Origin of the sequence: Thermococcus sp. 21S7, from assembly GCF_012027615.1 — an archaeon.
Taxonomy (GTDB): domain Archaea; phylum Methanobacteriota_B; class Thermococci; order Thermococcales; family Thermococcaceae; genus Thermococcus.
Map to the genome: position 1 here is coordinate 1 of NZ_SNUT01000001.1, position 451,343 is coordinate 451,343.

Consider the following 451,343-nt stretch of genomic DNA (forward strand, 5'->3'; position numbering starts at 1 on the left):
CCAGTTACTGGTGGGGGGGTCCTGCTTAAAAAGGTTGGGTCAAGAGGGAAAAAGAAAAACTCACCCGCCCTTCCCGTAAATCTCGTTCAGGGCCTTCAAAAACTCGCTGGCAGTTACCACGTCTCTGACGTCGATGTGCTCGTTCTTGGTGTGCGATATGTCGAGGTTGCCCGGCCCGAAGACTATCGTCCTCGTTCCGTTGTACATGAAGTTTATCGCATCGGTCCAGCTCCTCATTCCGCCGAACTCGTCTATGTCCGTGACTTCCATGGCCTTCTTCGCCAGCTGGACGATTTCCTCATCCGGCTCAAGCTCGTAGCCGTCCCATATCTCGGTGTACTCGTACTTCAGCGTGTACTCGTCGAATATGGGGTCGAGCAGGTCGAGTATGTCCTCGACTTCCTGGTCGGGCAGGAGCCTCGCCTCAAGCCGGCCGCGGCAGAGGGCGGGGATGAGGTACACAGGGTTCTCGCAGACGAGCTCCTGGATGCCGATGTGGGGGTCGAAGTACTTGCCTTTGGCCTTGAAGGGTTCGAGCTTCTTCATCTCCTCAAGCATCTTATATGTCTCCTCTATGGCGTTGATGCCGCTCTCGGGGCAGGCACCGTGGGCTTCTTTGCCATCAACCTCGAAGTAGGCCTCGATGTTGCCGGCGTGGGCAACGTGGACTTCCAAGTCAGTCGGCTCCAGAACGACGGCCATCTTTGGTTTATACCGCTCCATGAAAAGGGCGCTTCCTCTCCCCCCATGTTCCTCGTCGCTGACGAAGACGATGCCGACGTTGAGGTCCTTTCCTTCCCTGCGGAGGTTCTCAAGCATGAGAAGGATTGCCGCTGCGCCACCCTTGATGTCGCTCGCACCGGTTCCGTAGACGATGTTGCCCCTCACGAAGGGCTCCGCGCGAATCGGTATCGTGTCGATGTGAACCTCGTAGAAGAGCTCCGCATCAGGGTTAACGACCAGGTCTATTATCTGTCCGTCGCTCTCGATGTGGACGTCGTAGTTCAGCTTGTGGAGGAACTCCATGATGTGGAGCATTATCCTGTCTTCCTCTCCTGAGGGGGAGGGTATCTTCAAAAGCTGAAGGAGTATCTCCTTCGCGCGCTCGGTTTTCATTTGGGTCACCTAATGGATGTTGGGGCGGGAGTTTATAAGTGCTCCCAAAGCATGACAACGCTCCGGGGATAAAATCTTTTAATTCTAAAATCATAACTTTTACGAGTTGAGATGGCTAAGTGTAAATTTAGACTTGAAGGTACAGACTGGGAGTGTCCACTGGATGCCATTCCGGGCGAGGACTACTGCTACTGGCACCTTCCAAAAGATGGGAAGGAGCCCACGAGAGAGCAGTTGGAGGAACTAAAAGTTAACGGGATTTTTGGGGTTTATTTAAAGGAGGCAAACCTGCGAGTGGCAAATCTCCAGGAGACAAACCTATGGAATGGGAATCTCAGGGGGATATGCCTAGAAGGTGCTGATCTCAAGAATGCAGACTTGTACAAGGCAGACCTCCACAGTGCGAACCTGCTGGGGGCAGATCTCCAGAATGCGTACCTGCTGGAGGTGGATCTCCGTAATGCAAACCTTTCTATGGCAAATCTTCAAAATACAAATCTTATGGGGGCACATATACAAAATGCAAATCTTTCCGTGGCAAATCTCCACAACACAGACTTGTATGGGGCGGACATCCAAAGAACGAATCTATTCGGAGTCATGCTCACTTCCCAAACTTCCCTCCAATATGCAGACTTAAGATACGCAAACCTCTACCTCTCCTACGTTGACAGGACTCTGACCTTGAGAGACGCAGAAATATTTGACGAAAAATATCGAAAGGAGATAAACGAACTCGTTGCCGATTTTTCAAAGAAAAGGTCTGTGATTGATTTCGAAGAACTTCAACAGGTTAATAAAGAACTTGCGCTCGACGCCTTCGACATCGGGGGTTGCTACGTACTCACGGGAATTCGGGTTATACCTTTTGATTCCAAGAAAGGCTTTCTGCTGAGTGAAAACAAAGATGATAAAATCCTGAAAATCGAAGGGAAACTAAGGAAGGTTTTCCAGGAAAAAGGAGATAAAATCCTCTATCTACCGGACAAAGAAACACTAAAAGACCTTTACGACGCCTCATACGAGGTCTACAACAAGCTCTACTACTTTTACATCCAGGCGGGCAAGCTTGAAGAGGCTCTAGAAATGCACTACCGGAGGAACGAAGTCCGGAGAAAGAAACGGCTCCTTGCAGGAGTTGGGAACAAAATACGGGCAGTTCTCTACGACTGGATCCTCATGAAGACCCTCACGGGCTACGGCGTTAAGGTTGAGAGACCCCTGATAGCGTCCTTAGCCACCATCGGGATTTTTACCCTGCTCTTCAAGCTCACGAACGGCATAGTGAAGGTGGTCGATGGAAAACCCATCAAACCGGGCTGGTTTGACTACCTCTACCACAGCGTGATAACCTTCACAAGCCTCGGCTACTCCAACATCCAGCCGAACCTGAACGGTCATCTGCCTCAGCTTCTGGTATCTGTGGAATCCTTCCTCGGCATTCTCATGATGTCTCTCTTCCTATACACAGTCACGTTTAGAATATCCAGGTAAATTCAGTGGAATTTCAACCTCGACCCCGTTTGACTTTTGTTCATTTGGCTAGAGCTGTTGCCCAAGTTGAGTGCAAGTGGAAAAAGAAACCAGCCAATATCTTATAAACCTCCCCCGCGTAAGTCGATAGGGCGATGAAGAGTTTAACCCCTCCCGACGGGTTATCCCGTATGAGGAGGCGGTCCCCCCTTGAGCCCCTTGGAGGTGAAAGCGTGAGGATAAGCTCCATCGAGGAGTTCCCAAGGGAGCTGGTGCCAGTTGAGATTCCTCCCCACACAACGATGCTGAGGGGCATAGGCTGGGACTCGAACGTCTACCTCGTGAGGGACGGGGGAGATGCCCTCGTAGTGGACACCGGCACCGGCGTTAACTGGCACGTCTACGCCGAGATCTGGGAGAGGGAAGGCCTCCTCAAGGGCGTTGAGAGGGTCACGATATTCAACACCCACGAGCACTTCGACCACGTGGGCGGGAACATGGCCCTGGCGGACTGGCTGAGGAGAAAAGGATTGACCGTCCTTTTCGCCGCCCACGAAACCACGGCGAAAACACTGGAGAATGGAGACGACTACGTGATTCTGGCCTATTCTTACGGGAGGAGGTTCGAACCGCAGAGGGTTGATCTCCACCTGGGGGAGGGCGATGCGCTCAAAGTCGGCTCGCTGGAGCTTGAGCTGATCCACACTCCCGGCCACACGGCTGGAAGTTCGTGTCTCTACCTGGACGATGGAGAGACGAGAATAATGTTTACGGGGGATACGGTCTTCAACGGCACGGTTGGCAGGACGGATTTGCCGACCGGAGACGGATGGAAGCTCCAGGAAAGCCTTGAAAGGCTCAGGGATTACGACGTTGACTTCGGCCTTCCTGGACACGGCTGGGTCATAAAGGAGTGGAGAGAAAACATCGACGAAATCCTGGGGTGGCTCTGATGCGGAAGGGTTCCGTGAAGGAGGTCCTGGCGAAGCTCAAGTACGACCCCAGGGAGGACGAGGAGGATTACTACGTCATCATAGAGCACCGCGGTGCCTACGGCGATGTCAAGAAAATCCCCGTTGGGATGATAGATCTTGGTCACGGCTACTTCTTCGTCGGGGACGCCCAGATACCGTACCACCGCATTCTGAAGGTCGTCAGAAAAGATGGGAAGGTAATATGGGAGACCAGAAAGCTCTGATCAGGAGACCTCCCTGAGCTCCGAGGTGAGGAGCGCCCACTCACGGGAGCTGAACGCGTCTTTAACTGCCGTGGCCAGGATGTAGCCGTCGTAGAGAAGCGCGCAGTCCTTGAGGTAAAGCACGACGTCCATCATGCTCTTGAAGCCGAGTTCAAGGGCGAAGTAGCTGAGGTTCTGAAGGAAAACCGCACCCTTTCCGCCGCTTTCAGATGTCTTGCCCAGAAATCTGCAGAACTTTCTCTTAAGCAGTGGAATCTCGTCGGGATGTATTGAACCATCGACCTCGGTTCTGGTTATCCACACCACGCTGATCTTGGCGCCCTCCAGCATTTCGAGGAATTTCTCGGGCTTTTCCCGTATGGCCACGGACAGCTCGACGCCGCTCTCCAGGAGGTCTATGAAAAAATACTTTGCCTTCAGCTCATCGGTGAAGATGTATCCTCCAGGTTCGAGCTTTTCGGGGGTTATCTCCTTCTCCTTAAGGGCGATAATGAGCTCGTACATTTTCCTGAGTGAATTGTAGTGATCCTCCTCCATCGCGGCCAGGTTGAGCGCGAACGCCCTCGTGTCTTCATCCTTGGCAACCCTTGCCAGGAGTTCGTAGGTTTTCTTGGCGAACAGCTCGCTTTCCATACAGTATTCAAGGGCAGAGACGTAGTCGTCGACGCTCTCAAACTCGGGGTAGAAGGGGGCCACCTCCACGGGAGGAGCCTCAACCTTCATCGGTTCCTCGCCGGGGTACATCTTCTTGAAGAGTCCGTACAGCCAGTCGTGGTGTCCCTTGCTTTCCTCGCTCATCTTGATAAACAGCGCCTTGATGCTGGCCCTCTTGGCCTTCTCAGCAAGTTTGGCGTAGTACTTCGCCTCCTCTTCCTCGTTAAAGATGGCGTAGCTCAAAAGTTCCTTCGGAGGCTTATCCTTAAGCGCCTCCACTATCTCGTCCATACCGACGGTGGAATCCTCCTCGTTTTCCATGGCACTTTGCCCTCCGGTGAGTAACCACTAAACAACGGAAAAGCTTTTCTATTCATCTAGGAATCGAGAAACATGCTCGATGCCCACGCCCATTTCGAGTTTTACAAAAAGGACACACATCGCATAGTAGAAGAGTGTAGGGGAGAGCTGAGGGCCGTCGTGGACTCTATAACAGAGTACAGAAAAGCCCACGTCTGGAAGAGCTGGGAGATGCTGAAGCCGTACTTTGGCTTCATTTTCCCCACCCTCGGATACCACCCGAACGAAGCGAGGCGGGGCAACTGGGAGAAGGTGAAACGGGTCGAGGAGTTCATCCTGGCACACAGGGACGAGATAGTGGCGGTGGGGGAAATAGGGCTCGACTACCACTACGCGGAAAACGAGGCTCAACGGGAGAACCAGAGGGCGATATTCAAACACTTCCTTGAGCTGGCCCTCGAACTGGGGCTTCCCGTGGTGATACACGCCCGCGAGGCCGAAAGGGAGGCCTTTGAGATGGTTCAGCGCGCGGGCGTTAGGGCGTACTTCCACTCCTTTGCGGGGAGCGTCGAGCTGGCCAGGGAGATAGCAGAAAACGGGCACCCCATAGGGATAAACACGGGGATAGTTTTCATCCCGGAGGTAATGGCGGCCGCGGAAGCGATTGAAGTCGAAAACATGCTGGTGGAAACGGACGCGCCCTACATGAGCCCTGTGAAGGGACAGAGGAACACTCCACGCAACGTCCGCGTTGCCATCGATGAGGTGGCAAAGCTTAAGGGCTTGGAGTTCGAGGAAGTCGAGAGGGCAACCGAGGGGAACGCCGTGAGGTTCTTTGGTCTGAAGCTTTAGGGGGTGTTGACGTGGACGTTCCCGAGATAGTGGAATTGAAGGAGCTGTGCAGGAGGCTCGGCGAAACGGACCTCGTTAATAGGATAGACTCATTCGTGGCACTCAACGAGGGGCTTGAGAGCAAGAAGGGGAAGGAGTTCATAGATGTCTCCATCCTCGGCTTCGCGGAGGGCGTTCTCGTTAGCCTAGCGAGGAGATATCCAAACGACGAAAGGGTGAGAAGCCTCCTTGAAAATGTCAGCAGAAAAAGGGCGGAGCTGGACGCCACATTTAGAAAACCGAAGCCACCGATTTTTGAAGGAACGTAACTGGGTCAAAATACACATTACTGGCCAGTACTGGGGAGAAAACGCCTATTGTAGCTTTTTTAACATTTTAGGGATTTACCAAAAGCTTATTATACTTTGAAAGCGTAGTTAGAGGCATGATACCGTAATGTAAGGAGAGCCTCGACTGCGGGCTCAAATATCCCCTATTTTAAATAACTTAATCACCCCGTCGCAGCCCCGGCTCTTCTTATTTGGAGGTGCAGGAGATGAAAAAGGGTACCCTCTTCCTAATCTACCTTTTAATTAGCTCTTACTTAAACGTGGGTTTCGTCGGCGTTTCTCATGTTGTCCAGGCTCAAGGGACGTACGTTTTTCAGGACGACTTCAACGATAACAGCCTCGATACGAGTAAATGGACGGAAGATGTTGTGGGGAGCGGAAACAGCTACACGGAGACAAACGGGGAGGCCCAGTTTGTCACCTTTGGACATCAGGGATTCGAAAACGGCCACGCATTTTTGCGGAGCTCGGTTTTTTCTGTGAGCAACTGGAGCAGCGTCACGTTTTCCGGGAGCTGGAAGTTCACCGATCCGGGAACGGCCGAGATGTGGTTCAGAATCTACGATGCCGACTCCGGAAAATATATCGGCGTGCGCTACATCAGCTGGCCGTCCGATAAGGTAACCTACGATAGGCCGGAAGGATCGATAACCGAGTACAGAACCATTCCCAGAGAGTACGTGGCCTTCAGGGTGGTTCTCTATAAAGACCGCTTTGAGTACTGGGAAGGAGGAAACCTGGTAAAAACCATACCAACGGCAGGGATGGGGAACACCACGAGCTTCCAGCTCGTCATAGGCGGCTGGGACTACTCGTCCCGTTACTCCCATATGTACTTTGACAACATAACCGCAGAATACGAGAGCGCGGCCCCACCAGGGGAGGGCATTGAAGTAACCATCATCTCGCCGGAGGAAAAGGTATACGACACCGCAACGATAGACCTGAACGTTACGGCCAACAAGCCGGTTGACGAGTGGCGATACTCCCTCAACGGCGGGAAGAACGTCACATTCGAGCCGAACACCACGATAACCGCCCAAAACGGAGAGAACCTCCTCGCGGTGTACGCCCTCGCCGGCGACGAGACAGGGATGGCCCGGGTGAACTTCTATGTGAACGCGAGTGAGAAAGACAAGACGCCGCCCGGGACCGTTAAAAACCTGGCCCACGAAGTTGGCTCGAACTACATCCACTGGACCTGGGACAACCCGGAGGACGAGGACTTCGAAACGGCGCTGATTTACGTGGACGGAAAATTCGAGGACGAGACGGACGAGGGCGAGTGGTGGCTCGACGAGCTTTCGCCAGGCGAAACTCACACGATTGGAATCCTCACGAGGGATTACTCAGGGAACGTTAACACCACGTGGGTAAACGACACCGCAACGACGCTCACCCCCGCCGAAACGGTTTACGTAAACGAGAGCGGCTGGTGGTATGAGGACGGAAAACTCAACCCCAGTGAGACGCCGCTCCAGGACGGAATAGAGAACGCGGTCGAAGGTGGAACCGTCGTAGTCCTCGCGGGAACGTATCCTGAGAGCGCGGAGATAGACAAACCCCTCACCGTGGAAACGAGCGAGAACGCCCGCGTCAGCGGCGACGGCTCCGAGTGGGCGAACGGAAGGAAGCCCATCTTCTACGTGGACTCCGACAACGTTACGCTGAGGGGATTCGTCATAGCCTCGTCGGTCTCGAACATCGGGGTCTTGGTGGACGGCGTCGAGAACTGTACCGTTGAAAACAACACGATTACGATAACCGAAACCGAGGATAGCGAGCGCTACGGAATCTATCTCAGCTACGGCGGAAGCAACGTTGTGGGTAACAACGACGTGAGCGTTTCGGGCTTCCAGGGTGTCGGGATTTACGTCTACGAGGAAGAGGGAGAAAGCTACGTCCACAACAACACCGTTGAGGTTATAGGGGACAGCGCCGACGGAATAGAGGTCTTCTACACCTCGGCACGGGTTTACGATAACACCGTCTCGATAGACGGGGTAAGCGAGAACGCTGGTTATGCCCTCTACCTCTACCTCGCGGGGGATTCATTTGTGGACAACAACGAACTGACGACCAACCTCTCCGAGACGAACGCCTGGGCAATAGCCGTCATCGGGGAGTTCAGGGGCTCGCTGAGCGGGAATCTGATAAACGGAATCCAGACCGAGATAGTCTGTCCCGAAAACTGTCTTGTGAGGGGCGTTTCTCCGGGGAACCGGCCGGCACCGCAGGAGGGCTACGGCGACGTTGGGGAGTACCTTGAGATAGACGCGGACAGCTGGCTCCATCTGGGGCTTTATTACGACGATTCGTCTCTTGATGGCCTCGTGGAGGACAGCCTTCAGATATGGCGCTTCAGCGAGGACTGGACGCTCGATGGAACGAGCGGGCACCACTTGGACACGAACAAGAACTTCGTCGAGGCCAACCTGACGCAGTTCAGCGTCTTCGCGCCGCTCGCTCAGGAGGAGAACGACGTCACCCCGCCGGTTCTCACATTCGTTGAGCCAACGCCAAAGGACGGCTCCCTGATCAAGGACTCCAGAGTGGTGATAAACGTCACCTCGAACGAGAACCTTTCCATGGCGACCCTTGAGTTCGACGGGGCAAACCACACGATGCTCGGCTCGGGGAAGAACTGGCACTACCAGATGGACGTTGCGGATGGTGTTCACGCCTTCAAGGTTTACGGCCAAGACCTGGCAGGGAACAACGGAACGAGCGAGAGTAGGGGCTTTGAAGTTGACACGAAGGCCCCGGAGTATTCAAACGTCGGTCAGGATGCGGAAGGCCTCACGCCGGGCGGAGAGGTTCACGTTCACGCCTTCTGGAGCGACCCCCATCTGGGCTCGGCGAGGCTCGGGACAAACGCCACCAACGGCGCGGCCTGGGAGTGGGTAGACGAGACCTTCTTTGAGGGAAGCGAGGGCTGGAGCAACTTCACGATTTCAACGGATGGTCTTGAGCCGGGCCTCTACTGCTGGGAAATAGCCGGCGCGGACCGCCTCGGCCATGAAAACACAACGCCAATGGAGTGCTTTACCGTTTACGCGCCTCCGGAAATAGTCTCGTACTCTCCCGAGAGCCCAGTCGAGAGCCACGTCGGCGATACCGTCGAATTCTCGGTAACCGCTGACCAGACCGTAAACGTCACCTGGTACCTCGACGGGGGCGTCGTGAAGACGGAGGAGAACGTTGAGACCTCCACCTACACGAACTCTGAAATAGGAGAAGGAGAACACAGCGTTAGGGCCGTCGTCGAGAACCCAAACGGCTCGGTGAGTCAGTTCTGGGCGTGGTACGTCTACCCGAGACCGAGCCTCGCCGTGAGCTTCGTGGAGCCGACGCCCGAGAACGGGGCGATGCTCAACGTGAGGAGGGTCATCATCAACGTCAGCTCCTCGCTCGACCTCGACGATGCTGTCCTTGAGTGGAACGGCGTCAACGAGAGCATGAGCGGTTCGGGAAGAAGCTGGTGGGCGCTGAAGGAAAACCTCACGGACGGAACCTACACCTTCCGCGTTTACGGCTCGGCCGACGGGGTTAGCAACGCCACGGAAGAAAGAACGGTGGAGATAGACGCAACGGCCCCAGAGTTCATCGAGTACGGCCAGAATAGGGGCGCGGTGACCGCTGGCGGCGATGTTGAGGTCTTCGCGAGGTGGGGCGATGCCCACCTTGACGGGGCAGTTTTGGCCACGAACGCGACCTTCGTGGACGGGGCTTTCGTATGGAGCGAGGTGCCGCTCCAAATCGCCGAGGGCTGGAGCAACGGGACGATAAGCACCGACGAAAACTTCGCCGGAAGGGTTTTCTGCTGGTACATCAGGGCGAACGACACCTTCGGGAACGAGAACGAGACGCCGGAGCTATGCTTCAGGGTCATCGAGCCGCTGAGGATAGTTTCATTCTCGCCCGAGGCTGAGGAAATCACCCTCAGGGAAAACGAAACGACGGCATTTTCCATAGCGCTCAACCAGGTGGCAAACGTCACGTGGGCCGTCAACGGGACGATCGTTCTGGAGGAAGAGGGGAACGGCTCGACCTACACAAACTCCAGCCTCGTCATCGGCCTCTGGAACGTCAGCGTGAGGGCCAAGAACGGGAACGGCGTTGCGGAGCACTGGTGGCTGATGCGCGTGAGTCCGTCTGAAAACAAGCCCCCCGAAATCCGGTTCATTCCCCCGACACCGGAGAACGGCTCCCTCGTAGGTTCGTGTACCATGACCATCGCGGTGAACGCGAGCGAAGAGCTGGACAAAGCGGTTCTTGAGTTCGACGGAACCAACTTCACGATGGAGGGCTCGGGCAGCGTCTGGAGCCTCACCGGCAAACTCTGCTCCTCCGACGGAAAGCACTTCTTCAGGGTTTACGGAACCGACCTCGGGAACAGCACCGGGGTGAGCGAGACCAGAGCCGTCGAGGTGGACTCAGCGCCGCCGGTCATCCGGTGGGTTCACGCCAACAACATGACCCGCTCCGAGATAGGAATCTTCACCGCGGAGAGGCTCTCCAACGCGTCCTTTGAGATAAACGTTACCGACAAGCACCCGATGAGCTATCAGGTCTACCTCAACCCCGAGCCCGGCCATCTGGAGCTTCTGGCACGGAGAGGACGCTACAGAAGCGGCGTTCCGTTTGGGTTCCCAGTCAGAACCGACGATGTGAGAGCCGACGTTTACCGCGTGGTCGTCTACGATGCCGCCCTCAACCATGCGGAGGTTATACTCCTTGTCCGCGTCGTGGACACGAGGGCACCGGGCCCGGTTGAGAACCTTGACGTCAGCACGAACAGCTCTGGGTTCACTGCCACCTGGAGGAACCCAAGTAACGACGACTTCGAGAGGGTCGAGCTGTACCTGGATCCCAAGGAGAAGGAGAACAAAAAGGGGGAGAGGGTAATCGACTGGAACTCCTCCCGCGTCGCCAACCTGAGCGGTGAACCCGGCCAGGAAATGAGGTTCTCGATGAACCTTGAACATGGGAGACACATCCTGTACGCGAGAACCTTCGACAGGTACGGAAACGGCGGAACTCCGGTGGAGGTTAGATTCACGGTACCCCTGCCCACGTTCGTGCTCTACTATGTCGAACCAACGCCGGGGAACGGAACGGTCCTTCCGGGCGAAGTCCAAGAGGTTACCGTGGCGGTGGCTTCGAGCGTCCAGCTGAAGGACTGTACCCTAAGCCTGAACGGAAAGAACGTCCCCATGAACGTTACCGGAACCATCTGTCGGACGAGGCTCAACATCATTCCCGGCGCCAAATACAACTTCTCGGTTTCTGCGGTGGACGTTTACTGGCGCAGAAGGGAAACGGCGGTCAGAACGTTCTCGGTGGAGAGGATGTGTTTTGTTGAGGGCGACAGGCTCAAACTGAACCCGCCGGACGAGGCGGACTCCCTCCGCTTCCAGGTAAACTTCACGTTCGTAACTAACAGCCTCGCAAAGACATACACCTACCGCGCCTCGGTCATGGGAGTGAGCGTCGAGAATGCCTTTGAGCCCGACATCGAGGTCGTGGACTTTAAGGATGTTAAGAACGACATCGAAGGACCATTCGGAGAGAGGGTAAAAAGGTTCTACGTTGTCAAGGGCCATTTCGTCGCGGACCTCTGGGAAATCCAAGACGCGGTTCTGAAGGGAGTGGAAGAAGGAAAGCCGGTGAGTCTGGAGATAACGGCCGTGGATGACTGCGGAAAACAGATTAAAGCGACGGGAGAGCTAACTGTCTGCAAAAATTCGGAGAAACCCGACCTCGTACTAAACATGGAAGACTTCTATTACCGGGACGAGGACGTCATGATGTCAGCCGAAGTGGCCAACGGAGTTCAAATTAGAGAATTCCACTACTCCATCAACGGCGGTTCATGGGTGGAGTTCAACGGAACCGCAAACCTGACGGGCCTGCTGAGGCCGGGTGAGAACTTCGTATCGGTCAGGGCGGCAAGTGAATGCGGACTGCGGACGGGAAAGACCGTAAAAGTCTTCCTTGGACCTCCAAGCGAGGGGGACTGGATTGTAAACGACAGCGAGGAGTGCCTCGGGCACGAGTTCAGCGTCAACGGAGGGCTTGTCATACAGGAAACCGGGAACCTGACACTGCGGGGCTGCAAAGTCCACCTCAACGGCGGCGTTCAGCTGGACGGTGCGCTGGGAGTCCTCGACGGCTCGCTGATAGGGAACGCGAGTGAGTTCTCCGGGGAGTTCGGAAAGATGGACGTGAGGGACTCGACCGTCGAGAACATTGGTGGGGGCACATTCGCCGAGGGAACCGCGGTCGTCAGAAACTCCGTACTTTCCGGCGAGTTCACCTTCGACTTCACGGAGCTTGACGTTGATTCCAGCAGTATCGACGGAGGCATTAAGGTGTTCGGAACCGTTGGTATCACCAACACCACGGTGACGGGCGGGAGCGGAATCACCCTCGCCGGATTTAACGAGGGCACCATCGAGAACGTCACGGTTCGGGACTGCGCCTACGGAATCCACCTCATAAACGACAACGGAAAGGACATGACCTTCAGGAACATCCTCGTTGAGAACCCGCGCGAGGCGGGGCTTTTCATGGAGCTCTCCCCAGGTTACTGGTTTAGAGAGGGGGTTTTCACAAACCTGACTGTGATCGGGGGAGAGGTGATAATAAACGGCGGGAGCGCGACCTTCGACCGCTCAAGGATAGAGCCGGGAGACGGCTACGCCGTGCTGGCGGATGCCGCCGGAAGGAGACTGACGTTTAAGAACTCCAGCGTGGGTGGAAAGGGAATCCTAGCCAGAAAGCTCGCGATCCTCTCGCTCCAGGACAGCAACCTAACGGGGGACATCACGGGAGAGGTTGGATGGATTAAGGTTCAGGTGAGTCATGGGGCAAGGGCGTCCCTCAGAGAGGGCGCGGCAGAGAATATACACGGCAGTGTCTGGGGTGTCCTGTCCGTTGTTGACTACAAGCTCAATGGTGGAGATGCGACGGTGTTCGGGGGCGGAACGCTCCGGGTGGAGGATGAAGACGGAATCCCCGCAACAGACCCCTCGGACGGGGACGCAAGCGTTCTGAGGAACATGAGGATCGATGAGATGTCCGTGGAGAAGGAGGCCCACATCGTCGTCCTCAACGCGAGGCTTGAGAACACAACCATCGTAGCGGATTCCAAGTGGTTCCTGATACGCGGGAGCGTGGTCAACGGCAGGCTCAGCCTCAACACGGGCGACGAATCCCTGAGCGGGGGCCTTACTGAAACGCCGGCATTCGGCTCGACGACGGACTGGTACTACACCACCGAACCGCTTCCCGAAAACTGGTACTACTCCCAGGACACGACTGGCATGACCGAAAGCGATGCCCCGTTCGTTGCCTACTCCTCGACGGTACCCAGCGGGTGGGGCTGGGGAACGATCCTCGGAGAGTTTGCCACCCTCTATCTTAAGAAAACCTTCACCGTGGAGGAGCTTCCAACTGAGGCGGTTCTCATCTACTCCGCCGTAGGGACGGTGGAAATATACGTGAACGGGCGGAAGGTCGTCGATGATCAGAGGGTCGGCGGGATGTCGTTCAGTGGAATGAGGCTCCACGGGGTGCCGCACTCCAAGAGCGCTGACGTTGCCCCGTACCTCGTGCCAGGCAGGAACCTGATAACGGTTTGCGTAGAGCTTCCATCAACCTACCCCTACCAGTATCTCGGGGCCTTCAGGGCTTCCCTAACCCTAAAAAGCGGCCTCTCGGCGATAACCGACAGCGTTTTGAATGGAGAGGTCAGCGGGTACGGCACGAGGGCACTCCTCGCCAGGGACGAGGTTCACGCCAGGCTGAGCTTCGGCTACGTCTCATGGGTCACCATATCTGACTCAAGGGTTCACGGCACGGTGGATGGGGTTGGTAGGATCAGACTCCTCAACAGCGAGCTGATAGGCAACGGAAGCGGAACGGGGCTTAAGATGACCGACTACGGGGTAATATCGGTCGAAAACTCCAGGATACACGGCTTCGGGTACGGGATAATGGGAGCGAGTAAGGTAAACGTGACGGAAAGTGAAATCTACGACAACGACGTCGGAATCCGTCTGCGGAGCGCGAAGATTCTCGTCAAGGACTCGTACGTCAGGGACAACGGCGTTGGCATAGAGGTCTGCAACATCACAGGCAGGATAGAGAACAACGTGATTTACGGAAACGGCGTCGGGATAGCAGTGAACGCCGGCGAGAACATCTACATGAGGGTCAACAGGCTCTCCATGACTCACGATACTGTGGTTGGGAACTCGCTTGGAATTCGCTTCGATGGAAACTACAGCTCCGGCTACGTGAGCGTCACCGAGAGTCTGATACAGAACAACGACCTCGGCCTGCTCCTCAACTCTACGCTGACGCCGGAGGTGCGCTTGGACTCGCTGGTGAACTACAGGGACGTGCTGATAGAGAGTCGCTTCTCCCCGACACTCCGGGACATAGACTGGGGAGGGACGGAACCGGTAATGGTGCTCAGCTATCCCGAGGGGTTCATGTACACGTACGACGGTGAAGTCAGGGATGACTACGACATCCTCGCAAGGAACTGGAAGCCGGTAATCCTCCTCAACTCCACGGAAATCGGGGAGGACTGGGGCTCCAGCCTGCTCTCGGCATCACTGAGGGTGTACCCCCTCGAAAACGGCTCAGTCAAGGGCGTTGTGACCCTCGCAGGGAGGGCCGTATCGAGGGACGGCCTCTCGAAGGTCGTCTATTCTCTGGAGCGGAAAGGACGGGTGGAGACCCTCACGGAGGTGAACGTCGGCTCTGAAACCTACGACAACTACGTGCTCCTCGACACACAGGGGATGAACCTGACAGGCCAGGGGGTGCTGAGGTTTACGGCGGTCGATTCCACAGGCAAAACCCTCACTGGCGCCGTGAGCGTGTACTTCGCCAACGCGGAGATCGTGATAGAGAACGTGAGCGTCGATAACGCCACCAACATCTACAGCCTCTACCAGGTTAGCTACGAGTCCAGTGATACGAGTTCCTGGGACACGAGCCTAAACAGGGGCAGATACGCCAACGTCACCGTCGTGCTGAGGAACACCGGGCTGATAAACGGAAGTGCGAGGGTTGTGCTCGACCTGCCGGAGTACGTCGAGAGACACACTGGAAGGATCGAGGGCCTCGCCTACCTGCCGCCCAACGGCTCGCTGGCCCTGGAGTTCCCGGTGCCGATAGTGGAGTACGACATGGGGACCCTGACGTGGGACGTTCTGCCCGATGAACTCCCGGACGTGGGTAGATTCACGGCGTGGGTCAGGCTCTACGACGCGGACAACGTGCTGAGGGAAGAGATACCGGTTAAGGTGGGCTTCACCCTCGGGCCGGTTTTCGAAATAACCTACTACACCATGTACCCGTACTCCAGGGCGTACTGCGAGAGCTACCCGAACTTCTGCCACAACAGCCCGCCCTACGACGGGGACGGCGACGATACGGTTGAGGCAGCAGAGAGTCACCACTTCGACCTGGGCTATGAGAACGTCGGGGACGAAGACGCAAACGTAACCAAGATAATGTTCAAAGAAAACATTCCCGAGAGGGATAAGGGAACAAAGGCCCTCAAGAGCCACAGTACGGAGATATACCCAGACCCGCTATACCTCACCCACCGCCGTTCTTATCCCCTCTGTACCGCCCTAATTGATGTCAGCCAAGGCTCCTTCAACCTGCTCGGAAGCGCCCCGGTTGGGGTTGGGAAGATGGGAATGGACCTCTTCATAGGATGGTGGCTGGATCTGCCGCCCGAGGTGATACCACCAGTCAACTTCACCGGACAGTACCTCACCAACGCCTGGTTCTTCTACACCGGCGAGGATGGGAGGAGCTACTACACCCCAAGCCTGAACTACAAAAAACAGCCTGTGAAAGCTCTGAACAAGACGTTCGTGCCCCAGACGGTGAAAATGAATCCAATAGACCTCAACGTGATGGCAGTCAAGGATGGAAGGACCTATGTCACCATGCACAACACCAACGGGAACGTGTACTACGACTACTTCGTCCAGGGCTCCTACGGGCCCGGCGAGGGCTTCCGGTGGTACCACTTCATGCCGCCGGACTTCACCATGAAGGCGATAGCGGATAACAGCCTCCAGCCCAGCAAGACGATACCCCACTACAGAATCATGGTCGGTTTCAGGCCCTCGATGACGGGGAACCTGCTCAAGTGGTTCGCGTCCACGCTGAACGCCGTTCTCGGAGTGCTCGGCATTGACGTTCCGGCGGAGACCCTCACGCTCGCCCTCGCGCACACACTGATCAAGGTGGTGAACCTGGCCGAGACCATAGACTTCCAGACGGATTCCGAGAGCTTCGAGTCGATAAACGCCAGCGCCCGCAGGAGCGAGGTAGACGCTGCCCTTATAGCCAGCAACGAGACGGTGATAGCGCCGGTGGGCATAGACACCTTCGCCAGGCTGGAGGAGAACTACGGCATGGACAGGGAGTACTACGTCAACCTGGAGAACCTGGACGAACTGCCCGTGTCACAGCAGGCTCAGGTGGCCGGGAAGTTCGCAAAGGCGATAGCGCTGGACGAGGACCTTCAGATACTCCTCCTGGAGACGATAATAGAGGTAAGCGACATGGACCTCTACTACAACCTTGCCAAAATAGCGAAGGGCGTGTACAGCGAAAACCCAGAAGAGATAACCGGCGCCGGCGGAGCAATAGGCATGGCCGCGCTGAAGAAGGCTTTGAAGGAGGCCGCCAAGGAAGCAGTGCTTGAGGAAGTGAAGAAGACGAGCTACTACAAGAGCCTGACCCCGGAGGAGCAGAAAGCATACAAGGACAAGGTCGGCAAGGGCATCGGGGCGGTGATAGCGTACTCCTTTGACATGTCCCAGTTCGTGACCTACGTAGTCCTCGCGCCCATCCCGGGAATCAAAACGATATACGTTCTAGACCCGCCGGGCAACTTCACCGTGCACCCTGAAGAATCCAACGTGACGGTGCTGGGAGGAGGGGCCGTTGGAGTCGGCAGGGGAAGCGTCTCGCTCTCCCTGGGAGATGTGGACGTTTACCGGGCCGCCTACGTCGCCTCGACCGAGAGCCTGCCGATAGGTGCACTCTTCAACGGAACCCTGCTCTGGATGAGGACCAGTGTGGAAGGCAGGAGAAACGGCGAGATGGTCGGGAACGTGACGATAACCATGAGGCCAACTGCCGAGAGTGCAGGCCACCTCCTGGCGGCGTTCCGGGATGATAGCATGGTGGAGACACTCCTCGGGGGCTACTTCGCCGAGAAACCACTCTGGAACGTTTCCATGGACGGGGGCACGGTCATCATCACCGCCTCCGGAATCCTGAACGCCCAGCCGTACGAGGAGGAAACAAGCATCGAGGTCTTCACGAACGCGAACGTAACCCTCGCCAACGTAACCCGCGTCGGCCGCTACGGAAACGTCATCGAGATAATGCCCTCCTTCGTCCCCCTAAACTTAACCGAATTCAACGTAACCGGAAACGCTTCGGTGGGGGTTTCGGAGGACGTCATAACCGTCGTCAGGGGCAGGGTTGGAACCCCGGAAATCGATGCGGCGCCGCTGAAGCTCAATCGGGGAGAGCGGATAACCCTAACCGTCCCCGCGGAATGCGCCGTTGAATGGAGGTTCGACGGAGAAACCGGACGGGGCATCTTCGTCCCAACAGAGGGGGCCGAACCCGGGAACCACACGCTCGAAGTCACCTGCCTCATAGGAAACCTCAGCGCGTCGAGGAACTTCACCGTTGAGATAGCCCGGCCACAGGCGGTCGTGAGAAAGACCTCCGGGGCCCTCGTGGAGGGGTCGGGATTCGTCGTGCTTGAGTTCGGAACCGACCTCCAGATGATTTCCCTCGTCGCTCCGGAGGAGCTGAAGGGTGTCGTGGCGGTGTCGCAGAATCCAGGCGGGATGGTGGATGGCTACCTCGTGTACTCGACCTTCAACGTCACCCATCCCGGGAACTGGAGCGTGGAGAACGTCACCCTGTACTTCAGGGTGCCGAGGAAGTGGTTCGGGGAGAACAACGTCAGCCCCAAGGAACTGGTTCTCCTCCGCCGCGAGGGCGGCTGGGCAGAGTACCGGCCGGTTCTGGAGTACGGGGACGGTGAATACCTCCACTACCACGCCAGTGTCCCAGCCCTCTCGGTCTTCGCCGTTGCGGGGAAGGTCAAGGCGGGAGAGCAGGGGACCGAAGAAACGGAAACGATGTCTGAAAAGCCCCCGGAGACCCAAAGCACAACCCCCTCCGGAGGCGAAAGCGGAAGCAGCGCCGTTTATTACCTTGCCGGCGCCCTGCTGCTTCTGCTGGTGGCTATCTACCTCTACAGAAGGCGCTGAGGCGCCTATTTTTCTTTCTGGTTTTGGGAGTAGAAATCCGGGAAGAGTTCAACCTCCTGGACGTAGCTCCTCCTCAGCTTCAACGCAGTATATGCCCTCTCAAGCTCCCTGCCGAGGTAGAAGGCGTGCCTCGGCGAAATCTCGAAGCGCTCAAGAATTGTGTCGATTATCGCGTTCGGATCGTCACCCACTATCGTGAGAACGGCCTCCGTTCCGCGGTGGGCGTTGACCCATATTTTGCCGTCCTCCACCCAGATTCGGAAGTAGACCGGTTCGAGCTCGACCGGCTTCTCTTCGGCCGCGATTATTTCTTCCGCAGGTTTAAACCGCCAGTCCGCGGCCCTCTTCTCCTTCAGGAGAAGCAGGTCGAAGCCTAAATCCTTCGGGGCCTCGAAGAGGTTCATATCTATTGCTTGCCTCAGCTCCCTGAGGGAGCCCCTCGCTTTCGCGCTCGTCTCGGTTGTTAGGAGAAGGTTTATCGAGAGTTCCTTAGCAATCCCGGCGAGCAGTGCGTTCATCCCGACGCTGTCCGCGTCGTAAAGTTCAACCACGTTGCCGACTCCTGCCAGAAGAACGTCGTCCGGGTTCCTCTCGCGGTAGAGGTGGAAGGCCGTAAGGGAGCGCGCTAAGTGGGGAACCTGCTCCAGAATCAGGTCGGGAATTACCGTTCCGTAGCCCAAATCGAGGGCCCTCTCCCTGAGGTTTTCAAGGAACTCGACCCTCTCCGACGGTCTGACCGGGAAGAAGCCTCTCTTCTGGTTGGTCGGGATTAAAACGACGGGCTTTTCCGTCACGAGCCCCTCAAGGTTGCCCTCATCAACGCTCAGGAAGAGGTCCGCGTAACTCAAAGCTTTCTCAATTTCCTCCGTGTTGAGGGAGTCGAAGCTTATCGGGACGTTGAAGCCTTCCTCCCTAAGCCTCTCGCGGATTTCGGGAATCAGCTCGATGAAATCGAGGTTCGTCTCGCCGGCGACCATGCCGATGTCGATTATATCGGCCCCCTCGCGGAGATAGTAGAGGGCCTTCTCGACGGTCTTTTCAACCCCGAGCCTCGGGGCATCCACCACCTCTCCCAGAATCCTCGCCGGGAAGTCCCTTCCCGCGGGAAGGTTGCCGATGAGGACGTTCCAGGGCTTTTTAAGGGCCTTTTCGATGTAGCGCCGGTTTTTGGTCTTATTCCTGATGTCCTCGACCCGATTTAGTCCGTTGATGGAGAAGAGGTCGTCGGCCGGCCGCTCCTTGCTCAGCTTGAAGCCCTCCTTTATTGCCCTCAAAACGACAGGCAGATCCATCGCATTCCTCGGGCCTTTGAAGGCCGGAATTCCGATTTCATCCTCGATGAGCTGAGCGGAACCCCTAACGAGGCCGGGAATCAAAATCAGGTCGTAGTCCCCACCCTTCACGCCCGCCTTTTTCAGGTAGCGGACTATCATCTCGGGAGTCAGGAAAGCGGCAACGCTGACCGGCGTAACGAAGACGCCGCAGCCTTCGCCGTACTTCTTCACTATGGGTTCAGCGAGTTTCCCTGTGACGAGGAGGATTCTCCCTGGCGGCTTCATGGGTTGGAATTGGCCCCGAAAGTATTTAGGCTTTTGGAAGAAAAGAGAAACGGTGACGGAAGTGATTCACGTCGGAACCTGCGGCTTCTGCGAGAGCCACGCGAGGTACTACCAAGACTTCGACGCGATAGAGGTGCAGCAGACCTTCTACCGGATACTCCAGGAGAAGACGCTCGAACGCTGGCGGAAGGAAGCTCCCGGGGGCTTCACCTTCGCCATCAAGGCCTTTCAGGGCGTGACGCACCCGCCAAACAGCCCGACGTGGCGCAGGAGCAACGTGAAGCCCGGGAAGGAGGTAGGCCTTCTCAGGCCAACGAGCGAGGTGCTCCACTTCTGGCGTTTGACGCTGAGGGAGGCTGAGATTCTGGGAGCCAGGTTCATCCTAATCCAGCTGCCGAAGAGCTTCAGGGAGAGGGAGGAGAGCTTCGCCAACGCCGAGCGCTTCTTTGAGATGGCGGAGCGGGGAGACTTTGAGATAGCGGTCGAGCTGAGGGGCTGGAGCGAGGAAGGGATAAAACGCTTCGTGAGGGAGTTCAAGGTCATAGACGCCACCGACCCCCTCGTGAGAATCCCGCTCCACAGCGGGGAGACGAACTACTACCGCCTGCACGGGCACTACGAGAACGGGCGGATAATCTACAGGCACACCTACAGCGACGAGGAGCTGAAAAAGATAACGGAGAGGGTCCTCGGCTGGAACCGCGGGGAGAGCTTCGTCTTCTTCAACAACTCTGACATGTGCAGGGACGCGAGGAGGCTCAGGGCGATGATGAAAGAGGTGTGAAGCTTCGATAAGGCTTTATACAACCTCATTGAATTCCCTTTAGGTGGGAGCATGGGAGAGATAATGATAAAGGTTCCGGCGGGAGTTGACCTCGAAAGACTGAAAAAACTCCTCGAAGCTGATGCAGAGTTCCTTGCAAAGGCTATGAAAAAGAAGGTTCACCCAGGAATACTCGGAAAGGCGAGCGTTGAAGAACTCGAAGAATACGCCGAGGAGGTCGGCCGGTGATATACATCGACTCAAACGTAATCTACAACTATCTTTTTGAGACACCCCTGACCAAAACTGCTTCTTCAATCTTAGATGAAAACCGCGGGGAACTTGTAACCTCCTTCTCCACCATCGAAGAGAGTGTGTATGTAGTGCTGAGAAAACTGCTCTCGGAAAAAGCCGGAATACGAAATAGATACGACGCAAAAAGATATTTGAAGACTCCAGAAGGCAAAGTTCTTATTGACGAGGCGTTTACTTCCGTTCTGACACTGATTTTCCAGTATGCTGTTGAGTTGATTGAAGACGCCACAAGTCCTGGAATCGTTCAAAGCTATGCGGTCAGGTATGGTTTAATGCCAAGAGACGCCCAGATTGTTGCTACATGCGTCATGAACGGAATAAAAAAGATAGCAACTTTTGATGAGGATTTTGACGACGTTGCGGAAGTCTTCATCATCAGGTAGGCTCAGCCACGGTCCAGCTCATCACGGGTCAGACGAGGGTGTCGTCCCCATCGCCGGTCGGCTCACTCAAACCCCGGCTTCCGGACGTCCAGCACCTCCCGGTTGACCAGCGTGGGCGGAACCTCACCGTTTTTGAAGGCTATCAGGTTCCCGGCCACGAGTTCGGCCATGCCCTCCCTCGCGCCGTGGGTGGCGCTGCCTATGTGAGGTGCCAGAACCACGTTGTCGAGGCTGAAGAGCTCCTCGTGGTAGTACGGCTCCTCCTCGTAGACGTCCAAGCCTGCACCGGCGATCCAGCCTTCCTTGAGTGCCCTGACGAGCGCCTCCGTATCGACGACCTTGCCCCTCGCTATGTTTACGAGTATCGCCGTTTTCTTCATTAGCTTAAGCTCCCGTTCGCCTATCATGCGGTGGGTCTCCTTCGTCAGCGGGACTGCCAGAACCACGAAGTCGCTCTCGCGCAGGAGCTCGTCCAACGGCTTGAACTCGGCGCCAAGCTCTTTCTCGACTTCAGGCTTCCTCGTGCGCGAGTTGTAGAGTATCCTCATCCCGAAGCCCCTTGCGCGCCTCGCTATAGCCTGGCCGATTCTCCCGAAGCCGACCACGCCGATGGTCTTTCCGTAAACGTCGTGGCCCAGCAGCATCCTCGGGTGCCAGGCTATACCGCGCTTTTTCCATTCGCCTGAGCGGATAAACCTGTCCGCCTCTATGAGCCTCCTTGCGGCGGCGAGCAGAAGCGTCCAGGCGAAGTCGGCGGTGGCGTTGGTGAGGACGTCGGGGGTGTTGGTGACGTAGATTCCCCTCCTCGTTGCCTCCTCAACGTCTATGTTGTCGTAACCGACCGCGTAGTTCGCCACTATCCTCAGTCGGGGAGCGCTGTCAAAGACTTCGGCGTCTATCTTCTCGCTCAGCATGGTAACGAGGGCATCGACGTCCCGAACCTTTTCTAGCAGGACTTCCCTCGGAATCTCGTGCTCGTCCTCCCAGACCTCGACCTCAAAGTGCTCCCTCAGCATCTCGATGCCGTTTTCGGGAATCGCACGGGTGATGAAAACCTTCGGCATCACAATCTCACCCCCTGTCCGAGAGTATGCGAGGGATATAAAAACCCTGACGGTGACTCGCAAGCATGCCCCCAAAGGGAGAGATAAAAGCCCTCAGCGGCGACGGTCTCGGCATGCTGAAAGCAGGCGATGGAATCATTCACGTGCCCTTCACCTATCCCGGCGACGTGGTGAGTGTGGGGAGAACCAGGAGACGCTTTGGCAGAAGGATGGCCGCAGACTTTGAGCTCATCGAGCCCTCGCGGCTCAGGGGGAGCGCGAGATGCCTCCATTTCGGCAAATGCGGCGGCTGTCTCTGGCAGGGGTTGAAGTACAAGGAGCAGTTGAGGCTTAAATCCAAACTCTTCGAGCGGATAACCGGGATAAGCGCACCGGTTAAAGGGTCGCCCCAAATCTGGAACTTCAGGAACGTGAGCAACTTCATCGTGACCACCGGGGGAATAGGACTCAAGGAATACGGGAATCCCCTCGGCGTTGTGAACCTTTCCGAGTGCCGCACCTTTTCTAAGAGGACTCCCGAATATCTGCACGCCCTTCGGGCTTTTTTGAGCGAGACTGGCCTTGAGCCATGGGATTTGAAGAGAAAAGCCGGAGAGATTCACTACCTCCAGGTTAGGGAGGGCAAGTTCACGGGAGAGGTCATGGTGAACCTCATAGCCCATACGAAACCATTGGAAGAAGTTGCCGAGGCATTCAGGGACTACTTCTCCTTTGCGGATTCCCTTTACTGGAGCCTCAAGACGGAGGGGAGGGACGACCCGAGGGGAGAGCCCGAGCTTCTCGGTGGAGAACCCTTCATACGCGAGAGGATTGAGGACGTGACTTACCTCATTCACCCCAACAGCTTCTTCCAGACCAACAGCTACGCCCTGGGGCTTCTCCTCAGGGCCGTTGAAGGCTTCACCAATGGTGAGAAAGTCCTCGACCTCTACTCCGGCGTCGGAACCTTCGGCGTCTGGCTGGCGAAGAGGGGCTTTGCCGTTGAAGGGGTCGAGCTGAACCCCTTCGCTGTGGAGGTGGCGAGGAAAAATGTCGAACTAAATGTGGTGAACGCCCGGTTCCGCGTTGGCCGGGCAGAGGAGACGCCAATCGGTGACTACGACACCGCCATAGTCGACCCACCGAGAAAAGGATTGAGGGAAGCGGCCGAGTTACTGGTGAAAAGCGGCGTTGAGAGAGTCGTTTACGTCTCCTGCAATCCAAAGGCGTTCAGATTAGACTACGAGAACCACCTGAAGAAGGCTTACAGGATTGAGGACGCCATTCTAATCGACATGTTCCCGCACACGCCACATGTTGAGGCGGTTGTGGAGCTGAGGCGTAAGATTTAAAAGTCAAATTCTTACGCTTAATAGGGATTCTCATGATACTCGGGAGGAGGTCAAAGTTAAAACGTATCAAGGGCATAACCCATGGAAGCCACATAGACACGATTTATCCAGATCCTCTTTGGGTTGTGAGCTGGCTCATGAGAAAACTGAACGAGGAGAACCCAGAGTACAGAACCGTAAACGCCGAGCTGAAGCGGGGAAGGCTCTTCTCCCGCAACAAAACCGTCGATGTGAGGATATACAACCTTCCCTTTGGTGATGACGTTCTCATGAGAACTGTCGTGATAGAAGATCCAGAGCCCCACCTCATCACGGCGTTTCCAGTGCTGAAGACAGAGACAAGCGTCCAGTTCCAGATAGAGAGAGTCTTCGAGTGGATCAATGGACTGGAAGGCAACGTCGCAGGTGATGTTCTCGGGGAGGTAAAGCCGAGTGTGAGCTTCTTTGCGGTTGATTACGTCGAGAGAAAAGCCGACTATCTACAGCGGGAAACCGCCAAAGTAAAGTTGGCGTTTCTTGCCTACGGAGCTAACGTTGGGCCTCTTGGAGACGACTTTGAGGTCGAGCTGCCCGATGCTGGATCTATGAAGATGAACCTCGAGGAGGCCGAGCTGCTCCTTCCCGCGACCTTTGGTGGCGCATTCATGGACGACTACACGATAACGGGAAAAGTGCTTAGAGTCAGACCAAGCAGGACATTCTACGGCGACGGCTACCTAATCCTGCTGAAGAACCTCCCGCTGGGAGAGATAGACCTCTTCGCTCTCAAGGAACACCTAAAAGGGGAAGTAAAAAAGGGAGAAACGCTCACTGCTATTGGGTGGCTTCAGGGTGGGCTCGTTTAGATTGCCTTCCAGACGTTTGGAAGATAGAGTGTGTTCTCACCCTTCCGCTCCTTTTCCAAGGCCATCACTATCTTCTCTCTGAACGGAATGTCTCCTCTTTCTGTTCTCTTTCCAAAGCCTGGATGGAAAGCAAGTATCCCGGGAACTTCGAATTTTCCCTTTTCTCTTTCCTCGATGACCTTCACAGGAATCTCAACATAGCGCCAGTCTCCAAGGAAGAGCTTCTTCAAAGGAGATTCGAGGCCATGAGGTAGTTTTTCCACGCTTCTTGGGTAGATGAACGGCACGAGCAGAACCGAAGAGTAACCAGCTTTAATCCACTCCGGCTTCAGCTTTCTCTCCAGTACTCTGGCCAAGACGTACTCGTTTTTGTAGTTTAGCGGGTTGAAGTCCCTACCGACTATTCCCAGGAGGATTTGAGCGCCTTCTTTGTATCTCTTATCGGACATCAACTCTAAGAGCCTTTCTCTCTGGTCGCTGAAGTCCTTAAGCGGAAGAACCTCGAAGCCGAACTTCTTAGTAATATGCTCTCCTGCAATCTTGTAAACTCTGTACGGAATAGGCAGGTTCCAGTCCCGTTCGAGGGAAAGCTGAAGGTGAAAGGTCGGCCTGATGATAAAGCCCGCGGCGCTTAGTATGCGCTTGAGCTGAGGATAGTAGTCTCGAAGGAACGTCTCCACTGGCACTTCCCTTTTCTCACCTGTCCTCAGTGGCTGTTCTTTGGCACTGTAAAAGCTCCCGCTCTCGCTGGAGAACATAGGGAGTCTAACATGGAAGGAGCGGTTGGTGAGGATTTTCCTGATGAAATTCCTCACCATGTAGTAGTGCATGGACTCGTCTTCCTCCTTTTCCGCGAGGCCAACAAAAACTATGTGCTTCGGCTTTCCTTTATAGCCCCTAAGGCGCTTTATCACCTGCCTGTAAAGCTCCACGTTGTAGGCATTGTCGATGTACCTGTGGCCCGGATACGGCGGTATGAATACGAGGATCTCGTGATTCTCAAGGTTAGCCCCAAAGGCCAGGCTGGAAGTTCCAACGATATTGCCCTTTAACTTTGATGAATCCCTCTCTATGCCCGAATGGACTTCCTCAGCTTTAAATCCCTGTGAAAGCAGGAACTCCGTTAGGTCATCAACGTAGAGCTTATTGTCGGCGTAGAAAACGACCTTACCCTGTTCAAGGAGCTTCTTGAAATCAACATCCTTTTTGACCATCCTAGAGATTCTCTCTATGAGAGAATGCCAGTCAGGCAGTTTGCCCTCAACGCCAAAGCCAAGGGCATAAAACTTCAACTCAAAGTCAAGGTGAAGGCGGTAATAGGCCGCCGAAATGTTGTTTATATCAAACCTCTCAACAATTGGGTCGCTGGAAGACTCCGAGATGAGAACTTCAAGGGGAGTGTAGAGGGGCCCTTTTGCAGACAGGTGTTTTTTGAAGGCGTCAAGAAATAACCTTGGTTCTGTTATGGAAGCATCGGTGATTATCACCTTCCTCCCGTTGGGATTTCGCGAGTAGAACCTCAAGAAGCCCAGAATACTTTCAACCGCTGGCGAGCCTGAATTGGTGAACTCGTCGAAGACAATGACATCGATGTCTCTGAGGATGAGCTTCCATACGTTGCTCCTGAGCCACTGGAAGGTCGCCGTCGTAGTCAGGATTACGGAATACTCCTTCGATCGGATGTATTCTGTCAACTTTCCCGTCGCGCGCCACTCCCTCCCTTCCGGAGCGTTTAGACCTTCCTGGTAAGTTTCCACTTTTTCGATGCTCCTCTTGCCCTCAGATGTAACGATGATTAGCCGGATTCCGGAGTAGTTCTCCCTGAGCTTAGCTTCGGCTTCGTAGAGTATGTGTTTCCTTGGGGCTATTATAAGCGCTCTTTTTCCAGCCTTGGCGAGCTCGGCAATGTGTTTTAGGAGAACATGGTTCTTGCCAACTCCTTGATCGGATGCATCAATGAGGAGATCGACCTCTTCGATGAGCCTCTCCACGTCAGCCTCGTGGCGTTTCCTCCGCCCTTTAATGTCCGTGTATTTCGGCTCCCCGGTCTTCACGCTTCCGTACTTCCAAGAGGGATAGCACCCAGAGGACCAGAGAGGAATTTCAGCATTGCCGTTGTCAATAACGAGGTAGAACTTCTTCGAGTTTTCGTCCTTCCTTACGTACGCACTCCCATCGGTCAGGTACTTGAGAATGTCACTAGCATGTTCCTTGAATTGCTCCGGAATCATCTTCCTAACGAGGTCTTTTAAGCTATATTTCATTTCGTCAAGCTCTTCTCTGGAGTTGAACCTTAGAATAGAAACTCCGAGCGGGAAAACAACGAGAACATCTATTGGGAACATATTAAAAATTGTCGCGTAGTGGAAGGCCTTGAAGTACTTAGAAAGGGCTTTGTAGAGGGACTTGAAGTTGTCTGGGCTCAGAGAAATTGCTCTAAGGGCCAGTTCCTTAACGTTGTAGTAATCAAAGTTGACGCTCCACACGACGCTTGAGAGGTCTGCACCCAGAAAACCCACCGATACCTTGAAGTCTCCAATGGCGAGGGGCTCAATGCCACTGAAGGCTATGAAGTCCGGATAGAGGTATTTCTCGTAAGAAGTCGGTATTCTGAGCGGAGGCTGCAACAAGAACTCGGGGTATCGTCTTCTGAGGAGCTCTCCTGTTTTTCTTCCAAGTTCAAGCAGGGCAAGGATGTTCATCTTGTCGGTTTTTGTCAAATCCAACTCTTCAACATTGATCTTTCTCGACCTCTTACCGGACTGAAATGTCTTGTAATATTCGAGGAACTCGGCCAGCGGTTCTTTGGAGGAGAGTATTCTATCGTAAAAGTCCACGTATTTCATTGCCAGCTCCCTTGCCTCAACGAGAAGCCCCTCATCCCGGGGTTCCTCCATAAAATCTTCGAGGAAAGCTTCCTCAGGCAGAACATATGCCTTCTCTGCAATGGCTCTATTAACGCCCAGCTCAAAAGCCTCACCGTAGAGGATTGGGATATCTTTTCTACTCACCCTCAACACCTCCGAGGAGAAGGGAAGGACGCATGAGCCGTCTGGAAGTGTCGGGATAAGGGGAATAGAACAGCCGTTTTATCCCCAAAAAACTCGCCATTCCTTTTTCGTCTCCCATGCCAAGAAGGAAGAGCAGCTCTTCGTCTCTTGGCAGTGGCTTCGACGAGAATATCATTACTGGATGCCGGTAAAGCATCGAACGCTCACTTGGCTCTGAATCATTGGATTTCCGTCTCTTTCCCTTCTTTCCAACGGTGAGAAAGACCCTGCAGTTGTGGCCATCGTAGCTTAAAACTGCAACATCCCATTTGTTGCCAAGAACATCCCAGACTCCATCAATACTAAGCATAAGACCATCCCAATCCACGAAAACGCCCCCAACCTGCCCCATTAGGCCAAAGTACTCCGAGTTCGCGAGGTTTTGGATGTGAATAAGGTGTATATCCCCGGACGAGCCAATCCCCCTAAGAAGGTCGTTGAATATCTCGTTTGCGCTGTTCATTTCCCCCCCAGGGTTATCCCTTCTGAAAACGAAGTCCTCAAGGAGGAAGCGAACCCTACCGCCCTTGTCAGGACCGTACTTGGAAGTCCTCAGGAGGCGAAGGTACTTTGCATTCTCTCCTCTGTCGAGAAGTGCACTTGCAGAAACGCTGTGGGCCTTAGCGCTAACCTTCACTTCCCTATCGTTGATTTCCAGGATGTAGCCAGCTGTGGAAGTGTTTCTGAAGGACATAGCGGAATAATATTCCTTGGAACTAGCGAGAGAGCCCATGTTTGGCTTCTTTTCCTTGGAGTCAGTCTTTTTGGACAGCTGATATTTAATCCTTTCAGCGCCGTAGTACCTCACGACTCTTTTACAGAGATTCCTTGAGATACATTTTTTTGAGACATGCTTGAAAACGACTCCTCCGAAGCCAGTGTCAAAGGTGTAGAGGTGAACAGGTTCTAGCCCATGAACATCAATTTTTAGGGCCTCTTCTGTTGGGACTTTTGCATATGGATAATGATCCTTGTTGAAGTTTTGGACGTTCACTTTGGTTCTGGCCCTAGTTCTGTAAATCTTATCAAAGGTTTCAATGCCATCAAGGAGATGGTAGTAATAGTCGTGGAAGACCGTGTTGCGAACGTTTGACCTTGTACCAAGGTAGTTGAGGAAAACTAAATGGCCAGTGAAGTTCTCAAAGCCCTCAACGGTGATCCTTCCCTCGAGAAGGGCGTATATTACGGCGGAGTCGAAGGTTGCCTTGACAACGTTCGGCCAGTCAAGTCCTGTCTTTCTCGTTCGTCCAATCCTATAGCCGGACTTCTGGAGTAGCACTAAAACCTCCCTAGGGAGGTAATAGGAGTTAGCCATCAGAAGAGTCAAAAAGCCCTCAAGACTCTCAGGTGCTTCCACCATCTTTCCTGCGACAGTTACGAGGTATGTCGTTTTTGGAACTCTGTCAATCTTAGTTGGAGTAATCCTCGCCACTTTCTCCAAGCTTCCGCTCGCCTTTTGAATGTAGAGAGGAAGCACTTTAAGGCCAGAGCCAAGCCGTCCCCGGGGGATTATCTCGCCTAGCATCTCATTGACCCTTGAAATTACATCCTGTTGCAAGCTGAACAGCTCATCGAGGTCTTCCAGTGTGAGCCAGCCTATCTCATAGTGCTCAAGGAACTCCCGGACGTTTCTGTCGTCGGCATTCTCAAGAAGAACTCGAAGAACGCTTTTCTCCTTATCCCAGCCCTCACCGTAGAGCGGAACGGAGTAGAATCGCTCGAAGATATCTCCAGCGGGAAACGTGGCCATGTGGGTTCTTCTCAAGATTCCAGGAAAAGAGGGAAAGCCCTTGCCTTCGTAGGTGAACTTATCCAGCCCATCAACGATGTCCAAAAGAAGGTGATACTTTTCCGCGCCTTTTTTCTCCTTTGCTCTTCTTACCTCTCCAGAAAGGGATAGGTGCTCAAAATAGGCATCCCAGAGCCTTGAATAAATTTCATTGTCGAAAGCCTTCGAGAGAACTTCCTCATAATAAGCCATAATCGCATCGCGAGAGTCCACGCTCTTTATGAGAAGCCCTGCAGGAGTTCCTTCCCTTTTGTGGGTCAGCCTTCCCCACGTCACGACGAACTCGACGTAGGGAGGCTCTATGTCAGAGGTCTTGCGAACACCCCTAAATAGGGGCTTAATTTGTAGAGAATATTTGACTCTGTCTCTTCCAGCCAGAATCCCAAGAAGCTTCTCAGCGAGTCTGTACCTTTCGATGAGGAGTTTCTCCCTGTAGTTCTCATCTCTCGTCCCCTTCGTCGGAATTCCGTTTGCGCTAAGAATTTTCCGGAATTTCCACTCATATGTTGGTGCGAAGTAAACACCTGAACTCAAGTATTCCTTAAAAGCGTTCACGAGACTCTCTTCAAAATTGGAACTTTCAGACGTAAACACAACCCTATCCACCAACGGTGAATCACCAACGAACTTAGGCAAATAAAGAATAAAAAGCTTTTGAAGAGAACCTTAAACCGCCTTCCAGAACGGATCCTGCTGAGCCTTCACCTTCGCCGTCATCTTGAGGGCCCTTATATCGGTCTCATCCAGCTCGTTCTTGAGCTGCTTGGCGAGGATTATGACGTCGTTCTTGCTCAGGTCAACGTAGAGCGTCTCCCCCGGGTGGATGTGTCTGCCGACCATCGCACCCTCGATGGCTATCGCCACCGCGTCGCCCTTCTTGGCCTCCTGGACGAAGTCGTTCTTGTTCTTGATGGACTTGATGACGCCGACCTTCTGGCCGTTCTGCTTGATGAGCGCCACTCCAGGTCTTATGCGGCCCTCCACGACTTCGATGCCGACTATGGCCGGATGGCTCCTCCTGAAGACATAGCGCTCGTCCGGGTAGAGCCTTATGACGCCCGGGAAGGTGACCTTGCTGAGCAGCTCACGCTTCTTCTTCTCCTCTTCAGCTTTGACCCACTCCTCGTAGTCCTCGATGAGCTTGTAGATGATGTTGCCGGTGAATATCGGCACCCCCTTGGCCTTGGCGACCTCCGCAGCGTCATCGTTCACCTTGACGTTGAACCCGAGGACGACGCCGTATTTGGGCTCCTCGTCCTTGACGCTCAGAGCCTCCATCACGTCGGTCTTGCTGATGTTTCCAACGTCGGCCTTTCTTATCGGTATGTTCTTTTCCTGGAGTTCCTTGCTTAGTGCTTCGAGGCTTCCGAGGGTGTCGGCCTTGACTATGACGCCCACCTTGCCGGTGCTTATGACGACGCTCTGTATCTGGCCGAGTATCTCCTCCCTGGCCTTCTCGACCTCCTCCTCGGAGCGGGCCGCTATGACCGGCGAACCAGCCAGGGCGTCCTCAAGACCGGGGGCGGCTATCTTTATACCCGCCGCGGCGGCGACCTCGTCAACCTGGTCGAAGCGGAACCTTGGATCGCGTATCTCGTCGAGGGGCTTGGGCTTGAGCAGCGCACGGATTTTCGTCACTATCGCCTTGTCCTTTCCTCCAACCACTATCGTGTCGTCCTTCCTCAGCGTGCCGTCGTAGATTATGACGTCTATGGTGGTTCCGAGGCCGAGCTCTTCGCGCACTTCGAGGATCGTGCCGCGCGCCGGGCCCTCGACCTCGATCTTAAGCTTCTCCTCAAGGTACTTCTGGCTGAGGCCGGCTATGAGGACGAGAAGTTCCGGAACGCCTATTCCGTACCTGGCCGAAATCGGGACTATGGCAAGCTCGCGGGTGAAGTCCTGAACGCGGTCGAAGCGGTTGGCGTTAAAACCAAGCTCGTAGAACTTGCCTATAAGCTCCCAGAGCTTTGTCTCAAGCTCCTGCTGAGCCCTCTGGTCCTGCTTCTTGATGTTAACAAGGAAGGGCTCATCTTCCTCCACCTTCCACCCCTTAATCCTGTCGATCTTGTTGGCAGCAACTATGAACGGCGTCCTGTACCTCCGAAGTATCTCGATGCTCTCTATCGTCTGCGGCTGGAAGCCCTCGTTGATGTCGACTATCAGAACGGCCAGGTCAGCCAAGCTTCCGCCCCTCGCGCGCAGGCTCGTGAATGCCTCGTGGCCGGGTGTGTCGATGAAGAGCAGTCCAGGAAGCTTTATCTCACCCTTCCAGAGTTTGATGAGTGGCCCCGCGAGCCCCCTGACGGTCTCGATGGGAACCTCGGTCGCACCGATGTGCTGGGTTATTCCGCCCGCTTCCTTGCCGGCGACGTTGGTCCGCCTTATCCTGTCGAGGAGCGTCGTGTTGTGGACGAGTATTCCGTTGGCGACGAAGTTGTGGGTCTCGGTGGTTAGGTCGTAGACATAGCCGTCGTAGTCGAACTCCTCTATCTCCTCAACGGGGATGAAAACGAAGTTCTCGGCGAGGTTGCGAACATAGGCGACATCGCTTGAATCGAACTCCCTGTTGCGCCAGACCTCAAGGAGCTCCCTTCCAAGTTCTGTGAGCTTTCCGTCCTTTATCAGGCCGTCCTTTTCGAGGGCTTTGAGGTAGTTGTGGTCCCTGGACTTGCCCTCAAGCACCGCGAGCTTCCTTGCGAGCGTTGGGGAGCCCTTCTCGATTGCATCGAGAATCCTCATCAGGGTCTCGTAGCTCGGCGCCTCGTTGGACTCGTACTTTGAGTAGAACGGAACGAAGGAGTTGAGCTCCGTCCTCGTGAACCCAAAGAGGAGCCTGAGGCGCTTGAGCTCCTCGAATATCGGGTAGGTTTCGCTCTTCTTGCTCCTCACTATCACCCTTTCAAGGCGCTCGGCTTTCTCCTTCACAGTAAACCCGATGAACCGCCTGAACGCCTCAAGGTTCCTCCTGCCTGAAATCACAAGGGTGGTGTATTCCGAACGGTAGAGCTTTGAAACTATGCCGAACCTGAGAAGGACGAGTGAAAGCCCCTCAAGGAACTCCTGTGAGGCGCTCGTCACTTCGATTCTGACGTCCTTGAGGCTTACGTGTCCGTCGGTGTCGAAGTATCCCCTGAGGAACTCTGCAACGTATTCCCTCGGTGCGACGAAGAGAACGTTCGGAACCCTTATGCTCCTCGCCTTCTGCCTCTCTGGATAGTCAAAGAGGGTGCGGATGAGCCTTATCAGGGCGTTCTTTCCCTTCCTGATTTCAATCTCCCACGAGGTTTTTCTCCTCACCCTGACGAGCTCGACACCAAGGGCCTCCACTGCCTTGAGCCTCTCAAACACCTCAACGTCGTTGTTGGCTATCTTCTCCTGGCTCCCATCGCCAAACATAACGCCGGCGAAGTAGAAGAGAGCCTTCCATTCATCGTCCGTTTTCGGGAGCCTGATGTAGTGGACCGGCTTGCCCGAGCGGTGAATTCTCGGTGTGAAAGCTATTCTCTCAACTCTCTCCCAGAGGCCCTCAATGTCTTCAGCGCGGAAAACGTTGGAGCGGACTTTGTACTCCTTTTCTCCTTTGAATCTGTCCCTAATCTCATTGAGGACGTCTTCCTCAAGCTTCACTATAAGTTCTGGAGTCGAGAGCTTGGTTCTCACAAAGCGCTCAAAGACCCCCTTATTCTCGTTGGCGTGAAGGAACCTTGGAACTGCGACGTAGTCACCGGGTCTGAGCTCGTCGGCCCTCTTCCATCCCCTCGTCGTGAGGAAGGGATGCTCTGGAGTAACCGAAACACTGTGCCAGTTCTTCAGTCTGACCCTCACCATCTTGCTCCTGTGCCTGAGGCGCCACACGTGGGTTCCCGTACGGAGGGAAACCCTCGCGTCTCCCCCTGCGGCCGTTATCGGGAGTGAAAGCTCCCTGATTTCCTTTTCATCGTCGTGCTCAACAACCCTCTTTCCCATCCTGAAGAGCTCTTCGAGCGTTATCCTTCCAAGGTCCGGGACGACGACGGTCTCGCTCGGGAGCAGGCACTTGCCGTGGTCAACGTGACCGAGAACCGCTATAATCGGTTGCCTAATCCTCTTGGTCATCCCCATCACCTAAGCCTAACTCCGGGCAGGCCTTTTAAAGGGTTCGGGGCAAGAATTAAAAAGCCCCGTGGTAACCTCCAACGGTGGTGGCATGATAGCGCTCGCACTTGGGGCGATTGTTGGATTCACGATGGCCGCCGCGGCAGGAAGGCTGAAGGGAAGGCTCAATGAGCTGACGATCGCGATACTCGTTCCCCTTCTCACGTACATAGTAGCGGACGGCTTTCACGGCGGCTGGACCGGCAACGTTTTCATCTCCACCCCCCTCGGCGACTTCACGCCGGATGAGATGATAGGCCTCGATACGTTTCTGGCACTCCTCCTCTCGCTTCTCTACGTCCACATCCGGGGGAGGCGGGCGTTGAGCATAGACGAGTTCCCGAGCTTCGCATCCTTTGCAACGGCCATGATTGGGCTCGCCATAGGACTCTCCGCGGGTTCCTGGCACGTCCTCCTGGTTCCGGGCCTCGCGGTTTATGCCCTCCTCGTCTGGCTGTCGCTGAGGAACCCGTTCACATTCCTCAACGCAGTGCCCTGCGGGGGTGAGGCGGCCGGGGTCGCCCGGGAACTGGGCTTTGAGTGCCTAACCGACCGCGAGAGTCTGGGGATCCTCAAGGTTGAGAAACACATCCTCATCGGAGGAAAGGCGATGGAGATGTTTCCGAGATGGAAGGAGGTCGCCGGATGCATCGCCCGTGTCCCCGCTTCGGGCGGGGGCTTCAGGGTTGGCGTGTACCTCCTGTACCTGCTTCCGGTTCCAGTCGGCCTGGTGCTTGGCGAGGGACTGCTGGCGGCCGCGGTTCTGGTATCCCTGGCCTTCGTTATTCACGTTCTCTCAACTGTGCTGATGGTCAGCTCCACCAAAAAGAGGCTCCCTGAGGGATGCAGGGAGGTTACAGAGGAATACCGGCAGTTCTTCAGGAAGAACAAAAAGCGGAGCAGGTTTGATGCCGTGGTGGACTGAGTCCACCCTGAATCATCTCTCAAGGCAGTTCATGCTGTCGAGGTACTCCCTCTTCCCCTTTGCATGGGTGTGGTAGAACCAGTCGGCGGCCTTGCAGTACTCAAAGATCTCCTCAGGCTTGAAGTAAAGGCTTATCTCCCTCTCGGCGCTCTCCGGGCTGTCCGAGGCATGGATTATGTTGTATATCGAGTCTCCGATGTCGAGGCCGTAGTCGCCCCTTATGCTTCCGGGCTCCGCATCCTTCGGGTCTGTGGCGCCGCACATCTTCCTGACGACGCTTATCGCGTAGCGCCCCTCGACGACCATCACGACGCTCGGGGCCTTGGTGATATAGTCGATGAGCGGCTCAAAGAAGGGCTTTCCTCTGTGCTCCTCGTAGTGCTTCTCCGCCAGCTCACGGTCGACCCATATCATCTTCATTCCAACGATTTTAAGTCCCCTCTTTTCAAACCTGGAGATTATTTCGCCCATCAGTCCGCGGACGACTGCGTCGGGCTTGAGTATAACGAGCGTCCTCTCTATCTTCCTCTCGGCCATTGGCAACACCAAAACTGCTTGGATTACTACTTAATAGGTTTTGCGGCCCGCTATTCCCTACGCTTGAAAACGAACTCACAGTAATCCGAGCCCATAGCCTGGCATTTTACCTCCTCCCCCTCCCACTGCTCCCCGGTGAACTCAGACAAGAGCTGGGCAATTTCACCGGCATAGTGGACGTGGAATGGATATGCGTGCCCAGTGCTCCTCGGAAAGAGGTTCTTGCCCCTCATGATCACTATGCCCTCGCCGATTTCGACCAGCTCCAGCCTTCCCCCGCCACTGGACTCCGTCATAGTTGAGGAGGTCTCCAACGCCTCCCTGAGTGAGGTATGATAGTTCCGTATCGCTTTGCCTATTCCAAAGAACTCCTTCTTGCCCCAGAGGTAGAGGAAGCGCTTTCCTTCCTCGGGGCCGAGGTATTCATAGACGAACTCTATCAGCGACGCCTCGCTCTTTTCGTCTATTATTTGGACCCTAGAATTTCCAAGCCATAGATTTCCCTCTTCGTCCAGCCAGAGATCCTTCCTCATCGATTCGAGGGTTTCGTGCCTTCCCCATATGGGCTCAAGTCCCCTCTCGGTTTTAACGTATGGTATCCTCGGAACCGCTATCTTCATCGGCTGGAGGGAGCGGCGCACGGTTATGTACCCCTCCCTCACGTCGAGAACGTAGTCAAAGGGCATCAGGCCGGCGGTCAGGTCACTCCCTTCAAACACATCCTCCGAAAAGGCACCGAATGTCTGGAATCCCCTGCTCTTTATCGAGTTCACAAGTCTAACTATGGCCCTAAGGTACGTCTTGGGATTGGACTGAAGGGTGTAGAGAACGTTGAGGTCGTCTATAACAAGAAAGTCAAAATCGCCACTGACCATAGTATCTCGTATCACGGCGGATGTTATTCCAAGGTCAAGGGGATTGGAGAGCACATTAACGCCCTGAATCCTCTCGACTCCATAGAGGTTAGAAAAGCCATCGAGTATCCTCAGCATTCCGGTTTCTACGAAGGGAGAATAGTCAATGTTGTAGTGAAGGAGTTCCTTCCTCAACACGTCAACGGACTGCCGAAACTCCACCAGCAGAACCCGGTAGCCAGCGTTAAGAACATTGGAAACAAGTTGGTGCATTAGGATAATATTGTCCCTGCAGATTGAGCCAATAAAGGCTACACTTGATCCTTCCTCAATGCCCCCTCCAAACATTTCATCCAGCCGTTCCATTCCCAACGGAATCATGAGATTCCCTCGGGTTACAAGTGTATCGAAGGATTTATAACAATTACGACTATTTCCCCAGACCATTGAAACGGGCTGCCTACGGGGGCAAGCTTTAACCCTTCATATTTCCAGGTACCAAACAAAAACTAATTGGAGCGAAAAGCACCCACAGGACCGACCTCCTCTCCGGCCGGAAGGGCAAGGTTCTTGAAAGGACGCCTTACGGCGCTTTCAAAAGAAAATGTAGCGGCTCAACCATTCAACAAACGATCAAAGGAAACCAGAGTGTGCAGACACCAAAAGGGCACACAAACATTCGGAAGAAAAGAAAGAAATCACTTCTTCCTCTTGGCCCTCTGAAGCCTGGCCTCCTGGAAGGCCTTGGTCCACTTGAGCTTCCTCGGGTTCCTGCCCATGAAGTAGTACTTCTCGCACTTGCTGGAGCAGAAGAACAGGACTCTGCCGTCGTTCCTGACGTACATCTTGCCCGTTCCCGGCTCGAACTCCTTTCCGCAGTAGGAGCAGACGTTCCACCTGGCCATCGCGATTACCTCCTGGTCCTAATCTCCCTAGCCTCACGCTCGGTCTCCCTGAGGATGACTATGTCGCCGACGCGAACCGGGCCCTTGATGTTCCTCCTGATGACCCTGCCCTTGTCGCGGCCTTCCAAAACCCTAACCTTGACCTGAGTAACGCCACCGGTGACGCCGGTTCTGGCAACGATCTCAATAACCTCAGCCGGGTATCCTTCGTCGCTCATTTCTCACACCCCTTAACCTAAAAATCCCTCGCACGGATGAACTTAAACCTTTCCTACGGTGAAGGAAGGAAAAGGAGCTCACTTCATGAGCTCCCTGACCTTCATAGCGATGTCCTCAACGAGCTCGCGGCCCTTGCCGGGCTCGACGATGGCGACGCTGGCAGAGGGAACCTCAATACCAGCGGCGGCACCGAGCTCCTTCTTGCTCGGAACGTAAATGTACGGAATCTCCTTCTCCTCGCACAGCGGCGGGAGGTGGGCAACTATCTCCTCCGGGTCAACGTCCTCAGCGATGACAACGAGCTTGGCCTGGCCTCTCTCAACGGCCTTGGTGGTCTCGTTGGTACCCTTCCTAATCCTTCCGGTGTCGCGAGCGAGCTCGACGGCCTCAAGGGCCTTCTCGGCAAGCTCAGCCGGAACCTCAAACTTGACGTAGCTTGGCTTCGCCATCTTTCATCCCTCCGAAACCTCATCGTTCATCGAGTTTTGCGTGCTCAATTCCGGAGGAGGCTTTAAAAGGATTTCGATAGGAAACGATTTAAGCCCTAAACCGAAACGAATACCATGTCTGAGGCTATGAAGATGTACGAGTTCCTTAAGGCCCTTCCCCCGGAACTCCGGGAAAGGTTTGAGGTAGACCTCATGAAGGCAGAACTGGAGAAGGAGGTAAATCACCTCATTAAGACTTTAAAGCCCGGATTTGGCGGGAAATCCACCTCAAAGGAGCTTGATGAATACGCCGATGAGGTGTATGAGTCTTGATGTATCTGGACACCAACATAATCTACAATTATATCTTTGAAACGGAACTAACAACGTACGCCACCGAGGTCCTTTCCGCTCCGGAGCCAAAAATAATCTCCGACACTGCCATAAGTGAGGCCATTTTCGTGACCCTCAGAAAACTTGCCAAAGACGAGTACGGGATAAACTCAACAAAAAGCCTGAGAGAAGCTTTAAAATCCAACAAGGTCCCTCCGGAGATTCTTTCAAAGGCATACAGCTACGTAAAGGCAACATTGGCATTCCACAACGTTGTGACAATACCGGAAAACGTCAGTTGGGAGGACACCATCATACTCGCCCAAAAGTACCATCTACTGCCGAACGATGCCCGCATCCTCGCAACGCTACTGACCAACGGCGCGGACAAACTGGCAACTCTGGATAAGGATTTTCAGAACGTGTCCGGTGTTGTAGAATTGTGCCCAAAAAGTTTCTGGAAGTAAGGATCAGCAGCGGCCAAGCTCCTCATTCCCCGGGGGGGTCGGAAAGGGAAAAGAAAGGCTCATCACGACCGGGTCTTTCACGATGATTCCCTGCCGTAGCCCCGGTATATCTCAAGGCTCCTCCTCGCCCTCGCGCGGGGGATGCTGTGACCCATGAGGGCGACTATCTTATCGGCCTTTGCCTTTCCGTGGTGGAGCATCTTGGTCTCGGTCTTTATCTTCTCGACCCGGAAGGCGTAGCCGCCGACCTCCAGAACCTCGCCGACGACGAACTCCTCGTTTCTCGGCACCTTCACTTTGAAGGCCTGGGTTACGCCCTTCGGCAGATATATGGATACCTTGATGACCTTCGGATAGGTTAGGCTCTCACCCCAGAGGGTTCTTATCTCGCCTATCTCTGCCTTCTCCACGCGCCTGTCGCCCTCAAGCTCTATGCCAGTTATCCTGACCTCATCGTCTTCGGTCTCGACTATGTCACCCACCCGTATTTCCTCGCCCTCCGGCAGTTCGACGGAGGTTCTGAAACTCCTCTCGTGCTTGCTCACAATGAGCGGAACCTTGATGAGCTTTGGAAGGGTTATCATCCACACGTTGCCGCACTCGTTGCAGCGGAGGGTGAGCTCCCTTCCCCTCTCCTTGATGACCTCAACGTCATCGCTACCACACTCTGGACAGATGAAGTACTCCTCCATGTCTCTCACCAGTGGGAAGAAGAGGGGAGGCGTTTATAAAGATACTCACTCCTTCAGAAAAACCCGGTAGGTTCTCCCTTCCTTGGTGCGGGTTATCAGCCCCTTCTCCTCCATCTCGCGGAGGATTATGCTGACCTTGGCCTTCGAAACACCGAGTTTTTGGGCGAGTTCACTCTGAAGAACCGGACCCTCCCTCAGCAGGGCGAGTATCCTCTCCTCGTCGCTCCTCAGGTGCGTGAGCTCCTCCTCGCGCTTCCTCTCCCGGTAGAGTATGTAGCCGTAAACAGAACCGCCGCCGATGAGGAGACCGGCTAGGAAGATGCCGACGTAAAGCCACGGGGAGGGAGGTTTTGGAACGGTTATCTCGCCGGAGAAGCCAACGATGAAGTAAAATTCGTCCCCTGGCCGGACGTTGCTGCGCTTCCATTCCAGGAGAAGCCGGTCGGTTGAACTCTCGACCCTGTCCGGGGAGGGGATTATCGGCGAGAGTATCGCGTAGCCTCTCGGGACGAGCAGCTGCATGTGGAAGACGCCGACGGGCTGGCTGAATTTGATGTAGTACGTGAACTGCTCGTTTCCACCGTTCTCGCTTATCATGCCCCTCGTCGTGAAAGTTAGCCCTATCCGGGCACTCTGCCCCTCCCTGAGGGTGGGAAAGGTCATGTAAACGGCGTTGGTCCCGCCAAGAACTTCCCTCACGGTTACGTTTATCTTCTCCACCCTATTCCCAAGGTCGAGCACGGCGCTCGCGTTTTCAACTGGATAAGCGGTGTAGATGACGTACTGACTGAGGTTCGTGTACGGCGTCAGGTCTATCTCAACGGTCTCGCGGATGCTGTTCTGGTCTATCACCTCAAAATAGACCCCGTAGGCGTTTATCTCGTAGTCGTACTCCCCCGCACTTACCAGCGGGAGGAAAATGAGGGACAGAATCAGGAATAACCCAATTAGAGCTGGCTTCCTTCCTCGGGGTTTTTGATTTTCAGCAGCGGGCATACTTCCATACACTCCCTGCAGTGGGTGCAGAGCTCACCGTTCACGACGATTTTCTTGCTCCTCTCGTCTATGCTGAGCGCCCCCTCGGGGCACTTGCCGACGCAGACACCGCATCCAACGCACTCGTAGGCCCTCTTGACGAGATAGTATGCCTCCATGGCCTCGCTGAACTCGTCCGTGTAGGCACCGTCCGGTCTAAATGTAATATCGCCCGCCCTTATGTAGTTTTCGCCTTCCTCAACCTCCCCGAGTATTGGAGCGACTTCCCTAATCCTCCTCAGGTTCACAACGGTGTTGAAGCGGGTCACGAAGCCGGTCTCGGTTTCCTCTAGCGTATACCTCACCGGCTCCCAGGAACGCTCCTCCGGAACTTCGACGCCGAGCTCCCTCGCTATCGCCTTCTCTCCTTTACTCAGCTTCTTCCAGCGCCAGAAGCCGTAGGTTATCCACTCGTCGGGCATGTTGAAGCGTTTTTGCCAGCGCTTGAGCTCGTTCTCCCACCTGGCCCACAGCTCGGGCCGCTCCTCCGTCAGGGTGTGAATCTCCGCCAGGGATGCGCTCGGGCAGAGGAAACAGCCTATCCTGTCGAGCCTCTCCTCGTAAAGCGGGTTGTACTTGAGGTTCCTGCTGAAGATGTAGAGCCAGACCTCAAGGGCGCGCCAGTGGAATATTGGCGATGCCCCCCTCTCGTTCGGCACCCAGGGGTTCTTCCAGACCCTCGGCTGTTTAAACCTCTTTATGCTCTCGTACTTCCTCTGGCCGACGAACATGAGAACTCCTTCGGGGTAGTTCTCCTTTATCGCCATCGTTATGGGGCCGAGCTTCGCAACCTTGCAGCACCAGCGGTAGTCGCGGCCCGGCGGGGAGAAGACGTGGAGGGCGCGCCAGAATGCGTCGCCGGCGTCGGCGACGATGAACCTAATGCCCTTCGGCTCGAACTCCTTCCTCAGCTCCTCGACGTATTCGAGGGTTTCCGGGAACTCTATGCCGGTGTTGTTGAAGAAGACGGTGAAGCCCTCGTCGCCGAACTCTTCCAGAGCCAGTCCGAGGACGGCCAGGCTGTCCTTTCCACCCGAGAACGCGACCGCCATCGGAAGGTCCGAGTAGCGGGTGGCGATTTTCCTCATGAAGCGCCTCGCTTCCACCACCTTCCTCTCAAGCTCGATGGAGTTGGCCCTCAGCACGTCCTCCAGTGCTGCCTTCCTTCCCTCGCGGTAGTTGATGGACTTCTGCCGCCTGACCTTGACTCCAGTCCCGCGCTCCCTGCTGGCAAGTCCCTCGTAGTCTTTCTTTGCTATGCCCGTCGCGATGACCTCTCCACGTTCGGAAACAAGGATTACGTCGTCGTTTCTTCTTATGCTCGGCTCGGCCTCGATTATGCCAACCGGCAGGAGGTTGGAGCCGTTGAGGATGGGCTCTATGGCGCCTTCATCGACGATTATCCACTTCTTCAGGGACTTACCGAAGCGCCTCCACAGGGCAATTGCTCCCTCGACCTTCAGGCCGGGCTTCCACTTCAGCCCCAGCGGGTCGAAGCGCATCCAGCCGAAGACGTAGCCGTCGAGGATTATCTCATAGACGTCGTCCTCTCCAGGGGTTTTGTTGAGGAGCACCACTTTTCCTTCGAACAGCTCGCCGGTGTCAACGCCGTAGTGCTCCTTGAACACCGAGCGTATGAACTCGATGTCCTTCTCGAAGGCAAACCTCAAATCGCCCGGGGGAGTGATGTTGAGGCGGAAAACGTCCTCCTTTCCGTGAACAGCACAGCTATCGCCGATAAGCGGAACGTTGCACTTCTCGCACCAGTTTATGTAAGCCTTGCCAAGGAAGACCGGCCTTCCCATTTTCTCTCACCTGAGGCGAGAAGGGAGCGGGGGTTTATAAAGGCGATTGGTCTGAAGTCTTGCGGAATGATGATCGCCAAGTAAGATGGCAGAGGTACATAACCAGCTGGCTGGACATCCGGAACCGATAGAAGTGCCGATACAACAGTGCATGAACAGTTTACACTGTCTTAACTCATCGGCCCGCCATTTCCCAGCAGTTTAAAGAAAAATCAAAGAAATCATATCTTAAGCATTTTATTATACGCCGCCTCTAAAAGCGAGATCAGAGCCCCCTTCACATCTTCACTGGGGGAGTTCACTCCCTCCCTCACCCTGTTTCGGATAATACGCAGGAGTTCCTCAAGTTCTTCTGGAACACTGCCGTTCTTAGATGCAGCTTCCCGTATAGAAGCCAGACTGGAATACGCCATTTTCAGGTTTCCCTCCGTGATGTTTTTCCGGGCCTTTTGGAAGAGTTCAACGAGGTTTACAGCTAGATGCCTGTCCACCTCAGAGGTACTAACGGAGACAACGTTGTTATCCCCAACAGTTATCATTACTGGGGCTGTTGGGTTGGTCACAGTAATACTTGGCCGGGACATAGAAAGTGTCTGGGTAACTTCAGAGACCATCCTCCTAAGGGCATCCTGGATGGGCTTAATTTTGAGCTCCATTTCCAATTCCCCGATGTCTATGTTATGCATTTCAAGATACGTCCTAATATCGATGATGGAATCTAAGTTTTCCTTCAGGTACTTAAGAGAGCCCCTCGGATTGTACTGTGCAGGTATTAAAACCGAGAGCAGGTTTAGAGAGCCATCGACCATTATTGCTTTTGGGGAACTGACTTGGTATTCCCCGAGAAATACCTCTCCCTCAGCATCAACACCCCTGCGCCCTCCGTACAATGCATAGTCCATTATATGAATGTTTTGCCCAAGAAATGCCCCAGAATACCCAAATATGTCAAAGACCTCCACTCCGTCCTTCACTTCTATCGAGCCGCTCACTGAGGCGGCGTATCCGCCGATTTTTGATTGCATTCCAATTGCCACATGACCCTTGGCAATCACATTCCCCAGGATTCTGACCCCCTCTCCGATTTCAACTTCCTTACCAACAACGTTGCCAAAGATTGTGGATTCATCCCCGATTACAATCCTCCCGTTGCTCTGAACATTTCCAACCACCACTACATTTTTGCCTAGGAGTACCCTGTCCCTGCCAAACAGAGAAGAAGTTATTATCCTCTCTTCATTGGTAGCATCTCCCACCTCCACGCTCACGGCAAGAACAAAGTCCAAAATCACCGCAGGCCTCTCAATTCTGATGTTCTCATTTAGCTGTCCCACCTTTGGAAAAATAGCTTCTCTTATAACCCCTCTCAGCAACATTTCAACCACCCAGCATCTTCTTTATTCTTACAGCCTCTTTTTCAGTTAGGAGTCCCATCTCCACAAGCTTGCCCAGATTTTTCAGCCCTTCAGCTATGATCCTGTTGGGGTTATCCTTCTCAGCCTCCCTAAGGATGTCAGGTCTGAGCGATTTTATGAGGCCCTCCAGTGCCGTTTTTATGGAAGGGTGCGGGATCAACAATTCCCCTCTCCGGGATTCGTTGACAACCGCGGCAGGGATGAGTCGTTCTTCACCTCGTTCGGAGACTATAACCCACACAGGGATGTATACCATCGTGGGCCTCTCCACCGAGAATCCTAACCTCAGGGCTCTAGCGGCCATAATAAACTGCCTGTGCCCCTTCCGCAGGGCATCAAGCGCTCCAAGAAGATTAGAGTGTGTCTTTTGGAGTGCCTCAAGGCGGTACTCAATCGGCGCTTTTTGATAATTAGCCTCGGACTCGATAATGGAATCATAAAATGCATCAACGATTTCCAGATGTTCATCTCTGACATGGATAAATCTGTCCAAGTCTTCACGAACCATCCGTATTAATTCTGCGTAGTGCTCCTGAATTTCCCTGATTCTCTTTTCACCCCTAAGCTTCAACTCTTTGAGTTTCATTTCCATTTCCTTCTTGAGTTCTTCTATCTCCATTTCAAGTTCTTCCACCTTCTCGACGGTGACTTCGTGCTCCGCTTTTATTCTCCTACTGCGCTCATAGAGCCTTGTGGCCCTGTTACGCAGCTTATCTGCCTCCTTTCTAGCCTTATTTGCCCGGCTCAAGTAGCTCCTCCTTTCCGAAGCTGTCTCTGCCAATTCAGCGCGGGACTCGTATTCGTAAGCCTCAGATTCATATTGCTCAGCTTGCTCGATTAGGCTTTGAATCTGATCATTAATTGCCGCCAACTCTCTCTGCTGTGTTTTTACCTTATTGTTTAACCTCCTGAGACGTTCCCTCTTTCGCCCTATCCTTTCTTTGTATTTCTCCCTCGTAGCCTCCATGCGCTGTCTAGTTTCTTCTTTGGCGTATCTAACTTCCCGTTTCATATTAATGACATACTCCGAAACTCTACTCCGTATTTTTTCCTCGGCATGGTCTATATGCCTCTGGAAGATCGCTATCAAAGACGTCGTTGGATATTTGGAATGCAGCCTTACATGATACTTATGCTGAACATATGCGTATCCATAATTTTCAAGCTCCTCCTTGGTGGGCTTTGCATAAATGTTAACACCTCCAAAAAGGCTCCTCTTCAGAAGCTTTCGTATCTCTGAAAAATACCTCGTTACTCTATCCAACATCGCCGTCAAACCGTTCACAAACACATTAACTCTAACATTCACATTTTTCTCAATATCCTCAAGAACTTCGAGCTCTATCTCGGCCCGTTCACCAAGTTCTTCCAACCTTTTAACCGTGAAGATGCTCTTCTCAATCTCCTTTTCACTAAAAGCCAGGCTCCGCGTAGGCTGTTTGTCAATAGACGATACCTCAAGAACAGTAGCGAGAACCGGCTCTACCCAATCCCTGTCAAAAGCCACCACATTAAATCCAATTTCAGATTTCGGGGTTAATAAATCCGCAATATTACTAACTTCTTCCCGGAGTGTGATCTCCGCCTTCAAGGAGTCATGAGTAGCCGGGAGTTCTTCGGAGATTTTCAATGAGGTCGTAACATCGGCTTCATAAAACGTCATGTGTTTCACAACAACTCCCGGAACGTTCCGCTCCGAAAAATATGCCGGGACTAGAGCCAGACTCCCGCCGTTGTATGGTACCAAAAGAGTCGGAATATGAACCTTCGACAGGAGTTTTATTGGATGCGGTTTTATCATCAATTGGGCCAGTACTGCGGTTCCTACCCCCAACCCCAACAAGCCCGCACCCAACAGAGGATTGGCCGTCTGCCAGAATGCGACAGCACCCATTCCCGCAATAGATGCCCCGACCAGCGTTACGAGTTTCCTCTTCTTCAAAGACCCCTCAAAGGACATCCTGTACGCTTCAACTGTTAAAAGGGCCTTTTCTTCATCTTCTCCTACCGGCGTATCCCCTATAAGAACACCTGATCTTGGAACTAAATGGTATACTTCCCAGTCCATAGCAGATCCCCCAGCACAAAATCCAAAATCACAAAAACTATGAACCAGATAAATTTTAAATTTTGTCATCAACACAACGAACATATCACTCGACAAAGTTACTTCATCCCCCTAATGTTTGCTTTTCTCACATCTGTCCCGACAGAGGGGCTTCTCAAGGTCCGCCCCGAGAGGTCGGCTCCCTCAATTCTTTCCCCCAACTGCTCGCGGAGGTACAAAAAGCAGGCCATTATTTCTTTGGGAGCGCGATAATGACGAAACTTTTCAACTGCCGAAAGCCATTTATCCCCTAACGCCCCAACGTCCAGAAAATGCAGTGCCTTGCAGGATTTCAGCACCTTCGCCGGACACGGTAAAACCTCATTATGGACGATCCAGCTAAATCAAGCCAAAGATATTTTCAGAGACATGGAGTATTCTCCAAGTTGGAGAAAACTTTAAATAAGATGAATGACTAATTCAAGGCAGTGGTGCATATGGGTTACATAGTCTTCGTCACGTACGATAACGATGCCGAGAGAAAGCGCATAGACTATCTTCTTGACAAATGGTCCTCACGAGCAACTGTAAAAAAGCCCCGAGGGGCGGTGTTCTACATTGAAACCGACGAACCGCAGGAGTTTCTGGAGGAGCTGTTCTCGCGGCTCGAAGGCAACGCCGGAGAAAAGGTTGAAGTGTACAGCGCGAGGAGAGTTGAGAACAGAATCAAAGCAAAGCGGAGGACCCTTGAATACACAATCAGCGAAGAGAGAAAGGTCGTTGAGAGGTTCATCGACTACCTGCTATCCAAAATGAACGCCGGCTATTCCCACTCGGAAAACGAAGCGAAGGTTTACAGCGTGTACACCCGAAAGGGGAGGGCCACCATAAGGGCCACCATCGACGGAGACGGGAGAACGAAGGTTGCCCTGGAGATTGAAGGCTACGGCGATGCCGTTGATTTTCTCGCCGAAAGAATAGACGAGGAGCTTAAGCTCTTCGCGGGTGATTGAGATGGGGATATTTGAGGAAGGACGAACAGACTGTGTTAAAGAGCTTTTGAAGCCCGCCGAACGCGTCTTAAAGGAAGGCCTCGACATCGGTGTGGAAAGCTTTTCCAGAAGGGAAAGACTCTGGCTCCAGATTGAGGAAAACTACGACCGCTACCTCGACGGCGAGTGCGGGGAATTCCTGCGGGACCTTGACATGCACTTCAGGGGCAAGTTCGAGGGGGCCCTGGCAATACTCGCCTGGAGCTTCAGGCAGAACGGTGAGACCTACCTGCCCGCAAGCAGGAGATACAGAGACCGGGAGCTGGAGGCCCTCGAAAGGGTTCTCCGCTACAACGTCTTCGAGATATACTCAAAGGAGGACGTGATGAAGAGGATAATGCACCGGGACAGCAACATGCTCGGTCTTCTCAGGGAGTACTATCACGGCGTGGACAGGTGGATTGACGATGCCCTCAACGACCCCTCGATAAAGCTCCCGCTCAGACAGTTCCTCAAGACAAAGTGGGATTCCTACAGGGGCAAGGTGAACGCGGCCATAGCCGAGGCGACGGTGCGCTTTGACTGGTTCAGGGACTTCCTCACGATGGCGGGGGAGGAGACGCAGGCCGTTGAGAGGACGTACCAGAGGAGACTGGAAGCCAAGGAGAGGGAAATGGACGAGCTGAGGAAACGGATGGAAGAAATGCGCGGTAACTTCGAGAGGGAAAAGGAGGAACTCAGGAGAAGGATTGAGGCCGCAAAGGAAGCCGAGATCGAAAAGCTCATCCGGGAAAAAGAGGAGATGCGGAGACAGTTCGAGGAGGAGAGGCAGAGGCTCATCGACGAGATAAGCAGAATGAAGGACGAAGAGGCAAGGAGAATGCTTGAGGAAGAACTCGACAGGATGCATAGGGAGATGATGGCCGGTATCGAAGCCATGGAGGCCGAGATACGGAGAAAAGAACTCGAACTCAGAGAGAGGGAAATGGAACTCAGAAAGAGGGAGCTTGAACTCAAAGAGAAAGAGGAGGGGGTCTCAAGGAAGATAAAGGAAGTGATGAGCCTCGCGGGTAAGGTTGAAAAGGGCTCACGCTTCGTCAGGCTCGACGAGGCCAGGATGCTTGAGATGAACTTCGTCGGAAGGATGAAGAGCAAGTTCAGGGGTGAGGTGCGGATTCTGGGGAAAACCTTCAGGGTGGAGTCCGTTGAGGAGAAGGCAACCTTCGACAAGGGTCGTTACGCAGGAAAGCTGAGCGAAAGGGACCTCAAGAACGTTCCGGACAACAGACGGGTCGATGTAAAGCTCAGGGAGAAGAAGCTCCTCGGAAAGAAGGAGGAGATAACGGTCAAAGCGCTGTTCTACGGGCGGCCCGAGCGCTACGCCGAGGTTGGCTTCGACACCGATCCGCTTGAGCTGGCCGACATCAACGCGCTCCTGGTTGACGCCCGCGACGAGATCACGAACGGCCGCATCGTTCTCCTCGTCGCCTCCCCAACGGGCTTTGAAAGGAGGATAGCCAGCTACGTCAATTCGAACGACTTCCACAGAAACTTCATATCCGAGAACGTCTCCCTGGTTTTGCTCGACATTGAGAGCGGCGAGCTGATATACAACCCCCACGACGAGTACGCCAAAGCCTTCGAGCCCATGCTCCGTCTTGAGAGGGACGAAGAGCTTCTGGCCAAGGTCAAGAACTTCCTTGAGGAGAGGATAACAACGAGGGGCTACGTGAGGCTTGAGGAGGCACTTGAGCACTTCACGGAGGAGACGGTAAAGCGGGCATTCCACGAACTCTCAAGGGAGAAGGGCTACATAACCAAATTCATCGATGGTGTGGGGTACGTCCTCGTTAAGGAAAGGTTCCTCTGAGGTGAGTGGGGTGGAAATTGATGAGGAACTAATCGAGAGAAGAATCACAGAGATAAAGAGCTCGCTACTGGAGCTCGCTCAGATAATTAAAACGGGGAAAGAAGAGTTCCTATCCAACAGCCTGCTGAGAAATGCTGCTAAATACCTGCTGATAACTGCCATAGAGGGGGCCTTTTCGGTGTGCAACCACATATCGGTCAGAAAGGGCAGGGTGCCAAAGAGCTACGTGGATTGCTTTCTGACACTTGCCGAGCTTGGAGTCGTGGAGAAAGAACTCGCCGAAAGGCTCGCCAAGATGGCCAAGTTCAGAAATATACTCGTCCATCGTTACTGGAGGATAGATGATGAGTTAGTCTTTGAGATAATGAGGGAAGACGCGAAAGATCTTGAGGAGTTCGTAAGAGCGGTGAGGGAATATGTTGAACGTCAACGAAGTCAAAGAGAAACTTAAGAGGGCACTTGAAAAGCACCCGGAGGTAGTCTTTGCCTACCTCCACGGCAGTGTCCTTGAAACAGAGCATCCGAGGGATGTTGATGTCGCTCTTTACGTGGTGGGGGTTGAGGATCCACTCAAATACGAGCTTTCAATAGCGGTCGAGCTCGAAAGATGTCTTGGAAAAGAAACCGACGTCAGAATCCTGAACGATGCTCCCCCTTCATTCAGATATAGAGTAGTCAGCAAGGGAGAGGTAATCCTGAGCAGAGATGAAGAGAAGAGGCTAAGCTTCGTGGAGAGGACCGTCGAGGAATACCTCGACTTTGAACCTCTGGAAAGAACCGCAAGGAGGGAGCTCCTTGCGATGTGAACCTTTCGTTTTTCATCTTTAACTCTCATGGAGGTGCGGATGATGGGAATTAGGGATATGTTTGGAAGGAAGAACACGATTGAAAAGCTCTCGCTCAGAGAGCTCCAGGGGGAGGAGATAAGGCTGAAGAACAGGCTTGAGCGCCTTAAAAGGGACCTAAACAGGATTGAAAAGAAGAAAAAACAGCTCTTCCAGGAGGGAATCGGGGCTGACAAACTCAAGAAGAAGATGCTCGCCCAGGAGATTAAGAGCCTCGACATGGAGCAGAAGCTCAAGCTCAAGGACTTCACAACCGCCCAGCGGCAGTACACCCTCGTCAAGAACCTCATCATCGTCAAGAAGTATGAGAAGGAGCTTAGGAAGGTCGGTCTCTGGCAGAAGCTCAGCAACGTCGAACCGGAGCAGCTTGAGCAGGCGCTCATAAAGATAAACCTCGACGGCAAGGAGTTCGACGAGATGGTGGAGGGACTCAACAGGGTGTTCGAGATGGAGATAGCGGAGTTCGAGGAGAGCGAGGACGAGACCGAGAGGGAACTCATGAAGGCCTGGAGTCAGGTCGAGGCAGGAGAAGCCGACGTCGAGGAGGTGGCCGAGAGGGTCGTCTCGCTCGACAAGGAGCTTGAGGAGGAGGAGCCATGAGCTTTTTGTCCCGGTTTTTTGGCAAGAAGAACCCCCTAGACATCCCCCTGAACAAGCTCAATGAGAGCAGGATAAAGCTGGAGTATCAGATTCAAAAGATTGAAAACGAGATAGTTGGCATCGACAGGGAAATCGCCCTCCTGTTTGAGAGGGCGAAGCACGCGAGGAGCAAGAGCGAGGAACTGACGATAGCGACGAAGATAAAGACGCTAAACCAGCGCAAGAAGAACCTTCAGAAAACCCACGCCCAGCTGAACAAACAGCTTATGCTCATAAGCAACCTCGCGATAATCAAGGAGAACGAGGCCCTTCTGAAGGACACCCCAACCTGGAACCTGCTCAGGAACATGTCCCCGGAGGAGCTTGAAAAGCACCTTGTTGAGATGCAACTCGATGCGCAGAACTTCAACGAGAGCCTGAACAAGATGCTGGGCATGACGGATCAGACCATCGGGGCCGGCGTCGAGTTCGAGGAGGACGAGGAGCTGGCCGAGATAATGAGAACCATCCACGCGGTAAAGGAGGGCGAGCTTGAGCCGGAGCTGGCGGCGGAGAAGGTGACGGGCGAGGAGAAGACAAAGAAGAAGGAAAAGTGGCTGGAGGAGTTTTGATTTTTACGTTTTTGATTAAATCAGAGTCCTTTAATCGAGTCAGTGGGAAGCGGATGGATGGTGAGAAGATATGAAAAAAGATGCCCACAAAGGAGCCCCCCTGATTGCCGCGTTCCTCATAATGATGGTTATTGCACTCCCCGCTCATGTTCTGGCAACGAATTGGACGGTCTATAAAAATAGTCCCAAACACACGGGGGTTGCAAGTGACGCCCTCGAACCGCCATTGGTGCTTCTGTGGAAACTCGCGATGGAGGAAGGAGTCACTCTCGGAGAGGAGGCCGTGATAAAGGCAAACATAATAGTACACCAGATAACGATGGGGAGGTAAAGATGCCAAAGAGAAAACGCAGTCTGGAGGAGGATTTCATCCGCCGCCTTTTCGTTTCCTTTTTCCTGATATACATACTGAAGGATTTGGGCGTTGTCCTTGCCATTTTCATATTCCTGCCTGTGATCATCGGGTGGGTAAAGCGTCTTGAGGCGCAGGCGGCGTCGAGACCGACCGCTCAACCCAGGCCCAGCGTACGGGATGCGCTCAGAAGGGGCCTACTCGTTGAAATTCCCCCGGAACTCCACCCCAACACTGAGAGCAGGATTAGGGTCGGCTTCAGGAACGTCTCCGGGAGGACAATGAGGGTTGAAATAGGTCTTGAGAACCTCGCCAGATACGGCGAAGTATCTCCCTCCAGGATAAGGTTCACCGTTCGGAACGGGGACATTGAGTACGAATCCATCCGCTTCATTCCCAGGAAAAGCGGGAGGATACGAACCGATGTGAAGGTCAAATCGGGGATATTCCTGGTAAGGGTCCCCATTGAGCTCAACGTTAGAGAGCCCCCCGGGGATGGGATTGAGGTTGCGGTCTCAGATGAACCAAAAGACGAAAGGAGGAAGGAGTACTCCATCCCCAATGTTAAGGCCCTCTTTTCCCGCTACAGGGACGTGGAGCCGGTGGGGGAGGGAGGCTTTGCCCGGGTTTACAGGGCACGGAGAATGGACGGAAAAGTCGTTGCCCTCAAAGTGCCGTACCACCTAACCGAACAGGCCGGCAGGGCATTCCTGCGTGAGGTAACAGTGTGGAGCGGGCTGAGGCACAGGAACATCGTTGAACTCTACGACGCCAACATAGTCCCCGTCCCCTACATAGAAATGGAGTACTGTGAGGGCTCGCTGGCAAAGCTGGATAAACCTCTCCACTGGGGAAGGGTGGCTGAGCTCGCCTTTGAAATCTGCGAGGGCCTGAAGTACGCCCATTCCAGGGGGATAATTCACCGCGACTTGAAGCCGAGCAACATCCTTCTGAAGGCGGGGATTCCAAAGATAAGCGACTGGGGATTAAGCAAGGTTGTAACCGAAAGCCGTTCAACTACAACAAGTTTCACACCCCTCTATGCCGCGCCGGAACAGATAAGCCGCTCTAGGTTTGGCCCCACCGATGAAAGAACCGATGTGTGGCAGCTCGGTGTTCTGATGTACGAACTCGTTACGGGGAAGGTTCCCTTCGATGGAGAGGACTTCGTCGAGATTGCGGGGAAAATCACGATGGAAGACCCAGACCCGCCGAGCAGGCTCAATCCCGATGCCAAACCGTTAGACCCAATAATCACCAAATGTCTCGCCAAGAGAAAGGAAGAGCGCTACTGGAGTGTTAAGGAGCTCCAGAAAGACCTAGGAGAACTCCTCGGTGGGAAGTACAGGAGGGAACTCAGAAAAAGCGTTGATCTCTCCCGCTCGACCTACTACGCGGGTCAGCTGCTCCTTCTCCACATGAAGCTCGGTAATACCGGAGAGGCCCTAAAGTACGCCCTCGATCTGAAGAGGTACGCGAGCGGGGAGGCGGGGAAAGGGCTTGAGAAGCTCATCGAGGAGCTTGAGATTAGGTTAAACGAGGGACTGCCCATACCGGGTGAACTCGTGGAAAGGGCCGAGATACTGGTCCACGAGATCGCTCTCGGCCCTGGAAAGACGTAGTCTTAGGAACGTTTTATTTTTTCAAAGTTCAATGGTAACATCAATTTGAACGGGAGTGGAGGTGTCTGAAATGCCCGTCGATCTGTCCGGCCCTCTGATGTCCGCCTTCAGGAAGGCCAAAAGAGAGTTTGAGGATGCCGTGAAGAAAGGAGATAAGGAGACCGCCAAAAAGAAGGCCCTAGAATGCTCAAGAATACTCAAACAGCTGGCCAAGTACGACGAATTTAACCGAGAAAGCTATCTCCAGAAGGCCAAGAAGTGGGAAACAATAGCCAGGGACGTGGAGGCCGGCCGTTACGGGACAAAACGAAAGCACAGACCGATGAAGGAAGGGGGCAAAAGAACAAACGACGAAGGGAGCGATGAGGAAAACGACCAGTTCAAACGCTACGTTGAGAACCTGATAACGAAGTCAAAGGTCAAGTGGAAAGACATCGGCGGTCTCGATGAGGTCAAAATGCTCATGATGGAAACGGTCGTCATCTCCGCCCTGCAGAGACCCGAATCGATCCAGCCCTGGAAGGGAATCCTCCTCTTCGGCCCTCCGGGAACCGGCAAGACACTGCTCGCGAGCGCCGCGGCCGGAAGCCTGAACGCGACCTTCTTCTCGGTCAAGGCCAGCAACGTTCTCAGCAAGTACTTCGGGGAGTCCACGAAGATAATCTCGGCCCTCTACGAGGTGGCCCGGGAGAGGGCGCCGAGTATAGTGTTCATGGACGAGATAGACGCCCTGACCACCAAGCGCTCCGGCGACCAGAGCGAGGCATCGAGGCGGATGCTTGCGACCCTGCTGACGGAGCTGGACGGATTCCAAGACAAGGGGAGCGACGTTCTGGTTCTAACACTGGCGGCGACCAACACGCCCTGGGACCTGGACGAGGCCGTTCTCTCGCGCTTCCCGCGCAGGATTTACGTTCCCCTGCCGGATGAAAAGGCCACGAAGGAGATAATCAGAATCAACACCCGCGGGCTGGACATAAGCAAACTCGACCTCGACGCGATAGCGGAGGAGAGCGTTAGAAGACTTTACTCCGGAAGGGACCTTAAGAACCTCTGTCAGGAGGCTATATGGCACATGATACGCGAGGAGAACAGAAACCTCCACAAACTCGCCGAACTCCCCTTCGAGGAGCTGAGGAAGCGCTCCCTGCGGACGAGACCGCTTGAGATGAGGGACTTTGAGGAGGCGTTTAAGAGGATTAAGTCTCCGCTGACGAGGAGGGATATCGAGCGGTACGAGAAGTGGGCGGAGGAGTTTGGGGGATGAGAATGACGAGAAAGAGTTCAATCCTACTGGTCTATCTCCTTCTCGTGATGCTCTTTGCGAGTCCCTCCTCAGCCAGGAGGGTTTATACAGATACACTTCCAAAAGACGGCTACGCAGACACCATAGAGGTACACGGTGTCCTGAACCCCGAGAGCGCTATCCTCCAGATCGCCAAGGGCGAGTACGACCTGGGAATGTTCGCTTTCAATGCCAACAAATATCTGGGCTTGGGCAATGATGTTCTGGCCAAGCTTAACCTGTACAAGAGGGCCAGCTCGTCCGTCGAGCTGAGCATCAACCCATACAAAGATCCGAATAAGGATGCTCCGATTGTTACCGCCGGTGACAAGGTTTATTTCAACCCGTTCGCCATCAAACAAGTCAGATTCGCACTAAATTATCTCATTAACCGGGAGTACATCGTCCAGAACATCTACCAAGGAAGCGGTGCCGCCGCCCTCAGTGGCATCACTCCGAGCGACCCGGCTGCCAAGTACTTCACTCCGGTTTACGATGCTCTCCACCTTACAGGCTCGGGTAATGAAGAGCTTGCCCTTAAGCTGATAGCTAACGCTATGGATGAGGCCGCCAAGCAGGTTGCCAAGTACGGCCACACTCTGGAAAAAAAGGGTGGAACCTGGTACTTTGACGGTCAGCCGGTTACCATCAAGTTCATCATTCGTATCGAAGACGAGAGGAAGGACATAGGCCTTTACATCTCTGACCTCCTTGAGAAGAAGGTTGGATTCAAGGTTGACAGGATGCTCCTCGATAGGCGGAAGGCGAGCGAGATTGTTTTCGGGAAGCCGATCAGCACCTACGAGTGGAACCTCTACACCGGAGGTTGGATTACCGGAAGCATTAAAAGCAAATATCTGGACTGGCAGATCTACTACTGGTACTCACCGCTTGGCTACTACCCGAACTTCAACGACCCGAGGCACCAGCCCGACGTCACCGTTGAGGACGCCCTCAGATACATTGGGGAGGGAAGTGTTACCGCTGGTCTGCAGAAGCTTGAGACCAAGTACTACACCAGCGAGGAGAGCCTTGGCCCAATACTCAAGTGGACCACCAAGGAGATTGGTTACATCATCCTTAACGGCCAGTACACGGATTCCACGACCGGCAGTACCATAGTTCTCAGCAATGCCGACCAATACTGGGATCTCCAGAAGGTAGGCATCCTTGTTGGAATTATGGATAGTGTTAGGATTTTCCTCGTTGAAACTTGGGAGTTTTATCCGGGTAACAAGGCCAGGGTCAGCAAGATCCTCAGCGACGACAGCATTGGCATCGCCAGCCGGTGGAGCATCATGACCGCCGAGACTCCGGACAAGCACCTTAAAATCGTCCAGAACACACCCACCGGCGCCATGTTTATGAGCGCCTTTAACCCGATTAGCGGCATCACGGATATTAACAGCGCCCTTATCTGGGATCTGATTCATGACCCCGGTGGAACCACCAGTTTCGATGGTGTCTACGTTCCGTACAGGTGCAAGTGGGAGCTTGAGCGCGGTCACTTCACTGTCCCGGACGATGCGGTCATCTACAACCAGACCCAAGGCTGGATTGCTGAGAACGCTGGCAAGGATGCCGCCGTCAAGGTCAAGGTCACCTGTGACTTTGGCCAGTGGCACAACGGCGTTAAAGGCAACATTGACGACCTCAAGTACTACATTGCATTCCTCTACACCTGGGCCTACAAAGACACTCCAAACGATCAGTACTACGATGCCTCCTTAAGTAACTTTGCTACCACTTACAAGACATACTTAGGTTTTCAGTTTACTGACAACGGTTACGTAGTTTACGGCACCTACGTCCCATCTTTTGCCGATGATCTCACCGCCAGCAACTACATCCTCTATCCGCAGCTTCCGTGGGAGCTTTACTGGGCTATGGGTGAGCTCGTGGCCAACGCGAAGCAGTACGGCATCGACAAGACCTACTCCTTCAGCAGCGGCTCCGAAAACGACTACTGGCTAGATCTTCTGAATAAACAGCACGTTGGCGATCTGTCTAAGGTTCTCGACTATGCGGCCACGTATGGAAGGTTCAAAACGAGCTTTCCCGGGCTGCCGCTCAATAGCCTAAAGAACAGAGCCGAGGCAGACCTGTCGTTTATGGATACATACGGGCATCTTGCAATAAGCAACGGGCCATATAGACTAGTCGAGTATTCTCCCGAAAATAGATATCTAAAGCTGGTAAAAGTTACAAAGGAAGAGGAAGCGGATGGTGCAACTTCGGGTGCCGTTACCACGACTACCACAAGCCCACACACCTCCACCGAAACCAAGGCCACCACTACGTCCCCATCTCCATCCACGACCTCTCCCTCCCCCACTCTATCAAACAGCGAGACATCATCTTCCGAAACGACAAAACTCCTGCAGGGGGAATCCCTCCCAGCATCCACGGGACAAACCGGATGGGCAAACCCAACCTATCTGATCGCCGCCCTCGTTGGCCTGATAGCAGTCGGCGGCGTCGCCGCCAAAGCCCGGGGAGGAAAATCCAAACCCTCATCTTCCATGGAAGCAGCCGCAAAGCCAGCGCCGACCCCGGCGAGGAAACCCGAATCCAAACAGTACGCCCCGCCAAAAAACGTCCCCTACTTCCCGCCGGAGCTCCTCGACAAATATGAGCCCCTCGAATTTCTCGGCGAGGGCGGCTTCGCCAAGGTCTTCAAAGTAAGGAGGAAATCCGACGGAAAAATCATAGCCCTCAAAGTCTCCCGCCTCGACGAGAAGGCCAAGAGGTTCTTCCTCAAGGAGGTCAAGGCCTGGCGCCTCCTCGATCATCCGAACATCGTGAAGCTCTACAACGCCTTCGACGAGCCTCTACCTCACCTTGAGATAGAGTTCGTGGACGGAATTCAACTCGACGGAGAGGTAATCAGGGATCTCGGGAAGTATCCGAAACCAACCGGCGAAGAAACCGCATTGGCGCTCGTCAGAGGCATCGCCGAGGGTCTAAAGCACGCCCACTCAAAGCAGGTCTACCACCGCGACCTTAAGCCCCAGAACGTCCTCATAACGGGTGATTTAACGCCCAAGATAACCGACTGGGGGCTGGCCAAGGTCGGCGCGGTTTCCACAACGGCAACGACCACCAAGGGACTAACCCTCCTCTACGCGGCCCCGGAGCAGCTCGACGACGAGACCTACGGCCACACTGACCAGCGGACTGACATCTACCAGCTCGGTCTTATATTCTACGAACTCCTAACGGGCAGGCTTCCCTATCAGGGAACCTCCCCCGCCGTCGTAATGGCCAAGGTCATCAACCCGGCAGTGAAGCCCAAACCGCCGAGCCACTTCAACAAGGCCTTGGCAAAATACGACGGCATCTTTGAGAAGCTTCTCGCTAAGGAGAAAGAGCAGCGCTACCCGAGCGTGGAAGAGTTCCTTAGGGATTTGGAGCTGATGAAGAAGCTCGACGAGGAAAGGAAGACCTTGGAAGAGGAAATCGAGAAGACAAAAACGACTATGAGCCTTACAACGGACAGCAGAGAGCTCAAGAAGCTCATGCGCCAGCTCGTGAAGCAGCTGAGCAGGAACGCCCTCCTTCACGCCCAGTTGAACGACAAAGCTGGCCTGATCAACGCGCTCGAAGACATCAAAGCCTTCTCCAGAGAGCACAGGAATGAGCTTGAGAACGCCATAAGCCAGTTCGAGGTGATGATGCGCGAAAGCGTCCCTATAAGCAAGGCCACCCTGGACGAGCTTAGGGTTCTGCTCCATAAAGTGCAGAGGGAGGTTGAGGAAAGATGAACACGGATGGAGAGATGACCAGCCTTTTTCTTCCATTTGTATCCGGTATAAGCCACGTCGGGGGAAGGTTCAACAACGAGGACAGCTTTTTAATTCTGAGGCTGCCTGACGCGTGCATCTTGGCGGTAGCGGATGGACTGGGCGGGCACAGCGCCGGAGAGGTGGCCTCAAAAATCGCGGTGGATGCCCTGAAGGAAACGTTCTCGGGAGAATACGAGGCAGGAATTCCAGTGTATCTCGTCAGAATACTCCTCAAAAAAGCCTACGAACTTGCCCACTCCAGGATACTGGAAGACGCCGTCGGCGAGAAAGAGGGGATGGGAACCACCCTGGTTACGGCGTTCATTCGGGGAAGAGAAACCGTAATAGCCAATACCGGAGACAGCCGAGCTTACCTGATACGGAACGGCTCGATAGCGGCCAGGACAAAGGACAATTCCCTCGTCCAGGAGCTCGTTGATAAAGGTGAGATAACCCCGGAGGAAGCGAGGAGGCACCCCATGCGGAACATCGTGACGAGGGCCCTCGGGATAAAGTTCGGGGTTGACTTCTACGGGTGGGAGCTTAAGCCGGGGGACGTTCTTCTGCTCAGCAGCGATGGATTACACGACTACGTTGACGAGGAGAGAATAGTCGAGATTGCTTCCTCCGGAAGAACACCTGAGGAAATTGCCAAAAAACTAATCGAGGTGGCCCTGCCCATCACAAGGGATAACGTGACGGTGGTGGTGTTGAAGGGCTAAGCTCTCAAGTCCATCTTTTATACCCGCCAGGTATAATACCTCCGGGTATAAATACAAGATAGAGGTTGATGCCCAATGCCCGAAAACCCCTTATCCCCAAAGACCGTAGTAAGGTGGGTGGTGACATGAAGGGGGCGTTACTGGTTGTGATTGCGCTCGTGCTGTTATCACTCATGCCCATACCTGTAGTTAAGGCCGAAGGGAGCTACTACTGGGTCAAGACTTACGGCGGCTCTGGGACTGATGTAATTAATGATGTTAAACTCCTCGATGATGGGAGCGTCATTGCAGTTGGGTATACCAACAGTTACGGTTATGACGCTGGCGATTATGATGTCTTCGTAATGAAGCTCTCCCCAAATGGGAAAGTTGAGTGGGCCAAAACTTATGGCGGGAGCGGTGATGATAGGGCTTCCGCGGTTGCTATCGCACCGAACGGCGACATCATCGTGACTGGGACTGGTTTGCTGAGGCTGGGCCCGGATGGAGAACTCAAATGGGCAGTGGAGTTGGGATGAGAGGTGGGATTATGGGCAATAAAAGGCTGAAAATTGTAAAAGTATTTTTACTGGCGTTCTTTTTATTCTTTGTAACATTACCAAAAGCTGAATGCAGTGCTGGAAAAATTGCCATAGTCTACGATGTGGGTGGAAGGGGTGATCTGAGCTTCAACGACATGGCCTACCTCGGTGCCTCCAAGGCCGCAAAGGACTTTAACCTCGAACTCGTCGAGCTCCAGAGCAACAGCGAGGACGACTACTACAAGAACCTTGAGACCCTCGCCAAGGCCAAGAAATACAAGCTGATCATTGCGGTCGGCTTCATGATGACCAATGCCGTCAAGGCGGTTGCCCAGAAGTATCCAGACCAGAAGTTTGCCATCATCGACGGCTATGATCCGGACATGCCCAGCAACGTCATGATGATTGTCTTCAAGGAGAACGAGGGCTCAGCGCTGGCCGGTGCTCTCGCGGGCCTTATCGCTGCCAACGACGGCAAGGACAAGGTCGGAATCGTCCTCGGTATGGAGATACCTGTTCTCTACAAGTTCGAGGCCGGCTACCGCTTTGGAATAAAGTGGGCCGAGGAGTACTATAAAAAGAAGACCGGAAAGGACGTTGGCATAGAGGTCCTCTACACCTACACGGGGTCATTCGGCGACCCTGCCAAGGGTAAGCAGGCCGCACAGGCCCAGCTCCAGCAGGGCGCCTGGGTTATCTACCAGGTTGCTGGCGGTACCAGTCTCGGTGTCTTCGAGGCCGTCGGTGACTATCTGAAGGCCAACAACAAGAAGATGGGTCCGCCGTTCGCTATAGGCGTTGACTCCGCCCAGGACTGGATTAAGCCCGGTGTTATAATCGCGAGCACGATGAAGCGCGTTGACGTCGGTGTTTACAAAGCCGTTGAGGCCGCGGTTAAAGGAACATTCAAAGGAGGAATCATAGAACTTGGATTAGCTGATGGCGGTGTTGGATTAAGCACTCCAAATGATGTTTGGCAGATTTTTAACACTCTCCCACCCAATATTAGACAAACAGTACTCGGTGAGCTAGGGTTTGCTGATGAGAATGAACTCTTTAAGAGGTTTGAAGAGACTAGAAAGCAGGTTCCAGACTGGATCTGGGCTGCAGTGGAGGAATTAGAAAATGAGATTAGAAACGGCATTGTACAGGTGCCGTATGTAGTAACTAGAGATGAAATTGAAAAAATTAGAAATGGAGATATTGTAATAGACTCCTCCAAAATTCAGATAAGAGAATACCCTACCAAAAACTGGAAAATTATTGACGTAACGACACAATCTTCCCAAACATTTACCCATACTCTCTCATCGACAACTTCAACTACAACAATTCAGACATCAAGCTCAGCAACCCTAACAGACACCGCATCTACTTATGCACCAACAGCATCGACATCATCGAAAACTGTTTACATTCTTAGTGCGTTCTTGGTTCTTACAGTTATTGGGGGTATTATCGTCAAATCAAAGGGTTCCAAATTAAAAACAGCCCCAGAAGAAAATAAAACTACCTCATCAAACTCCGTTAAACAAGAAATTTCCTCTTCCCTGCTACAACCGACTCCCAGATACGAGGCTCTCGGGAGTTATCTTTCAGGGCTGAACAAAAGCACCGTGACGTTAAAGCTTGAGGAGATAGAGAAAATAATTGGGGGCAAACTCCCTGATTCCACAAGAAAACACAGAGCCTGGTGGGGAAATGATAAAAGCCATTCTCACGCGGTAAAGGGCTGGCTGAAGGCCGGCTGGAAGGTCAAGCGCGTGGATTTTGAGAAGGGAATCGTTGAGTTCGAGAGGTTAATCCCAGAAAAGAAGCCAAAGCCAGCACCAGAGACAAGGGAAGTCAAAAAGCCTGCTTTAAAGACTGAAGAACGGACGATGCCAGAAGTGAAGAAGCCCGCCCTTCCCGAACCCCCTGTTCCGGGCTTTCCATCGGAACTCCTCTCCCGCTACGAGCCCCTCGAATTCCTCGGTGAAGGCGGATTCGCCAGGGTATTCAAAGCCAAACGCAGAAAAGACGGCAAAAGGGTCGCCCTCAAGATACCGAGGATAGACGAGAGAACAAGCAAGACTTTCATCAAGGAGGTCTCCGCATGGCTACACCTCGACCATCCAAACATCGTGAAACTTTACGATGTCGACATTCTTCCAATCCCCTACCTCGAAATGGAGTACGTCGAGGGTGTGGAGGTTGATGGTGAAACCGTTAGAGACCTCGACGGCTATCCAAAGCCCGTCGATGAGGAGACTGCGTTGAAGCTCGTCAGAGGCATTGCCGAGGGACTTAAGCATGCGCACTCAAAGGGCATCTATCACCGGGACTTGAAGCCGCTCAACATCCTCCTTAAGGCGGACTTAACCCCGAAAATCACTGACTGGGGACTGGCGAAGCTCGGAACCATGAGTTCGAGCAGGAGTGTTCTCGGTTACACCCCGCTTTACGCGGCGCCGGAGCACTTAATGCCGAGCAAGTACGGGCACACAGACCAGAGAACGGACATCTGGCAGCTGGGCGTTACCTTCTACGAGTTATTAACTGGGAAACTGCCGTTCGAGGGTTACACTTACGAGGAAGTCTTCGGAAAGATAACCGACGAGAACTATCGCCATAAGCCGCCCTCGGAAATCGACCCCCGGCTGGCAAAGTACGACGGAATCTTCGAGAGGCTCCTGGCAAAGAGGAAGGAGGAGCGCTACGGGAGCGTTGACGAATTTCTCGAAGACCTGGAAAAACTCGATGAGGCCGCAAAAAGGAAGGTGGAACTTGAAAAAGATGTTGAAGAGCTAAAGAAGTCCCTCGCAAGGAGCGTCGAGGCGCTAAAGAGAAGCAGAAGCTCCGAAGAAATCCTGAAGAATCGCAGGCTGGTGGTCGAAACCCTCGGCAAGCTGGCTTTGGCTTACGCCGAACTAAACAGGAAGGCAGAGCTTCTGAACACGCTCAACTACCTGAAATTCTACACTGCGGAAAACTTGGGCGATTTGACGAACGCAATCAACACGGTAGAGATGCTCATTAAGGAGAACCTTCCGGTCGGCCAAGACTTCATCGAGAGGCTGAAGGTTCTCGTGCACAACATTGAGAGGGAAAACTGGAAAGCATAGTGTCCTTCATTCTTTCAACAGAAACCCTTATAAGAACTTACATTTCTTTAAGTTTGATAACTAACCGGAGGCGATAGTAATGCCGTTTGCCGGGATTGCACTAGTTGTACTAGGAGTGTTCCTTTTGATAATGCTCCTGCTGAGCGTGAAGGTTATCCGTCCGTACCAGAAGGGTCTCGTCGAGAGGCTCGGAAAGTTCAACAGAATCCTGGAGCCGGGAATACACTTCATAATACCCTTCATGGAGCGCGTCAAGGTCGTGGACATGCGCGAGCACGTCGTCGATGTGCCGCCGCAGGAGGTCATCTGTAAGGACAACGTCGTCGTCACCGTCGATGCCATCGTTTACTACCAGATACTCGACCCCGTCAAGGTCGTTTACAACGTAAGCAACTTCCTGATGGCCATCATCAAGCTCGCACAGACCAACCTCCGTGCCATCATCGGCGAGATGGAGCTCGACGAGACGCTCTCCGGAAGGGACATAATCAACGCCAAGCTGCGCGAGGAGCTTGACAAGATAACCGACCGCTGGGGTGTCAAGATAACCCGCGTTGAGATACAGCGCATAGACCCGCCGCGGGACATACAGGAGGCAATGGCCAAGCAGATGACGGCAGAGCGTGAGAAGAGGGCCATGATACTCCTCGCGGAGGGTGAGAGGGAGAGCAAGATAAAGAAAGCCGAGGGTGAAAAGCAGGCGGCCATACTCCGGGCCGAGGGTGAGAAGCAGAGGCAGATACTCGTCGCCGAGGGTCAGGCCGAGGCAATACGAAAGGTCCTCGAGGCACTCTCGATGGCCGACGAGAAGTACCTCGCCCTCCAGTACATCGAGAAGCTCCCCGAACTCGGAAGGCAGGGCAACCTGATCGTGCCCTACGACACCGAGTCCCTAATCGGACTGCTGAGGATACTCCAGAAGGTGAAGGACATCCCGATGCCCGAGACGCCGGAACCTTCCGGCGGCGATGGCGGGGAGGAAGTGACCCCCTCCGAGCCTGGTGAAGGCAACTCGGATTTGAACCCGGAAAAGGCTTAAAGACCTTTTCTTAATTTTTGATGGTGGTGGGCATGGAAGCGCTCCCGATTTCCCTTCTTATCCTCGGCCTCCTCGTGATAGCCCTGGACATGATGGTTACCGCGTTCATAACCCCGATCGGAATAGCGATGGTCGTCATGGGGCTCCTGATGGGGTTCGGGGTGAGCTTCACCGAGAGCTTCGTCGCGGCCCTCATAGCGGCGGTAGTCTCGTACATTGTCGTTAGCCGCTACGTAAAAAAGGACGTCCAGGACGCCGGAAAGGGCAAGTACACCTTCGAGCTGAAGGGCAAGCGCGGGAAAGTGGTTGAAATAGGAAAAGACCACTACATCGTCGAGCTTGAGGGGGACAGGTGGATAGCGCTGGCCGAGGGGGACGAGAAGCCCGGAATCGGCGACACCGTTGAGGTCGTCAATGTTGACGGCGTCAAACTCATGGTCAGGAAGGTCTGAACTCCGCCCACAGCTCCTCCATCGTTTTTCCAAGTTTCGTGAACAGGCCGTTTCTGTAAACGACCTCCCCGTTTACCGTGACCAGCTCGACATCACTTCCCCTGGTGGAGTAGACTACGTGCGAGTACGGATTTTCACCCGGCAGGAACTGGGCCTTTCTGGCGTTTATAAGGACCAGATCCGCGAGGTAGCCGGGCTTTATGAGGCCCGCCCTCAGCCCGAGTGCCCTTGCACCCCCGACAGTGGCCCAGCGGAAAACCTCCCTCGCAGAGGCGACGTCGGTTCTTCTCCTCCAGACCTTGTTCAGAACCGCCGCGAAGCGCATCTCCGTGAAGGTGTCCATCAGACCCACCGGATTTGGGGAGTCGTTTCCGAGGGCGATGTTCGTTCCCCTCTCAAAGAGTTCTATTATCGGGGCTATCCTTCCCTCAAGCTTTGCCATGCTCAGGGAGCAATGGACGAGCGTCGCACCGCTTTTCGCGTAGAGGGAAACCTCTGAATCGCTCAGATAGATGCCGTGGACGCCGATAAGGTTGTCCCCAAGTACACCGGCCCTTTCAAGGTATTCGACGGGAGAGAGGCCGTAGCGGCGTTTGACCTCCCGCACCTCCCCCATGCTCTGGGAGAGGTGAACGTGAATCAGGGCGTTCCTACCGCGGGCAAACTCGCCGATTTCCCTCATCAGCTCAAGGGACACCGTGTTGGTGGCGTGGGGCGCGAGGGTTGGGGTCATGAGCCCATCTTTTCCCACCCAGTCCTTAAAGAACCTGAAACCCTCCTCGGGCGCGGCTATGGGGAAGTCAATCGTGTCCATGACGGTCTGGCCGATGAAGGCCCTTATTCCAACTTCCCGGGCGGCCTTTGCTATCTCGTCGGCGAAGAAGTAGTGGTCGTTTATCGTCGTTGAACCGTTGGCCAGCGCTTCAGCCATTCCGAGGAGCGCCCAGCGGCGAACGTCCTCTGGTTTCCACTCCAGCTCCGCGGGCCATATAACGTCGCTGAGCCACCTCTCTATGGGCACGTCCTCACCAAGGCCCCGAAACTTCGACATGGCGACGTGGGTGTGGGCGTTGACCAAGCCAGGTAGGACGATGTAGCCGTCTCCCCCGTAAACTTCATCGACGGCGTATTCACCGATTCTTTCCCGGGGGACGACGTCTCGGATGAACCCGTCTTCCACTACGACCGCGACATTCTTCCTTGGGGATTCGCAGTCAACGGCGGTTCCAATAAGTGCAAACATCACATCACCCTCTTGGACATCTGACGCGCTGATACTTAAACATTTTGACATATCGACATAAAGTTGCCCAAAGGATTTAAATGGGGAGCATTCCGAATATCCCCCATGCCACTACTGATAATCGTCCGGCCCAGAGTTCTCGGGATTGGAACGGTCACTCTGTGGATAAATTGACGCTTTTCTGGTAGCCGTTGCTCCAAATCGCTACCGTTATAAAGTCCCCCTCAAAGCCTCTGGAGGTGGTAACGATGATTGATAAGGTTTACTGCGCTGACGTTCGGCCAGATATGGAAGGTAAGCGCGTTAAACTTGCAGGATGGGTTTATAGGAAGAGAGAAGTCGGAAAAAAGGTGTTTATAGTCCTCCGCGATTCAAGCGGGATAGTTCAGACCATATTCAAGAAGGAGCTGAGCGAGGAAGCCTACGCCGAGGCGAAGAAGGTCGGAATCGAGTCTAGCGTGATAGTCGAGGGCACCGTCAAAGCCGACCCCCGCGCGCCCACAGGGGTCGAGATTCAGGCGGACAGAATCGAGATCGTTCAGAACGTGGACTTCTTCCCGATAACCAAAGACGCGAGCGACGAGTTCCTGCTGGACGTGAGGCACCTCCACCTGCACTCACCCAAGGTCGCCGCGATAATGAAGGTCAAGGCGACGATGATGCAGGCCGCTCGCGAGTGGCTCCTTCAGGACGGCTGGTACGAGGTCTTCCCGCCGATACTCGTCACCGGTGCCGTCGAGGGAGGAGCGACGCTCTTCAAGCTCAAGTACTTCGACAGGACGGCTTACCTCAGCCAGTCGGCCCAGCTCTACCTTGAGGCAGCTATATTTGGCCTCGAAAAGGTCTGGTCGCTCACGCCGAGCTTCAGGGCCGAGAAGAGCAGAACCAGGAGGCACCTCACCGAGTTCTGGCACCTTGAGCTTGAGGGAGCCTGGATGGACCTCTGGGACATCATGAAGGTCGAGGAGGAGCTGGTAAGCTACATGGTTCAGCGCACGCTGGAGCTCAGGAGGAGCGAGATTGAGACCTTCAGGAAGGACTTAACCACCCTCAAGAACGCGGTTCCGCCCTTCCCGAGGGTGAGCTACGACGAGGCGATTGATATACTCCAGAGCAAGGGCGTCGAGATAGAGTGGGGCGAGGACATGGGCGCCGACGAGGAGCGCATCTTGACCCAGGAGTTCGAGGCCCCGTTCTTCGTCCACGGCTATCCCAAGGGCATTAAGGCCTTCTACATGAAGGAGGATCCGGAGGACCCGCGCAAGGTTCTCGCCGCGGACATGCTCGCGCCCGAGGGATACGGTGAGATCATCGGCGGTTCCCAGCGTGAGGACGACTACAACAAGCTCGTGCAGAGAATCCTCGACGAAGGCATGGATCCAAAGGACTACGAGTGGTACCTTGACCTCAGGAAGTACGGCAGCGTTCCGCACAGCGGCTTCGGCCTCGGCCTTGAGAGGCTCGTCGCCTGGGTGCTGAAGCTCGACCACGTCCGCTGGGCAACCCTGTTCCCGAGGACGCCGAGCAGGCTGTATCCGTGAGCCTGCTCCCACCACAACTTTTATAAAACTCCCCCAAGACCATTAGCCCGAGGGCCCGTAGCCTAGCAGGATAGGGCGCCGGCCTTCTAAGCCGGAGGTCGCGGGTTCGAATCCCGCCGGGCCCGCCAGTAACACAAACTTTTGCCCCGCAAAGTTTGATCAAAAGCTGGTGATTCCTTCTGAATGGTCAGATTTTTAGTGGGTTTTTTGGGTTAGTGGTGACTTTATAAGGAGAGATTCATCGCCAAAAAGGCTTTTTTAACGGGTTCAACTTCACCCGCGCTCCTCCGGAGCGCTAAAAAAAGCGGAACCTATCAAGGGTTGCCTTTTTTGGAATGAATCCGGCCAAACTTGCAGATTTCAACTGAAAACCCCTGTTGCCTAGCGAATTCTAAGTAAGGAATCACGAACTTTGATGAAACTTTGCAGGGCAAAGTTTCCTGTACTCTCAAACCCCAGAAGCAGGGCTACGCCCGCGTTGGGAAACTTGCAAAAGAAAAGGCAATTAATCACCCATCCCCGTCCTCAACGTAGGGGGCGGTTATCACCTTCCTTATCTCCCTTGCCTTCTTTTCGCCTATTCCCTCGACTTCCCGGAGCTCCTCCTCAGTGGCGGTGAAAACGCGCTCAACGTTCTCGAAGTGCCGAAGGAGCCTCTTCGCGAGTGTGGACGAGACGTAGGGGAGGCCCTCAACGATGAGCCTCTGCCTCTCGGCGAGGGTTAAGGCCTTCTTCTCGCTCCTGAGGCGAACTTCTTTCTTCCTCTCCTCCTGCTCGCGCTTCGCTAAGAGGTAGATGAACTGGGCCGTCTCCTCGGTTCCGGAGGAGAACAGTATGGGGACCCCCCAATCGAGGGTTACTGCAGCTATGGCGCCCCTGATGGCGTTGGGGTGGACGTTCCTTATACCGTAAAGCTCGCCCTCTATGATTATCACCGGCTTCGGGTAGGCCCTCTTCAGCCTCTCAACCTGGTCGAAGAGTCTGCCGTCGATGATGGAGCCTATGAAGTCGTTGGCGCTCTTCCTCTCTATCCCGACCTCCTCGCTGACCACGTAATCAGCGACGTCGAGGGTTCTGACCTCTATCTCCGCTCCGAGCTCCTTAAGATGCTTTGGAACGCCGCTCCTGAGCTCGCGGTTGTCTACGTAAACAACTATTCCCTTCGGCTTCCTCACGAAGACGGGCCTTATCGGGAGCTTTTCATAGACCTCCTCCTTGGAAGGCCCGGGTTTCTCGGCCTTTTCCACCTTCTTCTCAGCATTTTCAGGCTTTTCCTTCGGCTTCAGAAACTCATCGAGGGAAGCTATTTTTCCCTTCGAGGGCATCTCAACACGCTCCACGGCCCTTTCCCTTATTTTACCCCTCCCCGGGTGGGCTTTCTCAAGTTCCCTGGCGAGCTTCTTTATGGCGTCGAACATGCCCTTTTCCTTCCTCCGGGAGCTCCAGTAGTAGGCTTCATCGCGCGTCCCCTTGGCCATCAGTATAACGACCCTCCCCGGCCTGTGCCTTCCGGTTCTTCCGCGCCTCTGGATGCTCCTTATGGCCGAGGGCACAGGCTCGTAGAAGACGACGAGGTCGACCTCGGGCACGTCGAGGCCTTCTTCACCAACGCTCGTGGCCACCAAAACATTGAACTCACCGCGTGAGAACCTTTCAAGGGTCTCCTTCTGCTCCCTCTGACTCATCCCCCTGTCGTTGCTCCTGCTCGCCTGCCCGATGAACCGCTCCGCCAAAACGCCCATCTCCCTGAGCTCCTCTACTATCTTCCTCCCCGTGTCGCGGTAGTTCGTGAAGACGATGATTTTCGAGTTCGGCTTTTTCTCCAGCTGTTTTTTAACGAGCTCCTTCAGCTTCCCCATCTTCGGGTGGTCGAGGCCAAGCTCCTTCGCCTGAACGAGGAGGTATATCACCTTCCTCATGCGCGGGTCTTCCATGAGCCCCCTGCTGGATTTCGTCCTCCTGTCCTCCCTGAGCTTCTTGAGGTACGCCCTCAGCGCGGTTAGCCCCTGGGTTTCAAGCAGTTCTATCGCGTGCTGCAGCTTTACAGCCTTGGCCTGATACATTCTAAGCCGGCCGAGCTCGTAGTTGCCCCTCGCGACCTCCTGGTTTATCTTTGAACCCGCCTGGAGAACCTCCCTCTTGGAGATCTCCGGCGAGTACGTGCTCACCAGCTTGAACTGGGCGAGGGGCTTGAGGCTCTCCTTGAGCATCTCCCTCAGAAGGGAGCGCACCTCCTTGTAGATGCCGGGGAGCTCAACCCTCACCCACTCGAAGCTCATCCTCTGAACGTAGGGTTTGACGTCAGGCGAGCTCTCGGTTCTTATCTCGATGCGCTCTATCCCGAGGTTCCTGACTATCTCCCGTATCCGCTCCTCGTCGCTTCCGGGGGATGCCGTGAGACCGAGCACGAGAGGATACCTGGCAGTCCTGAGGTACTCCCTGGCTATGAAGACGTAGGAGTAGTTTCCCACCGCCCGGTGAGCCTCGTCAAAAACGAGCAGAACGACGTCCTTCAGAGAGATCCTCCCGGTAAGGATGTCGTTTTCAACGGTCTGGGGCGTTGCGGTTATTACCGTGCTTCTCGCCCACAGCTCGGCCCTCTGTTTGGGGGAGAGTTCACCGGTGAGGACGTTGATCCTCTCCGGGGGAAGGTCGAAAAGCCGCCTGAAGCTCTCGGCGTGCTGGACTGCCAAAGGCTTCGTCGGGGCGAGCATGAGAACCTTGCCGCCGTACTTCGAGAGCCTGTAATCGGCTATGAGCATGGCTATAAGCGTCTTTCCTAACCCCGTTGGCAGAACGACGAGGCAGTTGGTTTCCTTACAGCGGGCGTAGATTACCTCCTGGTAAACGCGGGGCTCGATTAGATCGCGGCGGAGATACATGGTTTAAACTTGGAGGGAGCGAATAAAAGCTTTCCTGACGTCCCGCGCGGATGCGGGCTTTTCGGGCCTAACGATGAGCATCGCCACGAGAAGGCTCACCGGAATGGTCGGTATCAGGAATTCACGACCGAACAGCAGGTAGAGGTTGTTTACCGCGGGGGCAGCTTTAAAGAGCACAAAGACCGCGGGAAAGTACCTAAAACCACCAGAGATACCAGTCAGGGCTGAAGTTACGAGGATTAAGGCCACACCCAGGGCAGTGAATAGGGCAAAGCTTCCGAAGAAGAGAATAGGGTCTGAGAGCCTCTGGGCTATGACGGGATTTGCCTCAGAGAGCCCTCTACTTACGCCAAACCAGGTTGTGAGCATGTCTAGAACCGAAAACGCCACGAAAAATCCCGCGTACACCTTGCCCCTCATTCCCTTCACCACCGTTATCTACTCAGCTCCCTTTAAGTACTTTACTTCGTAGTTAGAACCTACACGTGTACAAACATAGGTACCTACACTATGGACGGACAAAGGATTTAAGCGGTTCATCCCACAAGGCTACCATGCTCCTCACGAGGCACGCCAGGGAGAGGCTCATCAAAAGGCTGGCGAAGAAGAGAAGACTTGAACGCATCTACGCCGAGCTGTGGAACTTCCTCGACCGCTCGCGGAAGATTGAGGTGAACGAGAATGTGGTAATCCTCACGGACGGGAGAAAGAGTCTGGTCTGCGCCAGGCTTGAATGTGAGTTGCTGTCCCTTGAGGAAATCAGGGGGAGGGTTTCCGGGATTTCCGAGGCCTACGACTGCGTCTTCTTCGATGGGAGAAAAGCCCGGCATACCCTCCCCCGGAAATTCGTTGAAGGCATTCCAAACGGGAGGTACCGCTTCTACATGAACCGGGAAAAGAAGAGCCTCTACATAGGAAGCGAGGAACCCTTGCTGGCCATAACGATAAGACCGGCGAAGAGGGAGGAAAGAAATCAGGCCTCACCCGCGGGCACGACGAATATCTCCCCAAAGGGCTCCTCCTGAATGAGGTCAACCTTGCCCATGTTGGAGAGGAACAGGAGGTAGAGGAAGGTTCTGGCGATTATCTTCGGCGTTGGGTCGAAGACCAGGTCCCAGAAGTTTATGGGCTCCCTAGTTTCCCTGTACATGTTCACGACTATCTCGTGGAGCCTGTAGACGTGCTTCTCGATGTCAACGCGGAAGTCATCGACGACGAATACCTCCTCCTCTATCTCGACCTTCTTCCTCTTCCGCGGCTTTCTCTTCTCGGCCTCCTCAAGGGCGTCCATGAGGGCATCCAGGAGGTCGTCGAAGGTGTAGTAGCGCTCGACCCGCCTGAGCGGCGGAGCTAAAGGTTCAACATCGACCCTTATGCGTTCCTCGTTGGGCTCCTCCTCTTCCTCATCGTCGGCGTGGAGTAAGGCCTCGCTCTTCATCCTGACGAGGATTGATGCCGCCAGAATGGCCCTCGCCGAAACGCGGAGGTCGAGCTCCTTCATCTCCCTGAGCCTCTCGATGTACTTCTCGGTCAGGTCAACGATGTCGATGTTCCAGGGGTCAACCTTCCCCATGGTGACGAGCTGGAGGAGAATGTCGACGGGCGTTATCTCCTCCTCACGGCGCGATTCCATCTTTATCACCCGCCCAGGTGACCGAACATCTCCGCGTGCTCGGCCTCGCTTCTCTTCCTCGCCTCTTCAAGTATTTTCATGGCCTTCTCAAGGCTGAGTGCAACGACGCGCGAGACTCCTTTCCTCATGCTGACGCCGATTATCTTGTCCGCGTTGGCCATCATGACGTCCCTCAGAGTTATCACGATGAACTGGCTGTTCTGGGAGGCCTCCTTGATGAGGTCAGCGACACGCTTGACGTTGGCATCGTCCAGGTGGGCGTCGATCTCGTCGAAGAGGTAGAACGGGGCCGGCTTGTAGCGCTGGATGGCGAACACGAATGCCAGGGCCGTTAAAGCCTTCTCGCCGCCGCTCATTGCCTCTATTCTCTTGACGTCCTTTCCTGCCGGTTTGGCCTCTATCTCCAGGCCTCCTGCGAAGGGGTCGTCCGGATTCTCAAGGATGAGCCTTGCACTTCCCCCCGGAGAGAGCTTCGCGAAGAGCTCCGAGAAGTTCTTGGCTATCTCGCTGAGGGTCTGCATGAAGACGTTCCTCTTCTGTCCCTCTATCTCCTCGATGAACTCCTCTATGCTCTCCTTCTCAGCCAGAACCTGCTCGCGCTTGCTCTTCAGCTCAAGGTAGCGACGCTCAACGACCTCGAAGTCCTCTATGGCCTTCATGTTGACTGGCTCAAGGGAGCGTATCTCCTCTTCCATGCTATCTATCTGCTCGCGGAGGGCCTCAAGCTCCAGCGGAACTTCCTTGATGCTCCTGATAAGCTTGGCATCGTGGTGCTTGAGATCGTCCTCCTTCTCCTTCAGCGTGGCCTCGTACTGGGCGAGCTTTATCTTGAGGGTGTTGGCCTCAATGCGAAGCTCCTGGAGCTTGGAGTTGAGCTCGTCCTTCTCAGAGCGGAGGTCTATTATCTCGTTCTTGACCTTCTCGCGCCTCTCGCGGAGCTCCTTGAGCTCGTCCTTGACGCTCTCCTCAGCTTTTCTAAGCTCCTCCAGCTGCTTCTCGAACTCCTTTATCGCGTTCTCGTTCTCGGTGATGTTGGCCTTGAGCGCGTTTATCCGGTTCACGAGCCCCTCTATCTCCTCTTCGAGGTCGGCTTTCCTCGGGAGGAGTTCCTCGTTTATCCTTATCTCAAGGTTCTCAAGCTTGCTCTCGACCTTGCCCAGCTCCTCCCTGAGCTTGCTTATCTCGCCCTCCACTTCCCTGATCCTCTGGTTCAGCTCCCTCGCTTCTGGGTTCTCCAGAGCCTTCTTGAGCTTCTCCCGCTTCTTCTCAAGCCTCTCTATCCTTCCGCGGAGCTTCGCCATGTCGCCCTTTGTCCCGTGAATCCTCTTCTCCAGAACCTCAATGAGCTTCTCGCTCTCTTCGATGCCTTCCTTGAGAGCCTTGTCCTCTGCCAGGAGACGCTCCATCTCCCTCTGGACGACCTGCAGGTCCTTGCTCAGGTCACTCTTCCTCATGCGGAGCTCGAAGAGCTCGTTCTGGAGGCCCTTAACCTCGATCTTGAGCGCGTTAATTGAGGATTCCAAAGATTCTTTCTCGCGTTCGAGCTTCTCGACCCTCTTCCTTATCTCGTCGACGTTTACCCCAAGCTTACCCCTCGGCCTGTAGTGACCGCCGGTTATCGCTCCGCTCCTCTCAAGGAGCTCACCGCCCAGGGTCACCATGCGAACCTTTCCGATTCCTACGGTTCTGGCTTCGTCAATGTCGTTCACGATGAGCGTGTCCCCAAGGGCGTAGGCGACGGCGTTCTTAAAGCGAGGGTCGTACTGGACAACGTCCATCGCGGGGATTCCAAGGGAAGGCCTCTCGCGCATCGAGCGGGGCTTTATCTTGTTGAGCGGGAGGAATGTGAGCCTTCCGAGCTTTTTCTCCTTGAGGATTCGGATGGCCTTCTCGGCGACCTTGTCGTCCTCGACCACAACGTTGTCGTAGTTCCCGCCGAGGGCGACCTCCACGGCCAGAGCGTAGTCACTGTCCGCGACCCTTATCAGCTCACCGAGGGGTCCGTAGAGACCGGGTATGTTCTGGCCCTTGAGGAACTCGACCGCGCGGTTTCCGCGAACCTCCCTCTGAGCCTCGGCCTTGATGAGCTCTTCCCTGGCCTTGGAAAGCTCCCCCTCAATCTTTCTGAGGGCTTTGGTTTTCTCCTCAAGCTCTTTTTCAGACTTTCTGAGCCTCGCCTCGGCCCTGGACATCTTTCCGTCTATCTCGCCGAGTTCGGAGCGCTTGGCCTCAAGGGACTTTTTGGCCTCCTCGATTTTGGACTTGAGTGCAGTTCTCTTGGCACTGTCCTGGGCAATCCTGGCCTTAAGACGCTCTATCTCCTCCTCGAACTTTCTGATATCGCTCTCCTTCATGTAGAGTTCCCTCTTGGCCGCCTCAAGCTCGTCAACGACCTTGTCGAAGTCCTGCTTGGCTATGGCGAAGTCCCTGTCTATCTCGCCGAGCTTGATAACCAGCTCGTTCTTGACGACTTCCTTCTCCTTTATCTCCGCCTTGAGCTTTTCGCGCCTCTTCGTCCAGCGCTGAACGGCGTTCCTGCTCTTCTCTATCTCCCCGGATACCTTTTTCAGCTCCTCCTTGGTCTTGGCAAGCCTGTGCTGGTCCTCCTCTATCTCCTTCTGAGCCATCTCGATGTTCTTCCTTGCCATCTCAATCTTCGACTGAACCTCGCTTATCTTCCGGGTAACCTCAAGGATGCCGTCCTCGCTCTTCTCCTCAAGCTCCCTCTCGATGGCGTTCAGCTCCTTCTCCTTGGTGACTATCTCCCTGGCTATGTCCTTGAGGCGCTCCTCTATGGCAGCTATCTCCGCCTCTATCTCCTTGTCGCGGAGGTTGTTCTCTTCAATCAGGGACTTCAGCTTCCTTATCTCGCCTAGGAGAAGAGTTACTTTGGCTCTTTCAACACGCTCCTTAAGGTCGAGGTAGCGGAGGGCATCGTTGCGCTCCTTTTCGAGCTTGTCGAGCTGGGTTTTGACCTCCCGGATGAGCAGGTCAACGCGCGCCAGATTCTCCTCCGCCTGCTTCAGCTCCTTCAGGGCCTTCTCCTTCTTTGCGTCGTACTCGGCTATTCCGGAGATTTCGTCTATGAGCATCCTCCTCTCGGTCGGGCTCATCTTGATGAACTTGGTGATGTCTCCCTGGAGGACCAGGTTGTAGCCCTCCGGCGAGATCATCGCCGCGCTGAGAACGTCGAGGATGTCGCTCCTGCTGGTTCTCTTGCCGTTGAGCCAGTAGGTGCTCCTGCCGTCGGGATAAACGCGGCGCTTTATCACAACCTCGTCTTCGTCGATTGGGAATCCCCTGTCCTCGTTGTTGAAGTACATCGCCACCTCGGCGTACTTTGCCGGCGCCTCTGTTTTTGTGCCCGCGAATATGAGGTCGCTTATCCTGGTTGCGCGCATGGCTTTGGCCGATAGCCCGCCGAGGACGAAGAGAACGGCGTCACCAATGTTGCTCTTACCAGAACCGTTGGCACCAACGATCGCTGTAAACCCCTTAGAAAGCGGAACGACTACCTTTCGATTACCGTAGGATTTGAAACCCTTCATTTCAATCTTCTCGATGTACGGCATGCCCTACACCTAAACTGGAGAACGATGAGGTTGGTTATATAACTTTACCTGCCCGCTCACCTGTCCGCTCACTCGACTATTCTGCGGAGGACGTTGAGTATCCTGTCATCCAAGCCATCGCTGACCGTGACGTAGAAGTCCGAGTTCTTCATGACGGCCATATCCCGTATCTTGCTGACAAAGCGAAGCGTGGGTTCGACCCCGTTCTCTATCATCAGATACTCGACGGCGTCCAGAACAACATCAGATTTCTCATTCTGGAGCTTGTCCCACACAATCTGTTCGATGATGTGAAGCCGCGATGGATGAACCGCGTTCGGGTGGGAGACTTTGGTGATCCATACTGGGTAAACGTTGGGGGCGCTGACTTCGAATGGGGGCCTTCGGGTTATGAGAATCTTTTCCCTGCCGGGGTTTTTCGCCAGAATGTCATCGAGGCGGCGGTAGTCCATTATTCGCGAGTCCCTCCTGAGGGGTCGCCCCCTAAACATCATAAGTCATCACTTCGTACACATTTACTCGGATACCATGCCCATCATGTTACGGTCACAGTAAGTTTGCTAATCCACTTATAAGCGTTACGGTATGAGACTGAACAGACAAATGTACAGATCATCGAGTTAAAGAGAAAAGAAAACAGTGAACCCAAAGCGGACGAATTCCCCTCAATCACTCTTTCCTCTCGCAGAGTTCGAGAAGCACACCGGTTACCGCCTTCGGATGAACGAAGGCTATCTTGGCACCGCCGGCACCGGTGCGCGGCTTCTCGTCTATGAGTCTGTATCCCTCTTCCTTGAGCTTCTCAAGGTGTCCCTCGATGTCCTCCACGCCGAGGGCGATGTGGTGTATGCCCTCACCGCGCTTGGCGATGAACTTGGCTATCGGCGAGTCCTCGGCCGTGGGCTCTAAAAGCTCGATCCTGCTCTCGCCGACGTGGATTATCGCGGTCCTTACCTTCTGGTCCGGAACCTCCTCGATCTCCTCGACCTTGAGGCCGAGGCCCTCCCAGACCTTGATGGCCTCGTCGAGGTTCCTGACGGCTATACCAACGTGGTCTATCTTCTTTATCATACCTTCACCCCCAGGGCTTTTTCAAGTACCAGATCCGCGGCAGAGTAAGGGTCGATTTCACGCATCACAATCTTCTCTATCAGAACCGCCACCTCCTCCTCATCGAGTCTCTCACTTATCGCCTTGGCTATCCTGCCGGAGACTATGGTCTTGACCTCCTCCTTGGCCCGGAACTTCCTCTTCCGCCTTATCTCACCGCTGCGCTCAAGGAACTCGCCGTGCTCCTTTATGGCCGCCCAGAGTTCCCGGATTCCCCTCATGGTTGTGGCGACGGTTTCAATTATCGGCGGCCTCCAGCCGCGCTTCTCCCAGCGCTCCTTCTCAAGGTCGAGCATGAGGTTGAGCTCGAAGTAAGTGGCATCGGCCCCTTCCTTGTCGGCCTTGTTGATCACGAAGACGTCCGCTATCTCCATGAGGCCGGCCTTTATGGCCTGCACGTCGTCCCCCAGGCCCGGAACCGTGACGAGAACCACGGTATCGGCGGTCTTAACGATGTCAATCTCGATCTGACCGACGCCGACGGTTTCAACGAAGATGACGTCGCAGCCGTAGGCATCGAGAACCTTTATGGCATCGTTCGCGGCCTTGGCGAGCCCGCCCAGGGAGCCGCGCGTCGCCATGCTCCTGATGAAAACCCCCGGATCGGTCGAATGCCTCTGCATCCTTATCCTGTCTCCGAGCAATGCTCCACCCGTGAACGGTGACGTGGGGTCTATGGCTATGACGCCGACGATTTTCCCCTCTTCCCTCGCCACTTTTATGAGCTTGTCGAGAAGCGTTGATTTTCCCGCCCCCGGCGGCCCGGTTATGCCGACGATGTAGGCGTTTCCGGTGTGCGGATAAATCCTTGAGATTATCTCCCTGGCCTTCTCCTCATCGTTCTCAACGAGGGTTATCAGCCTCGCAGTGGCGCGTCTGTCCCCCCGGAGCATGCGTTCTATAAGGTCCTCTATCATCGTCACCACTCGGACAAATTATCCAGGAAGAAATTATAAAGGTTGGGTTACTCCGACCTGAACTTCTTGAGCTTCGGAACGTTCTCGTCTATGAAGCCTATAATGTCGCCTATCGGGCTTCCCGGGCCGAAAACCTTGGCGACACCGGTGCTCTCAAGCTGTTCCGCATCGTCGGGCGGGATTATCCCTCCGGCTATCACGAGAACGTCCTCGTTGGGCTTTATGCCGCGCTCCTCAAGGAGCCTGAGTATCTTGGGAATCAGAACCATATGAGCACCGGAGAGAATGCTTATTCCAAGGACGTCGACGTCCTCCTGGATGACGCTCTCGACTATCTGCTCGGGAGTCTGCCTTATGCCCGTGTAGATGACCTCAAAACCGGCATCGCGCAAGGCCCTCGCAACGACCTTGGCTCCCCTGTCGTGACCGTCAAGTCCCGGCTTTGCAACGAGAACCCTAACCTTGGAGCGCTCGACCATTTTCACCACCGGATGAGTTTTGTTTCAGGCGGTATTTAAAGATTGTCAAAACTCAAGGTTGGGCTTTACTTTGGATATTTTGTCCATAAGGCTTTTTAATCCCCCCACGGAGTTCATAACATGCTCGAATTTCCCCACGACCTGCACACCCATTCAGCCTACTCGGACGGCGTTGGCGGGGTTGGAGACAACGTTGCAACCGCGGAGGTCAGGGGTCTGAGAGTGCTCGGGATAAGCGACCACAGCCACTACCTCACCGGCAGGGCCTTCAACCGCTACATCAGAGAGGTCCGCCGCTGGGGCGAGGAGAGCGGAATAACGGTCCTAGCAGGGGTTGAGGCCAACATAACCCCGGGCGGCGTTGACGTTGCCGCAGGAATGGTGGAAAAGCTCGATTACGTCACAGCCAGCGTCCATCTCTGGATGAACGACCCGGAGGAATACGTTGAGCTCGTGAAGGGAGCCCTCCTCGACGAGAACGTTGACGTAATCGGGCACTTCGGAGCGAGTTTTCCGCACATAGGCTATCCCGACGAGGAGAGCCTGAGAGAACTCATAGGGCTGGCGGAGGCGAACGGAAAGGCCTTCGAGATAAGCTCCCGCTACCGCGTTCCAGACCTCGGCTTCATAAGGGAATGCATAAGGCGCGGCGTAAAGCTGGTCTTCGCTAGCGACGCCCACAGACCGAGGGACGTTGGGAACGTCTCCTGGAGCGAGAGGGTCTTCAAGAAAGCGGGGGGGACGAAGGATGACCTGCTGCTCGGGGAGTTTTTGTAGGTCCAGGGCTTATTGAAACCGATGACTACAAACTCATTCCCAGCCGCGATTACGACTTTTCGATTCTCCTAAAGTCTTATTGGAACTCAAGGAAGGCAGACCCCCAGAGCCCCACAACGAGCCGCTTTCAATTCTCCTAAAGTCTTATTGGAACCCCTGCTGTCGCCAGCAAGAACAGAGCTATCACTACCCTTTCAATTCTCCTAAAGTCTTATTGGAACCCAATTTGGGTAGTGCAAAATATCGAGGTTGTCAAAACTTTCAATTCTCCTAAAGTCTTATTGGAACTAAGATGTACTACAGCGACGAGCTCGAACACAGGACGCTTTCAATTCTCCTAAAGTCTTATTGGAACCTTCTCCAAGGCCAATGGCAGATTTGCCTCCTACATCTTTCAATTCTCCTAAAGTCTTATTGGAACTGGATAGAAGGTGGTGGTGGAACTTTTGGTGGTGCGTCTTTCAATTCTCCTAAAGTCTTATTGGAACGTGCATACCTCGGCAGGCCGGAGCTGAGAGGGAAGACTTTCAATTCTCCTAAAGTCTTATTGGAACGAGACTCCACCTACAATAACCACCCGATTGACTTTTCTTTCAATTCTCCTAAAGTCTTATTGGAACTGAAGATGGCGACCGTGTGGGTAGCGGTAGGATACCTTTCAATTCTCCTAAAGTCTTATTGGAACTACTTGTGGTTGTAGGTTCCTGGGACCCGAACAATCGCTTTCAATTCTCCTAAAGTCTTATTGGAACATTTACTTCCTCGGCGGAAACACTGCGTACAAGTACTTTCAATTCTCTTAAAGTCTTATTGGAACGAACGACGCTCGGGTCGAACTCTACTTCTACCTCGTCTTTCAATTCTCCTAAAGTCTTATTGGAACAAGGAAAATACCCACCTGAAAAGGTGGAGGAGATTAACTTTCAATTCTCCTAAAGTCTTATTGGAACCTTCCATTCACCTTTGCATCACCCCTCCTCTCTCGTCTTTCAATTCTCCTAAAGTCTTATTGGAACACACTTTTGAAGAAGCAAAAGAATATGCAGAAAAGTCTTTCAATTCTCCTAAAGTCTTATTGGAACATTATTTATTTAAAAACGTTTCCCTTCGCGCCCGTCTTTCAATTCTCCTAAAGTCTTATTGGAACTCGAAACGGAATTGGGCTGGAGGGTCTATCCAAACAACTTTCAATTCTCCTAAAGTCTTATTGGAACGTCGGATCGACCTTGTAGACGACGTTTAGCTTCGCGGCTTTCAATTCTCCTAAAGTCTTATTGGAACAGAGAGTAAAAGAGTGGGGCTATTCAAGCCTGCTGACTTTCAATTCTCCTAAAGTCTTATTGGAACACCAATACTCTGTCCCACATCTCCAAGATTTCGTCCAACTTTCAATTCTCCTAAAGTCTTATTGGAACGACCTACAAGAAACAGATAAGGGGCTTCGTCGAGGCCCTTTCAATTCTCCTAAAGTCTTATTGGAACAGCCGTTCTTACTTTGACATCGAAATCCGTTCTTATCTTTCAATTCTCCTAAAGTCTTATTGGAACAGTTCCCAAAGTACAGATAAATCGTAGTGCTCCCGCCTTTCAATTCTCCTAAAGTCTTATTGGAACTCTATCTCCATTATTAAATTCCAGCTCGGAAACATCCTTTCAATTCTCCTAAAGTCTTATTGGAACAGGTGATTTGTGTGGCCAGGCGGAGGAGAACTTCTCTTTCAATTCTCCTAAAGTCTTATTGGAACGTCTCCTTGGTGGGAGCTTCACTAATCAAATCTTCGACTTTCAATTCTCCTAAAGTCTTATTGGAACCGATTTTTCCCGCATTTTTCCCCTATGGGGAAATTTCCTTTCAATTCTCCTAAAGTCTTATTGGAACAGGGCCCCTTTGCCTTCGTTCTCCCGAGTGGAGAGTTCAGAGACCTCCGATATTTAAGGTTTTCTGGAAAGGTTTGTGGACGGATGCTCCAATAATACCTGCCATCTCGGCCCTGCAAGAGCCTCATTCTGTTGGCAACAATCCCATTGAGGATATTTCCAACACATCTCACGATCATCCAAAGACCTTCCGGGGGACGTCCGCACAGTTTCTGACAAAAGCTTTTAGGTCATGCTGCCATATGGTGAGAAAAACGTTTTTGGCAGAGAACAGCCTATCCCGGGAGGGGAGCACTTTGATTAAAGCAGTTCGAAAAAATTTCGTCACAAAATTAGAAAATAACCCGCCACATAGTATCAAAGCCGAAAAGACAAAAAACCAACTTCCAACGCGCAATTGATGCATGTTTAAACAAAAAACCGGGTCGGAGAGCGGAATCGAAAACCGGGCGAGGGAGAGCGTGATAGCCATCATATAACCTCAAATCCGAGCTCCCTCAGCTTCCAGACTATCTCCAGCGGGAAGCCGACGACGTTGTAGTAGTCGCCCCGTATCCATTCGACGAACAGGCCCGCCCTTCCCTGTATGCCGTACGCCCCCGCCTTGTCCATGGGCTCTCCGGTCTCGATGTACGCCTCGATTATGTCATCGTCAAGCTCCCGGAACTTGACCTCAGTGATGACAACCCCCGATATCTCCGTGTCTTTGTGGATTATGCAGTACCCCGTCGTGACCCTGTGTACCTTCCCGCTGAGGAGTCTGAGCATCTCAAAGGCCTCCTTCCTGCTACCGGGCTTTCCCAGAATGCGGCCGTCTACGCTGACAACGGTGTCGGCACCGATGACGGTTCCGCCCACGCGCCCGTGGACTTCCCTGGCCTTTCTCCTGGCAAGCTCCAGGGCGTACTCGGCGGGGTTTTCTAAATCACACTCCTCGCTAGCCCTGCTCGGGATAACCTCAAACTTCCGTATGAATCTGGAGAGTATCTCCCTCCTCCTCGGTGAGGCAGAGGCCAAAACCAGCATGGTCTCCCCTTCGGGAGAGGGTTAAAAAATCTTGCGAGAACTCAACCTGGCGATGAAGATTTCGCCGACTGAAAACCATCGTGCGGCGTGATGAGTGCCCCGCAGCGAGCCATGGCAGGTTTTAATCCCCCTGACCGTTGACGTCGCCTGCTCCATTGCCCCCAGGGACTTTGAGGGACTCCACCTCCTGTTTGAGGGATTCAAGCTTCTCGTTGAACTCCCTCTGCATTTCGCCCATCTTCCAGACGACGAGGCCGAAGGCCATGACGAGGAGACCGAACCCAATGGCGCGCCCCTCGGTTACCAGAATACCCACCAGCCCGAGGGCGCTCAGAACGGCTCCAGCGGCCTCAAGGGTGTCGTAACTCTCCCCCATCTCTCGTGTCCTCCCTTCCGTTCCTGAGTGCCTCTAGCTCCTCCTTAATGGTTCTCACCTCACCGCTGAGCTCCCACATCTTAACGATAAGAACGACAAGCAAAGCCAGTGGCAGGAGTCCAAGGAAGATCAACATCAGACCGGGACCACCGGGAATGAACGGCGTGAATATCAGGAGTATAAAAAAGATCGCCCCAAGGATAGCCAGCACGTCGGCGGCTCCCATTCCTTACCACCATGAAAAAGAAGGTAAAGAACTATAAAAAGTTTTCTCAGGTGGTCGCCCATATCGGTATGCCCGCATCGAGGAGCCTTTTCAGTTCCTTGCCTATCGGCGTGCTCTTGCTGACCTTGACGAGGCCCTTCTTGCTCGGCGTCGCCGTGAAGACGTACTGCTCCCCGCCGTAGAACTTGAGCGGTTTTTTGGCGTAGTCCGGCGAAACCCTCAGGACAATCGTTTTCTTCTTCTCCTCGACCTCGACGGGGAGCTTCTCCCTGGGCCTCTCAGCTTCCCTCTCGGCGAAGCTCTTGACGTCTATGCTTATGCCGATTCTCTTCTCCAGATCAGTTATGCGCTTGCCCTTCTTGCCGATTATCGCGGGAATGTCAAACTCGTCGGCGTAGATAACCGCCTTGTGCGGGCTGACTATCTCAACCTCCGCGTAAACGTCTGGAAGGAACTTCTTTATCTCCTGCTTGAGCCTCTTCTCCGCCAGCCTCAGCGCCGGGGCTTTCTCCTCCTTCTTAACCGGAACGACGCTTATCTCCTCACCGTAGGTGTAGATTTCGTACTCAAGCTCGCCGGTCTCGAAGTCCCTAACCTCGATTACCGGCCTCGCTAGGTCTTCCTCCCGCATGCCGCTCGGAACCTTGACGAGGTATTCGAGCGTCAGAACCTTGGCGACCCTTCCAGCCTTGATGAAGATGACGGTGTCGACTATCTGCGGTATCATTCCGAGTTCCACCCTTCCGATGAAGCGCTGGACCGCATCTATCGGCTTCGTCGCGTGCACAACGCCGACCATTCCAACACCGGCCAGGCGGAGGTCCGAGTAAATCTTAAAGTCGCTCGTCTTCCTCATCTCATCGAATATCGTGTAGTCCGGTCTCACCAGGAGGAGTATGTCGCCGGTCTTCTCCATCCTGCCGCTCAAAGCCGTGTACTGGGTGATTTCCTCCCCAACCTGGAGGTCGCGCGGCTTTTCCATCGTCTTGACAATCCTGCCCATGCTCGCGTACCACTCAGCGAGAGCCTGAGCGAAGGTCGAGTTATGAACCAACACTGGAGTATTGCCAGCAATGAAGTTGTGGTTGGGAACGGTTATGTCATATACTTCAAACTCGCCCTCAATCACCGTGATTTCCTTAACCCTGTCCCAGAATATGTTCTCGTCGAGCATGAGACGCAAGTGGGCGAGATACTCCTCTATGAACTCGGCCTTGGTGTAGTAATCCTCCACTGCCTTTTCGATGAGCTCCTTTAGTGTTGTAACTCTAACCTCTGCTCCTGAAAGGAACAGACTCAGCATCGGCTGAGACATTACACCGTACGTCGAACGCCCTATCCTGTCAAAGAGGCGAGCGAGCAATACCCTGACGTTATCGCTGAGTGATGCCCACATTTTTGCCTCTCGTTTGAGCAGGCCTGTTTCTCTGTGAAACGCGCTCACCAGCTTGGCTATCGTTGAAGGCATTGGCGTTCTTTTGCCCTCCAGCCATAGCTTTGGCCCCTCCTGGTCAATTCCATTCCGCATGTAGAACTCTCTGGATACGCGAGAACTGATGAACTCAACGATTTCCCTCCAGCGGCTCAGCTCGTTCGCATAATCCATGAGGCTCTTGACATCTCTCTCAACTCCAACGTAGTCCCTGTAAATCTGGAGGTATTCCTGATAAATCCTTCCAAGTCTATCTGGGGAATACGAATTCTTGAGTGGGTTCTTGGTGGGTTTCCGAAGGAGTAAGCCGAGTGTTTTCACGGTCTCTCCCGCTGGAATCGTACCCATGTTGAGGTTTGTCTTGGTATCCAAATGCCTTTCAAAGCCACTAATCTTGAATTCAGGCCTGACGAGTTCGTAGAACTTCCTGATGCCCTTCGAGTTTTTAATGAGTACCCTGTAGTAAGCGCGCCCCCTGACTCTCTTCTCGGAAACTATCGAAGGAATTCCAAGGCGCAGGAGGAGGTAATGAATTCCGTGAGCGAAATCCCTGCTTGCAGTGGCTATCTCAAGCTCCTTACCGATGTAGCCGTCCCCCTCAAAAACTCCCCTGAGGAAGGCGGCTATTCTCTTCTCATCTGCTCTGAGAACAAGCTCAGGTACTCTCAGGGTTTTCGCCTTCTCCCTCTCAGGATAGCCGAGAGCCCTCAAGAGCTTCTCTATGGTCTTCGAGTTCCTAACGCGCAACCTCCCGGGCAAGACAAAGTAAAAGTCCTCCTCGCTCACGTTGAACAGGGACTTCATAAGCTTCTTGAAGTGCTCCACAAGCTTTTCATCGAAGTTATTGAACTCAAAGACACTCCCAGAACCTTCTGCCCACATCAGGCCAAGGAACTCGAAGAACTCCTCGTCGAGCTTGATAAATGGAGGGATTTCACGCGAACTCCTGTGGTTTCTTCCCCGGTAAAATACTCCAGCGGTTTCCTCGGGGTTCGCCTCGGCAATGGGAACAGCCCGTCCATCTCTTAGCCTCGCGAAGAAGCTTTCATTTACTAACTCACCAACCCAGAGTTTCTCTGGAAGGTCATGTTTCGTGGCGATTTTTCTTGGAACCGCTATTGGGGAACCCTCACTTAGGTTACCCGCGTCATCCCACACGACGAAGCCGTTCTTTATCGTTAAGACTGGGTGATTTGGACTGAGTGTTATCTCCCTCCCTGTAGAGGTTTTCAGCTTGATTAACCTTGTTTCTTTCCTCCTGTGGACCTTAATGACTTCCTGAACCTCGACCCGATTGTGAGATAGCGTTATGACTCTCGTTCCTGGTTTAAGACTTGAAATTGGAGCAAACGTTCCATCTGCCAACAGAACTGGAGTTTCAGGGGGCAAACACTTTCCCTCGCCAGGGGCACCGGCTATAAGAAGGCCCTGAGCCTTGTCCCTGAGCCTCTCCAAAAGCTTCTCGCTCAGCTCGTAGTCCTCTATGCTCAGCTTCTTGACCGGCCTGACGGCGGTAATCTCAATCCTGTCGGCGAAGGGCGGCTTCGCTATGACGATGCGGTAGTTCCTGAGCTGGACAACCGTTGCTCCGGGCTCGTCGAGCTCGATGAAGCTGTCGGGTTCTCTCTTGGCCCTCTCGACTATGTCGTCCGCTATCTCTTCAAGCTCCTCGTCGCTCAGCGGTTCTTCCCCTATCGGGACAAGTTTCCACTCGCCGGGCTTTCCCTTCTTCGCGAGCGGCCTCACTCCCCCCTTCAGGTGGACGCTCATGGTCGTCTCGTCGAAGAAGTCCTCAAGGCGGTGCCTTACCTCCCTCCTGGCGGTGAGGTAAATAACGTCTATACCCTTTGCCACCGCGATGTCCCTCTGCACCCCGTCGCCCGTTATCAGGGTGGCGCCCAGTTCCCTGGCTATCTCCCTGACCATGTTGTCTATCTCCCCGGATTTGGCTCCTTTTATCTGCCAGAGCTCCGGTCGTTCCCCGTGGAACTCCAGGATAATCCTGCCCTCGTTTGCCATTTCGCGGAGCTTTTTGAGCTCCTCAAGACCGGTGTGGCCTATCGCCTTCCCCTCGTTGGCCTGGTGCTCTATCTCCGCAACGACGGCCTCTGGTACGATGACCTTGACCCTTCCCTCAACGCCCGCGAGGAACTGTGTAAGTCTGCCGTCAACAATCACGCTCGTATCGGCAACAAACATTCTCATCTCTCTCACCTCAGAAGATTCGGAACTCTCCTTCGAGTATGCTACTTTCAATGGGTGCTACAGCTAAAGGTTCATAAAGGTTTAGCCGAAAAGTACATGGGTGGGACAATGGGTAGGCTGATATCCATAGCCTCCGGCAAGGGAGGCACAGGGAAAACTACAGTGACCGCAAACCTGTCGATAGCCCTTGGGAAAATGGGCTACAGTGTCTGTGCCATCGATGCTGATCTCACCATGGCCAACCTGAGCCTCGTCATGGGAATAGACGATGCTTACACGACGATTCATGACGTCCTGGCCGGTAGAGCGACGATAAACGAGTCCATATACGCCACGACCTATGAAAATGTTCACCTCATACCAGCGTCGATAGACTGGGAGCACGTTATACGCGCAGACCCTAGAAAGCTTCCAAACGTCATACGCCCCCTTAAGAATTCCTTCGACTTTGTGATTATAGACTCCCCCGCGGGACTGCAGATGGACGCAATGAACGCCATGCTGAGCGGGGAGGAGGTTCTCCTCGTTACTAATCCGGAAATCTCATGCGTCACGGATACGATGAAAGTTGGTATCGTTCTGAGAAAAGCAGGACTCGTTGTTCTGGGATTCGTTCTCAACCGTTATGGAAGAAGCGAGAACGATATTCCCCCCGATGTAGCGGAAGAGGTTATGGAGATTCCCCTTCTGGCAGTCATTCCCGAAGACCCTTCCGTGAGGGAGGCAACCCTGGAGGGTGTCCCAGTTGTCGAGTACCGTCCAAACTCGGAGGGTGCAAAGTCATTCATGGAACTGGCCGAAAGAATAGCAAGGATATCGGGCTTCAAAGCCAGGGTGATGAGATGATACTGGCCTTTGTGGGTACCGCCGGAAGCGGGAAGACAAGCCTAACGGAGGCGTTTGGGAGGTACCTAACGGAGAACGGCTACGGAGTCTCGTACGTTAACCTGGACACGGGTGTGAAGCGGCTGCCGTACAGGCCGGATCTCGACGTTAGGGCAGAGGTAACCGCCTGGGAGATTATGGAAGAGGGCTACGGTCCAAACGGGGCCATAGTGGAGAGCTACGATAGGCTCCTCCCAAGGGTCTCTGAGTACGTTTCTTCAATCATGGAACTGGATGGGGAGAGCGACTACGTGCTCCTCGACACCCCCGGCCAGATGGAGACCTTCCTCTTCCACGACTTCGGGGTCAGGCTGATGGACGGCCTCCAGGAGCCGCTCGCGGTTTACCTCTTCGGTCCGGAGGTGCTGAGGAAACCGACGGACTTCTGCTTCATCCGGTTCTTTGGCCTCATGATAGAGCTACGCCTCGGGGCTACCACCGTCCCAGCGATGAACAAGGTTGACACCGTGGGGAACATTGAGGAATACCGGAGGTACCTAGACGACGTTGAATACCTCACCGCCAGACTCAGACTGGAGCCGTCCACGCAGGGGCTCCTCGCCCACGGGATGTGCTCGGTCCTCCCCGAGCTGGCCCCTCCAACGAGGGTTCTCTACCTCTCGGCCAGAACGGGAGAGGGGTTCGATGACCTTGAGACCCTGGCCTACGAGCACCGCTGCACCTGCGGCGACCTGACCTAGTTCACCCAAATACGAGGTTTTTGAGAGGACTTTCAGTTGAGGATGCTGGTTGTGAAAACTCTTTCAAGGAATAAGGAAGAAGCCTTTTGGCATTGTACGTTCAAATCCGTACGGTGGGAGCATGTGCCTGATAGCCGGAGGAATAGGTGAGGGTTTAAGGGAGAGGTTCGCGAGGATGATACTCGCCGGAAAGCACAGGGGAGAGAACTCCTTCGGTGTGTGGACCGATACGGGAGTGCTCAAATCGGAGGACTTCTCGCGCGTTGCCGAGATTCCGGACGGGAGGGTTGGCCTCCTTCAGTGCCGGCTGGCGATGACGGGCTCGCCCGGCTACACCCAGCCATTCTACAACGACCTCGTCCTCGTCCACAACGGGGAAATATACAACCACACCCACCTGAGGGGTTACCTGGAGGGAAAGGGCGCCTCCTTCGAGACCGACGTCGACAGCGAGGTAATCCTCAGGCTCATCGAGCATCTGCTCGGGGAAGGGTTGCGCGTGGGGGAAGCCGTGAGAAAAGTCATGCTCATGCTTGAGGGCGATTACGCGGTGGCTTTCAGCGACGGGGAGAGGATATACCTCTTCCGCGACCCGGTTGGGATAAGGCCGCTCTACTACTCGCCGAGGGGTTTCTTCGCATCGGAGAAAAAGGTTCTCTGGGCGATAGGCGAGGAAGCGATTCCCGTGGAGCCCGGGGAACTCGTTGTAATCTCCCGGCAGGGCGTGGAGAGGAAGAGGGTTTTCACGCTCACGGAGCTGAAGGGGACAGCCCTAACGCAGAAGGGGGCAAAGCGCGCACTTTTGAGCGTCCTGGAGCACGCGGTGAGGGTTAGAACCGGGAAAAAAACCGGAGTCCTGTTCTCGGGGGGGCTGGACAGCTCACTCATAGCTCTGCTGGCGTCCCGCCACTCCAATGTCGTTCTGTATGCAGCGGGCGCCGAGGGCAGTCCCGACCTTGAGTGGGCCAGAAGGGCCAGCGAACTCCTTGGACTCCCCCTCAGGGAGTACGTTTTTGACCTGGATGACGTCCGCGAGGCCGTTTCCAGGGTGGTCTTCGCAATAGAGGAGCCGAACGCCATGAACCTGGCAATAGGCATCCCCCTGTACTTCGCCACGAGACTCGCCGGGGAAGAGGGATGCAGGCTCCTCCTGAGCGGACAGGGGGCGGATGAGCTGTTCGGCGGCTACGCGAAGTACCTCAAGAACCCGGCTCTGATGGAGAGTGACCTCCTCGAAATGGGGGAGAAGAACCTGGCCAGGGACGACAAGATAGCCATGCTCAACTCCGTCGAGGGGCGCGTGCCATTCCTCGACCTGGCGGTCGTATCCGTCGCCCTGAGAACACCGGCAGGCGCAAAGATTGAGAACGGAGTCAGAAAAGCTGTTCTCAGGAAGGCGGCCGTCGAGCTCGGCCTGCCAAAGGAGATAGCCGAGCGCGAGAAGAAGGCCGCCCAGTACGGAAGCCACGCTCAAAAGCTCCTCGAAAAGCTGGCGAAGATGGAAAACCTGACCCTGAGCGGGTACGCTCAAAAAGCCTTCAGAGAGGTTTTTAAACGCGAATAAACGTTTCTAAACGTCCGTTAATATTCCGGCCCTCGACGGGGGATTTTCGTCCCCCCATTCTCCTCGGCCCCGAACGGGGGCAAACGATTGCGTGAAAAAGGCTTAAATAAGCTTCTTCCCAATGTAGAAGCAGGTGAAAAGGCGTGATAGGGAAAAAAAGCCTTGTAATCTTCATCAGTCTTATCTTCATCCTGAGCTCCGCTCCCCTCCCGCGCGCGTCCGCGGAGAATGCCCGGCTGATCATCCTGGTCAGCGACAACGAGGCCGACTGGGCGATAGCCGGGAACGTGGCCGACCTCCTAGGGGCACATCTCATAGTCAGCCCCTGGGGCACCTACGACCCTGCGGTGAGCGCCGAGATACTCAGCGTCGAGCCGGAGAAGGTGATAATCGTGGGCGGCCCGGTGGCGATACCCGAGGAGTACACAAAGGATTTTGATGAGTTCGGAATCCCGTACGAGCGCTGGTACGGTGAAACCAGGTACGAGACGAACCTCGTGGTAATCCAGGCGCTCAAGGAGGAGTTCCCGGATGCCTTCGGGGAGATAGGAACCGTCGTCATAGCCAACGGACGCGATGCCCTGGCGATAGACGGCTACCTGGAGGCCATGAAGCTGAGACCCTACGAATTCGAAGGGAAGCCGATTCTCGTACTGACCGACGGGGGCAGGGAAAACGCAACGATAACCGCCCTGGAGCGCTTTACGCACGTATCTGAAGTCAAGTACGCGGCGACTTATTCTGGCCGGGAGGAGCCGATGTTCCCCCTGAATCGGGAAAAGATAGAAGCATGGATGAAGGGTCACTTAGCCTCCTACAACGAGGGCGACCTCGCCCAATCCCCCACGAGGGATGAAGTTTACTCCCTGCTCATCAACGTTCAGAACAAAACAAACCGCGCCGAAAAGCTGCTCGACGGTCTCAGAGTCCCCGATGCCAGAAGAAAGCTTGAGGAAGCGGAGAATGCCCTAAGCATGGCCTGGAACGCGTACAACTCAGGCGATTATTCCAAAGCGTACAGGCTCGCCATGATGGCGAGTTTCAACGCAGACTTCGTGGTATCGCGGGCGTACCGCGAGATGAGAACCGTGTATCAGGGACTGCCAAACATGCAGCTGCAGGCGGAGATTCATCAGTTTGAGGTTATGGCAAGGGTTCTTAAGAAGAAGGGCTACGACGTGGGCGAGCTTGAGTCCCTCATCAGCCAGGCGAAAGAGGCCCTACGGAAGGGCGAATACTCCATCCTCCTGAACGATTTGATTCCACAGATAAGGGATGCGCTGGCCGAACTCACCACCAAGAAACCCTCGCCTGGAACGCCCGGTGGAAGGCACAGAGGCAAACCATAATCCTTTTTAACGCCTCCCCTCCACTTTCTTCGGTTAAAATGCGGATTCTGATGGTAGGGCACTACCCACCCCACGGAGGGGGCGTCGCGAACCACCTGGACAACCTCGTGAGGGAGCTCAGGAAGCGCCACGAGGTCCACGTTCTCACCTACGGGCCGGTTGAGCCGAGACCCTTCGAGGCGGAGTTCGTCCATCAGGTCGCCGTCCCTCCTGTGTACGGAATCAGGGGAACGACCTTTGCCCTGCTGGGGGCAAAGAAAATATCCAGACTCCAGGGGAAATTTGACTTCGATTTGGTTCACGCCCACTTCGTTGGGACAACCAGCTACGCCGCAGTTCTGGCGAAAGGAAGGACAGGACTGCCCCTGGTAGTCACAGCGCACGGCAGTGACCTGGAACACACGGCAAAGCTGACCCTGGGGCGGTTCTACGTCAAGAGAACGCTGGCAGATGCAGATGCAGTCATAGCAGTCAGCCACTGGCTCGCGAAGAAGGCCGCATCCCTTGGTGCTGGAAGGGTCAGGGTCGTGCCCAACGGGGTGAGACCTCTCCAGCCCGCCGATGGAAGGAAGGGGTACATCACGTTCATCGGTGCGCTCAGGGGATACAAAAGCCCTGAGACCTTCGTAGAGCTGGCACGAGCCTTTCCGAACGAAAAATTTCTGGTCGTCGGCGACGGCCCCCTTAGAGGAAAGCTCCAGGAAATGGCGCCCCCGAACGTCGAGTTCACCGGCTACCGTCACGACGTTGGTGCGATACTGTCCAGGAGCAGGCTGCTTGTTCTGCCGTCCAAGAGGGAGGGCTTCGGGCTGGTCGTCCTGGAGGCCAACAGCCTGGGCGTCCCCGCGGTGGGGAGGCGCGTGAGCGCGATTCCGGAGCTTATACGCGAGGGGAAGAACGGTCTCACATTTGAGAGCTTCGATGAGCTTGTCGAGGCCGTGAAGAGACTCCTCGAACCAAGGTTCAACGCCAGGACGGGAATGCTGGGGAGGAAGATAGCCGGCTTGTACACGTGGAGTGCCGTCGCCCGGGAGGTCGAGGGGGTCTATGAAGAAATCGTCGGGTAACGTTTTTAACGGCCTCTTCTCGGTGAATCCTTGGTGGGAGAATGACGGTGGTAATCAACATGCGAGATGGGCTGGACGAGAGGAGGATGGAGATAGCCGCGAGGTTCATACTGGAGGGAAAGCTCGTCGCATTTCCCACCGAGACGGTGTACGGTCTCGGGGCGGATGCGCTCAACGAAAACGCCGTGAGGAGAATCTTTGAGGCGAAGGGACGCCCGGCAGACAATCCGCTCATAGTCCACATCGCAGAATTCAACGACCTGAAAAAGCTCACGAGGGAAGTTCCAAGGGAGGCAAGACTCCTAGCTGAGAAGTTCTGGCCGGGGCCCCTGACGATGGTTCTGCCCAAGGGAGAGGAGGTTCCCTACGTCACCACCGGCGGCCTCGACACCGTCGCGGTGAGGATGCCGGCGCATCCCGTAGCGCTCGCCCTCATAAGGGCCAGCACTCCGATCGCGGCGCCTTCGGCAAACATAAGCGGGAAGCCGAGCCCAACGCTGGCGGAGCACGTAATAGACGACTTCTACGGGAAAATCGAGTGCATAATCGATGGAGGCGAAACAAAGATCGGGGTCGAGTCCACGGTGATAGACCTCAGCTCGGAGAGGCCGACCCTCCTCCGGCCGGGGGGGCTGCCGCTTGAGGAGATAGAGAACGTCATAGGTGAGGTTGAGATACATCCGGCCGTCAGGGGCAAGCTGGTCGACGTCGCCCGTTCGCCGGGCATGAAGTACAAGCACTACTCGCCCAGCGCGCAGGTGATAGTGGTCGAGGGGAAGCGCGAAAACGTGAGGAGAAAGATAGGGGAGCTGGTGAAGGAGTACCGTTCCAGGGGACTGCGAGTTGGTGTCATGGCAACGGAGGAGTACGAGGCGGACGAGTTCTTCCACCTGGGGAAAACCGAGGAGGAGGTTGCTAGAAACCTCTTCAGGGCGCTCAGAGATCTCGACAAGAGAGATGTTGACGTGATAATCGCGGAGGGCATCGAGGAGAGGGGTCTCGGATTCGCGGTTATGAACCGACTGAGGAAGGCAGCGGGGTACAGAATAGTCTGGGCATAGACAATGCTTAAATATCCCGAGCCCTTAAATTTAGCCAGCAGGCCTGACTTGAATCATAACGAGGTGAGAAGTTTGCCGGCAAACATTGGGCTGGAAGGGCCGGAAGAGCTCGAACAGCTCGCCTTCAAAAGGCTCAATGAGGGAAAAATCAAGGACGGGCTCAAATTGGTCCTCCGCGCCGCAAAAGGCTATGAGGGGGAGGGCCGGAAAGAGGACGCCGCAAGGCTGTACCGGTATCTGGGGTACGTCCTTCTAAAAAAGACCAACTCCGTTGAGAAAGCCCGTCCATCCCTTCTGAAGAGTGCTTACCTGTATATCGACCTTATAGAGGAAGAGATTTCCCGTGCCGAGGTTGACCTCAACACTCTTGATGAATACTGCCTGAACGTCCTTGAGATTTTCATGACCCTGGAGGATGAAAAAAACCTGATGAAGTACGCTGGAGAGTTCGCTGCCATTTATGAAGATTTGGGAACCGCATACCAAGACAACGATGATATTTTCGACGCCATCAATGCCTACGAGTCCGCATACTGGTATTACAGGGTTATCGGCAATGAAGAGGCGTACAAACAGCTCGCCGGAATGCTTATCACACTCTACGGACAGCTGGCAGAGGAGTATCTGGGCGACGGAAAGATTGAGGATGCGGCAAATGCATTTTACAACCTCGCCAAGTTCACGTGGGCAATATTCGGCTACGACATTCACTTCATAGAGATGATGGATACTGCCGCCAAAAACTTTGAAAGGGCAAGCAAAATCGCGTACTCGGAGGGAGACTTGGACAGAACCACTACGAATCTGGTCAAGGCTCAGTACGCCTACCTGCTGGCCAAAAACTTCAACAGATCCAAGCTAATCGCAATAAACGCCGCTAGGATGCTCAACCAGCTGGTGAGCCATTACAGGTCAGAGGGCAAAGAGCAGTCTTTGATGAACAAACTGATCGAACTCTCCGAATCCCTCATTGGCATAGGTAAGTTCGAGGAGGCTTTTAACATCTACAAAAACCTGCTTGAGATAAAGAGCTCCGTTGAGTTTAGGGTCAGGGTAAGACTCGCGGTCATCAAGCATTTTGCGGCAACAGAGGGCCACCCAGATATCTTTGCCGGTATAACTGAACTCGAATATCAGATGTACAAGGGGAGATTCCCCAAGGCCCTAGAGTTATCCGAAAGGATAATGCTCCAGGAGGACCAGCTTAGCAAGCTCCTATCCATGATTCACAGGGCAGAAGGACTCTATTAAAATAAAAGTCAAACAGTCATCCTTTCTGCTGTACCTCCACCCTGGGAAGCGGTACATGGTAGGGCAGGCGCATCTCCTTGGCCAGAAGCATGAGTATCGGGGAGACTTCCTTCGTTATGAAGTTGACGACCTCTGCGAACATCAGCGAGTCAACCTTCTTTTCGTCCTCCCAGATGCCCAGTATCTCGTCTATCTTCTCCTTCTGCGGGGGAAGGTACAGCACCGCCCCCTCAACGAATCCCTCCGCAATTTTGGGGTTGTAGCTGATCGTGTACTTGAACAGAACCTCAACCCCGTTCATCTTTCCGGTCGGGGTTCTGAGCTCGCCCAGCCTGACCTCCGTGACCTGAGGTGTCAGCCTGACCTCAATCTGACCCACGGGCACCGCCTGAGCGACCTTCTCCATTCCGATTCTTGTTATGTTGAATCCCATCACAGGCATTTCTCCCACCACCAAGAACTCGGTCGGCACCTATAAAACGCTATCGGTAGGGCTTTAAACTTTCCCCCGAACTCCCTCAGATGCCGAGGGAAAAAGTCGTCAGGGTGTGGGACGAACGGGAAGTAATCTACTCCCCAAAGAGATGGCGCTACCTGCGGGAGAAAAGGGAGAAGGCGCTGAAGATAATGGAGCGCCTGAGCCAGTTTGACCCTCAGCTCTACGGCAGCGTCGCCAGGGGGGACGTCAGGCGGGAGAGCGATATAGACATCTTCATACCCTATCGGGTGCCGAGCTACCTCATCGAGCTGGCCCTTGAGGGACTGGTGAGCAGAAGGAAGATAGTCATGGCAACCCCGTGGCACCTCATAAAGGGCGTCATCGAGATAGACGAAGAAACGACGGTCACATTCCCTTTAATCGACCCTACAGACAGGGAGCTTGAGTTCTACCGGTGGGGAGGGGCGGTTGATCTGTGGGGCGTGGAAAAGAAGGAGCGCGTCCCAGGCGTCAATAAGAAGCTGATACTCATAGTCCCCACCGAGAGGGGGCACATCGAGAGGGAAGTCGTCGGGCGGGAGAGCGAGGTCGCCAGAATCCTCGGAGTCAGTGTGGACATCGTCACCGAGCGCGTCCACGTTCTGACGAGGAGGGACGCGATAGGAAGGACAGGAATCTACATCAACGAGGAAGTTCCCGACTGGATGAGCTTCGAGGAGGCCTTGAAGATAATCACCGACCGCGACCCGAACGTCAGGAGAAAGGTGAGGGAGAGGGGAGGGCTGTTTCATAAGTTGTAACTTTTGTAATTTTTGTGGGTTGTTGTTTTCCGTAATTTTTAAATATTCTTGGGTTTTATTTTGGGGTGGTGTGGCAGTCTCCGGTATGTGGGGTTTTTAAGCCCGAACGGGGACTGCTGAAAAGCCTGAAGATGTGGGGAGTCACCGTTCCCCCCGAAAGCCACCCAATGAAGACGGAAGGGTGGAAGGTTATCCGCTACGATTGGTTCACAAGCTCCAAAAATAGCGGATAACCAGAACGGTTTAGCAACCCTTATATGGTTCGGCGAGAAGATTGATACGGTGAGAACGTGGAGACCGTTAATGTGAGGGTCCCAAAGGAATTCGAGAAAAAGGTTAAGGCCTACCTTCAGGAACTCGAGAAACGAAGGGAGATTCTAAAAAAGACCGCGGGGATACTAAAAACGGAAAAATCGGCCACTGAACTTAAGGTGGAAATCTATGAAGAGCTTTATGGTTGATTCAACGGTTTTCGTTGAGCATTTAAAGGGGAATCCCACTGCCACGGACATCCTTGAAGCCCTTATCGAAGAGAGTGTAGCCGGGTACATAAACGAAACCGTTGCGTCCGAAGTTGTTTTTATATACCTAAAGCTCAAAACCGGCAAAAGTTTCAGAACGCTGAAGAAAAAGCCAGAACTTGTTAGGACAGTTCAAAAAGGGCCAGTTTACGGGCTTCTCTCGCTCTTCAGATTCCTTGAAACAAATGAGTTCGTCTTCTCCCTGTCTAAAAAGCTTATTGAAAAATACGGCCTTCTTCCCAACGATGCCATCATCGGCGCAACGGCCATTTTCTACAACCTTGATGGGATAATAACCCTTGACAAAGACTTTGCCGAAATGGCTCAGAACGAGAACCTTTTGATTGTGTCTTCAAAAGAGGAACTGCTGAACCTCTAATGGACAGCACACAGTACAACCCTTTATAAACCCTTGTACTGTGTACGGTACAAGAACCGGGGAAAAGGTGAGAGACGAAAGGCTCACTCACAACAGCGCTCCTTCATGCTCGCCGGCAGAATCTCCTTGAAACCCGTGTACTTCCAGAGGGCCTTCGGAAGCTTCACGACGCCCTCTTCCGTCTGGTGGTTCTCAAGGATGGCAACGATTGCCCTGGAGGTCGCGATAGCAGTCGAGTTGAGCGTGTGGACGAACTTGGGCTTCTCGTGGGTCTTGTCGCGGTAGCGGATGTTAAGCCTCCTCGCCTGCCACTCGGTGCAGTTGCTCGCGCTTACGACCTCCCTGAACTTGCCCTGGCCCGCCATCCAGGCCTCGATGTCGTACTTCTTGGCGGCGACATAGCCCAGATCGCCGGTGCAGATGTTCACGACCCTGTAGGGAATCTCAAGCTCCCGGAATATTTCCTCCGCGTTGGCTATGAGCTTCTCGTGCCATTCCCAGCTCTCCTCCGGGCGGGAATAGACGAACTGCTCGACCTTGTGGAACTGGTGAACGCGGAAGATTCCCTTCGTGTCTTTTCCTGCAGTTCCAGCCTCCTTGCGGAAGCAGGGGCTTATTCCGACGTAGAGGAGCGGCAAGTCCTTCCCCTCGATTATCTCGTTGGCGTGAAGGCCCGCCAGGGGGTGCTCGGCCGTCGGGATTAGGTACAGGTCTTCACCCTCCACCTTGTAGATGACGTCCTCGAAGTCGCCGAAGCTCGTGACGCCCTCCTCAACAAAGCGACGCACCATGTAGGGCGGTATGACGGGGACGAAGCCCTTCTCTATGAGCCTGTCGAGGGCGAAGCGGAGCAAAGCAAGGTCGAGGATGACCAGCTCGTTCATGAGATAGTAAAAGCGCGCACCGCTGACCTTCGCGGCCCTCTCAAGGTCGGCACCGCGGAGGAGTTCAAGCATATCGACGTGGAGCCTCGGTCTCCAGCTCAGAACCTCGTAGTCCATCTTCCCGAGGCTCTGCTCCTTGAAGCTCTCAAGGAAGCCCTCCCAAACTCTCGCCTTGCCCCAGAACCTTATCGGGACGTTCTCGCTGTCGTCCTTGCCGACGGGAACGCTCTCGTGGGTGATGTTCGGGAGACGCCAGAGGTAGTAGTCTATCTTCTTCCTCAGCTCCTCGACTTCCTTCTCAAGCCCCTCGATCTGCTCCACTATCTCGTTGCTTTTAGCCAGCAGATCGTCTATTGGTTCGCCCGCCTTTTTGCGCTTGCCTATCTGAACGGCAAGCTGGTTGCGCTCCTTCCTGAGCTGGTTTATTCGCTTGAGGTTCTCGCGCCACTTCCTGTCGAGTTCGAGAATTTCGTCTATCCACCCGAGCTTTTCGGTTTCGCCCCTCTTGATGAGGTCCTTTCTGACAATATCGGGATTTTCACGGATGAGCTTTATGTCCAGCATCGCCAACACCTGGGGAAAGAAGGTGAAGGAGTTTAAAAAAGGTTTTGATGGGAGATTTGGCGGGGCGACAACTCAGCCGAAGAACGTAACTTCAACCTCCTCGCCGGCCTCCAGTATCTCAACGTTCTCAGGAACCTCGATGAAACCGTCAGCGTCCACGAAGCTCGTGACCGCTCCGCTCCCCTTGAGTATCGGCACCGCTTTTTCATCCTCTACCTTGACCGGGAGGAACTGCCTCCTGCCCTTGACGGAAAAGACCTTGTGAGCGAGCCTCTTTTTGACCTTCCTAACCTCGCTCTCCCTTCCCAGGAGTTTTCTAAGGAGCGGGGCGACGAGAAGGGTGAAGTTCGTCAGGCAGCTTGTGGGGTAGCCTGGCAGGCCAAAGACGGGCTTTCCATTGATCAGGCCGATTATCGTCGGCTTACCCGGCTGAATCGCTATGCCGTGAATCTTCACCTCCCCGAGCTCCTCGATTATCGAGCTGGTCAGGTCCCTTATTCCCCCACTCGCGCCGCCGCTGAGGATTACCATGTCGCAGCACTCGATTCCCTTTTCGATGAGCGCCTTGAGGCTCTCGCGGTCGTCCCTGGCTATGCCGAGGAAGAGAGCCTCGCCTCCGAGCTCCCTGACCGCGTCCGCTATTGCGCGGCCGTTTATGTCGTATATCTGACCGTATCTCAGCTCCCTCCCGGGGAGAACCACTTCGTTCCCCGTGCTTATCACGGCAACCCTGGGCTTTCTGAATACGGGAACCTCGGCGATTCCAACGGCCGAGAGAAGTGCGGTGTCCTTGAAGGTCAGCCGGGTTCCGCGTTTGAGGAGGGTCTTTCCTTGGGGGATGTCAGCTCCGGCCTTCATGACGCCCAAGCCCGGATAGGCCGGCTTGTAGATGATGACCTCCTCCCCTTCCCTGTCCACGTCCTCAAACTGCACCACCGCATCGGCACCCTCGGGCAGGGGTGCGCCGGTGGAGATGTAAACGCTCTCACCGGGTTTGAGCTCCACCGCTGGCGTGTCCCCAGCGTTTATCTCCCCGACGACCTTCAGTCTAATCGGCTCGCTCTCGCCCGCCATGAACGTGTCTTCAGCCCTTACGGCGTAGCCGTCAACCGTGGCGCGGTCGAAGGGCGGGACGTTTATCGGCGAGGTCACGTCTTCAGCCAAAACCCTGCCCAGTGCTTCGCCCAGGGGAACGCTTTCGATTTCCGGCTCCATCGGGAATGAGTCTATGACATCGAGGGCCTTCTCCAGGGGAACGACCTTCAGGAACGCCATTTTATCACCTGGAGAAAAGAGAACACCGTTCTATAAATGGGTTGCGTAAAAGAAAACGTTTAACTACCACTCATCCTCATCTTCCCAGTCTTCCTCTTCCCACTCCTCTTCCCAGTCCTCATCCTCCCAGTCCTCTTCGAGTTCCCACTCCCTCTCTTCCTCGAAGAGCTCCTCCTCAAACTCCTCGACCTTCTTCTTTTTCTTAGGAGGCTGCATCCGTATCCCCCTTTCTACTTGCCGATAATGGCTTATAAACTTTTTTCCACAGAATCAAAGCCGTTCACGGCCAAAATCTTTGATTAGAACGGTTAGAAAGGTTTTTAATTGTGGAGACGTATCAGAAACCATGAGGGTGGCGATCGTAACAAGCGATGCCAGGGTCTACTACCTGGCAACGAAGGTGCTGAAGGAGTACCGCATACCCTTCCACAGCCTCCGGGTCGGGGATAGGATACCCTTTGATGTTGAGGTCGTCCTGACGGGCGAGGAGGACTACGGAAGGGTTGATTTCCCCGTCAAGGTTGTCGTGAGGGATGAGAACTTCATAGACGAGCTCCTGGCGAAGCTCGAAGGCAGGGAGAGGTTTAAAAGGGTGTACGTAGCCATTGACCCCGGTGAGAGGCCCGGCCTGAGCGTCGTTGCCGATAACCGCGTGCTTGAGGTTCACCACCTGAAGAGCCCGCGCGACGTTGAAATAATCCTCGACCTGCTGGAGAAGTACCCCGGTGCTAAAATCAAAATAGGGCACGGGGCCAAGAGGCAGAGGGTTCTCATGCTGAAAGCCCTCGCAGACCTGCTTGGATACGACTACCCGATCACCGTCGTCAACGAGTCGAGAACGACCCCCAAAGTCGGGGGGATGGATGTCTCCCAGGTTCAGGACATCGTGGCGGCCATAAACATAGGCCTGCGCGAGGGAAGGGAGGTTCCCATCGGAGAGCTTATAGAGGCGAAGGAGCCCACGAAGCGTGAGATTGACGATATAAAAAGACGGAGCCGCGAACTGAGCGGGAACATCACGATATCCTCAAAGCTCGCCCGTGAGGTGGCCCTGGGTAATTTAACGCTTGAGGAGGCCATCGAAAAGCAGAGGAGGCGGTCAAGATGATTTTTGGTAAGGACGAGGAGAGGTACGAGAAGATAAAGCTCCGCGTTGCGGAGGCTTTGAAGAGAGACGTCGGCAGGGGGATAGTCCGCTTTGACAGGAAGTACCAGAAGCAACTCGGAGTTGAGCCCGGCGACATAGTTGAGCTGATTGGGGAAAGAACCACCGCCGCGATAGTGGCCAACCCCCACCCCGACGACCGCGGACTGGACATCGTAAGAATGGACGGCTACATCAGGAGGAACGCCGGGGTGAGCATCGGCGATTACGTCACCGTCGCCAAGGCCGAGGTGCAGGAGGCGAAGAAGGTCGTGCTGGCGCCCGCCCAGAAGGGTGTCTTCATCCAGATACCCGGCGACATGGTCAAGGGAAACCTCCTGGGCAGGCCGGTGCTGAAGGGAGACCTCATCGTCGCGAGCAGCAGGAGCGAGGGCGGCTACTACGGCGGTTCGCCCTTTGACGAGCTTCTGCGCGGTCTCTTCGAGACCATGCCCATCGGCTTTGGAGAACTCAAGTTCGTCGTCGTAAACACGGTTCCAAGGGGAATAGTCCAGATAACCTACAACACAGAGGTTGAGGTTCTACCCCAGGCGGTGGAGATACGCGAGGAGGCCATCCCGGAGGTCACTTATGAGGACATCGGCGGTCTGAGCGATGCTATTCAGAAGATACGCGAGATGGTCGAGCTTCCGCTCAAGCACCCTGAACTCTTTGAGCGCCTTGGAATTGAGCCGCCGAAGGGTGTTCTCCTATACGGCCCGCCGGGAACGGGTAAGACTCTCTTGGCCAAGGCCGTCGCCAACGAGGCGAACGCTCACTTTATAGCCATCAACGGGCCGGAGATAATGAGCAAGTTCTACGGCGAGAGTGAAGAGCGCTTAAGGGAGATATTCAAGGACGCCGAGGAGAACGCACCTAGCATCATATTCATAGACGAAATCGACGCAATAGCCCCCAAGAGGGAAGAAGTCGTCGGGGAGGTTGAAAAAAGGGTTGTCAGCCAGCTGCTCACCCTCATGGACGGCCTGAAGGGCAGGGGCAAGGTCATAGTTATCGCCGCCACCAACAGGCCGGACGCCCTCGACCCGGCTCTCAGGAGGCCGGGAAGGTTCGACAGGGAGATAGAGGTTGGGGTTCCCGATAAGAAGGGCAGGAAGGAGATACTCCAGATACACACCAGGGGAATGCCCCTCGAACCGGACTACGACAAGGCCACCGTCCTCAAGGTTCTCAGGGAGCTCGTGAAGAGGGAAGCCTTTGAGAGGAGGAAGCTGGAGAGGCTCATCGAAAGGGTTGAGGCCGCGAAGAGCGACGATGAAGTGAGGGAAGCCCTGAAGAGCGAGAGCGAGGTATATCCCGAGGTCAGGAGCAGGCTGATAGACAGGATGCTTGAGGAGATAGCCGAAAAGACTCACGGCTTCGTTGGGGCGGACCTCGCGGCACTCGCCAGGGAGGCGGCCATGGTAGTCCTCAGGAGGCTCATCAACGAGGGCAAGATAAGCCCCGAACAGGAGAGGATCCCCCCGGAGGTTCTCCAGGAGCTGCGCGTCAGAAAGGCGGACTTCTACGAGGCCCTCAAGATGGTCGAACCCTCGGCCCTCAGGGAGGTTCTCATCGAGATGCCCAACGTCCGCTGGAACGACGTCGGCGGGCTCGAAGAGGTAAAGCAGGAACTTAAGGAGGCGGTTGAGTGGCCCCTCAAGTACCCGAAGGCCTTCCAGAGGCTTGGCATTGAACCTCCGAGGGGAGTCCTCCTCTACGGCCCGCCCGGAACAGGCAAGACCCTCTTGGCTAAGGCGGTCGCGACGGAGAGCGAGGCGAACTTCATCGGCATCCGCGGGCCGGAGGTGCTGAGCAAGTGGGTCGGCGAGAGCGAGAAGCGCGTGAGGGAGATATTCCGCAAGGCCCGCCAGGCCGCGCCCACGGTCATATTCATAGACGAAATCGACGCGATAGCCCCCGCCAGGGGAAGCGACATGAGCAGGGTCACCGACAGGCTCATCAATCAGCTGTTGACTGAGATGGACGGCATAGAGCGGAACAGCGGTGTCGTGGTTATAGCGGCGACCAACAGGCCGGACATACTCGACCCCGCCCTGCTCAGACCGGGCAGGTTCGACAGGCTCATACTAGTTCCAGCGCCGGACGAGAAGGCCAGACTGGAGATACTCAGGGTCCACACGAAGCGCGTCCCGCTGGCGGGCGATGTGAACCTCCGCGAGCTGGCGAAGAAGACGGAGGGCTACTCCGGAGCGGACATAGAGGCCCTCGTTAGGGAGGCGGCGCTGCTGGCGATGCGCAGGATAATGGCAGAACTCCCGGCGGAGCTGGTCGAGGAGGAGAGCGAGGAGTTCCTTGAGAAACTCAGGGTTTCAAGGAGGGACTTCGAGGAGGCCCTCAAGAAGGTCAAGCCGAGCATAACGCCCTACATGGTCGAGTACTACAGGAACTTCGAGGAGAGCAGGAAGTCAAGGGTCGAGAAGAAGGGAGGACCGGACTACTACACCTTCTGATTCCCTTTTCCTTTGGAAAAAGTTTTATACGTTGGTGCCCAAGAACTTACACGATTAAACCGAGGGGTGGCGAAAATGGTCAAGATAATAGCCTCTAAACTTAGGGACGTGGAGCTGATAACCGACACGGGCATAAGGCTCGGCTGGGTCTACGACCTGAGCTTCGATGAGGAAACCGGCGATATTCTCGTGATAGTTGCCGAGCCCGACGAAGACCTCGATACGAGCGAGTTTGTCACCGATCACGAGGGTCTTCTCCTCATACCGGTGAGCGCGGTTAAGAGCATCGGTGAGGTAATCATAATAGACTCGGGCAAGCTCGCGGTCAAGTCCAAGCTCAGAAGGGTCGGCACGATAAAGAGGAGACTCACGGAGGAGGAGTCGAGAACCCTCGGGGGATGACCCCCTTAATATCCCTCGTAGAGCCTCTCCGCAAGGAACCTCGGAAGCCCCGCTTCCACTATCTTCTCCGCGGCAGAATCGACATCGTACTCCACCCTGCAGAACTCAACGTTGTCCGGGGGTTCTTTTTCGGTATCGATTAAAGCGCAGGCCGCCCTCCAGTCTCCGTCCCTGGGCTGACCGACGCCTCCGGGGTTGATGATTCTCCTGCCCCCCAGCACCTTCAGCATCGGCACGTGGGTGTGACCGACGAGGAGGTCGTCCTGTCTGATATACTCCAGAACCGCCCTGAACTCCCCGTCGGAAAACCAGGGAAAGAGGTACTCGTCCAGGGGCGCCCTCGGGGAGCCGTGGATGAGGAGGTAGCTCCTGCCGGTATCGTCGGTGAAGAGCTGCCTCACGGGGAGTCTTCTGAGAAATTCGAGGTTTTCCACGGTCATAACGCGCTGATGCCACCTGACGGCCTGCCTCGCGTATGGGTTGAAGCCCCACTCGGCGCCGAAGGCTATCGCGTTGTCGTGGTTTCCTCGAACGCAGAGGAAGGTTCGCTTTTCCATCCGCTTCCCTACAAACTCAACGACCTCGTTTGGGGAAGCGCCGTAGCCGACCAGGTCGCCCATGCAGAGAACCGCGTCGGCTTTTCTTACCTCCCGCCAGACGGCCTTTAAAGCTTCAATGTTCGAGTGGATGTCGGAGATGAGGGCGACGAGCATGGAACCACCCGATGAATAGACGGTGAGGAAATAGAAAAAGGTTAGGTCCTCCAGAGAAGGCCGGCAAAAATCATCAGCAGGCCAAGGGAAAGGGAGAGCGGACCTTCGAGACCTACCTGATGAGTGGTCGTGCACTTCTCCGTTTCATTTCCGAAGGGATACCTGCTGTAGAGTCTCATGGAAGTAAACTTGAACCCCTTCTCAATCCGTATCCACGTTGTGTTCCTAGTGGGGAATTCGTAGGAGTAGTTCTTCTCAGTGCCGTTGACCTCCACGCTGCCTTCCAGATGAAGGACAAACGGCCCCTCGCGTGGATAGAGTATTTTGAGGAACTTTGGCACTCCTTCCACCGTTCGGTTAAGAATCGTCAGGTTCACGGAGTCATCGTTGAGAACTATTCCCGTGCTGCCGTTGTCAGGTATCCGGATGACTCCCCGGGGGTTTTCAATCTCCGCATAAAAACCGAGCCAGAAAGGATAGTCCGTGGTGGTGACGTACTTAAAACCTCCGGGAACGGGTTTAAAGCTGGGCGTGTCCAGCACTACGGTGGTATAGGGACTCTGCCAGTAAACCTCGACGGTCGTGTTTCCGAGACCCTCCACGCGGAAAAGTCTCAGGGGCAGGGGCGGCTCGACCGGAACGTAGAGTGCGCCCTCCTTTCTGTAAACCGGGGAGCGTCCGGTTTCTGGATCCAAAACGGTGACGTTCGGGGACTCCAGGGGTGCCCTGAAGGCCAGTATGAACCCTCTTACGATGTTCCCGTTGGTAACGTTGAGAACCTTCACGTCTACGGTCGGAATGACGGGTTCGACGGCACAGCTCACTGCAACGCGGGAGTTGTAATCCCGTATGGTTATGAGACTCCCAATGAGCACAAAGATGACGCCCAGTATTAAGATGGGGCGCTTCACAAGACCCACCGTCACAGAATTGGACAAACTTCCTAAAAACTTTTTGTCGTAAAAGGTCGAACAAAGGAAGAAAGAAAATCACTCCTTCTTCTGCCTGGCCTTCCAGTTGCTCCAGCGGTAGAGTGCCGCGAGAGCCTTTATGGCCCTCTCCGGCTCCGGATAGGCCGGGATTCCCTCCTCGTTGAGCATGTCAATGGCTTCCTTGGCCTCTATGCCGCCGACGATTGCAACGACGAGGGGCTTCTTCCTGCCGCTCTCGTTGTACTCGCGGATGACGATCTTGGCCAGGTCGCGCGGGTCGAGGACTGCCGTCTGGCAGTAGAGCACCGCTATGGCGTGCATGTTCGGGTTGGCGAGTGCGTCGCGAACCGCTCCTTCGTAGCTCTCAGCGCCGGCCATACCCGTGAGGTCAACCGGGTTCTTGTAGGAACCGAAGGGCGGCATGTGGTTGGCGAAGACCTTGAGGTCCTCAAGGTTGTCGTAGAGGTGCAGTCCCTCCTCCTCTGCGGCATCGGTGGCCATAACTCCTATTCCACCGCCGTTGGTGAGGATGACGACGTTCTCCCCAGCGGGCTCCGGAAGGTTGCTCAGCGTTCTCGCCCAGTCGAAGGCCTCGCCTATGGTAAGCGCCCTGAGAACGCCGCTCTGCTTGAAGGCGGCCTCGTATATCTTGTCGGCGCCGGCGAGGGAACCGGTGTGGCTTGCGGCTGCCTTGGCACCGCGCTCGCTCCTCCCGGCTTTGATGATGATAATCGGCTTCTCCTTGCTGACCTCCCTCGCGACGTCCATGAAGCGCCTTCCGTCCTTGATGCCCTCCATGTAGATGAGTATCGCCTTGGTGTTGTCATCGGTCTTGAAGAACTCAAGGAGGTCGGCATCGTCGATGTCGCTCTTGTTTCCGACGCTGACGACGGCCGAGAGGCCGACCTTTTCGAGGATGGTCCAGCCCATGAGGGCTATTCCGAGGGCTCCGCTCTGGCTGATGAGGGCCAGGTTGCCCGGCATGACGTCGGTGGGGCCGAAGGTGGCGTTCATCTTAGCTGGTGTGTAGACGACACCGAAGATGTTCGGGCCGAGGATCCTCATGCCGTACTTGTGGGCGGTCTCGACTATCTGCCTCTCGACCTTCTTGCCCTCCTCGCCGAGCTCGCCGAAGCCGGAGGTTATGATCGGAAGGACCTTAACGCCCTTCTTTCCGCACTCCTCTATAACCCCCGGAACGAACTTGGCCGGAACGACGATAACGGCCATGTCGACCTCGTCCGGAACGTCGAGAATGCTCTTGTAGGACTGGAACTTCCTTCCGTTTATCTCAATCTCAACACCCTTGACGTTAACGGGGTAGATTTTGCCATCGTAGCCGTACTCGACGAGGTTCTTCATAACGGCGTATCCTATCTTGCCCGGTTTCTCAGAAGCGCCTATGACGGCGATGCTCTTTGGTCTGAATAGAGCCTCCAGGTTTCCGTCCATCTCAATCACCTCATCCGAATGAAAGTCACAGTTTCACGTCCGTAAAACGAGTTATAACTTTTCTCTTCTCTTTTTGACGATAAGAAACTCGACGGACGTTAAAAGAACCGAAGGTTGGACACCGTTGATTCAAAACCCACCCGGAACCCCAAAATTCTTATTAATCCCAACGCCCAAACCAAGGATTCAGGTGATAGCGTGAGGGCTTTCGGGAGCAGGGCCGAGCGGAGGGCCCTCCGTCTGCTGAGCGTTCTCTTCGACTTCGTCGTGATAGCCCTGGGCACCCTGACCATGCTCTACGTTGTCAGAATGGTATGGGACCTCACGGTAAGCTCGCTCATCCATTTCGCCCCTGAGCAGGCCCTCCAGGGCATAGTTCTCATCCTGATATTCCTTGAGATTTTCGAGATAATCGTCATGTACATCATCTACCACCACGTTCCAATGAAGAACGTCGTGGAAATCGGCGTGCTGGCGCTCGTGAAGGAACTCCTCATAACGCTCGACCTAACGGAGCTCGGCTGGCAGGTGCTCCTCGGCATGGCGGCACTGATAGCGGCCATGGGCTGGGTGTACACGAGGGAACGGCAGAGGGAGGACAGCTACAACCGGTTCCTCATAGAGCGGGGCATCACGGAGAAGGATGTGGACGACATGACCAAAACCCTTGGAGAGGCCAGGGAATAGGCAAACCCTAAATAGGCCCGCGACGTTCTTTTGCTCAAGGGGTGATGGTATGGGCGTACAGATAGGCGAGCTCGTTCCGAGGAAGGAGATAGAGCTGGAGAACCTCTACGGAAGAAAAGTAGCCATAGACGCGTTCAACGCGATATACCAGTTCCTTTCAACCATAAGGCAGCGCGACGGGACACCGCTCATGGACTCCCGCGGGAGGATAACCTCCCACCTCAGCGGCCTCTTCTACAGGAACATCAACCTTATGGAGGCAGGGATAAAGCCGGCGTACGTTTTCGACGGGAAGCCCCCGGAGTTCAAAAAGAAGGAGATAGAGAAGCGCCGCGAGGCGAGGGAAGAGGCCGAGGAGAAGTGGTACGAGGCTCTGGAGCGCGGCGACCTTGAGGAGGCCAAGAAGTACGCGATGCGTGCAACCAAGGTCAACGAGGGACTGATAAACGACGCCAAGAGGCTCCTTGAGCTGATGGGAATCCCCGTAATTCAGGCGCCGAGCGAGGGGGAAGCTCAAGCAGCCTACATGGCCGCCAGAAAGAAGGTCTACGCTTCCGCCAGCCAGGACTACGACTCGCTCCTCTTTGGAGCCCCCAGACTGGTGAGGAACGTCACGATAACCGGCAGGAGAAAGCTCCCCGGAAAGAACGTCTACGTTGAGGTCAGGCCCGAGCTTATAGTTCTGGAGGAGGTTCTCAAGGAGCTCGGCATAGACAGGGAGAAGCTTATAGAGATGGCCATCCTGGTCGGCACGGACTACAACCCCGGAGGGATAAAGGGCATCGGGCCCAAGAAGGCCCTCACGATAGTCAAGCGCACAAAAGACCCCCTCGCCAAGTACCAGAAGGAGGGAGAGGTTGACCTCTACGCGATAAAGGAGTTCTTCCTGAATCCCCCGGTCACCGACGAATACGAACTCAGGTGGCGTGAACCCGACGAGGAGGGAATCCTCAAGTTCCTCTGCGACGAGCACGACTTCAGCGAGGAGAGGGTGAAGAACGGTCTTGAGAGGCTGAAAAAAGCCGTGAAAGCGGGGAAGCAGGCGACGCTGGAAAGCTGGTTCGGGAAGCGCTGACCTTTTCTTTTCCTCAAACCGGAATCTTCAGGTTGAGCTTGTCCACGAGCTCCTTGTAGCGGTTCCTGACGGTGACCTCGGTGACGCGCGCTACCTCGGCCACCTCGCGCTGGGTTCTCTTCTCGTCCTCCAGCAGGCCGGCGATGTAGAGGGCGGCCGCGACCAGACCGGCGGGGCTTTTCCCGCTCGTCAGGCCCCTATCGTAGGCTTCATCGAGTATGGCCACCGCGCGCCTTCTGACCCTCTCGCTCAGTCCGAGTTCGTCGGCGAACTTGTTGACGTAGTCGGTCGGCTTGACGAAGAGCTTCTTCGGTGTGAGGTTGAGGTTTCTCGCTATGAAGCGGAAGCTCCTTCCTATCTCCTTCTTGTCAACTCGCGATATGTCCGCTATCTCGTCGAGGGTTCTCGGAACCTTGAGGAGCCTGCAGGCGGCGTAGACGCAGGCCGCTATGACGCTCTCAATGGAGCGGCCCCTAATGAGGCCCTTTCTCACCGCTTCGCGGTAGAGCCTTGCCGCCTCTTCCTCGACGTGCCTGGGGAGCTTGAGCTGGCTGGCTATCCTGTCGAGCTCGCTGAGGGCGAAGGCCAGGTTCCTCTCGGCGGCGTCGCTCACGCGGAGGCGGCTCTGCCACTTCCTGAGCCTGTACATCTTCTCACGCATCAAACCGGAAAGGTTCCTATCAATCCCGATATCTGTTGAGAGACCCTTATCGTGTAGGAGGATGCTCTCGGGGGCACCAACTCTCGCCCTCTTCTCCCTCTGGCTCGCGTCAAAGGCGCGCCACTCCGGTCCCATGTCTATGACGTTCTCCTCAATAACGTAACCGCAAACCTTACAGACGACCTCTCCCCTACCCGGGTCGTAGATGAACTCCGTCGAGCCGCAGACCGGGCAGACCCTACGCTTGCTCACTCAAACACCCCCAACCGGCCGGCTATTTTATAAAGCCCTTATAAACCTTCTCCTTTTTTCACAACGTAGCGGAGTAACCAGGCGAGGTCCTCCCGCTTGAAGGTTATCCGCTCCAGAACGCGGACGTCCCAGTCCTCCTCAACTATGTTGGCATAAATCCAGAGGAAGACGGGGTCGTCGTCCGTTCCAACGTGGAGGTTCTTGTAGAGAACGTCAACCGTCCCGTCCTTGTTCTTCTTAACCGAGACGGCCTTCCAGGTTTCGAGACTGACCTCTCCCTTTTCGTCGAGTATTTCGATTATCTCCCTGGCGTTCATGGGAGCACCTTCCGCTACCACTTGATTTTGAAGTCCCGCCTCGTTCTGGCGTCTATCTGTGAGAGTATCTTCTTCAGCTTGGCGTCGTCTATCGGCTCCCTTATCTGTCCTGCCTGATAAAGCTGAACGAGAACCAGCTCAACCTGTCTCGCCAGTTCGGGACGAACCAGCTTTACCCTGCCGAGCCTCTCCCTGGCGTCCTGCGTGAGAATCCTCCTCATTATCGCATCGAGCTGAGCCTCAAGCTCCATCTCCTGCCTCAAAGCCTCCTCCTGAGCCTTCTGCTGCTCAAGGTACCTCTTCTGCAGTTCCATGAGCTTGCGCTTCCTGATCTCCTCTATGTCCTCGGCCATCCTCTCACCCCCACCATAGGGTTGGGGCTCGGGTTAAAAAGGTATTGGGCAAAAGGTTTAAATTCACCTCGGACAACCCGAAAATGTAACGTGAGCAATGCCGACTGGTGATAAAAATGAAGAGCCGTTCGGTGGTGTCCGCACTCACCGCGTTCCTACTGCTCGCTTCGCTTTTCTCACCAGTTAAAGCGTACAGCACGGCCTGGTGTGAGGTCTGCCACCAGCTCCTCGTCGAGAACAACGGCGTTTTTGCCTTCAACGGGAGCAAATTCGTAGATTTGACCCGTCAGATAGAGCCCCCTCCGCTTCCCGACCTGTACTTCCCCGAGTTCGTCTGGAATCTGGGGGTAGCCACGGCGGGGAACGTCACGGTAATATACTCATTATACCACGACTCCCTCGACATGGGGGTATACAACGGAACCTTCCCCGTTTTCCTCATCCCCACCATTTCCTGGTACACGGGGGGTGCTGGGGATTTTCTGTTCTACAACGGGAGCATATTCTTCGTTGCGTCGACCAGCTGCTGCGGGCCGCACTACGCGAGCGATGATGTCTACAGGGTCGGCCCGAGGACCATGGAGAGCTGGGACCTCATCCGGTACGCCCGGAAGATAGTGCCGCAGGAAAAAGAGAGCCTCACCCCCATGGCGGGGATTAAACTGGGGCTTGATGAAAACGGCCGGCTCTGGGCGGGGGTGTACCTGTGGGACTCAAACGTCACGCTCTACTACCTCTACAACGGCACGAACTTCACGCTCGTTAACGCGAGCCCCCGGCTCCACATCCCGAAACCGGAGCCCCCCTTCAGGATCGAGGTCAGAAGGGGGATAACATATTATTTGCACTATCCCCTGCGCCCCTACACCCCAACGAGGTACATCCTCATCAGGAACGGAACATCGAGGGATGTTACCGATGAAGTCAGGAGGCTGGCCTACTCGGTCAGGCCGGTGGAGGTTTTCCACGGCTTCTGGGACGGCGGAAGAAGGGAGTGGGTGGTCTCATTCAGCATGTACGACCTGCCCGTGACGTACGCGGCAAACGGAAGCTGCCGCAGGCCTATTAACGTCGAAGGCCTGCCCCTCGGCGTGTACAACGGTTCCTACGTTCTCCTCGGCAACGGCACGCTGGGCTGGAGGAACCAGACGGTGAGAACGCCCCAGCAGAGCTACCCCTGGTCGAAGTCCATCGTAGATGTCGAGGTGTACGTGAGAGACGGCCGTCCCGTGGTGGCGTTCCCGTGGGAGACTGAGGTAAACGGGACTGCAAGGAAAGGATTCGTCCTGTACGAAGCTACCGAAAATGGCTTTGAGGTTCGCAACGTCACCGGCACGGAAGAACCCGGCAGAGAACTCCTCGTCTACCCGATTAGTGGGGGAGAGGAGTCATGCAGGGCCAACGCTACTGGAACACTGTGCGTGGACACGGAAACGGGAACCGCCTTCATCCGGACCGAGAACGGAACGGTGCCGGTCAACTATTCGGTGGCCTCGCGGACGGAAGTGGTCATCGTCGGCAATGGAACCTTCCTGCTCCTGGGGGAGGGGAGCACCTACATAGTCCCGCCCTACGACAGCCCAATAGACGTTCTCTCCCTGCCGGTTTGCGTGGAGAAGAACACCACCGAGAATCAAGGAGAAACTACAGGGAGCCCTAAAACTGGCCAGAATGCCGTTCTCTACGGAATAGCCGCACTGGGAGCGGTTGTTCTGATAATCCTCCTCAAAAGACGTTAAGAATAGAATGACTGGAGCTCAGTACTTCTTGAGCTCCGGAATCTGTTCCTCAAGCTCCTTTTTGAGCTCGGTGGCGATCTTGTCGAGGAAGCTCTGTCCCTGCGGGGTGACGATCCTGCCCTCACCCGGAACCTTCTGGACAAAGCCGGCGGCCTCAAGCTGCTGGAGGGCCTTCCTTATGATACTCCCCCCCGCCTTGTAGAAGTGCTCCGGGGCGTGGCCGCGGTTCTTCCTGCCGCCGTACCAGGTGCGGAGCCTCTCGATGCCGACAGGACCGTCGACGTAGACCTTCCTGAAGATGCTGGCAACGCGGTAGTACCACCAGTCGTCCTGCTCGGGAATGCGCTCCTTGTGCCTGCTGGTCTTGACGAACGGGGCCCACTCGGGCGGCTTTATGGCCTCAATCTCCTTGAGCTTCTGCGCAACCCTCTCAACGAGCAAATCACCGGGAACGTCATAAACTGTCGCCACTTTCAATCCCTCCCCTTCTTGAATTTCCTCCTGAATTGAGCGATATCGAGCCTGACTTTCTTAACGGGCTTCTCCTCCCGCTTTTCCTTCGAAAGCTCCTTTCTCTGGAGCTTCCTTAAATACTTTTCCCAACCTTCCCTCGGTTTGAACAATATAAACCTTTTGCCGCGAACCTCGATGAGTTCGCTGTCCGTCATCTCCGCTACCTTCTCGGCAAGCTGGCGCCTGTCAAGCTCGGTGCTTATGAGCGCCCCCTTCCTTATCTCAACCTTCAGTATCCCGTCCTTCTCAAGCTGGGTGTTTATCTCCTCTATGACACCATCATCCAGCCCTCTCTTACCTATCCAGGCTCTCGGGGGGATGTCGTAGTATCTCGCCCTTATGGCGCGTCTCACCTTTCCGGGTAAGCGTTTCTCCATCTCTCTCACCTCTTAGCTCTCGCGGTCAAGCACTTTAAAAAGGTTGGCCTTTTAAACCTATTTGCCGAAGCGCTCCATAGCTTCTTCCGGGGTAAAGACCTCGGGGAGCCACTCAAAGTGCTTCTTGTTGTAGGTGATCAGCGGGGCGTTGAGTTTCAGTGCCAGGGCACCTATCATGTAGTCCCTGGCGTTTTTGGAGAAGTTCCAGCGACCGATAGCCGAGTTCACAGCGAGTTCAGCGCATGTTTCATCAAATCCATTAATCTCAATTGCTAAAGAGCCAAAAATCGCCATTAACTTGCTCCTTGCTTCGGGTAAACCCCTACGTCGGGCGTACCTGTAGAGCAGTTCCATATAGACAACGGCGCTCGTAACGGGTTCAAGGCTCGATTCCATCAACCATTCTAAAAAGGCAATGTTATTAAAGGCGTTTGTGTCCAGGACTACCTTCATTCTCCTCCCTCCAGCTCGCGGAGAGAGCGCCCTATGCCCCTCGCAAGCCCCTGTCTGACTTCTTCGATGGTCTCGTCTATGTCCCTCGTTATCTCAGCAAATTCCTTGAGCAAATCAGTCAGCTTCATCAAGACGTACCTGTCACCTTCACGAACGAAAACAACTTCGTCCCCGGCCTTTATTCCCAGTGCCTCCCGTACATCCTTGGGAATCGTCACCTGGTATTTCTTTGTCACAACTGGCATTACCTTCACCGATAGAGTATTACCTCTTCAGACCTAATAACCCTTTTGGGGCGAGATTAATAAGGTGTTCCTGGTACTCAAAGGGGGGACAACCATGAAGGTTCACCATCTCTACTCCGGCGGCAAGGACTCAAGTTTAGCCGCGTGGATTCTAACCAAACTCGGCTACGAGGTGAAGCTGATAACCGTCAGCTTCGGCCTCCTCGACAACTGGAGCTTCGCCAGAGAAACGGCGGAGAGGCTGGGCTTCGAGCACCAGGTCGTCTATCTGCCGGGGGAGACTCTAGAGAAAGCCGCAGATATGGCAATCACAGACGGCCACCCAAACAACGCTATTCAGTTCATCCACGAGAGGGCCCTTGAGGCGGTGGCTTCAATGCCGGAGGTCGAGAGGGTCAGCGACGGAACGAGGAGGGACGACAGGGTTCCCTTCCTCGACCTGCCGAAGGCCCGCTCCCTGGAGGACCGCTTCAACGTCGCCTACATAAGACCCCTACTCGGCCTCGGCTACAAGACGATACGGGAGCTGACGGAGAAGCTCTTCGTCGTTGAAATCCGGGAGAGCGAGGAGCTTCAGAAGGCGGACTACGAGGTTGAGCTGAGGCACCTGCTCCGCGAGAAGGGAATCGACCCGCTCGAAATCTTCCCCAAGAGCCACTATCAGTCGAGGGTTCTCGGCTGGAGGGAGAAAGGGATTTAAATTTTCTTTCCCACTTTCGCAGGGGGGCATCTATGAAAATCCTCACGGTTGTAGGCGGTAGATTTCTCCCAGGCAGGGTCAGAAAACTTGTCGAGGAAATCTCCGGGAGGATCGAGGTTCTGGAGAACGCGCTCCTGTTCCCTGAGAGCGTCAAGGCCGAATACGGAAGGTTCAACGCGGCAAGTTCCGTCCTTATAGGCCCCAGGATAGGAGGGAGGGGTTCCAGGTACTACACATCGGCCTGGCTCTTCGATACATCGAGAAAGTTCGTGCCCGAGAAGAGCGTCCTCTCCAGCGAACTCCCATTAACTCCGGCCGAATACAGGCTTGAGCTCGACGTCCCCGGCTCCGGAAGGATTGAGCTTCCTGGATACAGGCTCAAAAACGGGGTTCTCCTCCTCTACATCACGCCGAGCTACAGGTTTACGTTCCCCAGCGACGTCATGACGGCCGGAAACCTGGAGGACTACGCCCAGGTATCGCTCAAACCCCTGGAAAACGGCTTCGAAGGTGAGGTCAGCCCAAGCCTCCGGAAGGCAGACTACGCCGACCTCTCCCTCGTAGGCAAAATGGTCGAGGACATAGTCTTCTTCGGGGACGAACCCGGGAGATTCACCTACGAGTTCCTGAGCGAGCCGATTCTCGTGGTGTCCCATGAGAAAATCCTTGATCCGCCGAAGCTTCAGAAGGCCATGAACGGCCTCTCAAAGGTGAGCGGACACGGAAAATTTACGCTCAGACTCAGCGTTGGAAAGGCGAGGGAAGAAATGGAGTTCAAAGTTGGGCTTGGAATGGAATAGAAAAGGAAATCAGAGCCCGCTGAGCTTTCTGATGATCGGGTTCTCGGCCTCTTCGGGCTTTATCTCCTCGACGCTCTCGATCCATATCTTGTTCCTCGGAACGCGGTGCTTGCTGCCGACCTCGGAGTAGAGCATCTCGACGACGTCCTCGGCCTTGAGGCCGCGGTATTCCCTGGTGAACCTCTCCCTCTTTCCGTTCCTCTCGAAAACGCCCTTAACGCGGAAGACCTTAACCTCCATAGCTCACACCTCCATCATCAGTCAAGGAAGCCCAAGGCTTCTTCAATCTTCACTATCTCGGGTCCGGTGGTCAGGTGCCCGACGACGACACCGTGAGAGTTCGCCAGCATGCAGGAACCAACGAAGGGAACGCCCATGTTGGCGGTTCCGACATATATGTCAACCTTGAACAGGTCGCGGAGCCACTCAAGCTCCTCATCGGTCGCCTCGGGGTGAACGAGTCCCCCCCTGTTGGTGACCACTCCAACGCTTCCAACCGCGTGGAAGTCGCCAATCATGCCCCTCTCGACCTCGACGCCGAGTACGTCCTCAAGTTTCTTGGCCTCCTCGCGGCTGAACTTTGCACTCACCAGCGCCGCCCTGTCGTTTGCCAGTATGAGGTTGCCAAAGGCAGTGAGGGTGCTCTGGAACGGGACTATCTCGGTGTCAATCCCGTGCTCTCTGAGCTGACCGTTTATCTTCTCCAGCTCGGCGTCCCAGACGTACCAGGGGACGACTATCGCGTTGGAGTTTCCGGCCGCGAATATACCCACTATGCGCGACTTCATTATGCTCGTTTCAATGAGCGGAACCTTGAGAACCTCCATGAGAACCTCTAGCTTCTTCTCGCCGAGGCCCTCCCTGATAAGGGCTAGCCTGTCTGTGGCGGTGCCGTAAACGCCCAGGTATGGAGAGTTCTCAAAATCGAGCCTTTCTATGTGCATCTCGTCACCTCGTTAAATTAAAAGTAATCAGGCGAGGGAGACCTTGGCAATCCTCTTGCCCTCTTCCTCTTCAACAACGACCTTAACGCGGAGCTTGTTGGGCGGCTTCTCCGCTCCGCGCTCCCAGAGCTTCTCGTTGACGTCGGTGCCGATGACGACCTCGTCGGCCTTGGCGTGCCTGGCTATCCACTCGCGGACGAAGCGGGCAGCCCTCGGGGCCCTCTTCCAGCGCGGAACGCGCTTCTTTATCTTCTTGATGGGAACGACGAATATGACTTCCTCTCCGGGCTTGATCATCTAAATCACCTCACTCCTTAAGCTTGGTCCTCCTCCACATCCTTCTCTTCGGGTGGGTCATGACCTTCCTGTTGGTCTTGACGATGACCCAGACCGGAATGCGCCTGTTCTGCTTGGCGGCCTTGGCAAGTCTGAGCTTCTTCGCAAGCGGCTTGTTTCTCGCCATAACTACACCTCCCGGGATTATCATGATGCCTGTTGATGCTTTGGCTATCCTTTTTTAAGCTTTTTCGTGGGGTCTAAGTGCTTCTCGAATCAGCTCGTCAACTCCGTCTTTTCCGCATACGTATCCCAGCTTTCTCATTCTAGAGTAGCCAATAACTGTATCTTTGCCCCTGTAAAATACAACGTCTGCATCAAAAGGATACTTTTTGAAGCCCTGGAGGCCATCTTCGGATATTTCGCCCCTGAAAACGATGCATTTGCCGTCTTTGCACTCAAGAACCTTAACGTCCTCCGGCCAAAGAAGGTTGAGCCTCAATGCGTAATCCAGCACTTCCTCTTGGAGTTCGAGAGTGGAAAGAGTGCCTTTCGACCTGTTGTGGTCGAGTATCATCATCAGAGCCTTCGTGAGGGCCCATAGTGGAGGGTCATTATGCTCGTAGTCTCTCCCCAAGTTAATGTACGGGTTGGCATACAGGAACTCCGGAATCCTGCGCTTCCACATCATGAACTCGGCTATTCTTGTTAGGCGAATTATCCTGTTGGAGATAACCCTGTAGTCCTCGTACCATCTTATATCGTTGCCCCACTTGAGGTTCACACGTTTGAGCTTTCCAAGCCAGATATCCTCGCTGAGCTTTGTCTTGAACAGATTGTTTTCTTTTGCAAATTCGTATGCTTTAAGAAAAATCTCGTAAGCTTCTTTCACCGGCTTAAACTTTCGCATGGCAAAGTTGTAAACAACGGCCTCGCTCAGATTCCAAATGATATCCTGAATGGAGCCTACGGGGTCTTCGGCTTTTCCGTTCTTCACTAACTCCCACTCTCTCTTTGCCTTCTCGTGGAACTTTTCACCCTTCTCCTCGAATTCTTTTAGTGTTTTCTGGTATTCTTCCCAGTAATCAATCTCCTTAGGCTTGGAGAACCTCTCCAAGGCCTTTATGAGCTCCTCCGGAACTTCAAAGTTGTGGGATTCAAGGTATTCTTTAAGTCTGACGAGAACCTGGTAGAAAATATCCTCCCTGGCTTCCATCAATATTAAGTTACAGAGTTCCACTACTTCTTCCTTAGATATCGGGGAATCGTTAGAGATTTTAGAATAGAGGCAACATAATGTCCTTGCAATTTTAAATTTATTGTAGACATCAGGATGATTTTTTAAGATGTCTAAGATGTCCACATTTTGAATTTTTGAGTAATTTAGTATTTCTTCAATATACGAACATGCTTCTCTAAGGAGTATCTTTCTATCCGAGGTTCCCAAGGAGATAACGAGCCCGAGTTCGTTCCTTAGTGTAAGTTCATCGCTCCCGAAAAATCCAATAACTCCCCATGAAAAGTTAAAAAGTAGTTGTGGAAGTCGCTCCTTTAATTGTTTCAGGGCTTCTTCCTGAGATAGTGGTTTCTTTCTGGTTACACTTATTCCACTTTTAACATCATTCCATATGCCCTTGGCAGAGACGTAGTTTAGTACAATTGAGGGGAGATTCACTGCAATTCCCCCTTATGAAGCGCTTCCGTAGATAAATGCCACATAAAGGTTTGACTTATACATCCTGTAAACGGAGACTATTCCTGGCTGACCTTCCAGATTGCGGTAGTATCCATCCCGTATCAATGAGGTAACTCTGAAAACTGTGGTTCCCTTTGCCTCCCATTTAGTTAAGGAGACACCCGGAATCTTAACATGAGGAAAATCGGGACCTTTTTCGTTCGGATTTTTAGGTACGGTTATGCTTTCAGCGCCATAGACTTTCTTCATTGCAAGATATGCCACAGCCTTCCAGTTGCCCCAATAATGAACCTAATCCCTTTTAAAGCCGCCAGCTCCCAGTTACCCTCCTTTAAATTCTTTACAGTAGCGTTAAGAGCAAGTTTGCCTGATGGCACGATGAGAATTATTCCAACCAATTCTCCAACGGTAACTTTAAAATCCTTATCTTTTTTATGGATAAATTCCTTCACGTAAATCCTCTTAGGAAGACCTCCATAAAACTCTCTTTCATAGATGTGGATTGTTTTTTCATCCCTTTTTCTCTCTTCTATGTAGTTGTAAAAGTATTGATAAGCACTGTCGAGCTTTTCACGAATTTCGTCACTGTATTCGTAAATGGCCTCGGCAACTTCGATGGAGAACATTACTACCGCCATTGTAAGGAGTGCATAAAGTGCGGTTAAAACCCATTCACCTACTACAAAAACCGGAATGAACATGACAGCCATAGCCGATGGGACGAACACACTAGTACCCGTGGACATCGCGATCCCCATAGATTTCACCCAAAGCAGTAATGGATGTTCGTTTGACCAAGTTGAATGTGCTAAACCCTGCGTGGATGTGGCAGATTTAACGTTAATAGCAGACCCGCCCATAAACTCCTCAGGAGAAACATGAGTTTCAATGAATGCCTTAACTTCCTCCGGTGTGTTCAAGCTGGAGTTATCGGCTATAACGAGCTTCACTGGGACACCGTAAATCTCAATTTCATAAACCCTCATTCCCGCGGTTGTCTGCTGAATCGCATCCTTGGTGGCGAGTGCGGGCTGTAGAACTAACCCGAATATTAAGATTGAAATAATCAGTCCAATAACTCTTCTCACTTACATCACCAAGAAAGAATCTAATGGTGAAGTTATAAATCTTACTTGATAGAAATTAAAATTCAAACTGACACCTAGAAGAAAGATAGAAAGCTCAGAATATCAGCGGAGCCCTGTACTCGCCCCAGACCTCACGGAGGACGTCGGTGACCTCTCCGAGGGTCGCGAGGTGCCTGTGGGCCTCGATGATGTAGGGCATGAGGTTCTCGTCCTCGGTTTCGGCCGCCTTCCTGAGCCTGTCGAGGGCCTCCTCGACCTTCTTGCTGTCTCTCTCACTCCTGAGCTTCTTGAGCCTCTCGATCTGCTTCTCCCTGATGCTCGGGTCGACCTTGAGTATCTCGACGTCGAGCGGCTCGTCGACGATGAACTCGTTGACGCCGACGATGATGCGCTTCTTCTCCTCGACTTCCCTCTGGTACTTGTAGGCGCTTTCCGCTATCTCCTTCTGGATGTAGCCCCTCTCGATGGCCCTCATCATTCCGCCCATCTTCTGAATCTTCTCGATGTACTTCAAAGCTTCTTCGTAGATGTGGTCCGTGAGCCACTCGATGTAGTACGAACCTCCGAGCGGGTCTATGGTGTCAACGACCCCGCTCTCGTAGGCGATTATCTGCTGGGTTCTGAGGGCAATCCTGACGCTCTTCTCGGTCGGAAGGCTCAGAGCCTCGTCGTAAGAGTTGGTGTGCAGGGACTGAGTTCCTCCGAGAACCGCTGCCAGGGCCTGAATCGCAACCCTGACTATGTTGTTCTCCGGCTGCTGGGCGGTGAGCGTTGAGCCGGCCGTCTGGGTGTGGAAGCGCAGGAGCATCGAGCGCGGGTTCTTGGCGTTGAACCACTCCCTCATTATGTAGGCCCAGAGCCTCCTCGCTGCCCTGAACTTGGCAATCTCCTCCAGGAAGTTGTTGTGGGCGTTGAAGAAGAAGCTCAGCCTTCCGGCGAACTTGTCGACGTCCATGCCCCTGTCTATGACTGCCTTGACGTACTCTATACCGTCGGCGAGGGTGAACGCAACCTCCTGGACGGCGTTGGCTCCGGCCTCGCGGATGTGGTAGCCGCTTATCGAAATCGGGTTCCACTTGGGGACGTGCTCGGCGCAGTACATGATGATGTCGGTCGTAAGGCGCATGCTCGGCTGCGGCGGGAAGATGTAGGTTCCCCTGGCTATGTACTCCTTGAGGATGTCGTTCTGAACGGTTCCCCTGAGCTGGTTTGGCTGGACTCCCTGCTCTTCAGCAACCAGAATGTACATAGCAAGGAGGTTGGCGGCGGTCGAGTTGATGGTCATACTCGTCGAAACCTTGTCGAGCGGGATTCCGTCGAAGAGGACGCGCATGTCCCAGAGGGAGTCGATGGCGACACCGACCTTTCCGACCTCACCCTCGCTCATGGGATGATCAGAGTCGTAGCCTATCTGGGTCGGCAGGTCGAAGGCGACGCTCAGACCGGTCTGGCCCTGCTCCAGGAGGTACTTGTAGCGTCTGTTGGACTCCTCAGCGGTTCCGAAACCGGCGTACTGCCTCATCGTCCAAAAGCGGCCGCGGTACATGGTCGCGTAAACTCCGCGGGTGAACGGGTACTCACCGGGGAAGCCGAGCTTTTCGAGGTAATCCCAGTCCTCTCCGAGGTCGGCGGGGGTGTAAACGCGCTTTATTTCAAAACCGTCGTCGGTCATGAACTTCTCCTTTCTCTCGGGCCTCTTCTCGATGAACTTTTTAACCGTCGTTTCGTCCCAGCGCTTTTCCTCCTCCCTAATCTTCGCGAGCTTCTCCTTATCGAAAGTCATGCCTACCACCTGCCCCTATTTGGGCGCCGGCCTATAAAAAGCTTTTACATAACTAAAGGCTGTGTTTGACATCGGATAAATTATCCATCAGTCGGGAAAGTCGCGATTTATTAGAACCGCCCAGGCAGCGGCCAGGAAGAGGGTCACAACCGCACCAAAAAAGACGGCGGTATGGGAGGGATTCCCGATGAAGGCGCTCAGGTCAACCTTATCGAACCCGGCCTTCAGCAGAACCACAGCCTGATAGCCGAGGGTGTAGCGTTCTGGATTTTTAACGTAGGGAATCTGGGGCAGGAGGAACTGAAGGAGGAACACAACCCCGAAGGTGGCCAGCGAGGCGTAGAGCGGGCGCGTTATGATGACCGAAATCACCATGGCCAGTGCCCCGAGGGCGGCCAGAACGAGGAGCGTCGCCCCCAGTGCAAGGAGAAAGTCGGGCAGGCCCTTCCAGAGACCGTTCGCGCCGGTGCTGTAAACGACCGGGTTGTAAAGCCAGATGACGGTGTAGGGAACCCCGAAGAGAACCGCGAGGGCACCGAGTCCAGCGAGGAACTTGGCTGCGACAACCTCGCTGAGCCTCACCGGCCTTGCAAGCAGCACCCTTATCGTCCCCCTGTCTATCTCGCCCGCGAGGAGGTCGCTCATGAGGATTATCGCGATGAGCTGGCCGATTATGCCGAGCCAGTAGTTGGGGACCAGGTCGAGCATGAGTGCCTGAAACGACTTGAGCATGGCATCAACACCGGTTCCTGAGGCATTCGGGCTGAGGAGGTAGATGAACGCGGGAGAGAACGTGACGAGGAAGAGAACCTTAAGCTTCCTTGAGCGAACTAACCTCCTGAACTCACTCTCAAAGACCACCCAAAGGGCGCTCTGGAAGGGCCTCACGCCTTCATCGCTCATTCCTTCCACCCCACGTTGAAGCGCTTCATCAGGATTCTCTCCAGCGGGCTCGTATGGGACTTGAAGAGCTTGAGGGCGAGTCCCTCCTCGGCCAGAAAGGCGGGCAGCTCAACGAAGACCCGCTCCACGAACCTCTCGTCGAGCTTCACCCTGAGGATTCCCTCTTCCTCCCAGGCTTCCCTTACGTAGACCTTATCCTTCAGAAACTCCAGGAGCTTCCCGTTGTCCGAGACAACAACGTCGTAATCAGTCCCCTCAACGTTCACCAGATCCCTAACGCGCCCCTGCTCGATGAGCTGGCCGTCCTTGATCAGGCCGACGTGGTTGCACATCCTCTCTATCTCGCTGACTATGTGCGAGCTTATGAATATGGTCTTTCCGGCCCTGGCCAGCTCCAGAACCTTGCCGATGAACTCCATTCTCCCGAGGGGGTCGAGGTTGCTCGTGGGCTCGTCAAGGATGAGAAGTTCCGGGTTTCCGAGGAGGGCCATGGCAAAGGTGACCCTCTGCCTCTGGCCGCTTGAGAGCTCCCTTATCCTGTTGAAGGCCAGCTTTCCAACTCCCGTGTAGGCCATCAGCTCCCTCGCCTGCTTTATTGCCTCCCCCTTCGGAAGTCCAAGGAGACGGCCCATGTACGTCAGGAACTCGAAAATCGTCATGTCTTCATACGCGAGGGGCTTTTCGGGCATGTAGCCGACCTTCCGCATTATTTCGACCCTCTCACCCGGCATATCGAGGCCAAAAATCCTTATCTCGCCGTAGGTCGGCTTCAGAGCCCCGATAAGCATCTTTATCGTGGTGGTCTTTCCGGCGCCGTTGGGGCCGAGAAAGCCGTAGACTGCCCCCTTGGGAACCTTGAGGTTGAGATGGTACACAACGTTCATCCTGCCGAAGAACTTGGTGAGCTTCTCAGTCTCGATGATGTAAGTGGACATCTCAACACCCAAAGGAATATCGAAACGAAGCTAAATAAGGGTTTCGGGAGCTTATATTCAAGTAATGATAATAGGTAACGTCGGCCTCGACAGCTCCGCAAAGCTCGCCTTCCAGAGCCACGCCCACACCGACCACTTCGTTAGTGCGGAGGTCATATACGCCACCAGGGCTACCAAATTCCTGAGTCATCTGCGGAAGGGCGGCTTCTACAGGGAAATTGAGTTTGGAAAGGCCTTCTACCTCGGCGATTTCAAGGCGAAGCTCTATCCAGCTGGGCACATGCTCGGATCGGCCGGGATAAAGCTGTGGCTCGAAAACGGGACGCTGTTTTACACCGGCGACACCAAGTGGTTCAAGCTCAGAACGGCCGAGAAGAGCCGCTTCCCAAGGGCGGACTTCCTGGTAATCGAGGCCACCTTCGGCGTTCCGCACTTCACGTTCCCAACGCCGAGGGAGGCCGAGAAGAAGCTAATCGCCTTCGTCGAGGAGGCCCTTGAGAGGGGCAAGAGACCTGTTCTCTACGTCAACCAGATGGGGAAAGCCCAGGAGGTCATGAAGATACTCGATATCCACGGCTACACCGTCAAAGCATCGCGGGAGATGGTCAAGGTGGCGCGCGTTTATTCAAAGTTCGGCATCTCCTTCGGCAACATCGCGGCCGATGGCGAGGTCGTCCTGCGTTCCTACCGCTCGCCCCGTGTTGAGAACTCCCTCTCCCCCTGGGAGCTTACGGTTTCCGGTTTTGGAACCCTCAAACTCAGCAACCACGCCGACTTCTGGGAGCTGATGAGGATCGTGGAGAAGGTAGACCCCGAGAGGGTTTTCACGGTTTACGGCTTCGCTGAAGAGTTTGCAAGGATTCTCAATGGTATTGGATATGAATCAGTGGCTATAGAATCCACCACAACATTGCCAGAACGCTGGGAATTCTTTAACCAAATTCTTTAGTCGTTGTTTAATGTACAACAAAGAACACGAAAGATTAATATATCTCCTGACACACACATTAAAGTGCAAGAGGCGTAGACGACTGGCATTTAAGTTCGGTACGTAGCAACGTTGCGGGCCCTAGTAGGGACGCCCGCTGCCCGGAAGCTTGAGGTTTCCCTCAAAAAACATGAAGGGGGTGATGCCCAAGCTTCCCCCTCCCTCTTTGTACTTCTTCCAACGACATCCATGTAGCGTTGCTGTTTCTCCACATCCCCCGGTATGCCTCCTGACCTTCTTTAATGATCATCTATGAACACAAAACTTTTTAAACTTCACTCTTTTAGTTACTATCGGTAACCAAAAGATTGGGGGGTGGGAGTATGGCCTGGAGGAGGGACCGCTACTGGGATCCCTTCGACCTGATGAGGGAAATCCAGGAGGAGATCGACGCCATCTTCAGGGACGTCTTCCGCGGACCGAGGCTCTGGAGCTACCGCGAGCCGAGCGAGCGCTACGAGTTCGTCAGCGAGACCTGGCGTGAGCCCTTCGTGGACATCTTTGACCGCGGGGACAAGTTCGTCATAACCGTCGAACTGCCGGGAGTGCGCAAGGAGGACATCAGGCTCCGCGTTACCGATGACACCGTCTATCTTGAGGCCCAGGTGAGACGCGAGAAGGAGCTTGAGACGGAGGGGGCAATAAAGATCGAGCGCTACTACAGCGGTTACAGAAGGGTCATCAGGCTGCCGGAGGAGGTCATTCCAGAGAAGACCAAGGCGCGCTACAACAACGGCGTCCTTGAGATAGAGATACCCAAGAAGGCTCCCAAGAAAGAGGAGGGCGAGGGCTTCGAGGTTAAGATAGAGTGACAGGGAAGACAGGGGGGACACCCCCTTATCTTCCTCTACCATCAAACCCCCGATGTGGGGCTTCGCCCCACGACCCCGCTTTAATTTAAAACCGGAGGGGGCTCCGCCCCCTGCAACCCCAGGTAAAATAAAAACATTGAATCTCACGATCATCGGTCATGAAAAGTATGGAGGTGGTAAAAAATGGCCGAAAAGAGAGAGGTCAAGCTCAAGGTTGCCTCTGCCTATCAGCGTGACGTTGGCAGGGGAATAGTTAGGATAGACCGCAAAGCCATGCGCGAGATTGGTGTCCAGAGCGGTGACATCATCGAGGTAATCGGAACCAAGAACACTGCCGCCGTCGTCTGGCCGGCCTATCCAGAGGACGAGGGGCTAGGCATCATCAGAATGGACGGAACCATAAGGAAGAACGCCGGCGTCGGCCTCGGTGACGAGGTTACGGTGAGAAAGGCCGAGGTCAAGGAGGCGAAGAAGGTCATCGTAGCCCCGACCGAGCCGATTCGCTTCGGCCACGACTTCGTTGAGTGGTTCCACAGCAGGCTCGTCGGAAGGCCCGTCGTCAGGGGCGACTACATCAAGGTCGGAATACTCGGCCAGGAGCTGACATTCGTGGTCACCGCGACGACTCCGGCCGGAATAGTCCAGATAACCGAGTTCACCGAGTTCACGGTCAGTGAGAAGCCGGTTAAGGAGGTCAGCAAGACCGCCGCCCTCGGCGTCACCTACGAGGACATAGGCGGCCTCAAGGACGTCATCCAGAAGGTCAGGGAGATGATAGAGCTCCCGCTCAAGCACCCGGAGATATTCGAGAAGCTCGGGATCGAGCCGCCGAAGGGTGTTCTCCTATACGGCCCGCCGGGAACGGGTAAGACTCTCTTGGCCAAGGCCGTCGCCAACGAGGCGAACGCTCACTTCATAGCCATCAACGGGCCGGAGATAATGAGCAAGTACTACGGCGAGAGCGAGGAGAGGCTCAGGGAGGTCTTCAAGGAGGCTGAAGAGAACGCGCCGGCGATAATCTTCATCGACGAGATTGATGCAATAGCTCCAAAGAGGGAGGAGACCCACGGCGAGGTCGAGAAGCGTGTCGTCAGTCAGCTCCTCACCCTGATGGACGGCCTCAAGAGCCGCGGAAAGGTCATAGTCATAGGCGCAACCAACAGGCCGGACGCCATAGACCCGGCCCTCAGGAGGCCGGGAAGGTTCGACCGCGAGCTTGAGGTCGGAGTTCCCGACAAGGCCGGCAGGAAGGAGATACTCCAGATACACACGAGAGGAATGCCCATCGAGCCCGAGTTCAGGAGGGGCAGGGTCATCGAGATACTGGAGGAGCTGGAGAGGAACGACGCCTACCGCGAGAGCGCCGAGAGGGCCCTGATGAAGGTCAGGAACGCGAATGATGAGGAGATTCCGGAGATACTCAGGGGCGTAGACGAGAAGCTCTACGACGAGGTCAAGGCCAGACTCATCGATGCCCTGCTGGAGGAGCTGGCTGAAGTCACCCACGGCTTCGTCGGTGCCGACCTCGCGGCACTCGCCAGGGAGGCGGCGATGGCAGCGCTCAGGAGGCTCATCAAGGAGGGCAAGATAGACTTCGAGGCAGAGCACATACCCAAGGAGGTCCTTGAGGAGCTCAGGGTCACCAGGAAGGACTTCTACGAGGCGCTGAAGATGGTCGAGCCGTCAGCCCTCAGAGAGGTGCTCCTTGAGGTTCCGAACGTCCGGTGGGACGACATCGGCGGCCTTGAGGATGTGAAGGAGGAGCTTCGCGAGGCCGTCGAGTGGCCGCTCAAGTACCCGGAGGCCTTCATGGGACTCGGAATCACCCCGCCAAAGGGCATACTCCTCTACGGCCCGCCCGGAACCGGTAAGACACTGCTCGCTAAGGCCGTGGCAAACGAGAGCGAGGCGAACTTCATCGCCATCAAGGGTCCAGAGGTGCTGAGCAAGTGGGTCGGCGAGAGCGAGAAGAACATCAGGGAGATATTCAGGAAGGCGAGGCAAGCGGCTCCGACGGTGATATTCATCGACGAAATCGACGCCATCGCCCCGCGCAGGGGAACCGACGTCAACCGCGTAACCGACAGGCTCATCAACCAGCTCCTCACCGAGATGGACGGAATCCAGGAGAACAGCGGTGTCGTCGTCATAGCAGCTACCAACAGACCGGACATCATAGACCCGGCCCTGCTCAGGCCAGGAAGGTTCGACAGGCTGATACTAGTTCCAGCGCCGGACGAGAAGGCCAGGCTGGAGATATTCAAGGTGCACACCAGGAACGTGCCGCTCGCGGAGGACGTCAAGCTCGAAGAGCTGGCGAAGAAGACGGAGGGCTACACCGGTGCCGACATCGAGGCGGTGGTCAGGGAGGCGGCGATGCTGGCCATGCGCAGGGGACTGCAGGAGGGCATCATCAGGCCCGGCATGAAGGCCGACGAGATAAGGGGGAAGGTCAAGGTGACGATGAAGGACTTCGAGAAGGCTATGAAGAAGATAGGCCCGAGCGTGAGCGAAGAAACCATGGAGTACTACAGGAAGATTCAGGAGCAGTTCAAGCAGGCACGCGGATGATGTCCGCAGTCCACACGGCAGGGGGTGAGCTCCCCCAACCTTTCAACTTTTGAGGCCAACTCTTCTGCGGTGGTTCCACGAATGTTGGGGGCTTGAGCTTCTTTTCGCGCTCACGCTGATTCTGGTGGTGTACATCCGCCCGCTGGCCGTCGTAGGCCTCTGGCTCATCATGGGAAGCTCATGGAGTACCGAAAGGCCATCAAGAGCCGCTGGTTGTTTTCACCGCATCACTTCTCTCCTAATAGAGCTAAGATAATCCTCGGAATCTCCTGATGGACCAAGACCATTGGAATAACCTCCGTGGAGGCAACCCGGTGGTGAACACCGTCCACGCGACTTTCTGGCTCTGCAGTTCCTGAGCCCCCACATTTTTGAAGTCTCGTCTTTTGGAGCTGTGATCACCCACTACCAAAAAGTTAACCCACAACAACCCCCAAGACACGAAAAAATCAGTCCCCACCCCAAAAGGTCGGCTTTCGAGAAGAATGTAATTTAAAAACAACTAGAAAAAGTAAAGATGAGGATTATTTCATTCTTCCTTTTCAAATTTGTGAGATTTTCTAATAGAATTCTTCTCACACTAACAACAATTTAAATAATCCCCCAAGTAGCCAAATCTGGTGGTTTCCATGGGGACTTCCAAAGGTGGAATAAAGAACGGGGTACACGTGCTGGCTGAAAAATGGAGCAGACTGAGCCTTGTCAAGCGGATACTCCTTGGCCTCGCCATGGGTATAATCCTAGCCATCACAATCCCTGATGCAGCACGACCACTCTCAATTCTCGGGTCTCTGTTTGTTGGAGCTCTGCGAGCGGTAGCGCCGATACTCGTGTTTTTCCTGGTAATGGCTGCAATCTCACAACACAAAGGAGTCCAAAAAACCACAGATGTTATGAAAACAATAATAATCTTGTACCTATTAGGAACTCTAGGAGCGGCATTTGTCGCTGTTGCTGCCAGTTTTATACATCCCGTGACAATAGAGCTTGGACTTGAAACTCCTCCTGAACTTGCCCCTCCTGGGGGCGTTGGTGAAGTTCTCAAGACACTTCTTATGAACCTTGTTGATAATCCCGTAAATGCCCTCGCAACCGCCAATTACATTGGCATCCTCGCCTGGGCAATCCTCCTCGGGATTGCCATCAGGAAGGCTCCCGAACCTGCCAAAGTTGTTATCGGCAGTATGGCAGATGCAGTGTCCCAGGTTGTACGATGGGTGGTGAATTTCGCACCCTTCGGTGTGATGGGTATCGTCATAAACATAATAACAACCCACGGCTTAAAAGCGCTGACAAGCTATGGACAGTTAATTATACTGCTCGTTGGAACCATGCTCTTTGTTGCCCTTGTGATGAATCCCCTTATAGCATTCCTCCTGTTGCACAAAAACCCATACCCTCTAGTGTTCAAGTGTTTGAAGAACAGCGGGATCACTGCTTTCTTTACGCGTAGCTCCGCCGCAAACATTCCTGTGAACCTAGCGTTGTGCGAGGAGCTTGGATTGGATAAGGATGTTTACTCAGTTTCAATTCCCCTGGGGGCGACCATAAACATGGAAGGTGCTGCAATCACGATATCTATACTTGCTCTTGCCACAGCCAATACCCTAGGAGTTAATGTCAGTATGGGCATGGCGCTCCTGTTGAGCTTTGTTGCCGCCATTAGTGCGTGTGGTACTTCGGGCGTTGCGGGAGGTTCACTGCTACTGGTTCCGCTCGCATGCAGTTTGTTTGGTATTCCAAATGATGTGGCAATGCAGGTGGTCGCAATAGGGTTCATAATAGGGGTTGTCCAAGACTCATGCGAAACCGCACTCAACTCTTCAACCGACGTTCTCTGGACTGCGGTGGCAGAGTTTGCATACTGGAAAAAAATGGGCAGAGAACTGCCCTTTTAATCCTATCAAGCGAAAGCTCTCTCCCCCTTCGGGGGAGGAAAGCCCGAAATCCTGAATATCCATTTTTTCCTTTCGGGCATTGTCCTCATGGGATGCCATAAAACAGTCCTCAAAGTGATTTCACGTTCCCCTTAACTTCTGAGTGGTTGACACTATTAAGAACCTCCAAAAACCGAACCGCTCACGGTAGAAGGTTGAACCGCTAAAATCCCAGCAGAGTAAAGAGATGCCATTTATTGCAACGGGAATAGACTTGAGCAGACGAAGGGGACGTTTTGACAGTAGGGGAAGAAAAGGGAGTCATTCAAGCTTTTCAAGTTCGAAGACCCTTGCGTCCTTCCGCTTCATTTCCCTTACCGCCATCCTTCTGGCTTCATCGGCGCTGTCGGCGTGGAAGATTATTGTTTCGCCGTGCTTTTCCCCACCGTGGAGGGTAAGGGCCCATTTCATCGTATCACCGGCAGAGCTTCGTCACATCTCCAAGATTTATAAGTCTAACGGGGGAGTTGTAACCATGAGGCTGATAATCCGACAAGAGGATTTAAAAGAGATCATCAAAATGACAGAAAAGAGCGACGTCGAAATATGCGGATTCCTCTTCGGGAGGCGGGAAGGGAATGACTTCCTAGTCGAAGAAATCCACTTCATTCCCAACAGGCTGAACTCGCCCACCGCCTTCGAGATGGAGCCGCTTGCGATGGTGGAGGCCATAGACAGGGCCGAGGAACGGGGCCTTGAGGTTGTCGGAATCTTCCACTCCCACCTGAAGTGCCCGCCGAGACCGAGCGGCAGGGACTTGAGAGGCATGAGGCTCTGGCCGGTCGTCTGGCTGATAGTCGACGAGAAGGGAAACTACGGGGCTTTTGTGCTGGAAGGGGACAAAATTCGGGAGGTAGGGGTTGAGATCACAGGGGAATAAAACTTTTAATTCTTTAATTCTCTGGGGACAACTTCTTTGAATTGAGATATTTTAAGGTGCTGATGATCTAAAGCCATGTAAATGTTTTAAGCATTGCAACCAATTACTGACTAGGTGGATGGGAGTATGGAAGACCTCACGATAAAAAAACTCATTGGAGAACTCGATGTTAGAACGGTTCGGGAGTTGCTTGAGGCTGAGGAGGTAAGGAGAGAGATAAGAGAGCTCGCCAAGACAGTGAGAAGGGGGATGTTCGGGGAGGGCGGAACAAACGAAGAGTTCAGAATGCTTCGGGCAGAGGTGAATGAGCAGTGATATGCATTGACACGAGTGTCTTCTACCACTACGTTACCAACGGAGAGTTTGCAGACCTCGCGGAGGAAATCCTGACCTCAAAGGAGCCTAAAATAACATCGGATACTGTGGTTGATGAGTTCCTTTTTATTATCATCAAGCGAGAGGTCAAAAGGAACTTTGGCATAAACTCCACCCTCAGCCTTAAAAAGAGGATTACAAAAGATGACGAGCTCCTTGAATTTGTTTACGAAACAGGAAAGCGGGCGCTTGCGGTTCTCGATAGGTTTGACGTCATGGCCGTTCCAGATTCCCGTGACTGGGCAAAGATCTGGTTCTAATGAAGTTCTACAAGCTCCTGCCCCACGACGCGAGAATAATAGCCACAGCACTCGAATATGGGGCAAAGAAGGTTGCAACTTTTGACACAGACTTTAAAGTAGCGGGGGAAATAGTAGAACTCATACCACACTCATTTTGGGAACCTACTCATCTCTAATCACGATCTCTATCCTCCTCCCCCCGCGGTAGCCCTTCATGGCCGAGAGCATGCCCTTGATGGTCTTCTCAACCAGCTCCTGCACCCAGTCCTTCATCGGGAGGACCTGGCCGTCTATTCTAACGGTCACCTTCGGCTTCTGACTGAGAACCACACAGTCCTTGGTCGTCTTCTCGCCCCTCACTATCATCCTCGCCATCTCGGCGCAGCGGAAGCCGCAGAGGCCACAGTCTATGTTGGGGAGCATGAAGGCTCTCTTTTCCACCAAATCGGCGAGCCTCTCGGGTTCCTTCGTCGCGTCAATAACTGGAAGGCCCTCAACATCATCCACGCCGGCTGAAGCTATGACCCCGCTCACCGCTATGGCGAGGCCGTCGTTGAGCTCCCTCACGTCCTCCTCGCTCCTCGCGCATATCACCTTGGGAACGTGCTGAATCGATTTGAAGCCCTCTAGCAGGAGGAAATCGGCGGAAACCATCGAGAACAGCGCGTTGATGTCCTTGGCGTTGAAGAGGAGGGCATCGGTATCGTTCGCCCTGACAAGGACGGCATCGGCGATCTTTGAGAGGCGCCACGTGTCGCTCCCCTCCCTGTCAAAATCGACGTGCATGCTCTTGGCTACCGCAACGCGGTAGCCCCTCTCCTTGAGAACCCTTGCGACTGATTCAACCGTCGTCGTTTTTCCGCTCTTCTTGAAGCCAACGAAGGCAATGCTCCTCATCCCAATCCCTCACAGGAGCATTATCCAGTTGAGGTCGTCTATCTTCACCACGAGGGCCTTGGCCCTGTTCCCGGCTATGTCCACCACGTCCCTCAGGAGTATGACCTCCTCATCGAAGTCATCCAGGATTCCGGTGAAGGAGTGCTCGTTGCTAACAGCCAGGACAATCCTCTTTCCCTTCCAGGCCTCCAGGGTTCTGTCGAGCAGGTACTGCCTCTCGCCCATGCGCTCACCTCCAGAAACCAAAAACCTATAAGGCTTTTAACCGTTTCCGGTTCGGTGATAGAATGAGGTTCGTTACGAAGAGTGAATCCGTAAAGAAATCGTTTTTGGAAGACCTGAGAAGGGAAGGCATCAAGTTCGAGCTTCATGAGAGACTCGGATACGAGGCGTTCGTGGGATACCTGCTTGAGGGGACTCTTGAGGAGATAAGCTCGCAGATAGACGTCATAGATGGGGCCGACAGGGAGGCCCTCAAGGAGGGCTTCGTTTCGTTCAAGGAGAGCCTCAACCACATACTGGAGCACATCAAGGTCGGCGAGAGGTTCGAGACCCTCCTCCAGGAGGGCCCATGGGTGGCTGAACTCCTCGACCAGCTCACGAGAAACGGCGCCATCGATTACAGCGACGGCGTCATCAAGCTGAGGGAGGGCGTTGACGTCACGAAACTCCGCTTCGAGTTTAAGTTCCCCTTCAACCTCGTTCACAGCCCAGAGAGCGCCGAGAGGATAGCCAAGCAGTTCGCCTTCGCAGACCTCACCATGGAGTACGAGTTCGAGATACTGGAGCTGGACATAGCCAAGATAAACACCCTCGGAAAGATAGCGTCGCGCTACTTCCCTGAGGACTACCTTCTGAGGGTCTACTTCGCGCTGATAGGCCGCTCGATTCTCTCGGGGGAGATACTCAAGTCCCTCGGCAACGAGAAGATTCCGGAGGAAGACCTGATCAGAGGATTCGTGAGGGCCTCGCCCATCTCGATACCCACGGAGAAGGGAACCCTCGTCATCAACTACTCCCCAAAGGCCGTCGAGGAGGTCCTCCGCTTCCTCAAGAGGGCCGGCTACGTCGAGATAAAGGCCGGAAAGGTCAAGAAGCTCAAGGATTTGGTCTAATAAACTTCCTCTTTCTATGTTCTATTTTTGAATTCTCGATAATCGCCCACCTGTGGGAACAAACGTTTATAAGTTGGTTTAATATAATGACCAAATTGGTGGTGTTATGGTTCAACCAGATGACCTAATCGTGGAGCACCTAACGAGCACCCCCACTCTGCTCACTCCATACAACAAGCCCCATAAGAGACACCTCTACGACTGGCTGTCCTCAAAGGTTGGGACATACCTGAAGGGTGGAAACCCCGACACAATCCTTCTGCTCGGAATCAGGGGAGTTGGAAAAACTACCATTCTCGCCCAGCTGTACTTTGAAGCCCTGAAAGAGGTCGGCCCCAACGGGGTTCTCTACCTCTCCCTCGACCGGCTGAGGGTCCTCGGCCTAGAGATGCTGGAGGTGGTTGAGGCGTACAAGCGACTGGTAAGGCCTGAGAAGGCGGTGCTTCTCCTCGACGAGGTTCAGTACGAGAAGGATTGGGATTTGAAGATCAAGCTCCTCCACGACGAACGTAGGTTCTTTATAATAGCAACGGGTTCTTCAGCGATAAAGCTCAGGGAAAGCCCGGATCTCGCGAGGAGGGCCCTTCACAGGGAGCTCTTCCCGATGACCTTCCGGGAGTACCACCACCTCAAAACGGGCCGGGAACTGCCGGAACTCATGGGGAGAATCATGAGAGGGGAAGAAATCTCGATGCCCCCTGTGATGGAGGACGTCGAGACCTACGTCAGAGCCGGCGCGATGCCGCTCGCCCTCGAAATGGAAGAATGGGAGGTTTACGAACGATTGACGGCGATGCTCGACCGCGTTGTCTACCGCGACCTGCGGGAGGTTCACGAGTTCGACGCCGAAACGCTCGACCGGGCCTTCGACCTGCTCCATCTTCTCGCGACCCCGAAGGGCGAGCGCTTCAGCTACGAGAGGCTTTCAAAAACCCTCGGGCTGGCCAAGGGGACCGTTATGAAGCTGGTCGATGCCCTGGAGAAGGCCGGCCTCGTGCAGAGGATTCCACCCTGCGGTTCTCCCGCAAAGGCCGTCCGGAAAAGCCCCAAAATCAAGTTCCTCGCGGTTCCGATCAAGTCGGCCCTGCTCTTCAGCTCGGGCTCCAACCTCAACAGAAAGGATGTCTTCGCTTCTCTGCTCGAAGACGTTGTGGCGTTCTACCTGTTCCTCCTCTCAAAATCGGGAAACGGTAGGTTGTGCTACGAGCCCGGCAGGGGCGGAGCGGACTTCGTCCTTGAGCTGAACGGGGAAAGGGCTGTCGTCGAGGTCGGTCTCGGCAAGGTTCGGAAGGACCAGGTAGAGAGGAGCATGGAACGCCTGGGGGCAGAGAGGGGAATCGTGCTGGGTGAGAGATACGAGATAAGCGAGAGGGTGGCGTTTTACCCCTGGAAGGTCTTTGTGGCCGGGTTCTGACCGAGGATTACCCCAGTTCAAGGGGTCAGATAATCGATCCTCGCCTTTCCATTCTTCTCCAGCCATTCCAGCAGTTCCTTCGCGAACTCGAACTTCTTCCTCTTGCTCTCCCATATCGGGGCGTGCTTCCTCAAGCCGGGCTTGCTCCACCTTCCCACGGTCTCGCCGAAGTCGAAGCCGACCAGAACTATCTTCCTCGCGCCCAGCTCCTCGGCCAGAAAAGCGGCCCTGTCGCCGTCGGTAAAGCCGCCGAAGTTGTAGACGATGTCCAGCGGTTCCGTCTGGGTCGTTCCCATGACCCTTGAGAAGAGCGGCACGTAGGCGGTCAGTTTATCCACGTTGTCTCCGTGGGCGTGAACTGCTATGAACGCTCCCCGGTCGTTCGCCAGCTTCAGGTCGGGAATCCTGCCGTCAAGGTCGGAGACGATGATGTCCGGCACCATATCGTGTTCCAGGAGTGCGGAGGTTGCTCCATCGGCCGCTATAAGAGTTCCATCGGAGAAATCAAACTCCCGAAGGGCATTCTCCAGGCCAGGCCCGCAGCCGAAGACGTAGGCCTTTCTCCCGACGACGGCCGCCAGCTCGTCCCGCAGGATGTATTCGTCCCCCTCAAGAAGGAGCGCCCTCAACAGCTCGGCTGCCCTGCGGTCTTCCTCAATCGAGTACCCCATCTCCATAACGATGCGCAGGTAGAGGGGCTTCCAGTCCTCCCAATCCATGGATGGAGGTGGGATGGAAGATATATCAACTTTATCCCGGACTCAAGTCCGAACTTCGTCAGTTCGATTATGGCCACTACGAAAGATTTAAATGCATGGATGCCCGTAAACATTCACTGGTGACATCTTATGCGACGGCAGTACGCAACATTGGCTCTGGTGTTTTTGGTACTTTTTTCGGTAGTGGCCAGCGGCTGTGTAAGCAGCGGCGGTGGCGGCGAAGAAAAGCCAACGACGATAGTGATAGGAGTCACTGACAAGGTAACGGACCTTGACCCGGCAAACGCCTACGACTTCTACACCTGGGAGGTTCTCAACAACGTCATGGAGGGCCTGGTGAAATACAAGCCGGGAACGCTGGAAATCGAGCCGGCTTTAGCCGAGAGCTGGGAGGTCAACGAGGACTCGACCGTTTGGACCTTCCACCTTAGGAAGGACCTTAAATTCGCTGACGGAACACCTCTAACCGCGAAGGACGTCGTCAGGAGCATCGAGAGGGTAATGACCATCCAGGGCGACCCGTCCTGGCTCGTTACTGACTTCGTGGACAAGGTTGAAGCGAAAGACGACTACACGGTTGTCTTCTACCTCAAACAGCCAACCGCATACTTCCTGGCCCTCCTCACGACCCCGCCGTACTTCCCGGTTCACCCGGACTACGCGGCAGACCAGATACAGAGCGACCAGACCGCCGGCGGTGCCGGCCCATATAAGATAACCAAGTGGGTGCGCGATGAGGAGCTCGTTCTTGAGGCCAACCCGAACTACTACGGCGAGAAGCCCAAGACCGAGAAGATAATCATCAAGTTCTACCGCGATGCCTCGACAATGCGCCTCGCCCTCCAGAACGGCGAGATAGACATCGCCTGGAGGACTCTCAGGCCCAGCGACATAGACAGCCTGAAGAAGGACGAGAACTTCAACGTCATAGAGGTTCCGGGTGGATACATCCGCTACATCTGCCTCAACACCAAGAACGACCCGACGAGCAACGTCAAGGTCAGGCAGGCGCTCGCGGCGGCCGTTGACAGGCCGGAGATAGTGAAGAAGGTATTCATGGGGACAATGGAGCCGCTCTACAGCCTGGTTCCGAACGGAATGTGGAGCCACAAGGACGTCTTCGAGACCGCCTACGGCGACGGCAACATAGATAAAGCCAAGGCGCTCCTCAGCGAGGCCGGCTACTCCGAGAGCAACCCGCTGGAGATACAGCTCTGGTACACGCCGACCCACTACGGCGACACCGAGGCCGACCTCGCCCAGATGCTCAAGGAGCAGTGGGAGAAGACCGGAATGATAAAGGTTACCATCAAGAGCGCCGAATGGGGAACCTACACCGACTACGCCAGGAACGGCCAGATGCAGGTCTACCTGCTCGGCTGGTATCCCGACTACCTCGACCCCGATGACTACACCACGCCGTTCCTCAAGAGCGGCGCCAACAAGTGGGCCGGAACCGGCTACTCCAACCCGACGATGGACGACCTCTTGAGCCAGGCCCAGAGGCTCAGCGACCAGAACGAGAGGGCGAAGCTCTACGAGCAGGTCCAGGACATACTCGCCCAGGACGTTCCCTACATACCGCTGATACAGGGCAAGCTCTTCGTGGTGACCCAGAAGAACGTCAAGGGAGTAACCATAGGACCGGACATGATATTCCGCTACTCGACCCTCTACAAGGAGTGATTTCCTTCTTTCACTCCTTTTGTCTCAATTAAGGAAGGGGTGATAACGTGGCCAGGGGACTCGGTCAGTATATAATAATCAGGGCGCTCATGATAATTCCGACGATCCTCATCCTCTACACCCTCGTGTTCTTCTTCCTGAGAATCCTCCCCGGAAACCCGGTTATGGCCGTCGTCGGAACGAAGAACATTCCCCCGGAGCAGCTGGAGCACCTCATGCAGATGGCTGGGCTCGACAAGCCCCTCTACGTCCAGTACTTCGACTACCTCAAGGGCGTCCTCCACGGCGATTTCGGGGTTACGCTGGCGTTCCCGATGGGGAAACCCGTGTGGGACTACATAGCCCAGCGCTTCCCGGCAACGCTTGAGCTCGCCCTCTGGGCCTTCACCGTCAGCGTGCTCCTGGGCCTCCTGACCGGAGTGATAGGGGCCACCAGGAAGGGGACGAAGACCGACAGTGCCATGAGGGTCTACAGCATAATCGCCTACACGCTCTTCATACCCTGGTTCGGCATGATGCTCCAGTACCTCTTCGGAATCCACCTGCACTGGCTGCCCACTTCGGGCAGGCTCGATCCGGGGGTCAACCTCCACACGGTAACTGGCCTCTACGTCCTGGACAGCATCATTACCGGGAACTGGGACGCGCTGGTGAGCTCGGTGAGGCACCTTATCCTGCCGGCGCTCACCCTCGGAATCGTCCTCAGCGGAGCGTACACGAGGCTCGTTAGGAACAACATGGTTGACGTCCTCAGCCAGGACTTCATAAGGGCCTACCACGCGAGGGGCGTCGCCGACAGGAAGGTCATGTGGTACGCGCTGAAGAACGCCTTCATACCGGTCGTTACCCTCATGGGACTCCAGTTCGCCATCCTCCTCGGCGGTGCGGTTCTTACCGAGACGACCTTCAGCTGGCCGGGAATGGGAACGTTCCTCGTGGACAGGATAGACTACCGCGACTACAACGCCATCCAGGGTGCGGTGATATTCTTCGCCTTCTTCGTCGGGGTCATCAGCCTCATAGTGGACATAGTCTACGCGCTGCTCGACCCGAGGGTGAAGTACTGAGGTGGTGGAGATGGAGATAGCAGGAAAACTTACCGAGTTCGTCTTCGGGAAGAAGCCCGGCAGGGGCATGCTCATCTTCGGCATAATCATCGTCCTCATAGTGGTCATAATGGCGGTCTTCGCCCCATGGATAGCCCCCTACGACCCGACTCAGAGCAGCGACGACGTCTTCGCCCCGCCCAGCCCGGACCACCTCATGGGAACCAACAGGCTCGGCCAGGACATGTTCTCAAGGATAGTCTGGGGCTCAAGGGTCGTCCTCTACGTCGTATTCATAGCGACGCTGCTCTCGATGGCGATAGGAATTCCCCTCGGACTGCTCTCCGGCTACCACGGTGGAAAAATCGACAGAACGCTGAGCGTGATAATGGACAGCATCTACGCGTTCCCCGCTTTGATCCTCGCGATGGTCATCGCGGTGGTTCTGGGCCCGAGTCCGATAAACACGGCCATAGCGATAAGCTTCGTCTACGTGCCGACCTACTTCAGGATGGTTCGCGGGCAGACCCTCAGCTTCACCGGCCAGCTCTTCGTTGAGGCGGCCCACGCGATAGGCGCAAGGGACAAGGAGGTCATGTTCAAGTACATCCTGCCCAACCTCGCACCGACCATACTCGTCGTCTTCACCCTCAGCGTCGCAGATGCCATACTGACGGAGGCCGGCCTGAGCTTCCTGGGACTGTCGGTAACGCCGCCGACGCCCGACTGGGGATACGACCTGCGCGTCGGCCAGCCGTTCCTGCTCGACGGCTACTGGTGGCTGGTCTTCTTCCCGGGAATAATGATAATGCTCCTGGCCATGGCCTTCGCGCTGATAGGAGAGGCCCTCAGCGAGAGGCTCTCCCTTGGAACGAGGTGATGTGAATGCTGCTGGAAGTCAAAAACCTTAGCATCTACTACTACACCCTCGCTGGGGTCGTCAAAGGGGCCGAGAACGTGACGTTCAGCATAGGCAGGGGAGAATGGGTCACCTTCGTCGGGGAGAGCGGAAGCGGGAAATCCACGGTCGCGCACGCGATAATGAACATCGTCCCGTCGCCGGGGAAGATAGTCTCTGGCGAAGTCATCTTCGAGGGAAAGGACCTGCTGAAGGTGGGCAAGGAGGAACTGAGGAAGATCCGCGGAAAGGATATCAGCATGATATTCCAGGACCCCATGACCAGCCTCGACCCCCTCAGAAAAGTCGGCGACCAGATGGTCGAGGTCATGACCGTCCACGGTGTCCCGGAGGATGAGGCGAGGGAGAGGGCGAAGGAGCTCCTTGAGAAGGTCAACCTTCCGCCCGACAGGCTCGACTACTACCCCCACCAGCTCAGCGGCGGCCAGAGGCAGAGGATAAGCATAGCGATGGCGATGGCCTTCAACCCGAAGCTCCTCATCGCGGACGAGCCGACGACCGCTCTGGACGTTATCGTGCAGGACTCCATAATGGACCTCATAGACGCCCTCAAGGCTGAGGGAACGAGCATCTACTTCGTTACCCACGATATCTCGCTTGCAGCCGAGAGGAGCGACAAGATAGCCGTCATGTACGCGGGGAAGCTCGTCGAGTTCGGAACCGTCGAGCAGATAGTCGAGAACCCGCTCCATCCGTACACGAAGGCGCTCATCGAGGCGGTTCCAGACCTCTGGAAGGAGAGCGAGGTCAGGGCGATTCCGGGATACCCACCCGACCTGAGGAACCCGCCCAAAGGCTGCCGGTTCCACCCGAGGTGCCCGGTTTTCAAGGAGCGCTCGACGCTTAAGGGTCTCTGCGACGCGGTCGAGCCAGGGATGATAGAGTACGAGAAGGGTCACTTCGTGGCCTGCCATCTCTACGGGGGTGCGGGGGAATGAGCGAGCCACTGCTTCGCGTCGAGAATCTGAAGAAGTACTTCCCTATCAGGAGGAACATCCTGGAGGTTCTCAGGAAGGAGCCGCCGCGCTACGTCAAGGCAGTCGACGGCATCAGTTTCGAGATAGACAGAGGAGAGGTTCTGGCGCTCATCGGCGAGAGCGGGTGCGGTAAAACGACCGCCGGGAGGACCGTTTTGAGGCTTATAGAGCCCACTGACGGCAAGATAATCTTCGACGGGACGGATATAACGGAGCTCTCCCGCGAGGAGATGAGGCCCTTCAGGCGGAGGATGCAGATAATCTTCCAGGACCCCTACGCCAGCCTGAGCCCCAGGATGAAGATTGGCGATGCGATAGCCCATCCGCTCCTCGTGCATGGGATAGCCGAGAAGGAGGAGGCGAAGGAGATAGCCCTCAGAATGCTGAAGCGCGTCGGCCTGACCCCGGAGGACGAGTTCTACGACCGCTATCCCCACCATCTGAGCGGCGGCCAGAGGCAGCGCGTTGTGATAGCGAGGGCGATGGTCCTGAAGCCGGAGTTCGTGGTGGCGGACGAAGCGGTCTCGATGATAGACGTCTCCATGCGCGCCTCAATCCTTGAGCTCCTTGAGTCCTTCAGGGAGGAGTACAACCTCAGCCAGCTCTTCATAACCCACGACATAGCGGTCGGCAAGCTCATAGCGGACAGGATAGCGGTGATGTACCTCGGCAAGATAGTCGAAATCGGCCCGACCGATGAGGTCCTGAAGAACCCGGCGCACCCGTACACGATGGCCCTCATCCATGCGGTTCCATCGATAGCGCGCAGGAAGAAGGAGAAGAAGCTCAAGATAACCGGGGAAGTCCCCAACGCCGCCAATCCGCCGAGCGGGTGCCGCTTCCACCCGAGGTGTCCGTTTTCGAGCGAGACCTGCACGGCCCACGAGCCGGAGCTGGTGGAGATAAGCCACAACCACTTCGTTGCCTGCCACCATCCGCTTCACTAGCTTTCTTTTCTTAATTTCCGGTCTATCTTCAGCATTTCCTGCCACTGCCTTCCCGGCCAGTAGATTTGACCGCAGTTCTCACAGACGTAGAACTCGTCATAGCGCTCGTAGACTGCTCTGGGAACCCGGTCCCTAACCTCTTCCTTCTGGACTGGCCTTATCAGCCCGTTGCATTTGGGACAGCGTGCGCTGGCCGGAAAAAGCTCCCTGAACTCTAGGCCAAAACGCCTGAGTTCCTCGACCTGCCCCTCAAGGGAGTTCGAGTTCAGCAGGATTGATTCAACCCCGAACTTCTCCGCCCTCTTTGCGAGGCCCGAGTCCCTGGTCAGGAGAACCCGGTTCTCGGCCAGGGCAACCCGGAGTATCTCGTCGTCGTCCTCAACGCCGTAGAGCGTATCGTAGCCGTACAGCCTGAGCCATCTCGCGAGCCGGCCGAGCATCATATCAGCTATGAACCTCATGTTCGGGAGTTGGCGGCAATCCTTATAAGGGAACTATTTCACAGCCATGAAATAGGTGGTGGGTTTGATAGTCTACTTCATCGGCACCGGCGGGAGCGAGGGAATTCCGGCGCACCTCTGCACCTGCTCTACATGCAGCGAGGCGAGAAAGCTCGGCTTCGCCCAGAGGAGGCCTTCAACACTCGCAGTTGTCACAGACAACAAAAAGGCCGTCCTCTTCGACGTAGGCACCGACATAAGGGACTTCCTTAACGTTCCCCTGGAGGCTATTTTCCTGACCCACTGGCACCACGACCACATCTACGGCCTCTACAAGCTCAGATGGATGGCCAAGGAGACCGTCCTCTACGCGCCGGAGGGGCACGCCGATGCCCTAATCCTGCGCGAGCCCAAGAACCTCCAGCCGAGAGCGATAAAACCCGGAGATACCGTTGAACTTGATACCCTTAAAATCACCGCGTTCCGGCTCAACCATCAGGTTGAGACCCTCGGATACCTCATCGAGGAGGACGGAAAGAGCGTTGCCCTCCTCTACGATACTAAAGGCCTCCCCGGGGAGACGTGGGGGCTCCTCGGGGAGAAGGCCCCGCTCAGGCTGGCGATAGTTGACGCAACGTATCCCCCGGGAACCGACGACCCCTATCACAACAACGTTGATGAGGCGGCGGAGATAGGGCTTAAGCTTGCTGAAAGAACCGTCCTCAGCCACATCTCCCATAAGAACCTGCCCTTCCTTGAGCTGACCGAATACGTGAGGAAGAAGTGGGGGAACAGAGTCCTGGTAGCATACGACGGCATGGTGTTCTACGTCTAAACGTTTTTATCCGTTTCCGCCCAAAAGAAACCGGTGATGCCATGCGCGTTCTTGAGCTGGCGAAGAGGAGAAAGACCGTGAGGCAGTTCCTCACTGAGAAACCGCCAAAGGAAGATTTAATGAAGGCCATCAAAGCCGCCAAGGAAGCACCGAGCGGTATGAACGCCCAGCCCTGGAAGTTCGTGGTTGTGGACGACGACTGGCTCAAGGGCAAGATAAGGGAGCTCTGCGAGGAGGAAGAGGAGAAGTTCTACGCAAGGACGAAGGGCGACCTGATGGCATGGCTGAACGCCAAGGGCTTTAAGCCCGAGAAGCCCTTCCTCAGCGAAGCCCCGTATCTAGTCCTCGTGTTTGGACACACGAAGGCGCCGTACTGGCTTCAATCAACCTGGATAGCGGTCGGCTACCTTCTCCTTGCGCTCGAAGAGCTCGGCCTTGGAACCGTCACATACACGCCCCCGAACCCCAAACCCATCGAGGAGCTGTTGAACGCACCAAAAGACTACAAGCTTCAGACGATTCTGCCCGTTGGCTATCCGGCAGACCCGAAGCCGAAGTACGAGAGGAGAAAGCTCGAAGAGGTGGTGAGCTTCAACGGCTTCTGAAGAGCTTTTCCAGTTCTTTTAAAACCCCTATCTGCTCATCCACCTCAACCGCACCGGGTCGTACCCTGCGAACCCTTCTCAGGGCGTCCCGCAGCGGGATGCCTTCCGAGTACATCACCCATCCAACTGCCACCGTTCCGCTCCTCCCGAGGCCGCCCATGCAGTGAATCAGAACCCTTTTGCCCTCCTCAACCCTCGCTTCGATCCAGCGGAGGATTTCGAGAAGCTGTTCTAAAGCCGGGGCCGAGAAATCCCGGACCGGACTGTGGAAAACCTCAACGCCCCGTTTCTGCCATTCATCCAGGCTGTAGGGAAGCTCAAACTCCTCAACGAGCACCACCACCGCACCGAACGTTTCGGCGACTTCGTCTATTTCACTCCCCGTCGGCATCCTCGAAAAGGCAACGTTATCGTCGATGAACTTGGCCGAGCGCCACATGCTACCACCCCCTTACACTCCGGAACTTTTCAAATAAACCTTTTGACGAAGCACCCGTTTTGCATGGCCGGATGAACCAAAAGGTATTTATGAACTTTGGGTAAGATTATTCTGAGGACACCCCAAACGCGGAGGGATGTGGATGAGAAGGCTTTATGCGGTCGCTGTGCTGGCCATTATTGTATCCGGAATTATAGCCGCGGGCTGCATCGGAACAAGCGAAACCTCAACGACCTCCACCGAAAGTCCGGCGCCAACCAACACCGTTCCAATCGTGGCGGACTCAAACGGCGATGTGAACACCAATGATCTCCAGTCATATATAGACTCCCTCCCCGCGGAACAGCTGACTGACGCAGAAAAAGAGGGACTTCTGTACATGGTGGAGGAGGAGAAGCTCGCCCACGACGTTTATACCAAGCTCTACGAGAAGTGGGGACTCCAGATATTCAGCAACATAGCCAAGAGCGAGACCACCCACGTGGAGTCAGTGAGGGCGTTGCTCAAAAAGTACAATCTAACCGACCCGACCGCCAGCGAGGGCATCGGCGAATTCCAGAACGAGGAGCTTCAGGCCCTCTACGACCAGCTCATGGAGATGGGCATGAAGAGCGAGGTCGATGCACTCAAGGTTGGCGCACTGATAGAGGAAACTGACATAAAGGACCTCCAGGAATGGATTTCCCGGACGAACAAGGTGGACATCATAACCGTCTACGAAAACCTCATGATGGGGAGCAGGAACCACCTCAGGTCGTTTGTGAGCCAGCTGAAGAACAGGGGAGTAACCTACGAGCCGCAGGTTCTCCCCAAGGACGAGTACGAGGCGATAATCAGCAGTCCGATGGAGACAGGAGGACAGGGAAAAGGCAACGGCCCGTGAAGCCATTAAACCTCATTTCTTTGCTTTTCCCAGCACCTCCCTTATTATTTTAGCCGCCGCAAAGGCGCTTATCCCACTGCAATCGTGTCGTGGGTTGAGCTCAACGACGTCGAATGCGACAACCCCAACGTCCAGGGATTCTATCACCCTGACCAGCTCCCTCGTGCTCAAACCGCCGGGCTCGGGATTGCCAACACCCGGGGCGAACGCGGGCTGACCTCCTCCCCGCCCTGAAGGGCGAGGGTTCCAGCGAGGAACCCCCTACCCAACTGGCAGGGAGGTTTGAGGGGTTCTCATTAGAGCAACCCCCAACGAGGGTTCTTCGAACCCCTCGGGGAGGGCCTTCCCCCCGTTACCCCTACCTCCCGATAAAGCCGGAAGGCTCGGGGTTATGGTTTTTATGGCTTTTTTCAAAATGTTAAAAGCACCAACTAAATCCGCATTCATAACAACGCCCTCTCCGTGGCACTTGAACAAACCCCTAACAAAACGAGCATTCTCATGGCGTTGACCACAGAGAGGGCAAGTTTGAGAAGTGAAAGCCTCATTCACGACTTCGACAGTGATACCATACTCTTCTGCAACCTCTGTGAGGCGTTTAATCACATAATTAAACCGCCAGACGTGGGAAAGGATAAAATTCTGCCTTTTACCCTTGTTGGAGTTTCTGGCGATTCCCGTTGGGTAACCAACGACAATTTTAGAAACACCCAACTCGTAGAGTCTCTTAACAGTCCGCCTGACTGCCGTGTTAATGTAGTGCTTCGCCTGAAGTTTGGCCTTCCCATGCATTCTCCTGAGTTTTCTGCTCGTTTTAGCTCCTGATTTGTTGAGTTTTGACTGGTATTCCGCAATCTTCTTCCTCCAGTAAAAGTCAATGCTCTTGAGTGGTCTTCCATTCACGAGAAAGCTCTCTCCACTCTCCACGTAAACAGCCATCAAGTTGTTCACTCCCAAGTCTATCCCCGCTGAAAGGTTTCCTTTTGGCGTTCTTGGGAGTGCTACCCACTCCTCACCTTCAAGTTTTTCCTCGACGGTAAAGCTCAAGTGAGCATACCATTTTCGCCCTACCTCGTCGAAAGTGATTTCTAAGCGTCCCTGTTTTCCCTTAGGTGAATTCTACCCTTGAACTGGATTTCGAGTTTCCCAAACTTGCCGAGCCTTCTCAATTCGATAACGTTCTCCTTAATTTTGTACTGATCGTTTCTCAGGGGGATTATGAAGAGTTTTCTGCCGTTCTTTTCTCTAACGAATTTTCGTGGTTTCGGCTTGAACCATTCTGGTAGTTCTCCCTTCTTTTTCTTTCTGTTGAGGGTGAAGAATGAACGCCATGCTTCAGCGTTTTTTCTGGCCAATTGTTGGACTGTTGAGCCACCAATCCAGTTTTTGAACTCGTGATAAGCTTCTTTTTCTGTTGTTGAGAAGTCTATTTTGCCGAATTCTTTGAACTGTTTAAGCCTCTGGTAGTTGAGTTTGTTCCAGATTATTGCTGTAGCGTAGGCTAACTCGAAGAGTGTTTTCCCCTGTTCTCTTGATGGTTGAAGTTTTACTGTTACTGCTCGCTTCATTTCAAAGTATGGTACGGTTTTTGGGCTTTAAAAAAGATTGCTTTCCTCTTTAACGGCTAATTTGCAGAATACTCTACCCCGCCGTGAACGGCGAGGCTTGGAGAAGAGAAAAGTCATTCACATCGTAGAGTTCCATGGGACCACCGAATAATCTTTGGCGGGGCTGGGCTTAAGGTTTTTGGAGTTCAGACCTCCACAACTAGGATTTCCTCTCCCTCCGATGACGCCAGAAGCTTCCCATCGGAGTCAAAGAACCACGCACCGCCGAAGCTGTCCCAGTGGCCGAAGCTGTTTACGATGAACGTTCTGACTCCAAGTAGGGCCACTCGCCTGCCCATATCCGCCACTTCCTCCGCGAGGTTGAAGTCACCCCACGGGGAGCGATCCATCGGCATGAAGATGAAATCCGGCCTTTTTCTCCGTATCCACTTGGCTATCCTCTTGTTGTAGAGGTCGCCGCAGATGATTATCGCGACCTTTCCGAGATCAGTCCTTGCGGTCTTTACCGTGTTGCCCGTGCAGAACTTCATCGGCTCCTGGAACTTGCGGTGCTTCAGCAGGATTTCCCCGTTCCGACCGATCAGCAGGGCGGAGTTGTAGGTACAGTTTTTGTAGGGTTCGAGGAGTCCAAAGACGACGTAAACGCCCGCCTCCCCGGCAAGTCGGCTCACCCTTTCCACGATTTCTCCGTAAAGTTCCGCCCCGCTGAAGTCCCACTCGTCAAAGCCCGTCAGGCAGTATTCGGGGAAGACGACGAAGTCAGGGCCATGCTGCATGGCCTCGCTGAACCTCCGTTCGAACTCCCTCCAGTTGACCTCGAAATCGTTAACCCTAACCTTCATTGGAATCAAAGCGACCTTCATGGTTCCACCTCCTCATCGTTAAAGGGATGAGCAGAGCCAGTGAGAGGACAAACGCAATCACAGGGGGCATTTTTACGCTCGATGGAGCGTACAGGACAAAGGTGAAGGCTTCGAGAAGATATACCGCAGGCCCAACCATTTTGAGGCACGAGCATATTGAAGGGCTCGAAAGCCGCTCGTAAAGGTAGAATACTAACAGCGAGACGAGAAACCAGCCGAGGTAGTTAGTCCAGGGAATCCCGAACCAGTTTATGGCCGTTGACGTCTTCCACACCCAGGCATTCCAAGACGTCATCAGCGGGTCTATGGCGAGGTCAAGGAGTACCATGAGCAGGGAGGCGAATAGAAGCCGGTCGACTTTCCTCGGGAATATGGAACTCGCCGTTAGGTAAGCAACGGAACCAAATATCGCCCAGGCTAGGGGCACGAAAAGGGCAACACCGAGGAGCTGTGGTTGGAGGTTCACGTACTCGTAGCAGCCGAAGGGAAGGCAGAGCCGCGTTCCAATGAGTTCGGCAAAGAATCCAACGGAAATTGCAAGTCCCGCGAGCACGGGCAGGCTTTTCCACTCTTTCAGAGAGAAAAGGACAAACGCCAGAAGGTACAGCAGAAGATACACCGGTGATTTCTTTAGAATATTTGCCAGCAGGATTAATAGGAGTGCGGCCTTTAGACGACTGTTCATGGGGAGCGTTTCTCTTTCGGAGGATATAAGCCTGTTGCCCGCATGAAACCCGAAAGACTTATAAAGCTTTAGCACATATGTAATGTTAGAATTACATATGGGAGAAGGTGATGAAAATGCTGGGAAAGAAAACATTCGGACTGCTCCTCATGGGGGTCGTCCTGCTGGGGGTGTTCAGTGCAGGGTGCATAACGGGTGACTCCTCCACTGCCACAACGTCCACCGGTGGTGCCGAAGCGGCCCCACATGGTCCACCCTCAAACGCGACCGCCGGCGGCGCCGTTGATGCATACAGCACGGATTACGTCGCATCGCTTCCTCCGGAAGACCTCAGCGCGGATGAGATACAGGCCATCCTCTACATGCGCGAGGAGGAGAAGCTCGCCAGGGACGTCTACCTCACCCTGTACGACCAGTGGGGAATTTCGATATTCAGCAACATAGCGAGAAGCGAACAGACCCACATGGACATGGTGCTGACGCTCATAGAGAAGTACAACCTGACCGATCCAGCGGCGGACAAGGACATCGGTGAGTTCGAGAACCCCGAGCTTCAGGCCCTCTACGACCAGCTCATAGAGGAGGGCATGAAGAGCGAGGAGGCGGCACTTGCAGTCGGTGCACTTATAGAGGAGGTCGACATCAAAGACCTGCATGACTGGCTGGACAAAACCGACAACCGGGACATCGAGTACGTCTTCGAGAACCTTGTGATGGGTAGCGGTAACCATCTGAGGGCATTCACCGGCGTGCTGGCGAGGCAGTACGGCGTGACCTACGAGCCGCAGGTTCTCCCCAAGGACGAGTACGAGGCGATAACCAGCAACCCTATGGAGACCGGAACGTCCTCCTGGTGAGTAGCTTTTCCTTTTGATTTTGCTAAAAACTTCCCAGGCATTGTATCCGTGTCATCCCCCAGTTTCTATGACGATTAAAAACGCCTCACAGGGGCTTCCGTGAGTTTTTGCCCGTCCGAGGGTTACATCCTCAACGATTCTCAGGCAGTTTTCATCGGCAAATGCCCTCACCTTGCTCCTGAGCATATTCAAGTCAAAGTCGCCGAGGATAATCCTGCCATCCCGGGCTAGGACTTCAATGGCCCTTCTGAGAAACGGTTCCGGTTCGAGGTCGTGGAGGATGTAGGAGAAAACGACAACGTCAAAGTCCCGACCAACATCGTCCCTGAGGAAGTCGCCCTGAATGAACTTCAGCCGCTCGTTCTCAAGCGTCCTGAGGAACGGAAAGAAGTCCGGAGCCTTTTCAACTCCCGTAACGATCCCCTTCTCGGAGAGCGCTAGGGCGAGCAGCCCTGAACCGGAGCCAACGTCGAGGATTTTTCCCTCCGCCCGCCGTACGATTTCCTCCATGGCTCTGAGCCTCAGCATTATCTCCTCCCGGTGTGACGGAAACAGGGCCAGTCTCGAACCGACCAGCCACATCAGCTCTTCCTCGGTTCCGCCAAATTCCCTGAAGGTATCAATGGCCTTGGAATAGAAGGTCTTTACGGCTTTCATCATCTCACCCCGCCCCCGGTTCGCCCAGGTTTTCATCTCGGGAGCGACGTCCTTTGATGAGCTCAAGCGCGAGGATAAGTCCTCCGAGCGCGAGCGCCTGCCAGAGGGGTTCCTCCATCTTTTTCATGATTAGAGACATAACTACGATGAAGAAGACAACACCAACGGCTCTCTCCGCGGTTTTCCCAAGGCCGCGCTTTTCGACCGCGTAGAGCGTAAGGAGGTAAACGGCCACGAGTAGAACGTAAGGCGGCCCGATGTAGTACGCCGGCAGGAAAAAGAGGGCGATGAGGAAGAGAACAGCGAGAAGGGCCAGAGTTTCCTTCATACCACCACCCCGGTTCTGAGGAACGGGAGCGAGAGCGAGAACCCCTCGTCGAACCACACCCCCGTTAGCTCCTTCCCGATGCCTGTGGCGTTTTTGAGGAGCTCCCAGACGTTTCCCCTGAGCTCGAAGCGTGAGAAGCCCTTAACCTCGCCCCGCTCGATTACGAGGGCCGGTGTGACGACCACCGAGAAGTCGCCGGTGGCCCTGTCGAGGGCGTTCGCACCCCTGAGGCCGAGGGCAATAAAACCTTTATCAATTTCCGAAATCAGCTCTTCCAGCGTCCTGTTCCCCGGTGCGAGCGTTAGGTTGTGCGGGCCGTCGATGATTCTCTCCTCGATTCTTATCCCGTTCCCAGTGCTCTCCCTTCCGGCCATCCATGCGCTATGGCTGTCCCAGAGCAGGCCTTTGGCGGTGCCCTTCTCAATCAGGATGTTCTTCCTTGTTCTAACCCCCTCGTCGTCGGCCCTCACATAGCGGAGAGATCCTTCGTCGAGCGGGTCGTCGAGCAACGTCACGAGCGGCGAAGCGATTGCTTTCCCTGGCTTTGCTGCCGTGCCTCCCTTCACCTCGACGCTCCCGCGGAACTTCCAGAGGGCTGCGGGAAGTAGGAGGTCGGAAAACGGGGTTGGTGCTATGATAGCTTCCATTCTCCCCTCCGGAGGTTTGACGGCCCCGAGACCTTCAACGAGGTTGATGTACGGGTTGAGGATTTCCTCAACTTCAACCCGCTTGGAAAATCCCAAGAAGACCTGAAACGGGACCGCCCCTCCAACTTCAAGGTCAGTCCTCATGAGGGAATGGGAACCTTCAACGTCCGCCCCTGCGGTGCTCTCGACCGAGAAGCGCCTCGTTATGACCTCAACCGTTCCCGAAAGCGAGAGACCCCGCCTTTCCAGCTCCTCACCCAGTGAGGAGAGCTCGCCGGCGAGGTCTTCCACCTCGACCTCAAACGTCCTATCCCAGCGGGCCCTGCATCCAGATGGAAGCCCGTAATCCTCTTCTCTGGGAAAGCGGAGTGTTTCGCGGGCGAGCCTTAGGGCTTCTCCCTCGTCCCGGCCCTCGGCGAGCGCCGAACCCACCTTCCCGTTCTCGATGAGCCTGACCGCGGTGAACTCTCTAACGCGGGCAAATGGCCTAACGCTCCCCTCCAGAGAGACCCCGGCGCGCTCCTCCCTCAGACGGTAAACCTCCCGCTCCATTCACATCACCCGGATTCCCCTCTCAAAGAGAATATGCGGCCCTCCCATGCTCACCCTCACCACCTGCCCCTTTCCGCAGTAGGAGTTCTCGAAGTCGAGCTCCCTTCCAAGTCCCCTGATTCCGGGGAGTGCATCGAGGGCCCTTCCGCTGGCGGTTGCACCGAATATCGGTTCGGCAATCTCGCCGTTCCTGATGACGTAGCCCTCCATGACCCCAACCGTAAACGAGGAGTCGAGGCCTGTCTGACCCGGCCCCGCACTCACGAGGTAGTAGCCCAGCTCGACCTCTTCAAGCAGTTCCTCGAACGTCCAGTCGCCTGGCTCGAAGTACGTGTTCCTCATTCTCACCATCGGCTCGAAGGCGTAGCTCTCCGCCCTCGCGCGCCCGTTCGGCTCGACGCCGAGCAGAAAAGCCCGCTCCCTGTCCACGAGGGGCTCGTTGAAAACCCCGTTCTTCAGGATTTCAGCTTTCCTAACAGGAACCCCTTCATCGTCGTAGCGGTCGTTTCCGTGGCCGTCTTCAACGTTCCCGTCGCTCAAGCTGACGAACTCCGGCGCAATACTCTCTCCGAGCTTTTCCGCCAAGGGCGTGTTCGGCAGTTCGTCGGCCTCCGCGAGGTGGCCCAATGCCTCGTGAGCAATCATGCCAGCGAAATGGGGCGAGAGGAGAACCGGAACGTCCCTGAGCTTGGGCCTCTCGCCGTGAAGGAAGCACTCCAGCTGTCCCCGGATTTCGGTGAGAACCCGTTCCCTCATCACCTCAACGGCCTCAAAGCCCCTCTCAACCGAGCCCGTGAGACTGAAGAGCCACGCACTCCTGCCGTCGGAGGAGACCGCCAAATCGGCCTCAAAGGAAATCGCCCCCAGCTCCCACTCGATTTCAGTCCCCTCGCTCGTGACGAGCCGCTTGAAGCCGGAGAAGTCGGAGTACTTGACGACCCTCCGTGAAGCATCCGGGAGGTCATCCACGAGAGCTCTAACTGCCTCTACCTTTTCCTCAAGGGGCACATCTGAGGGTTTTACCCGCATTCCGCTCCCCACGCGGTCTCGAACGGGCTTGATCTCGGCGAGCTTAACGCTTCCTTCCCCAACCCGCGCCAGCTTCAGGGCTTTTCTAACGGCCCATTCAAGGTCGTCCTCTGAGGTCACGGAGGCAAAGCCCCATGAACCTTTAGCGAGAACTCTGACCCCGAATCCACCCGTGGAGCGGGCGGAAACGTTTATCTCATCCGAGCCGGAGATTTCAGTCTTGATCAGCCTCTCCAATCGAACCTCCGCGTACTCCGCGCCGAGCGAGAGCGCGAGCTCAGCGGCCCTCTCAGCGTCCATCCTAAACACCCCAAATTCTAAATCAAAGTAAACCTTAAAAACCATTCGGGGTTGTAAGGTTGGGGAATGCAATGAAAGTCATGGGAGTTGCGTTCAGTGCCAGGAAGGACGGCAACTGTGCCCGAATCCTCAGGTTCTGCCTCCGGAAGTTCGAGGAAAAAGGCCACGAGACGGAGATGGTGGAGGCCTATGACCTGGAGATAAGGCCCTGCAGCCGCTGTGAATACGAGTGCTTCACAGGGAACTGCCCCATAAGCGACGACGTGCCTGCACTCTACGGGAAGGCTATGAATGCTGACGTTCTGATATTCGCCGTTCCAACCTACGGCGGCCATGCCTCAGGTCTCTACAGAGCCTTCTCCGAGAGGGGCCAGGCTGTTTTCAAGAGCTACGAGGAATGGGAGGCCTTTAAAGGGAAGCTGAACTTCGTAATCATCGGAAACACCAGCTCCGGCGGGGACATGACGCTCCACGAGGTGCTGTACGGACTGACCGGCGGCGAGAGCTGGCCGGAGGCGGTTCTGCTATCCTCGAACGAGTACGGCGGAGGCTCCCTCCGGGGGGGCCTCGTAGAGCACCCGGAAGTTCGGGCGAGGCTTGAAAGGTTCGTCGGGAGGATTTTAGAAAAGATGGGGTGATGGTATGTTCCGGAACCTTGGGCTGACCTTCGAGCCGACCTACGAGGAGAAGCCTTGGCTTTACGACCCGAGGGGCGAAACCGGGCGCAAGCGGCTCGAACGGATGAAGGAACTCCTCAGAGACGTTCTTCCACGGTTTGAAGGAAGGGCCCTTGACGTCGGGTGCGGCATGGGCGTTTCCACCCTCGCCCTTGAGGAGCTCGGCTTCGAGGTCACCGGAATAGACACCCAGGAAGGACTCGTGGAAAAGGCCAGGGAAATAGCGGGGGAGCTCGGTTACAGGGCGGAGTTCCGGGTCATGGACGCCAGGAACCTCGATTTTCCGGACGAAAGCTTCGACCTCGCAGCGTTCCTCGGCAACCCCCTGCCCCACATGAGTGCTTACGACTTTGACTCGGCCGTTGGGGAGGCCTTCCGCGTCCTGAAGCCGGGAGGAGTTCTGGCAGTAGAGTACGCCGACTGGGTTAGACTGCTCCACGAGAACTACCGCGAGGTGCTCGTCGAGGAACCCTTCACCTCGTTCCACGTCCGCTTCGACACCATCACCGGGACGGCGGAGAGGCTCTTCGTAAACTTCGAGAAGGGATACTTCTTCAGGACTAAAATCAACGTCTGGGCCCCTTGGATCGTTGAGTTCATCATGAGAAAGGCAGGTTTCGACGTAAAAACGCACTACCGGGGCATGTTCAGCGTCGTGACCGTCGGGATTAAGAGGAACCGGGGGTAAATACTCCACGAAGTAAGATTAGATTCGGGGGGTGAACATGGTTCGGGGTCGAAATCCGTTCAAGTTCGAAGCATTGGGGGTAGAAACTCTTTGTAGTCCCCTCGTGGGATTCATCAGGGGGTTGAGGTTATGAGAACCTACTCCTTCGGGTCTGAGACGGTTCCGGTGGCGATGGCCGGGGAGTTGCTCGTTGGTATTGTTCACGACGGGAGGAGCTACAAAATCATGCTCGCAAGGCTCGACGGCGAGGAGATAGCTGAGACCCGCTTTTTGTCGGGGCAGAACGACTGGGAGGGCCACAGTGCACTCAAGCTCGACGACGGCTACCTCATCGGCGGGTCGGTCGAGGGAACCGCGACGCCCGACGGCGGCGAGGGCTGGAAGGCCTACCTCGCAAGGCTCGACGAAAACCTCGGCCTCCTCTGGGAGCTGAAGCTCGACGTTAGAAGCAACGGAGCGGTTCACTCAATCCTCCCGGGCAGGGATGGGATGTTTATAGCGGACGAAACCGGAAGACCGGGCGACAAGGGCTTCTTCATCGGGAAGGTCTCCCCGGAAGGCGAGCCCCTCTGGCTGAGGGATTTCGGGAGCTGGGACGACGTCCTCTTCACCGCCCTGCTTCCATCGGAGAACAGGTTAAGGCTCATCGGGAGCGTCAAGACCGGGGATGGACGCTGGGAAGTGAAGTCCTTCGATTTCAGCGAGAACGGCGAACCGGTGGATGAGGAAGCTCTCGCGGAAGGGATAGCGCTGACGGCCTGCCTCTGGAACGGAGAACTCGTCCTGGCCGGCTACCGCGGGGAAAACTTCTGGGTCCAGATCGGTGAGCGGGAGATTCAGCTCGGCGAGGGAAGCGCCACCTCGCTGCTGCCAATCGGCGATAAGCTCCTCGTCGGGGGCGAGCTCGAAGGAAACGCCGTCATCGTTGAAATCGCCGACGGAAAAGACCCAAAAGTTCGGGAGCTCTGGGGGAACGGCTGGGTCGAGGTTCTTGGAAAGAACGTGGTCGCGGGCGTCACAAGGGATTGGGAGATGGTACTGTTATCTACTGCGGAAGCGATGCGTAGAACCGCACGCCCCTGATTTCGAGCCAGCCCTCGCGCTCGAAGCAGGCCTCGAACCTCAGGTTCCCGCACTCGAAGACCCCCCACATCGGCGTGTACACCCGGAAGATGCCGGTTAAACGGTAGAACGGAGCCGGGACGTCGGGGGCTTCCTCCCTGACTATTTGGAAGCGCTTAGCGCTCCCCAGCGCGGAGACCCTGAGGGAGGGCGGCAGAACCTCGACTTCCACCGTGGAGCCGACCATCTCACCAAGCTTCTCGGCGTGCTCTCCAACCGGAAAGAAGACGCTCACGGTGGTTTTCAGCGGCTCAACGAGGAACTCAGCCTCCCCCGAATGAACCGTTCCGTGGTGGTCTCTAATTGGAGCTACTGACACGAGACGGAGCCTGCTGACGACGGCGGGGACGGTGTAAGCGAGGCTGCTCTTCATGAGCGCCCCTCCGATGACACGGGTGCGGGCATCTTATGACGGCATCGAAGAAAACCTTAAAACTCTTTCGCGGAGTAAAGGTTTATAAGGAACCTTTTCGTTGCAGCCACGGTGAGGAGAATGCGAAAGCTCGCCCTCTTCGCGCTCCTCTGGTTCCTCTTCATCAACTGGGGGCTTGAAATTGCAGTTAGCATGGTTTTTAAAGAGGTAACCGGCTCGTGGATTTCGAAGACTGCTTATATGTACCTCGCCAAGGTGTGGACGATAAACATTCTAAAGCTTTCGGCTGGAATTCTAACTCTCAAATGGCTGAACTTAAATTTCGGGGACTTAACAAATGGGAAATTCGGAAGGAGAGAGCTCGCCTATTCGACCGCCGTTGTCCTGCTGTTCCTCGCCGTCGAAGTTGCATATTTCAAAGGAAGTTACACTCTCCAAATTGTCCGCGGACTTCATCACCATCTTCGCATCTCCCCAAACGAATTATTCGCTGGTCTGTCGCTGGCCTCTGAATACATCTACTACGTCATCGAAATTCTTATGGTGAACCTCCTCTACGTCGGAGCATTAAAGCTGGGCAGTGAAAAACTGGCAGTCTTACTGCCAACGTTTCTCTGGGGCTTTGCTCACGCCCTTAACGTTATCGTCATGCCACCTGTTCAGGCATTCCTCCTTGGAGTGTACATGATGCTCTTTGCCATGCTGACCTATGGGCTTGCCCTAAAGACGAGAAGCCTCAAGGTTCCGATTTTTATTTGGTTGGCCACCGTAACCCTTTAGGCTCCCCGCGAGCTTTAGGTAGATAAAAATCGATGCCAGCTGGGTAACTGTATAAGCGAGTACCATGTATACATGCCCCGTGGCTGTTCCCAAGAGCCATTCAACTTTTTTAACCGTCATCATCCTGTCAATCGCATCTCCCAGACCGTGGGCAAGTATCAACCCCTCTATCCTCCGGAACTTCCATCTATAGACACTAAACACGAATCCACTCAGCAGAGGATTGTAGATTCTCCAGAAGTTGGCAAAAGTTGGCTCAAAAGTAAATCTGGCAGTAATGTGACTGAGCCCGAATATTATAGCGGTTAGAATTACAGCCACTCTTTCCCCTTTCCAGAGTTCAAAGCCCCTCTGCATTAGACCTCTAAAGACTAGCTCCTCGTAAAGGGCCACAAAAATCAAGTACTTTATCAGCAAGGCAACATAAATCAGGGGATGCAGGGTCTTAATACCGACCCCAAGTGGCAGAACCCACAGAATGTTCATGAGCATTACAGCAACGGGAAGAACCAAGTGGAGTTTCCAGTTAAAATAACCAGCCAAGCCAAGGTCTTCTCTCGTATATCCGGCCATTCTAACGGCAAGGTAGAGCAACAGGAACGATAAAAGGCCAATTATGACAAATCCTATTTCCCTCCTAAGGGCTAGATACACCAAGCTTACTATAGCGATTACACCAAAGCTTGAAAGAACTCCCCTAACACCCTTGTTCATCTCATCACCAATACCGAAGTTGAATATGAACCTAATAAGATTTACGAAAAAATTTACGTATACTTGACTTGAATTAAAGTTAAATTTTTAAATTCTAAATCAACAGAAAACGTGGTAGCGAAATTATAAAATCCCAAACCAGAGGAGCAGTATGATTAGGAAAAGTTGCTATCTAGGTACTTAATAGGCATGTCTAGGAGGGTATTAAATTGAAGAAACTCCTTGCCTTTGCCCTGGCGTGGTTCCTCTTCGTCACATGGGGGATTGAGCTCGGGACAGCGTGGGCATTCATAAAAGCAACGGGAACATGGCCAACAGACTCACCTGTCCTCCGCTTTGCCCTCATCTGGACGATAACACTCCTCCGTCTGACGGCGGTGTTTTTGCTGCTCCGCTGGCTTGGCCTTCGTTTTGGGGAGCTCTTTACTGGTAGATTTGGTATGAGGGAGTTCATAATTTCGGTCCTCATTGTCCTCGCTTTCATTGGGCTGGAGGTGGCCTATTCGGGAAGCTACACCCTCCAGTCCCTGCAGGAGTTCAGGTATTTTCTCGAAATCTCCCACAGTAGCTTCCCCCTAGCACTCCTGCTTTTTGCGTCCCAGTACGCGTATTACTTCGTCGAGATAGCGGCCGTAAACCTCCTCTACCTCGGCGGGCTGAGGCTCTCCGGGAAGAAGGCAGGAATAGCTCTGCCAGTGTTCCTGTGGGGCTTTGCGCACTCGATAAACGCCCTGCTACTACACAGCGTGCAGGGGCTTTTGCTCGGGCTCTACGCGGGCCTTCTGGCTTTTGCGATGTACTACGCGGCTTTGAGGAGGGATAGCCTGAAGCTTCCCGTCTTCACGTGGTTCTTGAACCTGATTTTGTGAGGTGGTTTAGATGAGGCCGCTAATTCTCAGGGGAGAAAAAGTCTCCCTGGGCGTAATTCTAAGGGAAGACATTCAGAAAATCTGGGAGTGGAACAATGACAGGGAGGTTACCAAAACTCTCGCCGACCCTTCGGACGTTTCGACGCTTGAAGAGTGGATGAAGTGGTACGAGAGCCTGACGGCTAAAAAGCTGGCCAAGAGGGCCTTTGCAATACTCAATGAAGAAGGTGAAATCGTTGGGACGGTCATCGTGAGCGGGATAGACTTCAGGAACGGAACGGCGGAAATAGGGTATTTCCTTGGGAGGGAGTACTGGAATCGGGGCTATGCAAGTGAGGCAGTGAAACTAACCTTAGAGTACTGCTTTCGCTACATGAACCTGCGCAAGGTCTACGCGAGGACGTACGAAAACAACATTGCCTCAATTCGAATTCGAAAAGAACGGCTTTAAGCTCGTTGGCAGGCTGAGGAAGCACGCACATACACCCGACGGATATGTTGATGTGCTCTTCTATGACCTGTTCAGGGAGGAATGGGAGAAATGAAGCCCGTAATACTAAAGGGTGGAAAGGTCTCCCTAGCAACTCTCCTAAAAAAGACCTCGGCAAAAGCTGGGTGGTTCAACGACAGGAGCACCGTTAGGGCTCTCTTTAACTCTGCCCAATTCACCTGCCCGAAGAAGAGGAGAAGTTCTACGAGGAGCTGAAGAAGAACAGGGCGAAAAGTTCCACTTTCGCGGTGATAAAAAACGAGGGCGGAAAGCTCGTAGGCATAGCCGGATTCAACTGGATTAACTGGCAAGCAAGGTGGGGGAAGATACTCTACTACCTCTCACCGGAAGAGCGGGGAAAGGGCTACGGGACGGAGACGGTGAAGCTCCTCTGTGATTACGCCTTTGCTCATCTCAACCCCCACAAGGTCTGGGCAAAAGTTCATGAGGACAATCTGCCATCCATACGCGTCCTTGAAAAGAACGGGTTCTCTTTGAGTGGACGGTTCAGAGAGCACGTCTGGAGTAATGGGCGATATCTCGACGAGCTTATCTACGAGAGGTTTAGAGAGCAATGAACGACCCATCAAAACAACTTGGAAGGGAAAAGTATTTATAATTTGAAATCCAAAAATCTCCGGGGTTTCCCATGAGACGCGTCGAAATTATTGTTTCATGTATCATCATAATTCTGATCACAATGTCCTGCGGATGCATCAACAGCCCGGAGGGAGAGAAAACCAACAGTCCGGCGATTGAAACGGCCCACGAGGGTGTGGATGAGGGGGTCCCCGAAAACACGTCCGCACCGGAGGAAGCAAAAGCCACGTTCCCCTCGGGAACCTTCAAGCCGAAACGGGTGGACTGGTTCTCGTATTCTCCAAAGTACGCAGTTCTCGACGTGGTCTCCAGAATTTCCGAGAAATACAACGTCACTGAAAGCCCCGTGAACATACCCCTACCCCAGAGGAGCCTCTCAGCCTTTACTGGAACTGCGGACGGCATTGAGTTCGGCCTCTTTGCCTACCCAAATTCAACCGCGGTCGAGGAGGCCATGAATGACGTGGTGGAACTCCTGACCGAGAACGGCTTCCAGCGGGGAGATGGAAACTTCTGGGAGAGGGGAAACGAGAGCTACACGGCGTTCTACACCTACGAGCGCTACTTCTATGTCCTGTTCGTGGCAAGAATCACCGGAGGGAGCGCGGAAGAGAGGGCAAAACGCCTCTCAGAATTTACGTGGAGTATCATCACGATGGGACCCAGCCCCAGCAAGGTTCTCGGCCTCTTCCTGCCGGTCAAAGTGGTTGAGGGCAACTGGAGCAGGGGGAGGGGGTTAATATTCTCCGGCTACCTCGACGACCTAGAGGGAACGGTCGATGGAACCAACATCAGCACGGTTTTCCTCGTTTACCGGCCACGTGAGGGGAGGGAGGTTTATCTCCAGCTTAAGGAGGCCTTCCTGGATAACGGATGGACTGAGAAGGAGTACGCCAACACCTATACCCAGAATCCCGCGGGCAGCATGGTGGCCGGCGACTACTTCGAAGCCGATGGTACAGGGGTCTACATCGAGCTGGCGAGGATTGCCAGCATGGAACGGGTATCACTGCTGTTTGGGAACCCCAGAGAGGTCAAAGCCCTCGTGGGCCTGCTCTGGCGGTGGGGAGACCCAACGGAAGGGCTCTCCTTTGAACAGGGAAAAGACCTACCAAAGGGCGTTTTTAAGCCGGTCAGTGAGAGGGGCGTGGGGCCGGGAACGGTGATATCGATGGTCCTCGGTGACCTGCGGAAGGATTTCAACATCACCACGGACTTCGTCGATATCCCTGAGGTTCCAGCGGCGGACTGGTACACCGGCAGAACTGGCGACGTTGAGTTCATGCTCCTCGTTTATCCGAACGCCACAGCATGCCTAACCGCGCTCGATGAACTGACCGAGAAACTCCTGGGAGAAGGCTGGAAGAGAACCGACAAAGGAAGGGAACCCTACGCGAGAACCTTCTCCCGAGATTCAGACACCCTAACGGTTTTCGCCCAGTACCGCTACAACCACTACCTCGCGGTCGTCGTCAAGAAGCCCCGATACTCGACCAGCGACTTCTTCTGGCACGTGGTCGGCACGGGCGGGGCCAGTCCCGGCGAACTACTCTCCTTCGGCAAACTGAGGAACGACGTGAGGCCCTGGAACTGGACAGCCGATACCGGGCTGGGGTTCGACGGATACATCTACAAGCTGGAGGGCAACGTCTCTTCCGGGGGAGCAAGGGCGGTAGTGTTGTTCTATCCCCACGCTCTGGGCAGTGAGGTCTACCTCCAGCTGAAAAAAGCGCTCCTCGAAACCGGGTGGGTCGAGAGGGACTACGTCGAGCTCTCGTCTCACGATGAGAGGAGACGTCTGGCGGCCAATGACCTCTTCGAGAAAAGCGGGAAAGCGGCTTACATTGAGGTTTCCACTTACGGGGACATGGACGTCCTGATACTGCTCTACGGGGACAAGCCGAGTGTTAAACTCTCCGCCAGGGCAATGTGGGAGTGAGCGGGGGAAGCGGCTATTTCCCGGAAGACCTGAAAAGCGTCTCCCTGAGCGGCGAGGCGGGGTCAAAGTCCCTAACCAGCTCATCGACAACCTCTGCTGGAAGGCCTCCATCCAGAAGCGCCCGTTTAAAGCCCCGCTTCGCCCGGTTCGTTATCCTGACCATGCCCGCCATCCTGAACGCTAGCACTGGCAGTCGAAGAAAAAAGTGAAGGAGGCCTCTCAAGCTCACTCCTCCTTTCGCTCATCCCCTCCAAAACCCATTGGGGGGCTGGGGATATTTATGTTGCCGAAACCGCCTTTTCCAAAGCTAGCGATCATCTCCATGAGCTTCTTTCCGGGGTTTATCGCTTCCATGTACTCCTTCGTCAGCTCAAGGGCCGCATCCCTGTCCATCCCGGCCTCGGCCAGGTTCTTGTAGAACTCGGCCACGCTCCTGCCCATAGCCTGAACCCTCTCCGGGCTGTAGAGCTCATTGAGGAGCTCCTTGAGCGGCCCGAGGATGTCCTCGATCATGTCGCCGACCTTCTCCATAAGGGCGGGTATCTTGTCGAGGTCCCTGTCGCCCTCGTAGGCCTCGATGAGGTCTTCCACAACCTCTGCCTTCTTCTTGAGAACCTCTACCTCCTCGACACTCTGGGCGTTCCTAATCCCCTCGACCAGCTCATCGAGGAGCTCCTCCAGTTTCTTCGGAGTTCCAACCTTCTCGTTCACCATATCAACCACCTCAATAATCATTAGTGTGGTCAAGCCTAATCGGCATTCCGATCATTTCGAGCCACTTTTTGACCACTTCGCGGGAGAGGGCGTAGAGCTTCCCCCTCTCGCCGGGAACCTCGACAACGATGCCGAGGTTTTTTAACTCGACCAGCTTCGCCCTAACGGTGTTCCGCGAGGCCTTTCCGCGCCTCCCCTTCAGCTCCCGCGCTATCTGACTCACGTTGGCCCTCTTCAAGTCGAAGAGGATCCGAACGATTTCACGCGCTATAGGGTCGCTCCTGACTTCCGGAACGACTAGGTCTATGCTGAGCCCACCGTACTGGGCGTATATGTTGATGAGCCTCAGATATGCCTGCGCCATCTGAGAAACGACGGCGAAGCTCTCCCTGAGTTCCTCAAGGGCTTTTCTGAGCTCCTGAACCTCCCTGGCAAGGTCTTCGTCTGGCATGGTTGTTCATAGGGTGGTCAATCATTTAGTCTTTCCGGTCAGATGTGATCAGGAAACTTTACATTTTTCTTTTGAAAGCCTCGCCCTTTAGGGCGGGGATGCAGTAAACCACCCGACAAGCCCTAAAGCAGGAAAGCGACACTCTTTTAAAGCCTAAAATTCGTACCATGCTTTGAAATGAAGCGTTCGATAACAGTAAAACTCCAACCCTCGAAAGAGCAAGAAAAAACACTCTTCCAGTTAGCCGACCTTGGGGCTAAAGTCTGGAACAGAGTAAACTACCTGAGAAGACAACAATTCTTCAAAAAGCAAATCGTGGACTTCAACAGCACAGAAAAAACGTTTATGAAGAGTTTAAACGGGAAATCGGCTCCGCCACAGTCCAACAAATAGCGAGAAAAAACTCTGAAGCATGGCGTTCATTCTTCTCACTCCTTCGGAAAAAGCGGAATGGTGAACTTCCCTCTTGGCTTAAGCCCAAACCACCAAACTATCTCAAAGAAGACGGAAAGAGAAAACCCTTAATCGTCCTGAGAAACGACCAATACCAGATTGAAGGGAATAAGCTTATTCTAAAAGGTCTCGGCAAGTTCAAACGCCTCGAAATCCAGTTCAAGGGTAGAATTCACCTGAAGGGCAAGCAGGGGCGATTAGAGGTAACCTACAACCCCGTTAGGTGGAAATGGTACGCTCACATCAGCTTTACTGTCGAGGAAAAACTTGAAGGTGAGAATTGGATTAAACTTCCAAGAACTCCAAGGGGAAGCCTTTCGGCAGGAATTGATTTGGGAGTAAACAATCTCATGACCGTTTATGTGGAAAATGGGGAAAGCTTCCTCGTGAACGGGAGGCCACTCAAGAGTATTGACTTCTACTGGCGGAGAAAAATCGCCGAGTATCAGTCAAAACTCAACAAGTCTGGAGCTAAGAGGAGTAGGAAGCTTAGGAGAATGCATGAGAAGGCTAAACTTCAGGCAAAGCACTACATTAACACTGCCGTAAGGCAAACGGTTAGAAGGCTTTACGATTTGGGCGTTTCCAAGATTGTCGTTGACTATCCAAAGGGACTAGCTCGGAACTCTGATAAAGGCAAAAAGCAGAAACTTCCTCCTCTCCCACGTGTGGCGGTTCAATTACGTTATCAAACGCCTCACAGAGGTTGCCGAGGAGTATGGTATTGCCGTTGAAGTCGTTAGTGAGGCTTTCACTTCCAAAACTTGCCCCGTTTGCAGGAAGCCCCACGAAGGGACGAGGTTTGTCAGGGGATTATTTAAGTGTCCTGCAACGGGGCTTATCTTTAACGCGGATTTAGTTGGTGCTTTTAACATTTTGAGAAAAGCTGTAAAAACCATAACCCCGAATCTGAGCGGTCTTTACGCTCAGAGGAGGGGTAACGGGGGGAAGGCCCTCCCCGAGGGGCTGAAAAGCCCATTTTTATTGGGTTTTGGTGAAACCCCTCAAACCTCCCCGTCAATGGCAAGGGGTTAAGCCGAACCCTTGCCCCTCATGGCGGGAAGGAGGTCAGTGCAGTTGGCAGGAAATGTCGTAGAACACGGCAACTGGAAAACTTTAAGCCACGAACACCACTAATTGGAACTGGACTAATGGGGTGCCCCAGCAATGAGAGGATTCATGTCCGTAATGCTGGTACTCATAGTCATCGGCATAGCAGTTGCCGGATGGTTCTACTCGCCGGAAGGGTCCGTGATATCGGGGAATTCCCGGGAGCACAACAGCGGTGGCGACTGCGTTCATCCCGGCTACGGCGAGCTGAACGCCCACGTCCTGAATCTGACGGAGGAGAACGTGAGCCTGCACGTTGGAGAGAGCGCGGAAATCACCGGCGCCGTTGAGGGGAAGGCTTTTTTCGTTGGGAACGAAACCTGCCAATACTCAGGGAACGCGACTCTGAGGGCCTACCTCGGTCCAGAATACACAAAAGACTCATGGAGCTACGTGAGCGGTAAGCTGAGAAGCGTCGAAGGACTGAAAGTCAGGATAGACCCATCGGGAATAGCCCTCGAACCGGGAAAAACCGTGCCTTTCACCCTCAAAGTGACGCCCGAAAGAACCGGGACATACTACCTCTACGCTGTTGCCTTCTCCGATGCAGGCTGGAGGAGCTGGGCGGTCGTCAGGATTAACGTGAGCTGACCATTTCAACAATCCAGACGTAGCGGTTCACCCTCTCGAACCGGCACTTCAGCCCCAGCTTCGTGCAGATTTTTCTCAGCACATCAACGGTGGCGAAGTACTCGTCCTCTATCTCCTCCCTTAGACCGTCCTCCTCCCCGATGCTCATCTTTTCCTCCTCCGACTCAAACATCACATCGGCGATGACGATTCTCCCGCCAGGTTTGAGAATGCGGAGCATCTCCTTAATCGCGTCCTCCTTCTCCCCATCCGGCACGTGGTGGAAGGCGTAAGTCGTTATTACGGTGTCGGCTACTCCATCCTGCAGGGGAAGCGCCAAAAAGTGACCGTTGAGCGGTTCGAAGCCGTGCTTCTCCCGGAACCTCTTTCTCATCCCATCTGAGGGCTCAACGCCGACGTAGTTTTCCGAGCCGAGAAAGCGCAGTATGTTGCCCGTACCGCACCCGATGTCGACAACGGCTCCCCCAGTCCGTCCAGCAACAAGTCTGAGAACCTTCCAGTAGTCCCTGTGTATCCAGTCCTCCGTTGTTACGTCCTCGTCGTAGCTTTCGGCCCAGTCATCAAAGTCCCACTTTTCCATTTTGAACACCGCATGAAGTTTGATTCATAATTTTTTTAAATCCTTCTCCCAATCCCGTTCCATGAAACGAACCCTCTACCGCCTGCATATGCTCACATCATCCTTTAGAATCATCGGGGATGCAGTAGAGAGTGTCGCCCTACCCTGGAGTCTGCTGGGCACAACAGGCTCGCTGGTGAGCATCGGCGGTTTTGCGCTCTTTACCCACTTACCGTGGGTTATTCTCCCCCCAATCCTCGGGAGAACCCTCGACAGGACGGCTAAAAAAGTCAGACTCGCTTTCCTAGCGCTCATTCTCCAGTCCCTGCTTGCAGTCCTCATAATCCCACTATCCTCGAACGTCTGGGCATTCTACCTTATAGTCTCCGGAATCTCCGCGCTGGACATCCTACACCGCTACTACGGGTTTTCGCTGATAGCCTCGATGACCTTTGACGAGAGTGAGCTTCAGGGACTGAACGCGGCGCTGGCAACCCTGGGGAACGGAGTCTCCCTGGCGGCATTTCCGCTGGCGGGGTTCTTGGCGTATCGCTTCGGGATAAGGGCAATGTTCCTCGACGCGATTCTTCTTCTAATCGGTGCGCTCACGCTCCTCCCATACCTGGACGTCGAGGTGAGGCGCGATGGAACTGGTGAGACGAGAGAGGGGGAGCGGTTGCAAATCAGCCATCGCCTCGTGGTTGGAATACTCGCCTCGGTGCTGCTCTTCAATTTCGCATTAGGTTCCTTCAGGATATTCGTCTTCGCCTCCCTGAGGGAACTCACAAAAGGTGAGGTCCTCTACGGCCTCCTCCAGGGGCTCACGACGGTCGGGGGCCTCGTGGCGGTTGCGGGGCTGACATATCTATCCAGCAGGAGACTGGCCGGGCTAAAGCGGCCGCTGATCCTCGGAATGCTTCTCCAGAGCATCGCGCTCCTCATCGTCGGTGTTCCCGCGGTGGTAGCGCTGTTTCCGGCAGTTTTTATCCTCGGCTTCGGCAGGGAGCTCCTCAACGTCTCCTTCAACAGCCTGATGCAGAAGTTCATTCCTCTGGAGAGCCTTGGAACTGTCAGGGGCGTTTTTGACGCCCTCGCGACGCTGGTGATTCCGCTGTCGCAGCTGACCTTCGCGTGGCTGATTGAGAATGGAATAGCGATTTTAATGGCCTCACTCCTCGCGGCCGGAGTGGCATGTGTGGGGATAGCTCTGTTTTATGTAGTTGTCTACATGATCCGAATGGGATAACTCCGAATTGTTGAATAATCACCAGTCTTTAGCTTACTCTTCAAAGTTACACTACTTTAATCCCAGCTATTTTTAGAAACGCGGGGTATTGCTAGTTACTCTTTTTTTTGAGTGATTTTACGTATATAAAGTAGAGATATTTAAATAGTTTGAAGTACACAATATTATGAAAAACCTATGTGGTGATGCCAATGCGATGGAAGCTGTTAAGTGTTTTGTTACTTAATTTGCTGATTTTGAGTTCTTTTAGCAGTGCAAATATTGTTAAGAACAGCAGCGACAAAGCTTGCCAGCCTGTGAACTACTGGGTCTTTAAGAATGGAGGGTGGATTGAGAAAAGCGAGCCCAGAGTCTGGTGGTACTGCCAAGAACCTGAGAAAGCCGAGGGTTTTGAAGGGTTTGCCTTCAAGGAAATGCCCTATGGTTTGTTCAAGAAGCCGGATCCAATGACATTGCATCAAGCTGCGAGGGATTTAACTGGTTTGGTGGGAATTAATGAACTTCAGGGGAAATTCTCAACAGACTTGCCTTCCTATGGGGGAATGTTTATTAACGAGGGGAAGGGATTAATCTTCGTATATGTGAAGGATGAGGAAGGTAAGGATAAAATCAAGCAAGCCTTAGAAAAATACAGAGGAAAAGTGAACGTGGTATTCCTGAGGGGAAAATACAGTTTTAAACAGTTAGTAAAATGGAAACATTTAATAGAAAAACTTAATAGCAAGACTATCAAACAGCTTGGAATCACAATGATTGACGCGGACGAGGCCCATAACTCTCTAACCATTGGTTTGGAGGAGGTAACGCCAGAGATATTAAGATCACTTGAAAGTGAATTGAAAAAGCTTGGGATACCAAAAGAGGCAGTAAGAGTTGAAAAAAGAAAATACATGAGACCAAATATCAATACAGATTTAATTAGACCTCTTATTGGAGGTATCCAAATAGTAAACAAAGAGTTGGGAGGTATTGGCACATTAGGTTATGTTGGTTATTACAATAATGAAAAATATGCTATAACAGCTGGTCATTTTGGGGTCTATGGTACTAATGGACAACATGTTTATCAACCCGATACAAGTAGTGAAGAGTATTATATTGGCCAGATTGAGTATAATCCTTTTTTCAGAGATAGTGGATCCGTTCCTTACAGGTACAGTGACTCGCTATTGATTCACGTAACAAATGCGGATATCTCCCCAGAAATTTATACTAATGGCAACGTGATTGGTAAGAAATATTCTACTGAGCAATATGTTGGTGAGATAGTATACAAAGTTGGCAGAACAACTGGAAAAACATCTGGCTCAATAATAAACAAATGTGTAACATCAGTGATGCAATATACAGAAGAAGAACAGCTTAAGTATGGATACCCATCTACTGCATACTTTTATTGCCAAATGGAGACTACCTTTTATGCTGCAGGAGGAGATAGCGGGGCCCCAGTCTATCACAACTACAGAAATGAAGCTGCAGTGATTTATGGTGTATACTGGGGGGGTACGGATACAGTTTCTGCATATAGTCCAATAGATGGAATTGAAAAAGACTTGGGGATTGTTCTTGATGTTACGTGAGGGATAGAGTATGAACAAAAGAAATATTTTTGCCTCATTACTTATTTCTCTTTTTATTTTAATGATTCTGTTAGGTTATACTCCCAGCAGACACAGAATCCCCACAGAGGAGCAGATACCCTGGACACAAAACTGCTCTAACCTTGTTGAATATCCCATCCCCGAGGATTTGCCGCACGTGGGATGGGAGAAAACTAGATGGGGCGAGGTTCATCCCGGAGAGAACATAACCATAGTCAACATTCTCAAGCTTAAGGGAAAGTGGGACTTTAATCTCACTGGATGCGCTTATGAAAATGATACCCTTTTCTTGAAATTCACCTCCAAGAGGTTGTACGAGCAAGCAACTTCAACTTTTGAGACCACAACAGCACCCCTTCTATATATCTCAATCATTCGAGTCGTCACGAAGGTGGATGCAGAAAAGGTTGTAGTTTATATAACGGGAGACCTAAAAAGACGACTAACAATACAACTAAAACCCCACAACTGACGTATCTTTTCCCTAGGCGAGCTCCACACAAAAATAAGGAGGAAAAATAAATGAGAGATAAGCGATGTAAATCTCAAAGTGATACCATGGAACCGCTCATCCGCGAGGCAAAGCCAGAGGATAAACCCTTCATCGAGGAGATAGCGAGGCTAACGTGGGAGGGAGAAGACTACCTCGCGCGGGTCTTCGACGAGTGGTTCGAGGACGGCGGTTTTTACGTGCTCGAAGTGGACGGAAAGGTCATCGGAACGGCAAAACTAACCATTCTACCCGGAAAGGTCGGCTGGCTTGAGGGGCTGAGGGTTCACCCAGAATACAGGGGTAGGGGCTACGGACGGAAGCTCCACGACTTCCTGCTCGGGCTCGGCGAAAGGCTTGCCAGAGAGGGAAAAATCGAGGCCCTTGAGTTCGCGACCTACTTCCTCAACCGCGAGAGCATCTCAATGGCCGAAAAGACGGGCTTTAGGGTTAAGGCGAAGTTCTTCGTCTTTGGGGCGAATACTGGGGATTTTCAGCCAGAGGAGCCCGAGCGAATCGAGCCGGAACTGAGTGATTTAACGCTCGGCCTGATTCCAGTCGGCTGGCGCTTCGTGAGAAGGAGCGAGAAGGCTTTAGAGTGGATTAGGGAAAACGCGGAGCTCTACGACTTTAACGGCTTCCGCTTCCTCGTCTCAACGAAGGGGACAACGTTCACGCCCCTCGACGTCGGCCTGGCAACTCTCAAGGCGATGCTTCCGGCGATGGCGTGGGTGGCTCGCGAGAGGGGGAGGGAGGGCTTTGACGTGATGCTCCCGAGCGGGGTTAAACCGCTCCTGCCCGGACTCAAGAGGCTCGGCCTTCACCTCTGGGACGAGACTGAGGAGCCAGACGTTCTGGTATTCAGGAAAAAGCTGGTGTAGGTGTCTGAGATGAACGGAGAACTCAGAAGCGCCGCGAGGCGCATAATCCAGGACTCGGCGCTCGTCGGGAAAAACGAAACGGTGCTGATAATCCACGGGGCGCACAACGGGGACTTTGCCGGCCTGTTGGCAGAGGAAGCCATGCGCACCGGCGCGTTCCCTCTCGTATGGAGCTTCGACGACTCCATGATAAGCGACTTTCCTGAAAGGCCCCCGGATGGCCTCGGGGCAATAATCAGGAGGGCCGACGTCGTGGTGTGGCTCTCCCAATACACGGTCGTTGATAATCTCCCCTGGAAGGTCCGGAGGAGGGTGTTTTCCTTCTGGGACGCCGTCTACAGCCTCCTGCAGGAGGAGAAGGTTCCCACACTCCTCGTGAACCTCCCATCGCCGGCGTGGCTTGAGGAGGACGGGATAGACCCGGACGGGTACCTCCGCGAGTTCGCCTCCGCGGTAAGCGTGGACTACGCCCGGATGCGCCGGCTCGGGGTTAAGCTCATGGAGCGGCTCAGCGGGGCGAAGGAGGTCCTCATAACGGACGGGAACGGCACACGGCTTAGGTTCAGCGTCGAGGGGAGGGAGCCGGGCCTTGAGGACGGGACGCTCCGCGACTGCCGGCTGGAGCGGAGGGAGTGTGAGGTCGAGGTTCCTGCGGGGGAGGTCTACATCGCGCCGGTGGAGAGCTCCGCCTTCGGAAGGCTCGTGCTTCCGCACGACGGCCTTGAGCTGGAGTTTCGCGCCGGCCGGGTCGTCTCGGTGAGCGGTGAAAGAGCAGGAGAGCTCAGGGATAGGCTTGAAACCCCGGGGGGCGACGTGATAGCGGAGTTCGGAATCGGGCTGAACCCCGGGGTCAGGCCCCTCGGCCTCAGGATTTTCGACGAGAAGGCCCTCGGGACCGTCCACGTGGCGGTGGGTCACAACCTCCACCTCGGGGGAGCGAACGAGTCGGGAATACACATAGACTTCGTCCTGCCGGAGCCTACGGTGCTCGTGGATGGGGAGATGTTGATGGAGGAGGGCACATTTAGGCTGTAGGGGGACATGAAGATGGAAATAATCCACCTCACCGGGGAAAACCTCCCCGACTTTCAAAGCCTCTACGTCGAGTTCTTCCGCGAGCTCAGGGGAAAGCAGGGGTGGAAGCCAGACGAGGAGGAAAGCTATAGAAGGGAGGCCGAGACCTACTTCAAGCGGGGCGACGTAATCTTCCTCGCCTATGAGGGAGAACCCGCGGGCTTCATACGGCTCTCCTCGCGCGAGGGTTGTTTCTGGGTGGAGGAGCTCTTCGTCAGGCCCGAGTTCAGAGGAAGGGGCATCGGAAGGGCGCTCGTCGAGCGGGCCGAGGAGGAGGTCAGGAAGCACGACGATTCCCTCTACCTCTTCGTCCTGCCGCAGGACAAGGACGCCATAGCTTTCTGGAAGAGGCTCGGCTACGACACGATAAACACCGTCGAGCTCGTGAAGGATTTGAAACCCTCGGAGAGAACAACCTTCCACACGGTCGAGCTTCTCGGTGAGCGCTTCAAGATCTTCCGCTGGAGGGGTGAGAAGTTCACGGAGGAGGAAAAGCGCTTCATGGAACTGCTGAAGGAGTTTTATCAGAAGGGCGGGACGGGGGAGGCGTTTCTCCGGGCGGTGAACGCGGTCCTTGAAAAATGGCTGGCGGGCGTTGAGGAGTGCAGAGAAGCCCTGGAAAGGGTGGGAATAGAAACCGGGGTAACTCCAGCTGAGCTGTGGACTTACCTCAACGCGAGAACCTATGAGAACGATGTTTACGGGCCCGCGGATGTGATATCCAGTGAGTACCTCCTGCTCCACGAGGTCAGGGAGATAGAGTGCCTCAAAGCTAGAGGGTTTGAGATAACGCCGAACGTGATAACCGAGAACCCGGATGTGGCCTACGAGTGCCACCTCAAAGCGCTGGAGGATGAGCTGGAGCTCGCCCTGGAGAGGGGAGACAGAGAATGGCTTGAGAAAAGACTGGGGGACCTGAAGGGCCATCTGGAAGATGAAAACCTGCCCGAGGGACTTAAGGAGAGGGTTTTGGAGCTGACGGCGCGGTTTGAGAAGTGCTAACCGCCCAGCTCCTCGCTCAGTTCTTTAAACACCTCCACGGCCCTCTTGGGCTTCAGGTCGTAGGTGTAGAGCCCGGAGTGCTTGTAGGGGTCGCTCTCCGGCCTGTCGGGCCCGTAGTCATGGAGGGCCGCCCAGAAGACGACCTCGGCGCCTTCGTTCAGCTCGACCACGAGTGCATCGTGAACGTAGCGGTCAAAGCCCTCCTCCCCCAGATAGCACGGCAGAATCTGGAACCTTCTGACTGGAGTGTAGCTCGTCTCCGTTATCCAGAGGGGCTTTTCGAGGCTGAACTCCCGCAGAATCGCCCGGGTCTCCCAGATTTCCTCGATAATCTCCTCGGGGCTCCGGAAGTTCGTGTGGATGTTCATCACATCGAAGTTCTCCCCCGCCGGAAAATCCGGGTCGCTCAGGAGCTTCCTGAGATAGTCCTTCTCGCAGGAGGGTTCGACCTTGGAGTTAGCAAGCCCGCCGAGGACGACCTTCGCATTCGGGTCTCCGGCCTTTATGCCGCTGTAGAAGTGGGCAAGCATCTCCGCGTAATCGTCGGCGGTCGAGCCGTCTCCATCTGGGTCTTTGAGGAAGCCCCCCATGTCCGGCTCGTTCCAGAGCTCCCAGTGGGTTATCCTCCCGCGGTAGTGCGCGGCGAGGGCCTCCCCGAAATCGCGGACGTATTCGCCCTCGGCCGGCGGGTAGAGGTAGTAGTCCTTCGCGTCCGGCTTTTTCGAGGCCCACCTGGGAGTGAACATCACGACGGGAAGAACTGAGAGGTTTCTCCGGAGCGCGGCGTTGATTATCCAGTCGAACTCGGTGAAGTTGTACTCCCTGGGCGAGGGCTCGGCCAGCGCCCATATGAAGCCTATCCTCACCCACTTCGCACCCGCTTTCTTTGCCGCGTCAAAAACGGCCTCCGCCCGCTCGTGGCTTATGCCTGGATCCATGTAGACGACCAGGACACCGAGGGAGCCGTTTATGTCCGAAGCGAGGGTGTAGGTGGCGTTGCCTTCGCAGGGCGGAAGGTTCGGGGTTCGGTTAAAGGACATGAGGCCAAAGATAACCAGAATGATGATGAGAAGTGCCGTTAGGGGAATCAACTTTCTCAGCACGTTGACCGCCGTTTGAATTTGGGGGAACCCCATTTAAAGCTTCGTGAGTAGACCCGTATCCGGAGTGGGGCGAGCCAGCGCTGATTTACGCCAAATGCCTGAGAAATGTTTAAAAACTTCAGTCGTAATATGAACGGGGCTTCAGATGCGCTGGAGTGAGATTCCGAGGGAAGCCAAAGCCTACATGCTCTACCACACGCTCATTGCTCCCGGCCTGATAGTCTGGATACTGTTCCCCCTCTACATGATGAAGGTTGGCTACTCGGTTCTAGAGGTCGGGGCGTTCTTCACGGCCATCAACATCATCGCGATTCCCTTAACGTACCTCTTCGGCAGGCTGTTCAACCGCTGGGACATCAAAAAGGGGCTCATCGCGATAGACATACTCGACGGCATCGCCTACGTCCTCTACGGCCTCGCGAAGGGAGTGGCAGCACCGCTCATGCTCTTCGCCGGAAGAACAATTGAAAAGCTCTCAACGGTTCTCTACCCCCTTTACCGGGCATACGAGCAGGTAATCTACCCCGAGGACAGGTACGAAGAGATATTCGCCTGGCATCTCCGTCTTCCCGAGATAGCGAGGCTGGTCACCTTCCCGATTATGGGCTACCTCCTCGGCTACGTTTATCCGGGCTCCGAGAGCTACCGCTGGGCCTTCATATTCTTCGGCCTCTTCTCGGCAGTTACGGTAGCATACCTCTGGCGATTTCTCCCTTCCGTCGGCAGAGAGGAGAGAATAACACCCAAGGGATTCACGTTTAAGGTTGGGGAGTTCAAGGTTCTCCTTACCTTCGAGGCCTTACTAACGCTCGCCTGGGCACTCGCCCCTGAGCTGGTGCTCATCAACTACGTCGTCTTCGTGCTCCACAAGACGGTCTTCGAGGTGACGCTGATAGCCTGCGCAAGCAGTCTGGCATCGATAATAGGAACCTACGCCAGCGAGAGGGTCCCTAAGGGAAGGGGCTTTCAGGTCATCGGCCTTGGGATGTTCATCAACGCCTTCTATGCCCTGGTCATGACCCTCTCGCCGCCTTTCTGGCTGGCGCTGGCTGTTTATGCCCTCGGCGACTTCGGAAACACCCTCTGGTTCCCCTTCTACCGTTCCTGGCAGTTCTCGCTGATTCCAAAGGAGCGCGCCAGCGAGTTCCACTCGGCGATATCCAGCTACCGGAAGCTCCTCGGCCTATTCACTCCCTTCGTTGCTGGAGCGCTGGCGAGCCTTCATCCGACGTTGCCCTACGCGGTCAGCTTCGGGCTGTTTTTGGTAACAGGGGGCCTGTTTATGTGGCTCTACAGATCCAGGGCAGCAGAAGCGCCGGCGTCTAAACCTCAACCCTAGTCTTCAGCCTCCAGCCGTCGATGTCGAAGCCGCCCATTCTATCGAACACATGATTCACAACGGCTTCAAGGTTTTCAGTTTCAACATCCTCCAAGGCCAGGAGGAAAAGTTCGACAAACCTCCCGTCAGGGAAATCCGGGAAGAGATAGGCTTTTCTGAACGTCTCGTCGCTGAAGAGCCGGTAAACTTTGCTCGCGGGAGGAGCCTCCAAACCCAAAAACTTGGAGTAGACCTCAAGGGCCCCGCGGAGTGTCAGGTGGTAAACGTGGGCATAGCTGGGATCGCCCCTCTCCTCGGCGTCTTTCAAACTGTCAAGAGCGTCCCAGAGGAAGTATTTGGCCAGCTCGACTTTCACCGGGTCGGGCTTTGGAAACGGCTTCCTCATGTAGTCCCCGGCCTCGGATCGGAGGGTCTCAGTTATTCCCGTTTTGTCGAAGAGGACTTTCCCAGTCAAGATTATCCTCGCCGTGCTCCTGCTGTTCTGGGCGAGCTCCTCCTCAAAGTACCTCCTCACCGCCCGTACGGGGTTCGCGAAGTACTCAATCAAAACACCGTCCACGAGGACGTTCCCCCTTTTCCCTCCAGTCCACGTCGTCGGAGAGGATTATGTAAACGTCCACATCGGAACGCTGGGTTTGAAGACCGAGGGCGTAGCTTCCCGTGAGGATAGCGGCCTCGACGAAGTCCTTCTCCTTCCAGGGGTCTAGGAACTTCTCAAGTGCCTGCTTCCAGTCCCCCATAACGTCACCTCAGAACTCCGGAATCCTTATCGGAGCCTGCAATTCCTTCTCATTCTTTTCAAGGTTCGTCGCGAGCATTTTTATCCTTTCACAGCCCTTTATCTCCCTGATGAACTTGGCCACGCTCTCCGGCACTAGTTCCTCCCAGGGTTGCCCCTCGACCATGCGCTTCCTTATCTCGGTCGCCGAGAGGATGTCCTTCCTGAACATCGGCTGGACGATGACCTCGTAGCCCTTCTCGCGGAAGAGCTGGGCGACGAGGGAGTTCCCGGTAAAGACGATGTCGAAGCGCGGAACCATGCTCACCACGTAGGTCGCCCAGATGGCGTTGAAGTTGATATCCGGAAGCGGAATCAGGTAGTAGCGCTTGTCATTGAGATTCGCCTCGTTTAGGGCCCTGATCAACATCTCCATCCTCTCGCTCGTCGTGAAGGGGTTCTTCAGCGTATGGCTCGCCTGTGCGCTCCCGATTCCTATGATCACCTCATCAACCTGCGAAAAAACGAATTCGAGCGCCTTAATATGTCCGTTGTGAACCGGCTGAAACCGGCCGACAAAGAGGCCGCGCTTGACCATTCAATCACCTCCAGACTGATTCCTTTTGAGTTTACACACTACATAATTGTTTTCATAGATAAATTCGAGAAATTCACCAAGTGCATCTAAAAGCTTTTCAATGTACTCAGGGGTTAATTCGACTTCTTTTCCTATGGGACAATCATTGAAATTTAGCTTTGTACAATAGATTTTGTTAATTCTTCCATTGTTATGAGCAAAGAGATTCCTACGATAATATGCCTCCCGAAGATTAGTCCACTGCGAGAACTGGTTTAGTTGTACAATGTGTAAACGGGATAATTCTTTATCAATTTCATCTATATTTTTTCTAAAGAATATGCTTTCTACATACTTTTCGACAACCATAGAACGTATATCAGGATACTCTTCCTCTGCGCTAATAATTTCTGCTATTGAAAACATTTTTTCTTTGTTTAGTACAAGCAAAGGCCTAGAATCATAATACAACAAAACTCTCAAGTAATCTTTCAAGATAGATTCCCACAAGGCAATACTCTGTATAAGCATGGATTTAAGAATTATTTGCTGTTTCTCTTGTTCTGTGCGTTCTCTTATTTTAGCAAAAACCTCTATGATTGGAGATACAATCTTAGTTAAGGCACTAGCTATTTCTTGATAGGGTTTAAACGCTTCTTCCATAAGCAATTGTTCAGTGTGGATTCTTTCAAGCTCATTTTTAATTTCTAGGGGCAATGTTTGGATTACATCCAAGTTATCAGTCTCACGTAAGTATTCATACAGCTGATACAATTCCCCATAATCTAACGACTTAGTTTCGGCCTTTCTAATTAACTTCTGGATAAGCTTCTCTTTATTGACTTTTGTTTTATCAGCTTCTTCCTTAGGACTATCATTTTTGTGTTCATTGGTAGAATCTTTGGACATTTCCTTAATAATGGACTTCATTGCCAAAATCTGGAAATAATATGACCAACTTATCTCATCAAGTTTCTGAATGATACTATTCAAATCATAAGCACTCATATTAACCTCACCCTCACCTCGTCCCCAACCTTCAGGCCGAGTTTTTCGGCGGCACTCCCCTGGTTGACGGCTATCTCAAGGTAATCGTGGCTTCCGGGGAGTGCAAGCAGTTCACCGGGCTTCACCTGGCCGTAGGCCTCCAGGTAGGGTATTTTGAGGCCACGGTCTGGCAGTTCAACTCTCTCCGGCCTTTCGTACCCCTCAAGGTTCAGTATGACGTTGCCGAAGTCATCGATGTATATCACCTTGAGCAGCCAGAGGTCGTCCTCCATCCTCGGTTCGATGTCCAGCCTAATTAAGCTTTCCAGAGGAATCTCGTTTCCGAGCTTCTCCGGCTCGACCCACGCGTCCAGCAGGGCACCAACAGGCCCAAAAACGTCCCTCCCGTGGAAGGTGGAGCTTATCCCACACTTGGTGAAGCGCTTCACCCTCTCGAAGTCTATCTCCCATGCCTTCTTCGCCTTAATGTGCTTGAGGGGAAGCGTTGCCAAGCCGTTGTCCGGAACGACGAGGAACTGCTCGCCCTCGATTATAACCGCCCGCCTCTCGGTTCCGACGCCCGGGTCTATCACGCCAACGTGAACCGTGCCCTCTGGAGAGTACTTAACCACCTGCTCCATTACAAACGACCCCTCAAGAACGGAGTGCCGGGTTATTGAATGGCTGACATCAACGATTACTGCCTCCGGGCTGAGCCTCAGCATGGCAGCCTTCATCTCCCCCACGTAGGGGCCCCTAAGGCCAAAGTCAGTCGTCAGAGTTATCATCCGCACCACCTAAAGCTTATTAACGGTTGTGGCTTTAAAGGGTTTGGAAGATGGTCATGAGGAGGTTAATTCCCGTCCTGCTGCTGATTCTCATCGTGGTGGTTTCAGGCTGCCTCTTCAAGCCTCCGGCAGAGGTTAAATTCTCGGTTGACAAGACCCTCGTCCGACCGCGCGGGACGATTCACGTCATGATACTCGTCAACAACACCGGAAAGGTCGGACTCACCGGTGCGACCCTCGTTCTAGGAGACGACAGCTTCGAGATACTCCAGGAGCCGAAGTTTCCGGAGATACTTCCCGTAGGCGATGCGGTGCAGCTTGTCTGGATTCTAAGGGCGCCCCCAAAACCGGGTGTCTACAACCTTAAACTGTCCCTTGAGCTTACCGACGAGCTCAAACGCTCGTGGACGGGCTTCTATGGGCAGTTCAGGGTAACGGTGTCGAGTGAAGCCGGCCCCTCAGACGAAGTCGAGGTGAACGTGGAGGCGCCGAATGTTATTAGGGGCGGGGAAACCGCAGATATAACCGTGATAATTAAGAACCCGCTGGACGTCCCGATAGAACTCCGCGATCTCAGCTTCAACCTCTTCAACGGCATGAAGGTTGTGAGTGCGGGAACGCTTCCGGCGGTAGTCGATGGAAAGGATGAGGTGAGGGTTAGGTACACCGTAAAGGCACCGTACGCGTACCGCGAGGGCTACATCTCGGCCATCATCAAGTACGCGATAAGCGGCGCCGAGGGCAGCACCGTCAAAAGCTTCCCGCTGAAGGTGGTGTGGGAACCCTGGAACCAGAGCACGGCGGTTCTAAAGGAGGCCTACGGCCTGAAGTACCACTGGATAACCGATGAGTACATAGTTGATGGATACTGGATGGAGCGCTACAATTCGACATCTAAGTTCAACCGAACCGAGTTCAGGAACATGACGCTCAGGATAATTCAGAGTGCCAAATCCGAGCCACAGGCCGCGGAGGCAATATACAGCTGGATGATGAGAACCTACTCCCTGGGAGACACCACATCAACCCTTGAGCCGGATAGGATACTTCCCCAGGACAGGATAAGCTACGCCGAGGCCCAGATACTTATCACAGCGATGCTGCGCTCGGTTGACATTCCCGCCAGAATCATAACTCTCTCCAACGGCACGGACTGTACGGTGAGACCCATGACCGAATTCTACACCGCCGATGGATGGTACATCGTGGACGTAAGGCACGGCTTCGTTGGTTCCGTTGACGACTACCTCGCCAGTCCGTACTTCCCCAAGGTGTACCAGCTCGTAACGCGCGACGGCTTCAGGATAGTCGCCCAGGCACCGGCGACCCTCAGGGGACACGAACACGTTGACGTCACCGGTGATTTCCTCGCGAACCTTGAGGACAGGCTCCTGAAGAAGGTAACCGAGAGGCTGAAGCCCGAGCTGAGGTCAAAGCTCATGCTCGTCATGAACAACCTTGACGAGAATGAAAGGCTGTACGCACTGTTCCTCTTCGCCTCGGCACCCAATGAAGAGAATCTGAACGGGGTGCTGAGAAAGTACAGCACTGCCAGGATAGAGCAAGACGTAAAAACCATGTACGAGTTCTATAAGAGCATGACATGGAGAGAGGATTTCACGCGCTACTGGAGAATATTCGCGGGGGATGTGGGATGATAGCGGTTCTAAGGCTCGGACACAGACCAGAGAGGGATAAGAGGATAACCACCCACGTGGCCCTGACGGCGAGGGCCTTCGGGGCGGACAGAATCATCATCGCCGCTGAGGAGGATGAGCACGTGAGGGACAGCGTCGAGGACGTTGTCAGGAGATGGGGAGGGCCCTTTGAGATAGAATTTAACCCCAGCTGGAAGAGAATCCTGAGGGAATGGAAGGAGAACGGAGGGGCGATAGTCCACCTCACGATGTACGGAATCCACATCGACGATGCGATGCCCCAAATCCAGGAAGAGCTGAAGGAAGGCAGGGATGTGCTCGTCGTCGTCGGCGCCGAGAAGGTGCCCAGGGAGGTCTACGAGATGGCAGACTACAACGTCGGCGTTGGAAACCAGCCGCACAGCGAGGTCGCCGCTCTCGCGGTCTTCCTGGACAGGCTCCTGGAGGGAAAGGGACTGAGGAAAAGCTTTGAGAACGCAAAGCTGAGGATAATCCCGCAGGAGAGGGGAAAGAGGGTAATCGAGCTTGAGTGAGGGTTGCGGATGGTGCTCAACAGGTACCGCGAAAACGTCAGGGGTTACCTCGAAGCCATAGTTAGACCCCTCGCGAGGGTCGGCGTTACACCGAACCAGATAACCGTCCTCGGCCTGCTGATAAGCCTCGCCGGCGCGTACTTCTTCTACCGCGGCGAGCAGGTTATAGCGGCACTCGTTCTGCTCTTCGGCTCTCTGATAGACGCCCTCGACGGAACGCTCGCAAGATTAACCGGAAAGACGAGCCGCTTTGGGGCCTTTCTTGACTCCACCTTCGACAGGATAAGCGATGGAGCGGTTCTTTTCGGGATAGCCCTCGGGAATCTCGTGGACTGGCGTGTGGCTTTTATCGCCTTCATGGGGAGCTACCTTGTGAGCTACGAGCGGTGCAGGGCCGAACTGGCAGGCTCCGGAAGGCTGGCAGTTGGGGTAGCCGAGAGGGCGGAGCGGCTGCTGATAATAATCATCACCGCGCTCTTCGGCTACGTTGAGTACGGCCTCTACGCGGTTGCGGTTCTGGCGTGGATAACCGTCCTCCAGAGGCTCTATGCCGCCTACCAGAGGCTCAAGGGGTGAAAAGAGTGAAAAAAGAGGGGATGACGAGAATTTCGCTAGGCGAGCCGCAGGGGCAATGAAGAACCCTGCCGTTGCCGACCCTGACATCCTTCTTTATTTTTCCGTCAGGCCCCTCACGATTTCAACGACCTCGCTCAGCTTTGAAACCACGAAGTCGCAGTCCCCCCACAGTTCCCTCTTCGCGCCATTCGGGTCGAGGAGGACGCTCATCATGCCGACCTTCTTGGCCCCAACGCAGTCTTTGGCCGGGTTGTCGCCGATGTAGATGGCCTCGCCCGCTTCAACGCCGGCCCTTTCAAGCGCGAGCCTGAAGGGCCCCTCGTGGGGCTTGTAGAAGCCGGCATCCTCGCTGGTTGTTATAGAATCGAACAGGTCGTAGATTCCGAGTGCCTTAAGGTGGGCCTCGATGTAGTCGTTGTCCGAGTCGGTTATGATTCCGACGTGGAGGCCGAGGTCTTTGAGGGCCTCAATCGTCTCAACGGCATCGGGGAAGAGCTGGCCATGGCGCTCGTGCATGGCGATGCTTATCTCCCAGAAGTCGTCGGGGACGGTGAAGCCGTGGCGCTCGGCCACCTTCATCATGGCATCGGTGTCAACGTCCCGGATTTTGACGTAGGGCTTGCCGGCGAGCTCCTTGAACATCGCGGAGCTTTCGGCCTCGTACTCCTCCCAAAGCTTCACGTAGTCGAGGTCTTCCCTCCCGGCCTTTCTGAGGACCTCCCGTACGATGTTCTGATGGGTAACGTTTTCGCCCTCCTTCGTTATGAGCGTGCCCACGAAATCGAAGAAGACCGCTCTGAGCATCACAACCACCGGAGGGAGTTGGAGGCCAACGTTAAAACACTTGCCCGGCAGAACGACAAGTTGGGACCTAAAATCTTTCAGAAAGTTGCATCTATGACGGAAAAACGTTAGAAAAACTTTTATCCGCTCCCGGGGACGAACCGCCGACGGAGGTGATGAAAATCGAAGCGATACTCCTCGTCTGGGGCGTCCGGGACGAGGTTCTGGAAAAGCTCCCCGTTGATGGTTACTGGCTCTACGGGGAGTACGACTTCATAGCCAAGCTGGAGTTCCGGGACGAGTTCGAGATGGAGACGTTCATGAGAGACCTCAAGCGTGTAATCCACGGCGGAACATTTAAGCTCATTCCAGTTGTGATTTCTGCAGTTAAAAACGGCGGAGAAACGAACGTCCTTGAGGGGCTCAAACCTTCGGCCCCATGATGCCCTTCTTTTTCAGCTCCGCGTAGGCCCTTCTGAGGGCGTCCCTAATCAGGTACCTCTTATTCATGCCCCCGAGCCTGTGGGCGGCCTTTCTCAGGCTTCCCTCCCGGAGGAAAAGTTCGAGGAGCTTTCTGTCCTCCTCGGAGAGGTCGAGGTATTTCAAGGCTTTCTCCGCTATCTCCACCGGAAGGTTGCCCTCGTAGGCGTAGTCCGAGCTCATAACCGGCTTCTCAAAGCGCTCCGCGAGACTGAAGACTATAACGTGGGCGGTGGAGTCGTCGTTGACCCACTTGTAGTGCTCCTTCAAAGCCCTAATAAGCTCCTCCCTGCTCGAAAAACCGTCCAGAAGGGCATCCTCGTCGGTGAGCTCGCCAACCGTTTTGCTCTCAACCCTCTCGATAACGGCCTTCCCTATCGCGTAGCCGCCCGAGTGCAGAAGGACTTCATCCCCCGGCTCCAGATTCGGCCTCCTGCCGAGCCTCACCGTTGCCCTCTTCCTTCCGCTCAGTATCGCCTCGGCGTAGCGTCCGTCGAACTCCAGGTGCCTCATCTCCCCTCACCGATGAGCTTGAACTTTATGGCGATGACACCGTAGCGGTTCTCCTTCCACTTCGGGTACATGCCGTGGAACCTCCTCACCGCCCTCTCAAAGCTCGGCTCGTCTGGAAAGATTTTCTTTATCGGTTCCTCCCTCAGAACCTGCCGGAAGGTCTCGTAACGCTTGATCCCGGTGACCACGGCAGGAACCGAATCGTTGAATATGAGCTTGTCCCCGGGTTGTATTCCCCTCAGCCCCGGATAGGCAACCCTGACCTCTATTCGCTTTTCCCCGGACTTTATGTAGTCCAGATACTCCTCTCGAACCCGCAGGTGATATACCCTCATTTTCACCACGTTTCGCCTTAACATTCTCCTTAAAAGCTTTAACCGATGGAAACTTTTAAATCCTTTAGCACCGAAGAGGGTTTAGGTGTGGGGAATGCGACGAGCCCAGGGAGCCCTTGAGTACCTGTTCATGCTGGCGGCGGTCCTTATTCTCGTTACGATGGCCATACGGGTTGTCATGGATAGCGTTCACAACCTCAACACCGCCATAGCCAACTACACCGAGGAGGTCAGGAAGCAGCTCCTTGAAAACCTGTGAGGTGAAATCATGGAAATCATCCCGCTCGTTCTTGGCGTGTTAGCCGGGATAATGACTTCCTACACCGACATCAAAACTGGATTCATTTACGATGTCCACGCCTTCCCCACCCTAACGGTTTTGGGCAAGTTGCTGGGCTGGGAAGAGGATGAGGCTGAGGAGGTTGATCTGCCCGGCTGGATTGACAAGGTTATAATACCTGCCGCGGAGGTTGGAATCGTCTACTACCTGTACAGAGGCCTCACCGAACATAATGCGATGATAGCAACCGCGGGCTTCATTGGCCTCATCATCGGCTTCCTTCTGGGGTTCCTTCTCTATTACCTTGGAGCATGGGCAAGTGGAGATATCGTGGTTCTCGCCGCGTTCTCCGCCCTCCTACCATTCGCACCCGATACCGCCCGGATCGTCCCCCCCTACGGCGTTGGATATCCCTTGTACCCCATATCCCTCCTGTTCAACAGCATTCTGGCGGTTTTTCCGTTCATACTGCTCTACTCGTTCGGCGTTCTGATCGCCAAAGGAAAGACCAACCGTCTGGCAGAGGTATTCGCCGGGGGGATTAAAACCGCCGTGGAGTTTGCCCTGTGGTTGATGGCGATCGTTGTCGTCGGATTTGCCCTCGCCGGCAAAGGTCTTGGCGGACCGGCCGCGGGGGTGGTCTCCTTCGTTATCCTGCTGCCCCTCTTTGCGAGGTTCAGGATTGTAGGAGACGTGGCCGGAATCGCCGCTTTAGCGTATCTGCTCTACCTAGACCCAACCGCCGCATACCTTGTCCTCCTGAAGACCCTGGCAGTTTCGTACATTCTCAAGGTTCTCCTGTCCACGATAAGCCTTATGCGCACCGAGGTTCTCGTTGAGGAGGTCACCGTCCAGGAACTCCGCGAGTGGGACATTCTCGGGGAGGTCATCCACGAGATGGACGGCAGGGTGCTGAGGGACCGGGGGAGTGGCCTTGAGCGCTTTAAGAAAGCCCTCCTCTCATGGGATTTCAAGGCGTTGAGACCGGTCAGGGGGCGGGTCATAGCCTCCCCCACAGCGGAAGGCCTGAGCAGAGAGCAGATTGAGGAACTGAAACGGCTCGTCGAGGAGGGAAAGATTGAAAACAGCTTTTTAAGGAAGAAATCGATGCCCTTCGCCCCGGCGCTCTTCCTCGGCTTCTTGATAAGCTACTTCTGGGGCGACGTCTTCTGGTGGCTCGTTCTCAGGGTTGCCGGGCTCTGACGGGTTAAATTTTTAAGCTCCAGCACGGAGAAACCACCGCCGGCCCGGCGTCCGCCCACCCCGCGGAGGGGTGAAGCGGGGATTCCGGCCGGGCCGACAGGGGAATGAGGAGCTTTTGCTTTGCTGAGGAGTGATGAACACGCCCTTCACTGACCCCGCTCTTCTATGAGTCCCTTGATGATTTCCATGACCTCGCGGAGGCTCTCAACGTTGTGGTCGCCCTCAACGCCCTCGTGGGGGTTTATCGCTATGCTGACGTCGGCTTCCTTAAACATGCTCAGGTCGTTGAAGCCGTCGCCAACGGCCACCGTAAGCTCTGGCTTCAGCTCCTCCTTCAGCTCCCGGAGTATGGTTCCCTTGCTCCTGAAGTCGACGATTGGGTTGACCTTCCCGGTAACAACACCGTTCCCGTCGAATATCAGTTCGTTGGCGAAGACGTAGTCAACTTCGAGTTCCCTCGCTATCCTTCGGGCGAGGCACATAAGACCGCTGCTGAGTATCGCTATCTTGAAGTCGTTCTTCCTGAGAAACTCGATAAGCTCCTTTGCTCCGTCCATGTACTCAACCGAGTTCGCCCATTCCATAATCTCATCCTTTCTGTGCCCCCGCCAGAGGGAGGCGTCTAGCTCCGCCCACTTCACGTAGTCTATTTTTCCCGCAAAGAAGAGTTCGGCGTATTCCTTTCCCTTCTCCCAGGTTCCAAACATCTTGTGGAGTTCCACCCAGCTGGAGACTGACTTGACCAGCGTCCCTTCGAGATCAAAGGCTATCAGCCTAACCATCGTACCACCTGAAAAGAGAGCGGGAGGGAACTTAAAAGCCTACCTCTCCCAGCCGTGTTCCCCTATGAGCGGCACGAAAGCGACGCCGCCCCAGCGCTTTTTCTTAATTCGCCCGTTTTCGTCCTTCATCACCACGTAGAGGTCCTGCCACATGTGGTAGCTTCCCACGGGGATAACGAGTCTCCCGCCGGGCTTCAGCTGTTCGATCAGGGGTTTCGGAACCTTCGGCGCCCCCGCGGTGACGATTATCACCTCGTAGGGGGCTTTGGGGGGAAAGCCGAGCGTTCCATCGCCGGGAATCACGTGAACGTTTTTCACTCCAGCCCGCTCAAGGTTCCTCCTCGCGAATTCAACCAGCTCGGGAATCCGTTCGACCGTGTAAACGTCGGTCCTCACAAGCTCGGCTATCAAAGCTGCGTTCCATCCGCTGCCGGTTCCCACCTCAAGGACTTTCATTCCCGGCCTCAGCTCGGCCAGCTCAAGCATTATCGCCACCATGTGGGGGGCGCTTACCGTCTGCCCCGCGGGGATTGGAAGGGGCTCATCAACGTGGGCGTAGCCCCTATAGCGCTCCTCCACGAAGAGATACCGCGGATACTTGAGAAAAGCCATCCTAACGGCCTCACTTTTGATTATCCCCTCCCTCACGAGGGAGGCGACCCTCCGTTTCCACATTTCGTCCAAATCACTCACGGGGTTCACCCAAAAAATATGGGGCAAGGTGCGTATCAACCTTTCTCATGACCTCCTGGCCTGGTACCAGGCAAGGGTTATTATCGCCAGGGCCCCTATCAGGACACCCACCGCAGTCCAGAGTGCCTTGGACTTCAGCGGGGTGTACGGAACACTCTGCGTTTCAGTCACGGTGCTCTCCTTTGTCTCAGTGCGTGTTTCCGTCACGGTTACGGTTCCGTTGGACGGAACAGTCTCGGTTACAGTAACAGTCACGGTTTCGGTGCCGTTTTCCTGGGGCTTGGGCACATCTATCACAACCACCGTTCCGTTCACCCTGCCGGGTATCGTCTCGATGGACACACTCACCTTTCGCTTTCCAACTGAGTACGGAACGAGCAGGAGTGACATGGTAACGCTGTCCCCGGGCTTCAGATTGAGCGGAGCCACCAGTCCGGCACTCGATGGCTCAAAGACTCCGTTAGGTTCGACAGCGATGCCATTGGGGATGCCAACTGTAAGGTTCGCGGGAAGGGCAACGTCACCCGTGTTGGTTACACTCACGTTAATGACGAGGGGGTGATAAAGCCGGACGTTTTCATTCCCCGAAACCTTTAGGGAGTACGAAACCTTTGAGGGACTCACTTGAATCTTCGGGGAGTTGGATTCAAAGGTCAAAATCGTGTAGCCGCCGCACGCGAGTTCGAAGGGTGCCACAGCCTTCGCGATGACCTTACCGAGGCTCACGTTTCCGGAACGAAGCGGCATCACGGTCACTTCAAAGGCTCTCCGTACCCCCGGCTTGAGAGAGGGAACGGAGATTTCCCCTCCGGAGAGCAGTTTGAACCCCCGATCAGGAACGAAGCGGAGGATCACGTTAGAAAGCGCAACTGTGCCCGTATTTTCCACATCTATCCTGACCTTCTGGGGAACGTACTTCTTGCCGGGCGATGAGTCAACCGTGATCAGGAGGTTGGCAACCTTTTTTATATCGGGAACCTTTGAAGGATCAATGAAGACATTGAAAGTCGCCTTTCCGTTGCCATCAACGCTTTCAAGGGCAACCGTAACACCACCGTGATAGAGGGCCTGCGCCACCGGCACGGCGGAGATTCTAGAGGACGCCAGAACCTGGCCGCAGGAGTTCCTGAGGGACACCCCCACCGAGCCGTCGAAGTTGTAGTCGTAGTGCAGAACGTAGGGGCCAACGTTCCTGGTTTGACCCGGCGAGAGGGAGAAAGTTGCATCCGGCACAGATTGAATCTCCATGGACGCGCCCCTGAAGAAGACCTCGACTTTGGCGTACTCAACTCCAACCAGTTCAAGTGCCTTCACGTGGAAGGGCCCCACATCGATCTCCTTGCCGACCGTTACGGAGTACGTCCTGCCTTCATATCTAAAGAAAAGTGTCTCAACAAAGCCCGTTGAGGTTTTTTCGATAGTGGCATTGGTGAAAGTCAACGTTCGGCCTGCGGCCGTGACGTCCTGTCCAGGTTTCAGGTAGCCGGCAAAAATCTTGGGATATGCCTTGACCTTGACCCTGAGGTTTCCGAACTTTATCGTCCCCGAGCTGAACGTCTTTGACTCATCGCCCCTGGACACGGTAACCTTGGCCCCCTTCGCCCCCACCGAGACGAGCTTGATTGAATACTCTCCAAAGACCAGTGTTTCACCCTGCAAAACGTAGGGAAAGCTTGCGTTCAGGAGGAGAATCGGTTTTTCACCGACAATCGCCCTGAGGAAACCAAGCGAAACGTTGTTCTCGGAGACACTCTCGCCGGGATGGAGGCTGAAATCCCTCTGTGAATCGCCCGAGTACACGGTTCCCACGAGGGTTCCGTCAAAGGAAACATCCCTGAACTCAAATGTCACATCCCCAGCCGTAACTTTGCCGGGCAGGGGCACCCATCCCCTGAACGATGATGCAGAGGCAAATCCCACGAGCGGCGATAGAATCATGAAGGCCAAGAGGATCGCAGTGAGCCTCCTCACGGTATCACCCCCAGCAGATGGAGGGCGATCTGAGCGGTTCCGCCCCCCATACCCATCATCTTCTCCATCAGCGTCTGTCCAAGGTACATTCCAACCGCAAACACCCACAGCATTATGACGAAGTACCTCGCGGTGCCCAGGAGGTGGCCGCCGTCGGCCAGTTTTATGACGAGAGACGAGAGGAGGGAGTGCATGACCATCATAACCAGCATTATGTAAAGGAGGAACCTCATGCCCGAGGGGGGAATGACGTGGATTATGTCGCCTATGTACTCGCTAGGAATCTCCATCTGGGAGAACATGGCGCTTATCGAAACTGCCACCTGGAAAGACGCGGCCAGGGAGAACGCGAAGGCACCGGTGAGACCGTAGATTATGCCGACGAAGCTCGCTATGCTCTGCTGCCTCTTCCTCCTCAGACGGACGAGTCTCTCAAAGTTCCTGCTGATGACCAGCCCGACGTAATCGGGTTCCGCACCCATGCGGAGGCTCTCCCTGAATATCTCGGAGAATATTCCAATGAGCCAGCTGCCGGTTCCGGCTATGAAGAAGTCCCACGCCCTGTCTTTGTCGACCCTGATGGCGAGCCTTCTGTAGAGCGCCCTGATGTCCTCAGTAAGGGAACCAAAGTCGTGGGCGCTGAGGTACTTCAGAACCAGGACGAGAGAGGCGCCGCTGGCGGCGAGGGAGGAACCCATGCTCCTTATGAACGCCGGGAAGTTCTCATCCTTCCTGAATATCGACCTCTCCTCCTTGTTCACGACGTGTCCGAGGTAGTACACCGGGGTGAGCGCGAGGGCCACCACGAAGGGCTCCGGAATCTCGTACCTGGACCTCACGACGGTGAAGTAGAGAAGCGTGACGATGACGACGCCGAAGGCGGAGTAGATGGCGGCGTTCTTTATCTTCTTCCTGCGCGGGTCATCCAGGCCCCTGCTGTCCGCCCAGAGGGGATCTTCCGGCATGCGGAACTTCACAACCATCAGAATGCCGACCTCGGCCGCAAGGGTCATGAGCACGGCGTATAGACCCATCTTTCCGATGTCCATTCCGGTGATTATCGGCCCGATTATGACGAACGCGGCTATGAAGACGACCGAGATGATTATCGATTCGTAAATCTCCTTGAAGATGTCGAGGTCGTAGAGGGCACCCTCGTAGAATGTCTGGTAGTCGTCCATGACCGTCTGCTGCTCCTGGAAGAGGTACTCCTTCAAATCAACACCGCTGTCGAGGGAGTAGGCGAGCCTGTCGAGGAAGTCGGCGAACATAACGCTCGGCGTTCTCCTCGCGAGGAATCGGAAGGCCTCGGGGAGGGAGAGGTGGAGCTTGTCGACTATCGTGTAAACCTTCTTCAGCTCACTCGCAATGGCGCCGAGCTTGGGATCCTTCGCGAGGATCCTTACGAGGTCGCTTCGTCCCATCTCACTCGTGGACAGAACGGCGAAGTACGTTATGAAATAGGGCATCTTCGAGTTGATGGAAATCTTTTTTGTGTCCGCCGTTATGTAAGGATAGGCGGCGGCGTAAACCACGAGAACTATGGGAATGGAAAAGAGGAGGATTCTGATACCCAGTGACAACGCCAGAAGATTACCTATAATGCCAGCTATGATAAACAGAACCGCGGAGAGTCCAAGGTAAGGGATGAGCACCTTTCGTAGGTATGTCTTGATGTCTAAATCAGCCTTGGTGAAGATGCTGATTTTCTCGTCCACCAGTCCCATCACCCCCGTTATATCCTGAAGCTCAGCCCCTCAATGCCCCTCTGGTAGAAGGCCTTGATCTCCTTGTAGACGTCCCAGTAGTTGGTTATGCCTAGCTCAACCATCCTCTGAAGTATCCTCGCGCGGAGGAACAGCTCGTTGTAAATCTCCTTGGGATCCTCGTAGCCCGCTATCTCGGCTATCTTCCTCTCCAGGATGTAAGAGTTGTTGAAACCGCGGAATATGTGCTTGTCCGCAACGGGGTCCCACTCAAAGACGTTCCTCGTCGCGACGCCGCCGAGCTCCTCGTAGTAACCCTCAATCTCAACGACGCTGACGGTTCTCCTCAGGAACTTGCCCTTGACGTAGACCGCCTGCTGGAAAACCGCTATGTTGAGGTTGTCTATGAAGGTTATCGGAACGTTTATCGGGTGACCGGTGAAACGCTGTATCATCTTCTTGATGTCGCCCGCGTGGAAGGTGCTCATGACGGGGTGACCCGTCTGCATCGCCTGGAAGGCTATTGATCCCTCGGCACCACGGATCTCACCGACTATGATGTAGTTGGGTCTCGAACGTAGCGCAGCTTTCAGGAGGTCAAAGAGCGTGACCCTGCTCTCCTCAGGGCCCCTCTCACGGGTTATAAGCCTCTGCCAGGTTGGATGCGGTACCTGAACCTCAGGCGTGTCCTCTGCGGTGTAAATCTTCGATCCGGGCTTGATGAATGGGATTATCGAGTTGAGGAGGGTTGTCTTACCAGAAGCCGTCTCACCGCAGACAAAAACACTCATACCGTACTCAAGGGCTACCCACAGGTAAGCGGCCACTTCGGCGCTGAGCGTTCCCCAGGCTATAAGCTGGGTTATGCTTATGGGCGTGGCCGAGAACTTACGAATGGTCGCGCTCGGACCGCGGATAGAAATGTCCGGGGAGTATATTATGTTTATACGGGAGCCGTCGGGTAAAGCCCCATCAACTATTGGGGTCCTGTCGCTGACCGGTCTTCCGATGCGTTCGGCGATGTTCTTAAAGTAGTCAGCCAGCGTGACGTCGTCGCCGAAGGAGATATTGGTCTGCATCATCTCGAATATCTTGTGGACGAGGGATACGTGGTTCGCGCCGATTATGTGGATATCCTCAATGTACGGGTCCCTGGCTATCGGTTCAAGCGGGCCGATGCCTATGATATCACGCTTGATGAGGTAGCGGAACTTCTCCATCTCCTCCTTGGTTATGATGAAGGTCTTCCCCTTACCGAGAACCCCTTTCCTAGATTTTATGAGGGCGAGCACGGCTTCGTCAAAGAGCGCATCGAGGAACCTCTCAAATTCTTCCTGATCCTCAGGAATATCCCTCGCCGGTGCCAGCTCAAGTATCTTATCCCTAATCATGGCGTACTTCTGTTCCTCTTCCCTGGTCTCTATCCTCGGCTCTATGACAATGTACTTTTTCTCCGTTGTTGCGTCACCGTAGATGTGGATGAATATGGGGTCTCCGACGGGGTATAGAATGTTGGGGTACAGTATGTCCTTCATATCCCTGCTCAGCTGTGCGTAAAACTCAGGCATCTTTCCATACTTCTTTCTGAATCTGTCAACGTATTTCCTGAGGTGTGGGTTCCTCGCCATTGCCTCTTCAAGGGTGTCGCTGACCACCTGCGCCATATCACACCACCGCCGCTATCTCCACTATCAGGCCTACCTTCGGCTCAACGCGGAAGGGGATAATCTTCTGGAAAATGCCTTTGGCATTGTTGTACTTGACTATAGTGGCCGAATTCTTCAAATCCCCGCCGAAGACCTTCACATTCAGCCTTATTAACATCGTAGCAGCTTCTTCAAGGACGAAGAGTGAGTCCCTGTCAATCTCTTCCGTGTTGGCGGTGAGGATAACCACCTTATCGAGGGAGGCAACCTTCTTGACGTAAAGGAGGAAATCCCTTATTGCGTTGGGGTCCTGCTCACGGGAGAGGAGGGATGAGAATGAATCGATTATCATGACATCCGGTTCCCACAATCGCGGCTCGCCAAAGAGTCTACCAAGAAATTTCCTCTTCTCGCTGATTCCAGTCAGGAGGGGGTAGAGCGACACGAAAACCAGCTTCTTCCTTATCAGAAAGGGAATTATGTTATAGCCAATCGAACTCATCTGCTTTATGTATTCAACCGTCGTGTACTGGCTTGAAATATAACTGGCGGTGTAACCGTTCATGAGAAATCCGTAGAGGAGCCTCTGGACGAAGATAGACTTTCCAGTACCCCTGTCCCCTTCAACAAGCATTATGGTGCCCGCTGGGATACCCCCGCCAAGACGCCTGTGGAGCTCGTCGCCCTTCAGCTCTATTTTTAGGAGCTCCTCGACCAAGATGATCACCACCTGTATCGTTATTTTAGCAGGCACTCAGGGCGCCCTAAAGACGAGGCTCCTCCGTCTTCCGTTCTCCAGTACTATCGTTATCCTGTAGTACTCACCGGTGTTTAGGGTGGTCATGACCTTTATCACACCCACCTCGTAGGGATTGAGATACGTTATAGGGTTGCCGCTAACGTCTTGAAAGGTCAGATTGGCGGCGGGGATTAGGTTACCATCGATGAAAACCTGGACGGCATCGGAGCTGAAAGGAATAACCTTCTTCCCGACGTTTTTGATGTAAAACGTGTATGTGTACGGGGTCGTTGTGTTGTCCACTGGTATCGAATTGGGGTCGTTTATTATTGCAAAATCCGTCCTCAGCTGATCAGCGAGCATCTCACCCCTGTCATTTATACCATGGGCTATATCGGTGGTAACGTATGCAAGGGCCCCGGCAACGGTGCCGGCAATTATAACCGCAACGATGAACATTATGAGCTCACTCGCTGGTCCCCCCGCCGCCATCAACTCACCTCCGTTGGACAGCCCCTGCTCTGACCATCCAGCAAGACTGCGGTTCCGTTGTAGTGCCAGCTCAGCCTGAGCCAGCATCCATTGGCAAAGATGATCGTGAGATTGTGGAGTTTTCCATCCTCCCCAACGTTAGTCACATTTAGGTTTGCAGTTTCCCCAGGGAGGAGATACGTGTAATTCTCAGCCCACCCGACGTTATCGTCGCTGATGTTGTACAGCGTTACGTAATCACCGTCGTATACTCCGCTCCAGTGCGGCAGGTACTGGGTCTCCCCAGAGTTCTGAACGTAAAGGGTCAGATTGTAGTAACCGCTACCCCATGAAACGGAGCCTAAACTGGCGTTCAGACCGAGCAGGGTGTTGAGTCTTGAAACCTTCAGTTCGTACCAATCATCCTGGGCGGCCCGAACGTTGGAGTAGCTGTTGTCCCATGCGGCATAGAGTGTACTGGCGGCTAGTAAAAATGAAATGAAGATTATCGCTGCACTCGCTGAGACGCTGAAGCCCATAGGCCGCCCCCCTGTGTGGTTCCTCAGATGCCGTAGAACTCATCGAGAGTCTTCTCCAGTATTTTGATTTCCCTTTCCAGCTTGTCAAGGACGTTCCTGTTGATTTTGAGACCCCTAAGCCTCTCGATGAAGAGCAGGCTTATGAGGTGGTCCTGAACGGTAAGCTTTTCGGCCGGCTTCCACTCGGGGTCTCTGTGGTGAGGCCTTGTGCCCTTGGCGTAGCGCAGGAGCTGGTTGAGCACCTCCTCGCTTATCCAGCCAATTTCATAGTAGAACTCAAGGACGCGCTCAAGGTTCTGGATGCCGACCCTGTCGATAAGGAATCCAAGCCACTTAAGCGCTATCATGGTCGATACTATGTCCTCAGGCAGTTTCTCAAGCCTGGCCTTCCTGGGCTCTTCCTCGAAGAGGAGGGTCGCTATATCCTCGGGAATCTGGATTTTCTCGGCCATCTCAACACCACCTTCCTCAACTTTTTCCTCCTCAACAACCTCGTGAGCGGGAACCTCTTCAACCGCCGCCGTGGGGGCGGCCTCGACTTCTTCAATTTCTTCGGGAACCTCCGGAGCTTCAACTTCCTCAGTTACGGTGACCTCTTCCTCCGGAATAACCTCGGTGACCTCCTCCCCGGCCACCTCCGGGAGTTCTTCCGCTTCTTCCACTTCGGGCTTTTCTTCGACCTCTTCAATCTCCACGACCTCTACTGGTGCTTCGACTATTTCCTCCGGCACCTCTGTGATGGTGACCTCCTCGGGGGCGGCCTCAAGCTCCGCCTGTGCCTTTGCCACCGCCTCTTCGGCCGCGGCCAGTTCCTCTTCACTGACCTCTTCACCCGCCTCTACCTTCTCCTGGAGTTCCTCAAGCTTCTCCTGAGCCTCTTCTAGTTTCTCAACGGCGGTCTGGGTCTCTACCTTTTCGGCTATCTCCTCCACCTTCCTGTGGAGTTCATCCAGCTTTTCAGTGATTTCGCTAGGAACTTCCTCCTCTTCGCCTTCGAGCATCTCCTCAAGCTTCTCTATCTTCTCGTGAACCTCTTCAACCTTCTTTGAAACAGTTTCAGCCTTCTTTTCCTGAACCTCGAACTTGGTGGACTCAAGGGCCTCCACCAGTCTGCTCAGCTGACTGCTGAGATCAGTGAGCCTCCTGCCCAGCTCATCGACACGCCTGTTGAGCTGCTCGTACTTGGTGGCCTGACTGCCGTAGGTATCGAGCACCTTCTGAATTATCTTCTCCAGCTGGTCATAGGTCAGGTTCTCCTTCCTGGCTATGAGCTTCTCCCTGAGGTCGTTGATGACTACCGTTGGAACCTTGCCCTTCAGTTCGGCAAGCTTTGCGTTGATGTCTGCCTCGGTGACGAGCCTTGCCATTTCCATGCCTCACACCTCCGCGAGCACCTCGTAGATTATAGAGTCGAGGTCAACACCATACCCCGCGAGCACCTTGATGTCGTTTTTTATCTGTGCAAGTTCCAGCTTTAAGTCTTCCAGTTCCTTCCTGAGGTCCTGTATCTCGCTGGTGAGCGGGCTTTCCTGACTCATCTGCTCCTTGAAGGGATTTATCTCCTGGCTGATAACCTCATAGAGCATCATGACGTCCTTGATGGTCTTGTCAAGTCGGTCTATGTCATCCCTGAGCTCCTGCATCTGCTTCTTGATGGTATCAACGCTTATCTTTATCCTCGGAATGTCGTTCTCTATCTCGTTGATTCTTTCCAGTATCTGGGTTATCTGCTCGTTCTCTTCCCTCTGCTCAACACGCTCTTCGAGCTCCTCCTCGAACACTGGTTCCTCGGCCACCTCTTCCTTGGGTTTTTTCTTGAACAATGATGAAAGGAACTCTAGCGCCACTAACCATCCCCCCTCACTGGAGCTCCATTATGTTCTCTGTATATGTCGATGGCGTGGTGAAGTCGATAACGCCGCCGGCGCCGTTTTCTGGTATAACCTTTCCGGTGACCTTCGTGGCCGGTGGGATTCCGAAGCCGTTGGTGGGGTTGGTGTCCTTGTCGAAGGGCAGGGCCCAGAGCATTATGGCGGCTATGTCCCCCCAGTTCATCGTCGGGTTTTCGTAGTTCTCCGCGAGGCTTCCGTCGCCGTCCTGAACAACGGCTATTCCAAAGAGCATGTGTCCACCGGAGGTTGCGTTGTAGAGGTTCTGCCATACGTCGGAAACGTTAGTAACCGTGGTCAACCCAACCGCACCGCTCCCGTATGGCTTCAGCTTAGAATCGTACTCGAAGATGTCCCTGATGTCCCCATTGTAGTGGAAGTAGCTGGCGTTTACGCTGGACCCGAGGTTGCCGTCTTTGTTGGAGTCAAAGTACCTGAAGACAGCCATCTTGGAGCCGTCGCTGAGGACGACCTTGACCTTCGAGAGGTCGATTCCTCCGGAGCCTGCATTCGGACTGACGTAGATGACCATCCTGGTTATATTGCTCACGGCCGGAGGACTCCCGTTGATGTAGCCGTAAACGTTCATTACCTTTATTCCGCTCGCTACCTCCTGAGTCGTCTGCCTGCCCGTGGCCATGGCTTTCTGCTGGAGATAGCCGCTGGTGCTTATGAGCACTCCTGCAGCCACCGCTGCCACGAGTACCATGGCTATGAAGACGATGAGCGTGCCGATGCCAATAGCCCCACGCATCCTAACGGGCATCACCCTTCACCCCCTCACTGTAACACCATCACCTTAGAGTTGTACGTGGCCGGGGTCGCGAAGTCTATGACGCCTGCGGCGCCGACCTCGGGTATGACCTTACCCACTATCTTCGTTGCAGGAGGAATACCCGGATTGTTGTTTTCGTCCCTGAAGACCACGGTTTTCAGGAGGAGCGCCACTATGTCACCCCACTCCAGGGTGGGATGGTTGACGTCCATCTCGTTGGCACTGTCGTGGATAACGGCTATTGCAAAGCTTGTGTTGCCCAGGGTGGTGTTGTTCCACACCTCCGTTGATATGTTGCCGCTGTTGAACAGATCATCTATGACGCCCCTGTAAAGTATCCCGCTGTAGTTATAGACGACGAGTCTAATCCCGTCGCTGAGGACAACCTTAACGTTGCTGAGGTCGATACCTTCACTCCCCGAGTTGGGGGCTATGAATATGGCCATCTTTTGGATGTTGCCCTTGCTCGGCGGGGTGGCGTTCGTATATCCGTAGATGTTAATGACTTTTATTCCGCTCGCTACCTCCTGAGTCGTCTGCCTGCCAGCCGCCTGAGCCTTCTGCTCAAGGTAGCCGGCGGTACCGATGATGACTCCGGCCGCCACTGCAGCTACAAGTACCATGGCTATGAAGACGATGAGCGTGCCGATGCCTATTGCACCCTTCCTCCGCATTGGCTATCACCCCCTAAAAATCTTCAAAGAACGAAAAGGGAAAGGGCCCAGAAGGAGTCACTGGAGGTCGACGATGTCCGTGGTGTAGGTGCTTGGCGTGGTGAAGTCGATGACACCCGGAGCACCGAACTCCGGAATAACCTTTCCGGTAATGTGGGTTCTCACTGGGATACCGTTGTTGTTATTGTAGAGGGCCTGCTTAACGTCAACGAGCAGGGCGGCTATGTCACCCTTGTTGAGGGTGGTACCGTCGATGGCGGACTTATCGTAGTCCTGTATCACGAGCGCCACATAGTAGTCACTGTCGGCGTTGGTCCAGAAGCTGGTGGAGAACACATTCGACGTGTTGGTACCGTCCTGGCTCTCCTTGTACTTGAGGTAGACCTGGGTCTCGTTGTTGGCGATGAGGATCTTGGTGTTGTTGAGGTCTATTCCGGCGCTGCCAGCGTTCGGAGTAACGTAAATGGCAAGCTTGTCAATGTAATCTCCACTGACGTGTCCGGTAACCCTCATGACCTGTATTCCGCTGGCGACCTGCTCGGTGCTGGCCCTACCAGTGCTGGAAGCCTTCTGCTGCAGGTAGCCGCTCGTGTTGATAAGCACTGCCGCGGCAACGGCGGCAACGAGCACCATGGCTATGAAGACTATAAGGGTACCGATACCAACGGCACCCCTCTTCTTAACGAGCCTCATTCACACCACCTCCCTCACTGCAGGTTCACTATGGCGGTCGTGTAGGTGCTTGGCGTGGTGAAGTCGATGACACCCGGAGCACCAAACTCCGGAACGACCTGTCCGGTGATGTGGGTCCTGACGGGTATTGCATTGCTGAAGAGGTCCTTAACATCAACGGTGAGGACGACTATGTCTCCCGAGTTCATGGTCGGGGAGGTCTTCTGAACACTGCCGTCGTAGTCCTGGATGACTATGATACCGAAGTTGGTCTTGTAAGTGCTGTTCGGCCACGCGCTGGCGGTGAATATGCTGTTGTTACCGTTGTCGTAGAGGTTGAGGCTGGAGTTGTACTTAAGAACTGCCTGGGCACTTCCGTTGCTGAGGATTATCTTGGTGTTGCTGAGGTCTATTCCGGCGCTGCCAGCGTTCGGAGTAACGTAAATGGCAAGCTTGGTTATTCCCTTGGGTGTGACACTATCATTGTAGTATCCAACAACCTGCATGACCTGTATTCCGCTAGCGACCTGCTCAGTGCTCTCCCTGCCCGTGCTGGAAGCCTTCTGCTGCAGGTAGCCGCTCGTGTTGATAAGCACTGCCGCGGCAACCGCCGCCACTAGAACCATGGCTATAAACACAATCAGGGTGCCTATACCTACAGCACCTCTCCTGGTCCTGACCTTCATCTACCACGCACCCCCTGGGGGTTCTTTGCGTTGGAAATTACGTTGGTCCAATATAAAGGCCTTTTTTGTTTTTAGTAGTGTAGGTGGTTGTGTAGGTACATATGTAGGTACAGCACTCATCCCTCCGGGGCAAAGTCCCATATCGGGTGTTTGAGAGGACAGGAAGTTTTTGAGAAAAGCTTCACCAAAGAAACTTTGCCCGCGCAAAGTTTCCTAACGTGGAGAAGTATCACTTCGGTGGGTTTGAGAGTACAGGAAGCTTTTAGAAAAAAGCTTGACCAAAAGTTTGTAGCTCATCACAGAGAACGCTCCTGTAACCGATTTTATTCCCCAAGTGCCCATTTTCAAGCGAGAACACTTCGAAGAAACCATTGAACATGGTTTGCTCTCCATTGACGCCCTCCGGGCGTCGATTTAAAGGTTAAACCCTCACCAGGGGAGCAATTGAAAAGTTCTCACAATTAAACTTGGCCAGTAACGAAGAAAATCACTCGAAATTTAGCCTTTCAAAAGGAGCTACCAACTTTTGATGAAACTTTTGCTTGGCAAAAGTTTCTGTGGTGCGGGGGACGGGATTTGAACCCGCGAACCCCTACGGGACGGGACCCTAAATCCCGCGCCTTTGGCCAGGCTCGGCAACCCCCGCGCGGATTGAACTTCTCCCCGGCGCTTTAAAAACTTTGAGGGGAAAGGCTTATAAGGACGTAAAGGAAGCTTTACGTAAAGGGAACTTTACATGGTGAGAGCATGGAGAGATGGAGAATCCTGGGCTACGCGATTCCGGCAACCACGACCGCGTTACTGGTCGTGGCGCTGGGGATTGGAAGCATTGCACTGGCTTTTGGCGTCCTGGCGGCGGCAATCGCGGTTTCGTTCCTCTACGCTGACTGGCTCAAAAAACGCGGAGAGGTTATAAGTGACGAGAGAACGCTCCGCATCGAGGAGATGGCCTCACGGAGAACCCTCCAGGTGCTGGTACTGGCTCTAGCATTTGCGGTTGTGGTGCTTTCTGTTCTCTCCGAAAAGGACTCTGCTCTAAGAAGTGCATACTACCTGGCCCTTGGTCTGATGGTTCTGACCTCAATCCTCAAGCTGTACCTTAAGCATCACTACGCGAGGGTGATGTGAGTGAAGTCCAGCTACGAAGGCCTGCTCGCCGGATTAATCGCCATGATAGTCATCGGCCTTGCATACTCAACCAAGTCGGGAAGGGCATCCCTAGCCGTGGGGATATTCCTCCTGAGCGTTCTCCTGGTCTACGCCCTGAACAGGTACTACAACTCCAGGGTGGGACGGATAGAAGACGAGAGAACCGAGCTGATAAGCGTCAAAAGCACGAGGAACGCATTCGCTGTAGTCAGCATAGTCCTCTTTGCCGAATACCTGTGGGAATACTCAAACGGAAACACGGAAACCGCCACAAAGTTGCTGATTCCGCTCGCGCTTGGTGTGGTTGCCCTCGTGGTCTCGCAGTACCACTACGAACGGGTGATGTGAGTGAAGAACCGCCTGCGTGAGCTGAGAGAGGCAATGGGACTGACGCAGGAGGAGCTGGCGAAAACCCTCGGGGTTACGAGACAGACGATAATAGCCATCGAGAAGGGGAGATATGACCCCTCCTTGAGGCTGGCGTTCAGGATAGCCCGCTTTTTCGGCGTTAAAATCGAGGACGTGTTCATATACGGGGGTGAGGGAAATGAACGTTAAGAAGACCGCCGGGGGACTGGTCTACTTCCTGGGGGTGGCACTGGGGATGCTCAGACCGCCCGTTGAAAGGCTCGCCTGCATGAAGCTCCCCAGCGGAGAGGTCTGCAGGGGAATAAACACGCCGCTGCTCCTCATCGAGTTCGGCCTCATAATGGCCGGCGCCCTCCTCATCGGACTCGGGCACCGGTTCAAGAACGGGCACGAACTGAACGGATGGCTCGGGGTGACAACGGGCATCGGCATGCCATAATCGGCGGTTACGCAGGGATAAAAGAGCTCTTTGCATTTGGTGTGGTGCTTGCCACCATTGGACTGCTCGTGTACAAGCTGGGGGTGAGGCGCAATGCCCATGGTTGAGGTTCTGAACCTGGAGAAGGACTACGGAAAGGTGAAGGCCCTCAAGGGAATAAGCTTCTCCATCAGCGAGGGCGAAATATTCGGGCTCATAGGGCCCAACGGCGCCGGAAAGAGTACCACACTCAAGATACTCTCAACCCTGCTCAAGCCAACCGGGGGAAGCGCGAAGATAGACGGCCACGACGTGGTGAAGGAAGCCGACAGGGTCAGGGAGATCATCAGCTACCTGCCGGAGGAGGCAGGCGCCTACAAGAACCTCACCGGCTACGAATACCTCCAGTTCATGGCTCGGCTCTACTCCAAAGACGACGAGAGGGCGGAAGAGATGCTCGAACTGGGGGTTGAGCTCAGCGGACTCGGGAAGAGGCTGCACGACAAGGTGTCGACGTACTCCAAAGGAATGACGAGGAAGCTCCTCATAGCGAGGGCGCTCATGGTGAAGCCGAAGCTGGCGATACTGGACGAGCCGGCAAGCGGGCTGGACATAGTTAACGCGTACGAGATACGACAGACGATTAGGCGCTTTGCAAGGAGCGAGGGGGTCACCTTCCTGCTCTCAAGCCACAACATGCTTGAGGTAGAGTTTCTCTGCGACAGGGTGGCAATGATAGCGGGGGGAAGGATAGTTGAGCTGGGAACTCCCGGGGAGCTGAAGGAGAAGTACGGGGCAGAGAACCTTGAGGAGGTCTTCATGACCGCGGTGGGGGCGCGGGCGAACGAGCCGATCGGGGGTGAGGGAGCATGAGCGACTTCTGGGTGATGGCCAAGAAGGAGCTTAAGAACCTCTTCAGGGACAGAAAGTTGCTCTTCGGCCTCATAATAGTCCCCCTTATAATCTACCCCATGATGGGGAAGTTCATACAGGTGGGAATGGAGCAGGCAACAGGGACGACGCACGTGACGATAGTGAACTTTGACGAGGGACGTTACGGAAAAGCTCTCGTGGATGCGCTCAAGACTGCTCCCAACACCAGCGTAACCCTAGTAAACGCCACGACGCTCGAAGGAGCGCTTCAATGGGCGGTGGAGAATAAACAGAACGTCCTGGTGGTTATTCCCAGGGATTTCTCCGCCAAGCTGACGGCGAACGAAACCGCCACGGTTGAGATATACGGCATCTTTCTGAGCGTGGGAACGGGAATGAAAGAGAGCGTCAGTGAGGGCAGGATAAGCGCAGTCATAGGGATACTGAGCGAGGAGATAGCTCGCCTTAAGGTGGCCGCACTGGGCGCCGAAAATCCGGACGCAGTCCTGCATCCAATAACCGTGGAGAGCAGGTCTTACATAAACGACAGGGTGGTCGATGTCCCTCCGGGGGTCGTCTCGGGAGTGATAGCGTCCCAGGCATTCACGATACCCCTGATAATCTTCCTAATGGTCATGATAACCTCACAGATGGCCGCTGGAGCAATAGCGAGTGAAAAGGAAAACAAAACGCTGGAAACGCTGCTTACACTGCCGGTTCCCAGGACCCACATAGTCGGGGCCAAGATATTCGGAACCGCCATGATGGGTCTGGTCGCGGCGGTGGCGTACATGATAGGTATGCGGCAGTACATGGGCTCCTTCATGGGGGGAGACCTGGGGGTCAGCCTTGGAGACCTCGGCCTCGTGATAACACCCACGGGCGCCGCCCTATTCGCCCTAGTGGTGTTCCTGACGATAATAATCTCCCTCAGCCTGGCGATGATAGTGGCAACCTTCGCCGAAGACGTCCAGAGCGCAACAACGCTGGTCAGCGCGGTAATCCTGCCCCTGGCGTTCCCTGCGTTCATACTCATGTACACCGACATAGGGGACCTTCCGGTGGTCTTTCAGTACGTCCTCAAAGCAATACCCTTCACCCATCCGATACTTGACTACAGATACGTGCTGGTGGAGAACTACGGAGCAATAGCGGCCAGTGCCCTCTACCTGGGAATCATAGCGGTGGCCATACTCTACGCAACGGCGAGGCTGTTCTCCTCCGAGAGAATCCTGACGGCCCAGATAAGCTGGGGCAGGAGGAAGAAGAAAGCCGCCGAATGAGCTTTCTTTTTTATTCTATCGGCACCCCGTCCTTGGTCCTCGGCGCGAGCCACTTCATTAATTTTCCGGGGTCTTTGGTTCTGATGATTATCGTTATCGGGCCCAGCGGCGACTCCTCGTTGAAGTTGACGACGCCCGCATAAGCTGCCTGCTTGTTGACCCTGATGATTATCTCTTCTCCAAAATAGCCCTCCTCAAGGAACGAGCGCGCGGTGTCGAGTATGGCCTGTCCCCGGAAGAGCTCGTAGAGCCTGCTCAGGGCCTTTCTGCTCTTCGTTTTGCCGGTCAGGATGATGTAATCGCCCCTATCGAACGCCTCGAACTCCAGGTCATGAACCAGGTTCAGCATGGCCCTCTTGACCTTCTCGATGTCCTCAGTCGGATAAACGTAAGCCTCGACCTCAACTTCCTCAAAGAGCTCCATCTTCTCACCCAGAAGAACCTCGCGGGAAGGCTTATAAACCCAACCGCCCAAATAGTTAGGGTGGCCTAATAGTGTTAGAGAACTTCGTGGCCAATCTCGCTGAGTGGATACTGAGCATCTCGAACGGCGAAATCATGTGGGTTGCCTTCTATGCCGGGCTTTTCGTCGCACTCATGACTTCCCTCGGTGCCATGGTGGCGATATTCGCCAAAAGCCTCCCCGAGGGCGGCGTTGATTTCGCCCTCAGCTTCGCCGCCGGCGTGATGATAGTGGCGGCCTTCACGAGCCTCATCCTGCCGGCGATAGAGAGCACCGGCTCCTTTGCCCCCGCTGGAATAGGAATAGCCCTCGGGGTGCTGCTCATCTACGCCATAGACCGCTTCCTCCCCCACGAGCACCTCGTCAAGGGCTACGAGGGCCCCAAATCCATGAAGGACAAACTGAGAAAGGTCTGGCTTCTAGTCATAGCGGTGATAATCCACAACCTGCCGGAGGGCCTCGCTGTTGGAACGTCCCTCGTCTACAACCTTGAGGTCGGTCTGGTAACCACCATAGCCATAGGAATCCAGGACTTCCCGGAGGGGACCGTCGTCTCGCTGCCCCTCGCGACGATACAGAAGAAGCGCCTCGGGCCGATAGCAATGGGCGTGCTGAGCGGCTTCGCGGAGATGGCCATGGTGCTCCTCGGGGCGTATTTCTTCACACTCTTTGCCTGGCTCCTGCCGTACGGCCTCGGCCTGGCCGGCGGGGCGATGCTCTACGTGACCGTGAAGGAGATGATACCCGAGATATACAGGGGAGAAAATAGCGACACGCTGATAACCCTGGGATTCTTCCTGGGCTTCTACGTGATGCTGTTCCTCGACTCAATGCTGGGTTAGAATCCTGTCGACCAGCTCCTTTACCCTTTTATCGTACTCGTCCTTCGTCCCATCGTTCACTACCATGTGGTCCGCCATTGCTATGACGTTTCCTATGCCGAACTTCAGCTCCTTCCAGTCGCGCTCCTCAAAGTCCTCCCACGTCCTCGGGTCGTCGTGCCTTCCGCGGGCTTTGAGTCTGTCGAAGCGCATGTGCGGTGGCGTGTGAACGGCGAGTATTATTATTTCCTCCGTCGGAAAAGCGCTCCTGAAGGTTCCAACCTCGTCGAGGGAGCGGACGCCGTCTATAACGACGACCCTGCTGTCCTCAAGGAGGCGCCTCACCTTCTCGACCGTCAGCTTCGCAACGGCGTTCTGACCCAGCTCCTGCCTCAGGCGGATGCTCACCTTGGCAACGTTCTCCTTGGTCAGCTCCAGACCGCGCTTTACCGTCTCCTCCCTCACGACGTCTCCCATAGAAATGCTCGGAAAGCCTCTCCTCTCGAACTCCTTGACGATTCTGCTCTTTCCCGAACCGGGCATTCCAGTCACGATGATTATCATAGTGCCCACGCCCGAGTAAAATAGGGAGATTTAAAAAGATTGGCCCTACTTCAGGAAAGCATCGAGGGTTCCCTTTCGCGCTTTTTCCACCTTTTTGGAGTCTTTTTTAGCACCCTTCGGCATCTCCACGCCGAAGTGACGAAACAAACCTTCAACCACTTTCATTCCGATGCCCTCGACCTCCAGGAGGTCCCTCACCTTGGCGCGCATTATGTCCTCCTGGCTCCTGAAGCCGGCGTTGTAGAGCGCCCTCGCCCTCTTCCTTCCGATGTTGGGGAGCCTGACCAGCTCAAGAAGTTCCTCTCTGACTCCATGCCTCAGCCTGAGGTGCAGGTCTCTCAGGTAGTTCAGCACGTCTTCTTCCGGCTCGAAGAGCCTGTACAGCTCGATGAGGGAGTACATGAGCCAGTCCGCGAGCTCCAGAATTCTGTAGAGGTCTCCGGGGTCCATGTTGTAGGTCTCGTATATCCTCGTCTCCGGAACCTCGTTTATCCAGTCGAGAAGCACCTTTGCCGTTTTTATCTGTCCTAAAAAGCCCTGGAAGCGCGAGTCCTCGTAGTACGGGATGTTCGTGTAAAGCTTGTCCTCCATCTCGTATGCCAGGTCGAGGTAGTCCTCCATCTCCCGCCTCCGGGCGTTCAGAGTGGCCATGTCCGGCGTCGAGGCTATCAGCTGGAAGATTCCGAAGGGATTGGGGTTCCTCCCAATTGCTGGAAAGGCGTCCTTGAACCTCTTCGCCGTCAGCGGGTCGATGTAGAGCTGGGCGGTGCGCTTTCCGAAGGGGAGGGCTATGAAGCGGTCGTCCGTGTCCATGTCCACGAATTCGTTTTCGATGAGGAAGTAGACTATGTCCTTCGCCTTGTACTCTATCGAGCTGGTGTCATCCCGCTGGTGGAAGTAGAAGGTCTTCTCAAGGAAGCCTATCAGCTCTCTGAAGTTCGACACGCCGAAGTTCGTTATCAAAGCCAGAACCTGGCTCCTGAAGGCCTGCTCGTTGGCGAGCATCGAGAACAGCTTTTCAGGCTTTCCGTGGATGTACTTCTCCATCAGCTTCTTCGGGTCTTCCGTTCTGGCGACCACTATGGCCTCCCCAACCCTATCGTACTTCGGCCTCCCTGCTCTGCCCATCATCTGCTGTATTTCGAGAACGGGGATGTCCGTCCAGCCGAAGCCGGCGTAGCGCTTGGTGTCCCGTATGATGACGCGGAACGCGGGGAGGTTTATTCCGGCGCTGAGAGTCGGGGTGGCGGTTATTACCTTAATCAAACCCTCGCGGAAGGCATCCTCTATCATAGTCCTCTCTGCCCTGCCCAGGCCCGCGTGGTGGAAGGCGACGCCGCCCCGCAGTGCCCTCTTAAGCTTCTCGGTTGTGGGGTTGTCCTCTATCGAGTCTGCAAGCTCTTCGAGCCTCCGTTTTTCGGGCTTCGTGAGAAGACGTGATACCTTGGAGGACAGCGAGAGGGCCTCCTTCTCAGCAGAGCGGCGGGTGTTGACGAACACCAGCGCCTGCTTGCCCCTCTTGACCGCGTCAATCGCCAGACTCTCCCAGTTCTCCGGATAGCGCTCCCTCTTTCCGTCCTCCCATACAAGCTCCCCAAGGTGAAAAACGCCCTTCCTCAGCTCGACCGGCCGCCAGTCGCTCACAACGAGCTCCGCGTTGAGCCACTCCGCCAGCTCCCCGGCGTTTCCGACCGTGGCGCTCAGGGCCAGAATCTGGGCCCTGTCGAGCATGTGGCTGAGTATCATCTCCAGCGTCGCTCCTCTGTCGTAGGAGCCTATGAGGTGAACCTCGTCCGCCACGACGAGTTTCACGTCGTTAATCCATCTCGCGCCGTGCCTCAAAAGGGAGTCGAACTTCTCGGCGGTGGCGACGATTATGTCGTACCTCCCGAGCCACTCATCGGTTGAATCGTAATCGCCGGTGGTTGCCGCAACGCGGAGGCCGAGAACTTCCCATGCCTTGAACTCCCGGTACTTCTCTTCGGCAAGGGCTTTGAGCGGAACCAGGTAGACCGCCTTTCCACCCTCGCGGAGGAGCCTGTTGGCCATGACTATCTCGCTCACCAGGGTCTTTCCGCTCGCGGTTGGGATGGCGAGTATGAGGTTTTTTCCCTCCAGGACGCCGCTCTTCAGAGCTTCAGCCTGCGGCGGATAAAGCTCCTCTATGCCCCTCTCGATGATGACCCTCTTAATCCGCTCGTCGATCGGTAGTTCCCCAATCCTCATAGCCCCCAGCTCCGGGATTATTCCTCCGGCGGTTTTATATGCTTATCCCACGTACTCAACGGGGGGAGAGGTATGAGGCTGAGGGTTCCCTACGTGCTCTTCGAGACAAGGACAGGGATGTACGGTGTGGACGCGTACTTTTCGCTGAGGGTGGAGAAACCCGAGAGGCGTGCAACGCTGATAAGAAAGGCCAAAGACCTGATAATTGCCGAGGAAAAGCCGAGGGGAGCACTCTTGGAGTGTGAGTCCGTCGTGGGGTACCTCACCTCACTCTTCGTGACCCTCTACGACCTCAGCGGCGAGAGGTTCAACGAGAGGGCACACCACATGAGGCGCTGGAGCATCTGGCGGCTCATAGGGATACCCACCGGGCATCAGCGGCACGTGGACAGGGACGAGGAGCTGGCCAAGAAGAACCGGGAGGCCCTGCTGGCCCTGGCGATAATGAGGAAGGTCCTCGGGATAAAGAGTCCCGCGGAGCTGGGGGAAACCGTGGTGAAACCCGGGGGCTATGCAGTCCTCGAATTCGAAGTGGACGGCCGGGAAGTCAGCGACCCCGTTTACAGGGAACTGCTCAAAATAGACTCCAACGCAGGAATGGCACTCCAGTGGCTGGGAAGGGAAAATAGGGAATAGAAAAATCATGCCTTTCCGTAGAGCCAGCAGGCGACGTAGTGGCCGTTCTCGACCTCCACCAGCGGGGGCTCTTTTTTGTCGCAGAGTCCCGCCTTGGCAAACGGACATCTCGGGTGGAAGCGGCATCCCTGGGGCGGGTTTATCGGGCTCGGCGGCTCTCCTTCTACCTTCATGCGCTTTGCCTTGAGCTCCCTCGACAGCTCCGGGTCGGGAACGGGTATGGCAGACAGCAGGAACTTGGTGTACGGGTGGAGGGGGTTTTCGAAGATCTCTTCCGCCGGCCCGACCTCAACGAGCTTTCCGAGATACATAACGCCCATCCTGTGGCTCATGTACTTAACGACACCGAGGTCGTGGCTGATGAACAGGTACGTGAAGCCGAACTCCCTCTGGAGGTCCTTGAGGGTGTTGAGGATGTTGGCCTGAACCGAAACGTCGAGGGCCGAGGTGGGCTCGTCGAGGACTATGAACTCCGGCCTGAGGGCCAGCAGTCTGGCGAGGGCTATTCTCTGCCTCTGGCCGCCGCTGAACTCGTGGGGATAGCGGTAGAGGTGCATCTCGTTGAGGCCGACGCTCTCCAAGAGCCTTATCACGAACTCCTCGGGGTCGTCAACGGGTATCTTGTGGAAGCGGACTGGTTCCATGATGACCTCGAAGACCGTCTGCCTGGGGTTGAGTGAGGAGTAGGGGTCCTGGAACATGATCTGGGCCTTCCGCCTGAACCACTTCATTTCCTCGCCCTTGAGCTTCGTGACGTCCTTGCCCTGGAAGATGATTTGACCGCTTGTGGGTTCGATGAGGCGGAGGATGGTCCTTCCGGTGGTTGTTTTTCCACAGCCGCTCTCTCCGACGAGACCGAAGGTTTCACCCCGGTTTATCCTGAAGCTGACGTCGTCAACGGCCTTAACGTAGCCCTCGGTTCTGAAAAGGCCCCTGATGGGGAAATACTTCTTGAGGTTTTTAACTTCGAGTATCGGCTCGCTCATGGTATCACCTCAGTAAAGGTGGCACGCCACGAAGTGACCGGGCTCTATCTCCTTCAGCTCGGGGACCTTATCCTTGCAGACGCCCATGACCCTCGGGCACCTCGGGTGGAAGCGGCATCCCCCTGGCGGCTCTATCAGGTTGGGAACCGTTCCCGGGATGGTATCGAGCCGCTCTATCTTCGCCAGCGGGTTGGGAACTGCCCTGAGGAGACCCTGCGTGTACGGGTGGAGCGGGTTCTTGAATATCTGGTCAACGGAGCCAATCTCGACTATTTTACCCGCGTACATGACGGCAACGCGGTCGGCCATTTCCGCGACGACACCCATGTTGTGGGTGATGAGTATCACGGTGGTGTTGTACTCGCGCTTGAGCTTGTTCATCAGCTCTAGTATCTGGGCCTGAACCGTGACGTCGAGGGCGGTCGTTGGCTCGTCGGCGATGAGTATCTTGGGGTTGTTGGCGACGCCCGTTCCGATGACGACACGCTGTTTCATTCCTCCGCTCATCTCGTGGGGGTAGTTCTTTACCCTGTTCTCCGGGTCGGGGATGAGGACGCGGCGGAGAATATCGACGGCCTTCTTAAAGCCCTCTTTCCAGTCCTTGACCGTGTTGTGAACCACCATTCCCTCGGCTATCTGGTACCCCACCGTGTAGAGCGGGTCGAGCGACGCATGGGGGTCCTGGAAGATGTAGGCTATCTCCTTGCCCCTTATGTCCCTTATTTCCTCGGAGCTCAGCTTGAGAAGATCGACGGTCGAACCATCCTCTCTGTGGTAAATCACGCTGCCCTCCACAATCTTTCCGGGGCTCTCGATGAGCTGGGTGAGGGCGCGCGAGGTAACGCTCTTTCCACAGCCGGTTTCACCGACGAGCGCGAAGGTCTCGCCGCGGTAAACGTCGAAGGAGACCCTTTCGATGGCCTTGACTATTCCAGCGTAGGTGTAAAAGTGGACGGTCAGGTCGCGGACCTCAAGGATCGGCTCAGGCATTGCTCTCACCCTCCTTCTTGGCCTTCTTAACCTTGAACTCTATGCTCCTCCTCGTCTTCGGGTCGAGGATGTCCCTCATCGTGTCACCGAGGAGGTTCCATCCGAGGGCCACGAGCATGATCATGAAGCCCGAGAACGTAACGAGCCACCAGTGCTCCGGGAAGTACTGGGAGCCGTCGTAGACTATCCTGCCCCAGTCCGCTATCGGCGGCGTTGCACCAAGACCGAGGAAGCTCAGGCCGGCCTCCATCAGGATGACGCCACCGAAGTCGAGGGTGATGTAGACGAGTATCGGCCCGATGATGTTGGGCAGGATGTGCTTGAACATTATCGTTCTGGAGCTGAGTCCTATGGCGCGGGCGGCTTCAACGTAGAGGCTCTCCCTCTCGGTGAGGGTCGAACCGCGTGTTATTCTGGCGTAGGCAGGCCACCAGACTATGATCATGGCGAGTATGACGGCGAGGAGCTTTCCGAGGTTGCCGGCGTCCTGGGGTTCAAGCGCGAAGAGCCACAGCACGAAGCTCTGGACGGACTCATGGGTGGAGATGAAGTTCTGAAGCCTCTGCGGGAGCACGGCGGAGAAGGCCATGGCGAGGATGAGCGCCGGGAAGGCCAGGAACACATCGGTGATGCGCATGACGAGCTCGTCAACCTTGCCGCCGTAGTACCCGGCGATGAGACCCAGGATGATGCCCAGGGGCACGCCGAGGACTATGACGACTATCGATATCACCAGGGAGACCCTGGCCCCGTAGAGGATGAGGCTGACGAGGTCCCTACCGAAGTTGTCCGCACCCAGCGTGTAGTGGATGTTCGTGGTGTACTGGATGATGTTGTCCCCCCTAAGCTCGGTAACGTTCAGGAAGTACGTCGAGCCGGGCGGGGCGAGGTAGGTGCTCATGTTGTAGTTGGTCGGGAAGAACCGGTAGTTCCACGTGGCGAGGCTGGGGCCGAATATGCCGAGGAGCACAAACATCAGCACGAGCGCCAGTCCTATGAGGCCCGGCGGGGAGCGGTTGAGGGCGTAGAGCATGAGCTTCCATTCTTCCATCTTGGAGCGGTTTTTCTTCTTCCAGTCCTTCTTGAACAGACTTATGAAGCTTCCAAATCCCTCGACGAGCTTATCGGAGAGCTTGTCAAGAATGTTTGATTTGTACTCTTCCCTGCCCATTTTATCACCCCCGGCGTCAGTACCTCACCCTCGGGTCTATCAGGGCGTAGAGTATGTCCACGACGAGGTTCGTTATGAGGAATATCAGGGCGAAGATCATGGTTATGGCCACGACCGCGGGGAAGTCGAGGTTCCTGATCGAGTCGATAACGTAGGAACCCATTCCCGGGAGGCCGAACACCGTCTCGGTGATAGGGGTTCCGCCGAGCAGTCCTCCGAACTGAAGGCCGAGGACGGTGACTATCGGAACCATGGCGTTCTTGAGGGCGTGGCGGTAGATTCCCCTCTTGGGAACGCCCTTGGCCTTGAGGAACCCAACGTAGTCGCTGCCTATGGCCTCAAGGAAGCTGTTCCTGACGAACCTGGCGAGAACGCCGGCACCCATGAATCCCAGCGTGAAGCCGGGGAGCCAGAGCCTGTGGAGGTGCTGGCTGAAGGTCGAGAAGTCCCCGGTGATGAGGGCGTCTATCATTGGAATGTGAGTTATCTGGTGCTCGGGCGGGGCCGGGAAGCCGGCGAGGGTTATCCAGTGAACCTCGACGAAGAACACGTATATGAGAAGGTAGCCCAGCCAGAAGACCGGCATTGAAACGCCGGTGAGGGCGAAGAACCTGATGACGGTGTCTATCCACGTGTTTCTCTTAAGGGCCGAGATTATGCCAAGGGGAATACCTATTATCAGGATGAAGAAGAACGCCACCAATGCCAACTCAAACGTCACGGGGAAACGATCCCGTATATCGTCAAGGACGTAGTTGGACGTCCTCGGGTCGATTATGCTGTTCCGCGCCAGTCCGCTCACGAGGAACCAGTACTGGTCGTACCAGGGCTCATCGAGGTGGTACTCCTTCTTTATCTGCTCCATGTACGCCTGACTCGCCTTCTCACCGCCAGCCCATGCCCTGGCAACGTCCGCAGGGATAACGTAGGCGATCAGAAAGACTATGAGGGTAACTCCAATGAGGGTGGGGATAAACGTGAGGAGCCTTCTTATTAGGAACTTCTTCAGGTTCGCCAATCCGATTCCCCCCTGTGCCGTTGACTTTATCATTCTAAATCTCCGCCAAAAACCACGAACAGAAAAAAAGAAAGATTAGAATCAGCTGACACTTACCTCGACGCTCGTGAACTCGGTGGCGCCGTAGAGGAACGGGCCGACCCAGTTGTCGGAGTCGAGGTAGTCCGGGACCCATCCGACGATGTAAACGTCGTACTCGCCGTGCTCAGTCTTGTCAAGGTAGGTCGGCCAGTTGTAGCTGTTGATGGTGACCTGGAAGCCGAGCTGGCTCCAGACGTTCTGGAGGAGGGTCATAATCTTCTCACGGGCGCTGTTGCCCTCGTTGTAGATGAGCTCAATCTTGTACTTGGTCGGGTCAACACCCGCCTGGTTGAGGAGCTGCTTGGCCTTGGCGAGGTTGTACTTGTACTTGGTTATGCCTTCCTCGGTGTAGCCCGGCCACGGCTTCGGTATCGGACCGTAGTTCCTGGCGAGGAGTCCCTGGTACACGACCTGGGAGATCTGGTCGTACGGGACGGCGTAGGCCATGGCCTCCCTGACGAGCGGGTCGTTGAAGGGCTCCTTCTGGGTGTTGAAGACGAGGAAGGTCAGTATCGGCTGGAGGATGTCGGTCTTAACGACGGACTTGAAGCCCTGAAGCTCAAGGCCCTTAACCGTGTCCATCTTCTCGGGCGGTATGACAACGACATCGGCGGTGCCGGTTTTGAACAGGTTGATCCTGGCCATGGCGTCGCTGTTGATGACGTAGATGACCCTCTTGTGGCCTGGGTTGGCGGTGGCGTTCCAGTAGTGCGGGTTGTACTCAAGGACTATGTAGGCGTCCTTCTGGTAGTCGGCGATGTAGAACGGTCCGGTTCCGACGGGCTTGTTGTGCATGAGCTGGTGGGTCGGGTCGCCCTTGCCCTCGCTCAGGTAGCTCCACCAAGCGCTCGGGTTGTGGCCGTTATCGCTCGCCTGGAGGGCCTCCTGGTACTTGTCGCCGAGGAGATACTCCATCGGGACGACGCTGAGGAACGGGTCGGCGAGTATTCCGAGAACCGGGGCGTACGGAGCCGGGAGAACGAGCTTGAAGACTCCAGCGGTGTCGCCGTTGTAGCCAAAGAACTGCTTGAGCTCGTCGAGGCTCTTGACCTCGGTGCTCTTGCCGTTGAACTCGGCTATGAGTGGGTGCTCCTTGAGGTACTGGTCGAACTCCTCCTCCGTGATGGCCGCCGAGTGGTTAACGTCCATAAAGCTGTCAACCATCCAGCTGACGCTGTGGCCGAGCCTCTCAACGCGGAGGAAGGTGAAGGCAACGTCGGTGGCGTCGATCGGGTAGGTCTTGTCGTCCCACGGGTCGTAGGCCTGGACACCGCCGCGGATGAGGAAGTACCACTCGGTACCATCCTCGTTGTGGGCCCAGGCAACGGCGAGGTCCGGGCTGACCTCCTCGGTCTCTTCCTTCCAGTAGGTGACGAGGGTGTCACCGACCTCGTGCCAGATCTCCCATCCAAAGGTCTCGTAGGTCATGGCCGGGTCAAAGCTCTCCGGCCAGCCGATGGTGGCTATGGTGTAGGTCTCGGGGTCGTTCTTGTAGTCCTTGATACCAATCTTGACGGAGGGAGCGTTCTGGTCCTCGCTGAGGAGGTCATAGCGCTCCGCAAGGGTCGGGTGGTAGTAGCGTCCCTTAACCCAGTCCCAGTAAACACGGAGCTGCTTGTTCTGGCCGAGGATGACCTCCGGGGCGAGCTTGTTTCCGAGCATGTAGATGGCCTTGAAGAGCTCGGTTCTTATGGTCGGGTCGGTCTGACGCCTGGCGGCCACAACGAGGGCATCGACGTGCTCATCGCGGAAGAAGGCCGGATCGATGGCACCAAATCCCTGACCCTTCTCCATGAGGGTCTTGACGTCCGGGGTATTGGCGGTGTCAACCTCGTACTCGACCTTTATGACCTTCCTGTCGCTCGGAACCTCAACGGTCGGGCTGGCGCCCTTCGGACCGACGACCACGACGCTCTTGTCGGTGACGATAACGTAGACGTCATCCATCTCCAGTATCCCAGGCTTTACCTCCGCGGGGGTCTGCGTCTGGGTGGCCGACTGACTTGATGTCGTGGTGGTGCCGCCGGAAGTCGCCTCAGAAGACGTGGTCTGGGTGCCCGTCGGGCTTCCAGTGGAGCTCTGTGGGATGGTGGTTGTCTCACCGTTACTTCCACCTATACAGCCGCTGGCTGCAACAGAAAAAACCACCAAAAAAACCACTAACAGGGCTATTGAACCTTTGGCCTTCATTAATACCCACCCCTGTACATTAAGGGCATGAACAATAGGGTGAATGTAGTAATAAACCTTTCGATACCACTAGCAGTACTATAAAGGCCCTCTAGATGCACTATTGGTTACTTAGAGACAGCGTTCTCATAGTGCAACCTTCTGAGGATACCCGAAAAAACTACGAAAAGCTTAAATGAGATGGAGGGCTAAATAAAGGCGTAAAGCCTTTCAGCGGTGGTGGAAAATGGTTAGGTCGTACGTTTTATTGACTGTGGAGATTGGGAAGGTCGAAAGCGTTATAGACGCCCTCAAACAGATACCGGGCGTTACGAGGGCGGACGCCGTCACCGGACCCTACGATGCGATAGTTCACATCGAGGCCAAGGACCTCGGTGAGCTCACCAGGAAGATACTCCACGACATACACAACATCGATGGCGTCATAGACACTACTACCGCCATAGTCGTGGAGATGGAAGAAGAGGAGTGATCACCTCTTTTTCTTCCTGGATTTGTGCTTCTTCTTGCCTTTGGCTTTAGCCTGGGTTTTTCGGATTTCCCTGATCTTCTGGCTGATCATTTTGAGACTCTTCCCCTTGGGGTGCTTGCCCTCAATGCGGAGCATTCCCCTGAGCCTGTACTCTTCGTCTAGGCCCGCCAAACGGGGGTTGAGCTTCGACTCGTCCATCTCGATTATCTTCATGCCCAGTGCCCTCGCGGCATCCGCTATCTCCTGGATTTTCGGACCGTCAACGGCGAATTCCTTTCCGATTGCCCTGCCGTACCTTCTGCTCAACCGCGCATCAAGTTCGCTGGGCCACACCACAAACCGTTTCATCCCTTCCACCTAACAAGGTTTAAAAGAGGAGCCGTTAAAAACCCTTTTGGTGGGAGGGATGAATCCTTCGGAGTTCGAGGGTTATCTTTTGGGCCGCATCCACCGGGGAGACATAGTTCTCATTGAGTACCGCTCCACATACAGGATAGATGGATTTGCGTGGGGCTTTGTCATCCCTGCACTGGCTAGGGTTGGGAGCATCGTAATCTGGGATTTCTTCGGAATCGGGAACCTGCTCTTCAAGAACTACGCCCGGAAGATGAAGGGGGAGGAGTACGTCCGGATTCTCGAACTTCTGAAGGATGTTCGCATTGTAAAGATAGGTCCAGGCAGCATAAGCTACGGGGAGGTCATAGAGGAAGTGACTCCTTCGTACAGGGTTCAGGATTTCATTAAAAATTACTACACAACAATCCAGAGGATGGAAAGACTTCCCCTGAAACCTACGCATGTGATCACCTTTGGACTTGCGAACTACATAAACTTTGGAGGAAACGAAACCCTGAAGCACATACTGACGGCCCTCAGCACGATTCCGATGGAAGACTGGGCCACGCTGAACTTCGTCAACGTGGATATACTGACGGCCGAACAGCTGGCCATTTTGGAGGAGATAGCGGCCGCTGTTTTCTTCGTGTCGGAGGATGGAATTAAAATAAAAAAGGGCGGTGAGATTTTTGATTCGAGAGGGGGATAGGGTTCTTTTGGTCGACAGGAGGGGAAAGAGGTACCTCGTGACGGTCTCGAAGGGGGAGTTCCACACCGACCTTGGTATAATCAACCTCGGCGAGCTGGTGGAGAAGGACTACGGGGAAAGCGTTCTCAGCCACAAGGGCGAGGAGTTCAGGATACTGAAGCCGGACGTCAACGACATCATAGCGAAGATGCGTCGCGGCCCCCAAATCGTCCATCCCAAGGACGCTGGCATAATAATCGCCTACGCCGGCATTTCCCCTGGGAACACAGTGATAGAGGCCGGCGTTGGAAGCGGTGCTTTAACGATATTTCTCGCGAACATAGTTGGCCCTCAGGGCAGGGTCATCAGCTACGAACTCAGGGAGGATTTTGCAAGGATAGCCCAGAAGAACGTCGAACTCGCGGGCTTCGCCGACAGGGTCACGATAAAGCTCAAGAACATCTACGACGGTATAGACGAGGAAAGCGCGGATCACATAGTCCTCGACCTGCCCCAGCCGGAGAACGTTCTCCCCCACGCGGTTGAGGTTCTGAAACCGGGTGGCTACTTCGTCGCCTACACACCGTGCACCAACCAGGTACACCGCTTTTTCCAGGCGTTTCAGGAGTACAGGGAGCACTTCTACAAACCGAGGGTCGTTGAGGTTCTCGTCAGGGAGCACGAGGTCAAGAGGGAGTGCATGAGGCCAAAGACGACCATGCTGGCGCACACGGGCTACCTAACGTTTATCCGGAAGCTCTGATTTTCAGCCTTTTGAATATGCGGCCTTTTCTTGAAAATTTCTCGTGGAGGAAGGTTTATTCCGAAATCTGTTCGCCCAGCTGGACCAAAGGTTAGCAACATCTTTATAAACACCTTTGGTTGCAAACCTTTAGATGTCCAAATTTGACCACCTGCACGGAGGTGTTCATCGTGTATAAAATCCTTGAGAAAAAAGAGATCGCCATGAGAAACACCTGGTACAAGATTCACGCCCCCCACGTTGCCAAGAAAACCAAACCCGGACAGTTTGTCATCGTCAGGGCATTCAAAAACGGGGAGAGGATTCCCCTCACTCCCGTCATGTGGGATCCCGAGGAGGGATGGATAGTTCTCATCGTCTTCGCTAGGGGAAAAACGACGGCGAGAATGGCCGCGGAGCTGAGGGAGGGTGGCGAGATACTCAACGTTGCCGGCCCCCTGGGGAACCCCGCGGAGATGAAGAGGTTCGGGAAGATACTCGCGATTGGAGCCTACACCGGAATAGTCGAGGTCTACCCCATAGCAAAGGCCTGGCAGGAGCTTGGGAACGACGTGACCACGCTCCACGTGACCTTCGACCCGATGGTGATCCTCAAGGACGAGCTTGAGAAGGCGGTCGGCAGGCACGTTCTTGAGACGGTCCCCATAGACCCGAACCTAGACTTCCCAACGAACATGAAGAACGTCACCGGGCGGCTGACAGAGAAGGTTCGCGAGATGCTTGAGAACGGGCACTACGACCTCGTCTTTATGGTCGGCCCAACCGGGGATCAGAAGGCGGTCTTCGACGTTGTCAGGGAGTTCGGGGTTCCGATGAAAGCGGACCTCCACCCGATAATGGTGGACGGGACCGGCATGTGCGGCGCCTGCCGCGTCACCGTCGGCGGCGAGGTTAAGTTTGCCTGCATAGACGGGCCGGAGTTCGACGCATACCAGGTCGCCTGGGATGAGCTGATAGCGAGAAGCGGGTACTACACGGATATGGAGCAGAGGGCCATGCAGGAGTACATGAAACTCTTCGAGCAGGCCCTCCAAGGAGGTGAGCAGTGATGGCCGTCAAGAGGAAGATCATCAAGGAGCGCGTTCCGACGCCGGAGAGGCCGGCGGAGGAGAGAATAAAGAGCTTCGCCGAGGTCAACCTTGGCTACACCTTCGAGCTTGCCGTTAAGGAGGCCGAGCGCTGCCTCCAGTGTCCCTACAACTACGCACCCTGTATAAAAGGCTGTCCGGTTCACATCGACATTCCTGGCTTCATAAGCAAACTCGTCCAGTACCGCGACGACCCCGACAAGGCCGTCAAGGAGGCCCTCAGCGTCATCTGGGCCTGCAACTCTCTGCCAGCTACCACCGGGAGGGTCTGCCCGCAGGAGGATCAGTGCGAGATGAACTGTGTCATGGGCAGGGTCGGAGACAAGATAAACATCGGCAAGCTTGAGAGATTTGTGGCGGACTACGCGCGCGAGAAGGGCATAGACGAGGAGCTTCTCTTTGAGATGATCCCGAGAATAGAGAAGAAGGGTCAGAAGGTTGCTATTATCGGAGCCGGACCCGCAGGACTCACCGCCGCCGGCGAGCTGGCGAAGCTCGGCTACGACGTTACCATCTACGAGGCCCTTCATGAGGCGGGCGGAGTGCTCATGTACGGCATCCCCGAGTTCAGGCTACCGAAGAGCATCGTCGAGAGCGAGATCGACAAGCTCAGGAAGCTTGGGGTCAAGATACTCACCGACCACATCGTCGGAAAGACCGTGACCATTGAGGAGCTTCTTGAGGAGTACGATGCGGTCTTCATAGGCTCCGGAGCCGGAACCCCGAGGCTTATCAACGCCCCCGGAATAAACCTCAACGGAATCTATACCGCCAACGAGTTCCTCACGCGCGTGAACCTCATGAAGGCTTACAAGTTCCCCGAGTACGACACCCCCGTCAAGGTCGGCAAGAAGGTCGTCGTCATAGGCGCCGGAAACACCGCCATGGACGCCGCGAGGAGCGCGAGGCGCTTCGGTGCCGAGGTCACCATAGCCTACCGCCGCGGCCCGGAGGACGTCAGCGCGAGGGTTGAAGAGGTTGAGCATGCCAAGGAGGAAGGCATAGAGTTCGAGTTCTTCGTCAACCCCGTGGAGTTCATCGGTGACGGCAATGGCAACCTGAAGGCGGTTAAGTTCGAGAAGATGAAGGCCCTCGACGAGAGGGACAGCAGGGGCAAGAGGAAGATAGTCGGAACCGGCGAGTACGTGACGATAGAGGCCGAGACGGTAGTCATAGCCATCGGAAAGCACCCCAACAGGCTCATCGTCAACACTCCCGGCCTGAAGGTCGAGCGCGGAAGGATAGTCGTTGACAAGAACCTGATGACCAGCATTCCCGGAGTTTTCGCCGGTGGGGACGCGATAAGGGGAGAGGCAACGGTTATCCTCGCAATGGGCGACGGAAGGAGAGCCGCTAAGGCCATCCACGAGTACCTCACGAGTAAGAGGGAAAACGGAAACGCGTGAACTTCCTTTATTTTTCTTTGAAGCACGCCTCCAGTATTGGATCGGGAATGTGGTAATAGACGTTTCTGCCTTCTTTAACCTTCTCAAGGAACGAAGAATCGACGAGCGCCTTCAGAAGCCTCGCCAGCACGCTGTCGGCTACACTCTTTCCTTCTTTTCGTTCGAGGTACTCCTTTATCTCTTCCCACGTGTTCCTTCCGCTCGCAACTGCGCGCATTATCTCCAGGTAGCGTTTCCTCGCCGAGGACCTCTTTGAGAGGAAGTTCTCGAATTCATCCATGGCAAGGGCATTCGCCTCCTCAAAAACATCATCAATTAGCTTCTCGGAGAGCCCTTTTTCCATGGCATTTCTGCCGAAGAGAACCAGCCATCCCACTATTCCACCGAGCCTCTCAACTGCGGTCTCGATTAAGTCTTCCGGAGGAGCAAGTCCAACCTGCTCAAACCCCTGAATCAGGAAGTCCCTGCTCTGCTCCCCCGTGAACCTTGAGAGGGTAACCTCGTGGAAGTACCTGCCGTAGAGGGGCGCCTTGGGATCGTCCACGCCGAGGTAGTCATGGAGCAGGCCAACTTCAGAGCCAGTCATGACTATTCTCAGGTTCGAGTAGTCGTAGAGGTGAGCGATTAGGCCCGCAAACTCGCTCCCGACAGGCCCGCGGAGGTACTGAACCTCGTCAAAAGCGAGGACAACGTCATACTTTTCCAGCTCACGGAAGAGCGCTATGAGGTCGGTTTTCTCCCCTTTCCAGGAAAAGCTTACCCCGAGGCTAAGAACCCGGAGACCGGCTATGTTTTTGAGCTCGGGTTTAATCTCCTCCCAGAGGTTACGGTTTTCGCGGAAAAATTCATTGATGGAGCTTTCTATCCTTTTGGAAACTGCGCTTTGCGCAGCACCGTGATGATGGGCATACTGGCCGAGCCGCTAGACTTTTAACCTTCTCCAGAGTAGAAAAAGCGAGCGATGAAGACCTCTAGGGTATCTGAAGCCGTCTCCACGGCTGTGATGATGGTCAAAAACTGAGCTCAATCCCCCGTTCTCCCGGAACACTCATGGGAATAGAAAAGGACAGAACGCTCAAAGGCTCTCAAGGTACTCCGCATAGGCCTCCGCGGCCATGAGCTCCTTGAGTTCCTCGTCGAGGTTGCTCGGCTTGAGCTTGACGATCCAGTGCTCGTAGGGCTCCTCGTTGAGAACCTCGGGGCTGTCCTCAAGCTCCTCGTTGACCTCCACCACCTCGCCGCTGACGGGAGCGTAGACCTCGGAAACTGCCTTGACGCTCTCAAGCTCACAGAGAACGTCGCCCTTGTTGAGCTCCTTCCCGACCTCGGGAAGCTCAACGTAGGCAAGGTCTCCGAGCTCCTTCTGGGCGTAGTCGCTTATTCCAACGAGGACGGTTCCGTCCTCAAGAACCTGGACCCACTCGTGGTCCTTCGTGTAGTAGAGGCCTTCCTTGACCCTGTATTCGCCAACCTCAATCATGAACATCACCGTCCACAATATCACCGTCGGGCATTTAAACCTTTCCGCGGGGAGGCTTATAAAACACCCTCGAAAATTTTCGTCGCCTAACGAAGAACGATAACGGAAGTGGCAGAGTCCCCATAAAACTCCAATGCTGCTGAAGGGGCGCGACGCTCCTGAACTTCAGCGTGGGCCGGGACGCGGACCCATAATCTTCGGCACGGAGTTTGAGGTTAGAATCGAAAAGTTCGTGGATGGGGCGGAATTCGGCACGCAGAGTGCTGGGAACGTCTCCACCGCAGAGGCGCCGAAGAATCGGCGTGGACGTGAAAATCCGCCCCCTGAGGGGGAAATTTCTGGGAAGCGTCTGAGGCCCACGTCTGATCGCCCTTCTGCCTGTGCTGCCGGTAACTGCACTGAAGCGCAGACGCTGGCGCCTTTTTCTTCTTTGCAAAATCGTTATTAACTTCAATGCTTTAGATTCCCACATGAGCCGCGTCCCCTTCTACTTGAAAGAGCGACTCGACGCCCTCAGGGAAAGGGTTCTCCACGAAGAGTTTGAAGCCTCAAAGCTTCCTCCCTGGGAGAGGGTGATTCTGACGTGGGCCGCCCTGATGGCATTCTGGGTGGTCGTTTCGGGGAGCTTCAGAGCGAGAGATTTGATGCCGGGCGCAGTCGTTACGCTGATAATAGCGGCTTTCATGCGCGACCTGCTCACGGAGGACATACGGAGGAGCGGTCATATAGTGGAAAAGATTCTTTACTTCACTCTCCTCTACCTCCCGCAGTACGCGGTTATAATGGCCTTCCGCCTGCTGGAGAGCAACCTGAAGGTTGCGAAGAACGTGGTGTTCATGGACATCAAACCGGGAATAGTCAAGATAAAGACGGACCTGCACTCTGACACCGGAGTAACGATACTCGCCAACTCAATAACGCTGACTCCGGGCACATTAACGCTCGACGTGAAAAAGAAGCTCGGCGAGACCTACCTCTACGTCCACTGGATAGATTTGGAAACCCTCAACCGCGAGAAGGCTGGGGAAAAGATAAAGGGGGACATCGAGGAATGGCTCAAGAAGGTCTTCTGGTGAGTGCGTTCTACGTGCTCGTCTTCACTGCGATACTGATAACCTACCGTGTGGCCAGGGGGCCGACCCTGCCGGACAGAATAGTGGGTTTGAACACGATAACGACGAAGGTGGTCGTCATAATAGCGGTCGTCTCGGTCATCAGGGGCGAGTACTACCTGGTGGACCTCGCGATAGTCCTGCTGATGGTGAACGCCGTCGGTGGGCTTATACTCGCCAAATACATGGAGAGGAGAAGCCATGATTGAGGTTCTGTTGCTGCTCTTTGGGGAGGCTGCCATGGTTTTCGGGGCCCTGGGGATACTTCGCTTTCCAGACGTTTACACCCGCCTCCACGCCGCAACGAAGTGCGACACTGGCGGAGCCATGAGCATAATCCTCGCCTTAATCCTGATAATGGACGCTCCGGTGGTTGTTAGGGCCAAGTTCCTGGTGCTGGCCTTCCTGATAGCGATGATAAACCCAATGGTGAGCCATGCCATCGCGAGGGGAGCCTACAAATACGGGGTGAAACCAGAGGTAGTGGTGGATATGTATGCTTGGGACAATCCTTGACGTGGTCTTCGTAGCGATGATACTGTTGGCCGTGGGGGTCGTTGAAGAAAAGAACCTGGTTAGTGCGGTCGTTAAATACTCGCTCCTCAGTCTGCTCTTCGTCCTAGCCCTGTTCGAGCTCAAGGCCCCGGACGTTGCCCTTTCGGCGATAGTCGTCGGCGCGATAGTGATAGGCGTCTTCCTCTTCACAATAGAGGAGGTGACGAGGTGAGGAAGGTTGCTCTAATCCTCACTTTGGCCCTCGGGGCCCTCCTGCTTGACCTGAGCTATGAACCCTCGTACGGCGGGAGCTACGCCTACTACGTCGCCAACTGGGGCGAGATTGGAATCCCGAATCTGGTATCGGCGATCTTGGCCGGGTGGAGAGCCTACGACAGTCTCGGCGAGGCGAGCCTGCTGTTTACGGCAGTCATCGGCTTCTATCTGCTCCTTGGGGGGAAGAAGAAGTGAAGATGAGCACCGTCGTGAGGAGCACCACCAAGATGGTAAGCCCGTTCCTGGTCACCTACGCGGCCTACATCATGCTCTACGGCCATCTAAGCCCCGGGGGTGGCTTTCAGGGAGGGGTGATTCTCGCGGTCGCGGTTATACTCCTCATAACCTCGCACGGCTACAAAAAGGTCCGGAAGAGGTTTCATTTCAACTGGGCGAGCCTGATAGAGAGCTCCGCAGGGGCCATGCTCGTCCTGCTGGGAATCGCCGGAATAGCCTTTGGGGCGTTCTACTCCAATTTCCTCCCGACGGAGGGGGGCATAATACTGCCCTTCAACATCATCGTCGGCCTTGAGGTCGGAGCGGCCTTCACATTCGTATTCTACATACTGCTGAGGTGGGTTGAAAGTGATTAGTCCGGAGCAGGCGGGAGTGCTCATAATGCTCGTGGGGATATACGGCCTGATGGCAAAAAGGGAGCCGATAAAGCTGGTGCTTTCCATAAACGTGGTTTCCCTTGGCCTGGTGCTGTTTTTCATCGGCCTAGCCTACTCCCCGGGAAAGGACGTCCCCATAATGCCGACGAATCCGGTCGACCCGCTCCCGGCGACGCTGATGCTCACAACCCTTGTCGTTGACGTTGCCATAACGTCGCTCGCCCTGGCGATAATAATCCGCATGCGGAGGGATGGCCCATGATTCCCCTGATGGTAGCCTTCCCGCTCCTGTTTGCCTTCGTAATCGTAATCCTGGACACCCTGCGTGTGAAGAAGGGTCTAATAAAAGCCGCATTCATCCTCGGCGCAGTTCTTCCGACAGGGGTTCTCCCCCTTGGGAACGGAACGGAAGTTGTGGGCGGCTGGAGCAGGGTGGCGGGGATAGAGGTTGGAATCGGTGAAATCAACGCCCCTTTCATCGCCGGCGAGTTGATACTCTTCACAGTCGTTGCCCTCTGTTCCATCTCCTACTTCAATTTCCGAGACAAGAAGACCGCCAAGGCCCTCGTCCTATTCCTCTTGATGCACGCGGGTCTGCTGGGGGCGTTTCTTGCGAGGGATTTCTTCAACTTCTACATCTACATGGAGATTGCCTCGGTTTCGGCCTTTGCCCTGGTTGCATTCTCCGAAGAGCCCGGCTCCAAGAGGGCCGCCTTCAAGTACCTTATCCTCTCGCTGTTTGCATCCTACCTTTTCATCTTCGCGATAGGCCTCATATACATGGAGACGGGCTACCTCAACGTCGAGCTCGTGGCTGAAAACGCCCTCCCGAGCAGGGAGCTTAAAGTTGCCCTCGGAATAGCCTTCGCCTCCCTCCTCCTGAAGGCCGGCATATTCCCCCTTCACGGCTGGCTGCCCGATGCTCACTCCGTTGCTCTGACGCCCGCCAGTGCCCTGTTGAGCGGAATAGTCGTAAAAGCCCCCGCTTATGGCATGATACTCCTATTCTCGGCCCTGCCCGTCGGCGAGAGCCTGAAAACTGGGGCAATGGTTGTTGCTGCATCGTCCATTTTCTTCGGCATAGCAATGGCGCTCCTTCAAAAAGATGCGAAGAGGCTCTTGGCGTACCACACCGTCTCACAGATGGGCTACGTGCTCCTTGGAATAGCCACCTTCAACTTCACAGGGGCCGCTTACTACGCTATGGGGCATTCCCTCTTCAAGGGCGGCCTGTTCCTGAGCGTTGGGAGCCTTGGAAAGAAGTCAAGGAAACTGGGGAAGTTCGGCTACAGGAACGCTCCGCTCATGGCGTTCTCTGTGCTGATGCTCAGCCTTGCCATAGGAGGAATCTCGCCCCTCATAGGCTCCTACGCGAAGGGGCTGATACATTCGGGTCTGCCCGATGGTTGGAGGTGGGTTGTCCCGGCCGGGACAGTGGGAACTCTCGTTTCGTTCACCAAGCTGAACTACCACCTCTCGCGGGGAGAAACCGGAGGCATCGGGTTGATGTGGAAGCTCTCCTCCCTGGCACTGGCCCTAACCACCCTCTTCGCAGGTCTCTACCTCGGTGCGGGGCTCAAGCCGGCCGATGTCATCTACATCTCCGCCGCGGTGCTCACCTTCTTTGCCCTGAGGGCGCTGGGCGTCTTCGAGAGGGAGGTGCGGAGAGAGGCAAAAGACGTTGGAAGGGATGTAAACATGCTGGCGGCGGTTTTCGTAACCTTCATGCTGGCGGTGCTCCTACTCCAGCGGCTTTAGCCTGGCCTCCCTGACAATGTCCAGCCCTTCAAGCTCCTCCCTCAGCTCCTCCAGCGTTCCGGTCATTCCGCTCACGTCTATGACCGCGACGAGTCCGGCCAGACCGATGGAGGAGAGTTCCTCCGATTCGCTGAAGAGTATGTTCGCCCCGTGCCTCCCAAAGAGGCCGCTTATCTTTGCCAAAACCCCCGGTCTGTCCTCGACGACGAGCTCCACTTCCACCAGCCGCTTCCCGGGCAGTGCTATCCGCTCCATGTGAACCTCGTTCAGGTCGGTGTCTATCTCCAGGAGGAAATACGCACCTTCCACCATACCCAGCTCGTAGGCGTAGTCCCTGGGAAGTTCAACCTTGCCGTTCTCCCGTATACGAACTATCTCGTAGTGCCGCATATGGTGACATTCTCACGGTAAATAAAAGCCTTTGCGGAAGAATTATTAACCCGCCCGCCGTAGGAGGCCAACATGGAAATCATCGGGTACGTCTTCGTGATCATCGCATTCGCGAGGCTCCTTGCGGAAGGGTTTGAGAGACTCGGCTATCCCGGCTTCCTGGGTGAGATAACCGCGGGAATGATACTGAGCGCCGTTCTGATTGACATGCCCCGTGATCAGATGCTCCTCATGGCTGAGCTCGGCCTCTTCTTCCTGATGATTTCGGCCGGCCTGGAGGTGACGCCGGAAGAGCTCCACTACGCCGGAAAAAAGACGCTGCCCCTCTACGTAGCCACCTATACCGTCATGCTGCTGGTGGCGCTTCCCTTCACAGGCTGGCGGCTTAACTCCGACGCCCTCATAGTGGCCGCGATACTCTCAACCGCATCGGCGCCCATAGTCCTGAGACTCAAGCGCTTCTTTGGAGAGGACTTCCTCCACGTTGCTCTATCCTATGCCGTCATAAGCGAGATAATGAGTCTGTTCATAGTTTACATGATGGTCAGGGTTCACGAGACCCCCGGGGACTACACCCCGGTCCTGGAGAGCGTACTGAAGGACGCGCTCTTCATCGGGGTTCTCATGTACATTAATTACATTATAGGAATAAAGCACAAGGTGATGATAATACGCTTCCTCCGCAGGCTCAAGAGCGATGAGGCCGTTTTTGGTCTCTTCATGGTGCTCTCAACGTCTCTCGCCTTCATCAGCGATGAGATAGGCCTTCACTTCAGCATAGGGGGCTTCATGGCAGGTTTGATGATGCACAGCGACCTGGTTGGAACGAAGCAGTACGAGAGGCTCACGACCATAGTCAGCGGCGTTACGTACGGCATCTTCGCCCCGATATTCTTCGCATGGCGCGGCCTCAACTTCGAGACCGAGCTGTCCTTCGTGGTGGTGGAGTTCTTCGTTCTGGTGTACGTCGTCAGGCTGGCGCTCTCGTCCATCATCGTCAGGCACCGGGACGTTCCAACGTCGGTCGTCAGGGGGGCTGGGATAGCGAGCTTCGGCGTCCTCGGCCTGCTCGTGGGTGAAATAGGCTTTGTCTCGGGCGTTTTAAGCCAGCACATGTACGCCATGGCATCCCTTGCCAGCGTCCTTGGAATCTTCACCTCTGCCACCCTGGGCAGGGCGGTCAACCATTACCGGTTAAAAACCTCCAAAGAGGCCGCTTAGAGAGAGGCGCGGCGCATAAAGCGTCCTCCAACGTCGATATGGTCCATAATCGTTCCTTTTCAATATAGCGAAACGTTTTTAAGTCTACCCCAGACTAGCGAGTAGAGGAATCGTTGATTTAGCCTATAATCGTCTAACTCGTGAGAAAAGAAAGGAGGAAGCTGAGATGAGCTGGACAACCCCAAAGAGGGCATTTATAGGCGCCGCCTCCGCCGAGGGAGGCACTAAGCTCAACGCGTTTGATAACGCTCTCCTCAAGCTCGGCATAGGAAACGTCAACCTCGTCAAGCTGAGCAGCGTCATTCCGGCCCACATCGAGTGGATAGATGAGGTGCACGACGTCCCGATTGGAATGCTGCTGCCGACGGTCTACGCCCACATCGAGAGCGATGAGCCCGGAATGACCATCAGTGCGGCGCTTGGAATAGGCATCAGCGAGAACAACGAGGGCGGCCTCATCTACGAGTACGCCGGCTACTGCACCAAGGGAGAGGCTGAAGACATGGTCAGGAAGATGGTCGAGGAAGGCTTCGCAATGCGCGGATGGAAGCTGGCGGAGTTCAAGGTCGCCAGCGCAAGCATCACCGTCAAGGACAAGCCCGCGGCGGCCATAGCGGCCGTGGTGATGTTCCCCTACTGAGGGTGTGGTTTTTAAGTCCTTTCCCTTCTTCAGCTTTTAGAGGTGAGAGCTTATGGGATTCAACGAGAAGGAGAGAGCCTTCATAGAGTGGTACCCTCGCGGTTACGGCGTCGGTTTTAAAGTGACCGACAGGCTCTTCGAAACCCAGACGGAGTATCAGAGGCTTGAGCTGTACGAGACGGAAGGCTTCGGCAAACTCCTCGTCCTCGACGGCACGGTTCAGCTCGTCGAGGTCGGTGAGGAGAGCTACCACGAGCCGCTGGTTCACCCAGTCATGCTCGCCCACCCCAATCCGAGGAGAATCCTCATCATAGGCGGCGGCGACGGCGGAACCCTCAGGGAGGTTCTGAGGCACGAAACCGTCGAAAAAGCCACTATGGTCGAGATAGACGAGACGGTGATAGAGGTCTCGAAGATATACCTGAACGTCGCGAAGGGCGCCTTTGAAGACCCCAGGGCGGAGGTAATGGTTGGCGACGGCGTGAAGTACCTCAGGGAGACCGACGAGCGCTTTGACGTCATCATAGTGGACTCCACCGACCCCGTCGGCCCGGCGAAGCTTCTCTTCAGTGAGGAGTTCTACCGCAACGCCTACGATAAGCTGAACGATAAGGGATTTTACATCACCCAGGCCGGGAGCGTCTACCTCTTCACCAACGAGCTGATAGACGCCTACAGAGCTATGAAGAAAGTCTTTGACCGCGTTTACTACTTCAGCTTCCCGGTGATAGGCTACGCATCGCCCTGGAGCTTCCTCGTCGGCGTTAAGGGCGACCTGGACTTCACCAGGGTGGACGTGGAGAGGGCAAGGAAACTCGACCTCTACTACTACGACCCGGAGAGGCACGAGACGCTCTTCCAGATGCCGAGATACGTCAGGGAACTCCTCGAAAGGGCCTGACCATTTTTCTTTTGCAAGCCTCGCCATTTAGGGCGGGAAGAGGTCAGCCTCTCCCAGCACGCATAGAAAAGGCTTATGAGGTTTCATCCCCACTACCCCCGGGGATTATCATGAGGATTGAGGAACTCACCTGGCCAGAATTTGAGGAACTGAAAGGGCGTGTTGACACGGTCATACTACCCATCGGGAGCGTTGAAGCACACGGGAGACATCTACCCCTTGGAACCGACGTCTTTGCTCCGCTGGAGATAGGAAGGCGGGTTGAGGAGAGACTCCGCGAAATGGGACTGGAGGTTCTCATAGCCCCTCCCGTCTGGTACGGACACACGTTTGTTCTCGACGTGTATCCAGGAACGATAAACGTTGATTCAGATGCTCTGAAGGCCTACGTACGTGAGATAATGCGCGAGTTCGCCGCCGAGGGCTTTCGGAGGATAGTCCTCCTCAACGGACACGGCGGCAACTACTCGCCGCTGGTTCTGGCGGCGGAAGAGGTCGCGGAGGAGTTTCCGGAGGTCGAAATCTGGCTCATAAACTGGTGGATAGACTTCAGGGAGGACATCCTGAGCATATGCTCCAGCCAGGGGCATGCAGGCCAGGACGAAACGTCCGTGATGCTCGCCATAAGGCCCGAACTCGTGAAGATGGAGAACGCCCGCGGGCAACGGAGGACCTCAAGGGTGAGGATAATCCGGAAGGACATCGGAAAGGAGCTGTTTCCGGATGGTGTTAACGACGATCCATCCCTCGCGACGGCCGAAAAGGGTGATGCAATTTTGAGCGTTGTGAGCGAGAAGATAGCCCGCCTCCTCGCGGGGGAGAGGTAATGGGACGCGAGGAGGTTCTCGCAGAGCTGGATAAACGCATAAAGCGCCTTGAGGCCGAGGTCGAACTCGCCGAGGAGAGGCTCCGCTATCTAGAAGACATCGGCGCTCCAGCTAGATACACAACGCCCCGGGGAGACGCGGGTTCCGTCTACTACCTCCTCCTCACGGCGGTCTGGGTGCTCCTCGGATTCATCGCCCTGATGGCCGTTGGCCACAGACTCCCCAGCGGCTTCAACATCCCCCTGCTTCCCTACGCCATCGTTGTGCTCGTCGTGGTGGTGCTCCCCCTCGCCTACTACTACCTGAGCCGGCGCGAGGAGCCGAAGACGCCGATGGAGGAGGTCGAGGAGAGGGAAAGGCTCGCCAAACTAGTGCTCTCCCTTTTCTACAGGCCTCTGAGGGAGGCCGTTGAGAAAGATGACCGGAAGAAAATGGAGAGCCTGGCCGAGGACCTCCTGAACAACCCGATTCTGGCGGACGCCATCGAGAGAACCAACGAGGGAGACCCCAGGGTCATGGCCTACGCCCTGTACCTCTACGCCGCCTACCGCCCGGGGCTTGAGGACGAGGTGAGGGAGACGTTGAGGGCCGTCGGCAACAAACCCCTCAGGGCGCTCCTGTCATCCCTCGTGGAGGGCTGAGGTTCCGACCGTCCCGGTATTTCTGGAGGAAGGTATATAACCGATGGCACCCTTCTCCCTCCGGTGAGAGGATTGAGGCTGGAAGTTCTAAGCAGGGAAGATATGAACGCCCTCTCCAGGGAGCTGAGCAGGGCTGGGATTATGAACAGAACCCGGGAGGAGGTAACCTCGGAGATTTCCCACTACGTGGTCGTGAAGGGCACCTACGCCGAACTCGTGGAGAAGGCCGAGGGGATAGGGCCCCTCCAGGAGAGCCTGGACGAACTGGAGTTCGCCTTCGAGGAGATGGTATCCGAGTGGGAGGTGGGGGAGGAAAAAGCCCTCGACGGCCTGTTCGACGAATCCGACCTGGGCAGGCTGCTCGTGCTCACGGCGCTGATGGAGAGCGGCGCGGTGGTTGAAGAGGACGGAAAGCTGGTGCTGGTGAAGAGGCCAGTCCTCGATGGCCTCAAGGTGGAGCTTCGCTTTCCAATAGACGAGATTGAGGAGTATCTCGAAGAGCTTGAGAAGCGCTTTGAAACCGGCATGATAACCGAGTACACTATGGAAAAGAGGTACTTCGTCGAGGTAATGGAGGTTGAGGGGGAACTCATCGAGGCGGCGCTTGAGATAGCGGAGGAGTACGCGACCGAGGAGAGCCTGGTGGAGGCCACCTTCGAGGGCATAGCCCGCTCGGTTCTGGCGGACATCATCCTGGAGCTGGCGGAGAAGCACCGGAAGAAGAACGACCTCATCAAGGCGCTTCTGGAAATGGAGCCGATAGTCGTTAAGGGGGAGCGCGAGAGGCTCAACGTGTACTTCGACGAGGAGGCGATAGAGGACTTCCTCAAGGAGCTTCAAACGCTCGGCTACCTAAAGGTCAAGGGCAACAGGATATGGGTTTGATTCCGTTCTCCTCCCCTATTCCTCCGTAAAATTTTAAAAGGGCTTTTCTCATCTAACGCCGGAGGTGGTGGCAGTGGCGGAGCTGAGGGCTGTTGTGTTCTACGACCGCGACGGCACCCGCTACTACCGCTGCCCGCGCTGTGGAAGGCTCTTCAGAAACTCAAAGGACTACACCAGGCACGTGAACAGGGCCCACGGGCACCTGTTCAGGAAGTGATTCCCTATTCTTCTGCCATTTCCCGGTTTCAGTTCTTTAACATCCCGAGGGATGAGGAGAACGGCCAGGGCTGAAAAAAGTGATGAGCGGTAGGGCTTTCCGACCGTTAGTCCCTGATTATTATCTCCTTCGTGAGCTTGACCGTGAACGTCTTGCCAATCTTCTCCCTCTCGACCAGCTGCTTCTTCTCAAGCTCCTGGATGATTCTGCTTATCGTCGGCCTGGAGTAGCCGGTCAGCTCCGGCAGCTCCTCCTGCTTAACGGTTCCCCCCCTGTCCAGGATGGCCTTGACGACTATGCGCTCCTTCTCCGTCAGCACCTCGATGGGCACCCTGTTGGCCGCCCAGCGCTTCTTGGCGTAGTAAATCGAGAGGGGAACCGCCACAGCCAGTGACAGCAAAACTGCCGCCACTATCGTTACCCAGTTCGTCTCCTTGGGCTGAGATGGGAGCTTTATATCCAAATTCTCCTTGTACCAGTAGGTCTGATAACCCATCCCCTGAAGCTTGATCTCGATGTCCTTTGACATCCCCGCACCCATCAGTATCACCAAATCGGGATGGAGCTTCTTCAATGCGTTGAGGGTGGAGTCCGAAAGGGCATCCTCTTGAGTTAACAGGAGTGGGAGGCCGTATATCATCGCCCACCTCGCAGCGGCAAGCGTTGAGCCGTAATCACTGGAACTTGCCAGAACCACCGTGTCGTATCCATTTGGATAAAAGTGCAGCGCCAGCTTTGCCGCCGTTTCCGTTCTAACCGCACCGCCTATTCTCTCAACGACGAAGCCCATGTTCAGCAGCTCGTCCTGGACGGTGTCGCTGATTGCCTGGGAATCACCGATTATGAGCACGTGATTCCAGCCGAACTGGGCGTAGCTCTGAAGCTGGGCGATCGTCCCGGGGTCTAGCTCCTTTGGGTTGACCGGGAGAATCGGAACGTCGAGCATCTTAGCGTAGGGAAGCGCGACGATGTAATCAATCATATCGTCGTTTCTAACTAGGATTAAATCGTACTTGGGCCTCTCCTCCTTCGTTTGCTGTGCGGAGGAGAGGGGAGCGAGGAACGATGAGAATACGAGCAGGATAAGCGCCAGCGTCAAGGCCCTTTTAACCATTCCATCACCTGAAAAAAGGGTAGGGAAAGCTCCTTAAAAGGTTTTTCAAAGCTCCAGGGTTTCGCCGGGTTCGAGGATTACGACCTCCGCTTTGTCCCCGACCAGTTTCCTGAACTCCTCGGGGTCTGCTGAAATCGGGGGCCAGGTGTTGTAGTGCATCGGCACGACCTTCCTCGGCCTGAGGAACTCCACGGCCTTGGCGGCCTCGCGCGGCCCCATCGTGAAGTGGCCGCCTATAGGCAGCAGGGCAACGTCTATCGGCCCGTATAGCTCGGCGAAGAGCTCCATGTCCCTGAAGACAAAGGTGTCGCCGGCGTGGTAAATCCTGACGCCGTCGATCTCGATTATGTAGCCGCAGGCGCTTCCTATGCTGTACTTGCCGTCGCTGCTGGAGTGCCAGGCCGGAACCTGGACGATTTTAACCCCATCAACCTCCGTCGGGCCGTAGTTCATTCCGATGGTCGTTATGCCGCTCTCGCTCTCAACGAGGTAGTTGGCTATGTCATACATCGCAACGATTTTCGCCCCGGTTCTCCTGGCTATCGCTGCCGCATCGCCCACGTGGTCGCCGTGGGCGTGGGTCACGAGTATCAGGTCAGCCTCGACCTCCTCTGGCTTGGCGGCAGCCGCTGGATTGCCCGTCAGGAACGGGTCTATCAGAATCTTCTTGCTTCCCTCTATCAGAAAGGCCGCGTGGCCCAGAAACCTCACCTTCACCATGAAACCACCCCGTGGATATAATAACCTGGACTAACTTAAGTCTTTCGGGTTGCGGCCGGTGCAACCGTCACCGAACGGTACAGGCGTCCCTCCGTAGTCCGGGTTACGAACGCAATTAGGTACAAGGGATTGTGTAGTAATAGTGGCACAATGTAACAAAATGCACCTTTACTGGACATAAAAAGACAATCCTGTACAAAAAAGGGCAAGATTTATAAATATGGACATTACTGAATATTGATGGTGATCCAATAATGGAGGGCCAGACTCAAATACTGATTGTTCTGGTTCTGTACCTTTCGTTTTTGATAGGGTTCGGGGTTTATCAGGGAAGGAAGGCAAAGAGCGGCAAGGACTTCGCCATCGCGGGCAGGCAGCTTCCGGGCTGGATAGCGGCTCTCTCAGAGCGCGCCACCGGTGAGTCGGCGTGGGCACTCCTGGGCCTCCCAGGTTTCGCATATGCCGCCGGTCTCTCAGCGATATGGGTTGCGGTTGGATGTGTTGCGGGTATCATCGCGGCGTGGACCATCTTCGCCGGAAGGCTCAGGAGGGAAGCCGAGAAGTACGACGCGACAACGTTCATCGACTACATCGCCAGGCGCCACTCCGACGCCGAGAAGTGGATAAGGATACTCGGCAGCGTTACCGTGGTGTTCTTCTTTTTCTTCTACGTCGGTGCCCAGTTCCTCGGCGGCGGAAAGACGCTGAACGCTCTCTTCGGCGTTGACCCTAAGATTGGAATGCTGATAACCGCGGTGATAATCCTGCCGTACACCGTCCTCGGAGGCCTCAAGAGCGTTGCCTACACCGACACCGTCCAGGCGATAGTCATGATACTCACCCTCACCATAGCCCCGATAGTGGGTCTCATATACATCGCCAACCACCCGGATGTTTTCGCCCACTCGGTTTCCAGCGCCCTGGAGATGTCCGGGCCAGAGTACTCCACTATCCTCGGCGGCCTCGTCGGAGGTGCGGCGTTCGTCTTCGTCATAGCCGAGTTCTCCTGGTTCTTTGGCTACCTCGGTGGAATGCCCCAGCTCAGCATCAGGTTCATGGCAATCAAGGACGAAAAGAACGCCAAACTCGCCAGGAACGTCGGCGTCAGCTGGACCATACTGGCCTACATCGGTGCCCTCCTCATAGGATGGATTGGAATAGCAATCTTCGGCCCGACCGGCCTTGAGGACCAGGAGGCCGTTATGCCCTCGGTCATGCTGAAGCTGTTCCCGCCGTTCCTCGCGGCGATATTCATAACCGGTGCGATAGCGGCCATGCTCTCGACTGCCGACTCGCTGCTCATACTCTCCGCCACCGAGCTCTCGGAGAACCTGCTCAAGCCCTTCGTTTACAAGGAGGACTTCGACCCGAAGAGGAGCCTCAAGCTTTCGAGGATCACCACCGTCGCCCTGGGTGTCATAGCGCTAGTTACCGCCTACCTCGTGCCGTCAAAGCTCATCTACACCATCGTCGGCTACACCTGGGCCGGAATAGGCGACACCTTCTCCGTGATAGTCATAATGACCCTGTTCTGGAAGAGGTTCCACGGAAGGGCCGTTCCGCCGACCATCGTAACGGGACTGCTGTTCACCATCTTCTGGATCAGCTCTGGGCTTGAGAAGGTCGTCTCGGCAAGGCTCATGACCTTCATCGTGACCGCCGTGGTTGCGGTGATAGCGACCTACGCCCTGAAGCCCAAGGAGGCAGCCGCCACCACCTGAGTTTTGTTTTTATCCATTGATGTCCTTTTTAGCCCATTAGAGCTTTACTTTTCCCCCTCCATGCTCATATTTGCCTCGCTGTCCTTTTTAGGAAAGCTTATATAGAATTCCACCGAGTTTAGGCCGGTGATGTGATGACGTTTGATTACTTCTTCAAGCCAAAGGCTATAGCGGTTATCGGGGCATCCAACGATCCGCTCAAGCTTGGCTATGAGGTCTTCAAGAACCTCAGAGATTACAAAGACGGCAAGGTTTACCCGGTGAACGTCAAGGACGAGGTCGTTCAGGGAGTCAAGGCGTATAAGAACGTAAAGGACATTCCTGACGAAGTTGACCTGGCGGTCGTCGTCGTTCCGAAGCGCTTCGTCAAGGGCACCATAGAGGACTGCGGCGAGAAGGGCGTCAAGGGAATAATCCTCATCACCGCCGGTTTCGGTGAGGTTGGCGAGGAGGGCAAGAAGGAAGAGCGCGAGCTCGTTGAGATAGCCCACAAATACGGAATGCGCATAGTCGGCCCCAACTGCGTCGGTATAATGAACACCCACAACGCCATGAACGCCACCTTCGTGACCAACGCGAAGAGGGGCGACATAGCCTTCATAAGCCAGAGCGGCGCACTCGGAGCGGGAATCGTCTACAAAACCGTCAAAGAGGGAATAGGCTTCTCAAAGTTCATAAGCATAGGCAACATGGCCGATGTGGACTTCGCCGAGTTCATGGAGTACCTCGCCGACACCGAGGAGGACAAGGCAATCGCGCTCTACATCGAGGGCCTGAAGAACGGAAGGGCCTTCATGGAGATAGCCAAACGCGTTACCAAGAAGAAGCCCGTCATAGTTCTCAAGGCAGGAAAGAGCGAGAGCGGAGCGAGAGCGGCATCTTCTCACACTGGCTCCCTGGCGGGTTCATGGAGGATATACGAGGCCGCTTTCAAGCAGAGCGGCATAATCGTCGCCGACACGATAGACGACATGCTCAGCATGGCTCGCGCTTTCACCCAGCCCCTGCCGAAGGGAACCCGCGTCGCCATAATGACCAACGCCGGCGGACCTGGAGTTCTCACCGCGGACGAGATAGACAAGCGCGGATTAAAGCTCGCCAACCTCGAAGAGGAGACTATCGAGGGACTCCGCTCGTTCCTTCCGCCGATGGCGGCAGTCAAGAATCCGGTTGACATGATCGCGAGCGCCAGGGGAGAGGACTACTACAAGACCGCAAAGCTTCTCCTCGAAGACCCCAACGTTGACATGCTCATCAGCATATGTGTCGTTCCGACCTTCGCGGGCATGACGCAGACCGAGCACGCGGAGGGTGTTATCAGGGCCGTTAAGGAGGTCAACAACGGCAAGCCGGTTCTCGGCCTGTTCATGGCAGGCTACGTGAGCGAGCCCGCGAAGGAGGTTCTTGAGAAGGCAGGCATTCCGAGCTACGAGAGGCCGGAGGATGCCGCTGCTGCAGCCTACGCCCTCGTGGAGTTTGCAAAGGCTAAGGGAATCTTGAAGGAAGAGGAATGAGGTGATTTTGGATGGCGAAGGTTACCGACATGGTTTTGTGGGACAAGCCCGGGGAGAAGGTCATACTCCTCGGCAACCAGGCCATAGCGAGGGGTGCCCTGGAGGCCAACATAGCCGTTTTTGCGGCCTATCCCGGAACCCCCAGTTCAGAGCTTACCGATACGATGGCGATGGTGGCGAAGAAGGCAGGAGTCTACATGGAGTACTCCACCAATGAGAAGGTCGCCTTTGAGACCGCCCTTTCCGCGGCATGGAGCGGCCTCAGGGCCATGACGGCCATGAAGCACGTCGGACTGAACGTCGCGGCAGATACATTCATGAGCGCCGTCGGAATGGGCGTTGAGGGCGGATTCGTCATAATGGTCGCCGACGACCCGAGCATGTGGAGCAGCCAGAACGAGCAGGACACCAGGGTTTACGCGAAGTTCGCCAACGTTCCGGTTCTCGAACCCAGTGACCCGATGGAAGCCAAGGAAATGACGAAGTACGCCTTCGATCTGAGCGAAAAGTTCAAGCACTTCGTCATCCTGAGGACGACCACCAGAACGTCTCACGCCAGGGGAGACATCGTCCTCGGAGAGCTGCCAGAGGAGATAAAGCAGGGCAAGAGGAAGTTCGGCGAGTTCAAGAAGGACCCGAGCAGGTTCGTCGACATTCCGGCACACTCAAGGCGCTTCCACCCGCAGATACTTGAGAAGATAGAGAAGATCCGCGAGGAGCTCAACGAGTGCCCGTTCAACTGGATAGAGGGCGACGAGAGCGCCAAGGTCGGTATCATCGCTCCGGGACTTGCATACTCATACGTGAAGGAGGCCCTTCACTGGCTCGGCGTCGAGAACGTAAAGGTCCTCAAGCTCGGAACCCCGTTCCCGGTTCCCTATGGCCTGCTTGAGAAGTTCCTCGACGGTCTTGAGAAGGTTCTCATCGTTGAAGAGCTTGAGCCGGTCGTTGAGGAGCAGGTCAAGACCTGGGCCTACGACAAGGGTCTGAAGATCCCGATCCACGGAAAGGACCTCGTGCCGAGGGTTTACGAGATGACCACCAGAAGGGCAGTCGAGGCCATAGCCAAGTTCCTCGGCCTTGAGACCCCGGTGAACTTCGAGGAGCTCGACGAGAAGTACGAGAAGGTTAAGGGAATGGTTCCGCCGAGGCCGCCGAGCCTCTGTCCAGCCTGTCCGCACAGGAACACCTTCTACGCCATAAAGAAGGCCGCCACGCCGCGCGCCATATTCCCGAGCGACATCGGCTGTTACACCCTCGGTGTCCTCCCGCCGCTCAAGGCGGTTGACACGACAGTCGCGATGGGAGGTTCAATCGGTGTCGCCCACGGCCTCAGCATAGCCCTCAACGGCTCCGTTGCTGAGGACGAGCACAAGACCGGCAAGGAGAAGAAGGTCGTCGTGGCAACGATAGGGGATTCGACGTTCTTCCACACCGGCCTTCCCGCCCTGGCCAACGCGATCTACAACCGCTCCAACGTCCTCATAGTCGTCGTCGACAACCTCGTCACGGCAATGACCGGCGACCAGCCGAACCCGGGAACCGGCGACACCCCGCACGGACCCGGCAAGCAGATAAAGATCGAGGAGGTCGCCAAGGCCCTCGGCGCCGACTTCGTCGAGGTCGTCGACCCGTACGACATCAAGGCCACCGTCGAGACCATGAAGAGGGCCCTCCAGGTCGAGGGAGTGAGCGTCGTCGTCACCAGGCGCGTCTGTGCCCTCCACAGGATAGGAGAGCTCAGGAGGGCCAGGATACAGTGGCCCATCTACCAGGTCAACGAGGAGAAGTGTACCGGCTGTAAGGTCTGTATAAACGCCTACGGCTGTCCGGCAATCTACTGGGACGCCGAGAGCGGTAAGGCCAAGGTTGACGAGCTCATGTGCTGGGGCTGCGGCGGATGTGCGCAGGTCTGTCCGTTCGACGCCTTTGAGAAGGTCAGGGAGGGAGAGATATGAAGGAGTACAACATCGTTATCACCGGAGTTGGCGGCCAGGGAATCCTCACCGCCGCCAACCTTCTCGGCTGGGCCGCCCTCCGCGCCGGCCACAAGGTCAGGATGGGAGAGGTCCACGGAATGAGCCAGCGCTTTGGTTCGGTCATCGCCTACGTCCGCTTTGGAGAGGAGGTTTACGGCGCGATGGTCCCCGAGGGGAAGGCCGACGTCATCCTCTCCTTCGAGCCGGTCGAGGCGCTCCGCTACATCAACTACCTCAAGAAGGGCGGCCTTGTCTTCACGAACGCCAGGCCGATACCGCCGGTTCAGGTTTCGATGGGCCTGGCCACCTATCCGAGCCTCGACGAGATAAAGAAGGTCGTCGAGGAGGACTTCCAGGCCAAGTTCATGGCCTTCGACGCCGAGGACCTCGCGGTCAAGGCCGGCCACGTGATAACGACCAACGTCGTCCTCATAGGCGCGCTGACCCAGACGCCCGGCTTCCCGCTCTCGGCGGAGCACGTCAAGGAGGTCATCCGCGTCAGCGTCCCGCCGAAGGCCGTCGATGTGAACATGAAGGCCTTCGACCTCGGTGTCCAGGCCGCAAAAGAGATGCTGGGGCTCTGATGCCCTTCCACAATTTTTATTAATTTCGAGCGTTAGTAACTTTCTGGTGTTCCTGAGTGGAGTGCATAGAAGGGGATGTAATAACTTCCACCAAAAGCGGATGCTGGGCATTTTCAGACGATGAACGATGGTACCTCTTTGAATGGGTCGACTACCTCATCAGAATTGACGCGGATGAGGTCTTTATCGGCAAGGCAAAGGCAAGAAAACTGAAGAACGGGTCATTCCTGGTGTCAATCGGCAATTTTATCGGGGACACCGAAGTAGTGGGAATCAAAAATGGAGAAATCTGTTTTAAACGCCCAGCAAAGGTCCTCTCCATCAAACTCTCAAAGATGTACCCCAAAAGGTTCTCGTCTTTAGACGGCCACTGGGTGGAGCGGCTCGCGGAGGTTCAGGACTCATTTATAGAGAGCCTCACGGGGGACGTTGTAAGGTACTCAATCAGCATGCCCTTCCAGCTGGAATCACCAACGGCTTTCACGGTCATGGAGAGCGATGAGCCCATCAACGAACTCTTTGCGTATCACTACCTCCGCACAAACGGTGAACGAATCATCGGGGCCTTTGAAACGGTAACGCATCGCATGAAGAGAGAGCTGGTGGTGGAGGAGGAATGGATGAGGCCCCATGAGATCGATGAGGTAACTCCCGAAACGCTCCTATCCATTGCCCAGCACCCCGAATACCTCGCTCCCGCGGGAGGAGACGTTTTGCTCCGGAAACACCTCGATGGCTACATCCCAACGAGGGTTATGGGCTTTCGGCGGTACGAGAGCGCCGATACGAAGGAGAATCGCTTTGTCAAATATTTTCTCAACATGCTCGTTGAATGGAGCGAGCGCGTCGTTGAGGCCTTTGAAAACAACCCCCCGGCCGAACTGAACTCCATTAAGGAACTCCTCAAAGAGCTCGAGTTCATTAAAAGCGACGGGGTCTGGGAAGACGTTGGGGAGATGACGCTCTTCCCGTACACCTCACAGACGCTTTTGAAGGGCGACGGCTACCGCGACCTGCTTGAGCTTTACAGGGAGTTCACATCCTACGTTCCGTTCTTTGAGGAAGTGAAGAGGGCAGTAGACAGCAGGGACGTAGCGAAGCTTTACGAGTACTGGGCTTTCTTCAGGCTCGTGGAGGAACTTGGTGAGGTCCTTGGAGAGAAGAGACTCAGAATTGTCGTCACACTCGCTGGAGAAATCTCAGAAAGGGGAGACGTTTACGCCCAGTTCGACAACGGCTGGCGGCTCTACTACAACAAGCGGCTGACCCCCGGGAAGTGGAGCTACTCCGTAACGCTGAGGCCGGACTTCTCACTTTTCACAGGCAATCCAAGTAGCAGAGGTACACGGCTCGTGGGAGTCTTCGACGCCAAGTTCAAGCTTGATGCCGTGGATGAAAACAGAGAAATTGAAAATTTCGATGAACTGGACGAGAACGCCGAGAAAACCGGGAGATACGAAACGTGGGCAAAGCTGGAGGACATCTACAAGATGCACACCTACAGGGACGCGTTAGGATGCAGGTTTGCGGTGGTGGTTTATCCGGGAAGGAAGAGCGTGTTTTTTGATGCGAAAACTGGTAAACATGAGGACATATCGCTGGAATCGGCAATCTTGGACGGAATTGAAGGGGTTGGTTACTTGAGTTTTGTTCCGGGGGTGATGGAATGAGCTTCACAAAAGAAGATGCCGAGAACCTTCTGGAAGAGGTCCGGAGGGAGTTCCTGGGAAAAGTCAAAGAAGAATCTTTCAAGCAGACTAAAATTAGGTACTTCGATGACCATCGGATTGTAGAAATCAAATTTGACCTGTGGCGCAGATACATGAACGGGAAGGAGTACGGAATATCGTACATGTGGACGGTTTACTTAAGAACCCAGAAGATTAGGTACGGGCTTGCCGTTTCCTGCTCCTCCACAGACGCCAGCGAGAGAGTGTTAACCGAACTGCTCGGGAAAGACGCGATTGAATCTCTGGAGGATAAAGGCTTCTCCATCATAAGGTTCGACCGCAGGGTAATGCTCGGAAGAGAGCTACCCCTAGATGCCTTTGATGAAACTCAAAAGGAAGAAAGCGTGCGTCTGATGGCGAGCGTGCACGCACTTATCGGAGACAGTATCGCTACTCTCCGGGGGGCGTTATGTTTCAACACAACAGATGACCCCTTAGTCGTGGCACTACGGGACATGAAAGCCCGTTACTGGGAGGAATGGAAGAATAACGGAGAACCACTGATTCAAAAGGCCCGGGAAAACGTTATTAGGTTCGCCAAAGGCGAATCACAAGAATTGAACATCCCCTCAGACATTTCGGGAGATGCCGGACGGTTACTGTGGTTCGTTGCGGGAGGAGTTAGCGACAGAGGGGACCCCGAGGGAATCAGGGAGTTCTTAAGGGCACTGATGGAGGCTTCTCCAGCCGATGCTCTCGGACTCGTGCACGAATACTCCCGTAAAATAAAAGGAACCAGCATTTTGGGCATCATAAACCTGGCGGCGCTGGTTTATCCCGAGGAACTCATGCCCCTGTGGGGCAGTGATAAGGAAACCAGAGGCATCTTAAATCCCACAAGCTCTAAGTTGTTGGGGCTCAAGAAGAAAGCATCAAAGCTTAAGCTTGATGAATACGAAAATCTGCGCGACAGAATAAAATACGCCGCCGAAGAGATTGGGGCATCAAATCTGTTTGAGGTGGCGTTTTATCTAATGAGGATGAGCAAGAACAAACTGCAGACCGTGTCATACAAGGAAAAGCACATATTACAGACTTATTTGTTAAATGACTATCTCTCTTTGCGGGGCTACCGCTATCCCCAACACCTCGTCTCCCAGTTCTACACCGCCCTCAAAACCAAGGGCTTCGTAATCCTCTCCGGCCTCACGGGCACAGGTAAAACAAAGATCGTTCAGGAGCTGGCGAGGCTTCTGGATTATTCAAAGAGAAACTTCCTGTTCCTATCGGTTCGCCCTGACTGGCGTGATTCCAAACCCCTGCTCGGCTACTACAACCCCCTGACGGGAGGATACCATAAAACCAGCCTTCTGAAGTTCATCATGAAAGCCATCAAAGACTACGAAGACAACAGAGGCAATGCTACCCCATATTTCGTAATCCTCGATGAGATGAACCTCGCTCATGTTGAGTACTACTTCGCCGACTTCCTCAGTGTTCTCGAGAGCGGAAGGGATGGAAGCGGCTTCACACGGGAGGGAATAAAGCTCCACGACAGCGAGGAAATCGAGGTTTTTGAAGGCATTCCTTGGGAGCTGAAGCTTCCACCCAACCTCTACATCATCGGGACGGTGAACATGGACGAGACCACTTACTCGTTCAGCCCTAAGGTTCTCGACAGGGCTTTCACGGTGGAGTTCCACGATGTCGAGCTTGAGGGATACCCACCGGGGAGTGGGGAAAGCAGACTGCCCAACGAAGCCGTTGAAGCTCTAAGGGACTCAATACTGGAAGACCTCCGCGGTAAGAGCGGCCAGTTCCTCGCGCGTTCGAAAGAGGGGATAAACGAAGCGGTTAAGGAGCTAAGGGACGCTAAAAACGGGGAGTACTGGAGGATTCTCACTGAACTGAACAAAGCCCTCGAGCCATACGACATGCACTTCGGCTACCGCGTCGTTGATGAGATTGCACTGTTTGTCCAGAGCGCCAAGGAGAGTTGGGAAAACGGAATCGTCGAGTTTGAGAGTGACGACGAAATCTTCGACCTTGCACTTCTCATGAAGGTTCTTCCCAAGTTCCACGGGAACAGAAAGAAGCTCGAAGAACCACTAAAGGCCGTTTTGGGACTGTGCCTCTCAGAGAACGCAGGAATTGACGTCCGGGAGCTCAGGAGAGAGGAGGTTATGAACCTCCTCAAAAACTGGGAAACCCAAAGGGAGAACTTCCGCTTCAAGCACACGGCCAAAAAAGCCCTCCGCATGCTCCGCCAGCTATACGAGATAGGCTTCGCGAGCTTCAGCTAATTCTTTGCCCTTTTTATCTTATGCATCTTTCATGCTCCTGCTGGTCGAAGCTGATACGAATTGGTAGGAGTTTTCCGGGAGCAAAATCATAAGTAGACACAAAAACATTATTACTCTCAATCACCAAGCTACATATTGGTGTCCCCCATGAAAGTGGTTGTTTATGACGGAGCCGACACCATCGGTGGGTCAAAAATCTACATAGAGGAGAACGGGAACGGGCTTTTCTTGGACTTTGGGATGAATTTTGCAAGATACTCCCGGTACTACGAGGAATTCATAAGCGAACGGACTGCAAGGGGGATTTACGACCTCTGGCGCCTTGACCTGATACCAAAGCTCAACATTTATCGGGCGGACTTAATCCCGAGAGATCTTGCGAGCGAAGTTGTCCGATACCCAAAAGTCCCGGTCAATGCGGTCCTAATAAGCCACGCTCACCTCGACCACGTTGGTAACATCGCTCTTCTCGATGAGAGCATCCCAATTGTCGGCTCCCCGACAACGCTCGTGATTCTCAAGGCCCTGAACGACACTTCCAGCGGAGGGAGCCACTTTGGAATTGAGCTTCCCTATTACAAAATCAAGAAAAAGAAAGACTCGGAAGGCTACATTCTGGAAGTCGACAGAAAAGCTGATTACCCTTCAAGAAGTGTCATTCTTACCGAAAAAGCAGGAGAACTCGATAAATTTCTGTTTTATTCTGCAAAAACCAAGAAGAAAATCATTCCAAACGATGTGAAGATCCTTGACGGGGAAGACCTTGGCTTTGAGGTTAAAGCATTCAGCATTGACCACTCAATCTACGGTGCCACCGCCTACATAGTGGAAGGGGATGTCAGTTTGGCTTACACCGGAGATTTTAGACTCCATGGGAAAAACGGCAACGAAACGAGGAAATTTATCAAGGTGGCAAAGAGTGCGAGCGTCCTGATTACCGAGGGTACCCGGGTAGGCCGGGAAGAGCACGAGAACGTCTCGGAGCAGGAGGTCTACGAGAACGCCCTAAAGATCGTTGAAGAAGCCAAGGGGCTTATAATAGCGGACTTCTCGGCGAGGAACTTTGAGAGGCTTGAGAGCTTTAAGGAAATCGCAGAGAAGACTGGAAGGGAGTTAGTGGTCACGGCAAAAGATGCCTACTTCCTGTACGCCCTGAAGATTGTTAACGGCGTTGACCGGCTTAATGGTCTGAAAATCTACGAGAACTTCAAGGCCAGCCGACAAAAGTGGGAAGAACTCGTGGTCTGGAGCAACTACTCCGAGTACTACGTCTCCCCCTTCGAGATCAGAGAGAATCCAGAAAATTACATCCTTTGCTTCTCGTTTTACGACATGCCACACCTGCTAGACATAATGCCCAACAGCGGGACTTACATCTACTCCTCAAGCGAGGCCTTCGGGGAGGAACAGGAGTTCAGCTTTTTGAGGCTCTGGAACTGGCTGAAGTACTTCCGGTTTGAAGTCCGCGGGTTCAGGGTGGCCGGAGATGGTAGGCCGGTCTTTGAGAAAGGTCTGCATGCTTCAGGACACATCTCGAGGGAGGAACTGATAGAGGTTATTAACGAGATCGACCCGGACTACATCGTTCCAGTTCATACAGAGAACCCATGGTGGTTTAAGGATAACTGGGGTGAAAAGGCCATTGTTCTGAAAAACGGAGAGAGCTGGGAGGTCTGAGTATAAATTTTGTTGCTCGCTCCTTTCTCCCCGATACTTGTCAACTTATCTTTCAATCACTTCTCACAACAACAGGTTGACCTTAGTATGTCTGCTGCTACGTGGAGAACCCCTGAGATTAGCAGGATCAGCAGTAGCAGTATTAAGAGGGAGGGGATTAGTGGCAATAACAGTATTACCATTATTATCAACGCTATGACGAGCCAAATCTTTACGATTTTTTCATCTATCTCTTTGTTAATAGCCCAGTATATTGGTAAGAACAACAACAGGAGCGCCGCTATAGTTGCGATCGTTGTCCCCAACACCACTCTGCCGAACACCCCACCAATCACAAAACCCAATAACAACATCCCCAACAGCCGCGTCAAGACTCTTTTCTTGCCAGCCATGTTTCCACCTTCATGGCCCATTGCCATTTTAGAACCGATTCTATCATTTTGTCATTCTAATCTTTGATGCATGCCGTTCGCAAGTATCTCCTCAGTTTGGTTTAGCGCGTCCAAGAACTTGTGAGGTAACATGTTCCCACCAAACAACGGCTCCACTAAAGAGGGAGGAAACTCTGTGATGCCATGAAGCGCGCCCGAGAGGTATCCTACTATCGCCCCAATGGTGTCGCTGTCCTTGCTGTTTAAGACAGCGGTGGAGAGAGCTTTGTCCAGGTTGTTTCCATATAGGATCATAGTGTAGAGGGCCATGGGCACGGTCTCGAGAAGGTATGCCCCCGAGCCGACGGCTTTGTTCATATCAAACAGTGTCCAGCCGTCCCGAAGTGCCATCTCCAATACCCTATCCACAAAGTCCCACGCGGGCCCGGAGTATCTGTTATTGAACTTGCCAAAACGCGGCCTGTAGACCGAGGAGTCCCCTTCGACTTCCCTCGCAATTTCAACATATTCGTCTTTCCACCACTCTGGTTCAGGGGGCTTATTTTTGGTGAGCAGTTTCCAGAGGAGGTTAGTGAACGATACCGCTGAAGAGATCGCTAACCTATCGTTGTGGGTGAGACAGGTCATGATAACGGAGTCGCTAAATGTGCTGTGTGACTCGCTTAGGAATGGTGGTATCACGACTGGGGAGAGCTTCATTAACGCCCCGTTACCGGCACTTTCGACTCCCGCCAAGTACCAAGGCATGTTCAGCTCCTTATACCTCTTGATGAACTTTTTAACGCTCCTCCCAATTCCAATTATTCTCTCCTTTGTAAACCGGTCTGCCAGTTTTTTGGGGTTAAACCATCCTTCCTCCAAAAATACTTCCAAAGACAAGAATGTCAGCTGTGTGTCATCCGTGATGTGGGAGGTAGGAAAGTATCTGGATAACACCCTCATTTCTGGTTCCTCTGGTGGTTTACCTTCTATCGGCGCGCCTAGAGCGTCGCCTATCGCGACCCCCAAGAGCATGCCCTTAATCTTGCTTAGGGGCACATTGCTAGGTGGCCTTAGTTTTTTGTAGAGTACCTCAGATTGTTCGGCGTTTATTACCCCCGCGTCGAACAGGGCGTCCATTATGCACAGGTTGTCCCCGCACTCTGACAGTTTTTGGTCCGGCCTGTTGGTGCCCTCCATTTTTCACACCCTTAGGTTCATAACCCTCTACTGCTTGTGATCAGCTTACAGAGCTCTCTGCCCAGATGGGGGACTTGGAACTTCTAAAAATAGATAGGGGATCAGTTCACTACAGATGTCTCTCTGTCCGATCTGCCAGACAAGGCTGTCTAGGTGGATCATATTTACTCCCGGCTGTGTCTTCTTGATCTCTTTGAGGACTTCGTCCCAAAAGTGTCTTACTTCCTCGTCCTTGAGGTCTCTCCCGACGAGTTTTGCTGTTAGTCGCTTTACCCTAACGTCCACCGGTATGGGGATTCCTGAAAAATCAAAGTCCGTGTGCCCCGTGAGAGTGAGGACTAGACCCAGTGTTTTCATGGCAAAGACTATCGTTTTATCATTTCTTTTTTGCCCCATGACCCTCGATAACTCTACCCATATTCTTTTAAAGCCCTTTGAGACGTCCTCAGGGCTTGACATCCACAGTTCCCGGGCTAGATGGCTGTCGAGGAACTTATCAATCCGTTTTAGTTTGGCGTTTTGAAGTCGTTCCTTCATATAGAACTGGCTGAGGAGAGTTTTCATGTCCTCTAGAGTTTCGGGGATTGGGTTCTCTTTGATCAACCTGTGAAGTGGTGGCCAGTATTTTTTCTCCGCCGGCCCCTTTAACTGGTAGTCATTTAACGCGGCCATGACCATCAGGGTCGCAAATTTCCCAAACCCATACCTTGGGAGTTGGTCTAGAAGCCTAGCTTCCGGTTCATTAGCCACTATTCTGTCCCAGACTTCAAGAGGAATCTTGGAAAGGACTTTTCCAACTTCTTGGACCCTAAGAAATGAAAAAGAGTCCAAGATTAACCCCTCCTGAATATTACTTTTACGACCTTTCTGTTCCGAACCTCCGGATAAGCTTTCCAGCCCGCAGCGAGCCAGCCTTTTCTCGCTTGGACGTGCCATTTTTTCTCGCTGTTCTCATTGGCCCACCAAGCAGCGTACTTGTAGGCAGATTTTGGTAAACTAAACTTCTCGTCAAGCGTTTTCAGTTTGTTTTCGAGCTCTGCGGGGGAAATTTCTATCCTGTCTTTATCTGTCTGGAGCTGGAGCCAGGCCTTCAACACACCATATTTGCTTTCGCGGATGTTTTCCATATTAAGCCACCTCATATATACTGTGGCATTTTGACTATTTAAGATTTTCTATTATTGAGTTTATTTCAAACTCAAGACAGAAAGGGTTAAATACTCAGGACACATAAACAGTTGATGAAATAACAACAAAACCGGGGGATTGCCCATGGAGATACTGTTTACAAGGGAATTCTGGGAAGAACGGGAAGAGCACAGAAAGAAGATACTGCACACAGTCCAGGAGTTTATAACGAACTCCACTAGAGACAAACTGACCCAGCTCGTAGGGGAGATCTGGGCGCTAAGGTTTACGTACAAGGACTTGGATTGGTACATAGAAAAGAGGGTTCTTAAGTACAGTACTCCGGAAGACCTTGCAAAGGCGTTTAAGATACTGATAGATGAAAGCCTGCCTCTGTCAGAGCGTCTTAAAATTAAAATTCCCGGCTTTGGCTCGGGCGCAGTCTCAGAAATCCTGTTTTCGCTGAACCCCAACAAATACCCAGTATACAATCGAAAGTTCATCATAGGCGCGACAAAACTTGGGTACAAGATAGATCTCCTTAAGCACACAATTCGGTTGACCCCAGAGACCCTAAACGAGCTTATTAGAGTACACGAACAGATACTTGCCGACTTTTCAGGCCTCAGGGACGAGATAATAAAAAGGACAGGGATTGAAGTTCCAAAATTTGACTTTACTGACGGGATGCTGTGGAAAGTCGCTCAAGACGAGATCTCCGTCAAAGAACTCTTGAATTGGAAACGCCCCACGAAGCTAATGGCGCTTGAGGATGTTGACACGGTCTTGAAGGCTCTGGAGAAGGGCATCTCGAAATATGCTGAGCTCCTCAATGAGGGCGAACACGAAGAGGCTGCCCTCGAGAAGGCCGCTTTTTACACGGAGGGAGTGCTTGAGGCCTATGGTGTTGACCTGAAAGAAGTATCCGACCTCTTCAGGGCGCTGGAGGAACTGCTGGGTAGAATTGTCAAAAAATGAATTTGGGTGGTAGACATGCCGAAATGTTTGTGTATTGCAACGTGCGGTTCAAAGAAAATCTGGAGCGTTGACCCCAACATTCCAAAGTACGTGCCGGCTAAAGATGCGTATGTAGGTCCCTTATCGAAGAAAACGATAGAATATGCCCAGACGTTCCACCCTAAGAGCTATGTGATCCTCTCCGCCAAGTACGGGTTTTTGCTCCCGGACGAAAAGATCTCGGACTATGACGCATACTGCAGCAAGAACCCCGCAATAACGATCCAGGAACTGAAAAAACAGGCTGCTGAAAAGAAAGTGGATGGCATTGCACTGAAAGACTACAACAAAGTGATAGTTATTGGTGGCAGATGTTACTGCGACTGGGCCAAAAAAGTCTTTGGGGAGGATAAGGTTGAGTGCCCACTGGCAGGCCTGCCGATAGGCAAAATGCTCCAGCGGCTTAAAACGGCTATAACTTCAAGAATCCCCTTAGTCAAGTGTTGAGAGTTTAATATTCTATTTATTTCCAGTGATTAAAAAGCACAAAAGGGATACTGATAGTTAGTTGGAGTGTGACATTATGAAAGCCGAACCCAAACTCGTATCACGTCTCAAGGGAGGCCTTTGGGGCGTCATCGTTGGAGACGCCTTTGGTTTTCCCTTCCAGTTTACCCCTAAAGACACGATGGAAAGGAAGTACTCCAACCCCGCCGAGATCCCAATGAAAAATGGGCTATGGAGTGATGACTCCTCTTTAACCCTAGCAACTGCTCATGCACTAACAGAGGGATATCACCTTGAGAAGATCGCGGAGAACTTCCTCCGCTGGTATCAGGATGGCGAATTCACGCCAAAGGGTTACGCGTTTGATGAAGGCATTACAAGTTCACGGGCAATAGAACGCATCGCGGAAGGAGTTCCTCCGCTTGAGGCCGGGGGTAATGGGGAACGGGACAACGGCAACGGTTCGCTTATGAGGATTCTGCCAGCAACGTATTACACTTACTTTAAAATGGGCCCTCTGGAAGAGAAACTCTGGCTAATCCACGAGGTCTCGATGATAACTCATGCCCATCCCCGCTCACTGGTCGGCTGTGGGATTTATTCACTAGTAGTCTGGAACCTCCTGGATGGCATGGACAAGTTCGAGGCGTACTACAAAGCAATACGAGCAACGGAAGAACTCTACTCAGAGGAACCCTTTGCCAAGGAGCTCACGCATTATGAGAGGGTTCTGAGCGGAAAAATTCACGAGATCGGTAGGGACAAGATCAGGGGAAGCGGCTACGTCGTCCACACGTTGGAGGCTGCTTTGTGGGCCTTCCTGAGAAACGAAAGCTTTGCTGACGCAATAAAAGAAGTGGTCTCCCTTGGGGAGGACACAGACACAACCGGAGCAGTCACTGGTGGCCTGGCCGGAACATACTACAGGATTGATAACATTCCCGAAGACTGGCTTGAGAAAATCGAGACACGGGAGTATGTTGAAGAGATAATCAACGCCTTTATCGATAGCTTGTTAGGCGATTGAGATGAGTGTGGAGCTAATAAAGACAGTAGCCAGCTTCTCGGTTTGGTTGGGGCTTTTATTTTTTCCTTTTGATACTAGTACGACTCTTCTGGGACGCGTTGATAGAGTTTCTGGCAGAGGTTTATGATGAAGTGAAGAAAAGGAGGAGAGTCCGATGAATAAGCTGGCTAGGTTTGTAAGGCCCGAGGGCATTACGGTTGAGGAATTCCTAGCTGAGGCGGGCGAACACTTGGGGATAGGAGGAGTTGAAGATTTCCTGAGGGAACTTGAGGCGGCGTACGAGGGCACATGGCAACGGGAAAAGCTCCTCTATGCTGACGGCTACATAAAGTTGCTCACCAGCATTGCCGAGTACTACAGGAAAAAACACGAAGAATCCAATAAAGACGAGCGCAAAAGGCTCTTGAATGAACTTATGGAAGCTTTTGGCGACTTTACCTACAAAAAGAGAGCAGCTGAGTACTACATCAATGCCGCGAGCGTCGCAACTTCAGTCTCCCTGATTTACTTCCCTCAGCAGAATTACCCGGAAGAGGCTGAGAGGTACCTGAAGCTAGCAGTGGAACTTGAAGAAAGGGCCATGGAGCTGGGCGTTGTCCCGAGGTACTACGCGATAGCACTGAACAATCTTGGGACTCACTATTACGAAACCAACCGCTCTGAAGAAGCGCTCCCCGTGCTCAAAAAGGCGTTGGAATACGCTGAGAACCCAAAAGAGAGGGGGCTCGTTCTCCACAACCTCTCACTGACTTACGCTGACCTGGGAATGAAAAAGGAGGCAGTTAATTGCATGGTGAAGTCAATTTGCATCCACTACTCAACACAGCACGAGTTTGGGGATGTTTCGCTTTATGACAAGGACATTAACCAGGTAGTTGAAATGACCGGCGACGCTGGTACAGATATCTTCGCGTTGGAAATTGCGCTCGACTTGATTGGAGGGAACTTGAGTGCAGAGAGGGCTAAGAAACTGCTCGAACAGATTGACCGCGATGAATGGCCCCTTACCAATGCTCTACTCTCAATCCTGAATGGGAGAGAGCCCGCGTTGTCGAACGAAATAGTCGGATGTGAGAAGCTCCTCAAAGACGTTGCGAAGGCCGTAGGGAACAAAAACATAGCAGAACTGGACCGGAAGCGCCGGCAGCAACATCCCTCCCAAGAGGATATATGGAAGCGCTGGATTGACTCCTTGGAAGAGCTCGGACTATACTCAAAAGAGGAGCTTTGAAGCGCCTCTCCCCTTTATTTAGACTGCAAAAAAGAAAGTAAGTTTTTGCCAATTTTTGCTGTCCGATAAGGTTCTCGATGAACGCGTCAATTATTCCTGAAATATTTTCTTGCATCGTTTTTTGGAACCACTCTTCGGGGATGTCTTCACGCCATAGTACGTCCAGCTAATCCGCTCACAACGGCCCCGGTTGTGTCAGCGTCTTCTCCTAGGGAGACCACTTTCCCTATTGCATCAGCAGAGCTTTCGGTTCTCAAAAATGCCCAGAGGTTGCTTCAAGGGTGTGAACAGAGCAGCCACTCCCTCTGGGCATCATCAAGATATCCTTCGGTATACACCACCATACTGTTCACATTTTTGACATGTTCAATTTAGTCCTTTGGTAAACGTGACTAATATACATTCTCTCCAATGGATAATGCCTCTCCGGCTTCAGCTGACCCTCTATTTTTCGAAACCCTTATAACTTACCCCGGGGTAAGTAACTTACGGTGGGGTAAGTTGCTGTTTGACCTCCAACCTAAAACAAGGAAAGAGGACCTGTACGATAGGGAAAGAGAACTTGAGGCGTTTAACGAGGCATTGAAGCTCGGAGAGAGGCTGGTTCTCATCCTGGGCATACGACGTCTTGGAAAGAGCTCCCTCCTCAATGTTGCGCTCTCAGAGTCAGGCCATCCCTACGCCAAAATAGACGTTCGCTCCCTGTACTTCACCCACGGCTCCATTCCGCAGGAAATCCTCGCGAAAAGAATCCTGAGTTCGCTCATCGAATCCATTCCCCCAAGTGGAAAGCTCAGGCTCGGCATGACGGAGGCACTTTCATCAATCCGGGGAATCCGCCTTTCGGGAGTTCACGTGGAGTTCGAGAAGAAGCCCGACTTAGCTGAAATCCTTGAAAAGGTGGACTCCTGGGCGGAGAGTGAAGGAAAACGGGTTATCATAGCATTTGACGAGGCCCAGTACCTCCGACTCTCTGGCATACAGTACGATGGGCTGATAGCTTATGCCGTTGATAACCTTCCAAACTTAACCTTCGTTCTAACGGGCTCGGAGGTTGGAATGCTCCACGACTTTCTCGGCCTTGATAATCCCAAGAAACCGCTTTTCGGCAGGTACGCCAGGGAAATAACGCTGGAGAGATTCAGCCGGGAACGGAGCATTGGGTTCCTGGAAACGGGTTTCAAAGAGCTTGGAATCGATATAAGCCCTTCGGAGCTCGGACGAGCCGTTTATAAACTCGACGGAATCGTGGGCTGGCTGAGCATGTACGGCTACCTCAGGGGAATCCGAAAGCTCCCGGAAAGGGATGCCTTGAATGAGCTGTTCCACAGGGCACAGGCTCTGGTATTGGATGAACTTTCCTCCCTGCTTTCACACAGCAGGCGGTACGGGCTCATACTGAAGGCCGTCGCCATGGGGAACAAAAGGTGGAGCGATATAAAGGAGTATCTGGAGTTCAAAGCGGGCCGGATAAACGACTCAAAGTTCTCCAGTCTCCTGAAGAACCTGGTGAAGTACGGCTATCTGAATAAAAGTGCCGATGGGTACATCATTCCCGACCCCATTGTTGTGGAGGTTATCAAGAAATCCCAGCTTACCCCCAGGTAAGCTCCTTACCCCCGGGTAAGCCAACATCCCTCAGATCCACAGTGTTCCAGAAATGCAGAAGACGTAGGAACCCCCCGATCAATCAGAGTGTCCCAAAATGGGCCGAAAATTATGGAGTAAAAGATTCCAAGGGGCAGGAGGTTTCACCACTCCTCCTCTTCCTCGATGAGGCCGTACTTCTCCAGCTCGCGGAGGAGCTTTCTGACGGCTTCCCAGGCGTCGTGTTCGCTCTTCGCTCCGGAGCAGACTATCTTTCCGGACGAGAAGAGCAGTATAACCGCCCTCGGCTCCTTGACGCGGTAGATGACGCCGGGGAACTGCTCGGGTTCGTACTCACAGTTCGGCAGGCTGAGGGCAACGGCATCGAGGTTGAACTCCATGCCTATGTCGCCGCTGAAGACCATGTTCTGGATGTCAATCTGCGGGGCGCGGCCGAACTTGGCGCCTATCTTCTTGAGCATCTGGATGAGCTTGTTGACGGCGCGCTCTATGTCCTCAACGCTCTTGGCGCCGGTGACGACGAGCTTGCCGGAGCTGAATATCAGAAGAGCAACCTTGGGCTCCTCGAAGCGGCAGATGATGCCCGGGAACTCCTCGGGGTTGTACTTGGAGTTGGGGCAGATTTCAATGACTTTCTCAAGGTTGAGCTGGGTGAATAAGTCCACAGAAGCGACAATATTCTCAATCCTGAGCTTTACATTGCTCATATCTACCAAGGCTTACACCTCCAGATGGTGGGTTTAAAAACCCTTTATAAATGAGGCGGATTGAGTTTTTAAAGGTTTAGGTCACAACGGCCAGGGGAGCGGAGGAAATGCACATAAATGTTCAGGCAGGGGTTAGAACTTTCTTAAGTGCCGGTAACTAAAAATCAAGAAGGCTTAAAAGGTGTTGGGCAGAGCTGGGGGTGGTGAGACCATGAGAAACACGATGGTTTTAGTAAGGACCGACAACTTCCAGAAGGCCAGCATCGCTCTGGCTGACCTGGTGCGCTACGGAGGTATGCAGATACGCGGCAACCCGAGGATTATCCCTCCCGCTCTCTCCGACTGGGCCTTTGAGAAGATAAGCGGCGAAAGGCCAAGGAGACGCTTCAGGGCACACGTGATCGCCCAGATAGACCTCGCGCCGGCGAAGGCAATCGGCAGGCTTATGGACATACATCCACCCGCGCACGTTCTCGTGATTCCCCCCGATACTGAAGTCTGGGAAGAACTGATGCGCCTCTGGGGAACTTTCGAGAAGCTCAAAGGTTTCCACCCGCCGAAGAGAACCAGAGCGGAGGAGCTGAGGAAGAAGCGCGAGAAAGGGATGGAGAACGAAGGATTGGAGGAGTTTTAGGGAAGGACCATTAGACCCTCCTTTTCTCCAGCGTTTTTAAGGTCATTGTCTAACGTTCCCAAAGTACCAACCTCATAAACAAGGCATGTAGCGAGGATTATGGCATCGTTTGGGAGTAGGTTGTGTTTCCTCATAAGCCCATAAGAGAGTCCGAGAACCTCGTCATCTGCAGGTAGTATGTGAAACTGTTCAATGAAATCTCTTGGCTCGTCGGAAAGTATCACAGTACTTATTTCCCCGCGTTTTTTGATTGTAAACGGTGAACGTCCGGTTTTAAGGGCAATGTAATGAAAAAGGAACTCGCTGAAGACTATATCGTTAATGAGAGGAACCATACCATTATTTAAAATCTCCTCAAAGAGGGAGACCGCCAGAGGATTACCTTTCAAACCCTCAATTAAAAGGGATGAATCCACGAATATTAACTCATTGGAGGTACCACTCTTCTTCATTTACATCCCCCTTGAATCTGCCGAGGTACTTGGAGAGAACATTCCTTTTCAGCCCTTTTCCTAGCTCCCTCTCAACTAGAATCTCAATTTTCCTCCTGAGGATACGCTCCATCCAAGGGGGAACCTTCACAACTATCTCGCCCATAAGACCACCCAATAAAGAATTAAAACAAAAGGCGATTTAAACTTTCACTTCTTCTTCCGCTTCTTAATCTTGATGTTAGCAATGTCGCCGAGCGTCGGCTCGTAGTCCCTCGGGATGCTCTTCTTCTCTAGAACCTCCTCCCCGGAGGTCTCGATGAGTTTTATTTTGAAGTACTTCTCCAGCTTTTTCGCTTCCTTTATCGTCGGCTCGCGGTGGCCGTGGGCGATGGCGCGGAGGTCGTTCATGGAGAGCCCGACCTCGTGGGAGAGCTCCTCGTAGCTCTTTCCAGAGCGCTGTATCGCCCTGTAAACCCTCTCGGCGTAATCCTCGACGATCTCCTCCGTGTACAGCGGCCTCTCGGTCTTGGGCTTGGATGAAGGCCTCGGCCTAGCCGGCCGTGAATAGGCTCTCCTCGTCGGCCGCCTTCCGGTGGGCATTATGCTGAAGGTTCCGGGCTTCTTCCCGCCGTATTTCTCAAAACAGCGGTCGCAGACGAGAACTTCAGCCCCCTCGATCCTTATCCTGTGACCGGGACCTCTTATCGGCGCCCCACATACCTCACAGTACCTTGGCTTGGCCTTCCCCATCTCAACCACCTTCTTGCTCCACATAAGGCTGGGAGTCAGGCTTTTTAAACCCCACGATGAGCTTATATCGATGGCGGAAGTGAAGATAGAGCGGCTCCCCCAGCTTGACCAGGAAACGCTGGAAAGGCTCATCGAGATATACATGAGGGGTTACGAGGGCATGCGTGAGTACGGCGGCGAGGGGGAGAGCTACGCGAAGCGCTACCTCCGGTGGTGCTGGAACAAGGCGAAGGACGGCTTTTTCATCGCCAAGATTGGCGACGAGATAGCGGGCTTCATAGTCTGCGACGCGGACTGGTACAGCAAGTACGAGGGAAGAACCGTCGGGGCGGTCCACGAGTTCGTGCTCGACAAGAAGTTCCAGGGACACGGCATAGGGCACTTGCTCATGGAGAAGTGCCTAGAGTACCTGGGGAAGCACAACGACAGAATAGAACTCTGGGTGGGCGAGAGGAACGAGAAGGCCATCAAGTTCTACGAGGACTACGGCTTTAAGAAAGTCGGCCAGAGCGGGATATGGGTGCGCATGGTGAAAGACCTGAGGAGGGACGATGCACCCCGGGAAAAGGGGAAGTAGGTGGTTTGATGTCCTGCATAAAACCGCCCGAGCCCGAGAAGGTGATGAACTTGAAAGAGGAGAGTTTCATACGCGAAGGTAAAGGCAGGCTGAAGGTCGTCATAGAGAGCGAGGGCGAGACCCTGGAAACGACTGTTAGGGGCTCTCTAAAGAGTGTTGAGGAAACAGCCGAGATGCTGGGCGTAGAGGCGAAGGACGGGAGGTTGGAGGCCACCGTCGATGGCGTCAGGGTCAGAATGGAGCGCGGAAGGCTGGAGATGGAGTTCGAGAACGGGGACAGGCTGAGAATTGAGAGGGACTAGGCGTAGAGACCTATCATGAGGACACCCAAGGCTGTTAGAACGAGGGCGAGGGCTAGCCTCCCCGTAAACCTTTCTTTTAGGAAGATCACCGCCATGATTGAGGCCATTATCGGGCTTGACTCCGTTACCGGCGTCGCTATGCTTGAGCCCGCAAACTTCAAGGCCAAAGCAAAGAAGTACTGGCCTAGGATCGTGCCGAGGAGGGTTATAACGAACACCAGCCCCCAGCCCCGCGTGCTGAGCCTTCTGACGTCGTTCCTTATCTTTGGAACAAAGGCGAACGAGGCCAGCGCACCGGAGCTTATTCTCAGTCCGATGACGGCAGAGGCGCTCCCCCCACTCACCAGCCAGTCCGTCACTATTACGGCAAAGGTCCAGAGGAGCTGGGCAGAGAAGACGTAGGCGAGTCCCCTCCAGTCTATTCCGCCGCCCCTGGAACCCTCCGAGGCGGTAGCGACAACGGCCGCCACTATGAAGAGAGCACCCAGGAGAAGGCCTCCTGTCAGGGGCCTGCCGAGGGTGTAGTGGGCTATGAACATCGTTATTATCGGATGTGCGGTGACGAGAATCGCCGCGCGGGAGACGCCTAGGTGGTTCATGCCCTCAAGGAAGAACCAGTCGGCGAGGGTGAAACCGAGGACTCCCGAAACCACAAGGATAGCCCACTGCACGACCGAAAACCTAGGGACGCCCAGATACAGAACCAGAGGAATGTAGAAGAGCGCGCTGAGTATTAGCCTGACCACATTCAGCGAGAGGGGGTTGATGTCCCTCATTGAGACCTTGGAGAGGACGGAAGCAAGGGCCCAGACGAAGGCCGCCGAAAGGGCAAGTATCACCCCGAGGGTTATGTTCATGGTATAACGAGGACACGCTCGTGTTATAAGGCTAACGATTCGAGGTGGGTAGAAAAGAAGGAAATCACCTCACAGGCGGCCTGAACTTGTAGCCGTAGAGGATTATTCCGTCCTCCTCGAACTCCCTTATCTTCTTGGTGACGACCTCGACCTCCATTCCGAAGTCTATCTCCTCGGGGTCAACGTCGGTCAGCTGGGCGAGGACGACGGGTCCCTCCTCAAGCTCTATCAGTGCCAGCGGGAAGGGCTTGTAGTACTCGAAGCCGCTCGGCGGGTTTCTGACTATCGTCCAGCTGATGACCTTGCCCTTTCCGCTCAGCTCGATTTCCTCGACGTTTCTTGAGCCGCAGACCGGGCAGATCGACCTCTTCGGGAAGTGGACGTGGCCGTTCTCGCACTTTCCGCCTATGAGCCTGTACTTCTCACGGAAGTGCCTCCAGTAGCGGGAAACCTGCATCGGGCGCGCCATTTCAGACCCTCCTAAAGACGTTGACCGTTATGTTTGAACCGGTTCCACCAATGTTCTGGGTCAGGCCGATTTCCGCATCCGGCACCTGGCTCGGCGCCTCGCCGCGGAGCTGGAGGACAGCCTCAACCGTCTGGTAAACGCCTGTGGCTCCGACCGGATGACCGCGGGCCTTGAGTCCGCCCATCGTCTGTATCGGGTAGTCCGCGTCAATGGCTATCTGTCCCTCCTTGGCCAGCTTCGCTCCCTCCCCCTTCTTCGCGGCGCCGAGGGCTTCGAGGCTTAAAGCGGCCATGACGGTGAATGCATCGTGAACCTCGAAGAAGTCGATGTCCTTTGCCTCGACGCCCGCCATCTTGTAGGCCCTCTCTGCGGCGACCTTGGCCGCCTTGAGGGTGAGCAGGTCTTCCCTGCTGGCGAGGCTTATGGTGTCTATGGCGCGCCCCATTCCGGCAACCTCGACCCACTTCTCCTTCGGAACGCCAAGCTCCTCCGCCTTCTCAGGCGTGGTGATTATCACAGATGCCGCACCATCGCAGACCGGCGAAGCATCAAACAGCTTGAGCGGGTCGGCAACATAGGGGCTCTTGAGGACGGTCTCGACCTTAATCGGGCGCTTGAACATGGCGTAGGGGTTCTTGGCGCCGTTGGCATGGGCGTTGACCGCGAAGAGCGCCAAATCCTCCTCGGTGTAGCCGTAGGCCTTCATGTAGTAGCGCATGATGAGGGCGTTCAAAGCTACGAAGCTCGCCCCGTGGAAGAGCTCCCACTCGGCATCGGCAGCGTAGGCGAGGTAGCGCGTCGCGTCGCTCGGCCAGGCGTCGGTCATCTTCTCGACGCCGACGACGGCAACCACATCTTCCAGCCCGCTGAGAACGGCCTTAACGCCCTCCTGAACAGCGGCACCACCGCTGGCACAGGCGGCCTCTATTTTAACGGCCGGGATGTTTCCAAGTCCGGCCCAGTCGGCTATGAGCGCGCCGAGGTTCTCCTGCTCCACGAAGGGGCCGGAAACCATGTTTCCAACGTAGAGTGAATCGACCCTGTCTATCCCGGCATCGTCCATCGCGTTGAGGAGCGCCTCGACGGCCAGGTCCCTCAATCCGAGCTTCCAGTGCTCACCAACCGGGGTCATACCGGCACCGATTATGACTGCCTTCCTCATCTCAACCACCTCACATGATGTACTTTCTCCTCGCCTTCGCGTAGAGGGCGTAGTCGATGTACTTCTTCCTGTTCACGTAGTCCATGGTCTTCGGAGCCAGCCCGCGCTTCTCCTCGATGGCGTCTTGAACGACTATGCTGAAGGCGTCGCTTCCCGCGCCGGAGCCAAAGCTGACCCACAGAATCCTGTCCCCGGGCTTGGCTATGTCGAGGACGGCGGAAATACCCACCATGGTCGCGCCGCTGTAGGTGTTTCCGATGATTCCGGTGAGCAGGCCGGGGAGAACCTTCTCCTTAGGAATGCCGAGGATTTTAGCAACGGTGAGCGGGAACTTGACGTTCGGCTGGTGGAAGACGGCGTAGTCGAAGTCGTCCACAGTGAGGCCGAGCTCCTCCATGAGGGTCTTGGCCGCGTTGACTATGTGGTGGAAGTAGGCAGGCTCGCCGGTGAACCTGTTGCCGTGCCTCGGGTAGTGTTCGTGCTGGCGCCTCCAGAAGTCGGGAGTATCAGTAACGTATGAATAGCTGCCCTCGAAGTAGGCGACGGTCTCGCTGCTCTTCTCGCCGACTATGAAGGCCGCTCCACCGGCACCGGCGGTGAACTCCAGGTGGTCGCCGGGCCTTCCCTGGGCGGTGTCCGCTCCAATGGCCATGGCGTAGTCGGCCATCTCCGAGCCGACAAAGCCTATTGCCGTCTGCAGTGCCTCGGTTCCGGCCTTACACGCGAACTCAAAGTCGGCCGTGCTTACATCGGGGGTGGCGCCGATGGCCTCGGCTATGACCGTGCCGGTGGGCTTGACCGCGTAGGGCTTGCTCTCGCTTCCGAACCAGACGGCCCTGATGAGTGCCGGCTCTATCCGGGCTCTCCTGAGTGCGTTTCTCGCGGCCTCAATTCCTATCGTGAGCGCATCCTCGTCAAGACCGGGAACGGCCTTCTCCTGTATCGGGAAGCTGGAAACTCCCCAGACCCTTCCTATCTCTTCGGCCTTGATTCTATACATCGGGACGTAGGCACCGTAGCCGACGATGCCGACTTCGCGCCTTGGCTTCAGGAGCTTTCTCATGGGGCATCACCTACAAAAGCTGAACGTAACTTCGGCTAAGGTTCATGAGCGAGTTATAAAAGCCTTTCGGTGAAAGTAAAAGGCTTTTTCGACGATTGGCGATAGAAACGTTCAGGACTTCACGGAGATAACTTCCTCCGTTTTCTCTTTAGCTTCCAGAGCTTTCAGGAGTTCATCCACGTTCTTGAAGGCGAGGAAGTAGTTCTTCCCCTCCCCACCCTCCATTAGGATTCCCAAGTCAGAGGTGGCATACGACTCGACGTAGCCGTAGGGACCTTTGTAGAGGCCGAGCCGGTACTTCCCAAACGAGAGGCCGTTTATCCTGACCTCCAGAACCTCCTTTGAAGATGCTTTCCTGAAGTCCCTCACCGCCGTCTCAATGCGTTTCTTCCGGGTCTCTATCACAACTTTTCTGCTCCCCCCGTCCACCCTAATGGCAACCCTCATGGGGACGTATTCATCAAACTCCCTCTTTATCCTGAGGACCACAAAGAGGGTTATGAACAAAAAGGGCAGCAAAACGGGAAAGATGGGGGTAATCAAACCCCAATCCATTCCCTGCTCCCCCGAAGAATCACGGTTTCCTCACAACGAACAGCGCGTGGTCCTTCTCGTAGGGTTCAAGCGAAAGCCTCTCAACGACTTCGAAATACTCAGAAAGCTCCCTCTCGACCTCCTTGAAGACCTGCTCGGGCTCCTTAGTGACGTCGATGCTCCTGCTCTTGACGCTTATCATGGCGTAGCCGCCGCTCTTCAGGAAGACCCTGGCGTTGTCTATGAGTATCTTCGCCTGCGTCGGCTGGGCGACGTCCTCGAAGATAACGTCGACCTTCGGCACGAGTGCGCGGTAACCTTCTGGCTTTGTTGCGTCTCCGAGTATCGGCACGATGTTCCTGCGCTCGTCAACAAGTGGGACGAGCTCCCTCAGAACCCTCGGCGAGAACTCCACGCCGAAGACCTTCCCCTCCCAGCCAACGATGTCGCTAACGTGGCTGGCAGTCGTTCCGCTCGCGACTCCAAGGTAGAGAACCTTTGAGCCGGGCTTTATCGGGAAGTTCTTAAGGCCGTTGAGTATGGCCGCACCGAGTTTCGAACGTCTCGGGTTCCAGACCCTGTACTCCTCGCCCTCGAACTTAATCAGCCTCTCGCCGTAGACCTTCTGGCCCGGAACGAGGTTCTTGGTGGCTATCTTCTCGCTACCATCCTCATCAACGAAGACGTAAACACCGGGGAACCTGCCCTTCTTGATCCTCATCCACCTCACCTCTTGCCCTTCTTCTTTTTCTTTCCGCTTTTCTCGCCCTTCTTACCCTTTCCGGCTTTCTCCTTCTTCTTTCCACCGAAGCCCTTGCCCCGCTTTTCTTTCCCCTTGAACTTCTTCTTTTTCTTCTTTTCCGGCTTGGCCTTCCTCTTGGGCGGGTTCGGATACTTCTGCTTTATTTCCTGGATGCGCTGCTCTATCTCCTGCTTCAGCTCCTCAGCGATGTATTCGCCGGAGAAGTAGTCAACGCGCGCCGCTATGGCGAGCTTTCCTGCCAAAGCCCTCGCTATCTTACCCCTCTGCCACCACGGCGAGCGGTTTATGGCCGGGTACTGGAAGATGACGCCGTGCTTTGGCGGCTTTGCACCGCTCCTCAGGTGTCTGAAGAGCGCCTTCTCTGCACCTAAGACCTGTATGGTCGATGCCGGCATCATGGCGAGCTCCTTCAAGCCCCCTGCGAGGCTGAGCAGTCTGGCGCCGAGTTTTGCCCCAACGAGGGCCTTCAGGTTCGGTGCGACCTCGTCCATGGCGGTCTCAAGGTAGTCCTCTATCTCCTCCCTCAGCTTGTAGAGGTCGCTTATCTCACTCGCGAGCTTCATTATGATGCCCGCATCGAACTTGCCGAGGGGAGCGCCCATCGAGGTTTCCGCAGCCCTCAGAATCTTTTCCACCTTACCCTCTGGGAGGCCGAGGCTCTTGAGCTTCTCCTCGCTCACGTTCTCCCTCGGGCCGACGGCCTTGACGAAGGCAACGTACTGCCCGTGCTTGGGAAGTATCTCGTCGAGCTCCGGGAAGTGAAGGCTGTACCACTCCCTCAAGCGAGAAACGAGCAGGTTGATGACCTTGTCGATGTCGTCAAGGGCCTCGATGGCCTGAATTATCATCTTGTCGCGCGCGCCGCTCTGCTCCTGTATGCGGAGCCTGGTCAGGGCAACGCCGACGCTGAAGTACTCGTCGAACCAGTTCTCGCCGAGGAACTCCTCCGGGCTTGAGCGGAGCTTCTCTCCGGCGATGTTCGGGAACTCCGCGGTGGCGTTGTAGCCGAGCTCCTTCAGGTTCCTGCTCAGCTCCGAGTCCTCAAGGACGAACTCGTCGTAGCCCCTCTCCTTAAGCTCGTCGAGGAAAGAAACCAGCTCGTCGCTCGGCTCGCCCTTCAGAAGCCTGTCGAGGCTCACCTCCGGCCTTCCGGAGAAGGCCTTCTGATCAATGAGATTACCGCTCTCGTCAAAGGCATAGATGCCCCTGACGTTCTCAGCCACGTAAGCTTTCATCATCATCACCCTCTCAGTTTTTGTTTCCGAAGTATAAAAGGGTTAGGCGTTTTAAACCCTTGCGGGCAAATTCTTAAATAACTTTGGACAGTAGGAGTTCAGGGGGAGAGATATGCTCACAAAGCTCATCATAGAGAACTACAAGTCAATAGAGAAGGCCGGGCTTGAGTTCTCAAAAATAAACCTTCTAATTGGGCCGAATGGGAGCGGAAAGAGTTCTGTGCTTGAAGCTTATAAAATGCTCATCCTTCAATCGGGAGCCCCACGTACCAAGAGAGACTTTCTCAGGGTAGTACACAATCATGATACTACAAAGGAAATTGTGATTGAAGGCATGTTTTCCCAGGTCAATGTCTCGTATATTTACCTTTCATTTGGAATCGTTGAGGAAACAGTGTTACCCTCTTGGAATTTTGAAGGTGAGTATGAAAAGGCCCGTAAATTCTTCCACGTGCTTGATGCAGACAGGAATATTGAGGCAAGATTGAAAGGAGTCCTTGCAACACCGGAGGATGCTACATCTTGGAATGCCCATCAACTCTTTTATTACACTGCTCTCCGCACGGAGTTTCAAGATAATATTCGGTTAATAAGGGAGTTTTATTCGAGATACGGTCTCAATAACATCAGGTGGGTTCCTACTGAAAGAGAAGGAGAGTACGAAATCATTGCAACAACACCTGAAGGAGTCGATGTAAACATCGCCGATGCCGGTGCTGGTTTGGCGGCACTCTTCCCGATAGTCGTCGCCCTCTCCTTTTATCCAGAAGGGAGCACTATCTTCATTGAACACCCTGAGATGCACCTCCATCCCAAGCTTCAGTACGAGCTAGCGGAGTTCTTCCTGATGGTATCGGAAAAGAGAGACTACCAGCTGATAATCGAAACTCACTCGGAACACCTCCTTTACGGTCTGCTGAATGCAGTTGCCCAAAAACGCATGAAGCCAGAGGAACTCACGATATATTCCACAAGGAAGGAGAACGGTAAGTCGGTCTTCGAAAAGATGACCGTTCACGAAGACGGTAGCCTCGAAGGCAACATCTCAGACTTCCTTGAAGCCGACATAAACGCGTTCCTTGACTGGCTCAAGGCGTGATTGAAATGACGGTTGTTGTCGTTGTCGATACCAACGTGCTTAGATATGCCCTTGAGGCCGAGAAAAACATCCGTTCTGATGAAGAAACAAAGGCCGCTTATGAGGTCCTCGTTAAACTCCTCAACAGTGATCTTGTCGTTTTAGTAATTAATGAAGAGATCGCAAAGGAATACTCCAGACATATTGAAGCCGTTAGAATGGAAATTCGACGAAAGAGAATCCATCCCCAATTTTTCCAGTTATTAAGGGCAATTAAAGCAAAATCTAGAAAAGTGGCCTTGGAGAGGCACGAGTTCAATATCAAAGGGGAATCTGTTGGAAGAAAAGACTTCCATCTCCTTAACTCCGCTAAAACAGGTGCACTAAAATTCAAAACCAAAAAAGCGTTTGTTTTGACATTCGCCCAAGATGTTTACCGTGGAGAAGAAGCAAGAAACGGAGAAGGCGTGGTTGTATATCTGCTAAATTTACGGGATGAAAACGAAAGGAAGAGGCTTAAGGAACTTCTTTAATCCTCCCAGGGCTCGGTGTACTTGAGGGCCCAGCCGAACTCCTCCTTGAGGATGTCTATCGCCGCGCTCGGCGGGATTATTCCGCGCTCGGTTATGATGACGTCCACGTACTCGGGCGGCGTGACGTCGAAGGCCGGGTTCCAGACCTCGATGTTCTCCGGCCAGGTCTTGAGTTCCTCCTCGGGGATGACCTCGGTCGGGTCGCGCATCTCTATCTCGACCAGCTGGCCGAGCATCGTCTCGGGGTGGAACTTGTAGGTTTCCGCGGCGATCATCGTCCATATCCGGTGCTCCTTGGCGGTGAGCGCTATCAAAGCCGTTCCAATCTTGTTTATCACCGCGCCGTTGACGGTTATGCTGTCCGCGCCCATTACAACCTTGTCGGTCATCTTCATGTAGTGCCTCGCGGCGCTGTCAACGACGTAGATGACCGGGATGCCGTAGCTCGCCAGCTCCTTAGCGGTGAGCTTGCCCTGCCACTTGGGCCTTGTCTCGGTGACGATAACCCTTATGTTCTTGCCCTGCTCCCAGGCGGTCTTCATGACACTTATCGCGGCTTTGCTGTGGCAGTGGGTCATTATGACGTCCCCATCCTCTATGCGCTTCGCCCCCATCTCGCCTATCCGGATTATGGCGTTCTCGGAGTTGTGGATGAACTCCTTGGCGGCGTTGATGACGATGAAGCGGAGCTGGTCTAGGTCGGCGCCGCCCGCGTAGGCAACCTTCCCGCGGTGCATAACGTAGCGGAGCGCGTTGGGGAGGGAAACAGCGGTGGGTCTCGTCTCGTACAGTATCTTGGCGGCCCTTTTCATTTCGTTCCAGAAGTCGTCAACGTTCGTCGCTTTGCTCTTTTCGGCCTGGAGCTTGAGCGCATAGGCCGCGAAGCGGGCTATCTTGCCTGCCCCCCGAATCTCCATGTTCCTGATTTCCTCGGCAATCTCAAGCACTTCTTTCACTACCGTCATCTCCATCACCCCTATTCGGTAAACCCAGGTTATGGCGGGAGGGTTTATAGGGGTTTTGTGTTCATCCATGTCCCTTTCAGTCCGTTGATGTTCTTAAAAATACCTCTGCCGTACAGTTTACAAACGTAAATGGCACTAACGACCATTGCAGAAAGATTTATAACCAATCGCCGCTACTCTTTAAGTGTATAGATTTGGTGACGTGCTCAAAAGTGTGCATCTAATGGGGGGAACGGAAGTGGAGGAAAAACTTATGCGCAAGCTGAGTTCAGGGTCACTGGATTTTGAAGCGTACTTCTCGGACAAGGCTCAGGGGATGAAGGCTTCGGAGATTAGGGAGCTCCTCAAGCTCGTTGAGGCGGGGGACGTTATCTCCCTTGCCGGCGGTCTTCCCGCTCCCGAAACCTTCCCTGTCGAGACCATAAAGGAGATAGCCGCCGAGGTTCTCACCCACCACGCCGACAAGGCCCTGCAGTACGGAACCACCAAGGGCTTTACGCCGCTCCGCCTCGCTCTGGCAGACTGGATGGAGAAGCGCTACGGCATCCCGACCAGCAAGGTTGAGATAATGATGGTCGCCGGCTCGCAGCAGGCGCTCGACCTCATCGGAAGGGTCTTCATAAACCCCGGCGATATAGTCGTGGTCGAGGGGCCGACCTACCTCGCGGCACTCAACGCGTTCAAATACTACGACCCCGAGTTCCTCAGCATCCCCATGGACGACGACGGTATGATGGTTGACCTCCTTGAGGAGAAGCTCAGGAAGCTCAACGCTGAGGGCAAGAAGATTAAGTTCGTCTACACCGTTTCGACCTTCCAGAACCCGATGGGCGTTACGATGAGCCTGGACAGAAGGAAGAGGCTCATAGAACTCGCCCGGGAATACGACTTCCTCATCGTTGAGGACAGCCCGTACAGCGAGCTCAGGTATTCGGGCGAGCCCATACCGCCCATAAAGCACTTCGACGATGAGGGCCGCGTCATGTACCTCGGAACATTCTCGAAGATACTCTCCCCTGGAATGAGGCTCGGCTGGATAGCGGCTCACCCGCACTTCATCAGGAAGATAGAGATAGCCAAGCAGGCCGTCGACCTCTGCGCCAACACCCTCAGCCAGGTCATAGCCTGGAAGTACGTGGCGGACGGCCACCTCGACGAGCACATACCGAAGATAATAGAGTTCTACAAGCCGCGCAGGGACGCCATGCTGGAGGCACTGGAGGAGTACATGCCGGAGGGCGTCAGGTGGACCAAACCGGACGGAGGAATGTTCATCTGGGTCACCCTCCCGGAGGGCATCGACACCAAGATGATGGCCGAGAAGGCCATAAGGATGGGCGTTGCCTACGTGCCGGGTGAGGCTTTCTTCGCCCACCGTGACGTCAAGAACACCATGCGCCTGAACTTCACCTACGTGCCGGAAGAGAAGATACACGAGGGCGTCAAGAGGCTTGCTGAGGTCATAGAACAGGAGATGAAGGCCCTCAAGGGCTGACGTTTCTTCTTTTCTTCCCGCAAAGCTTTTTATTCTGTGAACGTATCACTGGGTGGTGATACTTATGAGGCCATTGATAGGTATAATAGGTCAGGTTGACCCATCCAAAAACAGGCTTTTTCTTGACCGCAGGCACGTTGAGAAGGTCACCGCTGCCGGGGGCGTTCCGGCGGTTTTCAACATAAACTCCTCCCCGGAGGAGGTTCTTGAGCACGTGGACGGGGTGCTGCTCATAGAGGGCCCCGATGTTCATCCGCACTTCTACGGCGAAGACCCCTCAGGCGCGATAAAATACGTTGACGTTGAGAGGGACGAGTTCGAGATACGGCTCGTGAAGAGAGCCGTGGAAAGGGGCGTTCCGATACTCGGCATCTCCCGCGGGATGCACGTGATAAACGTTGCCCTCGGGGGAACGCTCTATCAGGACTTGAACGACATTCCCAAGGCAATAAAGCACGACTGGGACGTCGAGCTGATAGGGCCGACCCAGAGGGTTCACGGCATCAGGATAAAGACCAGCTCCGCCCTCTACGAGATACTCAAGGACGAACTGGACATAGGGGGAACCAACGAGGTCTACCTCAGGGTCAACAGCTTCCATCACCAGGCCGTTAAGAGGGTCGGTGAGGGAATAAAGCCAGTCGCCTATGCCGTGGACGGGCTGATAGAGGCCATCGAGGGAACCGAGGGCTTCATAATGGGCCTGCAATGGCAGCCGGAGTACCTGCCCGAGATGGGCAGGGTCTTCGAGGCCTTCGTCAAAGCCGCCGCAGAATACCGCCTCGGCAAGCTTGAGCTGGAGAAGATAGAGATAGAGGCTGAGCTCAGGGAGGAGCTCACAAGGGAACTAGGTGAGAGCCATCACAGCTCGGAAACGAGTGATACTCCTCCCGACATGAGCCAAACGTAATTCCCCGTTCCAGAACCTTTTTCTTCGCTTCCCTTAATATCTCAAACCTCAGCTCGTGGGGCAGGTAGCGGTATCCCCCAATCTTTTCTCCCATCTCGTAAAGCGGCCACAGCTTTTCCATCAGCCCGGGAAATTTCGCGAACATTCTCTTCCTTGAGTCGGGCCTCAGCTTGAGGGTCGAGACGGTTATATGGCTCACGAAGCTCAGGGCATCGAGGGTTTCATCAAAGTCCTCCCAGGTGTAGAACGGTATTATCGGGTCGATGCGGGCGTAAACGGGGATGCCCGATTCTTTAGCCTTCTCCAGCGCTTTAATCCTTGCCTTCGGCGACGGGGCGTTCGGCTCCAGAAGCTTTGCCTTCCGTTTATCCACCGTGGTCACAGTTATCCCGACGGCGCACTTCAATTCGCTCAGAACGTCCAGGTCGCGCACAAATACCTCCGACTTCGTGAGGAGCAGGCATCGGACGTCGTAGCGTTTGAAGAGCTTGAGAACGTTCCGTGTTATGCCCAGTTCGCGCTCGATCGTCGGATAGGGGTCTGATGAATAGGAGAGCGCTATTATGTGGCGCCTGTCAAGACGCCTCAGCTCCCTCTCCAGCTTCGGCAGGAGACCTTCCTTAATCCTCACCCTAAAGGCGTTGGGGATGTAGCTCGTTATGTAGCAGTAAACGCAGGCATGGTCGCAGCCGGTGTAGACGTTCAGCGTGTACTTAAAGGGGCATGTGCAGAGCTTCGCCTTCCACGGGTCGAAGGGACGGATATACATGTTTTTGCCTACGAAAAGCCCTTAAAAGGAATTGTGTTTACACCTACGGGTGAAAAATATGACAGATGAAGTTAGGGGACGGGTTAAGTGGGTTGAGAACATGCAGTTCGTTGGAAAGATGGACACCGACCAGTGCGCGATAATCCTGGGGGACGGAGGCATAAGCCCCATGAAGCTCCTCCTGCTGAGCGTAGCCGGCTGCACCGCCTACGACGTGGTCATGATTCTCCAGAAGATGCGCGAACCCATCGAGGGACTGGAGGTCGAAATATCCGGTGAGAGGCGCGATGAACACCCCAAGATGTACAGCAAGGTGCACCTTCATTACAGGATATACGGGGACGTGAGGGAGGAGAAGGCTAAGCGCGCTATAGAATTGAGCCAGGACAAGTACTGCTCGGCCAGCGCACACGTGAAGCTCAGCGGCGCCGAAGTTACGTACTCCTTCGAGGTAATCAAGGGTTAGATTTTTAACCCCCTCTTCTTCCCGCCTTTGGGTGGTGACGTGATAGAGCTGGTAAAGCACTTCGTGATACTCTACGGCGGACTGTTCGCGATAACAAACCCTGTTGGAGCTGTTCCAGTGTTCCTCGGGATTACCCATGACCTTTCCAGGAAGGAAAGGCGGGAGATAGCGAGAAAGACTGCGATAACAGTGGTCGTTACGCTCGTAACCTTTGCCCTCATAGGGGAGTGGATATTCAGGTTTTTCGGCTCCAGCACGGACGCCTTCGCGATAGCCGGTGGGATACTGCTCTTCAAGATGGCGATGGACATGCTCTCCGGCCGGCTCTCGACGGTCAAGATAAGCAGAGAGGAGACGGAAGAGTTCAGTGAGGAAGTGGTCACCCTTGAGGAGGTCGCGGTGATTCCCCTGGCGATCCCCCTGATTTCGGGGCCCGGCGCGATAACGACCGTGATGCTCTACACCGCCAAGAGCACATCCATCCCCGAGAAAGCGGCCGTCATAGCCAGCATAGTTGCCATAGCGGTGACCGTCTGGTTTATCCTCTGTTCGTCCAACAGGATACAGGAGAGGCTCGGCAGGGTGGGGATAAAGGTTATGACGAGGATGATGGGTCTCATACTCACCTCGATGGCCGTTCAGATGATAATCAACGGCATCAAGGGGGCGTTTGGAATTTAAGCTCCCAGTGGGGTGGATTTCCGAAGGCAAGTACCGCGGGGCGGGAGATAATCACCCTTTTAAACTCCCGTTCCTAATTTTTTAATGGTGTTGAAGATGCGCGGAGACTTAATCCGTGTTCTGAGCACAGTGGAGGAGAAGGCCAACGAGCTGAAGCTCGACGGCTACGAACCCGATGTGGTTCTCCTTGGAAAAGAGGCGTATGAGTTCATAAGGGCGCAGATAAACGAGGAGTTCGGCGGCGAGGAGGAGGTTTTCGAACTCTCCGGTCTGAAGATACGCACCCTCGACGAACTCGGCGGCGATGCCGTCGTCATTGACAGCAAGGCGCTGGGCCTCGGTCTGGGCGGGGCGAAGCGCTTCAAGGTCGTCCTATAACTCCCCAGACCCTTCCGTTTCTCAATTCTATCCTCAATCCCCTGAGAACAAGCAGGCTGAGCGATACTGCCATGACGTCCGCCAGGCTGCCCGGGTTTCTCAGGTCGTCCCTCTCGCGCATAAAGGCATCGAACTCCTCAACGCCGAGCTCTCCGGCGAGAACCATCCCGGCCTTCTCCTGAACGAGCTTCGCCTCCTCAATGCCGGCCTTCCTGATTATCAGCGTGTCGAGGTTGGTTGCGAGCAGCTCAATGAAGGCTCTCACGACGGCATCCTCCAGGGGGAGCTCCTTTATCAGCTCGTAGAGCCTTCCGAAGGTGGAGTAGCTCAGCTCGTATTCATTGAGCCACTCGCAGAATATCAGCTCGCGTTCACAGCTCATCTCGGCGAGCCTTGCGAGGTTGATCCCGTCCTGGAAAAGCTCCCTGAAGGAATCGTCGGAGTAGACGTCGTACTTGACCCCGCTGGGGATTCCCTTGGGGTTGGCTACCCTTATCGCCCGGTAGAGCTCCATCGCGTCCCTGACCGTTGATTCTTCTATCAGAAACCTCGCCTTTTTCCTCGCATCCAGCATGTTCCTCCCAATCGTCATTCCCATTATGAGGGGAAGCGAAAGGGCGATGATGCCAAAGTTGGGGTTGGCGTCCTGGGCCTCGCGCGATGCCTGAACGGCCCGCTTTATCAGCTCCCCGAGTCCAGCTTCCTCCGGCGCAAGGATGCCCTTCCTCAGAAGCTCCGCCGTCTTCACTGCCTCGTAGTAAACCCCCGCGACGGCCGTGTCGGCGAAGAGGAAGTGGTAGAAGGTGAGGTCGTCGAAGTCCCTGAGGCGACTCACATTGCCCGGTTTCGGAACGGCCGCCTCAAGGAGCGGACCAAGGGTGAAGGCGCGGACTATTCTCCACCTCTCCATTCACACCACCAGGTAGAGGAGCAGATATATCAGGTAGGCGATTAGGACGAGCTTCCTCGCCGTTTTCCGGGTCAGGAAGTACAGGCCTATCGCGATGAGGGTAACCCCTCCAAAAGCATCCTTGATGTAAGGGGCGTAGGGGTGGAGCCATCCCAGGAACGCGGGGTGGAACTCCCTGAGGAGGACGAGCAGGCCTATAAAAACGAGTATTATCCCGAAGGTTCTCACCTCAATCACCCCTAACCAGCAGTATTATGCCTATCACGAGGAAGACGACCGCCAGGGCAGTTTTGGGGTCAACGACGGGCATTGCCAGCGGGAAGAACGGGCCCGCCACCAGCATTGCACCCAGGATTATGAGGATTATCGCAATGGCCCGAGTGTTCTCGCTTCCCGAGAAAACCTCCCCGAGCCGCTCCCCGGTCTCGTCCACGAGTTCACTGAACCTGTCGGAGAGGGGCTTTTCTTCCTCCGCCACATCCTCCGGTATTATCAGGGCAACAATAAAGTAGAGCAGTCCCATCGCCACCGGATTGAAGACGAAGAGCACCGCGAAGATAATCCTGACCAGAGTCGGGTCAACGTCCAGATGCTCAGCTATCCCTCCCAGAACTCCGAGGAGGATTCTGTCCTCTCGCGAGCGTGTGAGCTTTCTCGCCATGGTTTCCACCATAGATTAAGAAAATCCGGGGGCTTAAAAACTCATCCCCACGGTGATGTCGCCAACCACGTCCTTAACGGTGATCACGACGGTTCCATTCTTCCCGGTTGCAGTGTTGGTCACGTCTCCCACTATGTCCTCAGCGGTAAGCGCCGCCCCAAAGTCCTGGGGAACGGTTATGGTCACGTCGCCAACCACGTCGCTTATCGTCGCCCTTTCCACGACGTTGAGGTGCACATCGCCCACGATGTCCGAGAGATCATAATCGTTCCAGGAGGTTCCCGTTACATCCCCAACAACGTCCGTAACGTCGACCTGGGTCGAGTTCGAGGCCACGAGGACGTCCCCAACAACATCGCGGACGTTCAAGCCCAGCAGCCTCCCCGGAACCTCGACTATAACGGTACCGTTCCGGTAATCGTTGCAGATGTTTCTGTGGGTAATGCCAACCTTTTTCGTTGGACAGTAAACCGTCAGAACCCCTTTCTCCAGGCTGACGTTTATCGGCAGGTTGCTCCTGACCACAATCCCGCTCACGTTGGCACCGACAACCGAGACGTTGCCGACGACGGCTTTTACCTCCAGCACGGAGGCGTTGAACTCCCCGATCTCGACGACCTTTCCCGCCACCTTCTTTGGGGTTATCCCGTGTATGCTGATGTCCCCTCTGATGGCCAGGATCGTGAGAACCGCACCGATCAGGAGAACCGCGATACCCACGCCAAGCACCACACTGACGAGACCGCCTTTCCGCCTCATGCATCCCACCGATGAAAATATCCTCATTTTCCGTATAAAGTTTACGCCTGGTAAGAGTTACAAAGAAAAGCCGGAGGTCAGCGGAGGAGCCTCACGAACTCCCTCATCCAGGCGTAGAGGTCGCCTGGGTGCCTTGAGCTCACCCAGTTGCCGTCGACGACTACCTCCTCGTTCACCCATTCCGCCCCGGCGTTCCTCACGTCGTCCCTGATGGTTATCGTGCTGGTTCCCCTCCTGCCCCTCAGCACGCCGGCAGAGATGAGTATCTGCGGGCCGTGACAGATGCTGGCGACGGGCTTACCTGCCTCGAACATCCTCCTGGTTATCTCGATGGCCTTCTCATTGAGTCTGACCATCTCGGGCGCCTTTCCTCCGGGCAGAACCAGGGCGTCGAACTCGTCCGGGTCAGCCTCGTCAAAGGTCAGGTCAACGTTCACGGAATAGCCGTGTTTTCCGGTTATCTTTCCCCTCTCGAAGCTCGCCACGTAGACCTCATGGTTCTCCTCCCTGAGCCTGTGGAGGGGGTATATAAGCTCCAGGTCCTCGAAGCCGTCGGCACTCAGAAACAGTACCCGCATTCAGAACACCTCCATCCAAACGCTTAGAGAGAAATGGAAAGGAACATTTATAATCCTTTCTGGGCAGAAATGGTCAGAGAGGGAGCTCCGTGGTCTCCTTGTGAACTTTGAGAACAACCATCGTGTGGGTCGCCACGACGCCCTCGATCTCGCCGATGGTATCAAGGAACTCGTTGAGCTCCTCGCTTCCGCGGGTTCGTATCTTGACGAGCATGTCGTAATCGCCAGTGGTCTCGAATATCTCCACAATCTCCGGGTGCTTCCTGAGTTCGTTTGCAACGTACGAATACTTCCCCGCCTTGGCTTTTATCAGTATAAACGCCAGAATCTTGAAGCCGAGGGATCCTGGATCCAGAATAACGGTGAACTTCTTTATTATTCCTCGCTCTTTCAGCTTTTTGATCCTCTCGTAAACGGTTGATTCGGCGAGATTGACCTCCTTGGATATCTCCCTAAGGGGCGTTCTGCTGTTCTTTTGGAGGATGGAGAGAATCTTCCTGTCTACATCGTCCAAACCCGTTCGCATGAGTATCACCGCCTGTAAAAAATTTTCGGGAGATTTTATAAACTTGCCGATTTTAGAACCACAGCGTTTATAAAACGCCGCTCACCTCTTACTTCAGAGCTTCTGGGGGGTCAGGGATGCCAACCAACGTAACAGCGGAATACCTAGCGGCTGAGGAGGAGTACAGAAACGCCAAGACTATTCCGGAGAAGATTCGAGCCCTCGAAAAGATGTACGCCACCGTCCCCAAGCACAAGGGAACGGAGAAGCTCAGGCTCCAGATAAAGAGAAAGCTCGCCGAGCTGAGAAAGGAGCTTGAGAAGCAGCGCCAGATGAAGAAGGGCGGCGGCGGGCCGTCGATGAGCGTTAGAAAGGAGGGTGCGGCACAGATTGTTCTCGCCGGCCTCCCGAACGTTGGAAAGAGCTCACTCATGAAGGCATTGACCAACGTGGACATAGACGTCGCAGATTATGCCTTCACGACCGTGGAGCCTATTCCCGGCATGATGCACCACAGAGACGTTCAGATTCAGCTCGTCGAGGTTCCCGGACTCGTTGAGGGGGCAGCCCTCGGAAAGGGCATGGGGCCCCAGCTGCTGAGCGTCATAAGGAACGCCGATGCGATAGCCATCGTCGTTGACCTCTCCCAGGATCCTGTGAAGCAGATGGAGGTTCTTCTCAAGGAGTTTGAGAGGGCGGGGATAAAGCTCAACAAGCGCCGCCCGAGGGTCGAGATAAAGAGGACCGCCATGGGCGGAATCGTCATCAACGGCCAGGAGAACATCAAGGGGGAGGTAAGCGAGGTCATGAAGATGCTCCGCGAGGAGCGCATTCACTCCGCCGAGATAACGGTGAAAGAGCCCGTAACGCTGGAGGAGTTCGCCGATGCCCTTGACGAAAGCCTCGTCTGGAGGAGGGCGATAATCATAGCCAACAAGGGCGACGCCCCCGGGAGCAGGGAGAACTACGAGAAACTCGTTGAAGCCTACGGCGACCGGTTTAAGATAATCCCCGTCTCGGCGAAGAGGAAGATTCAGCTGGATAAACTGAAGGACGAACTCTATGACCTGGCCGGAATCATCCGCGTCTTCACCAAGAGCCCCGGGGAGGAGCCGGCCTACCCGCCGGTGCCGCTGAAGAAGGGCTCAACCGTCATGGATTTGGCGGAAAGGATACACAAGGACTTCGCCAAGAACTTCCGCTATGCCAGAGTCTGGGGCAAGAGCGTCAAGTTCCCTGGCCAGCGCGTTGGAGCCGACCACGTGCTTGAGGACGGGGATATAGTGGAGATTCACGCGAGGTAAGGTTCTTTTTCTCGATACATCAGGCAATTCTCAGTGCCGCTTCCCGATAAAACTCATATTTAAACCGGTAGATGCTCACCACCTTGCTTTTGGACTGTTTTTCAACTATCCCCATGTCAAGAAGGGTCTCAAGCGTGTTAACGACGCTGACCTCAGTCAGTCCGGAGAGCCTCGCGAGGGACGAGGGTCTGGAAACGCCCTCACCCATGGCGTTTAGGAGCGCTGTCACTTTTCTCTGATACTCCCTCTGCGGACGCAAATTGACAAAGCTCCTAAGTTCGCTCATGGCCCTTTTAATGGCCTCCTCGCGGGCACTTTTAAGGGCTCTCCCATGGGTAAGGCCGTCAATCCTTCCCCTGCCGTAAGATGAGAGGTAGCCCGGGAAACCGCCGAGTTCGGCAGACGCTTCCTGAAGCTCTTCGGGGGAGAAATCCACGTTTCCTGCCGCAAGCAGGCCGCTCTTTAAAAACTCAACCCCGGTTTGAACGTCCCACGGCTCGACGTCAACCCTAACCGGGGCGCGTCCATAGAGGTAGTCATCGTATTCCGGACTCAGGAGTTTTTTAAAGAGGCCCATGGCGGAACCCGTAAAGATTATTGTGTGCCTTCTATCTGCGAGAACGTTGTGAAGCCTCCAAAGTGCGGCGAGGAGCTTGTTCCTTTCCGTCCGAATGTCCTGAACTTCGTCCCATACGAGCAGAGTGCCCTCGGGCAGGGCCCTCATAACCTCGTCAAAGATGGCTCCAGAGTTCTTGGGGGCTATGGAAACCCCGCCTTCTTTCTCCAAAACCGCCTCGAAGAACTTTACACCCATGGATATTCTTTTAAGCCTGAGTTTGTCCTCGTGAACGAGGTTCGCAACGTCCAGTCCGAACCTCTCAACGAATTCTGTGAAGTTGTGAATGCCGGCGAAGTTTGAATAGACCACAGGTTTGCCGGTTTCAGAGAAGTAGTAAGAAGCGAATGCCCTCGCGAGGCTGGTCTTTCCAACGGCCCTCGGCCCTATGAGTGCAACCCAGCGTCTCTTTTCGATGACAAGTTGACGCAGCCGGGAAACTTCATTCCCTCTCCCGTAAAGTTCATCGACCCTGACTATTGGTGTCTCCGGAAAGGGCTCCATGATACCCACCACATTTTTTAAGATTAAAAAATCTCATATTTAAGCCTTTTGGAAGCATTAAAAGCGGGATAAATGCGATAGAAGGGCCGAATATAACGGGCTTTTCCGTGTCCGAAAAAATTGGGTAATATTGAACATAAGGTGACATTAAATCCGCAGGAAATGAGACAATCCCTAAATATTCACGTCCCACGTTCGCTGGTGATGTCGTGTCGGTCTGACCTCCTCCCCGTCCTGAAGGGCGGGGCTTTCAAAAGAAAAATGTAACCGCTGGGTATTGCCCTCGTGAGGTGTATGGCGGGAGGTCCCCCTAGACCCTTCACAACTACAGCCACCGGTATCCGAGAGAGCGATGTGGTATCACAACTTGCTCAGACGGTACACGAACGCCTAGTTTTCTAATCCCTTTTGTGAGTCGAATTATTCCAACGTCTTTTGCGCCGGAATAAGATTCAACATCATGCAGGCGAATTTTCTGGGGGTGAAGGGCAGAGCTCCCTGTCTTTCGTCTAGCGGCAGAATGGCCCCCTGCACTTCCTCCCGCCCTTTCCGGTCACCGCGTCGAGGCTGAACTCCTTTCCGTCGAGGCTGTCCAGGAGGAGCTTCTCCCCATCCTTTTCGAAAATCCAGAACACCTTGTACGCCCGGGCCTCCCGGATTATCTCTATCCTCGGGAGCCACCACGAGACGACCCTTGAGTTTCCCCATGTTATCGCGCTCTCAAAGGCTTTCATCCTCGCCTCCTCGTAGTCCACCAGAGCCTCCATAATCTTTTTCTCATCGACGTCCCACTCGTGGAGGTCTATGAACCCGTCCCCCCTCTCCGCTCCAAGGCGGTACAGATCGACGTAGGCGAAGTAATCAAAGACCCTGTCGCTTCTGCCCAGGCGCTTGTAGAACAGCTTCAGGTGGAATATGTGGTAGGGGTACAGAACGAAGTCGGCATCCGGCACCTCGGGTTTGAATATAGGCCTCATGACGTTGACCCTCATATTTCAGCCCCGGACCTATATGTCCTTATCCCCTATTAACTGTTACCCTTTGTTTGTCACAGCGGCTCAACATCCCGTTCTCGACGGGGAACTGTTAAACCAATATGTTTATATTTTCAAATACCTATACTGTGGACTGATGTCCTTTAGTTTACACCAATGAATTGAGGTGGAGTAAGATGGGCTTGAGTGGTTCAGCTTGGGCAACACTTTTGGTGCCAACACTTTTGGGTATTTTGACGATGCTGCTGTACGGCTTTTGGGACAGGATAACCGGCAAGGAGTACTACGTGGACGACGAGATTCTAGCCTACGACGAAGACCTCATGACAACTCTCAAGGAGGAGGGTAAGCTATGAACAGCGGGATACTGTTCGGTTTTCTGGTGTATCTCGCACTGCTGGCTTACATAGGCTGGTGGGCCAACAGGTATACCAAGACCGAAGACCAGTACTTCGTCGGGGGCAGGAGGGTTCACGTCTTGGCTGCGACCCTCTCAGACAAGGCGAGCGACTTCTCGGGATGGCTGATGCTCGGTTATCCGGGTGCAGCATTCTCCAGCGGTCTCGGTGCTTTCTGGGCAGGAATCGGCTGTCTCTTTGGTACCCTGGCCGATTACGTCCTTATTGGGCCGAGGTTGAGGATATACGCAGGTAAATTCAGGGCCATAACCGTACCGGACTACCTGGAGGCAAGGCTCAAGGACGATACCAAGATGATAAGGGTTCTGAGCGCGCTGATAATCATAATCTTCATGACCGCCTACGTTGCAGCGCAGTTCACAGCTGGAGGAAAGACCTTCGCCGAGGGCTTCGGCATAAGCGACAACATGGGAATCCTCATAACCGTCATCATCCTGACGGCCTACGTTATCACCGGTGGGTTCTTCGCCGTCGTCTGGACCGACGTCGTTCAGGCAATGTTCATGCTGCTGACCCTTCTGGTAGTTCCGTTCCTCGCGCTCTCGGAGATAGGTGGCTTCGATAAGGCAACACAGATAATAGGCAGCGCCGACCCGGCGAAGCTGCACCCGTTCGGAGGCGCAACGGGAGTGGCGGCGATAGTCTTCGCCATAGGCTACGCTTCGTGGATAGTCGGCTACCTCGGCCAGCCCCACATCGTCACCCGCTACATGAGCGTTGAGGACCCGAGGAAGCTCAGGAGGCCGGGTATCTTCATCAGCGGCACCTGGACCATCCTTGTCCTCTGGGGAGCGTTCTTCGCGGGCTTCCTCGGCTTCGCCATGTACCAGGCAGGAATCCTGAGCGTCAGCGACCCGGAGAAGGTCATCCCTGCCATGGCCGTTGAGCTGATGCCCGGCTGGCTCGCAGGCTTTGTGATAGCGGGCATAATCTCGGCCGTTATGAGTACCGCGGATTCACAGCTGCTCGTCGCCTCCTCGGCAATAGCTAGGGACTTCTACCACAAGGTCCTCGGCAAGGAAATTGGCAAGAAGCAGATGGTCAACATATCGAGGCTCGTCGTTGCCGGCGTTGCCCTTGTGGGACTCTGGTTCGCCATCAGCGGCCCGAAGGTCATCTACCAGATGGTCGCTACCGCTTGGGGTGGCCTGGCCGTTGGCTTCGGCCCGATACTCACTCTGAGCCTCTGGTGGAAGAGAGCCACCAAGGAGGGCGCCATCGTCGGCATGGCTTACGGCCTCATCAGTGAGGTCATCTTCGAGGCAAAGATATACGGCTGGGCGTTCAACCCGGACGCTCCGGGCTTCTTCGGAACGATAGGCGGCTGGTTCAACGGCATACCGGTGTTCTTCATCAACTTCTTCGTGACGCTGGTGGTCATAATAATCGTCAGCCTCCTCACCAAGCCGCCTGAGGACATCGTCAAGCTCCATGAGGAGATATTCAGGAAGGTTCCCGTCGAGGGAACCGGCAAGAAGAGCATCACCGAGACCAGGGCCAAGAGCCAGGTCGAGAACGTCGCCGAGTTCGTCCTCGCCAAGGGAATCGCCTGATTCCCTTTTCTTTCCACGCTGTTTTTCAGTCGCACTGGGTGGTTATTAAACAAAAGGTTTTAAACCTTTTTTGGCCAACCTAACATTTATAAGCATTGGTGTATAAATAAGGGCGTCCCTTGTAAAATCTTCGAGGTGGGAGCATGAGACCGCTCGACCTGACGGAAAAAGACCCTTCTAGGCGGATTACAATCTACTTTGAGGGTCAACCTCTGGAGGCCTACGAAGGGGAAAAGCTCACCGTTGCACTTTTGGCCAACGGGGTGTACTGGCTCACAACGAGCACCGAGGGAAGAAAGCGCGGGGCCTTCACCTTCGGCCCCGTCCCGGTTGTGGTTGACGGCGTTAAAAACGTCAACGGAAGGAAGACCAAGGTCAAGGACGGCATGAGGATAGAGCGCCAGAACTACGGAGAGTTCCAAGAAACCGTGGAGATCGACGAGGGCAAGCCCGTTAAGAGGCTGGTCGTTGACGTGGCAGTCATTGGCGGGGGCCCTGCCGGGATAGGTGCCGTACTTGAGGTTCAGGAGCACCTAACCGCGGCAATAATCGAGGAGAAGGGCTGGCTCGGAGGAGACCTGTGGCTCAAGGGCCTGCCTCAGGAGGGATTCGGTGACCCAAAGAAGGCCGTTAAAGAGCTCACCGGAAAATTCAATGGAAACGTCAGGGTGTTTAAAGGCACGATAGCCCTCGGCGTCTTCGACAAGGGTGAGTATTTCCTGGTGCCGATAGTTACAGGGAAGAACCAGCTCATCGAGCTGATGGCCAAGCGCGTCGTTCTTGCCGTTGGTGCTGTTGACAACATCCTCCTCTTCGAGAACAACGAGTTCCCGGGTGTTTTCAGGCGCGATTTCGCCCTTGAGGTCATGAACGTCTGGGGCGTCGCCCCGGGGAGGAAGGTGGCCGTGGTAGGTAGCAGGCCTGAAGACATCGTCCCGGAACTGGAGCGCTGGGGAATTGAGTACGTGATAGTGCCCAATCCAAAGCGCGTTGAGGGAAGGGAGAAGGTGGAAAGGCTCATTGACATGAACGGACACGTTTACGACGTTGACGCTGTCATCGTGTCGGACGGGAGGAGGCCCGACATCAACCCGATAACCCAGGCCGGGGGGAAGCTGAAGTTCAAGCGCGGCTACTACATGCCCATCCTCGATTCCCAGCACAGGATACGCGACGGAATATACGTCGCCGGGAGCGCGGTTTCCATAAAGCCGCACTACGCTAATTACCTTGAGGGAAGGCTCGTTGGAGCATACATCCTGCGTGAGTTTGGATTTGACGCCGAGCCGTGCGTTTACGAGGAGAAACTCAGGGACTACGAGCCCGTTCCGATGGCGGTTCACCAGATACCCTTCGAGAGCTTCAACCTTGAGGACGTCCAGATATGCGGCTGTGACGTCTCCCTGAAGAAGGTCGACGACGTGGTCAGGAGCGGAATAACCGACCTGCAGATAATCAAGCGCCTGACCCATCTAGCGATGGGCTTCTGCCAGGGGCGCTTCTGTCTCTTCAACGGGGCAGTGGTGGTCTCGCAGAGAACGGGCTCAGATATGAGCCGCATCGACCTTCCGGTGGCCCGGCCGCCGCTGAAGAACGTGAGGATGAAGGTCACCGCCGAGGGGGTGGAGGAATATGCCGAGTAAAGAGCTCCCAGAGAGGAGCGAGATAGTTATCATCGGCGGGGGGATCGTCGGCGTAACCCTCGCCCACGAGCTTGCCAAGCGCGGTGAGGAGGTCACGGTAATAGAGAAGCGTTTCATCGGTTCCGGCTCGACCTTCCGCTGTGGAACGGGAATAAGGCAGCAGTTCAACGACGAAGCCAATGTCCAGGTCATGAAGCGCTCCGTCGAGCTGTGGAAGCGCTATAGCGAGGAGTACGGCTTCTCCTTCGAGCAGACCGGCTACCTCTTCCTGCTCTACGACGACGATGAGGTTGAGGAGTTCAAGCGCAACATCGCGATACAGAACCGCTTCGGCGTCCCCACGAGGCTCATAACGCCGGAGGAGGCCAGGGAGATAGTCCCGCTCCTCGACATCAGCGAGGTTATAGCGGCATCATGGAACCCCACCGACGGAAAGGCCGACCCGTTCTACGCAACAGCGGCCTTCGCCCTCAACGCCGAGCGCTTTGGGGCGAAACTCGTTGAGTACACCGAGGTCAAGGACTTCATAATCGAGAACGGCGAGATTAAGGGGCTGAAGACGAGCAGGGGAGTTATAAACACCGGCATCGTCGTGAACGCCACCAACGCCTGGGCCAAGCTCATCAACGCGATGGCCGGGATAAAGACCCACATTCCGATAGAGCCCTACAAGCACCAGGCGGTCATTACACAGCCCATCAGGAAAGGGGCCATCAAGCCGATGGTCATCTCCTTCAAGTACGGCCACGCATACCTCACCCAGACGGCCCACGGCGGCATCGTCGGCGGAGTTGGCTATGAGCTCGGCCCGACCTACGACCTGAACCCGACCTACGAGTTCATGCGCGAGGTGAGCTACTACTTCACCAAGATAGTTCCCGCCCTGAGGGAGCTCCTCATACTGAGGACCTGGGCCGGCTACTACGCGAAGACACCGGACAGCAACCCGGCGATAGGAAGAATCAAGGAGCTGGGCGACTACTACATAGCGGCGGGCTTCAGCGGGCACGGCTTCATGATGGCGCCGGCGGTGGCTGAGATGGTCGCCGACCTCATCACCAAGGACAGAACCGACCTCCCCGTGGACTGGTACGACCCGTACCGCTTCGAGCGCGGAGAACTTCGCGGAGAGGCGCTCCAGATGGGCTGAGGCTTTCTCGTTTCTCGCTAATCTTAAATATTTTCGAGTCTAACCCCTCTGGGTGGAATCGTGTACCGCGTTGATTCTCCCGGAAGGGTCAATCTGATTGGAGAGCACACAGACTACGCCCTCGGCTACGTGATGCCGATGGCGATAGACCTCTACACGGTCCTGCACGCCCAGAAGAACGAGAGGGTAAGGGTCTACTCCCAGATATCCCGTGAGGTGAAGGAGTTCGGCCTCGATGAACTCAGAAAAGCCGGCGACTGGGCAGACTACGTCAGGGGAATATTCTGGGTTCTGAAGGAGGAGGGCCACGCCATCGGGGGAATGAAGGGAATCCTCGGCGGGGACCTGCCGATAGGTTCCGGACTGAGCTCCTCGGCGAGCCTTGAGCTGGCAGTTTTAGCCTTCCTGAACGAGGCCTATAAGCTAAACCTCCTGCCGGTGGAGATGGCCCTTCTCGCCCAGAAAGCGGAGAACGAGTTCGTCGGTGTCCCCTGCGGCATACTCGACCAGTTCGCGGTTGTCCACGGCAGGAAAGACCACGTGATGTTTCTCGATACGGACACGTTGAGGCACGAGTACCTACGGTTCCCGAGCGATGTTCAGGTTCTGGTGTTCTACACGGGGGTTAAGAGGGAACTCTCGGGATCGGCCTACGCGGAAAGGAGGAAGGTCGCGGAGGAAGCCCTCCGGTTCCTCGGAAGGAGAACTTCCAAGGAGGTTGAGGAGAGCGACCTCAGAAGCCTCCCCTCACTCTACCGGCGATTCTTCGGCTACATAGTGCGGGAGAACCGGCGCGTCCTTGAGGCGAGGGACGCCCTGCGGGGCGGCGACGTTGGAACCTTCGGCGAGCTGATGACGGCCTCACACTGGGATTTGGCCAGAAACTACGAGGTCTCAAGCGAGGAGCTGGACTTCTTCGTGAGAAAGGCGGTTGAACTCGGCGCCTACGGCGCCAAACTGACCGGCGCCGGATTTGGCGGCTCGGCGGTGGCCATAGTGCCCGAGGGGCTGGCCCCGGACATCGCGATGAGGATCACCGACGAGTACGTCAGGCACTTCAACTGGGAGCCTGACTACCACCTCGTGAGCCCGAGCGACGGGGTGAGCGTGAGGAGGGTTTGAACTTCGCCTGGCCACTGATTCCGTAATGAGAAGAATGGGCTGATGTGTATAACACGAACGAGGAAAGAAGGGTCAAGAAGCTCCAGGGGGCGATAAACGTCCCAACAGAGGTTACATAGACCTTCCAGATGAGTTATTGTGGTAACGTAGGGCACTGTATCCCATCATTGATTATCCACATGTTGGCAAGCAATTAAACAACTTTATACAGTAAAGTTTATAAGATATGAACTTTAAAAATTAATCGAAAACTATACAAGGTGATATCATGAAACTCAAAATCGTGGGAGTCTTGTTGCTAACCCTATTGTTAACCTCCGCCCTCGGCATGGCGGCAACGGACTTTCTGAGTGTCGAAAGAACTTATCTCCAGGGAAATGCTAAAGTCCTTATATTCCAGCCCTCTCCAGAGGGAGGAGTAAAGCTCCTCAAACAGGGACACCTCAGGGGTCTCGTGACTCTGAGGACGGAAAGCAAAAAGTGGCGCGAAGTCGGGACTACTGGAAACCTGCACACTGTACCCACCCCACTTGCAATATACTTCACAAAAGACGGAAAGATTGGGGTAAAAAGCATTCAGCCCGGAAAACCCCTCGAATTGAAGGGGATGTTCCCAATCGAGGAAGTTGCGGAACCCTCTACCAAGCCGGGGCTGAGACTCCCGATAACGGCAAGATTGAAATACAAACTGCGCTCGCTTTTGGGCACATCGTCCTGTCCGTGGGGCTATGAGGAGCTCAATGATAGATACTGCATAATCGAAAACTGGGAGTACCTCAAGGACTCATATTATGCAGACTCGAAAACTTTCACGGAATGGATCCCCTTCATGGGATTGAAAGTTAAAACTGGAGGGTATAAAGAAATAAGAAGCATCAGCGCTTCATGGGGGATTCAATTAACAACAAGTACAAACTCAATGTGGAGTCTAAGCATGGACGGAATACCTGTCCTCGACTTTGGAACTTCATACTCGGGTTCAACGCTGAAGGTTAGCTATGCGCCAGAACACGTAATAGAAACTAAGGACGGTTATTTGGATAGGTACTTAAATCTCCCACTGAAGTACGTGGTCGTTGTTTACAACATTCCTGTATACGACAAATGGAGGAAGGAATACGCCAGCATTCCCATTGCCGGAGTTTATCCTCTAGAAGTTATGATGAGCGGAGAATATAACGTTAGGGAAAGCGACCTGAACAGAAACTACTTGCTAACAGATTATCTCCTGAAGTCTCGCTTTCCAACAAGCGATATTGAGGCAAAAGTAAAATTGGCTAAAACGGATTTCCGTGGTTCGTATCCAAACCTTGTGTTTGATTTCCAAGGGAGCTCCGGATATAAATTCTATTCGACTCCTCTTGGAGGTTCCGCCGCCAACTGGCTCTGGAGCAAGCTTCCTGTGGTTGGTGCATTGTCAATAACGTTCAGCTACTCCTCAACGTCTCAATCAGTCGCAACGTATCGCATTGATATAGAGGAAGGAGCACCCAACCGGGTTTATTACGCCTCAATACTCAAAAGGAACCTTAAACTCACGAACAGCAACAACGTGGAAGCGGCAATGTACTTTACCACCATAGATGACGGCCAGGATTCACTGCCCCCATGCATTGGAAACTTCTGTCCTAACTCACATGATGCAAACACTGAGAGGTGACTTCCCTTTCTTTTTTGCTTTGTATTAAGAAGGAAAAGAAATATAAATGGGAGACTAAAAACATCGGGGGGATTTTATAGAGTAGCCCTCAAGCAGCTCGTCGCCTATCTCCCCTTTCTTAGCGATTTCTCCGTAGATGTGGGCACTCCCCCTCGGCTTCCTCTCGAAGGTCTCGTAGTCGACCTCTACCAGCCCAAAGCGCGGCCTGAAACCCTCGGCCCACTCGTAGTTGTCTACCAGCGACCAGTAGAAGTAGCCCCTTACGTCGATGCCCTCTTTTAGGGCTTTGTGGACGTACTGGAGGTGCTGGACTATGAACTCCACCCGCCACTCATCGTCAAGCGTTGCTATGCCGTTCTCGGTGACGTAGAGCGGAAGACCGTACTCCGAAAAGGCCTTCAGCCCCTCGTAGATGCCCTTCGGATAGACGCTCCAGCCCATGTCGGTCTTTCTGCTCACACCGGCATCCTCGACGGCGAAGCGTCTGAGCGGGTTTCGCACTGCCCTAACCTTCATGATGTTGTAGTAGTTCATCCCGAGCCAGTCGAGGCCGCTCGCGGGAACGTCGAAGGTTCTCATGAAACCCCTGAATTTCCCGGTCAGGATTCCATCCAGTATGGAGCGGTTGAAGGTGTAGTCTATCTCTTCTGTCGCTTTCCTGTCCCTCTCGGAATCGCTCGCCGGAATGAAGTGCGGGCGGTTTTTCACCATCCCGACCCTGAACTTGCCGTGAAGAATCTCGTAGGCGATGGCGTGGGCCCTGATCAGGTTTGCCGCGACCTTCTCGGCCTTCAGCGGGTTCTTCCTGAATGGCGGCCACATCCCCTCGACGTATGAGGCCACGACGTAGACCATCGGCTCGTTGAAGGTCGCCACCAGCTCAACGCCCTCGATGTTGTCGGCTATCATCTCAACGTAGCTCCTCCAGTGCTCCAGGTTCTCCTCCCTTTCGAAGCCACCCCTGAGGGCGAACCACGTGGGCAGAGTGAAGTGGTGGAGCGTGAGCATCGGGGTAATCCCGTTCTCGTTGAGAAGGTCGATTATCCCCTGGTAGCGCATTAACGCCTCCTCGTTCGGTTTTCCCTCCTCCGGAAAGACCCTGCCCCATTCTATGGAGAAGCGGTAGGCCGCATAACCCAGCCCGGCCATCAGTTCGATGTCCTTCTCGTACAGCTCCCAGGAGTTGCAGGCCTTTCCGGCGGGGGGAAGCTTTCCTTTTTCGGCCCAGTACCACCAGTCACTCCAGACGTTGTCGCCCTCTATCTGGTAGGAAGACGTTGCCGTTCCGAGGAGAAATCCATCCGGAAACCTGAACATCCTCAACCCTCCAGCCTGAATCCAGCCTCCTCGTTAATCTTTCTCCAGCTCCGCCCGAAGAGGAGGGGAAGCCTTCCGGGCCTCACAATCTTCTCCCACCTTTCGAGGAGCCTGGCCTCCTCCCTGAAGGCCCACTCCGTTAAAGCTTTCAAATCTTCCTGGGTTCTCTCAATCTCCCCCGCCTTCTCGATTATCTCGGCCTGCAGTCGGTCCCTCTCGCGGGCGAAGTCATCGATGTAGCTCCGGTAGTTCGTCAGGAACCTCCTGTGGAAAGCCTCGAAGCGCCACCAGTAGGTCTCCGGGTCGTACCTGTCCGTTGGATTCCTCCCAAGGTCTGGGAGGCCGCCCTCGAAGGTCACCGGCTTGAAAATGCCCATGCAGGGGTTTGACGTGCCCGTGAACCAGTGAATGCCCTTTCCAAGCTCGGAGATCTGAGAAGAGGCGGTCTGGGAGGGCCTCGTTAGGCCGCCGTAGTGCATGCAGATATCCCTCATCGAGCCCTTCTCCGGGCGGTAGGGCTCAAAGGAGTGGGAGCGCAGAAGGGACATCATGTATTCGAGCGTTATCTCACCCTCCATCTCCTTTAGTTTTGCCAGCGTGAAGGCCCTCCGCTCCCTGCCGTGGGCGAAGTGGGTGTAAAAGCGGTCCGAGAAGTGTTTCGCGAAGCTGAAGGAGCCCTTTCTCGCGAGCCTCTCGACGCCCTCGGATGCCATATCCCAGTCATTCTCAATCATCAGCGCATTGGAGATTGAGTAAACGCCCTCTATCTTCCTTGCGGCCCACTCCTTTCCAACGGTCTCAAGAACCCAGGCCTCTTTGGGGTCAGCTATTATGAAGGAGCTGAAGTAGTAAAGCTTGTGGCTTTTGCTTCCGTTCCCGCCCTGCAAACCCTGCTCGACGATGCCGGTTATGAACTCCAGGGCCTCCCTTGCGCTCTTAGTCCTCTCAAGCGCCAAACGTATCATGTCCATTCCGGTTATCCCTCTCTCCGGCACCTTGGCCTTTGTGAAGACTGCGGTGTTGCCTATCGCCAGCTCGAACTCGTTCACGCCCATCTCCGCCCCCCACATCCACCAGGGGCGGGAGAGGATTACCGCGTAGGTCTCTTTCACCTGCGGGAACTCCACATAGGTGAGCTTGACATTCTCCTCCCCGTGCTTAGTTCTCGGTATGAACTCAAGAATCTGAGCCTCGTTCGGCTCGCGGTCGCTGTTCTTGGCAAAGAGAGTTATTCCCTCCCTGGTGGCCTCGGGAGTGGCCACGAGAATATCGCACATGCTTCCACCCGTAAACCATTGGGAGAAGTTTTATAAGAGGCTTTCCATAGGGGCAGCCTATGAAGAGGCAACGGACGGTCCTTCAGGGGCGCAGAGAGAGGGCGGGAAAGCTTAAAAAGCTCCGGGTTAAGCGGAGGAACGTTTTAGTTCTCGCGGCGGCCATGTTCATCGCTAACGTATCCTTTGGAATGGCGTTCCCATACCTGAGCGTCTACATGCGCCTCCTCGGCGCGAGCATGTTCATGGTCGGCCTCCTAAGCGTTGCCTTTAACCTGACCTCGACGGTTTTCCAGTACCCCTTCGGCTGGCTCTCCGACTCGACCGGCAACAGGAAAGGCTTCATAGCCTTCGGCGTGGCCTCGATAGGTCTCTTTTATGCTGCGATGGCATTCGTCGGCTCCGCCACCGGCGTCCTGCTCCTGAGAACCCTCCAGGGCGTCTTTGGTTCTGCCATGACACCGGCCCACTCGGCGCTCATCTCCGAGCTCTCCACGAGGGCCGGCTCGATATTCGGCCTATTCAACTCCATCGAGAACGCTGGCTACATGGTGGGCAACTTCCTCGGCTCCGCGATAGTCGGCTACCTCGGCGTCAGAAAGCTCTTTCTGATTTCCGGACTTCTCCTCTTCGTATCTGCCGGGATAGTTCTCCTAATCAGCGAACGCCCGACGGGAAGGCGCTCCATCCTCGGGATGATTCTCGTACAGGAAGGCAGGGAGAGCTGGCGGGCAACGGTTAAGGGCTCGGCCTTCAAAAAGCTCATGCGCGGGCACCTGGGGCTGTTCTACGTTACCGTCTTCCTCGTTATGGTCGCCAGCGGGCAGTTCTACGGCGTTGTCTCGGTCTACTTCAAGGAGGCCTTTGGCGAGTGGAGCGTAGGGGTAATCTTCGGCATCGAGAGCCTGGCCGCGGCCCTGACCGGCTACTTCCTCGGGAAGCTGATAGACAGGCACGGGGCGAAGAGGTTCTACCTCATAGCCATAGCCGGCTACGGTTTGGCTTTCCTGCTCTACGCGCTCGTTAAAAACGTCTGGCTCGTCTTTGGAATAGCGTTCCTCTCGGGCGTCAAGTGGGTTCTAACCATAAACTCGACCTCCGCCTACGTGGCCCAGAACGTCAGGGTGAGCGAGAGGGCCCAGGGAATGGGCCTGCTCAACGCCATGATGAGCCTCGGCTGGGTCATCGGGCCCCTCCTCGGTGGTTACATCTCTGGAATAAGCTTCCAGCTGAACTTCATGAGCACGCTGATTCCCCTCGGGCTGGCCTTTATCTTAGCACTCAGACTGCCAGGGTGATGCACTCGGGCGGAACGCGCTCGACGATTCTCACGTTCTTTCCTGCCTTGTAGACTTTCAAGCCCTTCCTCCTCAGGCAGTCCGCGTCGATGATGAGTAGAACGACGTCCCTCCCGTGCCTCCTGCCGGTTTCGAGGGCCTCGCTCCCGCTCGTGCTCAGGTGAACGAACTGCCTCCTCATCGGCCTGAGTCCCTCGCGCATAATCCTCTCAAGGTTCCTCCGCGGCGTGCCGTGGTAGAGAACCCTTGACTCGGTATCCTCCTCGTGGTTCAAAGAGACTGGAAAGCTGTGGCCGTAACGGGCGCGAATTTTGCCGTCCCTAATCTCGTAGCGCCCCTTCGCGTCCCTCTCTACGATCTCCCGCACAAAATCCTCGGCAACGTCCGGATAAACCTTTTGGAGCGCTCTGACGAGTTCACTCAGTGGCACGAAGCCCTCAACGTCGGGTTTAAGCCCGAACTCCTCCGGCGAGTGGCGGAGGATGTAGGCCATCAGCCTGCTCACTTTAACCCTCGACGGCATGGAGAAAAGTGACGGAGGGAAATAAAAAACCTCACGGCAGTTCGATAACCGCCCACACAGGCCTGTGATCAGAGGCGGAAACGTCGCAGAGACAGCCGTAGTCCTTGACCTCCGCAGGCCAGTCTTTCTTCAGCAGTATGTAGTCGATGTTCTCCGCGTCCCTGACGCCGTTGCGCTCCCAGAGGAAGGTGTAGGGCGGTCTCTCGGGGAAGGCGTCGCGGTAGTCTCGGGTGAGTACCTCTATCGCCCTCTCGTCCGGCTCGGCGTTTGTGTCGCCGGCTATTACCTGGGCCACCGGCGAGGCCTCTGCGAACTTCAAAAGCTCCTCGGCCTGCATTGCCCTCTCTTCCTCGCTGAGGCCCATATGGACGTTCACGAGAACGAGGTTTAACTCCTCGACGGAGACCTTCTGTGCCGGCCTCGCCTGCCCCACGCTCTCAAGGTTGAGTTCACTTTCCGTCTTCATGTGCCAGTGGGAGAAGACCGCTATTCCGTAAGTGCCCCCTATGGCCTGCTTGTACTCGTAGGCATAACCCATGTGGGCCGAGATTAGGAGCGGGAGGTCAACGTAGGCGCTCCCTATCATGCCGCCGGCGACCTCCTGGGCCACCAGGATGTCAGGCTTCTGCCCCTCAAGCAGGCCCAAAAGCTCGCGGCCGTTGAATGTTCCGTCGTAGGGGCCGAGCCCCTGGTGGAGGTTGTATGTCCAGAGGAGAACGTCCTTCCTGCCCCCAGTGTAGCTCGGCCCGGTGTGGAAGGCAGCGAGAACGACGAGCGAGACGAGGAGGATGCCCAGCAGAGAGGCAACTGTTTCTCTGGCGCTCGGGAGCTTAACCTCCGCGCTCTTTCCGTAGGCGCTGAGGGCATAGACGGCCGAGGCACCCAATATTAGGGCCCCCATGTTGTTCTCCATGAAGGGCACCCCGATGTCCCTGCCGACGTAGACGCCGAGCCCGAGGAAGCCGATAAGGATGAAGTACACCGAGCCGAGGATTCCTCCCCTGCTTCCCTTCGCGTTTTCGACGAGGGCCGTGGCAGAGGCGAGGCCAAGGGGCAGGCCTATAAGCGGGAGAGGTTTGATGAAGAGCGTGGCGGAGCCAGCCACGAGAACCAGGGCCGCTAAGTTCGGTTTTCGTGCCATGTATGGTCCCAAAAGGATGGCGGCGGCCAGAATTACCGAAACGCCGATGAACTGGGGGAGGTAATAGACGCTGATTCCGGAGTAGCGCAGCACGGCGTTGGGGTATATGAGGCCAAGTTCGAGAAGAATCGCAAAGGCGTAGAGCCCAAAGCCGGGCTTCTTAAGCGTCCCCGGTTCGTGCCAGAGGACATAGGCTCCCAAAAGCAGGAAGACGGCCAGAACAACTGCCGTGTGCGAGAAGTCTATTGGCTCCCCTCCAACGGCCAGGACGCGGAGCGCTAAATCCGCGACCAGCCCGAGGGAGAGGTACTTGACGTTCAGCTCCTTGACGAGCGCCAGGGAGATGGGCAGGGCGAAGGCCGCTATGAGGTGGAGGTATTCGGTCGCGTCTGTGAGGATGAGAGCCAGGGCGTAGATGCCCATTATGACCGCCCCAGCTTTTCTGCTCAGCCGTCCTACCAGGAACGACGCAGTTATCAGAAGAACCAGTCCCAGGAACGACGGGAAGGTTATTCCGTAGAAGAACGTCTTTTCGACGCTTGAGTACGCCCCAGCGACAAAGATTCGCATGCTCGAAGCGAGAAGCACTCCGGTTCCAAGACCGAGGAGAAGTCTATCCTTCTCAGAGACCTTCATGGGATCACCTAAAAAGGAAGTTGGTCTTTGGGGACTTAAAGTTTGCCAAAAGAGGGAAAAGAATCACCGGAACCTCCTCAGCGCCATCTCGGCCGCAACGCTTATCGGGTCTATCGTCGGGCTCACCGGCGGAGCGTAGGCGGTCTCAAGGTAAACGACGTCCTCAACGGTCGCTCCCTTCTGGGCAAGGGCCGAGAGGGTCATTATCCTGCCCCAGACGCGCTCGCCGCCGACTATCTGCGCTCCGATGAGCTTCCTGTCTGACTTCCTGAAGATAACCTTGACCGTTATCGGCTTTCCACCCGGGTAGTACTCCGGCTTGGTGGAGCCCTTGAACTTACCGACGGCTATCTCAACCCCCTCCTTCTTCGCCCGCTCCTCGGTTATTCCGAAGGTGCCTATCTCAAGGCCGAAGAGCTCGGTTATTGCGGTGTTGAATACCGGCCTGAAGGAGACGTCCTTTCCGGCTATGTGTTCCGCTGCCACCTTAGCCATCCTCACCGCGCTCGTTCCGAGCTGGCTGAGCGTCCTCTCGCCGGTTACCGCATCGATGACCTCTGCGCAGTCGCCTATCGCGTAGATGTCAGGGTCGCTGGTCTGGAGGTGCTCGTTCACGACAATTCCCCAGTGCACGTCTAGACCGGCCGCCTTTGCGAGGTCGGTGTTGGCCCTCACGCCGGTGGCGACGAGGACGAGGTCGGCAGGGACTTCCTCCTCGCCTATCCTAACCGCCTCAACGGGACTGCCGATTATCTCGCTGACCCCAGCGCCGAAGCGGAAGGAGACACCGTGATCTTCCATCTCGGCCTGAACGAGCCTAGCGGTGTCTTTGTCGAGCATCGTTGGCATAAGCCTGTCCATAAGCTCGACGACCAGAACCTCCATGCCGAGCTTGGCAAAAGCCTCGGCCCCTTCGAGGCCGATTAAACCGGCGCCGATGACGACGGCCTTCTTCGGCTTCCTCTCGGCGACGTAGGCCCTGATTCTGCGCACGTCGTCGAGGCTCTTGAGGGTGAACACTCCCTCGTTCTCAACGCCCTTTATCGGCGGGACGAAGGCCTTCGAGCCAACCGCCAGAACGAGCTTGTCGTAGGGAACCTCGCCCTTATCGGTGACCACGACCTTCCTCTCGCGGTCGATGAATTTGACCTCCGTTCCGAGCAGGAGGTTGATTTTCTGCCTCTCGTAGAACTCGTTCGGGAAGACGATAACATCTTCGGGCTTCTCGATCGTGCCGCTGATGACGTGCGGCAGGGCGCAGGGGGAGTACTGCATGGTATCCTCCTTTCCGATGACGGTTATCTCGGCTTTCCTGTCGAGCTTGCGCATGAACAGCGCGAAGTTGCTTCCCGCTGTACCAGAACCGACGACCACGATTTTCATGAGCACCACCGAAGGAAGAAGGACGAGGAGGTATAAAAAGTTGGCTTTAACCTTAGGTTGTCAGCGATAGGCCCTTTCGCGGGGTTCGACCTTCAAAATAACAATGATGTCTTTATCCCAGCGGACTGTGTAAAGAACCCGGTAATTGCCAAGTCTAACTCGGTAAGCCCTCTCAGAACCACGCATCTTTCTGACGTCAAAACTTTCCACTAGAACTGGGTTGATTTTCAGCGTCTCAACGAGTTCAGCAAAACGCTTTAGGTGGGCGGGAGGAAGATTTCGTATTCCATTCTCGGCCCTTTTACCGATGATGACCCTAAAGCTCATAGTCCGAGCTCCCTCTTCAGCTCTTCCCACTCCTTCCCGCTCTCAAGCGCTTCTCTTTCGAGAGCCTCGATTTCTTCGGGGCTTTCGCCCTCTTCCTCCTCAATTAGCCTCGCCTTGAGCATCAGGAGGGCCTTTTCCATCTCGTCGAGTCTTTTCCTCATCTCGCGGATATCGTAGAGGAGAACGTTTATCGGGTCGGCTTCCATCTTCCCACCGTTTCTAACTATGTGCAGGGAATATAAAAGGATTGAGTCAGCGCATCCATTTACGGGCAATCACCGCAACGATGAGCGCCATGAAGACTGCTCCGGTTAGGGCTTCGATTGCACTCAAAGCTTTAAGCCAGCCGGTCGGGTGCATGTCGCCGTAGCCGAGGGTGGTGAAGGTGACGAGGGAGTAGTAGAGGGCGTTGAGGAAACGGACAACGATGTTTGAAGTTTCTGGGAATCCGTCAATTTTGTGACTCCAGATGGTGTATGGAACTGCGGTTCCAATAATTACAAGCAACGAAAATAGGAACAGTCGAACCCAATTCGTGCCGTATTCTGAAGGCAAATCTGCCAGTAGCCATTCCACGAAATTATGAACATAGGCTTTAACTTTGCTTAACTTGTCTCGTGCGTTTTTTAGCCGAGCCCTACACTTAGCGCGCATTTCGAGGACGAACATCCTATCTGCTTCCTCTCGTTTGCCTTCTTTTTCGTAGCTGAGGCGTTGAACTCGCCGAGCTTCGATTTCAGATTCTGGGAGCTTGAACCATTCACTTGGAATGTCAATGTCAATGCTCTTGCGAATGTCTACGTGGGAGAAGTCTATTTCGCCATAGAATTTGTATTCTTCCTTTTCGAGCTTCCCTTGAAAAGAAACAGGTTCGTTAAATGAGGTTCCTTCAAAGAAGACATCTTTCTTAAAAATGGTTCCCTCAAAATGGGCATAACCATTAAATACTACCGCGGAGAAGTCTGCTAAAGCATCAAAAACCACCGGCAAATCTCGATCTTTTTTGATTGTTATTCCGTGGTCTTCGAGCACTGCTACCATTCCGCTACTCAGGTGGCCAAATATTGAAAGTGCCCGGAATATAGTCTCGCTAAAACTAGCATAATCACGAAACACAACATTAGAGAAAACTATCCTACTATTGAACTCTGAAGTATCGAATGAAACTTCTTTCTTGAACTCAACCCGGTGAAGGTGAAATGGGAGGTTAAATGTGCATTCATCAAACCTTACTCCCTTTGAAAATACCACATTTGAAAGATTCACCCAACTTTCAAGATTGGAGGATTCTCCAAATTTGGAACCTGCAAATGAAACAGTTTCAAAGAAATTGGCATCTGTGACAACGAAATCTCTCAAAAACGAGCATTCACTAAAATCTGTTTCTCCTTTGAAGGTGGCACCATAAAGTTTAACCCATCCGTCGAATGTACTCCGGGAGAAATAAGCTGTTTTGTGAAAAATCGTGTCGCGAGAATCAACATTTCCCCTAAAAGAGCAGTTATGAAAATAAGCATCACCCTTGAATCGAACCCACATGAAATTAAGATATTTTTCTGAACCCTTGGAAAAGATGGTGCGATCAAAGTGAACATCATCTAAAAATACCGAAGCAAAAAAACTAACCCCTTCAAGAAACGTAACAAAAGGAAAGTATGCGTTTCTCTTAAACGTTACGTGGTCAAACTTTGCATTTCCCATAAATATGGATTCCATAAAGGATACTCCTGATTCGAAGATTCCATGTGAAAAATTAACATCCTCCTTGAAGGTAGTATATTCAAATGAAAATCCTACTGAACGTGGAATCTTCGGAAACACAAAACCTCTCGCATCTACAGGTCTCTCAAAAACCAATGTAGTCCCATCAACTTCAATCTCCTCAACCCTTGGCTTGAACCTCTCCAGAAACTTCCTGTAAAACTCCCTCGCTTCCTCCTCGCTCTTGTTCGGCTTGTGGAAAATACAGTACTCCTGATCGGCCGTCTCAGGGTCGCAGTTCCCAAAGCGTTCCATCCTGCACATAGACGCTCACAAAAAGGCATTACACATCCAAGTTTTTATCCCTTTCGACGACCTCAAGGAACTCCGCCGGTGTCAGGATTAGAAACTCGTGCCCGTTTAATACGAATCTCTTTTCCCCATCCCTCAGCTTCAGCACGTGCTTCTTGTCCAGACTTATCAGGAAGCCGGCCTTGGCTGAATATACAACGTCAAACAGTTTGTTGTCGTCGGGATCAGGTGAAACCTCAAAATGCTCGCTTGGGTCCACAATGATAGATGAGACCCGAAAAACTCTGTAAACCCAGAGCGCATAAACCTGACTCTCAAGATATTTAAGAACCTTCTCGCTCGTCAGCTTGAAGCGGAGCTCCTCAAGTATTGCCTCAGAAGTGCAGGAGAGAACCTTCTTCCCAACAACTAAATCCATGACCTTCCCAGAGCTCCCGAAGGGATTTATCGCGGCCGTTATGACGACGTTGGTGTCTAAGACGACCTTGAGCGCTTCCATTCCTTGTCCACTTCCTCAAGGAGCTTTTCGATTTCCTCCTCCGATGGAATCCTCCGCTCCCTCGCGAGGAGCTTGTATGTCTCCCACAGCTCTTCGGGGGATTCGTAGTGGAGCAGGAAGAACCTCACGGCTTCCTTGATGAGTTCGCTCCGGCTTGAGAACTCACCGCTCTCCACAAGTTCGTCAATTTCCCGCATTAGGCCCTGAGGAAAGCGAACCGAAACCTTCTCGGTTGTGGACATTCAACCACCGTAGGACAATAGTCGGACAAAATATATAAGGGTTGCGAAGATTCAAGGCTCAACCACAGTCCCACTGTGCCTGCCCTTGACCACGTCAAAGAGGTGGTAGGCGTCCTTCTTGCCTACGATGTAGGTCTTTATCTTGCCGCGCTGGATGAACTTGGCGGCAAGGGCATCAACGACGCCGCTTCCGCCGGCTTTGCTCTCGGCCTGCATCGCTATCTCGACGAGCTGTTCCGTCGTTATCCTGTCGAGCTTCCTCGCGTTCGGGTTCTTCCTCGGGTCGCTGTCGTAGACGCCGTCAACGTTCGTCACCACGACGAGAAGGTCCGCCTGGAGGTATTCGGCGAGGAGAGCCGAGACGGCATCGGTCGTGTGGCCGGGATGAGTTCCGCCCATTATCGGTATCTTCTTGAGCTGGATGACCTCCCAGGCCTTACGGAAGTCCTGGATTACGAAGGGATAGGCCTTCTCGCCGAGCGCCGCTATGAGAAGCATCGCGTTGGCGCGGGTGATGTGTATGCCGATGTAGTCCTTGAAGGTCTCGTTGGGCGTGAAGGTCTTCGCGGCCGTGATGTACTTGCGCGCCACCTTTCCGCCGCCGACTACCACGGCAACCTCATGGTCCTCGCTTATCTTGATGAGCTCGTAAGCCATCTTCCCGATAAAATCGACGTCCGGGTCGTCGGGAACGAGAACTGAACCGCCTATATCAAAGACTATCCTCATGATGACCCTCACGATGCTAATCGGGGCTCCTTTATAACCTTTTTCTTGCCGCGGCGGTGTTAAAAGAGGAGATGGGTAAAGGGAGAGGGCTCAGCCGATCTGGAAGGCGCTCGTGCGGAGCTCGCCGCGCTCGAAGCGGTACGGGTCGTACCACTCCCAGTCGAGTGGAACCTTCGAGCGGCCCTTTGAAATCAGCTCAGCCATCGCCTCCCCAACGGCCGGCGCCATCATGAAGCCGTGCCCGCTGAAGCCTGCCGCTATATAGAAGTTTTCGAGGAGCCTTCCGATGGCCGGGTTGCTGTCCGGTGTCTTTGCATAGAAACCGGCCCACTGTCTGACGACGTGAGCGTAGCGCAGCGGCGGGGCGATTCTGACGGCATAATCCAGGACGCCGCGCAGGAAGTCGTAGGTGGGCTCAAAATCGTTCAGGCTCTTGGCTTTGTACTCTATCCCGGCACCGCAGATTATCCCTCCGTCTTCACCGTCCTGGATTATATAGGCGTCGTTCCAGCTCGGCGGGCAGACCAGCGGTTCGGCCTGTCCCGGTTCCAGCGGTTCGGTCTTGACGAGCTGGTGCTTGTATGCCGTGATCGGTATGAGGTCGCGCTTCAGGCCTGCCATCTCGTTGATGAGCGGCGCCCAGGCGTTGGCCGCGTTCAAAACGGCATCGACCTTAACGCTCTCGATCCTCCCGTTGCTCCTGAACTTCACGGCGGTTATGGCATCTCCCTCGCGCTCGAAGCCAACCACTTCCGTATGCTCCCTCGCATCAACGCCGAACTCCTTAGCCTTGAAAAGGTAGGCAAAGAGCGTCTTGAAGGGGTTCGCCTTGCCGTCCTTCGGGTTCCACGCTCCAGCTAAGAAAGGCTCGGTGTTGAGGATTGGCACTATATCCCTGGCCTCGTCCATATCGATGAGCCTCGTTGGGACGCCAAACTTGTTCTGGAGCCTGATGTTCGCCTTAAACGCCTCGACCTCCTCCTCACTCGCGGCGAGGAACAGGTAGCCGGTCTGCCTGAAGACGATGTCGCTCTCCAGCTCCTCCTCAAGCTTCTCCCATCTCTCAACGGAGTGCTTCATCAGCCGAATGTTGGCCTCGTCAGTAAACTGGGCGCGGATTCCCGTTGCACAGCGGAAGGTGGAACCCGAGCCGAAGTAGTTCTTCTCGAAGAGGATTACCTCCTCGCCGAGCTTCGCCAGTTCGTAGGCGGTGACAACGCCTATTATTCCGCCGCCTATGATGGCTATTTTACTCATCGGCACCACCCACTATGACCTCTACGCGAACGGGCCTCGTGGGGACCCTCGCCTTCGGAAGCGGTATCTCCTCCTGCCTCCTTCCGGTCTTCCTCGCGAGGATCGACAGCACTATGGGAATGCAGGTCCTTCCCTGGCAGGGGCCCATTCCTATGCGGAGAAGCCTCTTGAGCTCTTCGATGTCCGTGACGCCGGAATCGATGAGCGCCTCGACTTCCTCAACGGTGACGTCGTTACAGCGACAGACGATTTTCTTTCCGGCCATTTCACTCCCCCCTATCAACCCTCACCGCCCGGACGTCCCAGGCCAGCTCTACCGGCACCTCGACGATGAGTATCGGCGTGTCTCCCTTGCTCTTCTCCCTAGGCACAACTGTGAGCACCTTCCCCTTTCCAACAGGCTCGCCGACCCTGTTGAGAAGAACGACCTCCTCGCCCTTCTCTGGAACCGGAAGGAGTTCGTGGGGCATAGTTATCCTCGCTTTGTCGCCGACGTAGTGAACCATGAAGAAGGCCAGACCTGGACAGATTTGGACGCAGAGAGAGCAGCCGATGCACTTGTCGTAATCGACTATCGGCAGGTCGTTCGGGGTGGGCATGCTTATGGCCCCGGTGGGACATATCTCCCTGCACGGGGCGCAGGGTATCTCCTGCGGGCACTCCGGAACGGCAACGGGCCTTTTTCTGAGCCTCTCCTCGCTCGGCAGGGGGATGAACTTTTCAAGCTCCTCAGGGGTGATGTAACCGTTTCTGAGGTAGGCGGGGATTTCACTCACTGGCGACACCTCCAATAAGGGCCTTCTTTATGCCCTCAAGCACGTGCCTGCCGAAGGGCCCGGAGCGGAACTCCAGGAGGTCTTTCTGGGCCTTCTCCATCTCCTTGAGCCAGCCTTCGTCCGCTATGCCCAGCCGAAGCGCGGCGGCGATTCCGGCGACCTTACCCTCAAGCATAGCGGTCGTTGCCTCCTCTATTCCGGCCGAGTCTCCGGCGACGAATATTCCCCTGACGGTGGTCTCCATCCATTCGTCGCGGACGGCCACGTGGCCGCTGAGTTCACGGACGTACCTTATCTGACAGCCGGCCTGGTGGAGGAGCTCGATGCTGGGCCTCAAACCAACGGCGAGGGCTATGACGTCGACCTCAAAGGTTCTCTCCGTTCCGGGGATGACCTGCCAGTTCTCATCGAGCTGGGCAACGATTGCCCTTTCGACCTTCTCCTTTCCCTCGGCGCGCAGGATGGTGTGCCTCGTGAGTATCGGAACGCCCAGGCGCCTAACCTTGGCCGCGTGGACGAAGTAGCCGCCGACCTTTGGCATGGCCTCGACTATCGCCTTCACCTCAACGCCGGCCTGGATGAGTTGATACGCCAGAATAAGCCCCACGTTTCCGGCTCCAACGATTAGAACCTTATCGCCGGGCTTGACGCCGTAAGTGTTCATGAGCGTCTGAATCGCACCTGCGCCGTAGATTCCAGGCAGATCGTTGTTCTCAAAGGGTATCATCTTCTCCATCGCGCCTGTTGCCACGATAACCGCCCTTCCGCGGAACTCCATCAGCTTGCGGTTGTTCTTTACGGCCAGGACGAGCTTCTCGTCGCCTTCCTGAAAGATGCCGACGGCGGACGTTTCAAGGAAGATTTCAACGTTCTCCCTCTTCCTGGCTTCGTCCTCAAGGATTTTCGCTATCTCCACGCCCCTGACTCCCGCGAACTGCTCGCGCTTGCCGAAGAACTTGTGGGTCTGCTTGACGAGCTGACCGCCTAGCAGGGGGTTCTCATCGAGAAGAACAACGCTCGCTCCTGCATCGGCCGCATGGATGGCCGCCATTAGCCCCGCAGGACCGCCGCCCACTATAACGACGTCCGCCCTGACGACCTTTGCGTCCTTAAACTCAGGCGGCTTTGCCTCCTTCGGCAGCTTGGCCTTTCCGTGCTGGGGCTCGATCCTCATGCCGTCCTCGACGAGGGTTATGCAGGTTCTAACGTTGGGTATTCCGTTTACAACCATCAAACACGAGGAACATTTGCCAATGGCGCAGAAGAGCCCCCTGGGTCGCTTCTCGTTGGCGGAATAGTTCAAAACCCTCACACCTGCGGCGTGAAGGGCCGTCGCTATAGTTTCTCCCTCGTATGCCTTGATCGGCCGGCCCTCAAAGTATATTGTAACCTCCCTACCGCGCTCAAAACGCAGAACAGGATGTTCAGTTAAGCGCATGGTGTATCACCCATGCACCTATTCGTTCATGTATTTATGAAAATTTTTCAATCCGAAGGTTCTTCACCTTTGGTTTCAAGGATTACCAAAGCTTTATATATTGGGTGGGGGATAAGTTAGCTGGCGGCGGGCTAGGCCGGGGGGTTCGGCGTCCCCTGCAACCGGAAACCGTCGATATGCCGGGGCCGAAGCCCGGGGGGCGGTTCCCAAAGCCGTCCCCGGAAGCCGGGGCACAACGGTGATCCCTCGTCCCACGGGGCCGGCGGTGGGCGGGGTCCGGCTGGAGGGCCGGGCTAACGCCCTTTGCCCGCCGAACCCCGCCAGGCCCGGAAGGGAGCAGCGGTAGGCGGGACGTTCGGCGCTCGTGGGGTAGCGGGGGTGAGCGAGCCCCGGTGGAAGGGGACGGTGGAGGGTTCCCACCCCCGGGCGCGCCCGCCGCCGCTAAACTTTTGAACGGTTCTATGGAAATCTTAACGGTGGTTCCAATGCACCCGAAGATAGGTTCCGTTCTTGCGAAGTTCCCGCGGGTCGAGCTGATAAAGTGGGAGACCCCGATTCAGTACCTTCCGAAGATAAGCTCGATGGTCGGCGCTGACGTCTACGTCAAGCGCGATGACCTCACAGGCTTTGGAATCGGCGGGAACAAGATAAGAAAGCTTGAATTCCTCCTGGGCGATGCAATAGCCAAGGGTGCCGATACGGTGATAACACTCGGTGCGGTTCATTCGAACCATGCCTTCGTGACGGCCCTGGCCGCAAAGAGCTTAGGTCTGGATGCCCTCCTCGTTCTTCGCGGGAGGGAAGAGCCCAGGGGCAACTACCTCCTTGACAAACTTGTTGGGATAGAGACGAGGGTCTTCGAGGCCGAGAAGACGACCGACCTGATTCCAATGGCGGAGGAGATAGCCGAGGAGCTGAGGGCAGAGGGCAGAAAGCCATACATAATCCCGATAGGCGGCGCTTCCCCAGTCGGGACCCTCGGGTACGTGAGGGGGGTTGGAGAAATCGCTTCGCAAGCGAACGGGTTTGGCCTGGGATTCGACACGGTGGTTGACGCCGTCGGCAGCGGCGGCACTTTGGCGGGGATAACCCTAGGCCTGAGCCTCATTGGGGCGGAAACGGAGCCCGTGGGAATGGGCGTCGGGATATTCGCCGGTGACATGGAGGAGAGGGTCGCGGGCCTGGCCGAGGAGACGAGGAAGCTCCTGGGAATCAAGTGCAGGATCAAAAAGCCGAGGATACACGACTACAGCTTCGGCGCCTACGGGAAAATCGTGAGAGAGGTGGGAGAAACGATAAGGCTCGTGGCGAAGCTTGAGGGAATACTACTCGACCCGGTTTACACTGGAAAAGCCTTCCACGGCCTCATGGAGATGGCCCGGGCCGGCGAGCTCGGCGAAACCGTGCTCTTCATCCACACCGGCGGCTTCCCAGGAGTCTTCCACTACGGCGAGGAGATGCTCAGGCTCATGGAAAAGCCTTAAAGCCATCCTCCACCTTTTTGCCTTCGGGGTGTCAAGATGGCCAGCATTGAAGTGGAGCTTTTCGGGATAAGGTTCGAGAATCCGCTCATTCTCGCATCGGGAATAAACGACAAGGTCCCGGAGCAGTGGATTAGGGCGCACGAGGAGGGTGCCGGGGGGGTTGTCACCAAATCAATCGGAATCGAGCCGAGGGCAGGTTACGACAATCCAACGATTGTGGAGCTTCCCTACGGCCTGATAAACGCGATGGGCCTGCCGAACCCCGGCTGGAAGGGCTTCCTTGAGATGGTCGAAGGATACACCTTTGACTTCCCGCTCATAGTCTCGATTTTCGGCGGAACGCCGGAGGAGTTCGCCTTCCTTGCGGAGAAGCTGAGCGACGTCGCCGATGCATTCGAGCTGAACCTCAGCTGCCCCCATGCGAAGGGCTACGGCATGGAAATCGGTCAGAAGCCGGAAAACGTTTACGAAGTGGTGAAGGCCGTTAAGGACGCAACCGACAGGCCTGTTGTCGCGAAGCTGACGCCGAACATAGACAACATAACGAAGCTCGGTCTTGCGGCCGAAAAAGCTGAAGCCGATGCGGTCTCGGCCATAAACACGCTGAAGGCGATAGCGATTGACGTCTACGCGAGGAGGCCAGTTCTCAGCAACCACGTCGGAGGCTACTCCGGACCTGGGGTTAAGCCCGTCGCGCTGAGAGCGGTTTACGACCTTGCAAGAACCCTAGATATCCCGGTTATAGGCATCGGCGGGATAACCACCTGGCAGGACGCGGTCGAGTTCCTCCTCGCCGGGGCATCGGCACTGCAGATTGGAACGGCCCTCTCGCTCCGGGGCTGGAAGGTTTTCCGGGAGATTAACGAGGGCATCGAGGCCTACCTCGAAAGCGAGGGCTTTTCGAGCGTGAGGGAGATAGTCGGGCTTGCCCTCGGGTGATTTCTTTCCTTTCTCGCCGGGCCAAAAGGACTTTATAGGAGAAAAGCCTACTATACTACGGTGCACTACTATGCCGGTCACGAAGGTCACCCGGAACTACCAGATAACGATTCCTGCCGAGATTAGGAAGGCCCTCGGCATAAAGCAGGGCGAATACCTTACTGTCGAGCTTAGGGGGGAGGAGATAGTCATAAGAAAGGCCGAGATGGAGTGGCCGAGCATTGACTTGGGCAGGGACTTCACGCCAGAGAAAATCGAAGAGAACGCCGAAAAGATGCTCGGGGAGGCGTCAAGATGGGAGGAGTAGCCGTCGTGGACACGAACGTGCTCCTCTACTCCATCAACAGGAGTTCGGAGAGATACGAGGAAGCAAGGAGGCTCGTCAACTCCCTCGACAGAATCGTTTTGCCGACGATTGTGGTGTACGAGTTCGTGTGGAACCTTGCCGTCGGGGGCCTCAGTCCTGGGGAGGCCGAGAGGACGCTCTCAAAAATCCTTCTGAACGAGCGGGTTGCCCTCGCAGACGACAGGCAATACCTACTTTCAGCCTTTGAGCTCTTCGGGGATCTCGGTCTCAAGCACTACAACGACTCCGTAATCCTCGCCACAGCGAGGGACATAGGAACCATTGCAACTTACGACAAAAAGCTTAGAAACCGTGCTGCAAAACTGGGAATTAAACTGCTCCCGGAGGTGTTCGAATGAAGCGTGCCCTAGTGTTGTTCTCTGGTGGGCTTGACTCGACGGCCTGCCTTTATTGGGCGAAGAGGAACTACGACGAGGTCATCATGCTCACCGTGAACTACGGAAGCAACGAGGAAAGGGTCACGAACAGGGTCGCAGAGTTCTTCTCGAAGGAGCTGGACGTCCCGCTGAAGATAGTCAGGCTGGACTTCCTTGAGGAGTTCTCGAAGCTCATGGGGACGACCCTTGTGGGTGGTGAGACGCCGAAGGTTACGGCGGAAGAGCTTGAGGACATGAGCGTCGCTCAGGAGACGGCGAAGAGCGTCTGGGTTCCAGCTCGTAACGTCGTCCTGATAAGCGTCGCCGCTTCGCTCTTGGATGCCCTCGGAGGTGGGGACATAGTAGTTGGCTTCAACGCAGAGGAGGGGGCAACATTCCCGGACAACACCCCGGAGTTCGTCGAGAGGATGAACGAGATGCTGAAGTACGGAACCATGGCAGAGGTTAAGGTCGTCGCCCCGCTCATAGACCTCGACAAGAGGGGCATAGCGAAGCTCCTTAAGGAGCTGGACGCGAAGTACGAGTACTCCAACTCCTGCTACATGCCGAAGGGCTTCACAGAGGACGGAAAGCCAATACACTGCGGCGAGTGTGAAAGCTGTGTGAGGCGGCACCGCGGTCTGATTGATGCCATCGGTGAGGACGAGACCGTTTACGCCGTTAAGCCAAGGGTATGACCTTCTCCCGACTTCCCCTGCCGTGACGGCCCTGCCTCTCTGCCACCGCAAGATTTATAAATCTCTGCCTGCCCCTTATCTTTGGGCATGGGGCGGTAGCTCAGCCTGGGAGAGCGCCGGACTGAAGATCCGGGTGTCGGGGGTTCAAATCCCCCTCGCCCCACCACTTTCTCAGCAGCGCGGTGGTAGTCTAGCCTGGTCTAGGACACCGGCCTTCCAAGCCGGTGACCCGGGTTCAAATCCCGGCCACCGCACCACAATCTGTTTCTGAAGCCTTGAAAGAGCATCTTCCTGCGAAACAACCGCCGCAAGAATCATATTGACCACCTGCGACAAGTTGTAGCCCCTACTGCGAACTTCCTCGACCAAACCCTCATACAAGTAAAGATGAACCCGTTTCTTCTGCCAGTAATCGGCCAAATCTCGATTGAGAGCCTTACTTTTTTCATGGGCTTCTTGTCCCAAAATGACCCACCCGTTGAAATGTGACCGTGGAGAGATATTAAGACTGCGGTCATGGTTCACACCCTCACGAAGTCGTAGAACTCTTTCAGCGCGTCGGGAAGCGTGTACTCGCGCTTGCTCAGCTTTACGGCAACGTAGTGCTTTCCATCGCTGCCTTCTAGGAGGATGTAGAAGTTTCTCGCCGACTCTGCGAGAGCGTACTTATCTTCAATCTCGATAACCTTTGCGGGCTCGCCGTCGATCATAATATATTCCACGAACATGGCCGTCACCTCAGCCAATCGAGTAGGGCATAGCGGAGGGCTATGGCAGAAATGTGGAACCTGCCGAGGTCGTTATCTTCAACATACTCCTCCATGGCGGCCTCAAGATTCTCCCCAAAGTTCTTGAAGGCCTCGGCGATCGTCCTGCCACAACCCACTACGTAGCCGGCTGGATCCTCCACACACCAGACGCCGTCTTCTTTGTAGATCTTGAGCTTGAGCATGTGCCCTCACCATAATTCAGCAACTTTCCCGATCTCAAACTTCCACATTTTGGCGAGGTTTTCCATGCGTTCGGAGAAGCGGTCGGAGAGCCTGTACATTCCTCTATCCTCGTAAATCATGCCGATTGCTAAGAGTTTCTTCACGACTCTGAAGTAGAGGACCTTATCAGCGCCCTCAATGTCAAGGGCTTCCTGATATTCATCCTTGAAGAGGGCTCCGTTCTTCTTCAGGTATTCAATAAGGCGTTTTGCTATGTCGAGGGTCTTACCCTCGAAGAGGAGTTCCAAGACAGAGGTGGGTGGTTGGTAGACTGGAACCCTTATCTCAACATAGTCTGGAAACTTCCTTTTGCGAGGCATTATACCACCCCTGTTACTTCGTTAGCAAGTCGTATATTTTTCAGGTGCCAGGACGCTTCGTAAGTTGGGGTGGATAAGTACAGGTGGTGTATATTTGGCCGGGTTTTCCGGCGTTTGGGTTTGGTCATACGGGAAAGGTCCTTCTGAAAGATGGATAATATACAGGAGGCGTTAGTATCCCGAACGTTAACATCCATACGAAAGTTAACAGCCATGGCTGACCCTCCTTAGTTCTTTTTTGAACCACTTAATGTAAGCTGTTAATCCCTCCTCATTCCTCAAGCGAATTGCCTCGTTAGCAAGCTCATAAACCTCATACGGGTCAGCCTCAGCAGGAATTGGAATATAACTGCCGCGTCCAGGAACGACTAAATCAGGGTCTCTAGCGTAGGTGTAGAGGTCACAGCTTTCCTCTCCTTTTGGGAATGGCTTGGTGTAAAGGATTGGAAAGTATTGAACGCCAACCTGCTTGAGAATCCTGTAGTTATATTGTACAAGGTGTGTTAACTCGTGGGCTATTATGTGCCTCACGTACTCAACCGGAAACTTATCGAGGAGTTCAGGGTTTAGGGCGAGGTTGTAAGGATAACCAATAGTCTGATATCTTCCATGTGCTGTATATGTAGCATGTAACCGGAATGTGAATCCCCTAAGCTCAGGGAAATAGTTTTCCACAACTTCAACGACGAGTGGAACGTATTCCTTTCTTAACGTCTCCCTGTCCTTCTCATCCCTAACTCTAACCTCGACAGTTGTTCTTGGTTTGGAATTGAACCAGCGGTCGAGCCTAATGACAGTTTCACTCACGGCCATCACGCTCCTTTTCGAGTTCTTCGAGCTTGCGCTTTGCTCTCAAAAACTCAGCCTTCGTGAAGAGGTACTCCATCTCCTTTGCGAACTTCTCGTTCTCCTTCAATTCAATGATACCATAATCCTTTGAGATGAGCCAGCTACCTTTGTGCCCTTCGACCTCTGAAGAGAAAACCACCAATGCCCATCCCTCATACGCGTATGCTAAGAGCTTCGCAAACTCGAAAGCCGCTTCGAACTCTTCCCCAATGGCATCATAGTCGTGGTTTATGAACGCAAAGAATTTGTCGTCTTTGAGGAGTTGGCCCGCGAGAATGCTCACCACGTCCAATTTCGTTTTTTCAGTATCGTGAAGCTCCTTGAATGCATTTGCCGCCTTCTTGACCCTCCCCTCGTGTATTTTCAAGCTCGTATCAGAATGATAAACCGAAATGTATGAACTAATGCTCACGGCCATCACGCTCCTTGATGAATTCGAACAACTGTTTCTGCTGTTTATCATTGTTGTTCCAAACCGCATAGAGGTAATCAGCAGAGACAGGAACTGGAACTTCTTCGAAAGACACCACTCTCAGCACCCCCTTTTGTTCGAGATAAGAAATTGCATCTTTCACAGGACCAGGACATCTAATTATTGTCTCAGCGACTACTTTTGCTAGAGTCACTTTGTCAAGCTCTGACTCAACTAAGAAAATGATCTCACGACGAAACACGTTCAACAAGTACAACGCCACGCCCCGTCACCTCCCCCTCACATAGGCCGGAACGAACGGTCTTGTCTGAGCCGGCTTCACACCGAGCAAAAGCTCCAAATCATCCCGCAACTCCTCAACACTCTTCGAGACGATGGCCTCCTTGAGGTCAATGACAGCGTAGTAATCCCTCGCGGATCCACCGCGGCGGTACTCAAAGCTCGGCTCAACGTGCGCCACGTTGAACATCACAAACCGCTCCTCGCCCACTTGAATGAAATAATAGAGCGGGAGCGCAAAGACTTCAGAGAGGGCCCTGAGCCGCTGGAACTGCCAGCCATTCACGAGAAGCTCGCCCTTCGCCCACGACTCCTTGGCCACGCGCCAGCTAATGAACTTCAGCTCGAACGCCGCGAGAGGCACGTCAGAGCGCTTCCTGAAGAGTACTGAGTCGATGTCGTAAATCGAGAACATCTCCGGCATGGCGGCTTCAATGAGGGAGCTGAAGATGTACTTGTTTTCCGCGTTCTTTATCTCGCGCTCCATGTAATCAAAGAAGGGCTTGTAGACTGACGGCCCGTAGCGGGCCGCCTGGCGAATCATTGCTGCCCTCGCGGCCACCATCAGCCCTCACCTCCGAGGAGGACGGCGATCACGTCCTTCATGATGTCCTTGTGGTAAGTCTTCTGGAAGGCTTCAACGTGCTTTTTCAGCCCTCTCGCCGCTGCCAGGATTTTCCGCCGTTCCTTGCGCTCGTTCTCGGAAAAAATTTCAAGAGCAGTCTGGAAAGTCATGCCTTCACCTCCACGGCCTGGCCGGCCTTGGCTTTCTTCAGCACGGCGCGGCGAAGCTTGCCGGCCCGGCGCGTCCAGGCGACATAGAAGTTCCCCGTCAGCTCATCAGTATCCGCAACGCGGATCGTTGCCGGGCGGCTGTGCAGCTCAATGTAGAAGCCCTTATACCAGCCAGCCACGTCGCCGTCGTCGTAGACCTTCAAGACCTTGAACACCTTTGCGAACTCGGAAGGCCTCATGCTGAGGATTTCGAACGCCATTTCCCTGAGTACTTCCTGTCCCGGCAAAGGGCCCATTTCGCGGTATACGCCGAGTTCCATTGCCTTCATGTTCTCACCTCACCAGTCACCGTCGCGGTGTTTGATGTCATAGAATTCAACGCACATCTTGTATCCACTCTGGTGGATGTGGACTTTGAGGTCGTGCTTCCTCGCGAAGTTCTGAATCCGCTCTATGTGCTCGAGGTACAGGTCCGTTGCGAAAACCTGCAACGTATAGCTGTCATCAGCCGGCCAGTAGTTGTTGCCAATCCCCGGCGTCAGGCCGAGGTCACCAAGCTCCTCATAGAGGTTCCTCATCAGCTCAACAACTTCCTCACGCCTCATGCCCTCACCTCCCTCTTCTGGATCTTTCTCTGCAGGGTCTCCAGCGCGTCAGCCCAACCTGACCAGTACTCCGCGCCGTTCTCCCTGCGCGCCATTGCCGAGAAAGCCGCTTCCCTGGCTTCTGCAATCTCCCGCTCAAGCCACTCCAACAGCGTGGGCACTTCCGCGTAGGCCTCCTTGGCCTGCTCCCTCCACCTGGCCTCGGCCACAAGGGCCGCCAGGGTGTCTCCAGCATACACCAACGTCCTAACCATGGCTACCACCTCATGCGCGCGATACGCCCGAATAAACCACGTTCAGACCAGCCTCAACCGCCTTCTTCCTGTCCAAAACCAGCTTATCGTCCGCCTCAAAGACCACGCTCTTGGCCTTCAGAATGTCCAGAGCCGTCCTGAGGACCGTCTCAGGAATCCCCGTCTGCTCAGCCAACTCCTCAAAAGAAACCGGTTGCATCGCCAGAACATTCACAACCTCGTCCAGAACACTGAAGACTTCCTGCTCGTACTCCTCCCTCTCCATCGGCGCGACCTGGTCAAGGAAATCCTGGAGCGGGACGACAGCAACCCATGTCTGCCTACCATTGAACCGCTTCTGTTTGTAGCCCCAATTCATCAATCTCCTAAGGTCAGCAAAGCTGTAGATGTCCAAATCCCTCTTATCAGCCTTCAAAGCATCAAGCAGGCTCCTGAAGATGATGACCTCTCCGTCCCTCAGGTAGAAGTACTCGCTGTAATTGGCCCTGAGAACATACTCGACCCTCTCGCGGATGTAATCAGCCCTGTCCTCGCTCTTCTTGACGTTCTTGAGGTAGAGCTCGTTGAAGTGCCTCCTGAGCCAGGTCGTAACGTACTCGACCTTCTCAGCCTCAAGCTCCTCGATGAAGTCCTCCTCCAGCGATGCTTCCCTGAACCACTGCGGAACCGGTAGGCCGGCGTAGGAATAGAGGGCCTCGACGAGAAGCTCAGCGAGGTCAATCCAGTGGTTGTCGAGGAGCTTGGGGTCGGCCTTCACGAGGTTGAAAACAAACCTGCCGATTGCAGAGAGGACACCCATCTTTGGCACAATCTCGCGCTCAAACCTTCCCTGAGCCTCCTTCGGAATCTTGTCCACCTTCGTGAACTCGACGGTGAGAAAACGCCTCCTGATGGCCTCGTTCCGAGGAGCGCTCATGTTAGCCGTGAAAACGAAGGTAGCCAGCGACGGATAGATTTTGATTGAACCCTTGTAGCTCTTGAAGCGGAAGAGGTACTGCTCCGGAGCGTTCTTGAGCAGGTTGAACAGGTTGTCGTCCTCGTCTCCCCTGTTGAGCGAGCGAAAGAGGTTGGCCGCTTCATTCAGAATTAGGACGCTCGCCCTGGAGGCAATCAGCTCGCTGAGGGTGTAGAGGCTCCACGACGCTCCAGAGGAAGTGAACGGAGAGGACCACATCTCCGCGATGACTCTTCCAACGCTGTGAGTCTTACCCGTCTGAGACTCTCCTATTAATAGTAGGTAAGGAATCCATCTCCGCTTTTCGTTATAGACCTTGTAGGCGTATCCAAGGCCACCCACGAGGGCCCACTTAATGGCCCTGCCGAACTTGTAGGGCCAGCTCTCACGCCACGAGGTTTTGTTCACAGTCCTCGTTATCTCGTCGAGCAAAAGGAGGGCTTCCCTGACTTCTTCAGGTGAAGGCATGCTCGTGTCAAAGTCATACGCCTCAAGCTGGCCCGTGTTCGGGTTCCAGTAGATGCCAGGAGCCATCGGCCTGTCCTCAAAACGCACCGCGTTGAGGTAGCGGGCGAGGGTTAGAATCGTGTCAATGGCCTCCTTTGCCAGAGGCTCGCTGGAGAACAGGCCACCGATTTCCTTCAGCCTGTCGAGGAGTTCCACCGCTAAAACAGGCTCAAGCTCCTGAACCACCGGACCTTTCCAGCTGTTCAAAGCGACGGTCCACTGGTAAAGGACTGGCGGGCTCCTTCCAAGTTCCCTCGCGGCAAGCTCAAGAGTGAAGTCCCTGAAGGCCCTTATCTCGACCGGCACGAGGTTTAGGATTGTTTGCTCGTGGATTGGGACTTCTTCAACCACTGGCTCACCGGTAGCCTCGTCCTTTACGGGCTTGCCTTCCTCGTCCACGACCTTTCTCCTGATGACCCTGTGGAGGACCACGCGGGGGCGGTGGTAATCAAGGATCCAATAGTACCTCCCCCTGCGCTTGAATATGACTGTGTAAAAGTCAATGTAGTCCAAGGGGTAGCCTCTGAACTCAGCTGGAAGGTAGTTTTCGTCCTCCAAAGTTCTGGCTTCCTTGAGCAGTTCCTGGAAGGCCATGAGAAGCGGTGAAGTTTCAATGTAGATTCTGACTTCCTCCTGGTCCATGGAGCTCGCCTCGGCTAAGTTTTTATCTCAGGCAGGACGTGGGCGAGGAGCTCGCGGAGGGTTTCATCCTCCGTTACCTTCCTGCCCTTCTCCATGAACAGCTTCCCGCGGTAGCGCTGGAAGAGCTGGTACGTGTCCTCACGAACCACAATCTGTTTCCAAGTTGCTGGCATTTTGCTCACCTTCAATTATATTGAAGTTTTCAAATAATTTGAAGAACTTAGATTATTTAAAGCTTGCGTGGGCAAAAGTTGGAAATGTTACTCAAAAATGGGTAACTAAAGATAAGGTGTCACACTACCAGTCACATCTTGTAGAGTGTGACGCAATGTGACGGGGGTTAGAGGTCTCTATTCGGCTAAAAAAGGCAGGAGAAAGCTCCGTTAATGTCACAATGTCACACTCCAAAAAACATACCCCCTATATTTTGTTTTTCATGAATTTTCTCTTTGAAATTGAACATCTGTTCAAAATTAGGTTAATCTAACCAAGAAAAAACACATATAGGGTGTTTTTATATAAGTGTGACATTGTGACATTAAAGAAGGAAGGAGAATGCTTTATTTCAAAAATAAAGCGAAAAAACCCTGCGTCACAACCGTCACATAGCGTCACATTGCAAGTTAGTGTGACGTCATTGCCTAAAAGAGTGAAGCATAATCTCTCTTTCTAAACTAGGATCTAAAAACACAAATCCTTTTGCATGGACCTCTCCAACGATATTGGGTGGGATACCTTCTATGAGAATTTGCGGAGTATGGATGACTTTTAATAGAATAACCTCTATAATCTCACCTTTGCTTAGGTTTAGCTTTCTTACAAGTTCCACCGGAAGAGGAGTCACGCCCTGGCTACTGACTCTCAAAATTACCAGCGCTCTTTTGATAGGTTCAGAGTTTCTGAGCTTTCTTAGAATTACGATAACATAATCCTTGGCATTTATAGAATAAACCTCTCGTGTCTCTTTAGGTAACGTAATCCTATTTTGAGATAGCACTCGTGTGTGGAACTTTGCTAATGGTTCTATTAGCTCAATATTGTCCGATGAGTCCAAGGTATACACCTCCATAACTATCGAATCCGATTGTGCTCTCGTCATCTTCGGAAATTATAGCATATCCCCGTCTTAGCAGTTGGGTCTTGTATTTAGAAAAGACGACCTTATCCGTTAGAATGTCCTCCGGCTTGAAAAAGTTGAGTAGAAGGGCCTCGATTATATCCTGTTTTAGTTGTATCCCCATCATTCTGGATAATTCCGATGGTATAACTACTCTCCCATTCACCCCCACCTTAGCTATCAGTACGGCCCTTTTCGTGGGTTTTTTGGTCTGTGGGTCGAGTTTGCGTATCAGGAGTTCTGCGTAGTCGCCTTCTTCGATGTTGTAGAGTTTGCGGGTTTCTTTTGGTATGGTGATTCGGCCTTTGGTGGTGGGTTGTGCGTGGAATTTAGCTAGAGGTTCCATGATTTTAGCTTTACCAGTCATTGGCCGTGCCCCCTAGGGTTGTTAGGAGTGTGGCTTCCTCGTCAATCTCGTTGAATTGGACTTTCGGGGTGAGGATAGGTCCAACCTTGCTTTCCAGCTGTGAGCGAACGAGAATATAATCAATGAGGAGAATCTCCACAAAATCACCCACTTTTAGCCCATATTTATCCCGAACCTTCTTTGGGATTGTAAAAACGCCTCTATCATAAACCTTAGCCACCGCAAAAATCCGCCCGCGAATCCTCTTGGATTCATCTGGAACTCTTATTATGACAACCACAAAATCCCCATCCTGAATTCCATAATATTCTCTAATATAGATAGGAATCATGACCTTACCTTGTGGTCTGAGTTTGCTTTGGAATTTCGCCAGTGGCTCGATTACCCTGGTCTCGCTGTCTTGGTCGGGCATGAGAGGTCCTCCGGTATTTTCCGTATTTATTACGGAACTAATATGGCGTTGGCTAAATAAGGTTTATCTTTTCAGAGAGATATTCTAAGAAAGAGTAAGAACCGGAAAGCCTATTAGAGTCTCAGGTTATTCATAATTCCTGACTGGACGTTCTCCAAGAAGTCGTCCCAAATTTTGTCTTGGGTGTCTTGTGGGAGAGTTTTCAGAGCTTTATCAAGTGCTTTGTCATTGAAGTCGTCGAGTTTTCTTAATATCTTGAATATTTGGGTTAGGTGCTTGTAATCTTGTGGTTCTACATGTATAGAATAGAGCGTGCTGCATTCTTTGTTCTGCGATTTGCAATAATACTTAGTGGCCTTTAGTATGTAGTAGAGGCTGTTTCCGAGGCATTGTATTTCCATGAGGTAGAATATGTATTTGCCTCCGGAGGTTCCATCGGGGTTTTGTGCTGTTCCTAAGAGCTCGGCGCGGGCTATTTGCTCTGAGATTAGGGTGATGTAGTCTTCGTAGGGTTCGTCAAATTCCCATTCGATTAATTGTCTTAGGTGGTCCACGATGTCAATGGTGTATCTTTTGGACTTGGAGATTTGGGCCCATACCTCAAATATTTTCCTCATGGTTTCACCTCATTCCCTTAGCTTTCTGAACCTAATTGCGAGGCTGTCGCTGTTTCTGTGGTAGTATATTCTGTCTAAGACCAGCCCACCTTTCCAGGCCGTGTTTTCTATCTCTCTGAATTCTTGGCCGGAAAGGCCTCCGTGGATGTGGATCTCTATGCCTCCGTCCCGAACTCCTACATGCCCTTTGGTAGAGACTATATGGGAGATTATATCTTGAACATCTCGTATAGAATACATAGTGTCACCTCAACCCAAAGTAATACTTTTGAGGTTAATAAGATTTTGGGCTCACTATCTCCTCATCAGCAGAATAATCTCGCCAGTGGCTCAATGATCTTGCTGTCCGGCCCCATGGTCGCACCGCCGTGGTGTTATGACATTGCCCATATTTTCTATGGTGATTTGCTTATAGGGTTTGCGAAAAAATTTAGCAGGCTGTGGGAAACTGAAAGGTAGAAGAGAGTGCTTACCTTTTGACTCTTACGATTGATTCCCCATTATGGTTATCGAAGATCTTTATTACTGAGGTCTGGTCAAAGGTGAGGGTCACTGTGTGATATAGTGTCATGGCCATTTCGTAGAAGTCAGGATCCCGCTCAAGTGGCTGAACGTTTAGGCCGAGTTTCATAGCTTTTTTCCTCGTGATGTGCCTATCGTGTACTTTAGTATCTTCATGGCTAGACAAAAATTCTGCAATCTTGTGAGCTTTTTCTTCAGCATCTGGTTGCCCATGGAACATGTATTCTGCAAGCCACTCCTCTACGAGTTCCTTGGCAAGTGCCATAGCGTTCTGACATTCTATCAGAATTCCGGGCGGATATTGTTTAAGTATTGGCATCCATGCTGCGAGGACGTTAGGGTTCTGAGAGCACTCCTGCTTGGCTTGCTCGAATTGCTTTAGGATAGCTTCTGCTGAGACCATTTGGTAGCCGTTTTCCGTAGGTATCATGAACTGTGGGTCTATAGGTCCGAGGGTTGCATGTGGAGCCATTAAAATTTCATCTGCTGCCAGTGCTATCATGGTAGCAGCAGACATGGCTGCTTGCGGAATAATGACTCTAATGTAGTCATACCTATCACGGAGATAATCTACGAGGTTTTCTGCTACAGTTAACGAACCTCCAGGACTGTGAAGGATAAAGTTGAGGGTTTCTCCGTTGAGGGTTCTGGTCACCTCAACGAAACCTTCTAAGTCAGCATCAACAAGTGAGACTAAGTGGGCAGGATTTGTTGGATCTGTCCACGCAGTAGCGTACAGAACAACATCCGAGGACGTATGTTTATGAATATCATTTAGAACATTTCTCCGAGTGTGATCATATGGGTTTGGGAAGTTTTCAATATGGTTGAGAACTTGGTGCCATGTGGGCACCTTAGACTCCCCCTTTAGAGTGACCTAGAACTAAAAACATACCTTGGTTCCTGTTTAGGGATATGTTCCACCTTGTGGAGATTCAAGTACAGTTTGTTAATCTTATCTAACCGTTCATAAAGTCCTATAATGTTCTCCGTGTTCTTGGGAGCTTTCCTGAATAATTCATCCATATCTATCTCGACTTTTGGCAACATCACTATCCCTCGTTCCACCTTACGGTGATTCATTTAAAAATGTTATAGTATTTTAATATGCCACAGAAGCGTGAAAAGAAAGATAGTCCTGCAGGTTACCCAACTTCTCGCAGTTTTTTCCAACGGAGCGCGGCGTAAGCTTAAAATACTTTGTGGTAATAAGTGTATTGCCTTGTCAAAAAGAGCTGAGGAGGGCCTTGTAATGCGTAAGCCGGTTATAACTTCCCTTGGAGTCGTACTCTTAGTGCTTTTGGGGGTTTTGGCGTCGGCCTGCATTCAGAGGGATTCTGTATCTACTTCGAGTGCTCCAAGTCCAACGGTTTCATCTTTACCTGATGGTAGAGAGCAGGAGACCACAACCACCGAGAGCTTAGATTCCGATGGAGATGGCCTCAAGGATGAAAGCGAAATTTATGTTTACAAGACTGACCCACAGAAGGCAGATACTGACGGCGATGGACTGAATGATGGGGTTGAGGTTCTGGAAACTGGCACTGACCCGCTCAAGAGCGATACTGATGGAGATGGCATTCCTGACGGTGAAGAGAAGGAAATGCATCTGAACCCTTTGTCTGCAGATGCCGACAATGATGGTATTTCTGATTATGATGAGGTGTTTGTGTTTAATACTAGCCCACTACGCGCCGACTCGGATTCGGACGGCCTTTACGATCCAGAGGAGCTTTCAAATGGTACCAATCCACTGGTCCCTGATTCAGACGGAGACGGGCTGACTGATGGGGAGGAGGTTCTTAAGTTTTATACTGACCCGCTCGTCAATGATACTGATGGTGATGGCCTTCTGGATGGTGTAGAAGTTGAGACTTACTACTCGGATCCTCTGAGTACTGATACTGACCATGACTACCTGCCAGACGGTTATGAAGTTCAGATTGGCACGGATCCGGCGTGGGACTGGAGATATAGCTTTGATGAAGAGGCCGTAAAGGCAGGCCTAAGCAAACTGCTCAGGAGTAGAGTCCATGGCCTCGCGGAGAGTTTTATTGTATACAACTCAACGCTTGACAGGGCGTGGGCGATTTTGGAATGGATTGACGGGAACATTGAGTATAACCACACCAAGGCCGAGTATGTGGAGGAGGAAGTGCAGTATTGGGACACCTGGACAGAAGATGCTAAATTGAGATACATGAACCTCACGCGATTGCAGGCGGCAAATGATACTGCTTTTGGACTCCACTCCGGCATCTGTGGAGATTACGCGTTTCTTACTGCAGCATTACTTTTGGAAGCCAATATCAGCCCGGTATATATGCTTGACATTGATTATTGGAACGAGTCGATTGGCCACGCAACAGTTGCGATTAAGGTGAATGGCACGTATCTTGTTTTGGATCAGCATCTCCCATTTATCCCTCTTGGAAACTATTATTGGTATTCGATCCACAACATGAAAAAGGAGATTGAGAATGCAACTTTTTACAAGGTGGAAGTTGATGAAAATGGGGAAATCAAAGTTTCGAGCTGGACATGGACCGGAACCAGACTTAGGGGCATGGCATATACTATGACAGAAGAGGATGTAAGGCTTGTTCAGAACCTGGCAAAGCAGTTACTCGTTGAACTTTACCCTCAGTACAAGGAAGATGCGCGTTTGAGGGCGTCCGCGGAGGCCGATTTTGATTCACTGGTAGAGTCAGGTGAGTTTTCACACCACTTCCTCCCGTCAGGATTTAGAAAAGGATGGTCCCTTGCAAGTTGGAGGTATCTTGGATGGTACTATCATCCAGTTATTGCCAAGAAGCTTGTAATGTCATACTGGCCAAGAAAAGCCCTTGAAGATGAGGATTGGATAGAAGTATTGGAGGTCTCAGATAAATACTATTTGAAGCTCTGGTGGACAGGGGATAAGATTGAGGTTGCAGCGCGGGATGGAAGTTCCTGGACAGTACCAGAGTTGCTCCTGGCGTTGGAGGTGGGTTCGTGAGGCAAAGGTTCGTTCTTCCGCTTCTTTTTCTTCTTCCGCTTCCCCACCTCAGACCCTCCCAAAAGATGAAAAGAGTTAGCGCTGGTCTTTCCTAAACCTTTCGGCCCTCAACGCAAACTGGATTTGGTGTTTTGTCGTCGTGTCGAGCTCCTGGTAAGCGTGAGTGTGGGTGAACTTCCTCAGCGTGTTGGTGTTCACCTCACCGTCTCTTGTCCAGACGGGCCTTTTTGTTGCGCCCACCACCACGCGCCCGAGTTTTCCATGGAGTTTTCTTTTTAGCTCGCCGGGCCGTTTTACCGCGTGTTGCACCCAATTTCTGCTTTTGCTTTTCTTTCTTGATGCGCCAGCTCGCCCACTTCGCGTAGACCGGCTTTTCCGTCCCATTCCGCCACACCTCCTCTAAATCAATATAATATGTATACTTGGGCGGTTTGAGGAAGCGCATTTTCCCACCTCACGTTTCCCTCGCGTAGTTGTAGAAGAGGTCCCATAACGTCCAGGCGACTAGGAAGACTATCAGCGCGAAGGTAACTCCGGAGTTCCTGAGGTTGGGGGGCTCGTCCAGAACGAGCGACCACATCGCCTGCATGATTAACGCTCCGGCGAGGGCCGCGAGCGGGCTCTGTGTCTGCCAGAACACGATGATCACGACGGCAAATATCATCAATTGCGGGAGGATGAGTTTGACGAGTTCGTCCCCTTTAATCGCGAGTTTCACCGTGTCCCCAAAGCTCCCGCCGCTGTCGAGGAGCGCTTTCGCGTACGGGTTGATTGGAGTAATGTTGAGGCCGGGGAGTTGGGAAATTGGCAGGCTAATATCATCCCCACCTTCCCATTTTGACCACAGGTACAGGCTTCCTCCCGGCTTCAGGAAGTATACGTAGAGGGTCATGTCGCCGTCGAGGTTTATTTGAGCGGTGGCGTTAGTGTAGCCTTCTTTGACGAAAGTGAACTTGTACGTGCCGAATGCGAGTGTAGTACTGTCGCCGTCATTGAAGACGCCGAAGAGGGTCATGTTCTCGGAAGTGGAGTTCTGGACGTAAACCTCAACGCCGTTCAGAGTGTTGCCCGCAGAATCCTGAAAGTGGAAGATGACGGTCGCGTTGGTTTTAGTAACTCCTATCTTCTTGTAGAAGACAAAGCTCCCTGAGAACGGCAGTATGAATGTCCAGTTTACGTTGTCTCCCGACGAGACGTTGTTGATTGTTGGCGTGCCCTCAGTCCAGTTCATGGCCAAAATAGTAGGCTCTGGCATCTGGATAACCGGCGACCACGAGTCTGAGATAGTGTAGGGCGTGGGGAAGGTCGCAGTGGAGTTCCAAGACATTCCCAAAGTGTACGGGGAAGGTAACTTCGACACAGGGCTCCACGAGGCTGTAATGTTGTATTCTGTCGCCACGACGCCTGGCGTGGTGAGAAAACCGAGAAACAAAAGAAAAAGCACTGCAACACTGGCCTTTCTCACTCTTATCACCTCACTGCACGTTGATTGTAATGTCTAGCACTACCGCATCGCCGTTATTGACCGTAATTGGGTTCACAAAGTCAATGTGCCCGTAGTCCATGTTAGCGAACTTCAATACTATCCTCTTCAGCACAAATGATGATGAGCCGGTATAAGTGAAGACTATCTTCATTTTTGCTGTGTATGTGTCAATTCTCTGCTGGAAGTACTGCACGCCAAAACTTGTCGTGGACGTTACAAGGTCAGTAGTGTACCACGTCCACGAGGGGTCTTGAGCGTTGCCGAACGGGCGTAAGAGGAAGAGGTAGCTGGAGTTGTCGATGTTGGGGTCGTCAAAACGAACCCCATAATCCACCATCTGCAAGTGAATGACATCTCCAGTGTTGATGCCGCCCTCAACGGGGATATACAGAGAAGCGTATGCATCACCATCCAACGTAGGTTTGTCAGAGGTTGCACCGCTATACTCGTGGTCGCAGGGTATAATTGCATTTCCAGCCCACCCCGCGATGAAAGTCCAGGTCGTGGTGATATTGTCGGGAATGCTGTATTTTGTAGTTTTAGTTCCCGTGCTAGTGCCGATGCTCTTTCCACCAGTTGCGGTTGTCCCATCGACGGTGCCGAGGAACAGTTGATGGTGATAGTTCTTGAAGTCATATATCGTGAAACTCGACAGACGCCAGTACGAACCTGTGAGGAAAGGGTCTTCCACGAGCTCGCCGTTCACGAAAATTTTGTAGTTCCAGCTGGCTTTGATGACATTCGGGTTCTTCTCTACGTGGTAGGAAATCCTTGCGCTGTTGGGCGCCTGCCCTTCTGTCATTGCGGGTTTTTCCACAGGCTTTTCTACTGCCGGGCTCTCTATCGGGGCGGCAACGAGGAACGCCGCCGCCAGGAGCAAAACCAGCACCAGACCGAGCTTTCTCATTTTTCACCACCTCACAATACTCTTCCGAACAGGATTGCAATCATCACTATGATGTAGCTGAGGTAAGTGAGGAGCTGAAGTGCGCGGGCCCACGCGGGATCCACCCCAAGGGCACGCCAGAGGTAGTAGTTCCCCCCAACGACGTTCGAAAAGAATGTTCTCACCATGTCATACGCGCTCCACTGGAGGGGAGTGTTGGGGTTCACGTTCTCGATTTTTTCCAGGCTCTCGTCTATCTGTGGGGACTGTCCGGTGTCCACGTAGGAGAACTGAGGATACGCACTCGCCACTAGGGAGATTGCCATGTTGAGGATGAAGATGAAGTACATGAAGTTGAGTCCTGCGTTCGTCAGTCCCATCCTCCTCACCTCGATGAGGGTCTGTATATGATTAGACTCAGGATTGAGATGCCCATGAGGGTTCCAATCAGCCAGGCTGGAGAGGTGAATATCTCGGCCAGGTTCGCAAAGCTGAGAACTGCTGTCGCGAGCAGGGGACTGAGGAATTTGTAGCGGGCTGGAGCGATGAGTAGGCCGCCGATGCCAAAGAGTCCGAGCAGAAGCCATGCTGGAAAGACTGTTGAAGGGATTGTGTAGACGTTTTCTCCGGCCAGGTAGACTGTCATCGTCTTGTAGAAGCCACCACTTCCATGTATTGTGAGAGCGGCCATGTCCGCCCCCTGCGGGGGCACAAACGTTCCGATGTAGTGGGATGCATTCGTCGTCATTGAGAAGTTCGCTATCCTCTCACCGTTAGCGTAGTAGTCTATAGTGAAATTCCAAGTAGGATCCGGGTTCAGCGTGTCCACGAGCTCTAGTTTCAGCGAGGTGTTCTCCAGCCAAGCGTCAGCGAACACTCCCTCTTTGTCCTGAAGGTTTGATTTCAGCATGAGTGTGATTCCCTGCCCTGTGAAGGAGAACCATCCGGCGGCCCTGACTGTTGTGTTTTGCTTGAACTCAATGTAGTATTTGTTCCCATAAACCCCAATCACGTCCGCTTGAGATGTTTTTTTACAGTACACTGTTTTGCCCGCCGCGTTCTTGACAGTTAGAACGCCCTCCTCTGAGGGGAGGATTGAGATGTGTTCTATCACTCCTCTAGCGTCGGGAGAAATAACTGCTATGTCTGAAGTGAGGTAGAGGATTTCAAATATTGTCGAGCCCGAACCTGTGCTGATGATAATTTTTTCAGTTGAGTTTGGGGCAATTACCTGTTCTTTCGACCCAAACCAGGGTGTCGTCTGAAGGAAGGCGTTGTCTGCTGTAAAGAACGAGAATGTAAGTGGGATTGCCAGAGTATTCCCGCCGTCGGGCGTGACGAGTATTTTTCTGTCCCCAATGAGGAGTTCTACGGTGTCTGTTTGACTTGGGTTCAGGATGTAGTCCTCTGCAGTGTAGCTGTCCAAGAGTGTGAATTCGTCGAGTATTGTGCTGCTTTCAGTTGAGTCGTCTCCAATCTCTGAAAAGTTAACTGTCCCCTGCCAGTTGAGGCGGAGGAGTGTGTTTGAGACGACAATATAACCATAGCCGGGTTTCCAGCTGATTACGACTGGAACGTAAGTTCCGGCAGGGACTTGGGCGCCCTGTGTTGTGTAGGTTGTGGTTGAGGTTTTCACATAGAGCTGGCCGCTTGAGTCAATGCCAATGCTGTCAGTTAGTTTGATGTTTTTTGTACCGTCCCATTTCAGCCAGAACTTGACCGTTCCAGAGGGGAGGGAATATGTCTGCTTGAACTGTAATTTCGTCCTGTTGAGCATAAAACCCCTTTTGGTTCTGTCTGCTCCTTCAGGAATTGTGCCGGTGTTCAGGTTGTAAGACAGGATTGGGGTGTCCTTCTCAGACGTGTATGCCACAACCTGTTTAATCGTGATTTTGACAGTGCTGTTGACGTTTGAAGTATACTTAGCGTACACATCTACCACGAAAGAAGTCCCCTGAGCTCCCGAGATTGGTAAGGCTTCTATGTGAGAGGTATTTTGAGTCGTAACATACTCGTTAAGGGTTGTATTCACGTTGGCAGCAGAGACGATGACCCTCAACTGAGTCCTCAGTTCTGGCGTCACGTTTGAGGCGTTGTAAGTCCACTCCTGTGCCCACGCTATCGTTATTCCATTCAGGTACATCTGTGAGGGAGGAACTACGACATAGGAAGCCACCTTGACGAAAGTTCCGTTATCGTTCTGATTGAGGATTGCTGTATCCCCCTCAGAGAACGTTGTTGCAATCATGTCCTCAAAGCGGAACTGGAGGTATAGCTCCGAATGGGCTAATGGAAGTGGAGAAAGAAGAAACAGTACTAACACCGCCGCGATGGCCTTTTTCATCACATCACCCTCCGCTGCTGGCTTTCTGCGTAGAATGCCGCGACGAGCATGGCGATGAACGCCCCGAAGATAAGCACGAGTGGAGTCCTGTTCCAGAGGGCGATGAACTGTTGTACTATGCCTCCAAAAGTTGAGTCCTGTTGGGCTGGAGCGATGATGTCAGGGTACATTGCGCTGAGCACCATAGAGACTACGCTGAACACGAAGATTATGAAGAAAATGAAGAGGATTCCGAGGAGGGCTTCACGGAAGAACCCCATCAGCGCCCCCTCCTGTTTGTTTTTCTCTTCGTTCTCTTTGCCTTTGATTTTGTTTTGACTTGTGTCCTGCTGCGGGTTTTGGTCTTGGATTTCCTGCTTTTCTTGGCGGGTTGGACTAGCGCTGAGGCAAAGGGGTTCTTTGGATTCGGCAGGAGGGAGAAGTCAAAGATTTTGTTCTTATTCTCCCTTCCCTTGCCGGCCCACAGTGCTCCTCCAAGGATGCCTGCGATTTTGACTCCAGTGTTTCCACGCCGTATACGGGGAGCCCGCAGTAGTGAGGGTATAAGAGAGGGTATAGCAGATGTAGTTTTGGGCGTTGGCTTCGGGGATGAGACAGGTGTAGGTTTTTCAGTTGTGATGGGCTCTTCTTTTTGTATTGACACTACACGCTGAGGCTCCTCAGGAGGTTTTGGTGGAACATAGAAGGTTGGAGTTTCATCGGGAGTTTGGCCGAAGGTAGTGTCTGGAGTGGTCTTAGACAGATTATCTACAATGTCAGACGTCGTCTGAATTTGTGTAGTGGCCTGAGTCTGAACAGAGGTTTCTGTAAACACATCGGGGACTGGTGGTTTTTGGAGGGGATAGTACACAGAGGTGTTGCGAGGTTTCTGCACCGGTTTAGGTTCCTCCAGGAATACATCCGGAACTGGCAATCTGTGGACGGGTGGTTTATAGATAGGTTCTGGTTTGAATTTTTGTTTGGGCGGTTTTGGTGAGGAGATAGGCTTTGGTTTTGGAATGAACGCAGTACTTCCGAACAATGCAGAAAGAGCCATGTCTGTCGGAACCTCCAACCCTCCTCCAAGGAGACGGATTGGTCTAATTGCTCCAGCTTTGCTAATGGACTTAGGAAGAAGTTCTACAGTCGTCATGCTTGCACGGAGACCTGGTCCTCCCGAGGCCCGCGCGGCCAGGTTAAGAACATCTTCCTTTGTCTTGCTGAGCTTGAATGCGAGGTATTCTCCTCTATGCTCTGTAAGTATTCTTTCAACGGTATACTTTCTCAATCCCGTCTCTTTGAACTTCCCGAGGAGAGTGAACCTTCCACCGGTAATTTCCGGTCCACGTTTTTCAATTATTTTTCCTGCGAGCGCATAGTCTTCGCCCCTTGTCTTTCCGGCGGCTTCGACCATCTCATCGAGGGACTCAGTGAGTGCTCTATAATGGGACCTGTATAGAAAATCGTCCCCCTTCTGAACTTGGCCAACTTTGAACACTCCAACAGTCGCTTTGTTTCCACTCTTACCAACCTCGATCCCGCCACCCTTTACATGGACAATGTCGTCGTCGAGGATGTCTTTCTTATACAGTTTGAGGTTCAGGAAAGTGTAATCTCCAGAATCATCTATCCTCTTCACATGCCCTGCAGTCCGTTCAATCCCAATTTTGGTAGATTGCACCCCTCTCATTGTGTTTGCCATGTATCCGAGATTGTTCCAGACGCCAAAACTTCCAACTAATGCACCCCATGTTGCAGGATCCTTGGCAGCAGATTTCATGTTTGAAAGTACTTCTCTTGGGTTCCGTACTATATAGTATATAGCTCCGGGAAGGTGTATAATTTGAGATGGAATATTGATACTGCTAGCCAATCCAGCTGTTGCGCGTATAACAGGATTTGTTTCAGTCGCAAGAACCCTGTTCAGTCTGCGCTCCAGGATTCCAAATGCAGTGTTTTCATAATACGCCGTTTCAAGCCTGTTTAGCATCGCATCTTTCTTTGATACTGCCTCAAATTTGTATGGGTACTCCTCTTTCTGTTCTTTCTGCCCCGTTCCTAGCATTTCCCTCTCGGCCCGTTTCCCCATGTAGTAATACTCATAGCCAGCATAGGGATTTGAGGGCTCGGGCTTCGGCTCAGGCCGCTCCCATGCTTTCTGTTCCTGTTTCCTCATCCTGTGATAGGCTTCGCGCTCATAATAGTCCGGAGAGACTTCGCCATCAATGTAAATCTCAGACCTGTAAGCGCGGTGGATCCTTGGAGTGGCTGTGGAGGAGCTTGAGGCTGGAGTGGAAGAACGAGAGGAGCTGGAGGTCGTCTGCGGCGTTGAGGTTGGTTGGGAGTTTGAAGTTTGTGCCTGGTTCTGCTGATTCTGGTTGCTCTGCTGAGTGTTTTGATTCTGATATACTCGCGGGTCAATCTCCCCATCGATATAGACGTCTGGCATCATACCACCCTCCTGATAAGCTCGTCAATATCCGCGGCGGCGACCTGTTCGTTCAGTTGCTCCCATGCCGCCGCGATTCCGAGCTTCTCGATGATTTTATCTCCAATCTGACTCGCAAACTCGCGGATGTGCCTGTTCTTCAGCCTGTTATAGTCCGCCTCATCGCCTGGTGGCGAGAAGTGAAAGTTCATCGTGGGCACTATGCCGGTTTGCGAGATTATCTGCGAGAAACTGACTATCTTCGTCTTTCTCTTCAGCGTCATCGTTGCAGAGAACAGCTGCCAGAGCCTTGGTGGTACCCACGCGCCAGCGTAGCCACGGCGGTAGACATGGACGAGTATGTCGGTGCGGCGGTGGAGTATATCCAGCTCCCAAAATGCTGGAGTGCAGAAGATGAAAACCTGTCTCAGCGCGCCGATTGACTTGATTGCCTCGTCAAAGAGGATGTTGAACGTTGACATCGAGCGTCTGTGGTGGAGAACGTTCTGAGCCTCGTCTATAATGTGAATTGTTCCAGCTGGTGTCTGTTTCTGACTTCTAAGAGCTTTGAACATCATCGCCACGTCAGCAACTGTAAAGTAAACGTTCTTCGAGAGGTCAAAGCGGGCTCCGTGGTTGTCGCGGAGATAGTATGCAAGGCTTCTCGCAAGGGCCGATTTTCCAGTCCTCTCTCTTCCGTCAATGAGAATCACAAGGTCCTCGTGGTTCTTCATGGCCTCGTCAAACGCCCGCCCGACCATCTCGAAGAACTTGTTCATGTTCATCCCTCCTCTGCCGTCAGGGTTTGTGGAATGCTCAGCTGCATGATGTCGAGAAGCCCATGCTTGACTGCGAACTTTACGAGAGCCTCCGCTACGGTTATGAGAATGTTGGCCCTCACGTCAAGAGGGAGTTTTTTCGGGTCGAGTTCGAGGGTTTTCATCCTTCTAAACGCTTCAAATGCTTTCTTTTCTCGTTCATCCAGCTCGTCCGGCGAGATTTTTGGTTCAAAGAGTGTGAACGCTTCATCAGTCGCGGTGTAGAGCTCGTTAAACATGTTCATGCTGAAATTGCCGCTGAGGAACCTCGAACGGAATTGAGCGAGGAGGCTGTTCAGTTCTAGGAGAGAAAATGTGACATAAAGGCGGAAGGCATCGTGGGGCCTCGCCATGTCGGTTTTCAGAGCTTGAGCCTCGTACTCCATGAAAACGTCGAGCTTCATATCTTCACCACCCGAGTGGCGTTCTCGACTGTCTTGTTCGCCAGCTCCTTCAGTAGCTCTGGAGATACCTGGACGTTCACCTGCGGCTGACTCTGGCCGTGCAGGAGCATATACAGAACCCCTATCCCAATCAGGAGAAGCATTGCCGCGAAGGCGAATTTGACGACGTCGCTCTTGAAGATTGAACTCATGTGCATAGCGTAGAGCTCCATGTTTGCGCTTAGCTTTGGAGCACTGACACCGTTCGCGTACTCGCCGATCAGGGCAGGGTCGAGCTGTCTGACCACAAGAGTCTGTTTGTCGCTCGCGAGTTCTTCAACCTCAAGATTCTGCTTCACCTCAACGACTTGAGCGTTTTTATCTACGAACGCCCTTAGCTCCTGTTCCTTCGCCTTTACCTCCCTCTCAACAGCCTTTAACGTCTGCTCTAGCTCCTCTGCCTGCTTCTCGTCAGTTGTCCTCTGTAGAGCTTCGAGGAGTTGAGTGTATGTATAGTTCAGCTCCAAGTACTCTTTCACCATGTCGTCCTTGCCCATCTCCTTGAGTGCCGTGAGAATCGCCCACATGCTCGGATGAATGCTCGACCCGTACTCAACAGAGAGAATGTAAAGGGGCTTGCCCCACAGGTACGTTCTGTGATCAGGATTGACGATGAACTTCAGTTTTGACTTTCCGAGTTTGAGCTGGAGAGTGTTTCCAATCACATCCCTCGTGTAGCCAAACTTTGTAACTGCTCCATAGAGCATATAGAACGCTCCTTCTCCTGGAAGCCTGCCTTTGATGACTGTTCCGCCAAGGCCCAAGCCAAGTAATGCCAAGAAGGCAAAGATTGTCGTCAGCACAATCAGAGCGACGACAACCATTGGATTAATCAACACAGGCTGCATCAGACGCCACCTCCAAACAGCGAGAATCGCTTCCTTCTCTGAGTCGGCACGTTGGCCTGGTAGCTGATTATCTTGCTAATCTGAGTTACCTTATCGAGCAGGTAACCTCTGCGAGAAAGGCTAAGGTGGGCAGTAACGTACACTTTCATCTGTTCAAACTCTGAGATTGTTCTTCTGAGCTCGTCTTCCCTCCAGCGCGGAATTTTTGAGAGTCTGAGAATTTCGAGCTTTGCAAGGGTTGCATTGACTGTAGAGATTTCCCGCTCGGTCAGGTTGGCAAACGCGAGGCCAGGGTTGCGGAAGACTGGATACTCGGCAAGCCTTTCGGGGAAGTACCGCTCATTGTCTTTTATCGCCGAAATCAGGACATCATGGCTTTCATTCACTGGAGTAGCTTTGATCTCTGTGGAAAACTCGTCGAGAAAACTGAGTGAGTTGGGATTCTGTGAAAAATCATCCTGCATTTCTCATCCCTCCTTTCAGCCCGTAGTAGATTATCGCGGTGATTTGAATCACCGCAAAGCCCCACCACACAAAAGCGAGCGGATACGCCCCCTCCAGGCTGATTACATCCCCATTAGCCGTGATGAACGTGAGATTGAAACTGTAAAATCCCGCGATGATGAAGAGGGCCGACGAGGTCGTGAGGAAAATAAGGTTCCCATACATGACTCCAAGGACGAATAGTATCGTCGCGACGGCAACTATGAACATGTAGAGGCTCACCAGCATGTTTTTTCCCTCCGAGCGGCAATGGAAAAGAGAGAAAGGGTGGCTTTCAGCCACGCCAGAAGGCGTAGATTGCGCCGACGACGAGTCCGAGAACGCTGACGAAGATTGCCAGGCCCCACATGCTGAAGCTCTTGCCGACGTAGCTCGTGAAGGTGTCGTAAGCAGGCCTCAGCGTGTTGTTTGCAGGAATGCTCTGGTCGACGGTCGGCTGTATCATCGCCACGACCATGATGGATATGAAGGCTGTAATGAACACTGCCGCGAGGCCGAGGCCAACGCGCGGGTCGAGAGAACCGCGCCTCTTGCCGGCTCTACCATGTGCCCTCTTTTCGCGAGTTCTCTGTTTGGTATGGCGCTCTGACCTCCTCAGAAACGCCCTAAGCCCCTTCCCTACCTCCTGCCCTTTCACAAAGCCGCTCCTCCAGGCGGCCTTCATCTTCCACTTCTCCTTCTCCAGAACTTCCAACGCCACACGGCAACACCCCACCGTGTTCTAAAATAAAAAGTTCGTAAAGGGCTTAAATAACTTTGTCGGGCTTTTAACGGGCTTTGTGCTATCATTAGCGGCTCTTATGGATAGCTATCAATGGATAAGCAGATGACATAATATACTCATTAAATAGGAGCAAAAATCTCGCTGAAAAGATAGCAAAAGAAAAGTGCCCTGGCCGGCTGCTCACTCCTCGGCTTCGAGGTGGAGAAGAGACTCGTATAAGTGGAGCAGTGCCTTTCTGGAAGAGCTTTTTGTTCTGTTTGCAAGAAGTGGAGCGAGTTTTTCAGGCTCTATGTCAAGTGCCATGCTTAGAACAGCTAGCTCGTACACTTTTTGCTTTGAGTTCAACTCGTATTTCTCCATCATGCGTGTGATGATCTTTGACAGCACTTCATTCTCGCGTATGTACGTTTCCGCATGCCGCTTAGGTTCTTGAAAGTACCTCATTAATATCAACTTCTTTGTGTTTTCCACTTCACCTCACCCCCCTCCTTTTGTTCGGGCACAATAATCAGCGGGCGGCGCGTGAGTGTAGATGAAAGTCCTAACGTCACTAAAATCAACGCTAGATAGGGCACCCGCGCATCGTCCGGAAGAGAAAGCTTGTTAATCATCTTGAACAAGTACAATGAAGTTGCGGCCATTATTGCCAGGATGACCTCGTAGAGAATCGCCTGAAACTTCAGGGCCTTGAGGGGCACTTCATCGTCTGACTCGTGCCAGCGGCGCCCGTGGTAAATACGGAACCTCCTCTTCTTCTCCACCCCCTCAAGGGGCTGGCCGTCAACCATCACGGGCTTCATGCTTTCACCACCTCTTCGGAATCGGATGATACGTGCGCCAGAGGGGCGCGAATTTAGGAGGCTTCACAAGCTCCCGCGGCATTGGCTTGCCGAGCGGGTCAACCGCCCGGAACTGCTTTTTAGAGCGCTCCCACTGTGGCTGGTGGTTGTGGATCCTATTCTTCGAGGGCAACTCAATGCGGATGACAAGGGCATACGGGCGCCACTCCCAATCAATCCCACTCATCACGATCCCTCCACGATGACGGTCGTTCCATTCACGTGAATGCTCTCGATACGTGGGATCTCAGAAAGAATAACTCTTGAAATCCACAAAGTTCCATCATTTGAGATTGTGTAAAACGTGATCTCCGGGCGCAGTTTGGGGGATATGAAACCACCAATGTTCACGACGTCTGACGTGACGTATACTTTTCCCTTTGCGTGTTCCTGGAATGTCTTGAAATCCACAACCAATTGCAATGTTGGCTCTTGCTGGAACTTGAAGTCATCGACAATGATAACCTCCTCTGCATGAGGAAGTTCAAACTTGTATGTGTGAGTTTTTGTATTCGTATCTAAGCATCCTGCAGCCAACACAACACCTATCACAACAAGAGCGAGGAATTTCTTCATTCTCCCCCCTCCAGCACCTTTTTCAGCTCCTCCACAACGCGGGAATACGCCTCGTCGGCCTCACCTTCAAGCTCCAAGTAATGCCTTTCAAGAACAGAGCGCTTGACACGGCTCTGGATGTAGTTTATCACATGGTCCTTGATGCCCTTTCTGGAGAGAAACGTTGCGTGCCACTTCCTGATAGTCGAAGAATTCACTCTGCCGTACTTCAAGCGTTTTCTGATCGTCGCTTCCTTTATCTTCACTGGCCGTATCTCTTCAACGAGCTCTACTGGCATGTAGATGAAGAGCGCTGCCTTGTTGCCGTGCCTTTCCATGAGGGCATATTTTGCCACGTTGGGATAATCGGGTAGGATTATCAGGCGTTCCGGCTCAAACTGCGTCAGCATCTTGTGGACTGTCCTCAATCTTGCTCCGCTGAACACGAGAATCTTGAAGAAAAGCTTAGTAACTTCGTCAGAATGCTTCTTATGATACTCCCAAGCCTCAAGCAGCTCTTCGGTTGAAATCCTGACCTCGCTCTCCTTCGTGGGCTTGATCGGTATTGACTCTTTCAGCTCCTCGGCACGGATTGGGTCGATGATTTTCCTGCTCTTCAGGAACGTCACAAATTTCCTGAGGGCCTTGCAGAGGTGGCGTTTGTAATTTTCTTTGGTGAGGGCCTTCTCAAGTTCCTCGACCGAATGTGGGCTGTATTTGTCAAAGAACTTCTTCAGAGCTCTGGTGTATTCTGCGGCCGTTTCTTCTGAAAGTTCTCCAGCCTTTACTCGCCCTGAGAGCCATTCTAAGAACTGCTCTTCAAGCGAGACCCACAATCCTGCGAAATCTTCCGCCTTCCAAGCCGGTGACCCGGGTTCAAATCCCGGCCACCGCACCATAACGGAAGACAAGGGGGCTCCGCCTCCTTATCTCTCTGTACTCTCAAACCCCCGGAGTGGGGCTTCGCCCCACGTTAAGAAACTTTGCTGGGCAAAGTTTCATCAAAGCCGGCATGCCTCTTGAATGGCTTGTTCTCAGGAGGGTTTACTTCCAAACCTGCCAGTTTTGAATGTGTTTTCCTCCCGTTAGCGCCCTTCGGGCGCTGTTTAAAACTAAACACTTTCCTCCACACGCCATCATGAGCGTAAACCCTGAATCCATTGACTGTTTGATAACGCATGCAACTTTCCTTTTGCCCTTTTGGACAGTTAAAGCATTTTGGTCAAGCTTTGCGCAAGCAAAGCTTGCTGGGGGGCTAACGCCCCCACGCCCCCAGAAATTTTCTTATGCAAAGTTTCATCAAAAGTTGGTAGCTCCTTTTGAAAGGCTAATTTTCGAGTGATTTTCTTCGTTACTGGACAAGTTTAATTGTGAGAACTTTTCAATTGCTCCCCTGGTGAGGGTTTAACTTTGAAAATCGACGCCCGGAGGGCGTCAGAGAAGAGTAAACCATGTTCAATGGTTTCTTCGAAGTGTTCTCGCTTGAAAATGGGCACTTGGGGAATAAAATCTGTTACAGGAGCGTTCTATGTGATGAGCTACCAACTTTTGGCCAAGCTTTACTCAAAGCTTGCTCTGTACTCCCAAACCCCCGGAGTAGGGCTACACCCCACGTTAGGAAACTTTGCTGGGCAAAAGGTTGCCTATGGCATTTTGAGCTCAATTCTTACGTCTTCGTCCATCAGGACGAAGAGGATCAGCGCCGAGAGGAGGGTCAGCGTTGCCGCCGGAAGGGACAGTCCCACCATCACCCAGAGGAGTCCGAAGAGCAGGTCCAGGAGGGCTATGTACGCCGAGAGGTCCACGATTGTCTCGTGTCCCACCCAGATTCCGTAGGCGAAGAGCAGGTGCACGCTCCCGATGATGATATAGCCGAAAAACGTGTACCTTTCCCCGAAACTTATTGCGGCTATGCCGTAGAAGAAAATCGCAAGGAGGATAAAGAAAGAGACGACGAGGGGCTTAGGCTGCATCGCCGAGCTCCTCCACGGGAAGCTTCATCCTCGCAGAGGCAAGTAGCAGAAGGACTCCAAGGATTGCCATGCTGAGGTATATCAGCATCCCCGTAGTCACGCCGTGGACGAGGACGAACATTACGTTGGGGGCCACTGCGTTGGCGGAGTTGGAGATGAGGCCGAGGGCGAAGCTGGCCTCAGGGAACACCTTCTTCGGGTACGTTGCCGGTGCCGTCGTCCAGAAGGCAGGTCCGGTTCCCTGGACTATTCCCGTAATCGCGATGCCGAGCAGGGCGAGGGTGTAATCGTTCGCAGAGATTGCCTTCCAGACGATGAAGATTCCCGCGAAGGTAACCACGTAGGAGAGAGTCATGACGCTCACTATGGCCTTGAAGAGACCGCGGTTGCTGGTGTTCCTAACGGAAAGGCGATAGCCCAGGTAGCCCATTATTATGGACCAGAGTGCCATTGAAACCTCAAGCGTCATAACAAGGTTCGCAACCTGTGCGTCGCTGAATTTGACGTTGTGGAGCGTAAAGGAGCCGAGGGTAAAGATTATCCAGAGCGCTGGGAAGAACGTAAAGCCGAAGACCCAGGTAAAGGGCATCTTCCAGACGTTTGAGCCTGAGGAGTGCTTCTCCTTTGGAATCTCGAAGTCCTCAATGAGGAACCACCAGAGGGCGAGCATCGCGTACATAACAACAGCCGAGACGAGGAACGCGACCCTGACGGCCCCCCAGTCGGAGTAGCTGTGGGAGGCCCACTTGGCGAGGTTTATGCCGTAGATTCCACCCCAGAATATGCCCGAGAGTATTATGCCCTTGGCGAAGGGTCTCTCCGCAACGAAGAGCCTTCCGATCTGGTTGCTGAAGACAGCTATGAGTGCGACTATGAAACCCTGGAAGAAGCGGAGCGCAACAACTCCCCACCAGCTCGGCATGAAGGGGATCAGGAACTGTGGTACGGCTGCAAAGCTGACTATCAATGCGACACTCCTCTTGAAGGAACCCTTGAACAGGCTCGTTCCACCGAGGAGGAACGCCACGAAGAGACCAACGACGTAGGCCGTCTGCTGGTAGCCCATCATTGCTTCCGTAATGCCGTAGTGCGCCAGGACAACGTCCTTAAACTTCTCCAGCATGTGCATTGTTCCAAAGCCCGAGGCCACAAGGAGTGTGTTAATCAATACCGTTGACCATCTTTTGTCCATTGCAATCACCTCACAGTTTTCCCATCAGCATAAGAACACCGAAGACTATGAAGAGAACGCCCGCACCCCTGTGGATCATTTCCATCGGCAGTAGGTGGCCGAGTTCGTCACCAAGGAGCGCACCGATGAGGTTAACAGCCGCTAGGCCCAGGATGGCTCCAAGGAATGCGGTTTTCCAGCCGTACTTGGCGGCAAACGCCATGGTTGCGAGCTGGGTCTTATCCCCAAGCTCGGCTAGAAAAATGGCGAAAAAGATGGCCAGAACGCCGTCCATCCCCTTCCCCCGCTAGAGCTTTGAAAGTGCCTCGTTCATTCTTTCCATGGCCTCGACGAGCTGGCTCTTCTTGGTCGCGTAGCTTATCCTTATCCAGCCCTCACCGGCCTTTCCAAAGGCCGTTCCAGGAATGACGACGACGCGCGCGTTCTCAAGGAGCCAGTCGGCGAAGTCTTCGCTGCTCATGTCCAGGCTCGGGTCTATCTTTGCCCAGATGTAGAACGCTCCCTTCGGCTTGAACGGGGTGATGTACGGCATCCTGTGGAGGTGTTTGAGCACGAGCTTCCTCCTCTCCGAGTAGGTCTCGCGCATGGCGCTGACGGCCTCCCAGCTGCGCTTGTCGCGGAGGGCGGTGATTCCCGCTATCTGAATGAAAGAGGTGACGTTGCCGATGACGTAGGCGTGCAGCTTTATCATGTCCCGTATGACCTGTGTTGGGGCTATGGTAAAGCCGAGACGCCAGCCGGTCATGGCGAAGGTCTTGGAGAAGCTGTTCGCCAGAATCGTGTTGTCCGGGGCGTACTTTATCATCGGGTAGTGCTTCGCCCCCTCGTAAAGGAAGTGCTCGTATGGCTCGTCACTCAGGATGTAGAGGTTGTAGTCCTCGGCTATGTCTGCAATCGCTTTAACCGTCTTCTTCTTGAGAATCGCGCCCGTGGGGTTGTTGGGATAGTTGAGAACCAGCATCCTGGTGCGCTTGGTTATCGCCTCAACGAGCTCATCCGGGTCAATCTGAAACTCGTTCTCCTCCCGGAGGGGTATCCTGATTATGCCCGCCTCGGCTATCTTCGCATCCTCGACGTAGCACACGAAGGCCGGGTCGGGGATTATAACGTCATCGTCCCCTTCAAGGAGGGTTTGGAAGGCCAGATAGGTTGCCTCGTAGGCGCCGGCGGTCACTATTATATCATTTGGAGAGACGTCAACCTTGTAGTGGGTCTTGTAGTACTCCGCTATGGCCTCACGGAACTCAGGAATACCCGCGTTGGGCGTGTAGTGAGTGTAACCCTCATCTATGGCCCTCTTGGCGGCCTCCTTGATGACGTTGGGGGTATCGAAGTCGGGTTCGCCTATGCCGAGGGAAATAACGTCCTCCATCTTCTTAGCCTTCTCAAAAAGCTCCCTGATTTTCGAGCGCTGGATGAGGTTTATTCTGCCAGCAAGGAAATACTTGCGCTTTTTATACTTCATGAGCATCACCTCAGGCACTTCGAAAATGAGGGAGGGATTTTATAAACCTATCCTCCTAGGGGTACAGAATTGGGTACCTGCTGTCTATAAAACTTCAGCGAGTGCAGCTTTTTCAAAAAAAGTTTTCACTTTTTCCCGGTCGCAGCCGGTGAGCGGGAGCTCGTTCAGTCCAAAGTCGCGCAGAACCTCCAACGCTCTCTCCCGCGTTCCAAAGACCACCAGATAGTTCTCACCATCTTTTATGCCGTTTTGGGCTATGGCGTCTTTTATCTGAAGCGTTCCGGCCAGGCGGATCAGCAGCTCCCCCCCAAGGGTTCTCGCGTGGTTCGTTCCTCTCTCAAACGACCTGAGCGCCAGCAGAGCCGCGAACGCCACGGCCTCCCAGCACTCGGCGCTGACTATCTGAACGTCCCCCCCAAGCTTTGGGATAATCTTTCCGGCGTTCTCCACGTACACCCTCGTGATGTGAAGCTTTTCGGTTATTCCCCTCATCGAATTCCCCAGAATCTGATGAAATACTCGGTGTTAAAACCCTTTCTCATCCCCAATCCCCGCTGATTTAAAATATTTTTTGTCTTTTTGAATTTTTTCAAAAATTTTTTGAGATTGATAATATCACAATATTATCATCCATCCGCAAAGTATTTAACTAATTAAATCACTAGTTATTTCAGCGGCTTACTGAACTGGGTGGTGCAGGGATGGGCAAAATGCGTATCATCAGCGTACAGCTCCCCCAGGGCCTGATTAACGCCATGGACCAGCTGGTTAGAAAGGGCGTTTATCCCAACAGGAGCGAAATCATCAGGGAAGCTATTCGCGAGCTTTTGAAGAAGGAACTGTACCAACTTGAGGTTGAGGAGCGCTCAATGCCTGACTACATTATGAAGTGAAATAAGCCGCTAAAATCAGCCGTCAAATCATGCTGTAAGAGTCAGATGATTGAGGGGGTTGGGGCGATGGTATTTAAACTCCTGGAACAAGCCGGAATAAAGCTCGACTTAGATGACAAGCCCAAAAAGGCAGAGTTTGGAGATTTCTCCGATGAGAACCTCGAAGATCTTATAAAGATTGTTATCGTTGGCGTTGGTGGTTCCGGAAACAACACGATAACCAGACTCTACGAGCTTGGCGTCCAGGGCGCGGAGCTCATAGCCATGAACACCGACGCCCAGCACCTTGCCAGGACAAAAGCCCACAGAAAGCTTCTCCTCGGAAAGGAGATAACTCACGGAAAGGGATCAGGAGGCAACCCGGAGGTGGGTTATCGGGCCGCCGAGGCGAGCGCCCACGAGATTGCCGAAACCATCGGTGACGCTGATCTCGTGTTCATAACCGCCGGTATGGGCAACGGCACCGGTACGGGCGCTGCCCCTGTTGTCGCCAAGGTTGTAAAGGAGCGTGCCAGGCACAACGGCCGCTTTAGGGAGCCACTCGTCGTCAGTGTTGTAACGTACCCGTTCAAGAACGAGGGCAAGATACGGCTTGAGAAGGCCAAGGCCGGAATAAAGGCCCTCATGTACTACTCGGACACTGTCATCATCATCGAGAACGACAAGCTCCTCAAGCTCGTTCCGAAGCTCCCAATAAACGCGGCCTTCCGCTTCGCCGACGAGATAATAGCCAGGATGGTCAAGGGTATCACAGAGACCATAAAGCTCCCGTCCATGGTTAACATCGACTTCGCCGACGTTTACAGCGTCATGCACAACGGGGGTGCGGCCCTGATAGGGATCGGCGAGAGTGACTCCAGCAACAGGGCGGTCGATGCCGTCAAGAACGCCCTTGAGAACAAGATGCTTGAGGTTGAGTACGGCAGCGGCGACAGGGCGCTGGTTCACTTCACCGTCGGACCGGACGTAAGCCTCGGCGAGATAAACGACGCCATGAACATCGTTTACGAGAAGCTAGGCGAGAAGAGTGAAATCAAGTGGGGAGCCAGGATAGACGATGACATGGGTAAAGTCGTCCGTGCGATGGTCATCATGACCGGCGTTAAAAGCCCGCACATCCTGGGCGGGGAGCACGCCCTCCGCGTTGGTTCATCCTTCAAGGAGAACATCATAACACCAGAACCTATCAAGCCATTCAAGTCCGAAGACAACGGCTTTGACAGAATATTCAACACAATCTCCAAGCCCAGGAAGGCCGAGAAAGAACTCCCAACCTATGCCAAGAGGGTTCTTGAGGACTTCATCGACATCACCTGACCCTTTCTCTACCTTTGGCAGGTGATTCCAGTGGCCGTCGTGATCAGCATAGCCAATCAGAAGGGCGGGGTTGGGAAGACCACTCTGACCATGAACCTCGGCCATGCGCTCGCCGCCATGGGCAAGAGGGTTCTTCTCGTTGACATAGACCCGCAGTTCAACCTCACCTTTGGACTTATAGGCATGGATGTCCTCCAGTACGGGGAAAGCAACGTGGGGACGCTGATGACCAGGGAGAGCGAGGTGGAGGACACCATCGTCGAGGTGAGGAGGAACCTCCATCTTATTCCAAGTCATCTGAACCTCTCCGCCAGGGAGATAGAGATTATCAACGCATACAACCGCGAGAGGCGCCTGGAGAAGGCCTTGACACCCATATTGCCCGATTACGACTACGTTCTCATAGACAACCCGCCCAGCATGGGAATCTTCCTCGTCAACTCGCTCACCGCTTCTGACTACGTCCTCATTCCGCTCGAACTCAGCTACTTCGGCGTCATAGGCATGCAGCTCATGTTCAACCTCATGCGCATGATCCGCGAGGAGACCAACGAGAACCTGAAGCTACTCGGGCTGGTTCCCAACAAGTTCACCCGCCAGACGAAGGTTCCGAAGATGCGCCTCAGGGAGCTCAGGGCGACCTATCCGGACGCCCCGATACTGACGACGATTCCGAAGGCGATAGCCCTTGAGAAGGCCCAGAGCCAGGGAATGAGCATATTTGAATTCGACGGAGATGGTAGAGCCTCCAAGGCCCTTCTAAAACTCGCGAGAGAGGTGGTCGAAATTGTCGAAGGATAAAATTCCCAAGCTTTTTGACGGCTCCGTTAACGAGCTCACCCGACCGTCCAGGCCCAAAAAGGACAGGAAGGCCAAGTCCAAGGACATGAAGAAGGAGAAAAAGCAGAAGACCCTTTACATAAGCCTCGATATGAACAAAAAACTCATCGAACTCTACGGCGAGGAAGGCAGAAGACAGAGCACCATCGTTGAGGACGCGGTCAACCTCTACTACTACCTGAAGCTCGCCCTCGGTGAGAAGAAGTTCGACGAGCTGATGAGTGCGGTGAAAAGGGAAGACCCGGAGTTCCTGCGGGAGTACATGGGGAGATTCAAGCTCTGATGTTAATCCAGACGCTCAACTCACCGTTTGAATCATAAGCTAAAATCAGCCCCAACTCCCGCGATGACGTAAAATCAGCGGTTAAATCAATCGCAGTACGTCTCTATTATCCTCCGGATTATCTTGCTGGTCTTCGCCCTGTCGCTCTTGTAGAGGTAGGGGATTCGTATCACGTCAGCGTTTATGCCACGCCGCCGAAGCTCCTCCTTGAGGCGCTCGCAGCTGAAGTCCTGGTCGGGGCCTATCGCAACGATGTCGGGGTTTATGCGCTTCACCAGCCCGTAGTCTATTCCCCCGGGTGAGCCGATGTAGACCTCGTCCACCATCCTCAGGGCCCTCAGAAGTTCCGCCCTGTCCTCCGCCGTGTTCACGGGCTCCCTGCGCTTCTGCCTCCTGACAGTCTCGTCGTGGGCGACTATCACTATCAGTTCGTCCCCCAGGGCCCTGGCCTGGCTGAGAAAGTGGATGTGGCCGACGTGAAGGATGTCAAAAACCCCGCCGACTAGGACGCGGATTTTCCGCCTTCCCTCCCCGGTTCCGTTCATCTCAGCCCACCGTCAGCTCCCAGATTCTATCCTTGGCGTGGTGGATGTTCTTCACCGCCTTGCCCTTGGGCTTTTCTTTCATTGCTTTTCCATCCATCAGGGCGATGCCTATGGCGAGGGGCCTTCCGTAGTCCTCCTCAACCACGAAAACGAAGTCGCCTTCCATTATGCCCTCGTCCGCATCGGTTATCCCGGCCGCCATGACGTCGGCGCCCTTGATTATGAACGGCACCGCGCCCGCATCGACCACGACGCGCCTGGGCCACTTCCTCAGGTCCTCCTCGTTCGACAGCTCATAGAGCGCTATGACGAGGGGAAATATAAGTCCCTTCCTCCTTATGAAGAACGGCTTCCCGTTAACGAGGAGTATCTCCGTCGTCCTGTCGAACTCCGCAACCTCGACCCTGTCCTTTTTGTTGAGCATCTTCCCCGCTATCTCCTCACCGAAGATTCCGCCCATCTCGCGGATTATCTCCTTGATTTCCTTCTTGCTGAGTGGATGCTTGACCTTCAGCTCCATCCCTACACCCCCGTCATCTCCTCGTGAAGCTTCCTCGCGGCTGCCCTCGGGTTCTCGCTCGCGTATATCGAGCGCCCCACTATGACGTAGTCGGCGCCGGCCTTTAAAACCTCACCCGCCCTGCCGCCCTGGGCACCAACGCCCGGGGTAAGGATTCTGATTCCCGGTTTCAGCTTCGAGCGTATGTAGGAAACCCTCTCGGGCCTAGTGGCGGGGGCTATGACCCCAAAGGGCTCAAGCCCGTTGGCCATCTCGATGAGTTTGTCCGTGACCGGCTGGATGAACTCCCTCGCCCCAGGATGACTCATCTCGACGACGAGTATGGTCCTTCCAAGCTCCATCACTGCCTCAACGCTGTCGCTCCCGACGAAGCCGTGGGCTATGATGTAGTCCGCCCCGGCCTCGAAAACCTTGCCCGCTATCAGCCTGTTGGTGTTTGGTATGTCCGCCAGCTTGAGGTCGGCTATTATCGGCAACCCAGTAACCTGCTTCAGTTCGGTGATGATGTTCAGCCCCGAGCCTATTATCAGCGGCCAGTTAACCTTTACCGCCCACAGGTAATCGGCGGTGCACTCGGCTATCTCAAGGGCCCTGTCACGTTCGTAGACGTCGAGTGCGAGAACAAGCCTCCTCATAACTTCACCTCACCAGGGATTTTATCCGCTCCGGCAGCTCGTCGCCCTTGAGAGTCAGGGCGACATGATAGGCGCTCTTCATGGCATCGGCTTCCTTCTCCGCCCAGGTAACCACGACGAGGTCGCCGTCGTTCAGTTTGAACGCTTCCCTAATCTTCTCAGCGAGCCCGGGCATCGTCTCGCTCAGCGGCCGCCCATCCTCCGGAAAGACGGGTTCACCATCCCTCACGACGAGAATCATGGCCCCCTTCGCGAAGAACCTTATGGCCTCATCGCGGAGCTCGATGCTCTTGAAGCCCTCAACCCCTTTCACCGTTAGTGCGCAGGCAGGATAGCCCTCAACCTCCCCGATACGGTGGACTTCGGAGAAATGCCTAGAGATTTCCCCGAGAAGCTCCATTCCCCTCCCGTTGAGCGAGTGTCCGCGCTGGGTGGAGCTTATAACGTCAATGGCGGCAAGCTTCTTCAAAAGCGTTCTAACGCTACCCTCACCGAGGTCGAGAACCTCCGATACCGCCTTTCTCCCCGTCGGGTTCTGGAGCATGAAAAGAACCGCAACGACATCCTCAAGCGTGAACTCCGGATAGGCTCCCCTCTTCCAGCTCATCGGCTTCCCTCCGAGAAAAATAGGGCAATGGAAATTAAAAGTTTGTTGGAAAAGTCAGAACCAGCGCGGCTCCAGACCGGCCCAGATGCGCATCTTCTCATGGGCGATGATGCGCGGAATGTTCGGCCTGTCCTTCGGTCCCGGGTTCTTCATGTAGAATGCGTTGACCTCGTAGACGGTTCCGAAGGCCTTCTTCTCAATCGCTATCTTTCCGAGCCTCGCAAGGTCAACGAGCAGACCTGCCAGAGCGGGGCTGTCGTTTATCCTGCCGGTGATGACGAGCTCATCCCTGGCGCCGTTGAAGCTGACGTACTCGATGTGCATGGCGATGAACTTCCTGTCGCCGAGGGGTTCGAGGAAGCCGGTGGGCTTGATGTAGTGGGGGGCATCGTAGCCGAGGAGCTCCTTAACGACCGAGCTCTTTGTGAACTCCTTGCTCTTGTTCCTCTCCTTGTCGGTGAGGGCCAGGAAGTCGTTGTTTCCGCCAATGTTGAACTGGGCTATATCGAGGACGTAGCGGTTCCTCTGGGCGAGGTGGCTGAGCACGTCGGCCGTGAGCGGCGTCGCTCCCGTGGCACCGTCGTCGCCGAAGATAACGAGGTTACTCTCCCTAGCGAGCTCGACGAAGGCTGGGTCGTTGGCTATAAGCGTTGGAATCGCGTTGACGAAGGCAGCACCGCCGACCTCCCTGGCGTACTGGGCTATGGCGTAGGCGTAAACCTGGGTGGCGGTGAGCCTGTCCCTGTTGTCCTCAGCGAGGGCCTTCTCAAGCTCCTCCCTGCTTCCGAAGGGCACGAAGGCCTCCGTGGTGCAGACGTTGATGAACACCTCCGCGCCGAGCTCCTTCCACTCGCTGACGAGGTGCTCAACGGCCTCCTTGAGGGTCATCTCGTCGTCGAGACCGGTGGCCTTGATCGGCAGATTTCTGAGGCTCCGCAGGTGGATTCCCTTTCTGACGGTGATGCCCCTCAGACTCTCCGGGGCCTCGGGATCGTAGGTTTTAACGACGTTGTGGAGGTCCTTTCCAACCTTGCTAGCGTCAACATCGTAGGAGCCGACTATCTCTATCTCCCTGATTTTAATCGGAAGCTCATCGGCGAGGGGAACGCCGTAGGGCTCCATCCTTCCGGCCTTTATCTTCTCAAGACCGCTCGCAAAGATGCTGGCAACGTAGCCCTGTCCGAGTATGACAACCTTAACCATTCCATCCACCTCCTTTGCTTGCGGTAAATTATTTTACAGTAGTTAAATAGTTTTTGGTGGAAAAACGATTTTATTAATTTTTGAACATTTCATTGTTCCACTCCGCCCGATTGCCGACCGTAGAGCCCAGCCCAAAAATTTTATAAATAACCAAACTTGAATAAAAGATGGCATTCGCTCGCTTTCTAAAATAAGCCCTCCGGGCCTTTTTGGGCTCGCTTTTGAAAACTTTGGAGGGTGGTAGCCATGAGAGCCGCGGCACTATGGCTGGTTGCACTGGTGATTTTCGGGGTAATTGCCAGCGGCTGCATCGGTGGCGAGGAAGCGAAGACCTCTTCTGCTGAGGTTCAGCTTACTGGAGACATTACAAAGGACCTTGTGGAGATAGGAAAGGTTCTGGAGCAGAACGGGGTTAAAGAGGTTAAGTTCTCCGCCTGGGGTTCCGGCGATCCGAACAGCGTCATGAGGGTTTACGGAATAGTGGAGGCCGCGAGGAGGATAAACAAAATCTGGGCCGACAACGGAATCAACGTCAAAATCGTTGTAACCGAGACCCACTACGTCGCCTCCTTCCAGGATGCCTACAAGGAGTACCTCAGCAAGCAGCCCCTCGGGCAGGCCGGGGACTTCTTCGTGAACAGCTACGCCTTCCTGCCGACGCTGGCGGACGAGGGCTACATACTCGACATAACTGAATACGCCAAGACCTATCAGAGCGTTGTTGATGACTTCTACCCGTCCCTGATTGAGGCCTCAAAGTACAACGGAAAACTCTACGGCCTGCCGCAGGACACCGAGGCGAGGCCGCTCTACATAAGGAAGGACGTGGCTCAGAGGATAGGGTTCGACCTCAGCGGCCTCGATGAGAAGGTGAAGAACGGCGAGTTCACCTGGAGCGACGTCTACTACTGGGCCAAGAAGGCCAAGGAAGAAGGCGCCGCAGAGTGGGGCCTCATCCACAGGAAAGGCTCGGCTCACCCCGACCTGATACAGTTCATCTTCGCCTTCGGTGGAAAGCTCTACGACCCGAACACCGGAAAGCTCGTCGTTGACGTTCCGGCGGTTTACAAGTGGCTCTACGTTGAGTGGAAGTTTGCCCGCGATGGACTCCTTCCAGAGGACATAATGAGCTGGGACTGGGCCAAGCAGATACACCCGGCTGTAGTCGAGGGCAGGACGCTCTTCGACATAGGCGGGACCTGGTACTGGACCGAGTGGCAGACCAAGCAGTACTACGCCAAGGGCGGAACACCGAGGGGCCTGAAGCCCGAAGAGGTGAGGGACTGGTTTTACTACACCCTCTTCCCCGCTGGAGAGAAGGGTGACAAGCCGGTAACCCTCAGCCAGCCCTTCGTCTGGATGATAAACTCCAAGGCGGGCCAGCTGAACCCGAAGTACGACGAGCTCAAGGATGTTTACCACAAGCTCGCCTTCCTGATGCTCATCAAGGCCAGCGATCCTGATATAAACGCCATACACAGCGTCATCTCCGCCCACCTGCCCGTGAGAAAAGAGGCGGCAAAGCTGATCAAGGACGAGAAGTGGCTCAACGACCTCAAAGCGCTCAACCTCGACCTGAGCGACGAGGTGAAGAGCAACATCAGGGACATAGTCCAGGCGACCGTCAACCCGATAAACGCCCAGTTCCTGGCGGACGTCAGCTACATGCTCGAATACACCCACCTCGCCCCTGCCCACCCGAAGTACCCAGCGCTCGCGGACATCTTCAAGGAGGCCGTTGACAAGGTTCTGAGGGGCGAGATGACCCCGGAGGAGGCGGTCAACTACATCATCCAGAAGGTTCAGGCTGATCCGGAGCTCGCCCAGAACGTCGAGATACAGGGTGAGATACCCAAGGACTGGAAGTTCCCGCAGGGATGAGGTGATGCCATGACAAAGGGGAAGCTCAGGGACCTTTCCTTCTTTCTTTCCCCGATGGTGCTGATGGTGTTCCTGTTCTATCTGGTGCCCCTAGTCATGACCATCTACATAAGCATGACCCGGATGAGGAACTGGAACGTTGACAGGTACCTTACCGAGTTCGTCGGCCTCTACAACTACGAGAGGCTCTTCCACATGTTCCAGCACGACCCGACGTTTAAGGCCGTAGTCATGACCACCCTCGTATTCGTTGGAATAACCCTCGTGATAAACGTCTTCGGCGGCCTTGCGCTGGCTCTTGCGACCTTCTTCATCAACGAGAGGCCGGCATCTTCATACAGGCTCCTCTGGCTCCTCCCCAGGATGTCGCCGATAGCGGTCTACAGCCTCGTCTGGTACTACTTCTTCCACGGAAGTGAGATTGGAACCCTGAACTCAATCCTTATGAGCCTCGGCCTCATCTCGGAGCCCATCCCCTGGGGCCAGGTAACGCCCTGGGGGGCGTGGAGCGTGATAATCTTCGTCAACGGCCTGGTGGGTGTAAGTTTCGGAATGATAGTCTTCACGTCGGCCTTGAATCAGATACCCAAGGAACTCGTCATAGCCGCGAGGGTCGATGGTGCCTCCTCCTGGCAGATATCGAGGCGGATTCTGATTCCGATGATTAAATGGCACCTCCTCTACGTCCTGACGTGGCAGTTCCTCAGCCTGCTGACGACCTATCCGCACCTCTTCCTGCTCGTCCAGTGGGACCTCGTCAACAGGGACTACGGAACGACATTAGCGCTCTACGTCTTCAACACGGCCTTCGGAATGGGTGAGCAGGACCAGGGATTGGCCGCTGCAGCGGCCGTCATACTCTCCATAATCGGAATCCTCGGCGGCTTCGTGACGCTCAAGGTTCTCAAGTTTGAGAAGATGATGAAAAAGCCCAGGGGGGACTTCTGATGAGGGACGTGGAGACGAGACCCAGGAGGTACGAGCGGCTCATAATCCTCGCCCTCCTCCTCGCAAGCCTCCCGCTAATTCTGGGCTTTTTCCTCCTCGTCCTTTCGAGCTTCAGCACGGAGATGGTCACCAACCTAGACCCCAGATCGTTCCACCCAACGCTTGAGAACTGGATAAACCTCTTCCAGGGGAAGATAGCCACCACCGGTGGAATAAGGGTCAACATATGGCGCATAACCCTCAACACGCTCATAGTGGCCCTCGGTGTGGCCGGCGTCGTTACCGGGATAAGCGCCCTAGCCGGTTACTCCCTCTCAAGGATAGACTTCCGCGGAAGGAAGACCATGATGGTTCTCCTCCTCGTCCTCCACGCCTTCCCGGGCGTTGCCCTCATAGTGGGCGTTTACCTCCTCTACCGCCTCACGTTCCCTCAGAACTACGAGGTCGTCGGGCTCTACTCCTTCGCATACGTCATACTCGCGAGGGCGGCGCTGGAGATACCCATGTCGATCTGGCTCATGAAGGGCTTCTTTGACACTATTCCCTGGGAGTTCGAGTGGTCCGGAATCATAGACGGCGCCTCGCGGATAACCGTCTGGAGGAGGATAATGCTGCCCCTCATAAAGCCCGGAATTCTGGCGGTTGCCCTCTTCGCCTTCCTCGCTGGCTGGCAGGACATAATCTACGTGAGAACCTTCCTCGTCTATCCCACGCTCGCGACCTTCATAGAGGCCAACATAGAGGCCGAATACTCCCACATGCCCCTCATAGCGGCCGCCGGAACGTTCTACCTCCTACCCACGATAATATTCTTCATCACCGCCCAGCAGCTCCTCCTCCAGGGTTATTCAGGTGGAATAAAGGGCTGAGGTGGTTGAAATGGTTAAGGTCACCCTGGACAACATCACGAAGAGGTTCGGCAACTTTGAGGCCCTCAAGCGGGTAAGCCTTGAGATAGCCGACAAGGAGTTCATGGCACTCCTCGGCCCCTCGGGAAGCGGGAAGTCGACGCTCCTCTACACGATAGCAGGAATCTACCGGCCGACGAGCGGGAGGATATATTTCGACGGCAGGGACGTTACCGATGTCCCGCCGAAGGACAGGAACGTCGGTCTGGTCTTTCAGAACTGGGCGCTATATCCGCACATGAGGGTCTTCGACAACATAGCCTTTCCACTTGAGCTGAGGAAGGCACCGAAGGACGAGATAGCCAAGAAGGTCAGGGAGGTAGCCGAGATGCTCCGCATAGAGAACCTCCTCGACCGCTACCCGTGGCAGCTCTCCGGCGGCCAGCAGCAGCGCGTTGCCATAGCGAGGGCCCTGGTCAAAGAGCCGGACGTCCTCCTCCTCGATGAGCCGCTGAGCAACCTCGACGCGCTCCTGAGGCTTGAGGTCAGGGCCGAACTCAAGAGGCTCCAGAAAGAGCTCGGAATCACCGCCGTTTACGTCACCCACGACCAGGCCGAGGCCCTGGCAATGGCCGACAGGATAGCCGTGATAAAGGAGGGGATAATACTTCAGGTCGGAAGCCCGGACGACGTCTATTACAGGCCGAAGTACCGCTTCGTCGGCGGCTTCCTCGGAAGCCCGCCCATGAACTTCGTCGAGGCCGAGGTTAGGGAATCTTACCTCGACGTCTATGGAAGCAGGATTCCGGTTCCGGCCCAGTACCGGGGGCTGGTTGAGAAACTCGGTGTCGCGGAGGTCATCCTCGGCTTCAGGCCGCACGACGCGGAGGTCGTGAAGGAGAACGCTGAGGGACTCGCCGGAACGGTTTATTCCTTTGAGCCCCTCGGCAGGGAGCAGATAGTTACCGTCTCGGTCAACGGGGCGTTCGTCAAGGTCTTTGCCCCGGAAGGGGAGCACTTCAGCTTCGGCGAGCCGGTGACGGTGAAACTCCGGGAGGACAGGATAGTCCTCTTCGACAGAAAGACTGAGAAAGCCCTTGAGTTCCTCGAAGAGTGAGCTCAGCTTTTCTTTCTCCCTATCAGCCACGCCGTCATTACCACCCGCAGGTTCGTGATTATGGCGAGAAGGAGGAAGAGCGCTTTAACCGAAGCCTCGACTGGATACAGGAGGAAGAGCATCGTCAGGAAGATTCTCTCGTCCCTCTTGCCGGGGAGCTTTCTGAGAGCCGGAATCGAGCTGTAGGCGTTCTTGCAGTAGGCCGCCTTGAACCTCTCGGTCGAGTAGCTCACCATCACCGAGCCGAGGAGCGCCAAGAGAGCAATGAGGTGCCAGAGGGGCTCTCTGAGGGTCGAATAGGCCAAGAGGGCCAGAAATGCGCCGTCAACGTAGCGGTCGAGGAGGGAGTCGATATAGCCCCCGAACCGGCTCGTCCTCATCTGGGCCCTCGCCAGCTCGCCGTCAACGCCGTCGAGGATTGAGCTGATCTGATACAGTATTCCTGCTAAGGGAAGGCTGAGGAGCGTCAAAAAGGCCGAGATCATCCCAAGGGCAAAGGTGATGGCCGTCATTTGGTTCGGGGTGACCTTCTCGGCGAGGAGGTAGCTGATCTCGGTTGAAACCTTCCTGTTGAGATGCCTGCTGACTAACCCGTCGCCCGTTCCCTTCAGGGCAGTCTTGACGAGCATCCTTCTGGCCATCTTAAGGTCAGAGGGCGTGTCAACGTCGGTCCAGGGAAGACCGTCGAGGAAGGTAACCTCAAGCCTGGCCCTCATCACGACCTCGCTCACGGAATAGTCCCCTTCTCTCTCCCTTTCTAAGGCCTCGGTTATCTCGAAGATTCCATCATCGAGGACGAAGAAGCCTGTATCGACTGCGTCCCACTCGTCAAGGGATTTGCCTATCTCCGCAACCCTGCCGTTTCTGATCCTTACCTTAGTCGCCTCGCCAACGTCCGTCCATCTCGGTTTCCTGTCCGCTATAAGGCCGCTTCCCCTCAGGGCTTCCCGGATGAATTCCTCGCCGTAAACGTGGTCGCTCATCACCAAAACAAACCTTCCGGAAACATGGTTTTTGACCAGGTGCAGGGAGTGTCCGTTGCCCTTTTCCGGCTCGGGGTTGATTACCAGCTCGGCGTTGAGGCCGTGTCCCTCAATGAACTTGCGGTAAAGCCCTGCATAGCGTCCGTTGGTGACTATTATGAACCTCTCAACACCGTTTTGCCTGAGAAGGGTGAGCGTCCGATACAGGATCTCCCTTCTGGCGACTTTCAGGAGCCCCTTGGGTCTCTCCCCCATCCTCGTTCCGAGGCCTGCCGCCAGAATCACCGCTGTTTTTGGCACCATCGGCATCACCTTTTTAAAGCCCCCGCCGAGCCACTCCCCAGTGAGGGTTATCGGACCAATGATTTGAAGCTTTCGGGTGAGAGAGATGCGCGTTGCCGTGCTGTATTCGGGCGGGAAGGACTCCAACTACGCCCTCTACTGGGCGCTGGAGCAGGGGTTTGAAGTCAAATACCTCGTCTCGATGGTGAGCGAGAGCGACGAGAGCTACATGTACCACGTGCCGAACATCCACCTCACCGAGCTCCAGGCGAAGGCGATAGGGGTTCCCCTCGTGAAGGGCTTCACCAGCGGCGAGAAGGAGAAAGAGGTAGAGGATATGAAGGCCGTCCTTGAGGGGCTGAGGATAGACGGTGTCGTTGCCGGAGCTTTGGCCAGCGAGTACCAGAAGAAGCGCGTTGACAGGGTCGCCGAGGAGCTTGGGATAGAGAGCTTCGCCCCGGCCTGGCACCGCGACCCGGTTGATTACATGCGCGAGCTCATAGGAATTTTCGACATTGTTATGGTTGGCACGGCCGCCTACGGGTTGGACGAGAGATGGCTCGGAAGGAGGATTGACGAGAAGGCCCTGGAGGAGCTGGTGAGGCTCCACGAGAAGTATAAAATCCACGTGGCCGGGGAAGGCGGTGAGTTCGAGACCTTCGTCAGGGATGCGCCCTTCTTCAAGGCGCGCATAGTCTTCGATGAAGTCGAGAAGAAGTGGAACGAGTGGGACTATTCCGGAGTGCTGGAGGTTAGGGGGGCTCACCTGGAGCCAAAATAGGGGAGTCAGCTGAACTCCCCGTTCTCCATGTAAGCGACGTATGCGTGCGTTCCCTCGGGGACTGTGTTTATGTCCACGTAGATGCCGTCGATGATTCCGTTTTCGTCAGTGTGGAGCGTTATCGCGTCCTTGTACTCGACCGGAACCGCCAGAACGTATGAATCGCCGTTGGCGTCGTTATCTGCGAGCCCCAGGGCAAAGCCCACGAGAACCGGAGCTATGCTCCCCTTCATGTAGTAGCCGTCCATGCCCTCGTAGCCGGTGCTGTCCCCGATGTAGAAGTAGTAGTAACCGTCCGTGATGAACTCATCCGTCATCAACTCGACGTCTCCCCTGCCAACGTTCTGGGCGCCCAGGTCGTCGAGTGATATCAGCTCGCCATCGCTGTACGAGTATTCGATGTCGTAAACGGTAGCCTCGCTTGAAAGCGCTCTGTCGAATATGCTCACGAGGTAGTTGTAGAACTGCTGGACATCCCCAACGTCGGGAGTTTCATCCCAGTTCCCGTTTTCCACGTGGTAGGAGACGCTTCCATCCGAGGTGGCTATGCTGAAACCGTCATCGCTTTCCCTGAACGATACGTCCCAGTAGAACACCCCATCGCGTTCCTCAACGGTTGAGAGGCTTATCCAGTCGTCGTCTATGTAGACTTTGCCGTCTTCAACGCTCACGTAGTCCTCATCCGGCACGGCGAGTATGTAGCGAACCGAACCGTTGGCGTATCTTATGACAGTGGCATGCGAGTACTCTATGTCCTGCGTGACTATCACGCGGAGCGTGTCCGCATCGAAGAGGCTAACGGTGCTTGCTGTGTGGGTATCGCCTTCTGCCATAGTTTCTTCCGAACCTGAGCCGATGCACCCTGAAGTGAGTGCCGCGGCAAAAACCAAGAAAAGAACCGCCATTGAGAGGAGTTTTCTCATTATTCCTCACCAACCTAACTTGAGTTTCTTACTGAAAACGGCGTTCCCCCTTAAAAGAATTGTTTTTACCCAAGGTAAAAGAAGGGAAGGCCCACTGACCTCCTTCCCGTCCCGAAGGACGAGGCTTGGAGAAGAGAAATTTCAAATTTCAGCCCAGGCATTTCTTATATGAAGAGTTATTCACGGGGTAAAATTTATTAAGCACAAATTATTATCACATCAGGTGGTAGAATGATCGAGGTTGAGAACCTCACCAAGAGCTTCGGCTCTACGAGGGCGGTCAAGGGGATAACGTTCACCGTGGAGAATGGAGAGATATACGGCCTCCTAGGACCGAACGGAAGCGGAAAGAGCACGACGATGAAGATTCTGGCTGGGATACTTAAACCCACCTCCGGACGCGTTGTTGTGGACGGGGTTGATGTCGCCGAGGATTCACTTGGCGTCAAGCGGATAGTCGGTTACGTCCCCGAAACGCCGGTTCTCTACGAGAGCCTAACCCCGGTTGAATTTTTCAACTTCGTGGGAAGCGTGAGGGGGATTCCAAAGGAAGAACTCCAGGAGAGGGTTGAGACACTGGTCAGGGCGTTTGGGATAGGGAGCTACCTCGGCGAGATGATAGGTTCGCTCAGCTTCGGGACGAGGCAGAAGGTGTCGCTCATAGCGGCGATGCTCCACGACCCGAAGGTTCTCATACTGGACGAGGCGATGAACGGCCTCGACCCCAAGAGCGCCCGCATTCTCAGGGAACTCCTCCTTCAGTTCAGGGAGGAGGGCAGGAGCATAGTCTTCTCCACCCACGTTCTGGCGCTGGCCGAGACGATATGCGACCGCGTGGGAGTTATCTACAACGGAGAGATAATAGCCGAGGGAACGGTGGAGCAGCTCAAGGAGTTCGCCCACGAGGAGAGCCTTGAGGACGTCTTCCTCAAGCTCACCGAGAGCCAGGATGAGGTGGCGGGCATAGTCCGGGCGCTTAAAGATACCCTTTAGGGTGGGAGCATGTTTGAGATAGTTAGGATACTCTACAAGGAACTACACTACAGGCGTTTGAAGAGCAACCCCCAGATAGCGGCGGATCCCGAGAAGTTCAGCAAGCAGCTCAGGAACGCGGGCGACATAAAGAGGGGGATGGCCCTTCAGGCAGTTGCCTTTCTGTTCTTTGGCGTCATGATGGCAGGGGCTATTGTCGGAGCCGAGGATGAAACCCGGGCGGCGGTGATATTCGCCACCTACGCCCTGCTCCCCTTCATAATGGCGCTCTACACGACGACCGTCAATGCTTCCTACGCGACCTCCATGGGAATCTTCGAGCCGCTCAAACCCCTGCCGATAAGGACCGGCTCAAAGTACCTCAGCGTTCTCCTTGCGATAGACAACGTTCCAGCGGTCATCGCGCTCCTCCCTGCGGCCGTCATGATGATGGTGAAGCACGGAACCCCAGGCCTGCTCGGCCTCCTCTGGATCCTCACGGGAGCGTTCCTCGGCCACGTCCTCGGGCTGGTCGTCTTCACGTTCTTCGGCTCGGCGAGCGTTGGCGGCAGGTTCTCGAAGCTCAGGACTCTGGCGCGGACCCTGGGGGTTGTCCTCTTCATCGGCATCTTCTACGCCCTCAACTACTTCCAGGAATACGTCAACGAGCACTACGAGGACCTTCTACCCTTCTTCTCGAAGTACTCCCTGGCATATCCGTTCTCGGTCGCCTCGATAACTGATCCAGCCCACTCCGCCCTTATTCTCCTCGGCTATCTCATCATCCTCGTTCCGCTCTACTGGTTCATCCTCGGACGGCTCTGGGGCAGGCTTGAAGAGGGGGCGAGGGTTTCACGCTCCAGAACCGTCCACTTCAAGGCAGAAACCCACCACCCGATCGTGGCTATAGCCCTGAAGGACCTGCGTATAGTCTTCAGAAAGAGCGCCCTCATCGTCGGTCTCGTCTTTCCCCTCTTCATAATCCTACCGAGTGCCGTTGGCATTCTCACGTCGGGAAAGGTTGAGGACTGGGCGCTCGCATCGGTCCTCCTCATGATAGCCTGGATGAGCTCCGTTGGAATAGACACGGTTCTCAAAATAGACGGGAGGGAGTTCGAGTTCCTGAGGAGTCTGCCCATAACGGTCGGTCAATTCGTTCGGGCGAAGCTTCTCGTCATGAACGCCGTTCCGGTTACCGCTGGCGTCGGCCTCGTTCTGGCGGTTTCGTACCTCGACGTTAGAACCCTCGCCCTGCTCCCCGCCGCGGTTATCCTTCCGCTACTGACGTCCTCGGTGGCGCTGGCATTCTTCTACCACGGCGAAAGCGAGCTATCAGTACCGGAGACGAACTTCGGCCACGTCCTGGTGCTCATGATAATCAACGGGGCTACCCTTGGGGCAATCGCCGGCCTCTGGTACTTCCTAGGTTATCCCTACGCACTGGCTCTGGCTACCGTCGGCTTCGCAATGGTTCAGGCATTCCTCAGCAGGTGACGTGGAATATCGCGAGGACTTTCCTTTTTCCCCAGAGTTCATTGAAGAGCTCCGCCGCCTCGCCGGTCGGCTTTTCGATGACCTCTTTGTTCGCCACCAGCTCCCTGCTTTCCGGCAGGAGGGAGAGCCTTCCCCAAGCACCGGTGCCGACGAGCAGAACGTCGAAGTCCTCCGTTAGGTACTCCTTCAGCTCATCCGGGTCAAGCTTGTGGCTCGTACCGTGCTTGTTCTTGCTGAGCCATTTCCGGCGCTCCCCGATTTTTCCGCTGGGATATATCACGATGTCGTGGTCGTAAACCTCACCGTCCACGATTATCCTGCCGAATTCAGAAAACCCGACCCTCATGACATCACCTCAGGCTCAGGGCGTCCTTCAGAATCTTCGCGTGGTCGAACGCCAGCGGCAGCTTCAGCGCTTCATCCACGGGTACAACGTGGACTTCCTTCGCGTCGTCCCCAGCCTTCAGCTTCCCGGTTCCAATCGCCAAAAATGCCGTCGTTACGGTGTGCCCCCTGGGGTCGCGGTTCGGGTCGGAGTAAACGCCGACGAGCTTGATGAGTCTAACGTCGAGGCCGGTTTCCTCCTTTGCCTCGCGCAGGGCCGCATCCTCGACGGTTTCCCCGTACTCGACGAAGCCCCCGGGCAGGGCGTAGTGATCTTTGAACGGCTCGTGCTTCCTTCTGATGAGTACGACGCCGTCCCGGTACAGGATGACTACGTCGGCGGTGAGGCCTATGCACCTGTGCGCCTCAACCTTGAGCTCCGGATGGGTTCTGGAGAGAAACTCTTTGAGCTCCTCCCGTACGGGGGTTATATCGTAGCCCCTCGGGGCCTTAACGAGCAGAACGTATCGATCCATACCATCACCTCAGGGAAGTCTCTCATCATCTTCAGCATGCTGACGTTTCATCATCGGTGGACATTAGTTATTCATGAAGATTTATATCGTTAAGCCTCTCGACCGCGACCCTCATAGCTAGCTCGTTGACCTCCTCCATCGAGAAGGAAAAGTTCCTGTGCTTCAGAAAGAGGGCGGTGAACGCGTTCGCTCTCTTCAGCGCCTGGATGAACGGGCACTGGGAGTAGAAATAGGCAAAGCTCGCGAGGAAAACGTCTCCCGCGCCTGTTGATTCCTCGATGTCCATCTCCACCGGCAGGTGGGTGTACTCCTTCCCCCGGAGATACGCAAAACCCGGCCGCGCTCCGTTGGTGACAAGGAGAACCTCGACATCGCCGGGGCCGAAGTTTGCCAGATAGCGCGTTTCCGTGAGGTCGGCGTGGAGGACTCTTACCCCCCGGAGGAAGGACGCATCAATCTCCTGAAGCCTTACCGGACCAACCTGCGGGGCCCTTATGAACCCCTGAACGTCGGCGACAAGAAAGTCCGATAGCTTCTTGAACTTGGTGGCACTTTCGGGGAGAATCTCCCCGGCAACCGGGTTCAGCATCACCATGTCATAATTCCCACCCGGCACGTCCGTTATTGGGGCAGCCCTTGAGAGGAGCCGGAGCTTTCTTCTGTTGGCGTCCAGATAGCGGAGCTCGTAGGAGGTGCTCTTCTCAGCAGGGATTACTCTAAGTCTTATCCCGAGGTCGGTTAGTTCATCGAGCCACTCGTCCGGAAAATCGTCCCCAACGCTGGTCAGGACCTCAACGTCGCAGAAATTTGAGAGGGCTATCGCGGAGTAGTAGGCCCCTCCACCGATCCTCCTTTCGAATCTCGAACCCCGTATTATTCTGTCAATGACCAGATGTCCGGCGAGAAGGCATTTCATTTTAACCTACCTAATCCTCTGTTTTAGGAGGCACTTAAATAAAAACCTTTTGGAAATTTTCCGAAAAGTTTATAAAGGCAAAAGCGAAAAGCTTAAAAGGATACGTCCTTTTGGGGTGGGGCTATGAGACGCCTGGGCAAAGTTTCTCACTACGCGAAGCAGGGGTTCCTTATTCTGCGCACGGACTGGGTTCCTTCGCTCAACGACCCGGTGGTTGACAAAAAGCTCACCGTGGTCGGGGTAGTGAAGGATGTGTTCGGGCCAGTTAACAGACCGTACGTGGCCGTAAAGCCGCGCACCAAGAATCCCGAGAACTACGTCGGGGCTCTCCTTTACGTTGATACCAAACGCAAGAAGTCAAAGCCGGGAAAAGCCGGCAAGAGGCGCATGAAGGGCGGAAAGGCAAGACGCCCTGCCCCCAGAAAGAGGGGGTGAGAGCTTTTGGCTGATAAGAATATTTGTCCGATTTGTGGCTCCGATAAGCTGTTTTACGACCCGCGGAGGGGCGAAATTGTCTGTTCTGTCTGCGGTTACGTCGTTCAGCAGAACGTCATTGATGAGGGTCCCGAGTGGCGTGCCTTCGATCCGGATCAGAGGGCAAAGCGCGCCAGAACCGGTGCGCCCATGACTTTGATGATCCACGATAAGGGCCTCTCCACCGACATAGACTGGCGCGATAGGGATATACACGGCAACCAGATAACCGGAATGTACCGTACGAAGATGAGAAGGCTCAGAATGTGGCAGCGCAGGATGAGAATAAACGACGCCGCCGAGAGAAACCTCGCCTTCGCCCTCAGCGAGCTGGACAGGATGGCGGCCCAGATGATGCTGCCGAGGCGCGTTAAGGAAGTTGCTGCATCGCTCTACCGCAAGGCCGTCATGAAGAAGCTCATCAGGGGAAGGTCCATCGAGGGCATGGTTTCCGCCGCTCTGTACGCCGCCTGCAGGATGGAGAGCATCCCGAGGACTCTCGACGAGATCGCCGCGGTTTCGAAGGTCACGAAGAAGGAGATAGGGCGGAGCTACCGCTTCCTTGCCAGGGGGCTCGGTCTGAACCTCAGGCCGACCAGCCCGATAGAGTACGTCGACAGGTTCGGCGATGCACTCGGCGTCAGCCAGCGGACGAAGAAGCGCGCCAAGGAGATACTCCAGGAGGCCATTAGAAGGGGAATCACGAGCGGAAAGGGCCCCACAGGATTGGCGGCCGCTGCGCTTTACGTCGCGTCCCTGCTTGAGGGGGAGAAGAAGACCCAGCGCGAGGTGGCCGAGGTAGCGCACGTGACCGAGGTCACGGTAAGGAACAGGTACAAAGAACTCGTCGAGAAGCTCAACATAAACGTCCCGATATGAGGGATGGGCTTGCTGATAGCGGTGACGAGCGACACGCATCACGGCGACAAGACGAAAAATCTTCCTTCCCTTCTTTTCCAGCACCTTGAGGAGAAAAAGCCCGATTTGATACTCCACGCGGGAGACGTTACGTCCCATGAGCTTCTGGAGAGGCTTGAGGATTTCGCGCCGGTCGTGGCGGTGCGGGGAAACGCTGACCACCTAAACCTGTCGGAGGAGAGGCTCATCGAGGTCGAGGGCGTGAGTATCGGTCTCCTCCACGGCCATCAGTTCTTCTCGCTCAACGCCCAGTTCCTGACGCTCAAGGCCCTCGACATGGGGGTGGACGTTCTGATATTCGGCCACACGCACCGCTTCTACCACGATACATACTCGGTCCACGGGAAAAGGGTGGTTCTCCTCAACCCCGGCTCCCCGACGTTTCCGAGGATGGATGCCGCGGGTTTTGCGTTTTTGAAGGTCAGCGGTGAAAGCGTCCGAGTCGAAAGGGTACGCTTCTGGTGAGTTCAAAACTTTCAGAAAAGCGGAAAAGGGTGGAAAAGAAAGGCTATCAGCTCTTGATAGCGAGCTTGATGTCCTCGGCCTTGACGGTCTTCCTGCCGGCGTGGTGGGCGAGGTCGACCGCCTTGCTGGCGATCTCCATGGCCTTCTCCTCAAGGTGCTCGGCCAGAAGCTTGGCGGCGTCCTCGCTGACGCGGGCGGCGCCGGCCTTCCTTATCAGCCTGTCAACTGGGGCAATCGGCAACTCAGCCATTTTCCCAACCTCCTAAACGTTGTTTTGCAGGTATCTGCGTTCTGTTCTAAGAACAAAGGTCTATATAAACCTTTCGGAAACCGGGCGCTCTGGGGCCAATAATCGGCCATTTTTGGGTGAGATGTTGAGAAATTTGGTATCCTTAGCCTACTGACTTATGAACGGGCAAATACTAACTTGAGGGCAAAGTTTCAAAAACGGCAAATCGGCCGTTAGAGAGTATTTAAACCGTCGGTGAAGCTTTAATTTCTAAAAGAAGGGCAGGAGTTTGGAGCGTTGACGCAGGAAAAGCGTCTCCAATACACATATAGAGGCAGGAATGCCCCACTATTGCACCACAGCATTTTTATAGGTAGCGGTGCAATCTTCAGGTTACTCAGGAGGTGAAAGCATGGTAGAGAAGTTTGAGATATACGACATCTACGTGGACAAGGACTACGAGCCCAACCCGAAGAGGGATTTAGTGGCTGTTTTCAGGATAACCCCCGCAGAGGGATTCAGCATTGAGGATGCCGCTGGAGCCGTCGCGGCGGAAAGCTCAACCGGAACCTGGACGAGCCTCTACCAGTGGTACGAGAAGGAGAGATGGGACGACATGTCCGCCAAGGCGTACCACTTCCACGACATGGGGGACGGCAGCTGGATCGTCAGGATAGCCTATCCGATTCATCTGTTCGAGGAGTGGAACATGCCCGGCATGCTCGCCAGCGTCGCCGGCAACGTCTTCGGAATGAAGCGCGTTAAGGGACTCCGCCTTGAGGATATCTACCTCCCGGAGAAGTTCCTCCGCGAGTTCGAAGGGCCGTACTTCGGAAAGGACGGCGTCAAGAGGATTTTTGACGTCAGGGACAGGCCGATAGTTGGAACTGTTCCCAAGCCGAAGGTCGGCTATTCGCCGGAGGAGCTTGAAAAGCTCGCCTACGACCTGCTCAGCGGCGGAATGGACTACATCAAGGACGATGAAAATCTGACCAGTCCTTGGTACAACCGCTTTGAGACGAGGGCGGAGGTTCTGATGAACGTCATAGACAGGGTCGAGGACGAGACCGGCGAGGCCAAGAGCTGGTTCGCCAACATAACCGCCGACGTGCGCGAGATGGAGCGCAGGCTTGAGATACTCGCCGACTACGGCAACCCCCACGCCATGGTCGACGTCGTAGTTACCGGCTGGGGGGCGCTGGAGTACATCAGGGACATCGCGGCCGACTACGGCATAGCGGTTCACGGCCACAGGGCCATGCACGCGGCGTTTACAAGGGACCCCTACCACGGCATCTCGATGTTCGTCCTGGCTAAGCTCCTTCGCGTCATAGGCATAGACCAGCTTCACGTTGGAACCGCGGGCGCCGGCAAGCTTGAGGGAAGCAAGTGGGATGTCATCCAGATAGCTAGGATATTCAGGGAGGAGCACTACGTTCCCGATGAGACCGACGTCTTCCACATGGAGCAGAAGTTCTACCACATCAAGCCGGCCATGCCCGTCAGCTCGGGCGGCCTTCACCCCGGCAACATAGAGCCGGTTATAGACGCCCTTGGAAAGGACATAGTCCTCCAGATAGGCGGTGGAACCCTCGGCCACCCGGACGGGCCGAAGGCCGGAGCGATGGCCGTTAGACAGGCCCTCGACGCCATCATGCAGGGCATCCCACTCGACGAGTACGCCAAGAGCCACAGGGAACTCGCCAGGGCCCTCGAAAAGTGGGGCCACGTCACCCCTGTCTGACTGGTCTGACGGCTTTTTTCTTTCATTTTCGTCTTCCGTTCAACTTTTCGGCCGGAGGAGATTTAACAGCTGAAAGCCTTCTTTTCTTGGTGGGAATCATGGTTCATCCAGGGGGATTCTTGGAGGTAATCACAGGTCCTATGTTCGCCGGAAAGACAACCGAGCTGATAAAGCGCATCGAGAGGCAGATGTTCGCGAAAAGGAAGGCGGCTCTCTTCAAGCCGAGCATAGACAACCGCTACTCCGAGGACGAGGTCGTCGCCCACAACGGTCTGCGCTACGAGGCATTCGTTATACCAACGGATGAAAACGGCGTTGAGAGGATAGTGGAGATAACCAGTAAGGAGGGTTACGAGGTCATCGGCGTCGACGAGGTGCAGTTCTTCCCGATGGCCATCGTGGATGCCCTAGAAAGACTCGCCGATGAGGGTGTTTACGTCATCGCGAGCGGGCTCAACCTCGACTTCAAGGGGGACCCATTCCCAGTTACGAAGGAACTCCTTGTGAGGGCTGACAACATAGTCTATCTCACCGCGGTGTGCACGGTCTGCGGAAAGCCCGCCACCAGAACCCAGCGCCTCATAGACGGAAAGCCGGCGCCGCGGGACTCGCCGGTGATACTCGTAGGCGGAAGCGAGAGCTACGAAGCCAGATGCAGGGAGCACCACTTCGTTCCCTAGTTTCTTCCAATTTCCCAAATCACCGAAAAGCTTAAAGTAATCTTTTCTTACATCAGGTTAGGGAAAGGGGGTGAGACGATGGAATCAAATAAGAACATGGGGAGACTGCTGGACATACTCGGAAACGAGACCCGGAGAAGAATACTCATCCTGCTTACCAAGAGACCGTACTTCGTGAGCGAGCTCAGCCAGGAGCTTGGGGTGGGTCAGAAGGCGGTTCTTGAACACCTCAGGATACTTGAGAGCGCGGGCCTCATTGAAGGCCGGACCGAGAAGATACCTCGCGGCCGGCCCAGGAAGTACTACACGATAAAGCGCGGCTTCCGCCTTGAGGTTCTGCTCACGCCCTACGCCTTCGGCACGGAGATGTACGAGCCCAAAGCACCCAGGCAGACCAGGGAGTACGCCCAGGCCCGGGCGCTCATAAAGTCCACCGAACCGACGGAGGCAAAGATAGATGAGCTGCTGACCTTTCTGAGGGAGATACAGGACAGGATAGAGGAGATAATCAGGGTGAAGCAGGAACTCGAAGAGGTTCGCCTGCTCACGGAGACCTACATCGAAAACCTGTTCAGGCGCATCGCCCAGGAGAACGAGAGGGAATTTGAGCAGTTACTAAGGGAATTTGAAACACGTCTACCCAGAAAAATCCTCGAAAACCTCAACGAGTTTTAGGAATGGCCTTAGGCAATTGCCGAAAAGCTTATAATGATCGACGAAGATTCTACCAACATGCTTGAGAAGGAGAAAGAAGCCCTAGCCAAGAGAATCGCAGGAGAAATAACCCTCTCCTCCGACCCCGGCAAAACAATGCGCAAATGGCGCGAGATATTCGGAATCAGCCAGACTGAACTGGCCGAATACCTAGGCGTCTCCTCCTCAGTCATAAGCGACTACGAGGGCGGCAGGAGAAAGAGCCCAGGTGCATCGACCATACGGAAGTTTGTGGAGGCCCTCCTAGAAATCGACGAGCGCCGCGGCGGAAACGTCATCAAGGCGTTCAGCAAGACAATCGGCAGCGAGCTTCCGACGAGCGCGATACTCGACATCAGAGAGTTCGCACTGCCCCTCACGATTAGAGACCTGGTCGGGGCCGTAAAGGGGGACGTCGTCGCTAACATGCACCTCATAGACCGGCGCATATACGGCTACACCGTCGTCGACAGCATAAAGGCGATCCTGGAAATGAGCAGCGAGGAGTTCCTCAAGCTCTACGGCTGGACGACGGAGAGGGCGCTGATATTCACCAAGGTTACCACGGGCAGGAGCCCGATGATAGCGGTCCGCGTTCAGGGGCTCAAGCCGGCCGTTGTGGTTCTCCACGGAGTCAAAAAGCTCGACGAGCTTGCAGTGAAGCTGGCCGAACGCGAGAGAGTCCCACTGATCATCTCCCACGCGTCAAGCGAGGCCGAGCTCATAACCGGCCTCAGAAGGCTCGTCGAAAAAACTGAGAAGGAGCTATAGGCTACTCCAATCTCTCCCTGCGCCACACCCCTCCCCGAGCCAGTTCGGTTAACCTATCCCGTATGTGTGCGAGGACATCACTCAGCGTTTTTCCGTTGTCGTAGCCCTCCAGTATCGCGAGAAGCTCCTCCCTGCTGTAGTCCTTCATCTCCCTCGTCAGTTCCGTCATCCTTGGATACGCGCGGACCACGTTGTCGACGATGGTTATATCGGCCATCCTGGCGGAGCGGGAGAGCGGGTTGAGGTCAACGGTGATCACGAACTTGCCCATCTTCACGAGGGCCTCCGTTCTGTCGCCGTCCTCCAGTGGAACAACGACTACATCAGCTTTCCATATCCCCTCCTCGTCAACCTTTCCCCTCTCGTGCTCCAGGCCGGGGATGCGCTTCGTGGGATTTATTCCGAGGAGCTCTATATCAGGGTCGTACTTTCTCAGCTCCTCCGCTATCGCCCTAACGCGCTCCTCCGTGCGGTAGAAGAGGTTTATCTCAAGTTTGGCGTTGAGGGCTTTTGCCAGCTCTATCGTCTCCTTTGGAACGAGTGCCGCGACGTTGCCGTTGACCGAGATGACCGGATGCTTCGCCAGTATCAGCTTGGCGACGGCGGCTTTCATCGCCCTCTCGGCGGGTTCTATCGTCTTCTCCCCGATTAGGTAGTCAAAGGCCTCGCCGCGGCCGTGGGCTATCAGCCCGGCCTTGGCCGTCATGCCTTTCTCCATTCCCTCTATTATCTTTTCCCGGTAGTACAGGCTCCAGTACCTCGGATGGCTCTTCGGAATTTCGACCATTTTCATCCCCCTAGATAGTTAGGGCTCGGATGTAAAAGTCTTTCTCCAGTCCGGCGGCCATCGGATGCCTCCAGCGGGGGAGAGTTCTCAACCTTTGGTTTGAAAAATCTATATAAAAGCTATTAGTCCTAAACCAAAAGTGAACAAACTTGGACAAATGCTCAGGGTGATGCATCCATGTATAAGATAACGGCCAAGGAAGAGCTTGACGTTAGGGACTTTTTTATGGAAGTTGAAGCGCCACATGTGGCTAAAGCCTGGAAACCGGGCCAGTTTGTCGTTTTGCTGATACATAAGAAGGGTGAAAGGATACCAATGTCCATCTACTACGCCGATAAAGAGACCGGGAGGATAGGGATGTTCATCAGAAGGCACGGGAAGACCACCTTTGACCTCTGGGACAACTTCCACGTTGGAGATTCCCTCTACGCGGTCGCGGGGCCGCTCGGAAAGCCCATCGAGGTCAAGCACTACGGAAACGTCGTCTTCGTTTCCGATGCAGTCTGCGGACAGGCCGAGAACTACGCCACCCTCAAGGCCATGAAGGAGGCCGGAAACTACACAATCTCCATCCAGACCTTCGAGGACAGGGCTCACTCCTATCCCGAGAAGTTCCTGGCAAAGCCGGCCGCCGATGAGCACTACCTCACCACCGAGGACGGCTCGCGCGGAATCAGGGGGCACTACCTCGACGTTCTGAAGGAGCTCATCGAAAAGGACAAGGTCGACATAGTCTTCGGCGGAGGAAAGCTTGGCTCGCTCAAAAAGCTCGCCGAGCTGACCAAGGAGTACGGAATCCCGACCATAGTCACCGTCAGGCAGATAATGGTGGACGGAACCGGCATGTGCGGCTCCTGCAGGATACTCTACGACGGCGAGATAAAGTTTGCCTGCCGCGACGGGCCGATGTTCGACGCCCACAAGGTGGACTGGGACGACGTCATAAGGCGTGACGGTAGGTTCGTCCGCGAGCAGGAGATGGCCAAAAAGCACTACCTTGAGTCCAAGGGGGTGGTCTGAATGGCGAAGCCAAAGCTAATCAAGGAGCGCGTTCCAACGCCGGAGAGACCCGTCGAGGAGCGCGTTAAGAGCTTCGTTGAGGTCAACCTCGGTTACGACTTCGCCTCCGCGCTGAAGGAGGCAGAGCGCTGCATACAGTGCCCGCCGGAGTACGCGCCGTGCATAAAGGGCTGTCCCGTTCACATCAACATCCCGGGCTTTCTGAAGGCCCTCCGCGAGAACGCGGACAACCCGGACGAGGCCGTCAAGAACGCCCTGCGCGTCATATGGAACGACAACACGCTACCGGCAGTTACAGGACGTGTCTGCCCGCAGGAGGAGCAGTGTGAGGCGCCGTGCGTCATGGGCAAGGTCGGAGACCCGATAAACATCGGCAAGCTTGAGAGGTTTGTAGCCGACTACGCGCGTGAGAAGGGCATAGACGAGGAGCTCCTCGGTGAATTTATGGCCGAAACAAACGGGAAAGGTAAGGTCGCGGTCGTCGGCGCCGGCCCCGCCGGGCTCACCTGCGCCCTTGAGCTTGCGAAGATGGGCTACAAGGTCACCATATTCGAGGCCCTTCACGAGGCGGGCGGAGTGCTCATGTACGGCATCCCCGAGTTCAGGCTACCGAAGGACATCCTCAAGACCGAGCTGGATAAACTGGAAAAGCTCGGAGTTGAGGTTAAGACAAACTACATCGTGGGCAAGACGGTCACCATTGAGGATCTCCTCGGGGAGTACGATGCCGTCTTTATAGGAACCGGCGCCGGAACGCCCAAGCTGCTCAACATACCCGGAATCCTTCTCGACAGAATTTACAGCGCCAACGAGTTCCTGACGAGGGTCAACCTCATGAAGGCCTACAAGTTCCCCGAATACGATACGCCGATAGCCGTTGGCAGAAAGGTCATAGTCATCGGTGCCGGAAACACGGCCATGGACGCGGCGCGCTCCGCGCTCAGGCTCGGCGCCGAGGTTACCATCGCCTACCGCCGCGGAAGGGAGGACATGACGGCCAGGGTGGAGGAGATAGGCCACGCCGAGGAGGAGGGCGTCAAGTTCGAGTTCTTCCTCACACCGGTGGAGTTCATAGGCGACGAGAACGGCAAGGTTAAGGCGGTTAAGTTCGAGAAGATGCGCCCGCTTGAGGAGAGGGACAGCAGGGGCAAGAGGAAGATAGTCGGAACCGGGGAATACGTGACCCTCGAAGCCGACACCGTCATCATAGCCATAGGTCTTGAGCCGAACAGGATACTCCTTGAGGAGAGCGGCTTTGAGGCCAACCCCGACGGAACGCTGGTCGTTGATGAGAGCCTGATGACGAGCATTCCGGGTGTCTTCGCGGGCGGAGACGCAATAAGGGGCGAGGCAACGGTTATCCTCGCAATGGGCGACGGAAAGAAAGCCGCGAAGTCAATAGACGAATACATAAGGGGCAAAAAGGCCAGCGCGTGAGTCCTTTCTTTTTTTCACCACTGCCTTTTTCTGTCCCCTACGAAGAACTTCATGAAGCCCGAGAAGTCCTCACCGCGGAAGGCCGCGTAGAGGCTCTGGGTTTCCTCCGGTGTTAGCCACTCGATCCTCTCCGGAATCCCCTCCTCGAAGAGGTAGAGTATCTCGTCGTCCTTTCTGGCCACGTCGAGGGTGTATATTTTCTTTCCGTGCTTTCTGGCTATCTCGATTTCCCTAACGACGAGGGAAGTGAACTTGCCGACTATGGCTATCGCCACGAAGATTTCGGCGTCAGGAATAAGGTGGTCGGTTGTTCTGAGGCCGTAGTCGGAGGGGATTACAAAGTTGTTGGAGCCGAGCTTTTCCTCAAGTATCTCAAGGATGGCCTTCTCTGTGTGGGTGTGGTAGAGTATCGTCGGCTCGCTCAGGTAGACGAGCGGGCCGTAAGTTTCCCTCTTCTTTTTCTTGAAGAACCCAAGCATGGAACCACCTCAGGTGGGGATAATGTCATCATCTTGGCATCAGGAGGGATGACACTCCTCATCGGTTTTCGGCTCAAAAAGCCCTGTTCGGGCTTTATTTTCGAAATGAAGCCCGCAGAGCGGACTTAATGTCATCGGTCAGACCCCCACGTCATCCCTGATTTTCAAAGTTGGTTCTGAAACACCCTTAATAAACTTTTGTTTCAAAAAACAAGGCGAAATAACCCGGGTTTGTTTACGTCATCGGTTAAATTTAAAGGTTGCGAAAAACTCACAACTCAAATATCGCAAAATCCGAGCCCTCACAGCCCTCTGTTTCAAATTTTGCATGCAGCATCAGAAAAATGCATGCAAAACTTATTAAGCACCAGACACCACCATGATATTGGTGATATTCATGAACGAAAAAGACGCAATTTCAATAAGACTCAGCTTAGATGCTCACCGGGCACTCCAAGAACTGAAAGAAACCCTAAGAGAATCGAGGAACTCTTATTCCCTCTCAGACGTCGCGATTACCGCGTCACTGATCACAGAAGCATTCTTCCGAAAGAACCCCCGTCTCGTTCGCAACATCGCAGGTGCCGCGAAATACCTAAGACTTCAGAAGCTTAGAGAGTTCGAGCCAGTTGACATATTCGAGGCACTCAAATCGGAATATGAGGAAGAGATACTCAAGTACATCGCCGACTCCGAGTGGGAAACTGCCAGGAACATTAAAGAAATCATTGAGGCGCTAATAAATGATGGATACGTTGATGCAGCCGCCGATGTGCTCTTCATGAACAAAAACAGATTCCCGGAGGATGAATTTAAAGAGCTCAGTGCCAAAATCCTTGAGGCCCAAATTACGCTAAAGAAGTCAAAAGAAGCCCGTGTCTCCTCGCCGGCGGATATGGACATATAATATCCTCTTTTGGATACCCTTTTTGGCGAGTTTCTCGCCGGGAGTTATGTTAATAAATTCGAAACTAACCTTCAAATGATGGGTGCACAAGATGGAATGGGTGGTGTACAGCTCTGGTAACACCATAACCCTAATGAAGATCGAGGCTGAAAGCGTGAGGATAACCAGCCGGAATGGATTCAAACTGGTGGAATTCGAACGACAAGCGGAACGCACTTGGACAATAACAGTGCCACCAGAATCAAACCCCGAGGACATTTTAGCAGAGCTTGTGATCCACAAGAACATGGGAAGAATGGGATTCTCAAAGAACCTCTTGGGCGAAGACAGGATAATCTTCATATTTGCTGAGGAGGAACTTTCAGAGGTTCTTAGACAGATTTTCAATATCAAGTGCAACTCAGACATCAAGACAGAATTAATACCATTGCTTTCAAAAGCAGTTGTTTGACTTCGCTTTTTTACTTATCCCTGACTGGGTTCTTTGTTCTTATGTTCCCTCAGGTTCCGAGCAAATAAAAAAAGAAATGAAAAATCTAATTACTCGCCAGTCAGTGGGATTTCAATTCCCGTTTCAATGTATTTTGAAAGTTTGACTCGGATTGTTTCTCTGTCTGCCTCTGGTATCGGGAAGAGGATTTGTACCTCTCGATGAGCTCTGGGATACAGTCGGAGAATCTTAGGCTTTGAGCAGCACTTTCCAGGTATGTTCTCAATTTTCCATACATCGATTTCAATTGTGTTGGTCTTTCGAATGGGTACCCCCCGTATAACGAGGACGTTTATGTTTTTCTCCAACAGGGCGGTGGTTATGGCTGCAACGGTCTTTGGAGTTAGGTATATTTTTTCGACGCCAACGAAGTAGTCCTGCATGTCTGTCTTGTCAACGGCTGCAGTAATGCCGTCCGACTTCATTTTCATTTTCAGTGTCCCAAAGTTTACAGGCTCGACTTTCATGGTTCCCACCTCGGCCCCGGGCGAGCAAGAGGTGAGTTAAAACTAACGGATCACTTGTGTGTTTAACTTACGGCTCTAAGTTCATCCAATTGACACACAAAAGTAAAACTTATAAGCAAAATTTGCATTTAAGTTAAACAAAGATACGGTTAGGTGGCCAGCATGGGTTGGGACATGGGGATTGATTACGAGAGTACTTACAAGCTCCTGCTTAGAGATCTCAAGGAGACAAGAGAGAAAAGCGGTGTAAAAGCACTCCAACGGAGAATGTACCTGGTGATACTCTTAACCCAACTCAGAAATGGCTCAAGAATCGGAGAAGCAATCGAATTTATCTCCAAAGTCTCCAGAGATTACTCACGAGATGCTCTTATCAAAGTTGAAAAGAGAAAGGATGGATATCAACGTTTGATGGTTCTGCCTTGCGAAATCAAAAAAGCAGACTTATTGATCATTCGGGCACTTCTGGATGATGAACTCCAAAAGTATGGCAAAAAAGGACTTGTTATCAAGATATCAACATGGGTAAAAAGGACGTATGGGTTTAACACTCACAGCCTTAGGTACGCTTTTGTGAGTTATCTTGCCCAGAAGAAGTATCCTCCCCAGCTCATCGCCAAAATCACAGGGCATAAAAGACTGGATTATATCTTACATTACACACAGGAGAAGGCAGCTCAAGAACTCCTTGTAAAGCTTGACTCAATTTGAGATCTTTACCATCCTCATCATTCTCGGAGACAAAAAGTGGCTTGTTTCTGGAGCATGTCAGTGTAAGGTATTTGCCTTACACTGATTCAATTCGGTATATCGTTCCCACGAGCACCTCCACGAGCTCCTCAGAACTCTTCTCCTTGAACTTAGGGACATCCTCTTTCGAGTGATCCTCGATAACATGCCGACGGGCGCTCTTGAAATCGTCAAAAGCGTCCAAGCAGGCTTTACAGTAAAACTTTGAGCTTGAGGGAACTTCAAACACGAGGGCATTAATCGCAACGTCTTCATCAAACCCCAGCTCCTTGAGCTTCTCGGTTATCAAAACCAACTCCTTTTTAACGGCTTCGAGCAGGGCTTCGTAATCCTCACTTGCCAGCCCGGTCTCGACGTGCAGGAACATGTTCTCACCTCTCAAGAGATTCACTCCTTCCAGAAGACGATAAGGTCCTTTTCGCCGTAAGTGTTGAGGTATATCCTGGCCGCGTGAAGGAGGGCGTCAATGAACCACTCTGAAGGCTCAACGTCGAAGTACGCCATGACCGGCTTCTCGTTGAAGACTCCCCGGAGGAAGACTTTGGCTGGAGCGAGCCTTATCACCATGAGGTCGGCGATGGCCCCGCTTTCCTTCTTCCTGTCGAGCATTTTAGTCGAGATTGAGATGAAACCTCTCACCCAGTACGCGGTTTGGCCCTCGTCATCGTAAACTTTGAGGATTTTGGCTTCTTTGAGACCGATGCTGACTTTTAGCTCAGGTGAGAAGTATCTGTCGGCGAGGGCGTCAAGGTTGAGTTCCTCGTGAGTGACCTCGTCAATCTTAAGGTTGGGGTAAGTCTCAAGGAGCCGAGCGATAATCTTGGAGGGAATTGAAGGACGCTCATTCATTAGCATCACCCCCAGAGAGTCCCAAAGAATACTGTATCGAGCTGAAGTTTAAAAGAACTGCGTCAGGCTTTTGCCTTACACTGATTGTTTTTTCGGTGCACCTTCTTTCCGTGGGGTTCGGGAAAATAGCATTCCCCAGTTTCCGTGATTCCCATGAAACGACCAGATTGCGACATTATGTTTTCTCAATGAATGGCATAATTCCAACAAGTATTCCATAACGTGTTATTAAGACCTGTGAGCTGTGGCTTGGAATTTATGGAGATTGTGGAAAGGAAGCAGGGAGTACATGACAACCTTCATGGGGAGAATTAAAGGGGGTGGGGAATACATCCCGTGTTTTCCATAAAATCCAAAAGCTCCCCAAACATCTTTATTCCCTGCAAAAGGCTGGAGAACCATCGATGTACACACTTGGTGTTTTCCATAATTCCCCAAGAACTTCCAGAACATCCACCATGATCCCCCCACAACCTGCTCAAAGGCGTTATGTTTAATTCCCTCTTCTCATCCACTTGCTGGGTGAAGGGAATGATGGAGGAGTTCATCACAGAGCTCAAAGAGTACACCGAGCATTATCTCAAGATGGGTTTAACCCCCATAAAGGTCAAATTCAGAGACAAGGCCCCTGCTGGGCCCTGGGAAAGTGCCACAATAACCCGCAAGAATTTCTCCGAACAGCTTGGAGACGGCCCTTGGAACATCGGCATTCTTTGCGGTAAGAAAAGCAGAGGATTAATCGTATTTGATTATGAAAGTCAAGAGGCCATTGCGGAACATTATGCTGTTCTCGAAGAATACGGGCTCACGGAGCTCTTTGAGACGTGGATCGTTGAAACCGGAAAAGGTGCCCATGTTTACTTTTTAATTGACTGGAAGGACCCAAACGCTTCAGTGATGATAAAGACAGTGAGCATTGGGAAATTATTCTCATCACTTGAAATACGGGGTGAGGGAGCCCTCGTCGTTGCTCCTCCCAGCATCCACCCAAGCGGGATTAGATATAAGTTTATTCTGGGGCCGTACCTCCCAATTAGAACCATAACTTCAAGGGAATACGCCATTCTGCTTTATACGTATGCAAAAACCGGAGACATAACATCCGTAAAGTTTGAGGAGCTCCATGACATCCTCTCTGAGCTGTATCCGTCATATCAAGAAGTTGAACTTCAGCCTCCACGAGAGCCCTCGGGAATCTCCCAGATATCTGAAAGGTTTTATGCGAAGCTTCCAGTTACGGAAGATGTTAACTCAACAACCATCGCTGAACTTGTTCGGCCATACCTCAAATACTTGCCTCGCCAGGATTTCACATTAACTCTCGCATCAGCACTTGCCCGACTGGGACTCCACCCACTCAAATCTGCCGAAGTCCTTGCCAACCTCCTTGACGATCCCGAATTTACCAGAAAGAGAAGCCCCAGCGACGGCCAGCCACCACAGGAGGCAAAGAAGAGGGTTCAGGCATGGGTATACGCGTACAACAACGTCTGGATGACCCTTCGCGGAAAATCTCTTGAAGAGGACTTCCCTGAAATTAAAAACGAGTTCATAACCCTTCTGAAAGAGCGCTCTGAATTATTTGCGGAGTCGATTCGGGATAACTGGTGGTATGCGCCGAATTCAGGCTCTAAAGAACGCTTAAGAGGAATTCCCACTCTCACTGGGATGATTGCAGATGCAATATCACGCAAGTACGAGCAAGAAGGGAAATCAATAAGTTCTGAGGCAGCTAAAGAGGAAGCGTCGAGAATTGTCCGTCGCATCATATCTACTGTAAAGCCTGGCCGGAGAAAAGTTGAGCAGTTTGCCCGCAATACAAGGGTATACATAATGGGAATTGCAAATGAGAGATACATCTCTCTCCGGAGTGAGCTCTTTGACTTCCTGATTGACAAATTGAACAAGTCTTCCGTTGGGTATCATTTCGGAAGACCGTCAGACGGCCAAAAGACAGAAGTTTATTTTAAGATTAAGACCCTTAGGGTGTTATTCCAAGACAAACGGGGGCTCATCTGGAAAGGAAAAAAGAAAATTTATTATTTCAGATATCTCAGCGACGAGTGGCAAATTTTTGATTCTGAGCTTATCCCTGAAACACCGCTCACGTCCAAACCCATCGAACTCATTAAATTAATATTTTACAGGGGCATGACCTTCATCAAGCTGTATGTTGGAGGCGCTGTACTCGAGGGTCCCGTCGAGAAAGTTGTCGAGGATTTAGCGAGGAATGGAGTAACAACAAGCCACGAAAAGGAACTCCTAAAGAAGTACTTTACCTGGCTGAGCCGAATACACAAAGGAAACGCTTATTTCGCTCCGGGAATTTATGAGGCGAACCACGGGAAGTTCGTTGCAGCCCTCCCAAACACAACCGATGTTCTTCTGCCAAACTCTCCGCTTGCGGCAGAAGTAACTGATAAGCTAAAAGAATGGAGCCTGAAAATTACAGAGGAAGAGTATGAAGAGTTCCTTGAAGGAATAATTAAGTATCGGGAATTCCTACCGCCTCACGTTTACTATGCCTCAATGGCCTATATGGGCATTGCCGGGTTCCTCTCCGCGATAATCGACCTCACGGGCATAAAGCCAGCCCTGCTTTTCCTCGGAAGAACTGCCGGAACCGGCAAAAGCCACATTGCCCAGTTCATCGCAGTAAACGCTTACGGCTCATACGTCTGGGAGTCCTCAGCATACCGTTCGGACTTCAGATTCGACGAGCTTTTCAGCGCCTCAACCTTCCCCGTGCTTCTCGATGACATCCATGAATATAATTCAAAGAAACTCGCTGACCTCAAGGCGATCCTAACCTCAAATGCGAAGAGCTTCAGGGGCCGTGGAATTGCAAGCGTTAAGCTTTACGAACTTACTGCTGTGCCAGTGTTTACAGCGAACGAGCTCGTCCCCGAATTCGAAAATGACACTGCACTAATGGACAGGCTGATAATACTTGAGCTCAACACTCCCCTTGATAACAGGAAGAAGCAGAGATACCGCCAGGAACTCGACGGGCCTGTCGGAATTACACGAGGCATTGTTTATGCTCCGTACTTCGTTAAAGAACTCGTTGATGTCGCCAACGACCTGGGTGGAAAGCACTTCATCAAGGGAAGGTTCAGAAAATGGTACGATTATGCAGTTCAGAACAACATCGTCGAGGGGCGCGACCCGGAGAAGTTTGCGACCCTAATGGTTGGTGCGGAGCTCCTCGCCGCCCTCCTTCACCGGCACGGCCTCACGTTCGATATTGAGGAAGCGGCGAGGTATATCTCAGAAGTCTTCAACGAAAGGGAAATTCGCGTTCCACAGGAACTTGAGGATCTCATTCAGGCAGTTTCCATCGAGAAGAAGGGCATAATCCTTGAGAGGGGCCTTTTAATATCGACCAAAACTCTTGCGGAGCTCAGAAAAGATTATCCAGGATGGAAAATCCCACGTAAGCCAAGAATCGTTGCAAAGTACCTTGAGGGTATGGGATACAAGCTGGAAGAAATCCTGCCTCAGAAAGGAGCGTATGTTCCCGAGCTCAAGAAGCAGGTTTACGGAGTAATAATCCCCTGGGAGATCATTAACGAGGTAATCAACGGGCATATTACAAAAGAGGGCGAGATTGGCTTTAAACTGGCAGATGAAGTGGTTAATGTACTCTCCATGGAGCCAAATCTGACCTTTGACGAGCTCATTGAACGAATCAATGCCCCAGAAGAAGAGCTTTCAAAGACGGTCAGATGGCTCATTGACAATGGAATCGTGCTCCCAGAAGAGGGCAGGTACAAGCTCAATGAGACGAAGGCCAAAGAGGCTGGGTTTAACATTGTGGAAACATTTGTCAGTAAGAGAGCTCCGGGAACAGCGAATCAAGCCGCCCCAGGATGATATCTTAAACCAACACCTTTTTCTTTCTTCTGCTAACGTCAAACGCCCACACAATCCGAACCCTTAAGCGTCCTAAGGCTTTGCAAAAATCTTGTATTTTTGTTTCGAGTTTTACTATAGTATGGAAACACCACATACACCCAACACCTCTCACCCAGTAACCACCACCGAGGCCTTAAGCCCTTTGCAAAAATCTTACATTTTTGTTGACGGGATTGCTATGTATGGAGGACACACATACAACACCAAATCAACACCACATAAAACTCCTTTCCCGCCCTGTGAACTTTTCGTTTTTCCTTCTCCGCAAAAATAACGTCAAGGGGGTGTGGATATGGAGTTTGGGGTGTTTAAAAACGAGTTAATCGCCGAGCCTGTGGAAGTGGCCATCATGGGGGTGAGAAAATGAAATCACAGACAAAGTTCCGTGACGTTATGCCAGTGATCGTGGCCCTCACTCCTCACGGGCTGTGGGCCTTCGACCTCAGGACCGAAGAAGACCATTACATCGTCAACCTTCCCGAAGACCTTGACCACTTCGCTCTCTCCCTCTCAGCGACATACCTTCCATATATGTCGCCTCGCACCATACGCAGATATCTCACCCACCTTTTGGATTATCTTGAGATCCACGACGCGTACATTGTGGACGGAGACCTCGTCAGGGTCGAGGACGGCCATCTTTGGGGCTCCAAGACTATGCCCGAGCTCGCGGAAGAGCTAAGGACAATATATGGGGAAGATATGGAGGAGCTCCTCTTTGGTCTTTATCGGCTCCTCGTGGATCTCAGAAAAAAGTTCATAACGGAGGGAATACACTATGAAGGAAAGATTGAGATTTAAGAATGCTCCAGCTTCAAAGTGCCTTGCTGGTGTTAAGTGTGAGCTTATCAGTGTCAAGCAATTACCTGACACAGACACTCAATCAGAGTGTCCGTACATACCTCCGGAGCATCTCGACGTAAATAAATAAGTCAAATAATCTTAACTTATTAATTAAGTCAAAATAAAAACAAAAACTTTTTAAGGGAAAACATTGGTAATTATATTGGTGGTCTCCATGGCAAGGTCAAAACCCAAACCTAAGAATGGTGCCGATGAGTGGTCGATTCTCGAAGAACTCCAACCATGGGTCGTGAAAAGGTATTTTCTGATTAAGGATGCATTCAGGGACAAAGAGTTCACACAGGAAGACGTTGAGAGGCTCTTTGAGGAAAAACGGAAAGAACTCCTTGAAAAAGGCGTCAAAGAGCCGGAGTTCACGACCAAAAACGTGGGTGAGGTTCTCTCAATCCTCAGAAAAGCCGGCCTGCTAACAGCCAGAAAGGATGTTTATGACTTCAGAAGGACTTATTACCGCCTGAAGTTCCCAGCCGAGAGCAAAGTCACCCGCGACAGGCTCATCTCACTTCTTAAAGCCGCCGCAGACCAGATAAGAGGGGGGCTTGATTATAAGGCATTGCTCGTGTTCCTGTTTTACAAAGCCATAAGCGACAGGTGGATGAAGAGGGCCCAGGACCTCATGAAAGAAGGCAAACCCAGGGTTCAGGCTTACATCATCACAAACAAGAGGTATTACAAGCTCTTCGACGAGGAAACTGGAAAGCTTTACACTTGGCATGAAGTCGTGAAGAGCAGGGAGAGCATCAAAGAGCTGGCAAATGCACTCATAAAGATATCAGAGATGAATTCGGAACTTGCCGACCTGAAAAAACTCGTTGAAGTTCTCGGGCTGATCGGTTTCATCAAGGAGGACAACCTTCACACACTTGAGGAAATTATGAAGATATTCAACCGCGTTGATTTCGCCGAGTTCAACAGCGACATCCTTGGAGACGCATACGAGTGGATTCTCTCATACTTCGCCCCCCAGAAGGCTAAGGAGGGCGAGGTTTACACGCCCAGAGAGGTTATAAGACTCCTTGTTGAGTTGCTCGACATCGAGGATGAGAGCGACGTCCTTGATCCGGCCAGCGGTTCCGGCGGAATGCTAATTGAAGCTTACCGCTACGTGAAGGAGAAACTCGAAAAGGAGGGCTTTGACGGCGAGCCCGCGATAATGCTCTACGGCCAAGAGCTCAACGAGACCACCGCGGCACTCTCAAAGCTCAACCTAATCCTCCACGGAATTCAGGAGTTCAAGATATTTGAAGGCGCCAACAGCCTCACCAATCCGCAGTGGGAGGAGGAACTGAAGAGGAACGGGATCGAGGATGGAAAAGTTGATTACGTCATCGCCAACCCGCCCTGGAACCAGGATGGTTACGATGAGGCCCGCTTAAGCGACAGGAGGATAAAGCACATTTACAAGTATGGGTACACCACGAAGCAGTCCGCTGATTGGGCCTGGGTTCAGCTGATGCTTTATTATGCAAGAAAAAAGGTTGGCGTCGTTCTTGATACAGGTGCACTTTTCAGAGGAGGATCAGAGAAAGCAATAAGGCAAGGAATAATTGAGGACGATCTAATCGAAGCAATTGTTCTGCTTCCTGAGAAGCTCTTTTACAATGCCGCCGCTCCGGGAATTATAATGGTTCTCAACCCCAACAAGCCCGGGGAGAGGAAGGGGAAGATCCTCTTCATCAACGCCTCTCGTGAATACCGCAAGCACCCTGAGGTCAGGAAGCTCAACCAGCTCGCTCCGGAGCACATAAGGAAAATCGTCGAGGCCTACAGGGAGTTCAAGGAGATTGAGGGCTTTTCGAGGGTTGTGAGCCTGGAGGAGATAAGGAAGAACGACTACAACCTGAACGTCAGCCTCTACGTGTTCCCAGAGGAGGAGAGGGAGAAAATCGACTTAGCTAAGGAGTTCGAGGAGTTCAGGAAAATCGAGGAGAAGGAGAGGGAGCTGGTGGAGAAAGCCAAAGCCAACATCGAGGGCATAATCAAGGTGATGGGCGATGAGTGAGGCCCTCCCCGCGTTCCAGTTTTACCGGGAGACGAGACTCAAGGAGGTCGAGCTGAACGGCAGGGAGGTCGAGATTCCGGCGGAGTGGGAAGTGGTGGAGCTTGGGGAGGTTGCCGAAATACGAAGGGGTGCTTCCCCTCGCCCCAAAGGAGACCCAAAATACTTTGGTGGTGATATACCTTGGATAAAAATTTCAGATATCTCAAAGTACAAAAAGGGTCTATATCTGCTAAAAACAGGGGATACGGTCACTGAAGAAGGTAAAAACAAGAGTGTATACTGTCCAGACGGCACATTAATTGTTTCGAACAGTGGTACAATTGGAGAGCCAGCGATTATACAAACTGGAAAAGGCGGATGTATCCATGACGGTTTCATTCTAGTAAATCCCGCTGACAGCGTGGATAAGATTTTCTTATATTACTTCTTCGAGGCAAAGAAGGAGGAATTTCACTCAAAAGCTCAGAGAGGAACTCAGGGAAACATGAATACAAAATTATGGAAGAAAACAAAACTCCCCCTTCCGCCCCTCGAAGAGCAGAAAAAAATCGCCGAGGTGCTCCGCTCCATTGATGAGGCAATTCAAGCAGTCGAGGAGAGCATTGCGAAGCTTGAGAGGCTTAAGAAGGGCACGATGGAGCAGTTGCTCACGAAGGGCATAAACCACACCAAGTTCAAGACCGTCGAGCTGAACGGCAGGAAGGTCGAGATTCCGGCGGAGTGGGAGGTCGTGGAGCTTGGAGAGGTTGCAGAAAGAAGAAGTGAGACAGTTAATCCAAATGCAGTTGGAAACCTTCCATTTGTTGGACTAGAGCATATTGAACCCGGAAACATAAGGCTTACTCAGTGGGGCGACTCTGCTGAGGTGAAAAGCTCTAAGTCCAAATTTTACCCTGGAGATGTTCTTTATGGAAAGCTGAGGCCATACCTCGATAAGGCTGTAATTGCGGAGTTCGAAGGAATATGTTCAACAGACATTATTGTAATTAAAGCCAAGTCCAGCAAACTTATCCCCGAGTATCTGATATGGCTCGTTCACACAAAGGCATTCCTTGAACACGCTAAAAAGACAATGAAAGGGGTAAATCATCCAAGAACTTCATGGAATGCTCTCAAAAAATTCCAGTTGCCACTCCCGCCCCTCAAAGAACAAAAACAAATCGCCGAAATCCTCCGCACGATTGACGAGGCCATCGAGGCCAAGAGGGCAAAGAGGGAGAAGCTCGAACGCATGAAGAAGGCAGTCATGGAGAAGCTCCTTACGGGAGAGATAAGGGTTCGGTCAGACGGCTAGTCCCAACTGGTGACCCCCGTCTTCATCCCACTCCAATTTTTCAATTTATGTTATCAGTTTTTCGTGTCTCAAAAACCCAAACGTTTTTATAAAATCGTTCGGAAATTTGAGACATGACACTCACGAAGGCCGAGCTTAAGGTTCTCCTTGCAATTGAAGAACCAGTCACACTGAGCGAGTTAGCCTATAAGCTCGACCTCTCAAAGAGCACGCTCTCCGCTCTCATACGTTCCCTTGAGAGGAAGGGCCTCGTCGAGTTTGAAGGAAAGAAGCCGATGGTCATTAAGCCCTCAAAGAATAAAGCGGTTGAGCTTCTCAATTCAATTCTCCCAGTTACTCACAGGCAGCTTATGTTAAACCCTCCTCTGAGGGGCAGGGATATACTCAGTGCTCTGACTGGAAATCGCCTCAAAGTTCTTGCGGCTCTTGAGGTCGAGAAACCTCAGCCTCTCTGGCTCATTCAGCTGAAGGCCAACGTGAGCAGGGCAACGCTTCACAGGGTTCTCAACGGGCTCATGGAGAGGCTCATCGTGGGGAAGAAAGAGGAAGGTTATTTCATAAGCGAGCGTTTTGCTCTTTTCAAGGCCTTCGCCGACGAGTACTTTTACCTGCAGAACTCGATTAAAGCGAGGGAGTTCGACCACAACGCCTCGATCGTTTGGAGTGGTGTTGAAGAGCTCATACTCGCGACCGGAACATTCAAAGGGAAAAGCCTCGGCGATTTTCAGCTCACAGGGCTGGCTCGCTTCTCCGACTTTGGGCTTCCTCTGATTTCCTCTGGGGTTTATCATTATTACTGGCCGGCCAGAGAGCTTACCCTCGAAGAGGTCGTTGTGCATACATTAACGCTCGGAAAGGATGCGAGGGAACTGCTTTACACTATCGCCCTCCTTAAGGGAAGGGGTTTCGATGAGGGGAAACTTAAAAGGCTCGCGGCCAAATTTGGCGTTTTTGGCACAGTTGAGGAACTGCTCGAATACCTTAAGGGCATGAATAAGCCGTATCCCTTCCCGTCGAGGGAAGAGATTGAGGAACTCTGCCGTCAGTATTTCGGAGGTTGTAATGATGATAACGAGGGAAAGGCTGATTGAAGAGTTTGTCCTGCTCGATGAGAAGGCCCGGCTTATGGACTCGAAGGAGATCCACCTTTACCTCATCGGCGGCGGAAACCTCGCCCTGAGAGGCATCAAGCCGGCAACGGCTGACGTTGACGTTGTCGTTGAGAACGTTGGGGCCTTGAACCGTCTGGAGAGGGTTCTCACGGACCCATCGCCGGAGTTGCGGACGAGCAGGGGGTTGGTTATTTACATTAAGGTCGTCGAGCACGAGTACAGGAGAAAGCTCGGGGCTTATTCTGTTTACCGGAAGTTGGACCCTGAGCTTGAGGATTTCAACCTCGACGTTTTCGTGAGGAGGGTTTTGAAGGGAATAACCCTCACTGAGGGCATCATGAAGAGGGCATTCATCCCCGAAGAGTTCAAGGGGCTGGAGAAGCTTAAGGTTCACCTCGTTTCTCCCGAAGATATCTTCCTGTTCAAGGGTGTCACCTCTCTGAGCCGTTCGAAGGATGTTGACGACATCATGAGACTCCTCGAGCTGGGGATTGACTTCGACGTGGTTTTGGAGGAAGTTGAAGCTCAGAAAGAAGTCATTGAACCGGAGCGGTTTGAACACCTTGCGGGCCTTCTGCTTGAAAAGATGATAAGCATTCAAAAACTCATTGAAGAGAGGGGCTTGAGAAGTTCGGGTCTGGATAAGTTTATTAATTCCCTTGAGAAGTTGTTATTTGAGTTAGAGGTGAGAGGGTATGGCTCTGATACCTGAGTCTGCGGTTCACAATGAGATTAAGGAGAATCTTCTTCGAGTTGGGTGGGATGACGGTAACAAGAAGTTTGGAATTGAGGAGCATAAGATGGTCTCTGAGTACAGCGGGCTTGAAGGCTCGCTCGGCGGCTTCCTCCTCTGGAACGTTCTGGAGGGGAAGATACGCGAGCTTAACAGGGCATTCTTTGCCAACCTGACTGAGGAGGAAGAGGAAAAGGTCTGGGAGGAGATAAGGAGCAAGCTCGAATCCTCGGGCGAGGTCGAGATGTTGGAGTACATAAAATACGGTGTCCCGCTCACATCCCTCGGAAGACACGACAAGGTTATCCTCATTGATTACGACAATCCAGCCAACAACATCTTTTTCTTCCTTCATGAGGCTAAGTATCCTGGCTTTCCCGAGAACATCAAGCCGGACTTCAGTCTTTTCATCAACGGCATTCCCATTGTTATCATCGAGGCCAAAGCTAAAGGTATCATCGAGCTTGAGGACCTTGACTGGAGAAGGTGGTCAAAGGTTCACGGCACAGAGGAAGAGGCTCTAACTCAGATACGGAAGTATGAAAGGTATTCAAAACCCCTCTTCCGCTTTGTCCAGTTTGGAGTGGCTTATGGTGACAAGCAACTTTACACTCCCACAATGCCCAGGGAAAGCGTTGAAAGCGCCCCCGCCTTTGAGTGGAGGTATCCCAACGAGGAGAAGCCTGACATTTTCGACCTTCTCACTCCGGAGAGACTCCTCGATGTGCTGAGGTATTACACCTTCTTCTTCAAGAAAAATGAAAAGGGCGCGAAAAGGGTAAAGATTATCGCAAGGTGGAACCAGTACAGGGCGACCAAGAGAATCATTGAGCGGATTGAGGAGTACCTCTCCTTGGAGAGTGAGAAAAGGAACGGCCTTGTCTGGCAGTGGCAAGGGAGTGGGAAGACGTTCATAATGTTCTTCGTTGCCAACTGGTTCCTCAACAAGTACAAGGGCCGGAATCCGGTCGTTTTCTTTGTCGTTGACAGAACCGATCTCAAAAAGCAGCACTCCGACGTTTTTGAGGCCGTTGAAGACAGGGAGTTCAGGGAGCACTTCGATAAAATAAGGAACATATCCGAGCTGAGGAAACGCATCGAGGAAATGATGAAGAGCGAGGAAACTGGAAGGGTTATTCCGACTGGTCTGTACATAACGACAATTCAGAAGTTCCAGTATGGAAAGTTCAAGGATCTTGTGAGGGTGAAGAAAGTCCAGAAGGAAGAGACGTTCGAGGCCGAGAAGGCCGTTCGCAAGAGTGAGGTTCTCTTCCTGATTGACGAGGCACATCGCACGCAGTACGGAAGACTAGCTGCGGTTATGAGGGCGCTCTTTCCGAGGGCAATGTTCTTCGGCTTTACTGGAACGCCAATCTTCAAGAGGAGCAGGAACACCTTCCAAGAGTTCGCTTATCCCAAAGACGGAGAATACTTCCTCGATGTTTACTTCATAAGTGACTCCATTCGGGACGGCTTCACCCTTGACATAACCCACGAAGTCGTCGAGGAGAAGGGCGTTTCAATTGCCCTCGACGAGAACAAACTCAAGGCATTTATCGAGGCTTACCAGCTCAACGACCCTGAAGAAGTCGAAGCATTCCTCATGGGAAGGAGAAAGAGCCTAAAGATGAGTTCGAAAGAGCTTGCAGAGGAGCTCAGGAAGTCAAGGGTTTTTCTTGAGAGTCCAAAGGAAATTGAGCGCTTTTCCGAGTATATTGCCAAGAGGATTTATGATGACACTATGGGCTTCCAGTTTAAGGCAATGGTCGTGGCAGTGAACAGAGAAGCCTGTGTGCACTTCAAGAGAGCTTTAGACAAGGCCTTTAAGGAGCACTTTTGCTCCAAGGTTGAAGAGCTTGAAAGAGATGGCAAGGTTGAGGTCGCCAAACACTTCAAAGAACTCTGTGAGAACGCGGAAAGGCTTTCCGAGGTGGTAATGACTTACCAGCATAACGAGAAGAGCGAGGTAATTGAGGAATTCAAGAAGTGGCTCAAAACCAGAAGGGAGTTCCAGAAGAGGGATTATGATGACATCAACAGTCTCATTGTTGAGTGGTTCCAGGAGAGAGATTACCCAAAGGTTTTGATCGTCACGGACATGCTCCTCACGGGGTTTGATGAGCCCAAGCTGAGGGTTATGTATCTTTACAAGCCGATATTTGAGCACAGGCTCCTTCAGGCAGTCACGAGAGTGAACCGGCCGTATCCGAACAAAGAAACAGGACTCGTTGTTGATGGTGTTGGCTTGTTACCTGCGGTAATCAGGGTGAAAAGTATCTACGAGATGCTGGCGAAGCAAGATCCGAAAGTGCTTGAGGACTTCCAGAGAAACTTTGCAAAGAGTATTGAGGAAAAAGTGAAGGAGTTTGAGGACAAACTTTCCAGTGTTAAGGAAGAGCTCTCAGCCCTTGGAATCGAGGCTGACATTATTAAGGCCTTCAGAAAGCAAGGAAGGTGGAAGGAACTCGAAGTTGAGATGGACAGAATCAGGAACATACTTGCACCGATCGCACTCGACTTCAAGGGCAACGAGCCGAGGGCTGTGAGGCTCTTCAACGATCTGCGTGAGGTCGTTTCGATGTACCGCTCCCTTGGGGCTCACCCGGCGAGGCTGGCTTATTTGGACGACATGATTGCGGTTGGTGCTGTTTACTCTGCCTTTGTCCGCCTCATTGGTTTCACAGGGAAAAAGAGCAAGTTCTGGGATGACCTGCTTCGCTTTGTCCACGAACACATGGAAGTTGGACCGATGAGGGAGCTTGTTAAGGTGAGGCTTGGAGAGCTCTCGGGCAGTGAGGCGTCCTTCGAGATTGTTGCACGCTTTTACAAGCTGTATTATACAGCTGAGGACAATGCCCACGATCCCGTTTACAAGGCGATCCTTGAGAGGCTTAACCGTCTCCTTGAAGAGTGGCTCAACAGAAACCTTGACCTTAAGGCCCTCAAAAGGCAAGTGACACTCCTCGAAGAGCAAGCTGAAGAGTACGAAAAGAAGAAGGCAGGCAGAACCTGGCAGGAATCACTCGTGGAGTCCGTTAAGTTTTACGCAACGAATTACCTGGGTCTTGAGAATGTTGAACTTAGGAAGTTCCAGAGGGAGCTCAAGCGTCTCAGAAAGCTGAATCCGAGAACGGTTAGGAGACTCTCAAGTGCCCTCTTTGAGGACATTATGGAAGCTGTTACGGGAGATGATCTCGAGAAATACAGGGAGCTCTCAAAGGAGATTGACAGGCTCGTGGAGGAATCCGTTGTTCCAGAGGTGCGCAGACATATAGTTTAAAATTGAATCCACAAAAACATTTAATGCAACATTATCTTTAATGCAGAGGGGGTGGAATATGGCGGTCAAACCTGAGTCCGAAGTCCACAGTGAGATTAAGAGGAACCTTTTGAGAATTGGATGGAAAGATGGCAATGATAAGTTTAAAATTAAAGAATACACACTGGTTGGCGAGTACAGTGGGCTTGAAGATTCGCTTGGAAGCTTTCTTCTCTGGGAGATTCTTAAAAATAAAATCCACGAACTGAACAAGACATTTTTTGCTAATCTGACTGACGAAGAAAAAGAAAAAGTCTGGGAGGAGATACAGCGTACGCTCGAATATTCTAATGAGGTTAAGATGCTGGAGTACATCAAGTATGGAGTTCCCATAACAGCCCTTGGAAGGCACGACAGGGTTATCCTTATCGATTATGAAAGCCCGGCCAACAACATCTTTTTCTTCCTCCATGAAGCGGAATATCCGAGTTTTGGAAGTACTATAAGGCCGGACTTTAGCCTTTTCATTAATGGCATTCCAGTTGTTATCATCGAGGCAAAAGGCCAAAATCGCCCTGGGATTGAGAATCTCGACTGGAAAAGATGGTCGAGGATTAAGGGTACTGAAGAAGACGCCCTAAAACAGATTAGAAGATATGAGACGGAGTCTCCAAATCTCTTCCGTTTTGTTCAGTTTGGGATTGCTTACGGTGATAAGCAACTTTACACCCCGACTATACCAAGAGAAAAGCTCAAGTCTACTGAGGATATTCCAGTGATGGTATGGAGGTACCCGAACGGAGAAAAATCTAATATATTCGACCTTATTACTCCAATGAGACTTCTCGACATGCTGAGGTATTACACCTTCTTCTTTAAGAAGAACGAGAAGGGTGCCAAGAGAATTAAGGTCATCGCCAGATGGAACCAGTACCGGGCGACGAGGAGAATCATTGAGAGAATTGAGGAGTACCTTTCAGGGAAGAGCGATAAGAAGAATGGCCTCGTCTGGCAGTGGCAGGGAAGCGGAAAGACGTTCATAATGTTCTTCGTTGCCAACTGGTTCCTCAACAGATACAGGGATCGGAATCCGGTTGTGTTCTTTGTCGTTGACAGGAATATGTTGGAAACACAATATAAAACTGTCTTTGAGAATGTGGAAGATCCTGAATTCAGGAGACATTTCAACGTGATAAATGACATACCTGAGCTGAAGCAACGCGTTAAAGAGATATTGAGGCACCAAAAAGAGAAGAGAGTAATTCCAACCGGAGTGTACGTAACGAAAATACAAAAATTCCAGCCCAGAAAATTCAAGGGACTGGTGGAGACCGTTAAGAGTAAATATGAGTTCAAAGCAAGAGAAACTGTAAGTAAAAGAGAAGTCCTCTTCCTTATTGATGAGGCTCACAGAACCCAGTATGGACAGCTCGCAGCAGCGATGAGAGCAATCTTCCCTGAGGCAATATTCTTTGGCTTTACTGGAACTCCAATCTTCTTCAATAGGAATAGAAATACTTTCGAGACATTTGCATATCCCAAAGAGGGTGAGTACTTCCTTGATGTTTACTTCATAAGAGATTCAATACGGGATGGATTTACTCTCGAGATTATATACGACAACGACATGATTAAAACAAATAAGTCGTCAATTAATTTAGGTCACCCTTTGGATATCGAGCGATTCGCTGAGCACATCGCCAGGAGGATTTATGACGATACCATGGGTTTCCAGTTTAAGGCGATGGTTGTCGCTGTGAACAGGGAAGCTTGTGTGCACTTCAAGAGGGCCCTGGACAGGGCGTTTAAGAAATACTTCTGCTCCAAGGCTGAAAAGCTTGAAAGAAATGGTAGGATTGATGTTGCTGAATACTTCAAGGAACTCTGTGAGAACGCTGAAAGGCTTTCTGAGGTGGTGATGACTTACCAGCACAACGAGACGAGCGAGGTAATCGAAGAATTCAAGAAGTGGCTTAAGACGAGAAGAGAGTTCCAGGGCAAATCTCTTAAACGCGAAGTTAATAAGATAATTGTTGAAAGCTTCCTGAATGAGGAGTATCCGAAGGTGTTAATTGTTACACAAATGCTTCTTACGGGCTTTGATGCTCCAATTCTCAGAACGATGTATCTCCTTAGAAATGATCTCCGCAGACACAATCTTCTCCAAGCTGTCACGAGAGTTAACCGACCATATCCTGGAAAAGAAACAGGGTTAATCGTGGACTTTGTTAAGTCCATTGACGAATTAAAAAATATCATTGGCATTTACGAGAGTATTGCGACTCAAGAGTCTCAAGTAATTGAGGACTTCGTGAATAACTTTGCTAAAAGCATTGAAGAGAGAGTAAGTGAATTCGAGCATGAACTAAAAGAATTTAAGAAAGAATTGCTCGGAAATGGAATCGATATTGACACTATTAAAAAATTAAAGAGAAACAAAAGAGAAGAAGACCTTAAAAAAGAGCTAGAAAAAGTCTATGGGGCTCTCTCTTTACTGGCGTTACAGTATACTGCAAAGGAAGTCGGAGCTATTGATTTTTTTGACAAGTTACGCGAAATCCTCTCAATGTACGACTCCCTTGGAGCACATCCAAAACGAATAGAATACTTAGATGACATTTATTGGATTCGTTGGCTTTATCACAGGTTTACAGAACTGGCAGGTAATACAGATAAGGGGAAGAACAATCCTTCAAAGAAATTATTACTGCCCTTATCAAATGCATCCAAAATGGACTTAACAACTAAAGAGCTTGGAAGCATTTCAGATGAACTCTCTTCAAGAGTTAAATATTTCAATACTTTGTATTTAAGAGTCAAAGAGAACTCCAACATACCATTTTATAAGGATAAATATGAAAACCTTAATACGTTACTTAACAAATGGAAGGAGGGCAAAATAAACGTGGAAGAATTGATGGAACGTGCAAAAGACATAGACAGCAAAATCAGGAGGTATGAGATACAAAGAAGGACAAAAACTTTGCAAGAATTTATTATCGATTCAATTAGGGATTACCTTTATGAACATCTTGACTTAGACATTAAGAATATTGAATTTAAAAAATTCCAGAAAAAACTTGAAAATATCAAGAGATTGACTCCAAAAACGAATAAGGAGCTCTCAAGTGCGCTCTTTGAGGATATCATTGAGAGCCTAAACTTGGACAATCCCAAAAGATACAGCGAGCTCTCTAAGGTGGTTGATAAGATCATACGTGACCTTGTTCTTCCAGAGATCCGGACAAGATTCAACAAAAAAGTTAAAAACATACATCCTCCACGCCCTGGAGAAGAAAGATTACAAGCTGATTGAAAGTCTCTTTTGAGTTGTCTCATTTTTTGTCTGCTTTTTGCGATCGGTTCGGTGTAATGCAAACGCCTTACACCAGCACCTCCAAGAGTACATTTCTGTACACTCATGTGGGAAAGGGGCTTTCTGAGGTCTCGTTCACCCTATTGTCGCGCCACAGACCGCCCGGCGTGGTTGCCCGAAAGTTATGGGAAAGCGCATTATCACGCCCTTCATGAGACTTTTTGTTTTTACATTGTTTTTCGGCCAATCTGAGCTGTTTCGTGCCTTCTTTTCGGAGCGTGATTTAGTGAATGTACAAATTTGTGCGTTTCATTTTTTGGAACTCGCGCTCAGATGCAAGAATTTTTGAAAACAATGCGATGAAAAGAAGCCTTCTCCGGCCTTCTTTTGCCCCTCATGAGTTACCAAAATTGGCAACTCGATGGGTTTTGAGTTACCCAAATTGGTAACTCGTAAATTAAATGCGAATTTTTTCATGGTTCCTTCTGATGGGTGGGAGTTATTTTTAATTGCCCACACTCCCGCTGGGGAGTGGTGGTAAGCATGGAGGATGTAAGGGTCGTGCTGTACGGAATCTTTAACGACATTAGGGCCATGAACCTGGAAGAGGTCAATAAAAAGGTGACTGGAGTTCTGGTTGAGCGTTTGGGTGAGCTTGGAGTGCCTAAGGAGTTCTGGCGTGAAGTTTACTCCTTGTTGATGGGGGTTTACGAGGAGCGTGAAGTCCTCCTTGATGCCAAGGGGCTCTTCAATTACGTTCTTGATGACTTTGTGGAGAAGGGGTTAGTCGATGCGAAGAGTGCTCTCAAGCTTCGGGTCTTTGTTGAGTATTTCCAAGATGTGCTGTTCCCGAGGAGGCAGGATTGCGTGAGGGTGCCTTCCGTCATTGCCCTGGAGGCGTTCTTCGTTCTCGCTTACGGTGAGATGGACTAATGCCACTTTTTATCATTTTTTGATATATCAAGAAGGCCCCACTAAGTTTTCTGGTTAAGAATAAAGAAATGTTAAGGTCCTGGGAGTGAACAAAGTTGGAATGCTCAATATAAGGTCACTTTGCTTTTCTGTGTGGCCGTTGGTGTTTCGGGGGATTTTCCGTAAAGCTTTGATGCGACTTCTGGACTTAGGATGCGGCCGAATTCGGGCATGATCCTGTCAATGAGTCCGTCGAAGAGCATGTTCGTGAATCTCCGATATCGGGCGACGTAACGGGGGTCTTCTGTTGTGGAGATGTAATGCATAAAATCCACGCCCTCAGCGCGTCCGAGGAGGTAATTCTTGTATCTTCGCATGTTGTCGAGCCCATAAAGGCCCTTTCCGAAGAGGGAGCTTCCCACGCCTTTGTCCGCGAGCTCGAACATTCTTGCTTGCAGATAACTGTCAACGTATTTTCTGATTTGGCGCAATCCGATAATCGGCTTTTGCGGTGGATACTTCTGGAGCCATTTGTTGTTCTGGTACAGGGTCTCAAGCTTTTCTTTACTTCTGAATGCTTTTGCTGGGGTGTAATAATTGTAAAACAGTTTGTCAATCTCGTAATATCCGAAGAGGGGTTTCGTGGGGTCCGGCAGGTATTTTCTTCGGTATGCTTTAAGTTCCTCAATGAGGACGGGGTGGATGAACACTGGTGTGAAGCTTTTTGTGGCGTCTTCTTTCAGCTTTTTGCGGTGGAAATATATGATGCCCCTGTTGAGGTCAATTTGATTTATGGTTTCACCGTCAACGATGACTTGGAATTGGAGGTCGTTAATTTCTGAGCCTCGCACTCCGGTTAAGAGGGCAATTATTGTCGCCAGCCTGAGGTTTTCAACGGTGCGGGTTTTCTTAGTATGGATCAGTATCTCAAGCCATCTTAGGGCGTCTTTCACTCTCTCGTCGCTTATTACTTTGCTTCTCTCGTTGAGCTGATATTCTTTTAGCTGGCGGCCTTTTGTCTGGAACGTGGATTTTGAAAGCTGTGATACGTAAAACTCGGGGTTAAAAACTTCGAGCCCGATTGTTCTGGAAAGAAGAACGTTGTATTTGCTGAGCAAAATATGCTCCAAGGCCTTTCTCGTTGAGTAAAGATATATACGCAAAGTGTGGACTGCGGGCCTTCTCTCGCGGATGAATGTTGTAAAGGCGTTGTATATGTCTTTTGTCGTGATTTTTATCTCGTTCGTGCCGGGCTCGATGCCTTTGGTCTTAATTAGATATTCGAGGAACACATTGACAGCGGTGGATCTGTTCTGAAACTTTCCAACTGTCATTTGCCCTTCTTTTCTCAGTCTTACGAGTTCTTCTTTGTACTCATCGAAGTCACTTAGCTTGAGTATCACGAACCCGTTGTCTGTGTTTATTACAGCTGTTTGGGTTGGTGGTGTATAAAATACCTTCCTTCTCACCCCCACCCACCAGGATTATATACGTATTTTAGCTTTTTAAACATGACGTTTTTGCATGTAATTAACCGATGATTGCATGCATTTTATTTTTGGTGGTCGAGAATGCATGCAAAAGCGTATTTACTCGTATGAATATTAAGAAAATGCATGTAATATAACTGTCAGTAATGGCACTCCTCATCGGTTCGCAACCCAAATCTCCCCTTTCAAGCCTTCTTTCGGCCAAAGGGGCCTTTTCAACGGAGTGGGTGTCATCGGTTAAAGAGGCCTCGTCATCCCACCTCTTTCGAAGTTGCTCTAGAAGGAGAGGTTAAAAGGTTTTGCTGTTAAAAACTAGGGAGAGAAAGGGAGACAGATATATGTCATCGGTTAAAGTTGAAAAAGGAAGGAAAGAAAGTTTATTGAGAACAAGTCAATTTCAATTTATTATTTTGAAACAACAACATACTCATTATCGTGGATACAGTTAATGACATCCCTAGTAAACAAAACTGCATCTCCCAATAGAGGTATTATTTGATTTAAAAGATCCTCTATAATCTTGTCCCTGTATGTATTGGAGGTCACTTCTTTTATACAATTCCAAAGTACTATAAGGGTTGGCCCTTTTCTAATGTACCACGACTTTCCCTTTTGTATTATGGCGTCTATTCTGCCTCTTATATTTGCAATCCCTTTTCGGAACTCAAGAAATTCTAGTGACAGGCTCATGCTTAATCCAAATCCTAAGGCCAAGGTGCCTGCGAGTAATTCTGTGGGTATAGGTCTATATAATCTAGGAAATCCTCTGGGCCTGTATCTAGACCAATCAACAACAAAGCGGATGTTGTGAGTATTAAAAACGTCATTGAGATCCCTAATTACAGAATTGAGTTCATCTTGGACGTCTTGTATCATTATCTCTCCTAAAGGGATTCTGGATATAAGCCACACTATTCTTCCAAATCTCTCCGATAATTCTGGATAACACCCCTCAAAATTCTCGGAACATTCATCCACAGCTTCCCAGAACTCCTGTATTGCTCCGACAATCTCTGGATCTCTTGATATTTCGTCTAGATATGGTATATATGGATAGCGGTTGAGCACATACAACGCCCTTCCAACAAAGACTCTAGGTGATACCAGCACAGTACTTTCTTGCTCCTTGTCTGCAAGGGTCCACAAAGCATTTCTAATCTCGATAGGGTTGATGCACCATTCCTTATGGACTTCCTCTGACATTCAACACCCTCCTAATAGTGTTTTGTGATTATATTACAAATCAGGGTTTAAATGTCTTGCTTGAAAACTAATAAAAAAGATGTTGCTTATAAATTATTGTTTTTGCTAATGCTAATTCAATTGACCCCTGATTCATGCGTTAAATAAAAATCTTAGAGGAGCTCTTTTAATTTCTGATTCTCACCAATTGCCGCCAGTATCTCAAAGCTAAGTTGATTTCTTTCATGAGCATCAAAAAGGTTAACATTACTTAACAAAACTTCCATAGCGGCCCCTGGAAAGCCTCTTTCAATCAAATGTTCGATTATCTTAGTGATGGCCTCTTTCAGAAGGTTAGATGAAAGTTCACTAACAATTTCATTGACAGTATTTTTAAAGAGTTCTTCAATGTTAGTTTTATCACTGTTAACCCTGGCATTTTTGAACTTCCTAAGGATGTCGATGACAAGAGGCCGGTTTTCATTGTTTAACGCCTCCAGCATTGCCAAGCTTGCTAGTATTATGTCCGAATACGTGTATGAGACATTAGCAATCTGATTCAGCTTTTTCTTTTCAGAATTCAGGATTTTGTATGCATCCAATGTGAGTCTAATGGTTTTTGTGTTTAATTCGTCCATTGAACTCACCAAAGTGCATTCTTGTCTTCTGTTAATAAATATTGTCGTGAATAAGCTCGTGTGCTTAGTCAAAGTAGTACTTACTTTCCTCTGCAGCTTTTTTGATATCATCAACTAACTCCCTTAAAGAGCTATATTCGCTTGCCAACCTTTCAAGTTCTGTGATAATAATCTCTGGAGGCAGTATATAAAGCCTGTCAAATTTTATAAAGTCCTCTATCGAGCCTTTGAAGCTTGTTGCGTATCGTCTAAGAGATTTAACAATCTCCTGGTTCTGTTCTTCCTTCACGGTCTTAAGGTATTCTTTTGTATGGATAAAAAGAACTTATCTAGACCAGATTCACTTAGATCTCCCTCTCTTAAAACTATAGACAAACGTGCTCTTAGGAGGATTTCAAGTGTGTCAACAGGAACCACAACAGTATAAACTTTGTCCTCAAATTCTTTGAATCTGGAGTGGACATAGTTCATTAATCTTCCATGCAAATCAATTAAGCTGTGAAGATTAAATCTGAAGAGAACAAATATGAAAGGAATATCCGGCTTTAGTGGGGCAGCTTTGTATATATCAGACCGCAAAATGTAAGATAAGTATTTTCCATACTTTTCTGTCAGTTCCTTTCTAAAATCCACATTAAGGGAAGACTTAGCATCAACTATTCCTATAACCCTTACAGCGGGTCCCGTGGGATCTCTGATAAAAACTATTGAGTCCGGAACCTTAACGCCTCTATTCTTTGAACCCCCAAAAGTTATATCGACTCCATATAAATACCGAAACGCCAGTGAGGATGTATTCTCAAAATACTCATCAAATTTGGGCATGTTTTTTAATTTGAGTGTCTTGAGGTTAGATAACAACGAAAGAAGGTATCTAGGATTTGTTTCAACTGAAACCATGAGCTTCCTAAAGTTTTCAGGTTGAATGGAGTTGATTATCCTCCTCTCCAAGTCCTCTATTTTACTATTTGCCTCAATCCAATACGCTAGGTCAGATTTGAGGCGTTTATCCAAAAGCAGGGAAAATGGGACAAAATATACTAGATTTCCGAGAGGAAGAATCCCTACTATCTCTAAGAATGCATCCAAGGATTTATCATGTCCTATGAGGATTATAAGCTTTTTATTTTGGATATATTTTGATAAAATCCTAAAATAGTCCCTTGGTTTTTTGGGTGGTTTTGTCAAGAGGACGACTGCAAGGCTTTCATCAGAGATTTCAACAAATCCTGGCATGATATCGGGCTCACTATCTAAAGGAACGTCTAAAACCTCAAGGATAACTCTTATGAGAGCAGGATATATTACCCTATACACAGTAAATTTGTTTTCGTATTCTTCTGGGGACAGTTCTTTGATTTTCCCAGATTGACATCGTAACAAGTATTTGCCCCTCTTTCGGGGGTCTTCCTTTGGTTTTAGAACATCTACAACTGGAGATCCATCAGGACATGTTGGGGGCACCTTTTCCTCAGCTAGTATCCCCATCCTAAGAAGCTCCTCTATTTCCTTTGGTTTAAGCTTTGATAATAGTTCCCCCTTTTCTCTGTTAGCAACTACTGGAAATGCATTCAAAAAAGCAAGAAGAGAGTCATAACTACTCCGATTCATTTATATCCCCCAAGAATAGTTTTAGTGCCAGTCTCTCTTCCTCTTTCAGCCTACTGTAAACATTCTCTGAGGCCAAGTTAACTGGCTTGTTGTTAATCAGGAGTACTGGCTCAACCTTATCACCATATGCCCCAATCAGATCATCAAGGAAATCATCCACATTTGGAACTATCTTTCGGAATTCGTCTAAATCTGCTACTATGTCGACCTTTAGTGCTCCCGTTGCAGGATCCCCTGGAAATCTAAAACCACCAAGCTTGATAGATTCAATGATCTCGTTCAGTTTTTCTTTTGCTTCATCGGGGAGGTCCAAAGACTGCAGTTTTTGCACAGCTTCCGATTTTCTCTCCTTGATCTCTTTGTCTATCTGTTCTATTGCGTCTGACATATGCTTTGAATGTTGAATGGTCTGCTTTACAGTTTCCTTTAGTTCCTCGACAGGTTTGGGCTTGATCAACTTGAGATCGTTCACAGATGTATCTTCTCCAAACAATACGGAGAGTAATCTGTCGAGCAAATCCCTCGGATATTTCTTGTTCAGGTCAAATCCAAGGATTATTTCTGTTTCCTTGTCATTAATAGGCCTAATTTGCAGGATATAATGACCTAATGGATAGATCCACTCTGAAACTTCTTTTAGATCCTCTTTGTTTTTTGGTATCAATGGTGTATGGATGATATTACTGTCCTTTGAATACCTGAGAGTCTCTGATATCCCGTAGATTTTCATCCTTCTCCGTACGAAAAATTCCTGATAAGGTCTTCTGCCATATTCCATTGTTATTATCAATTTAATTGCTCCATCGTTAGTGGATCTCATGTCAATTCTAGCCCAGTGTATGTTTTTACTGTTCCATTCTCTCACAAATTCATCAATAAGTCGTTCTAACTCTTTGTTGTCTCTGAATAGAAATGGTTTATCTAGCAAATATCTATTTTTATCCCGGTTTTTCTCGATATACGCCTCATATCTTATCCAGGAGAGGTAATCCTGAAGTTTTTCCTGTCCAACATGACGGTATAAGAACAACAGCACTTCCTCTTTGCTTTTTATAGCGTGTATTTCACCCGCAAAATCAGGAAACATAGTCGCTAGTGCATGTCTGGCACGATTTGTGCTTATATCCTTACCATCCATCTCCGGGAGATATATTAAAAAGAACTTCAGTATCTCATCCTGGTGTTCCTGCATTAATTCTTCTACGATTTTCTTTTTCTCTCCCCTTCTGATCTTAATATCTAATCCCAAAACGTCTTTTGCGAATTTCTCAATGAATTCTCGTCTTTTCTGGAGTAGCTTTTTTCTAACATGCTCAATATCCTCCTGAGAGAACTGTAGTGGTTCCTCCATTGGGTATCCCCCAGCTCTCAATTAACTGACAATTTAAATTGGATGTTACCTTTTTTAACTTTTAACATTAACTTAAAAATCACATAATCACAATCTATAATAATAAACAAACATGAATCTTATCCATAAGGCCATTCATTCCTGTACCCCACTAGGGCTAGAATAAGAGGTCAATTCTCGTTGCAAAGCTTGCCACTCAGGGATATAACTCGAAAGAAGGGCCCTGAACAGCCGATTATGACGTGGAGAACCAACTTTGATATGTATCAGCTCATGCACCACGATATATTCTACGACTTCATAGGGAAGCTCCAATATGTCTACACTAAAGGTTAGTGTTCCTTTTGATGATGCAGAGGCCCATTTATGCCTCATTTTTTGGAATCGAACTCTCTTAGGATAAACACCAAGTTCTTTTGCCCATCTAGACACAAGTTCATAGACTTCCTCTGGTGTCATGTATCAGCCTCCGTCCCAGTTCAAGGAGATCTTTCCCTATTTTCACTCGTTCCCTCACCTGTTTGACGCCATTCTCTTTCAAAATGCGGTATATCTTTCTCAGCAGACCTTGTTGAAGGTTTTGATTGTAGGTCCAGCCTTCGTTTGACAATAGGATTTTGGTAATCTCCTCGGATACAGTTACATCTTCTATACCATAGCTTTTGAGAAGCCAGTGGACACTGAAAGTTGCGGGGTCTAATTTTGATTCTTTGTAGCTTCTCACTGACTCGACGGCACTTTCGGATAGCCCTATAACCTTTTCTAGGGCCTCTTTTGCACTGATTTGCCTTTCCTCAAGCCTTTTTATAATAGATTCTATCTTTTCGATTAAGAACTCCAGATACGGAACCTCATGCTGGTGCTCTTTTATGTATCTCATCAAACTACGGCGGAGGTTGTAGACCTTGACAATGTCGTCTATCCTTTCATTTTTTATAGTGTCGGCAATATGCTCATCGATTTTATAAACAGGAAGGCCATCCACAATGGTTTCAATATCAACGCTATTTCTGATTAGCTCCTTTGTCTTTTTCAACAGTTCTCTTCTCTCAAAATCTGTTGGATAGAACTGGGCCTTGATAAACCGGTGAAGCTTTAATAGCAACTTATAGTCTTCGAGATAGTCTCTAAGAAATGGATCAGGGGATAGAATCTCGTAAATGTCCTGAATGTTCTTGAAAAGTTGAATGAAATCATCCCTCTTTTTGCGATCGCTGAATACCTTCACTAGTTTCTCTAACTTTTTGTCCCAGCTCCGGCTATTATCCCGTAATAGCCCGAGATACTCTTCAGCTCTCCCCATTAATTCCGCAAACCTCTTGCGTAGTACTTCCAAATCAAAGACTGCTCCTTCAATACTCTTACTGTCAAACGCCAGAGCCCTCTGAAGGTCTTCAAAAATTCCGATGTAATCCACGATCAGGCCGGCTGTCTTATGAAGCTCTCCATCTGAATAGGGGCGGTTAACTCTTGCAATGGCCTGAAGTAGTGTATGGTCTTTCATGGGCTTGTCTAGATACATGGTTTGGAGAATGGGAGCATCATATCCCGTTAGGAGTTTCTCGGTAACTATGAGAATCTTAGGTGGCCTCTCCCGTTTTTTGAAGTTTCTTCGTATCTCATCCTCTTGGTCTTCTTTAAGATGATACTTCTTTAGTATACCTTTGTCATTGTGCATGGGGGTATATACAACTGCAATTTCTTCCGGGGGAATCGCTGAGTGTGGATTCTCTTCATAGAGTTCCTTGAACGCTTCCATATATAGGGCGCAGGCTTCTCTATCCACGGCAACAACCATCGCCTTAAATCCAGAGGGTTCAACGAACTTTTTATAATGCTCGGATATATGTTTGGCGACCTTTTTAATTCTCTTTTTGGCTTTAAGAACCTCTTTTATCTTCGATACTTTATCAAGGAGCTTGTTAAGTTCCTCTATGCTGGCTATTCCTTTCTCTTCGTATAACCTGAAAAATTCCTCCAGAATTGTTTTCCTGTCTAAGCGATATTCCTGCGGTGCTAGGGTGTAATATAAGGGGACGGTAGTTCCATCCTCAATGGACTCCTTGATACCGTATTTGTCTAAGTATGGTCTGTGATACTTCTTCATATCTTCAAAGGCAAAGAGATTAAATGTGCCTTTGCCAATCTTCCCCTTATCTATCGGGGTACCAGTGAACCCAAAATAGAACGCGTTGGGAAGGGCTGACCTCATCTGAATTCCTAAGTCCCCTTCCTGTGACCGATGAGCCTCGTCGATGAATACAAAGATGTTCCTACGGGTGTTTATATTGGAAGGCATTCCCCGGAACTTATGGATTAACGTAACGATGATTCCCCTGTAATCGCTCTTTAACAGTTCCCTAAGGTGAACTTTGGATTCTGCAACAATGAAATCCAGCCCGAACTTTGTAAGATTACGGACTAACTGTTTCTGGAGTTCAATACGGTCAACGACCATTATAATAGTTGGATTCTCCAGCTCGGGTATTCTTCTTATTTTTGAAGCGGCAACCATCATGGTTAGGGTTTTTCCTGAACCCTGGGTATGCCATATAAGGCCAGTTCTTGCATCTCCTGTAATTGCCCTATTGACTATCCTTTCAACTGCCCTAACTTGGTGTGGTAGCAAGACGAACTTGCTGAGCTCTTCATCCTGTTCAAAGAATACTATATAATCCTCGATAAATCTCAATGCTCTTTCTTTTCTTAGCATTGAAAAAATCAGGTCTTGGAGGCCGTAATCTTTACCCTCCTCCGTTTTCCAGCGATAAACGTTTCTTTCGTTGAAGTTCCAAGTTGCTGAGTATATTAGATTGAGACCGTTGCTGGCCATGTACATCTGAAAATATTTCATGAAGTTGGGAACTTCTTCGTGATACCTGGAGATTTGTTCCACGGCATGAGAGCGCCAATCCTTAACCTCACCATCTACGATGTTAAATAGCCAGGGAGCTTTAGTCTCGACGATGAAAAGAGGGATTCCATTGATAAAAAGCACAATATCGGCCCTATCCTTCTTTATATCTTCCATCCAGAATTCTTGAGTGTAGTGAAACACGTTATTTTCAGGATTTTCAAAGTCAATCAGTCTTAAATTCAACTCCCTCTTCTCGGATTTGCTATAGAATGTCCTTTGTCCCCTAAGATATCTGAGGAATTCCCTATTTCCCTCTATATTAGCCCTGATGTTCCGTATTCTTTGGAGAACCACATCAGCTTCTTCTTCGCCCATAGAGGGATTAAGTTCCAGTAACTTTTTCTTGAAAATCGGTAGGATAAAGGGCTCTTTCCAAGTTTCTCTCAGTGAATCGATTTTTTCAGGTGAGATGTATTCCCATCCAAGGCTAGTAAGGTACATCATGAACGGTTTCTTTGCTGTCTCTTCTTCCGTAAACACTCTGTATCCCCTCCGCATTCTACGTAGTCTTTCATAAGCTCGAAAATCTCCTGAGCAAATTCATCTACGTGTTTTTCAATAATTCTCTCGGCTTCTTCTTTGTCTAGCTGATCGTTTTTATAGTGTACCAAGGCGGCCCTGATGTTGTGTATTTTGTATCCATCATAAATCCCGTTAACCCCAAACTTATCGTATAGTGCACTAACCCACTTATTCTCTCTATATTCTTTGTTAACTAGTTTACCGGCCAGAAGCTCAATTGCAATATACAAGTTAAGAAATCTGTCAATAGGATCCGGATCGCTCATTGCTCGATTCCAGTATTTAATTGCCCTAACGAGAACAGATTCTGAATCGGGATCTATTCTGTTTAATCTTTCCAAAAGAGATGATATTTTGGCTTGGGGATCTTCAAAGGTCATTGAAATATGAACTTCGCTCTTTACATGGATTGTATCAAATAGATGGACTTCTATTGTATTGCCTCTTTTGTAAATCTCTGGGAGCCGTTCTATTTTTATGTCTTTAATCAGATATGGGGACTTTGACAGAAAAATAATGATTGGAAGCACTTTCTTTTCAATTTCAGAATAAGTATAGTTCTTTATTTGTAATGGTTCATCTTTACTTTTGAATTCAAATTCAGCGTAGATCTTTGGTTTAGGATTCCGAGTAGGATCCTCGGTTCTCAGAGTGATGCCATTTATCATAACGGGCTCATTAAATGCAATACTACTGTTTCCAGTAGGTTCAAGGACCACTGTAACTTTATAAGAGGGCATTCCAGTTTCTCCTCCGCTTGGTGGATTTCCTCCTTGGAGTGTGGCCTTTTTGGGACTTTTTCTTTTGCGATTTCTTTTTTGGCCTTGAGTTCTGGTTCCTAACCTTGAATTTTCTTAGTTTTAGAGTCCCAATGTCGGAGGGGAGGCCAGAAACATCTGCTCCGGCAGGGTAAATGATGTTCTTGCTTTTTATTTCGACGTTTGGACCTGAGAGATACTTCGCATACCTATTAACCTGCTGAACGTGTTTTATTGTTGCTTTGGGTTCCCTTTTCACCTCAAATATATGTCTCTCAATTCTATTACCTCTCCGTCTCTCAACGATGTAATCAGGCTCGTATCCGTTTCTTCGCTCTCGTTCTTTGATAACCCATCCCTTAGAAGCGGGGAACCTTCGCCGGAGTAGCTCTCTCACATGGGGGTACATATCAAACTCTCTAAAACTTCCCGACATAGGGCATCCCCCGTATTACATTAGTTCTATCTTTGTTGGATTTTTATCACTTTCGCTAGTATCGAGAAAAAGAGAAAGCAGTCACTCCGTTGGGATTTTAAGGTTAAAAACGCGAATCTGACCCGTCATGAGTTTGTGCCTGAGCGTTGAGAACAGCCCCTCCAGGGCTTTGCGCTTTTGCTGGGCCAGTTCTATCTTTCTGTCTACTGTTTCAAGTATTCCTACTATCTTTTTTTGCTCTTCTATTGGGGGCAGAATGACAGGAATTCCCCTAAGAACTCCAAGGTACAGATTTGTTCTACCTGCATCACTTTGAACGCGTACATATTTTTTTAGTATAACTGGCCGACGATATATCAGATAGTACTGCATAAATCTCGGGAGAAATGCATTATTTTTTGGAATTATGGCACATATAGCTTGATTAATTGCTGAGTCAATACCGAGAATTGCAGTTTTTGTTACTGTGCCTTTTCCATATAATGCTATCAATAATGTTCCTTTAGGAATAATTTTTGCACTAGATTTTTTAAGACCAATATCCGATATAGTCTCCTCAGTGGAATAAATATAGCCATCATTTAATTCCCCAGATTTAAGCCAAGGAATGCTCCCGTTCCAATACTCTGAATGTTGTCTACTAGGGGTACCCCCACTCAAAAGATTTGAAACCTCGCCTAAAGGGGCTACCTCCCAATGCTCCGGGATCTCTCCAATCTCCGTCATCTTTGTCGGCTGATTTGGGTCAAGACCCTTGGTGAATAACCTCTTCATTAGAGCCCTTTTGAGTTCTTTGGTGGTTTTGATTATCTTCTCCTGCTGTTCAATTGCCCGCTGGACTGTTTTCAAGACATAGACGATTTTGCGTTGTTCTTCTAATGGGGGAAGTGGAATCCGAACTAGATACATAAATTCCTCGGGGCTAACTCTTTTCCGATTTGTACTGCCTGTAACGAAATTTCTTATTAGTTCCCATATCGTTGGCTGGGAAAGGTACAGATCCACAAAGTCCTTATCGACGTAATCTAACTCTTTCAACCGCCATATCGGAAAATCACCCGAAACAACAGCCCCATCTAATTCCGGGGGAACAAAGCCATAAGCACCGTTCCTGGCATCAATCTTTGAGATTATGAAGTCTCCTTCTTGTATTCTGTACATTGTTTTCGTCTTTATCTCACTCCCCTGCTTGATTTCTCTCAGTACAACTCCTTTTGCATACAATTTGACGGTAACCAGCCTATACGTCTCATCATCTTTGATTTTAATCTTCCGGGACTTCTTGTCGACAAGCCTGAAAATCTGTCCAAAACTAACAACGTTCCATCCTTCTGGGAGTTCTCTACCATAAAGTTTCTTTCTCCCTTTTTGGAGGACTGCACTGCCTTTGACTGGAATCTTTGTGTGGTATTGCTTATTTAGGAACTCATCCAGCGTTTTCATCAGTCCTCACCCTGAAGATACCCCTCAAAGCCAAGTTCAATCAGGATTTTGTTGAGTTCACTATCTATCACTTTAGTTTCCTGCTCAATTCTTCTGAGGTCCTGGAGGATTTCGGGTATCTCTCTGTACTCACCTTCAGTTATCAGGGGGATGTATCTCGAAGGGCTTAGGTTGTAATCGTTCTTCCTGATTTCTTCCAAGGTTACAACCTTGCTAAAGTCTTCTATGTCCCTGAATTCCCGATAGGCCTTGAGTATCTTGCCAACGTGTTCTTCGGTCATGTAGTTCTTGGGAGTTCCCTTCTTGAATTCCCGAGAGGCATTAATGAGCAGTACTTTTCCTCTGCGCTCCTCAGGTTTGTTTTTGTTGATAACAATGATAACTCCGGCGGCGGTGGTGTTGTAGAAGAGGTTTTCAGGGGTTAGGATAACGGCTTCGATTAGATCCTTCTCCACAAACTTCTTTCTGATGTCCCGCTCTCTATTCGTTCCCTTGGTTCCCGAACCCCTCGAAACAGCCCCGGTATCGATGATTACTACCACTTTTTCCCTTGCTGAGGCGAACATGTGCTGTATCCAGCCCCAGTCTCCAGTATTACTGGGAGGTATTCCAAACTTGAACCTATCAAATTTGTCGTTGATGTAAACATCCTCCGGGAAGTCCTGGTTCCACATGGGGTTCGCGATAACGTAGTCGAACTGTCTTAATTTGCCGTCCTTGTCCAAAAATTTGGGATTGCGTATGGTGTCTCCTCTCCGTATATCTGCCTCCATGTTGTGTAGGATAACGTTCATTCTGGCTATGGCGTATGTGAAGGCCAGTTTCTCTTGACCGAACAACTTTAAGGGCTTTTTCTCGGCCTCTTCCGGATAGTTGTACTTAACGTAGAGCTGGGACTTTATTAAAAGGCCTCCCGAGCCACATGCGGGATCGTAAACCTCCGAGCCGGGCTTTGGGTCAAGGAGATTAACCATAAGCCATGCAACCTCGCAGGGAGTATAGAACTCTCCTGCACTCTGGCCACTGTCTTCAGCGAATTTTCTTATCAAGTATTCGTAAGCCCTACCCAGAATGTCGGGTTCAACGTCCTCTGGACCCATTTTCATCTTGTTTAGTATCTGAAGAACCCTCTGGATGATATCATCGCTGATTATTCTTTCTCCCCCGTGAGTCTCGTTGAAATCTACGACGTCAATTATGCCTGAAAGCTCAGGATTTAGCCTTGCTATGCCCCTGAGGGCCTCCGTAAGCTTTTCTCCGACGTTTGTTGAAAGTTTAACGATGGTGTCCCAGTGATACTCTTCTGGAATGACGTATCTAATTGACTTGGGCCTTCCATGCTCTTCTCTTTCGGCCTCTACCAATTCGTAGACCTCATCAACAGTATCGATTACGCCCTCCTCAATTAGTTTATTTATCTCATATGTGAACGTATCTGAAAGCCTCTTATAGAAGATTAGGGGAAGAATGTATTTCTTGTAGTCTGTGGGATTAACAGAACCCCGAATTAGGCTGGCGGCTTCCCAAAGTATGCTTTCCAGCCTAGAAAGCTTCTCATTCTTGTCCTCGCCACATACCATGTTTAGCTTTGTTGACTCAGATTCAACCATTCAGCTCACCTCTCACTGAAGCCTGTGGGTTAGGCTGTTAAAATGCTTTATTATCCAACAAAGTTCTATTCGGTCACTTTAAAGAAAGCTTACCTTCTAAGATTTCATGCCCTATCTGGAACAATATCCCTTGGATTACTGATTCTGGCGAAATTTCGACAATTTTAAGGAGATAAATCTGTTTAGGATCCGTAATTACAGTCTTTTCAATAGTCTTCTGTCCTCTTCGGTTTATCGTTGCCTTTTGGGTTCGTTTCAAATTGTATCTCAGTTCTGTTTCAATCGTAAAGATAGCAATAGATACAGTTTCAGGGTGCTTGTGAATAAGATAGACTGAACTCATAACACCCGGAGTTGTTGAGACAACATTTTGAAGCTGGTATTGGATAGCATTCTCAAAATCTTCTCTGGTAATTTGTTTTTGAGTTAACGGACTGTATACAGAATATTTCTCATCGTCCTTACCCTCAAAGAGTATCTGTACAAATCTTAGGAATTCTTGGCTAGGCGGATCCCCATTGTTAATCTTATAGAGAAGAGTAAACGTCCAAACTTCCGGCTTTTTTGGCGAGTTCAAAACCTGATTCAAGGTGAAGTAAGGGAAAAGGGATGCGATAAGCATTGCCAAGATGTATCGAACCGCACGACTAGAGTGTATGTTTTTGCCACTGGTATTTAACGTATCTACAAGGGGAGACAATAAACCAGTGGTTAAAGTTATTAGAAGGGTAAGAAGCATGTATAAAATGACCCCCATCCCGAGATTCCTAAGGGATGGTTCTAGGATACCTCGAAGAATGGGGTTATAGGGGATATCCTTCCTTAGATACACCAACATCCAAACTAACGCATAGAATAATAATGCGGGAAGAATACGACTGCCGCTTGCTATGGATCTTATCATTTTATATGTTGCTTTGGACAGGGATATCGAATTAAATCTGTTGACTAATAAGTCTGTTATCTCTAGTGATGTCTTTTCTAAAGTTTCCTTTGTAATCGTGGTAGTTCCCATTAGCTCTTTCCAAGAGACATGAGAAAGGTATTCTTTTATAACATCTTCAGGAGATGGGGTGTTCTCTTTATCGGGTTTGGCCCTTTCTCGTAGTAGTAGGTATAGAAGTCCAACGAGTGTTACCCCCATGATATAAATGGCAATTGCACAACTTAACCTTTTACAGAATGAAGATAGGGGTTTTATAACAAGAATCGCCTGTATTAGAGTATAGTACAATACAATCGCTTGAAACGTTTCTAAAATCCTTAATGACTTTTTGTTTTCGAATAGATACGAAGCAACATCTATGACATCTTTTAGGAGCATGGTAAACAGTAAGATATTCTGATATTTAACCTTTAACAGCTACATGCAATCAAAACACGACACGCTATCGTATTACGTTCCATGTTTACTTTTTCCGTCTGGCTGTCGTAATAGATACTGAATCCATCCTAACTTCTAATTCATAGCAGAAAAGCTAGCAGTCCAAAGGATCTGAAAAGAGACCAATAGCAACAGCAATAATATTATGAATAAATCCATCAACTTTTCCAGCAGTAGCAACCTCAACTCCTCAATACCCGATTAAAGATAGTTGTGTTGTTATTAAAGAACTCTCAGAGCTTTTCTGGAAATTTGGAGCAGTTATACCAGCAATAACTATTAGAATAAATCCCTGCAAGCTCTAACATCTGAGATTTTGAGACAAATTGGGACTTCTTTTCTGTTCATCAATATCCATTAATGGATATTTTCGTGACGGATACACTATGTCTCTACACAAGGGTATTCCGTCACTATATTCTTACTATTCTCCATGCCTCTAAGAAAGTTGTGTGGGTTGATGGTTTATATTCATGGCCTCCTAAATAGATGGGGGTGATGTAGCATGAATGACGTTTTTCATAATCTCAATGAGATATTGAGAAAAGTTATCCAGATTGAGAACGACGTAGAAGAGCTGAAAATCATGGTCCTGAAGATGATTGCTGATAATCTTCCTGAGGAAGAAATTGATGAGGAAACGTTGAGCCGGTTGAAGGCTGAGCTGAAAAATTTGAAGCCAGATAATGTCTCTGGCTTGAGCGTTGAGGAATTTATTGAACTGCTCGAAAAAGATAAAGAGTGAAGGCCTATTTATTCACATTTTGTTGTGAATATTCTTTTGTCTTTTGAGTTTCCTTAGTATAGGCCAGGCCTATTCAGTGCAGAACCACACTTATTCACATTGAAATGTGAATAAGCATGACTTTGCCCTAATCACTTTAGGGGAAATATTTACAAAGTAATGAGTATATTATACTATGGGGTGTGAATAATGCCAAGACGTCCCAAATATCCCTCGGAAGTTAAAGTGGCAATACCCAAAGAAATAACAGTTCTGTATGAAACGCCGATTCTGGAGATTTTATTAACCAAAAACGAAGCTGAGATGGCAGAGAGGATTATTAATCACATAAAGACAAACGGAAGGCTGTGGCCTGATGAGTGGAAAGTCATAATCCCCACTAAATCTTCAAGGGACATCCAGCTCTACTATCGTACATTGAAGAAATTGGTCAGTTTAGGCTTGATCGGCCGAGGTAAGGAGGGTAGCTTCATATTAAGCGGAGAGCTTAGCAGAAAGCTAACTGTGATGATTGAGAAAGTCAATGCACTGATAGGTGGTGTGTAAGCTCCCGCGGAGAAATGTTCATCTGAGTTATATTCCAAATACCCTGTAGTAATCTAAATCCTTGAGGCAGGCTTTCAAGGTCTTGTCAATTAGAACGTACCTTTTCACTCTCTTCTTTCCCACATTAAATTTCTCGACTGTTACTAATCCGATGTTTGTTAGAAATTTCAGATATCTTGTTATAGTTTTCTTAGACAGTTTCTTCAGGCCTCTTCTCTTTCCGAGAAACTTTGTGAACTCAAATAGTAGCTCACTTGTGCTCCATCCAATCCCTGTCGCCCAGAGGATTATGCTCATCTTTTCAATGTCTTCCTGACTATAAAATGACTCTGGGGCAATCTGTTTTAATATACTAACCGAGCACTCCAAAAACTTTGGATCCACATATAGAAAATTGTCCTCTTTTTCGGTTGAGGCTACTGAAAGATCTTCATATAGCCTAAGCCAGTAGTAGTTTGGTCTCTTACCTTTTGTGGCAGAGATGTATCCAAGCCTTTCCAGCTTTTTTAATCTTCGCCTTATTGTAGATTCGCTTTTAGATAAAATCTTAGCCAATATTGGGACTTTAATGAAAGTACGCTCAGCGGTTATCTTGAGTATCTGGTAATCTAACTTGTCTAATTCTGCTAGGTGTTGTCCATAGGATGCTAAATAGGTTGCAGATTCCGTGCCCCATAGATACCCTAAAAATTCTTTATCCACCAATAGCTTCTGAGTTAGGTACCTGTAGTCTTCAACCGGATCCCACCTAGGGGATATTCTCATAAAGGCCATGATAGCGCCCAGGATTCCAGATGCTATGTTAAGCCTCTCCCGGAGGGCATCTAGCTTTTTCAGAACTAAATTAGGATGTAGTTCGTTTCTTGAAATTTCTACTTTGTCTCTAACTATTACTTCCAGTTTAGGATCTCTGTGGGGATACAATTTTGAGGTGTACAACTTTAATCTGAACTCATGACCTTTCCAAATTATATCAACAACGTTACCATGCTCATCTAGACTGTTAACGTCTCCCTCGCTGATAACATGCTGACGTATCCCATTTCTTTCTCTCAATTCATTTAAGAGCCTGTTCATCTTTAAGAGATTGTCTACAGTTCTACCATCTTTATCTATAGTGTATCTGGGAAACCTCACGTAGAGTTCAGGAGTTAATAATTTGATTCTTTTGAGTCTGTAAGTATAATCTATAGGTCTGTTTGGAAGGTCTCTAATAGCGTTAAGGATGTCAAGGGGATAATAAGTATCATAGCGATCAATTCTCATTGTCGATTTTATATATCCCGCTCTCGTATATGTGGTGTCTATTGTGTTCTTGTATATGAGCCCCACGGTTACTGTCCATTGAGGACGTTCCTTCCATGGATCCTGGTCATTTTTGAAACCTTTTATGATGACTGGAAGTATTCCGATCGAGTCTTTCATCCAGTTTGACTTATAGACTGAGGTTGGAGGAGCCTCCAAAACAATCTGGAGCTCTCCCGTCTTTGGTTTCTTTAGGAATAAATAGTACTTTTTCCCGTTTTTTCTTGTCTCACCTATATATCTCCACTGCTCTATCTCTCTTATCTTATCCCGGCTGTTTATCACATTCCGAACTAGAGCCTTGATTAGATGCCTGCTTAGAAATTCCAAGACATCATATATGTATGTGCTAGAGTATGAGAAATATACTACAAAATGGTGCCTAACGGCGGAATAATGAGACTGTAATCCAAAATGAGAGCTATTGATTGATGATATTTTGTTGTATTCATTGGCAGGGACAAAATTTATAGTGTCCTCTAACCTAGTCATTCCCGGGTATTCCCCATTATTCAATTGGAGCTATTATCTGGAGAGTTTCAATCTTCTTTTATTTTCACAACCGCATTCTTCTCAATCCACATCCTGAGTGCCTCGGTGACTGCAATCCCTAATGCTCCCTTCTTTGATCCGTATCTCCTTCCAACCGCGAGCCTAAATTCCTCATCCAGCTCGTCTGGGATTAGAACATGCAGTTGCCTCATTACTACATTACCTCGTTCAAGTTCTTGTGATAGTGTACACGAGTTCTTATGTAATTATGTAGACTTGCAAGTTTATAAACTTTGAGAAATGGACGTTTTTTATGCTCTTATACTATATAAAGTTTTCAATTTAGATTCTGGCCACTTTAAGAGCTTTTTATCTCGTAAACGTTTGTTTGTCCCCTTTTGGGTATCTCACGACATGAAAAGGTAGTGGTCAAAAGCAAGATCCAATAATTATTTAATTAATTAGAGCATAGAAATTATGCAGATCAATTACTCATGGATATAAAAACAACTGGGGTGGCAGATAATGAAAAGGGAGGAAATTAAAGAGATTATTGGGGTGCTTTACGGACTCATGGAGCCGGGAGAATTGAAACTAAAATGCGTTAAGGTGACTCCTGGAATAAATGCTCTACTGGATATTTTAGCTTCAGGATGGTACCCTAAGGACCCAGCCCAAGAACAGATAGTTTATACCCTTGAAGATCTGCTGGTCCTAGGGCATATCCTTAATTTAATTGAAACCCCTGAAGAGCTAGAGAGTGCTCTCGAAGAGATTTTAGAGCATAAAGAAGCAAGAAAGAACTGGATTCACCGGCTGAACAAATACAGGAAAGATAGGAGGCGGGACAAGATTCTCCAAAGATATGAAAATGTGCTTAACACAATCCTATCTAGGTGGAGAATTGACATTAAGGTTCCATGGACTAAAGTGCCTATTCCCGCTGTGGTCTTTGTTGACGCTTTGAAAACACTGAACAAGGATTCCCGGACTGTAAAGAAAAGTCTGCTGGAATTTGAGTCTTTGGGATTAATCAAAATTAAAGCCTGCACATCACTCAACTTGGACTCGTGTACCGATATATCAACGCTGGCTAGGAAACTTACTGAAACATTTCACAGAACCCGCAATAAGAAGAAAGCTGAAGAGGAGATATCTCGCATATTGATAGACACAGGGCTTTCTGAAGTTTCTCCTTCATTATTGGCCAAAACCTTGGACATCCTCAAAGAAAAGGACCGGCCTCTGGAGGAAAAATACCAGCTTCTTCTCGATGAAATGGTAACTGCCATCTCAACGTCGAGGGTCTACTCTCCCACTATAATAATAGAGCTCCTCATACTTCCGCTCCAAACTACTGAAAAAGCCTTAGATGAAGCCACAATCAAAGAGATTATTGGGGATATTTACCGCTCTAAGAATGTCCCACCTGAAGAGTGATAACTTTTTATTTTTCCTGCTCCTTAATTGGGGCGGTGGATGTTAAGTGGACCTGGTTAGGAAATACAAGCTCTTTTATGCTCTCATGAACGTTGGATTCGTAGGAAACATTCTCGTCATCTACTACCTAACCAAAGGCTTCAACTACGCCCAAATAGGCACAGCAATGGCCATAGCAACCATCGGAACATTCCTCTTCGAAGTCCCAACCGGAGTCGTAGGAGACAAAATAAGCAGAAAAACCAGCGTCCTCACAGGCCTCGCCCTCTACCCAATCGGCACGATAATACTCATATTCCTCAAAAACTTCCCAATGCTCATCGCCTACTCAATAATAACACCCCTCGCAGTCGCATTCATCAGCGGAAGCCTCCAAGCATGGCTATACGACAACCTCAAACACCTCGGCAGAGAAAAAGAATATAGACAACTCATGAAAGACATCAAAACCATAACCCTACCCCTCTCCGCCCTCACAGTAGCCATCGGCGGAATCCTCGCCCAACTCTACGGCTTCACCCTACCCTTAATCCTAACCCTAATCCTCGAAATAGCCACGCTCATAGTCGCCTACACAATCCCAGAATACGAATTCCAGAAACCCGAACGCTCCTATCTAAGCCACACCCTCCAGTCCTTCCGAGAAATCCGCCGGCCAGAACTCCTCTGGCTCATAATCCTCTCCATAACCGTCGTCATGGCCACCAACCAATTCCGCCAATTCTTCGAACCCTACTTAGGCGACATACTCGCCAAAATCCTCAAAACTACGCTCGTAGGAACGCTCGGCATTCTCGCAGTCATAGAGGCCGTTGTCAAAGTCCTGCCCAAACTCATCGGAATCCGGCTCAGGGACAAATGGAGCGTCAAAGCCTACTCCCTCGCCCCAGTAATCGTCCCAGTAATGACAGCCCTCTCGGTAGTTTACCAGAACCCGCTCTGGATAATCGCCTTGGGAATCCTCGTTACGATAATACACACGGCCTTCGGCTTCAACCTTGGAATAGAACTCCAGCACAGGATTCCGAGCGAAAAGAGAGCCACAATAATGTCAATCTACTCAATGGTCTCCGCCTTGGCAATGGGTGTCTTCTACTTCATCTACGGTTTCGTCGTGGACTGGCTGGGACTGGCAGAGGCGAGGCTACTCTTCGCCCTAATCCTTCTCGGTGCGGGAGTCTCATTGAAGGCTGGAGAACTCTTAGGCCCGCTCAGAGACGTTCTAAAGCTCAAACACATGGAAGCTATGATCAAATAAACTTTGATTGGGCTTTGTTTTTGTTTTAATTTAATCTTGTATCTTGCTTTGGATGATATCCGAGGAATCTGTGCATCTCCCAGCTAAGTCATCCAGCTGAAAGCATGAGGTACTTAATTTCCAAAACCTTTATATTCAAAAATTCTCATTTTTATCCAGTTATATTGTGATTATGGTGAGAAAATATGAATACCACAGAGGTCTTAAGAAGGCTCTCCGAACTGGGGGATGTCTTCACCAAGAAGGAGGCCCAAGAGAAGCTTGGCATAACTACAAGACAGCTAAACTACTACCTTAACATGCTCCTCAGAGAGGGATTTCTTCGGAGAATCGCCAAGGGCATCTATACCCTCTCCCTAGAACCTGGAAGGGCCTCTTCGCCTCACGAGTTCCTTTTGGGCCAGTTGTTGGTGCCTAACGGGGCAGTTGCATACTGGTCCGCCCTCAACTACTACGGATTGACTGAGCAGATTCCAAGAACGGTTTTCATCCAAACTCCAGTAAAGAGAGGCTATCAGAAGCTCATAGTACTCGACGGTAAGAGGTTTAAGGTAGTCGTAGTCAGCCCCGAGAAGTTTTTTGGAATCGGTACTATACGTCTTGGACGCAGGGAGGTTCGGATAACAGATCCAGAAAAGACGATAGTGGACTGCCTGGACAAGCCTAAGTACTGTGGGGGAATAATCGAGGTCGTTAAGGCTCTCAAGAACGCGAGGCTGGATTATGAAAAGTTGCTGGAATATGCTGAACGGATGAAGAGCAAGGCCATCCTGAAGCGTTTGGGATTTTTAAGTGAGAAGCTGGGGCTTGGGATTGAGAAGGAAATCAGACTTTCTGAAAATGATAAGAAGAGCTTTGCACTCCTCGACCCCTCAATGCCTCAGGAAGGCCGCTTTAACTATCGGTGGGGCCTGAGAATCAACGTTCCGGAGGATTATTGGGAGGAGGTAGAATGATTGAAGACGAGATAAAGGCCCTAAGTTCTGAGCTTGGGGTTCCGGTTTCCACTGTTGAAAAAGACTATGCTATAAGCTGGATGCTCTACGGACTCTGGAAATCAAAGTTTTGGAGGATATTGGCCTTCAAGGGAGGTACCTGCCTGAAAAAAGCTTATTTTTCAGACTACCGGTTTTCCGAGGACCTTGACTACACCCTGCTTTTAGAGGAGCCGGATATAGGGGATGTCCAAGCTAAAATAGCTGAAGCCGTTGAAGCGGCCAATGAGGGGCCCGTTCAGTTCCTTGATTTTGAACTGAGGCCAAGATACGGAGTGAAGCTTTTTCCGGGAGAGCTTCTTGGGTTTGAAGTTCGGATTCCGTTTAGACTGCTCAGCAGAACCGGAAATCCTCCGAAGATTAAGATGGACATAACCCTCGAAAAGTATGAGAAGATACTGCTACCTCTCCAAGAAAGGCCGATTCTGCATGGGTATTCAGACAGCCCAAGGTTTTCCGTAGTAAGCGTTAGGGCTTACAGCTTGGAGGAAATACTGGCTGAGAAAATCAGGTCTCTGTTCCAGAGGACGAGGCCGAGGGATTTGTACGACATATGGTTTCTAAAAAGCGTCGCCGATTTGGGAAGTGTGACACAGATACTCCGTCCCAAGTTTGAGGCTAAGGGAGTCGAGCCGAATGTGAATGCCCTTCAAGGCAGAAAGCCCTACTATGAAAGGGCCTGGGAGAGCAGTCTGGGTCATCAGTTGAGGGAACTTCCAGAATTTAGTACCGTGTGGAACGATGTTCTAGAATTAGTGAAGGAGGTTCTAAGTAAGCTGGGCAGTTTCGAGGAGTAGAATTCCTCTATACCTAACCTCTAAAAGTTTGGGCCGAATTAAACTCTCTTTTTAACAGACCATGCCTAACTAATCTTTTAATTGCAACTGCAGTGAAACTCCTAATTGTTGTTGAGACTGAAACAAAAACGTAGAAAATGGAAGTGAGTTCAAAGTTTAGGCTAAGAGCTTTGAATTAATTATGAACCTCTAACAAAAGTTGCCAAGCTATAGAAGGCCATGCTAGTTATAAGCTAATAGATAAGTGTATGCCCTGACAGCGATAGGCTGAATTATTAAAATTATCAAAAGAATGCTCATAACAGAGCATTGAAGGGTCTAAGAAAGAAAGAGTTGGGAGTATAGATATGGAAAGCCCTTTTTTGTGTTCTCATGAGTTCTATAGCGTTCTATCAAATTCTATCTTGTTCTATCTAGTTTCATCCTGTTTCGTATCAGCTCCTCAGAATTCTGACGGATAATAGTTGAACATCCCAAGTTTTCAGAAGATCTTCAATAGAACATCAATTTTCATAACCTAAACTCACAATTTCTAAATCCAACACACGGTGAGTTATCCAGACTTGCTAAATTAATTTAGATTATCGGCTTGATTCAGAGTGAAAATCCACTGACGCGCTATCATTGAATATTCTGTTTGTATCTCTTTCCTTCTACAGTATCCCACCACTCATCTTCTGGTCTGTTCCAGTCTTCGGCTAAAATCGGCTCAATGTTCTTCAGCATTCCTAAAATAAACTCTTCATCTTCATCCTTTGGGTCACGGCAAATTTTCTTTCTCTTCTTATCATAAATCAGTGTCACCAAACCTCCCCCTCCTCTCGGATCAGCTCTGAATAAGATTCATAAAAGAATACCATCTGATTTTTCATCTTTTCTGTTTTCACTCTGTATTTATAGGCGAGTGTCCCAACGATGGTGACTTTCCGCTCAAGGAATCCCTTCTTGTATAGACGGTACAAAAACATCCTGATAAAAGCTTCCCATTTTCCGTCGCCTAATGCCTCTGGAGAGAGAATTGAGGCTTTTAGGAGCTCATCTATCAGCTCTCTAACTGTAAACCACACCCAGTCATTCTGGGCCAGGTGGCTTAGGACGAATATCTTTACCCTTATTCTTTGATAGTCTTCTGTGTTTTCTTTTAGCTTATCTTGACGTTTGAGTAGACTTATGTAGACATCATCGAGAGTCAGCTTTGAAATTTCAACTCTAGCATTTTTACTTTTCATCTTCCCGTGCTTTCTGACAGCATATCTTCCCATTTTAATAAACACCCCCAAGACAGTTCACGTTATCTCCCCTATTCCTATGGAGGTTGCTCTGGATTCAGAATACGGATACTTGGAGAAGAACTTCTGGGAGGTTTCCTCGCTTAGAACTAGAAGAAGTTCTGGCATGGCTTCATCTATTATTGAGTCAACGAACAGTCTTGTAAGTCTTTTATACCTTCTGCGGAATCTTTTATCCTCTGTAAGCGAGATGTAGTGCATGAAGTCAACGCCTTCTGCTCTCCCTAAAAGATAGTTCTTGTACCTCCTTAGCTCATCAACGAGCCGAATTCCGCTTAGAAAATTCATGAAATCGACTCTGCCATCGTCTACTAGGCTGTATATCATGTTCTGAAGATGGCTGTCAAAGAACTTTCTGAATAGTTTAATTGTGATTATCGGCTTATCCGGACTGCAGTGCTTAAGCCAAGGATACTTGTGGTAGATTTCTTCCAGCTTTTTACGGCTTCTAAACGTCTCTTTAGGGGTGTAGTAGTGTGTAAATATTTTGTCTATTGAATAGAAACCGAAAATTGGCTGTGTGGGGTCTAGAACATATTTCTTTTTAAAAACCTTGAGTTCGTTCACCAATATAGGATGTGAATATTGGAGTAACTCCTCCCCCATCTCGCCGTAGCTTTGCTCTCCTAAAGTATATTACCCCTTCAGTGAGGTCCATTTGCTTGATTCTTCTACCTGTATCGTCAGAAGTAATGAATTGGAGGTCGTTGATTTCTGAGCTCCTAGCCCCGGTCATAAGGGCTATTAGAGTAGCAAGCCGAACCTTTTCTACTGTGATTGTGGGGCGTTCTGAGATGAGAACCGAAAGCCATTTCAGTGCAAGCTTTATTTGATCCGGAGAAACAACCTTTTCCTTCTCCCTTTTTCTGTGGGTCTGCAGTTGTATTGCCTTTGATCTCATGGCTATTGTTGATACCAGTCTCAAGTAGAGGTTTGGATTAAAGACTTCGTCTCCTAAGGCTCGGGTTAAACTGATTCCGTATTTCTCCCAGAGGATGTGCTTCAACGCTTCTTCAGTGTACTTAACCACAACCCTAAATGTGTGGGTAGATTTGCTCCTTCGAGGGTCTTTGAGGTATTCTGAAAACACCTGATACACATCCATTGCGGTCAGTTTTATTATGGGGTTATCATCAGCTATGGGCCCTTTTATTCTCAGCAGGTACTCAATGAACGTGTTTATTGCAAACGATTTATTCTGAAAGGTGCCTGGACTCAGCTGTTTTAAGTTTCTCAAGCTTATGAGTTCTTCTTTATATTCATCTACGTCTCTAAGGTCGAGGAGTATGTAATCATCGGAGGAGTAACGGACGGGCAGTTTTTGAGGGCCTCCAAATCGTTTCCTCCTCATAGTTCATGCCGCCCTTGATAATGTTCTAAATTGTTCTATGAATATTCAAAGTTTATAAACATTGCTGAATTGCATACATTAACCTATGACATTGATTATATCGAAATATTTATATACTATAAGAGCATAATCGACGCATACTTTAAGGCTATATAAGAACGTTAGAGCATACAATTGGTTTTGTACTTATATACAAAACGCATGCAAAAGAGGATTTAGGATGACACTCATCATCGGTCAACTTCCACTAACGGGCAGGACTTATTAAGGTTTAGCCCGAAAATTCTACACGGGGAAGGACATGAGAATCATTCCACTCGCCTCCGAGAGCCTCGGTGTGAGGAGCCTGGCAGTCTTCGTTAAGGCATCCGGAATAAAAGTCCTCATAGATCCCGGCGTCGCCCTCGGCCCGAAACGCTACGGCCTCCAGCCGGCGAAAATCGAGCTTGAGACCCTCCAGAAGATGAGGAGGAAGATACAGGGCCACGCGAGGAAGGCAGAGGTCGTGACGATTTCGCACTACCACTACGACCACCATACCCCTTTCTTCGAGGGCCTCTACGAGAGCTCCAGCAAGGAATACGCGAGGGAAATCTACGAAGGGAAGCGGCTCTTCATAAAGCACCCTAGGGAGAATATCAACTTCAGCCAGAGGAAGCGCGCCTGGGCATTCATGAAGAACGCCGAGCCGATAGCGGAGAGGGTGGAGTTCGCAGACGGCAGGAGCTTCGACCTCGGCGGCGTTACGCTGGAGTTCTCGCCGGCCGTTCCGCACGGCAACGAGGGCTCGAAGCTCGGTTTCGTTGTGATGGTCATGATCGACGACGGCTTCCGCTTAATCCATGCCAGCGACATCCAGCTCCTCAACAGGCGTGCCGTTGAGTGGATAGTGGAGAAGAGTCCGGACCTGCTCATCACGGGCGGGCCACCGACCTACCTAGGAAAGCGTGCCGAGGGCGGCTGGGAAACGGGCGTCAAGAATCTCAACGAGATAATCCGCGAAACCGGTGCCGAGATAGTACTCGACCACCACATCATCAGGGACAAACGCTATCCGGAGTTCTTCGGTGAGCTGGAGAAAAGCCCCAAAACGTTCGCCGGCTACCTAAGGGTGGAGGACAGACCGCTGGAGGCCTACCGCAGGGAGCTGCATAAAAAGGAAAGGGGTGAGGAGGTGGAGCTTCCCTTCAGGTTATGACTCAGTTCATTCTCTCGGCCGGCACTGTCGTCTGGAACATCCTCCGGGAGAATCCTGGGGCTAGGCTCTTCAGGAGAACGGTGTTCTCTATCAGGCTCGTCCTGTCCATTATGCCCTCGGTCAGGATCACGTAGTCGCTGACGCTGAGTATCCATGAGTGGAGTTCCCTGGGTATTGTATCCCGGTTGACTATGAATATCGTCCAGTGGTCATAGCCCTCCTTCAGGAGTCTCTCTGACCTCATCAAGTACTGGAGCATCATGTTCTTCAGGAACTTTCCCCCGAAGAGCTCGTAGAGGCCGTCAAGAGTCACTACGGCCCCCACAACCTTTCTGCCTTTGAGATCATACATGCCCCGTATCTCGTCCATAACCTTCTCGATCCGGGGGATTATGAGGGTTCTGTCAACCGTCTCGACGGGATAGACGAAGTCGAACTCGGTCTCCTCGTTGAACAGATCTATAACCGCCAGCCGCCCTTTCCTCCCAGCCTCAATGATGTCGAATCCGACGGACCGGGCCCTCTCACAGAGCTTTCTAACGGGAACGGTGGTGTTTAGGATGATGCCAAAAGCACCCCGCTCCACTTCCCTTTTAAGGTACTCCACGCCTATCTTCCACCCGAGGCTGTACTGGCCATAGGAAACCAAAAAAACTCCGCCTCGGATTATCTCACCGATATCAACATCCTTGCCCATCGGCCCCACCAAATAAAAACTGAGAAGCTTGTGTTAATAATGTACTGGTACAACGCTCTAATGGCTCACGTCGAGAGGAATCCCCCGTCAACTGGGATTACCGCCCCGTTGACGTAGCTCGCCAGGTCGCTCGCGAGGAAGAGCATCACCCTCGCAACTTCGTCCGGCTGACCGAAGCGCCCCATCGGGAGGCGCGCGTTGAAGTTGAAAGATATGCCTATCTTCTCCATGTCGAACTTCATTATCGCCTCCCTTTTGAGCTTCTTTACCCCCTCGGTCTCTATGCCTCCGGGCACTACGACGTTTGCCCTGATTTTCTTGCCGTAGTCCCTCGCTATAGCCCTAGTTAGGGCAACCACGCCAAGCTTGGCCGCGTCGTAGTGGGCAAGGCCTTTGGCAAAGGGGAGAAAAGCTTCTATCGAGCTCACGTTGATTATCACTCCCCCCTCCTCCTTCCTCGCCCTGACGAAGTGCTGGCACATCCAGAAGACTGAGTGGAGGTTTATCGCCATGGCCTTCTCGTAGAACCCCTCATCAACTTCCGTGAAGTCCTTGAACCAGTAGACACCGGCGTTGTTCACAAGGATATCCGGCTCCCTGTCCTTCAGGGACTCCCACAGGGTGTCAATCTCTATCTTCCTTGAGAGGTCGACGCGGTGGAGGCCGACCTCGACGCCGAACCCCTCGGCGAGCGCCTTGGTTTCCTTCAGCCCAAACTCGTCTATATCAACGAGCTCCAGGTCCGCCCCGGCCTCGGCGAAGCGAAGTGCCGTTGCACGGCCTATTCCCGAAGCAGCGCCGGTTATCAGGGCTTTCCTCCCCTTCAGGGAGATAAGCCTACCAATCGGGACATTCATGCAATCACCGATTTATCTCTACGCTTTCCGGCAATAAATAGGTTTCTCACGACCGTTTTGTGCAGGTGAAAATCCGGAACGCCTCTTTTTTAGCCTCTTCAACCGACACCTCGTCCCGGAATATCAGGTAGTCCAGGGCAAATCCATCCACCAGCGCCCCGAGGAGAAACGCCCTCGCCCGGGGATTTTCGGCCCCAATCTCCCTGAAAATGTCCTCCAAAATCCCAAGGTATTCGCTTCCGAAGGCTTTCCAGATGTCCGGCCCGTTTTTTTGCTTTAAGCTTTCCTCATAAACCTCCAGAAAGAAGCGGGAGAACTTAAGGCTATGTATAACGAAGTCAAAGGAGGCGTCTATTATAGCCCAGAGCCTCTCCTCCGCGGATTCCAGCGGTTGAATCTTGGAGATAACCTCGCGCCCCCATACCTCAAGACCGTAAAAGAGGGCCTCCTTGGCCAGCTCGTACTTGCTCGGGAAGTGGTGAAAGAGACCGCCCTTTGAAATGCCCGCCCTTCTGGCTATCTCCTCCATGGAAACGTCGTGATACGACCTCTCGCTGAACAGCTCAAGGGCCGCCACCACTATCCGTCTCCTAGTTTCCTCGCCCTTCATGGTATCCACCTGTTTTACCCTCAACGGTGCGCTACCACCCCCGCGACCACCATCATATCGAACCCACCCCTCAAATACTTTTCTTGGGATTCGTACAAACCGGTTGCCAGAGTTCCGGAATCCGAAAGAAAAAAGGAGGTTTCAGCAATCACTGCGTCTGACCTCCTCCCGGCTAAGGGCGAGGCTTGAAAAAGAAAAACGTCACACCTTCGCCCCGGGGCGTTCCTCCGCATCCCTGTGCCAGAACAGCCGTATCAAAATTGGAAGAACCAGAACGGCGCCCAGGAGGCTGTAGATAAGTCCAAAGAGAGTGGTGGTTGCAAACTGGGTTATAATGGGAATCGGAATCGTCACGAGAACGCCGAAGGCTATCAGGGTCGTCAAAGCCGAGTACAGAACCTCCCTGCCCGTGCTGGAGAGGGAAATCGAATAGCATTCGTCAAAGTCCTTTCCTGCCCTCCTCTCCAGGGCCCAGCGGTTGGCTATGTGAATCGGGTAGTCTATGCCGATCCCCACGATTATCGCCCCGACCATGGCGGTCATCGTATTGAGCGGGATGTTGAAGAGCCTCATGGTGAGGAAGAGCCATCCCAGCACGAGAAACGGCGCAACCGCCACGAGCAGTCCGAGGAGTGGTGAACGGTGGGCGAGCCCAAAGGCCAGGGGGAGGACGATGAAAGCGAAGAGGAGGCAGAGGAACATGGAGCTGATCATGGAGTCCCTCACGTCGTCGAGCCCCTTGGCCCAGATTATGGGCTCCCCCGTGAAGCCGATGCTGGCGTTTATCCCCGCGAAGTCCTCCCGCAGCTCCTTCAGGAGTTCCTTTCCGTGATAACCGAAGTCGGTTCTGGTGGGAACCACGAGCAACAGACCATTGAAGCCCCCGTTTTTGTTCCGGTGAAGGTAGTACCTTCCCATCGGAGTGCCGTACACGGCACTTAGGAATTCTTTCAGTTTCTCAGGGGACACACCCTCGTCAATGAACCCATCACCGTCCCCGTCAACGGCGGAGTAGGTTCTCAAAACCTCCGGGTTCTCCATCGAGAGGAACGGGACGAGCGTTAGAATCCACTCGACCTTTGCGGTGCCGTTGGACCTGACGATGTAGGCGTCATCGTTCATCCTCCTCACCGCGTTCTGGAGTCCGGCCCAGAGCGCCGGATTCGTTAGGTTTCCATCCACCCTGACGTAAACGCGCTCCGTGCCAACGCTGAACTTCTCGTTGAGCAGATCATATGCCCTCGTAACGCTTAGGTCCTTCGCCAGCTCCCCAGTTGGGTCGTAGGAGGCCTTCATGCCGAGCCCCAGAGACCACCCGGCGGCGCCCGCCAGGAGGATGGCGAGGAACAGGATGGCGGCTGTTATCTTCCCGCTGATGAACCACGGAACCTTAAGCGTACGGTAGTGGCCCTTTGTTTTCCTGGCAGGAGCGCCTTTTTCTCTCCTACCGTCAATCAGCACCCTAACGGCTGGGACGAAGGTTATGTTCAGAACAAAGATCGCGACTATGGAAAAAGCCGCGAGAAAGCCGAAATGCCTCATGCTGGGGAGGTCGGAGATGCCGTTGGAGGAAAAGCCAACCACCGTCGTTATCATCGCCAGGAGAAGTGCCACGCCGACCGTGGAGAGCACGGCTTTCATGGCCTTTCCCGGGGTTTTCATCTCGCGGAGTTTCTCGCGGTAGCCCATCAGTACATGGAAGGAGAAGTCTATTCCAAGGCCCAGGATGAGGATTGGCACCATCCCGGCCATCAGGTCGAGCTTCCATCCAAACGCTCCCGCGAGTCCAAACGTCCAGACCATGGCGAGGAAGAGTGTGAGAAGGGAGAGGAGGACGTCACCGACGTTCCTGAAGTTGAAGAACATGAGCGCCAGTATCAGAAGCAGGGCCAGAACAAAGGCAGGAGCCAGGCGTTCCTCGGTTTTTACGTAGTAGTAGTTGAGCAGCTGGAAGCCGTACGTTAAAGAGTCAGCATCCACATTCCCCGCGATCGCTTCTATTTCACGCTCGACCCTCTCAAGCTCGTTCTCCGGCAGGCCGGCGTTCAGAGACACGTAAATCGCCATCTCCCCGCTCTTCATTGCATTCCCGTTGAAATCCTTCGGCAGGAATGAGAGCGCGTAGTCCTTCATGTCCTCCGGGATGTTCGGATCGGAGAGAAACGCCTCCAGCGTCTCGGTTATCTCTTCCTTGGATTCAAAGGAACGCATCTCCGCCAGAACCTCGGACTGCGAGGGATGCATCTTGCCCTCCAGGGAAAGCCGGTAGAGCGCCAGGATTCCGGGAAGGGATTCTATACTCTGCTCTTTCGGCTGAATCAGGGCATCACTGATGGAACCATCCTCCAGCAGTTTGGAAGTTATCTCGGCCGTCTTTGAGAAGTACTCCGGGGTCAGGACATCGTCACCCCGCAGTATTATGATGACCGGTTCAACGTTTCCAAAATCGTGCTGGATGTCCTCCATCAGCTTGACTTCCGGGTAGCTGGGAAACATGGCGTTCAGACTGGTCTCCTCCTTGAGCTGCGACGCAGAAGCCATAAACAGGAGCGTCAAGAGGAGAACGACCGCAACGGTTCTCTTTGGCTTCTCCACGACAGATTCGGTAATTGCCCTCAACCAGTTCACCCCCAACTTTACCTACCGACCGGTCGGTTTTTGTCCTTATAAGCCTTTCCCTGGAAAGCCTTAAATCCGATGGCGAGAACTCCCTATCAGGTGGGGAGAAATGAGAGACTTCTACATCGCCCATGAGGATGATATCAAAGCCGGAAAGACCACGGACGTTTACTTCATCAGAACGAAGAAGATACTCGTCGAGAAGGGCATTCACAGGAAAGTTTTCGCCGACGTGACAACGACTTCCCTTCCGAAGGGCTGGAAGTGGGGGGTTCTGGCGGGAATCGAGGAGGTTGCAAAGCTCCTTGAGGGGCTCCCCGTGAACGTCTACGCGATGCCGGAGGGAACTATATTCCACCCCTACGAGCCCGTTCTCCAGATAGAAGGCTACTACAAGGAGTTTGGAATCTACGAGACAGCTTTGCTTGGAATGCTCAGTCAGGCGACGGGAATAGCCACCGCCGCACTCAGGACGAAGATAGCCGCGAACTTCAAGCCGGTCTACTCCTTCGGCATAAGGCACATGCACCCGGCAATAGCGCCGATGATAGACCGTTCGGCATTCATAGGCGGCTGCGACGGTGTTTCTGGGGTCATGGGCGCGGAGATGATGGGGGAGAAGCCCGTCGGCACGATGCCCCACGCGCTCATCCTGGTAGTCGGCGACCAGGTGAAGGCCTGGAAGTACTTCGACGAGGTCGTTGAGCCCGAGGTTCCGAGAACCGCCTTGGTTGATACGCTCTGCGACGAGAAGTTTGAAGCGTTGATGGCGGCTGAAGCGCTTGGCGAGAGGCTCACCGCGGTCAGGCTCGACACCCCGAGCTCCAGGAGGGGCAACTTCAGGAGGATAATCGAGGAGGTTCGCTGGGAACTCGACCTGAGGGGCCACGAGCACGTCAAAATCTTCGTGAGCGGCGGTTTGGACGAGGAGAGCATAAGGGAGATAGTGGACGTTGCGGATGCCTTCGGCGTTGGAGGCTCGATAGCCAGCGCCAAACCCGTTGACTTCTCGCTCGACATAGTGGAGATCGAGGGGAAGCCTATAACGAAGCGCGGCAAGCTCAGCGGGAGGAAGCAGATATACCGCTGCGAGAAGGGCCACTACCACCGCGTTCCGGCGGACAAAAAGCTCGAACGCTGTCCTGTCTGCGGTGCAAAGGTTGAGCCGCTCATCAAGCCGCTCATTGAGAACGGTGAGATAGTGGCGGAGCTGCCGAAGGCGCGGGAGATAAGGGAGTACGTGCTTGAGCAGGCCGAGAAGTTCGGGCTTGGCCTGGAGTGACCTTCTCTTCTACTTTCAAACCTTCGGAACTTTCAGGGAACCCTCAGAAAAGCGGCACCCAATGAAGGGGAAAAAGAAGAGGCTTCAAGCCTCCTCAACGGTTATGCAGCTGACCGGGCAGGCCTCGGCGGCCTCAACGGCGCAGTTGTAGAGAGCCTCGTCCTCAATAACCTCAACGACCGGCTGGGCCTTGCCCTCGTCGCTCATCTCGAAGACGTCCGGGCAGAGGCTGGCACAGATGGCATCTCCGATACAAACGTCCTGGTCAATCTTAACCTTCCACGCCATGGGAACATCACCGGAGTTAGATGAACCCCGGCGAATATAAACTTTTCGTCGGAAGAACGGACGCTGAAAGACGAAAATACGTAGAAAAAGGGAGCAACCCACCCGTTGATGAACAGAAATTGACAGAATGGGTCAGTAGAGTCCAAGCCTTTTCCTGTACTCCTGACTGATTCTGTCGGGCGTCCAGGGCGGATCAAAGGTTAGCTCGATTTCAGCGTCCTTGACGCCGGGGATTTCGAGAACCTTGTCCTCAACGGCCCTGAGAATCCACATCGTGAGCGGACAGCCCGGGGTCGTCATCGTCATCTTCACGTACACTGTTCTGTCCGGCCTGACCTTTAGCTCGTATATGAGGCCGAGATTGACAACATCGATGCCGATTTCGGGGTCTATGACCTCTTTGAGCTTCTCAAGGATGAGCTCCTCGCTCAGCTCGGCGTTCTCTTCGGCCTTCATCTCCCTCTCGCGGTTTATCGTTATGGTGCCCACCCCTTCAATCCTCCCGAGCTCAGCGTTGAGCTTTATCAGCACGTCGTCGATGTTCGGGGTGTCCTTCGCTAGGGTGACCGCCACGTCCCCCTTCTCGTTCACATCGACGGATTTTACGAACTTCTCGTCAACGATTGCTTTAACGACGTTCTCAACTTCCTCTTTCGTGACCATTATCCACCACCTGGGTGAAGTTCAGGATGACAGATTTAAACCTTTTGGGTCAGAAATGAGTAGCTACTGGGATAGGATGTCGAATATCAGCCTCTCCGCCATCTCGGGAGTAAGTGCCCTTGCCCGAAGCTCCCTCAGAACCCTCTGAATGCCGAACCTCTTCAGAACCGGCGAATTCTTTGCGGCCGACCTCCAGAGGGTGCATCCGAAGCCGAGGGCATACTTCCGCCCGAGGGTCGCTATCGCCTCGCCCTTGTCAAGGGCCAGAAAGGCCGGGAGGTTCAGGACAACCACGTCCCCCTTTCTGTGGATAGAGATAAGCCCGGAGCTCAGAAGGTCGCCTGAAGCAACGATTTTTATCCCGTTCTCCCTAGCGTAGTCTTCGATGGCGTCCATGACCATCGTGTGACAGCGGCCGCAGACGGGTGCCCCCTTCCTTATCTGCTCCTTCATCTCGTCCATGTATCCCGGTATCTCCACGAAAACCGCACCCTGCGTCATGGCGTTGAGGAGAACCGGCTCCCTCATCTGCGGGAGCTTTGCCATAACAGGGACAACGTCGAAGCCGGCCCAGCGGAGTATTTTGAGGGACGCCGTGCTGTCCGAACCGGCGGAAAAGGCAAGGGCTATCTTAACGTCGATGGGTGAGCGGTCAAACTCCTTTCTGTAAAGGCGGTACTCTATCAGGGCTTTCAGGCGGGAATAGGCCTCTTCGCCGATTTCTCCCCTAACCCTCTCAAGGGCGTCCAGGTTGTACTCAAGCCGGTACCTTTTGACGAAGTCATCTCCCACGGGGTTTATCATCGGAGACCCAATCGGGGAACGGTTTATTAAACTTGCCGCTGGGAAAACCTTAAAAGAGACCCACCTTAACCCCGTTTACGAACCTAAAATGCTTCTGGAGGTGCTTGCGATGAGGGAGATAGTGGAGAAGGTGAGGGAGAAGACGAGCATCCCCGTTTACGAGAGAACGGTTGAAAACGTTCTGAGCGCCATCCAGGCAAGCGGAGACGTATGGAGAATCGTTGACCTCAGCGAGGAGCCGCTCCCGCTCGTCGTTGCCGTTGTTACTGCACTCCACGAGCTCGGCTACGTAGCCTTCGACGGCCCGAGCGTCGTTCTCACCCAGAGCGGCAGGAAGCTGGTGGAGAAGTATGGAATCGGCGCCAGAAAGGACTACACCTGCTCCCACTGTGAGGGCAAGACCGTCGAGCTTTCAGCGTTCAGCGACCTCCTTGAGCAGTTCAAGGAGATAGTCAAAGACCGCCCGCAGCCCAAGCACGACTTCGACCAGGCCTACGTTACCCCCGAGACCACCGTCGCCAGGATAGCCCTCATGCACACCCGCGGGGACCTTGAGAACAAAGAAGTTTTCGTCCTCGGCGACGACGACCTCACGAGCATAGCGCTGATGCTCAGCGGGCTTCCCAAGAGAATAGCAGTTCTCGACATAGACGAGCGCCTCGTGAAGTTCATCGAGAAGACGGCCGACGAGCTCGGCTACGAGAACATCGAGATGTTCACCTTCGATTTGAGGGAGCCGCTCCCGGACTACGCGCTCCACAAGTTCGACACCTTCATCACCGACCCGCCCGAGACGGTTGACGCCATAAGGGCGTTCGTCGGCAGGGGAATAGCGACGCTCAAAGGGCCCGGCTGCGCTGGCTACTTCGGCATAACGAGGCGCGAAAGCTCGCTCGACAAGTGGAGGGAAATCCAGAGGGTTCTCCTCAACGAGTTCGGGGTCGTCATCACCGACATCATCAGGAACTTCAACGAATACGTCAACTGGGGCTACGAGGAGGAAACGCGCGCCTGGAAGCTCCTGCCGGTCAAGGTCAAGCCGTCCTACAACTGGTACAAGAGCTACATGTTCAGGATACAGACCCTTGAGGGCTCGAAGGGCTTCGAGGAGAAGATAGAGCTTGGCGACGAGCTCTACAACGACGAAGAGGCTTCAACGACATGAAAAATTAAAAAGGCCGCTTATAGCCTCTTCCCCTTTTCTCCGCGTTCTTTCCTTCTCGCGATGAGCACCGCCGTGGCTATCAGGGCGGCACCGGCGCCGATGTACAGGTACGCGGTTTTGTTGTTTTCCCCGGCTCTCTCTGCCGCCCTAAAGCCATTCACTGCGTGGGCCTCTATCATCAGTAGATTTTGCGATGGATATATCACCACGTAGCCGTCCAGCCCGGATATCCCTGCCTCGTCCGTCAGATTCCCGACGTACCTTCCGTCCTGAATCAGAAGGAAAGTGGCGTTGGTCAGCTTCGCTTCCCCGTCCTTCACGGTGACCTCTGGGATATCCGCGTAAAGGACACCCCTAAGGAACGAAACGCCCCTGGCGTACGCGGTCGTGTTCTCAAGTTCCGCCAGCTGGAGTGCCCAGACTGCCTTTGCGGTGGAGGTCAGTCCTGCCACCGAGCCGGGAGTGTAGGGAAACGCGCCGTTGGGATACTGCCTCTCCATGAGCAGGTTCAGGGTTTCGTTGAGCTCCTTCTCCATGCCGAACTCCTTGAAGACTATAAGGGCGTAGGCGAAGTAGTAGGTGGGGACGTTGTAGTAAACGGGGTTTCCGGTTTTTGGATCCTTCGTTTTGAGCATCCAGGTGAGGTTGCTGGAGAGATAGCTGAGGGAGGCGTCGTAGTCGTGGCTGACGTTCAGCTCCCGGAGCACCCACACCACGTACTCGGTGTTGTAGAAGTCTTTCCAGAGGCCATTTTTGGCTGTGCTTAGAAGATACTCCACCTCGTTCGAGTAGTTTTCCCCGAGAAGGGCCTTCACCCGGGCAATTTCGGCAACCTGCCATGGAAACAGCCCCGAATAGTTGGAGGGAAGTTCGGGGGTCATGTTGCAGAGCAGGTAGTAATCGGCCAGGATTACCCTTTCCCAGTCGTCTCCAGGGGTTATCTTCCCGAGATACGGACACGCGATGTCCCTCAGGTCTTCAAAGCCCCCTACCTTGGAAACGCTCAGCAGGTCGAGAACGCGGTAGTGGAGAACACCCCAGAACCCGAAGTGTTCCTTTTCGAGCAGTTCCCTGCGGTATTTCTCATCTCCCGTCGCATAGAGTGCCATAGCTATGGTCACGGTGGATTCAAAATCGTCGCTGAGTTCAACCCTCTCACCGAGGTAGGCCAAGGCAAAGGCGCGGTAGGCTTTCAGCTCGCCTTCGACGCTCATCTTTTCAAGTTCATCCTTTTTTCCAAGGGCTAGGTATCCGAATATCCGCTCTGCATCGGTTTTTGGCTTGGCCTCTATCAGCCAGCCCTCCCCGCGGTTTATGGCATCTCTCACCTGCTTTTCGAATCCCGTGAGGTTTTCGTTGATGTACCCGTTCAGGAATTCCTTGAGAGCGATTAAAGCGAGCGCCGTTCCGGTGTAGTCCTCCCACGAGCCGTCGGGGTTCTGCTTGTATATCAGCCAGTACGCGGCGCCGTTGAGAACATCGAGGTAACGGCCCCTGGCGACGTCTTCACCGCGCATGAGAGCCAGCATGGCCATCGCGGTGTACTTTGCCATGTGCTCTTCCCCGTAGGCCATCCCCCATGAATCAAAGGGCGTCTTCAACGCCACGAGCCATTCGCATCCCTCAAGAGCCCTATCATAGTCCCCGGTTTGGTAAAGGGCAAGAACTGAAAAGGCAGTTTCGGGAACGGTTGGCTTGTAAACGTAAGGCTCGATTTTAGCGCTCCCCATTGGGAGGGATAATCCGATGATCATCAGGATGAGCGCTGCCCCGAGAATCCGCCCCATTTCAACCACCTCAAAGAGAAAAGAAAAGGGTGTTAAAAGCCTTCAGCCGTAGTAGACAACGACGTCGAGCTGGTAGCTGGCCCAGCCTGAGGTGCTGTAGGCGTAAACGAGGAACTTCCAGGTTCCCGGTGCCGGATTGAGGTATTCAACGTGCTCGTAGCTGTTGGAGGTTTCAGAGCGGTCAACGAGGTTTCCATTGGGGTCGTAGAGGTACAGGTCGAGGTCGTGGGCGCTGGTGTCGAAGGTCAGGTCTCCGGTTATCTTGGTGGCGCCGCTGTTGACGGTCATGGTGAAGCTGTCGCTGGTGTCCCAGAAGTCGTGGACGGAACCGGTGAAGGTCTGGCTGTCGGTGGTCGGTGTCGGACCGGGGGAGGGAGTGGTTCCACCGGACTGGCTCAGAGAGCCGTCGCTGACGACGTCGACCTGGTAGTTTGCCGCACCGCTGTAGCTGACGACCTTAATCGTCCAGGTTCCCGCGGTCGGGTTGTAGTAGCCGACCTTTTCGAAGCCGTAGTAGGCGGTGTAGGAGTAGTCAACCTGGTTTCCGTTGGGGTCGTAGAGGTAGAGGTCGAGGTCGCTTGAGCTGGTGTCCCAGTAGAGGGTCGCGGTGACGAAGGTCGCGCCGCTGATGTCGAAGGCGTGAGTGGAGCTTCCCTTGTTGGCAACAGAGCCGGTGAAGACGAGCTTGGCGTAGTTGTCGTAGTTTATGGCCTTGTAGACGTTGATCCTACCTGCACCGTAGGCGATGTCCGCTATCTCATCGGGCTTGACTATGTCGGCGGTCTCGATGAAGGCAGTCTTTATCTTGTCCGGGCTCCATGTCGGGTGGGCCTGGAGTATGAGGGCAGCGGCGCCCGCAACGTGCGGAGTGGCCATACTGGTTCCAGAGGCCTTGGTGTAGTAGTTGTCTATCGGAGTGCCCATGCTGGTTCCGCTGGCCCTCGGGGCGATGATGTCAACACCCGGGGCAACGACTTCCGGCTTGAGCCTTCCGTCGGCGGTCGGACCCCTGCTGGAGAAGCTGGCTATAGTGTCGGTGCTGTCCACGGCCCCGACCGTTATGACCTTGTCAGCGGCGGCCGGAGAGCCGACGGTGTAGGTTTTGGGGCCGCTGTTTCCTGCGGCAACGCAGACGACAAGTCCAGAAGCCCAGGCGTTGTTAACTGCCTGGCTCAGGGAGTCGGTGCCGTCCGAGCTCTGGCTTGAGCCGAGGGAGAGGTTGATGACCTTGATTCCGTACTTGTCCTTGTTCTGAACGACCCAGTCAACGCCAGCGATTATATCCGAGATGGTTCCCGAGCCGTCAGCGGCGAGAACCTTAACGCCGACGAGCTTCGCTCCGGGGGCGACGCCGATGTACCGTGAGTTGACCGCGCCGGTTCCGGCAACGATACCGGCAACGTGGGTTCCGTGGCCGTTGTCATCGTAGGGGGTGGTCTTGCCGTTGACGACGTCGTACCATGCCACGACCTTACCTTTGAGGTCGGGGTGGCTTGCGTCTATACCCGTATCGATAACCGCAACAACGATACCGCTACCATCGTAGCCGAGGGAGTTCCAGACGGTGTCCGCCCCTATCTGGGAAACTGAGGTGGCGTCCGAAACCCGGACCTTGTAATCCTCCTGGATGAACTTTATTCCAGAGACCTTAGTGTTGCCGAAGAACCCGGTGTCGATCATGCCGGCGATGAGCAGGAGGTCCCTGACCTTCATCTTGACCGCGATGGCGGGGATTATCTTATAGGAGTATTTAATCTTCGCCCCCATTGTTTCCAGCACAGTTATGGCCCCGTCCCGATTCTGCGGACTGTCGAACATTATAACCGTGCTGATTTCCTGATCCCAGTCCATTCTCTGGACCTTTTTAAACAGTCTCGGGGTCATCAGACCGTAGTTCTTCTCCTGGGTATCGATATTCCTAACAACGGGTTTTGTCGGCGCTGCAGCTGCCATTCCGGCGACAAGGCCTATCAGGAAGATGGCCAGCACAACAGTTCTCCAGCCCTTCATTCCAGAACACCTCGGTTCATTACTTGCCCTTTTAGACCATTCGGGTATCTAATCCACCATAGGAGCACTGTACTGTATCGTGCGCCCATAATATAAATATTTCGATTCTAAAACGTATTGTTGCATATGATATCAATGAAGAAATTTTTCCGGAAATATTTGTAAACAGTAGATACAAAATACTGTAAGTTACAAAAACGCAAAAATGAAAAGGCAACACCCGGTCAGAGTTCATCAATTCCGAGATCCTTCATCTTCTCCTCGGTTATCCTGCCGTCCCCGGTCCAGCCGCGGAACTCGTAGTACTTCGGGAGCATGAGGTGGAGCCTGACGACGTGACCCTTGTTCGGCCCGTTCCTGACGGGCTCCTCAAGCAGTCTCTTCGGCAGGGTGTCCTCCTTGAGCGGGTCGAGGCCTGCTTTCAGGTTGAACAGCCTCTCGGCGTTCCAGATGCGCTCGCCTATCTTGAGGTACTCCTCGGTCGAGAGGTCCCAGCCGAGGGCCGCGTTAAGCATATCGCGATAGTCATCGGCGCCGAGTCCAAAGGTCGTGAAGACACACAGCCCGGCGGCGTCGATGAGCGCCGTGAGGTCCTGGAAGAGGATGACCATCTTGACCTTCTCGTCGCCGATGTCGTGCGGGTCCATCTTGTACGGGTAGCCGAGAATCTCGGGGCTTATCATGTACTGCTTGATGTGGCAGCCGCCGCGGTTGTTGGTGGCGTAACCGAGGCCGTGGCCTTCTGCTCCGCGCGGGTCGTAGGCGGGCAATTCTTGCTTCTTGACGCCCATGAAGTACTCGGTGTGGCCGTACATCTCGGCCAGACGGTAGCCGCCTTCGGCCAGCTTGTCTCCGAAGCCTTCCCTCTTGGCGATCTTCTCGATGTAGTAGTGGAGAACCTCGCTGTTGCCCCACCTGAACGGGGGAGCTTCCTCTCCAAGGTCTTCCTGCTTGAGGATGCCCTTCTCGTAGAGCTCCATCGCGGTTGCGAGGGTTCCACCGAGGCTTATGGTGTCCAGACCGTACTCATCGGCCCAGTGGTTGGCTTCGATTATAGTCGCAAGGTCGTTTATTCCGTTGTGGGCACCGAGCGCCCAGATGCTCTCGTATTCAGGTCCCTCTGTAACACCCGTTGTCGGGAGCTTGTTCACCCTTCCACAGCCGATCGGACAGGCGTAGCAGGGCTTGTTCCTTATCAGGTACTTGGCGGTCATGGCCTCACCGCTCTGCTCCTCCGCGTACTCGAACTGGCTGTCCTGGAAGTTTCTCGTCGGATACAGACCGTTTTGGTTGATGATGTTCACGAGAACGGCCGTTCCGTACTTTGGTAAACCTCCACCGGCAACGGGGTCGTTCCTCAGCTTGTCGGTCTTCTCCTTGACGACGCTCGTGAACTTCGCCCTGTCGGCGACCTCAACGCGCTTGTGGCCGCGGACGACGATGGCTTTCAGCTTCTTGCTTCCCATGACGGCCCCAACGCCACCCCTGGCGGCGGCGCGGTGCTCATCGTTCATAACGGCCGAGAACCTCACGAGGTTTTCACCGGCAGGGCCTATAAGTGCCATTCTGATGCGGTTGTCGCCAATCTCCTCCTTGAGAGCCTCCTCAGTCTCGCCGGAGGTTTTGCCCCAGAGATGGCTCGCGTCTCTAAGCTCGACGCTCTCATCGTTGATGTAGAGGTAAACCGGGTGATCCGAGGCACCCTCAACTATGACGGCGTCCCAGCCCGCGAACTTCAGCTCCGCACCGAAGAAGCCACCGGAGTTGGCCATGGCGATGTAGCCGGTCAGCGGGCTCTTGGTTATGACCATGTACCTCCCGCCGGTGGGCGCGGTCGTACCGGTCAGAGGGCCGGTGGCGTATATAATCTTATTCTCCGGGCTCAGAGGGTCCGCAGTGGCGTCCATCTCCTTGAGGAGATAGTAGATACCGAAACCCCTCGTCCCCAGCCACTTCTTCGCGAACTCCTCGTCAAAGTGCTCCTCCTTAATGGTCCCATCCGTCAAGTTCACTCTCAAAATTTTTCCCCAATACGCAAACATATTTCGAAGCCTCCAGCAGTTCTTGTGAAACATTTTTGTACATTGATGCTAATAAATTTGACGAAAGCAAAAGAATGCAACATTAATGTAATGATAAGCACATTAGTTTAACAAATATCGAGGTAAAGTTTTTTGAAATTAAAAGTCTCCAACCAAAATAGAAAGATTAGTAAAAGCATGAATTTAAATTCACCAAAATCCTTTCATGCCTTTTTCGGGTATCGGGCAGAGCACTATGCGCCTCGCCCAGAGGCAGTCGGCACAGCTCGGCCTGTTGCTCCAGCAGTCGGACTCAGTGTCCCACACGAAGGAACAAGACTCGTTGAGCGGACAGTCCGCGCAGCTTGGATACAGCGAATTCCTGACAACGAAGCGGAACCAGGAATAGTCCCTGCTGGTCCATATATCCTTCAGGCTCTTCTCCTTAACGTTCCCAAAGGAGTACGCGAGCACCCGTTTCTCCCTTCCGAATACTATCTCCGGGTACGTGTGGAGGAAGCGGTAGCAGGGGGCGACCTCGCCGTCCCACCGTATGACGGCCACGTTCTTCTCCACGAACTCGCAGTGCCTCTCCGTCCTCAGGGAGAACTCCGCGAGCTTGTAGATGTAGCCGTGATAAACGGCTTCAAGCTTGTCCACTATCGGCTTCATGTCAACGCTTCCGTCGTACACTATCAGCTCCGCGTGCTCCTTCGTTATCGGAATCAGGTTTGAGATGAGGACCGTATCAACGCCCAGCGATCCCACGTAGTGGACTATGTCCACGAGCTCGGTGTAGTTCTCCTTGGTGACCACCACCTCAACCCCTATGTGCGGGACGTCGCTGTTGAGCCTTTTCTTGACCTCCTGAATCTTCCTAATCCTGGAACCCGTCACGTCTGGCTTTATATGGCCTATGTCCACCGGCTGGGTGGGCACGGAGTCCACCGAGAAGTATATCAGGTCGAGGCCAAGCTCAACGAGCTCTTCTATACGTTTGTCCGTGAGAAGAAAGCCGTTGGTGCTTATTCCCAGCGCAAATCCCCGCCTCCTGACCTCCCTGGCCATGTCCATGAACCTCGGATGAACCGTTGGCTCGCCTATGCCCCCAAAGTATACCATCTCCAGTTCGGGGAGCTCCTCGGCGTCGTCAAGAATTTTGAGGAACAGCCCCCAGTCCATATCCCCCTCGGGGTCCTCCCAGTACTGCTTGAAGCACATCTCACAGCGGAGGTTGCAGCGGTTGGTTATCTCGATGTAGAGATACTTCAAATCAGGTTTTTTGGGAATCAGAACGAAAGCACCGTTGAGCTCGAACCTATGAGCGTCCTTCTCCAACGTAACCCACCTAAAGACGAAGTAAAGCGATGGCCTTTATAACGTTTAGTGGACAGATGTGGGCGGGACTGCAGTTTCGGAAGAGAAAAACCGGCACTCAGGATGAAACTTCGCACAAGTAAAGTTCCCTATGGTGGGCCCGCGGGGGTTCGAACCCCGGACCTCCGCCGTGTGAGGGCGGCGTCATAACCAGGCTAGACCACGGGCCCATCCCGAAATTAGTGGGCGGAGGGGAAAATATAAAGCTTTCGCTAGATTCCGTCGAGTATCTCTTTCGGAGCCCCTGCGAAGGCCACCAGGTACTCGGCCTCGACTATGTGGAGCCTGCCCGGAACGACCATCACGTGGGGCTGCCGTCCAAAGTCCTCATTGAGCATGTCCCGAACGTATCCCGCCCTGAGCGTCGGGTTCAGTGAGCCGGCCCTCGCGAGGACAACCACCAGAGTATCGGGGGTGAAGACGTTTTCCCTCTTCATCTCCTCTACCTGGAGCAGTATCTCCATCGCCTCGTTGGCCGTCATGTAGCGGTTCTGCTCGGCCTTTATGTCGAGGAAGAGCATCGTGTGCAGGTTTCTTTCCATGTTCTCTTTTATCACATCGTAGTGGCTCGTGGGAAACCAGTTCTTCTCCGGATAGGCGACGGTTGCGCTCTTGCCGAACTTGTATATCTGCAGTCCGGTTACCGCTATCGCTGAGTAGATGCTCGGGGCGTGGATGACGTAGCTCTCGATTCCGAGCTCCTTGGCCCTTATCCGGAGGTCGGAGTGCGTCGTTGCCACCATCGGATCGCCGGCGGTCAGAAAAGCCACGTCCTTCTCCCTGGCCTCGCTCAGCACGATGCGCTCGAAGTGAAGTTCGACCTCCTCCCTGCTGAGCCTTCTTATGGGCTTTCCGATGAGCTCCTCAACCCTGTCCAGCGTTGTTCCGGCCAGAAGAGACGTGTAGAACTCAGCGAAGACCAGGTCGCACTTTCTAGCCACTTCAAGCCCTTTGAGCGTGATGTCCTTCTCGTCGTAGAGACCAAGCCCTATGAAGTATATCGCCATGAGCCTCACCGAATGGCGTTGGAGAAGGCGCTTTTAAGCTTGACCCCGGCAACCTTTGGGCAAGCAAAGCTTGACCAAGGAACCTTTTAGAAAAAGTTTCATCAAAAGCACGTAGCTAGAGAAAAACGGGGTTGTGGGACGAAGCCCCACTCTGGGGGTTTGAGAGTACAGGAAGCTTTTGGAAAAAGCTTCACCAAAGTTCGTGATTCTTTTGTGGATTGCTATTTGGAAGGGATTTTTCACTTAAATTGGCAGTTGATTTAGATTCATTCCACGAAGGCAACCTTCAATAGGTTCGGCTTTTTTAGCGCTCCGGAGGAGCGCGGGTGAAGTTGAACCCGTTAAAAAGCGCCCTTTTGGCGATGAATCCCCTTATAAAGTCACCACTAAAACAAAACCCTAAGAACATGACCACTCAAAAGGAATCACAAGCTTTTGATCAAACTTTTGCCCTGCAAAAGTTTGTGTTACTGGCGGGCCGGGCGGGATTTGAACCCGCGACCTTCGGCTCCGGAGGCCGACGCCCTGTCCCGACTAGGCCACCGGCCCACGCCCATAGGTATTCCCCGGGTGAATTTAAAAACCTAATCACTCGAACGAATGAACCGGAATGTGCATTAGAGCATCAAAAAGCACAAAAACTTTTTAGCTTGGGCACCCTACATAGAACAGGACGAAGGAGGAATGAACCATGGAACCGCATGAATTCAAGCTCACCGAGGAGGGTATAAAGGCAGTTCTTCCACCCCTCGAAGCCGAGATAATGGAGCACATGTGGAAGGTTCAGGTTGCCACCGCAGGTCAGGTCTATGAGTACATGAAGGTGAAGCACCCGGACATCAGGCGCTCCACGGTAAGCATCCTCATGAACCGCCTGTGCGAGCGCGGCCTTCTCAGAAGGAGCGTCGAGAAGGGCAGGGGTGGGATGAGATACGTCTATTCCATAACGACAACCAGGGAGGAGTTCGAAGAGCGGGTCGTCCAGAGCATCCTCGACGCACTGATGACAAACTTCAGGGAGGCAACCTACGCATACCTGTCCAGAATTAAAAAGTGATGAAAGATGCTGTTCATCATCATGGCCCTTGAGGTTTTGCTGGCGGTGATGGCCCTAAAGGAGCTTGGCCTCAAGATAGCGGTGGCTGCCTTCGGCTCCGTAGTACTCCTCTACATCTGGGTCTCAACCAGGGACGTCAAAGGCAATTACGTAACCCTGCAGAGGAGTGAGATGCCCTGGCTCTACGACGGCATAGCGGAGATGGCCAGCAAGGCCGGGATTACAATGCCGCGAATATACATCCTGGACGACTACATACCAAACGCGTACTCCTTCAAAAACACTATAGTGCTCTCCCTCGGTCTTTTCGAGGTGCTCGACAGGGAGGAGATACTCGCGGTCGCCGCCCACGAGCTGGGCCACATAAAGAACGGGGATACCAAGGTATTCCCTGTGCTGGCGTACGGCAGGTACCTGATGATGGTCTTCACGGGGATACTGATACTCCTCGCCCACAGGCCGAGCGTTACGCTGGCGGCGCTGCTCCTCTACGCTCTCTACGAAGTCGCCAGAGCGAACTTTCTCAAGAGCAGGGAGTTTCTGGCGGACGAATCAGCACTCAGACTGCTGAACGTGCCCATGAGCCTGAAGCATGCCCTTGAGGAGCTCAAATACTACGAGGACCTCAGGGCCAATGTAAGACTGAGCGCCGTGCCCAGCATAGAGCCGTCCATAGAGAGACGCCAGAAGGTTCCGAGGATAGAAACCCACCCGAGCTACGATGAGAGAATATTCCGGATACTCGTCGAGCTTCACGGCAACAACATGTTCAACCAGCGCATGATGCAGTGATGCCTATGCCGGTGGAGATAGTACTTGACAGGGAACGGGCCGAGAGGATAAAGCGCATCCGGCCCACCAAGGACGAGTACTTCATGCTCATAGCCAAGCTTGTATCGCTCAGGGCGACCTGTCCGCGCCTGAGGGTAGGAGCGGTGGCTGTAAAGGATGGATACATCCTTGCAACCGGATACAACGGTGCGCCGAGGGGCATGGAGCACTGCATAGACGCCGGATGCCTCATCGTCGACGGCCACTGCCACAGGGCCGTCCATGCGGAGCAGAACGTCATAGCTATGGCGGCTAGAAAAGGCATAAGCCTAGAAGGAGCGACGCTCTACGTCACTCACTTCCCCTGCGACACATGCTTCAAGCTGGTGATCAACGCTGGAATCCGGGAGATAGTCTACGAGGAGATGTACCCAAACGAGGCAACGGAGATTCTCCTGAAGGAAGCACAGGAAAAAGGGATAGTCAGGATAAGACAGTTTAAACTCCCGAAGGAGCGGGTGCGGGTCTTTTTGGAGGAGCTTTTCGGGGAGTTCGTAGATTAAAGCTTCTCCTCGATTTTCTTCAGCCTTCCGTTCATTTCCTCAAGCTCAATGGCGATTTTCCGCGTCAGCTCGGTTATCTCCCGCTCGGTTCTGTCAACCGCCAGATACACCTTGAATATCATTATGTAGGACAGGCCGATGCTGAGGACAAAGAGGGCATCGAGTCCCCTACCAAGGCCGAGAAGCTTCCTAATCTCCTCCGCTATCTGGAGAGGAAAGATTGAAACCACCAAGAGACCAAGAAGGATGGCCTCCCAAAAGAGGAAATCCCCCCATTCAAACTCTTTCTTTCCGTACTTCCCAATCACGTAGAACATCAGAGCCAATACCACAACTATGGCTATGTACTGAACGGCGTACATCCCCATCACCTCATCTTGTCAAACAGCAGGTTGAGGGCTATCTTAACACCCTCCAAAACGTTCGTTCCCTTCTTCATCGAGTACTCTGTGTAGACTGCACGGATAGGCACCTCAACGATGCGGCATCGGTTCCTAGCGGCCTCGATTATAATCTCACTCGAAACCGCGTAGCGGTCGCACGTTATCCTTATTCTGGAGGCACATTCTCTGCTGAGACAGCGCAGACCGCTCTGACTGTCGCTCACGTATTTTCGGGCAAAGACGGCGGTTATCGCGTCGAGAACGAAGTTTCCAAAGCGCTTCACGAAGGGCATCTGGCTTGTGTCGCCCTTGAGCCTCGAACCAACCGCAAAGTCAGCCCTTCCCTCAGCAACGGGCCTCATGACGCGCAGGGCGTCGCTCACGAGGTGCTGGCCGTCGGCGTCGAAGGTGAGTATCAGCCTGGCGTTCTGCCTGAGGGCGTAGGCGATTCCAGTTCCGAGTGCACCGCCCAGACCCCTGTTGACGAGATGGTTCAGCACGTGGACGCCGTAGGAGCGCGCTATCTCCCTCGTCCCGTCCCTGGAGCCGTCGTTAACTACCACTACCTCATCCCGCCTGAAGTACCTGAGCAGGTCGTCCAGGACGCTCCCGAGGGTCTTCTCCTCGTTGTAGGCCGGGACGACAACGTAGGCATTTAAAATGTTCTCTAGAAGGGTCAGAAAACCCGGCATATCCTGAACCTCAAAATCCGGCGTGGAGTCCACCGAAAAGCTCATCCTCCCTGCGGTATGCCCAGTCACCATGACGCTCAGAGCGCCGAGTGCCCTGGCAGGGAGTACGTCGTAGCCGTGGTCGCCCACCACCAGAACCTTGGTGGGTTCGGCGCCGAAGGACTCGATTATCCGCTCCAGCTGCCCGGCGTTCGGTTTGAGTTCTCCGGAGGGGACGTCGTCCCGCGTCGAGATTATCCGGAAGTACTTCCTTATTCCGTGCATCTCCAGTGCCTTCAGAGTCGCCTTCCGGGAGCTTCTGGTCATTATTGCCATCTCGATGCCATTTTCCCTCAGAAAATTCAGAACGTCCAGAACCCCCTCAAAGAGAAAGCTCTCCCCTATCCTCTCGACTTCAAGCTCGACAAGGATAGAATAAAGCTCCCAGAAGTCCCTCCCGGTCTCGCGTGATATTCTGAGCAGGTTTTCGTACATGGGAGTCAGATCGCCGAGCGTTTCCTTGGGTATCCCCATTCCCAAGAGCCTCGATTTAAGCTCCTCCTTGAGTTCCGCGAAGGGTTTGGGCGCGCCGACCAGCGTCCCGTCGAGATCAAAAACTACGAGCCTCACATCCATGATATCCACCGAAGGATTTATTTTTGGCCAGCCCTAAGGGAGTCGGGTGTCTAAATATGATAGCGGCCGCTCCACTTATAGGTTTAACCCTGACGCTCATCCTTACCCCTTACATAGCCGCGAGAATGAAGAGGGCAGGAATAATCGGGAGAGACATCCACAAGATGGACCTGCCGGAAGTGGCTGAGATGGGGGGAGTAGCAATCCTCCTCGCCTTCCCCGTGGCACTCTCGCCCTTCATGAGCGAGGAAATCGCGAGGGTTATTCTGGTTTTCCTGCTCTTCGGGGTCGTCGGAATCATAGACGACCTGACGAATTTGAGACAGCTTCACAAGGTCGTTCTCTCGCTCGTAGTCTCCGTCCCGGTGGCGTTCTTCGGCGTCGCGCCGGAGGTTAACGTCTTCGGCTACACGATCAACCTCGGCATCCTGTACCCCGTCTTCGCGGCCCTCTTCGTCACGGGCTCGGCGAACCTGGTGAACCTGCTGGCCGGCTTCAACGGACTGGAGATGGGCACTTCCGCAGTAATCCTCGGTGTTTTAGCGGCCATAACCGATGGGGATGCGAGGCTCGTTGCCCTCACCGGCCTGGGAACGGTTCTCGGGTTCCTCTGGTGGAACAGGTATCCTGCGAGGGTTTTTCCGGGCGACACAGGAACACTCAGCGCCGGCGCATTGATAGGCCTCATCGCCATCACCGGAAAGGTCGAGGCCTACGCGGCGTTGCTCCTGATTCCCCACTTCCTGGATTTCATGATAAAGGCGGTCGGGGTTCGCTTTGGCGTGAGAAGGCACGGAAGAACGAAGGTTCTGCCGGATGGAACGCTTCAGGCGCCGCCGTACCCCAGCTTCCTGGGGACAATAATGAAACGGGTTAGGGTGACGGAGCCCAAACTGGTTGCGGTTGTGTGGCTGATAGAACTCACTCTTGGCCTTCTCGTCTGGGCTCTTCATCGATCACTTTGACCATTCCAAAGCCGTAGCGCGTCTTCTCGCCGAAGCCGTTTTCGTAGCCGAAGCGGGCTATCTCCAGGGAGCCGCGGTAGCGGAATATCATGAGGGAGCCGCGGTAGTAGGTGTCCCTGACGAGAATCCTGACGGGCTTGAACTTCACCACGTCTATCGTGAAGTCCTTTTCCTCGGGCATGGTGCCGAGTATCGCGGAGTAGCGCATCAGCATTACCTTGCGGAGCTTGTCGAAGAAGGCCTCTTCACTCGGATAGAGGTCCCATATCTTCATCTTGTTGCCGCTGAGCTTGACCGTCCTGACCATTATTGGACTGAGAGTTGAAAAGAGCGCCCCATCCCGTATTCTGGGCTCTTTCAGAATTTTGATGTCGTCCGCTATGAAGGCGGCATCACCCAGCTGAAGAATCGGGCTGTCAATAAAGCCCTCCACCACGGCCTTTATCAACTCGCTGGAAGACGAGGAGACGTAGAGGGAAACGTCGTCGGAGAGCACTTTTATTCCCCTGTCGGGTATCAGTTCACGCTTCCTGACCATGATGCGGGAGAAGGTGAAATAATCAACGTGACTTACTTCGGCCTCCCGAGCTATTTCGGGCGAAACTATGGCCATCTTCTCAAGAAGCTGAGCGTAAACGTCGTAGTTATAATTAAACGGGAGAATCGTGCCCTCCTTTGCGGGCCTGAACTTTATCTCAACTCTCATTACATCCCACCCCTTGCTATAACCCCATTATAGTTGGTACTCGAAGTTAATAAGAATTTCGCAAATAAACCAGGGTTCTATTACTTCAAAATTAAGTCAGGAAAAATCCGCACATCCCGTACCAAAGGTATATAAAGCCGAGTGCCTCAAAGCATGCATGGAAAAGATAGAGTTAAAAAGACCCTTCTACACAGTTTGAAACGTGAGAGGTGAAAGATTATGAGCGTTGAAGACGTCGGAGTCAAACCATCGGACGAGTACGATGATTACATCATGTATCTCAAAAGGAGGATTAGACAGCTTGAACTCCAGGTGAGAACCCTGGAGGCCGATAAGGAGAGGCTGGAGAGGGAGCTCTCTCGCCTTAGGATGGAGATGTCCCGGCTGAGACAGCCCCCGGCCTTCGCGGGCACACTCCTAGAGCTGCTCGACGAGGACAGGGCAATAGTCCAGAACTACAACGGCCCGCGCTTCGTTGTCAGGATAGCGCCGTGGATAGAGCGGGAGAACCTGCGTCCTGGAGCGAGGGTTGCCCTCGACCAGAGGACGATGGCGGTCGTTGAGCTCCTCCCCAGTGAAAAGGACCCGAGCGTTCTCGGTTTTGAGGTCATTGAGAGACCAGAGGTCAGCTACAAGGACGTTGGAGGCCTCGACAGGCAGCTCCAGGAGCTGAGGGAGGCAGTGGAGCTTCCGCTCAGGCACCCGGAGCTCTTCGAGAGGGTAGGGATTGAACCGCCGAAGGGCGTTCTCCTCTACGGCCCGCCGGGCTGTGGAAAGACCCTCATGGCGAAGGCACTCGCCCACGAGGTCAACGCCACCTTCATAAAGGTCGTCGGCAGCGAGCTGGTGAGGAAGTTCATAGGCGAGGGCGCCCGCTTGGTTCACGAACTCTTTGAACTGGCCAAGGAAAAGGCCCCAACAATAATATTCATCGATGAAATCGATGCAATAGGCGCAAAGAGGATGGACGAGACAACCGGTGGCGAGAGGGAAGTCAACAGAACCCTGATGCAGCTCCTGGCAGAGATGGACGGCTTCGATCCGAGCGGGAACGTCAAGGTGATAGCGGCAACTAACAGGCCGGACATCCTCGATCCGGCTCTGCTGAGGCCCGGAAGGTTTGACAGGCTGATAGAGGTTCCGTTGCCGGACTTCCGCGGAAGACTGGAGATACTCAAGGTTCACACCAGGAAGATGAACCTCAAGGACGTCGACCTGCGCATCATAGCGGAGATGACGGAGGGAGCCAGCGGGGCCGACCTGAAGGCCATAGCGACCGAGGCAGGCATGTTCGCCATAAGGGCGAGGCGCGAGCACGTCATCCAGGACGACTTCCTTAAGGCAATAGAGAAGGTCTTCAGCTCGGAGCAGAAGCTGGCGCAGCAGATAGCTATGCACGAAGTCATGTACGGCTGATTTCCTTCTTTTCCAGCTTTTCTTCCACCCGAATTATCCCCCACGCCAGCAGGTACATGGCGGGTATTGAGAGAAACGCCTTCTCATAGCCGAAGCCGTCAATGAGGAGCCCAACGAGGTACGGACCGACGGTTGCACCAAAGAACCCGACCATGTTGACGAAGCCCATGACCGAGCCGAGGTTCTCCCCGGTGGCCTTTTCCGATGTGTATGCGGTGACTATGGCGCCGACCGAATAGAACGCCAGCCCCAGGGGAATTATCACCCAGAGGGAAGCCGTTAGGGCAAGAATCAGTGTGAGGAGGGCGTTGAGACCGAAGACCACCGCTATGCTCCTCCTCCCTATTCTGTCGTAGAGGCCGCCGCCGAAGAGGGAACCTGCGATTCCGATAACCGAGAGAAGGGAGAACAGCAGGGACGCGGTTTCAAGGGAGACGCCCGAGTTCACAAGGAAAGATACCAGGAACGTGAGGAGGCCGAAGAAAGCCGCCAGGACTATGAAGTTCGCCGCGCTGAGCAGAAAAACGTTCCGGGGGATTGAGAAAGTGACCCTCGAAGGTTTTGAGACCTCCCCCTTAACGGCGAAGGCAAGGGCTATTCCGATTGCCAGGCTCAGCGCCGAGAGCCCCAGGAAGGCGTAGCGCCATTCGAGGCTCATCGCTATGGGAACGACTATCAGGGGGGCTATCCCGCTGCCGACGGGCGGGCCGACCATGAAGACGCCCAGCGCGGAGCCCTTCCTCTCGCGGTAGACCTCGCTTATCAGCGCCGTCGCCGGGGCATAGTAGAGGCCGGAGAAGAGGCCGTACAGTGCCCGAACCGCGAGCAGTTCCCAGTACTCGCGGGCAAAGATTATGAGGGCGGATGAGAGCGAGTAGCCGATTATGCTGAGGACAAGGAGCCTCTTCCGCCCAAAGCGGTCACCGATGTACCCGGCTGGAACCTGTATGAGCGCGTAGGGTAAAAGCAGGGCCGTCATCAAAAGCCCGGCCTCGGCGTTGTTTATCCCCAGCTCTGCCTTTATCATTGGAATGAGGGGAGGGATTGCCATCCTGTGGGCGTAGTTGAAGACCCAGCCGAGGCTTATAAGGGCAAGGAGCCTTTTCCGCATAGTTTCGATAAATGGCTAAGCGTTTAAAAGCCTGTTGGAAGGAAGCGGCCAACTACCTTTATAAATCCCGGCCCGGAAGCGACTTCAGGGAAAGGAGATGGTGAGCAAGCTGCTGGCACTCGAAGCCTATCCCAACCTGCGGGATTTAGACTTCAGGGTACTCAGAGGGGTAGAGCTGAACATGCGGCACCACAGGTGGGTTCCCCTGGAGGACATAGCCAGGTTCGCAAGGGTTGACGTGGAAACCGCATCATTCAGGCTTGGCAAGCTCGACGACCTCTCCCTCGTCAGAAGGAGGAGCGATATAGGATACATCGGCTACCAGCTCACGATACACGGCTACGACGTTCTGGCGATAAGGGCGCTCGCGAAGAAAGGCGTTGTGGAGGCCATAAGCACCGCCCAGGCAGGCGTGGGGAAGGACGCCGATGTGTACGTCGGGATAACACCCTCGGGAGAGAAGGTGGCGGTCAAGTTCAACCGCATAGGCGGCAGAACCGCCTCAAGAAAAGCGGCCTATCACGGGCACGTATTCCAGGACAAAAGACACACGAGCTGGCTCTACGTTTCGAGGCTCATCGCAAAGAAAGAGTACGAGGCACTGACCCTGCTGAGCCCGATAGCCAGGGTGCCGAGGCCGATAGCGTGGAACCGACACGCCGTCGTCATGGAGTTCATAGAGGGAACCGAGCTGGCCGAGCTTCGCGACACAGACCTATCCAGGGAGGAAGCGGGGGAGATACTTGAGGCCGTCCTGGATGAGTACCTTAAGATAGTCCGCTTCGGCATCGTTCACTCGGACATGAGCGAGTTCAACGTGGTTCTGACCCACGACGGAGGCGTTTTCATAATCGACTGGGCCCAGTACGTCACGACCGCCCGTCCGGAGAGTTACGAGCTTCTCAAAAGAGACATAACCGTGCTCCTCAACGCATTCCGGAGACGGTGGCGCGTGGAGAAGAGGTTTGAGGATGTCTGGCAGGATTTTGAGAAGGCCTGGCTTGAGAGCCGGGGTGAGGGATGATGGTGATAAAGTACGAACCCCTGAACCGGCGTGAGAGGATCATGAGGCTCTTCAGGGAGGCCATAGAGGCGGAGAACGCCAGAGACCTGGAGACCGCCAAGCGGAAGCTGGACGAGATAATGGAGCTGGCGAGGGACGAGGAGCCGGAGTTCTACTTCGAGGCCTGCTTCAGACTCGCGGATGTATTCCTTCAGGAGGACAACTGCAGGGGAGCCGTGAAGTGCGCGGTGCGGGGAGTGTATCGCGCACCCAGCGAAGACCTCTACCGGCTCGGAATAAAGAGGCTCGGGGACATCCTGTTCATAATGAAGGAGGAGAACCGGCTCGGCGAGATATCCAAGGACATGGACGTTACGCTGGACCTGGTGAAGGACGACGAGGAGCTTTACCGCTTCGTCCAAACGCTCATGAGGATAGCGAGGGGAGAAAGGGTCGGGGAGAGATTCTCGCGGGAGGAGTTCAACGAGATAATCAGGCTCCTCACAGGATAGAGTCAAGAACGCGCCTCACGTAGTCCCTCCCAGGACTTTCGGGGAAGTTGTAGGGTTCTTTCTTTGGCCTTTCGTTGTAGTACGGCCTGTTGCAGCCTGGACAGCCGTGGGTGGCGAATATCTCGGGCGGAATCACCGAGGCAAGCTCATCAACATCGATTCCAAACCTGACGAGGAAGCCTTTCTCATCGAACTCGAAATCCTCCGGCGCGGCGAGCCCCTCCTTTATGAGATAGTGGGCCACCTGGATTCTCCTGTACCTGGCAAGGCTCGGGGGCTTCGCGTTCTCAAGGCGGGTTCCCCTTATGGGCGTGAAGGCGAAGAGGGAAACCCAGGCACCCATCGAATACGCCCGCCCAATGGCCTCCACGGCCTCCCTATCCGTCTCTCCGAGGCCGATTATCAGGTGCACGAGGGCCTTTCCATTGCCAAAGACGTCGATGACGTCTTTCGTGAAGCGCCACATGTCGTCCCAGGAGTAGAGGGAGTCCTTTATCTCCGGATAGAGCCTCTCGCTGGCCACGTCGAGGCCAACGCCGATGTAGTCAACCCCCCTTGATTTGAACTCCACAAGAGTGCCCCTGTCCACGGGGGTTATCGAGACCGAGACCGGAAGGCCCAGCGGCTGGAAGAGGTCGAGGAGTTCGACGACGTCGGAGACCAGGCCAGGATAGTCAACCGTCTGGAGGCATATCCTCGCAAAACCGCCCGCTGGAAGGCGTTCAATGACTTCTTCCACATCAAAGGCAGGCCAGGTTATGCGCGACAGCCTCTTGAGGTCCGCCCCGCTTCCCCTAGCCTGGGGACAGAAGGCGCAGTTGTTGCGGCAGCGGCCGTCGTGATAAGTCATGAGGTACGCGGTGGTTGGTCTGGCCAGCATCCGGGCCTTTATCAGCCCCATCGCTATGGCGGTTCCGTAGGAGACCCTAATCTTCATTTTTTCCTACCTCCCAGTATGAGGGGTGCGTGGACTATTATAAGTGATGCGGCCGCTATGAACGGGAGCAGCGGGAAGACCCCGGCGTAGCCCCTGATGCCGGCGACGTAGCCGAGGGTCACCTGACCGCCGAGCATTCCGAGGTCAAAGAACATCGTGTAGACGCTCGAACCCATCGTCCTTATCTTCTGAGGAAGGTTTCCAAGGGCCATTAACTGCATCGCGGGAACGGAGAGGCCGAAGCCGGCCCCGATGATGAATGCACTGACGTAGGAGCGGGGCGGGAGCCTGTAAAGGATCAGCACTATGTAGCCGAGGATAACGAGGAGCATGCCCGCCCTTATGACCGGAATCGGGCCCATCCTGTCGGCACTCTTGCCGCCAACGAGCCTCATTACGAAGCTCGATATCCCGATGACCATCATGTAGAAGCCGAACAGGCTCTGGGACATGCCCAGTACCTTGTAGAGCGCGGGGAGGTAAGTTATGACGCCGGCGTAGGAGAAGGAGAAGAAGAACAGCGCCAGCGATGCGGCAACGAAATAGCTCCTGAGGAGCTCCGAGTAGCTGACGTCCCCGTGCCTCTCCCCCCTCCTGGCAACGGCCCTTCTGCCATCGAGCCAGACCGGGACCACGAGGGCGAGGCCAACGAGGGAGAACGCCACCGTGAAGGAGAAGGCTCCCACAAAGCCGAGGAGGTCGGAGAGGTAGCCGCCAAGGGCCGGGCCGATTATGTTGCCGAGGGAGAACATCATGCCCCTCCAGCCCAGCGTCTCGCCGACGCGTCCCTCAGGTGCGAGGTCAACGGCCGTGGATAAACTTGAAGGAAAGAATATCCCCATGGAGAAGCCGTGAATCGCCCTGGCGAAAGCGAATATCCACAGGTTTCCAAGGAGCGCAGAGGTTATGTAAAGGAGCCCGGCCAGCATTCCCAGGACGTTGCCGGCCATCATGGCCTGGAACCTGTAGCCCCTGTCGCCGATGAGGCCGCCTATGGGCTTTGAGAACAGCGAGACGACGGAGGCAACCCCTGCGACCAGGCCAACGAGAAAGGGGGTGGCGTTGAGGGTTATCGCGAAGGGCGATATTATGGGGTTGACTACGCTTATTCCCAGGAAGAAAAAGAAGGTCGAGAAATTGAGGAGCCAGATGTCCCGGAGCGCTCTGTCGATGGCTCAAACCCCCGCTACGGGTTCGTCCATCCCCTCCTTCATGAAGGCGTGGCTCATGTGCTTCGTATTCTTCGCGAAGCCCACGTTGCCCTTGGCATCAACCATTATTATGCCCATCGTATCGGCGCCGAAGTAGCGCGTTGCGAGGCTTATGGCTGCATCGCTCGCAGCCTGGGCGTCCATTCCAAGCCTGACGAAGTCGGTGGCGCTCTTGGCCAGGGCGAGCTTTATCGCCACCTCGCCGAGTCCCGTGCAGGAAGCCCCGGCAACTTCGTTGGCGTAGGTTCCCCCTCCGATTATTGGAGTATCACCAACGCGGCCGAACATCTTGAGGAACACCCCGCCGGTGGACGTTCCGGCAACGACCTCCTCGCCGTCGAAGGCGACCGCCCCGACCGTGCTCCTAAGGACTTCGGGATACTCCTTGATCAGCTCGTTGAGCTTCTTCCAGTGCTTAGTTTCTCCGCTTTCAACGAGCTTTTTCCTCAGCTCCTCCCACTGCTTCAGCCTTTCGTCGGTCACCGGGCTGTACTCCTCGAAGCCCATGAGCCGGGCGAACTTAACCGCGCCCTCGCCGTTGAGGAGCACGTGGTCGGTCTTCTCCATCACCTTCCTCGCGACGCTTATGGGATTCCTAACACCCCATATCCCTGCAACGGCGCCGGCTTCGAGGGTTCTTCCGCGCATTATTGCCGCGTCCATCTCGACCTTGCCGTCGAGGGTGAGGACGCTTCCGGTGCCCGCGTTGAAGAGAGGATTGTCCTCAAGGGCTTTGACGGCTTCCTCAACAGCGTCTAAAGCCGAGCCTCTCTTGAGTTCGCGCCAGCCGGCCAGAACAGCCTCCCTAACGCCCTCGATGACCTTTGGAATGCGCTCCTCATTCCTTATCGTGCCGGCACCGCCGTGAACTATTATCGCAACCATGAGAACCACCGTAATAAAAAGTCCTCGAACGGTTAAAAGGATTGTGGAAACGAAAAGATAGGAACTTCAGCTAAGGGCCATGTTGATTATCGTCTCGCCGATATTCTCAAGGTACTCCAGAATCCTGCGGTAGCTTTCAAGGGCTATTGACTGACGGTAATCGATGGAGCGTATCTCGCCCTTCAACTCAAGCATGAGCCTGTCTATCTTGCCCAGGTCCCTCTCCTCTATCTGGGCCATCATCTGGCTGAACTTTTCCTTGAGGTACGGCACGTTTATCTCGCTGGGGTTCTCGGCTATCCGAGTTATGTGATCCCCTATGCGCTCGATGTTCCGGACTATGAAGAGTATACCGAGCAGGTCGAATGTTCTCCTGATTATGCCGCTCTCCTCTGTAACGCCGCGTTTGCTCAAAAGCCGGTTGACGGCACGGATTATGAGGAAGTAGAACCTGTCCAGCTCGTTCTCCAGGTCGTTTATGTCGCGCAGAATCTCGCCGTCCCCAGGGTTTTGAATGAGCAGCTCAAGGTCTCCGAGCATCGAGATGATGAGCGAGCGGATCCTGTTGAGGAGTTCCGCGAGGTTCACCTCCTCCTCGTCGAGGAGACTCTTGGCGACTATCCTCTGGGGCTCGTCGAGTATTATCTCGACCCCGGGAAGACTCTGGAGGACCTTCCTTATCTTGACCTTGTATATTGGCATCTCTTCAACGAGGTGAATCTCAAGGACGTCGTAGCCCTGAATGTAGGCAGAGATGACGAGCCTGACCGCCATGTCCGGGGAATACTCCTTCGAGATGTCCAGAATCCTCTTCTCACTAACCTCCCTCGGCTCCTTGGGGAATATGGTTATGCTCCCATCCGGGTTTATGAGGAGCGGAACGACATCGCCCTGCGCAAGTCCGTGCTCCCGGACCCACTTTTTGGGGAGGGATATTATGTATGAACTCCTGCCCGTAAATTGTATCTTCCTGAACTCCATAGATACCACCGCCGATATATAGACGACGGGTTGCGTATAAAAGGCTTCGGTTCGATATACTTATAAACGCTAAGATTAACGTTAGCACATGTTCCAGGACTACGGCAGGGACGCAAAGATACTCATAGCGGCCAACGCGGCGGGTCAGCTGTTCCTCCAGTTCTCAATATTCATAATGCCGTTCTATCTGACGGTTTTAGGCTACGATATGACGGCGATGGGAACGTTCTTCTCGATACAGACGTTCACGGGGGGACTCTTCTTCCTGATAGCGGGTCAGGTCTCACTGAGGCTTGGTTACCGGAGAACCCTCATCATCTCGGCCCTCCTCGGGCTCGCCGGAAGGCTCCTCCAGGTGGCGGCGATAAACGACTACGTACTGGCTCTAGGCTTCTTCCTGGTCGGCGCGAACATGGGTCTGAGACAGCCGAACTTTACTGCCCTGCTCAGCGAGGAGGTCGGCGAGAAGAGGCGCCATCATGCGTTCTCGATAAGCTTTGGCCTGGGGACTATCTTCAACGCCCTGGGAGTCCTCATAGCCGGCTTTGCCCCGGGCTTTTTCGTGGGGCTCGGGCTGACGGAGGGAATAGCCTACAGGCTGGTCATCTCGCTGGCGCTCCTCCAGTTCGCCCTCGTGATTCCGGCGCTGCTGATGATACGGGACGTTCCCGTGAGGAACCCGAGGATAAACTGGAACCGCGAGCTGGTCGTCAAGATACTCAAGTTCTCCCTCCCGAGCGCGCTGATAGGCTTTGGCGCGGGAATAACCATACCCTACATGAGCCTCTACTTCAAGCTCCAGTTCGGACAGACACTGGCGGCCATAAGCGGGATATTCTTCTTCCAGCAGTTAGCTATGGGCCTCGGTTCCTTCGGCCTTCCAAAGCTGGTTCACAGGATAGGGCCGGTGAAGGTGATAACTTCCTTCCAGAGCATAGCGGCCTTTCTCTTCGCGATATTCCCCTCGATAGAGACGTTTCTGCTGGCGGCACTGCTCTACGTCGTCCGCTCCATCCTCATGAACATAGTCTGGCCCATAAACGACTCCTTCATGATGGGCTTCTTCTCGACCGAGGAGAAGGCCACCGCGGCGGGGATAAGGAGGGCCTTCTCGACCTTCATGCGCGGCGGAGGGAACTACGTCGGCGGCCTGCTCTTCGGCATGTCACTGAGCTATCCGTTCTACGCGACTGCTCTGCTGTACGTCATAGCAACGGCGATATTCTACGCCTTCTTCATAAAGCACAACGAGTGAAAAGAAAAATGTCAGCCCTTAGCGAGCTCGATTCCCCGCTCAAGGGCCCTGAAGTTGATCTCCCAGAGCTTTTCGCGAAGGGTGAGCCTTATTCCCTCCTGGAGGGACTCCTTTTTGAGGGGCACGAGGCCCTTCCCGTGGGCGTAGCCGAGCATCAGGACGCCGAGGGTTCTTGGGTTTATCCCATCGGCCTCGCGCTGGAAGTCCATCATGTACACCGGGCAGATTCTTCCCAAGGCGGCCTCTATTTCGTCCAGCCCCGGGTATTTCTCCTTCCCGACGAGGGTCGTTGCCGTGTGGATCGGGTAGGCGTTGACCACCGCGTGGCTGTCCTTTCCCAGAAAGCGCGCGTTCCTCAGCGCCTCGGCGGGTTCAAGGGCGAGCATGAGGTTTGCCTTTCCTTCCTCGATTAGGGGTGAGTAGACCTCCTCACCAAAGCGGAGGTAGCTCAGAACGCTGCCGTAGCGCTGGCTCATTCCAAGGGTTTCACCTATCCTGACGTTGTAGCCCTCGTGCATGGCGGCGTTCCCAACGATCCTCGAAAGCGTCAATCCGCCCTGGCCGCCGACTCCCGTGATTATGAGGTTGAACTCCATCGGCACCACCGAGATACATTGGAGGGGACGGATAAAAACCTGTTGTCGAGAAAATTCGGAAAAAGTAGAAAACCACACAAACTTTTGCGGCAAATATTTAAAGACAGACGAGTAAGTAAAAACATGGGCTTCGAAAAGTACTACGAGGCGTTTCCGGCGTACACTGACGTGTACTCTGAGGAGTACAGAAAGCGTATTGAAGCACTGGAGCCGCTCCTGATGAAGCACATGCCGGCTAGAGGAAGGGTTCTCGACCTGGCCTGCGGAACTGGGGGGTTCTCATTCCTCCTTGAAGACCTGGGGTTCAACGTCGTTGCCCTCGACAACAGCGACGTCATGCTCTCCCGGGCAAGGGAATTCGCAAAGGACAAGAGGTCAAAGGTTGAGTTCGTGAAGGGCGACGCCAGAAAACTGCCCTTTGAGGAGAACAGCTTCGACTACGTGGTTTTCATAGACAGCCTCGTCCACTTCGAGCCGATGGATTTAAATTCAACGTTCAAAGAGGTCGCGAGGGTTCTCAAGCCCAGCGGGAGGTTCATCCTGCAGTTCACAGACCTGAGGGCCCTTTTACCAGTTCTCATGAACGGGCAGATAGTGGGCGCTGAATATTGGATCAGCAGGGTTCTGCCGGACGCCGACGAAAAGACAGTGGTTCTGGAGTTCCAGAGCGAAAAGGATAACTTCCGCGTCAGATTCAACGTATGGGGAAAGACCGCGGTGGAACTGCTGGCAAAGCTGTACTTCAGACAGCTCCACAGTGAGAGGATGAACGAACACAGCTACTTCCAGGTTTACGCGCCGAAAAAAGGATAAGTGATATCAGCCCTCCAGGCGGAGGCGCTTTATCACAAAGTCCCTGTCGAGGGAAGCCAGGAAGCTCGCGAGCCTTGGACCGCGGTCCTTGCCGATGAAGACGTTGTAGAGCGCCTTGAACCACTCCTTGCTCGGGATCTCACGCTTCTTGGCAATATCAAAGAGCGCGTTGTTGAGTTCCTCAACGGTGAAGCCCTCACGGGAGCTGAGCCACTCCGCGACCTCCAGCATGGCCCCCCTGATTTCAGGCCTAAGCTCGATCTCCGGGGGCTCTGCCAGGATGCTGAACTTCACGTTGTCGGGGGCGTACTTCTCAACCCAGTTCCTAGCCAAGCGTATGCGGAGCCTTATGCGCTCGACGTCATCCTCGCCGAGCTCCCTCGGAACGTGGCCCTGCTCCTGGAGAACTCTTATTATGCCCCCCTCGTCGAGGTGCGGCATCTGGACGAGCGTAACCAGGAACCTGAATGGTGCCTGCGCGGTCAGCCTGTCGGGAACCTTCGGCATCGAGAGCTCGTAGGTCCTCTTAAGTTCTTCTTCCTCCTCAGGGTTCTTGGCCCGCTCAAGGCCGAAGTAGATGCGCTCCACCTTGTCGAACTCGTCGTAGAGGTTGAGCAGTCCCAGGCCGAGGTCGATCTTAAGCTCTTTGTTCGGCCTCGCCTTTGCGTAGATGAAGCGGATTATTCCCGGCTCAAGCACCTCGTAGAGGTCGCTGAGGAGTATAACGTTGCCCTTGCTGCCGGACATCTTGCCCTTCTGCCCCTTGATTCCGACGAATTCGTACATCAGGTCTATGGGTGAAGGCCATCCGAAAACTTTCTCAACTATCTCTCTGCCGGTGTCGTACGATCCGCCCGCGGCGAGGTGGTCCTTTCCGGCCGGCTCGAAGTCCACCTTGAAGTGCGCCCAGCGCATCGGCCAGTCGACTCTCCACCGGAGCTTAACGTTGCCGTCCCTTATGTCCGTCTCGCCCTCACTACCGCAGTGGGGGCACTTGTAGGAGACCTTCCACTCGCCGTCCCACGAAACGAACTCCGCCTCCTTCCTGCACTTTGGACAGTAAACCATAACCGGCTGCCAGTCCTCCTCAAGGGGCGGCTGCTTGGCCCTCTCGCGGTACTTGTCGAGTATGGCCTTTATCTCCTCGCGCTTGGCCAGGGCGAGCTTTATCTCCTCGGCGTACTCACCGGACTTGTACAGCTCGTAGGCGTGGAGGAAGTCCACCTCTATGCCGAGCTTCGACACTTCCTCTTCGAATATGGCCATGAAGTGCTCCGCGTAGCTGTCGTGGCAGCCCCACGGGTCCGGAACCTCCCTAACCGGCCTCGTGAGGTGCTCCTTCCACTCGGGCGGGACGTTCTTCGGCACCTTCCTAAAGCGGTCGTAGTCGTCCCACATGTGGATGTGGCGAACCTTCTTCCCCCTGTCCCTGAGGGCATGGCCGACTATATAGGCCGTGAAGAACTCCCTGAAGTTCCCTATATGAACGTACCCGCTCGGGGTTATTCCGCTCTCCACAACGTATTCATCCCTGTCGCCGCGCTCCCGGATAATCTTTTCAGCCATGTAGTCTGCCCAATGAACCATTCTCACCACCGCGCTTAGGTCTGCGGAGGAGCTTTTAAGCTTAAGCTTGGCATGGGAGACAACTTCAAGAGGGAAAATTTTATAAATTCTGATGGTAAAACTACAGATAAAAGTAACATGGAGGCATTCCCATGGAGTTAGAGATGAGGAGGATGCAGGCGTTTTTCCCGGCGTCGCTGGAAATTCAGGAGGAGCTGCTCAAGGCGGGCTTCAGGGTACCCTACGACAAAGAGAGCGGGAGAAAAACACCGATTCCCGTGGTGGTGGGCTCTCGGGAGGAGAGGCGCGTCAGGAGGAGCCGCCTGCTGAAGGCCAAGGACTTTGAAAGCGACGGCAAATTTGCCATGCTGCCCGGCGAAAGAACGTTCCTCAATATGGAGCTCACGGAAAGGGGCTTTCTAGTGCTCAGGCCAAAGCCGACCGAGTACCACCTAGAGGAGATGGGCTTCGTCTCGGTCCCTCCCAGGGTCTGGGGGACGTGGGCGAGCTTTTCGCTCCCCTTTTCGGCGTACGATGAACTGGTGGATTTCCTGGGCGATTTCAGGAACGATAACGGAAACGGATTCTACACAGCCTCCAGGGGCTCCGGCGGAAGGATAGAGGTCTACGCCTACAAGGGAAGAAGCAGAAAAGACCTGGGAATTCCAGTTTTTGGCTACGCCCTCGGGCTCCACGGACTGACTCTGGCGGAGGAGTACTTAAGGGAGAAGGCCAAGGAGAACGGGGTTCCGGAGGAGAGGCTCCGCTACCTCAGGCTAGGCCTTAGAAAGAGGAGGGAAACCAAAGCGGGCCTCAAGGTTGGCCTTGTCTGGGAGAGCGGAAGACCGGTTGAGATAGCGCTCAAGCTCTCTACGACGGAGCCGAGGGTTAAAATCCAGGGGCTCTACGGCGAGCTGGTCGGCAAATCCAGGGGAGAGCTGGCGAGGACGGATGACTGGTACGTCGTCGTCCACGCGGGCGATTTCATCACGGCTCTGGAGGCCGTCGGAAGGGCCTTCGGGGGCAACTCATATTAACCCCAAACCCCTCTCATTTTTTGGTGGAACGAATGCTCCCAAGCTGGGGAATCTACGCCGGCACCGCCGCGGGGTTCATACTCGCCGCCATAGGCATCACGAAAAGGCTCGGGCCGGAATGGGCCTGGGTGAACAGGAAGATAATCCACTTCAGCATCGTTCCGGCCGTTCTGATGTTCTACTACGGGAAAATACCCGCCGAGGTCTTCAGCGGAGCGGCTTTCATTTTCGGCCTATTCCAGCTCTGGCCGCACCTCAAAAAGAGGGAGTTCTCGTGGTATCAGATAGAGCACAACTACGGCGAGGTTTTCTTCGCCTTCTCCGCCTCGGTCGTTCCGATGATTCTGTCGAAGGAGTACGCCACCGCCCTGCTACTGGCAATGGCAATAAGCGACGGGGTGACCGGGATAATCAGGCACTTCTACTTCAGGCGGCACGGCTTCAACGTGAAACTGAGAAAGCACTGGACTGGAAGCTTCGGCTACCTGACGACGGCGCTGGCTATAGCGTTTCTGCTGCTCGACACGGCAGCAATAGGAAAAATAGGATGGGCGGTCATCCTGACCCTGGCGGAATACCAGGGCTGGCTCGACGATAACCTGGCGGTGCCCCTGGTGGGGAGTCTTCTCTTTCTCCTCTACTGAGCCCACCTGACCTTCAGGCTGTCCTTCTTCACCTTGTTGAACTCCTCCACGAGGGCCTTTCCGGTCTTCTCCATGAAGCCATCTACGTCCGTTATGCCGAGCTCCTTCAGGCCGATGGCATCTACGCCCTCCGGGATTCCTTTGGCCTCGACGTTTATCCCGAGGTGAATCTTGACGCTCACGGGGGAGACAGTTGCTATCGAGATGCTGAGCTTCCTTCCGTTCACGTAGATGTCGTCGCCCTTCCTGAGGGTTTTCACCCCGTACTCGCCGAGAACTTCGCAGAGCTTGGCTATGAAGAGCTTTTGTAGAGTTGAGGCGAAGAGGGCGTTGACGAGGTCAAAGACCTCGATTATGTAGTGAACCATGTCGTCGCTCTTGATTTCCTTGCTCTGGCGGAGGTCTTCAATGTCTATCATCTCTTCGACCTTGACGTCGCACTTTCCGCGGAAAACTACTAGCGAGTTCCCAAGGATTCCGAAGTTCCTGTAGGCCCAGTGGCTCTGAATGGCCGAGCCGTCGTAGTCTATGCGCCCCTCCTTCACGATGAGCAGCTCCATGCTATCACCCCATCTTCTCTAGGAGTTTCTTCAACTCCTCAAAACTTTTGACGTCCCTCCACATATGGATGAACCGGATAGACGGGACGGTGGTTTTAACGTCTTCGATGTGTATATCCCTGTCGTCCAGGTAGATGACTCCCCCAACATCGTATCCCGAAAGTTCCAGCTCCCGGAGCGTTCTCGCTATCATATCGCCCTTGTTCGGGTGGTTCTCAATTTTTGGAAACCTGAAGTAGTCCCAAAGGCCAAAGCCCTCAAGGATCGGCCTGACCTTCTCCTCAACGTTCCAGCTCGCTATGCTCAGAACGAACCTGCCACTCGCCCATTCGAGGAATCCCCTGACTCCCGGAAAGAGATGGAGTTTCTCGCCTGTAGAATCAACCAGATAATCATCGTGGAACTCATAAGGCGGTGTAAGCCGGGATGCATCCTCGTGATCCCAGAGGGTACCATCGAGATCAAGAACTAACAGCTTCATTTCATCACCAAGAAAAGCTCCGCTGGAGGGTTTTAACGGTTGCGGAAAAACATCATAACCGGGGGTTTAACACTGCGATGCAATCAAGACAGAAACGAGATTTAGGGCCAGGACCGTGCACAGGCCGATTGACCTATCAAATGCCCAGCCCCCCTTTCAGAGGCAGAAACCTCGGGCTGTTGGGAGCGGCAGACTGAACGGGTCGGTTTCCCTTCCCGCTTACATCCCCGCCCCATCAAACGGGTCTTCTTCCCGAGCCCTCGTCCCAGGCAAAGGACCGGTCGCCCGACCCCCTGCGCCTGGGAGTGGGTGCCTATTTTCGGGGACCGCTTCGGCCTTAGATGCTTTCAGGCCTTATCGGACGCGGCGTAGCTGCCCGGCTGTGCCCTGTAGGACAACCGGTAGACCAGAGGCCGCGGCTCCCTGTTCCTCTCGTACTGGGGGAGCCTTCCCCTCAGGCACCCAGCACCTCCGGTAGATAGCATCCGACCTGTCTCACGACGGTCTAAACCCAGCTCACGTTCCCCTTTAATGGGTGAACACCCCCACCCTTGGCCCCTGCTGCAGGACCAGGATGGGAAGAGCCGACAGCGAGGTAGCAAGCCTCGGGGTCGATATGGGCTCTCGCCCGAGACGACTCTGTTATCCCCAGGGTAGCTTTTCTGTCATCCCTGGCCCCCACCGGGGAGGCACAGGGGTTCGCTAGGCCACGCTTTCGCGGCTGGACCCGCCTCTGTTACGGGTCCAGTCAGGCCGGCTTTTGCCCTTGCACTCTACGGCGGATTCCTGACCCGCCTGAGCCGACCTTAGGGCACCCTCGATACCTTTTCGAGGGTGTGCCGCCCCAGCCAAACTGCCCACCTACCGCTGTCCCCGCTTCCGCGGGTTAGCCGTACGGCAGAGGGTGGGCGGTGTCTCATGGACGGCTCCACCCGCCCCGGAGGACGGGCTTCGACGCCTCCCGCCTACGCTGCGCACCCCCCGCCGTACGGCAACGGCAGGCTGCAGTAAAGCTCCATGGGGTCTTCGCTTCCCACCGGAGGTCCCAGGCATATGCGCCTGGCAGTGGTTTCGCCGGGCCCCAGCCGGGGACAGTGGGGACCTCGTTACGCCATTCATGCAGGTCGGCATTTAACCGACAAGGAATTTCGCTACCTTAAGAGGGTTATAGTTACCCCCGCCGTTTACCGGTGCTTCACCCGGTTGGACCCGGGCTTCACATACCGGCACTGGGCAGGCGTCGGCCCCAGTACAAACCCTTTCGGGCTAGCTGGGACCTGTGTTTTTACTAAACAGTCGGGCCCCCCTAGTCACTGCGACCTGCGGGTTACGCATCCGCAGGCACCCCTTCTCCCGAAGTTACGGGGCCAATTTGCCGAGTTCCCTCGGCTGGGTTTCCCCCGACACGCCTTAGGCTTCTCACCCAGGGGCACCGGTGTCGGTTCTCGGTACGGTCGCGGTGGATCGTTCCCAGAGGGCTTTTCACGGGCCCCAGGGATCGGCGGAACCCCCCTTACGGGAGGCCATTCGCGCTTTCATCCGGTTCTCGCCATTACGGCACTCCCCGGACTTATACGCTTAGCCGGCCTTGTGGACCGGTCCGCCTACCCCGAGGCGTCACCCTCTGGGCTTGCGTTGCCGCGCCTACCACCGCGGTACGGGAATATAAACCCGTTTCCCTTTCGCGGGCGCCGAGTTACGGACCCGCTTAGGACCGACTAACCCACGGCTGACGAACATTGCCGTGGAACCCTGGCCCCTTCGGCGGCCGGGATTCTCACCCGGCTATGCTGCTACTCCCGGCAGGATCCACAATACCGACGGGTCCACCGGACCTTACGGCCCGGCTTCCACCCCACCGGCACGCCCGCCTACCCGATCACGGACCAATCGGTCCGTGCGCCGGGGTCTCGGCAGCCGGCTTTAGCCCCGTCCATTTTCGGGGCCCCTGACCTCGACGGGTGAGCTGTTACGCACTCTTTAAAGGATGGCTGCTTCTAAGCCTACCTCCCCGCTGTCTAAGGCCAGGGACACCCTTTGGAGTAACACTTAGCCGGCATTTAGGGGCCTTAACCCCGGTCTGGGTTGTTCCCCTCTCGGTTGACGGCTTACACCGTCACCCTACTCCGGCCATCTACGGCGGCAGTGGGTTCGGAGTTTGACAGGGAGCCGGGGGATTTCTCCCCCTAAACCCCCAATCAGTGCTCTACCCCACCACCTACCTCCGGCCGGGCTATCCTGAGGGATAATTCGGCGGGAACCAGCTATCGCCGGCCTCGATTGGCCTTTCACCCCTAGCCCGAGGTCACGGGAGCGAATTGCACGTCAGCATCCCTAACGGGCCTCCATCCCTCTGTTGAGGGACTTCACCCTGCCCCGGGCTAGATCGACCGGCTTCGGGTCTCATCCGAGCGACTCCGGGCGCTTTCACACCCCGTCCCTCACCCTTACGGGCTGCGGACCTGTCGGTTTCCCTGTGGCTTCGGGGGTGAACCCCTTAACCTCGCCGCTCGGATGAACTCCCTGCCCCGTGATCCAAGACGGACGGTGCAACCCCGGTCGCCTCCCCTCGTACTCCACGGTCGCCCGTGTTTCCTTCGGGGAGGGTCAACCCTTTCGGGCCGCACCCACCTATCGCCGCCTGGTTTCAGGCTCTTTTCACCCCCTGCCAGGGGTGCTTTTCAGCTTTCCCTCACGGTACTAGTTCGCTATCGGTCTCGGGACGTATTTAGGGTTGGGAGCCGATGCCTCCCAGCTTCCCGCCGGATATCCGACCGACGGTACTCAGGGACACCCCAAGACCCTGCGGGCTTGCGCCTACGGGGCTTTCACCCTCTACGGCGCCGCGTTCCAGCGGACTTCGGCTTCACCCGCGAGGGTCTTTCGGGGGCCCTACTACACCACATCCCGCCGGGGTTTCCCCCGACGGTTCAGTTTGCCCTGTGCCGCTTTCGGTCGCCCCTACTAACGGCATCGCTTTTGCTTTCTTTTCCTGCGGGTACTAAGATGTTTCAATTCCCCGCGTTCCCCCTCCCGACTGGGAGTGCGGCAAGAGCCGCGGGAGGTCCCATTCGGGCATCCCCGGTTCGACGGCTGCCTGCGCCTCGCCGGGGCTTATCGCAGCTTGCCACGCCCTTCGTCGGCGCCCCGAGCCGAGCCATCCACCAGGCGGCTTAGGTTTTCTGCCCCCTACTCAGGGGGCTGGGCATTTTTTGGGTCAATCGGCCTGTGCACGGTCCTCATCGTGACCCCTGTTCGGGGCCTAGGACCCTTCCACCCCGAGCGGTGCTCGGGATGTGCACCTCTTCGTGGTGGACCGGCCGGGATTCGAACCCGGGGCCTTCGGCTTGCAAAGCCGACGCTCTCCCAGGCTGAGCTACCGGCCCACGGATGGCAGGCCCGACATCCCTTAGACCCCCCGGACGGATTTTCCGGCGATAGGAGGTGATCGAGCCGTAGGTTCCCCTACGGCTACCTTGTTACGACTTCTCCCCCCTCACGGAGCCCAGACTCGACCCGACCTCCCCGAAGGGAGATCAGGCCTCATCCAGACCCCGCTCGGGTGGAGTGACGGGCGGTGTGTGCAAGGAGCAGGGACGTATTCGCCGCGCGATGATGACACGCGGGTACTAGGGATTCCAGCTTCACGCGGGCGAGTTGCAGCCCGCGATCCGAACTGGGGGCGGGTTTAGGGGATTCCCTTCCCCTTTCGGGGTCGGATCCCATTGTCCCGCCCATTGTAGCGCGCGTGTAGCCCGGGGGTTTCGGGGCATACTGACCTACCGTCGCCCGCTCCTTCCTCCGGCTTATCGCCGGCGGTCCCCCCAGAGTGCCTCCTCCCCAGCGGGGAGGACTGGCAACTGGGGGCGCGGGTCTCGCTCGTTACCACACTTAAGTGGACGCCTCACGGTACGAGCTGACGGCGGCCATGCACCTCCTCTCGGCGTGTCCGGCAAGACCTTCAGCCTGGCCTTCATCCTGCCGTCGCCCCCGGTGAGGTTCCCGGCGTTGAATCCAATTAAACCGCACGCTCCACCCCTTGTAGTGCTCCCCCGCCAATTCCTTTAAGTTTCAGCCTTGCGGCCGTACTCCCCAGGCGGCGGGCTTAACGGCTTCCCTTCGGCACCGGACGAGCTCGAAGCTCGTCCGACACCTAGCCCGCATCCTTTACAGCCAGGACTACCCGGGTATCTAATCCGGTTCGCTCCCCTGGCCTTCGTCCCTCACCGTCGGACCCGTTCCAGCCGGGCGCCTTCGCCACTGGCGGTCCCCCTGGGATTATAGGATTTCACCCCTACCCCAGGGGTACCCCCGGCCTCTCCCGGTCCCAAGGCCCGCAGTATCCCCAGCAAGCCCCACGGTTGAGCCGTGGGATTTCGCCAGGGACTTACGGGCCCGGCTACGGACGCTTTAGGCCCAATAATAGCGGCCACCACTCGGGCCGCCGGTATTACCGCGGCGGCTGCCACCGGCCTTGCCCAGCCCTTATTCCCGGAGCTTTTTACACTCCGGAAAAGCCGTGGCGATGCCACGGCACTGGGGGTCCCCCCGTCGCGGTTGCCCGCATTGCGGAGGTTTCGCGCCTGCTGCGCCCCGTAGGGCCTGGACCCGTGTCTCAGTGTCCATCTCCGGGCTCCCACTCTCATGGCCCGTACCGATCTTCGGCTTGGTGGGCCGTTACCCCACCAACTACCTAATCGGCCGCCGGCCCATCCTCGGGCGGTCAGAGACCCTTTCGGCCTGAGGACCTTCCAGTACCTCAGGCCTATGGGGGATTAGCCCCAGTTTCCCGGGGTTATCCCCCTCCCGAGGGTAGGTTACCGACGTGTTACTGAGCCGTCCGCCGGTGCGCGCAAGGCGCCCCATGACTCGCATGGCTTAGTCGGACCCCCATAGCAGTGGCCTCCGGCAGGATCAACCGGAATTGAGCAAGGAGTACGGCCGGTGGGACTTCCCTCAAGGGGAAGTACCAAATATCCGTCCGGGGTTTAGTCGGGATGTCGGGCCTGCCTTACCCCCGAGGGGTCCGCCTTTCGGCGTTTCCTCGGGAGCGCACCTTTTTGTGACCCGGGCTGGAGGGCGGGGTTCATGAGTGGGTGCTTTGCACCCTGTCCCCCCGACGCCGCCGTCTTGGCGCCCGGGTTTTGTCGCGCCCTGTTCGGGCGCTCCACCCAATAGGGGTGAACCCCCACAGTGAAAAATTTTTGCAAAACCTTTTCCGGGCCGTATTTTTGAAAAAGAAGCTGTCAAAAAGCGCCGATAAAATGCACAAAATTAGACATAAAAATGTCAAAAATTTTTGCACGGTCAGAGGAGAAAAAGAACAGGAGCAGCAATCCCGAGACAACGGAAACGAAGACACCCACGTTAACTGCATCCTCGGAACTTAACCCACGACCCCCTCCCACCAGCCATCCAGCACTACCAACCACAAGGAAAGAAACCACCATAATAAAACCCAGCTCCGAAAAACGTCAGAAATATCAAAAGAGCAACGAGAGAGGAGATTCGAACCATTCTCCCCTCACAGCCCAAGTATCTCGGGCACAACGCTTATCTTCGAGACCGGTGTGGGTATCGTGTTGGTGACCGCCAGCTCGTCAACCGCCTTGCTTACGCGCTCTATCGCACCCTCGGCAAAGACGCCGTGAGTGGCCGCGACGAAAACTTTCCCTGCCCCCATCTCCCTGAGCAGGTTCGCCGCCCTGATCATGGTCCCGCCCGTGCTTATGATGTCATCAACTATGAGCACGTTCTTTCCTCTAACGTCCACATTCACCGGCTTCATCTGAACTTCGGTCGGGGATATGCGAACCTTGTGGAAGTGGCTGTACTCAAGGCCGAGCCTCTCCGCAACGACCCTGGCCCTCTCAAGTGCGCCTTTGTCGGGGGCGAGAACAACGCCCTCGCCGAGCTTCTCCCCGAAGTAGTCCGCAATGACCCCTGCGGGGGAGAGGTTGACGGCTTTCCCCTGGAAGAACCTGAGGGTCTCCGGGTTGTGGAGGTCGAAGACGTAGAGTTCATCGTAGTAGACGGAGAGAGCCCTCATAACGGCTCTCACGCTCACAGGCTCGCCGTCCTTCGTGACCCTATCCTGTCTTGAGTAGGCAAGGTACGGAACAACCGCCCTGAGCTTCTGAACCCCCCTCTCGCGCAGGGCGTCCGCCATGAGGATCAGCTCAATCAGATGTTCGTCCTGTGGGGCGAAAGTTGACTGCACAACTGTGACGTTCTTCGAGGAACCCATGATTCTGACGTACTTCTCACCGTCTGGGAACCTCTTTATTTCAGCATCGAGGACCTCGCCGCCGAGGGCCTTTATCTCATCCTCCAGATGCTTGGCACCGCTTCCAATCACGAACATGAGCACCACCCCTTTTTGCCGTTGGAATGTTCAATTCACGGCTTATAAACCCACCGTCATACCAGAAGGACGGCAATAATCCCGGCGAGGAATATGCCGTCGAAGGTTCCCGCTCCCCCAATGCTTACCATCGGAGCGCCGAGCTTCCTGATACGGTTCCAGTTCATCAGGTCGGCTCCTATGAGGACTCCCATCGTTCCGCTGACGTAGGCGACCAGCGTGGGATTTCCGTCGCCGAGGAGCCAGCCGAGGATTATGGCTATCAGAGGCGGGAGGAAGACCGGCATCGCTATGCCGAGACCCCTGACGGGTCGGGCAAAGGCGTGGCTGAAGAGGGCCGCTACGAGGGTCGCTAGGGCCGTGTTGAAGAGCAGCCCAAATTGACCGAGGTAGAGGAGCCTGAAGACCTCGTACAGAACGATGCTGATTGGAACCAGCGCCCCGCCGACGTTTATAGCTATTATCACCCTCCTCTCCTCCCAGTCAAAGTACGGAACTGGATAGGAGATGCCGAAGAAGCGGACCTCTCTAAGGGCAACGACGGGCTCGTACGAGACTTCCTCAGCCACTGGGATGTTGATGAAGCTCCCGAGGAGGGAGAAGAGGAAGAGCGCGTAGGCCACCTCCGGGGGTATTCCGAGCTTCTCAAAGGCGGCCATGACTATGCTTGAAAAAACTACAAAAACCGCCAGGAAGATGAGGAATATCAGAAGGAGAACCGGAAGCGAAACGGGCGGGATTATGAAGCGCCTCTTATTCATCCTCCACCACCACGTTGGCCCAGACCTGGGCGCCCCTAGGGATGCGGACCTTCCTCGGCCCATTGAATTTCTTCGCGTTGCGGAAGACCCAGGCGTAGAGGGGTTTGCCCCCGGAGTATTCCCTCAGGAAGTCAACGTCGACGAGGTGCTTGTCCCCATGTCGGGCCAGCTCCTCAGGGGTAAACGGGCCGAGGACGTCAACGAGTTCGGCACTGCCCACGGCCCTGCCGCCGCTGAGGATGAGAACCTCGCCCCTAACCCTCGTCCGGGACTTCCTAATCTCCCAGACCTTTTTTCCCTCAGCTATGAGGGTTGCGAAGGGTTCGCGAACTATCAAACCCCTTTTGAGGCTTGAATCCTCGGCGCACATCAGTATGGTGACGAAAGTGAAGTATATAAAATCTACGCCCGGATTTCCGAAGCGAGCCGGATGGGTTTCCAAAAAGAACCGTCAATGAAAAACTTTAAGTCCACCTCACCGAACCCATTGGAGGAGGTATCACCGATGAGGATTATCTGGTACGGACACGCGTGCTTCTGGGTCGAGACGAAGGGTGTGAGACTGCTCATCGACCCGTACCCGGATGTTGACGACGACAGAATCGGCGAGGTGGACTACATCCTGATAACACACGAGCACGTTGACCACTACGGAAAGGTCGAGCTGCTCTCAAGGCTCCGCGACGCGACCGTCATAGGGCCGAAGCCCGTCTACCTGATGGCCATCAGCGACGGGGTGACGAAGGTAAGGGAGATAGAGGAGGGGCAGACGATAGGGCTGGAAAACGGCGTTAAGGTCACCGCCGTTTACATGGAGCACCCCTCAAGCCAGTATCCCGTCGGCTATATCATAGAGGGCGACAAGACCCTTTTCCACACCGGCGACACGTATTCAACGCCGACCCTCCAGAGGCTCAGGGGAAAGATAGACGTGCTCCTGGTGCCCATCAGCGGCCGATCAACCGCCAACGAGCGCGAGGCGGTACAGATAATAGAAGACATAAGACCCCGGGTGGTAATCCCGATGCACTACGGGGTCTACGGCACGGGAAGCGTCGAGAAGCTCCAGGACGAGCTGAAGAAGAAGCGCATATGGGTAATGGTCCGCCCCATGGAGCCCTACGAGGAGCTCACCCTCTAGCGGTGGGACTGATGCTCACCACGGGGGTGAAATCACTCGACGAGCTTCTCGGCGGGGGAATAGCCGAGGGAGTGCTGACCCAGATTTACGGCCCCTACGCCACAGGAAAGACAACGCTCGCCGTGCAGGCCGGCCTCCTGAGTCCCGGAAAGGTCGCCTACGTTGACACTGAGGGGGGCTTTTCTCCGGAGAGGTTGAGTCAGATGGCCGAATCTCGGGGGCTGAATCCGGAGGAGGTCCTCCAGAGGTTCCTCCTCTTCACGCCCTTTGACTTCAAGGAGCAGAGGCGCACCATCGGGAGCCTGAAGCGGGTCGTTGATGGTTCCTTTTCCCTCGTGGTCGTTGATTCCATAACGGCCCACTACCGCGTCGAGGAGCAGAGGAAAAACCTCACCGCCGAACTCGGCAAACAGCTCCAGGTTCTCCTCTGGATAGCCAGGAGGAACCGCATTCCGGTGATAGTCATCAACCAGGTGCACTTCGACAGCAGGGCCGAGAGGATGAAGCCCGTCGCCGGACACACCCTCAACTACCGGACTAAGGATATCCTCCGGCTCGACAAGCTCAATACGCCCGGAATGAGGGTGGCTGTCCTAGAAAGGCACAGGTTCAGACCGGAGGGTGGAATGGTTTACCTCAAGATTACGGAGAAGGGGATAGAGGACGCGGGCGAATGACGTCGTTGAGATCAAAGGCGAGGAAGCCCTCTTCCCTTAGTTCCTCCCTACCCTCAAGCTCCCTCGCTATAATGCCGAACCGGTAATCCCCTTTGAGCGGGAGGAGTTCCGCCTTCCTCTCAAGGGACCTCAAAACCTTCCCCGCGTCCCTCAGGCTCAGGTCCTTCCACTTCACCTCGAAGAGAATAATGTTCTTCCGGTCGTAGGCGACCACGTCTATCTCTTCTCCCCTGTGCCACCACCTGCCAACGCGCTCGGGCCTGAAGCCGAGGTCGAGCCCTCTCACGAAGTCCAGGGCTATTCTCTCGTAGGTTTTGCCAACGAAGGCGGGAAACTCAGTTTTAAAGCGATCAAAGACCCTTCCGGGGTCCTCCTCAAGGGCGGTGTAGTTGTGGTAAATGAAGCGGAACCAGAAGTTGAAGAATTCGTCGCTTATGCGATAGGCCACCTTCCTCGTCTTCAGCGGGTTCTCGGTGACGGGAACTTCCCTCCTCAGGTACTCATAGTGGTTCGTTAGCTCGCTGAGGTACTTGCCGACAGTGAGGAGCTTCATACCCGTTTTGTCGCTTATCTCCTTGGGCGTAACGTGGCCGAGACTGACCGCTTCGAGGATTGAGAAGTGAGCGCGGTAGAACCTGCCGAACTCCAGCTTGAGGACATTCAAGCCCTCCTCCCTCAGCGGGGCGAACTCGTCAAAGAACAGCGCCTTCAGGGCTTTGAGGGAATCTCCCTGGTAGTAGCGCGGGACGTAGAGGAGGTACCGGGGCATTCCGCCCAAGGCAGAATAAAGCTCAATAAAGTCACTCGGCGGAACATCAACATGGGAGTGCACGAAGTCGAAGGCAGTCCAGAAGTCAAAGGGCCTGAGCTTAACCCACTCGTCCACCCTGCCGAAGAGGGGCTCTTTTCTATCCATGAAGATGCGCTTAATCATGCCGACGTACGAGCCAACCGCGATGAGCATGAGGTTTGAAGTTTCCTTTTTCTCGTCCCAGAGCCTCTGGAGGGATGAGAAGAAAGAAGGTTTAACCGTCCTGAAGTTCTGGAACTCGTCGAAGACCACAACCAGTTTCCTCTCCCGCGAGAAGTCGAGCAGGAACTCCACAAGCTCCTCAAGGGAGCCGAACTTTAGCTTCAAGTATGAAGGGAGGTAATTGGAAAGCTTCTCCTCAATCTCGCGCGACCACTCCTCAAGAAGAAGGGCCTCGTCCTTTTCGCCCACGAAAAAGTAGAGGCCAAGCTTATCACTCAGGAACTCCCTGGCCAGGGCAGTCTTCCCAACCCTCCTCCTACCGTAAATAACGAGAAAGCTTGAGCCCGGAAAGGAGTAAACCTCGTTGAGCTTCTCAAGCTCGCGCTCCCTGTCGTAGAACATATTACCCACCCAGTATATTACCAAACAAGTAATATTTAAGGGTTGCGGGGAATCAAAGCTAAGACCAACAAGCTCGGCACTCCTCAAGCTACGAACGTTACCAAAAGTTTTTGAGAGCTATCTTCAAACACCCGCATATGAACTACCCGGAAACCGAAAGAAGGCGCCGGAGAAAAGGGCTCAACCTACCAATCCTCCCCGGAGGTAGGGGTTTATCCCCTGAGGAAATCGAAGAGACCATAAGCCTCGGCCAGGGTAGTGAGATAGTGGAGGAGGTAAGACTGACCTCCTCCCCGCCCTGAAGGGCGAGGCTTTCAAAAGAAAAATGTAAAGAAAACGGGGAGGAGGGAGCGCCTTCAAATCCTCTCGTAAACCTCCTGCGTAATCCTCAGCACTGCCCTGTAGAGCTTCTCCGTGATTATGCCCTCCTCGTAGTGCTCGGTCAGCTTCTCCTTGTCTATTATCTCCTTCTTGCCGTCCGGCCACTTGACGATGTCCACCTCAAGGTCGATGTAGCGCGCCCTGTCGGGGTATATCTCCACCGGCGTGTTGATGTTGTAGTACTCGCCCTTGAGGTTGCCGTTGCGGTCGTAGTAGCGGTGCACGAACCACCACTTTCCGGACTCAATCTCTGTCACGACGTAGTCCCCGAACTCTATGGGGATGTCCAAGCCGTCGTAGAACTTGCCGGGCTTTAGGTGGCGCTTGAAGGTTATCTTCAGCGGGTTCATCGAAACCTCGGTTATCTCGCCCGGCCCTATCTTTATCCTCTGCCCGTCAGGCTTGTAGTGCTCAAGGCTGAAGAGCCACCCCTTTCTGGGCCCCTTGTTGGATATAAGGGCTTCCCAAAAGCCCGCCTTTACCTTTTCCCTCTGGCCGGGAACCTTCGAGAGGATTCCCTCAGCTATCTCCACCGCAAAGCTCAGCTCCGGGTCGTAGGCCTTCAGCTGGTGGTGGCCCTCAACGGTCGGAACGACTTTGTTCCTTATCTCGTCGAGCTTTCTCTTCGCACCCCCGCCGAACTCAACCTCGTATATGTTCCTCCCCTCTATTATGAGGGAGGGAGCGGTGTAGGAGTCGGCCTTCTTGAGCCTGTCGGCCAGTTTGGACAGGTGTATTATCTCGTCCCGGAGGGTGTTCCAGTCCTTATAAGCTGCGGCCGTCCTCCAGAGGATTCCCCACTCGCCCAGGTCTATGCTGAGTCCGAGGATGCGGAGCCTTTCGCGCTCGCTCTGCTCCCTTATCTTCCTGGATATCTTGACGTGCCTCTGCGCCCCTATCGGCTTCGGAATGAGAACCGCGTAGTCGCCCGGAATCGTGAGGACAACGCTCAGCTGGGGGAGGAGGTTGTGCTTCTTAACCTGAACGAGAACCTCATCGCCCTCCATCGCGCGCGGCAGTTCGCTGGCGACCACGGTCCCGATGGCGCTTCCTATGTCTATGTAGACGTAGCGCTCGTCCCTTTTGACCACCATCCCCTTGTAGATGCCATAGAGCTGGTAGGGGAGCTTCCTAAAGAAAACGTCTATAAGTTCGTCCTCAAGAACCGCCTTAACCTCCTCAACCTTCGTCCCAACGAGGATTACCCCGTGGTGGTCCTTCTTGTCGTAAACATCCACATCAAACTCGTCGTAGGTCTTTTCGAGGTTGAAGCGCTCGACGATTCTGTTGCTGGGCTGCGAGATTCCGAAGCCCCTGTCGAGGAAGAGCTTTGTAAGGGCCGTGCTGTAGATGCCCCTAACTCGAACTGAAACTCCTGTGCCTGTAGACACCTTCACCACCCCTCATCTTCTTTTCCACCACTCCGATGAGCGTGAGCCCCTCAAGTATATCCTCGGCGTCCTCGACGCCGCTGAGCTTCTCAACGTTTCTCGCCTCAACCCAGAGCAGTCCCCTGGAGTGCCAGTCTCTCAGAGCCTCTTCAACCTTATGCACATCGCCGGGATGAGTGTAAAGCCTGAGCAGGAAAACCTTTAGGATTTCAAACTCGGCCTCAAGTTTCTTAACTTTTCCCAGCTCCCCCATTATACCAACGGGTACCTTTTTCTCCTTTTCGCCCTCGGCCAAGAGGCTCAGCCCCTCGATCTCAGTCGAGAGCTCACCGAGCGCCTTCCTGACGGCGTAGTCGTAGACCCTGTGGAACTGGACGAGCCTGTCAAGGGCCGTTGAGAGCTTTATCCTCGCCCCGTAGTCGTGCTCCTTGACGAGAAGGGAGAGTATCTCCTCAAGGCGAAACTTCATCTGGTACTCATTGCGGTACAGCTCCTTCGCGCCCTCCTCGATATGACCGCCGAAGCTCCCCATCTCACGGTACAGAGATGACGCTATCTCAAGCTTCTCCCTCGATATGTTGTAAAGGGACTTCACCCTCTCCAGAAGAGCCTCCCCGTCCCGTTCCTCGTAGATGGTTGGAAACTGCCGCTCAAAAGTGGAGTGAAGCGACTCAAGGTGTGAAAGTTGGGCCTTGACCTCCTCAACGTTCATGCGGAAAACCCCCTAAGCTTAATCTTGCGCCTCCCCCTACTTGTAGTTTTCGATGAAGCCTGGTTAAACAAAAACGCTTACCCAAAACCTTTTTTTAAGCCGGAAAACTAATCACCCCGGTGGTTGAATGACCCTTTACGACCGTTTTGGCCGGCCAGTAACGAACCTCAGGATTTCGCTCACCCATGACTGCAACTTCCGCTGCTTCTTCTGCCACAGGGAGGGACAGCACTTCAACGCGAGGCTCGAACTGAGGCCGGAGGAGATAGAGAGAATCGTTAGGATAGCCTCGCGCCTTGGAATAAGTAAGGTCAAGCTCACCGGCGGCGAGCCGACGGTAAGGGACGATATAATCAAGATAGTCGGGCGAATCAAGCCGTACGTGGTGGACTTAAGCATGACGACCAACGGAAGTCGCTTAAAGGAGCTGGCAGAGCCCCTTGCAAAAGCCGGCCTCGACCGGGTGAACGTCTCGCTCCACAGCCTGAGGCCGGAGGTTTACAGGAGAATCACGGGCGTCGACATGCTCGACGTCGTTATCGAGGGCATCGAGGAGGCCGTGAAGCACCTCAGCCCCGTGAAGCTCAACATGACTGTGATGAGGGGCCTTAACGATGACGAGGTATGGGACATGGTCGACTTTGCAGCGAAGACCGGGACGATCCTCCAGCTCATAGAGCTCGAAGCCCCAAGGGAGTTCACGGAGACGAGGTTCTTCAGAAAGTACTTCTACCCCCTCAAACCGGTTGAGAAAAAGCTTGAGGAAATGGCCGTTGAAATCCGCGAGAGGCGGATGCACAGGCGGAAGAAGTACTTCATCCCCACCGACTACGGAATAGCCGAGGTCGAGGTCGTCAGGGCGATGCACAACACGGTCTTCTGCGCCAACTGTACGAGGCTGAGGGTCACCTCCGACGGCAAGTTCAAAACATGCCTTCTGAAGAAGAACGACCTGATAGACTTCGCCACGGCGCTGAGGAACGGGGCGAGCGATGCCGAACTCGTCGAGATATTCAAACAGGCCGTTCTCATGCGCGAACCTTACTGGAAGTGAGTTTTTAAACCCTCCTT

466 protein-coding genes, 7 tRNA genes, 2 rRNA genes, 1 other RNA gene, 4 pseudogenes and 1 CRISPR repeat array are annotated in these 451,343 nt (G+C 53.6%); of the genes and pseudogenes, 217 read left to right on the forward strand and 263 right to left on the reverse strand.

Annotated elements, in window-relative coordinates; translation table 11 throughout:
- Positions 1-60 precede the first annotated feature (60 nt).
- Positions 61-1,116, reverse strand: coding sequence for a M20/M25/M40 family metallo-hydrolase (locus E3E51_RS00005; RefSeq protein ID WP_167911619.1), 1,056 nt, complete (start codon positions 1,114-1,116; stop codon positions 61-63).
- A 111-nt stretch (positions 1,117-1,227) separates the two neighbouring features.
- Here E3E51_RS00005 and E3E51_RS00010 point away from each other — a divergent pair, with 111 nt between their 5' ends.
- The 3 genes from E3E51_RS00010 (at position 1,228) to E3E51_RS00020 (ending at position 3,787) form a co-directional block, all read left to right on the forward strand.
- A complete protein-coding gene (locus E3E51_RS00010; RefSeq protein WP_167911132.1) occupies positions 1,228-2,610 on the forward strand; it encodes a pentapeptide repeat-containing protein in 1,383 nt (460 codons plus the stop codon).
- A 212-nt stretch (positions 2,611-2,822) separates the two neighbouring features.
- Positions 2,823-3,542: an MBL fold metallo-hydrolase gene (locus E3E51_RS00015; RefSeq protein WP_167911620.1), complete on the forward strand. Its 720-nt coding sequence runs from the start codon at positions 2,823-2,825 to the stop codon at positions 3,540-3,542.
- Positions 3,542-3,787 carry a DUF504 domain-containing protein gene (locus E3E51_RS00020; RefSeq protein WP_167911133.1) on the forward strand — a complete coding sequence of 82 codons (246 nt, stop codon included), beginning with the start codon at positions 3,542-3,544 and terminating at the stop codon, positions 3,785-3,787. The genes E3E51_RS00015 and E3E51_RS00020 overlap by 1 nt, the downstream gene beginning before the upstream one ends.
- On the opposite strand, the gene E3E51_RS00025 is transcribed toward E3E51_RS00020, so the two are convergent.
- Positions 3,788-4,762, reverse strand: coding sequence for a DUF835 domain-containing protein (locus E3E51_RS00025; RefSeq protein ID WP_167911134.1), 975 nt, complete (start codon positions 4,760-4,762; stop codon positions 3,788-3,790).
- Positions 4,763-4,834: 72 nt separating this feature from the next.
- Between E3E51_RS00025 and E3E51_RS00030 the strand changes: the two genes are divergently transcribed.
- The 3 genes from E3E51_RS00030 (at position 4,835) to E3E51_RS00040 (ending at position 18,263) form a co-directional block, all read left to right on the forward strand.
- The gene (locus E3E51_RS00030; protein WP_167911135.1) at positions 4,835-5,593 is read left to right on the forward strand and encodes a YchF/TatD family DNA exonuclease; all 759 of its coding nucleotides are present in this window, start codon (positions 4,835-4,837) and stop codon (positions 5,591-5,593) included.
- An 11-nt stretch (positions 5,594-5,604) separates the two neighbouring features.
- Positions 5,605-5,901 (forward strand): DUF3216 domain-containing protein, encoded by a 297-nt coding sequence (locus E3E51_RS00035; RefSeq protein WP_167911136.1) that lies wholly within the window; start codon positions 5,605-5,607, stop codon positions 5,899-5,901.
- 227 nt (positions 5,902-6,128) lie between these two features.
- Positions 6,129-18,263 carry a right-handed parallel beta-helix repeat-containing protein gene (locus E3E51_RS00040; protein WP_167911137.1) on the forward strand — a complete coding sequence of 4,045 codons (12,135 nt, stop codon included), beginning with the start codon at positions 6,129-6,131 and terminating at the stop codon, positions 18,261-18,263.
- A gap of 5 nt (positions 18,264-18,268) precedes the next feature.
- Here the strand turns inward: E3E51_RS00040 and E3E51_RS00045 are convergent, their stop codons facing one another.
- The gene (locus tag E3E51_RS00045) at positions 18,269-19,822 is read right to left on the reverse strand and encodes a dihydropteroate synthase-like protein (RefSeq protein ID WP_167911138.1); all 1,554 of its coding nucleotides are present in this window, start codon (positions 19,820-19,822) and stop codon (positions 18,269-18,271) included.
- Positions 19,823-19,883: 61 nt separating this feature from the next.
- Here E3E51_RS00045 and E3E51_RS00050 point away from each other — a divergent pair, with 61 nt between their 5' ends.
- From E3E51_RS00050 to E3E51_RS00060, 3 genes are read left to right on the forward strand one after another with little or no spacing between them, the layout of a single operon-like run.
- On the forward strand, positions 19,884-20,606 hold the full coding sequence (locus tag E3E51_RS00050) for a DUF72 domain-containing protein (protein ID WP_167911621.1): 723 nt from the start codon (positions 19,884-19,886) through the stop codon (positions 20,604-20,606).
- Positions 20,607-20,657: 51 nt separating this feature from the next.
- Positions 20,658-20,834: a hypothetical protein gene (locus E3E51_RS00055; RefSeq protein ID WP_167890957.1), complete on the forward strand. Its 177-nt coding sequence runs from the start codon at positions 20,658-20,660 to the stop codon at positions 20,832-20,834.
- Positions 20,831-21,283: a PIN domain-containing protein gene (locus tag E3E51_RS00060; RefSeq protein WP_167911139.1), complete on the forward strand. Its 453-nt coding sequence runs from the start codon at positions 20,831-20,833 to the stop codon at positions 21,281-21,283. Before E3E51_RS00055 ends, E3E51_RS00060 begins: the two co-directional genes overlap by 4 nt.
- 62 nt (positions 21,284-21,345) lie before the next feature.
- On the opposite strand, the gene gyaR is transcribed toward E3E51_RS00060, so the two are convergent.
- The gene (gene gyaR / locus E3E51_RS00065; RefSeq protein ID WP_167911140.1) at positions 21,346-22,350 is read right to left on the reverse strand and encodes a glyoxylate reductase; all 1,005 of its coding nucleotides are present in this window, start codon (positions 22,348-22,350) and stop codon (positions 21,346-21,348) included.
- A gap of 62 nt (positions 22,351-22,412) precedes the next feature.
- On the opposite strand from gyaR, the gene rlmD reads away from it, so the two are divergent.
- Positions 22,413-23,678, forward strand: a complete 1,266-nt coding sequence (rlmD, locus tag E3E51_RS00070; protein ID WP_167911141.1) for a 23S rRNA (uracil(1939)-C(5))-methyltransferase RlmD — start codon at positions 22,413-22,415, stop codon at positions 23,676-23,678.
- A 32-nt stretch (positions 23,679-23,710) separates the two neighbouring features.
- On the forward strand, positions 23,711-24,523 hold the full coding sequence (locus E3E51_RS00075; RefSeq protein ID WP_167911142.1) for a hypothetical protein: 813 nt from the start codon (positions 23,711-23,713) through the stop codon (positions 24,521-24,523).
- Here the strand turns inward: E3E51_RS00075 and E3E51_RS00080 are convergent.
- The 3 genes from E3E51_RS00080 to infB are packed head-to-tail and all read right to left on the reverse strand — an operon-like array spanning position 24,520 to position 33,457.
- Positions 24,520-27,534: a DEAD/DEAH box helicase family protein gene (locus E3E51_RS00080; RefSeq protein WP_167911143.1), complete on the reverse strand. Its 3,015-nt coding sequence runs from the start codon at positions 27,532-27,534 to the stop codon at positions 24,520-24,522. The genes E3E51_RS00075 and E3E51_RS00080 overlap by 4 nt on opposite strands.
- Positions 27,527-29,968: a hypothetical protein gene (locus E3E51_RS00085; RefSeq protein ID WP_206204427.1), complete on the reverse strand. Its 2,442-nt coding sequence runs from the start codon at positions 29,966-29,968 to the stop codon at positions 27,527-27,529. Before E3E51_RS00085 ends, E3E51_RS00080 begins: the two co-directional genes overlap by 8 nt.
- 60 nt (positions 29,969-30,028) lie before the next feature.
- Positions 30,029-33,457 (reverse strand): intein-containing translation initiation factor aIF-2, encoded by a 3,429-nt coding sequence (infB, locus tag E3E51_RS00090; RefSeq protein ID WP_167911622.1) that lies wholly within the window; start codon positions 33,455-33,457, stop codon positions 30,029-30,031.
- 91 nt (positions 33,458-33,548) lie between these two features.
- Here infB and E3E51_RS00095 point away from each other — a divergent pair, with 91 nt between their 5' ends.
- On the forward strand, positions 33,549-34,421 hold the full coding sequence (locus E3E51_RS00095; RefSeq protein ID WP_167911145.1) for a hypothetical protein: 873 nt from the start codon (positions 33,549-33,551) through the stop codon (positions 34,419-34,421).
- Between the two features lie 12 nt (positions 34,422-34,433).
- Here the strand turns inward: E3E51_RS00095 and ndk are convergent, their stop codons facing one another.
- The 5 genes from ndk to rpl7ae all read right to left on the reverse strand — a co-directional run bounded on the left by ndk (position 34,434) and on the right by rpl7ae (position 37,385).
- Positions 34,434-34,958, reverse strand: coding sequence for a nucleoside-diphosphate kinase (gene ndk / locus E3E51_RS00100; protein ID WP_167911623.1), 525 nt, complete (start codon positions 34,956-34,958; stop codon positions 34,434-34,436).
- Between the two features lie 50 nt (positions 34,959-35,008).
- On the reverse strand, positions 35,009-36,193 hold the full coding sequence (locus E3E51_RS00105; RefSeq protein WP_240924205.1) for a V4R domain-containing protein: 1,185 nt from the start codon (positions 36,191-36,193) through the stop codon (positions 35,009-35,011).
- 317 nt (positions 36,194-36,510) lie between these two features.
- Positions 36,511-36,717 (reverse strand): 50S ribosomal protein L24e, encoded by a 207-nt coding sequence (locus E3E51_RS00110; protein ID WP_167911146.1) that lies wholly within the window; start codon positions 36,715-36,717, stop codon positions 36,511-36,513.
- A 5-nt stretch (positions 36,718-36,722) separates the two neighbouring features.
- On the reverse strand, positions 36,723-36,935 hold the full coding sequence (locus E3E51_RS00115; protein ID WP_088180639.1) for a 30S ribosomal protein S28e: 213 nt from the start codon (positions 36,933-36,935) through the stop codon (positions 36,723-36,725).
- Positions 36,936-37,013: 78 nt separating this feature from the next.
- Positions 37,014-37,385 carry a 50S ribosomal protein L7Ae gene (gene rpl7ae, locus E3E51_RS00120; RefSeq protein ID WP_088180640.1) on the reverse strand — a complete coding sequence of 124 codons (372 nt, stop codon included), beginning with the start codon at positions 37,383-37,385 and terminating at the stop codon, positions 37,014-37,016.
- Between the two features lie 126 nt (positions 37,386-37,511).
- On the opposite strand from rpl7ae, the gene E3E51_RS00125 reads away from it, so the two are divergent.
- Both E3E51_RS00125 and E3E51_RS00130 read left to right on the forward strand, forming a co-directional pair.
- Entirely contained in the window at positions 37,512-37,697 is a 186-nt protein-coding gene (locus E3E51_RS00125; protein ID WP_167911147.1) for a hypothetical protein, read from the forward strand.
- The gene (locus tag E3E51_RS00130) at positions 37,697-38,164 is read left to right on the forward strand and encodes a PIN domain-containing protein (RefSeq protein WP_167911148.1); all 468 of its coding nucleotides are present in this window, start codon (positions 37,697-37,699) and stop codon (positions 38,162-38,164) included. Before E3E51_RS00125 ends, E3E51_RS00130 begins: the two co-directional genes overlap by 1 nt.
- A gap of 77 nt (positions 38,165-38,241) precedes the next feature.
- Here E3E51_RS00130 and E3E51_RS00135 read toward each other — a convergent pair whose 3' ends face one another.
- From E3E51_RS00135 to E3E51_RS00155, 5 genes are all read right to left on the reverse strand, one after another.
- Positions 38,242-38,856, reverse strand: a complete 615-nt coding sequence (locus E3E51_RS00135; RefSeq protein WP_167911625.1) for an HVO_0476 family zinc finger protein — start codon at positions 38,854-38,856, stop codon at positions 38,242-38,244.
- Positions 38,857-38,901: 45 nt separating this feature from the next.
- The gene (locus tag E3E51_RS00140; protein ID WP_167911149.1) at positions 38,902-39,852 is read right to left on the reverse strand and encodes a MarR family transcriptional regulator; all 951 of its coding nucleotides are present in this window, start codon (positions 39,850-39,852) and stop codon (positions 38,902-38,904) included.
- Positions 39,804-41,696 (reverse strand): phosphoadenosine phosphosulfate reductase family protein, encoded by a 1,893-nt coding sequence (locus E3E51_RS00145; protein ID WP_167911150.1) that lies wholly within the window; start codon positions 41,694-41,696, stop codon positions 39,804-39,806. Before E3E51_RS00145 ends, E3E51_RS00140 begins: the two co-directional genes overlap by 49 nt.
- Before the next feature lie 221 nt (positions 41,697-41,917).
- Positions 41,918-43,072 carry a hypothetical protein gene (locus E3E51_RS00150; protein ID WP_167911151.1) on the reverse strand — a complete coding sequence of 385 codons (1,155 nt, stop codon included), beginning with the start codon at positions 43,070-43,072 and terminating at the stop codon, positions 41,918-41,920.
- Between the two features lies 1 nt (position 43,073).
- Positions 43,074-45,179 carry a hypothetical protein gene (locus tag E3E51_RS00155; RefSeq protein ID WP_167911152.1) on the reverse strand — a complete coding sequence of 702 codons (2,106 nt, stop codon included), beginning with the start codon at positions 45,177-45,179 and terminating at the stop codon, positions 43,074-43,076.
- 476 nt (positions 45,180-45,655) lie between these two features.
- Between E3E51_RS00155 and E3E51_RS00160 the strand changes: the two genes are divergently transcribed.
- The 16 genes and pseudogenes from E3E51_RS00160 (at position 45,656) to E3E51_RS00240 (ending at position 62,958) form a co-directional block, all read left to right on the forward strand.
- Positions 45,656-46,171: a hypothetical protein gene (locus E3E51_RS00160; RefSeq protein WP_167911626.1), complete on the forward strand. Its 516-nt coding sequence runs from the start codon at positions 45,656-45,658 to the stop codon at positions 46,169-46,171.
- 1 nt (position 46,172) lies between these two features.
- A complete protein-coding gene (locus tag E3E51_RS00165; protein WP_167911153.1) occupies positions 46,173-48,020 on the forward strand; it encodes a hypothetical protein in 1,848 nt (615 codons plus the stop codon).
- A gap of 10 nt (positions 48,021-48,030) precedes the next feature.
- The gene (locus tag E3E51_RS00170; protein WP_167911154.1) at positions 48,031-48,471 is read left to right on the forward strand and encodes a DUF86 domain-containing protein; all 441 of its coding nucleotides are present in this window, start codon (positions 48,031-48,033) and stop codon (positions 48,469-48,471) included.
- Complete coding sequence (locus E3E51_RS00175; protein ID WP_167911155.1) at positions 48,437-48,826, forward strand: nucleotidyltransferase domain-containing protein; 390 nt, start codon at positions 48,437-48,439, stop codon at positions 48,824-48,826. The genes E3E51_RS00170 and E3E51_RS00175 overlap by 35 nt, the downstream gene beginning before the upstream one ends.
- Before the next feature lie 42 nt (positions 48,827-48,868).
- Positions 48,869-49,465: a chromosome assembly protein gene (locus E3E51_RS00180; protein WP_167911156.1), complete on the forward strand. Its 597-nt coding sequence runs from the start codon at positions 48,869-48,871 to the stop codon at positions 49,463-49,465.
- Positions 49,462-50,076, forward strand: coding sequence for a hypothetical protein (locus tag E3E51_RS00185; RefSeq protein ID WP_167911157.1), 615 nt, complete (start codon positions 49,462-49,464; stop codon positions 50,074-50,076). The genes E3E51_RS00180 and E3E51_RS00185 overlap by 4 nt, the downstream gene beginning before the upstream one ends.
- 70 nt (positions 50,077-50,146) lie before the next feature.
- Complete coding sequence (locus E3E51_RS00190) at positions 50,147-50,407, forward strand: hypothetical protein (protein ID WP_167911158.1); 261 nt, start codon at positions 50,147-50,149, stop codon at positions 50,405-50,407.
- Positions 50,408-50,409: 2 nt separating this feature from the next.
- The gene (locus tag E3E51_RS00195; RefSeq protein WP_167911159.1) at positions 50,410-52,050 is read left to right on the forward strand and encodes a serine/threonine-protein kinase; all 1,641 of its coding nucleotides are present in this window, start codon (positions 50,410-50,412) and stop codon (positions 52,048-52,050) included.
- A 70-nt stretch (positions 52,051-52,120) separates the two neighbouring features.
- Positions 52,121-53,317 carry an ATP-binding protein gene (locus E3E51_RS00200; protein ID WP_167911160.1) on the forward strand — a complete coding sequence of 399 codons (1,197 nt, stop codon included), beginning with the start codon at positions 52,121-52,123 and terminating at the stop codon, positions 53,315-53,317.
- On the forward strand, positions 53,314-57,099 hold the full coding sequence (locus E3E51_RS13075; protein ID WP_240924206.1) for a protein kinase: 3,786 nt from the start codon (positions 53,314-53,316) through the stop codon (positions 57,097-57,099). The genes E3E51_RS00200 and E3E51_RS13075 overlap by 4 nt, the downstream gene beginning before the upstream one ends.
- Entirely contained in the window at positions 57,096-57,842 is a 747-nt protein-coding gene (locus E3E51_RS00215) for a protein phosphatase 2C domain-containing protein (RefSeq protein WP_167911161.1), read from the forward strand. Before E3E51_RS13075 ends, E3E51_RS00215 begins: the two co-directional genes overlap by 4 nt.
- 125 nt (positions 57,843-57,967) lie before the next feature.
- Positions 57,968-58,360, forward strand: a complete 393-nt coding sequence (locus tag E3E51_RS00220; protein WP_167911162.1) for a hypothetical protein — start codon at positions 57,968-57,970, stop codon at positions 58,358-58,360.
- Between the two features lie 11 nt (positions 58,361-58,371).
- Positions 58,372-59,559, forward strand: a pseudogene (locus E3E51_RS00225) (BMP family ABC transporter substrate-binding protein); the annotation flags it as partial.
- Between the two features lie 684 nt (positions 59,560-60,243).
- A complete protein-coding gene (locus E3E51_RS00230; RefSeq protein WP_167911627.1) occupies positions 60,244-61,467 on the forward strand; it encodes a serine/threonine-protein kinase in 1,224 nt (407 codons plus the stop codon).
- 79 nt (positions 61,468-61,546) lie between these two features.
- A complete protein-coding gene (locus tag E3E51_RS00235) occupies positions 61,547-62,506 on the forward strand; it encodes an SPFH domain-containing protein (RefSeq protein WP_167911163.1) in 960 nt (319 codons plus the stop codon).
- A 32-nt stretch (positions 62,507-62,538) separates the two neighbouring features.
- The gene (locus E3E51_RS00240; protein ID WP_167911628.1) at positions 62,539-62,958 is read left to right on the forward strand and encodes an NfeD family protein; all 420 of its coding nucleotides are present in this window, start codon (positions 62,539-62,541) and stop codon (positions 62,956-62,958) included.
- Here the strand turns inward: E3E51_RS00240 and E3E51_RS00245 are convergent.
- Positions 62,945-64,201, reverse strand: a complete 1,257-nt coding sequence (locus tag E3E51_RS00245) for an amidohydrolase (protein ID WP_167911164.1) — start codon at positions 64,199-64,201, stop codon at positions 62,945-62,947. The two genes, E3E51_RS00240 and E3E51_RS00245, sit on opposite strands and share 14 nt — an antisense overlap.
- Before the next feature lie 248 nt (positions 64,202-64,449).
- On the opposite strand from E3E51_RS00245, the gene asnS reads away from it, so the two are divergent.
- A complete protein-coding gene (gene asnS / locus E3E51_RS00250) occupies positions 64,450-65,742 on the forward strand; it encodes an asparagine--tRNA ligase (protein WP_167911165.1) in 1,293 nt (430 codons plus the stop codon).
- Between the two features lie 51 nt (positions 65,743-65,793).
- Positions 65,794-65,870: transfer RNA gene (locus E3E51_RS00255), tRNA-Arg, on the forward strand.
- A 381-nt stretch (positions 65,871-66,251) separates the two neighbouring features.
- Here E3E51_RS00255 and E3E51_RS00260 read toward each other — a convergent pair.
- Positions 66,252-68,624 carry a DEAD/DEAH box helicase gene (locus E3E51_RS00260; RefSeq protein ID WP_167911166.1) on the reverse strand — a complete coding sequence of 791 codons (2,373 nt, stop codon included), beginning with the start codon at positions 68,622-68,624 and terminating at the stop codon, positions 66,252-66,254.
- Between the two features lie 3 nt (positions 68,625-68,627).
- Positions 68,628-69,044 (reverse strand): DUF5658 family protein, encoded by a 417-nt coding sequence (locus tag E3E51_RS00265; protein ID WP_240924223.1) that lies wholly within the window; start codon positions 69,042-69,044, stop codon positions 68,628-68,630.
- Positions 69,045-69,178: 134 nt separating this feature from the next.
- Between E3E51_RS00265 and E3E51_RS00270 the strand changes: the two genes are divergently transcribed.
- Positions 69,179-69,649: a hypothetical protein gene (locus E3E51_RS00270; RefSeq protein ID WP_167911167.1), complete on the forward strand. Its 471-nt coding sequence runs from the start codon at positions 69,179-69,181 to the stop codon at positions 69,647-69,649.
- Here the strand turns inward: E3E51_RS00270 and E3E51_RS00275 are convergent.
- The 6 genes from E3E51_RS00275 to E3E51_RS00300 form a co-directional block, all read right to left on the reverse strand.
- Positions 69,598-70,257 carry a ScpA family protein gene (locus E3E51_RS00275; RefSeq protein WP_167911168.1) on the reverse strand — a complete coding sequence of 220 codons (660 nt, stop codon included), beginning with the start codon at positions 70,255-70,257 and terminating at the stop codon, positions 69,598-69,600. The two genes, E3E51_RS00270 and E3E51_RS00275, sit on opposite strands and share 52 nt — an antisense overlap.
- A gap of 5 nt (positions 70,258-70,262) precedes the next feature.
- Positions 70,263-73,829: a chromosome segregation protein SMC gene (gene smc / locus E3E51_RS00280; protein ID WP_167911169.1), complete on the reverse strand. Its 3,567-nt coding sequence runs from the start codon at positions 73,827-73,829 to the stop codon at positions 70,263-70,265.
- A 68-nt stretch (positions 73,830-73,897) separates the two neighbouring features.
- Positions 73,898-74,323 carry a DUF835 domain-containing protein gene (locus tag E3E51_RS00285; RefSeq protein WP_240924207.1) on the reverse strand — a complete coding sequence of 142 codons (426 nt, stop codon included), beginning with the start codon at positions 74,321-74,323 and terminating at the stop codon, positions 73,898-73,900.
- 175 nt (positions 74,324-74,498) lie between these two features.
- Entirely contained in the window at positions 74,499-74,900 is a 402-nt protein-coding gene (gene mce, locus E3E51_RS00290; protein WP_167911170.1) for a methylmalonyl-CoA epimerase, read from the reverse strand.
- A complete protein-coding gene (gene meaB, locus E3E51_RS00295) occupies positions 74,897-75,856 on the reverse strand; it encodes a methylmalonyl Co-A mutase-associated GTPase MeaB (protein ID WP_167911630.1) in 960 nt (319 codons plus the stop codon). The genes mce and meaB overlap by 4 nt, the downstream gene beginning before the upstream one ends.
- Before the next feature lie 47 nt (positions 75,857-75,903).
- Positions 75,904-76,335 (reverse strand): cobalamin B12-binding domain-containing protein, encoded by a 432-nt coding sequence (locus tag E3E51_RS00300; RefSeq protein WP_167911631.1) that lies wholly within the window; start codon positions 76,333-76,335, stop codon positions 75,904-75,906.
- A gap of 120 nt (positions 76,336-76,455) precedes the next feature.
- On the opposite strand from E3E51_RS00300, the gene E3E51_RS00305 reads away from it, so the two are divergent.
- Complete coding sequence (locus E3E51_RS00305; protein ID WP_167911171.1) at positions 76,456-77,112, forward strand: PHP domain-containing protein; 657 nt, start codon at positions 76,456-76,458, stop codon at positions 77,110-77,112.
- A gap of 56 nt (positions 77,113-77,168) precedes the next feature.
- A CRISPR array of direct repeats spans positions 77,169-78,991; the repeat unit is 30 nt; unit sequence CTTTCAATTCTCCTAAAGTCTTATTGGAAC.
- 470 nt (positions 78,992-79,461) lie between these two features.
- Here E3E51_RS00305 and E3E51_RS00310 read toward each other — a convergent pair.
- The 4 genes from E3E51_RS00310 to E3E51_RS00325 all read right to left on the reverse strand — a co-directional run bounded on the left by E3E51_RS00310 (position 79,462) and on the right by E3E51_RS00325 (position 84,255).
- Positions 79,462-80,016, reverse strand: a complete 555-nt coding sequence (locus tag E3E51_RS00310) for a Maf-like protein (protein WP_167911172.1) — start codon at positions 80,014-80,016, stop codon at positions 79,462-79,464.
- Positions 80,017-80,137: 121 nt separating this feature from the next.
- A complete protein-coding gene (locus E3E51_RS00315) occupies positions 80,138-80,392 on the reverse strand; it encodes a hypothetical protein (RefSeq protein WP_167911173.1) in 255 nt (84 codons plus the stop codon).
- A complete protein-coding gene (locus E3E51_RS00320; protein ID WP_167911174.1) occupies positions 80,367-80,618 on the reverse strand; it encodes a hypothetical protein in 252 nt (83 codons plus the stop codon). The genes E3E51_RS00315 and E3E51_RS00320 overlap by 26 nt, the downstream gene beginning before the upstream one ends.
- Before the next feature lie 46 nt (positions 80,619-80,664).
- Positions 80,665-84,255, reverse strand: coding sequence for an LAGLIDADG family homing endonuclease (locus E3E51_RS00325; RefSeq protein ID WP_167911175.1), 3,591 nt, complete (start codon positions 84,253-84,255; stop codon positions 80,665-80,667).
- Between the two features lie 108 nt (positions 84,256-84,363).
- Between E3E51_RS00325 and minD the strand changes: the two genes are divergently transcribed.
- From minD to E3E51_RS00360, 7 genes are all read left to right on the forward strand, one after another.
- Positions 84,364-85,101: a cell division ATPase MinD gene (gene minD, locus E3E51_RS00330; RefSeq protein ID WP_167911176.1), complete on the forward strand. Its 738-nt coding sequence runs from the start codon at positions 84,364-84,366 to the stop codon at positions 85,099-85,101.
- A complete protein-coding gene (locus E3E51_RS00335) occupies positions 85,098-85,841 on the forward strand; it encodes an ATP/GTP-binding protein (protein ID WP_167911177.1) in 744 nt (247 codons plus the stop codon). The genes minD and E3E51_RS00335 overlap by 4 nt, the downstream gene beginning before the upstream one ends.
- A gap of 121 nt (positions 85,842-85,962) precedes the next feature.
- On the forward strand, positions 85,963-87,405 hold the full coding sequence (locus tag E3E51_RS00340) for an asparagine synthase-related protein (RefSeq protein ID WP_167911178.1): 1,443 nt from the start codon (positions 85,963-85,965) through the stop codon (positions 87,403-87,405).
- A 143-nt stretch (positions 87,406-87,548) separates the two neighbouring features.
- Complete coding sequence (locus tag E3E51_RS00345) at positions 87,549-88,754, forward strand: hypothetical protein (RefSeq protein WP_167911179.1); 1,206 nt, start codon at positions 87,549-87,551, stop codon at positions 88,752-88,754.
- Between the two features lie 38 nt (positions 88,755-88,792).
- The gene (locus E3E51_RS00350; protein ID WP_167911180.1) at positions 88,793-89,821 is read left to right on the forward strand and encodes a glycosyltransferase family 4 protein; all 1,029 of its coding nucleotides are present in this window, start codon (positions 88,793-88,795) and stop codon (positions 89,819-89,821) included.
- A 41-nt stretch (positions 89,822-89,862) separates the two neighbouring features.
- Complete coding sequence (locus tag E3E51_RS00355; RefSeq protein WP_167911181.1) at positions 89,863-90,882, forward strand: L-threonylcarbamoyladenylate synthase; 1,020 nt, start codon at positions 89,863-89,865, stop codon at positions 90,880-90,882.
- A gap of 72 nt (positions 90,883-90,954) precedes the next feature.
- On the forward strand, positions 90,955-92,133 hold the full coding sequence (locus tag E3E51_RS00360; protein WP_206204430.1) for a hypothetical protein: 1,179 nt from the start codon (positions 90,955-90,957) through the stop codon (positions 92,131-92,133).
- Positions 92,134-92,149: 16 nt separating this feature from the next.
- Here the strand turns inward: E3E51_RS00360 and E3E51_RS00365 are convergent, their stop codons facing one another.
- Complete coding sequence (locus tag E3E51_RS00365; protein ID WP_167911633.1) at positions 92,150-92,575, reverse strand: hypothetical protein; 426 nt, start codon at positions 92,573-92,575, stop codon at positions 92,150-92,152.
- Between the two features lie 80 nt (positions 92,576-92,655).
- Here E3E51_RS00365 and E3E51_RS00370 point away from each other — a divergent pair, with 80 nt between their 5' ends.
- From E3E51_RS00370 to E3E51_RS00380, 3 genes are all read left to right on the forward strand, one after another.
- Entirely contained in the window at positions 92,656-93,372 is a 717-nt protein-coding gene (locus E3E51_RS00370; RefSeq protein ID WP_167911182.1) for a nucleotidyltransferase domain-containing protein, read from the forward strand.
- 290 nt (positions 93,373-93,662) lie between these two features.
- Entirely contained in the window at positions 93,663-93,833 is a 171-nt protein-coding gene (locus E3E51_RS00375) for a hypothetical protein (RefSeq protein WP_167911183.1), read from the forward strand.
- Positions 93,814-94,272, forward strand: a complete 459-nt coding sequence (locus tag E3E51_RS00380) for a type II toxin-antitoxin system VapC family toxin (protein WP_167911184.1) — start codon at positions 93,814-93,816, stop codon at positions 94,270-94,272. Before E3E51_RS00375 ends, E3E51_RS00380 begins: the two co-directional genes overlap by 20 nt.
- A gap of 83 nt (positions 94,273-94,355) precedes the next feature.
- On the opposite strand, the gene serS is transcribed toward E3E51_RS00380, so the two are convergent.
- The 3 genes from serS to E3E51_RS00395 form a co-directional block, all read right to left on the reverse strand.
- The gene (gene serS / locus E3E51_RS00385) at positions 94,356-95,720 is read right to left on the reverse strand and encodes a serine--tRNA ligase (protein WP_167911634.1); all 1,365 of its coding nucleotides are present in this window, start codon (positions 95,718-95,720) and stop codon (positions 94,356-94,358) included.
- A gap of 72 nt (positions 95,721-95,792) precedes the next feature.
- On the reverse strand, positions 95,793-96,995 hold the full coding sequence (gene glp / locus E3E51_RS00390) for a gephyrin-like molybdotransferase Glp (protein WP_167911185.1): 1,203 nt from the start codon (positions 96,993-96,995) through the stop codon (positions 95,793-95,795).
- A gap of 63 nt (positions 96,996-97,058) precedes the next feature.
- Positions 97,059-97,211, reverse strand: coding sequence for a hypothetical protein (locus E3E51_RS00395; protein WP_167911186.1), 153 nt, complete (start codon positions 97,209-97,211; stop codon positions 97,059-97,061).
- 130 nt (positions 97,212-97,341) lie between these two features.
- On the opposite strand from E3E51_RS00395, the gene E3E51_RS00400 reads away from it, so the two are divergent.
- The 3 genes from E3E51_RS00400 to E3E51_RS00410 all read left to right on the forward strand — a co-directional run bounded on the left by E3E51_RS00400 (position 97,342) and on the right by E3E51_RS00410 (position 101,015).
- Positions 97,342-98,103, forward strand: a complete 762-nt coding sequence (locus E3E51_RS00400) for a hypothetical protein (RefSeq protein ID WP_167911187.1) — start codon at positions 97,342-97,344, stop codon at positions 98,101-98,103.
- The gene (locus E3E51_RS00405) at positions 98,100-100,613 is read left to right on the forward strand and encodes a CDC48 family AAA ATPase (protein ID WP_167911188.1); all 2,514 of its coding nucleotides are present in this window, start codon (positions 98,100-98,102) and stop codon (positions 100,611-100,613) included. Before E3E51_RS00400 ends, E3E51_RS00405 begins: the two co-directional genes overlap by 4 nt.
- A gap of 75 nt (positions 100,614-100,688) precedes the next feature.
- Positions 100,689-101,015, forward strand: a complete 327-nt coding sequence (locus tag E3E51_RS00410; protein ID WP_167911189.1) for a PRC-barrel domain-containing protein — start codon at positions 100,689-100,691, stop codon at positions 101,013-101,015.
- Between the two features lie 5 nt (positions 101,016-101,020).
- Here the strand turns inward: E3E51_RS00410 and E3E51_RS00415 are convergent, their stop codons facing one another.
- The 3 genes from E3E51_RS00415 to acs all read right to left on the reverse strand — a co-directional run bounded on the left by E3E51_RS00415 (position 101,021) and on the right by acs (position 104,112).
- A complete protein-coding gene (locus E3E51_RS00415; protein ID WP_167911190.1) occupies positions 101,021-101,728 on the reverse strand; it encodes a metallophosphoesterase family protein in 708 nt (235 codons plus the stop codon).
- A gap of 41 nt (positions 101,729-101,769) precedes the next feature.
- Positions 101,770-102,648 carry a hypothetical protein gene (locus tag E3E51_RS00420; protein WP_167911191.1) on the reverse strand — a complete coding sequence of 293 codons (879 nt, stop codon included), beginning with the start codon at positions 102,646-102,648 and terminating at the stop codon, positions 101,770-101,772.
- Positions 102,649-102,717: 69 nt separating this feature from the next.
- A complete protein-coding gene (acs, locus tag E3E51_RS00425; RefSeq protein ID WP_167911192.1) occupies positions 102,718-104,112 on the reverse strand; it encodes an acetate--CoA ligase alpha subunit in 1,395 nt (464 codons plus the stop codon).
- A gap of 198 nt (positions 104,113-104,310) precedes the next feature.
- Between acs and E3E51_RS00430 the strand changes: the two genes are divergently transcribed.
- Both E3E51_RS00430 and fen read left to right on the forward strand, forming a co-directional pair.
- Positions 104,311-104,799 (forward strand): phosphate-starvation-inducible PsiE family protein, encoded by a 489-nt coding sequence (locus E3E51_RS00430; protein ID WP_167911193.1) that lies wholly within the window; start codon positions 104,311-104,313, stop codon positions 104,797-104,799.
- A 49-nt stretch (positions 104,800-104,848) separates the two neighbouring features.
- Positions 104,849-105,874 carry a flap endonuclease-1 gene (fen, locus tag E3E51_RS00435; protein WP_167911194.1) on the forward strand — a complete coding sequence of 342 codons (1,026 nt, stop codon included), beginning with the start codon at positions 104,849-104,851 and terminating at the stop codon, positions 105,872-105,874.
- Positions 105,875-105,887: 13 nt separating this feature from the next.
- Here the strand turns inward: fen and E3E51_RS00440 are convergent, their stop codons facing one another.
- The 3 genes from E3E51_RS00440 to E3E51_RS00450 are packed head-to-tail and all read right to left on the reverse strand — an operon-like array spanning position 105,888 to position 107,457.
- Positions 105,888-106,787 (reverse strand): transcription initiation factor IIB, encoded by a 900-nt coding sequence (locus E3E51_RS00440; protein ID WP_167911195.1) that lies wholly within the window; start codon positions 106,785-106,787, stop codon positions 105,888-105,890.
- A gap of 38 nt (positions 106,788-106,825) precedes the next feature.
- A complete protein-coding gene (locus E3E51_RS00445; RefSeq protein ID WP_167911196.1) occupies positions 106,826-107,104 on the reverse strand; it encodes a hypothetical protein in 279 nt (92 codons plus the stop codon).
- A gap of 14 nt (positions 107,105-107,118) precedes the next feature.
- Complete coding sequence (locus tag E3E51_RS00450) at positions 107,119-107,457, reverse strand: DNA-binding protein (protein WP_167911197.1); 339 nt, start codon at positions 107,455-107,457, stop codon at positions 107,119-107,121.
- Between the two features lie 116 nt (positions 107,458-107,573).
- Between E3E51_RS00450 and E3E51_RS00455 the strand changes: the two genes are divergently transcribed.
- Positions 107,574-109,196 (forward strand): hypothetical protein, encoded by a 1,623-nt coding sequence (locus tag E3E51_RS00455; RefSeq protein WP_167911198.1) that lies wholly within the window; start codon positions 107,574-107,576, stop codon positions 109,194-109,196.
- Positions 109,197-109,214: 18 nt separating this feature from the next.
- On the opposite strand, the gene E3E51_RS00460 is transcribed toward E3E51_RS00455, so the two are convergent.
- The 4 genes from E3E51_RS00460 to E3E51_RS00475 are packed head-to-tail and all read right to left on the reverse strand — an operon-like array spanning position 109,215 to position 110,784.
- Positions 109,215-109,667, reverse strand: a complete 453-nt coding sequence (locus E3E51_RS00460) for a 30S ribosomal protein S19e (protein ID WP_167911199.1) — start codon at positions 109,665-109,667, stop codon at positions 109,215-109,217.
- Positions 109,668-109,669: 2 nt separating this feature from the next.
- Entirely contained in the window at positions 109,670-110,086 is a 417-nt protein-coding gene (locus E3E51_RS00465) for a YhbY family RNA-binding protein (protein WP_167911635.1), read from the reverse strand.
- A 57-nt stretch (positions 110,087-110,143) separates the two neighbouring features.
- On the reverse strand, positions 110,144-110,539 hold the full coding sequence (locus E3E51_RS00470) for a type II toxin-antitoxin system VapC family toxin (protein WP_167911200.1): 396 nt from the start codon (positions 110,537-110,539) through the stop codon (positions 110,144-110,146).
- Entirely contained in the window at positions 110,536-110,784 is a 249-nt protein-coding gene (locus E3E51_RS00475) for an AbrB/MazE/SpoVT family DNA-binding domain-containing protein (protein WP_167911636.1), read from the reverse strand. Before E3E51_RS00475 ends, E3E51_RS00470 begins: the two co-directional genes overlap by 4 nt.
- A gap of 94 nt (positions 110,785-110,878) precedes the next feature.
- Between E3E51_RS00475 and E3E51_RS00480 the strand changes: the two genes are divergently transcribed.
- Positions 110,879-111,484, forward strand: coding sequence for an asparagine synthase-related protein (locus E3E51_RS00480; protein WP_167911201.1), 606 nt, complete (start codon positions 110,879-110,881; stop codon positions 111,482-111,484).
- Between the two features lie 32 nt (positions 111,485-111,516).
- Positions 111,517-112,284, forward strand: coding sequence for a hypothetical protein (locus tag E3E51_RS00485; protein WP_167911202.1), 768 nt, complete (start codon positions 111,517-111,519; stop codon positions 112,282-112,284).
- Positions 112,285-112,293: 9 nt separating this feature from the next.
- Here E3E51_RS00485 and rpl18a read toward each other — a convergent pair whose 3' ends face one another.
- The 10 genes from rpl18a to E3E51_RS00535 form a co-directional block, all read right to left on the reverse strand.
- Positions 112,294-112,524 (reverse strand): 50S ribosomal protein L18Ae, encoded by a 231-nt coding sequence (gene rpl18a, locus E3E51_RS00490; protein ID WP_167911203.1) that lies wholly within the window; start codon positions 112,522-112,524, stop codon positions 112,294-112,296.
- 17 nt (positions 112,525-112,541) lie between these two features.
- On the reverse strand, positions 112,542-113,228 hold the full coding sequence (locus tag E3E51_RS00495; protein ID WP_167911204.1) for a translation initiation factor IF-6: 687 nt from the start codon (positions 113,226-113,228) through the stop codon (positions 112,542-112,544).
- Positions 113,229-113,255: 27 nt separating this feature from the next.
- Positions 113,256-113,525 (reverse strand): 50S ribosomal protein L31e, encoded by a 270-nt coding sequence (locus E3E51_RS00500; RefSeq protein WP_088180792.1) that lies wholly within the window; start codon positions 113,523-113,525, stop codon positions 113,256-113,258.
- Between the two features lie 10 nt (positions 113,526-113,535).
- Positions 113,536-113,691 (reverse strand): 50S ribosomal protein L39e, encoded by a 156-nt coding sequence (locus tag E3E51_RS00505; RefSeq protein WP_014013574.1) that lies wholly within the window; start codon positions 113,689-113,691, stop codon positions 113,536-113,538.
- A 54-nt stretch (positions 113,692-113,745) separates the two neighbouring features.
- Positions 113,746-115,179 (reverse strand): hypothetical protein, encoded by a 1,434-nt coding sequence (locus tag E3E51_RS00510; RefSeq protein WP_167911205.1) that lies wholly within the window; start codon positions 115,177-115,179, stop codon positions 113,746-113,748.
- A 12-nt stretch (positions 115,180-115,191) separates the two neighbouring features.
- A complete protein-coding gene (locus E3E51_RS00515; protein WP_167911206.1) occupies positions 115,192-115,449 on the reverse strand; it encodes a hypothetical protein in 258 nt (85 codons plus the stop codon).
- Complete coding sequence (locus E3E51_RS00520) at positions 115,446-116,288, reverse strand: hypothetical protein (protein WP_167911207.1); 843 nt, start codon at positions 116,286-116,288, stop codon at positions 115,446-115,448. The genes E3E51_RS00515 and E3E51_RS00520 overlap by 4 nt, the downstream gene beginning before the upstream one ends.
- A gap of 94 nt (positions 116,289-116,382) precedes the next feature.
- Positions 116,383-118,071, reverse strand: a complete 1,689-nt coding sequence (locus tag E3E51_RS00525) for a methylmalonyl-CoA mutase family protein (protein ID WP_167911637.1) — start codon at positions 118,069-118,071, stop codon at positions 116,383-116,385.
- 87 nt (positions 118,072-118,158) lie between these two features.
- On the reverse strand, positions 118,159-118,974 hold the full coding sequence (locus E3E51_RS00530; protein ID WP_167911208.1) for an ABC transporter permease: 816 nt from the start codon (positions 118,972-118,974) through the stop codon (positions 118,159-118,161).
- Entirely contained in the window at positions 118,971-119,909 is a 939-nt protein-coding gene (locus E3E51_RS00535) for an ABC transporter ATP-binding protein (protein ID WP_167911209.1), read from the reverse strand. The genes E3E51_RS00530 and E3E51_RS00535 overlap by 4 nt, the downstream gene beginning before the upstream one ends.
- 64 nt (positions 119,910-119,973) lie before the next feature.
- Here E3E51_RS00535 and E3E51_RS00540 point away from each other — a divergent pair, with 64 nt between their 5' ends.
- From E3E51_RS00540 to sstT, 4 genes are all read left to right on the forward strand, one after another.
- The gene (locus tag E3E51_RS00540) at positions 119,974-120,858 is read left to right on the forward strand and encodes an MBL fold metallo-hydrolase (protein WP_167911210.1); all 885 of its coding nucleotides are present in this window, start codon (positions 119,974-119,976) and stop codon (positions 120,856-120,858) included.
- 362 nt (positions 120,859-121,220) lie between these two features.
- Positions 121,221-121,709 carry an Hsp20/alpha crystallin family protein gene (locus tag E3E51_RS00545; RefSeq protein ID WP_167911211.1) on the forward strand — a complete coding sequence of 163 codons (489 nt, stop codon included), beginning with the start codon at positions 121,221-121,223 and terminating at the stop codon, positions 121,707-121,709.
- A gap of 183 nt (positions 121,710-121,892) precedes the next feature.
- The gene (locus E3E51_RS00550; protein ID WP_167911212.1) at positions 121,893-124,280 is read left to right on the forward strand and encodes a CDC48 family AAA ATPase; all 2,388 of its coding nucleotides are present in this window, start codon (positions 121,893-121,895) and stop codon (positions 124,278-124,280) included.
- Positions 124,281-124,909: 629 nt separating this feature from the next.
- Complete coding sequence (gene sstT, locus E3E51_RS00555) at positions 124,910-126,178, forward strand: serine/threonine transporter SstT (protein ID WP_167911213.1); 1,269 nt, start codon at positions 124,910-124,912, stop codon at positions 126,176-126,178.
- Positions 126,179-126,478: 300 nt separating this feature from the next.
- Here the strand turns inward: sstT and E3E51_RS00560 are convergent, their stop codons facing one another.
- The gene (locus E3E51_RS00560; RefSeq protein ID WP_167911214.1) at positions 126,479-126,628 is read right to left on the reverse strand and encodes a hypothetical protein; all 150 of its coding nucleotides are present in this window, start codon (positions 126,626-126,628) and stop codon (positions 126,479-126,481) included.
- Positions 126,629-126,692: 64 nt separating this feature from the next.
- On the opposite strand from E3E51_RS00560, the gene E3E51_RS00565 reads away from it, so the two are divergent.
- From E3E51_RS00565 to E3E51_RS13230, 4 genes are all read left to right on the forward strand, one after another.
- Positions 126,693-127,097 (forward strand): M67 family metallopeptidase, encoded by a 405-nt coding sequence (locus E3E51_RS00565; protein WP_167911215.1) that lies wholly within the window; start codon positions 126,693-126,695, stop codon positions 127,095-127,097.
- A 114-nt stretch (positions 127,098-127,211) separates the two neighbouring features.
- Positions 127,212-127,412 (forward strand): hypothetical protein, encoded by a 201-nt coding sequence (locus E3E51_RS00570; protein ID WP_167911216.1) that lies wholly within the window; start codon positions 127,212-127,214, stop codon positions 127,410-127,412.
- Positions 127,409-127,732 carry a PIN domain-containing protein gene (locus E3E51_RS13225; protein ID WP_167911217.1) on the forward strand — a complete coding sequence of 108 codons (324 nt, stop codon included), beginning with the start codon at positions 127,409-127,411 and terminating at the stop codon, positions 127,730-127,732. The genes E3E51_RS00570 and E3E51_RS13225 overlap by 4 nt, the downstream gene beginning before the upstream one ends.
- Positions 127,732-127,890, forward strand: coding sequence for a PIN domain-containing protein (locus E3E51_RS13230; protein WP_167911218.1), 159 nt, complete (start codon positions 127,732-127,734; stop codon positions 127,888-127,890). The genes E3E51_RS13225 and E3E51_RS13230 overlap by 1 nt, the downstream gene beginning before the upstream one ends.
- Here E3E51_RS13230 and E3E51_RS00585 read toward each other — a convergent pair.
- Both E3E51_RS00585 and E3E51_RS00590 read right to left on the reverse strand, forming a co-directional pair.
- A complete protein-coding gene (locus tag E3E51_RS00585) occupies positions 127,877-128,611 on the reverse strand; it encodes a molybdopterin-guanine dinucleotide biosynthesis protein MobB (RefSeq protein WP_167911219.1) in 735 nt (244 codons plus the stop codon). The two genes, E3E51_RS13230 and E3E51_RS00585, sit on opposite strands and share 14 nt — an antisense overlap.
- Positions 128,612-128,620: 9 nt before the next feature.
- The gene (locus tag E3E51_RS00590) at positions 128,621-128,836 is read right to left on the reverse strand and encodes an LSm family protein (protein ID WP_167911220.1); all 216 of its coding nucleotides are present in this window, start codon (positions 128,834-128,836) and stop codon (positions 128,621-128,623) included.
- Positions 128,837-128,898: 62 nt separating this feature from the next.
- On the opposite strand from E3E51_RS00590, the gene E3E51_RS00595 reads away from it, so the two are divergent.
- Together E3E51_RS00595 and E3E51_RS00600 are read left to right on the forward strand one after the other, a co-directional pair.
- Entirely contained in the window at positions 128,899-129,726 is an 828-nt protein-coding gene (locus tag E3E51_RS00595) for a hypothetical protein (protein ID WP_167911221.1), read from the forward strand.
- 106 nt (positions 129,727-129,832) lie between these two features.
- Positions 129,833-131,140 (forward strand): ATP-binding protein, encoded by a 1,308-nt coding sequence (locus E3E51_RS00600; RefSeq protein WP_167911222.1) that lies wholly within the window; start codon positions 129,833-129,835, stop codon positions 131,138-131,140.
- A 17-nt stretch (positions 131,141-131,157) separates the two neighbouring features.
- On the opposite strand, the gene E3E51_RS00605 is transcribed toward E3E51_RS00600, so the two are convergent.
- A complete protein-coding gene (locus E3E51_RS00605) occupies positions 131,158-131,859 on the reverse strand; it encodes a 6-hydroxymethylpterin diphosphokinase MptE-like protein (protein WP_167911223.1) in 702 nt (233 codons plus the stop codon).
- A gap of 129 nt (positions 131,860-131,988) precedes the next feature.
- Here E3E51_RS00605 and E3E51_RS00610 point away from each other — a divergent pair, with 129 nt between their 5' ends.
- Genes E3E51_RS00610 through E3E51_RS00630 form a run of 5 tightly spaced genes read left to right on the forward strand, consistent with a single transcriptional unit; the run spans position 131,989 to position 137,434 of the window.
- Complete coding sequence (locus E3E51_RS00610; protein ID WP_167911224.1) at positions 131,989-133,545, forward strand: ABC transporter substrate-binding protein; 1,557 nt, start codon at positions 131,989-131,991, stop codon at positions 133,543-133,545.
- 47 nt (positions 133,546-133,592) lie between these two features.
- Positions 133,593-134,612: an ABC transporter permease gene (locus tag E3E51_RS13295; RefSeq protein ID WP_346765924.1), complete on the forward strand. Its 1,020-nt coding sequence runs from the start codon at positions 133,593-133,595 to the stop codon at positions 134,610-134,612.
- 10 nt (positions 134,613-134,622) lie between these two features.
- Positions 134,623-135,471: an ABC transporter permease gene (locus E3E51_RS00620; protein WP_148881901.1), complete on the forward strand. Its 849-nt coding sequence runs from the start codon at positions 134,623-134,625 to the stop codon at positions 135,469-135,471.
- A gap of 5 nt (positions 135,472-135,476) precedes the next feature.
- Positions 135,477-136,448 carry an ABC transporter ATP-binding protein gene (locus E3E51_RS00625; RefSeq protein WP_167911225.1) on the forward strand — a complete coding sequence of 324 codons (972 nt, stop codon included), beginning with the start codon at positions 135,477-135,479 and terminating at the stop codon, positions 136,446-136,448.
- On the forward strand, positions 136,445-137,434 hold the full coding sequence (locus E3E51_RS00630; protein WP_167911226.1) for an ABC transporter ATP-binding protein: 990 nt from the start codon (positions 136,445-136,447) through the stop codon (positions 137,432-137,434). Before E3E51_RS00625 ends, E3E51_RS00630 begins: the two co-directional genes overlap by 4 nt.
- Here the strand turns inward: E3E51_RS00630 and E3E51_RS00635 are convergent.
- On the reverse strand, positions 137,431-137,895 hold the full coding sequence (locus E3E51_RS00635; RefSeq protein ID WP_167911227.1) for a Mut7-C RNAse domain-containing protein: 465 nt from the start codon (positions 137,893-137,895) through the stop codon (positions 137,431-137,433). The genes E3E51_RS00630 and E3E51_RS00635 overlap by 4 nt on opposite strands.
- A gap of 64 nt (positions 137,896-137,959) precedes the next feature.
- Between E3E51_RS00635 and E3E51_RS00640 the strand changes: the two genes are divergently transcribed.
- On the forward strand, positions 137,960-138,709 hold the full coding sequence (locus tag E3E51_RS00640; protein ID WP_167911639.1) for an MBL fold metallo-hydrolase: 750 nt from the start codon (positions 137,960-137,962) through the stop codon (positions 138,707-138,709).
- A 41-nt stretch (positions 138,710-138,750) separates the two neighbouring features.
- On the forward strand, positions 138,751-139,314 hold the full coding sequence (locus E3E51_RS00645; RefSeq protein ID WP_167911228.1) for a nitroreductase family protein: 564 nt from the start codon (positions 138,751-138,753) through the stop codon (positions 139,312-139,314).
- On the opposite strand, the gene E3E51_RS00650 is transcribed toward E3E51_RS00645, so the two are convergent.
- A complete protein-coding gene (locus E3E51_RS00650) occupies positions 139,301-139,753 on the reverse strand; it encodes a dual specificity protein phosphatase family protein (protein ID WP_167911229.1) in 453 nt (150 codons plus the stop codon). The two genes, E3E51_RS00645 and E3E51_RS00650, sit on opposite strands and share 14 nt — an antisense overlap.
- 142 nt (positions 139,754-139,895) lie before the next feature.
- Here E3E51_RS00650 and E3E51_RS00655 point away from each other — a divergent pair, with 142 nt between their 5' ends.
- Complete coding sequence (locus tag E3E51_RS00655; RefSeq protein ID WP_167911230.1) at positions 139,896-140,636, forward strand: DUF2202 domain-containing protein; 741 nt, start codon at positions 139,896-139,898, stop codon at positions 140,634-140,636.
- 12 nt (positions 140,637-140,648) lie between these two features.
- Here E3E51_RS00655 and E3E51_RS00660 read toward each other — a convergent pair.
- From E3E51_RS00660 to E3E51_RS00675, 4 genes and pseudogenes are all read right to left on the reverse strand, one after another.
- Positions 140,649-140,837 (reverse strand): annotated as a pseudogene (locus tag E3E51_RS00660) (arginase family protein); the annotation flags it as partial.
- A 60-nt stretch (positions 140,838-140,897) separates the two neighbouring features.
- Positions 140,898-142,204 (reverse strand): annotated as a pseudogene (locus E3E51_RS00665) (transposase).
- Between the two features lie 185 nt (positions 142,205-142,389).
- Complete coding sequence (locus E3E51_RS00670; RefSeq protein WP_167911231.1) at positions 142,390-143,067, reverse strand: carbon-nitrogen hydrolase family protein; 678 nt, start codon at positions 143,065-143,067, stop codon at positions 142,390-142,392.
- Complete coding sequence (locus tag E3E51_RS00675) at positions 143,036-143,752, reverse strand: carotenoid biosynthesis protein (RefSeq protein ID WP_167911232.1); 717 nt, start codon at positions 143,750-143,752, stop codon at positions 143,036-143,038. The genes E3E51_RS00670 and E3E51_RS00675 overlap by 32 nt, the downstream gene beginning before the upstream one ends.
- A gap of 116 nt (positions 143,753-143,868) precedes the next feature.
- On the opposite strand from E3E51_RS00675, the gene E3E51_RS00680 reads away from it, so the two are divergent.
- Complete coding sequence (locus tag E3E51_RS00680; RefSeq protein WP_167911640.1) at positions 143,869-144,609, forward strand: DUF2202 domain-containing protein; 741 nt, start codon at positions 143,869-143,871, stop codon at positions 144,607-144,609.
- 51 nt (positions 144,610-144,660) lie between these two features.
- On the opposite strand, the gene E3E51_RS00685 is transcribed toward E3E51_RS00680, so the two are convergent.
- The 4 genes from E3E51_RS00685 to E3E51_RS00700 are packed head-to-tail and all read right to left on the reverse strand — an operon-like array spanning position 144,661 to position 148,122.
- Complete coding sequence (locus E3E51_RS00685; RefSeq protein WP_167911233.1) at positions 144,661-145,266, reverse strand: class I SAM-dependent methyltransferase; 606 nt, start codon at positions 145,264-145,266, stop codon at positions 144,661-144,663.
- Positions 145,267-145,270: 4 nt separating this feature from the next.
- Entirely contained in the window at positions 145,271-145,594 is a 324-nt protein-coding gene (locus E3E51_RS00690; RefSeq protein ID WP_167911234.1) for a hypothetical protein, read from the reverse strand.
- Positions 145,591-146,793: a TldD/PmbA family protein gene (locus E3E51_RS00695; RefSeq protein WP_167911235.1), complete on the reverse strand. Its 1,203-nt coding sequence runs from the start codon at positions 146,791-146,793 to the stop codon at positions 145,591-145,593. Before E3E51_RS00695 ends, E3E51_RS00690 begins: the two co-directional genes overlap by 4 nt.
- Positions 146,794-148,122: a TldD/PmbA family protein gene (locus E3E51_RS00700; protein ID WP_167911236.1), complete on the reverse strand. Its 1,329-nt coding sequence runs from the start codon at positions 148,120-148,122 to the stop codon at positions 146,794-146,796. It lies immediately after the preceding gene.
- Between the two features lie 71 nt (positions 148,123-148,193).
- Between E3E51_RS00700 and E3E51_RS00705 the strand changes: the two genes are divergently transcribed.
- From E3E51_RS00705 to E3E51_RS00715, 3 genes are all read left to right on the forward strand, one after another.
- Positions 148,194-148,760: a flavodoxin family protein gene (locus tag E3E51_RS00705; RefSeq protein WP_167911237.1), complete on the forward strand. Its 567-nt coding sequence runs from the start codon at positions 148,194-148,196 to the stop codon at positions 148,758-148,760.
- A 4-nt stretch (positions 148,761-148,764) separates the two neighbouring features.
- Complete coding sequence (locus tag E3E51_RS00710) at positions 148,765-149,487, forward strand: methyltransferase domain-containing protein (RefSeq protein ID WP_167911238.1); 723 nt, start codon at positions 148,765-148,767, stop codon at positions 149,485-149,487.
- Between the two features lie 129 nt (positions 149,488-149,616).
- Entirely contained in the window at positions 149,617-150,570 is a 954-nt protein-coding gene (locus E3E51_RS00715) for a hypothetical protein (RefSeq protein ID WP_167911239.1), read from the forward strand.
- Here the strand turns inward: E3E51_RS00715 and E3E51_RS00720 are convergent.
- Positions 150,533-150,982, reverse strand: coding sequence for a hypothetical protein (locus E3E51_RS00720; RefSeq protein ID WP_167911240.1), 450 nt, complete (start codon positions 150,980-150,982; stop codon positions 150,533-150,535). The genes E3E51_RS00715 and E3E51_RS00720 overlap by 38 nt on opposite strands.
- 120 nt (positions 150,983-151,102) lie before the next feature.
- Between E3E51_RS00720 and E3E51_RS00725 the strand changes: the two genes are divergently transcribed.
- Entirely contained in the window at positions 151,103-151,762 is a 660-nt protein-coding gene (locus E3E51_RS00725; RefSeq protein ID WP_167911641.1) for a hypothetical protein, read from the forward strand.
- On the opposite strand, the gene E3E51_RS00730 is transcribed toward E3E51_RS00725, so the two are convergent.
- Positions 151,703-152,476, reverse strand: coding sequence for a CPBP family intramembrane glutamic endopeptidase (locus E3E51_RS00730; protein WP_167911241.1), 774 nt, complete (start codon positions 152,474-152,476; stop codon positions 151,703-151,705). The two genes, E3E51_RS00725 and E3E51_RS00730, sit on opposite strands and share 60 nt — an antisense overlap.
- 209 nt (positions 152,477-152,685) lie before the next feature.
- On the opposite strand from E3E51_RS00730, the gene E3E51_RS00735 reads away from it, so the two are divergent.
- The 5 genes from E3E51_RS00735 (at position 152,686) to E3E51_RS00750 (ending at position 156,374) form a co-directional block, all read left to right on the forward strand.
- The gene (locus E3E51_RS00735) at positions 152,686-153,345 is read left to right on the forward strand and encodes a hypothetical protein (RefSeq protein WP_167911242.1); all 660 of its coding nucleotides are present in this window, start codon (positions 152,686-152,688) and stop codon (positions 153,343-153,345) included.
- A 10-nt stretch (positions 153,346-153,355) separates the two neighbouring features.
- Positions 153,356-153,796 (forward strand): GNAT family N-acetyltransferase, encoded by a 441-nt coding sequence (locus E3E51_RS00740; RefSeq protein WP_346765925.1) that lies wholly within the window; start codon positions 153,356-153,358, stop codon positions 153,794-153,796.
- A gap of 81 nt (positions 153,797-153,877) precedes the next feature.
- Complete coding sequence (locus tag E3E51_RS13085) at positions 153,878-154,051, forward strand: hypothetical protein (protein WP_240924210.1); 174 nt, start codon at positions 153,878-153,880, stop codon at positions 154,049-154,051.
- The gene (locus E3E51_RS00745) at positions 154,048-154,413 is read left to right on the forward strand and encodes a GNAT family protein (RefSeq protein ID WP_240924226.1); all 366 of its coding nucleotides are present in this window, start codon (positions 154,048-154,050) and stop codon (positions 154,411-154,413) included. The genes E3E51_RS13085 and E3E51_RS00745 overlap by 4 nt, the downstream gene beginning before the upstream one ends.
- Positions 154,414-154,484: 71 nt before the next feature.
- Positions 154,485-156,374, forward strand: a complete 1,890-nt coding sequence (locus E3E51_RS00750) for a hypothetical protein (RefSeq protein ID WP_167911243.1) — start codon at positions 154,485-154,487, stop codon at positions 156,372-156,374.
- A gap of 13 nt (positions 156,375-156,387) precedes the next feature.
- On the opposite strand, the gene E3E51_RS00755 is transcribed toward E3E51_RS00750, so the two are convergent.
- From E3E51_RS00755 to E3E51_RS00765, 3 genes are all read right to left on the reverse strand, one after another.
- Positions 156,388-156,537, reverse strand: a complete 150-nt coding sequence (locus E3E51_RS00755; RefSeq protein ID WP_167911131.1) for a hypothetical protein — start codon at positions 156,535-156,537, stop codon at positions 156,388-156,390.
- A gap of 62 nt (positions 156,538-156,599) precedes the next feature.
- On the reverse strand, positions 156,600-157,088 hold the full coding sequence (locus E3E51_RS00760) for a hypothetical protein (RefSeq protein ID WP_167911244.1): 489 nt from the start codon (positions 157,086-157,088) through the stop codon (positions 156,600-156,602).
- Between the two features lie 10 nt (positions 157,089-157,098).
- Positions 157,099-157,539, reverse strand: a complete 441-nt coding sequence (locus E3E51_RS00765; protein ID WP_167911245.1) for an ArsR family transcriptional regulator — start codon at positions 157,537-157,539, stop codon at positions 157,099-157,101.
- 177 nt (positions 157,540-157,716) lie between these two features.
- On the opposite strand from E3E51_RS00765, the pseudogene E3E51_RS00770 reads away from it, so the two are divergent.
- Positions 157,717-159,027, forward strand: a pseudogene (locus E3E51_RS00770) (transposase).
- Positions 159,028-159,159: 132 nt separating this feature from the next.
- Positions 159,160-159,693, forward strand: a complete 534-nt coding sequence (locus tag E3E51_RS00775; protein WP_167911246.1) for a hypothetical protein — start codon at positions 159,160-159,162, stop codon at positions 159,691-159,693.
- Here E3E51_RS00775 and E3E51_RS00780 read toward each other — a convergent pair.
- Positions 159,680-160,273 carry a class I SAM-dependent methyltransferase gene (locus tag E3E51_RS00780; protein ID WP_167911642.1) on the reverse strand — a complete coding sequence of 198 codons (594 nt, stop codon included), beginning with the start codon at positions 160,271-160,273 and terminating at the stop codon, positions 159,680-159,682. The two genes, E3E51_RS00775 and E3E51_RS00780, sit on opposite strands and share 14 nt — an antisense overlap.
- A gap of 61 nt (positions 160,274-160,334) precedes the next feature.
- On the opposite strand from E3E51_RS00780, the gene E3E51_RS00785 reads away from it, so the two are divergent.
- The 6 genes from E3E51_RS00785 (at position 160,335) to E3E51_RS13090 (ending at position 166,546) form a co-directional block, all read left to right on the forward strand.
- Positions 160,335-161,498: an MFS transporter gene (locus E3E51_RS00785; protein WP_167911247.1), complete on the forward strand. Its 1,164-nt coding sequence runs from the start codon at positions 160,335-160,337 to the stop codon at positions 161,496-161,498.
- A 191-nt stretch (positions 161,499-161,689) separates the two neighbouring features.
- A complete protein-coding gene (locus E3E51_RS00790) occupies positions 161,690-163,078 on the forward strand; it encodes a protease (RefSeq protein ID WP_167911248.1) in 1,389 nt (462 codons plus the stop codon).
- A gap of 10 nt (positions 163,079-163,088) precedes the next feature.
- The gene (locus tag E3E51_RS00795) at positions 163,089-163,571 is read left to right on the forward strand and encodes a hypothetical protein (protein ID WP_240924211.1); all 483 of its coding nucleotides are present in this window, start codon (positions 163,089-163,091) and stop codon (positions 163,569-163,571) included.
- An 86-nt stretch (positions 163,572-163,657) separates the two neighbouring features.
- The gene (locus E3E51_RS00800) at positions 163,658-164,470 is read left to right on the forward strand and encodes a GNAT family N-acetyltransferase (RefSeq protein WP_167911249.1); all 813 of its coding nucleotides are present in this window, start codon (positions 163,658-163,660) and stop codon (positions 164,468-164,470) included.
- A 9-nt stretch (positions 164,471-164,479) separates the two neighbouring features.
- On the forward strand, positions 164,480-165,505 hold the full coding sequence (locus E3E51_RS00805; protein ID WP_167911250.1) for an aminopeptidase: 1,026 nt from the start codon (positions 164,480-164,482) through the stop codon (positions 165,503-165,505).
- A 6-nt stretch (positions 165,506-165,511) separates the two neighbouring features.
- Positions 165,512-166,546: a GNAT family N-acetyltransferase gene (locus E3E51_RS13090; protein ID WP_240924212.1), complete on the forward strand. Its 1,035-nt coding sequence runs from the start codon at positions 165,512-165,514 to the stop codon at positions 166,544-166,546.
- On the opposite strand, the gene E3E51_RS00815 is transcribed toward E3E51_RS13090, so the two are convergent.
- A complete protein-coding gene (locus tag E3E51_RS00815) occupies positions 166,543-167,649 on the reverse strand; it encodes a cellulase family glycosylhydrolase (protein ID WP_167911251.1) in 1,107 nt (368 codons plus the stop codon). The two genes, E3E51_RS13090 and E3E51_RS00815, sit on opposite strands and share 4 nt — an antisense overlap.
- A gap of 145 nt (positions 167,650-167,794) precedes the next feature.
- On the opposite strand from E3E51_RS00815, the gene E3E51_RS00820 reads away from it, so the two are divergent.
- The gene (locus E3E51_RS00820) at positions 167,795-168,988 is read left to right on the forward strand and encodes an MFS transporter (protein ID WP_167911252.1); all 1,194 of its coding nucleotides are present in this window, start codon (positions 167,795-167,797) and stop codon (positions 168,986-168,988) included.
- Here E3E51_RS00820 and E3E51_RS00825 read toward each other — a convergent pair.
- From E3E51_RS00825 to E3E51_RS00840, 5 genes are read right to left on the reverse strand one after another with little or no spacing between them, the layout of a single operon-like run.
- Complete coding sequence (locus tag E3E51_RS00825) at positions 168,972-169,547, reverse strand: nucleotidyltransferase (RefSeq protein ID WP_240924213.1); 576 nt, start codon at positions 169,545-169,547, stop codon at positions 168,972-168,974. The two genes, E3E51_RS00820 and E3E51_RS00825, sit on opposite strands and share 17 nt — an antisense overlap.
- Positions 169,528-169,728, reverse strand: a complete 201-nt coding sequence (locus E3E51_RS13095; RefSeq protein WP_240924214.1) for a nucleotidyltransferase domain-containing protein — start codon at positions 169,726-169,728, stop codon at positions 169,528-169,530. Before E3E51_RS13095 ends, E3E51_RS00825 begins: the two co-directional genes overlap by 20 nt.
- Before the next feature lie 9 nt (positions 169,729-169,737).
- A complete protein-coding gene (locus E3E51_RS00830; protein ID WP_167911253.1) occupies positions 169,738-170,304 on the reverse strand; it encodes a nicotinamide-nucleotide adenylyltransferase in 567 nt (188 codons plus the stop codon).
- Positions 170,305-171,291: a hypothetical protein gene (locus E3E51_RS00835; protein ID WP_167911254.1), complete on the reverse strand. Its 987-nt coding sequence runs from the start codon at positions 171,289-171,291 to the stop codon at positions 170,305-170,307.
- Complete coding sequence (locus E3E51_RS00840; protein ID WP_167911644.1) at positions 171,288-172,058, reverse strand: S-adenosyl-l-methionine hydroxide adenosyltransferase family protein; 771 nt, start codon at positions 172,056-172,058, stop codon at positions 171,288-171,290. The genes E3E51_RS00835 and E3E51_RS00840 overlap by 4 nt, the downstream gene beginning before the upstream one ends.
- 50 nt (positions 172,059-172,108) lie before the next feature.
- Here E3E51_RS00840 and E3E51_RS00845 point away from each other — a divergent pair, with 50 nt between their 5' ends.
- From E3E51_RS00845 to pgsA, 3 genes are read left to right on the forward strand one after another with little or no spacing between them, the layout of a single operon-like run.
- Positions 172,109-173,716, forward strand: a complete 1,608-nt coding sequence (locus tag E3E51_RS00845) for a transglutaminase domain-containing protein (RefSeq protein WP_167911255.1) — start codon at positions 172,109-172,111, stop codon at positions 173,714-173,716.
- On the forward strand, positions 173,713-174,249 hold the full coding sequence (locus E3E51_RS00850) for a tRNA (cytidine(56)-2'-O)-methyltransferase (protein ID WP_167911256.1): 537 nt from the start codon (positions 173,713-173,715) through the stop codon (positions 174,247-174,249). Before E3E51_RS00845 ends, E3E51_RS00850 begins: the two co-directional genes overlap by 4 nt.
- A gap of 9 nt (positions 174,250-174,258) precedes the next feature.
- On the forward strand, positions 174,259-174,825 hold the full coding sequence (gene pgsA / locus E3E51_RS00855; protein WP_167911257.1) for an archaetidylinositol phosphate synthase: 567 nt from the start codon (positions 174,259-174,261) through the stop codon (positions 174,823-174,825).
- A gap of 93 nt (positions 174,826-174,918) precedes the next feature.
- Here pgsA and E3E51_RS00860 read toward each other — a convergent pair whose 3' ends face one another.
- Entirely contained in the window at positions 174,919-175,629 is a 711-nt protein-coding gene (locus E3E51_RS00860; protein WP_167911645.1) for a TIGR02253 family HAD-type hydrolase, read from the reverse strand.
- A 155-nt stretch (positions 175,630-175,784) separates the two neighbouring features.
- Here E3E51_RS00860 and E3E51_RS00865 point away from each other — a divergent pair, with 155 nt between their 5' ends.
- Entirely contained in the window at positions 175,785-176,051 is a 267-nt protein-coding gene (locus E3E51_RS00865) for a hypothetical protein (protein ID WP_167911646.1), read from the forward strand.
- Here the strand turns inward: E3E51_RS00865 and E3E51_RS00870 are convergent.
- Entirely contained in the window at positions 176,032-176,601 is a 570-nt protein-coding gene (locus tag E3E51_RS00870; protein ID WP_167911258.1) for an ASCH domain-containing protein, read from the reverse strand. The genes E3E51_RS00865 and E3E51_RS00870 overlap by 20 nt on opposite strands.
- On the reverse strand, positions 176,598-176,936 hold the full coding sequence (locus E3E51_RS00875) for an ASCH domain-containing protein (protein ID WP_167911647.1): 339 nt from the start codon (positions 176,934-176,936) through the stop codon (positions 176,598-176,600). The genes E3E51_RS00870 and E3E51_RS00875 overlap by 4 nt, the downstream gene beginning before the upstream one ends.
- Positions 176,937-177,030: 94 nt before the next feature.
- Here E3E51_RS00875 and E3E51_RS00880 point away from each other — a divergent pair, with 94 nt between their 5' ends.
- Positions 177,031-177,195, forward strand: a complete 165-nt coding sequence (locus tag E3E51_RS00880) for a class III signal peptide-containing protein (protein ID WP_167911259.1) — start codon at positions 177,031-177,033, stop codon at positions 177,193-177,195.
- A 9-nt stretch (positions 177,196-177,204) separates the two neighbouring features.
- Complete coding sequence (locus E3E51_RS00885; RefSeq protein WP_167911260.1) at positions 177,205-178,419, forward strand: A24 family peptidase C-terminal domain-containing protein; 1,215 nt, start codon at positions 177,205-177,207, stop codon at positions 178,417-178,419.
- 146 nt (positions 178,420-178,565) lie between these two features.
- Here the strand turns inward: E3E51_RS00885 and E3E51_RS00890 are convergent, their stop codons facing one another.
- The 15 genes from E3E51_RS00890 to E3E51_RS00960 all read right to left on the reverse strand — a co-directional run bounded on the left by E3E51_RS00890 (position 178,566) and on the right by E3E51_RS00960 (position 192,308).
- Positions 178,566-179,201: an HAD-IB family phosphatase gene (locus E3E51_RS00890; protein WP_167911261.1), complete on the reverse strand. Its 636-nt coding sequence runs from the start codon at positions 179,199-179,201 to the stop codon at positions 178,566-178,568.
- 39 nt (positions 179,202-179,240) lie between these two features.
- Positions 179,241-179,876 carry a protein-L-isoaspartate(D-aspartate) O-methyltransferase gene (locus E3E51_RS00895; protein ID WP_167911648.1) on the reverse strand — a complete coding sequence of 212 codons (636 nt, stop codon included), beginning with the start codon at positions 179,874-179,876 and terminating at the stop codon, positions 179,241-179,243.
- 63 nt (positions 179,877-179,939) lie between these two features.
- Positions 179,940-181,865, reverse strand: coding sequence for a hypothetical protein (locus E3E51_RS00900; RefSeq protein ID WP_167911262.1), 1,926 nt, complete (start codon positions 181,863-181,865; stop codon positions 179,940-179,942).
- On the reverse strand, positions 181,862-183,586 hold the full coding sequence (gene flaJ / locus E3E51_RS00905; RefSeq protein WP_167911649.1) for an archaellar assembly protein FlaJ: 1,725 nt from the start codon (positions 183,584-183,586) through the stop codon (positions 181,862-181,864). Before flaJ ends, E3E51_RS00900 begins: the two co-directional genes overlap by 4 nt.
- A 14-nt stretch (positions 183,587-183,600) precedes the next feature.
- Positions 183,601-185,235: a type II/IV secretion system ATPase subunit gene (locus E3E51_RS00910; protein WP_167911263.1), complete on the reverse strand. Its 1,635-nt coding sequence runs from the start codon at positions 185,233-185,235 to the stop codon at positions 183,601-183,603.
- Position 185,236: 1 nt separating this feature from the next.
- A complete protein-coding gene (locus E3E51_RS00915) occupies positions 185,237-185,935 on the reverse strand; it encodes an ATPase domain-containing protein (RefSeq protein WP_167911650.1) in 699 nt (232 codons plus the stop codon).
- Positions 185,936-185,971: 36 nt separating this feature from the next.
- Entirely contained in the window at positions 185,972-186,448 is a 477-nt protein-coding gene (locus E3E51_RS00920; protein ID WP_167911264.1) for a flagellar protein G, read from the reverse strand.
- A complete protein-coding gene (locus E3E51_RS00925; protein ID WP_167911265.1) occupies positions 186,448-186,966 on the reverse strand; it encodes a flagella in 519 nt (172 codons plus the stop codon). Before E3E51_RS00925 ends, E3E51_RS00920 begins: the two co-directional genes overlap by 1 nt.
- A 23-nt stretch (positions 186,967-186,989) precedes the next feature.
- On the reverse strand, positions 186,990-188,339 hold the full coding sequence (locus E3E51_RS00930; RefSeq protein WP_167911266.1) for a FlaD/FlaE family flagellar protein: 1,350 nt from the start codon (positions 188,337-188,339) through the stop codon (positions 186,990-186,992).
- A gap of 3 nt (positions 188,340-188,342) precedes the next feature.
- Positions 188,343-188,813: a flagella accessory protein C gene (locus E3E51_RS00935; RefSeq protein ID WP_167911267.1), complete on the reverse strand. Its 471-nt coding sequence runs from the start codon at positions 188,811-188,813 to the stop codon at positions 188,343-188,345.
- Between the two features lie 13 nt (positions 188,814-188,826).
- On the reverse strand, positions 188,827-189,621 hold the full coding sequence (locus E3E51_RS00940; protein ID WP_167911268.1) for a flagellin: 795 nt from the start codon (positions 189,619-189,621) through the stop codon (positions 188,827-188,829).
- A 14-nt stretch (positions 189,622-189,635) separates the two neighbouring features.
- Entirely contained in the window at positions 189,636-190,304 is a 669-nt protein-coding gene (locus tag E3E51_RS00945) for a flagellin (protein ID WP_167911269.1), read from the reverse strand.
- 57 nt (positions 190,305-190,361) lie between these two features.
- Positions 190,362-190,997, reverse strand: coding sequence for a flagellin (locus tag E3E51_RS00950; protein WP_167911270.1), 636 nt, complete (start codon positions 190,995-190,997; stop codon positions 190,362-190,364).
- Positions 190,998-191,011: 14 nt separating this feature from the next.
- A complete protein-coding gene (locus E3E51_RS00955; RefSeq protein ID WP_167911271.1) occupies positions 191,012-191,662 on the reverse strand; it encodes a flagellin in 651 nt (216 codons plus the stop codon).
- Positions 191,663-192,220: 558 nt separating this feature from the next.
- Positions 192,221-192,308, reverse strand: a tRNA-Leu gene (locus E3E51_RS00960).
- A gap of 101 nt (positions 192,309-192,409) precedes the next feature.
- Here E3E51_RS00960 and E3E51_RS00965 point away from each other — a divergent pair.
- From E3E51_RS00965 to E3E51_RS00990, 6 genes are all read left to right on the forward strand, one after another.
- On the forward strand, positions 192,410-192,790 hold the full coding sequence (locus E3E51_RS00965; protein ID WP_167911272.1) for a DUF2178 domain-containing protein: 381 nt from the start codon (positions 192,410-192,412) through the stop codon (positions 192,788-192,790).
- Positions 192,791-193,159 (forward strand): DUF2178 domain-containing protein, encoded by a 369-nt coding sequence (locus E3E51_RS00970; protein WP_167911273.1) that lies wholly within the window; start codon positions 192,791-192,793, stop codon positions 193,157-193,159.
- Positions 193,160-193,369, forward strand: a complete 210-nt coding sequence (locus E3E51_RS00975) for a helix-turn-helix transcriptional regulator (RefSeq protein WP_167911274.1) — start codon at positions 193,160-193,162, stop codon at positions 193,367-193,369.
- On the forward strand, positions 193,359-193,619 hold the full coding sequence (locus tag E3E51_RS00980; protein ID WP_346765927.1) for a hypothetical protein: 261 nt from the start codon (positions 193,359-193,361) through the stop codon (positions 193,617-193,619). The genes E3E51_RS00975 and E3E51_RS00980 overlap by 11 nt, the downstream gene beginning before the upstream one ends.
- 93 nt (positions 193,620-193,712) lie before the next feature.
- Positions 193,713-194,471, forward strand: a complete 759-nt coding sequence (locus E3E51_RS00985) for an ABC transporter ATP-binding protein (RefSeq protein WP_167911275.1) — start codon at positions 193,713-193,715, stop codon at positions 194,469-194,471.
- Positions 194,468-195,754: an ABC transporter permease gene (locus tag E3E51_RS00990; protein ID WP_167911276.1), complete on the forward strand. Its 1,287-nt coding sequence runs from the start codon at positions 194,468-194,470 to the stop codon at positions 195,752-195,754. The genes E3E51_RS00985 and E3E51_RS00990 overlap by 4 nt, the downstream gene beginning before the upstream one ends.
- A 10-nt stretch (positions 195,755-195,764) precedes the next feature.
- Here the strand turns inward: E3E51_RS00990 and E3E51_RS00995 are convergent, their stop codons facing one another.
- Positions 195,765-196,178, reverse strand: coding sequence for an RNA-binding domain-containing protein (locus tag E3E51_RS00995; protein WP_167911277.1), 414 nt, complete (start codon positions 196,176-196,178; stop codon positions 195,765-195,767).
- Positions 196,179-196,249: 71 nt separating this feature from the next.
- Here E3E51_RS00995 and E3E51_RS01000 point away from each other — a divergent pair, with 71 nt between their 5' ends.
- Positions 196,250-197,059 (forward strand): ZIP family metal transporter, encoded by an 810-nt coding sequence (locus tag E3E51_RS01000; RefSeq protein ID WP_167911278.1) that lies wholly within the window; start codon positions 196,250-196,252, stop codon positions 197,057-197,059.
- Here E3E51_RS01000 and E3E51_RS01005 read toward each other — a convergent pair.
- The gene (locus E3E51_RS01005; RefSeq protein WP_167911651.1) at positions 197,045-197,602 is read right to left on the reverse strand and encodes a dephospho-CoA kinase; all 558 of its coding nucleotides are present in this window, start codon (positions 197,600-197,602) and stop codon (positions 197,045-197,047) included. The two genes, E3E51_RS01000 and E3E51_RS01005, sit on opposite strands and share 15 nt — an antisense overlap.
- A gap of 45 nt (positions 197,603-197,647) precedes the next feature.
- Positions 197,648-199,828: an ATP-dependent DNA helicase gene (locus tag E3E51_RS01010; protein ID WP_167911279.1), complete on the reverse strand. Its 2,181-nt coding sequence runs from the start codon at positions 199,826-199,828 to the stop codon at positions 197,648-197,650.
- 72 nt (positions 199,829-199,900) lie between these two features.
- Here E3E51_RS01010 and E3E51_RS01015 point away from each other — a divergent pair, with 72 nt between their 5' ends.
- Positions 199,901-200,464: a hypothetical protein gene (locus tag E3E51_RS01015; protein WP_167911280.1), complete on the forward strand. Its 564-nt coding sequence runs from the start codon at positions 199,901-199,903 to the stop codon at positions 200,462-200,464.
- 5 nt (positions 200,465-200,469) lie between these two features.
- On the opposite strand, the gene E3E51_RS01020 is transcribed toward E3E51_RS01015, so the two are convergent.
- From E3E51_RS01020 to E3E51_RS01040, 5 genes are all read right to left on the reverse strand, one after another.
- Positions 200,470-201,450 carry an ABC transporter ATP-binding protein gene (locus tag E3E51_RS01020; RefSeq protein ID WP_167911281.1) on the reverse strand — a complete coding sequence of 327 codons (981 nt, stop codon included), beginning with the start codon at positions 201,448-201,450 and terminating at the stop codon, positions 200,470-200,472.
- A 9-nt stretch (positions 201,451-201,459) separates the two neighbouring features.
- Positions 201,460-202,440, reverse strand: coding sequence for an ABC transporter ATP-binding protein (locus tag E3E51_RS01025; protein ID WP_167889632.1), 981 nt, complete (start codon positions 202,438-202,440; stop codon positions 201,460-201,462).
- Positions 202,433-203,611, reverse strand: coding sequence for an ABC transporter permease (locus E3E51_RS01030; RefSeq protein ID WP_167911282.1), 1,179 nt, complete (start codon positions 203,609-203,611; stop codon positions 202,433-202,435). The genes E3E51_RS01025 and E3E51_RS01030 overlap by 8 nt, the downstream gene beginning before the upstream one ends.
- Positions 203,612-203,627: 16 nt before the next feature.
- Positions 203,628-204,629, reverse strand: a complete 1,002-nt coding sequence (locus E3E51_RS01035; protein WP_167911652.1) for an ABC transporter permease — start codon at positions 204,627-204,629, stop codon at positions 203,628-203,630.
- 81 nt (positions 204,630-204,710) lie between these two features.
- Positions 204,711-206,900 carry an ABC transporter substrate-binding protein gene (locus E3E51_RS01040; protein WP_167911283.1) on the reverse strand — a complete coding sequence of 730 codons (2,190 nt, stop codon included), beginning with the start codon at positions 206,898-206,900 and terminating at the stop codon, positions 204,711-204,713.
- Between the two features lie 226 nt (positions 206,901-207,126).
- On the opposite strand from E3E51_RS01040, the gene E3E51_RS01045 reads away from it, so the two are divergent.
- A complete protein-coding gene (locus E3E51_RS01045; protein ID WP_088180934.1) occupies positions 207,127-207,372 on the forward strand; it encodes an Lrp/AsnC ligand binding domain-containing protein in 246 nt (81 codons plus the stop codon).
- On the opposite strand, the gene E3E51_RS01050 is transcribed toward E3E51_RS01045, so the two are convergent.
- Positions 207,373-207,720, reverse strand: coding sequence for a signal recognition particle protein Srp19 (locus tag E3E51_RS01050; RefSeq protein ID WP_167911653.1), 348 nt, complete (start codon positions 207,718-207,720; stop codon positions 207,373-207,375).
- Positions 207,721-207,778: 58 nt separating this feature from the next.
- Between E3E51_RS01050 and E3E51_RS01055 the strand changes: the two genes are divergently transcribed.
- From E3E51_RS01055 to gltA (E3E51_RS01070), 4 genes are all read left to right on the forward strand, one after another.
- Positions 207,779-208,417, forward strand: a complete 639-nt coding sequence (locus E3E51_RS01055) for a DUF257 family protein (RefSeq protein ID WP_167911654.1) — start codon at positions 207,779-207,781, stop codon at positions 208,415-208,417.
- Positions 208,398-209,159, forward strand: coding sequence for a tRNA (adenine-N1)-methyltransferase (locus E3E51_RS01060; protein ID WP_167911284.1), 762 nt, complete (start codon positions 208,398-208,400; stop codon positions 209,157-209,159). Before E3E51_RS01055 ends, E3E51_RS01060 begins: the two co-directional genes overlap by 20 nt.
- Before the next feature lie 170 nt (positions 209,160-209,329).
- Positions 209,330-210,208 carry a sulfide/dihydroorotate dehydrogenase-like FAD/NAD-binding protein gene (locus tag E3E51_RS01065; RefSeq protein WP_167911285.1) on the forward strand — a complete coding sequence of 293 codons (879 nt, stop codon included), beginning with the start codon at positions 209,330-209,332 and terminating at the stop codon, positions 210,206-210,208.
- Positions 210,208-211,653, forward strand: a complete 1,446-nt coding sequence (gene gltA / locus E3E51_RS01070) for an NADPH-dependent glutamate synthase (protein WP_167911286.1) — start codon at positions 210,208-210,210, stop codon at positions 211,651-211,653. The genes E3E51_RS01065 and gltA (E3E51_RS01070) overlap by 1 nt, the downstream gene beginning before the upstream one ends.
- Before the next feature lie 7 nt (positions 211,654-211,660).
- Here gltA (E3E51_RS01070) and E3E51_RS01075 read toward each other — a convergent pair whose 3' ends face one another.
- Both E3E51_RS01075 and gcvH read right to left on the reverse strand, forming a co-directional pair.
- Positions 211,661-212,518 carry an ATP-binding protein gene (locus E3E51_RS01075; RefSeq protein WP_167911655.1) on the reverse strand — a complete coding sequence of 286 codons (858 nt, stop codon included), beginning with the start codon at positions 212,516-212,518 and terminating at the stop codon, positions 211,661-211,663.
- Between the two features lie 210 nt (positions 212,519-212,728).
- The gene (gene gcvH / locus E3E51_RS01080) at positions 212,729-213,133 is read right to left on the reverse strand and encodes a glycine cleavage system protein GcvH (RefSeq protein ID WP_167911656.1); all 405 of its coding nucleotides are present in this window, start codon (positions 213,131-213,133) and stop codon (positions 212,729-212,731) included.
- A gap of 470 nt (positions 213,134-213,603) precedes the next feature.
- On the opposite strand from gcvH, the gene E3E51_RS01085 reads away from it, so the two are divergent.
- Genes E3E51_RS01085 through E3E51_RS01120 form a run of 8 tightly spaced genes read left to right on the forward strand, consistent with a single transcriptional unit; the run spans position 213,604 to position 217,388 of the window.
- Positions 213,604-214,209 (forward strand): Na+/H+ antiporter subunit E, encoded by a 606-nt coding sequence (locus E3E51_RS01085; RefSeq protein WP_167911287.1) that lies wholly within the window; start codon positions 213,604-213,606, stop codon positions 214,207-214,209.
- A complete protein-coding gene (locus E3E51_RS01090) occupies positions 214,185-214,454 on the forward strand; it encodes a monovalent cation/H+ antiporter complex subunit F (RefSeq protein WP_167911288.1) in 270 nt (89 codons plus the stop codon). Before E3E51_RS01085 ends, E3E51_RS01090 begins: the two co-directional genes overlap by 25 nt.
- On the forward strand, positions 214,447-214,761 hold the full coding sequence (gene mnhG / locus E3E51_RS01095; RefSeq protein WP_167911289.1) for a monovalent cation/H(+) antiporter subunit G: 315 nt from the start codon (positions 214,447-214,449) through the stop codon (positions 214,759-214,761). The genes E3E51_RS01090 and mnhG overlap by 8 nt, the downstream gene beginning before the upstream one ends.
- Positions 214,742-214,972, forward strand: coding sequence for a hydrogenase subunit MbhD domain-containing protein (locus E3E51_RS01100; RefSeq protein ID WP_167911290.1), 231 nt, complete (start codon positions 214,742-214,744; stop codon positions 214,970-214,972). Before mnhG ends, E3E51_RS01100 begins: the two co-directional genes overlap by 20 nt.
- Positions 214,969-215,211: a hypothetical protein gene (locus tag E3E51_RS01105; RefSeq protein WP_167911291.1), complete on the forward strand. Its 243-nt coding sequence runs from the start codon at positions 214,969-214,971 to the stop codon at positions 215,209-215,211. The genes E3E51_RS01100 and E3E51_RS01105 overlap by 4 nt, the downstream gene beginning before the upstream one ends.
- Positions 215,208-215,609 carry a Na(+)/H(+) antiporter subunit B gene (locus E3E51_RS01110; protein ID WP_167911292.1) on the forward strand — a complete coding sequence of 134 codons (402 nt, stop codon included), beginning with the start codon at positions 215,208-215,210 and terminating at the stop codon, positions 215,607-215,609. Before E3E51_RS01105 ends, E3E51_RS01110 begins: the two co-directional genes overlap by 4 nt.
- Positions 215,602-215,892, forward strand: a complete 291-nt coding sequence (locus tag E3E51_RS01115; RefSeq protein ID WP_167911293.1) for a cation:proton antiporter subunit C — start codon at positions 215,602-215,604, stop codon at positions 215,890-215,892. The genes E3E51_RS01110 and E3E51_RS01115 overlap by 8 nt, the downstream gene beginning before the upstream one ends.
- Entirely contained in the window at positions 215,889-217,388 is a 1,500-nt protein-coding gene (locus E3E51_RS01120; RefSeq protein ID WP_167911294.1) for a proton-conducting transporter membrane subunit, read from the forward strand. The genes E3E51_RS01115 and E3E51_RS01120 overlap by 4 nt, the downstream gene beginning before the upstream one ends.
- Here the strand turns inward: E3E51_RS01120 and E3E51_RS01125 are convergent.
- Positions 217,371-217,778 (reverse strand): ACT domain-containing protein, encoded by a 408-nt coding sequence (locus E3E51_RS01125; protein ID WP_167911295.1) that lies wholly within the window; start codon positions 217,776-217,778, stop codon positions 217,371-217,373. The genes E3E51_RS01120 and E3E51_RS01125 overlap by 18 nt on opposite strands.
- Before the next feature lie 72 nt (positions 217,779-217,850).
- Between E3E51_RS01125 and E3E51_RS01130 the strand changes: the two genes are divergently transcribed.
- The 7 genes from E3E51_RS01130 to E3E51_RS01160 all read left to right on the forward strand — a co-directional run bounded on the left by E3E51_RS01130 (position 217,851) and on the right by E3E51_RS01160 (position 223,110).
- Entirely contained in the window at positions 217,851-218,999 is a 1,149-nt protein-coding gene (locus E3E51_RS01130) for a cation:proton antiporter (RefSeq protein WP_167911296.1), read from the forward strand.
- A gap of 166 nt (positions 219,000-219,165) precedes the next feature.
- The gene (locus tag E3E51_RS01135) at positions 219,166-219,639 is read left to right on the forward strand and encodes an arginine decarboxylase, pyruvoyl-dependent (protein ID WP_167911297.1); all 474 of its coding nucleotides are present in this window, start codon (positions 219,166-219,168) and stop codon (positions 219,637-219,639) included.
- A 52-nt stretch (positions 219,640-219,691) separates the two neighbouring features.
- On the forward strand, positions 219,692-220,540 hold the full coding sequence (gene speE / locus E3E51_RS01140) for a polyamine aminopropyltransferase (protein ID WP_167911298.1): 849 nt from the start codon (positions 219,692-219,694) through the stop codon (positions 220,538-220,540).
- Positions 220,541-220,650: 110 nt separating this feature from the next.
- Positions 220,651-221,367: a creatininase family protein gene (locus E3E51_RS01145; RefSeq protein WP_167911299.1), complete on the forward strand. Its 717-nt coding sequence runs from the start codon at positions 220,651-220,653 to the stop codon at positions 221,365-221,367.
- Positions 221,367-222,008, forward strand: coding sequence for a hypothetical protein (locus tag E3E51_RS01150; RefSeq protein WP_167911300.1), 642 nt, complete (start codon positions 221,367-221,369; stop codon positions 222,006-222,008). Before E3E51_RS01145 ends, E3E51_RS01150 begins: the two co-directional genes overlap by 1 nt.
- Positions 222,009-222,080: 72 nt before the next feature.
- On the forward strand, positions 222,081-222,893 hold the full coding sequence (locus E3E51_RS01155) for a hypothetical protein (protein WP_167911657.1): 813 nt from the start codon (positions 222,081-222,083) through the stop codon (positions 222,891-222,893).
- Between the two features lie 67 nt (positions 222,894-222,960).
- On the forward strand, positions 222,961-223,110 hold the full coding sequence (locus E3E51_RS01160; protein ID WP_346765928.1) for a C2H2-type zinc finger protein: 150 nt from the start codon (positions 222,961-222,963) through the stop codon (positions 223,108-223,110).
- A gap of 106 nt (positions 223,111-223,216) precedes the next feature.
- On the opposite strand, the gene E3E51_RS01165 is transcribed toward E3E51_RS01160, so the two are convergent.
- Together E3E51_RS01165 and E3E51_RS01170 are read right to left on the reverse strand one after the other, a co-directional pair.
- Positions 223,217-224,224 carry a cell wall-binding repeat-containing protein gene (locus E3E51_RS01165; RefSeq protein ID WP_167911301.1) on the reverse strand — a complete coding sequence of 336 codons (1,008 nt, stop codon included), beginning with the start codon at positions 224,222-224,224 and terminating at the stop codon, positions 223,217-223,219.
- Positions 224,225-224,269: 45 nt separating this feature from the next.
- Complete coding sequence (locus tag E3E51_RS01170; RefSeq protein WP_167911302.1) at positions 224,270-224,944, reverse strand: metal-dependent hydrolase; 675 nt, start codon at positions 224,942-224,944, stop codon at positions 224,270-224,272.
- 254 nt (positions 224,945-225,198) lie between these two features.
- Between E3E51_RS01170 and E3E51_RS01175 the strand changes: the two genes are divergently transcribed.
- From E3E51_RS01175 to E3E51_RS01205, 7 genes are all read left to right on the forward strand, one after another.
- A complete protein-coding gene (locus E3E51_RS01175) occupies positions 225,199-226,665 on the forward strand; it encodes a sodium/proline symporter (RefSeq protein ID WP_167911303.1) in 1,467 nt (488 codons plus the stop codon).
- Positions 226,666-226,799: 134 nt separating this feature from the next.
- On the forward strand, positions 226,800-228,179 hold the full coding sequence (locus E3E51_RS01180) for a CoA-binding protein (protein WP_167911659.1): 1,380 nt from the start codon (positions 226,800-226,802) through the stop codon (positions 228,177-228,179).
- A gap of 11 nt (positions 228,180-228,190) precedes the next feature.
- Positions 228,191-230,137 carry an indolepyruvate ferredoxin oxidoreductase subunit alpha gene (iorA, locus tag E3E51_RS01185; RefSeq protein ID WP_167911304.1) on the forward strand — a complete coding sequence of 649 codons (1,947 nt, stop codon included), beginning with the start codon at positions 228,191-228,193 and terminating at the stop codon, positions 230,135-230,137.
- Complete coding sequence (locus E3E51_RS01190; RefSeq protein ID WP_167911305.1) at positions 230,134-230,742, forward strand: indolepyruvate oxidoreductase subunit beta; 609 nt, start codon at positions 230,134-230,136, stop codon at positions 230,740-230,742. The genes iorA and E3E51_RS01190 overlap by 4 nt, the downstream gene beginning before the upstream one ends.
- A gap of 56 nt (positions 230,743-230,798) precedes the next feature.
- Entirely contained in the window at positions 230,799-232,412 is a 1,614-nt protein-coding gene (locus tag E3E51_RS01195) for a DUF2357 domain-containing protein (protein WP_346765929.1), read from the forward strand.
- The gene (locus tag E3E51_RS13105; RefSeq protein WP_240924216.1) at positions 232,409-234,715 is read left to right on the forward strand and encodes an AAA family ATPase; all 2,307 of its coding nucleotides are present in this window, start codon (positions 232,409-232,411) and stop codon (positions 234,713-234,715) included. The genes E3E51_RS01195 and E3E51_RS13105 overlap by 4 nt, the downstream gene beginning before the upstream one ends.
- Positions 234,716-234,862: 147 nt before the next feature.
- Positions 234,863-236,392 carry a ribonuclease J gene (locus tag E3E51_RS01205; protein WP_167911306.1) on the forward strand — a complete coding sequence of 510 codons (1,530 nt, stop codon included), beginning with the start codon at positions 234,863-234,865 and terminating at the stop codon, positions 236,390-236,392.
- 56 nt (positions 236,393-236,448) lie between these two features.
- On the opposite strand, the gene E3E51_RS01210 is transcribed toward E3E51_RS01205, so the two are convergent.
- The 4 genes from E3E51_RS01210 to E3E51_RS01225 are packed head-to-tail and all read right to left on the reverse strand — an operon-like array spanning position 236,449 to position 239,090.
- Complete coding sequence (locus E3E51_RS01210; RefSeq protein ID WP_167911307.1) at positions 236,449-236,784, reverse strand: hypothetical protein; 336 nt, start codon at positions 236,782-236,784, stop codon at positions 236,449-236,451.
- A 51-nt stretch (positions 236,785-236,835) separates the two neighbouring features.
- Positions 236,836-237,963 (reverse strand): ADP-ribosylglycohydrolase family protein, encoded by a 1,128-nt coding sequence (locus tag E3E51_RS01215; protein WP_167911308.1) that lies wholly within the window; start codon positions 237,961-237,963, stop codon positions 236,836-236,838.
- A 45-nt stretch (positions 237,964-238,008) separates the two neighbouring features.
- Positions 238,009-238,794 (reverse strand): N-glycosylase/DNA lyase, encoded by a 786-nt coding sequence (locus E3E51_RS01220; protein WP_167911309.1) that lies wholly within the window; start codon positions 238,792-238,794, stop codon positions 238,009-238,011.
- Between the two features lie 2 nt (positions 238,795-238,796).
- A complete protein-coding gene (locus E3E51_RS01225) occupies positions 238,797-239,090 on the reverse strand; it encodes a hypothetical protein (protein ID WP_167911310.1) in 294 nt (97 codons plus the stop codon).
- Positions 239,091-239,235: 145 nt separating this feature from the next.
- On the opposite strand from E3E51_RS01225, the gene E3E51_RS01230 reads away from it, so the two are divergent.
- The 5 genes from E3E51_RS01230 (at position 239,236) to E3E51_RS01255 (ending at position 244,421) form a co-directional block, all read left to right on the forward strand.
- Positions 239,236-240,069 (forward strand): hypothetical protein, encoded by an 834-nt coding sequence (locus E3E51_RS01230; RefSeq protein WP_167911311.1) that lies wholly within the window; start codon positions 239,236-239,238, stop codon positions 240,067-240,069.
- Between the two features lie 15 nt (positions 240,070-240,084).
- Positions 240,085-240,555, forward strand: a complete 471-nt coding sequence (locus tag E3E51_RS01235; protein WP_167911312.1) for a DUF6884 domain-containing protein — start codon at positions 240,085-240,087, stop codon at positions 240,553-240,555.
- Positions 240,556-240,631: 76 nt separating this feature from the next.
- Positions 240,632-241,582 (forward strand): ADP-ribosylglycohydrolase family protein, encoded by a 951-nt coding sequence (locus E3E51_RS01240; RefSeq protein ID WP_167911313.1) that lies wholly within the window; start codon positions 240,632-240,634, stop codon positions 241,580-241,582.
- Positions 241,583-241,736: 154 nt separating this feature from the next.
- A complete protein-coding gene (locus E3E51_RS01245; protein ID WP_167911314.1) occupies positions 241,737-242,813 on the forward strand; it encodes a tetratricopeptide repeat protein in 1,077 nt (358 codons plus the stop codon).
- A 501-nt stretch (positions 242,814-243,314) separates the two neighbouring features.
- The gene (locus E3E51_RS01255) at positions 243,315-244,421 is read left to right on the forward strand and encodes an ATP-binding protein (protein ID WP_167911315.1); all 1,107 of its coding nucleotides are present in this window, start codon (positions 243,315-243,317) and stop codon (positions 244,419-244,421) included.
- Between the two features lie 143 nt (positions 244,422-244,564).
- On the opposite strand, the gene E3E51_RS01260 is transcribed toward E3E51_RS01255, so the two are convergent.
- Positions 244,565-245,137, reverse strand: coding sequence for a TATA-box-binding protein (locus tag E3E51_RS01260; protein WP_048152114.1), 573 nt, complete (start codon positions 245,135-245,137; stop codon positions 244,565-244,567).
- Positions 245,138-245,339: 202 nt separating this feature from the next.
- Between E3E51_RS01260 and E3E51_RS01265 the strand changes: the two genes are divergently transcribed.
- The gene (locus E3E51_RS01265) at positions 245,340-245,762 is read left to right on the forward strand and encodes a DUF356 domain-containing protein (protein WP_167911316.1); all 423 of its coding nucleotides are present in this window, start codon (positions 245,340-245,342) and stop codon (positions 245,760-245,762) included.
- Here the strand turns inward: E3E51_RS01265 and E3E51_RS01270 are convergent.
- From E3E51_RS01270 to E3E51_RS01280, 3 genes are read right to left on the reverse strand one after another with little or no spacing between them, the layout of a single operon-like run.
- A complete protein-coding gene (locus E3E51_RS01270; protein WP_167911317.1) occupies positions 245,759-246,214 on the reverse strand; it encodes a type II toxin-antitoxin system VapC family toxin in 456 nt (151 codons plus the stop codon). The two genes, E3E51_RS01265 and E3E51_RS01270, sit on opposite strands and share 4 nt — an antisense overlap.
- Positions 246,189-246,359 carry a hypothetical protein gene (locus tag E3E51_RS01275; RefSeq protein ID WP_167911318.1) on the reverse strand — a complete coding sequence of 57 codons (171 nt, stop codon included), beginning with the start codon at positions 246,357-246,359 and terminating at the stop codon, positions 246,189-246,191. Before E3E51_RS01275 ends, E3E51_RS01270 begins: the two co-directional genes overlap by 26 nt.
- A gap of 44 nt (positions 246,360-246,403) precedes the next feature.
- On the reverse strand, positions 246,404-246,946 hold the full coding sequence (locus E3E51_RS01280) for a multiprotein bridging factor aMBF1 (protein ID WP_167911319.1): 543 nt from the start codon (positions 246,944-246,946) through the stop codon (positions 246,404-246,406).
- Between the two features lie 70 nt (positions 246,947-247,016).
- Between E3E51_RS01280 and E3E51_RS01285 the strand changes: the two genes are divergently transcribed.
- Both E3E51_RS01285 and E3E51_RS01290 read left to right on the forward strand, forming a co-directional pair.
- Positions 247,017-247,523 carry a GNAT family N-acetyltransferase gene (locus E3E51_RS01285; protein ID WP_167911320.1) on the forward strand — a complete coding sequence of 169 codons (507 nt, stop codon included), beginning with the start codon at positions 247,017-247,019 and terminating at the stop codon, positions 247,521-247,523.
- Between the two features lie 8 nt (positions 247,524-247,531).
- Positions 247,532-247,825 (forward strand): hypothetical protein, encoded by a 294-nt coding sequence (locus tag E3E51_RS01290; protein ID WP_167911321.1) that lies wholly within the window; start codon positions 247,532-247,534, stop codon positions 247,823-247,825.
- Here E3E51_RS01290 and E3E51_RS01295 read toward each other — a convergent pair.
- The 7 genes from E3E51_RS01295 to E3E51_RS01325 form a co-directional block, all read right to left on the reverse strand.
- A complete protein-coding gene (locus E3E51_RS01295) occupies positions 247,822-248,682 on the reverse strand; it encodes a DMT family transporter (protein ID WP_206204434.1) in 861 nt (286 codons plus the stop codon). The two genes, E3E51_RS01290 and E3E51_RS01295, sit on opposite strands and share 4 nt — an antisense overlap.
- A 64-nt stretch (positions 248,683-248,746) precedes the next feature.
- Positions 248,747-249,151, reverse strand: coding sequence for a Zn-ribbon domain-containing OB-fold protein (locus E3E51_RS01300; RefSeq protein WP_167911322.1), 405 nt, complete (start codon positions 249,149-249,151; stop codon positions 248,747-248,749).
- 1 nt (position 249,152) lies between these two features.
- Entirely contained in the window at positions 249,153-250,313 is a 1,161-nt protein-coding gene (locus tag E3E51_RS01305; protein WP_167911323.1) for a thiolase domain-containing protein, read from the reverse strand.
- A 10-nt stretch (positions 250,314-250,323) separates the two neighbouring features.
- Positions 250,324-251,376, reverse strand: a complete 1,053-nt coding sequence (locus E3E51_RS01310; protein ID WP_167911324.1) for a hydroxymethylglutaryl-CoA synthase — start codon at positions 251,374-251,376, stop codon at positions 250,324-250,326.
- Positions 251,377-251,487: 111 nt separating this feature from the next.
- Complete coding sequence (locus E3E51_RS01315) at positions 251,488-251,931, reverse strand: hypothetical protein (protein WP_167911325.1); 444 nt, start codon at positions 251,929-251,931, stop codon at positions 251,488-251,490.
- Positions 251,932-251,950: 19 nt separating this feature from the next.
- On the reverse strand, positions 251,951-252,631 hold the full coding sequence (locus E3E51_RS01320) for a fibrillarin-like rRNA/tRNA 2'-O-methyltransferase (protein ID WP_167911326.1): 681 nt from the start codon (positions 252,629-252,631) through the stop codon (positions 251,951-251,953).
- Positions 252,632-252,636: 5 nt separating this feature from the next.
- A complete protein-coding gene (locus E3E51_RS01325; RefSeq protein WP_167911663.1) occupies positions 252,637-253,908 on the reverse strand; it encodes a C/D box methylation guide ribonucleoprotein complex aNOP56 subunit in 1,272 nt (423 codons plus the stop codon).
- A 112-nt stretch (positions 253,909-254,020) separates the two neighbouring features.
- Between E3E51_RS01325 and E3E51_RS01330 the strand changes: the two genes are divergently transcribed.
- Together E3E51_RS01330 and E3E51_RS01335 are read left to right on the forward strand one after the other, a co-directional pair.
- Positions 254,021-255,007 carry an AAA family ATPase gene (locus E3E51_RS01330; RefSeq protein WP_167911327.1) on the forward strand — a complete coding sequence of 329 codons (987 nt, stop codon included), beginning with the start codon at positions 254,021-254,023 and terminating at the stop codon, positions 255,005-255,007.
- A complete protein-coding gene (locus tag E3E51_RS01335; protein WP_206204435.1) occupies positions 255,004-255,519 on the forward strand; it encodes a hypothetical protein in 516 nt (171 codons plus the stop codon). The genes E3E51_RS01330 and E3E51_RS01335 overlap by 4 nt, the downstream gene beginning before the upstream one ends.
- Here the strand turns inward: E3E51_RS01335 and E3E51_RS01340 are convergent.
- The gene (locus tag E3E51_RS01340; RefSeq protein ID WP_167911329.1) at positions 255,516-256,484 is read right to left on the reverse strand and encodes a ribose 1,5-bisphosphate isomerase; all 969 of its coding nucleotides are present in this window, start codon (positions 256,482-256,484) and stop codon (positions 255,516-255,518) included. The two genes, E3E51_RS01335 and E3E51_RS01340, sit on opposite strands and share 4 nt — an antisense overlap.
- A 238-nt stretch (positions 256,485-256,722) precedes the next feature.
- Between E3E51_RS01340 and E3E51_RS01345 the strand changes: the two genes are divergently transcribed.
- Together E3E51_RS01345 and E3E51_RS01350 are read left to right on the forward strand one after the other, a co-directional pair.
- A complete protein-coding gene (locus tag E3E51_RS01345; RefSeq protein ID WP_167911330.1) occupies positions 256,723-257,979 on the forward strand; it encodes a PLP-dependent aminotransferase family protein in 1,257 nt (418 codons plus the stop codon).
- A gap of 64 nt (positions 257,980-258,043) precedes the next feature.
- Entirely contained in the window at positions 258,044-258,889 is an 846-nt protein-coding gene (locus E3E51_RS01350; protein ID WP_167911664.1) for a gamma-glutamyl-gamma-aminobutyrate hydrolase family protein, read from the forward strand.
- Here the strand turns inward: E3E51_RS01350 and E3E51_RS01355 are convergent.
- The gene (locus E3E51_RS01355; protein ID WP_167911331.1) at positions 258,816-259,658 is read right to left on the reverse strand and encodes a radical SAM protein; all 843 of its coding nucleotides are present in this window, start codon (positions 259,656-259,658) and stop codon (positions 258,816-258,818) included. The genes E3E51_RS01350 and E3E51_RS01355 overlap by 74 nt on opposite strands.
- A 58-nt stretch (positions 259,659-259,716) precedes the next feature.
- Here E3E51_RS01355 and E3E51_RS01360 point away from each other — a divergent pair, with 58 nt between their 5' ends.
- The 3 genes from E3E51_RS01360 (at position 259,717) to E3E51_RS01370 (ending at position 261,183) form a co-directional block, all read left to right on the forward strand.
- Positions 259,717-260,124 carry an OsmC family protein gene (locus E3E51_RS01360; RefSeq protein WP_167911665.1) on the forward strand — a complete coding sequence of 136 codons (408 nt, stop codon included), beginning with the start codon at positions 259,717-259,719 and terminating at the stop codon, positions 260,122-260,124.
- 39 nt (positions 260,125-260,163) lie between these two features.
- A complete protein-coding gene (gene snatA, locus E3E51_RS01365) occupies positions 260,164-260,805 on the forward strand; it encodes a neutral amino acid NAAT transporter SnatA (protein WP_167911332.1) in 642 nt (213 codons plus the stop codon).
- A gap of 96 nt (positions 260,806-260,901) precedes the next feature.
- Entirely contained in the window at positions 260,902-261,183 is a 282-nt protein-coding gene (locus E3E51_RS01370) for a family 4A encapsulin nanocompartment shell protein (RefSeq protein WP_167911666.1), read from the forward strand.
- On the opposite strand, the gene E3E51_RS01375 is transcribed toward E3E51_RS01370, so the two are convergent.
- The 6 genes from E3E51_RS01375 to E3E51_RS01400 all read right to left on the reverse strand — a co-directional run bounded on the left by E3E51_RS01375 (position 261,167) and on the right by E3E51_RS01400 (position 264,617).
- Entirely contained in the window at positions 261,167-262,093 is a 927-nt protein-coding gene (locus E3E51_RS01375) for a triphosphoribosyl-dephospho-CoA synthase (RefSeq protein ID WP_167911333.1), read from the reverse strand. The genes E3E51_RS01370 and E3E51_RS01375 overlap by 17 nt on opposite strands.
- Positions 262,094-262,321, reverse strand: coding sequence for a hypothetical protein (locus tag E3E51_RS01380; protein ID WP_167911334.1), 228 nt, complete (start codon positions 262,319-262,321; stop codon positions 262,094-262,096).
- Position 262,322: 1 nt separating this feature from the next.
- A complete protein-coding gene (locus tag E3E51_RS01385) occupies positions 262,323-262,754 on the reverse strand; it encodes a PspC domain-containing protein (RefSeq protein ID WP_206204462.1) in 432 nt (143 codons plus the stop codon).
- A 33-nt stretch (positions 262,755-262,787) separates the two neighbouring features.
- Positions 262,788-263,522 carry a DUF4097 domain-containing protein gene (locus tag E3E51_RS01390; RefSeq protein WP_167911336.1) on the reverse strand — a complete coding sequence of 245 codons (735 nt, stop codon included), beginning with the start codon at positions 263,520-263,522 and terminating at the stop codon, positions 262,788-262,790.
- A 68-nt stretch (positions 263,523-263,590) separates the two neighbouring features.
- On the reverse strand, positions 263,591-264,091 hold the full coding sequence (gene pfpI, locus E3E51_RS01395; RefSeq protein ID WP_167911337.1) for a deglycase PfpI: 501 nt from the start codon (positions 264,089-264,091) through the stop codon (positions 263,591-263,593).
- A gap of 73 nt (positions 264,092-264,164) precedes the next feature.
- Positions 264,165-264,617 carry an Lrp/AsnC family transcriptional regulator gene (locus E3E51_RS01400; RefSeq protein ID WP_167911667.1) on the reverse strand — a complete coding sequence of 151 codons (453 nt, stop codon included), beginning with the start codon at positions 264,615-264,617 and terminating at the stop codon, positions 264,165-264,167.
- 116 nt (positions 264,618-264,733) lie between these two features.
- Here E3E51_RS01400 and E3E51_RS01405 point away from each other — a divergent pair, with 116 nt between their 5' ends.
- A complete protein-coding gene (locus E3E51_RS01405; protein WP_167911338.1) occupies positions 264,734-265,900 on the forward strand; it encodes a GTP-binding protein in 1,167 nt (388 codons plus the stop codon).
- Between the two features lie 19 nt (positions 265,901-265,919).
- On the opposite strand, the gene E3E51_RS01410 is transcribed toward E3E51_RS01405, so the two are convergent.
- Together E3E51_RS01410 and E3E51_RS01415 are read right to left on the reverse strand one after the other, a co-directional pair.
- Positions 265,920-267,020 carry an ATP-binding protein gene (locus E3E51_RS01410; protein WP_240924231.1) on the reverse strand — a complete coding sequence of 367 codons (1,101 nt, stop codon included), beginning with the start codon at positions 267,018-267,020 and terminating at the stop codon, positions 265,920-265,922.
- Between the two features lie 509 nt (positions 267,021-267,529).
- Entirely contained in the window at positions 267,530-268,012 is a 483-nt protein-coding gene (locus E3E51_RS01415; RefSeq protein ID WP_167911340.1) for a hypothetical protein, read from the reverse strand.
- A gap of 355 nt (positions 268,013-268,367) precedes the next feature.
- Between E3E51_RS01415 and E3E51_RS01425 the strand changes: the two genes are divergently transcribed.
- The 5 genes from E3E51_RS01425 to E3E51_RS01445 all read left to right on the forward strand — a co-directional run bounded on the left by E3E51_RS01425 (position 268,368) and on the right by E3E51_RS01445 (position 275,562).
- Positions 268,368-269,987, forward strand: a complete 1,620-nt coding sequence (locus tag E3E51_RS01425; protein ID WP_167911341.1) for a sodium/proline symporter — start codon at positions 268,368-268,370, stop codon at positions 269,985-269,987.
- A 143-nt stretch (positions 269,988-270,130) separates the two neighbouring features.
- Positions 270,131-271,630 (forward strand): FAD-dependent oxidoreductase, encoded by a 1,500-nt coding sequence (locus tag E3E51_RS01430; protein ID WP_167911342.1) that lies wholly within the window; start codon positions 270,131-270,133, stop codon positions 271,628-271,630.
- The gene (locus E3E51_RS01435) at positions 271,620-272,780 is read left to right on the forward strand and encodes an FAD-binding oxidoreductase (RefSeq protein ID WP_167911343.1); all 1,161 of its coding nucleotides are present in this window, start codon (positions 271,620-271,622) and stop codon (positions 272,778-272,780) included. The genes E3E51_RS01430 and E3E51_RS01435 overlap by 11 nt, the downstream gene beginning before the upstream one ends.
- 60 nt (positions 272,781-272,840) lie before the next feature.
- On the forward strand, positions 272,841-273,902 hold the full coding sequence (locus E3E51_RS01440; protein ID WP_167911344.1) for a galactokinase: 1,062 nt from the start codon (positions 272,841-272,843) through the stop codon (positions 273,900-273,902).
- A 268-nt stretch (positions 273,903-274,170) separates the two neighbouring features.
- Complete coding sequence (locus E3E51_RS01445) at positions 274,171-275,562, forward strand: hypothetical protein (protein WP_167911345.1); 1,392 nt, start codon at positions 274,171-274,173, stop codon at positions 275,560-275,562.
- Between the two features lie 54 nt (positions 275,563-275,616).
- Here E3E51_RS01445 and E3E51_RS01450 read toward each other — a convergent pair whose 3' ends face one another.
- Positions 275,617-276,879, reverse strand: coding sequence for a glycoside hydrolase family 1 protein (locus tag E3E51_RS01450; RefSeq protein WP_167911346.1), 1,263 nt, complete (start codon positions 276,877-276,879; stop codon positions 275,617-275,619).
- A 2-nt stretch (positions 276,880-276,881) separates the two neighbouring features.
- Entirely contained in the window at positions 276,882-278,156 is a 1,275-nt protein-coding gene (locus E3E51_RS01455) for a C69 family dipeptidase (RefSeq protein ID WP_167911347.1), read from the reverse strand.
- Between the two features lie 59 nt (positions 278,157-278,215).
- Between E3E51_RS01455 and E3E51_RS01460 the strand changes: the two genes are divergently transcribed.
- Positions 278,216-279,451, forward strand: coding sequence for an MFS transporter (locus E3E51_RS01460; RefSeq protein ID WP_167911348.1), 1,236 nt, complete (start codon positions 278,216-278,218; stop codon positions 279,449-279,451).
- Here E3E51_RS01460 and E3E51_RS01465 read toward each other — a convergent pair.
- The 13 genes from E3E51_RS01465 to E3E51_RS01525 form a co-directional block, all read right to left on the reverse strand.
- Positions 279,435-279,974: an RNA 2'-phosphotransferase gene (locus E3E51_RS01465; RefSeq protein WP_167911349.1), complete on the reverse strand. Its 540-nt coding sequence runs from the start codon at positions 279,972-279,974 to the stop codon at positions 279,435-279,437. The two genes, E3E51_RS01460 and E3E51_RS01465, sit on opposite strands and share 17 nt — an antisense overlap.
- 31 nt (positions 279,975-280,005) lie before the next feature.
- Positions 280,006-281,751 carry an endonuclease/exonuclease/phosphatase family protein gene (locus tag E3E51_RS01470; RefSeq protein WP_167911350.1) on the reverse strand — a complete coding sequence of 582 codons (1,746 nt, stop codon included), beginning with the start codon at positions 281,749-281,751 and terminating at the stop codon, positions 280,006-280,008.
- 63 nt (positions 281,752-281,814) lie between these two features.
- Positions 281,815-283,134, reverse strand: coding sequence for an FAD-dependent oxidoreductase (locus E3E51_RS01475; RefSeq protein ID WP_167911668.1), 1,320 nt, complete (start codon positions 283,132-283,134; stop codon positions 281,815-281,817).
- 60 nt (positions 283,135-283,194) lie between these two features.
- On the reverse strand, positions 283,195-283,461 hold the full coding sequence (locus E3E51_RS01480; protein WP_167911351.1) for a type II toxin-antitoxin system RelE/ParE family toxin: 267 nt from the start codon (positions 283,459-283,461) through the stop codon (positions 283,195-283,197).
- The gene (locus tag E3E51_RS01485; protein ID WP_167911352.1) at positions 283,458-283,667 is read right to left on the reverse strand and encodes a hypothetical protein; all 210 of its coding nucleotides are present in this window, start codon (positions 283,665-283,667) and stop codon (positions 283,458-283,460) included. Before E3E51_RS01485 ends, E3E51_RS01480 begins: the two co-directional genes overlap by 4 nt.
- Before the next feature lie 46 nt (positions 283,668-283,713).
- Positions 283,714-285,477, reverse strand: coding sequence for a potassium channel family protein (locus tag E3E51_RS01490; protein WP_167911353.1), 1,764 nt, complete (start codon positions 285,475-285,477; stop codon positions 283,714-283,716).
- 28 nt (positions 285,478-285,505) lie between these two features.
- On the reverse strand, positions 285,506-285,973 hold the full coding sequence (locus tag E3E51_RS01495) for a putative toxin-antitoxin system toxin component, PIN family (protein WP_167911354.1): 468 nt from the start codon (positions 285,971-285,973) through the stop codon (positions 285,506-285,508).
- Positions 285,949-286,215 (reverse strand): ribbon-helix-helix domain-containing protein, encoded by a 267-nt coding sequence (locus E3E51_RS01500; protein ID WP_167911355.1) that lies wholly within the window; start codon positions 286,213-286,215, stop codon positions 285,949-285,951. The genes E3E51_RS01495 and E3E51_RS01500 overlap by 25 nt, the downstream gene beginning before the upstream one ends.
- A 51-nt stretch (positions 286,216-286,266) precedes the next feature.
- A complete protein-coding gene (gene pyrH, locus E3E51_RS01505) occupies positions 286,267-286,944 on the reverse strand; it encodes a UMP kinase (protein ID WP_167911669.1) in 678 nt (225 codons plus the stop codon).
- 90 nt (positions 286,945-287,034) lie between these two features.
- Positions 287,035-288,201, reverse strand: a complete 1,167-nt coding sequence (locus E3E51_RS01510; RefSeq protein ID WP_167911670.1) for an FAD-binding oxidoreductase — start codon at positions 288,199-288,201, stop codon at positions 287,035-287,037.
- Positions 288,194-288,466 carry a (2Fe-2S)-binding protein gene (locus tag E3E51_RS01515; protein WP_167911356.1) on the reverse strand — a complete coding sequence of 91 codons (273 nt, stop codon included), beginning with the start codon at positions 288,464-288,466 and terminating at the stop codon, positions 288,194-288,196. Before E3E51_RS01515 ends, E3E51_RS01510 begins: the two co-directional genes overlap by 8 nt.
- A 1-nt stretch (position 288,467) precedes the next feature.
- On the reverse strand, positions 288,468-288,977 hold the full coding sequence (locus E3E51_RS01520) for a 4Fe-4S binding protein (protein ID WP_167911357.1): 510 nt from the start codon (positions 288,975-288,977) through the stop codon (positions 288,468-288,470).
- Complete coding sequence (locus E3E51_RS01525; protein ID WP_167911358.1) at positions 288,970-290,415, reverse strand: FAD-dependent oxidoreductase; 1,446 nt, start codon at positions 290,413-290,415, stop codon at positions 288,970-288,972. Before E3E51_RS01525 ends, E3E51_RS01520 begins: the two co-directional genes overlap by 8 nt.
- A gap of 124 nt (positions 290,416-290,539) precedes the next feature.
- On the opposite strand from E3E51_RS01525, the gene ffs reads away from it, so the two are divergent.
- The 8 genes from ffs to E3E51_RS01565 all read left to right on the forward strand — a co-directional run bounded on the left by ffs (position 290,540) and on the right by E3E51_RS01565 (position 294,516).
- Positions 290,540-290,853: signal recognition particle sRNA (gene ffs / locus E3E51_RS01530), an RNA gene on the forward strand.
- A 47-nt stretch (positions 290,854-290,900) separates the two neighbouring features.
- On the forward strand, positions 290,901-291,899 hold the full coding sequence (locus tag E3E51_RS01535) for a pyridoxal-phosphate dependent enzyme (protein ID WP_167911671.1): 999 nt from the start codon (positions 290,901-290,903) through the stop codon (positions 291,897-291,899).
- A gap of 36 nt (positions 291,900-291,935) precedes the next feature.
- Entirely contained in the window at positions 291,936-292,838 is a 903-nt protein-coding gene (locus tag E3E51_RS01540) for a dihydroorotate dehydrogenase (protein WP_167911359.1), read from the forward strand.
- Between the two features lie 70 nt (positions 292,839-292,908).
- Positions 292,909-293,145 (forward strand): AbrB/MazE/SpoVT family DNA-binding domain-containing protein, encoded by a 237-nt coding sequence (locus E3E51_RS01545; protein WP_167911360.1) that lies wholly within the window; start codon positions 292,909-292,911, stop codon positions 293,143-293,145.
- Positions 293,133-293,543: a PIN domain-containing protein gene (locus tag E3E51_RS01550; protein WP_167911361.1), complete on the forward strand. Its 411-nt coding sequence runs from the start codon at positions 293,133-293,135 to the stop codon at positions 293,541-293,543. Before E3E51_RS01545 ends, E3E51_RS01550 begins: the two co-directional genes overlap by 13 nt.
- On the forward strand, positions 293,540-294,259 hold the full coding sequence (gene queC, locus E3E51_RS01555) for a 7-cyano-7-deazaguanine synthase QueC (RefSeq protein ID WP_167911362.1): 720 nt from the start codon (positions 293,540-293,542) through the stop codon (positions 294,257-294,259). Before E3E51_RS01550 ends, queC begins: the two co-directional genes overlap by 4 nt.
- A gap of 89 nt (positions 294,260-294,348) precedes the next feature.
- Positions 294,349-294,425, forward strand: a tRNA-Phe gene (locus tag E3E51_RS01560).
- Between the two features lie 13 nt (positions 294,426-294,438).
- Positions 294,439-294,516, forward strand: a tRNA-Gly gene (locus tag E3E51_RS01565).
- A 264-nt stretch (positions 294,517-294,780) separates the two neighbouring features.
- Here E3E51_RS01565 and E3E51_RS01570 read toward each other — a convergent pair.
- The 19 genes from E3E51_RS01570 to E3E51_RS01660 form a co-directional block, all read right to left on the reverse strand.
- Entirely contained in the window at positions 294,781-294,987 is a 207-nt protein-coding gene (locus E3E51_RS01570; RefSeq protein ID WP_167911363.1) for a hypothetical protein, read from the reverse strand.
- Between the two features lie 5 nt (positions 294,988-294,992).
- A complete protein-coding gene (locus E3E51_RS01575) occupies positions 294,993-295,211 on the reverse strand; it encodes a type II toxin-antitoxin system HicB family antitoxin (RefSeq protein WP_167911364.1) in 219 nt (72 codons plus the stop codon).
- A gap of 6 nt (positions 295,212-295,217) precedes the next feature.
- Entirely contained in the window at positions 295,218-295,571 is a 354-nt protein-coding gene (locus tag E3E51_RS01580; RefSeq protein WP_167911365.1) for a hypothetical protein, read from the reverse strand.
- A 204-nt stretch (positions 295,572-295,775) separates the two neighbouring features.
- Complete coding sequence (locus E3E51_RS01585; RefSeq protein WP_167911366.1) at positions 295,776-296,384, reverse strand: hypothetical protein; 609 nt, start codon at positions 296,382-296,384, stop codon at positions 295,776-295,778.
- On the reverse strand, positions 296,371-296,838 hold the full coding sequence (locus tag E3E51_RS01590; RefSeq protein ID WP_167911367.1) for a hypothetical protein: 468 nt from the start codon (positions 296,836-296,838) through the stop codon (positions 296,371-296,373). Before E3E51_RS01590 ends, E3E51_RS01585 begins: the two co-directional genes overlap by 14 nt.
- Positions 296,822-297,115, reverse strand: a complete 294-nt coding sequence (locus tag E3E51_RS01595) for a hypothetical protein (protein ID WP_167911368.1) — start codon at positions 297,113-297,115, stop codon at positions 296,822-296,824. The genes E3E51_RS01590 and E3E51_RS01595 overlap by 17 nt, the downstream gene beginning before the upstream one ends.
- Before the next feature lie 6 nt (positions 297,116-297,121).
- A complete protein-coding gene (locus tag E3E51_RS01600) occupies positions 297,122-297,697 on the reverse strand; it encodes a hypothetical protein (RefSeq protein WP_167911369.1) in 576 nt (191 codons plus the stop codon).
- Positions 297,697-297,867, reverse strand: a complete 171-nt coding sequence (locus E3E51_RS01605; protein ID WP_167911370.1) for a hypothetical protein — start codon at positions 297,865-297,867, stop codon at positions 297,697-297,699. The genes E3E51_RS01600 and E3E51_RS01605 overlap by 1 nt, the downstream gene beginning before the upstream one ends.
- Positions 297,864-298,196 (reverse strand): hypothetical protein, encoded by a 333-nt coding sequence (locus E3E51_RS01610; RefSeq protein WP_167911371.1) that lies wholly within the window; start codon positions 298,194-298,196, stop codon positions 297,864-297,866. Before E3E51_RS01610 ends, E3E51_RS01605 begins: the two co-directional genes overlap by 4 nt.
- A gap of 9 nt (positions 298,197-298,205) precedes the next feature.
- Complete coding sequence (locus E3E51_RS01615) at positions 298,206-298,472, reverse strand: hypothetical protein (RefSeq protein WP_167911372.1); 267 nt, start codon at positions 298,470-298,472, stop codon at positions 298,206-298,208.
- Positions 298,469-298,726 carry a hypothetical protein gene (locus E3E51_RS01620; protein WP_167911373.1) on the reverse strand — a complete coding sequence of 86 codons (258 nt, stop codon included), beginning with the start codon at positions 298,724-298,726 and terminating at the stop codon, positions 298,469-298,471. The genes E3E51_RS01615 and E3E51_RS01620 overlap by 4 nt, the downstream gene beginning before the upstream one ends.
- A 10-nt stretch (positions 298,727-298,736) precedes the next feature.
- Complete coding sequence (locus E3E51_RS01625; protein WP_167911374.1) at positions 298,737-300,830, reverse strand: hypothetical protein; 2,094 nt, start codon at positions 300,828-300,830, stop codon at positions 298,737-298,739.
- Positions 300,831-300,844: 14 nt separating this feature from the next.
- Positions 300,845-301,003: a hypothetical protein gene (locus E3E51_RS01630; protein WP_167911375.1), complete on the reverse strand. Its 159-nt coding sequence runs from the start codon at positions 301,001-301,003 to the stop codon at positions 300,845-300,847.
- Between the two features lie 461 nt (positions 301,004-301,464).
- Complete coding sequence (locus tag E3E51_RS01635; protein WP_167911376.1) at positions 301,465-301,884, reverse strand: AbrB/MazE/SpoVT family DNA-binding domain-containing protein; 420 nt, start codon at positions 301,882-301,884, stop codon at positions 301,465-301,467.
- Complete coding sequence (locus E3E51_RS01640) at positions 301,862-302,314, reverse strand: AbrB/MazE/SpoVT family DNA-binding domain-containing protein (RefSeq protein ID WP_167911377.1); 453 nt, start codon at positions 302,312-302,314, stop codon at positions 301,862-301,864. Before E3E51_RS01640 ends, E3E51_RS01635 begins: the two co-directional genes overlap by 23 nt.
- A complete protein-coding gene (locus tag E3E51_RS01645; protein ID WP_167911378.1) occupies positions 302,304-302,726 on the reverse strand; it encodes an AbrB/MazE/SpoVT family DNA-binding domain-containing protein in 423 nt (140 codons plus the stop codon). Before E3E51_RS01645 ends, E3E51_RS01640 begins: the two co-directional genes overlap by 11 nt.
- Positions 302,727-302,839: 113 nt before the next feature.
- Entirely contained in the window at positions 302,840-303,343 is a 504-nt protein-coding gene (locus E3E51_RS01650; RefSeq protein ID WP_167911379.1) for a hypothetical protein, read from the reverse strand.
- A gap of 9 nt (positions 303,344-303,352) precedes the next feature.
- Entirely contained in the window at positions 303,353-303,583 is a 231-nt protein-coding gene (locus E3E51_RS01655; RefSeq protein WP_167911380.1) for a hypothetical protein, read from the reverse strand.
- A 229-nt stretch (positions 303,584-303,812) separates the two neighbouring features.
- Complete coding sequence (locus E3E51_RS01660) at positions 303,813-304,718, reverse strand: serine protease (protein ID WP_167911381.1); 906 nt, start codon at positions 304,716-304,718, stop codon at positions 303,813-303,815.
- 267 nt (positions 304,719-304,985) lie between these two features.
- Here E3E51_RS01660 and E3E51_RS01665 point away from each other — a divergent pair, with 267 nt between their 5' ends.
- A complete protein-coding gene (locus tag E3E51_RS01665; RefSeq protein ID WP_167911382.1) occupies positions 304,986-306,863 on the forward strand; it encodes a transglutaminase-like domain-containing protein in 1,878 nt (625 codons plus the stop codon).
- A gap of 75 nt (positions 306,864-306,938) precedes the next feature.
- Here the strand turns inward: E3E51_RS01665 and E3E51_RS01670 are convergent, their stop codons facing one another.
- From E3E51_RS01670 to cgi121, 23 genes are all read right to left on the reverse strand, one after another.
- Positions 306,939-307,103 (reverse strand): hypothetical protein, encoded by a 165-nt coding sequence (locus E3E51_RS01670; RefSeq protein ID WP_167911383.1) that lies wholly within the window; start codon positions 307,101-307,103, stop codon positions 306,939-306,941.
- Positions 307,104-307,317: 214 nt separating this feature from the next.
- Positions 307,318-308,118 carry a hypothetical protein gene (locus E3E51_RS13040; RefSeq protein WP_206204438.1) on the reverse strand — a complete coding sequence of 267 codons (801 nt, stop codon included), beginning with the start codon at positions 308,116-308,118 and terminating at the stop codon, positions 307,318-307,320.
- Positions 308,119-308,338: 220 nt separating this feature from the next.
- Entirely contained in the window at positions 308,339-309,256 is a 918-nt protein-coding gene (locus E3E51_RS01680; RefSeq protein ID WP_167911384.1) for a hypothetical protein, read from the reverse strand.
- Positions 309,257-309,267: 11 nt separating this feature from the next.
- Positions 309,268-309,615 carry a hypothetical protein gene (locus tag E3E51_RS01685; RefSeq protein ID WP_167911385.1) on the reverse strand — a complete coding sequence of 116 codons (348 nt, stop codon included), beginning with the start codon at positions 309,613-309,615 and terminating at the stop codon, positions 309,268-309,270.
- A 5-nt stretch (positions 309,616-309,620) separates the two neighbouring features.
- Positions 309,621-311,579 (reverse strand): hypothetical protein, encoded by a 1,959-nt coding sequence (locus E3E51_RS01690; protein WP_167911386.1) that lies wholly within the window; start codon positions 311,577-311,579, stop codon positions 309,621-309,623.
- Positions 311,579-311,839: a hypothetical protein gene (locus E3E51_RS01695; RefSeq protein WP_167911387.1), complete on the reverse strand. Its 261-nt coding sequence runs from the start codon at positions 311,837-311,839 to the stop codon at positions 311,579-311,581. The genes E3E51_RS01690 and E3E51_RS01695 overlap by 1 nt, the downstream gene beginning before the upstream one ends.
- Positions 311,839-313,734, reverse strand: coding sequence for a hypothetical protein (locus E3E51_RS01700; protein ID WP_167911388.1), 1,896 nt, complete (start codon positions 313,732-313,734; stop codon positions 311,839-311,841). Before E3E51_RS01700 ends, E3E51_RS01695 begins: the two co-directional genes overlap by 1 nt.
- Positions 313,735-314,006: 272 nt before the next feature.
- Positions 314,007-314,771 carry an ATP-binding protein gene (locus tag E3E51_RS01705; RefSeq protein ID WP_167911389.1) on the reverse strand — a complete coding sequence of 255 codons (765 nt, stop codon included), beginning with the start codon at positions 314,769-314,771 and terminating at the stop codon, positions 314,007-314,009.
- The gene (locus E3E51_RS01710; RefSeq protein ID WP_167911390.1) at positions 314,768-315,208 is read right to left on the reverse strand and encodes a hypothetical protein; all 441 of its coding nucleotides are present in this window, start codon (positions 315,206-315,208) and stop codon (positions 314,768-314,770) included. The genes E3E51_RS01705 and E3E51_RS01710 overlap by 4 nt, the downstream gene beginning before the upstream one ends.
- Positions 315,205-316,086, reverse strand: a complete 882-nt coding sequence (locus E3E51_RS01715; RefSeq protein WP_206204439.1) for a hypothetical protein — start codon at positions 316,084-316,086, stop codon at positions 315,205-315,207. The genes E3E51_RS01710 and E3E51_RS01715 overlap by 4 nt, the downstream gene beginning before the upstream one ends.
- Before the next feature lie 8 nt (positions 316,087-316,094).
- A complete protein-coding gene (locus E3E51_RS01720; RefSeq protein WP_167911391.1) occupies positions 316,095-316,559 on the reverse strand; it encodes a hypothetical protein in 465 nt (154 codons plus the stop codon).
- Positions 316,549-316,827, reverse strand: a complete 279-nt coding sequence (locus E3E51_RS01725; RefSeq protein WP_206204440.1) for a hypothetical protein — start codon at positions 316,825-316,827, stop codon at positions 316,549-316,551. The genes E3E51_RS01720 and E3E51_RS01725 overlap by 11 nt, the downstream gene beginning before the upstream one ends.
- 46 nt (positions 316,828-316,873) lie before the next feature.
- Positions 316,874-317,299: a hypothetical protein gene (locus E3E51_RS13045; RefSeq protein ID WP_206204441.1), complete on the reverse strand. Its 426-nt coding sequence runs from the start codon at positions 317,297-317,299 to the stop codon at positions 316,874-316,876.
- Positions 317,300-317,503: 204 nt separating this feature from the next.
- A complete protein-coding gene (locus E3E51_RS01735; RefSeq protein ID WP_167911392.1) occupies positions 317,504-317,794 on the reverse strand; it encodes a hypothetical protein in 291 nt (96 codons plus the stop codon).
- Positions 317,773-318,123: a hypothetical protein gene (locus E3E51_RS01740; RefSeq protein WP_167911393.1), complete on the reverse strand. Its 351-nt coding sequence runs from the start codon at positions 318,121-318,123 to the stop codon at positions 317,773-317,775. Before E3E51_RS01740 ends, E3E51_RS01735 begins: the two co-directional genes overlap by 22 nt.
- A 4-nt stretch (positions 318,124-318,127) precedes the next feature.
- Positions 318,128-318,349 carry a hypothetical protein gene (locus tag E3E51_RS01745; RefSeq protein ID WP_167911394.1) on the reverse strand — a complete coding sequence of 74 codons (222 nt, stop codon included), beginning with the start codon at positions 318,347-318,349 and terminating at the stop codon, positions 318,128-318,130.
- On the reverse strand, positions 318,349-318,738 hold the full coding sequence (locus E3E51_RS01750; RefSeq protein WP_167911395.1) for a hypothetical protein: 390 nt from the start codon (positions 318,736-318,738) through the stop codon (positions 318,349-318,351). Before E3E51_RS01750 ends, E3E51_RS01745 begins: the two co-directional genes overlap by 1 nt.
- Positions 318,735-319,628 carry an integrase gene (locus E3E51_RS01755; protein ID WP_167911396.1) on the reverse strand — a complete coding sequence of 298 codons (894 nt, stop codon included), beginning with the start codon at positions 319,626-319,628 and terminating at the stop codon, positions 318,735-318,737. The genes E3E51_RS01750 and E3E51_RS01755 overlap by 4 nt, the downstream gene beginning before the upstream one ends.
- Positions 319,629-320,360: 732 nt before the next feature.
- Positions 320,361-320,690: a hypothetical protein gene (locus E3E51_RS01760; protein ID WP_167911397.1), complete on the reverse strand. Its 330-nt coding sequence runs from the start codon at positions 320,688-320,690 to the stop codon at positions 320,361-320,363.
- Positions 320,680-321,882 carry an MFS transporter gene (locus E3E51_RS01765; protein ID WP_167911398.1) on the reverse strand — a complete coding sequence of 401 codons (1,203 nt, stop codon included), beginning with the start codon at positions 321,880-321,882 and terminating at the stop codon, positions 320,680-320,682. The genes E3E51_RS01760 and E3E51_RS01765 overlap by 11 nt, the downstream gene beginning before the upstream one ends.
- A 10-nt stretch (positions 321,883-321,892) precedes the next feature.
- The gene (locus tag E3E51_RS01770; RefSeq protein WP_167911399.1) at positions 321,893-322,156 is read right to left on the reverse strand and encodes a TMEM165/GDT1 family protein; all 264 of its coding nucleotides are present in this window, start codon (positions 322,154-322,156) and stop codon (positions 321,893-321,895) included.
- Between the two features lie 12 nt (positions 322,157-322,168).
- On the reverse strand, positions 322,169-323,347 hold the full coding sequence (locus E3E51_RS01775; RefSeq protein ID WP_167911674.1) for a pyridoxal phosphate-dependent aminotransferase: 1,179 nt from the start codon (positions 323,345-323,347) through the stop codon (positions 322,169-322,171).
- 84 nt (positions 323,348-323,431) lie between these two features.
- Complete coding sequence (gene cgi121 / locus E3E51_RS01780) at positions 323,432-323,839, reverse strand: KEOPS complex subunit Cgi121 (protein ID WP_167911400.1); 408 nt, start codon at positions 323,837-323,839, stop codon at positions 323,432-323,434.
- A 209-nt stretch (positions 323,840-324,048) separates the two neighbouring features.
- Here cgi121 and E3E51_RS01785 point away from each other — a divergent pair, with 209 nt between their 5' ends.
- The 4 genes from E3E51_RS01785 to E3E51_RS01800 all read left to right on the forward strand — a co-directional run bounded on the left by E3E51_RS01785 (position 324,049) and on the right by E3E51_RS01800 (position 326,680).
- The gene (locus tag E3E51_RS01785) at positions 324,049-324,240 is read left to right on the forward strand and encodes a ribbon-helix-helix domain-containing protein (protein ID WP_167911401.1); all 192 of its coding nucleotides are present in this window, start codon (positions 324,049-324,051) and stop codon (positions 324,238-324,240) included.
- A gap of 66 nt (positions 324,241-324,306) precedes the next feature.
- Entirely contained in the window at positions 324,307-325,557 is a 1,251-nt protein-coding gene (gene ftsZ / locus E3E51_RS01790) for a cell division protein FtsZ (protein ID WP_167911402.1), read from the forward strand.
- Positions 325,558-325,587: 30 nt separating this feature from the next.
- Entirely contained in the window at positions 325,588-326,358 is a 771-nt protein-coding gene (locus E3E51_RS01795) for a ParA family protein (protein ID WP_167911403.1), read from the forward strand.
- Positions 326,345-326,680 (forward strand): CopG family transcriptional regulator, encoded by a 336-nt coding sequence (locus tag E3E51_RS01800; RefSeq protein WP_167911404.1) that lies wholly within the window; start codon positions 326,345-326,347, stop codon positions 326,678-326,680. Before E3E51_RS01795 ends, E3E51_RS01800 begins: the two co-directional genes overlap by 14 nt.
- Positions 326,681-326,766: 86 nt before the next feature.
- Here E3E51_RS01800 and E3E51_RS01805 read toward each other — a convergent pair whose 3' ends face one another.
- From E3E51_RS01805 to E3E51_RS01825, 5 genes are read right to left on the reverse strand one after another with little or no spacing between them, the layout of a single operon-like run.
- A complete protein-coding gene (locus E3E51_RS01805) occupies positions 326,767-327,225 on the reverse strand; it encodes an adenylyltransferase/cytidyltransferase family protein (RefSeq protein WP_167911405.1) in 459 nt (152 codons plus the stop codon).
- A 1-nt stretch (position 327,226) separates the two neighbouring features.
- Entirely contained in the window at positions 327,227-327,745 is a 519-nt protein-coding gene (locus E3E51_RS01810; RefSeq protein WP_167911406.1) for an RNA-binding protein, read from the reverse strand.
- A gap of 2 nt (positions 327,746-327,747) precedes the next feature.
- On the reverse strand, positions 327,748-328,380 hold the full coding sequence (gene pyrF, locus E3E51_RS01815; protein ID WP_167911407.1) for an orotidine-5'-phosphate decarboxylase: 633 nt from the start codon (positions 328,378-328,380) through the stop codon (positions 327,748-327,750).
- 4 nt (positions 328,381-328,384) lie between these two features.
- On the reverse strand, positions 328,385-328,987 hold the full coding sequence (locus tag E3E51_RS01820; RefSeq protein ID WP_167911408.1) for a DUF4443 domain-containing protein: 603 nt from the start codon (positions 328,985-328,987) through the stop codon (positions 328,385-328,387).
- 54 nt (positions 328,988-329,041) lie between these two features.
- Entirely contained in the window at positions 329,042-330,190 is a 1,149-nt protein-coding gene (locus tag E3E51_RS01825) for an inositol-3-phosphate synthase (RefSeq protein ID WP_167911409.1), read from the reverse strand.
- Between the two features lie 246 nt (positions 330,191-330,436).
- On the opposite strand from E3E51_RS01825, the gene E3E51_RS01830 reads away from it, so the two are divergent.
- The 4 genes from E3E51_RS01830 to E3E51_RS01845 are packed head-to-tail and all read left to right on the forward strand — an operon-like array spanning position 330,437 to position 334,984.
- Positions 330,437-332,071, forward strand: coding sequence for an extracellular solute-binding protein (locus tag E3E51_RS01830; protein WP_167911410.1), 1,635 nt, complete (start codon positions 330,437-330,439; stop codon positions 332,069-332,071).
- A 9-nt stretch (positions 332,072-332,080) separates the two neighbouring features.
- The gene (locus E3E51_RS01835) at positions 332,081-333,019 is read left to right on the forward strand and encodes a sugar ABC transporter permease (protein ID WP_167911411.1); all 939 of its coding nucleotides are present in this window, start codon (positions 332,081-332,083) and stop codon (positions 333,017-333,019) included.
- On the forward strand, positions 333,019-333,888 hold the full coding sequence (locus E3E51_RS01840) for a carbohydrate ABC transporter permease (protein ID WP_167911412.1): 870 nt from the start codon (positions 333,019-333,021) through the stop codon (positions 333,886-333,888). Before E3E51_RS01835 ends, E3E51_RS01840 begins: the two co-directional genes overlap by 1 nt.
- A gap of 10 nt (positions 333,889-333,898) precedes the next feature.
- The gene (locus E3E51_RS01845; RefSeq protein WP_167911413.1) at positions 333,899-334,984 is read left to right on the forward strand and encodes an ABC transporter ATP-binding protein; all 1,086 of its coding nucleotides are present in this window, start codon (positions 333,899-333,901) and stop codon (positions 334,982-334,984) included.
- A 2-nt stretch (positions 334,985-334,986) separates the two neighbouring features.
- Here E3E51_RS01845 and E3E51_RS01850 read toward each other — a convergent pair whose 3' ends face one another.
- Entirely contained in the window at positions 334,987-336,270 is a 1,284-nt protein-coding gene (locus E3E51_RS01850) for a bifunctional L-myo-inositol-1-phosphate cytidylyltransferase/CDP-L-myo-inositol myo-inositolphosphotransferase (RefSeq protein WP_167911675.1), read from the reverse strand.
- Between the two features lie 85 nt (positions 336,271-336,355).
- Between E3E51_RS01850 and E3E51_RS01855 the strand changes: the two genes are divergently transcribed.
- Positions 336,356-337,030, forward strand: coding sequence for a TIGR00289 family protein (locus E3E51_RS01855; protein WP_167911414.1), 675 nt, complete (start codon positions 336,356-336,358; stop codon positions 337,028-337,030).
- A gap of 5 nt (positions 337,031-337,035) precedes the next feature.
- Here E3E51_RS01855 and E3E51_RS01860 read toward each other — a convergent pair whose 3' ends face one another.
- Positions 337,036-337,953 (reverse strand): hypothetical protein, encoded by a 918-nt coding sequence (locus E3E51_RS01860; RefSeq protein WP_167911415.1) that lies wholly within the window; start codon positions 337,951-337,953, stop codon positions 337,036-337,038.
- 231 nt (positions 337,954-338,184) lie between these two features.
- On the opposite strand from E3E51_RS01860, the gene E3E51_RS01865 reads away from it, so the two are divergent.
- Positions 338,185-338,946 carry an ABC transporter ATP-binding protein gene (locus E3E51_RS01865; protein WP_167911416.1) on the forward strand — a complete coding sequence of 254 codons (762 nt, stop codon included), beginning with the start codon at positions 338,185-338,187 and terminating at the stop codon, positions 338,944-338,946.
- Positions 338,947-338,955: 9 nt separating this feature from the next.
- Positions 338,956-340,419: a hypothetical protein gene (locus tag E3E51_RS01870; protein ID WP_167911417.1), complete on the forward strand. Its 1,464-nt coding sequence runs from the start codon at positions 338,956-338,958 to the stop codon at positions 340,417-340,419.
- On the opposite strand, the gene E3E51_RS01875 is transcribed toward E3E51_RS01870, so the two are convergent.
- From E3E51_RS01875 to E3E51_RS01885, 3 genes are all read right to left on the reverse strand, one after another.
- The gene (locus E3E51_RS01875; RefSeq protein ID WP_167911418.1) at positions 340,409-340,765 is read right to left on the reverse strand and encodes an Mth938-like domain-containing protein; all 357 of its coding nucleotides are present in this window, start codon (positions 340,763-340,765) and stop codon (positions 340,409-340,411) included. The two genes, E3E51_RS01870 and E3E51_RS01875, sit on opposite strands and share 11 nt — an antisense overlap.
- A 4-nt stretch (positions 340,766-340,769) precedes the next feature.
- Complete coding sequence (locus E3E51_RS01880) at positions 340,770-341,279, reverse strand: NUDIX hydrolase (protein ID WP_167911419.1); 510 nt, start codon at positions 341,277-341,279, stop codon at positions 340,770-340,772.
- Positions 341,280-341,346: 67 nt separating this feature from the next.
- Positions 341,347-342,195 carry a PfkB family carbohydrate kinase gene (locus E3E51_RS01885; protein ID WP_167911420.1) on the reverse strand — a complete coding sequence of 283 codons (849 nt, stop codon included), beginning with the start codon at positions 342,193-342,195 and terminating at the stop codon, positions 341,347-341,349.
- Positions 342,196-342,318: 123 nt separating this feature from the next.
- On the opposite strand from E3E51_RS01885, the gene E3E51_RS01890 reads away from it, so the two are divergent.
- The 3 genes from E3E51_RS01890 to E3E51_RS01900 are packed head-to-tail and all read left to right on the forward strand — an operon-like array spanning position 342,319 to position 344,052.
- A complete protein-coding gene (locus E3E51_RS01890) occupies positions 342,319-342,630 on the forward strand; it encodes a Gar1/Naf1 family protein (RefSeq protein ID WP_167911421.1) in 312 nt (103 codons plus the stop codon).
- Positions 342,631-342,636: 6 nt separating this feature from the next.
- On the forward strand, positions 342,637-343,548 hold the full coding sequence (locus E3E51_RS01895) for a transcription initiation factor IIB (RefSeq protein ID WP_167911422.1): 912 nt from the start codon (positions 342,637-342,639) through the stop codon (positions 343,546-343,548).
- 9 nt (positions 343,549-343,557) lie between these two features.
- The gene (locus tag E3E51_RS01900; protein ID WP_167911676.1) at positions 343,558-344,052 is read left to right on the forward strand and encodes a metallophosphoesterase; all 495 of its coding nucleotides are present in this window, start codon (positions 343,558-343,560) and stop codon (positions 344,050-344,052) included.
- Between the two features lie 46 nt (positions 344,053-344,098).
- On the opposite strand, the gene hpkB is transcribed toward E3E51_RS01900, so the two are convergent.
- Positions 344,099-344,302 (reverse strand): archaeal histone HpkB, encoded by a 204-nt coding sequence (gene hpkB, locus E3E51_RS01905; RefSeq protein WP_088180889.1) that lies wholly within the window; start codon positions 344,300-344,302, stop codon positions 344,099-344,101.
- A gap of 391 nt (positions 344,303-344,693) precedes the next feature.
- Here hpkB and rbcL point away from each other — a divergent pair, with 391 nt between their 5' ends.
- The 4 genes from rbcL to E3E51_RS01925 all read left to right on the forward strand — a co-directional run bounded on the left by rbcL (position 344,694) and on the right by E3E51_RS01925 (position 348,169).
- A complete protein-coding gene (gene rbcL / locus E3E51_RS01910) occupies positions 344,694-346,025 on the forward strand; it encodes a type III ribulose-bisphosphate carboxylase (RefSeq protein WP_167911423.1) in 1,332 nt (443 codons plus the stop codon).
- Between the two features lie 98 nt (positions 346,026-346,123).
- Positions 346,124-346,705 carry a thymidine kinase gene (locus E3E51_RS01915; protein ID WP_167911677.1) on the forward strand — a complete coding sequence of 194 codons (582 nt, stop codon included), beginning with the start codon at positions 346,124-346,126 and terminating at the stop codon, positions 346,703-346,705.
- Positions 346,706-346,783: 78 nt separating this feature from the next.
- On the forward strand, positions 346,784-347,380 hold the full coding sequence (locus E3E51_RS01920; RefSeq protein WP_167911424.1) for an ArsR family transcriptional regulator: 597 nt from the start codon (positions 346,784-346,786) through the stop codon (positions 347,378-347,380).
- A gap of 57 nt (positions 347,381-347,437) precedes the next feature.
- Entirely contained in the window at positions 347,438-348,169 is a 732-nt protein-coding gene (locus E3E51_RS01925; protein WP_167911425.1) for a helix-turn-helix domain-containing protein, read from the forward strand.
- A gap of 1 nt (position 348,170) precedes the next feature.
- Here the strand turns inward: E3E51_RS01925 and E3E51_RS01930 are convergent, their stop codons facing one another.
- Positions 348,171-348,956 (reverse strand): 4-phosphopantoate--beta-alanine ligase, encoded by a 786-nt coding sequence (locus E3E51_RS01930; RefSeq protein ID WP_167911678.1) that lies wholly within the window; start codon positions 348,954-348,956, stop codon positions 348,171-348,173.
- 177 nt (positions 348,957-349,133) lie between these two features.
- Between E3E51_RS01930 and E3E51_RS01935 the strand changes: the two genes are divergently transcribed.
- Positions 349,134-349,976, forward strand: a complete 843-nt coding sequence (locus E3E51_RS01935; protein ID WP_167911426.1) for a sulfide/dihydroorotate dehydrogenase-like FAD/NAD-binding protein — start codon at positions 349,134-349,136, stop codon at positions 349,974-349,976.
- Positions 349,977-351,413: an NADPH-dependent glutamate synthase gene (gene gltA / locus E3E51_RS01940; RefSeq protein WP_167911427.1), complete on the forward strand. Its 1,437-nt coding sequence runs from the start codon at positions 349,977-349,979 to the stop codon at positions 351,411-351,413.
- 14 nt (positions 351,414-351,427) lie between these two features.
- Here gltA (E3E51_RS01940) and E3E51_RS01945 read toward each other — a convergent pair whose 3' ends face one another.
- Positions 351,428-351,892: a hypothetical protein gene (locus E3E51_RS01945; RefSeq protein ID WP_167911428.1), complete on the reverse strand. Its 465-nt coding sequence runs from the start codon at positions 351,890-351,892 to the stop codon at positions 351,428-351,430.
- Between the two features lie 388 nt (positions 351,893-352,280).
- Here E3E51_RS01945 and E3E51_RS01950 point away from each other — a divergent pair, with 388 nt between their 5' ends.
- Positions 352,281-352,799, forward strand: coding sequence for a hypothetical protein (locus tag E3E51_RS01950; protein ID WP_167911429.1), 519 nt, complete (start codon positions 352,281-352,283; stop codon positions 352,797-352,799).
- Positions 352,800-352,890: 91 nt separating this feature from the next.
- Positions 352,891-353,250, forward strand: a complete 360-nt coding sequence (locus E3E51_RS01955) for a hypothetical protein (RefSeq protein ID WP_167911430.1) — start codon at positions 352,891-352,893, stop codon at positions 353,248-353,250.
- An 89-nt stretch (positions 353,251-353,339) separates the two neighbouring features.
- Here E3E51_RS01955 and E3E51_RS01960 read toward each other — a convergent pair whose 3' ends face one another.
- Positions 353,340-353,756 (reverse strand): hypothetical protein, encoded by a 417-nt coding sequence (locus tag E3E51_RS01960; RefSeq protein ID WP_167911431.1) that lies wholly within the window; start codon positions 353,754-353,756, stop codon positions 353,340-353,342.
- Between the two features lie 162 nt (positions 353,757-353,918).
- Here E3E51_RS01960 and E3E51_RS01965 point away from each other — a divergent pair, with 162 nt between their 5' ends.
- Complete coding sequence (locus E3E51_RS01965; RefSeq protein ID WP_167911432.1) at positions 353,919-354,467, forward strand: integrase; 549 nt, start codon at positions 353,919-353,921, stop codon at positions 354,465-354,467.
- Positions 354,468-354,543: 76 nt separating this feature from the next.
- Here E3E51_RS01965 and E3E51_RS01970 read toward each other — a convergent pair whose 3' ends face one another.
- A complete protein-coding gene (locus E3E51_RS01970; protein ID WP_167911433.1) occupies positions 354,544-354,873 on the reverse strand; it encodes a hypothetical protein in 330 nt (109 codons plus the stop codon).
- 20 nt (positions 354,874-354,893) lie between these two features.
- Positions 354,894-355,355 (reverse strand): hypothetical protein, encoded by a 462-nt coding sequence (locus E3E51_RS01975; RefSeq protein WP_167911434.1) that lies wholly within the window; start codon positions 355,353-355,355, stop codon positions 354,894-354,896.
- A 531-nt stretch (positions 355,356-355,886) separates the two neighbouring features.
- Between E3E51_RS01975 and E3E51_RS01980 the strand changes: the two genes are divergently transcribed.
- From E3E51_RS01980 to E3E51_RS02020, 9 genes are all read left to right on the forward strand, one after another.
- Positions 355,887-359,231 carry a bifunctional DNA primase/polymerase gene (locus E3E51_RS01980; RefSeq protein ID WP_167911435.1) on the forward strand — a complete coding sequence of 1,115 codons (3,345 nt, stop codon included), beginning with the start codon at positions 355,887-355,889 and terminating at the stop codon, positions 359,229-359,231.
- Positions 359,232-359,636: 405 nt separating this feature from the next.
- A complete protein-coding gene (locus tag E3E51_RS01985) occupies positions 359,637-360,074 on the forward strand; it encodes a hypothetical protein (RefSeq protein ID WP_167911436.1) in 438 nt (145 codons plus the stop codon).
- Between the two features lie 217 nt (positions 360,075-360,291).
- A complete protein-coding gene (locus tag E3E51_RS01990; protein WP_167911679.1) occupies positions 360,292-362,139 on the forward strand; it encodes a class I SAM-dependent DNA methyltransferase in 1,848 nt (615 codons plus the stop codon).
- Positions 362,132-363,433 (forward strand): restriction endonuclease subunit S, encoded by a 1,302-nt coding sequence (locus tag E3E51_RS01995; RefSeq protein WP_167911437.1) that lies wholly within the window; start codon positions 362,132-362,134, stop codon positions 363,431-363,433. The genes E3E51_RS01990 and E3E51_RS01995 overlap by 8 nt, the downstream gene beginning before the upstream one ends.
- Before the next feature lie 113 nt (positions 363,434-363,546).
- Positions 363,547-364,524 carry a helix-turn-helix domain-containing protein gene (locus tag E3E51_RS02000; protein WP_167911438.1) on the forward strand — a complete coding sequence of 326 codons (978 nt, stop codon included), beginning with the start codon at positions 363,547-363,549 and terminating at the stop codon, positions 364,522-364,524.
- Complete coding sequence (locus tag E3E51_RS02005) at positions 364,499-365,257, forward strand: hypothetical protein (RefSeq protein WP_167911439.1); 759 nt, start codon at positions 364,499-364,501, stop codon at positions 365,255-365,257. Before E3E51_RS02000 ends, E3E51_RS02005 begins: the two co-directional genes overlap by 26 nt.
- Positions 365,241-368,558: a type I restriction endonuclease subunit R gene (locus E3E51_RS02010; RefSeq protein WP_167911440.1), complete on the forward strand. Its 3,318-nt coding sequence runs from the start codon at positions 365,241-365,243 to the stop codon at positions 368,556-368,558. Before E3E51_RS02005 ends, E3E51_RS02010 begins: the two co-directional genes overlap by 17 nt.
- A 58-nt stretch (positions 368,559-368,616) precedes the next feature.
- On the forward strand, positions 368,617-371,853 hold the full coding sequence (locus E3E51_RS02015; protein WP_167911441.1) for a type I restriction endonuclease subunit R: 3,237 nt from the start codon (positions 368,617-368,619) through the stop codon (positions 371,851-371,853).
- Between the two features lie 543 nt (positions 371,854-372,396).
- Complete coding sequence (locus E3E51_RS02020) at positions 372,397-372,786, forward strand: hypothetical protein (RefSeq protein WP_167911442.1); 390 nt, start codon at positions 372,397-372,399, stop codon at positions 372,784-372,786.
- A 104-nt stretch (positions 372,787-372,890) separates the two neighbouring features.
- Here the strand turns inward: E3E51_RS02020 and E3E51_RS02025 are convergent, their stop codons facing one another.
- The 12 genes from E3E51_RS02025 to E3E51_RS02085 form a co-directional block, all read right to left on the reverse strand.
- Entirely contained in the window at positions 372,891-374,234 is a 1,344-nt protein-coding gene (locus E3E51_RS02025; protein WP_167911443.1) for a hypothetical protein, read from the reverse strand.
- A gap of 426 nt (positions 374,235-374,660) precedes the next feature.
- On the reverse strand, positions 374,661-375,458 hold the full coding sequence (locus E3E51_RS02030; RefSeq protein WP_167911444.1) for a hypothetical protein: 798 nt from the start codon (positions 375,456-375,458) through the stop codon (positions 374,661-374,663).
- 152 nt (positions 375,459-375,610) lie between these two features.
- The gene (locus tag E3E51_RS02035; RefSeq protein WP_167911445.1) at positions 375,611-376,084 is read right to left on the reverse strand and encodes a hypothetical protein; all 474 of its coding nucleotides are present in this window, start codon (positions 376,082-376,084) and stop codon (positions 375,611-375,613) included.
- Positions 376,085-376,139: 55 nt separating this feature from the next.
- Positions 376,140-376,364, reverse strand: coding sequence for a hypothetical protein (locus E3E51_RS02040; protein ID WP_167911446.1), 225 nt, complete (start codon positions 376,362-376,364; stop codon positions 376,140-376,142).
- Complete coding sequence (locus tag E3E51_RS02045) at positions 376,361-377,686, reverse strand: hypothetical protein (protein ID WP_167911447.1); 1,326 nt, start codon at positions 377,684-377,686, stop codon at positions 376,361-376,363. Before E3E51_RS02045 ends, E3E51_RS02040 begins: the two co-directional genes overlap by 4 nt.
- Positions 377,673-379,037, reverse strand: a complete 1,365-nt coding sequence (locus E3E51_RS02050) for a hypothetical protein (protein WP_167911448.1) — start codon at positions 379,035-379,037, stop codon at positions 377,673-377,675. Before E3E51_RS02050 ends, E3E51_RS02045 begins: the two co-directional genes overlap by 14 nt.
- Before the next feature lie 436 nt (positions 379,038-379,473).
- Positions 379,474-382,434 (reverse strand): type I restriction endonuclease subunit R, encoded by a 2,961-nt coding sequence (locus tag E3E51_RS02060; RefSeq protein WP_167911450.1) that lies wholly within the window; start codon positions 382,432-382,434, stop codon positions 379,474-379,476.
- Positions 382,395-383,216 (reverse strand): hypothetical protein, encoded by an 822-nt coding sequence (locus E3E51_RS02065; protein WP_167911451.1) that lies wholly within the window; start codon positions 383,214-383,216, stop codon positions 382,395-382,397. Before E3E51_RS02065 ends, E3E51_RS02060 begins: the two co-directional genes overlap by 40 nt.
- On the reverse strand, positions 383,203-383,670 hold the full coding sequence (locus tag E3E51_RS02070) for a hypothetical protein (protein ID WP_167911452.1): 468 nt from the start codon (positions 383,668-383,670) through the stop codon (positions 383,203-383,205). Before E3E51_RS02070 ends, E3E51_RS02065 begins: the two co-directional genes overlap by 14 nt.
- Positions 383,671-383,751: 81 nt before the next feature.
- Positions 383,752-385,113, reverse strand: a complete 1,362-nt coding sequence (locus tag E3E51_RS02075; protein WP_167911453.1) for a restriction endonuclease subunit S — start codon at positions 385,111-385,113, stop codon at positions 383,752-383,754.
- Complete coding sequence (locus E3E51_RS02080; protein WP_206204442.1) at positions 385,113-386,723, reverse strand: class I SAM-dependent DNA methyltransferase; 1,611 nt, start codon at positions 386,721-386,723, stop codon at positions 385,113-385,115. The genes E3E51_RS02075 and E3E51_RS02080 overlap by 1 nt, the downstream gene beginning before the upstream one ends.
- A gap of 73 nt (positions 386,724-386,796) precedes the next feature.
- Positions 386,797-388,047 (reverse strand): hypothetical protein, encoded by a 1,251-nt coding sequence (locus E3E51_RS02085; RefSeq protein WP_167911454.1) that lies wholly within the window; start codon positions 388,045-388,047, stop codon positions 386,797-386,799.
- A gap of 565 nt (positions 388,048-388,612) precedes the next feature.
- Here E3E51_RS02085 and E3E51_RS02090 point away from each other — a divergent pair.
- Both E3E51_RS02090 and E3E51_RS02095 read left to right on the forward strand, forming a co-directional pair.
- Entirely contained in the window at positions 388,613-388,852 is a 240-nt protein-coding gene (locus E3E51_RS02090; RefSeq protein ID WP_167911455.1) for a hypothetical protein, read from the forward strand.
- A 189-nt stretch (positions 388,853-389,041) separates the two neighbouring features.
- Entirely contained in the window at positions 389,042-389,398 is a 357-nt protein-coding gene (locus E3E51_RS02095) for a hypothetical protein (protein WP_167911456.1), read from the forward strand.
- Positions 389,399-389,425: 27 nt separating this feature from the next.
- Here E3E51_RS02095 and E3E51_RS02100 read toward each other — a convergent pair whose 3' ends face one another.
- Both E3E51_RS02100 and E3E51_RS02105 read right to left on the reverse strand, forming a co-directional pair.
- Positions 389,426-391,195 carry a winged helix-turn-helix domain-containing protein gene (locus E3E51_RS02100; protein WP_167911457.1) on the reverse strand — a complete coding sequence of 590 codons (1,770 nt, stop codon included), beginning with the start codon at positions 391,193-391,195 and terminating at the stop codon, positions 389,426-389,428.
- A 47-nt stretch (positions 391,196-391,242) separates the two neighbouring features.
- Positions 391,243-391,407, reverse strand: coding sequence for a hypothetical protein (locus tag E3E51_RS02105; protein WP_167911458.1), 165 nt, complete (start codon positions 391,405-391,407; stop codon positions 391,243-391,245).
- Between the two features lie 313 nt (positions 391,408-391,720).
- On the opposite strand from E3E51_RS02105, the gene E3E51_RS02110 reads away from it, so the two are divergent.
- The 4 genes from E3E51_RS02110 to E3E51_RS02125 all read left to right on the forward strand — a co-directional run bounded on the left by E3E51_RS02110 (position 391,721) and on the right by E3E51_RS02125 (position 395,685).
- Positions 391,721-392,635, forward strand: a complete 915-nt coding sequence (locus E3E51_RS02110) for a hypothetical protein (RefSeq protein ID WP_167911459.1) — start codon at positions 391,721-391,723, stop codon at positions 392,633-392,635.
- Positions 392,636-392,681: 46 nt separating this feature from the next.
- Positions 392,682-393,893, forward strand: coding sequence for an MFS transporter (locus E3E51_RS02115; protein ID WP_167911460.1), 1,212 nt, complete (start codon positions 392,682-392,684; stop codon positions 393,891-393,893).
- A 185-nt stretch (positions 393,894-394,078) separates the two neighbouring features.
- Positions 394,079-394,849, forward strand: coding sequence for a type IV toxin-antitoxin system AbiEi family antitoxin (locus E3E51_RS02120; protein ID WP_167911461.1), 771 nt, complete (start codon positions 394,079-394,081; stop codon positions 394,847-394,849).
- Positions 394,846-395,685: a nucleotidyl transferase AbiEii/AbiGii toxin family protein gene (locus E3E51_RS02125; protein WP_167911462.1), complete on the forward strand. Its 840-nt coding sequence runs from the start codon at positions 394,846-394,848 to the stop codon at positions 395,683-395,685. The genes E3E51_RS02120 and E3E51_RS02125 overlap by 4 nt, the downstream gene beginning before the upstream one ends.
- A gap of 621 nt (positions 395,686-396,306) precedes the next feature.
- Here E3E51_RS02125 and E3E51_RS02130 read toward each other — a convergent pair.
- Genes E3E51_RS02130 through E3E51_RS02145 form a run of 4 tightly spaced genes read right to left on the reverse strand, consistent with a single transcriptional unit; the run spans position 396,307 to position 398,325 of the window.
- Entirely contained in the window at positions 396,307-396,489 is a 183-nt protein-coding gene (locus E3E51_RS02130; RefSeq protein WP_167911463.1) for a hypothetical protein, read from the reverse strand.
- The gene (locus E3E51_RS02135; protein ID WP_167911464.1) at positions 396,486-396,947 is read right to left on the reverse strand and encodes a hypothetical protein; all 462 of its coding nucleotides are present in this window, start codon (positions 396,945-396,947) and stop codon (positions 396,486-396,488) included. The genes E3E51_RS02130 and E3E51_RS02135 overlap by 4 nt, the downstream gene beginning before the upstream one ends.
- A gap of 24 nt (positions 396,948-396,971) precedes the next feature.
- Entirely contained in the window at positions 396,972-397,541 is a 570-nt protein-coding gene (locus E3E51_RS02140; RefSeq protein WP_167911465.1) for a hypothetical protein, read from the reverse strand.
- Complete coding sequence (locus E3E51_RS02145) at positions 397,519-398,325, reverse strand: hypothetical protein (RefSeq protein WP_167911466.1); 807 nt, start codon at positions 398,323-398,325, stop codon at positions 397,519-397,521. Before E3E51_RS02145 ends, E3E51_RS02140 begins: the two co-directional genes overlap by 23 nt.
- Positions 398,326-398,626: 301 nt before the next feature.
- Between E3E51_RS02145 and E3E51_RS02150 the strand changes: the two genes are divergently transcribed.
- On the forward strand, positions 398,627-399,523 hold the full coding sequence (locus tag E3E51_RS02150) for an MBL fold metallo-hydrolase (RefSeq protein WP_167911467.1): 897 nt from the start codon (positions 398,627-398,629) through the stop codon (positions 399,521-399,523).
- Position 399,524: 1 nt separating this feature from the next.
- On the opposite strand, the gene E3E51_RS02155 is transcribed toward E3E51_RS02150, so the two are convergent.
- From E3E51_RS02155 to E3E51_RS02170, 4 genes are all read right to left on the reverse strand, one after another.
- On the reverse strand, positions 399,525-400,229 hold the full coding sequence (locus tag E3E51_RS02155) for a hypothetical protein (RefSeq protein ID WP_167911468.1): 705 nt from the start codon (positions 400,227-400,229) through the stop codon (positions 399,525-399,527).
- A gap of 56 nt (positions 400,230-400,285) precedes the next feature.
- Entirely contained in the window at positions 400,286-401,077 is a 792-nt protein-coding gene (locus E3E51_RS02160) for an SDR family oxidoreductase (protein WP_167911469.1), read from the reverse strand.
- 46 nt (positions 401,078-401,123) lie between these two features.
- Positions 401,124-401,687: a TetR/AcrR family transcriptional regulator gene (locus E3E51_RS02165; RefSeq protein ID WP_167911470.1), complete on the reverse strand. Its 564-nt coding sequence runs from the start codon at positions 401,685-401,687 to the stop codon at positions 401,124-401,126.
- A 201-nt stretch (positions 401,688-401,888) separates the two neighbouring features.
- Positions 401,889-404,306: an MMPL family transporter gene (locus tag E3E51_RS02170; RefSeq protein WP_167911471.1), complete on the reverse strand. Its 2,418-nt coding sequence runs from the start codon at positions 404,304-404,306 to the stop codon at positions 401,889-401,891.
- A 109-nt stretch (positions 404,307-404,415) separates the two neighbouring features.
- Between E3E51_RS02170 and E3E51_RS02175 the strand changes: the two genes are divergently transcribed.
- Positions 404,416-405,588, forward strand: a complete 1,173-nt coding sequence (locus E3E51_RS02175; RefSeq protein WP_167911472.1) for a nicotinate phosphoribosyltransferase — start codon at positions 404,416-404,418, stop codon at positions 405,586-405,588.
- 84 nt (positions 405,589-405,672) lie between these two features.
- Here the strand turns inward: E3E51_RS02175 and E3E51_RS02180 are convergent, their stop codons facing one another.
- The 3 genes from E3E51_RS02180 to E3E51_RS02190 form a co-directional block, all read right to left on the reverse strand.
- On the reverse strand, positions 405,673-405,876 hold the full coding sequence (locus E3E51_RS02180; RefSeq protein ID WP_167911473.1) for a ferredoxin: 204 nt from the start codon (positions 405,874-405,876) through the stop codon (positions 405,673-405,675).
- Positions 405,877-406,008: 132 nt separating this feature from the next.
- Positions 406,009-406,539, reverse strand: coding sequence for a metal-sulfur cluster assembly factor (locus tag E3E51_RS02185; RefSeq protein WP_167911474.1), 531 nt, complete (start codon positions 406,537-406,539; stop codon positions 406,009-406,011).
- A gap of 63 nt (positions 406,540-406,602) precedes the next feature.
- Positions 406,603-407,343 (reverse strand): ATPase, encoded by a 741-nt coding sequence (locus E3E51_RS02190; RefSeq protein WP_167911475.1) that lies wholly within the window; start codon positions 407,341-407,343, stop codon positions 406,603-406,605.
- Between the two features lie 109 nt (positions 407,344-407,452).
- On the opposite strand from E3E51_RS02190, the gene bpsA reads away from it, so the two are divergent.
- On the forward strand, positions 407,453-408,508 hold the full coding sequence (bpsA, locus tag E3E51_RS02195; RefSeq protein ID WP_167911476.1) for a N(4)-bis(aminopropyl)spermidine synthase: 1,056 nt from the start codon (positions 407,453-407,455) through the stop codon (positions 408,506-408,508).
- A 17-nt stretch (positions 408,509-408,525) separates the two neighbouring features.
- Here the strand turns inward: bpsA and E3E51_RS02200 are convergent, their stop codons facing one another.
- From E3E51_RS02200 to E3E51_RS02230, 7 genes are all read right to left on the reverse strand, one after another.
- Positions 408,526-410,295: a hypothetical protein gene (locus tag E3E51_RS02200; RefSeq protein ID WP_167911681.1), complete on the reverse strand. Its 1,770-nt coding sequence runs from the start codon at positions 410,293-410,295 to the stop codon at positions 408,526-408,528.
- 42 nt (positions 410,296-410,337) lie between these two features.
- Positions 410,338-412,305, reverse strand: coding sequence for a S8 family serine peptidase (locus E3E51_RS02205; protein WP_167911477.1), 1,968 nt, complete (start codon positions 412,303-412,305; stop codon positions 410,338-410,340).
- A 224-nt stretch (positions 412,306-412,529) separates the two neighbouring features.
- A complete protein-coding gene (locus E3E51_RS02210) occupies positions 412,530-414,347 on the reverse strand; it encodes an aldehyde ferredoxin oxidoreductase family protein (RefSeq protein WP_167911478.1) in 1,818 nt (605 codons plus the stop codon).
- A 189-nt stretch (positions 414,348-414,536) separates the two neighbouring features.
- On the reverse strand, positions 414,537-415,664 hold the full coding sequence (locus E3E51_RS02215; protein ID WP_167911479.1) for a tungsten cofactor oxidoreductase radical SAM maturase: 1,128 nt from the start codon (positions 415,662-415,664) through the stop codon (positions 414,537-414,539).
- 131 nt (positions 415,665-415,795) lie between these two features.
- Positions 415,796-415,873, reverse strand: a tRNA-Val gene (locus tag E3E51_RS02220).
- 42 nt (positions 415,874-415,915) lie between these two features.
- The gene (gene dph5 / locus E3E51_RS02225; RefSeq protein WP_167911682.1) at positions 415,916-416,710 is read right to left on the reverse strand and encodes a diphthine synthase; all 795 of its coding nucleotides are present in this window, start codon (positions 416,708-416,710) and stop codon (positions 415,916-415,918) included.
- A gap of 471 nt (positions 416,711-417,181) precedes the next feature.
- A tRNA-Arg gene (locus E3E51_RS02230) sits at positions 417,182-417,259 on the reverse strand.
- A 142-nt stretch (positions 417,260-417,401) separates the two neighbouring features.
- Between E3E51_RS02230 and E3E51_RS02235 the strand changes: the two genes are divergently transcribed.
- The 3 genes from E3E51_RS02235 to E3E51_RS02245 are packed head-to-tail and all read left to right on the forward strand — an operon-like array spanning position 417,402 to position 419,101.
- Positions 417,402-417,767, forward strand: coding sequence for a BlaI/MecI/CopY family transcriptional regulator (locus tag E3E51_RS02235; protein WP_167911480.1), 366 nt, complete (start codon positions 417,402-417,404; stop codon positions 417,765-417,767).
- A 6-nt stretch (positions 417,768-417,773) separates the two neighbouring features.
- Positions 417,774-418,559, forward strand: a complete 786-nt coding sequence (locus tag E3E51_RS02240; protein WP_167911481.1) for a M48 family metalloprotease — start codon at positions 417,774-417,776, stop codon at positions 418,557-418,559.
- A 5-nt stretch (positions 418,560-418,564) separates the two neighbouring features.
- Positions 418,565-419,101, forward strand: coding sequence for a cytidine/deoxycytidylate deaminase family protein (locus E3E51_RS02245; protein WP_167911683.1), 537 nt, complete (start codon positions 418,565-418,567; stop codon positions 419,099-419,101).
- Here E3E51_RS02245 and E3E51_RS02250 read toward each other — a convergent pair.
- On the reverse strand, positions 419,098-419,463 hold the full coding sequence (locus E3E51_RS02250; protein WP_167911684.1) for a DUF2304 family protein: 366 nt from the start codon (positions 419,461-419,463) through the stop codon (positions 419,098-419,100). The genes E3E51_RS02245 and E3E51_RS02250 overlap by 4 nt on opposite strands.
- 5 nt (positions 419,464-419,468) lie before the next feature.
- Entirely contained in the window at positions 419,469-420,791 is a 1,323-nt protein-coding gene (locus tag E3E51_RS02255; protein ID WP_167911482.1) for a glycosyltransferase, read from the reverse strand.
- 56 nt (positions 420,792-420,847) lie between these two features.
- On the opposite strand from E3E51_RS02255, the gene E3E51_RS02260 reads away from it, so the two are divergent.
- A complete protein-coding gene (locus E3E51_RS02260; protein ID WP_167911483.1) occupies positions 420,848-421,756 on the forward strand; it encodes a glycosyltransferase 4 family protein in 909 nt (302 codons plus the stop codon).
- Here the strand turns inward: E3E51_RS02260 and cas6 are convergent.
- Positions 421,713-422,462 (reverse strand): CRISPR-associated endoribonuclease Cas6, encoded by a 750-nt coding sequence (cas6, locus tag E3E51_RS02265; RefSeq protein WP_167911484.1) that lies wholly within the window; start codon positions 422,460-422,462, stop codon positions 421,713-421,715. The two genes, E3E51_RS02260 and cas6, sit on opposite strands and share 44 nt — an antisense overlap.
- Positions 422,463-422,681: 219 nt before the next feature.
- Between cas6 and E3E51_RS02270 the strand changes: the two genes are divergently transcribed.
- A complete protein-coding gene (locus tag E3E51_RS02270) occupies positions 422,682-423,878 on the forward strand; it encodes a proteasome-activating nucleotidase (protein WP_167911485.1) in 1,197 nt (398 codons plus the stop codon).
- Here E3E51_RS02270 and E3E51_RS02275 read toward each other — a convergent pair.
- Complete coding sequence (locus tag E3E51_RS02275; RefSeq protein WP_167911486.1) at positions 423,865-424,989, reverse strand: MFS transporter; 1,125 nt, start codon at positions 424,987-424,989, stop codon at positions 423,865-423,867. The genes E3E51_RS02270 and E3E51_RS02275 overlap by 14 nt on opposite strands.
- 97 nt (positions 424,990-425,086) lie before the next feature.
- On the opposite strand from E3E51_RS02275, the gene E3E51_RS02280 reads away from it, so the two are divergent.
- Positions 425,087-426,013 (forward strand): serine/threonine-protein kinase RIO2, encoded by a 927-nt coding sequence (locus E3E51_RS02280; protein ID WP_167911487.1) that lies wholly within the window; start codon positions 425,087-425,089, stop codon positions 426,011-426,013.
- Positions 426,013-426,504, forward strand: coding sequence for a hypothetical protein (locus E3E51_RS02285; protein ID WP_167911488.1), 492 nt, complete (start codon positions 426,013-426,015; stop codon positions 426,502-426,504). Before E3E51_RS02280 ends, E3E51_RS02285 begins: the two co-directional genes overlap by 1 nt.
- Here E3E51_RS02285 and E3E51_RS02290 read toward each other — a convergent pair.
- The 4 genes from E3E51_RS02290 to E3E51_RS02305 all read right to left on the reverse strand — a co-directional run bounded on the left by E3E51_RS02290 (position 426,494) and on the right by E3E51_RS02305 (position 430,518).
- A complete protein-coding gene (locus tag E3E51_RS02290) occupies positions 426,494-427,441 on the reverse strand; it encodes a radical SAM protein (RefSeq protein WP_167911489.1) in 948 nt (315 codons plus the stop codon). The genes E3E51_RS02285 and E3E51_RS02290 overlap by 11 nt on opposite strands.
- Entirely contained in the window at positions 427,438-428,613 is a 1,176-nt protein-coding gene (locus E3E51_RS02295; RefSeq protein ID WP_167911685.1) for an MFS transporter, read from the reverse strand. The genes E3E51_RS02290 and E3E51_RS02295 overlap by 4 nt, the downstream gene beginning before the upstream one ends.
- A gap of 3 nt (positions 428,614-428,616) precedes the next feature.
- Positions 428,617-429,537, reverse strand: coding sequence for an isoaspartyl peptidase/L-asparaginase family protein (locus tag E3E51_RS02300; RefSeq protein WP_167911686.1), 921 nt, complete (start codon positions 429,535-429,537; stop codon positions 428,617-428,619).
- A 66-nt stretch (positions 429,538-429,603) separates the two neighbouring features.
- Positions 429,604-430,518, reverse strand: a complete 915-nt coding sequence (locus tag E3E51_RS02305) for a phosphate uptake regulator PhoU (protein ID WP_167911687.1) — start codon at positions 430,516-430,518, stop codon at positions 429,604-429,606.
- Between the two features lie 88 nt (positions 430,519-430,606).
- Between E3E51_RS02305 and E3E51_RS02310 the strand changes: the two genes are divergently transcribed.
- Complete coding sequence (locus E3E51_RS02310; protein ID WP_167911490.1) at positions 430,607-431,773, forward strand: MFS transporter; 1,167 nt, start codon at positions 430,607-430,609, stop codon at positions 431,771-431,773.
- An 11-nt stretch (positions 431,774-431,784) separates the two neighbouring features.
- Here E3E51_RS02310 and E3E51_RS02315 read toward each other — a convergent pair whose 3' ends face one another.
- Positions 431,785-432,369, reverse strand: a complete 585-nt coding sequence (locus E3E51_RS02315) for an indolepyruvate oxidoreductase subunit beta (protein ID WP_167911688.1) — start codon at positions 432,367-432,369, stop codon at positions 431,785-431,787.
- A 123-nt stretch (positions 432,370-432,492) separates the two neighbouring features.
- Between E3E51_RS02315 and E3E51_RS02320 the strand changes: the two genes are divergently transcribed.
- Entirely contained in the window at positions 432,493-433,182 is a 690-nt protein-coding gene (locus E3E51_RS02320; RefSeq protein WP_167911491.1) for a class I SAM-dependent methyltransferase, read from the forward strand.
- Positions 433,183-433,188: 6 nt separating this feature from the next.
- On the opposite strand, the gene lysS is transcribed toward E3E51_RS02320, so the two are convergent.
- Entirely contained in the window at positions 433,189-434,769 is a 1,581-nt protein-coding gene (lysS, locus tag E3E51_RS02325; RefSeq protein WP_167911689.1) for a lysine--tRNA ligase, read from the reverse strand.
- Positions 434,770-434,900: 131 nt separating this feature from the next.
- Between lysS and E3E51_RS02330 the strand changes: the two genes are divergently transcribed.
- Together E3E51_RS02330 and E3E51_RS02335 are read left to right on the forward strand one after the other, a co-directional pair.
- Positions 434,901-435,785: a PhoI gene (locus E3E51_RS02330; protein WP_167911492.1), complete on the forward strand. Its 885-nt coding sequence runs from the start codon at positions 434,901-434,903 to the stop codon at positions 435,783-435,785.
- 32 nt (positions 435,786-435,817) lie between these two features.
- Entirely contained in the window at positions 435,818-436,429 is a 612-nt protein-coding gene (locus E3E51_RS02335) for a hypothetical protein (RefSeq protein ID WP_167911690.1), read from the forward strand.
- Here E3E51_RS02335 and E3E51_RS02340 read toward each other — a convergent pair.
- The 8 genes from E3E51_RS02340 to E3E51_RS02375 all read right to left on the reverse strand — a co-directional run bounded on the left by E3E51_RS02340 (position 436,423) and on the right by E3E51_RS02375 (position 444,965).
- Positions 436,423-436,989 (reverse strand): DUF366 family protein, encoded by a 567-nt coding sequence (locus tag E3E51_RS02340; protein WP_167911493.1) that lies wholly within the window; start codon positions 436,987-436,989, stop codon positions 436,423-436,425. The genes E3E51_RS02335 and E3E51_RS02340 overlap by 7 nt on opposite strands.
- Before the next feature lie 4 nt (positions 436,990-436,993).
- Positions 436,994-437,470 carry a magnesium-dependent phosphatase-1 gene (locus E3E51_RS02345; RefSeq protein ID WP_167911494.1) on the reverse strand — a complete coding sequence of 159 codons (477 nt, stop codon included), beginning with the start codon at positions 437,468-437,470 and terminating at the stop codon, positions 436,994-436,996.
- Positions 437,471-437,629: 159 nt separating this feature from the next.
- Positions 437,630-440,659: ribosomal RNA gene (locus tag E3E51_RS02350) — 23S ribosomal RNA — on the reverse strand.
- Positions 440,660-440,779: 120 nt separating this feature from the next.
- Positions 440,780-440,856: transfer RNA gene (locus E3E51_RS02355), tRNA-Ala, on the reverse strand.
- A gap of 53 nt (positions 440,857-440,909) precedes the next feature.
- A 16S ribosomal RNA gene (locus E3E51_RS02360) occupies positions 440,910-442,395 on the reverse strand.
- The 16S and 23S rRNA genes sit together here with 1 tRNA gene alongside, the layout of an rRNA operon.
- A gap of 599 nt (positions 442,396-442,994) precedes the next feature.
- On the reverse strand, positions 442,995-443,834 hold the full coding sequence (locus E3E51_RS02365; protein ID WP_167911691.1) for a ribose-phosphate diphosphokinase: 840 nt from the start codon (positions 443,832-443,834) through the stop codon (positions 442,995-442,997).
- A 56-nt stretch (positions 443,835-443,890) separates the two neighbouring features.
- The gene (locus E3E51_RS02370; RefSeq protein ID WP_167911495.1) at positions 443,891-444,595 is read right to left on the reverse strand and encodes a DUF1614 domain-containing protein; all 705 of its coding nucleotides are present in this window, start codon (positions 444,593-444,595) and stop codon (positions 443,891-443,893) included.
- A complete protein-coding gene (locus E3E51_RS02375; protein WP_167911496.1) occupies positions 444,588-444,965 on the reverse strand; it encodes an ASCH domain-containing protein in 378 nt (125 codons plus the stop codon). Before E3E51_RS02375 ends, E3E51_RS02370 begins: the two co-directional genes overlap by 8 nt.
- A 135-nt stretch (positions 444,966-445,100) precedes the next feature.
- Here E3E51_RS02375 and E3E51_RS02380 point away from each other — a divergent pair, with 135 nt between their 5' ends.
- A complete protein-coding gene (locus E3E51_RS02380) occupies positions 445,101-445,736 on the forward strand; it encodes an MBL fold metallo-hydrolase (RefSeq protein ID WP_167911497.1) in 636 nt (211 codons plus the stop codon).
- Positions 445,737-445,747: 11 nt separating this feature from the next.
- A complete protein-coding gene (radB, locus tag E3E51_RS02385; RefSeq protein ID WP_167911498.1) occupies positions 445,748-446,413 on the forward strand; it encodes a DNA repair and recombination protein RadB in 666 nt (221 codons plus the stop codon).
- Here radB and E3E51_RS02390 read toward each other — a convergent pair.
- Complete coding sequence (locus E3E51_RS02390) at positions 446,379-447,788, reverse strand: ATP-binding protein (RefSeq protein WP_167911692.1); 1,410 nt, start codon at positions 447,786-447,788, stop codon at positions 446,379-446,381. The two genes, radB and E3E51_RS02390, sit on opposite strands and share 35 nt — an antisense overlap.
- Positions 447,789-447,925: 137 nt before the next feature.
- Here E3E51_RS02390 and E3E51_RS02395 point away from each other — a divergent pair, with 137 nt between their 5' ends.
- A complete protein-coding gene (locus tag E3E51_RS02395) occupies positions 447,926-448,090 on the forward strand; it encodes a hypothetical protein (RefSeq protein WP_167911499.1) in 165 nt (54 codons plus the stop codon).
- Between the two features lie 54 nt (positions 448,091-448,144).
- Here the strand turns inward: E3E51_RS02395 and E3E51_RS02400 are convergent, their stop codons facing one another.
- Together E3E51_RS02400 and E3E51_RS02405 are read right to left on the reverse strand one after the other, a co-directional pair.
- The gene (locus E3E51_RS02400) at positions 448,145-449,560 is read right to left on the reverse strand and encodes a ribonuclease E/G (RefSeq protein ID WP_167911693.1); all 1,416 of its coding nucleotides are present in this window, start codon (positions 449,558-449,560) and stop codon (positions 448,145-448,147) included.
- A complete protein-coding gene (locus E3E51_RS02405) occupies positions 449,526-450,272 on the reverse strand; it encodes a hypothetical protein (RefSeq protein WP_167911500.1) in 747 nt (248 codons plus the stop codon). The genes E3E51_RS02400 and E3E51_RS02405 overlap by 35 nt, the downstream gene beginning before the upstream one ends.
- A 127-nt stretch (positions 450,273-450,399) precedes the next feature.
- Between E3E51_RS02405 and moaA the strand changes: the two genes are divergently transcribed.
- Positions 450,400-451,326, forward strand: a complete 927-nt coding sequence (moaA, locus tag E3E51_RS02410) for a GTP 3',8-cyclase MoaA (RefSeq protein ID WP_167911501.1) — start codon at positions 450,400-450,402, stop codon at positions 451,324-451,326.
- The last annotated feature ends 17 nt before the right edge of the window (positions 451,327-451,343 follow it).

Coding starts and splice junctions, on each gene's coding strand:
- E3E51_RS00645 (WP_167911228.1), top strand. CDS start 138,751: ATGCGCGTTCTTGAGCTGGCGAAGAGGAGAAAGACCGTGAGGCAGTTC.
- E3E51_RS00635 (WP_167911227.1), bottom strand. CDS start 137,895: ATGAGGTTCATAGCTGATATGATGCTCGGCCGGCTCGCGAGATGGCTC.
- E3E51_RS00395 (WP_167911186.1), bottom strand. CDS start 97,211: ATGCAGCCTCCTAAGAAAAAGAAGAAGGTCGAGGAGTTTGAGGAGGAG.
- E3E51_RS01930 (WP_167911678.1), bottom strand. CDS start 348,956: ATGGTCGAAATTCCGAAGAGCCATCCGAGGTACTGGAGCCTGTACTAC.
- E3E51_RS02030 (WP_167911444.1), bottom strand. CDS start 375,458: ATGTCAGAGGAAGTCCATAAGGAATGGTGCATCAACCCTATCGAGATT.
- pyrF (WP_167911407.1), bottom strand. CDS start 328,380: ATGAGGAGGCTTGTTCTCGCACTCGACGTCTACGAACGTGACAGGGCC.
- E3E51_RS01130 (WP_167911296.1), top strand. CDS start 217,851: ATGGAAATCATCGGGTACGTCTTCGTGATCATCGCATTCGCGAGGCTC.
- E3E51_RS01720 (WP_167911391.1), bottom strand. CDS start 316,559: ATGCAGGATGATTTTTCACAGAATCCCAACTCACTCAGTTTTCTCGAC.
- E3E51_RS00320 (WP_167911174.1), bottom strand. CDS start 80,618: ATGGGAGCCGCCGACGTGCTGGCTATCCTTGGGGCGATCTTTTTTATA.
- E3E51_RS13075 (WP_240924206.1), top strand. CDS start 53,314: ATGAGAATGACGAGAAAGAGTTCAATCCTACTGGTCTATCTCCTTCTC.
- E3E51_RS02090 (WP_167911455.1), top strand. CDS start 388,613: ATGAATGACGTTTTTCATAATCTCAATGAGATATTGAGAAAAGTTATC.
- E3E51_RS02335 (WP_167911690.1), top strand. CDS start 435,818: ATGCTCCCAAGCTGGGGAATCTACGCCGGCACCGCCGCGGGGTTCATA.
- E3E51_RS01275 (WP_167911318.1), bottom strand. CDS start 246,359: ATGGGCGAGATAGTTGTGAAGGTTCCCCCTTGGATGGAGCGTATCCTC.
- E3E51_RS00865 (WP_167911646.1), top strand. CDS start 175,785: ATGAAAATCGAAGCGATACTCCTCGTCTGGGGCGTCCGGGACGAGGTT.
- moaA (WP_167911501.1), top strand. CDS start 450,400: ATGACCCTTTACGACCGTTTTGGCCGGCCAGTAACGAACCTCAGGATT.
- pfpI (WP_167911337.1), bottom strand. CDS start 264,091: ATGCGGGTACTGTTTCTGAGTGCCGACGGCTTCGAGGACCTGGAGCTT.
- E3E51_RS01615 (WP_167911372.1), bottom strand. CDS start 298,472: ATGAGGCGTGAGGAAGTTGTTGAGCTGATGAGGAACCTCTATGAGGAG.
- E3E51_RS01240 (WP_167911313.1), top strand. CDS start 240,632: ATGAAAGCCGAACCCAAACTCGTATCACGTCTCAAGGGAGGCCTTTGG.
- E3E51_RS01295 (WP_206204434.1), bottom strand. CDS start 248,682: ATGAACATAACCCTCGGGGTGATACTTGCCCTTTCGGCGGCCTTCGTC.
- E3E51_RS01680 (WP_167911384.1), bottom strand. CDS start 309,256: ATGAGAAAGCTCGGTCTGGTGCTGGTTTTGCTCCTGGCGGCGGCGTTC.
- E3E51_RS00410 (WP_167911189.1), top strand. CDS start 100,689: ATGGTCAAGATAATAGCCTCTAAACTTAGGGACGTGGAGCTGATAACC.
- E3E51_RS01590 (WP_167911367.1), bottom strand. CDS start 296,838: ATGGCCGTGAGCATTAGTTCATACATTTCGGTTTATCATTCTGATACG.
- E3E51_RS02405 (WP_167911500.1), bottom strand. CDS start 450,272: ATGAACGTTGAGGAGGTCAAGGCCCAACTTTCACACCTTGAGTCGCTT.
- E3E51_RS02375 (WP_167911496.1), bottom strand. CDS start 444,965: ATGTGCGCCGAGGATTCAAGCCTCAAAAGGGGTTTGATAGTTCGCGAA.
- E3E51_RS01810 (WP_167911406.1), bottom strand. CDS start 327,745: ATGGAGCTGAAGGTCAAGCATCCACTCAGCAAGAAGGAAATCAAGGAG.
- E3E51_RS00995 (WP_167911277.1), bottom strand. CDS start 196,178: ATGGAGCTCTTTGAGGAAGTTGAGGTCGAGGCTTACGTTTATCCGACT.
- E3E51_RS13090 (WP_240924212.1), top strand. CDS start 165,512: ATGAAGATGGAAATAATCCACCTCACCGGGGAAAACCTCCCCGACTTT.
- E3E51_RS01545 (WP_167911360.1), top strand. CDS start 292,909: ATGCCGGTCACGAAGGTCACCCGGAACTACCAGATAACGATTCCTGCC.
- E3E51_RS02395 (WP_167911499.1), top strand. CDS start 447,926: ATGAACTACCCGGAAACCGAAAGAAGGCGCCGGAGAAAAGGGCTCAAC.
- E3E51_RS00470 (WP_167911200.1), bottom strand. CDS start 110,539: ATGAAGGTAGTCCTGGACACAAACGCCTTTAATAACATTGCCTTTTTA.
- E3E51_RS13095 (WP_240924214.1), bottom strand. CDS start 169,728: ATGGGGGACTGGAAGCAGGCACTTGAGAAGTTCCTAGACCCCTGGAAG.
- E3E51_RS01340 (WP_167911329.1), bottom strand. CDS start 256,484: ATGACGGTAGTGAAAGAAGTGCTTGAGATTGCCGAGGAAATCAGGAAC.
- E3E51_RS00870 (WP_167911258.1), bottom strand. CDS start 176,601: ATGAGGCACCTGGAGTTCGACGGACGCTACGCCGAGGCGATACTGAGC.
- radB (WP_167911498.1), top strand. CDS start 445,748: ATGCTCACCACGGGGGTGAAATCACTCGACGAGCTTCTCGGCGGGGGA.
- E3E51_RS00860 (WP_167911645.1), bottom strand. CDS start 175,629: ATGCTCAGAGCGGTCTTCTTCGATTTCGTGGGCACGCTCATAACGAAG.
- E3E51_RS01495 (WP_167911354.1), bottom strand. CDS start 285,973: ATGGAAGCGCTCAAGGTCGTCTTAGACACCAACGTCGTCATAACGGCC.
- E3E51_RS02010 (WP_167911440.1), top strand. CDS start 365,241: ATGGCTCTGATACCTGAGTCTGCGGTTCACAATGAGATTAAGGAGAAT.
- iorA (WP_167911304.1), top strand. CDS start 228,191: ATGGCGAAGGTTACCGACATGGTTTTGTGGGACAAGCCCGGGGAGAAG.
- E3E51_RS02110 (WP_167911459.1), top strand. CDS start 391,721: ATGAAAAGGGAGGAAATTAAAGAGATTATTGGGGTGCTTTACGGACTC.
- E3E51_RS02345 (WP_167911494.1), bottom strand. CDS start 437,470: ATGAAGCTGTTAGTTCTTGATCTCGATGGTACCCTCTGGGATCACGAG.
- E3E51_RS01180 (WP_167911659.1), top strand. CDS start 226,800: ATGACGTTTGATTACTTCTTCAAGCCAAAGGCTATAGCGGTTATCGGG.
- E3E51_RS00105 (WP_240924205.1), bottom strand. CDS start 36,193: ATGATTCCGTTGGGAATGGAACGGCTGGATGAAATGTTTGGAGGGGGC.
- E3E51_RS00175 (WP_167911155.1), top strand. CDS start 48,437: ATGTTGAACGTCAACGAAGTCAAAGAGAAACTTAAGAGGGCACTTGAA.
- E3E51_RS00840 (WP_167911644.1), bottom strand. CDS start 172,058: ATGATAACTCTGACGACTGACTTTGGCCTTAGGGGCCCCTACGTGGGG.
- E3E51_RS02100 (WP_167911457.1), bottom strand. CDS start 391,195: ATGACTAGGTTAGAGGACACTATAAATTTTGTCCCTGCCAATGAATAC.
- E3E51_RS02180 (WP_167911473.1), bottom strand. CDS start 405,876: ATGGCGTGGAAGGTTAAGATTGACCAGGACGTTTGTATCGGAGATGCC.
- E3E51_RS00885 (WP_167911260.1), top strand. CDS start 177,205: ATGGAAATCATCCCGCTCGTTCTTGGCGTGTTAGCCGGGATAATGACT.
- E3E51_RS01935 (WP_167911426.1), top strand. CDS start 349,134: ATGTATAAGATAACGGCCAAGGAAGAGCTTGACGTTAGGGACTTTTTT.
- infB (WP_167911622.1), bottom strand. CDS start 33,457: ATGACCAAGAGGATTAGGCAACCGATTATAGCGGTTCTCGGTCACGTT.
- rbcL (WP_167911423.1), top strand. CDS start 344,694: ATGGTAGAGAAGTTTGAGATATACGACATCTACGTGGACAAGGACTAC.
- E3E51_RS01490 (WP_167911353.1), bottom strand. CDS start 285,477: ATGGAACGCTTTGGGAACTGCGACCCTGAGACGGCCGATCAGGAGTAC.
- E3E51_RS01570 (WP_167911363.1), bottom strand. CDS start 294,987: ATGTTCGTGGAATATATTATGATCGACGGCGAGCCCGCAAAGGTTATC.
- E3E51_RS01695 (WP_167911387.1), bottom strand. CDS start 311,839: ATGGGGTTCTTCCGTGAAGCCCTCCTCGGAATCCTCTTCATTTTCTTC.
- E3E51_RS01455 (WP_167911347.1), bottom strand. CDS start 278,156: ATGTGCGATATTCTCGTGGCCACTCCCGAGGCCACCAGGGAGGGAATA.
- E3E51_RS02020 (WP_167911442.1), top strand. CDS start 372,397: ATGGAGGATGTAAGGGTCGTGCTGTACGGAATCTTTAACGACATTAGG.
- E3E51_RS00630 (WP_167911226.1), top strand. CDS start 136,445: ATGAGCGAGCCACTGCTTCGCGTCGAGAATCTGAAGAAGTACTTCCCT.
- E3E51_RS00365 (WP_167911633.1), bottom strand. CDS start 92,575: ATGCCTGTGATGGGATTCAACATAACAAGAATCGGAATGGAGAAGGTC.
- E3E51_RS00260 (WP_167911166.1), bottom strand. CDS start 68,624: ATGTATCTCCGCCGCGATCTAATCGAGCCCCGCGTTTACCAGGAGGTA.
- E3E51_RS01955 (WP_167911430.1), top strand. CDS start 352,891: ATGGAATGGGTGGTGTACAGCTCTGGTAACACCATAACCCTAATGAAG.
- E3E51_RS01990 (WP_167911679.1), top strand. CDS start 360,292: ATGGCAAGGTCAAAACCCAAACCTAAGAATGGTGCCGATGAGTGGTCG.
- E3E51_RS00880 (WP_167911259.1), top strand. CDS start 177,031: ATGCGACGAGCCCAGGGAGCCCTTGAGTACCTGTTCATGCTGGCGGCG.
- E3E51_RS01775 (WP_167911674.1), bottom strand. CDS start 323,347: ATGAAGTATAAAAAGCGCAAGTATTTCCTTGCTGGCAGAATAAACCTC.
- E3E51_RS01190 (WP_167911305.1), top strand. CDS start 230,134: ATGAAGGAGTACAACATCGTTATCACCGGAGTTGGCGGCCAGGGAATC.
- E3E51_RS01975 (WP_167911434.1), bottom strand. CDS start 355,355: ATGAATGAGCGTCCTTCAATTCCCTCCAAGATTATCGCTCGGCTCCTT.
- E3E51_RS00680 (WP_167911640.1), top strand. CDS start 143,869: ATGCTGGGAAAGAAAACATTCGGACTGCTCCTCATGGGGGTCGTCCTG.
- E3E51_RS02245 (WP_167911683.1), top strand. CDS start 418,565: ATGCCGGTGGAGATAGTACTTGACAGGGAACGGGCCGAGAGGATAAAG.
- E3E51_RS02065 (WP_167911451.1), bottom strand. CDS start 383,216: ATGCCCTCTTATAAAGTTACAGTGGTCCTTGAACCTACTGGAAACAGT.
- E3E51_RS13085 (WP_240924210.1), top strand. CDS start 153,878: ATGGGAGAAATGAAGCCCGTAATACTAAAGGGTGGAAAGGTCTCCCTA.
- E3E51_RS00540 (WP_167911210.1), top strand. CDS start 119,974: ATGATAATAGGTAACGTCGGCCTCGACAGCTCCGCAAAGCTCGCCTTC.
- E3E51_RS02250 (WP_167911684.1), bottom strand. CDS start 419,463: ATGTACGCCGTTCAGTACATAGCCATAGTTGTGGTATTGGCTCTGATG.
- E3E51_RS01310 (WP_167911324.1), bottom strand. CDS start 251,376: ATGAGAAAGCTCCTGAAGCCAAGGCGCGAAGTCGGCATCGTCGGCTAC.
- E3E51_RS00670 (WP_167911231.1), bottom strand. CDS start 143,067: ATGAAGGTCGCTTTGATTCCAATGAAGGTTAGGGTTAACGATTTCGAG.
- E3E51_RS00095 (WP_167911145.1), top strand. CDS start 33,549: ATGATAGCGCTCGCACTTGGGGCGATTGTTGGATTCACGATGGCCGCC.
- E3E51_RS01460 (WP_167911348.1), top strand. CDS start 278,216: ATGAAGAGGCAACGGACGGTCCTTCAGGGGCGCAGAGAGAGGGCGGGA.
- E3E51_RS02125 (WP_167911462.1), top strand. CDS start 394,846: ATGATTGAAGACGAGATAAAGGCCCTAAGTTCTGAGCTTGGGGTTCCG.
- E3E51_RS00355 (WP_167911181.1), top strand. CDS start 89,863: ATGACGGTGGTAATCAACATGCGAGATGGGCTGGACGAGAGGAGGATG.
- E3E51_RS00185 (WP_167911157.1), top strand. CDS start 49,462: ATGAGCTTTTTGTCCCGGTTTTTTGGCAAGAAGAACCCCCTAGACATC.
- E3E51_RS01625 (WP_167911374.1), bottom strand. CDS start 300,830: ATGGACCAGGAGGAAGTCAGAATCTACATTGAAACTTCACCGCTTCTC.
- E3E51_RS01430 (WP_167911342.1), top strand. CDS start 270,131: ATGAGACCGCTCGACCTGACGGAAAAAGACCCTTCTAGGCGGATTACA.
- E3E51_RS00535 (WP_167911209.1), bottom strand. CDS start 119,909: ATGTCCACTTACATCATCGAGACTGAGAAGCTCACCAAGTTCTTCGGC.
- E3E51_RS00715 (WP_167911239.1), top strand. CDS start 149,617: ATGAGAACCTACTCCTTCGGGTCTGAGACGGTTCCGGTGGCGATGGCC.
- E3E51_RS00760 (WP_167911244.1), bottom strand. CDS start 157,088: ATGGTGAACGAGAAGGTTGGAACTCCGAAGAAACTGGAGGAGCTCCTC.
- ftsZ (WP_167911402.1), top strand. CDS start 324,307: ATGGTATTTAAACTCCTGGAACAAGCCGGAATAAAGCTCGACTTAGAT.
- E3E51_RS00145 (WP_167911150.1), bottom strand. CDS start 41,696: ATGGGAAGGCCGGTCTTCCTTGGCAAGGCTTACATAAACTGGTGCGAG.
- minD (WP_167911176.1), top strand. CDS start 84,364: ATGGGTAGGCTGATATCCATAGCCTCCGGCAAGGGAGGCACAGGGAAA.
- E3E51_RS01135 (WP_167911297.1), top strand. CDS start 219,166: ATGAGCTGGACAACCCCAAAGAGGGCATTTATAGGCGCCGCCTCCGCC.
- E3E51_RS01550 (WP_167911361.1), top strand. CDS start 293,133: ATGGGAGGAGTAGCCGTCGTGGACACGAACGTGCTCCTCTACTCCATC.
- E3E51_RS00455 (WP_167911198.1), top strand. CDS start 107,574: ATGAAGAGCCGTTCGGTGGTGTCCGCACTCACCGCGTTCCTACTGCTC.
- E3E51_RS00525 (WP_167911637.1), bottom strand. CDS start 118,071: ATGACTTTCGATAAGGAGAAGCTCGCGAAGATTAGGGAGGAGGAAAAG.
- E3E51_RS01205 (WP_167911306.1), top strand. CDS start 234,863: ATGAAAGTGGTTGTTTATGACGGAGCCGACACCATCGGTGGGTCAAAA.
- E3E51_RS00785 (WP_167911247.1), top strand. CDS start 160,335: ATGAAACGAACCCTCTACCGCCTGCATATGCTCACATCATCCTTTAGA.
- rpl7ae (WP_088180640.1), bottom strand. CDS start 37,385: ATGGCGAAGCCAAGCTACGTCAAGTTTGAGGTTCCGGCTGAGCTTGCC.
- E3E51_RS00530 (WP_167911208.1), bottom strand. CDS start 118,974: ATGAGCGATGAAGGCGTGAGGCCCTTCCAGAGCGCCCTTTGGGTGGTC.
- E3E51_RS01300 (WP_167911322.1), bottom strand. CDS start 249,151: ATGGCGCGCCCGATGCAGGTTTCCCGCTACTGGAGGCACTTCCGTGAG.
- E3E51_RS00750 (WP_167911243.1), top strand. CDS start 154,485: ATGAGACGCGTCGAAATTATTGTTTCATGTATCATCATAATTCTGATC.
- E3E51_RS01600 (WP_167911369.1), bottom strand. CDS start 297,697: ATGGTGGCCGCGAGGGCAGCAATGATTCGCCAGGCGGCCCGCTACGGG.
- E3E51_RS00835 (WP_167911254.1), bottom strand. CDS start 171,291: ATGAGTGCTTATGATTTGAATAGTATCATTCAGAAACTTGATGAGATA.
- E3E51_RS00195 (WP_167911159.1), top strand. CDS start 50,410: ATGCCAAAGAGAAAACGCAGTCTGGAGGAGGATTTCATCCGCCGCCTT.
- E3E51_RS02305 (WP_167911687.1), bottom strand. CDS start 430,518: ATGGAGTTCAGGAAGATACAATTTACGGGCAGGAGTTCATACATAATA.
- E3E51_RS02080 (WP_206204442.1), bottom strand. CDS start 386,723: ATGGTTGAATCTGAGTCAACAAAGCTAAACATGGTATGTGGCGAGGAC.
- E3E51_RS01375 (WP_167911333.1), bottom strand. CDS start 262,093: ATGGAGAGGTGGAGAATAGTCCGCGCCTTCACCCTTGGTCCGCTCCTT.
- E3E51_RS01980 (WP_167911435.1), top strand. CDS start 355,887: ATGATGGAGGAGTTCATCACAGAGCTCAAAGAGTACACCGAGCATTAT.
- E3E51_RS01585 (WP_167911366.1), bottom strand. CDS start 296,384: ATGGCCGTGAGTGAAACTGTCATTAGGCTCGACCGCTGGTTCAATTCC.
- E3E51_RS13105 (WP_240924216.1), top strand. CDS start 232,409: ATGAGCTTCACAAAAGAAGATGCCGAGAACCTTCTGGAAGAGGTCCGG.
- E3E51_RS01515 (WP_167911356.1), bottom strand. CDS start 288,466: ATGGCCGGAAAGAAAATCGTCTGTCGCTGTAACGACGTCACCGTTGAG.
- E3E51_RS01015 (WP_167911280.1), top strand. CDS start 199,901: ATGAGGCTGAGGGTTCCCTACGTGCTCTTCGAGACAAGGACAGGGATG.
- E3E51_RS01830 (WP_167911410.1), top strand. CDS start 330,437: ATGAGAGCCGCGGCACTATGGCTGGTTGCACTGGTGATTTTCGGGGTA.
- E3E51_RS01740 (WP_167911393.1), bottom strand. CDS start 318,123: ATGAAGCCCGTGATGGTTGACGGCCAGCCCCTTGAGGGGGTGGAGAAG.
- E3E51_RS01750 (WP_167911395.1), bottom strand. CDS start 318,738: ATGAAGAAATTCCTCGCTCTTGTTGTGATAGGTGTTGTGTTGGCTGCA.
- E3E51_RS00710 (WP_167911238.1), top strand. CDS start 148,765: ATGTTCCGGAACCTTGGGCTGACCTTCGAGCCGACCTACGAGGAGAAG.
- E3E51_RS01965 (WP_167911432.1), top strand. CDS start 353,919: ATGGGTTGGGACATGGGGATTGATTACGAGAGTACTTACAAGCTCCTG.
- E3E51_RS00325 (WP_167911175.1), bottom strand. CDS start 84,255: ATGAGAATGTTTGTTGCCGATACGAGCGTGATTGTTGACGGCAGACTT.
- E3E51_RS01510 (WP_167911670.1), bottom strand. CDS start 288,201: ATGAGTAAAATAGCCATCATAGGCGGCGGAATAATAGGCGTTGTCACC.
- E3E51_RS00075 (WP_167911142.1), top strand. CDS start 23,711: ATGATACTCGGGAGGAGGTCAAAGTTAAAACGTATCAAGGGCATAACC.
- E3E51_RS00480 (WP_167911201.1), top strand. CDS start 110,879: ATGAAGGTTCACCATCTCTACTCCGGCGGCAAGGACTCAAGTTTAGCC.
- E3E51_RS00930 (WP_167911266.1), bottom strand. CDS start 188,339: ATGGAAATGGCAAGGCTCGTCACCGAGGCAGACATCAACGCAAAGCTT.
- E3E51_RS00685 (WP_167911233.1), bottom strand. CDS start 145,266: ATGAAAGCCGTAAAGACCTTCTATTCCAAGGCCATTGATACCTTCAGG.
- E3E51_RS01580 (WP_167911365.1), bottom strand. CDS start 295,571: ATGCCTCGCAAAAGGAAGTTTCCAGACTATGTTGAGATAAGGGTTCCA.
- E3E51_RS00690 (WP_167911234.1), bottom strand. CDS start 145,594: ATGAAGGAAACTCTGGCCCTTCTCGCTGTTCTCTTCCTCATCGCCCTC.
- pyrH (WP_167911669.1), bottom strand. CDS start 286,944: ATGAGGATAGTCTTTGATATAGGCGGTTCAGTTCTCGTTCCCGACGAC.
- E3E51_RS01305 (WP_167911323.1), bottom strand. CDS start 250,313: ATGAGGAAGGCAGTCATAATCGGTGCCGGTATGACCCCGGTTGGTGAG.
- acs (WP_167911192.1), bottom strand. CDS start 104,112: ATGGACGGAAACCTGGAGGCTCTATTCAGACCAAAGAGCATCGCCGTC.
- E3E51_RS01120 (WP_167911294.1), top strand. CDS start 215,889: ATGATTCCCCTGATGGTAGCCTTCCCGCTCCTGTTTGCCTTCGTAATC.
- E3E51_RS00335 (WP_167911177.1), top strand. CDS start 85,098: ATGATACTGGCCTTTGTGGGTACCGCCGGAAGCGGGAAGACAAGCCTA.
- E3E51_RS00215 (WP_167911161.1), top strand. CDS start 57,096: ATGAACACGGATGGAGAGATGACCAGCCTTTTTCTTCCATTTGTATCC.
- E3E51_RS02160 (WP_167911469.1), bottom strand. CDS start 401,077: ATGAATGTCCCGATTGGTAGGCTTATCTCCCTGAAGGGGAGGAAAGCC.
- E3E51_RS01040 (WP_167911283.1), bottom strand. CDS start 206,900: ATGAAGGCCAAAGGTTCAATAGCCCTGTTAGTGGTTTTTTTGGTGGTT.
- E3E51_RS00545 (WP_167911211.1), top strand. CDS start 121,221: ATGGCCTGGAGGAGGGACCGCTACTGGGATCCCTTCGACCTGATGAGG.
- E3E51_RS02255 (WP_167911482.1), bottom strand. CDS start 420,791: ATGGATGTGAGGCTCGTAGTTTTTGATCTCGACGGGACGCTGGTCGGC.
- E3E51_RS00370 (WP_167911182.1), top strand. CDS start 92,656: ATGCCGAGGGAAAAAGTCGTCAGGGTGTGGGACGAACGGGAAGTAATC.
- E3E51_RS02270 (WP_167911485.1), top strand. CDS start 422,682: ATGAGCGTTGAAGACGTCGGAGTCAAACCATCGGACGAGTACGATGAT.
- E3E51_RS02280 (WP_167911487.1), top strand. CDS start 425,087: ATGGTGAGCAAGCTGCTGGCACTCGAAGCCTATCCCAACCTGCGGGAT.
- E3E51_RS01325 (WP_167911663.1), bottom strand. CDS start 253,908: ATGAAAGCTTACGTGGCTGAGAACGTCAGGGGCATCTATGCCTTTGAC.
- E3E51_RS01785 (WP_167911401.1), top strand. CDS start 324,049: ATGGGCAAAATGCGTATCATCAGCGTACAGCTCCCCCAGGGCCTGATT.
- E3E51_RS01890 (WP_167911421.1), top strand. CDS start 342,319: ATGAGACGCCTGGGCAAAGTTTCTCACTACGCGAAGCAGGGGTTCCTT.
- hpkB (WP_088180889.1), bottom strand. CDS start 344,302: ATGGCTGAGTTGCCGATTGCCCCAGTTGACAGGCTGATAAGGAAGGCC.
- E3E51_RS01690 (WP_167911386.1), bottom strand. CDS start 311,579: ATGAAAAAGGCCATCGCGGCGGTGTTAGTACTGTTTCTTCTTTCTCCA.
- E3E51_RS01825 (WP_167911409.1), bottom strand. CDS start 330,190: ATGGTTAAGGTTGTCATACTCGGACAGGGCTACGTTGCCAGCATCTTT.
- E3E51_RS01945 (WP_167911428.1), bottom strand. CDS start 351,892: ATGCTTGGGTTCTTCAAGAAAAAGAAGAGGGAAACTTACGGCCCGCTC.
- E3E51_RS00655 (WP_167911230.1), top strand. CDS start 139,896: ATGAGAAGGCTTTATGCGGTCGCTGTGCTGGCCATTATTGTATCCGGA.
- E3E51_RS01235 (WP_167911312.1), top strand. CDS start 240,085: ATGCCGAAATGTTTGTGTATTGCAACGTGCGGTTCAAAGAAAATCTGG.
- E3E51_RS00955 (WP_167911271.1), bottom strand. CDS start 191,662: ATGAAGGTCAGGACCAGGAGAGGTGCTGTAGGTATAGGCACCCTGATT.
- E3E51_RS01370 (WP_167911666.1), top strand. CDS start 260,902: ATGCGCGGAGACTTAATCCGTGTTCTGAGCACAGTGGAGGAGAAGGCC.
- E3E51_RS00550 (WP_167911212.1), top strand. CDS start 121,893: ATGGCCGAAAAGAGAGAGGTCAAGCTCAAGGTTGCCTCTGCCTATCAG.
- E3E51_RS00950 (WP_167911270.1), bottom strand. CDS start 190,997: ATGAGGCTCGTTAAGAAGAGGGGTGCCGTTGGTATCGGTACCCTTATA.
- E3E51_RS01485 (WP_167911352.1), bottom strand. CDS start 283,667: ATGGAAGCCGACCCGATAAACGTTCTCCTCTACGATATCCGCGAGATG.
- E3E51_RS01435 (WP_167911343.1), top strand. CDS start 271,620: ATGCCGAGTAAAGAGCTCCCAGAGAGGAGCGAGATAGTTATCATCGGC.
- E3E51_RS00985 (WP_167911275.1), top strand. CDS start 193,713: ATGCCCATGGTTGAGGTTCTGAACCTGGAGAAGGACTACGGAAAGGTG.
- E3E51_RS02210 (WP_167911478.1), bottom strand. CDS start 414,347: ATGTTTGCGTATTGGGGAAAAATTTTGAGAGTGAACTTGACGGATGGG.
- E3E51_RS01840 (WP_167911412.1), top strand. CDS start 333,019: ATGAGGGACGTGGAGACGAGACCCAGGAGGTACGAGCGGCTCATAATC.
- gcvH (WP_167911656.1), bottom strand. CDS start 213,133: ATGATTGAGGTTGGCGAATACAGGGTCAAGGAAGGCCTCTACTACACG.
- E3E51_RS00500 (WP_088180792.1), bottom strand. CDS start 113,525: ATGATCAAGCCCGGAGAGGAAGTCATATTCGTCGTTCCCATCAAGAAG.
- E3E51_RS01225 (WP_167911310.1), bottom strand. CDS start 239,090: ATGGAAAACATCCGCGAAAGCAAATATGGTGTGTTGAAGGCCTGGCTC.
- asnS (WP_167911165.1), top strand. CDS start 64,450: ATGATTGATAAGGTTTACTGCGCTGACGTTCGGCCAGATATGGAAGGT.
- E3E51_RS01150 (WP_167911300.1), top strand. CDS start 221,367: ATGGGACGCGAGGAGGTTCTCGCAGAGCTGGATAAACGCATAAAGCGC.
- E3E51_RS02315 (WP_167911688.1), bottom strand. CDS start 432,369: ATGGAGTTCAACCTCATAATCACGGGAGTCGGCGGCCAGGGCGGATTG.
- E3E51_RS00565 (WP_167911215.1), top strand. CDS start 126,693: ATGAGGCTGATAATCCGACAAGAGGATTTAAAAGAGATCATCAAAATG.
- E3E51_RS00135 (WP_167911625.1), bottom strand. CDS start 38,856: ATGGAGGAGTACTTCATCTGTCCAGAGTGTGGTAGCGATGACGTTGAG.
- E3E51_RS02015 (WP_167911441.1), top strand. CDS start 368,617: ATGGCGGTCAAACCTGAGTCCGAAGTCCACAGTGAGATTAAGAGGAAC.
- E3E51_RS01575 (WP_167911364.1), bottom strand. CDS start 295,211: ATGCTCAAGCTCAAGATCTACAAAGAAGACGGCGTCTGGTGTGTGGAG.
- cas6 (WP_167911484.1), bottom strand. CDS start 422,462: ATGAGAGTTGAGATAAAGTTCAGGCCCGCAAAGGAGGGCACGATTCTC.
- E3E51_RS01445 (WP_167911345.1), top strand. CDS start 274,171: ATGAAACTCAAAATCGTGGGAGTCTTGTTGCTAACCCTATTGTTAACC.
- E3E51_RS02005 (WP_167911439.1), top strand. CDS start 364,499: ATGATAACGAGGGAAAGGCTGATTGAAGAGTTTGTCCTGCTCGATGAG.
- E3E51_RS01610 (WP_167911371.1), bottom strand. CDS start 298,196: ATGAAGGCAATGGAACTCGGCGTATACCGCGAAATGGGCCCTTTGCCG.
- E3E51_RS00140 (WP_167911149.1), bottom strand. CDS start 39,852: ATGCCCGCTGCTGAAAATCAAAAACCCCGAGGAAGGAAGCCAGCTCTA.
- E3E51_RS00030 (WP_167911135.1), top strand. CDS start 4,835: ATGCTCGATGCCCACGCCCATTTCGAGTTTTACAAAAAGGACACACAT.
- E3E51_RS00790 (WP_167911248.1), top strand. CDS start 161,690: ATGCGATGGAAGCTGTTAAGTGTTTTGTTACTTAATTTGCTGATTTTG.
- E3E51_RS00650 (WP_167911229.1), bottom strand. CDS start 139,753: ATGTGGCGCTCGGCCAAGTTCATCGACGATAACGTTGCCTTTTCGAGG.
- E3E51_RS01005 (WP_167911651.1), bottom strand. CDS start 197,602: ATGATAATCATCGTGACTGGAATGCCCGGTTCGGGAAAGAGCAGAATC.
- E3E51_RS02275 (WP_167911486.1), bottom strand. CDS start 424,989: ATGCGGAAAAGGCTCCTTGCCCTTATAAGCCTCGGCTGGGTCTTCAAC.
- E3E51_RS01850 (WP_167911675.1), bottom strand. CDS start 336,270: ATGGTGCCAAAAACAGCGGTGATTCTGGCGGCAGGCCTCGGAACGAGG.
- E3E51_RS00600 (WP_167911222.1), top strand. CDS start 129,833: ATGGTTCAACCAGATGACCTAATCGTGGAGCACCTAACGAGCACCCCC.
- E3E51_RS01860 (WP_167911415.1), bottom strand. CDS start 337,953: ATGAGAAAACTCCTCTCAATGGCGGTTCTTTTCTTGGTTTTTGCCGCG.
- E3E51_RS00125 (WP_167911147.1), top strand. CDS start 37,512: ATGAAGATGTACGAGTTCCTTAAGGCCCTTCCCCCGGAACTCCGGGAA.
- E3E51_RS00830 (WP_167911253.1), bottom strand. CDS start 170,304: ATGGTCAAGCGCGGCCTCTTTGTCGGCCGGTTTCAGCCGGTTCACAAC.
- E3E51_RS02135 (WP_167911464.1), bottom strand. CDS start 396,947: ATGGGAAGATATGCTGTCAGAAAGCACGGGAAGATGAAAAGTAAAAAT.
- E3E51_RS00485 (WP_167911202.1), top strand. CDS start 111,517: ATGAAAATCCTCACGGTTGTAGGCGGTAGATTTCTCCCAGGCAGGGTC.
- meaB (WP_167911630.1), bottom strand. CDS start 75,856: ATGATAGAGGACCTTATAGAACGCATGCTCCGGGGGGACAGACGCGCC.
- E3E51_RS01210 (WP_167911307.1), bottom strand. CDS start 236,784: ATGGCTGGCAAGAAAAGAGTCTTGACGCGGCTGTTGGGGATGTTGTTA.
- E3E51_RS02000 (WP_167911438.1), top strand. CDS start 363,547: ATGACACTCACGAAGGCCGAGCTTAAGGTTCTCCTTGCAATTGAAGAA.
- E3E51_RS00850 (WP_167911256.1), top strand. CDS start 173,713: ATGATAGCGGTTCTAAGGCTCGGACACAGACCAGAGAGGGATAAGAGG.
- E3E51_RS00150 (WP_167911151.1), bottom strand. CDS start 43,072: ATGTTGCTGAGAGGGGTTATAAGAGAAGCTATTTTTCCAAAGGTGGGA.
- E3E51_RS01010 (WP_167911279.1), bottom strand. CDS start 199,828: ATGAGGATTGGGGAACTACCGATCGACGAGCGGATTAAGAGGGTCATC.
- E3E51_RS00890 (WP_167911261.1), bottom strand. CDS start 179,201: ATGGTTAGGCTGATAGCCTTTGATCTCGAAGGGACGCTGGTCAAGTCA.
- E3E51_RS00300 (WP_167911631.1), bottom strand. CDS start 76,335: ATGGTCGAGCGCTCCAAGGTTAGGGTTCTCGTTGCAAAGCCGGGACTT.
- E3E51_RS01315 (WP_167911325.1), bottom strand. CDS start 251,931: ATGGATTGGGGTTTGATTACCCCCATCTTTCCCGTTTTGCTGCCCTTT.
- E3E51_RS01410 (WP_240924231.1), bottom strand. CDS start 267,020: ATGGAGCCCTTTCCGGAGACACCAATAGTCAGGGTCGATGAACTTTAC.
- E3E51_RS01165 (WP_167911301.1), bottom strand. CDS start 224,224: ATGGTTAAAAGGGCCTTGACGCTGGCGCTTATCCTGCTCGTATTCTCA.
- E3E51_RS00405 (WP_167911188.1), top strand. CDS start 98,100: ATGATTTTTGGTAAGGACGAGGAGAGGTACGAGAAGATAAAGCTCCGC.
- E3E51_RS01535 (WP_167911671.1), top strand. CDS start 290,901: ATGCACCCGAAGATAGGTTCCGTTCTTGCGAAGTTCCCGCGGGTCGAG.
- E3E51_RS00845 (WP_167911255.1), top strand. CDS start 172,109: ATGGTCATGAGGAGGTTAATTCCCGTCCTGCTGCTGATTCTCATCGTG.
- E3E51_RS01875 (WP_167911418.1), bottom strand. CDS start 340,765: ATGAGGGTCGGGTTTTCTGAATTCGGCAGGATAATCGTGGACGGTGAG.
- E3E51_RS00340 (WP_167911178.1), top strand. CDS start 85,963: ATGTGCCTGATAGCCGGAGGAATAGGTGAGGGTTTAAGGGAGAGGTTC.
- E3E51_RS00180 (WP_167911156.1), top strand. CDS start 48,869: ATGGGAATTAGGGATATGTTTGGAAGGAAGAACACGATTGAAAAGCTC.
- E3E51_RS00720 (WP_167911240.1), bottom strand. CDS start 150,982: ATGAAGAGCAGCCTCGCTTACACCGTCCCCGCCGTCGTCAGCAGGCTC.
- E3E51_RS00925 (WP_167911265.1), bottom strand. CDS start 186,966: ATGGGCTTCAGCGTCTCAGCGAGTGCAGCGATAATCTTCATTTCATTT.
- E3E51_RS01995 (WP_167911437.1), top strand. CDS start 362,132: ATGAGTGAGGCCCTCCCCGCGTTCCAGTTTTACCGGGAGACGAGACTC.
- E3E51_RS00965 (WP_167911272.1), top strand. CDS start 192,410: ATGGAGAGATGGAGAATCCTGGGCTACGCGATTCCGGCAACCACGACC.
- E3E51_RS00610 (WP_167911224.1), top strand. CDS start 131,989: ATGCGACGGCAGTACGCAACATTGGCTCTGGTGTTTTTGGTACTTTTT.
- E3E51_RS01770 (WP_167911399.1), bottom strand. CDS start 322,156: ATGGACGGCGTTCTGGCCATCTTTTTCGCCATTTTTCTAGCCGAGCTT.
- E3E51_RS01285 (WP_167911320.1), top strand. CDS start 247,017: ATGGCGGAAGTGAAGATAGAGCGGCTCCCCCAGCTTGACCAGGAAACG.
- E3E51_RS01820 (WP_167911408.1), bottom strand. CDS start 328,987: ATGAGCTGGAAGAGGGGAGCCTATCCGGAGTTCACGCTTGAGGATGTC.
- E3E51_RS00025 (WP_167911134.1), bottom strand. CDS start 4,762: ATGGAAAACGAGGAGGATTCCACCGTCGGTATGGACGAGATAGTGGAG.
- E3E51_RS01290 (WP_167911321.1), top strand. CDS start 247,532: ATGTCCTGCATAAAACCGCCCGAGCCCGAGAAGGTGATGAACTTGAAA.
- mnhG (WP_167911289.1), top strand. CDS start 214,447: ATGATTGAGGTTCTGTTGCTGCTCTTTGGGGAGGCTGCCATGGTTTTC.
- E3E51_RS01090 (WP_167911288.1), top strand. CDS start 214,185: ATGGCTCAAGAAGGTCTTCTGGTGAGTGCGTTCTACGTGCTCGTCTTC.
- E3E51_RS01650 (WP_167911379.1), bottom strand. CDS start 303,343: ATGAGGAAAATATTTGAGGTATGGGCCCAAATCTCCAAGTCCAAAAGA.
- E3E51_RS01470 (WP_167911350.1), bottom strand. CDS start 281,751: ATGAAGGTCTCTGAGAAGGATAGACTTCTCCTCGGTCTTGGAACCGGA.
- E3E51_RS02105 (WP_167911458.1), bottom strand. CDS start 391,407: ATGAGGCAACTGCATGTTCTAATCCCAGACGAGCTGGATGAGGAATTT.
- E3E51_RS01350 (WP_167911664.1), top strand. CDS start 258,044: ATGAGGCCATTGATAGGTATAATAGGTCAGGTTGACCCATCCAAAAAC.
- E3E51_RS02285 (WP_167911488.1), top strand. CDS start 426,013: ATGGTGATAAAGTACGAACCCCTGAACCGGCGTGAGAGGATCATGAGG.
- E3E51_RS02175 (WP_167911472.1), top strand. CDS start 404,416: ATGAGAGACTTCTACATCGCCCATGAGGATGATATCAAAGCCGGAAAG.
- cgi121 (WP_167911400.1), bottom strand. CDS start 323,839: ATGAGGGGAATAACCGAAAAGCTTCACATCACGAGGGTGTACGTGGAG.
- E3E51_RS01525 (WP_167911358.1), bottom strand. CDS start 290,415: ATGCGCTTAACTGAACATCCTGTTCTGCGTTTTGAGCGCGGTAGGGAG.
- E3E51_RS00595 (WP_167911221.1), top strand. CDS start 128,899: ATGAGGTTCGTTACGAAGAGTGAATCCGTAAAGAAATCGTTTTTGGAA.
- E3E51_RS02390 (WP_167911692.1), bottom strand. CDS start 447,788: ATGTTCTACGACAGGGAGCGCGAGCTTGAGAAGCTCAACGAGGTTTAC.
- E3E51_RS01640 (WP_167911377.1), bottom strand. CDS start 302,314: ATGACTGGTAAAGCTAAAATCATGGAACCTCTAGCTAAATTCCACGCA.
- E3E51_RS01405 (WP_167911338.1), top strand. CDS start 264,734: ATGCCAACCAACGTAACAGCGGAATACCTAGCGGCTGAGGAGGAGTAC.
- E3E51_RS01725 (WP_206204440.1), bottom strand. CDS start 316,827: ATGCTGGTGAGCCTCTACATGTTCATAGTTGCCGTCGCGACGATACTA.
- E3E51_RS01450 (WP_167911346.1), bottom strand. CDS start 276,879: ATGTTCAGGTTTCCGGATGGATTTCTCCTCGGAACGGCAACGTCTTCC.
- E3E51_RS01540 (WP_167911359.1), top strand. CDS start 291,936: ATGGCCAGCATTGAAGTGGAGCTTTTCGGGATAAGGTTCGAGAATCCG.
- E3E51_RS01100 (WP_167911290.1), top strand. CDS start 214,742: ATGCTTGGGACAATCCTTGACGTGGTCTTCGTAGCGATGATACTGTTG.
- E3E51_RS00005 (WP_167911619.1), bottom strand. CDS start 1,116: ATGAAAACCGAGCGCGCGAAGGAGATACTCCTTCAGCTTTTGAAGATA.
- queC (WP_167911362.1), top strand. CDS start 293,540: ATGAAGCGTGCCCTAGTGTTGTTCTCTGGTGGGCTTGACTCGACGGCC.
- mce (WP_167911170.1), bottom strand. CDS start 74,900: ATGATAAAGAAGATAGACCACGTTGGTATAGCCGTCAGGAACCTCGAC.
- E3E51_RS00590 (WP_167911220.1), bottom strand. CDS start 128,836: ATGGGCGAGAGGCAGTACCTGCTCGACAGAACCCTGGAGGCCTGGAAG.
- E3E51_RS00040 (WP_167911137.1), top strand. CDS start 6,129: ATGAAAAAGGGTACCCTCTTCCTAATCTACCTTTTAATTAGCTCTTAC.
- E3E51_RS01685 (WP_167911385.1), bottom strand. CDS start 309,615: ATGGGACTGACGAACGCAGGACTCAACTTCATGTACTTCATCTTCATC.
- E3E51_RS00625 (WP_167911225.1), top strand. CDS start 135,477: ATGCTGCTGGAAGTCAAAAACCTTAGCATCTACTACTACACCCTCGCT.
- E3E51_RS01425 (WP_167911341.1), top strand. CDS start 268,368: ATGAACAGCGGGATACTGTTCGGTTTTCTGGTGTATCTCGCACTGCTG.
- E3E51_RS01855 (WP_167911414.1), top strand. CDS start 336,356: ATGCGCGTTGCCGTGCTGTATTCGGGCGGGAAGGACTCCAACTACGCC.
- E3E51_RS01745 (WP_167911394.1), bottom strand. CDS start 318,349: ATGAGTGGGATTGATTGGGAGTGGCGCCCGTATGCCCTTGTCATCCGC.
- E3E51_RS01700 (WP_167911388.1), bottom strand. CDS start 313,734: ATGAGGAAACAGGAACAGAAAGCATGGGAGCGGCCTGAGCCGAAGCCC.
- E3E51_RS00945 (WP_167911269.1), bottom strand. CDS start 190,304: ATGCGGAGGAAGGGTGCAATAGGCATCGGCACGCTCATCGTCTTCATA.
- speE (WP_167911298.1), top strand. CDS start 219,692: ATGGGATTCAACGAGAAGGAGAGAGCCTTCATAGAGTGGTACCCTCGC.
- E3E51_RS00200 (WP_167911160.1), top strand. CDS start 52,121: ATGCCCGTCGATCTGTCCGGCCCTCTGATGTCCGCCTTCAGGAAGGCC.
- E3E51_RS00310 (WP_167911172.1), bottom strand. CDS start 80,016: ATGCTGGTTTTGGCCTCTGCCTCACCGAGGAGGAGGGAGATACTCTCC.
- E3E51_RS00560 (WP_167911214.1), bottom strand. CDS start 126,628: ATGAAATGGGCCCTTACCCTCCACGGTGGGGAAAAGCACGGCGAAACA.
- E3E51_RS01025 (WP_167889632.1), bottom strand. CDS start 202,440: ATGCCTGAGCCGATCCTTGAGGTCCGCGACCTGACCGTCCACTTTTAC.
- E3E51_RS02150 (WP_167911467.1), top strand. CDS start 398,627: ATGAGAATCATTCCACTCGCCTCCGAGAGCCTCGGTGTGAGGAGCCTG.
- E3E51_RS01385 (WP_206204462.1), bottom strand. CDS start 262,754: ATGGCGAGAAAGCTCACACGCTCGCGAGAGGACAGAATCCTCCTCGGA.
- E3E51_RS01805 (WP_167911405.1), bottom strand. CDS start 327,225: ATGAACGGAACCGGGGAGGGAAGGCGGAAAATCCGCGTCCTAGTCGGC.
- E3E51_RS01655 (WP_167911380.1), bottom strand. CDS start 303,583: ATGTATTCTATACGAGATGTTCAAGATATAATCTCCCATATAGTCTCT.
- E3E51_RS01920 (WP_167911424.1), top strand. CDS start 346,784: ATGGAATCAAATAAGAACATGGGGAGACTGCTGGACATACTCGGAAAC.
- E3E51_RS00705 (WP_167911237.1), top strand. CDS start 148,194: ATGAAAGTCATGGGAGTTGCGTTCAGTGCCAGGAAGGACGGCAACTGT.
- rlmD (WP_167911141.1), top strand. CDS start 22,413: ATGCCCCCAAAGGGAGAGATAAAAGCCCTCAGCGGCGACGGTCTCGGC.
- E3E51_RS02330 (WP_167911492.1), top strand. CDS start 434,901: ATGGAGTTAGAGATGAGGAGGATGCAGGCGTTTTTCCCGGCGTCGCTG.
- E3E51_RS01465 (WP_167911349.1), bottom strand. CDS start 279,974: ATGCCGTCGAGGGTTAAAGTGAGCAGGCTGATGGCCTACATCCTCCGC.
- dph5 (WP_167911682.1), bottom strand. CDS start 416,710: ATGGCGATATACTTCATAGGGCTTGGTCTCTACGACGAGAAGGACATC.
- E3E51_RS00275 (WP_167911168.1), bottom strand. CDS start 70,257: ATGGAATCGCGCCGTGAGGAGGAGATAACGCCCGTCGACATTCTCCTC.
- E3E51_RS01970 (WP_167911433.1), bottom strand. CDS start 354,873: ATGTTCCTGCACGTCGAGACCGGGCTGGCAAGTGAGGATTACGAAGCC.
- E3E51_RS01030 (WP_167911282.1), bottom strand. CDS start 203,611: ATGGGCAGGGAAGAGTACAAATCAAACATTCTTGACAAGCTCTCCGAT.
- E3E51_RS00265 (WP_240924223.1), bottom strand. CDS start 69,044: ATGAGGGGCAAGGTGTACGCGGGATTTTTCGTGGCGTTTTCGGTTCTA.
- E3E51_RS00220 (WP_167911162.1), top strand. CDS start 57,968: ATGAAGGGGGCGTTACTGGTTGTGATTGCGCTCGTGCTGTTATCACTC.
- E3E51_RS00020 (WP_167911133.1), top strand. CDS start 3,542: ATGCGGAAGGGTTCCGTGAAGGAGGTCCTGGCGAAGCTCAAGTACGAC.
- E3E51_RS01605 (WP_167911370.1), bottom strand. CDS start 297,867: ATGACTTTCCAGACTGCTCTTGAAATTTTTTCCGAGAACGAGCGCAAG.
- E3E51_RS02380 (WP_167911497.1), top strand. CDS start 445,101: ATGAGGATTATCTGGTACGGACACGCGTGCTTCTGGGTCGAGACGAAG.
- E3E51_RS01880 (WP_167911419.1), bottom strand. CDS start 341,279: ATGGATCGATACGTTCTGCTCGTTAAGGCCCCGAGGGGCTACGATATA.
- E3E51_RS01360 (WP_167911665.1), top strand. CDS start 259,717: ATGACAGATGAAGTTAGGGGACGGGTTAAGTGGGTTGAGAACATGCAG.
- E3E51_RS02320 (WP_167911491.1), top strand. CDS start 432,493: ATGGGCTTCGAAAAGTACTACGAGGCGTTTCCGGCGTACACTGACGTG.
- E3E51_RS01170 (WP_167911302.1), bottom strand. CDS start 224,944: ATGGTGAAGGTGAGGTTTCTGGGCCACGCGGCCTTTCTGATAGAGGGA.
- E3E51_RS02185 (WP_167911474.1), bottom strand. CDS start 406,539: ATGGTCACGAAAGAGGAAGTTGAGAACGTCGTTAAAGCAATCGTTGAC.
- E3E51_RS02165 (WP_167911470.1), bottom strand. CDS start 401,687: ATGAAGGGCGAGGAAACTAGGAGACGGATAGTGGTGGCGGCCCTTGAG.
- E3E51_RS02070 (WP_167911452.1), bottom strand. CDS start 383,670: ATGTCGGGAAGTTTTAGAGAGTTTGATATGTACCCCCATGTGAGAGAG.
- E3E51_RS01215 (WP_167911308.1), bottom strand. CDS start 237,963: ATGGAGGGCACCAACAGGCCGGACCAAAAACTGTCAGAGTGCGGGGAC.
- E3E51_RS02300 (WP_167911686.1), bottom strand. CDS start 429,537: ATGGTTGCGATAATAGTTCACGGCGGTGCCGGCACGATAAGGAATGAG.
- E3E51_RS01710 (WP_167911390.1), bottom strand. CDS start 315,208: ATGAAGCTCGACGTTTTCATGGAGTACGAGGCTCAAGCTCTGAAAACC.
- E3E51_RS01620 (WP_167911373.1), bottom strand. CDS start 298,726: ATGGTTAGGACGTTGGTGTATGCTGGAGACACCCTGGCGGCCCTTGTG.
- E3E51_RS00245 (WP_167911164.1), bottom strand. CDS start 64,201: ATGTTTGCACTTATTGGAACCGCCGTTGACTGCGAATCCCCAAGGAAG.
- E3E51_RS02075 (WP_167911453.1), bottom strand. CDS start 385,113: ATGAAAACGCTGGATGAGTTCCTAAATAAGCAATACCACACAAAGATT.
- E3E51_RS00115 (WP_088180639.1), bottom strand. CDS start 36,935: ATGAGCGACGAAGGATACCCGGCTGAGGTTATTGAGATCGTTGCCAGA.
- E3E51_RS01765 (WP_167911398.1), bottom strand. CDS start 321,882: ATGGACAAAAGATGGTCAACGGTATTGATTAACACACTCCTTGTGGCC.
- E3E51_RS00990 (WP_167911276.1), top strand. CDS start 194,468: ATGAGCGACTTCTGGGTGATGGCCAAGAAGGAGCTTAAGAACCTCTTC.
- E3E51_RS00285 (WP_240924207.1), bottom strand. CDS start 74,323: ATGATGTTTAGGGGGCGACCCCTCAGGAGGGACTCGCGAATAATGGAC.
- E3E51_RS00160 (WP_167911626.1), top strand. CDS start 45,656: ATGGGTTACATAGTCTTCGTCACGTACGATAACGATGCCGAGAGAAAG.
- E3E51_RS00235 (WP_167911163.1), top strand. CDS start 61,547: ATGCCGTTTGCCGGGATTGCACTAGTTGTACTAGGAGTGTTCCTTTTG.
- E3E51_RS02205 (WP_167911477.1), bottom strand. CDS start 412,305: ATGAAGGGCTGGAGAACTGTTGTGCTGGCCATCTTCCTGATAGGCCTT.
- E3E51_RS01985 (WP_167911436.1), top strand. CDS start 359,637: ATGAAATCACAGACAAAGTTCCGTGACGTTATGCCAGTGATCGTGGCC.
- E3E51_RS01400 (WP_167911667.1), bottom strand. CDS start 264,617: ATGCGAACGGGTTTGGACGATGTAGACAGGAAGATTCTCTCCATCCTC.
- E3E51_RS02085 (WP_167911454.1), bottom strand. CDS start 388,047: ATGCTCCTAAAAGATGTCATAGATGTTGCTTCGTATCTATTCGAAAAC.
- pgsA (WP_167911257.1), top strand. CDS start 174,259: ATGGTGCTCAACAGGTACCGCGAAAACGTCAGGGGTTACCTCGAAGCC.
- E3E51_RS00315 (WP_167911173.1), bottom strand. CDS start 80,392: ATGGGGGAGAGTTACGACACCCTTGAGGCCGCTGGAGCCGTTCTGAGC.
- E3E51_RS00270 (WP_167911167.1), top strand. CDS start 69,179: ATGCTCCTCACGAGGCACGCCAGGGAGAGGCTCATCAAAAGGCTGGCG.
- E3E51_RS00700 (WP_167911236.1), bottom strand. CDS start 148,122: ATGGACGCTGAGAGGGCCGCTGAGCTCGCGCTCTCGCTCGGCGCGGAG.
- gltA (WP_167911427.1), top strand. CDS start 349,977: ATGGCGAAGCCAAAGCTAATCAAGGAGCGCGTTCCAACGCCGGAGAGA.
- E3E51_RS00045 (WP_167911138.1), bottom strand. CDS start 19,822: ATGAAGCCGCCAGGGAGAATCCTCCTCGTCACAGGGAAACTCGCTGAA.
- E3E51_RS01230 (WP_167911311.1), top strand. CDS start 239,236: ATGGAGATACTGTTTACAAGGGAATTCTGGGAAGAACGGGAAGAGCAC.
- E3E51_RS01050 (WP_167911653.1), bottom strand. CDS start 207,720: ATGAAACGGTTTGTGGTGTGGCCCAGCGAACTTGATGCGCGGTTGAGC.
- E3E51_RS00450 (WP_167911197.1), bottom strand. CDS start 107,457: ATGGCCGAGGACATAGAGGAGATCAGGAAGCGCAAGCTCATGGAACTG.
- sstT (WP_167911213.1), top strand. CDS start 124,910: ATGGGGACTTCCAAAGGTGGAATAAAGAACGGGGTACACGTGCTGGCT.
- E3E51_RS00415 (WP_167911190.1), bottom strand. CDS start 101,728: ATGCTCGTCGCCCTCATCTCCGACATCCACTCGAACATTGAAGCTTTA.
- E3E51_RS00350 (WP_167911180.1), top strand. CDS start 88,793: ATGCGGATTCTGATGGTAGGGCACTACCCACCCCACGGAGGGGGCGTC.
- fen (WP_167911194.1), top strand. CDS start 104,849: ATGGGCGTACAGATAGGCGAGCTCGTTCCGAGGAAGGAGATAGAGCTG.
- E3E51_RS02240 (WP_167911481.1), top strand. CDS start 417,774: ATGCTGTTCATCATCATGGCCCTTGAGGTTTTGCTGGCGGTGATGGCC.
- gltA (WP_167911286.1), top strand. CDS start 210,208: ATGGCCGTCAAGAGGAAGATCATCAAGGAGCGCGTTCCGACGCCGGAG.
- E3E51_RS00230 (WP_167911627.1), top strand. CDS start 60,244: ATGCCAGAAGTGAAGAAGCCCGCCCTTCCCGAACCCCCTGTTCCGGGC.
- E3E51_RS13230 (WP_167911218.1), top strand. CDS start 127,732: ATGAAGTTCTACAAGCTCCTGCCCCACGACGCGAGAATAATAGCCACA.
- E3E51_RS00010 (WP_167911132.1), top strand. CDS start 1,228: ATGGCTAAGTGTAAATTTAGACTTGAAGGTACAGACTGGGAGTGTCCA.
- E3E51_RS01915 (WP_167911677.1), top strand. CDS start 346,124: ATGGTTCATCCAGGGGGATTCTTGGAGGTAATCACAGGTCCTATGTTC.
- E3E51_RS00620 (WP_148881901.1), top strand. CDS start 134,623: ATGGAGATAGCAGGAAAACTTACCGAGTTCGTCTTCGGGAAGAAGCCC.
- E3E51_RS00755 (WP_167911131.1), bottom strand. CDS start 156,537: ATGGTCAGGATAACGAACCGGGCGAAGCGGGGCTTTAAACGGGCGCTT.
- E3E51_RS01760 (WP_167911397.1), bottom strand. CDS start 320,690: ATGCAGCCTAAGCCCCTCGTCGTCTCTTTCTTTATCCTCCTTGCGATT.
- E3E51_RS01280 (WP_167911319.1), bottom strand. CDS start 246,946: ATGGGGAAGGCCAAGCCAAGGTACTGTGAGGTATGTGGGGCGCCGATA.
- E3E51_RS01125 (WP_167911295.1), bottom strand. CDS start 217,778: ATGCGGCACTACGAGATAGTTCGTATACGGGAGAACGGCAAGGTTGAA.
- E3E51_RS02290 (WP_167911489.1), bottom strand. CDS start 427,441: ATGAAGATTAGGGTCTCCTACGGAACCGCCATAGCGATGGGGCTGATA.
- E3E51_RS02365 (WP_167911691.1), bottom strand. CDS start 443,834: ATGTTCGTGATTGGAAGCGGTGCCAAGCATCTGGAGGATGAGATAAAG.
- E3E51_RS01055 (WP_167911654.1), top strand. CDS start 207,779: ATGAATCCTTCGGAGTTCGAGGGTTATCTTTTGGGCCGCATCCACCGG.
- E3E51_RS01330 (WP_167911327.1), top strand. CDS start 254,021: ATGCTCACAAAGCTCATCATAGAGAACTACAAGTCAATAGAGAAGGCC.
- E3E51_RS01500 (WP_167911355.1), bottom strand. CDS start 286,215: ATGTCCACAACCGAGAAGGTTTCGGTTCGCTTTCCTCAGGGCCTAATG.
- E3E51_RS00740 (WP_346765925.1), top strand. CDS start 153,356: ATGAGGCCGCTAATTCTCAGGGGAGAAAAAGTCTCCCTGGGCGTAATT.
- E3E51_RS01355 (WP_167911331.1), bottom strand. CDS start 259,658: ATGTATATCCGTCCCTTCGACCCGTGGAAGGCGAAGCTCTGCACATGC.
- E3E51_RS02340 (WP_167911493.1), bottom strand. CDS start 436,989: ATGGAGCTGCTCATCGTGAAGGAGGGGCGCATAGACTACGACGGCTCG.
- lysS (WP_167911689.1), bottom strand. CDS start 434,769: ATGGTTCATTGGGCAGACTACATGGCTGAAAAGATTATCCGGGAGCGC.
- E3E51_RS02260 (WP_167911483.1), top strand. CDS start 420,848: ATGATAGCGGCCGCTCCACTTATAGGTTTAACCCTGACGCTCATCCTT.
- E3E51_RS00495 (WP_167911204.1), bottom strand. CDS start 113,228: ATGCACATAGAAAGGCTCGATTTTGAGAACTCTCCATACCTGGGCGTT.
- serS (WP_167911634.1), bottom strand. CDS start 95,720: ATGCTGGACATAAAGCTCATCCGTGAAAATCCCGATATTGTCAGAAAG.
- E3E51_RS01845 (WP_167911413.1), top strand. CDS start 333,899: ATGGTTAAGGTCACCCTGGACAACATCACGAAGAGGTTCGGCAACTTT.
- E3E51_RS13040 (WP_206204438.1), bottom strand. CDS start 308,118: ATGCCAGAGCCTACTATTTTGGCCATGAACTGGACTGAGGGCACGCCA.
- E3E51_RS00475 (WP_167911636.1), bottom strand. CDS start 110,784: ATGCCAGTTGTGACAAAGAAATACCAGGTGACGATTCCCAAGGATGTA.
- E3E51_RS01835 (WP_167911411.1), top strand. CDS start 332,081: ATGACAAAGGGGAAGCTCAGGGACCTTTCCTTCTTTCTTTCCCCGATG.
- E3E51_RS01045 (WP_088180934.1), top strand. CDS start 207,127: ATGGTTAGGTCGTACGTTTTATTGACTGTGGAGATTGGGAAGGTCGAA.
- E3E51_RS02045 (WP_167911447.1), bottom strand. CDS start 377,686: ATGAATCGGAGTAGTTATGACTCTCTTCTTGCTTTTTTGAATGCATTT.
- E3E51_RS01865 (WP_167911416.1), top strand. CDS start 338,185: ATGATCGAGGTTGAGAACCTCACCAAGAGCTTCGGCTCTACGAGGGCG.
- E3E51_RS02310 (WP_167911490.1), top strand. CDS start 430,607: ATGTTCCAGGACTACGGCAGGGACGCAAAGATACTCATAGCGGCCAAC.
- E3E51_RS00895 (WP_167911648.1), bottom strand. CDS start 179,876: ATGTGGAAACGGAGGGTCGCCTCCCTCGTGAGGGAGGGGATAATCAAA.
- E3E51_RS00910 (WP_167911263.1), bottom strand. CDS start 185,235: ATGGCGCAGGTGGTCAGCGACACCCTTGAAGAGGCAATGGCGAGGAAC.
- E3E51_RS00805 (WP_167911250.1), top strand. CDS start 164,480: ATGAACGGAGAACTCAGAAGCGCCGCGAGGCGCATAATCCAGGACTCG.
- E3E51_RS01885 (WP_167911420.1), bottom strand. CDS start 342,195: ATGAAATGCCTTCTCGCCGGACATCTGGTCATTGACAGAATAATACGG.
- rpl18a (WP_167911203.1), bottom strand. CDS start 112,524: ATGGAGGTTAAGGTCTTCCGCGTTAAGGGCGTTTTCGAGAGGAACGGA.
- E3E51_RS00240 (WP_167911628.1), top strand. CDS start 62,539: ATGGAAGCGCTCCCGATTTCCCTTCTTATCCTCGGCCTCCTCGTGATA.
- E3E51_RS01270 (WP_167911317.1), bottom strand. CDS start 246,214: ATGAAGAAGAGTGGTACCTCCAATGAGTTAATATTCGTGGATTCATCC.
- E3E51_RS00875 (WP_167911647.1), bottom strand. CDS start 176,936: ATGAGGGTATATCACCTGCGGGTTCGAGAGGAGTATCTGGACTACATA.
- E3E51_RS00795 (WP_240924211.1), top strand. CDS start 163,089: ATGAACAAAAGAAATATTTTTGCCTCATTACTTATTTCTCTTTTTATT.
- bpsA (WP_167911476.1), top strand. CDS start 407,453: ATGAGGGAGATAGTGGAGAAGGTGAGGGAGAAGACGAGCATCCCCGTT.
- E3E51_RS01475 (WP_167911668.1), bottom strand. CDS start 283,134: ATGAAAATCGTGGTCGTCGGTTCTGGTACAGCGGGAAGCAACTTCGCG.
- E3E51_RS00920 (WP_167911264.1), bottom strand. CDS start 186,448: ATGGCGGCGGGGGGACCAGCGAGTGAGCTCATAATGTTCATCGTTGCG.
- E3E51_RS02200 (WP_167911681.1), bottom strand. CDS start 410,295: ATGGGGCGGATTCTCGGGGCAGCGCTCATCCTGATGATCATCGGATTA.
- E3E51_RS00730 (WP_167911241.1), bottom strand. CDS start 152,476: ATGAACAAGGGTGTTAGGGGAGTTCTTTCAAGCTTTGGTGTAATCGCT.
- E3E51_RS01320 (WP_167911326.1), bottom strand. CDS start 252,631: ATGAGGATCAAGAAGGGCAGGTTCCCCGGTGTTTACGTCTTCGTTGAT.
- E3E51_RS00775 (WP_167911246.1), top strand. CDS start 159,160: ATGAGAGGATTCATGTCCGTAATGCTGGTACTCATAGTCATCGGCATA.
- smc (WP_167911169.1), bottom strand. CDS start 73,829: ATGCCGTACATCGAGAAGATTGAAATGAAGGGTTTCAAATCCTACGGT.
- E3E51_RS00380 (WP_167911184.1), top strand. CDS start 93,814: ATGAAGAGCTTTATGGTTGATTCAACGGTTTTCGTTGAGCATTTAAAG.
- ndk (WP_167911623.1), bottom strand. CDS start 34,958: ATGGCCGAGAGGAAGATAGAGAGGACGCTCGTTATACTCAAGCCCGAC.
- E3E51_RS00505 (WP_014013574.1), bottom strand. CDS start 113,691: ATGGCGAGAAACAAGCCGCTTGCGAAGAAGCTCAGACTTGCCAAGGCC.
- E3E51_RS01415 (WP_167911340.1), bottom strand. CDS start 268,012: ATGAGGGTCAACGTCATGAGGCCTATATTCAAACCCGAGGTGCCGGAT.
- E3E51_RS00675 (WP_167911232.1), bottom strand. CDS start 143,752: ATGAACAGTCGTCTAAAGGCCGCACTCCTATTAATCCTGCTGGCAAAT.
- E3E51_RS01175 (WP_167911303.1), top strand. CDS start 225,199: ATGGAGGGCCAGACTCAAATACTGATTGTTCTGGTTCTGTACCTTTCG.
- E3E51_RS00765 (WP_167911245.1), bottom strand. CDS start 157,539: ATGCCAGACGAAGACCTTGCCAGGGAGGTTCAGGAGCTCAGAAAAGCC.
- E3E51_RS00465 (WP_167911635.1), bottom strand. CDS start 110,086: ATGGAGAAACGCTTACCCGGAAAGGTGAGACGCGCCATAAGGGCGAGA.
- E3E51_RS02235 (WP_167911480.1), top strand. CDS start 417,402: ATGGAACCGCATGAATTCAAGCTCACCGAGGAGGGTATAAAGGCAGTT.
- E3E51_RS00155 (WP_167911152.1), bottom strand. CDS start 45,179: ATGGACTGGGAAGTATACCATTTAGTTCCAAGATCAGGTGTTCTTATA.
- E3E51_RS02050 (WP_167911448.1), bottom strand. CDS start 379,037: ATGGAGGAACCACTACAGTTCTCTCAGGAGGATATTGAGCATGTTAGA.
- E3E51_RS01925 (WP_167911425.1), top strand. CDS start 347,438: ATGCTTGAGAAGGAGAAAGAAGCCCTAGCCAAGAGAATCGCAGGAGAA.
- E3E51_RS00305 (WP_167911171.1), top strand. CDS start 76,456: ATGCTCGAATTTCCCCACGACCTGCACACCCATTCAGCCTACTCGGAC.
- E3E51_RS00110 (WP_167911146.1), bottom strand. CDS start 36,717: ATGGCCAGGTGGAACGTCTGCTCCTACTGCGGAAAGGAGTTCGAGCCG.
- E3E51_RS00400 (WP_167911187.1), top strand. CDS start 97,342: ATGAGGGTGGCGATCGTAACAAGCGATGCCAGGGTCTACTACCTGGCA.
- E3E51_RS01480 (WP_167911351.1), bottom strand. CDS start 283,461: ATGAGCTTTAGGGTCATCATCGGTAAAAGGGCCGAGAATGGAATACGA.
- E3E51_RS02190 (WP_167911475.1), bottom strand. CDS start 407,343: ATGATAAACCCCGTGGGAGATGACTTCGTCAAAAGGTACCGGCTTGAG.
- E3E51_RS00820 (WP_167911252.1), top strand. CDS start 167,795: ATGCGCTGGAGTGAGATTCCGAGGGAAGCCAAAGCCTACATGCTCTAC.
- E3E51_RS02120 (WP_167911461.1), top strand. CDS start 394,079: ATGAATACCACAGAGGTCTTAAGAAGGCTCTCCGAACTGGGGGATGTC.
- E3E51_RS01705 (WP_167911389.1), bottom strand. CDS start 314,771: ATGAACATGAACAAGTTCTTCGAGATGGTCGGGCGGGCGTTTGACGAG.
- E3E51_RS02145 (WP_167911466.1), bottom strand. CDS start 398,325: ATGAGGAGGAAACGATTTGGAGGCCCTCAAAAACTGCCCGTCCGTTAC.
- E3E51_RS01960 (WP_167911431.1), bottom strand. CDS start 353,756: ATGAAAGTCGAGCCTGTAAACTTTGGGACACTGAAAATGAAAATGAAG.
- E3E51_RS01145 (WP_167911299.1), top strand. CDS start 220,651: ATGAGGATTGAGGAACTCACCTGGCCAGAATTTGAGGAACTGAAAGGG.
- E3E51_RS02095 (WP_167911456.1), top strand. CDS start 389,042: ATGCCAAGACGTCCCAAATATCCCTCGGAAGTTAAAGTGGCAATACCC.
- E3E51_RS00445 (WP_167911196.1), bottom strand. CDS start 107,104: ATGAACGCCAGGGAGATAATCGAAATACTCGACGAAAAGGGAGAGGTC.
- E3E51_RS01630 (WP_167911375.1), bottom strand. CDS start 301,003: ATGCCAGCAACTTGGAAACAGATTGTGGTTCGTGAGGACACGTACCAG.
- E3E51_RS00800 (WP_167911249.1), top strand. CDS start 163,658: ATGGAACCGCTCATCCGCGAGGCAAAGCCAGAGGATAAACCCTTCATC.
- E3E51_RS01020 (WP_167911281.1), bottom strand. CDS start 201,450: ATGAGCGAGCCGATACTCGAAGTTAAAAACCTCAAGAAGTATTTCCCC.
- E3E51_RS00190 (WP_167911158.1), top strand. CDS start 50,147: ATGAAAAAAGATGCCCACAAAGGAGCCCCCCTGATTGCCGCGTTCCTC.
- E3E51_RS00055 (WP_167890957.1), top strand. CDS start 20,658: ATGGGAGAGATAATGATAAAGGTTCCGGCGGGAGTTGACCTCGAAAGA.
- E3E51_RS00725 (WP_167911641.1), top strand. CDS start 151,103: ATGCGAAAGCTCGCCCTCTTCGCGCTCCTCTGGTTCCTCTTCATCAAC.
- E3E51_RS01085 (WP_167911287.1), top strand. CDS start 213,604: ATGAGCCGCGTCCCCTTCTACTTGAAAGAGCGACTCGACGCCCTCAGG.
- E3E51_RS00780 (WP_167911642.1), bottom strand. CDS start 160,273: ATGGAAAAGTGGGACTTTGATGACTGGGCCGAAAGCTACGACGAGGAC.
- E3E51_RS00940 (WP_167911268.1), bottom strand. CDS start 189,621: ATGCCCGTTAGGATGCGTGGGGCTATTGGCATCGGCACGCTCATCGTC.
- E3E51_RS00695 (WP_167911235.1), bottom strand. CDS start 146,793: ATGGAGCGGGAGGTTTACCGTCTGAGGGAGGAGCGCGCCGGGGTCTCT.
- E3E51_RS00980 (WP_346765927.1), top strand. CDS start 193,359: ATGAACGTTAAGAAGACCGCCGGGGGACTGGTCTACTTCCTGGGGGTG.
- E3E51_RS00605 (WP_167911223.1), bottom strand. CDS start 131,859: ATGGATTGGGAGGACTGGAAGCCCCTCTACCTGCGCATCGTTATGGAG.
- E3E51_RS00130 (WP_167911148.1), top strand. CDS start 37,697: ATGTATCTGGACACCAACATAATCTACAATTATATCTTTGAAACGGAA.
- E3E51_RS01870 (WP_167911417.1), top strand. CDS start 338,956: ATGTTTGAGATAGTTAGGATACTCTACAAGGAACTACACTACAGGCGT.
- glp (WP_167911185.1), bottom strand. CDS start 96,995: ATGGCGTTCCTGAAGGTCGTTCCCCTGGAGAAGGCCCTCGATGTCATA.
- E3E51_RS00165 (WP_167911153.1), top strand. CDS start 46,173: ATGGGGATATTTGAGGAAGGACGAACAGACTGTGTTAAAGAGCTTTTG.
- E3E51_RS01245 (WP_167911314.1), top strand. CDS start 241,737: ATGAATAAGCTGGCTAGGTTTGTAAGGCCCGAGGGCATTACGGTTGAG.
- E3E51_RS01265 (WP_167911316.1), top strand. CDS start 245,340: ATGAGAAACACGATGGTTTTAGTAAGGACCGACAACTTCCAGAAGGCC.
- E3E51_RS02370 (WP_167911495.1), bottom strand. CDS start 444,595: ATGAATAAGAGGCGCTTCATAATCCCGCCCGTTTCGCTTCCGGTTCTC.
- E3E51_RS00585 (WP_167911219.1), bottom strand. CDS start 128,611: ATGAGGAGCATTGCCTTCGTTGGCTTCAAGAAGAGCGGAAAAACGACG.
- E3E51_RS00515 (WP_167911206.1), bottom strand. CDS start 115,449: ATGAAGAAAGTCTATGGCGCTGAAAGCATAACCGTACCTAAAAATCCG.
- E3E51_RS01645 (WP_167911378.1), bottom strand. CDS start 302,726: ATGCCCGACCAAGACAGCGAGACCAGGGTAATCGAGCCACTGGCGAAA.